This is a genomic window from Dechloromonas sp. A34 (genome assembly GCF_026261605.1).
GTDB lineage: Bacteria > Pseudomonadota > Gammaproteobacteria > Burkholderiales > Rhodocyclaceae > Azonexus.
In genome coordinates, this window is record NZ_CP102486.1 from 1917936 (window position 1) to 2362645 (window position 444710).

The window sequence follows — 444710 nt, forward strand, 5'->3', positions numbered from 1 at the left end:
CCTCGGACCGCATCCTCGGCTTCCCCGACGTCTCCAAGGTCTGCATGCTGCAGAGCTTCCACCAGAGCGCCGAGACCTTCGAGATCATGTTCAACAAGGCCAAGTACGATGCCCTGTCGCCCAAGCTCAAGGCGATCATTGCCGGGGCGGTCGAAGCCGCGTCGGCCGACATGTCCTGGAAGGCAGTCGATCGCTACTCCAAGGACTACATCGAGCTGCAGACCAAGGACAAGGTCAAGTTCTACAAGACGCCCGATGCCATCCTGCAAACCCAGCTCAAGCTGTGGGACGAGATCGTCGCCAAGAAGTCGGCCGAGAACCCGTTGTTCAAGGAAATCATCGCTTCGCAGCGGGCCTTCGCCGAGCGCGCGGTGAAGTGGGAAACGGACACCATGGTCAATCGCCGGATGGCCGTGAACCATTTCTTCGGCGCCAAGAAGGGGTAGCGAAAACCCGGTCTGTAACCGATGACCACCCGGCAGCCGCCGGGTGGCCTTCCTTTTCGAGCGGGGCAGTCATATGCAGAAGCTGTTGCTGGGCATCGACCGGATCAGCACCTTTGTCGGCCATTTCTTTGCCTGGCTGATCGTGGCGCTGACCTTCATGATCTCCTGGGAGGTCTTCTCCCGCTATGTCTTCAACAATCCCCACCCGTGGGCTTTCGACGTCATGATCATGATGTACGGCACGCTGATCATGATGGCCGGCGCCTACACCCTGGCCGCCAGCGGCCATGTGCGCGGCGACGTGCTCTACGGCTTCTTCAAGCCGCGCACGCAGGCGACCTTCGATCTGCTGCTCTACCTCCTGTTTTTTATCCCCGGAGTTTTTGCGCTGGCTTGGGCCGGGTACAACTTCGCGGCCGATGCCTGGGCGATCAACGAACATTCCAACGTGACGGCCGACGGGCCGCCGATCTACCCATTCAAGACGGCGATCCCGCTCGCCGGGGCCTTTTTGCTACTACAAGGGGTGGCCGAGATGATCCGTTGCGTGCTGTGCATTCGCGACGGCGCCTGGCCATCGCGCGTGCAGGACGTCGAGGAGGTCGATGTCGACAAACTCAAGGCCATGGTCCAGGTCAAGGACGAGGAGATCGCCGCCCTCGATAAATACGTCGTCGCCCAGGGAAAAGCCGGCGCCGCTGACGACAGGGGGGCGAGCAAATGAAAATCAAGCGCGAACTCTGGTTCGGCCTCGCCCTGATGGCGGTGATCCTCACCGTGACGGTGGTCTTCATGCCGTGGAGCAACATGAACAACGGCCACCTCGGCTTGCTCATGCTCTCCCTGGTGGTGGTCGCCATCATGCTCGGTTTTCCGACCGCCTTCACGCTGATGGGCATGGGCGTCTTCTTCGCCTGGCTCGCCTACCGCAGCGGCAATCCGGAACTGGCGACGCGCCAGACGCTGGACCTGATGGTGCAGCGCGCCTACTCGGTGATGAGCAACGACGTGCTGATCTCCATCCCCCTGTTCGTTTTCATGGGCTATCTGGTCGAACGCGCCAACCTGATCGCCAAACTGTTCCGTTCGATCGAACTCGCGCTGGCCCGCCTGCCCGGCGCGCTGGCCGTGGCGACGCTGGTTACCTGTGCCGTTTTCGCGACGGCATCCGGCATCATCGGCGCCGTTGTCACGCTGATGGGCCTGCTGGCTTTTCCGGCCATGCTCAAGTCCGGCTACAACGTCTCGCTCTCGGCCGGGGCGATCACCGCCGGCGGCTGCCTAGGCATCCTGATCCCGCCCTCGGTGATGCTCATCGTCTATGGCGCGACGGCCGGCGTTTCCGTCGTCCAGCTCTATGCCGGCGCCTTCTTCCCCGGCCTCATGCTGGCCGGTCTGTACATCGTCTATGTGATTGTCCTCGCCAAGCTCAAGCCACACCTGGCGCCGCCCTTGCCGATGGCAGAACGGCATATCGAACTGCCGGCCGAAGCCAAAATCCTCAATGACCGCTTGGGCCATCGCGCGCTGTCGGTGCTGGCGCGGGCGATTGTGGCCAAGGTTCCCGGCGTCAGTCGCCGTTACGCAGCGCGTGAAATGATCCTCGCCGTGCTGCCCCTGCTGGTTCTGCTCGCCCTGCTGGTCGGCGCCTGGCACCTCGCGACGCGACCGCTGCCGGTCGACGATGCCCAGGGCCTGGTCGCGATGGGGGTGGCCGAAGGCGATGCCAGCGAGATGAGCGGTGGGCTGGCCGAACCGCCAGCCGAGGATGGCGGCCTCAGCGAGCCGCCGACCGAGGAATTGAAGGAGCCCCCGGGTAGCGCTGCCGTGCCCGAGACGGCGGCCAAAACCATTGTCGAAGAAGCAGCCCCCGCCGTCGCCGCCGAACGTTTGCCGACACCCACCTGGTTCTACGGCATCGCCGCGGGCGCAGTGGTTGGCGCTGCGGTGCTCTACTTGCTGCTCAGCTTCGTGCGCCTGGAAATTTTCAAGATGTTGCTGACCTCGTTCTTCCCGCTGGCGATCATGATTCTCTCAGTGCTCGGCAGCATCGTCTTCGGCCTCGCCACCCCGACCGAGGCGGCGGCCGTCGGAGCGCTCGGCGGCTTCGTGCTGGCCGCGGCCTATCGGCGGCTGACCCTGAGCGTGGTCAAGGAGTCGGTGTTCCTCACCGCCAAGACCTCGGCCATGGTGTGCTGGCTGTTCGTCGGCTCGTCGATCTTCTCGGCGGCCTTCGCGCTGCTCGGCGGGCAATCGCTGGTCGAGCAATGGGTCCTGTCGCTGGACATGACGCCGGTCCAGTTCATGCTGCTCGCCCAGTTCATCATCTTCATCCTCGGCTGGCCGCTGGAATGGACGGAGATCATCGTCATCTTCATGCCGATCTTCATCCCACTGCTCGCCCACTTCAACATCGACCCGCTGTTCTTCGGCCTGCTCGTGGCGCTCAACCTGCAGACCGCCTTCCTGTCGCCCCCGGTCGCGATGGCAGCCTTCTACCTGAAGGGAGTTTCGCCGCCGCACGTCACGCTGAACCAGATTTTCCTCGGCATGCTGCCCTTCATGGGCATCCAGGTTATCGCCCTGGCCCTGCTCTATATCTTCCCGCAGATCGGCCTCTGGTTGCCGCATGTGCTTTACAAGTAAGTGCGGAAGCCGCGTTCCTGCCACCCCCCGAAGGAGAAGACACTATGGATATCGGATTTATCGGCCTCGGCCTGATGGGCCGGCCGCTCGCCGGCCACCTGGCCAATGCCGGGCACAGCCTGCATCTATGGGCCCGCCGCCCGGCCGCTCTCGAACCGTTCAAGGACATGGCGGTGCAGTGCCATGCCTCGGCCGCCGAAGTCGCCCGGCACGCCGAGGTCGTCATCACGATGGTCGCCGATGCGCCCGACGTCCGCGAAGTCATTCTCGGCGCCGATGGCATCGCCGCCGGCGCCCGCTCCGGGCTGATCGTCGTCGACATGAGCACGATCAATCCGAATGCGGCCCGCCAGATCGGCGCCGAACTGGAAGCCCGCGACATCGAGTTCCTCGACGCGCCGGTCTCCGGCGGCGAGGTCGGTGCGATCAACGCCACCTTGACCATCATGGTCGGCGGCAAGCCCGAGGTCTTCGAAAAGCTCAAACCGCTGTTCGAGAAGATGGGCAAGTCGATCACCCTGATCGGCGGGGTCGGTGCCGGCCAGGTGGCCAAGGCATGCAACCAGATCCTGACCGGCGTCGGCATCGCGGCCGTGGCCGAAGCTTTCAACTTCGCGACGCGCAGCGGCGTCGATGCCGGGCGGGTGCGCGAGGCCCTGCTGGGCGGCTTCGCCTATTCGCGCATCCTCGAAAACCACGGCCAGCGCATGCTCGACCGCAACTTCAAGCCCGGCTTCAAGGCCTGGATGCACCAGAAGGACCTGCGCATCGTCATGGAAGAAGCCCACCGCCTCGGCCTGATGCTGCCCTCGTCAGCCGCCACCGCCCAACTGTTCAACGCCCTCGTCGGCAGTGGCATGGGCAGTGACGACTCGATCGCGGCGCTGAAACTGCTGGAAATGATATCGATGCCGGAATGAGGCGGGGGGGGGCGACTGGGCGACAGCGATGTCGACAAACCTACGCGATAGAACAGCCGAAAAGCCTTTTTCCGTAAGGCTTCCCGGTTGTTTACCTGATTTATTGGCGTCTGCTGAGACAGTTCCGGGTTAGGCTGCCATTCGAAGCGGTGAGACCGCCGGCAGCGGTTTTTGCTCGGCTTCCCACAAGTCCCGCGCCGATTGCATTTCAAGCCAAACCTCGGGTGTCGTACCCAGCCATGCCGAGAGGCGCAGGGCCATCTCAGCTGAAATCCCGGCTTTGCCGTTCAAAATCTTGGACAGCGTCACGCGAGAAACGCCTAGCTGTTCCGCCGCGGTTGTTACCGTCATGCCCTCCGGGATCCACTCTTTGAGGACTTCGCCGGGGTGGGCGGGGTTGTGCATCCTGCTCATTGTCGTTCCTCTAGTGGTAATCCTGATAATTCACCAATACGGCATCACCATCTTCAAAGCGGAAGGTAATGCGCCCCACAACTTGCGCAGAAAGAATGGATGTTCCCAGCAACTTTTTTGATACGGAGGCCAAAAGTCTTTTTGAGTCACCGCTACCACCGACGATTGACAGCTGGCGCTCCACTCGCCAACCGAAGTCAACCATGACGGTAATTTCCCCTTGTTCATTGCCGACAGAACCGTCCTTTCGCTTCCTTTCTCCAGATAGTGCCCCAAGCTCCAAAAATAGAGCTGAACCGTGGCCAAACCAGACATGCGAAATGGGCATTCCAGTTAGCAAGACAAGGGATGGTCGGGTGACGATTTTGCACTCCTAACGTTGTAGGTAAGGGGCGCTGCGCGGAGCTTTATCGCGCAGCGTCCAGCGACCGGAGGGAGCGGCCTTGACCGCAGTGTTAGGGCTTTTGACTCTGAAACAGCTCATTGAACCCCACGCAATTTGTTGAAGAGCAGCCATAGAGATTTGTTTCGGATGCACTACATAAGCCACCAAGGTTATCAGCCAGAAACTGACACTCGGTGAATGAGCACTCAACAAAACGGCAACCAGAAAAAGCGGTGCCGCGAAACGTACAGCGTTCAAATTTGCAGCCGACAAACAATCCCAAATTGAAGATGCCCCAATACCACTCGAAACCTTGGAAGGTACACGAAAGAAAGACTCCATCTGAGTCTCCGCCCTCCAGTTCGGCTGTTTCGAAGTGACAGTAACGAAAGATCTCCTCGTTCTCGGCAAGAGCCTTCTTGACTTCCTTAGAGGTAGCAAACGTTACGCTTTCCTGCGGCATGTGAGCCCTAACGTGAAGTAGACGGCATATACGCTATATATTCTGGCAAGACGCCATCTATCCTGGTCGGTGCATCAGCCGAAGATGCCCTCCTGGAGTGGTTTACCGTAGGGTCGAGCAGACTATTGCCGAGGATAGGCGGCGGTGAAACAAGGCGTGGCGCCAGGACTCGGGGTCGGGCCGCCGTATCGCCCGGGCGCACGCCATACATGTTGGTCGGTATGGTGCCCGCAATAGCTCGTACCGGTAGGGAAGGGGTCGTTTCCTGCATCGATGTGCCGTGCGCTTTCCTGGACGACTGCGGCGCTGCGAATAGCTGTGCGCCGAAATCGCGTCAGCATAGCGAAGGGTGTTCACCATGTCGAGCGAATAGGGGGCGGGTTCGAAGCCGTGAATTACGGCGGACGGAATGCTGGCTTGCGATCCGCTTTCCGGTTGCGGTCAGGCGTTCGGCGCAGCCTTACCCGGCGTTGCGCCGTGTCGATTTTCGTTTCTTGTCGCCGTCCGTAGCATTCTTTTGCCCCGGGTTGCGGACGATCTCCGTCTGGTCCAGCCAGAACAAGGCATCGACGTAGGACATGAAGCGCTTGAGGTAGTCCGGCGAAACGTCGCGCATCAGCTTCAGCGATTGGAGCGCAAGGCGGTGGGAGTTGAGGGGACCGGCATTGTCGGGCACTTGGGCCAGGGCCTGGGTCAGTTGCTGATCGACGCTGAGCTGCGACCAGGTGCTGCGGAAATAGCTCAGGGCTTTCAGTTCGCCGGGGGGCTCGATCGCCGCCCGGGGGGCGATTGCCGAGCCGTCAAACGGGACTTCCGGCGGGTGCTGCCCGATATGGGCGAGCAGTTCGGCCAAGGGGCTGCGGCCCTGCGCTTCCAGGCGAGCGATGAGCCGCTGCAGGCCGCCGAGGTCGCCGGCTTCGTGGTGCTGGCGCAGATCGTCGGCAGCAGCCGGGAATTGCCCGGTGCTGTGGGCCAGTGCGTCCCCTGCCTGGTTCCGGGCCAGCTCGAGGCGTGCGCTGTAATCGAGCAGCAGCTTGGCCAGCTTGCCCTCCAGAATGTGTTTGACCGAGGCGGGCTGGGTGGCTGCGCGCCGGGCCAGGGCTTCGATGAAACGGAAGCGGACGGGATCGAAGCGATTGGCACCCCGCGCCCGCAGGGCATCGATCATCGCATCGGGCGCGATGTCCGGGAGCGGGGCGGCTTTGGGGGCTCCGGCTGGCCGGGATTTGCGCATGACGCGCCTAGTTCCCCGGGGCCGATTTCGGCACCGGCGCCATTTCGACGCGCCGGTTTTTGGAGCGTCCTTCGGCGTCGGCATTCGAGGCCACCGGCTGCTCGGGACCGAAGGCGGCGGCGAAGATCGAGGCCGCGGGAACGCCTTCGGCGATCAATGTGCGGGTCACGGTCAGGGCGCGCTGGGCGGAGAGTTCCCAGTTGTCGGCGAACTGCTGGTTGCTGCCGAGCACCGGCCGGTCGTCGGTGAAGCCACTGACCATCAGCATTTCGCCGCGCGCCCCGAGGTAGGCGGCGAGCGGCGCGGCCAGCCCCTTGAGGACTTGCCGGCCCTCGGGCTGCAACTGCTCGGAATTCAGGGCAAACAGCACACTACCGCTGATCCCGATGCGGCCGTTGTTCAGCGTTACGCGGCCGGAGGCCAGGGGAATCGCCAGGGCCTTTTCCAGAGCCTGGCGTCGTTGCTCCTCGGCCTGCCGTTTCTTGATCTCGGCTTCGAGGTTGCTCGCCAGTTCCATCTGCACGCCGAGGACGCCGACCAGGATCAGCACGAAGGCCCCGAGCAGGCCGGCCATCAGGTCGCCGAAGACGGCCCAGACCGGCGCCGAGTGCTCGCTGTTGGCGTCGATTTCGTTCATCGTCAGACCTCGCCGGCCACGGCCGCCGGTTTGCCGGAAAGCTGTTGCAGGTCGTCGACGATTTGCTTCTGCGACATGATGCTGAGGTCGATGATTTCCCGCGCCTGGGCGACGTAATAGGCGAGCTGCTCGTCGCTGCGCGCCATGGACTTGCCGAGGGAGCCTTCGATGCGCTGCAGCGCCGCCATCAGCTTGTCGTTGGAGGCGCTGAACAACTGCACCGCGAGGCCGAAGGCTTCGCTCAGGCTCGCCACCTCGATGGCGCCGCCGCTGACCTGAGCGGCGACGTCGACCAGCTTAGTGGATTCGGCCTCGATACGATCGGCGAACTGGCTGCCGACACGGTCGAGCAGGGCGGCGGAGGACGCCACCAGCGCGTCGATCGCGCCCCGCTGTTCGGTCGAGGCGTGGTTGATGGCATCGAGCAGCGCGCCCAGCGTCTCCATGATGCGGCTGCGCTCTTCAAGGAGCGTGTTGTCGCGCGCCATGCTGGCCGACAGTTCGTGGCGCAGTTGGCCGATGACTTCGGCGGCGGCGCGCGGCGCTTCGGCCGCGGTCTGCATCAGGCGGGTGACTTCGTCGATCGTGTGGCTGGCCTGGGCCTGGGCCGTGGCGCTGATCTCGCGGGCGGTCTCGCCGAGCGTCCGGCAGATCTGTTCCTGCTGGGCCAGGGTCTGCGCCCCGGCCTGCTGCCATTCCTGTTGCAGCGAACCCGCCATCGATTCCAGGCCCTGGCTCAGGGCGGTCAGCCGTGCTTCATCCTTGGCCGCCAGCTCGGCCTGCCAGGCGGCATGCGTTTCCTGGATTGTGGCCAGCAGTGCCGCCGAGCGTTGGGCGAAGGTTTCGGCGAAGGAGGCGTGCGACGCTTGCATCCCCGCACTCAGGCCCGCGCTGGCCCGCTCGTGCTGGGCCAGGGCGGCCGTCCAGGTGTCGGCGACGGTGGTTACCGTGCTGTCGAAACGGCTGGACAGGCCATCGAGTTGGGTCTCGACCTTGGCCGCCATGCCGGCGTGCAGCGCGCTCGTCTCCTGGGCGATTTCCCGGGTCGTGGCCGCCAGGTCCGTGCGCAGGCCGGTGTGCGCGGCTTCGACCGAGGCGAGCAGGGCGGCCGAGCGCTGCTCGAAGGTATCGGTGTAGGTGGCCAGCGAGACCTGCAAGCCCTGGTTCAAGTTCTCCGAGCTGCGCTCGTGCTGGGCCAGGGCCGCCGTCCAGGTGTCGGCCACGGTGTCGACGGCGCTGCCGAAGCGCGCCGCGAGGCCGTCGAGTTGCAGCTTGACGGTGTCGGTCAGCTTTTCCTGGAGGACGGTCGTTTCGTGGGCAATGCCGGTCATCGTGGCGGCGACCACGGGCTGGATCGTCTCGCCGGCCAGACGGGCGCTTTCGGTCAGGCTGGTCTTCAGGGATTGATCGACGGAGGCGGCCAGTTCCGAGTACATGCCCTTGGCGTCGCGGTGGAAGCTCTCCTGGCCGGCGAGCAGGCGCTCGTTCAGCTGCTGGCTCTGGCGCTCCATGAGCGTCATCATCGCCTGCAGCTTGTCGACCACCTCGGGCAGGGCCTGGGCTTGGAACTGCAGGGCCTTGAAGGTTTCCTGGCGCTGATGGGTGAGCGAGAAGCCGCGCAGGACGGTGGCGATCCGGGTGTCCAGCACTTGCGCGGTTTGCTGCCGGGCGCGGCGGCAGAGGGCCGAGACCAGGCCGAGCATGGCGGACGCGGCGACCCCGGCGACCGAGGTGCCGAAGGCCAGGCCCAGGCCCTTGACCGGCGCGGCCAGCGCGGAGCGGATGGTTTGCAGGTCGGTCGTGCTTTCCAGCGCGATGACCGCACCATTGAGCGTGACGACCATGCCGAGGAAGGTGCCGAGCATGCCGAGCAGCACCAGCAGCCCGACCAGATACGGGGTCATGGACGGGCCGGGCAGGCCGATGCGCTCGCCTTCGATGCGCAGGCGCACCGGGTTTTGCAAGGCAAGCGGAACCTGGTCGAGCCACTCGCCGAGATCCGTCAGGTTGTCGGGAATGGCCGCCAGGGCGCTGGCCAGGGTGGAGGTCGCCTGATCGAAACGCCGCAATTCGAGCGCCCCCGCGACATAGACCGCCCCGATGAGGGCCGTCATGATCAGGGCCAGCGGACTGGAACCGATATAGCCGACGCCGACCCACAACACGGCGGCCAGGCCCAGGAGGAAGGCCCCCACGCAAATATTTCTGTTCATCGTTACTTTGTTACCTCATTGCCTAGTTGCCTAGCGCTTCAATCAGCCCCGCCACCGGCTCCAGCCGAAGGTCCAGTTCCGCCAACAGGACGGCCTGCATATCGCGGCAGTACGCCGCCAGCCAGCCGCCCGTCTGCATCCACTGCGCCGGGTCGTCCGCCACCGGCGTCTCGCCGCGCGCCGCCTGATGCGCCTTGTACAAGTGCTCGAAGCGCTTGGCGAGGAGCAGGGGCACCATCGCCAGCAGGTTGCGCTCGCGGGTGGCCATCGCCTGGTCCATCACGGCATCCAGGGCGGCGAGCCGCTGGCTGGCCGGGGACTGACCGGCCAGGGCTGCCCGCGCCTTGCCGCGCAAGGGGCCGATGCCCGCCGCCATGTCCCGCTGGTGGGCGAGATAGTAGCGATGGTAGGGCGAAAAATCGGCCGCGCTTTCAACGGCCAGATGCGCCGCCGGGGTCGGCAATTTTATTCGAACATTGCCCGTCTTGAGCACGCCATCGGTGGCGATCGACTCGGCCAGGGCATGGCGCAGGCGAACGAATTCCTCTTCGATGGCCGGGTTCGCCGATGCTTGCGTCGTCGCCCCGTTGCCGACGTTCTCGTGCAGTGCCGAGTAGAGCGCCATCGCATCCGTGAAATCCAGCCACAGGCCCAGTCGTTCGGCGAAGGGCTGCTTCGCTTCGGCGACCTCGGTGACGCTGAAGTCGGCCAGCAGGCGAACGAGCCGGGAACTGTTGAAACTTGTACGCGGCAATCCTCGCGCCATACCGAAACTCGACTTCCAACTGCAAAAAAAGAGGGGCAAGGCTACTACAAAGTGGCTAGGCGGTCAGCGTCGTCGAGCCTAATCCAGGCTGCCGCCGATGTGGCGAAACGGTGGTTTCGCGCTCCCTGGCGCCGTTTGCAGACGGTGCAATTGAATGCAGTCGCCTGGCTTCTTGCTGGCTGACACATTCTGGAAGGAGAGCGGAGGCTGACGGCGGCGGCCCAAACCGGAGATTCGACAGACCCGCGAGCCTGCTCACCTATAATGCGCTCCCCTTTTTCCTGACCAGGGAACAACATGAGACTCGATTTGAAGGTTCCCTTCGCCGAAAAAGATGCAGCGAAAAAGCTGGGCGCACGCTGGGATTCTGCCCGCAAGATCTGGTATGTCGTCGGCCAGGAAGACAGTGCGCCGTTCGCGAAATGGTCGCCGACGCCCCATGACGAGTCGAGCCCGGTTCCCGCTCCGCAAAATAAAGCTCCGGCCCTGACCCGGTCTGCCGGAAAGGTCTATGTGGGCAGCGACTATGTCGAGCATCCGCGTCTTTGCGAATGCCTGCCCTGGGATGTGTGCGACAAGTGCCGGACGACGGCACTGTCTGCCGTTGCGCCAGTGCCTTGCCGCTGAGGCGACCATGAAATATCACCAGGGGAACTGAATTGGAAGCTGTGGCTGTAATCGACTTTGAGACGACCGGTTTGTCACCGGCCCAGGGTGACCGTGCCACCGAGATTGCCGCCGTAATCCTCCACGACGGCAAGATTGTGGACCGCTATCAGAGCCTGATGAATGCGGGGGTGCGCATTCCTTCGTTCATCGAAGCGCTCACCGGAATCTCCAATGACATGATTCGCTCGGCGCCGCCGGTGGCGGATGTGATGCGTGAAGTTTCCGCGTTCATTGGCGATTACCCCCTGGTTGCCCATAACGCCTCGTTCGACTGCAAGTTCTGGGATGCCGAACTGGCCCGCATCAGGCAAACGCGACGCCAGGAGTTCGCCTGTTCCTTGTTGCTGGCGCGCCGTCTGTTGCCGCAAGCCCCGAGCCACAAGCTGGGCGCCTTGGTCGAATATGCCAACCTGCCCGTCGCGGGGCGCGCGCACCGGGCTCTGGCCGATGCGGAGATGGCGGCGAGCCTGATGGTTCACCTGGAAGAGGAGTTGCGCAGCCGGTATCGGGTCCGCGATGTGTCGCATGAGCTGCTGCGCAAGATTCAAAGCGTTCCCAAGGCCAAGTTGGCGCATTGCCTTGAACACCACCAACAAGCGCGGTAGCGATCGCCAGGGCAATGCGATGGTGCGGTCGCCTACGCTGCTTCCACGGTCGCCGCCCGCCAGGCTTCGTAACCGCCCCGCAAAGGCCGTACCGAGAGGTAGCCTGCCTTGAGCAGGCGGTGTGCGGCCTGTATCGCGCCGGCGTCTTCCGGGCAGTTGCACAGGGTGACGATGGGCTGATGCTTCGGCCAGTGGCCGACGGCATCGAGCAGGCGATCGTGCTCGGCGATGGTGGCGCCGACGATCGGGCCGGTCTCGGCGATCATGCTCTGGCCGCGCAGGTCGAGCAGGAGCGGGGCTGCTCGGACTCCATGGCCGCCAGGAGTTCTCCCGGCGTGATGTGCGGCACCGCCGACAGTTGCCGGAAGCGATACTTCTGCCACAGTTTCCAGCTTATCCAGACAATGGCCAGGCCACCGAATGCAATCAGCGCGCTGCCGGCATGCTGATCGAGCACGCCGATCGCCGAATGCACTTCCTTGCGCAGAACCCACCCGGCCCGAGGGCGAGGCCGGCCCACAAGGCGGCGCCGGCGGCTGCGGCGAGCACGAAGCCGGGCAGGCGCATGCGCAGGGCACCGGCAATCGGCGGGGCGACAGTCGAGAAACCGGGGATGAACTTGGCGACGACCAGCGAGCCGAGGCCCCAGCGCACGAAGCGGGCTTCGGTCTGGCTGACGCAGGAGCCGGGGTTGATCGATAGCCGGCACAGCCCGGTCAGCACCCGGTAGCCGAAGGCCCGGCCGGCGAGGTACCACATCCAGTCGGCGATTACCGAGGCAAGGATGGCGGCGGCCAGCATGTTGGCCAGTTGTCCCGAGGAGAGGGCGAGGCTGCCGGCCAGCAGCAGAGTCGGCACGGCCGGCACCGGCAGGCCGGCCTGTTGCAGCAGAACGTTGAGAAAAACCACCCAGACCGCGTCGCGCTGGAGAGAGTCGGTGATCTGGGAGAGGTCCATCGCGTCGCTTTCCGGTTGTCTTCAGGTTTGCATTGTCACGCCCTGGGGGCAATCCCTGGGTACGACCGGGGTTGGGCGACTTGGTTCACAGCGATTGCACGACCGCGGCTTCGAATTTTCCGGCCTGATAATCGCGCAGAGTCTGCTGGATTTCCTCGCCGGTATTCATCACGAACGGACCATACTGGGCGATCGGCTCCTTCAACGGCCGGCCGGCGATGATCAGCACCCGCGCGGCTTCCGGCGCTTCGATGCAGACTTCGTCGGCGCCGTCGTTGGCGAGGATCGCCATGTGGCGGTCCGCGACCTCGGTGCCGCCGATGCTGACCCGACCGCGATAGGTGTAGGTGAAGGCATTGTGGCCGGCCGGAATCGGCTGCACGAAACGGCTACCGGCCGGTAGATGGACGTCCAGATAGAACGGTTCGGTGTGCGGGCGCTGCACGGCACCGGCGACACCGTGGCTGGAACCGGCGATGACGCGCACGCGCACGCCGTCCTCGGTCGTGAACTCGGGGATGACATCCGACGGAATGTCGCGATAGTTGGGCGCGATCATCTTGTCCTTGGCCGGCAGGTTGAGCCAGAGCTGGAAGCCTTCCATCAGTCCGGCTTCCTGTTCCGGCAATTCGGAATGGATCAGGCCGCTGCCGGCGGTCATCCACTGCACGCCGCCCGGCCCGAGCAGGCCGGCATTGCCGGCGCTGTCGTGGTGGCGCATGCGGCCGGCGATCATGTACGAGACGGTTTCGAAGCCGCGGTGCGGATGATCGGGGAAGCCGCCGATGTAGTCGTCGGGATTCTCGTTGCGGAAGGCGTCGAGCATCAGGAAAGGATCGAGCCGGCGCTGCAGGTTCTGGGTCAGCACGCGGGTCAGGCGGACGCCGGCGCCGTCGGAGGTCGGAACCCCCTGGACCAGACGCTCGACGCTACGGAACGAGGTGCTATTGGTGCTGGATGCTGTACTCATGATCGTGGGCTCCTGATGGTGGAGACGGCAGCGCGGGCTACCGCCTTGGCCTATCGGTTTAGGCAAAGATTTCGTCGATTCGTGCCTCGGCCTCGGCGAAAGCCTTGGTCGCGGACTCGGCGCCCATGGCCAGACCTTCGGCGAAGATGAACTCGACGTTGGTCATGCCGAGGAAGGCGAGCACGCTCTTCAAATACGGCGTCTGCGAATCGGCCGGGGTGTCGCGGTAGAGGCCGCCGCGGGCCAGGGCGACATAGACCTTCTTGCCCTTGAGCAGGCCTTCCGGACCGTTCGCGGTGTAGCGGAAAGTGACGCCGGAACGGGCGATGGCGTCGATCCAGGTCTTCAGTTGCACCGGCACGCCGAAGTTGTACATCGGCACGCCGAGCACGATGGCGTCGGCCGCCTGGACCTGGGCGATCAGCGCATCGTCGAGGGCGACGCGGGCCGCCTGTTCCGGCGTGCGCTGTTCGGCCGGGGTGAACAAGGCACCGAGCGCCGGTTCGTCGAGCACCGGGTGCGGGTTGGCGGCCAGGTCGCGTAGGTCGACGACGGCATCGGGGTTTTGTGCCAGCAGGCGGGCGGTGACGGTATCGGCCAGACGGGTCGAGTTGGAACCGGCGGAACGGGCGCTGGCGTTGATTTGCAGGATTTTCATGATCGTTTTCTCCAGGGTTGGGGTGGGGAGCGAGGCCGGCATCTGCCGTAACCATGGAGCTCATTCTATTGGCTGAATTTGTGGGCCGGAAGCCGTTTAAATGGGTATGATTGTTCCGTAAATGAAACAATAAGGATGCCCATGAGCCTCGATGCCAACGACCTGATCCTCTTCGCCCACATCATGGAGGCCGGCAGCTTTTCCAAGGCGGCGGAACGCACCGGTCTGCCGAAATCGACCCTGTCGCGGCGCATTACGGCGCTCGAAACCAAGCTCGGCGAGCGCCTGCTGACGCGCAGCACCCGCCGCCTGGCGATCACCGAGTTCGGCGAGCGCATTCTCGATCACGCCAAGCGCCTGCTCGAGGAAACCGAAGCCGCCTCGGCCATGGCGCTGCATCGGCAAGGCACGCCGCGCGGCGTGTTGCGGGTTTCGATGCCGCCCGATTTTCGCGAGTTGGATCTGACCCCCTTGCTGCTGCAATATGCCGCGAGTTACCCGGAAGTGCGCCTGGAACTCGATCTCTCGCCGCGCCGTGTCGATCTGTTGGCCGAACGCTTCGACCTCGCCGTGCGCGCTGCCAGCCGGCTGCCCGACGACGGCACGCTGGTCGCCCGCAAGCTGTGCGAAATGACGAACGGCCTCTACGCCAGCCCGGCCTACCTGAAACGCTATGGCATCCCGGCCAGCCCACCCGACCTGCTCGATCACGTCGGCCTGCGCCTGATCGGCGGCAACGGTGAAGCCCAGCCGTGGCGCCTGGCGCGCGGCACCGAGACCTGGGAAGGGCTACCGAATGGCCCGCTGGCCGTCAATTCCCCGGCCTGCAGCGCGACCTCGCGGCGCACGGCATGGGCATCGTCGCGCTCGACGAGCGTTTTGCCGAAAAAATGCTGGAACAGGGCCTGCTTCAGCGCGTACTGCCCGAATGGTGCCTGCCGACCGTCACCCTCTGGTGCGTCACCCCGGGCCGCCGCCTGCTGCCGGCGCGGACTACCGCTTTTATCGAGATGCTGCGGGCGACGTTGTCCAGGGGGAAGTGAATGGGACGTGGCAAATACAAGAGGCCGCAACTGGGCGGCCTCATTATTTAGTCCGGCTTAGCGTTTTTGTGACCTAGTGGTCACGGAGTGTCACGTCCGCCAATCGGGCCAAGGCGGCGTTCGATGTCGCGGTTGAGCATGCTCGTTGCGCTGGGTTCTTCGCCACGAATCGGGCCTTGTGCGCCACGTTTTGGAGCCCACAGGGTTGAACTCAGGGGGCCAAGATTGACTTGGTCATATTGGGTTTGGTCAAACGTCGCAGAGCTGTCACCAGAACCCATACTGCTGAAATATCCGGGAGTCGAAATACCCCCTTCATTGTAGTGCTTGGCCATATCAGCATGGGCCACGCTAGCCATGCCAAAAGCTGCAACAGCGGTTAATGCGATTCCGCGTCCTAGACGACCGATGATTTTTTCTTTCATGATCTTTCTCCTTGGGAATACCCCAAGCTTCTCGGGGTACGAATTAGACGCAGACGCGTTTCCACACGTTCCAATTAATTTTCAGTTATTTTGCTTGGCGGAATCGCGCCTGCCGACCGTAGTCGTCTGGTGCGTCCACAGGGTCGCTACCTGCTGCCGGCGCGGACCAGCGCCTTCATCGAGACGCTGCGGCTTCGATGGCTTCCAGGGTTTCGAGCAAGGTCGGGCGTAACGGCCCGGCAACGGCCAGACCTCGTTCCGCCGCCAGGCGCGCTTCCGTGCCTTGCCCCAGTTCGAGCAGCACGCGGGCGCGGTTGTTGTGGGCCGCCGGCAGATCGTGTTCTTCGGCTACCCGGCGAAAGACCGCCTCGGCGCCGCGCTTGTCGCCCGCAGCATGCAGGGCGTTGCCCAGCCCCATCGCCAGCGTAAGGTTGTCGGGCCAGCGTTCGAGGGCGCTGCGATAGGCCTCGGCCGCGGCCTTGGCCGCGCCGTTGCGCTCGAAGGCGACCAGGGCACGCGTCACCTCGGGCTCGCTGGCCGTCGCCGGCAGGCGGCCCGGCGGCAGCGTGACGAACGCCCAGTGCTGGCTGCGATTCCAGGTGTATTCGAAAGTCCGCAGGCTGACTTCCTGACGTTTCAACGGCCCGGAGCGCAACAGCAGATGCCCGGCTTCGAGGTCGTAGCCGATTGCCACGGCGTAATGCCACGATGGAATCCACGACAGGCCGAGGTTTTGCAGCACGACCACCGGATGGCCGGCCGCAATTTCGCGCAACAGCGCATCCGTGGTGCCCGGAATAAGCGTTGCCACCGCCCCGTGACGACGGGCACCGGCCAGCATCTCGATCTGCAGCGACCCTTGCCGGCCGGGCAGGAAGACTTCGCCGATCAGGGTGTCGGGGCTTACCGGCAGGCCGGCCGCCGTCAAGCTCGTGGCGAGTGCTGCCGGACCGCAATAATGGCTGTCGTCAGCGAAAAATGGGGTATCCGCCAACTCGGCACGTGACGGCAGGTCGGGGAAGTGCTCTCGCTGGTACTGCGCATTCGGGGTGGCGCACCCGCCGAGCAGTAACAGCGCTAGCAACGCCAGGGCGGCGGGCGCAATCCCCCGTCGCTCCCGTGCCGGCGAGCCGGTTAACGAAGTCACGCCTTGGTCAGCGGATCGAACGCGTGAACGGAAATATCTTGGTCCACCCCATGATGTCGGTGAACAGCAATACGAGAAAGATCAGCACCAGCGCACCGATGATCCCGCCGCCATCTGCCCCGGCGGGGGCGCTATCGATTCGGTCGGCAAGGTTGGCTGCCTCTTCGTCGGTCAGCGCGGCGACTCGTTCGACGGCGAGCGCTGGATCGACCCCCAGGCGCGCCATTTCGGCACGAACGTCGGCGCGGGCCAGCGCAGCCGTCAGGCGGACATGGCCGGACGCCGCCTGATCGACACTGGCCAGGCGGGCGACCTCCTCGGTGGAGATCATTCCGGCATAGGCCGTCTGGAACATCATCGCATTGACCAGGCTCAGGCTGAGAAGGATGGCAAGAAGACGCTGAAGGGTTTTCATTGTGTTCTCCTTTGGGTGGCTTGCGTGCGGTGTACGGGCCGCCGCCGCTCGCAATGAGTGACGCTGTCGACGGCCTATGTGTTTACGTGTCGCTTTCGGGCATGGAAGTTCCCTTTCTTGTCCCTGCAATACGGCATGGGCCAGGGCCGCGAGCTGAGCCACGTTGGCCGCCACCTGTCATCAGGCGGCAGGCTCGGCATGGTCGGCTTGAACCAGCGTCTCCATTTCGTTCAGGCGGGCTTCGATCTTGGTCACGGCGGCATTCAGTTCCGGCAGATAGCGCTCGACCGCTTCCGCCGTGCTCATCGCCTTTCTCAGGTAAACCACGTTGATGCTGGCCAGGACTTGGTCCTTGTGGCGGATCGGGACGGCGAGGGCGGCGATTTTCTGTTGCTGGTGCCATTCACCGTCGTTGGTCGCGTAGCCCTGGCGGCGGACCTTCTCCAGCATCTGCTCGACCAGCACGCGGTTGCGGGCGAAGTTGGCCTGTTCGTCGTTGCCGGCGACCAGCAGGCGGAGGATCTGCTGCCGCTCCTCGGCGCTGCAGAAGGCGAGATAGGCCCGGCCGGCCGAGGTGAACAGGACCGGCATGCGCTGGCGGATCATCGCCCGGTGGAAGGAGAGGGGGCTGAAGCGGTGGGTGGTCTCGCGCACCAGCATGCAGTCGCCGTCGAGGGTGCACAGGTCTGAAGGCCAGACCAGCTTCTGCAGCAGTTCGCCGAGTACCGGATTGGCGACTTCCGAAATCCATTCGTCGTCGGTGAAGCCGTCGCTGAGCTGGCGGATTTTCTGGTTCAGGCGGTAGCTGTCGTCCGAGGCGCTGCGCCGGACGTAGCCTTCGGCCTGCAGGGTTTCGAGCAGGCGGCGGACGGTTGTCCGGTGCAGGCCGGTCGTCGTGCTCAGTTCGGCGATCTTCGCCCAGCCGTCGGGTGAGCGGTTGATCGCCTGCAGGATGGCCAGCCCGCGGCTCAGGCCCTGGACGTGCCGGTAGGCGGCACCGCTCGATGGACGCATGGTTTTCCCGTTTTGTACTGAAAACATATTTCAAAAACAATGTTGTGCATATTGTGAACATTGCGGAGATAAATTTTCTCCGGCGCTTGCATCTCCCTAGAATCGCTCCATCAACTAAAACGGCGTGGAGACGAAGATGAAACTGACTGACTGCACAAGCGATACCGGGTAGCCGACAAGTCCGGCCCCGTCCTTCGCCACTCACCCCACAAAATTTCGGCCCTTGCGCTCGGGAACCTCGCGGTTCCCGCCGGGAGCGGCTTGCCTGAATCCACAGATCAAGGAGCATTCATGAGCATCAAGCTGAAATGCCTGTCCCACACCCCGCTGCGCGGCCTGAACGATCCCGGCGCCGACGTCGTCAGTGAAGTCGATGCCATTCTCTCCCGCTCGCGGGCCGAAGTCGAAGCCTTCGATCCCGAGCTGATCGTCGTTTTTGCGCCGGATCACTACAACGGCCTGTTCTATGACCTGATGCCGCCCTTCGTCATCGCCACGGCAGCCGACTCGGTGGCCGATTACCAGACGCTGCCCGGGCCGCTCGCGGTCGACCAGGGGCTGGCGCTGGAGATGGCTAAGTTCATCCTCGACAGCGACATCGATATCGCCATCTCGCACCGCCTGCAGGTCGATCACGGCTGCACCCAGACCCTGGAAGAACTGACCGGCAGCCTGACCCGCTACCCGGTGATTCCCATCATCATCAATTCGGTGGCGCCGCCCTTCGGTCCCTATCGCCGCATCCGCAAGCTCGGTGAAGCGGTCGGCCAGTTCATCGCCAAGCTCAACAAGCGCGTGCTGATCCTCGGTACCGGCGGCCTCTCGCACGAACCGCCGGTACCGCTGCTCGCCGATGCGCCGGAGGAGGTCGCCAACTTCCTGATCGCCGGCCGCAACCCGACGCCCGAATTCCGCGCCGCCCGTCAGGCGCGCACCATCGCCACCGGCAAGATTTTCGGCACCGCCGAATGCCCGCTGACGCCGCTCAACACCGAATGGGACCTGGCCTTCATGGACCTGCTGGTGGAAGGCCGCCTGGCTGAAATCGACAACTTCAAGATCGAGGAAATCTCCCGCGCCGCGGGCCGCTCGACGCACGAAATCCGCACCTGGGTCGCTGCCTTCTCGGCCCTGGCCGCCGCGGGTTCCTACCACGCTCGCCAGGACTACTACCGTCCGATCAACGAGTGGATTGCCGGTTACGGCGTGATCAGCGCCGAATTGTGCTGATTCCTGCTGAATCCGCGCCGCTTAACGAAACACGTCTATCAAATTCAGGAGACCCAACATGAGCAAGATTGAAAAGTTCGCCGTCGAAATCCCCAGCGAAGCCGAAATCGTCCAGCGCGCCCACGACATGATTCCCATGCTGCGCGCCCAGGCCGCGGAATGCGAAAAGAACCGCATGGTTTCCCCGACGGTCATCCAGGCCTTCAAGGATGCCGGCTTCTTCAGGATTCTCCAGCCCAAGCGCTGGGGCGGCTACGAAATGAACCCCAACGTGCTGAACAAGGTGCTCATGGAACTGGCCCGCGGCTGCCCGTCCAGTGCCTGGAACGTCATGGTGCTCGGCGTCCATCCATTTGAAGTGGGCCTGCTGCCGCACACGGTGGGTGACGAACTGTGGGGCGAGGACAACACCAAGCTCGTGTCCTCCTCCTACGCGCCGTTCGGAACGGTCGCCAAGGTCGAAGGCGGCTACAAGCTCAACGGCGACTGGCTGACCTCCAGCGGATGCGACCATGCGGCCGGTGGCGCCTTCGTTGGCGGCCGCGTCGAGGAAAACGGCGAACTGGTCTTCCGCTCCTTCTGGATCCAGCGCAGCGACTTCGAGATCGTCGACGACTGGTTCGTCGTCGGCCTGGGCGGCACCGGCTCCAAGAAGCTGGTGATCAAGGACGTCTTCGTCCCCGACTACCGCAGCCACGCAATCGGCGCCTACGACGAGCATTCGCACGGCGGGGTCGAGAATCTGTACAAGATGCCGTTCTTCTATGTCTTCTACGCCGCAGTTTCGTCAGTGATCATCGGCATGGCCCGCGGCATGGTCGACCTCTACATCGAGCACATGGTGCCGCGCCAGAACCTCAACCAGGCCGTCGGTGCGGCGGTTAACGATCCGTTCATCAAGGGCAAGCTGGGCGAGGCCTATGCCAAGATCGTTGGCGCCTCCTCGCGTGTTATCCAGAACACTGAAGAGGCCTGGAGCTTTGCTTCCAAGGGGCAGATGGTGCCGCTCGATCTGCGCATCCGCCACTTCGCGACCAACCAGTTCACCGGCGGCGAGTGCTTCGAGGCGGCCCACATGATCTTCAAGAAGACCTCGACCCGCGGCGTCTGGATGAACTGCCCGATGCAGCGCCAGATGCGCGACATCCTGGTCGGAGCCAATCACATCACCCAGAACCAGGACAACATCGGCGACCTCCTGGGCGGCCAGCTGCTCGGCAACCCGCTGCCCCAACCCAACCCGTTCGGCGCCAAGCCGGCGGCAACGACGCAATACCAGTGAGCTGCCGGCCATGAACGCACAAATCAACCAGTTGCTGGACTGGACGCCGAACGCCCGGCTGGCCGAGGTGCCGACCGTGACCTCCGACGATCATCGCTACGGCATGCGCCACTTCGCCGTCGGCGTCACCATCATCACTGCCCGCGACGGCGAACAGCGCGCTGGCCTGACCGCCACCGCGGTCTGTTCGGTGACGGCCGATCCGCCCCGCCTGGTCGTCTTCGTCAACAAGAATGTCGCGGCCAGCGAGGTCATCCGCAACAGCGGCGCGCTCTGCATCAATGTCCTGGCCGGCGACCAGGAGGAGGTCGCCAAGGTCTTCGCCGGCATGGTCAAGGAGGTGCACGGCGACGCCCGCTTCGAGCACGGCCGCTGGCGCGAACTGACCACCGGCGCCCCGGCGCTCGACGGCACGCTGGCCAATTTCGACTGTCGCGTCATCAAGGTGTTTGACGAAAGCACCCACCACGCCTTCCTCTGCGAAGTGCTCGCCACCTGCGAGCGCAACGACGGCGAGGCCCTGATCTACCTGAACGGCGGCTTCCGCCGCATTCCGCAGTAAGCCGCCCAGCGGCATCCGACACCCCCTGAGGAGACAACAATGAAACTGGACAAACTGCTGGTCCTGACCATCGCCGCCCTGGCCGCCGCCCCGGCCTTCGCCGACATCAACGTCGGCATCATCGCCTCGCTGACCGGCCCGGCCGCGGCGCTCGGCGCCGAGACCAAGAAGGCGGTCGCCCTGTTCCCGGCCACGGTCGGCGGCGAGAAGGTCAATTACATCCTGCTCGACGACGGCACCGACCCGACCAGCGCCGTCAAGAACGTCCGCAAGCTGATTTCCGAAGACAAGGTCGACGCCATCCTCGGCCCCAACCTGATCAGCACCGCCGTCGCCATGGCCGATGTCGCCAATGCCGAGAAAACACCGATGATCTCCGTCGCCCCCCTCGACGTCGCCGGCGATAAGCGCGGCTACGTCTTCCGCAGCGAGCCCTCGGCCGACCTCATGGTCCAGCGCATCGTCGCCGACATGGTCGAGAACGGCGCCAAGACGGTGGGCTTCATCGGCTTCTCGGATTCCTGGGGCGAACTGCTCTTGAAGGCGCTGACCAAGGCCGGCGAAGGCAAGCTCAACATCGTCGCCTCGGAGCGTTACGGCCGGGCCGACCCGAGTGTCCAGGCCCAGGTCCTGAAGATCATGGCCGCCAAGCCGGACGTCGTCTTCGTCGGCGCTTCCGGCACGCCGGCCGCGATGCCGCAGATCACCCTGCGCGAGCGCGGCTTCAAGGGCAAGATTTATCAATCGCATGGCGTGACCAGCAAGGAATTCCTGCGCGTCGGCGGCAAGTCGGTTGAAGGGGCGCTGATCCCGGTCGGCCCGGTGCTGGTCGCCGAGCAACTGCCGGACAGTCACCCGGCCAAGAAGAACGGCGTCGCCTTCGTCAAGGATCTGGAAGCCAAGAACGGTCCGGATTCCCGCTCGACCTTCGCCGGCGCCTCCTGGGATGCCTGGCTGCTGCTCCAGAACGCCATCGTCGGCGCCCAGAAGGGCAAGACCAAGGCTGGTACGCCGGAATTCCGCGCCGCCCTGCGCGATGGCATCGAGAAGACCAGCAAGCTGGTCGGCACCAACGGCGTCTACACCATGGCCGCCAACGACCACGCCGGCTACGACGCGAGCAGCATCGTGCTGATCAAGGTCGAGAACAATCACTGGAAGCTGGTGAAGTAATGAGTGACGCCATTCTCACCACCCAATCGGCCGCCGCCCTGCTCAAGGCGGCGGTCGCCAGCCGCCAGCCGATCGCCCCGCTGCGCGAGCGCCTGGCCCTGACCAGCCCGGAGGCTGCCTACGCCGTGCAGGAGGTCAACACCCAGGCCTGGCTGGCCGAAGGCCGCCGCCTGGTCGGCCGCAAGATCGGCCTGACCTCGCTCGCCGTGCAGGCCCAACTCGGCGTCGACCAGCCCGACTTCGGCATGCTGTTCGCCGACATGGCGGTCGGCGACGGCGAGGTGGTCGCTCTGAATCGCCTGATCCAGCCCAAGGTCGAAGCCGAAGTCGCGCTGGTCATCGGCCGCGACCTGACCCATGAACGGCATACCTATGCCGATCTGATCCGCGCCACCGAATACGCGCTGCCCGCCATCGAGATCGTCGACAGCCGGATCGAGAAATGGAACATCCGTTTCGTCGATACCGTAGCCGACAACGCCTCGAGCGGCCTCTTCGTGCTCGGCGGTCGGCCGGTGAAGTTGAGCGATCTCGATCTCACCGCCTGCGCCATGGAAATGAAGCGCGGCGAGGAAGTCGTCTCGCGCGGCAATGGCCGGGCCTGCCTGGGCAGCCCGCTGAACGCCGCGATCTGGCTGGCCGACGTCATGGTCCGCTGCGGCCGCCCGCTGCAGGCCGGCGACATCGTGCTGACCGGCGCCCTCGGGCCGATGGTCGCGGTAACCGAGCCGGGTCGCTTCGATGTCCGCATCGACGGCCTCGGTACGGTCAGCGCCCTGTTCGCCTGAAATCAACATCCCCACGGAGAATGCAATGAGAAAAATCAAATGCGCGCTGATCGGTCCCGGCAATATCGGCACCGACCTGCTCTACAAATTGAAGCGCAGCCCCTTCCTCGAACCGGCCTGGATGGTCGGCATCGATCCCGAATCCGAAGGCCTGAAGCGCGCCGCCGAAATGGGCCTCAAAGTCACGTCGGAAGGCGTCGACGGTCTGCTGCCGCACGTCCTGGCCGACGGCGTGCAGATCGCCTTCGACGCCACCTCGGCCTACGTCCATGTCGAGAACACCCGGAAGCTAAACGCCCTGGGCGTCCTGATGATCGACCTGACGCCGGCCGCCATCGGCCCCTACTGCGTGCCGCCGGTCAATCTCCGGGAACTGGTCGGGCAAAAGAAAATGAACGTCAACATGGTTACCTGCGGCGGGCAGGCCACCATCCCGATGGTCGCCGCCATCTCCCGCGTCCAGAAGGTCAAGTACGGCGAGATCGTCGCCACCATCAGCTCGAAGAGCGCCGGCCCCGGCACGCGCAAGAACATCGACGAATTCACCCGCACCACCTCGGGCGCCATCGAGCAGGTCGGCGGCGCCGAAAAGGGCAAGGCGATCATCATCATCAACCCGGCCGAACCGCCGCTCATCATGCGCGACACCGTGCACTGCCTGACCGAAGAAACACCCGACCAGGCGCGGATCACCGACTCCATCCTGACCATGATTGCCGAAGTCCAGCGCTACGTGCCGGGTTACCGCCTGGTCAATGGCCCGGTCTTCGACGGCAACCGCGTCTCGGTCTTCCTCGAAGTCCAGGGCCTCGGCGACTTCCTGCCGACCTACGCCGGCAACCTCGACATCATGACTGCCGCTGCCGCCCGCACCGCCGAAATGTTCGCCGAGGAAATCCTCAACGGGCGGCTGACCCTCGAAGCGGTCGATACCGTCGGCGTCGCCAAGACCGCCGGCTGCGGCGCCCACTGAGCGCGCCCCGCGAACCCCAGGAGAAAACCATGAATCTCAAAGGCAAGATCGTTACCGTCCACGACATGACGCTGCGCGACGGCATGCACCCCAAGCGTCACCAGATGACCCTCGACCAGATGATCGCCATCGCCAGCGGCCTCGATGAAGCCGGCGTGCCGCTGATCGAAGTCACCCACGGCGATGGCCTGGGCGGCTCCTCGGTCAATTACGGCTTCCCGGCCCATACCGACGAAGAGTATCTCGGCGCCGTCATCCCGAAAATGCAACAGGCCAAGGTCTCGGCCCTGCTGCTGCCCGGCATCGGCACCGTCGACCACCTCAAGATGGCCAGAGACCTCGGCGTGCACACCATCCGCGTCGCCACCCACTGCACCGAGGCCGATGTCTCGGAGCAGCACATCACCATGGCCCGCAAACTCGACATGGACACCGTCGGCTTCCTGATGATGAGCCACATGAACAGTGCCGAAGGCCTGGTCAAGCAGGCCAAGCTCATGGAAGGTTATGGTGCCAACTGCATCTACGTCACCGACTCGGCCGGCCACCTGCTGCCGGATGGCGTCAAGGAACGCCTGGGGGCGGTCCGCCAAGCCCTCAAGCCGGAAACTGAACTCGGTTTCCATGGCCACCACAACCTGGCGATGGGCATCGCCAACTCGATCGCCGCCATCGAAGTCGGGGCCAACCGCATCGATGCGGCAGCCGCCGGCCTCGGCGCCGGGCCGGCAACACGCCGATGGAAGTGCTGATTGCCGTGTGCAGCCTGATGGGCATCGAGACCGGCGTCGATGTCGCGAAGATCACCGACGTCGCCGAAGACCTCGTCGTGCCGATCATGGACTTCCCTATCCGTATCGACCGCGATGCGCTGACCCTGGGCTATGCCGGGGTCTATGGCTCCTTCCTGCTCTTCGCCAAGCGCGCCGCCGTGAAATACGGCGTCCCGGCCCGCGACATCCTGGTCGAACTCGGCCGCCGGGGCATGGTCGGCGGCCAGGAGGACATGATCGAGGACACCGCCATGACCATGGCCCGCGAACGCGGACTGGCCGTCTGACGATGTCGGGCCGGCACGCTGTCGGCCCGGCTTTTGCCCTGTTTTGATCGGCGACCGCCAAGGTCGCACTGGAGTCCTTCATGGATGCTGAAATCTTCGCCCTGCTGGCTCAGGATGGCGTCACCAATGGTGCCATCTATGGCTTGCTGGCACTGGCGCTGGTCCTGGTCTTTGCCGTCACCCGGATCATCTTCATCCCGCAAGGCGAATTCCTCGCCTGGGGAGCGCTGACCATGGCGGCCCTGGAAGCCGGCCATTACCCCGGCACCGTCTGGCTGCTGCTTGGCGCCGGTGTGCTGACCCTGGGCGCCGACCTTGTCGCCGCCAAGCCCGGGCGCCGCCAGCTCGGCAAGTCACTGCTCTGGAATCTCGCCTATCCGCTGGCCGTCGCCGGCCTGCTCTGGGTGCTGCCGCTGGCGGAATTGCCGCATCTGGCGAAAGCGCTGCTGGCGCTGGCCATCGTCGTGCCCATGGGGCCGATGATCTACCGCGTCACCTTCCAGCCGGTGGCCGAAGCGCCGGTGCTGGTCCTGCTCATTGTCTCGGTCGCCCTGCATCTGCTGATGGTCGGCCTCGGCCTGCTGATCTTCGGGCCGGAAGGCTCGCGCACGGCGCCGTTCAGCGAGGCGCAGGTCGCGGTCGGTTCGCTGCTGGTCGGCGGCCATACCCTGGTCGTGCTGGCCGCCTCGCTGGCGCTGATCGTCGGCCTCTATCTGTATTTCGACCGCACGCTGGCCGGCAAGGCCCTGCGCGCCACCGCCATCAACCGCAACGGCGCCCGCCTGATGGGCATTTCGCCGGCCTTGGCCGGCCGCCAGACCTTCTTCTTCGCGGCCCTGATCGGCACGCTGTCCGGCCTCCTGGTCGCGCCGCTGACCACCATCTATTACGACAGCGGTTTCCTGATCGGCTTGAAGGGCTTCGTCGCTGCGATCATCGGCGGCCTCGCCAGCTACCCGCTGGCGGCGGCCGGTGCCGTCGTCGTCGGCCTGCTCGAATCCTTCTCCTCCTTCTGGGCCAGCGCCTTCAAGGACGTGCTGGTGTTCTCGCTGATCATCCCGGTGCTGGTCTGGCTATCGTGGTCCACCCATCATGTCGAGGAAGAGGAAACGGCGCATGTCGTGACGGCGGCCCGGCGTGACGGCTGGATCAGCCCGCGCCTGGCGTTGGCCGTCTTCCTCGGCGCGCTGCTGCTGGCGCCGCTGGTCCTGCCCGAGTTCTACGTCACGCTGCTCAACTACGTCGGCCTCTCGGCCCTGGTCGCCCTCGGCCTGGTCCTGCTGACCGGCGTCGGCGGTCTGACCTCCTTCGGTCAGGCGGCCTTCGTCGGCCTCGGCGCCTACACCACGGCCTGGCTGACCAGCGGCGGCGAACTGCCGGCCTGGTTGTCCTTTATCGGCGGTTCGCCGTGGGCGGCGCTGCTCGTCGGCCTGGCGCTGACAGCGACGGTGGCGATCGTCCTCGGCTCCTTCACCCTGAAGCTGTCCGGCCACTACCTGCCGCTCGGCACCATGGCCTGGGGCATCAGCCTGTTCTTCCTGTTCGGCAACATGGAATTCCTCGGCGGCCATGCCGGCCTCTCCAACCTGCCGGCGATCAATATTTTCGGTGTCGAATTGCTCGATAACCGGCATTACTACTATCTGGTCTGGGCCTTCGTGCTGGCCGCCCTGTTCACCACCAAGAACCTGCTCGACTCGCGCGAAGGCCGCGCCATCCGGGCGCTCAAGGGGGGCATGGTGATGGCCGAGGCGATGGGCGTCGATACCTCGCGCGCCCGCATGGTGATCTTCGTCATCGCCGCGCTGCACGCCTGCGCCGCTGGCTGGCTCTATGCCCACCTGCAGCGCTTCGTCAATCCGACGCCGTTCGGCCTGCACATCGGCATCGAGTACCTGTTCATGGCCGTCGTCGGCGGCGCCGGGCAGGTCTGGGGCGCCCTGGTCGGGGCCGGGGTGATCACCGTCCTCAAGCAGTGGCTGCAGGACATCCTGCCCAAGCTGTTCGGCTCGGCCGGGCATTTCGAAGTCATCGTCTTCGGCCTGCTGATGATCGTCGTCCTGCATCGGGCCCGCGACGGGCTGTGGCCGCTGCTCGCCCGCCTGGTGCCGGTGCGCCACGAGCCGAAGGTGGTCGACGTCGCTGCCGAACCGCTGCCCAGGAAGGCCCAGCCGCCGCATGGCGAGGTGATCCTCGAAGCGCGGGCGGTGACCCGCAAGTTCGGTGGCCTGGTCGCTAACAACAACATGAGCCTGCATGTTCAGGCTGGCGAAATCCTCGCCCTGATCGGCCCGAACGGTGCGGGCAAGAGCACGATGTTCAACCTGCTCTCCGGTGTCGATACGCCGACTTCCGGCGAGATCTTGTTCCGCGGCCAGCCGGTGGCCGGCCACAGTTCGCGGGAAATCGCCGCCCTTGGCATGAGCCGGACTTTCCAGCACGTGCTGCTGCTGCCCACCATGAGCGTGCTGGAGAACGTCGCCATTGGCGCCCACATGCGCGGCAGCCAGGGGGTCTTGGCGGCCGCCTGGCGCCTGGACCGGGCCGAGGAAGCCCGCGTGCTGCGCGAAGCGGCGATCCAGGTCGAACGGGTCGGGCTCGGCGAATACATGCATGTCGAGGCCGGCAGCCTGGCCCTCGGCCAGCAGCGTATCCTCGAAATCGCCCGCGCCCTGTGTTCCGACCCCTGCCTGCTCCTGCTCGACGAACCGGCAGCCGGCCTGCGCTTCAAGGAAAAGCAGGCGCTGTCCGACCTCCTGAAGCGCCTGAAATCGGAAGGTATGGCGGTGCTGATCGTCGAACACGACATGGATTTCGTGATGAGCCTGGTCGACCGCGTCGTGGTCATGGAATTCGGCGAAGAGATCGCCACCGGCTTGCCGGAAGAGGTGCAAAGCGATCCGGCGGTTTTGGAAGCCTATTTAGGGGGCGTCGCGGCATGAGTACGAACGTATTGGAAGTCAAAGACCTTTCAGTCGCCTACGGCAAGGTCGAGGCGGTCAGCAAGATCAGCCTGGAAGTCGGCGAGGGCAAGATCGTCACCGTGATCGGCCCGAACGGCGCCGGCAAAACGACGACGCTGTCGGCGATCATGGGCCTGCTGCCGTCTTCCGGCCAGGTTGCCTTCGACGGCAGCATCGAGCAGGTGCCGGAAGTCGAACGCATGGTCGTCCGCGGCATGAACCTGGTGCCGGAAAAGCGCGAGCTGTTCGGCACCATGAGCATCGAGGACAATCTGCTGCTCGGCGCCTTCCAGCGCAGCCGGCACGGCCATCGCGACCATCTGGAAACGATAGAGGACGTCTTCGCGCTCTTTCCCCGGCTCAAGGAGCGCCGCCACCAGGCGGCCGGCACGATGTCCGGCGGCGAGCGCCAGATGCTGGCGGTCGGCCGGGCGCTGATGGCCAAGCCCAAGCTCTTGATGCTCGACGAGCCCAGCCTCGGCCTGGCGCCGCTGATCGTCCGCGAGATTTTCCGCATCATCGCCGAACTGCGCCGGCGCGGCGTATCCATCTTGCTGGTCGAGCAGAACGCCCGCGCCGCGCTGCAGGTGGCCGACTACGCCTACGTGCTGGAAAACGGCGAGGTCAAGATGCAGGGCGAGGCCGAACAGCTGCGCGGCGATCCGCGCGTCATCGAAAGCTACCTCGGCTTGGCCAGCAAGCATCAGGAAATGCTGTCAACTTAAGGATTACGGAGAACCCCCATGGAAGCACTGCGCATCATTTCCGACGAGCACCAGGCGCTGGCCGCCATCCTGCACGCCATCCGCTTCATGCTCAAGGAAGTCGCCGCCGGCCGGCTTGAGCCGGACCTCAAGCTCTTCCAGGCGATGGTCCATTATCTCGACGCCTACGCCGAGAAGCGCCATCACCCGAAGGAAGACCTGCTCTTCAAGTATCTCGAAGGACGGACGGCGGAAGGGGCTGACGCCCTGGCCAACCTGGCGGTGCAGCATGCCGCTGCGCCGGAGCGCATCGCCGCCCTCGACCGGGCGCTGGCTGATTTCGTCGCCGATCCCACCCGCTTCGCCGGCTTTGCCGCGGCCTTCGACCGCTACGCCGACTTCTACCGCAGCCACATGATGGCCGAGGAAGACATCGTGCTGCCGCTGATCCGCCGCCATCTGACGGCTGAGGACTGGGCCGCGGTTAACCAGGAGTTTCTTGCCGAAATGGCCGAGAACTCGGGCAAGGACGGCGCCTCGGAAGACTTCTCGGCCCTGTTTTCGCGCCTGGTCGAATGCGCCCCGGCGCCGATCGGCTTCGGCGGCCGGCCTTTCGCCTGACGCGGCCAAACCCAACAGCATCATTCATTGATAAAGGAAAACCACCATGACTACCCCAACCCTCACCGAAACCGCGACCAGCCGGTTCGTCCGCATCAAGGAAGGCGATCTCGACCTGCAACTGCATTACAACGATGCCGGGCAGGGCGCCGAGACGGTCGTCATGCTGCACGGCTCCGGCCCCGGTGCCAGCGGCTGGGCCAATTTCAACCGTAATGTCGAGCCGCTGGTCGCCGCCGGCTACCGGGTCATCCTCATGGACTGCCCGGGCTGGAGCAAGAGCGATCCCATCGTGTGCACCGGCTCGCGTTCCGAACTCAACGCCCGCGCCCTGAAGGGGCTGCTCGATGCCCTCGATCTCGAACGCGTGCATATCATCGGCAATTCGATGGGCGGCCACAGCGCCGTCGCCTTTGCGCTGGCCAACCCGAGCCGCGTCGGCAAGCTGGTCCTGATGGGTGGCGGTACCGGCGGCCCCAGCCAGTTCGTGCCGATGCCGACCGAAGGCATCAAGCTGATTCAGGCGCTGTATCGCGAGCCGAGCATCGAGAACCTGAAGCGGATGATGGCCGTCTTTGTCTTCGATGCCAGCAGCCTGACCGAAGAACTCTATCAGGCCCGTCTCGACAACATGCTGGCCCGGCGCGACCACCTGGAGAATTTCGTCAAGAGCCACGCCGCCAACCCCAAGCAATTCACCGACTACGGCCCGCGCCTCGGCGAAATCGCCGCCCCGGCCCTGGTTATCTGGGGCCGTGACGACCGCTTCGTGCCGATGGACGTCGGCCTGCGCCTGCTCTGGGGCATGCCGAACGCCGAACTGCACATCTTCAACCGCTGCGGCCACTGGGCGCAGTGGGAGCACGCCGACAAGTTCAACCGCATGGTGCTCGATTTCCTCGCGCACTGAGCGAAACCGCTTCCTCTGAGGTATTGCGGCCGCCCTGCGCGGCCGTTTTTTTGCCGAGGCTCAGGCGCGCTTCAGGGCCAGGAACTCGTCGATCAGCCGTTCGAGGATTTCCTCCTCGTCGCCATCGCTCAAGCCCAGTATTTCGGCGACCAGTTTGACCTTGCCCGGATTGACCCGGGCGCGCGGCGCGGCCAGCGCAGGTGCGGTCGGCGCTACGGCTGGCAGTTCTTCCCAGGGCGGCACGTCGGTGTCGCCGCCGGCTGTCGCCGTGGTTTCCTCGTTCTTCTTGCGGCGGCTGGTTTCCTGGGAGAGGGCGCTGGCGACGACCTTGCGGGAAACCTTTTCGCCTTCCGGCAACTGCTCGATGTGACCGATCAGCGACTCGGCCTTGGCTTCGTTTTTCTTGGCCAGTTTCTCGATCTGGACGGCGGTGCTGGTGCTGGAAATCTTGCCGGAATCGAGCAGGGCGGTGACCTTTTCCGAGAGGTTGGCGGCGGCGGTCGCCTGGCTGAGCCAGGTCGGCGCCCGGCCGAAGTGCTGGGCGGCTTCCTCAGGCGTCGCGAAGCGTTCGGCAATTGCCTGGATGGCGTTGGCCATCTCGCGCGGTTCCAGCGGGGCGCGGACGCCGAGTCCGATGTTTTCAAAAACCTGCACTTCCAGTGTCTCGTCCGGCGCGCAGGCGCGGATCACCACTGGCACTGATTTCTCGCCGGCCAGGATGGCGGCCTGCCGCCGCCGCTCGCCGGCGATCACGGTATAGCGGCCGGCCGCGTCGGCGGGGCGGACGACCAGCGGCTGGATGACACCCATCTTGCCGATCGAATTGGCCAGGCTCTTGACGCTGGCCGCGTCGACGCCCTTGCGTGGATGGCCCGGATCGGGCTGGATTAGCGCGACATCGACGAATTGAAATTGTGCAGAGCTGTCTTTGAAGGTCATGGCCGTTCCGTGGGTATCGTGGTCGCCGGTCCATGAAATGCGCCCTGGGCAGTAAGCTGGATGGATCGGCAAGGGGCCGGCATGTTCGTCTTTTCCCGGGGAATTTTCAACTCGCCGGAATCCGACCGCATGCCGGATTGATGTCCTTTGTGGGTTTTTTGCCGCCGAATCGACGATCTAAGACCATCTACCGGCCCTGCTACAATCAGCGCCATCTCAACACCGAAGTCGCGCGCCATCCAGGCGCAGGGCGGCTTTTCCGATGGACATAGCACTGCTCCTCATACTCATTCTCGTGAACGGCCTGTTTGCCATGTCCGAGATTGCCGTCGTTTCCTCGCGCAAGTCGCGACTCCAGAACCTGGCAGAAGACGGCAGCCTGGGCGCCCAAGCGGCGCTATCTTTGCACCAGGAACCTGCCAGTTTTTTTTCCACCATTCAGGTCGGCATCACCTCGGTCGGCATTCTCAGCGGGGCGATCGGTGAAGCGGCGCTTGCCGACCCGCTGGCCGAATGGCTGGCCGGCATTCCCCTGGTGGCGCCCTACGCGCGGACCGTGGCGCTGACCATTACCGTCGTCGGACTGACCTATTTTTCGGTCGTGGTCGGCGAACTGGTGCCCAAGCGCCTGGCCATGCTGGCGCCGGAGGGCATTGCCGCGCTGATCGCCCGACCGATGATGGTGCTCGCCCGGCTCACCCATCCGCTGGTCGTCATCCTGTCGGGGTCCTGCACCGCAATCCTGAGCCTGATCGGTGCCCGTGCCAAGGAGGAGTCGCCGGTCACCAACGACGAGATCAACGTGTTGATGGAGCAGGGCGCCGAGGCCGGCGTCTTTCACGAGAGCGAGCAGGAACTGGTGTCCAACGTCCTGCGCCTCGATGAGCAGCGCATCGCCGCGATCATGACGCCGCGCCGCGAGATGTTCGTGGTCGATCTCGATGAAGACGAGGAAACGGTTCGCCAACGCATCGTCGATACCGAATTCTCGCGCCTGGTGGTGTGCCGCGACGGCCTCGACCATATCCTGGGCATCCTGCAAACCGGCGATCTGCTCAAGAAGGCGCTACCCGGCCACTGCATCACGGCGGCCGATGTCGAGTCGGTACTGCATCCGCCGCTCTACGTTCCGGAATCGGTAACCACGACCCAGCTTCTGGAAAGCTTCCGCCGCGCCCGCCTGCAGTTTGCCCTGATCGTCGACGAATACGGCGACGTGCAGGGGCTGGTTACCTTGACCGACGTCCTCGCTTCCATCGTCGGCGAACTGTCGGTGCCGGAAGCCCCGGAGGACCGCGACATGGTTCAGCGCGAGGACGGCTCCTGGCTGGTCGATGGCGATGTCGGTGTCGAACGCCTTAAATCCGCCCTCGATATTGACGACGACCTGCCCGGTGAAGACGAACGCAGCTTTCACACGCTCGGCGGTTTCATCATGCACACCCTCGGCCGCATCCCGTCGCCGACCGATCATTTCGAAGCGACCGGCTGGCGCTTCGAGGTCATGGACATGGACGGCAACCGGGTCGACAAGGTGCTGGTTTCAGTGGTCGCACCGCCGGCCGTTCCTGAGTGAGTCGCCGGCCACCGCAGATCAGGCAGGCCTGGACTGATTCAACGACTTGTCGCTATTTCGTTGGCCTGGTTTTACACGAGGAAATTCCGCAAAAAATATCGGCGGAACAGTAAGCAAATGGATCCCCGTTAAATTACACGGCATAATTCGAGTGGGTAAGATTCGCGCGGTCTATCAATCAAAATAATCTATCGGGGGCGGTATCCATGCGTCGCAGAATGGCAGTCCTGTTGTCTGTTTGCTGTTTTTGTCTAGAGGCTTCCGCCGACACCTACCGATGTGTCAAAGGGGGGCAGGTGCACTTTTCGGATACGCCATGTGCGGCCGGGGCCAACCGGGTTGACGAGGGTGCCGATAAGGTGAGCCGAGAGCAGCGCCGGCAGGCCGAGTCGATTAATCAGGGCAACCGAGGTCAATTGGCTGAACTCGAATATCGGGCCGCCCGCGACCGGAACGCGCGCGGTGGGGTCTATATCCTCAACAGCGAGCCTGTGCCACCCTCTACCTACAACCGGCGCTCACGCTGAGCGCGACCGGAGCATTTTTTCCATTCATGGCCACTAACCTTTATGACCTCCTCGAGGTCAATCAATCCGCCAGCCAGGAAGCTATTGCCGCCGGCTACAAGCGTCTTCAGGCCAAGTTTGTCGATCCGGCCGCCCAGGGGGACGAAGATGCAACCAACCACTTGATCGCCCTTCGTGAAGCCCATTCGACGCTTTCGGACCCCGATCGGCGCCGCCGCTATGACGAACGCCTCGTCCAGCGGCAAGCCGAACCGCTTGCGACTTCCGCGCAGCCGGGAGGTTTCACCCGGTTGATCGTTGTCGCAGCAATTATTGGCGTCTGCGGTGTGGGGTACGCCAAGTATCAGTCTGATCAGGAGAAGGCTCGCCTTGAGCGTGAGCGGGTCGTCGCGGAAGCAAAACAGGCGGAAATACAGGCCAAGCGAGAACAGGAAGAGATGTTGGCGGCCCAGCAGGCAGAGCAACGGCGTCTGCGCGAAGAAGCCATTGAACGCGCCAACCGTGCCAATGATCTGGCCTACGCCAATCAGGTTTCCCGCAATGTCTACCACCAGGAGACGTTGGCGCGGCAACAAGAGGAACGGCAACGGGTGAGCGCCGAGCGCGAACAGAACTATGACGCCGCCCGACAATTGGCAAGGGAAAAAGCTTATTTACGCCAGCTGGAATCGGAAAACGCCCGTAACAGGCGCTATTGAGAACGTCTGGATTGATTAGAAAAGGCGCACAGCTCGTCGGCGTCTTTTCAGAAAAAGCCGCAGATCACACTGCGGCTTTTTCTTTCGGCTATTAGTCGCCGCCCGGCTCCATGTGTGACTGCAGGTAGTTGGCCAGCGTCACGTCCTTGATCAGGCTCTGCTGCGTTTCCAGCCAGTCGATGGCTTCCTCGCAGTGTTCGAGCAGGTCTTCGAGCAGGTCGCGGCTGACGTAGTCCTGCAGTTCCTCGCAGAGGGCGATGCTGTCGACCAGCAGGGGATGCTGGATTTCGCGTTCGTACTTGAGGTCGCCGGCCAGGCATTCGACCACTTCCTCGCCGATCATCAGCTTGCCGAGGTTCTGCAGGTTGGGCAGGCCTTCGAGAAAGAGGACGCGCTCGATGATCTCGTCGGCTTCCTTCATGACGCGGATCGACTGCTTGTACTGGTAGTCGTTGAGCTTTTCCAGACCCCAGTTGCGGAACATCCGGGCATGCAGGAAATACTGGTTGATCGCGGTCAGCTCGTTTTTCAACACCTTGTTCAGGGTGTCGATGATCTTCTTGTCGCCTTTCATCGTCGTGCTCCCTTAAGCCGGACTGCCGGAGCCCATCTGGCTCTGCTGGTAGTTTTCCAGACCGACCAGGTCGATCAGACGAATCTGCTTTTCGAGGTAGTAGGCGTGGTCCATCTCGGTGTCTTCCAACTGAACGCCGAGCATGTCGCGGGTGACGTAGTCCTGGGCCTTTTCACAGGCAGCCATGGCCTTCTTCAGCTCGCCGACGACGTGGTATTCGACGTCGAGGTCGGCCTTGAGCATTTCCGGCACCGTCTTGCCGATCTTCAGCGCGGCGCGCTTGCTGAGGTCCGGTTTGCCTTCGAGGAAGAGAATGCGCTGGATCAGGGCGCGGGCATGTTGGCGCTCGTGATCGGATTCGTGCAGGGCTTTCTCGGCCAGATGGCCGAAGCCCATGTCGGCATACATTTCACCGTGAATCAGGTATTGATCGACGGCGGTCAGTTCGCCGGTCAGCAGACCATTGAGGATGTCGATGATTTTATTGTCGCCCTTCATAGCGTCGTTCTCCGGAATTGGTTGGAATACGGAGGCTGGCTGGCGGACCTCGGCTGGCTTGCCTGAGCGGCCATTCTAGGCGTTGGCCGTGTCCTTTTCCACCCAGATATGACGTGCGACCGCATGTTCCAGGGCGAGTTCAACCTCGTCAGCGAGAATCACCGTCATTGGCCGCTGTTGCAGCACCTTGAGCGGCCGGCCGGCGGCCAGGCCGTAGGCGGTGAGCTGTTCGCGCTGCAGTGGGTCGATTTCGTCGCCCAGCGCGGCGAGGCGGACTACCTTGCCGGGCGGGATGAAGGCCAGTGGCAGGCGGGCTTCGTGTTTGGGGCTCATGCGCCGATCCAGAGGGCACGCAACAGCAGGTTGAACAGGCCGCCGATCAGGAAGGCGAAGGGAACGATGACCACGACCATGGCGACGGCGACTTTCGCACCCTGTTCCTTGACCATCATCATCAGGCTGGCGAAGCAGGGGATGAACAGCGTGATGGTGATCATGCCGACCACGGCCTGGATCGGCGACAGGCTGTGGGCCATGGCGAAGAGGCCGGTGGCGCCGAAGTCGCGGCGCAGGAAACCCATGACGAAGGCGGCCGAGGCCTCGGGCGGCAGGCCGAGCCAGCCTGCCACCAGCGGCTCGCCAGCGCGGATGATCATGGGCAGGGCGCCGGTCTTGTCCAGCGCGTACATGATGAAAGTGCCGAGCAGGAAGAGCGGGATGACTTCGAGCAGATACCACTTGAGCCGGCCGCCGGTTTTTTTCAGCACATTGCCGATGATCGGCAGGCGCATCGGCGGCAGTTCGGTGACCAGCGGAATGCGTCGGCCGGGAATCAGCTTGGCGGCGAGAAAGCCGGCGAGCAGCAGGATACCGACCATGGCGGCGGCCCAGACCAGCACGGCGGTGAAGGAAATGCCGCCCAACATGCCGAGCACGACGCCGAGTTGGGCCGAACAGGGAATGGCCAGGGCGAGCAGGAAGATGGTGATCAGCCGTTCGCGAGGGCTGTGCAGGATGCGGGTGGTCAGCGTCGCCATCGTCACGCAGCCCAGGCCGAGCACCATCGGCAGCACGGCGCGGCCGTTGAGGCCGATGGTGGCGAACAGGCGGTTGGCGATCACCGTCAGGCGCGGCAGGTAGCCGGAATCCTCGAGCACGCCAAAGGCGAAGAAAAAAGTGGTGACGATGGGCAGGATCAGCGCCAGCGCGTAGGTCATGCCCATGGTCCACAGGCCATACTGGCCGACCAGCAGTTCGGCCAGCCAGGGTAGGCCGATCGCCGCATGGACCAGATCGGTGAAGGCGGGATTGAGGATGCCTTCGAACAAATCTTTTTCCAGCAGGCCGACCAGCACCGTGGCGCCGAATACGCCGACGAACTGATAGACCGCGTAAAGCACGCCGAGCAGGATGGGAATGCCCCACACCGGATGTACGACGTACTGGCCAAGGCGCTGGGAAAGCAGGGGGCTGCTCATCGCGGCGCGTTTGATCACGCTGGCGGCCAGGGCGTCCGCTGCTTCGGTGCGTTCGTGGGCGAGCCGGCTCGGCAGTTTGTTCTCGGCGCGGGCGCCGGCTTGCTGGCGCAGGGCTTCCAGTTCGGCCAGCGCCGTTCCGGCATGCGCGGCCAGCCAGTCGGCCACTTCCGAATCGCCGCCGAGATAGAGGATGGCCAGACCGCGGGCGGCCAGGTGGGGGTGCGGGGCATGGCGGGTGATGCAGGCGCCGATGCCGGCAATGTCGGCTTCGATATCGGCATCGTAGCGGAGCAGAGCTTGCGGCCGGCGGGCATTGCCCAGGCTGCTGGTCAGTTCGCCGACCCCTTCGCCGCCGGTGGCGACGGTGGCCAGCACCGGGATGCCGAGTTCTTCGGCGAGGGCCGGGATATCGACGGTGACGCCGCGCGCCGCGGCCTCATCGTGCATGTTCAGGGCGAGCACCATCGGTACGCCGAGTTCGGCGAGCAGGGCGGTCAGGGTCAGGGTGCGGCGCAGGTTCTTGGCATCGCCGACCTGGACCAGGCAGCGCGGGTCTTCGTTGAGCAGCGCCCGCATGGTGGCCCGCTCATCGTCGCTGCGCGAGGGCAGGGCGAGGACGCCGGGGTGTCGAGCAGCATCGCCGTGTGGTCGAAGCGGGTGCTGGCGCGGGTGACTTCGACGGTGGTGCCGGGGTAGTTGGAAACGTTGACGTAAGCGCCGGTCAGGCGGTGAAAGAGAACGGATTTGCCGACGTTGGGATGGCCGACGAGAAGGATGGCACTGGCGCTGGAAATCGAGGTGTTCACGGTGAGGGGCATTCAGGTAGTCGCGGTCGGCCGGGTATGCTCCCGGCTGCCCGTTACTTTACGCCGGATTGCACCGGGCCTTGATGATTTGCAGCAGGTTTTTGCAATTGCGAAGCGTTAGCAAATCCGTGTTCAATCAGCCTATTCGGCAGCCACCAGAGCGGCAAAAAAACAGCCGGGCGTCTACGTGAATGCCAGCGACAATTGCGGCGATGGCGCTTCCTCGATGATGGCCTCGACGGTCAGTGCGTGTCTTGAGGGCGTCTGCAGAATCGCCTCGAACTCGGCTTCCGGAAAATCGGCATGATCGTTCAACCAGAAGCGGCCTTCATCGCGATCGAGGATGAGCGGCATTCGGTCATGGATGCGGCTGACGGTTTCATCGGCGGCGGTGGTCAGAATGGCACAGGTGGTTCCGGCCAGCGGGTGGTGATCAAAAATGCCGGCGAACATCAGTACTTCGCCGGCCGGGTGGCTGATCCGCATTTTCTGTTTTCCGCCAACCAATGTCTGCCATTCATGGAACGCAGTGGCCGGTATCAGGCAACGATTTCTTCTCAGGATCTTGCTGTAGAACGGTTTGCAGGCCAGACCTTCGCCGTGAAGGCTGATGGGCGGGCTGTGCGGTTCCTTGTCGAGAAAACTCCCGACCAGACCCCAGCGCGCTTTGCGGCCCGAATGGCCATTGCCGCTGGCGACGATCATCAGCACTGGGTCGGCCGGGTGCATTTCCCCGGCGTGGGGCATTTCGCCCTGCTCAAGATGAAGCTGCGGAAACTGCCTGTTCAGTGTCCTGGCCTTTGCCTTGAGTTCGTAGCATCCGCACATGGCGGCCTCTCCAGTGATACGATATACAGTAGTTTATACAGTATTAATCGGGTTCACAAGGATGATTCTCGCCAGGCGCCGGATCGCCTGGCACCCCGGGAACAAATCACGATCGGCCCGATCCAAAGAATGTCTAAGCAATACTTGCGTTTCGTACCGGTTTTGAATCGACGAGGAAAATCCCGTGGCGACGATTTTCGATACCGTTGGTGCAGCACTGTTCGGCAGCTTGTCTGGCGAAGGAGGTCGCACATGCTAGCGGGGCTTCTTGTCGGTGCGGTACGCAAGTTCTGGTGGCAATCCTTCAATTCCCTGCCGCCGCTCGCCAGTTCCGATGCCCTGCTACCCTCCAATGCCACCCATCTGCGCTATTCGCTGTTGCACTTGCTCAAACAGTTGCGTCGGAAGATGACGCTTTTCCAACTGGGCGGGACGGAGTTCTCCGAGTGCTACATCCTTGGTCATAGCGTACTGCAGCCGGCCTTGGCCTGCATCCTGATCAAGAACGGCTGGGTCGTTCCCGGTGGCACGCACTGGGCAAACGAGGTCGTCAAGTATCAGCTGTCTTCCGCCGGTTTCGCAGTCGAACAGCAACTGGAGGTCTGGTGGGCCGAGTTGACGCTAAATCAGCGCCTGCGCGCCGCCCTGCTCGAATGAATGCCACGAACCCCAAGGGGCAGGGGCGTTTGCCAAATAGAACCAGCCTTCGGACCATCACCATCTGCCCGACCCGCTAAAGCATAGCAATCCCGGAATTCCTTTTTTTGCATATTTCCAGTTGACCGCAGGATTGGCGGCAGAGGGGCCTTTGAGCCCCGTTTTACAGTTATCTAAACGTAATTTTCACAGGCTGCTAGTCTGAAAGCTCTGTCGAAGCGAATACGAGGTAATCAGGGATGACTGTTGTTCGCAAACTCGGAATCGGCGTTGCCGTTCTGGTCGGCTTGCTGGTCGGGGCGGCCGGCGTGTTGTACGCGCTGTTCGACGAGGCGGCGATCAAGCGGCAACTGGTCGAGCAGGTGGCGGCCAAGACCGGCCGGCAGCTGACCATCGGGGGCGAGCTTGGCCTCTCGGTCTGGCCGGACGTGGCGGTTCGCGTCGGGCAGGTTGGCCTGTCCGAAGCGGACGGTCGTAGCGAATTCCTCAACCTTGCCTCGGCTCGCATCGCGGTTGCGGTCATGCCTTTGCTCAGCAAGCGCCTGGAAGCCAAACGCATTGAAATTGACGGTTTGACCGTCAATCTCGTCAAGCACAAGGACGGCTCGCTCAATATCGATGACCTGACCCGCGGCAAACCGGCGCCCGATGCGGCACCGGAGGCAGCGCCCGGCCAGCCGGGCGAGCCGCTGGAAATCGACGTCGCCGGGTTGGAACTGCGCAATGTGCGCGTCAATTGGCGCGACGAAGCGAGCGGCAAGACCTCCGAAATTTCCGACCTCGACCTGGCGACCGGCGCTTTGTCCGGCAATACCGGGAGCAAGCGTTTTTCGGTCGAAAAGCTCAAGCTGGCAACGCAAGGCAGCGTCGGCGCCGACCACTTCGTGCTTGCCCTTGAAACGCCGGGGGTGGTGCTGACGGCAGGCGAGGCCAAGGGCGAGACGCTGACTTTCATGGCTACGCTGGAAAGCGCCGGCAAGAAGGTGGTGGCCAAAATTGCGCTGCAGGATCTGGCCGGCTCGCTCGACGCGCTGACCATCCGCAACCTTGTTTTCGGGCTTGACGGCAAAGTCGGCGAAGCCGAGTTCAAGGCCGATCTGAGCTCGCCGGTGAGCGTCAATGGCAAGGACAAGATCATCAGACTCGACAGGCTGGCCGGCAGTCTTGCTGTAAGCAGCCCGGCACTGCCCGTGAAGCAGGTCAAGCTGCCGATGGATGGTCGGTTGACCGCTGACATCGGCCGCCAGCGGGCCGACATCGTCCTCAAGACCCATCTCGACGACTCGCAGATGGATCTCAAGCTGCTGGTCGAGCGCTTCTCGCCACTGGCGCTGGATTTCACCATCGGCATCGACCAGCTCAACGTCGACCGCTATCTGCCGCCGAAAAAGGCCGGGCCGGGCGGCGGCGAGAAAGCCAACGTCAGCGCCAAAGCCGAAACGGGCGGGGCGGAGGCGAAGATCGATCTGTCGGCGCTAAAAGGGCTCGATCTCAAGGGCGCCATCAAGATCGGCCGACTGCAGGCCCACAAGCTCAAACTCAGCGGGCTCGACGTGCAGATCGAGGCGGCTGGTGGTCGTCTGCAGGTTGCACCGTTGCGCGCCAGCCTCTACGGCGGTTCGCTCGACGGGGCGCTCGCGGTCAACGCCGCCAGCAACCAGTTTTCCCTGCGCCAGAACCTGCGCGGCGTCGATATCTCGCCGCTGCTCAAGGATCTGGCCGACAAGGACTTTCTCGAAGGCCATGGCAACGTGTCGCTGGACGTCACGACGCGCGGCGATACGGTGTCTGCTCTCAAGCGCGGGCTGGCCGGGAAGGCAGCGCTCGACTTGCGTGATGGCGCCATCAAGGGCATCAACGTGGCGAAACTGCTGCGCAGCACCAAGAACTTGCTTGGTGGCAAGCAAGCCGTGAGCGGCACCGCCGATACGGCGGAAAAGACCGAATTTTCCGGGATGACCGCCAGCTTCAACATTGACGGCGGCGTCGCCCGCAATAACGACCTGTCGCTGAAATCACCCGTCGTGCGCCTGGCCGGCGGGGGCGAGATCGACATCGGGCACGACCGGATCGACTATCTCGCCAAGGTCAGCGTCGATGATTCCATGACCGGCCCCGGCTCTGAACTGGCGCAGCTCAAGGGAATTTCCGTACCGCTCCGCCTGCGCGGCCCCTACAGCCAGATCGCCTATACGCTGGAACTGGACAAACTGCTGGTCGAAGTCGCCAAGAGTCAGCTGAAGGAAAAGGCGACCGAAGCGCTGGGCAAGGAGTTGCAGAAACTGTTTGGGAAATAGACCTCTTGCAGTCCAATGGCCGCCTTAATCTAGCACCACGCTGAAGAGCAGCCGAGACAATAAGTGGTTGCCCCTTATTTGGCCTTCCGATTATTTGAACCGCCTCCTTTGAGCTTAATCGTCTCACGCAATAGCGTCTCATATACAGACAACGCTTCGACCGCGCATAGGTACTGTGGCTTGTTGAGTTTGATGATGTCGTCGAGGGAGAACGGATCGATTCCTCCTAGGCCGTACGCGACGACCTTTTTATTTGGCACCTCGACAAAACTGAACGAGCCGTCCTCATTATCGACTCTGCTCTGTGCTGGTGTCAGAAAGCGCAGATAAAGCTCCACCTGGCCGGCAAGCAAGCGCGGTGCAATGAAGTGGCTCGCCCGATTTCGGTAATCGAGCGTGGCGTTTCGATATTGCCGGTTATCGAGTTTCGCCAAAGCATCCAACAATGTTGCACCGGACTCCCAACCACCTCCCACCCGACGTAGCTGATTTTCCGCGGCTCTACGCGAGAGAAAGCCCTCTTTGCCTTTTCGCACCAGAACATCCTGATCCAGCCGGTCCAGGTAGCCGTCACGACATATTAGGTTGGCCTGATGTATTCCGTTTGTCGCAACGCGAATCAGAAGATCGCGAATCGCAGCAGGTTGATGCATGCAGAAATGCACGAGTTGAAGGACAAAATGATGCGCTATCTGAAGCGAATCCTCCTCGCCGTACTCGGCAAGAACCAGATTCCAGATATCCAAATCGTTGAGATATCGTCGCCACGAGTTCAATTGATTTATGGTTTCCCTGAGTTCTCCTTCAACCATCAATTCCACCATCGGAATAGCCCAAGTTGCTGCATCAACCTCACTACACACGCCATAATCCAGACAGTGCAGGTAAGTCCCATCACCGCTTTCAATGCGATCCCAAAATTTCCGATAGGCATCTTCAAACAGTTTTCGGCTCATCGTCCACTACCCCACTGATGCACCAGCCACCACCAATTCCCTTGTCGCTCGTGTCATCGCCACATACAACAACCGCGCCTCCTCATCCTTCCGCCCTTCATCCACAGCCCGACCCGCTCCCGGTATCGCCACCAGCGGAAACTCCAGCCCCTTGCAGCTATGCATGGTCAGAAATTTCACGGTGTCTTCCTTCTCCGCGAAGGTGATGTCGTCCTGGTAAGTCACCGGGATGCCGGCTTTTCTTAACGTGGCGAGTACCGGTTTGCCGATGCCGTAATCGCGGTAGATGACGGCCATGTCGCTCCACGGGGTGCCGGTTTTGTGGGCTTCCTTGAGGTGCTTGGCGATGTAGTCGGCTTCTTCCTGAATGCTGGGTAGCTTGATGAGCAGCGGTTTGGGGCCGTGGCGGCCGGCGCTGATCGGGGCGACGAGGGGTACGCCATCTTCGTCCGAGGCGCTGGGTTTGAGCAGTTCGCTGGCGATGCCGCTGGCCAGTTCGAGGACTTCCTGCGTGTTGCGATAGTTGATCTTGAGGATGGTGGTGCGGCCCTGGGCCTGGATGCCGAGGCTCTTGAAGCTGAATTTATTGTGCCGCCCATTGCCGTAGATGGATTGGGCGTCGTCGTAGAGGACGAGCAGCGAATTGGTGTTCGGGCTGACCATCTGGGCGACGAGCTTGAGCCATTCGGGCTGGAAGTCGTGGCCTTCGTCGATGAGCACGGCGTCGTACTGGCCGGCCGGGATGATGTTGGCGTCTACGGCGCGGATGATGCGGTCGACCAGTTCGCCGGCGTAGGCGTCGCTGTCCTTGCCGTTTTCCGGCAGGCCGGCGTTGTAGGCGACGAGTTGGGCGCGGCACCATTGGTGGAAGGTGTGCACGTGCACCTTGTCGGCCAGCCCCTTGGCGGCCATCGTGCGGGTCAAGCGCTTGGCCAGGGTGCGGTTGTAGCAGAGGATGAGGATCGGCCGGGCGCAGACTTTGGCGAGGTGTTCGGCACGGTAGCCGAGGATCAGCGTCTTGCCGCTGCCGGCGACGCCGTGGATGACGCGGTGGCCTTCGCCGAGGCTGCGGGCAAGTTGTTCCTGCTGGAGGTCCATGACCCGGACGATGTCGGGGATTTCCGGTTCCTGATCATCAAAGAGGCCGTTTTGCGTTGGCGCGGCGATGCGGATTTCGGGAAACAGGTGCCAGCGGATGCGGTCGATCTGGGGCAGGGCGAGCGGCACGCTGCGGGCAAAGGGCAGCATGCCCCACAGCCGTTCCTGAAAGGCTTCGGCATCGACGCTTTCGGTCATTTCGTCCTGACAGATGACGCGGTGGCCTTCGATGACTTCGCCGAGGTTGGTGCTGTCGAATTGCTTGCGGCTGATGTTGGCGAGCACGACGCCGTAGCTCCACGGGAAAAGCAGTGTGCCCTGCAGGCGCCCGCTGTTGATGGTGAGTTGCGGGTCGCGTTGCAGGAGATTGCTGACTTCGTGGGCGTATTGCCGGGCCTGTTCGAGCGGGTTGGCGACGCGCTTGAGGCCATTGGAGGTAAGGATGCTGGCGCTCTGGCGGTCGATGTCGCGGATGGTGTCGAGCTTCCAGTCCTTGACCTCAAGCACCAGCAAGCCGCGGCGCGGGTTGAAGACAACGAAGTCGGGATGCACGTTGCGCGGGCCGAGCGGTACGTCGTACCAGAGCAGCCAGTCGTCTTCGAGCTTTTGTTCGAGGCGGTATGCCAGGCGTCGCTCACCGCCTGTCATGTTCGACACGCAGGTGCCGATTGCCGGTATCAGCGCAGCCAAGACCGCCCCCTATGCTTATGTAATCGGCCGATTATGCCATTCAAAAACTTCAGGGCGTTTTGCTAATTTGTCTCGATCGTGAATTACCAGACAAAGAAAACCAGCGTCCAGAGCGTGGCCATCAGAGCGCTTGGCGTGAGCATGAGCAGGAAAGCCGGGAGTTGTCGGGTCAGGCCGGCATTCGCTCGGCGCACCAGATTCAGCGCCAGCCACAGGCTGCCCAGGCAGCCGGCAGCGAGCAGGGTTATCCGGAACCAGGGCAGCCAGCCGAGCCAGAAGTGTTCGGCCTTGAGGTGGGTGACGGTGAGCATCGACAGACCAAGGATGACGCTGGCTGCGGCGAGCGGGGTCAGGCTCAGGGCGAAGCGCTGCCAAGTCAGGTGCTCGGTCTTGAGCAGGCGGGCGGCGAGCGCCGGGCCGACCAGCAGCAGGCTGCCGAGCAGGAAGCCGCCGCCGAGCAGGTAGCCGAGAACCAGCAGGCCGTCGAGCCAGGTGAACAGGTCGTTGGCTTCCGGGTAGTGGGTCAGCAGCCACCAGGGCACGTTGTCGTCGAGCAGGGCGAAATGCTCGTGGTCGACCAGCCATTCGGCGGCCGCCAGCTTGGCCTGGAGCAGCCAGGGGCTGAGCGTCCACTGGAAGGCGGCAGTGGCGACGCCGAGCACGCCATAGACCAGGGTCAGGACATCCGGCGTCTTGGCCGGATTGTTGAAGTCGAGGACTTCGCTGAACGGCGAGCGGGCGGAGTAGGTGACGGCGTCGCGCTGACCGGCGCAGCGGCCGCAGCTATGGCATTCGGAGGCGCTGGTCATGCGCCGGACATCGAGCAGCGGCGCGCAATTGACCGGTTCGAAGTCGCCCTGATGCTTGTCCCAGGCATCCCGATCCACCTTGTAGTGCAGCGGGGCGATCTTGGCGAGCACGGCGAAGACGCCCGAGGCCGGGCACAGGTAGCGGCACCAGATGCGCTTCTCGCGGCCGTAGAGCAGGCCGATGCCGACGGCGGCGACAGTCGAGCCGCCGAGGACGAGCAGGGCGGCCTGCGGATATTCGTAAACGCTGACTAGCTGGCCATATACGGTGGTGCACACGAAGGCGACGAAGGGCCAGCCCGACCACTTCAGCCAGCGCGGCAGCGCCTTGCCGCGGCCGTACTGGCTGACCCATTCGGAGACCGAGCCTTCCGGGCAGAACAGGCCGCACCAGACGCGGCCCATGGTCACGGTGGCGATCATCACCCCCGGCCACCACAGGCCCCAGAAGCAGAACTGCGCGAACAGCCGCAGGTTGTTCCAGATGTGGGCATCCGCCTCCGGCAAAGGCAAAAACGCCGGAATGATGACCATCGCGGCGTAGAGGAGGACGATCAGCCACTGGACGCCGATGATCAGGCGACGGTTGCGGCGCAGGAACAGGCCGATCTTTTCGACGCGGTTACGCGGTTGGCTGGCGTGAAATTGCAGGATGTGCTCAACCATGACCCGTCCTCCGCCAGGCGAGCAGTACGAGCCCCCAGTAGGTGGCCCAGGCGAGCAGGCTGGAGAGGGCCGGGCGAGCGCGGTAGCCGGAAAAATCGGCGACCAGCTTGCCGGCTTTGGTCGTGTCGTCGATCAGCATCGAGGTATCCCAGACCGGGTCGAGCAGCGGCGGCAGCCAGCCGGCGCCGATCAGGCGGTCGATGGCGGCGATGAGCAGGGCCGAGGCAAGGATCAGCAGCAGGATGGAGGAGAGGCGCAGGAGCAGGCCGATGTTCAGCCGGGCCAGGCTTTTTGCGGCCAGCCACGCCGTCGCGCCGGCCCCGGCAAGACCGGCCACGGCGCCGATCAGCAAGCCCTGCAGGTCGCCTTCCTGGGCCATGCCATAGAGGAAGATCACGGTTTCGGCGCCTTCGCGGGCAACGGCCAGCGCCGCGACGACCGCCACGCCAAGATGGCCGGAGCGTTGGGCGGCAGCGGCAAGCTGGGCATGTAGCTCGGCCTTCATCCGGCGGCCGTGCCGGCGCATCCAGAGCACCATCTGGGTAATCAGCCCGGCGGCGACGAACAAGGTGGCGGTCTGGAAGATTTCCAGCGCCTCGCCGGTCAGTTCGTCCTGAACGCCGAGCAAAGCCCAGCCCAGCAGCAGGGCGAGACCGACACCGGCGGCCAGCCCAAGGAAAAGGGACCGACGGCCCGCTCCGGTGTCATCGTTGGCCTTCAACCATGCGTAAAGAATGCCGGCGATCAGGAAAGCTTCGAGGCTCTCCCGCCAGACGACAAAAAATGCATTACCCATACTGTGCTCCGTGCTTGCTGGCTAGTACCACTGACCCAGAGGCTGGCACCAGTGTTTCAAATTGGCTGGCTGGCGGCTTACTTGGCGACGATCCTGCCCTGGCCGGTTTCCGGGTGGAAGTCGTCGAAGAACTTGTAGCTGCCCGGCTTCATCGGGAAGAACACCAGATTCCGGGTGACGCCGGGTGCGAGCACCAGTTCCTTCTTCAATTCCAGGCTCTCGAATTCCGTGGCGCCCGGTCCCTCGTTCTTCACCTCCAGCCGGAAGCGGGTGTTGGCCGGCACTTCCAGCATTTCGGGGAAGAAGCGGCCGTCCTTCATCAGCAACTTGAAGGTTGGCATGTCGTCGGCGACGGCGGCACCCGAGGCCAGCAAAAGACCGAAAATCACGGAAAGGAGAGCGTGTTTCATGGCGTTTCCTAGTAAGCGATGTTGGCGCGCAGGGCGAAGACCTTGACCGACCTGGCATCGGCATTGCCGCCGCCGTTGGCGATCATCTGGAAGTCCGGCGACAGCTCGAACTGCGGCGACAGGCGGTAGCGGTAATAGAGTTCCGCGACCTGTTCGGCGCCCTGCGGCATGAAGCTGTAGGCCAGTTGCGTCTGGGCGTCGTCGAGCCAGGCATTGGCCGTGGTGCCCCGGTAAGCCTTGCCCGATTGCAGCCAGGCGCCGGCGATGCCGAGGGCGTCGGCGCCGCGGCCCCAGTAGCTGCCGGAGAATTCGGCGCCGGCGGTAACTGCCTGGTTGAACGGCAGTTCGCCCTTGACCAGCTTGCCGTAACGGGCGAAGAGGCGGATGCCGTCGCCGACCCGCTGGTCGATCGAGGCGCCGAGGCCGGTGTGCTTGGCCAGCGTGCCGTCGTGATCGACGCCCTGGCTGCGGTTCCAGCCGTAGACCCGGTAATTGCCGGTCAGGCCGCCGAACAGCTTGAGCTGCTTCTCGGCCTGAACCATGAGCAGCGGCGAGGACAGGCTGCGCTGGTAGTTGGCGCCGCGCTCGCCGGTGCCGAACAGGCCGACCGACAGGCGCCAGGGCTGGGCCTTGTCGACATAGTTCAGGTAGGAGGTGATGAAGCCGGGCTGGAAGCCGTTGGCATCGACCCCGACTTCGCCGCCGGCATCGAGCAGCGGGTTGTGGACGAAGACCGAGTTCATGAACTGCTTGGCTTCATCACCGGCCGCCGCGTTCTGGTCGAAGAAGCCGAAGATGTCCATCTTGCCGAAGGTGACTTCCAGGGTTTCCCGCGAATAGGGCTTGAAGCCGAGGAAGGGCAGCGGAATCGCCGCCTGGTACCAGGCCTGGCCGAGGATGGTGACCGAGGAATCCGGATCGAGGCCGGAGGCGCGGAAGGCCAGGGCATTGGGGGCGCTGGCGAAATGGCCGAGGTTGGTGAAGGCGGCGTTGAGGCCGAGACCCTGGCCCATGCGCAGATGGGCGAACAGTTTGTGGTCGATGTCGCCGACTGGCTTCAGCGGCAGTTCGACCGAGACGTCGGCGCGGTAGTTGAGCTGGCTGCTGCCGTTGTCGACATCCTTGGGCAGGCCGTAGGCGTGCTGGCCGACGGTGGCCAGGGAGGCGCCGACCTTGATGCCTTCGAGGCCTTCGGCGATCTTGGCGGCCTTCTTCATTTCAAGCGCGTCCTTTTCGACGGCTTTCAGGCGCACGGTCAGTTCCGGTTCGTATTGCGAGAGGCGCGGGCTATCCAGGCCCTTGGCGATTTCCTCGCTTTCGCCCTTCAATACCTTGACCTGCTTTTCCAGTTCGGCGTTGCGGGCTTCCAGTTTCTCCATCCGCTCCACCAGTTTTTGCAGCGTGGAGGCATCGGGGGCGGCAAAGGCGGGCAGGGCCAGCCCCGCCACGACAAGCGCGGCGGTCAGTTTGGCGAGGCGCATGATCAGTAGCCGCCTTTTTTGCCGATGCCGACGTAGGTGAATTCGTACTCGACTTCAAAAGGCTTGAACCACGGGCGGACGCCAGTGGCGCGGTCGGTGTGGCGGCCGAAGTGGGCGTGCGGGTTGGCCGACGGCGGCAGGATGGTGTACTTCACCTTGTACTTGCCGGGGCCGGCGAGCTTGATGTTGTCGCCGTAATGCGGGCCGTCGTTGGCAACCATCGGCATGAAGTCGCCGGCGACCTTGAAATCGGCGCCGATCTTGGAGACTTCGAACTTGATCATCAGGTAGGGAATCCATGCCCCTTCCTCGAAACCGTTCGGGTTGTTGGCCAGGGCGTGGATATCGGCTTCGATGTGGATGTCGGATTCGGCGGCCTTGCGCATGTGGCCTTCCGGTTCCATTTCCACCGGCTGCAGATAGACGGCGGCGATTTCCATGCCGGCGCGCTGTTGCGGAACGCCGATCGGGTATTCGAGGGCCAGTGCCGGAGCGGCGAGGGCGGCGGATAGTGCGAACGCGGAAACGAGCTTCTTGATGGTCAGCATTTTTTTATGAACTCCCTGGTTTCTCTGGCTGGCTGGCGATCCGCGTGGCTGGCTTGAGCGTGGTATTACGAATGGAAAACGGAAATCAGATGGCGGCGGCTCCCGGCTGGGTGACGAAGCCGATCTTGGTCAGGCCGGCCCGGCGGGCGGCGCTCATCGTTTCGGCGACGGTTTCGTAACGCGTGGCGCGGTCGGCCTTGAGGTGCATTTCGACATTGGCGTCGCGGGCGACGGCCTCGCGGAACTTCTGTTCCAGTATGCTGGCGTCGACGGTCTCGCTGCCGACATGAACGACGTTGTCGGCGGTGATGGCGACCTGCAGGGTCAGCGGCTTCTCCGGCGACGGCGTGCTCGCGGCGCGCGGCAGATCGACCGGCACCTGGTGCGTCATCAGCGGCGCGGTGATGATGAAGATGATCAGCAGCACCAGCATCACGTCGACCAGCGGCGTCATGTTGATTTCCGCCGTCGGCATCTGGTGGTTTTGCGGGTTGAAGCTGCCCATAGCCATGTTATGCGGCCTCCGTCGCGACGCGGGCGCGCATCGGGTGGATCTGGGCGCTGTTGGCGACGAACGGCTTGCCGACCGTGAAGAAGGCATGCAGGTCGTGGGCGAAAGCGTCGAGCTCGGCCAGGATGACGCGGTTGGCGCGGGTGAAGGCGTTGTAGGCGAAGACGGCGGGCAGCGCGACGGCGAGGCCGGCGGCGGTCATGATCAGGGCTTCGCCGACCGGGCCGGCGACCTTTTCGAGCGCCGCCTGGCCGGAGAGGCCGATGGCGAGCAGGGCGTGGTAGATGCTCCAGACGGTGCCGAGCAGGCCGACGAAGGGAGCGGTGGCGCCGGTCGTCGCCAACAGGGTCAGGCCGTTTTCCATGCCGGCCTGGGTGCTCGACAGTTGCTGGCGCAGGGCGCGTTCCATCTGTTCGGCGGGGTCGAAGCGGGAAGCGAGGCGGCCGGTCGCGGCTTCGCAATCGTTGTTGCAGCCGTTGGCCTGCGTCGCCAGTTGGGCGTAAGGGCTGTCGGCGCCGGCCTGATTGAGCAGGGCAATGCCATCGCCGACACTGCTCGCCGACCAGAAGGCGCCGAGCGCTTTTGCAGCACGGCGCATGGACCACCAGTCGACGGCCTTGGCCAGGATCAGGTACCAGCTGGCCACCGACATGATGGCCAGAATGATCGCGACGGCGTGGGAAATGCTGTCGCCGCTGGCCCACAGATGGGCGAAACCGAAAGAGTTTTCCTGCATGCTATTGCTCCAATTTGAAAATGATGGGGACCAGGACCCAGCTCTGGACGGCGAGATCGCCGCGTTTGGCCGGTATGAATTTCCAGTTTCGAACGGTTTTCTGGGCGGCCTCGTCGAGGCGCGAGCTGCCCGACGAGGTCTTGATCTCGACGCTGTCGGCCGAGCCTTGCGGGGTGACCGAGACGCGCAGGATGACCTTGCCTTCCTCGCCCATGCGGCGGGAGAGCGGCGGGTAGGCCGGGGCCGGGTTCTTCAGGTAGTCGGCGTCGAAGCGGGCCTGGACGACCGGCTCGGCGGCGGGGCCGGCGGGGCGGGCTTGACGTCGGGCGGCGCGGCGACCGGGCGGCCGGGCCGGCACCGGGCTGTTGGTGGCTTCGATCTGCGGGGTCGGCAGCTTGGGGGTGGGCGTCGGCTTCTGGCGCACTGGTTCCGGCTTGATCACCGGCAGCGGCTTCGGTTCCGGCGCCTTGGGGGCTTCGGGCTGCAGCAGGTCGACGATCAGCGGCATTTCCATGATCTGGGGCGCGACGGTCTTGGCGGCCAGGATCAGCAGGAAGACCCCGACATGCGCCCCGATGACGATGCCCAGCAGGCCGCTGCGCTGGGCGGATGTGGGGCGGGAGAGGGCGTAGCTCATAAGATTCGCTTTCCGGATCGTCCCGCGCCTGGCCGAAAAAACCCTTGGCTGGCTGGCATTTGCGCGCTGGCTGCGGGAACGAGGGATTTACAACGGAGAGAAATTACTTGGTCAGGATCAGCTTGTTTTCGCGGGTCACGCGCAACAGGTAACGCTGGCCGGCATGCTCGATTTCAAGGGCACTGTTGCCGCGCAGCAGTTCTTCGCTGGCGATGCGCGGCCGGGGCTGGGTGTTTGCGGCGGCAGAGGCGGGAGCTGTAGGTTTGGGCATGGTGTCCATGATTTTTGGATGCAAACGAGAATGAATCGCATTGTGTTGGTAATGAGAATTAGTGTCAACTACGTTAATGAAGTTATTCCGCCATGCTGCATTGCAGATGCGAAAAAGCATCGCGAACGGGCCATGCCCGCTGGCGATGCTTTGGGTCGTTTGACGCAGCCGATGCCGCTTGCGGGCGGCGTCGGCTGGTGACGGCTGCTTAGAACGAGGTCGTGAAGGTCAGGCGGGCATTGCGCGGAGCGCCCGGGCTGATGTTGTTGTTGGCATCGGCGGTCGGGAAGTACTCCTTGTCGAGCAGATTCTCGACATTGAGCGCGAGACGCATTTTGTCGCCCGCGAAGCTGTAGTACAGCGCGCCGTCGAAGCGGGTGAAGCCCGGCAACTGGACCCGGTTGTCGGCATTGGCATACGACGCGCCCTGATAGACGACGCCCAGGCCGGCACCCAGGCCATGGCCGACATTGACGCGGTTCCAGACCGATAGCGTGTTCTCCGGCACCAGTTGCGGCCGGTTGTTGAGATTGCCGGCAGTGGCGGTAGCCTTGGTGATGCGGGCGTCGAGATGGGCGTAGCCGGCATAGACCTGCCAGTTGCGCGTGACGTTGCCCTGCAGACCGAGTTCAACGCCTTCGGTCTGCGTCTGGCCGGTGAGCACGATGCCGCCCAGGCCGTCGGCATTGCGGACGTTGTTGCGGTCAAGACGGAAGACCGCAGTCGACAGCGATAGGTTGGGCAACAGGTCCCAGCGCCCGCCGATTTCGTAGTTCTTGGCGTTTTCCGGGTCGAGGTTGGCGGTATTGGCCGCCAGACCCAGGGTTTCGGCCGAGGGCAGGAAGGAGTAGCTGTAGCTCGCGTAATAGCTCTGGCCAGTGGTCGGCGACCAGATCAGGCCCAGGCGCGGGCTGAATTCCTTGTCGGTGTGCTCGAGATTGACCGGCGTGACCAGGGTGCGGCGATCGTCGAGCTTGGCCTTGAAGTAGTCGTAGCGCAGGCCGGCCAGCAGCTTCCATTCCTTGGAGAAGGCGATCTGGTCCTGGACGTAGAGCGCCGCGACGTCGGCCTTGACGTTGTTGTCGGCGTCGGTGCCGTTCGGGCGGAAGCTGGTGGCAATCGCCCGCGGATTGGCGACCGGCACGGTAATGCTGGTGGCGGCGCCGAAGAAGCCGGTATTGCGCTTGTTGGTGCTGTCCTGGTGGCCGAGTTCGAGACCGGTGAGCAGGGTGTGCTCGAGCGGGCCGGTCGTGAAGCGGGTGATCAGGTCGGTCTGATTGAAGATGTTGGTGCGCTCGTTGGCATTGTTGTAGGCATTGATCGTCACACGTTCGGTCGCGCTGACCGGCTTCGTGGTGGACGGATAGACGTTCTGGTAGAACTTGTCGTAGTGCGTGACGCGAAAGCTGTTTTTCAACTGCATGCCGCCACCGAGATCATGCTCGAGGATGGCGTAGGCGCCATCTACCGTCGAGCGTGCATTGCTCTGCTCGGGGTTGCCGAAGAAGGTCTTCGGGTCGGCAGCGTAGGGCTTGCCGTTCTTCGACGGGAAGCCGCGGTCGGCCGTGCGCTCGTCCTTCAGATGCTCGTAGCCCAGGGTCAGGGTCGTGGTCGGCGCCAGCAGGAAGGTGACCGTTGGATTGATCGCGAAGCGCTGGAGGTCGGCGCCGTCGCGGAAGCTGTCGGCGGTTTCGCCCATCACGTTCAGGCGCCAGGCCGCGGCGTCGCTCAGCTTGCCGCCGACGTCGGCCGTGCCGCGCAACTGGCTGTACTGGCCGAGCGTGACGCTGGCTTCGCCGACATGGCCGAAGACCGGTTTCTTGGTGACCCGGTTGATCACGCCGCCAGCGCCGCCTCGACCGAAGATCATGCCGCCGGCGCCTTTGAGCACTTCGACGCGTTCCAGGTTGTAGAGGTCGCGGAAGACCTGCGCATCGTCGCGGATGCCGTCCACGTACATGTCGGCGCCGGCACTCATGCCGCGCAGGATGAACTGGTCGCGGTTGCCTTCGCCCTGGTGGGCGAGGGCGCCGGGAACGTAGCGGATAGCGTCGGCCATGCTCTGCATCGCCTGGTCCTTCATCAACTCGGCCGGAACGACGGAGACCGAGGCCGGGACTTCCTTGAGCGGCGTGTCGGTCTTGGTGAATGAAGCGGAACGGGTGGCCCGGTAGCCGTTGACTGCGCCGTCGGCGCGCTCGGCTTTTTCGACGACGTTGATCGGCGTCAGGGTCTGTTCTTCAGCTGCCGCGCTTCCGGCACCCAGGCTGGCCAAGACGGCAAGCACGGACAGTTTGAGTTTGAATTTGCTACACATGGACCTACTCCATACAGATTGAGGCTGGCTGGGGTACGTCGCCTGGCTTGCCGGTGGTTGAATGATTTTTCGAGCTGATGCGGGAGAGGGAGGGCGATCAGCGACCGCGACGAATTGTTGTTGGCCCCCTCCGACATTCGCGGGAACCATAAGAGCAATCGCCGTACCAGGAGATTTCCCGGAATTATGGCTACAAGTGCAATTGAGAATTGTTCGCATAACCAGATATTTAGCTAAATTGACGGATGAATGCTGTCTCGAAATAGGGAAAATCCATCTCGAATCTGGTAATCGGGCGACGCCGAAATACTGGTGGGGCGAGGCTCTCCGCCGAATTTCCAGGCTGCGCAGAACGGGCAAGAAACAGGGGGCGCCGTTGCCGGCCCCCTCTGCGTATTCCGTCGTCGGTCAGAAGGTCGTTTCGATGGGGGATTCAGTGCTCAATCGGCGCTACGCTCGGCCAGCGCCTCGTGGCTTTCGGTCTGGCCGATCAGGCGGGAAAGGCCCGAGATCCCGGTGGTTTTCATGTAAAGGCAGGGCTTGCCGGTGCGCTTGCATTGTTCCTTGACCCGCCAGTAGGCGTTGTGACTGATGCAGCCGGCCTGGCAGATGACGAGGTCGGCGGCGGCGAGGGCGGCATCGATGCGATGCAGGCTTTCCTCCTGGCCGCCGTCGTGATGCAGGAAACGGCCACCGCGCTGCTCGATCATCTGGCGGTAGGCATTGATGGCGCCGGAGCGGCCGCCGACGCAGAGCACGCACTTGCCGGAGACATCGACGCCGGTGTTGGCCTCGGCATCCGGGGGCGGCGTATCGCCGTGGCCGGCGCTCAGCTGGCGTAAGGCCTGATCGGTCTGGCCGAGCGCCCGTTTCAGACTGGCGACTTCCTGTTCGAGCCTGGCGGCGTGGGCGCTCAAGGCGGTGGTGCGGGCTTCGGCATCGCTTGCCCGGCGGGCTAGCAGCTGCCGTGCCTTGAGGTCGGGCAGGGTCTGCCGCAACTGGTCGAGTTGCCCGCTAAGGCTGGCGCCCCAGGCCTCCTTGCCGGCCAGTTCGACGCGCAGTTCGGCGAGGCATTGACCCAGCGTCTGGATCTCGCGGGTCTTTTCGCAGCGCCGGGCTTCGTTCTCGCGGCGGGCGGCGTCGAGTTGGCGACGCAGCTCGCCATTCTCGGCGCGCAGCTCTTTCAGGGTGCCCAGATTGGTCCGCGTGCCGGTGCCGACCTGATGCTGCAGCATGTGGATGTCGCCGTAGATTGCCTGTTCCAGTGTCGGGTCGCAGGCCGGATGCGTCCAACTGGCCCAGAGGGCGGCAGGCATTTCGCTGCCGGTGGGCATGGCTTCTTGCCACAACGCGCGCAGCGCAGCGCCGGTCTTGGCGGCGGCGAAACGGCGAATGGTCTGCGAGAAGCGCTTTTCCATGTTCTTGTGGAGCAGGTCGGCGAGCGGGCCGCGCTCGTCGCAGGCGCCGACCGCCGAGGTGTGCAGGACGTAGTCACTGGTTCCGTGCGGGATGTGCATGACCTTGTTGATCAGTCCGCGTAACTCGTCCGCGCCGAAACAAACGCCGATCACCGGGCAGTGGAACTTGTGGGGGAGTTCCCAGAGCTTGCGCCGGCGCGAACCGTGAGTACTGCTAGGCGCAGTGGGCGGTTGGTGGCGGAGCAGGCTTTCGAACATTTCCTGCGGCCGGGGGGCGCCGGGAAAACTGCCGCCGGCGACGTGAAAGGGGTAGTCGGACATGCGTGGACTCCGGGATGAAAAGTCGCTGGCTGGCCGGATACCCGGTTGGCTGGCAGGAAGGGGTTAGGGGGACGGCTTCAGTGGGCAGCCGCTGTCCTTGTCCAGCCGATTGATCGCCAAGTCGCGGTCATGGGCCATGCGGGCGCATTCCTCGCGGGCCGCGCAGAGGGTTCTGTCGAGGGTCCAGACCCGGCTGGCGGCATCGATCAATTGCTCGTTGGCTTCGCTGAGTGCCATCAGGCGGCGGCCAAGTTCGATGATGGCCTGGCCCGATTCGAGGACTGTGACGCGTTGGTGGGCGGTCCAGTACAACGTTTCGAGACGCTCGATCTCATTGGCCTGGGCGACGATATTGCGGGCCGCCAGGGTGGCGTTGCGTCGCTGCGCCTGGCGGGACTGGCGCAAGGCACTGCTCAGCGCGGCATTGGCGGCTTCCAGTTGGGCGATGCGCTCGTCCGCCGAGAGTGTCGGTTCGCGTTCGATCAGCGAACGGTCCTTAAGCGGTGCCAGCATGTTGCACCTCCGGCGGGTAGCTCAGATTGAGACGGTTGCTGGCCCGTTCGCAGAGGTCGCGGGTTGCGTCGTCGAGTTCGGACGATTCGCTCAGCCGATCGAGCAGGCGGGCGGCATTGAGCGCCGAATGGGGGCAGCCGCTCTCGCCGTGGATGAGCAGCAGGCTGAGGGCGCCAGCCCAGAGTTCGGGGGGCGGCATGACTAGAGCGGCCCGGCCGAGAGCAGTTGCCAGAGCAGGGCGCCGGCGAGCGAGACGTTCAGGATCAGGGTATGCACAATCACACCTCGTTGATGAGAATGATTCGCATCTTACGGACAGTCTGGTCTTTTGTAAACAAGAACCGTTCTTGTTTGTGCAATTGACACAAAAAAGCCACGGACGGGCCGTGGCTTGGTAGTGAGCAGGTGGCGCCGGATCAGCGGTCGCCGAACTTCTTTTTCTTGAAGCTGCGGTCGCCGTCGAACTTGCTCTCGGCGCCGCCGTCCGGACGCCCTTCGTCAGGCCGCAGGTTGATCGGCACGCCGCGGACGCGGGTGCGCTTCAGGGCATTGTCGGCTTCCTTGGGCATGCCGGCCGGCAGTTCGATGGTGCTCGACTCGTCGTAGAGCGCGATGCGGCCGATGAAACGGCTTTCGATGCCGGCTTCGTTGGCGATGGCGCCGACGATGTCCTTGACCTGCACGCCATGGTCCCGGCCCACATCGATGCGGTAACGCACCATGTCGCCAGTCGGGGCGGCACGGCGCGGCTTGTCTTCGAAGCGCGGACGGCTGTCGCCACGGTCCTCGAAACGGGGCTTGTCGCCGCGATCTTCAAAACGCGGCCGTTCGCCCCGCTCTTCGCTGCGCGGCTTGCGCTCGCGGTCAGCGAAACTGCTCGGCCGGCGGCTGTCGGCCGAGGCGGGAGCCATGCGGGCCGGCGCCGGATCTTCGCCAGCGATCTGCAGCGGCTTGCCTTCCTGGGCCATCATGGCCAGCGCGGCAGCGACTTCTTCGGCACCGACATTCTGTTCTTCGGCAATTTGCGACACGATATTGGCGAAGAAATCGAGGCCTTCGGCGTTGAGCACCTCGACGACCTTTTCCTTGAAGCCGGCGACGCGCTTGTTGGTGACGTCGGCGCGGCTGGGCAGGGTCAGCGGCGCAATCGGCGAACGGGTGGCACGCTCGATGGTGCGCAGCATGCGAATTTCACGCGGGGCGACGAAGAGGATGGCGTTGCCGGTGCGACCGGCGCGGCCGGTACGGCCGATACGGTGCACATAGGCTTCGGTGTCGTAGGGGATGTCATAGTTCACGACGTGGCTGACGCGCGGCACGTCGATGCCGCGGGCGGCGACGTCGGTGGCGATGACGATGTCGAGGGCGCCGGACTTCAACTGTTCGATGACGCGTTCGCGCATCTGCTGGTTGAGGTCACCGTTCAGGGCGGCCGCCGCGTAACCGCGAGCGGCCAGTTTGTCGGCCAGTTCGACGGTGGCATTCTTGGTGCGCACGAAGATGATGGCGGCGTCGAAGTCTTCTTCAACCTCGAGGATGCGGGTCAGGGCATCGAGCTTGTGCATGCCGCTGACCTGCCAGTAAACCTGACGGATCGCGGCGACGGTGGCGGTGGCCGACTTGATCTTGATTTCACGCGGCTCGACCAGATACTTCTGGGCGACGCGGCGAATCTGCTCCGGCATGGTGGCCGAGAACAGCGCGGTCTGGTGCGTCGCCGGCGTGCGTTCGAGAATCCATTCGACGTCGTCGATGAAGCCCATGCGCAGCATTTCGTCGGCTTCGTCGAGCACCATCGTTTTCAGGTGGTCGAGATTCAGCGTCTTGCGTTCGATGTGATCCATGACGCGACCCGGCGTGCCGACGATGATGTGGGCGCCGCGCGACAGTTGCTTCAACTGGATGGTGTAGCTCTGGCCGCCGTAGATCGGCAGGACATGGAACCCGGGCAGATTCTTGGCATAGCTTTGCAGTGCTTCGGCGACCTGGATCGCCAGTTCGCGCGTCGGGGTCAGGACCAGGGCTTGCGGCTTGGTCAGCTTGACGTCGATTTGTTCCATCAGCGGCAGCGCAAAAGCGGCGGTCTTGCCGGTACCGGTTTGCGCCTGACCGATCAGGTCGCGGCCTTGCAGCAGAACCGGGATGCATTCTGCCTGGATGGGCGACGGGGTTTCGTAGCCGATTTCGGTGAGCGTCTTGAGAAGTGATGCGCTTAAGCCGAGATCGGCAAAGCTCTGAGCAGTAGACTCAGTTGTTGACATGCTGTTTCCTTTCATCGTCGCTATTGGGCTTTGTTATGGCTTGCGACGGATTGGCCCGATGGTCGGGCGGCCTGAGTTCCCCGATGCAGCCTTACCGGGGGCGAATCAATGTGGTGAACCTGCAAACAAGAAAGACGGGGGCTGCTCAGAAGACCTGCGGGCGATGCGTCAACGCATTGATATTATTAGTTTACTCCATTTTTGCCCGGCCGAGAACCCGGTGCGCCCCAGATTTGCCCAATGGATGACTTTGGCGCATTATCGGAAGACAAATAAATTCAGCTCTTGTGCAGGACGGGCCTGCAATTGGCGGGGTCATCCGGGGAAAACATCATTCAGAAAAATAGCAGTTGGTGGGGGTCTCTGATCGGGCGTTTCGGATTAGGGTCGCTTAAGTTGCGACTGTGGGGCTTGGCCTTGCTTCCCCTCCTGGCCTTGCCGGTACTCGGCGGCATACTCCTGGTGTTCGGCAATGCCTATTCCGACCGTCTGCTGCTTGGCAAGGCCACCGGCGATCTGTCCATTGCGCGCAGCCATCTGCAGCACATTCAGAACGAGGCGCTGGCCGCGGCGCGCAGTATTTCCGAATCGAGGCGGATTCGCGGCATGGTGCAGGGTGATCTAAAGAATGTGGCCCTGGCCGAGGTGCTGGCCTCGCGCCAGGAAAATATCGGCTTCGATTTTCTGGCCATCCTCGATCCTCTGGGCAACGTACTTGCCGCCAGTGAGTCCCTGGTGGCTGGCGATCCCTATGTCGAGTTGGCGGTGGTCAAGGATGTGCAACGTACCGGCAAGCCGCTTGCTGGCCTGGAGGTGCTGGCTCCTGAGAAGATGTTTCGCCTTTCCGGCGATCTGCCCGGGCAGGCGCATATTCGCCTGGTCGATACCGCAAAAGCAGAACCTAGTCTGCATACACAGGAATTCCGCGGCCTGATGGTCGTCGTTGCCGTCCCCATGCTCAATGAGGCGGGGGCGTGCTGGGCATGGTGGTTGGCGGATTTCTGCTCAATCGTCGCGAGGACTTTGTCGATTATCTCTCCGAGATCGTCTCGGCAAGTGGCTTGCGTCAGTTGGGTGGACGAGGCATGGTGACCTTGTTTCTCGGCGATGTGCGGATTGCCACCAGCGTGCGCCTTGAGGGGGGCGAGCGCGCCATTGGGACCCGCGTCTCTCAAGAAGTAAAGGAGTCGGTCCTTGATCGGGGCGAGACCTGGGTGAGGCGCGCTTTCGTGGTCAACCACTGGGCGATGACTGCCTATGAGCCAGTGGTCGATTACGGCGGCCATCGCGTCGGCATGCTCTATGTCGGCATTCCGGAAGCCCCCTTCGTGGCCTTTCGCCAGCAGGCAATCGGTGTGCTGCTCCTCGCCCTTACCATTGCCGTCGCTTTGGCGACCTGGGTGGCCTGGCGTCTGGCGCGGGGTATTCTCAATCCGCTGGAGCGGCTGGAATCGGCGATGCGCAGGGTCGGCAAGGGGCAACTGGAGGCACGTGTCGGTACCATGCCGGGCGACGATGAACTGGTTCGCCTCGGCCAGCTTTTCGACCATCTGCTCGATACGATCGGCGAGCAGACTGCCGCATTGCGGCACTGGGCCGGGGAACTGGACGAGAAGGTGGCGCAGCGCACGCAAGACTTGGCTGAAGCCAACGATGCACTGGCCATGGCCCGGGACGCGGCCGAGCGGGCGAATCGGTCGAAAAGCTCATTTCTGGCCAACATGAGCCATGAAATCCGGACACCGATGAATGCCATTGTCGGGCTGACACATCTGCTGCGCAGAGAGCTTGCTGACCGGCATCAGATCGAGCGCCTGGAAAAAATCGATGGTGCTGCACGGCACTTGCTGTCGGTGATCAACGATATTCTGGATCTTTCCAAGATCGACGCGGGCAAACTGCATCTTGAATACGCCAGCTTTAATATTGATAAGGTCTTCGACAACGTCTGCGGCATGATTGCCGAGCGCGTCAGTGCCAAGGGAATCGAACTGGTTCGCGACGTTTCGCCGGAGGTTACCGGGACGTTCCAGGGCGATCAGTTACGCCTGGGGCAAATTCTGCTCAACTTTGTCGGCAATGCTGTCAAATTTACCGAGCGCGGCACCATTGCCCTCCGGGCGCGCATTATTGAGGAGCGAACGGATCAGGTGCTGGTGCGTTTCGAGGTGAGCGATACCGGAGTTGGTATTGCACCCGAAGTCATTCCGCGACTGTTTTCGGCCTTCGAGCAGGCCGATAGCTCGACAACCAGGCAATACGGCGGAACGGGGCTGGGTTTGGCGATCAGCCGCCGTCTGGCCGGCATGATGGGCGGCACCATCGGCGTCGATAGCATACCGGGCAGCGGTAGCGTTTTCTGGTTTACCGCATCCCTGGGGTGCGATGCCGACACTGTGCCAGCCAGTCCGTCGCTATCATCGCTGGCCGGACGTCGTGTACTGGTAGTCGACGATCACCCGGAGGCACGGCAGGTGCTCGCCGACATGCTGGTGCGGCAGGGGCTGTGGGTCGAGCAGTCAGCAGGTGGCGAAGCCGGCCTCGAAATGATTGCGGCGGCCGACATGAGTGGCGATTCGTTCGAGGTCGTCTTTTTCGACTGGCGCATGCCGACCATGGACGGCATGCAGGCGGCCGCGCGTCTGGCCGGGATGGGACTGAAACATCCGCCCCGGCATCTGCTGGCGACGGCCTACGATAGCGAACTGAGCGAGGATATCTGGCGGTCGGCGGGGTTTCGTGCCGTTTTGTCGAAACCGATATCGCCGTCCAGTCTCTGCGATACTCTGCTTAACCTGCTTGCCCAACAGCCAACAAAATTGAACATCAGCGTCGAGGAGCTGGAGCAGCAATTGGTCGGCCGCCACGCTGGCCGACGCGTCCTGCTGGCCGAAGATAACGACATCAACCGTGAAGTGGCGCGGGAGTTGTTGTCGGCAACTGGACTGCAACTTGATATGGCCGAGGATGGCCGTCAGGCGCTGAACATGGCCCAAGGTACCCGCTACGACCTGATTCTGATGGATGTCCAGATGCCGGTGATGGACGGCCTGGATGCGACGCGGCTTATCCGGGGACTGCCGGACTACAAGGATGTGCCGATTCTGGCGTTGACCGCCAATGCCTACGATGAAGACGTCGCTGTTTGCCTGGCGGCGGGGATGAGCGCCCACGTTGCCAAGCCGGTGGATCCCGACGTGTTGTACGCGGCGCTTCTCGAATGGCTGCCAGCAGGTTAGCCGGCGGCGGAATGCTCGCGGCCGGCCAGTGCGGCTAGTTCCCGGCGAGTAAAGCCGGCGGCCAGCCGGGCCTCTTCGTTCATTGGCGCTTGCGGTCGGGGGCTTTGAATTCGTCTAGCAGGTGGCGGTAGGTGCTTTCCGGATCCAGTTTCCGTTCATCGCACAGGTGGCGGAACCAGCGGTCGCCCAAGCCGACATGACCGATTTCATCGCGCAGAATGACATCCAGCACCCGGGCGCTGGCCTCGTCGCCGCATTCCTCGAGTTTTCTCTGGATCGGCGGCGTCGCGTCGAGGCCGCGCGCCTCCAGCAGGCGGGGAACCAGCGCCATGCGTGCCAGTACATCGGCACTGGTCTTTTCCGCCATCTTCCACAGGCCGGCATGGGCTGGGAAGTCACCGTAATCATGACCCAGGGAGCGCAGGCGTTCGCGCAGTATCTTGAAGTGGTGGGCCTCTTCGGCGGCGACGCCGATCCAGTCGGCGTAATATTGTGACGGCAAGCCGCGAAAGCGGGCGGCGTGATCGAGCGCCAGATTGATGGCGGTGAATTCGATGTGCACGACTGCGTGCAGCAGGCGGGCCCGCCCCTCCGGTGTTTTCGGATTGCGCTGCAAGACCAGTTTCGGCGCCACTATTTCCGGCTTGGCTGGTCGACCGCAAATCAGGGCGACCGGTGTTTCATCGTGCCAGTCAAGTTCTCCGCCAAGCCAGGCAGTCTCGATGGCCGTCGTTAACTCGATTTTTTGCTCAATATCGCTGGCCGCCAAAGCGCCGGCCAGCGACTTGAATAACGATCGGCTCATGGTGCCGGATTGGTGTAGCGCAGATGAAGCGCGTCGATCTCGGCCAGCAGTTCGGGCGACATTGGTGTTTGCGTTGCCGGCAGGGTTTCCTTGAGCTGGCTTAAGTTCGATGCGCCGATGATGGTGCTGGCCACGAACCAGCGCGAACGCACGAAGCCAAGGGCCAGTTGGGTCGGTGTCAGGTCGTGGCGGCGCGCCAGTTCGACATAGGCGGAGAGTGCCGGAGCGACGTTGGGCTTGCTATAGCGCTGGCCGAAACTTGGCCATTGGGTGAGCCGTCCGCGAGCGGCGGGGTCGGCCAGGTATTTTCCGGTCAGGTGGCCGAAGGCAAGCGGCGAGTAGGCGAGCAGCCCGACCCGCTCGCGATGGCAGACCTCGGCCAATCCGCTCTCGAAGGTCCGGTTGAGCAGATGGTAGGCATTCTGTGTCGAAACGATGTGCGGTAGCCCCAGTTCCTCGGCCAGTCCGGCGAACTGCATGATCCCCCACGGGTGTTCGTTGGATACGCCGACATAACGGATCTTGCCTTCCTTAACCAGTTCGGCCAGCGCTTCGAGTTGCTCTTGAATGGATGTGCACTCGCGTTCATTGGCCGGGTCGTACTGCCACTGCCCGAACATCGGCTGGTTGCGCTCGGGCCAATGGAGTTGGTAAAGGTCGATGTAGTCGGTCTGCAAGCGGTGCAACGAGCCCTCGATGGCGGCGCGGATGTTGGCTCTGTCCATGGCCGGTGGGCCATTGCGGATCCAGGTCAGGCTGCGCGCCGGACCGGCGACCTTGGTGGCGACCACGATCCGGTCGCGTTGTTGGCGGGCCAGCCAGCGCCCGACGATGCTTTCCGAAGCGCCGCAGGTCTCGGCGCGGGGCGGTACGGCATACATCTCGGCGGTGTCGATGAAGTTGATGCCGGCGGAGAGGGCGAAATCGAGCTGGGCGTGGGCATCGGGTTCGGCGGTCTGTTCACCGAAGGTCATGGTGCCCAGGCAGACTTCCGGTACGACCAAATCACCGTTGCCGAGGGGGCGTTGCAGGAAGGATTTCATCGGTATCTCCGAAATTGGGCCGAGGGTCAGGGTTGGGCGCAAAGGACGCCATAAATCAGGATGTGGCGTTCCAGTGTGTTGTCGAATCCGGCTGGAACAATCGCCAGTCGGTGTTCATCCGGCATCTGGCAGTTCGCCTCAACCCATAGTCTGGCCGCCGCGTAGGCTTCGTCGAAGGTAACAAACAGCCCGTCGAGTCTCGGTGAGCGTACGGGCAGGAAAGTGCTCGAAATGCGGTCGAGTAGGGTGTCGGTGTCCAGCATCTGCACCGCGTATCCAGCCGCCGGACGTGCCAATGGCAAGTCGTCAAGATTGAAGCAGTCGCCAAAGGCGTCCGGACTGAGTTGAAAACTGGGCATTCCTCATTTTAGCCGGAAGCTCCGGCCATTGAGCTGAATGGGTGAGGGGCCAATAGTGCAGCGTGATAGAATGCCGGCCTGTAATAATTACTTAACAGGACTGTCATGTTCGGTCGCTTGATGCCCAAGGAGGGCAAGTATTTCGATCTTTTCAACGCTCATGCGGATCTGATCCTGCAAGGAGGACAGGCGCTTTCAGGGCTGATAGCGGCGCTGGTCGACGAGCCGGAAAAAGCGCTGGCACACGCTGAAGAAATCGATGTGCTGGAGCGCAAGGCAGATGAAATTACTCATAGCACCCTGGCCCAGTTGCACACATCGTTCATCACGCCGTTTGATCGCGACGAAATCCATCAGCTGATCAACGGCATGGATGACATTCTGGACATCATCCAGGATGTTGCCGAATCGATGTCGCTTTACGATATCCACCGCGTGTCACCCGAGGCCAAGCTGATCGCCGAGACCACCGAAACGTGCTGCGGTTGCGTGCGGTCGGTGGTCAAGTTGCTGCACAGCATGGACAACGCGCCGGCGATTCTCAAGCTGTGTCATGAGATCGACGAACTGGAGTCCGATGCGGACCGCATGCTGCGCGAGGCGATGTCCAAGGTTTTTCGTGAAGAACCGGATGTGCGCCAGGTCATCAAGCTCAAGGAAATCTACGAACTACTCGAATCGGTGACCGACCGCTGCAAGGATGTGGCCGGCACGATCGAAGCTATCGTTCTCGAAAACTCCTGAGCGGGCAGTTCGCATGGACTCCCTCCAAATCAGTCTCGGGGTCGTCGTTACCTTGGTAATCGTCGCCTTGCTGTTCGATTTCATGAACGGCTTCCACGATGCCGCCAATTCGATCGCCACCATTGTTTCGACGCGGGTTCTGAAGCCGCATCAGGCGGTCATCTGGGCCGCCGCATTCAATTTTCTCGCCTATTTCCTGTTTCAGTTGAAGGTGGCTTCGACTATTGGCAAGGGCACCATCGATCCCAGTATCGTGGATCACTACGTGATTTTCGGTGCCTTGATCGGTGCCATCATCTGGAACATCATCACCTGGTATTACGGCATCCCGTCGTCGTCTTCGCATGCGCTGGTTGGTGGTCTGGTTGGCGCCGCGATCGCCAAAGCTGGCGTGGGCGGGCTCATTTCAGCTGGTGTCTTGAAGATCATCGCCTTCATCTTTGTCGCCCCTTTTCTTGGGTTTTTTATTGGTGGAGGCTTGATGGTGATCGTCTCGTGGATTTGCCGAAACATGGCACCACGCAAGGTCGACAAGCATTTCCGCCGCTTCCAGTTGTTGTCTGCTGCGGCTTACAGCTTGGGGCATGGTGGTAATGACGCCCAAAAAACCGTCGGCATTATCTGGATGTTGTTGATTGCCGCCGGGATGTCCAAGTCCACGGACGTAATCCCGTCTTGGGTGGTGATTTCGTGCTACACCGCCATGGGGTTGGGCACCATGTTCGGTGGCTGGCGCATCGTCAAGACTATGGGTAATCGGATAACCAAACTCAATCAGGCCCGTGGCTTCTGTGCTAACAGCGGTGGGGCAATCACCCTGTTTCTGGCGACCGCGTTCGGTATTCCGGTGTCAACGACGCATACCATTACCGGGGCGATTGCCGGTGTCGGTTCGACCCGCGGCGCTCGTCGCGTGCGTTGGGGGGTTGCGGGCGGGATTGTCTGGGCCTGGATTCTAACCATCCCATGCAGTGCAGCCATGGCAGCAATTGCCTGGTATTTTGGCACGCTACTGCTCTGATTCTGAAGATAATCGCTTATCTATTCCTGCTGGCGGTGCTGGCGGGAATCGTCTGGTGGATTCCCGTGCTCTGGGAGTTGGCTATAGCCGGCGCCATTGGTGGTGTTTACTGGATTTTTTTCCGCATTCCGCCCAGCAAGGGCTAAGCAGGGATATCGGGAATCAGCAGTTGTTCAAGCAATAGAATTCGGTCCTTGAGCACCAGCTTTCGCTTCTTCAGGCGACGAACCAGCAAGTCATCCGGTGGTGGATTCAGCATCAAATGTGTGATGACCAAATCCAGGTCGCGATGCTCCACCTGTAGCTCATGTAACTGGGCACGGATGTCGCCAATCTCGACGTCGCTTGGCGGGTGGAGAGACATTTTGAACTCCTGACAGCTTCAGATGTTTTGCTAGAATACCCGAACAGTTCATGGGAGGAGAGAGAAATGCAACATCATGTAATCGTCTCGTTCGGCAAGGATATTGAATTCGAATATAAATTTGCCGGTGGGGCTCCTGCTGACGAAGCACGTCAGTGGTTCGATCACGAATTTACAGTTTTGGAATGTGATGTTGCGACCCCGACCGGCAAGATATTGGCGGTGGATCGTATCTTGAGCGTTGCCAAATTTGCGGGTGAGGCCCGTTTCCGCGAACAGCGTACCTGGGCGGAGCAGTTTGCCAAGAATACGGCGGCAATCCTGGGGCGTGATCTGATTCGCGTTGATGTCGAGCATTACAGCATCGGCTATTGATGAACAAGGCGTTTGTTCGGGAGAGCGAGGGCGATGATGAGGAAGAAGAAGCCAAGGCTGCCCCAAGTCTTCCCGCAGGGACGCGCAATTACATTACGCCAGGCGGGCACGCCCGGCTGAAAAGCGAACTCGAGCAGCTCGTCAAGCGCGAGCGGCCGCATATCGTTGAAATCGTCGCTTGGGCGGCGTCGAATGGTGACCGTTCCGAAAATGGTGACTATATATATGGCAAGCGCCGCCTGCGCGAAATTGATCGCCGTATCCGTTTTCTGACCAAGCGCCTTGAAATCGCCGAAATTGTCGACCCACTTCGTCAAGGAGATAACAATCAGATCTTCTTTGGGGCGCGGGTTACGGTAGGGGACATTGATGGCGCCGAAAACACCTATACCATCGTTGGTGTAGATGAAACAGATGTTGCTCGCGGGCGCATCAGTTGGATATCTCCTCTGGCTCGTGCACTGATTAAGTCACGGGAGGGTGATACGGTGCGTTTTCAAAGCCCGGTCGGCATACGAGAAATCGATATTTTGGAAGTGGTTTACCAAGTAGTCGATTGATCGTTGGTTTTGCCCCTAATGCTCGGTTTCTTTGTCTTTGATAAGAGTTTTCAAAATAGGTGTTGACCGTCGTTTTTGAATCTATATAATGCGCACCTCTTCTGCAGCGGCGGGGTTTTCCGGCGGTTGGGGGAGAGGAAGAAAAGAGAAGAAGTTGGGTGTAAAAGCTTGACGAGATGTTGGAAGTGATTCATAATCTCGCTTCTCTGCTGCTGACGGATTTAACGAGACGGCGCGGCGAGTGATCTTTAACAATTTGAACAACCGATAGGTGTGGGTGCCTTGATGCTAGCGATGCAAATCGCAAAAAAGTATTAAAGGCAATCACACGGATGGAGAGATCCATCGAGGTAGAAGTTAAATTCTACCGTCAGTGAATTGTGAGTATTAGTTGGATTGAACTGAAGAGTTTGATCCTGGCTCAGATTGAACGCTGGCGGCATGCCTTACACATGCAAGTCGAACGGCAGCGGACCTTCGGGTGCCGGCGAGTGGCGAACGGGTGAGTAATGTATCGGAACGTACCTTTCAGTGGGGGATAACGTAGCGAAAGTTACGCTAATACCGCATATTCTGTGAGCAGGAAAGCAGGGGATCGCAAGACCTTGCGCTGATTGAGCGGCCGATATCAGATTAGCTAGTTGGTGAGGTAAAGGCTCACCAAGGCGACGATCTGTAGCGGGTCTGAGAGGATGATCCGCCACACTGGAACTGAGACACGGTCCAGACTCCTACGGGAGGCAGCAGTGGGGAATTTTGGACAATGGGGGCAACCCTGATCCAGCCATGCCGCGTGAGTGAAGAAGGCCTTCGGGTTGTAAAGCTCTTTCGGCCGGGAAGAAATCGCATGGGTTAATACCCTGTGCGGATGACGGTACCGGCATAAGAAGCACCGGCTAACTACGTGCCAGCAGCCGCGGTAATACGTAGGGTGCGAGCGTTAATCGGAATTACTGGGCGTAAAGCGTGCGCAGGCGGTTTTTTAAGACAGGCGTGAAATCCCCGGGCTCAACCTGGGAACTGCGCTTGTGACTGGAAGGCTAGAGTACGGCAGAGGGGGGTGGAATTCCACGTGTAGCAGTGAAATGCGTAGAGATGTGGAGGAACACCAATGGCGAAGGCAGCCCCCTGGGTCGATACTGACGCTCATGCACGAAAGCGTGGGTAGCAAACAGGATTAGATACCCTGGTAGTCCACGCCCTAAACGATGTCAACTAGGTGTTGGGAGGGTAAAACCTTTTAGTACCGGAGCTAACGCGTGAAGTTGACCGCCTGGGGAGTACGGCCGCAAGGTTAAAACTCAAAGGAATTGACGGGGACCCGCACAAGCGGTGGATGATGTGGATTAATTCGATGCAACGCGAAAAACCTTACCTACCCTTGACATGTCCAGGAGCCTGAAGAGATTTGGGTGTGCCCGAAAGGGAACTGGAACACAGGTGCTGCATGGCTGTCGTCAGCTCGTGTCGTGAGATGTTGGGTTAAGTCCCGCAACGAGCGCAACCCTTGTCGTTAATTGCCATCATTTAGTTGGGCACTTTAACGAGACTGCCGGTGACAAACCGGAGGAAGGTGGGGATGACGTCAAGTCCTCATGGCCCTTATGGGTAGGGCTTCACACGTCATACAATGGTCGGTACAGAGGGTTGCCAAGCCGCGAGGTGGAGCCAATCCCAGAAAGCCGATCGTAGTCCGGATCGTAGGCTGCAACTCGCCTGCGTGAAGTCGGAATCGCTAGTAATCGCGGATCAGCATGTCGCGGTGAATACGTTCCCGGGTCTTGTACACACCGCCCGTCACACCATGGGAGCGGGTTCCGCCAGAAGTAGGTAGCCTAACCGCAAGGGGGGCGCTTACCACGGCGGGGTTCGTGACTGGGGTGAAGTCGTAACAAGGTAGCCGTAGGGGAACCTGCGGCTGGATCACCTCCTTTCTAGAGAAAGCATCTCTGGCACCCACAACCTATCGGTTGTTCAAAGAGTAGCAAACAGACGAGGGTCTGTAGCTCAGTCGGTTAGAGCACCGTCTTGATAAGGCGGGGGTCGTTGGTTCGATTCCAACCAGACCCACCACGTCACAAACGGGGGATTAGCTCAGCTGGGAGAGCACCTGCTTTGCAAGCAGGGGGTCAACGGTTCGATCCCGTTATCCTCCACCAGAATCTAAAGATAAGCTGATTGTTTATCTTTAGCTTTTGAGGAATCAATTGCTACGCTCTTTAACAAAACGGAAGAAGGTTGTGTTGCAGCGCTGATGAGGCGTTGGCAACACGTTGTGATTGCATCTGTCTTCATTTCTTTGCCGGAATGAGACAGCACAAATATGAGTTTGCCTGTAGCCACTCTCTTAGGAGAGTACAAGGTTATAGGATCAAGCGACTAAGTGCATGTGGTGGATGCCTTGGCGATCACAGGCGATGAAGGACGTGCAAGCCTGCGAAAAGCGGGGGGGAGCTGGCAATGAAGCTTTGATCCCCCGATGTCCGAATGGGGAAACCCACTCAGCAATGAGTATCCCACACTGAATACATAGGTGTGGGAGGCGAACCCGGTGAACTGAAACATCTAAGTAGCCGGAGGAAAATAAATCAACCGAGATTCCCCAAGTAGTGGCGAGCGAACGGGGAGCAGCCTGCTAGTGATAGCGGAGACGTTAATGGAACGGAATGGAAAGTCCGGCCGTAGTGGGTGATAGCCCCGTACATGAAAACGACTCTGTGGTACTAAGTTAGCGAAAAGTAGGGCGGGGCACGTGAAACCTTGTCTGAACATGGGGGGACCATCCTCCAAGGCTAAATACTCGTGATCGACCGATAGTGAACTAGTACCGTGAGGGAAAGGCGAAAAGAACCCCGGGAGGGGAGTGAAATAGATCCTGAAACCGCATGCATACAAACAGTGGGAGCCGACTTGTTCGGTGACTGCGTACCTTTTGTATAATGGGTCAGCGACTTACGTTGTGTTGCGAGCTTAACCGAATAGGGGAGGCGTAGCGAAAGCGAGTCTGATAAGGGCGTTTAGTAGCACGGCGTAGACCCGAAACCGGATGATCTATCCATGGCCAGGATGAAGGTGCCGTAACAGGTACTGGAGGTCCGAACCCACTAATGTTGAAAAATTAGGGGATGAGCTGTGGATAGGGGTGAAAGGCTAAACAAATCCGGAAATAGCTGGTTCTCCCCGAAAACTATTTAGGTAGTGCCTCATGTATCACTTGCGGGGGTAAAGCACTGTTATGGCTAGGGGGTCATCGCGACTTACCAAACCATGGCAAACTCTGAATACCGCAAAGTGCGAGCATGGGAGACAGACAGTGGGTGCTAACGTCCATTGTCAAGAGGGAAACAACCCAGACCGCCAGCTAAGGTCCCCAAGACACAGTTAAGTGGGAAACGAAGTGGGAAGGCATAGACAGCTAGGAAGTTGGCTTAGAAGCAGCCATCCTTTAAAGAAAGCGTAATAGCTCACTAGTCGAGTCGTCCTGCGCGGAAGATGTAACGGGGCTCAAACTGTGCACCGAAGCTGCGGATATCCGTAAGGATATGGTAGGGGAGCGTTCTGTAGGTCTGTGAAGGTGTCTTGTAAAGGATGCTGGAGATATCAGAAGTGCGAATGCTGACATGAGTAGCGATAAAGGGAGTGAAAAGCTCCCTCGCCGAAAGCCCAAGGTTTCCTACGCAACGTTCATCGGCGTAGGGTGAGTCGGCCCCTAAGGCGAGGCAGAAATGCGTAGTCGATGGGAAACAGGTCAATATTCCTGTACCGATTCTAGATGCGATGTGGGGACGGAGAAGGTTAGGTCAGCCATCTGTTGGAATAGGTGGTTTAAGCGTGTAGGCGTGCCCCTTAGGCAAATCCGGGGGGCTAAGCTGAGGCGTGATGACGAGGCACTACGGTGCTGAAGTGATTGATACCAAGCTTCCAGGAAAAGCCACTAAGCTTCAGTCTAGAATTGACCGTACCGCAAACCGACACAGGTGGGCAGGATGAAAATTCTAAGGCGCTTGAGAGAACTCAGGAGAAGGAACTCGGCAAATTAACACCGTAACTTCGGGAGAAGGTGTGCCCCGGTAGGTTGTAGAGCCTCGCGCTCGAAGGCCGATGGGGTTGCAGTGAAATGGTGGCTGCGACTGTTTAATAAAAACACAGCACTCTGCAAACACGAAAGTGGACGTATAGGGTGTGACGCCTGCCCGGTGCCGGAAGGTTAATTGATGGGGTGCAAGCTCTTGATCGAAGCCCCGGTAAACGGCGGCCGTAACTATAACGGTCCTAAGGTAGCGAAATTCCTTGTCGGGTAAGTTCCGACCTGCACGAATGGCGTAACGATGGCCACACTGTCTCCTCCTGAGACTCAGCGAAGTTGAAATGTTTGTGAAGATGCAATCTCCCCGCGGCAAGACGGAAAGACCCCATGAACCTTTACTGTAGCTTTGCATTGGACTTTGAATCGGTCTGTGTAGGATAGGTGGGAGGCTGTGAAACCGGGACGCTAGTTTCGGTGGAGCCAACCTTGAAATACCACCCTGATTTATTTGAGGTTCTAACCTTGATCCGTGAATCCGGATCGGGGACCGTGCATGGTGGGCAGTTTGACTGGGGCGGTCTCCTCCCAAAAGGTAACGGAGGAGTACGAAGGTACGCTTAGGACGGTCGGACATCGTCCATAAAGTGCAATGGCAAAAGCGTGCTTGACTGCGAGACCCACAAGTCGAGCAGGTGCGAAAGCAGGTCATAGTGATCCGGTGGTTCTGTATGGAAGGGCCATCGCTCAACGGATAAAAGGTACTCTGGGGATAACAGGCTGATACCGCCCAAGAGTTCATATCGACGGCGGTGTTTGGCACCTCGATGTCGGCTCATCTCATCCTGGGGCTGTAGCCGGTCCCAAGGGTATGGCTGTTCGCCATTTAAAGAGGTACGTGAGCTGGGTTTAAAACGTCGTGAGACAGTTTGGTCCCTATCTGCCGTGGGCGCTGGAAATTTGAAGGGGGCTGCTCCTAGTACGAGAGGACCGGAGTGGACGAACCTCTGGTGTACCGGTTATGACGCCAGTCGTATCGCCGGGTAGCTATGTTCGGAAGAGATAAACGCTGAAAGCATCTAAGCGTGAAACTCGCCTTAAGATGAGATTTCCCGGAGTCTTGAACTCCTTAAAGGGTCGTCGAAGACCACGACGTTGATAGGTCAGGTGTGGAAGCGCAGTAATGCGTTAAGCTAACTGATACTAATTGCCCGTACGGCTTGATCCTATAACCTTGTAATACACTGCAAACTCATAATCGCAGTCACAACAAACAACCTTCTATCCCCGTTTTGCGTTTGGCGCGGTTACTCGCGACAAACATACAAGTTACGTCTGGCGGACATAGCCTTCTGGTACCACCCCTTCCCTTCCCGAACAGGACCGTGAAACAGTTGAGCGCCAATGATAGTGAGCTTCCGCTCGCGAAAGTAGGTCACCGCCAGACTCCCCATCCAAACCCCCTTCAGCACCAGCTGAAGGGGGTTTCTGCGTCTACAACGAAAAATTTGATCGCTGCCATGGCTCTTGAAATCGGTCGCGCAGCCCCCATCTCCCAATTCACGTTCTTAATGCTTCATTGGGAGTTTCAAGCATGTCCGAGTCCGCAACCACAAATCGCGAAACCCTGGGGTTCCAGGCTGAAGTAAAGCAACTGTTGCAATTGATGATTCACTCCTTGTACAGCAACAAGGAGATCTTCCTCCGGGAACTGGTATCCAACGCCTCCGACGCCTGCGACAAGCTGCGTTTCGAAGCGCTGAACAATAGCGCGCTGTATGGCGACGATTCGGATCTGAAGATTCGTATCGCTTTCGACAAAGACGCCCGTACCATCACCATTTCCGATAACGGCATCGGCTTGTCGCGCGATGAGGCGGTCGAGCATCTCGGCACTATTGCCAAGTCCGGTACCAAGGAATTTTTCTCGGCGCTGACCGGCGACCAGGCCAAGGACGCCCATCTGATCGGTCAGTTCGGCGTCGGCTTTTATTCCTCATTCATCATTGCCAATAAGGTGACCGTGGTTTCTCGCCGGGCTGGCGTCGAGGCCAACCAAGCGGTCTGCTGGGAGTCCGGCGGCGAAGGCGATTACACCGTCGAGATGGTTGAGAAGGCGACGCGCGGCACCGATGTCACGCTGCACCTGCGCGACGGCGAGGATGAATTCCTCAGTGCCTGGAAGCTGAAATCGATTATTCGCAAGTACTCCGACCACATCACGCTGCCGATCGTGATGAAGAAGGAAGAATGGAACCAGGAGAAGGGCGAGCAGGTCGCCACTGACGAGGACGAGACGGTCAACCAGGCCAACGCCCTGTGGGTGCGCAGCAAGTCGGACATCACCGACGAGCAGTACAAGGAGTTCTACAAGCACGTCGCCCACGATTTCGAGGACCCGCTGGCGTGGACCCATGCCCGCGTCGAAGGCAAGCAGGAATACACCCAGTTGCTCTACATCCCGGCCCGCGCCCCGTTCGACCTGTGGGACCGCAATGCCCGCCACGGCATCAAGCTCTACGTCCGCCGCGTCTTCATCATGGACGATGCCGAACAGTTGATGCCGCTCTACATGCGCTTCGTGCGCGGGGTGGTCGACTCCTCCGACCTGCCGCTCAACGTGTCGCGGGAAATTCTGCAGCAGAGCAAGGATATCGACGGCATTCGCAGCGGCTGCACGCGCAAGGTGCTCGGTATGCTGGAAGACTTGGCGGAAAACGACAAGGAGAAGTACGCCAAGTTTTGGGAAGCCTTTGGTGCCGTGCTCAAGGAAGGCGTCGGCGAGGATTTTGCCAACAAGGAAAAGATCGCCGGGCTGATTCGCTTCGCCTCGACCCACAATGACACGCCGGAGCAAAATGTTTCGCTGGCGGAATACATTGGCCGCATGAAGGAAGGCCAGGAGAAGATTTACTTCGTCACCGCCGACACCTTTAATGCAGCCAAGAACAGCCCTCACCTCGAGATTTTCCGCAAGAAGGGCATTGAAGTGCTACTGCTCTCTGATCGCGTCGACGAGTGGGTCGTTGGTCACCTGACAGAGTTCGACGGCAAGCATCTGCAATCGGTCGCCAAGGGCGGTCTCGACCTCGGTAAGTTGGAGGACGAGGAAGAGAAAAAGGAGGCCGAGAAAGCCGCCGACGAGTACAAGGAGCTTCTGGAAAAGGTGAAGACCGCGCTCGGCGACAAGGTGAAGGATGTCCGCGTTACCTACCGCTTGACCGATTCGCCGTCCTGCCTGGTCTCCGACGAACACGACCCGTCCGGTAACCTGGCTCGCCTGCTCAAGGCAGCTGGCCAGAACGCCCCGGCGACCAAGCCGATCCTCGAAATCAACCCGCATCATCCGGCGGTGATGCGCCTGAAATACGAGGAAAACCGTTTCGACGACTGGGCCGCCTTGCTCTTCGAGCAGGCCATGCTGGCCGAAGGCGGTCAGCTTGATGATCCAGCCGGTTTCGTCAAGCGCATCAACGACCTGATGATGGCTTTGTCGGGCAAGTAAGCAGGATTACAGCAGAAACCGAACGGGGCGATAAGCCCCGTTTTTCTTTTTCCGGAAATTATTGGCACAATCGGTCCGGATGAATGTAAGCGCCCGGCGAACTCAGGTCAGTCGGTGATTTGAGGTTGCCAGCGGTGCGGCAGCAGGTCGCCGACGCGGCTTGCCGGTTGGGTCGGCAGGCGGGTCAGGACATCCTTCAGGTAAGCCAAAGGCTCGTGACCATTGAGCTTGGCGGATTGGATCAGGCTCATGATCGCGGCGGCGCGTTTGCCGGCGCGCAAGCTGCCGGCAAATAACCAGTTCTTGCGGCCGAGCGCGATCGGCCGGATCTGATTCTCGATCCAGTTGTTATCGATCGGCACCTGGCCATCCGTTAGGTAATGCGTCAGCGCCACCCAGCGTTTCAGGCTGTAGTCGATCGCCCTGGCGGTCCCCGAGCCATTGGGTACCACCTGTCGTTGCCGGGTCAACCAGGCATGCAATTCATCGGCAATCGGTCGGGCTTTCGCCTCCCGAATTCGTCGTCGCTCATCGATGTCGAATCCGGCAGCTTCCTGCTCGACCCCATAGAGTTTGCCGAAACAATCCAGTGCCTCGCCGGCGATCAGGCTCTGCTTCTGGCTGTGTAGCTCGAAGAACTTGCGCCGGGCATGCGCCATGCAGCCGGCTTCAGTCAACCCATTGGCCAGCAGTGCCTTGTAGCCTGAGTAATCATCGCAAATCAGTGTGCCGCGCCAGTCACCCAGGAATTCCTGGGCGTGCCTGCCGGCACGGCTTTCAGCAAAGTCATAGATCACCGCCTTGGTCGGCTCGAAGGCGCCGATGCTGTAGGACCAGAGGTAGGCTCGATGCGTCTTGCCAGCCCCCGGATCAAGCATGGCCACCGGCGTTTCATCGGCATGCAGCACCCGATGCCCGAGCATCTCATCCTTCAGGGCATCGACCAGGGGCTGGAGTGCCACACCGCATTTCCCTACCCACTGGGCGAGTGTCGATTGCGGAATGGCCAGTCCGGCCCGACCGAAGATCGCTTCCTGACGATAGAGCGGCAGATGGTCGAGGTATTTGGCAACCAGCACCTGCGCGAGCAAGCCGGTCGTCGGAATACCCTTGTCGATAACGTGCGCCGGAACAGGCGCCTGGATCAGCGTTTCGCACTGCCCGCAGACCCACTTGCCACGAATGTGGCGCTCGACGCTGAAGACGCCTGGCGTGTAATCGAGCTTCTCGGCCACATCCTCGCCGATGCGCTTCATCGTGCAGCCGCAAGGGCAGACCGTGGATTCAGGCTCATGATGAATGTCGGCACGCGGCAGACTCGCCGGCAGCGGCTGGCGTTTGGCCTGGCCTTTCGCCTTCGGTGGCGTCGGCGACAGTTGTGCGAGTTCTTCTTCCATCGCCGCCAGATCGGCATCGATGGTTTCCTCGAATAGTTGCGCCTGCTCGACCGGCCAGTGCTCGGTCTTGACCCCGAAGCGCCAGCGCTTGTGCATCGCCAGTTCATGCGTGAGTTTGTCGATCTTGGCTTGGCGCCAGTCCAACTCGCGGTCTTTCTCGACCAGCAGGCGACGCAGTTCGTCAGCGCTGAGTTGGTCGAGGTGGGTTGGCAAGGACATGGCCGGCATGATGCCGTCCGCCGCCCGATCTGACCATCGTGGACTTCCCCAATGGTGGACCGTCAAACAATCCGGATCACACCGCCGTCAGCCAGTCGTTCCCATGGCAGACCGAGGACGAGTGCATCAAACTGCGGCCGGCTGAGCTCGACGCTGCTGTTGCCGTGCCGCCAGCAGAATCGCCCCTGATTGAGCCGACGGTTCGCTAGCCAGATACCGTATCCATCATGGACCAGCACTTTCATCCGGTTGGCTCGGCGATTGGCAAACAGATAGGCATGGTGGGGTCGGGCTTCGCCAAACATCGAGACGACCCGGGCCAGGATCGTCTCGGTCCCCGCCCGCATATCCAGCGGCGTGGTCGATAACCACAGGGCATCGACCCGAATCACCGTAGCCAATCTCGCAACCAGGCGGCGCAATCGCTCGCCGCCTGTCCAGGCCATTCAATCTTCACCGCCGTGTTGCCACGCCGAACTTCGATCCGAATGTCGGGGATGCTTGAGACGATGGGTGGCATCGGTACCGGCACAAAGGCGGGTTCTGTGCCGCGCGCCGGTGAAATCGACCGTGCCGGCAGGCTGCGGCTCGGTGGCTCAATGCCCCGTTCCCGCATCCAGCGACGGACCTGATTCGCATTGACGCTATTGGCCAACGCAATGCCGGCAACTGAAGCGCCGGCCTCACAACAGGCAGCAATCACTGCCTGCTTGAACTCCTCGGGGTGAGTCCGCCTGCGGCGGCTCGGCTTCTTAACTTCCATCGATCGTGTCCACCATCTTTTTTAGTGGACACTATCTTCACGGTCTAAGCCGTCAATTCACAGATGAGTTCGCCGGGCGCTTACGGATGAATCCCGAAGACCTTCAATTGCTGCTTACGCGCAGCATGCCCTACGGTAAATACAAGGGGCGTTTGATCGCCGACTTGCCCGGCCGCTACCTGAACTGGTTCGCCCGCGAAGGTTTTCCGAAAGGGGAGATCGGTCGCCTGCTGGCGCTGATGCAGGAGATCGACCACAACGGTCTGAGTTCGCTGCTCGACCCCTTGCGTCAGCGCTGAAAGCGAAAGAGCCGCTTGCAGTCTTCAAGCGGCTCTGGCAAGAAGCGTCGTGCAATTCACTCCACATTGAACTGTTCATGCAGGCAGGCTCTGTGTTCCGGGCCGAGCTTGTCCTTGCAGGCGTCACGTGCCTTCTGGTGGATATCGCAACGTTGCGCATTGGGAGCCTCGCTGCAATCGACCGGCGGCATTTTCTGCTGCATGCATTGCCGGAAGGCTGGTCTCGGCTGGTCCTTGCAGGCTGAATAGGCCTGCTTGCGGGCCTCACAGCGTTGGGGATTGGCGGATTTGGTGCAGTCGAAATTCTGGCGCTGTTCCTGCATGCAGTGCCGGCGCTCCGGACCCATTTTGCCCTGGCAGGCTGCCATGGCTTTGGCTCGGGCTTCGCGATGCGCTGTGCAGGCAGAGGGATTGAGTGCCTGAGCGCAATCGCGCGGCGCTCTGGCGCCCGGGCCGGCCTTTTGTCCCATGCCCATGCCCGAGCCCATCCCGTTCCTTCCATCCATTCCTCCCATTCCCGGGCCGGGCTGTGCCAGAGCCGGCAGGCAGAGCAGGGAAGCCAGCAATGTACTGGCGATCATCATCAGGCGGGTTTTCATGTTGTGCTCCTTGTGAGTGGGTTCGATTTGATTCTAGGCGCCGCGAATCCAGGTGCCGGTCTCATTTGTAAAGGAATGCAAGCAGCAAGCCCCCCGGTTACAAAGCGTTACGAAGCACATGCTATATTGCCTCGCATGAACGACAAGAACATAAGCGAACACCGCCTGGCCCTCTCCGAAGTGCTGCAGATGATGGTGGAGGATGGCCTGGTTGTGCAGGAAACTGCAGATGCGCTGAAGAACGAGCGACGCTTGCACGGTGGCAAGATTCATCCGCTGATCGTGATTGCTGACCAGAAATGGCGTACTTCGCGTCCCCCAGTCAAATTGCTCAGCCTCGAGGTCTTGACGGAATGGCTGGCCGGACGGAGCGGGCTTGAGTACCTGCATATCGATCCCCTGAAAATCGATTTCACCGGCGTCGCCGAAGTCATGTCGAGCGCCTACGCCGCGCGCTTCGGCATCCTGCCCGTCCAGGTCACGACGCGTGAAGTGGTTATTGCGACGGCCGAGCCCTACATCCGGGAATGGGTGGAGGAACTGCGGCCCATCCTGCGCAAGGAAATTCGCCGGGTGATGGCCAATCCGGATGATGTCGGACGCTATCTGGTCGAATTTTTCAACCTCGCCAAGTCGGTCAAGAAAGCTGCGGCGCGTGGCGAAACCACCGCCGGCCTCTCCAGCTTCGAGCAACTGGTCGAACTCGGCAAGGGCAACCGGCAGTTCGATGCGAACGATCAGCACATCGTCCATATCGTCGATTGGCTATGGCAATACGCCTTCGACCAGCGGGCCTCCGATATTCACATCGAACCACGGCGGGATCTCGGCATCGTGCGTTTCCGGATCGATGGCGTGCTGCATCAGGTGTACCAGATCCCGATGACAGTGATGAACGCGATGACCAGCCGCATCAAGCTGCTCGGACGGATGGACGTCATCGAGAAGCGGCGGCCCCAGGATGGGCGGATCAAGACGCGGACCCCGGCCGGGCAGGAGGTCGAACTTCGTTTATCGACCTTACCGACCGCCTTTGGCGAAAAGCTGGTGATGCGGATTTTCGACCCCGAGGTGCTGGTTCGCGATTTCCGTTCACTGGGCTTTTCCGAGGACGATCAGCTGCGCTGGAAACAGATGACCGCTTCGCCCAACGGCATCATCCTGGTCACCGGTCCGACTGGCTCGGGCAAGACCACGACGCTCTATACGACGCTGAAGCAGCTGGCGACGCCGGAGGTCAATGTCTGCACCATCGAAGATCCCATCGAAATGGTCGAGTCCGCCTTCAACCAGATGCAGGTCCAGCACAGCATCGACATGGGCTTCGCCGATGGCGTGAGGGCCCTGATGCGGCAAGATCCGGACATCGTGATGATCGGCGAAATCCGCGATCTGGAAACCGCCGAAATGGCCATCCAGGCAGCGCTGACCGGGCATCTCGTGTTGTCGACGCTGCACACCAACGATGCGCCGTCGGCGATTACCCGCCTGCTCGATCTCGGCGTGCCGGCCTACCTGATCAACTCGACACTGCTCGGCGTCATGGCCCAGCGCCTGGTGCGTACGCTCTGTCCGCACTGCAAGAAACCAGTGCAAACCACTGATGAGCAACGGGCTGCCTGGCGGGGACTGGTTGCCCCCTGGAAATCGGGCGAGCCGGCGCAAATATTCCAGCCGGTGGGCTGTCTGGAATGCCGGATGACCGGCTATTCCGGGCGTGTCGGCATCTACGAGTTATTGCTCAACTCCGTCGAGGTGCGCCGGCTGATCAAGCCGCAGATCGAAATTGCCAAGCTGCGCGAACAGGCTTATCGCGAAGGGATGCGCCCATTGCGCATTTCGGGCGCCCTGAAAGTCGCGCAAGGCGCGACCTCGCTCGAGGAAATCATCAAAGTGGCGCCGCCGGCCGACGAGGTCTGAGGCGCTACCTCCGGTCAGCGAACGCAGAACTTGTCGTCGCGCGGGCAGGGTTTTCCGGGCTTGGGTTTCGGTTTCGGCTCGGGATGGTGGTGGGGGGCGCGCGGGTAAGGCATGACGTTGGGTCCGCCATAGACTGGCACCGGGACCAGCGTCGGCTCGCTTTTCGCCTTGGCGCGGCAAATGGCTTCCAGTTCGGCCTGGCTGAATCGCCCCGGGTTTGGTGGAGGCTCTAACTCTTGAGAAGATAGAGCCATGAAGAAGTCAGTTAAGTTCTCCCCCGAATTTCGTGAGCGCGCCGTGCGCATGGTTGCCGAAAGCCGTGCCGATCATCCGTCGCTGTGGTCAGCCGTTGAATCCATTGCGGTCAAGATCGGTTGCACGCCGCAGACGCTGCTGACCTGGGTGCGTCAGCACGAACGAGATGCCGGCCAGCGCGAAGGGCCGACCACGGCGGACCAGAAGCGTGTCAAGGAACTGGAGCGCGAGGTCAAAGAGCTGCGCAAAGCCAACGAGATCCTCAAGCTTGCCAGCGCGTTTTTCGCCCAGGCGGAGCTCGACCGCCGATTCAAGTCTTGAGGTCTTTCGTCGACGAGCATCGTGCTGCCTTCGGGGTCGAGCCGATCTGCAGGCAATTGCAGATTGCCCGTCGGGCTACCGGCGTCATGTCGCTCGGCGGCGCAATCCTGAACAGCGCAGTCAGAGAGTGCGGCGTGACGAGGTGTTAGTGCCCGAGATCAAGCGCGTCTGGCAGGCCAACCTGCAGGTCTATGGTGCCGACAAGGTCTGGCGGCAACTGAACCGCGAAGGCATCGCGGTGGCCCGTTGTACGGTCGAGCGACTCATGCGGCGTCAAGGTTTGCGCGGAGTCATGCGCGGCAAGGTGGTGCGCACCACGATCAGCGACAGCAAAGCGGCTTGCCCGCTGGATCGGGTCAATCGACAGTTCAAGGCCGACCGTCCCAATCAGTTGTGGGTCTCGGACTTCACCTATGTCTCGACCTGGCAAGGCTGGTTATATGTGGCTTTTGTCATCGACGTTTTTGCCCGCCGTATCGTGGGTTGGCGAGTGAGCAGTTCCATGCATACGGACTTCGTGCTCGATGCGCTGGAACAGGCGCTGTACGCCCGTCAGCCGAGTCCCGACGAGGCCTTGATCCACCACTCGGACAGGGGCTCGCAGTACGTCTCGATCCGCTACAGCGAGCGACTGGCCGAAGCCGGGATTGAGCCATCAGTCGGCAGCAAGGGCGACAGCTACGACAACGCGCTAGCCGAGACGATTAATGGCTTGTACAAGGCGGAGATGATCCACCGGCGCGCCCCTTGGAAAACCAGGGAATCCGTGGAGCTGGCAACTCTGGAATGGGTGTCTTGGTTTAACCACCACAGGCTGCTTGAACCGATTGGCTATATCCCCCCCGCAGAAGCTGAGGCAAACTACTACAGGCAACTCGCCGATCAGGCCGCCATCGTGGCCTGACTTAAACCAACCGGCCTCCACGGAAACCGGGGCGATTCAGGCGGGCCGGTTCGACCGGGTTCAGTTCGAGTTCGCGCAGGCATTCACTCATGCTGCCTGACTGGTAAACGCGTTGCTGGGCTGCGCTCTGGCGTTCGCTGGATTGCCGCTGGCGTTCGGCCGCCTCTTCCGTACGCTGCGTTGCCTCGCGCTTTTCGACAAAGCTCCGCATGCGCTCGACATCGCGCTCGGCTTGCTGCCGGCTTTGTTCGGATACCGGATCGTCGGGGCGGACGGTGAGCGTGCCGCTACCGGCCGGGCAGGGAGCATTTGAAATCTCGGTGCGCCCGTTGGCCAGGCGGCACTTGTAGATGTCGGCCTGCACGGGCAAGGCGAGCAGTGCGATCAGCAAGCCCAGAAAGCGAGTCATGGGAAGCTCCGGGAAATCTCCGTCATCAAGATTAGGGTAGTAGCCCTCATCGTCATGATGATCGGCGCAATAGCCGGGGGATTCAAGGGGCCAATGAGTTCCCGGTATCTTCGGCCTGGCGGGCGGCGGTGACGAGTTCGGCGGGGGCCCCGATACGTTCGAGAAAATTGCTGTGTCCCTGGTGCAGCAACGTCTCGATTTCCCGGTAGTCGTCCGCCAGGGCGGGATTGTTCCAGCCGACCGCCGTGTGGCGGGCAAGATCGACCGCCAGTTTGACGTTCTTCACATTGGGGGAGTTTGCATTTTCCGGGTCCATCAGCGTCACCAGAAGGTGGGGGAGTCCCCACAGGGTGCTGAGTTCCACCGAGAGCTCGTCGAGGACCACGCCGTATTCCTCGTTCTGCACGCTGGCCGAGCGCAAATGCGGTGCCGACGCCTGCCGCTCCTTGGTGCGGGTCGCAAGCGCTGGGGCAAAGCACCACATCAGGATTTCGGCAAAATCGTGCAGCAGTGCCGCCAGTGTGATTTCTTCGAAGGCCGGATTCTGGCGCAGCACTGCCCAGTCACGTGCCCAGAGCGCGGCCTGCCGCGAGCGAGCCATGACTTTCAGCAGACCAAGCATGGCTTTCGGGTAACCCTTGAGCTGTTGCTCGATGATCGGCAGATCATGGAAGTCGGCATAGAACTTCTGGGTGCCGATCATCATCAATGCCCGTTCCACCGTCGTCAGCTCGGCAGAGCTGCGGCTCGAACGACGCTCCGCCATATAGCGGAAGAGACGCAGTGTCATCAGCGGATCGTTCTCGATGATTGCCGCCAATTGCCGGGTATTGATCCGTTCGGCGTCATCGCGCAACTCCGCCAGCTGATTGGCGGTGTGGCGCAATACAGGGATTTCGACTTCCTTGAAATGTTCCACCCAAGGCTCGACGCCGGGGAACGGAAAGTCAATCATCAGGGTCATCGGCTCAGTCCTTATTGATTGAACAGCTTTTTCACGAAGGCTTCGAGATAGGCCGGGCGAATCGGTTTGACGACATAGCCCCGGGCGCCCAGGCCGGCGGCTTTTTCGACCAGTTCTCGCGAGGCGCTACCAGTGACCATGACTACCGCCGTCTGCGGGCTGGCTTCACGAATCCGGGGCAGGGCGTCGAGGCCTGATAGGCCCGGCATATTGACGTCGAGAAAGAGGACCGCCGGTTGATGGTTCTGGGCGGCCTTGACGGCTTCCTCGCCGTTGCTCGCCTGACCGACGATATTTAGGCCGAGTTCGGTGAGCAGCCCTTTGAGCAGCAGGCGAATCGAGCCATTGTCGTCAACGATGACGGCGCTTGGGCGCTTGCGCGGCGTCGCCCCTCCCGTTTGCGGTGCCGGAGCCTGCCTGACGGCGCTTTGCTGGTTGGCCGCGTTGGCTTGCTGCCGGGTGCTGACTACCTGTTGCACCTCGTCGATCACCTGTTTCTGGCCGAAAGGTTTGCGCAGGAAGCCGGCGGCCCCCGCATCGGCCGCCCGTTGCTCGATACTTTCCTCTTCCGACGCGGTCATGAACAGGACGTCGATTTCCGGCCGGGCGGTGTTGATTTCGTTGAGGATGTCCAGGCCGTCGCGCCCCGGCAACTGGTAGTCGAGACAGACGATATCCGGTGACAGGTTCCTGACCGCCTCCATTACACCGCTGCCCTCGGCCAGGGCGCCAACCACTGTATGGCCGCGATCGGCGAGCAGGGTCGCCAACATGATTCGCATCGAGGCATTGTCATCAACGATCAAAACGCGCATTCAGGGTCTCTTGTTTGATTTCGGAGCAGCGGCAGTCATGCCAAACTGGCGCTAACGCCGGTTCCCGCTATGGTAGCCGTGAATTGGCCCAAATGAAGCGCTGGAAACGAATGACGCCCCAGTACGGGGCGTCATTTGCTGTGTCCCGATGTAGCGGGGTGGTCAGAGAATCATTCCCGCCCCGACCGTATTGTTGTTGCTTTCGTCGATGATGATGAAAGCGCCGGTGCCGCGGTTTTCCAGGTAGGGGTCGGCGAACAGCGGCTGGGCCAGCTTGAAGGTGACTTGCGCGATGTCGTTCATCGCCAGCTTTTCGGCCGGGACTTTTTCCAGCGTGTTGACGTCGAGGCGATGGTCGATGGCGGCCAGCTTGGCTTTCGAGTCGCGCGTCGTGTGGCGGATCAGGTAGGTGCGGGCGCGGTCCATCGGGGCTTCGGCCATCCAGCAGACGGTGGCTTCGATCTGCTTGACCGCCGCCGGGACTTCGCTGGATTTGACGATCATGTCGCCGCGCGAGGTGTCGATTTCGTCGGCCAGCAGCAGGGTGATGGATTGTTCGCAGAAGGCTTCGCCGATATCCACGCCGCCGAGTTGCACGGCCTTCACGGTCGACTCGCGGCCGGAGGGCAAGACGGTGACGGCGTCGCCGACCTTGATCGAACCGGCTTCGACACGGCCCATGAAGCCGCGGTAGTCGTGCAGCTCTGGATTGGCCGAATCCTGCGGGCGGCAGACGTACTGGACCGGGAAGCGGAATTTCTCGGTGTGTTCGGTGTGGGCGGCCGGGGCGACTTCGAGCATCTCGAGCAGGGTCGGGCCTTCGTACCAGTTCAGGTTGTCGCCACGGTCCACAATCATGTCGCCATTGAGCGCCGAGAGGGGGATGAAGCGGATGTCTTCAATCCCTACTTTGGCAGCAAATTCGAGGTATTCACCCTTGATTCGCTCGTAGGTTTCCTGCGAGTAATCGGCGAGGTCCATCTTGTTGATGGCGACGATCAGGTGCGGGATGCCGACCAGCGAGGCGAGCTTGGAATGGCGGCGAGTCTGGGTCAGCACACCCTTGCGCGCATCGATCAGGATGATGGCCAGGTTGGCGGTGGACGCGGCGGTCACCATGTTGCGGGTGTACTGCTCGTGGCCCGGCGCGTCGGCGATGATGTACTTGCGCGTCCCGGTGCTGAAATAGCGGTAGGCGACGTCGATGGTGATGCCTTGCTCGCGCTCGGCTTGCAGGCCGTCGGTGAGCAGCGACAGGTCAACCGCGCCCATGCCGCGCTTTTCGGAAGTCTTGGCGATGGCCGACAGGGTGTCGGCGAGGATGGTCTTGGTGTCGAACAGCAGGCGCCCGATCAGGGTGCTCTTGCCGTCATCGACGCTGCCGCAGGTCAGAAAGCGCAGCAGGCCGTGATCTTCAACTTGGGCGGTCATCAGAAGTAACCCTCTTTCTTGCGTTGTTCCATGGAGGCGTCGCTGGTCTGGTCGTCCAGACGGGTAGCGCCGCGCTCGGTGATGGTGGTGGTGGCGGTTTCGAAAACGATCTTGCTGACGTCGTCCGCATCCGATTCGACCGGGGCCGTGCAGGAAATGTCGCCGACGGTGCGGAAACGCACCTGCAGGTCGATGATTTCTTCACCATCCTTGGAGGGGTTGGCAATGCCGCCGCCGACCAGCGGTACGTTGACGGGCACGATGGAACCCTGGCGCATGACGACCGGACGCTTGTGAGCGAAATAGATGCTTGGCAGTTCCAGGCTTTCGCGCTCGATGTATTGCCAGACGTCCATTTCGGTCCAGTTCGAGATCGGGAAGGCGCGGATGTTCTCGCCCTTGTGGCTGCGGGCGTTGTACAGGCTCCACAGTTCCGGGCGCTGGTTCTTCGGATCCCACTGGCCGAACTCGTCGCGGAAGCTGAAGATGCGTTCCTTGGCTCTGGCCTTTTCCTCGTCGCGGCGGGCGCCGCCGATGCAGGCGTCGAAACCGAATTCCTCGATGGCTTCGAGCAGGGTCACCGACTGGTGCTTATTGCGCGATTCGCCTTCGTGCTTCAAGACGACGGTGCCGCGCTTCATCGAATCTTCGACCGAACGCACAATCAACCGCTCGCCCAGTTCGGCGGCGCGCTTGTCGCGGAAAGCGACGACTTCCTGGTAATTGTGGCCGGTGTCGATGTGCATCAGCGGGAAAGGGAACTTGCCCGGGCGGAAAGCCTTTTCGGCCAGGCGCAGCATGCAGATCGAGTCCTTGCCGCCGGAGAAGAGCAGTACCGGGTTGGAACACTGGCCGGCCACTTCGCGCATGATGTGGATGGCTTCAGCTTCGAGCCAGTCGAGGTGGCTGAGTGTGGCGCCTTGAGTCGTTTGGGTCATTGCGGGGAGATCCAAGGATGGATGTGGAATGGTTGCCATTGTAGCAAGGCCTTAATATTCGTTTAAGAACAAGTGCGCATCTTGTTAGTGTGTTTGGTTATATAAGGCTGATTCGAGAAAGGGAACGTTTTTCGCATGCGCCGGTCATCAATGAGGCAGTAGCACTCTGTCATTTCAACCCATAAGGAGAAGAAGATGAACCGCCAAGTTACCTATGCCCTGTCCGTCCTTTCCATCGCCGCGCTTGGCGCCTGCGCCACCAGCACCAGCGGGCCGTCGGCCAGCGCCGCTCTGGCCGCTCGCTCCGGCAGCGCGGTGTCGGGCAACGTGGTGTTCAGTGAAGCCGCCGGCAAGCTGCGGATCGAGGCGACAGTGGCTGGGCTGACGCCGGGCGAGCACGGTTTCCATGTACACGAGGCGGGGGATTGCAGCGCGCCGGATGCGACCAGCGCCAAAGGCCACTTCAACCCGGCCGGCAAGATGCACGGCCATTACGGCAGTGCCGACCATCATGGCGGCGACATGCCCAACCTGGTCGCCAATGCCCAGGGCGAAGCCCGTTACAGCGCCGAAGTCAGCGGCCTGAGCCTAAGCGGTCCGAACGGCGTGCTTGGGCGCAGTGTCGTGATTCATGCCGATCCCGACGACTACAAGTCCCAGCCGGCCGGCAATTCCGGCAAGCGTATAGCCTGCGGCGTGATCGCCGCCCGCTGATCGGTTTTAGCGGTCCGGATGGACCATCGCTGCCGGGACGACCCACTGCTCGTACTCGGCAGCACTGACGTAGCCCAGGTGGAGCGCCGCCGCGCGTAGCGTGGTGTTGTCGTGCTGGGCCTGCTTGGCGATTTCCGCCGCTTTGTCGTAGCCGATGTGGGGCGTCAGCGCGGTGACCAGCATCAGCGAGCGTTCCATCAGTTCGGCGATGCGTTCGCGGTTGGCGCTGATGCCGCGCACGCAGTGGCGCTCGAAACCAAGCATGCCGTCGGTTAGCAGGCGGATGCTTTGCAGCAGGTTGTGGGCGATCACCGGCTTGAATACATTCAGCTCGAAATTGCCTGAGGCGCCAGCGATGCCGATCGCCACGTCGTTGCCCATGACCTGGCAGCAGAGCATGGTCAGCGCCTCGCACTGGGTCGGGTTGACCTTGCCGGGCATGATCGAACTGCCCGGTTCGTTTTCCGGGATGCTGATCTCGCCGAGGCCGGAGCGTGGCCCGGAGGCCAGCCAGCGGATGTCGTTGGCGATCTTCATGAGGGCGACGGCCAGGGTTTTCAGGGCGCCATGGGCGGCGACCAGTCCGTCGTTGGCAGCCAGCGCCGCAAACTTGTTGCTGGCGCTGAAGAAGGCGAGGGCGGTACGCGAGGCCAGCTCGGCCGCGACACGGCTGCCGAATTCTGGGTGGGTGTTCAGGCCGGTGCCGACCGCCGTGCCGCCGACCGCCAGCGGGTAGAGTGAAGGCAGGCTGGCCGAGATGACGGATTCGGCGTGCTTGAGCTGGGCGGCGTAACCGGAGAATTCCTGGCCGAGCGATAGCGGCGTGGCATCCTGCAAATGGGTGCGGCCGATCTTGATGATCTCGGCGAAGGCCGCCGCCTTGTCCTCGAATGAAGCCCGCAGCAGGGCGACGGCCGGCAGCAGGCGGCGGGCGATGCCGACGCCGGCGGCGAGATGGATGGCGGTGGGGAAGATGTCGTTCGAGGACTGGCCGAGATTGACCTCGTCGTTCGGGTGCACCAGGCGGGTGCTGCCGCGCTTGCCGCCGAGCAGTTCCGAGGCGCGGTTGGCTAGCACCTCGTTGAGGTTCATGTTGGTCTGCGTGCCGGAACCGGTTTGCCAGACCGAGAGCGGAAATTGGTCGGGGTGCTTGCCTTCGACAATCTCTTCCGCTGCCGCAATGATGGCGCCAGCCTTGTCGCCGGGCAGCAGACTGAGTTCGAGGTTGACCCGGGCGCCGGCCAGTTTTACCTCGGCCAGGGCGTGGATCAACTCTTCCGGCATGCGCTCGGTGGAAATGGCGAAATGTTCCAGTGAGCGCTGCGTTTGCGCGCCCCACAAGCGCTCGGAGGCGACCTCGATAGTGCCGAAGGAGTCCTTCTCCTGACGCGTCATGGCGGCATGGCCAAATTAGTGTCGGGCGTGCAGTTTGACGTTCAGTTCGTCGGTGACTTCCGCCCAGTCGGCATCCAGGAGGATTGATTCGCGCAGGAAAGCGGCCTGCGATGGTGTCCAGAACGGCGCTTCGGACAGTTGCACGCTGTTGGCCAGCGGGCGATGGGATTCGATAAAGCGGGCGATGGCCGCTTCGTCGTTGGCCTGGCCGAGCTGGGCGAACAGGTGGCTCATGTTATGTACCGGACGTTCCATGATGACGGTCTCCTGATATGTGCAGAGAATTGGAGTCGATCGCGGGCGGGAAGTTCGACTGATAAAATGTCGTTGAAAATATCAAATTCATCTTATATGATGAATTAAAGTAAAAATATGACATAAACTCAACAGGAAATTCTTGCCGCCTTTCGTCAGTGCTTGCCCAAAGCCGGCAGCGGAAAGGAGTCCACCGTGTTGAACCACCAAGCGAACATACACCCGATCCACCAGGCGCTGATTGTCGACGACAGCGCGCTGATGCGCATGTTGCTGGCCAGTTTGCTGAAGCAGCGCGGCTTCGCGGTGACTGAATACAACAGCGCCGAAGGCGCACTGCAACGCCTCGCGGACAGCGGAGCACCACTCGATCTGCTCATGCTGGATATCGTGATGCCCCGCATGTCGGGCATCGAGCTGTGCCACATCATTCGCCATGAACTGGGACTGATCGAACTGCCGATCGTTGCCTATACCGCGCATGACGATCCGGCTACCGTCGCTCACATGCGGATGGCCGGCTTCAACGAATTTCTTTTCAAGCCATTCAACGAGCGTGCCTTGGACGGCATTCTCGAAGAAGTCATCGTTCGTCACTGAGCAGATCGACGCCAAGCCCAATGACCGATTCGAGAGGGGAACGATGAACGACGGAGCGCACCATTTTCTTCCCGGCCCGCTGCTAATTGGCGTTGCCGAGGTCGACGCCCAGCATGACGCAATGTTCAGACAGCTGGTGGTCCTGAAAGGGCTCTGCCTGCGCGACGGTTGTCTGCCGATCGAGGAAACCGACGGCTTGCTGGCCGCCTTACAGGAACACTACGCTACCGAAGAGCGCCTGGCCGAGGAAGCTGGCCTCGATTTCGCTGCCCATGCCCAAGCCCATCGCGAAATGCTGGAGCTCGTCGGCAAGGCTTTCAGCGAGGTGGTCGAGGGCCGCGGCGATGTGTTTGGCACATTGCGTTACGTCGAGTACTGGTTCGAGCGACACATCGCGCAAGATGACATGTGCCTCGACAAATGTTCCAGCCAGCAGTTGGAAAAGCACCCATAACCCCGGCTTCGGGCTTGACGCCCGAGCACCGGGTTCGCTCGGTTTTCTGCCACCCTGTTGCAGGTAGCCAGGCATAAGCGGATACTACTTTAGTGATAGTGGGGCCGTGTTATTCGCACGGCATGATCCGCATTCCAGGGGGGCTTTTCGCATCCCCCGGCCGCTGCTTCGTGGAACAGAACATCATGTTTGCGCTACTCAATCGCCTGAGCGTCCGTAACCGGATCTGGGGCATCGTACTCATTTTCATCGGCAGCACGGTGCTGGGCGGTGCGCTTGATGTCGTGTTACTGCGCGAAACACTGCACCAGGAAAAAGAATCCGCCATCCGGCAAGTCGTGGACAGCGGCTATGGGGTGCTGGCGCATTATCTTAAGCTCGAACAGGACGGCAGCCTGAGCCGGGATGCCGCCCAGACGGCGGCGATGGCCACGATCAAGGGCATGCGCTATAACGGCGACGACTATTTCTGGCTCAACGATGACAAGACTCCGCCACGGATGATCATGCACCCGATCGTGCCGGCGTTCGACGGTCAATCCCTGGTCGAGCCGAGGTTCAACAGTGCCACCGGCCTGCGCAGCGGCACCGATGGCCCCTTTGTTGCCACTGATGGCAGGAAAAACATTTTGCAAGCCTTCGCCGAGGTGGTGGCGCAAACCGGGGATGGCTATGTCACCTACCTCTGGCCGCGGACGCTGCCGGGTGGGGCCTACAGCGAAGAGAAGTTTCCCAAGCTCTCCTATGTCAAGAAGCTGCCCGCCTGGGGCTGGATCATCGGCTCCGGCATTTACATCGATGACATCGATGCCGCAGTCAAGGCGCGGGCCGGCCAGAATCTGTTGCTGTTGCTCGGGACGAGTGCGGTGCTGCTGCTGCTGGCCAGCCTGATCGCGCGCAGCATCACCCGCCCATTGCAGACCACGATGGGTGCGATGCGCGGCATCGCCAGCGGCAAGGCCGGCTTCGAGCAACGGGTCGCGGCCGCCGGGCCCGATGAAATATCCGAACTGGCCAGCAATTTCAACGACATGCTGGACCATATCCAGGCCCGTGACCAGGCCTTGCTCAAGCATCAGGAGCGCCTCGAGGAAGAAGTGTCGAGCCGCACGGCCAGTCTGCGTGAAACGAATCTGAAGCTGGATGCCGAGTTGCGCGAGCGCAAGCTGGCAGAGCAGGCAGTCCTTGACAGCGAAGAACGCTTCCGCGGCATCGCTAGCGTCGCGCAGGATGCAATCATCATGATGGATGCGGTGGCCAACATCTCCTTCTGGAATCCGGCGGCCGAGCAAATATTCGGCTATCGCCGGGAAGAGGCGGTCGGCCGCGATCTGCATGCCCTTATCGCACCGCAGCGCTTCCACGCTGATTTTCGCCGTGGCTACTTGCACTTTGCACAGACTGGCCAAGGTTCCGCCGTGGGCAGAGCCATGGAGCTGATCGCTGTCCGTCAGGACGGCAGCGAATTTCCCATCGAATTGTCGCTATCGGCGATCTGGCTGCACGGCGCTTGGTCGAGCGTCGGCATCGTCCGCGATATCAGCGAACGCAAACGCAGCGAAAAGGAACTGCAGGAAAACCTCGAGCGCGTCCAGGGCTTGAACCAGCAGCTGGAAGCGGCCCAGAATCAGTTGCTGCAATCGGAAAAGATGGCCTCCATCGGCCAGTTGGCTGCCGGGGTCGCCCATGAGATCAATAATCCGATCGGTTTTGTCAGCTCCAATCTGGGCACTCTCGAAGAGTATGCCGACGATCTGTTGGCCATCGTCGAGGCCTACGGCAAGGCCGACCATCTGCTCGACGCTCAGCCCGAACTGCGGGCCGACATCGAATCGCTGAAGGCGCGAGCCGACCTCGCCTTCCTGAGCAAGGATCTCCACTGTCTGCTCAGGGAATCGCACGACGGTATCGAGCGGGTGAAAAAAATCGTCCAGGACCTCAAGGATTTTTCCCGGATCGACAACATGGACTGGGCCATGGCCAACCTTGAGCAGGGACTGGACAGCACCCTGAACATCGTCTGGAACGAAATCAAATACAAGGCCGATATCGTCAAGGAATACGGTGGCATCCCGCTGGTCGAATGTCTCGGGTCACAAATGAACCAGGTATTCATGAACCTGCTGGTCAATGCGGCCCAGGCAATCGACGGGCACGGCACGATTACCATCCGTACCGGGGTGGCCGACGAGCGGGTCTGGATCGAGATTGCGGATACCGGCAAGGGCATTCCGCTGGAGGTTCAAAAACGCATCTTTGACCCGTTCTTCACCACCAAGCCGGTCGGCCAGGGGACCGGGCTCGGCCTCTCGCTGGCCTACAGCATTGTCCAGAAGCACCATGGCACGCTCGAGGTGGCGAGCGAACCCGGCCGGGGCAGCAGCTTCCGCCTGGAAATCCCGCGCCGGCAGCCGGCTCGCCAGGAGGCTGTGGCGCAGGCCGAATCAGTTCCCGCCTAGTGCCACAACGGTAGAGGTCGGCACCAGCCTCACTTCCGGCGACCGGGGAACGGGGCGCACCGCCCCCGCTTGATGCCGGCCCGTTGTCAGGCGGCGAGCCGATGGGCCTTGTCGTATTCCTTCAATAACTGCTGGTGCAGCTCGCAGCCATCGAGGTCCAGGCCCGGCGACTTGAGGCCGAAGAAGCGCACCTCGCCGTCGATCAGGTCGGTCGCCAGATCCAGGGTTTCGTCGCCATAGAGGCCGACCAGGGCTGCTTCGTAGGTGTCCGGGTTTTCCATTGCGAGCAGGGCTTCGATGCAGCGGTAGGTGCGGCGGCGGCTGGCATCGAGCTGTTCGAACTGGCGTACCCATTCGCAGCCTTCGCGGACGGCCTCCATCTCGCCGGCAGCCAGGGCGAGCATGGTCTTCAGTTCGCCGACGCGCAGGTCGACCCACAGCGAGCCGGGGTCAGGTGCCAGGCCGATCAGGGCGGCGACCGGGCGTTCGTCGGCGATGTTCAGTTCGTTCAGTACGTCGAGCAGCTGGCTGCACTGGTCATCGTCGAGCTCTGCCAGGTTGAGGATGGCCGGGCGGACGATGGCGCCGTTGCTGTTGTTTTCCCATTCGAGGTCGTCGATCGGGTAGATCTCCGACATGCCGGGAACCAGGATGCGGCAGGCGTAGACGCCAAGATGCTCGAAATCGGCGACGTAGATGTCGTGACCGTTGGCGTGGATACGCTCGCACAGCCAGGCGTAGTCGTCGGCGGTGCTGCCGTTTTCCAGATCATTGAAATTCCAGTCGCTGAATTCGAAGTCCGGCGTATCGCCGAGGAACTCCCAGCTGATGATGCCGCTGGAGTCCACAAAATGGATTTCGATATTCGGGGCGCTGGCAATTTCGTCGAGATCGAAACCGGGGGGCGGGAAACCACCCAGCGCTTCGAGCGCCCGGCCCTGGAGCAATTCGGTCAAGGCCCGTTCGAGCGCGATCTCGAAGCGCGGGTGGGCGCCGAAACTGGCGAACACGCCCTGGTCGTGCGGATTGAGCATGGTCACGCACATCACCGGGTATTGCCCGCCGAGCGAAGCATCCTTGACCAGGATGCCGAAGCCGGCGGCGCGCAGCCCGGCAATGCCGGCGGCGATGCCGGGGTAACGGGCAATCACGTCTTCCGGCACGTCGGGCAGGCAAAGGCCTTCGGCGATCACCTTGAACTTGACGTGGCGTTCGAGAATTTCCGACAGCGCCTGGGCGCGTGCCTCGAGCCGGGTGTTGCCAGCCGACATGCCATTGCTGACATAGAGGTTGCTGATGATATTGACCGGGAAGAAAACCTCGGCCGTATCGCGCAGACGAAGGTAGGGGATGGCGCAAATGCCGCGCTCGAAATTGCCCGAATTCATGTCGATCAGCGTTTCCGCCGGAATGCTGCCTTCCGGGTTGTAGAAAGCCTGCAGTTCCGGGGTCAGCAATTCGGCCGGCCAGGCGGCATCGGTCAGCGCAAACCAGCGTTCGCGCGGGTAATGTGCCGACGGACGGTTGGCGACCTGCTCGCCGAGGAAATAGTGGTTCCAGAAATAGTTGCAGGACAGGCGCTCGAAAAACTCGCCGAGTGCGCTGGCATGGGCTGCCAGCTTGGTGGCCCCCTTGCCGTTGGTGAACATCAGGTGGCAGGCGCGGTTGCGGAGATGCACCGACCACACGCTATCGACCGGGTTGAGCCAGGAGCATTCCTCGACATCGAAGCCAAGAGCGGCAAGTTTGGCCTGCATCGAGGTGATGGAGTATTCGAGGGAGGCATCTTTGCCCGGAATGAAGTGTTCGTTTTGCATCGGGCTGTCCTGCCAAATAGGTGAGGGCGCAGTGTACGCCATGGTGGCAAAAAGACTGGGCAATCGCTTGAACCTTATTGCAAGGAACAAGCCTGATGATTTCTCGACGACGGGAATTGTTCTCGCTATTGAGATTGGAATTCGCTGAGCCAGTTTGAACCGAGTGGATGACTGGTGGTGTCTACGACATACGCGAAGCCGGAGCGACTTCGTGCGAACGGTACGGTTTTTGCGTGCAGCACGGTCAGTTTGCGATATTCGAGGAGTAAGAACATGCAGGGAAAGAGCTTGCTTTGGGTGGGGATGTTGGCCGCAGCATTGGCCCCGTCGGTGTCAAGTGCCGAATACGCGGTGGCGGAGCCCGATAAAATCGTCAAGAGTGCCAACTGGGAGGCGACGCAGACGGTTACCGTCATTGTCGACGAGCATGGCTATGCGCCCGAGGATCTGAAATTTGTCGCCGGCCAGCCATACAAGCTGGAACTGAAGAACCCGAGCGACAAGGATCACTACTTCACGGCTCCGGAATTTTTCCGCAATGTCGCCTGGCGCAAGGCCATGGTAAACCGGCAGGCGGAAATCAAGGCACCCTATTTCACCGCCGTGGAAATCCTCAAGAAGGGCGGCCAGATCGATCTCTATTTCGTCCCGGTCAACAAAGGAAGCTACCCCGTCTATTGCACCATAGACGACCACCGTGAAAAGGGCATGGAAGGCACGATTGCCATCGAATGATGCTATTCGCCAGAAACTTTGTCGCCAGCGCCTGCCTGCTTCTCGCGGTATCCGGCCAGGCGGCCGACCCTCCGCTGGTGACGATGGCCAGCCTGCCCGAGGTGCCGGTGGTGGACGGCAACCTGAGCGAGTGGGGAGCAAGCGGTTGGCACAAGGTTCATGTCAAGCCGGCCGTGGAGCCGGGGGAGCGTGCCGCCCTCGGTCTTGACGGCGAGGACCGCAACGTCACCGGCAAGATGACGGTGCTGCTCAAGGCCACCGTCGCCCAAGGCCGCATTTTCCTTGCCCTGCGTTGGCCCGACGATGCGTCGGATACCGATTACAAGGGCTGGCAATGGGCTGGTGCCAAGTATGTCGAGGGCAAACAACGTGACGACATGCTGGCGGTCCGTTTCCACAAGCAGGGCGATTTCGACCGCAGCATGCTTGCCGGCAAAAGCTATGGCGTGGACGTCTGGTTGTGGTCGGCGGCACGGACCAACCCGGCCGGCCTGGCCGAAGACTGGCTGCACCTCGTTTCCAGCAAGCCGATCGAAGATGCCGCCGAATACGAGGTCAAGGGGACGGGCATCGTCTATATCAAGAAGAATCGGGATGCTGGTAGCCCCATCTATCGCAACTTGCGTCCCCCCAAGGAAAAGGGGGCTGACCGCCTGCCGTCCTTCGAGGTCGTGGACAAGGCCTCCGGCAGCGTGGCCGATGTCTCGGCCAAGGGAACTTGGCGCGCCGGCGAGTGGCGCCTGGAGATGTCGCGCCGACTCGATACCGGTAATTCCGATGACGTGGTTTTCGAACCTGGCCGCCGCCTACTGGGACAAATTGCCGTTTTCAACCGGGGCTCCAACGAGCACAAGAGCGTCTCGGAACCCCTGTTGTTCGATTTTTCTACGCCTCGCTAGCAGCCGGCGACGCCACCTCGAGGCGGTTACGGCCGCCCTCCTTGGCGCGATAGAGTGCGGCGTCGGCCGCTTCGAGTAGTGCTTCCGGCCCGCTCACCGCAAGTTTCGGATAGCAGGCGGCGCCCAGGCTGATTGTGACCTTCAAACCATCTACCGTCATCGCCTCGATGCGCAGGCGCAGACGCTCGCCGACGCTGATCGCGCCCTGTTCGTCGGCTTCCGGCAGGATGACGACGAACTCCTCGCCGCCATAACGACAGGGAATGTCGTACTGGCGCATCGATGCATGCATGGCCCGCCCCATGGCCTGGAGTACCCGGTCGCCCTGGTCGTGGCCATAGGTGTCGTTGAAACGCTTGAAATGGTCTACGTCGAACAGCAGCACCGACAAAGGCGTCCCGTAGCGGCTGGCGCGGGCGAATTCGGCAACCAGCCTTTCGTCGAGATGGCGACGGTTGAAGACGCCGGTCAGGGCATCGGTGATGGAGATATGCCGCAATTCATCCAGCAAGCGTCGCTCTTCAGTCACATCACGGATTTGGGCGGCCGCCCCGATCGGCTGGCCGCCTTCATCGTCGATCTCGGCGGCGGTGACCAGAAGGCTGCGCCCCCGACACCGCACGACCTCGCTGTGCCCTTCCGTACCCTGGCCGACAATCAGGCGCTCCATCAATGCGGGATCGTCGAACAGCATGCGGAAGCCGTCGCTGCGGATACGTTCTGCGGACTTGCCCAGAAGCTCCTCGGCGGCCGGGTTGACGAGGACGACGATACCCCCGGCGTCGGTCACGACAATCGCTTCCTGGGCGCTGCGGATGACGGTAGCGAGTTTGTCCTTCTCCCGACTCATCAACTCGTAGCCCTTCTGCAGTTGCGCCGTCATGCTGTTGAAGCTCTCCGCCATATGGCGTATCTCGCGGCCGCCGCGCAAGGGAACGCGCTGGTCGAGTTCGCCGGCCGAAATCCGGGTCATCGCCTTGGTCAGGGCCTCAATCGGCCGCACCACGGAACGACCGAGCATATAGCCGATAACCAGGGTGGTGAGAATGAGGGAGAGGCCAATCAGCGCGATCGAGTGAATACGGCTGCGCAGGACCTCTGCTTCGATCCCTGCCAGCGAGGAGGTGATGCGGATAATGCCCTGCACGGCATGCTCGTTCCCGTGGCAGCGCTGGCACGCGGGCTTGATCATGACCGGATCGAGGAAGACCTGCAGCCGTTGGCCGTGTTCACCGGACGTTTCGAAGTAGGTCTCAAGACCGGTATTCTTCGCTGCGACCAATCGAGGGTCGTCACTTGCCATCACTTGGACAGGCTCGGCGCTGGTTCGTGGCTGAAACATCTCTCCGCCCAAGCGTGCATTGACTGAAGCAATCGTCGCATCGTCACGAAAGGCTTCACTGCCGTCACGACGCAGGATGACAAACTCCATCACCCCGGGTATCGATTTTAGGCGGTTGGCGTATTCCTGCATGATTTCAGCATGGTTCTCAAGCATGATCGACTCGATGCCGCTGACTACCGACGAGGTCATCGTGTGCAGGGAACGTTTGTATTCCTGAAGAATCATCCGCTCCTGATGGCTGGTATAGAAGTAGGCAATGCTGCTAAAGACGGCGAGCAGCACCAGGCCGACGGCCAGCAGGATTTTGTGACGCAGGCGGCTCGTATTCATGATTTAAGCATCTCTGCAGTTGCCGCCGTGACGCGGTTGCGACCATTCTCCTTGGAGCGATAAAGCGCGCCATCGGCCGCCTCGACGAGCCTTTCAGAACTCTCTGACGGAAGCTCGGGAAAGGTGGCAGTTCCCAGACTGATGGTCACCTTGAGCCCGTCCACAACCATATCCTCGACGGTCCGGCGCAGCCTTTCGGCGACAACGCCAACGCCTTCGCCGGGAGTATTGGGCAGGATGGCCAGGAATTCCTCGCCGCCGTAGCGGCAGGCTACATCGTGTTGGCGCAGGCTGTTGCGCATGCACAGGGCCACTGCCTTCAGCACCCGGTCTCCCTGATCGTGGCCATGCGTGTCGTTGAATTTCTTGAAGTGGTCAATATCGATCATGATGATGGACAGGGGCGGGTTGCCGGCGCGTGCCGTGCGGTCGAATTCCCGACTCAGGGTGGCGTCCAGGTGGCGCCGGTTATACAGACCGGTCAGGGCATCGGTTGTGGACAGCCGGCGCAGTTCCTGCTCAAGACGCTGTTCGGCCGTGATGTCGCGGAGCAGCACCGCTGCGCCCGCCGGACGTCCATCATCAGCTTGCAGTGTGGCGGCAAATACCTGGAAGGTGTGGCCCCGGTATACGGCGGTTGGTATCTCTCCCGTGCCGCCGCCTGCCAGCCAACGGCCCATGGTCGCAGGGTCGTCGAGGAGTTGTTCGAGCCCGCCGGCGACGATCTGCTCGGACGTCTTGCCGACGAGTTTTTCCATCGCCGGATTGACGAGCGCAACACGCCCCTCAGCATCCGCCACCGCAATGCCCTCGCTGGCGCCAAGAATGATCGTCGTCAGCTTGTCGTGCTCGCGCTTCAAGCCGCTATAGGCGGACTTCACACCTGCCGTCATGAGATTGAAGCTGTCAGCCATACGGCCCAACTCGTCGCGGCTGTCTACGGTGACATGATGTTCCAGATCGCCTTGGCGGACCCGACTCATCGCCCGGGTCACGGTCTCGATGGGTGCCACCACCGCCCGGCCCATCAGGTAACCGCTGAGCAGCATGGTGACCATCAGCGATGCGGCGAGCAGCAGCAAAGTTTTCTGCCGAACCAGCAGGATTTCTTTCTCGACTTCGGCCAGGGAGGTTTCCAGCAACAGCACGCCACGCATGGGATGGGTCTTGCCGTGGCACTTGTAGCAGCCGTCCTGGTTCTTGATCGGGGCGAGGAAGGTCAGCGTCTGGTTTCCTGCCGGGTCCGGCCGGTAAACCGACACTGCCTTGCCTTCCGCCAGCACCTTCTGCAGATTCGCATCGTCGGCCGGCAGAATGCGCACTGCTGTTTCCTGTTCATGCGGCGGAAAGACTTCCTCTCCGCGCCGGCGGTTTACTTCATCGATGGTCTGGTTGTCGAGAAAGGCTTCCTCGCCACTTCGTCGCAGGACACGAAGTTCCGAGATGTCAGGAACCTCCTTCAGGTGCTTGGCGAAAGCCTGGGCCATGTCGGCCGAACCGGCGAGCATGACGGATTGCAGACCCTGGAGGACACTTTCCGTAAGTTTTTCCATGGCCCGTTCGTTCTGCTCGCGTACTGCAGCCTCCTGATTCTGGGTATAGATCGCTGCCGTGACGACTAGGCCGGCAGTTACGGAAAGGCCGACCACGATCATGATGAGGTAGCGAACGCGCAGGTGCTTCAGGATGGTCATGGCCAGGGGCTCTCAAGCCTCGTTATGGGCGAATTGGGGCAGAGAATTAAGCAATATTCAAACCATAGAGTGGCGTACCGACCAAACGTTCGAAATATTGGTCCGAGGTTGCGGCGATCAACTCGGGGGCGCTGGACGAAAAGACTCTCCGGAATCGTGGTGGCGGACATCTTTGTATGGTTCAATTCGCTTGAGAGACGAAGTCAATGGTGAAGCAGGGGGCGGCCACCATTTAGGGGAGAGGGGCCATGAAACTCCGCACAAAAATATGGTTGGTGCTGGGCATCGTGGTGGTGCTTGTCATGACCATTGACCTCACCGTGCGCTACCAGAGAATCGGCAGGGAACAACTCCAAGAGCAGATCGCCGACGTCCGCACCATTCGCGGCATGTTGATGTCGATGCGGCGGGTCTATCACAAGCAGTTCATCGACAGCGGCCTGCCGGTGAATAGCCAGACCGTCGGTTTCCTGCCGGCGCATGCCCTGGGGCGTATTTCCAAGGACTTCCCGAACTGGAACGACAGCGGTATCTCGTTCAACAACGTCTCGGACCGGCCGCGCAATCCCGACAACCAGGCCGACCGCTTCGAACTCGATGCGATGGCGTGGTTTCGCGCCAATGCCAAGGAAGAGGAGCGTTTTCAGGCGATTAAGGACGATAACGGCGTCAGCTGGATGCATTTCACGGCACCGATCTGGATCGAGCCCTACTGCCTGAAATGTCATGGCGACGAAATCGATGCACCGGAAAGCATCCGCCAGACCTACCCGAATGCCTACGGCTACAAGCTGGGCGACCTGCGCGGTGTGATGAGCATCAAGTTGCCGCTGGCACGCTTCGATGAAATGCGCTGGGAGCGCTGGTTCAACCGCCTGGGCTGGAGTCTGTTCAGCTACGCGCTGATATTTCTGGCCCTGGGTTTGCTGATGGATCGCCTGGTACTGCGCCGGTTGGCCAAGATACGGGCGGGTACGCGGCAACTGGCGGCCGGCGACACGACGGCCCGGGTGGCCCTGGACGGCGACGACGAATTGACGGAACTGGCCCGCAGCTTCAACCATATGGCCGACCAGGTCATGGACCGTACCCTGGCGCTGACCGTGCAGCAGGAACAGTTGGCCCGTCATCGCGACCAGCTCGAGGAACAGGTGCAGACGCGCACGGCCGCACTGGCCAAGGCCAAGGAGGCGGCCGAAACCGCCAATATCGCGAAGAGCGTCTTCCTGGCCAACATGAGCCACGAGATCCGGACGCCGCTCAATGCGATCACCGGCATGGTGCATCTGATTCAACGCGCCGGGGTGCCGCCGGAACAGGTCGAGCGCCTCGACAAGATCAACGCTGCCGGCGAGCATCTGCTGGGCATCATCAACGCCATCCTCGATCTCTCGAAAATCGAGGCCGGCAAGTTCGTGCTCGAAGAAACCGGAGTCAGCGTCGGCGGCATTCTCGGCAACGTCGTCTCGATGCTGCACGACCGGGCGGAGGCCAAGCATCTGCAATTGAAGGCCGAAATTAACGGGGTGCCATCGCGTCTCCTCGGCGACCCGACCCGCTTGCAACAGGCCTTGCTCAACTATGCGATCAATGCCCTCAAATTCACCGACCAAGGTGGCGTCATCCTGCGGGCAAGCCTGCTCGAGCAGGATGAGAACTCGGTCCTGCTGCGCTTCGAGGTTGAAGATACCGGCATCGGCGTCGCCGCTGAAACCCTGAACCGGCTCTTTGCCGCCTTCGAGCAGGCTGACAATTCGACCACCCGCAATTATGGCGGGACGGGGCTCGGCCTCGCCATCACCCGGAAATTTGCCGAGCAGATGGGCGGCGAGGCCGGTGCGAGCAGTACGCTCGGCGTCGGCAGTACCTTCTGGTTTACCGCCCGCCTGAACAAGGACAAAGCTGCGGCCGGCGGCGACGAACCGGTGGCACCCGGCGGCGCCGAGCTCGTTCTGAAGCGTGACTACGCCGCTTGTCGCGTGCTGTTGGCCGAGGATGAGCCGGTCAATCGCGAGATTTCGATCCTCCTGCTGGGTGATGTCGGACTAGTCGTCGATGTCGCCGAAGATGGGATCGAAGCTGTCGAACTGGCTCGCCGCAACGTCTATGACCTGGTCCTGATGGACATGCAGATGCCGCGCTTGGATGGTCTGGACGCGACTCGGCAGATTCGCCAGCTGCCCGGCTGGGGCGAGATACCGATTCTGGCGATGACGGCAAATGTGTTTGCCGAAGACAAGGCGCGTTGCCTGGATTCCGGCATGAACGACTTCATCCCCAAGCCGGTCGAGCCGGAGACCTTGTTTGCGACCATGTTGAAGTGGCTCAGCCGGTCCCGGCACTAGCCAAGACGCAATGAAAAAGGGTGACCGGCATGCCGGTCACCCTTCGCTTGATTGTGCCCTGCAGGGCGCGTATCAGTGCCGGCTCTGGATTTCCTCGATGTAACCGAGCATGCCGGTGCGGATGTTGCCGGCGTTGCCTTCGTCGGTGTCGATGTGCATGGCCAGGCGGAAGGCCGGGTTCACGCGCACGACGACGTCGCCGAAGATCAGCTCGCGCTCGCCTTCGACCCGGACGCGGACGACGTAGTTGTCGCGGACGCGGAAGCGCAGGGCATCTTCCGGTGCCATGTGGATGTGGCGCTGGGCGCAGACCACGCCGCGCTCGATGGTCGTGCTGCCATAGGGGCCTTCGAGCGTGATGCCGGGCGTGCCGGCGAGGTCGCCGGACTGGCGGATCGGCGGCTGGATGCCGAGCTTGAACTGCTCTGTCATCGCGATCTCGACCTGGGTTTCCTTGCGCGTCGGGCCGAGGACGCGGACCTTGGCGATGCGTCCCTTGGGGCCGACCAGGTGCACCTGTTCCTCGCAGGCGAACTGGCCCGGCTGCGACAGTTCGTGCATCGGGGTCAGCTGATGGCCGGGGCCGAACAGGGCCTCGACTTCGGCCTGTGCCAGGTGCACGTGGTGGGCTGAGATTTCGACCGGAATGGCCGGGGTTTCGGCGGCCTTGGCCTCGAGCAGCAGCTGGTTGCGCTCGATGGCGCGCAGTGCTTCCCAGGCGACCAGACGTTCGTCGTCGTTGGTGACGACGATGATGGTGACCGGCGAATCGTCAGCCGAGATCACGGCATGCGAGCCGAGCTTGCCGAGATGGCGGTTCTTTTCCTCGTCGAGCTTGATGCCCATGTAGCCCAGGCCCTGGCAGGCCAGGCTGCGCACGGTGGCGCTGGTTTCGCCGACATCGCCGGTAAAGGCCAGGACGTCGATGCCACCCATCGCCGCGACATAGGCGCCGATGTTCTTGCGCACCTGGTAACAGAAGGCCTTGTGCGCGAGCAGCGCACGGTGATCGCCCTCGGCGGCGGCGGCCTCGATGGCGTGGATGTCGCTGGAAATGCCGGAAATGCCCTTGAGGCCGCTCTCAGTGTTGATCAGGGTCGACAGTTGCTCGGGCGACATGTGGTGCTGTTCCATCAGGTGGATCATCACCGCCGGATCGATGCTGCCGGAGCGGCTGGGCATGATCAGGCCGTCGGTCGGCGTCATGCCCATGGTCGTATCGACCGAGCGGCCATGGTCGATGGCGCACAGCGAGGCGCCGATGCCGAGGTGGCAGGAGACGATTTCCAGCTCGCCGAGCGGGCGCTTGAGGACTTCGGCGGCCTTCAGCGAGACATAGCGGTGCGAGGTGCCGTGGAAACCGTAGCGGCGGATGCCGTGCTGCTTGTACAGCTCGTAGGGCAGGCCGTAGAGGTAGGCATACGGTGCCAGCGTCTGGTGGAAGGCGGTATCGAAGACAGCGACCTGCGGCACGTTCGGGAACTGCTGCAGCGCGACGCGGATGCCGGCGACGTTGACCGGGTTGTGCAGCGGCGCGAAGACGGCCAGTTCCTCGATGTCGGCGATTACCGAGGGGGTGATGACGACCGAGCTGGAGAACTTGTTGCCGCCATGCACGACGCGGTGGCCGATGGCTGTGACGTCTTCCGGATGGAAGGTGAAGGCCGGGCCGAGCAGAGCGGTGGCTTCGACAATGACCTTGAACAGTTCGTCGAGCTTGAATGGCACATGATCGACCTTCTGCTGCTGCGGGCCGACGCGGACGGTGATGTGGGCGACCGCCGTATCGGCATTGTCGATGATGCCGTGGATGTCGGCGCCGCTCTCGGCGGTATCGTAGATGCCGAAGTGGATCTGGCTGATGCCGACATTCAGGACGACGATCTTGCCCGGGGCATTGCCGGTCAGCGTCAGGGCGTAGGGGTCTTCCGACTTGGCGACGGCGCGGGCCTGGGCGGTGACGAGGTCGACCGACATCGCGCGCGTGCGGTCGGCGAGCAGGCGGGACAGGTAGCCGACCGCTTTCGGGTTGGCCAGGATATGGCTGTTGAAGACTTCCTGCGGGATCATCAGCACGAAGCAGCGGTTGCCGGCGATGACGTCGGCGACGATGCGGTCGCCGGTGAGCAGGGACATCACGCCGAAGACGTCGCCTTTTTCGAGCTGGCTGATTACGGCGCGGGTGCCGGTGTTGTCGGTCATCGAAATCTCGGCGTGGCCGCTGATCATCACGCCGATGAACTTGCCTTCGTCGCCGGTTTCGAGAATGGCCTCGTTGCCCTCGTAGGTGGCGAGGCGGGACTTGATGACGATTTCCTCGACCTTGTCGGCCGGGAAGCTCTCGAACAGGCGCACCTCTTCGAGGAAGAAGCGCTTCAGGTCAATTTCGCTCATGCGGGTTCTCGCTTAAATCAGGATTTTTATAGGCGAGAGACTACCATTATGCTGCGGTGCAGCAAAGCCCGAAAGTCAAAAGCCGAACGGATCATTTGCCGCCGTCATCTTCAGTGCCGGCCGGGCATACACGCGATTGCTCAAGGAGCGCCTTTTTCTGCCAGAATCCCACCTTTACCCATCACCCCGATTGCGGATTTGTCATGACCTACAAAGTTTTTGTCGACGGCCAGGAAGGTACGACCGGCCTGCAAATTAACGAATATCTCGCCAAGCGGGCCGATATTTCGCTATTGAAGATCGCTTCCGACAAGCGCAAGGATCTCGCCGAACGCAAGCGCCTGATCAACGAATCCGACGTCACCTTCCTCTGCCTGCCCGATGAGGCGGCGAAAGAGTCGGTGGCGCTGGTCGATAATCCGAACACTTGCATCATCGATGCTTCCACCGCGCACCGCGTCAATCCGGGCTGGGTCTTCGGCCTGCCGGAACTGGCCAAGGATCAGCGCGCCAAGATTCGCGCCGCCAAGCGCATCGCCAATCCGGGCTGCCACGCCTCGGCCTTCATCCTGGCCCTCAAGCCGCTGGTCGCCGCCGGCCTGCTGCCGGCCGATACGCAGATCGCCGCCAATTCCATCACCGGTTACTCCGGCGGCGGCAAGAAGATGATCGAGGACTACCAGAGCCCGGCCCGCATCGATGCGCCACGACCCTACGCCCTCGGCCTGGCCCACAAGCATCTGCCGGAAATGGCCGCCTATACCGGGCTGAGCGTCGCGCCCATCTTCCAGCCCATCGTCGGCCCCTTCTACAAGGGCCTGGCGGTCACGGCCTTCATCCATCCGCAGCAATTCACGCGTCCGGCGTCGCCGGCCGACGTCCAGAAGCTGCTCGCCGACTACTATGCCGGCGAACAGTTCATCCGCGTCCTGCCGGTCGATCTCGAGGCCAACACCGATGGCGGCTTCTTCAATGTCGAGGCCTGCAACGACACCAATCGCGTCGACCTCTTCGTCTTCGGCAACGCCGAGCGCATGCTGCTCGTCGCCCGCCTCGACAACCTCGGCAAAGGCGCCTCGGGCGCAGCGGTGCAGGCGATGAACGTTCATCTCGGCGTCGAGGAAAGCCTCGGCCTGGTCTGATCCAGCGGTCGCTGCCCAAGCAAAGCCCGCCGCTTGGCGGGCTTTAATGAGATGGTCAGCCCGATCCCCGCCAGCGGTAAGCTGAGCGGGGATTTTTCTTCTGGAGGCCATCATGAACATTGTGACGCTGATTGGGATTGATCTTGGGAAGCATTGCTTCCACCTACACGGTCAGGATGCATCGGGTCGCATGGTATTTCGCAAGAAACTCTCGCGAAGCCAGATGCTGACGCAACTCGTGAATGTTCCGGCCTGTCGTGTCGTTATGGAAGCGTGCGCCGGAGCGCACTGGATTGCACGGCGACTCACGGCGATGGGGCACGAGGCGAAGCTGATCTCACCGCAATTCGTGAAACCCTTCGTGCAAGGCAACAAGAACGACTTTGCCGATGCCCAAGCCATCTGCGAAGCGGCGAGTCGGCCGAACATGCGCTTCGTGAGTCCGCGCAACGAAACACAGCAGACGATCTCGGCCACCCATCGCGTGCGCGAAGCGCTAGTGCGGGATAAAACCTCCACCACCAACCAGATACACGCCTTCTTGCTGGAGTTCGGCATCAGCCTGCCCAAAGGTGCGGCGATCATCAAGCGGCTGCCGGCCCTGTTGGCGGAGCACGAAGCCGAACTGCCGCCCCGTCTGATCGCGCTCATTGAACGTCTGCGCGAGCACTTCAAGTATCTGGACGAACAAATCAAAGCTGTCGAGCGGGAATTGGCGCAACAACTGGCCGAAGACGAGCGCAGCCAGCGCCTGCTGGAAATACCCGGGGTCGGCCCCATTACTGCCAGTGTGCTGGCGGTCGAACTGGGCGATGCCCATCAGTTTGCCAATGCTCGCCAGTTCGCCGCCTCCATCGGATTGGTACCTCGTCAGTACAGCACGGGCGGCAAACCCACCTTGCTCGGCATCAGCAAGCGCGGCGACAAGAACCTGCGACGACTCCTCGTCCAGGGGGCGCGGGTGACCCTGCAGCACATCCAGACCAGAACCGATGCGCTGGGCGAATGGATCAGAGCGATGCTCTGTAGGCGACACTCGAATATCGTGGCCTGCGCCTTGGCCAACAAAATGGCGAGGATCGCCTGGGCCATCCTCGCCAAAGGAACACACTATCAACCGCGTCAGGCAGTTGCAGCTACCTGAGGCCTTGCCTCATCATTTTGTAACCCCCCTGGTTTTGCGACGGTAGATCACGGGATGAACTAAACGGCACAACGGCCTGGCAAAGAACCTGAACGTAAAAACAGCAATCACATGCTGAGGCTTTTTTGAGGTTTGCCAGGCGCGGCTCTCATCGTGGCGCGGGAAATCAACCTCCCCATTCGACGCCGGATTGATTTGCGCAAGCCCACTTTAGATCAACTCCAACCTGCCTTGCAAAAATCGGGCTGACCATAGATTTTATGCCTTGCCGACAGCCAGCGACGCCGCGCAAGCCACTCGTTCCGCTCTGGCGACCGCTGCCCCGCGGTTGCCTACCGTTGGCGCGAAGTTCGATACTGCCCGGGCGAACATTTCTAGAATCGAGCATGGAAAGGATGGAGAAACATCCGTCTCAATCGCCCGGCAGCGGGCTGGACCCATCTTGCTATCCGCATCATCAGGAGCGCACGACCATGCTTACCCTCTCCGAGGACGCCCTGGCACTCATTGCCGAGCGCCAGCAGCCGATTTTTATCGATGTTCCGGAAACCATCGAAGGCTGTTGCCTGGAAATCACCACCTGCCCGGCTGTCCGTTTTGGCACGCCGCGCACGATCGACCGCCATGCGCTGACGCGGATTCAGGGCGCCGATATTTTTGTGCCGCATTGCTTCCCGCGCACGCAGAATCTGCTGATCCGCGCCAAGAAATTCCTCGGCCGGAAGTATCTGTCTATCGACGGCTGGCGGCTGGTCTGAGCCCGGGAGATCGGCCGGGAAATCAGGGCAGGCCGAGCTTTTCCTTGAGCTCGCCGAGCAGGCGCCGGCTAACCGGGATACGGTGGTTGTTGCGGGTAATGATTTCGACCGTGCCGGCTTCGAGAAAGCTGATTTCCTTGATTTGCTCGGGGTTGACCAGGTACTGGCGGTGGCAGCGCAGGAAAGGGGTTTTTTCTTCCAGGGTGCGCAGCGTCAGTTCCGTGAAATGCTCGCTGCCATTGGCGATGGTGACATAGACCCCGCTGGCTTTCGAGGTGGCGTACTCGATGTCGTCGATCTTGATCAACAGCACCCGGTGGTGGCCGGGGCAGGGGATCTGCTTGAGCGGTGCCGCGGCATTGAATAGCGCCGGACTGGGCGTGCGGTCACGGCGCAGGCGCTTGAGCGTGACCTCCAGCCGGGCTGGATCGATCGGCTTCAGCAGGTAGTCGAAGGCATTCTGATCGAAAGCCTGCAGCGCGTACTCGTTGAAGGCGGTCAGGAACACGACGCGCGGCATTTTTTCCGGGTCGAGCATGCTGAGCATTTCCAGGCCGCTGATGCGCGGCATCTGGATGTCGAGGAAGATGACCTCGGGGGTCAGCCGGTTGATCGCGGAAATGCCCTCGATGGCGTTGGTGCACTGGCCGAGGATCTGGATGTCGGGCTCCTGGCCCAGCAAGCGGGCGATTTCCTCGCGCGCCGGCAACTCGTCGTCGATGATCAGAACATTCATGCGTGATAGCCCTCCAGGGCGGTCGATGCGTCGCTCGGCGTCAGCGGCAGTTTGAGGGTGACCCGGGTGAAGACCTCGCGCTCGCAGGCAATTTCCAGCCCGTACGCGGGGCCGTAGCGCGTGGCGATGCGGCGCCGCACCAGATGCATGCCAAGCCCGCTGCTGGTCGAGGGCTCGACATAGAGGCCGGCATTGTCCTCGACACTGAGCAGCAGCATGTTGTCCGCGGTCGTCGCCGAGATGCGGATACGTCCGACGCCGAGCAGTTGCGAGGTGCCGTGCTTGATGGCGTTTTCGACGATGGGCTGCAACGAGAAAGCCGGCATGCGGATATGGCGCAGATCGTCGGGAATGTCGAAATCGACCACCAATTGGCCGAGGAAACGGGCCTGCTCGATTTCAAGGTAGGACCTGACGTGTTCGATCTCCTCGTTCAGGCAGGCTTCCTCGCTCGGTCGCTTGAGGTTGTTGCGGAAGAAGGTCGACAGATTCAGGACCAGCTGACAGGCCCGCTCCGGGTCGCGGCGAATGACGGCCGACAAGGTGTTGAGCGCATTGAATAGGAAATGCGGATTGACCTGGGCATGCAGCAGTTTGATTTCCGACTGCGCAAGCAGTTCGCGTTGTTGCATGTAGCGCCCGGCCAGAATCTGGTTGGAGAGGAGGCGGGCGATGCCTTCGCCGAGTGCCCGGTTGATGGTCGAGAAAAGCCGGGTCCGTGGCTCATAGAGCTTGATGGTGCCGATGACGCGGCCCTCTTCGCCGACCAGCGGAATGATCAGCGACGCCGCCAGCGGGCATTTCGGGCTGATCGAGCAGCGGTAGGCGATTTCGTTGCCGTCCGCGTAGACGACTTCGTTGTTGGCGATCGCCTTCTGGGTCAGCAGTGAATTGATCGGCGTGCCCGGCAGGTGGTGATCGCTGCCGATGCCGATGAAAGCCAGCAGGTTTTCGGTATCGGTGATGGCGACGGCACCGACGCCGGTTTCTTCATAAACGATGCGGGCAACCTGCGTACTGGTGTCGATGTTGAAGCCGGAACGCAACAGCCCCTCGACGCGCGCGGCAATGCCCAGGGCCTTGGTTGAAAAGACGCTCGACTGGCGTTCGTAGAGCTGGCGACGGTCGAGGAGGATGCGCATGAACAGCCCGGCGCCCAGCGAGTTGGCGACCAGCATGGGAACCGCGATCTGCTCGACGAGATGCCGGCCGGCCGCCGCCGGCTGGACCATCAGCAGCAGCACCAGCATTTGCACCACTTCCGCACACAGCGTGACGAGGGCGACGGGGAGCGAATCGAACAGGGTGCCGAAACGCCCGCGTTGCATCATGTAAAGGTGAAAGAAGCCACCGATCAGACCTTCGGCGACGGTCGATACCATGCATGCCAGGGCCGACGAACCGCCCAGCGAATAGCGGTGCAGGCCGCCGGTGAAGCCAACGGCCAGGCCGACCCACGGTCCGCCGAGCACCCCGCCGAGCACGGCGCCGATGGCGCGGGTGTTGGCGATCGAATCATCGATCTTGAGACCGAGATAGGTGCCCATGATGCAGAACAGAGAAAACACGACGTAGCAGGTCACCCGGTGCGGCAGGCGGATGGTGACGTGCATCAACGGAATGAAGATCCGTGTCCGGCTGAGTAGATAGGCGATGACCAGATAGACGCAGGTCTGCTGCAACAGGGTCAGGGTCAGTTCGATTGAGTCGAGAATCATTTTCACATTCTAAGCGCGCTACCCGGCCGCGTGCAGCGAAGCGCCGGCGACGGGGCGGATCGCGGCCGGCCCGCCAAGCATGGCAGCGACGAAGGCCCGGGTGGCCGGTTCAAGTGTCAGTTCGCCGCCCGCCGCCGTCGACTGGCGCAGCAATTTCACCAGGACCAGGCCGAGGCCGAGAAGGTCCGCGATCGTCGATTCCTGCAGGCGGCTCTCCTTGCCGGTGCCGGCGCGCGCAAACAATTGCCGGATCGCCGCACTGTCGTCGGCCTTTATTCCGAGAAATCCGAGGCGCCGCACGAACTCGCATTCGATGGAGCGCGCCTCGCGGCCGGGGTTTCTCAGGAATCCAGCTGTCGGGAACTGCGTTGTCGTCACCGGCTTGCTCCTTGCTCAGTTGCCCCTGCGCCGACCCTCGAGGGCGATGCCGCTGCGGAAAATCAACCAATAGACCGCCCCGACCAGCAGGGCGCCGCCCACCCAGTTGCCGAGCGTCACGGCCGCCAGATTGACCGCGAACTGTTCGAGCGGAATCTCCGGCGGCGTTCCCCCGTGGCTGGCGAGATCGGCCCAGAACGAGGCCGGCGCCCACCACTTGATGAACAGGCCGTAGGGAATGAAATACATGTTGGCCACGCAGTGCTCGAAACCGGCCGCGACAAACGCCGCAATCGGAAAGAACATAGCCAGAATCTTGTCGGTGATGCTGCGCGCCGCCATCGCCACCCAGGCGGCCAGACAGACCAGCACATTGCACAGGATGCCGAGAAAGAAGGCCTTGTCCGGCGCCAGCGTGCTTTTTGCGGTGGCGAGATAAAGCGCGGCGGACCCCACCTCGCCATGGCCGAAACTGTACTGGCCGGAGAGAAAGGCCAGGGCGGCAACCCCCAGGGCGCCGACGAAATTGCCGAGCCAGACAATCGTCCACACCCGCAGCATGCGCCCGGTCTTGAGGCGGCCGCTGGCCCAGGCCATGACCATCAGGGCATCGCTGGTAAAGAGCTGGGCGCCGGCGATGACGACCAGCATCAGGCCGAGCGAAAAAGCGCCGCCCATGAGCAGGCGCATCACCCCGTAGGGCAGGTGCCCGCTGGCCCCGGAAATGGTTACCGTGGCAAACAGCCCGCCGAGGGCGACGAAGGCGCCGCCGAGCACGGCCAGCCCGAAGAGCGCCCCGGGACCGAGCTTGGCTTTCTTGACCCCGATATCCTCCGCCGCCTGCGCTACGGCATCGGGCAAAAGGGGGTCGAGCGAGACACTGGCGGGCGTCTCGTTATAAGCGGCAATTTTCAGCAGGTTGTCGTGTTCGGCCGTGAAACGGCCGCCGTCTATTTTCTTGAGCATTCAATGCGCTCCCGTGGGCAGGCCGAAGGGCTTAAGCCATCCGGGCGCCAAAGTCATCCGCCGCCAGAAACACTCAGGCATGGCCCGGCTTATGTCCAAGTACCTGGATCGTGTGCCGGGCGATCATCATCTCTTCGTTGGTCGGCACGACGAAGACCGGCACCCTGGCGTCGGCCGCCGAGATGTCGTAGGCCTTGCGGGCATTGGCATCCGGGGCCACCCCAACACCCAGCCAGTCGAGCCGCTCGGCGATCAGGGCGCGGATTTCCGGCGAGTTTTCGCCGATGCCGGCGGTGAATACCAGGGCATCCAAGCCGCCCATCGAGGCCGCCATCGCCGCCACTTCCTTGGCGACGCGGAAGCAGAACAGTTCCACCGCCTTCTGAGCTGCCGGATCTGCGGATTCCTGCAGGACCTTCATGTCGTTCGAGATGCCGGAGACGCCCAGCAGCCCGGATTGCCGGTAGAGCAGGTCTTCCAGTTCCTCCAGCCCCATCTGCTTCTCGCGCATCAGGTAGAGGATGACGCCCGGATCGATGCTGCCGCTGCGGGTGCCCATCGGCACGCCATTGAGCACCGAGAAGCCCATCGAGGTATCCATGCTCCGCCCGCCCTTGACCGCGCACAGGCTGGAGCCGTTGCCGAGGTGGCAGATGACGACGCGCCCCTCGGCCAGATCGGGCCGACTGGCCAGCAGATGGCTGGTGACGTACTCATAGGACAGGCCATGGAAGCCGTAGCTGCAAACACCCGCGTCGGTCAGCGCCTGCGGCAGGCCGTAGTTGCGGGCGACCGGGGGCTGGCTGCTGTGGAAGGCGGTATCGAAACAGGCGACCTGCGCCAGGTCCGGGAAATTCCTGGCGAGGATGCGCATCGGTGCGACATTGTGCGGCTGATGCAACGGCGCCAGCGGCACCAGGCTGTCGAGTTCGTCGAGCAGATCGGGGCTGACGCGCATCGGCTGGCCGAGGCTGAGCCCGCCATGCACGACGCGATGGCCGACGGCGACGATGTCGTCATCGACCAGCGTCGTATTGATCCAGTTCAGGACGTACTGGAGCAGCGTGTCGCGGCAGGCGGAATCCTTGTCGTCCCAGGTGTGTTCGCCCAGGGGGCGGCGGTCGGCCGCCTTGGCCTCGAAGCGGGCGATGCTGCCGATGCCGGAAATCTGCCCCGAGAGCAGGGTCTCCAGATCGCCATCCGACGGGCGTGGGCGGAAGGCCGAGAATTTCAGGCTCGACGACCCGGCATTGAGGACCAGGTAAGCCGGTTGTTTGGACGTCATGATCGGTTCCTCAGCAAGCGGCGCGTGCTTGGCGCGCGTCACGGTTGGCGGCGGCGAGCAGGGCGGCGACGGCGCAGGAGGCCAGGCGGGAGCGCAGGTTGTCGGCGCGGCTGGTGAGGATGATCGGCACCTTGGCGCCGAGCACGATCCCCGCTGCATCGGCATTGGCGAGGAAGGAAAGCTGCTTGGCCAGCATGTTGCCGGACTCGAGATCGGGCACCAGCAGGATGTCGGCGACGCCGGCGACCGGCGAGCTTATGCCCTTGGTGCGGGCGGCTTCGGCCGAGATCGCGTTGTCGAAGGCGAGCGGGCCGTCGAGCACGCCGCCGGTGATCTGGCCGCGATCGGCCATCTTGCAGAGCACGGCCGCTTCGAGCGTCGATGGAATCTTCAGGTTGATGTTCTCGACGGCCGAGAGAATCGCCACGTTCGGCTTCGCCACGCCCAGCACCCGGGCCAGGTTGATGGCGTTCTGGACGATATGGACCTTGTCTTCCAGGGTCGGTGCGATGTTGATGGCGGCATCGGTGATCAGCAGCGGACGCGGATAGGTCGGCACGTTCATCAGGAAGACATGGCTGATCCGCGACGGGGTGCGCAGGCAGTTTTCCTTGCGGACGACGGCGCCCATCAGTTCGTCGGTATGCAGCGAACCTTTCATCAGCGCTTCGACTTCACCATCTCTGGCCATCGTGGCGGCGGCTTGCGCCGCATCGGGGGCGAGTTCGATATCGATCAGGCGGTAGCGGCCGATGTCGAGATTGAAAGTCATCGCAATCTCCCTGATCAGCGCGCCCGGGCCGACCAGCACGGGGTCGATCAAGCCGGCTTCGGCGGCTTCGACGGCGCCGCGCAGCGAACTCTCGTTGCAGGGATAAACCACCGCCGTCGGCACCGGCGCCAGATCGTCGCACTTGTGCAGCAAGGCATCGTGCTGTTCGTGATGGATCAGTTGCACTTCGGGCAGTTCGAGCGAATCGCGATGCACGCGCTGGGTCGGCGCCACTACCTCGGCGGTGCCGGTGACGATGACCTCGCCGTGCTGGTTAACGCAGAGGCAGTCGAGGATCACGACATGGCTTTCAGGGCGCTTCTCGACGACCGTGACGGTGGCGGTGACGATATCGCCGAGACCGACGGTGTGCTGGAAAACCAGGTCCTGGCCGAGATAGACGGTCCCCGAACCCGGCAGCTTGGAGCCGAGGACACCGGAGACCAGCGCCCCGACCACATGCCGTGGGCAATGATCTTGTGGTGGCAGGTGCCGGCGGCGAATTTCTGGTCGAGATGAACCGGGTTGGTATTGCCGGAGACCGTGGCGAACAGCTCGATGTCATCCATGGTCAGTCGGCGCGACATGCTGGCCGACTGGCCAATCTCGATTTCGTCGAAGGGCACGTTGTCGGAACCGGCCGCCAGCGCCGGATTGTCGATGCACGGCTGGCCCGCGGCCAAGGAGGCGCCGGCCATCAGTTCGGAATTCAGACCGATTTTTGAAGCAAGTTCTGCTAACACGCTATTCTCCTGATACTCAATTGACACTGGTTGGCTGGTGCGCCGATGCTTGTTTTCAGTGCACCAGAAGGCCGGCTGCGCGAAATGTCGCGCGTGCCTGTTCAAGCGATTCTTCCGACGGCGGCTGGACGCGCTCCAGCCGGTAATCCAGGCCGCGATCCCGCCACTTGTGTTCGCCCAGCTTGTGGAAGGGCAGGACATCGACGCGCTCGACATTGCCCAGTCCGGCGGCGAAGGTTGCCAGGGACTCGATCTCATCGCGCTTGTCGGTCAGCCCCGGCACCAGCACGTAGCGCAGCCACACCGGCTTGTTGATCGCCGCCAGATCTTCCGCGAAGCGGATGGTCGGCTTCAGTTCGACGCCGGTCAGGGAGCGGAAGCGGCGCCCGGTAGCGGCCTTGATGTCGAGCAGCACGAGATCGACGTCGGCGAGCAAGGCGTCGTCCGCCAGGTGGCCCAGATACCCGGAAGTATCGAGCGCCGTGTGCAGGCCCAGTGCCTTGCAGCCATGCAGGACGGCCTTGCAGAAGGCGGGCTGCACCAGCGGTTCGCCACCGCTCAGCGTTACCCCGCCATTGGCCCGAATGAAACCGCGGTAGCTGGCGATGTCGGCCAGGACTTCTTCCACCGTGGTGAGCGTTCCATCCTGGCGATGCCAGGTATCGGGGTTGTGACAGTATTGGCAACGCAGCGGACAGCCGGACATGAACAGGACGTAGCGGATGCCCGGGCCGTCGGCCGTACCGAAGGTCTCGGTGGAATGCACCCAGCCCTCCAGTCCGGCCTGGCCGGCCGACACCGCGGAAGCGGTGACTGCCGGGCGAGCCGAAATCAGGTTAGTGGCTGGCATGGAAAGTACGGTTGATGACATCAAGCTGCTGCTCACGGGTCAGCTTGATGAAATTCACCGCGTAGCCGGAAACCCGGATCGTCAGTTGCGGATAGAGCTCGGGGTGGTCCATGGCGTGCACCAGCGTTTCGCGGTCGAAGACATTGACGTTGATGTGATGGCCATGCCCGGCGAAGTAGCCGTCGAGCAGGTTGGCCAGGTTGCTGACGCGTTCCTTTTCGGTGGGGCCGAGGGCGCTGGGCACGATGGTGAAGGTGTAGGAAATGCCGTCCTGCGAGCAGGTGTAGGGCAATTTGCAGACCGAAGCCATCGAGGCCAGGGCTCCCTTGTGATCGCGGCCGTGCATCGGGTTGGCGCCCGGCGCGAAGGGCTGGCCGGCCTTGCGGCCGTCCGGCGTATTGCCGGTCTTCTTGCCATAGACGACGTTCGAGGTGATGGTCAGCACCGACATGGTCGGCGTCGCATCGCGGTAGGCGCGCTGCTGCTGCAGGTAGCCCATGAAAGTTTCCACCGCCCAGGTCGCGATCGAATCGACGCGCTCGTCGTTGTTGCCGTAGGCCGGGTAGTCGCCGTCGATCGTGAAGTCGGTGGCCAGCCCGCGCTCGTCACGAATCACCGCGACCTTGGCGTAGCGCATGGCGGATAGCGAATCGGCGACCACCGAGAGGCCGGCGATGCCGCAAGCCATGGTGCGCAGGATGTCGCGGTCGTGCAGTGCCATTTCGATGCGCTCGTAGGCGTACTTGTCGTGCATGTAGTGGATGGCATTCAGCGACTTCATATAGACGCCGGACAGCCACTCCATCATCGGCAGGAACTTGCTGATCACTTCGTCGTAATCGAGCACATCGCCTGTGATAGGCGCGAATGCCGGCCCGACCTGCTCGCCGCTGATTTCGTCACGCCCGCCGTTGATGGCGTAGAGCATGGCCTTGGCGAGGTTGGCGCGGGCGCCGAAGAACTGCATCTGCTTGCCGATGCGCATGGCGGAGACGCAGCAGGCGATGCCGTAGTCGTCGCCCCAGTAGGGACGCATCAGGTCGTCGTTCTCGTACTGCACGGAACAGGTGTCGATCGAGGCCTTGGCGCAGAATTCCTTGAAACCCTGCGGCAGCTTTTCGGACCACAGCACGGTGAGGTTGGGTTCCGGGGCCGGGCCCAGGTTGTAGAGGGAATGCAGGACGCGGAAGCTGTTCCTGGTGACCAGCGGCCGGCCGTCTTCGCCGACCCCGCCGATCGATTCGGTGACCCAGGTCGGGTCGCCCGAGAACAGCTGGTCGTATTCCGGGGTGCGCAGGAAGCGGACGATACGCAGCTTGATCACCAGGTCGTCTATCATTTCCTGGGCTTTTTCCTCGCTGATCAGGCCGGCGGCCAGGTCACGCTCGAAGTAGATGTCGAGGAAGGTCGAGACGCGGCCGATCGACATCGCGGCGCCGTTCTGTTCCTTGACCGCGGCGAGATAGGCCAGGTAGGTCCATTGCACGGCTTCGCGGGCATTGCAGGCCGGGCGGCCGATGTCGCAACCGTACTTGGCGGCCATCTGCTTCAATTCGTCGAGGGCGCGGAATTGCTCGGAGATTTCTTCACGCAGGCGAATGACGCTCTCGCTGAACTCGGCGCTGTCCAGTTCGTGGAAGGAGGCCTTCTTGAAGGCGCGCAGGGCATCGATGCCGTAGAGCGCGACGCGGCGATAGTCGCCGATGATGCGGCCGCGGCCGTAGGCGTCAGGTAGGCCGGTCAAAATGGCCGACTTGCGGGCCTTCATGATTTCCGGCGAATAGACGTCGAAGACGCCGCTGTTATGGTCCTTGCGATACTTGCTCCAGATCTCGGAAACGATCGGGTCGATCTTGAAGCCGAAGGCTTCGAGGCCGCCCTCGACCATGCGCAGGCCGCCGTTCGGCATGATGGCGCGCTTCAGCGGGCGTCAGTCTGCAGGCCGACGATGATTTCCTTAGCCTGGTCGATGTAACCGGCATCGTGCGCGGTAATGCTCGAGGGGCGATCAACGGAGGCGTCGAGGACACCCTTCTGTTGTTCCTGCTTCAGCAATTCCTGGAGCTTGGCCCAGAGGGCAGTGGTGCGGGCCGTCGGGCCCTTGAGAAAGGAAGCGTCGCCGAGGTAGGGGGTGTAGTTGGCCTGGATGAAGCCGCGGACATCGACATTCTCCGACCATGCGCCGGCAGCGAAACCGGCCCATGGATCCTGACGACTGGCAATCTTGAATAATGCGTTCATTTGATGCTCCTGGAGGGTAAATCTGCTTGTGGCGTTGGATGCCCGGTCCGGATAGGTCCGGGTGTCCGCTTGTCCCGGAAACGGCCGGGTAGGCCGTTTCCGTTGCTTACGAGTCAGGCGGCGGATGGCAGCAGGGTCGGCGGGATGCTCGAGGATTCACCGCGGGCTTTCCACAACACGGCCCAGCGCTTCACCGAGGCGAACATGATGACCATGCCAAGAACCATCATCGACGAGGCGATCACCGCGTTGAACAGGTTGTAGCCCTTGGTGCCGGCAGCGAGATAGACGTTGGCGATCATCCAGTAACCGGCGTAATTCACCGTGACGAAGAGGTAGGCAAGCGGGATCAGGCAGGTCAGCGCATAGATCCGCTTCTTCGAGATGCGCATGATGATGGTGGCGCCGATCATCAGGCCAACCGAAGCCATCAACTGGTTGGAAACACCGAACAGCGCCCAGACCGAACTGATGTCGCCGGAGAGCAGCAGGTAACCCCAGAGCACGCAGGCAATGATGCTGGCGATAATCGCGGCCGGCATCGAATCAAGGCGCTTCATGGCCGGGAAGAAGTCTCCGAGCAGGTCCTGGATCAGGTAACGCGAGACCCGGGTGCCGGAATCGACGGCCGTCAGGATGAACACGGCTTCGAACATGATCACGAACTGGAAGAAGTAGGCGGCCAGATCGGAGAACCACGAGAGCTTGGTGAAGATGTAGGTCATGCCGACGGCAAGCGTCACGGCACCACCGGTACGACCGTAGAGGTCGATGCCCATCTTTTCGCTGAGTTCCGGCAGATCGACCACGGTCATGCCCAGGGTCTTGAAGACTTCCGGCGTCGAGTTGATGGCGAAGTAGTCAGCCGGATGCAGCGAGGTAGCGGCGATCAGGGCCATGACGGCAACCAGGCACTCGGCGAGCATGCCACCGAAGGCCACCGGACGAATGTCGCTCCACTTGTCGACCAGCTTGGGCGTGGTCCCAGAACCGATGAAGGCGTGGAAACCGGAGATGGCACCGCAGGCGATGGTGATCGAGATGAACGGCCAGACCGCACCCTTGAGGATCGGGCCGCCGCCATGGATGAACTCGGTCAGCGCCGGGAACTGGATGGTCGGGTTGATGAAGACGACACCGACGACCAGGGCGGCGAAGACACCGATCTTCATGAAACTGGAGAGGTAACCGCGCGGCGTCAGCAACATCCAGACCGGCAGGGCGGTGGCGAAGAAGGCGTAGACCGGCAGCAGCCAGCTCACCGTGGTCTTGTGCAGCGTCAGCCAGTCACCGAGCATCGTGCCCTGCAGGTGCGGGCCGACGGCAACCGAAGCCATGACGGCGGCGACGCCGACGTAGGTACCCCACTTCGAGGTACCGAAATAACGCTCATAAAGACCCAGCGCGATGGCGATCGGCACCGTCATGAAGACGGCGAAGGTGCCCCAGGCGTTGCGTTCCAGCGCATGGACCACGACGATCGACAGACCGGCCATGGTGATGGTGATGATGAACAGCATCGCAAGACCGGTACTCCAGCCGGCGACCGGCCCGAGTTCGGCCTTGGCGACTTCCGACAGCGATTTGCCCTGATGCTTCATGGAGGCGAAGAGGACGACGGTGTCGTGCACCGCGCCGCCGATCACAGCACCGACCAGCAACCAGATGAAGCCCGGCAGGTAGCCGAACTGCGCCGCCAGCACCGGACCGACCAGGGGGCCGGCCGCGGCGATCGCCGCAAAGTGTTGCCCGGCATTGACCCACTTCTTCGTGGGCACGTAATTCTTGCCATCCTGAAATTGATGCGATGGCGTTACTTCACTGTCGTCGGCAGCCAAGACCTTGCTAACAAAGAATATCCCGTAGATGCGATATGCGAGGGCAAGGACACAGACTGTTGCGATAACAAAATAGATCGCTTGGTCCATTTTAATCTCCTCAAGAGTCGTGAAAAATTGTTCACGGAATGCATCTTAGGAGCGGGCCAAACGGCTCTCCGGGATTTCCAGAGAGCGGCAGAAAGGCCGGGGCGAGCGGTCAATTTAGGGCAGCGAACGGGGGCGTTACTCGAGCAATCACGCTCGGCGCCACCGGGAAATGCCTTCGCCTAGCGGGCGGGCAACTGCCTGGAAATGTCCCCAACACCTTGGATAGAAGTTGAACAAAGGGCCACTGTGTTCAATGGTCCGCCGGGTATATCTTGTTTTGGCGGGTATTTTTCCCCGGCTGTCGCACAATCGCCTGGGGCATTCCTTCCCGTTACAGCACGACCTGCGAACCCAGTTCGACTACCCGGTTGGAGGGAATCCGGAAGAACGCCGTGGCGCTGCCGGCGTTGCGGAACATCGCGACGAAAATCAGGGCGCGCCAGTAGGCCATGCTCGAACCCAGCTTCGGAATCACTGTTTCGCGGCCGAGGAAGAACGAGGTGTCCATCATCTCCAGGTCGAGCCCGGCCTCCGCGCACAGGGCGAGGGCGGCCGGGATGTCCGGTTCATCCTTGAAGCCGTACTGCACGACAACCTGCGCGAAATTGTCGGCCAAACGATGGACCTCGACGCGGTCGACGGCGGGCACGTAGGGCACATCGAAGACCTTGACGCAGAGGATGATGACCTGCTCGTGCAGCGCCTTGTAGTGCTTGAGGCTGTGCAGCAGGGCATGCGGCACCGATTCCGGATCCTGTGCCATGAACACCGCCGTGCCCGGCACGCGGCCAACGCCGCCCTCGGCGATGCTGGCGATGAATGGCCGCAACTGCATCGCATCGGCTGCCAGGCGCTGGCTCAACAGTTCGCGACCGCGTTTCCAGGTGGTCAGCAGAATGAAGATGAGCAAGCCGAAAACCAGCGGGAACCAGCCGCCATCCGGAATCTTCACCGAGTTGGCGAGGAAGAAGCCGAGGTCGATGACGATGAAGGGCAAGGCGCCGAGTACGGCGCGCAGGGGGCTCCAGCCCCACAAGCGAGTCGCGACCGCGATAGCCAGGATGTTGGTGATCAGCATGGTGCCGGTGACCGCGATGCCGTAGGCCGCGGCGAGTTTTGAGGAGGAGCCGAATTCGACGACCAGGAGGATGATAGAAACGAGCAGCAACCAGTTGATGGCGGGCAGGTAGATCTGTCCCATTTCACGGTCCGAGGTGTGCTGGATCGCCAGGCGCGGCGTGTAGCCGAGCTGCATCGCCTGCTGGGTGATCGAGAAGGCGCCGGAGATGACCGCCTGCGAGGCGATGATGGTGGCTACAGTGGCCAGGATGACCAGCGGGTAGCGTCCCCATTCCGGCGCCAGCAGGTAGAAGGGGTTTTCCACGGCGCTCGGGTCGGAGAGCAGCAGGGCGCCCTGGCCGAAGTAGTTGATGAGCAGGGCGGGCAGGACATAGCCGAGCCAGGCGTACTGAATGGGGCGGGCCCCGAAGTGCCCCATGTCGGCATACAAGGCCTCGGCGCCGGTGATGCAGAGGACGACGGCGCCCAGGGCGAAGAAGCCGAGAACGGAATTGCCCAGCAGAAAGGCGACAGCATGGCGTGGATCGATCGCCATCAGGACCGCCGGATGCTCGATGATGGCCGCAGCGCCCAAGGCCGCGAGCACGGCAAACCAAAGAACCATGACCGGCCCGAACAAGGCACCGACACTGGCCGTGCCCCGCCGTTGAAAGGCGAACAGGCCGATTAGGATGGCCAGGGTAATCGGCAGGATGAAGGGTTTGAAGGCCGGGGTAATGATTTCCAGGCCCTCGACGGCCGAGAGCACCGAGATCGCCGGGGTGATCACGCCGTCGCCGTAGAACAGGGCGGCGCCGAACAGGCCGAGGGTGATCAGCAGTTTCTGCTGCCAGGTACCCGCTTTGCCGTTATGCAGCGCCAGGGTCATCAGGGCGATGATGCCGCCTTCGCCCTTGTTGTTGGCGCGCATGATGAAGGAGACGTACTTCAGCGTGACGACGATGATCAGCGACCAGAAGAACAGCGACAGGATGCCCAGCACATTCTCTGGGGTAATCGGTACCGGATGGTGGGCGCCGCCGAATACCTCCTTGATCGCGTAGAGCGGGCTGGTGCCGATGTCGCCATAAACGATGCCGAGGGCGGCCAGGGTCAGCGTCGCCAGACGCTTGTTGTCTTGTGGTTGCTGCATGTGATTTCTCTCAGGGCTGAAAGCGGTAACCGACGCCGGTTTCCGTCAAAAAATATTCTGGTTGCGTCGGGTTGTTCTCGAGTTTCTGGCGCAGGTGCCCGACGTATACGCGCAGGTAGTGGCTGCTCTCGATATAGGACGGCCCCCAGATTTCGCGCAGCAGGTTGCGCTGGGTCAGCACCTTGCCGGGCTGGCCGAGCAGCGCTGCCAGCAGCCGATACTCGATCGGCGTCAGATGAACCGGTTCGCCGGCGCGGCTGACCAGCCGGCGCGACAGATCGACGCTGACGTTCCCGAATTCAACCAGCGGCGAGGCCGCTTCGCCGCTCCGGCTGCGCCGGCGCAGCAGCGCCCGGACCCGGGCGCGGAGTTCGCCGACGCTGAAAGGCTTGGTCAGGTAGTCGTCGGCGCCGGCATCGAGGGCGTCGATCTTGTCGTTCTCCTGCGTGCGGGCCGAGAGAATCAGCACCGGCACATCGGACCAGCCGCGCAGGTCGCGGATCAGGTCGATGCCGTTGCCGTCGGGCAGACCGAGGTCGAGAATCAGCAGGTCGGGTTTCCGCGAGCCGGCCTCGATCAGGCCCTGGGCCATGGTTTCCGCCTCGGCGACCTGGCAGCCTTCTTCCTCGACGGCCAGGCGCACGAAGCGGCGAATCTGCTTCTCGTCCTCGATCACCAGTACCTTGGCGGCCGGCGCATTCATTGGGGCTCTGCCTCGACCAGCGGCGCCGTGCCCTTGGGCAGCGCGAAGCGGACGCAGCCGCCGCCTTGCGGTGTGTTATCGGCGCTGATTGCTCCGCCATGGGCTTCGACGATGGCCTTGCAGATGGCCAGCCCGAGCCCGCTCCCCGGCAGGCCCGAGGTGCCGGCTCCGCGGACGAACATCTTGAACAGGTCGTCGCCGCACTGGGCGGGGAAACCGGCGCCCTGGTCGGAAACCGTGACCTCGACCGTGTCGGCCATTTGGCTGGCGCGCAGTTCGATGGCTCCGCCCGGGGGCGAGTATTTGGCGGCATTTTCCAGCAGATTGCACAGGACGCGCTCGATGAGGACGGCATCGAAGTTCAGCAGCGGCAGCTCCGCCGGCAGGTCGACCTTGACCTGATGGCCGGCCAGCGCGCTGCCCAGCAGCTTGAGGCTGGTGCCGACCACTTCCTCCAGCGGCTGCCATTGGCGGCGCAGGGTCACCTCACCCGCATTCAGGCGCGCCATGTCGAGCAGATTGCCGACCAGGCCCGCCAGGCGGGCCGCCTGCTCGTGCAGGGCCTGGGCGGTTTCGAGGGCGGTCGGCGGCAGCGTCGGCTTGACCAGGAACAGGGAATCGGCCAGGCCGACCATTGCCGTCAGCGGGGTGCGCAGGTCGTGCGACAGCGCCGAGAGGATGGAACTGCGCAGGCGCTCGGTCAGCATCCTGACTTCGCTGGCTTGCGCCACCTCGACGTAATGCAGGCGTTCGACGGCGACAGCGATCAGCGAGGCCACGGTTTCGAGCAGCGACAGCGTGTCGGCGGAGGGCTCGGGCGAACTCTCGGCAAAGCGGATGGCCAGTACGCCGCGAATCCGCATCGAAGCCCGTAGCGGCAGGTAGAGCGGCGCATAACCCAGGCCGCTGATCTCGTCGCTACGCACCAGCTGCCCGCCTTCCAGTGCGACCAGGGCCAGGTGGGGCTCGATGAGCGGCGATTCGTCGCGGCTGACGGCGGCCAGGCCTTGTCCCTCTTCATCGGGCAGGAGGATGGCGGATTGCGCCGCCAGTTGCGTCCTGATGAAGCCCTGGGCGATCTCGGCGACCTGCCCGATGGTCAGCGTTCCGGCCAGTTGGCGGGCCAGCTGATACAGGGCCTGGGTCCGTTGCTCGCGGCGTTGCGATTCCTCTGCCCGTTGCCGCAGTCCGGCCGCGAGATGGGCGGTGATCAGCGCGGTCATCAGCATGACCGCAAAAGTCACCAGATACTGGATGTTGCTGACCGCCAATGAAAAGCGCGGAGGAACGAAAAAGATGTCGAACAGCAGAACGCTGAGGATCGAAGCCAGGATCGCTGCATTGCGCCCGAGTTTCACCGCCACCAGCAGGACGGTGAGCAGGAACAGCATGACGATGTTGGCGAGGTCGAGGTAGCCGAGCAGTGGTGTGGCAACGATGGTCGTGCCGACACAGGCAAGAATGGCCAGCAACGAACGCCGGGTTGGCGTCAGTTGGGCCGGGCTGCCCGTCAGCAATGAGGCCTTGTCTTCCATGTCGCGTTTCCGATGCCCTGATAGCCACAGACTAGGCTACCCGGTGTAAAAACGCTGACCATTCTGGCGAGCCCGGCGTAAAAATGTCGTAAAGATTCAAGCGGCCTTGTCGTCATCTGGCGGGCAGTTTTGTGACCCAAGGCGGAGCGATCAATCGATGCCGGGGATATCTGTTTCAGGCCCGTTGGTCTGCCGGGCACCGTCATGGCGCTTGCCGAAAACGCTCAAAGAAGGATAATCGCGCCCCTTTACCGGAGAGCACCATGAACAAATCGGAACTAATTGATGCCATCGCTGCGGAAGCTGAAATCAGCAAGGCTGATGCCGCCAAGACGCTGGACGCATTCGTCAACACCATTACCAACGCCGTTGCCAGCGGCGACTCTGTTGCGCTGATCGGTTTCGGTAGCTTCAAGGCATCGGCCCGCGCCGCACGCACCGGCAAGAACCCGAAGACCGGCGAGCCCCTGGAAATCGCGGCGACGACGGTTCCCAAATTTACCCCGGGCGCCACCTTCAAGGCAGCTGTCGCCAAGTAATCCGGTCTTCCACCCAGGAAGCCCGATGCAAAAAGCCCCCTGGTGTTGGATGCCGGGGGGCTTCTTGTTTTTGCGGTGCCGATTTGGCACCTCCTGCCGGAGCGGCCGGCTTGCGCAGCTAGCCGGCGCTGAAACCCAGCGTGTCAGGCCTTGACATGCAGCCCGCACTCCTTGGATTCGGGATTCTCCCACCACCAGCGCCCGGAGCGGACGTCCTCGCCGAGGCTGATGGCGCGCGTGCAGGGGGCACAGCCGATGCTGGGATAGAACTTGTCGTGCAGCGCGTTGTAGGGCACGCCGTTCTGCTTGATGTAGGTCCAGACTTCCTTTTCCGACCAGTCGGCGAGCGGGTTGAATTTTTCCAGTCGGTTACCGTCGTCGTACTCGCGAGTCGGCAGGCCGACGCGGGTCGCCGCCTGCTGGGCGCGCAGGCCGGTGATCCAGGCCTTCTTGCCGGCCAGGGCGCGTTGCAACGGTTCGACCTTGCGCACGTAGCAGCAGGCCTTGCGCAGTTCGATCGATTCGTAGAATGCGTTGATCCCATTGCTGCGCACGAAGTTCTCGACACCTGCACTCTGCGGGAAATAGACCTTGAGCTTGAGGCCGTAGTGCTGCTGCACGGCGGCCATCAGGTCATAGGTTTCGAGCGGCAGGCGGCCGGTGTCGAGGCTGAAGATTTCGATCGGCTTGGCCGGCGAGTTTGCGTTGAACTTCGCGATCAGGTCGGTCAGCACCATGTCCTCGGCGCCCAGGCTGTTGGCGAAGGTGGCGGGCGACCAGTCGGCGGCGATGTCGGCGAGCAGGGCTTGCGCGGCGATGGTCTTGGTGGCGACGCTGGCGGTCAGTTCGGGGGTGATATTGAGCAGGCTCGGGGTCATCGGAAAATCTCAGGCGCGGCGGCGGAAATAGGGTTGCGGCTGGCTGGTCGAGGCCTGGTAGCCGTCGCTGAAGCTGGAGAAACCGGCTTGCAACGCATGGACTACATCCTTGCCATCCTTCAGGGCGTAGCTGTCGAAGCCGACGCGACGCATGAAGAACAACTGGTCGTGCAGCACGTCGCCGACGGCGCGCAGTTCGCCCTGATAGCCGTAGCGCTGGCGCAGCAGGCTGGCCGTCGAGTAGCCCCGGCCATCGACGAATTTCGGGAAGTCGACGGCGATGACGATGAAGTAGTCGAGGTCGGCGGCGACGTCCTCGACACGATCATCGCTATTCAGCAGCAGGCCGATGCGTTTGTGGCGGGAGATGATCTCGGCCTTGCGCGTCTGCCAGACGGCAAACGGGAAGATGATGTCGCCGTCGGGGAGCGCCACGCTTTCCGGGGTTTCGCCTTCGGCCAGTTCCAGGGTTTTCCAGGTGTCGGCCGTCACGGCATTGTTCTTGATCAGTTGAGCCATTATGCGGCCTCCGTTTGTGCCGCCTTGGCCTTGCCATGGGCGCGGCCTTCGTAGACGAGGTTCTTGAAGGGGTCGATGCCGATGCGGTCGAAAGTGTCGAGGAAGCGCTCGTCGGCATGGCGGTTGTCGAGGTAGACCTTGATGATCTTCTCGACGACGTCCGGCATTTCCTCTGCCGAGAAGGAGGGGCCGATCACCTTGCCGAGGCGCGCGTCATTGCCCTGGCGGCCGCCCAGCGTCACCTGGTAGAACTCGGCCTCGTTCTTGTCGACGCCGAGCACGCCGATGTGGCCGACGTGGTGGTGGCCGCAGGCGTTCATGCAGCCCGAGATGTTGAGGTCGATCTCGCCGATGTCGAACAGGTAGTCGAGGTCGTCGAAGCGGGCCTGGATGGCGTTGGCGATGGGAATCGACTTGGCGTTGGCGAGATCGCAGAAATCGCCGCCCGGGCAGCAGATGATGCCGGTCAGCAGGCCGATGTTGGGGGTTGCCAGGCCGGCGCCCTTGGCGGTCAGCCAGAGGGCGTAGAGATGGGCTTCCTGGACGTCGGCGAGGATGATGTTCTGTTCGTGCGAGATGCGCAGTTCGCCGAAGCTGAAGTGGTCGGCGAGGTCGGCGACGATTTCCATCTGGTCGGCGGTGATGTCGCCCGGGGCGACGCCGTGCTGCTTGAGCGACAGGGTCACGGCGCGATAGCCGGCGACCCGGTGCGGATGCGTGTTGCGCTCCAGCCAGCGGGCGAAGGCCGGATTGTCCTGGCGGTGCTGGGCAAAAGAGGCGTCCTCGCCGGCCACCTGGGCATAGGCCGGGGCCGTGAAGTGGGCGGCGACGCGGTCGTATTCGGCCTGGGTCAGCGTGGCCGGGCCGTCCTTGCCGTGAGCCCATTCTTCTTCGACCAGTTGGCTGAAGGCTTCGACGCCGAGCGCCTGGACCAGAATCTTGATGCGCGCCTTGTAAGCGTTGTCGCGCCGGCCCTGGCGGTTGTAGACGCGGAGGATGGCCTCGCAATAGGTCAGCAGGTGTTGCCAGGGAAGGAATTCGCGGACGATCTGGCCGCGGATCGGGGTGCGGCCGAGGCCGCCGCCGACGATGACCGTGAAGCCGGTCTCGCCATTGACTTCCTTGAGATGCAGGCCGATGTCGTGGAACCAGGTGACGGCGCGGTCTTCGCGGGTGCCCGAAATGGCGATCTTGAACTTGCGCGGCAGGAAGGCGAATTCCGGGTGGAAGGTCGTCCATTGGCGGAGGATTTCGGCCAGCGGCCGCGGGTCGATCACCTCGTCGGCGGCGACGCCGGCGAACTGGTCGGTGGTGATATTGCGCAGGCAGTTACCGGAAGTCTGGATGGCATGCATGTCGACCTCGGCCAAGTGGCCGAGAATGTCCGGGCAATCCTCAATCTTCGGCCAGTTGAACTGGCAGTTGTGGCGCGTCGAAAAATGGCCGTAGCCGCGGTCGTAGGTGCGGGCAACGAAAGCCAGCTTGCGCAACTGGGCGGTATTCATCATGCCGTAGGGCACGGCGATGCGCAGCATCGGGGCGTGGCGCTGGACGTAGAGGCCGTTCTGCAGGCGCAGCGGGCGGAACTCGTCGCCGGTCAGCTCGCCGCTCTGCCAGCGACTGACCTGGTCACGAAATTGCTCGACGCGCTCGTTGATCAGCTGGCGGTCGATGGCATCGTATTTGTACATGGTGTTTCCTTAAGCAAAGACCAGCTTGCCACCGATGAGGATGAGCATCGAGGCGAGAAAGCGGCGAAGAATGTGTTCCGGCACCTTGGCCGAAATCTGGGTACCGAGCCAGATGCCGGGCAGCGAACCGAGCAGCAGACTGCCAAGCAGTGCCCAGTCGACGCCGCCCATGGCCCAGTGACCGAGACCGGCGACCAGGGTCAGCGGCACCGCGTGGGCGACATCCGATCCGACAATCTTGACCGGGGATAGTTTCGGGTAGAGGAAGAAGAGCGCAGCAACGCCCAGGGCGCCGGCGCCGACCGAGGAAATGGTGACCAGGACGCCGAGAATGGCGCCGACGGCGACGGTGATCTTGCCCAGGCAGCACTGGCGCAGCGGCGAATCCTCATGGCGGCTGGCGTAGTCGCGCAGCTTGCGACCGAAGAGGATGGCGATGGCGGTCAGCAGCAGGGCGAAGCCGAGGCCGTGCGAAATCACGGCACCAATTGCATTGCTGCCCTTGGGCAGTTGCGACAGGACCCACAGCGTGATGGCGGCGGCCGGGATGCTGCCCAGCGCCAGGCGGCCGGTGATCGACCAGTCGATATGCCCTTTCTTGCCGTGCGCCACGGTGCCGCCGGCCTTGGTTAGCGCCGCGTAGAGCAGGTCGGTGCCGACCGCGGTGGCGGGGTTGATGCCGAAGACCAGCACCAGCAGCGGTGTCATCAGCGAGCCGCCACCGACGCCGGTGAGGCCGACGATGGCGCCGACGGCAAAGCCCGAGAGGGTATAGAGATAATCCATGGCAGGCATGCTAACAGCGGCTATTTGAAACAAAAAGAATATTGAGTTAGATTGTTATATCGATACGTTATTAGTGGCCGCCATGAAACTTCAGCAACTGCGTTACATCGTTGAAATCCAGCGCCAGGGGCTGAACGTGTCCGAGGCGGCCGAATCGCTCTACACCTCGCAGCCGGGCATCTCCAAGCAGGTCAAGCTGCTTGAGGACGAATTGGGCATCTCGATCTTCGAGCGCAGCGGCAAGCGCTTCACCGGCGTCACAGAACCGGGCAAGGCGGTGCTGGCGATTGCCGAACGCATTCTGCGCGAGGCGGAAAACCTCAAGCGGGCGAGCGCCGAGTTTGCCACCGGCGATTCCGGTCGGCTGGTCCTGGCGGCTACCCATACCCAGGCGCGCTATGCACTGCCGGTCGTGGTCCGCGACTTCGTTGCCCAGCATCCGACCGTCAAGCTGGAGATGCATCAGGGCAGTCCGATCCAGATCGCCGAATGGGTGGTGGCTGGCGAGGCGGATATCGGGATTGCCACCGAATCGCTCGACCAGTATCCACAGTTGGTTACGCTGCCGGTGCGCCAGTGGAGCCATTGCGTGATCGCTCCGGAAGGCCATCCCATCCTGAAATCCCTGCCGCTGTCGCTGAACGAACTGGTCAAGTGGCCGCTGATTACCTATGACTCGGCGTTTACCGGCCGCTCGCGGATCAACCGCGCCTTCGAGCGCATCGACGCGCACCCCAATGTTGCGTTGACCGCCCTCGACGCCGACGTGATCAAAACCTATGTCAGTCTGGGTCTCGGCCTCGGCATCATCTCGGCGCTCGCCTTCGATGCCCAGCGCGACAGCGGCCTGGTGGCGCTCGATGCCTCGCACCTGTTCGAATCCAATACCACCCGCCTCGCCCTGCGCCGCGGGACTTACCTGCGCCGCTACGACTACGATCTGATTACCCTGTTCGCCCCGCATCTGTCGAAGCGGGTGGTCGAAATGGCCATGCAGGGCGGTGGGGATGCTTATCAACTATGACTTTGGTCAAGTTTTGAATAGCATTGCTGCGGTCTAATAATCACAATCGGCCCGGGGGTTTCTGATGAATGCAGTGAGCGACGAGACGCAGTTGGAAAGAATGCTGAATGGGGTGGATATTCCGCCCTGTCCGGCCGTTCTGATCGAGATTGATGCCGAACTGAGGAAGGAAGCGCCGGATCAACGCGAGATTGCGCGTCTGATCAGCAAGGATGTGGCACTTTCCGGTCATGTCATGCTGATTGCCAATTCACCTGCTTTTTCCACCGGGCACAAATTGGGTTCCATCATCCAGGCGCTCAATGTGTTGGGTACCCGCCAGGTTTTCAATCTGGTCGTTTCGCAATTGCTGAAAATTGCGTTGTCCGGCAAACCGGAAGTGCCGATGGACCGTTTCTGGGAGTCCTCGGCCCAGACCGCCCGGGTTTCGGCCGAATTGGCCAAGCGACTGTGCTGCGTTCGGCCGGATGTTGCCTATACCTTCGGCCTCTTTCACGATTGCGGCATTCCGCTGCTCATGAAGCGCTTCCCGCAAACCCGGGACGTATTGGCAGAGGCCAATGCTTCCGAGGAACTGACCTTTACCCAGGTCGAGGAACGCCATCTTGGCACTAATCATGCTGTGGTCGGTTATTTCCTGGCCCGCCGTTGGCATTTGCCGGCCGACGTTACCGAGGCGATCCTGCATCATCACGATTACTCGGTGCTCGGCGAGTCCGGAACAGCCTCCCAGACGGTGCGCGCCCTGATCGCGGTGTCGGTGCTGGCCGATCACATCAGCCGCCTGCATGCCCAGGGTAATGGCGAGCAGGAATGGGCCAAGGCGGCGCCGGTCGCCTGCCAGTTCTTCGGCCTGTCGCTGGGCGCGGTCGATGACCTGATCGAGGATGCCCTCGAGTGGCTGGCCTGATCAGCGTTTGAGGCGCGGCGCCGGGTCGCGCAGGATGAGGGTCGGCACCGAAAACGGTGCCAGTCGTTCGAGAAAGTCCAGCAGCTCGAGCACCGGCGAGTTGCGAAAGAACTTGGCGGCCGGCGTCTCGATCCAGATCCGGTCGGCCCAGGCATAGCGCTCATGGGGCTGGTCGCCGATCCCGTCGGCGTTGCGGTCGAAACCCTCGTAATCGTCCCAGCTGTTGCCGATCCAGCTATCGTTGGTCGGATCGCCTTCGCCGACGGTGCTGACCGGCCACAGGTTGCTGCGGAAGGTGTTGCCGAGGGCGATGTGACTGCCCCGCACGCCGTAGAAATGGATGCCGGTGACGTTGTGGGCGATCAGATTATCGATGAAGACAATGCGGTTGAGCGGATGGGTCGACGAGTCGGCCATGATGCCGTGGGCGCAATGCACGATCTCGTTGCCCTCGACCAGCGCTGCAGAGGTCTCCTTGAGGGCGATGCCGGCACCGGAGGCTTCCATCGCGTGCAGAATGCGGTTGCGGCGGATGATCAGACCATCCGAGTTGAGCGCAGTGATGCCGGTCGAGTTGTGCTCGAACAGGTTGTCGGCAACCAGGCTGCGATGGGCAAACAGGAAGTTCAGGGCCCGTCGGCTGCCACGGATCGTATTGCCGGTGAAGCGGTTGTGCGGTGAGTTGCTGACCGTGACATCACGCATCTGGGCGATATCGTTGTCTTCGATGCGGTTGCCGGTGCTGTACCAGAGACGCAGGCCGTCGCCGCGGTCGGCGACATCGACCGGGCGCGAGCGGATGCGGTTGCGGCGTACGACGCTATCGGTGCTCCGGTGCAGCGAGATGCCGAACAGGACGTCCTCGATCACGTTGTTTTCGATCAGCAGCCGGCTGCCTTCGGCCATCAGCCCGCTGTCCAGCTGGTCATGCGAGTCGCCGCTGCCGCGCAAGGTCAGGCCGCGCAGGGTGACGTCGTCGGCCCGGACAGTCAGGACGCTGCCCCGGCCGCCGGCATCGATCACGACCTTGCCGCCGCCTTCCAGGGTCAGCGGCTTGCTGATTGTCGCCGGCCCTTGATAGGTACCCGGCGGCAGGCGGATGGTGGCCCCCGGCAAAGCCGTGTCGAGCCAGGGCTGCAGCGGGGTGGCGGCCGGCGCGGGGGTATCCAAGCGAGGCTGGCGAGGATGAGCAGGCAGACGGGTTTCATCGTGCCTGCATTTAGTCAGGTCGCCGCCGATCCGGCATCGACCTGGATCAATTTTTGCGGCTATTCTGCGGATTTTTTGCGTTGACCGTGCCGGTCCTCGGGTTACGGCCTACTCCCAATGTTCCGTGACTTCGCTGGCCCAGGCCGTTGCCGCAAGCAGGGCGCGGTTGACGGCATCCGGTTTGGCACCCGCAACCTGGGCGGTAATTTCCATCCGCTCCAGATCGAAGGCATCACTGGCATCGGCGACATCGAGCAGGGCGGCATAGGGGCCGCGCCGTTCAAGCAGCGCGGCGCGCACGTCGTCGGACAAGGGCATGTCGTCGAGAATCTCGGCCAGCGGGCGGCGCAGCAGGCGATCGAGGCAGGAGAAGATGCCGGTCAGGAATAAGGGATCGGCGGGATGGCCGGGCATCAGTTGCTTGCCCAGCACTTCCATCAGTCGGCCACGGGTCAGCGCGCTTTCAACCAGCAGCCAGTCGCCAAAGCCGGGGTCGCGGACCGAGAACAGCAAAACGGAGAGCCAGCGGGTCAGCCGCTGCCGGCCTAGAATGATCAGCGCCTGGCCCAGCGAGTCGATGCGGTGGTCGAGGCCGAGTGCGGCCGAGTTCAGATAGCGCAGGATGCGGAAGGCGAGCAGCGGATCCTGTTTCATCGCCTCGGCGATTTCAACCGTCTCGGCTTCGCCCTGCACCAGGCGCAGCAGGTTGAGCAACTGCACCTTGTGTGGGTCGGCGCCGGCGTCATCCGTGCGGCGGGGCGAGGCGGCGGCGAACGGACCATGGAAGTAGTCGAAATGCCATTGATGGCAGAATCGATGGTCGTCAATCGAATCGATATTGCTGCCGAACAGATGGATCGGGTGCGACTTTTCGCTGGCCCGAAATGCTGCCGAAAAGTCGCGGATGGTGTTGGCCTCGTTACTGCCGACATCGATCGCACCATAGTCGGCGAGCAGGATGGCGCCGGTGAAGGCGAGATTTTTCGGTTGCCGGAAGATGCCGATCGCCAGGCCGCGTTCGCGGAGGGCTTCAAGGCGGGGGCAAAGCTTGTCGGCTTCGGCTTCGTCGGCCAACTGGATGAGCAGCACTACATTCGTGGTTTTCAGCTGGTCGATGGCCGGCAGATCGAGGCTGGCTGAGCTCAGCGGAATGAAGGCCAGGCTGGTGTTCCAGCTGTCCTGGCTGGCATTCAGCGTATCGAGCAGGATGCGATCGAACTGGCGCTGACGCAGTCCCTGGGCGTTGGCGAGCGTGGTCGAGCCGCGCAGATAAAAGAGGTGTCCTGCCAGTCGATTCTTGCGGTCGAAGACGGCTTCCCGGTAGAGAAATGCCGAGTTGTCGCTGGAGTCTACTGGCGCGGCGGCTTCCGGTAGCGGGCCAGGGGCCGGGGTCGGGGCGTTATCGACGTCTTTCGGCTTGCCGCCAAACAGGTTTTTCAGGCTGCTGAACAAGGTGATTTCCCTCAAAATGAAAATGCCCACCATGAGGTGGGCATTCTCGCACGGCTGGCCGATGCTTAGTTTACTTTGGCCTTGGTCCGCAAATCCTTGACCAGCTGTTCGACCTGTTGCTGGCTGGCGCGTTGCTGCAGTTGCGGTTTGACCTGCTCGTACGGCGGCGGCGTCATCGGGCGGGAGTCGTCGAGTTGAATGACGTGGTAGCCGAAATCGGACTTGACCGGGGCCTTGGTGTATTCGCCCTTCTTCAGCTTGGTCAGCGCTTCGCCGAACGGCTTGACGTAGGTGGCCGGGGAGCTCCAGCCGAGTTCGCCGCCCTTGTCCTTGGAGCCCGGATCCTTCGACTGCTTGGCCAGTTCGGAGAATTTTTCGCCCTTTTCAAGCTTGGCGATGATCGCCTTGGCGTCGTCTTCCTTGTCGACCAGCACATGGCGGGCCTTGTATTCGGTGCTGCCGAGGTTGGTCTTGATGGCTTCGTATTCGGCCTTCAGGCGGTCTTCGCTGATCGGGTGGGCCTGCACGTAGTCGGTCAGGAAGGCGCGGATCAGCACGGCCTGCTTGGCCAGTTCGATCTGTCCGGGAACCGTGCCCTTCTTGTCCAGGCCCTTCTTCTTGGCTTCCTGGGCGAGCAGTTCGCGACGAATCAGCTCTTCCTTGACGGCACCTTGCAGTTCGGCATTGTCCGGGGCGCCCTGCGCCTTCTGTTCGGAAACAAAGGCGTCATAGACCGACTGCGGAATGGCCTGGCCATTGACGGTGGCGACCGCCTTGCTCTGTGCGAAGGCCGGGGCGGAAATGATGGTGCCGGCAAGCAGCAGGGCGGCCAGGCGGGAAATGTTATGCATATGCTTGATCCTTCGGGGTGGGGGAAACGGGAAAATTATACTTCGTCCGGTGCCAGTGCGCGGATGCTCAAGGCATGAATGCGGCCGCGCATCAGGTCGCCAGCCGCGTCGTAGATCAGGCGGTGGCGGGCGACGGTATTCTTGCCGGCGAATGCGGCGGCGACAATGTCGAGCTGGTAGTGCCCGCCATCCTTGGCTCCGGCATGGCCGGCGTGGCGATGCGACTCGTCTTCGATGGCGATCGACTGCGGTTGCAGGACGGCCAGACGCTGACGCAGCAGCTCGACGGTTGCGTTGCTCAAGCCGGCAAGGCCTTCTTGAACGGTTTGACGCTGACCTTCTCGTACACGCCAGCGGCGAGGTAGGGGTCGGCGTCGGCCCAGGCTTGGGCGGCGACCAGCGAAGCGAATTCGGCGATGATGATGCTGCCCGAGAAGCCGGCCGGACCGGGATCGGGCGAGTCGATGGCCGGGCAGGGGCCGGCTACGAACAGACGACCGTCGGCCTGCAGGGCGAGCAGGCGCTCGAGATGCGCCGGGCGGGTGGCCATACGCTGGTCGAGCGAGCCCGGGCGGTCTTCACCGATGATGACGTAGAGCATTACTTGTCTTCCTCAACGTATTTCGAGAGCAGCATGCCCTGACCGAGCACGAAGACGAGCATCAGGCCCATGCCGCCGAACAGTTTGAAATTAACCCAGACATCGGTCGGAAAATTGAAGGCGATCACCAGATTCAGGAAGCCCATGAAAATGAAAAAGACAACCCAGGACAGATTAACCTTGCTCCAGACGGCTTCGGGCAGCGTCAGTTGTTCGCCGAGCATGGTCTTGATGGCGTTCTTTTTCAGGACCACGGCCGCAAAGCCAATGCTGCCGGCGAACACCCAGTAAAGGATGGTCGGCTTCCACTTGATGAAGGTTTCATCCTGGAAGATCAGGGTCAGGCTGCCGAAGACGGCGACCAGCACCAGGCTGACCCAGAGCATCTTGTCGACCTTGCCATGGCGGAACCAGACCCAGGCAATCTGGGCGACAGTGGCGGCGATGACGACCACGGTGGCGAGCAGGATCGGAGCCTGTTTGATATCCACCGCCGCCGAGCCGAGCAGGGAGCTGACCCAACTCACCGCCAGTTCCGGGTTTTTCTCGGAATACTTGAAGGCGATGAAGAAGAGGATGACCGGAAAGAGATCGAAGAGTAGTTTCATGGCGGAGCATTATATACTCGCCCCAGCATCGACAAGCCTCCACGAAAGCCCATGAATACCGTCCTGATCGTCGACGACAGCGATATCAACCTGACCCTGATCAAGGCGCTGGTGAACAAATTGGGGGAGTGTACGCCGCAGCTTTTCGACAACCCGCTGCGGGCGCTCGAATGGTGCCGCGATCACGTGCCGGACCTAGTCATCGTCGACTACATGATGCCGGATATGGACGGCCTGAAATTCATCAGCGCCTTCCGCGCCCTGCATGGCCGTACCGAGATTCCGGTCCTGATGGTCACCGCCAACGACCAGAAGGACGTGCGCTACGAAGCCCTGCTCGGCGGTGCCAACGATTACCTGACCAAGCCGATTGATCGTGTCGAATTTTCGGCCCGCGTCCGCAACATGCTGTCGCTGCGTCAGGGCCAGAAATTCCTGGCTGACCGCGCCGTGCATCTGGCCGAACTGGTCGATGAGCGGACCAAGGAAATCCGCGAGCGAGAGAAGGAATTGATCTTCCGGATGTCGCGCGCCGCCGAGTTCCGCGACCCGGAGACCGGTGCCCACATCCAGCGCATGGCTCACTATTCGCAGGTTATCGCCCGCGGTCTCGGGCTCGATGCCAAGGCTCAGACCCTGATCCTCGAAGCCGCCCCGATGCACGACGTCGGCAAGATCGGGATTCCCGACTACATCCTGCTCAAGCCGGGCAAGCTGACGCCGGAAGAGTTCGAGGTCATGAAAGGCCATGCTCGACTCGGCTACGAATTGCTCAAGGACAGCGGCTCGGAAACCCTGCGCGCCGGGGCCGAGGTGGCGATTTCCCACCATGAGAAATATGATGGCACAGGTTACCCGAAGGCTTTGAAGGGGCATGCCATCCCGCTTTTCGGCCGCATTGTCGCGGTGGCCGATGTCTTCGACGCCTTGACCTCGGAGCGGCCCTACAAGAAGGCCTGGCCGCTGGAAGATGCCCGCCGTTTTCTCGAAGACGGGCGGGGCAAGCACTTCGACCCGCTCTGCGTCGAGGCCTTCCTGGCCGGGTGGGACGACGCGCTCGCGATCCGCCAGCGTTTCATGGATGAAGAAATACCGATGATCTAGGCGCCGGGCGCCGATCGGAGAAAATAATGGCAGATCCCTTTGTTCTCAACAGAAAAACCATTCTCGACCGCCTGGGCGGGGATGAGGAAATCTTCGCGGTGATGCTCGACATGTACCTGCAGGATGTCGACAGCAATTGTGCAACCCTGGCCGCGGCCCTGGCTTCCGGTGATGCCGCGGCATTGAAGCGCGAAGTGCATACCGTCAAGGGCTTGCTGGCGACCTTTTCCGACGAGGATGGCGCCGCCGAGGCCCTGGCCGTCGAGCAAAAAGTCAGGCACGGCGAAGCGGCCGGACTGGAACTCGCGGTGGCCGCGCTGCAGGCCCGCCTGCGCGAGGTCGGGGTGGTGCTCGGCAACGAGCTAGCGCGCCTCCGGTAAGCGCAGGAATTCGGCGGCGCCGGCCGCGCCGCCGGTTGGCGCATGTGGCACGACGCCGAGTAACGGGGCCGGTAGCAGCTCGCTCAGCGTGGCGAGGTTTTCTGCGAAGCGCGCCATCGCCGGATCGATATGGTTGGCCACCCAGCCGGCAATGTGCAGGCCGCGGGCGGTTATCGCTTCGGCCGTCAGCAGCGCGTGGTTGATGCAGCCGAGGCGCAGGCCGATCACCAGAATCACTGGCAGGCCAAGGGCGACGGCGAGGTCGGCGCTGTCGCCGTCGCCGCCCAGCGGCACGCGAAAGCCGCCGACGCCTTCGACGATGAGCAGATCGGCCGCCTGCCGGGCACTGGCGCAGGCCGCCCGGATGGTGCCGAATTCAATGGTGACACCCGACTCGGCGGCGGCGATGTGGGGGGCGACGGCCGCCGTGAAGCAATAGGGATTGATCGTGGCGTCCGGTAGCTTGAGGTTGCTGGCGGCGCGAATGGCCTCGACATCCTCGTTGCGGCCGGCGGCGTCGGTACCGGCGGCTACCGGCTTCAGCCCGGCGGCGCGCAGTCCGTCGCGCGCGGCGCGGTGGAGCAGGGCGCAGGTGATGAAGGTCTTGCCGACTTCAGTGTCGGTGCCGGTGAGGAAGTAGGCCTGGTTCATGGGTGGGCGATCAGGGTCACGACATCGTAGGTCAGCGGCAGGCCGGCAGGCGTGCGCAAGGTTTCGCCGGCCGCTTCGGCGGCGGCGAAGGTGCTGCGGCTCATCAGGCCGGTACGCCGGCCGTCGCCGAGCTGGTTGGCGCCGATCGCCTTGACGGCCTTGAGCAGCATTTTGAAATTGGCGTAGTGCGCGGTTCGGCTTTCCTGGCGCACGGCGATGCTGGCAAAGCCGGCGGCGCGGGCCATGGCGGCGATTTCGCCGGGCGTATGGAAGGCCAGCGTGTGGCGATAGCTGTCCACGCCGGCAAAGGCATGGCGCAACTCATGGAAGGTGTCCGGGCCGAGGCTGGCGAGGGCAAGTTGCCCGTTCGGGCGCAGCACGCGGCGGGCTTCGGCCAGCACCTTGGGCAGTTCGCACCACTGCACGGCCAGGCTGGACCAGTAGAGGTCGACGCTGGCAGCGGCCAGCGGCAGATGTTCGAGATCGCCGGCCAGGCGGTCGGCGGGCGGGGCAACCCGCTGCAGCATGGCCGGCGAGAAGTCGAGGGCGAGGGCGGCGGCGCCCGGAAAGCGCTGGCTCAGCAAACTCAGGGCATGGCCGGTGCCACAGCCAGCGTCAAGCAGGCGCGCCGGGGCCAGGCCGGCCGGCAGGCTGGCGAGCAACAGGTCGCAAATGCCGCGCTGGATGGCGGCGGCGCTGTCGTAGGTCGGCGCGGCGCGCTCGAACGATTGGCGGATGCGGGTCTTGGGCGGGCGGCTAGCGACTGGCGGTGGGGGCTTGGTCATTCAGGAAGGCTTGCAACCGGGCGATGAAATCGTCTGGACGAGAGATGAAAGGAGCGTGGGCACAATCGGCCATGACCGACAACTGCGCGCCGGGAATCAAGGCGGCCAGGGCCTCGGCGGCGGCCAGCGGCATCAGTGGGTCGGCCGCGCCGTGGATGAGCAGGGTCGGTACCGCGATCCGCGCTGCGGCGGCGCGCAGGTCGACGTCGCGTAACCAGTCGAGGCCGGTGGCCAGCGTCGCCGCCGGCGGCCAGGGGCGGCCCAGTTCGAGCAGCTGGCGGGTGCAGGCTTTGGCCTGCGCGTCGCCGCGACAGAAACCGCCGACGAAGCGCGGGAGCAGGGCTTCCGGATCGGCGGCGACACCGGCGGCGAATTCGGCCAGCGTTTCCGGCGGCATGGCATGCGGCCAGCCGGTGCGCTGAACGAAGGAGGCGGTGCCGGCCACCAGGACCAGCTTGGCCACCCTGTCCGGGGCACGCTCGGCGACGGCGAGCGCCAGTTGGGCGCCGAGCGACCAGCCGCAGAGCGTGCTGCCGGGTTCCAAGCGCTGGGCGATGGCGTAGACCGCGGCGTCGAAATCGTCAATCAGCGGCGCACCGTTGTAGCCGGGCAGATCGACAATCTGGCCACCAAGGGCTTCAGCGACTGCGGTTAGCGGTCCGCGCCCGAGGCCCCAACCGGGCAGGAAAACGAGCGGCGCGCTCATGCCAGTTCCTTGAGTGCATCGATCAGTCGTGCGATGTCGGCTTCGGTATGGGCGGCGGAAACCGAGATACGCAGCCGGGCAGTGTCCTTGGGCACGGTCGGCGGGCGGATCGCCGGCACCCACAGGCCGCGCTCCCAGAGAGCGGTGGACAGTTGCACGGCGGCGGCGTTGGCGCCGACGATCAGCGGCTGGATCGCGGTGGCCGAGGGCAACAGGCGCCAGGGCAAACCGGCCAGGCCATCGCGCAACTGGCCGAGGCGGGCCATCAGGTTGGCGCGCAGCGCATCGCCGTCGCGGATCAGTTGCAGGCTTCTCGACAGGGCACAGGCGACGGCCGGCGGGGCGGCGGTGGTGAAAATGTAGCTGCGGCCCCTTTGCAGCAGGTATTCGATGGCCATGTCCGAGCCGGCGACGAAGGCGCCGCCGACGCCGGCTGCCTTGCCCAGCGTGCCCATGAGCAGGATGTGCGGGTGGCTGGGCAGGTTGAAATGGCTGAGGCTGCCCCGGCCGTGCTCGCCGAGCACACCGAAACCGTGCGCATCGTCGATCACCAGCCAGGCATCGTACCGTTCGGCCAATGCGAAGAGGGCGGGCAGGGGTGCCAGATCGCCATCCATGCTGAAAACGGCGTCGGTGACGATGACCTTGTTGCTGGTCGAACTGGCGGCGAGCATCTTCTCCAGCGCCACCACGTCGTTGTGCGGGTAGCGCTGGACATCGGCGCCTTGCGCCTTGGCCAGTTGCATGGCATCGATCAGCGAGGCGTGGTTCAGCTTGTCGGCGAATACCGCGTCGCCGCGCCCGGCCAGGGTCGGTGTGACCGAAAGGTTGGCGAGGTAGCCGGTGGAGAAAGTCAGGGCGCGCGGGTAACCGACAAAGGCGGCAATTTCGTCTTCCAGCGTCGCGTGCGGTGTCAGATGGCCGCTGACCAGGTGCGAGGCGCCGCTGCCCGGCCCCCATTTGATGGCGCCATCGGCCATCGCCTGAGCAATTTCGGGATTGCCGGCCAAGCCGAGGTAGTCATTGCTGGCGAAATTGAGCATTTCCCGGCTATCGACCGTGGCGATCCGCCCGCAAGGCGATTCGAGCACGCGACGACGGCGCGTCAGGCCGAGATCGGCAATGCCGGCGAGTTCGGCGCTCAGGCGGCTTTCGAGGGTGGATTTGTTCATCGGTTATTGCCTTCCTGAAGCCCGGCGGGAATGTCGCGTGTCGCATCGAGCACGCGCCAGACGTCGATGTGAGTAGCGTGCTCGGCGTAAAAGACCTGGTGTGGGTAGGATCTCAGTCGGTGAGAACGCAGGCCGGGAAGATTCAGTTCGTGGGCGCAATGGACCGTTCCAGCGGCCGGGTGGCGGGCGATGTGCGCCCAAGCCTGTTCGAGCGTCTCGATGAAGCCGAGGGCTTGTGCCGCGGAACCTTCGCCCAGGTAGCCAGCCAGTGCCTCGTCGATATCCCGATTGGCCTGCTGGCGCGGGATGACCGGTTTTTCCCTCACCGTCCGGGGTGTTGGCTAACGCGCGTGCGCAAGCCCGCAAAATAGCCGGCATCGGCCGGCGCCGTCGGCGTCGACGCCGCACCAGCCAGCAATAGGTCGCGCAACTGCAAGCGGTCCTGATCCTTGCGGATCAACTCGCGCACATACTCGCTGCTGGTCCCGTAACCGCGCTGGCTGACCTGCTCGTCGACAAAGGTCTTCAGCGAATCGGGCAGGGAAATGTTCATCGTGCTCATCGGCGAATCGTAAAAGGCTTGGCAAAATTTGGCAAGGTTTGGGGTGTCGTTGGGGCATTTGTACCCGACCTGAAAATCGTTAGCCGCAAAGTCATGTGTTCCTTATGGGCATACAAAATGCTTATTCTGTCTGCTGAAATTGTTCCCTGATTGGTTATAAGTCAGGGTGTGTTTCATGCTGTCCAACGCGAGACCGCCTCGCCCGGCCGGGCGCCTTCATCAGAGAAACAATTCATGCTGCGTCTGAGCACCATATTTTTTGCTTCCGGCTTTGCCGGGCTGATCTACGAGTCCATCTGGACCAGCTATCTCAAGCTTTTTCTGGGCCACGCCGCCTATGCCCAAACCCTCGTTCTCGGTATCTTCATGGGCGGCATGGCGGTCGGTGCCGCGGTTGCAGCGCGCTATTCGGTGCGCCTGCGCAATCCGCTGCTGGCCTATGCCCTCATTGAGATTGCCATTGGCGTCTTCGCGCTGCTTTTCCATCCGCTGTTCACCACGGTGACCGAGGGCTTCTATGATCTGGCGCTCGCTCGGCAGTGGAGCGGCCTCCCCTTCGTTTACGCCAAATGGGGCATGGCCGCCCTCCTGATCCTGCCCCAGTCGATTCTCCTCGGCGCCACCTTCCCGGTCTTTACGGCGGCTGTCACGCGAACCACGAAATCCGCCGGGCGTTCCATCGCGACCCTCTATTTTGCCAACAGCATCGGGGCGCCCTGGGCGTGCTCGCTTCCGGTTTCCTGTTGATTCCGGCGCTCGGTCTGCCGGGCACCATCGTGGCGGCTGGTTGTATCAACCTGCTGATTGGCGCCCTGGTCGGCAAGATGTCGCGCACCGGGACTGTGCCGACGCCAGTCGTCCAGCCGTCGCCTCCCCGATTCGGCAGCGTCCCGCGGCTATTGGTGGCCGTCTCCCTGCTCACCGGGGCATCATCCTTCATCTACGAGGTGGGCTGGATCCGGATGCTTTCCCTGGTCCTGGGCAGCGCCACCCATTCCTTCGAGCTGATGCTGTGCGCCTTCATCGTCGGGCTGGCGTTGGGTGGTCTCTGGGTGCGCAACCGCATCGACACCGCAACCAATCCCGGGCTCTTGCTGGCCTATGTTCAGCTCGCCATGGGGGCTGCCGCGATTGCCACCATTCCACTGTACAACGCGTCCTTCGACCTGACCGCCTGGGTGGTCGCCAATGTTGCCAAGACGGACGGCGGTTACACCCTTTTCAACCTGGTGCGCTATGGGATTTCCTCCCTGGTCATGTTTCCCGCCGCTTTTTGCGCCGGCATGACGCTGCCCCTGGCGACCCGCATCCTGCATTCGAATGAGGCTCAAGGCGAGCGGGCGATCGGCATCATCTACAGCGCCAATACCATCGGCGCCATTCTGGGCCTGGCTTTTGCCGTCCATATCGGCTTGCCCGCGTTCGGCATCGAATACCTCGTGGCTTCGGGGCCATGATCGACGTCGGGCTGGGTATCATCCTGCTCGTGGTTTTTGCCGGACGCGCCAAGCTGCGGCTCGGTCTCGCCACACTCGCCGCCTGTGCCGCCGGGAGCGCACTGGTGGCCACGACGTTCAATCCGCAGAAATTGGTTTCCGGCGTCTTTCGTACCGGCCAGGCCAGCATGCCAGGCACGGTGCTGGAAATCGCGCATGGCCGGACGGCCACCATTTCCGTCGACCGTAACGAGCAGGCGCTCTTCATCAGGACCAACGGCAAACCGGATGCGTCCGCGCTGCTCGGGGCCACTTCCGGATACCAGATGGACGAGGTCACCATGGCCTTGCTCGGGGCCATCCCCATGGCACTGCATGATGCCCCGCGGCGGATTGCCAATATCGGCTTCGGCTCGGGCATGACCAGTGCGACGATCCTGGCCGATCCGCGCGTGCAGCAGCTCGACTCGATCGAGATCGAGCCCAAGATGATCGAACTGGCCCGTCATTTCGGCGAATTGAACCGGGCGACCTACACCGATCCGCGCAGCGCCATCCACATCGATGACGCGAAATCCTTTTTTGCCTCCCATGGTCAGCGCTACGACATTATCGTTTCCGAACCTTCGAATCCCTGGGTCAGCGGCGTCGCCGGCCTTTTTTCCGTGGAGTTCTACCGGCATGTCACGCGTTATCTGAATCAGGACGGGCTGTTCGTCCAGTGGATGCAGATGTATGAGACACATCCCGACCGTGTAGCGTCGGTCATCAAGGCCCTGGACCAGTCTTTCGAGGACTATCTGGTGGTGGCGCTCAACTACGGCGACCTCTTGCTGGTCGCGAAACCGCATGGCCAGGTTGTGTTGCCGGCGGATGGCTTTTCGCGCTTGGCACCGGCAGTCCAGCAGATACTGAAAAGACTGGATGTGGGTAATCAGGCGGATCTGGCGCTGCGCGTGATCGGCAACAAGGCGCTCTTGAAACCTTGGATCGATGCCCGGGCCGTGCCGGCAAATTCCGATTTCGCTCCCTATCTGGATACCCATGCCGACTATGATCGCTTTATCGGCAAGGGCTGGCCCGCTGCACCCCAGCTTGCCCTGTCGTCCTTTCCGATGGCCGAAATTCTCGGTCGGCGGCCCGCCTTTCCGACGGGCGAACTGCCAAGTGTTACCGGTCACTTCGGTAACGAGCCCCGTGTTCTGGCTGCGCGGCTGCTAAAAACGAATCTGGTCGGTAACGATTCGGGATCGGCAAACTTGCCGCTCCCGCCTGACTTGCCCGATGCGTTCATGCAACACGGCCTCCAGGTGCTCAGCGATTGTCGGCAGCCACCCCAGGGCGACAAGCCATATGCGCTCGCCGGGATTGCCGTCAAGATACTGCCGTATCTGGCGCCGGCCGACGCGCTGGCTGTTCTGGCAGCGGCCGGAAACCTTCCGTGCTTTCAGGACTTGCCGGCCAGCCAGGCCCTCTGGCCGGTATTGTTGGAACACGTGGCCAATCGCGATGCGGCCGGGTTCGGTGCCGTGGCCGAGCAGCTTCTCGATCAGGGGCAGGGGATCACCGAGGCGCGTGCCCAATATCTTTTTGGCATGGCAGTTCTAGGGCGTCTGGGAGAGGGAAATCCGGGTGCTGCAAATTCAATCCGGATGAAACATCAGTCGATCCTGACCGGCAAGCCGGTCAATCTTGGACTCGAAATCTTGCTCGCGTATGTGGCATCAGTCGCGAGTGGGACAAGCAGACCCAGTGCAAAATTGCCGGTTCCCGATGTACGGTAGTGTATTTTCGTCTTCGTTCAGTCGTTCGCTTATCACGTCAAGTCAGGCCGTCAGACAAATCTGCCGGCCGGTCGATATCACGCAGTACGCCGGGGTCGTCGACGGGGCAGAGGGTCAGCTCCTGGCGATGGGCTTCCAATATCGATTTTCCGCCTTGGTCGCCGGTCAGCGCCGCCAGTTGCTCGAACCAGCGTCCGGCAAAGCCGACCGGATGCCCGCGTCTACCTTGATATGCGCCAGCGGCGAGGCTGGCACCGGCGCGCAGGCTGGCGGCGACGGCTTGGTGGCTGGCAGGTGCAATGAAGGGCATGTCGGCCAGGGCCACGAGCCAACCCGCTGCGCTGGGGCTGGCTTTGACGCCGGCAGCCAGGCTGTAGCCCATGCCGCTTTCAGCATCCGGGCAGATCACCGTTTCGCAGCCCGCAGCACTCAGTAAACCAGCTAGAAAGTCGCTGCCTGGGCGCAGGATAGCGATCACGCGGTTACAGGCCAGACAGAGGTTGCGCGCCGCGGCCACCGCCAGCGGCGTGCCATCGGGCAGGCTATGGAGCAGCTTGTCGCTGCCGAAGCGGCTGCCCTGGCCGGCGGCGAGCAGGATGCCGACGATCTCTCCGGGCATCGCCACGATTCAGCCGATTCCACAGCCGACCGTGCTGGCCGGTTGAAGCGGCCGCCGGGCGTCCATCGTCAGCACGCCATTCCTGATCGCGGTCATCTCGGCGAGGATCGAGACGGCGATTTCGGGGGGCGTCCGGCTGCCGATCGGCAGGCCGACCGGACCATGCAGGCGTTCGACCTCGCCCGGCGAAAGATCGAAATACTGCAACAGGCGCTGCCGGCGTCGCTCGTTGTTGAGCCGCGAACCGAGGGCTCCGACGTAGAAGGCAGGCGACTTCAGCGCTTCGAGCAGCGCCAGGTCGTCGAGTTTGGGGTCGTGGGTCAGGGCGACCACGGCGCTATGCGGGTCGAGCCCCAGTTCGATGACGGCATCGTCCGGCATGCCGGGGAGCAGCGTCGTACCCGCGACATTCCATTCGGCGGCATATTCGCGGCGCGGATCGCAGATGTAGACCTGATAGTCCAGGGCCTGGGCCATCTGTGCCAGGAAGGTCGAAATCTGTCCGGCGCCGACGATCAGCAGGCGCCAGGCTGGGCCGTGCAGGGTAGTCAGAGTCCGGTAGTCCCATTCCAGCGCATCGCCGGCCGCGCCGGAGGCGATGCGGCAACCCGGCTGGCCGATCGTCACGCTGCGCCGGACCAGCTGGCCAGCGGCGATCAGTTCGGCCATCCGCTCCAGGGATGAGAGGTCGGGTGCAGTTTCGATCACCAGTTCCATGCGGCCGCCGCAGGGCAGGCCGAAGCGGCGGGCTTCGTCTGTGGTTACGCCGTAGCCGAGCACACTGGGGGGAGAGTCCGCGAACTCACCGGCCAGCAGGCGGTCGATCAGGTCGGTTTCGATGCAGCCGCCGGAAACCGAGCCCTGGACCTGGCCATCCTCGCGGATCGCCATCCAGGCGCCGGGCGGGCGGGGGGCGGAACCCCAGGTCCGGGCCACGGTGACCAGCGTGAAGCGTTTGCCGGCCGCGGCCCAGCGGCGGACTGCGGCGAGTACCTGGGTGTCCTGGCTGTCCATCTCAGGCCGCCAGTTCGGATTTGCCGAAGGGCATGCGGCGCAGGCGCTTGCCGGTGGCGGCGGCGATGGCGTTGGCGACGGCTGGGGCGACCGGCGGCACCCCGGGTTCGCCGATGCCGCTCGGGGCGGCGGCTGAAGGCACGATGTGCACCTCGACCACCGGCATTTCGTTGATGCGCAGCGGCGGGTAACCATCGAAATTGCCCTGGACGACGTGCCCGTCCTTGAGCGTGATTTCTCCGTGCAGGGCCGCCGATAGGGCGAATCCGACGGCGCCCTCGACCTGCGAGCGGATATTGTCGGGATTGATCGCCACCCCGCAATCGACGGCGCAGACGATGCGGTCGACCTTGACCGAGCCGTCCTTCCTGACTGTCACTTCGGCCACCTGGGCGACGTAGGAATTGAACGACTCATGCACCGCAACGCCGCGGCCGCGCCTCTCGCCGACCTTGGCCTTGAGCGGCTTGCCCAGCCCGCCTGGTCGGCGGCCAGCTTGAGCACGCCGGCATGGCGGGGATGGTCGGCCAGCAGTTCGAGGCGCAGGGCGACCGGGTCCTTGCCCGCTGCCTTGGCCACTTCGTCGAAGAAGACCTCGGTGGAGTAGGCCGTGTGCGAGGAACCGACCGAGCGCCACCAGAGGACGGGGACGCCGATGTCGCTCGGCGTGTGCAGGTCCACCGTCAGATTGGGGATGGCGTAGGGCAGATTGGCGGCGCCTTCGACCGAGACGCCGTCGATGCCGTCCTTGACCAGCATTTTCTCGAAGGGCGAGCCGATCAGGATCGACTGGCCGACCAGCCGGTGGCGCCAGCCGATCAGCTTGCCGTTGCCGTCGAGCGCCGCTTCCAGAGTGTGGTGGAAGAGCGGCCGGTAGTAGCCGGCGCGCATGTCGTCCTCGCGCAGCCAGACCAGTTTCACCGGGGCGCGGCCGTTGATCGCCTTGACGATCTGCGCCGCCTCCAGCACGTAGTCGGAATCCTTGCAGGCGCGCCGGCCGAAGCTGCCGCCGGCATAGAGCATGTTGATCCGGACCAGCTCCGGCTTGAGACCGAGCAGTTGGGCCAGGCCGTACTGGTCACCGGTATGCAGCTGCTCGCCGTTCCAGACCTCGCAGCCTTCTGCGTCGAGCCGGATGACGCAATTCATCGGCTCCATCGCGGCGTGGGCGAGATAGGGAAAGTCGTAGCTGGCGCTGACCACCTTGGCGGCGCCGGCGAAGGCCTGCGTAGTATTGCCGGTCTGCTTGGCGACCAGGCCTGGTGTCTTGGCCAGTTCCTTGTAGCGAGCGAGGATTTCGTCGCTGCCCAGCTTGAAGGCGGCGCTGTCGTCCCAATCCACGGTCAGCGCATCGCGCCCCTTCTTGGCGCTCCAGGTGTCCTTGGCGAGGACCGCCACACCCTGCGGAATCTGCACGACCTCGACCACACCCGGGATCGCCTTGGCGCGGCTGGCGTCGAAGGCTTTGACCTTGCCCCCGAACAGCGGCGGATGGGCGACCACGGCGACCAGCATGCCGGGGAGGAAGACATCCTGCGTGAAACGGGCCGAACCGTCGGTCTTGGCGGCGCTGTCCGTGCGCCTGGCCTGCTTGCCGATCAGGCGGAAATCCTTGGGGTCCTTGAGGCTGACCTCGCTCGGCACGGTCTCTTTGGCGGCGTCGACCGCGAGTTCGCCAAAGCTGGCCCGACGGCCGCTCACGGGGTGGCTGACCACGCCGTCGCGGACGACGATCCCGGCGGCATCGACCTGCCAGCGGCGGGCCGCGGCGGCGACCAGCATGGCCCGTCCGGCGGCGCCGGCCTTGCGCATCTGTTCCCAGGAATTGGCCATCGCCGTACTGCCGCCGGTGCCCTGCGCCGGGCCCCAGAACAGGTTGTTGTAGCGCTTGGCATCGGCCGGGGCGCCTTCGACGCGCACGGTTTGCCAGTCGGCATCGAGCTCATCAGCGAGGATGGTCGCCAGGCCGGTGTAGGTGCCCTGGCCCATTTCGAGGTGCTTGGAAATGACTGTGACGCTGTTGTCGGCACCAATGCGCAGGAAGGCGTTGGGCTCGAAGCTGACCGGCGCGGCCAGGCCTTCGCCGGCCTTGCCGGGACCGGCGGCGGGCGCCGCGAAGGCGGGCAGGCAGAAACCGAGGGTGAGGCCGGCGCTGCCTTGCAGAAAGCGGCGGCGGCTGAGGTTTTCGATGGCGATGTGGTTCATGCTCGATCTCCTAGGCCAAGGCTTTCGCGGCCTCGTGAATGGCCGCCCGGATGCGGACATAGGTGGCGCAGCGACAGAGGTTGCCGGCCATCGCCTGGTCGATGTCGGCATCGCTCGGCTTGCGGTTCTTGCTGAGCAGGGCGACGGCGCTCATGATCTGGCCGGACTGGCAGTAGCCGCACTGCACGACGTCGAGCTTGCGCCAGGCCTCCTGTACGACCTTGCCGACCCGGTTGGTCGCGACGGCCTCGATGGTGGTGATCTTGCGCCCGGCCGCGGCCGACACCGGGATCGAGCAGGACGGCACCGGCGCGCCGTCCATATGCACGATGCAGGCGCCGCACAGCGCCTGGCCGCAGCCATACTTGGTTCCCGTCAGCTGCAGGGTGTCGCGCAGCGCCCAGAGCAGAGGGGTGTCGGGCGCCACGTCGACTTGAACCGGCTTGCCATTCACATTGAGTTGAATCATGAGCGGACTCCTTGGGTCGGAGAAGGAAAGGGAGAAATCTTGCTGCCAGGGGCGCTGTTCATCCGAACGGCATTGGAATTCCTTTCCGACAAGCCGGCTGTCGATTGGTTCGCTGCCTGGCTAGACCGGAGTAGCGATCTCGATTTTCGTGATGGAGATCAAACCCCTGGTGGAATAGTTGAGTAATCTACTCAACTAAGCGCCGGGTTTGTTTGCCGGTGCCGAAGTTGTCGTGACAACCTACGTTTTCAGGTGCCCGGACATGGCCAAGAAATTTCCCCTGCATCCCAGTCACCCCGAGCGCATCTGCTGGGGCTGCGACAAGTACTGTTCCATCGACGAACTGAAGTGCGGCAACGGCTCCGGCCGTACCCAGCACCCCTCCGAGATGCTTGGTGACGACTGGTACAAGTGGGGCGACTGGGGCATCGCCTTCGAGGAAACCGCGGAAGAACCGGTCGGCGACGGCCACTGAACATCACCCAAGCACAGGCCGCCCATGAACTATCCCGAATTTTTCGATCAAGTCCCGGTCATCCGGCTTCATGACCCGCTGGCGGTATTCCTCGGCGCCAGCGACGACGGCATTCTCGAATACCGTTACCTCGATGCCGTCAAGCTGGCCGGCCACTCCTGCCCGACCGTGGCTTCGGCCTGGAACATGACGCGGCTGGCGCTGCGCGCTCTCTACGACAACGCGCTGCCTGAGCGCGGCAAGATTACGGTCAGTCTGCGCGGGCGCGACGACGAGGGCGTTGCCGGCGTCGTCGGCAATGTCGTGTCGCTGCTCACCGGGGCCGCCGCACAAGGCGGCTTCAAGGGCCTCGCCGGCCAGTTCAGGCGCCAGAACCTGATGCGTTTCGGGGCCGAGATTCCGCTCGAACTGCGCTTTGCCCGGTTGGATTGTGAAGGCACGGTGGATGTCGCCTGCGACGCTCGGCGCATTCCCGCCGACCCCGAAATGCCGGTGCTGCTCCAGCAATGCCTGGATGGCAGCGCCGATGCTGAGGCCTTCAAACGCTTCGGCCGCCTCTGGCAGGAGCGGGTGCGCTGCCTGTTGCTCGACCACGGCGACGATCCCGAGGTCTTTGTCGTGCGCCTGAACCTGGCGGCTTCACCCGGCCAGGCTTGAGCTCTACCGCCGGCTCCGCTGGCGGGCGCTAAAAGCTCAGGCTTCGCAAAGCGCCGGCAACGGTTTGCCGGCGACCACGGACGGATAGCGGCTGCGCAGGAAGCGCAGCGGCGGGAAGCTCAGCATCGCCGGCAGGAAACGCCAGTAGGGCGGGGCGACGCCGCAGAATTTCAGGGTACGGTAGAGCGCGTGCTGCGTCGCCGAGGTGCCGCCCTCGGCGGCCTGGACGATCGACGGGTTGCAGGTGATAGCCTCATGAATCCGGGCGAGCACGGCTGGTTCGTCGATCTCCGGCGACAGGTAGAAAATGCCTTCCGAGAGATCGGTATGGGCGCCGAGATAACCGCGTTCGACGGCCAGGCGGGCTAGTTCGGTGCCGGGAAGAATGCGGATGCCGGTAAAGAAGACTGAGGTGAATTGCCAGCCGGTCAGTCGGGTCTGGGCGAAGCGGATGGTTTCCTCGCAGGTTTCCATGGTTTCGCCTGGGCCGCCGAGCATGAAGAACCACATGCTCTTGATGCCGGAGCTGCGGGCCAGATCGAGGCAGGAATTCACGTGGCGCATGGTGAAGCCCTTGCCGAAGTTGTCCAGCATCGCGTCGCAGCTGGCTTCAGGCGTGATCATCATCGAGTTGAAGCCGGCCCGTTTCATGAGCGGGAACAGTTCGGGCGGCACATCAAGCGGGTTGATCCCCATCGCCGTGAATTTGGCCTTCAGGCCGCGGCGGATGATTTCCTCGCAGATGGCGATGGCGTGTTTGGCCGGCAAATTGAAGGTCGAGTCGACAAACTCGAAGGTCCGCGGGCCGATGTCGCGCAAGACCTGTTCGATCTCGTCGACGACCTCGCCCGGCTCGCGCTGGCGAAAACGCCGGCCTTCGATCAACGGATAGGCGCAATAGACGCAATGCATCGGGCAGCCGCGCTTGGTCTGGATCGCCCAGGTGCCGCCTTCGTGCTCGTAAGGTTTCCAGTCGATCCAGCGCTGCATGCCGGAATGGGCGAATTGCGGCAGCAGGGTCGACGGGTTGCGCACCGCAAAGCCGTCGCGCCAGTAGCAGACGCCGGGGATGCGCAGGGGAAGCTCGGCCTTGGCAATCGTTTCGAGCAGGGCCGGGAAGGCGGCTTCGCCCTCACCGACCACCGCGTAGTCGGCGCCGAAAACGCTCAGTGCCTTTTCCGCCAGAATCGAAATGGCCGGTCCGCCGAGCACCAGCGGCACCGGCGTGCCGTCAGCGCGCCGCGCCTTGTCGCGAATCAGGGCGACCTGTTCGAGCAGGGCCTGGAGTGGTGAGCTGAAGCGCTGCTGAATCACGTTGTCGATATTGCGGATCGACAGGCCGACTACCTCCGGGGCAAAGCGGCGGATCGCGCCGGCCAGTTCGCCGAGCAGATTTGTGGCGAAGGCAAGATCGAGTAGTTCGACTTCATGCCCGGCGGCGTGGGCGGCGGAGGCGATGTAACTGAGGCCGATCGGCGGCGCCGGGACCAGTTCGCGACTTTGGTTCGAGTAGAGCAGGAGGATACGCATGGGGCTGGATCAGTGGTTTCCTGGAGGCAGGCCCCAAGCGGAAATTGATGGGCCGCGTGTGCATGATGTCGCACGCGGCGGCGAAAACAGCGGGAAAAACCTGGTACTAGTCCGAAAATCGGGAATTCCGGAGTTGTTTATTCTCCGGAATAAGAAACTGGCCACTCCTTATTGCGTAGGCAGCCGGCTGCTTCAACCCGCCTTCCGCATGACCCGGCGAGCGAAGGCCAGGCCGAGCAGGCCAAGGCCGATCAGGGCCAGGCTGCCAGGTTCCGTAACCGTGCTGGGCGTCGCAAAGTTCAGGTCGACGTGGATGAATTGGCCGCTGGTAAATGCCAGATTGTCGAGATTGAAGCCGATATAGTCGTCGCCGAACATGATGTCGCTCGCCGAAAACGCGCTGTTGGTCGCGAAGTTGCTGACACCGAGCAGCTGACCGCCCAGGCTGTCGTTCAGTCCCCAAACGATCGGGCCGTTGTGGTTGATGCCGCCGGCCGGCACGTCCTGGAATCCGATGTTGGTGAAGCGGATGTCGATCGCCGCGGCGCCGATGTCGAGCGTCAGGACGGCAGGCCAGGTGAACTCCACGTTACTGCCGACCACGGCATCCGTCGGGTAAAACTCGGCCCCGATGGTCGGAAAATTCTGTGCAATGTGTACGCTGTCGCCAACCAGTGTTGCGTTGGCGCTGGCGGCAGCGCCGGCCAGCATCAGCGTCGCCAGAACGCGCTTTGTTTTCATAAACCCCCCAATTATTGTTGGTCGCCCGCATTCGCCGAGCCTGGCATGCTTAGCAAGAAGGTTGCCATGCGGCGGGCGAGGGCGGTGCTTCTTAGCCGCCGCTCAGCGCCTGGACAATGATCAGCTCTGCATTGGGCGAGAGGGGGTGGGCGAGATCGACGACCTGCGCGCCGCCGACGAAGAAGCGGATATGGCGGCGAATCCGGTTCTGTTCGTCGATCATCCGGAAACGGATGCCCGGATAGCGGCGGTCGAGGTCGGTAAGGGCGGCGGCGAGCGTGTCGCCGTCGGCCTCCGCCTTGCTGCCGCCGGTGTAGGAGTGCAGCGCGCTGGGGATCAGCACTTTCATGGTCTGCCCGCCGTCAGGCCAGTTCGGCGCTTTCGACGGCGTAGATTTCCGGAAGGTGGTTGGCGAGCGGCTCCCATTGCCCGCCTTCATCGCGGCTCATCCACAGTTCGCCGCTGGTCGTACCGAAGTAGAGGCCGACCGGATCGTGACGGTCGGCGGCCATCGCCTGGCGCTTCACCGTCCACCATGCCTGGCTGGCCGGTAGTCCGGCATCGAGGCGTTGCCAGGTCTCGCCGCCGTTGCGCGTCGCATAGACCGCCGGTTTGCCGCCCGGGCTGGTCCGTGGCCAGACGCTGCTGCCATCCATCGGGAAAACCCAGGCGGTGTCGGCGTCGCGTGGGTGCACGACGAGCGGGAAACCGATATCGCCGACCGCCGCCGGCATGTTCTTGCCGATGCGCTGCCAGCGATCGGCCGGCCGGTCGAGGCGGTAGATGCCGCAGTGGTTCTGTTGGTACAGGCGGTCGGGATGGCTCGGGCAAAGGCGGACGCAGTGCGGGTCGTGGAAGGCGATGTTGCTGGGCTCGAAGCCCTCGACGACTTCCATGCCCTCGACCAGCGGCGCAAAGCTGCGGCCGCCATCAGCCGATTCGTGCACGCCGCCGCCTGACATCGCCAGGTAGAGGTGCGCCGGATCGCGCGGATCGACGATGATCGAGTGCATTTTCGGTCCGTCCGGCGTGCCGTCCTGCACGCTGCCCATCCATTCGCGATATTGCGGATCGTCGTTGATTACCGAGAACGGCACCCAGTTGACGCCGCCGTCTTCGGAGCGGAACAGCCCCTGCGGCGAGGTGCCGGCATACCAGACGCCGGGCTCGTCGGCGTGGCCTGGGGTCAGCCAGAAAGTGTGATCGACGGCACGACCGCTGCCGTCAGCGACGGGTGCGAAGGCCGGTGGCCGGGCTGCTTCCTGCCAGTTCCGCCCGAAATCCGTGGAGCGGAAGATGGTCGGCCCGAGATGGCCGGTCTTCGCCGCCGCCAACAGGGTTCGCCCGTCGCGCGGGTCAAGCAGCAGATGGTTGATGATGTGGCCGAGAAAGTGCGGCCCGTCGGTGCGCCAGGTCTGGCGTGACTTGTCGCCGTAATAGAGCCAGGCGCCCTTGCGGGTGGCGACCAGCAGCAGGGTCTGGTGGGCGCCGGGTTTGTGCCCGGCCGGATTTTCGGTAGTGGGTGCCATGAATCGCTCCTTATCAACGGGCCCGGTGTTGGCCCGGGATTGATGGTGGGGAATCAGTCGGCGCGCTCGCCAACCTCCCGGCGCAATCCGTGCAGCAGCTGGCGTGGATTGCCTGGGAATGTTCTGCTTCGATCTGGATCGGGCCGGCAAGTTGCACCCGGCTGCCGGCTCTGGCCGGGCGCATGGCTGCGGGAGCGGCGCCAGCCTTGCCTTTGTGGGGCTAGAAGCCCGGGGCGCAGGCGGCGTCGAGAGCGCCGCGGACGGCCGCGCCAAGCCGGGCAATTTCCTCGTCGCCGACGATGTAGGGTGGCATCAGGTAAACCGTGTTGCCGATCGGGCGGATCAGGGCTTCCCGGTCGAGCGCCGCGCGGTAGAACTTGCGCGAGAAGTAGGGGTCGGCGGTGGCGACATCGAAGGCGGCGATCATGCCGTGCTGGCGCAGGTGGCTGACCTGCGGCAGTTCGGCGAGCGGGGCGAGGGCGGCGCCGATCCGGGCGGCCTTTCCCTGGTTTTCGGCCAGCACATTGTCTTCAGCGAAGATGTCCAAGGTCGCCAGTGCGGCGCGGCAAGCCAGTGGGTTGCCGGTGTAGGAGTGCGAGTGCAGAAAGGCGCGGGCCACCGAGTCGTCGAGGAAGGCTTCGTAGATGGTGTCGCTGCTCAAGACGATGGAGAGCGGCAGGTAGCCGCCGGAAATGCCTTTCGACAGGCACATCAGGTCGGGGCGGATGGCGGCCTGCTCGTGGGCAAAGAAAGTGCCGGTGCGGCCGCAGCCGACGGCGATTTCGTCGCAGATCAGGTGCACTTCGTATTGATCGCAGAGGGCGCGAGCCAGGCGCAGGTATTCCGGGTCGTACATCGCCATGCCGGCGGCGCCCTGGATCAGCGGCTCGACGATCAGCGCGGCGGTTCGTTCGCCGTGGCGTTCGAGATGGGCTTCGAGCGCGGCGGCGGCGCGGCGGGCGACGTCGGCCGGGCTTTCGCCGGCTTCGGCGAGGCGGAAATCGGGCGAGGGGACGACCGTTGCGTGTCGGACCAGCGGCGCGTAGGCATCCTTGAACAGCGCGACGTCGGTGACGGCCAGCGCGCCGACCGTCTCACCGTGGTAGCTGCCGGCCAGGCAGAGGAATTCCGCCTTCTCCCGGCGGCCGACATTGCGCCAGTAGTGGAAGCTCATCTTCAGCGCGATCTCGGTCGCCGAGGCGCCGTCCGAGGCGTAGAAGGCATGGCCGAGACTGCCGCCGGTCAGGGCGGCGAGGCGCTCGGAAAGCTCGACCACCGGCTGGTGAGTGAAGCCGGCGAGCATCACGTGTTCCAGCGTTTCGAGCTGGTCCTTGAGCGCGGCATTGATCCGCGGGTTGGCGTGGCCAAAGAGGTTGGTCCACCAGGAGCTGATGCCGTCGAGGTAGCGCTTGCCGTCGAAGTCGTAGAGCCAGGCGCCGCTGCCGCGGGCAATCGGCACCAGCGGCAGGTGGGCCGGCGAGGCCGTCTGCGCGTGGTGCTGCATCTGCGTGCACGGGTGCCAGACGGCAGCCTGGCTACGGGCCAGCCAGGCCTGGTTCGACGACTGCTCCATCAATGCAGGACTTGCGAGTTGGCGGTCGGTTGCTCGGGCATTTCGGCGTGCACCAGTTCGGCTTCGACGTTGGGGTAGAACGGTGCCCCGCAGTCGTCGCAGAATTCCATCGGGAAATGGTGGTCGAGGAAGAGCACGTCCTTGACCCCGGCTTCGCGCAGTACGGCCTCGATTTCGCTGGCTGCGTCGGTCGCTTCGTCTTCGGCGCCGAGCAGCGGCCAGACGATGCCGTGGTAGGTCTCGTCCTTGTCCTTGGGGCCGAGGCCGACGCGGTATTCCTCCATCCGGCGGTCGTAGCACGGGCCGACGACGGCGCGGATATCGGCGGGCATCAGGCCGAGCATGGTCTGCAGGAAGGCCACCGAAGCCTTCAGCGAATAGGGGCGGGAGAGGCGGTCGGCATTGCGGCAGGAGGCGTGGTAGGCATCCGGCAGCAGCGGTTGCCAGGCGCAGCCGGTGAGCAGCGGCTCGAGATTGGGGCTGCCCTGCTTGATCCATTCCTTGAGCGCGGCCTCCTTGTTGCCATCCGTCTCGTTCCAGCGGAACAGCGGCTTGCCGCGCGGCACGGCAATGGCGCCGATCAGGTAGCGGACGTCGGACAGGAAACGGTTGGTTTCCGCCATCCCGGCCGCGTCGACCGCCATGTGCTGGCCGGCCAGCGTCGCCTTGCCGAGCTCCTGGGTCATCAGCCAGGTATCGCAGAAGCTGCGCGGCAACTGGTCCGGGCTGAACAGGAAATCTGCCAGCGCGACGCGGGTGTCGGCTCCGAAGACGTGGGCGCCGAGATGCACGGCCAGCGCCTCGACGGTGCTTTTCGGCAGGGCGCAGGCGGGAATCGAGAAGCGCGACCAGGCCAGAACCGGCGCCGCGAAAAGCTGGATGTCGTATTCCTTGCCGCCGGCTGTCATGTGGTTGGTTTCGGCCCGCGACTCGACCATGTCGGCGAGTTCGTCGTGGGCGCGCGGGTTGGCTTCGAACAGGCGGTCAAGGGCGGTATTGATGTCGTCTTCGGCGCCGTTCTTGAGCAGGCCGTCGACAACTTCCGAAAGCTGGGTTTCCCAGTAGCTGTCTTCCAGTTTGCCGCCGGACTCGGAAAGACCGCTGGCCAGGCGCTGGAGTTCGGCAGCATCGCGTGAAAGGCGGTCGCGCGAGCCGAAGCGGGTTCGTTTCATGGGTGTTCCAGAATTTACAAAAAAGTAATTTTACCAGCCGGTAAAATCCGGAGGTTCGCAATAGACAAAATACCACCGAGGCTGTTCGCATGTTGATCTTCCTTTCCCCCGCCAAATCGCTCGACTACAAGACCCCGCCGCACATTGCCACTCATACCCAGCCGGCTTTCCTGAAACACTCGGAAATCCTGATCAAGCAGCTACGCAAGCTGTCGCCGGCCGACATCGCCAACCTGATGGATCTCTCCGACCCGCTGGCCTTGCTCAACTACAACCGTTATGCCGACTGGTCGCTGCCGTTTTCGCCGGACAACGCCAAGCAGGCGGTGCTCGCCTTCGACGGCGACGTTTACGATGGCCTGGATGCCAAGACGCTGTCCGCCGCCGACCTCGATTTCGCGCAGCAGCGGGTGCGGATGCTCTCCGGCCTCTACGGCATCCTGAAGCCGCTCGACCTGATGCAGCCCTACCGGCTGGAAATGGGTACCCGCTTCGCCAACAAGGCGGGCAAGGATCTCTACGCTTTCTGGGGCGAGCGCCTGCTGAAAACCATCAACGCCGAACTGGACGACATGCCGCGCCCGGTCGCGGTCAATCTGGCTTCCGAGGAGTATTTCAAGGCGGCGGTCGGGCCCAAGATCAAGGGCGAACTGATCCAGCCGGTGTTCGAGGACTGGAAGAACGGCCGCTACAAGATCATCAGCTTCTACGCCAAGCGGGCGCGCGGCCTGATGACGCGTTACGCGGTTGAGAACCGGCTGAGCGAGCCGGAAGGGCTGAAAGATTTTGATAGCGACGGCTACGCTTTCGAACCCGCAGTGTCGGATGACAAACGATGGGTTTTCCGGCGGCGGCAGGCGTAACGGCCGGCATGCCTGAGCAGTTGCGAGCGTCGTTATGTTCGTTGGCAGACATAGGCGCCACGCCATCGGGGGCATACTTGCCCAATGCAATCCTTGGACAACTTTCCCGGCCCCGTCGTAGCCCGCGCTGACCAACCGCCGTTCAGGGGCGTCGCATGATCCGCATCGAACTGCAGGTCGGCCTGAATTTCGAGATCGACCAGGCGGGGGCCGACTTCGTATTCAACATCCATGCGGCGCGCACGGCAGCCCAGACCATCGTCGCCGAACGCTTCGAGCTGAGCCAGCCAGTCACGCCGCAGATGTACACCGATGCCGCTTCGGGCAATCGTTATCTGCGCCTGCATGCCCTGCCCGGGGTGTTGAGGGTGTCCTACGCGGCGACGGTGGATCTGGTCCACCATTTCGCCAAACCCGACCAGGTCGCCGAAGTGCCGGTCCAGCACCTGCCACCCGAGGTGATCGCCTATATCTACCCGAGCCGCTATTGCCAGTCGGACCTTTTCGTGAATCTGGCGATGAGTACTTTCGGCGGCCTCGCCAACGGCTACAGCCGGGTTCTGGCGATCGAGGACTGGGTTAGAAAAAACGTCACATTCAAGTCGCGCAGTTCGACGACGACGACTTCGGCGATCGATACGCTCAACTCGAAAGTCGGCGTCTGCCGCGACTTCGCCCACCTGATGATCGCGCTCTGCCGCGCCCTGAATATTCCGGCGCGCTTCGCCACCGGGACCGACTACGGCGCCGATCCGACCCTGGGGCCGCCCGATTTTCAGGCCTATGTCGAGGTCTATCTCGGTCAGCGCTGGTATATCTTCGACCCGTCCGGCACCGGGATTCCGATGGGCTTCATCCGCTTCGGCACCGGGCGCGATGCGGCCGACGTCTCGTTCGCTACGATCTTTGGCGGGGTCCGCACGCATGTGCCGGTGATCAGCGCCCTGGCCCTGGATGACCCGGCGCACGGCTTCGTCCTGCCGCAACGCTGCGCGGACGCCCTGTCGACCGATCGCGGCGTCGATACTTGCCAGGCATAAAGCTTGGCTGCACCATGGCGGCCCGCGCGTCTCCGATACTCGGCCGCCCAACATACAGCTCAAGGACTTCCACGATGGCCCATCCCCTGGCCGGCCAGCCGGCCCCGCAATCCAGCCTGACCGACATTCCCGCGTTGCTGGCCGCCTACACTAATCGACCGGACGCCGGCGATCCGGCCCAGCGCGTCGCCTTCGGCACCAGCGGCCACCGCGGCACAGCGCTCAACGGCAGTTTCAACGAAGCGCACATCCTCGCCATCGCCCAGGCCGTGGCCGAGTATCGCGCCCAGGCCGGCATCGGCGGTCCGCTTTTCCTGGGCAAGGACACCCATGCCCTGTCCGGCCCGGCGCAGCAGACCGCCCTCGAAGTCCTGGCTGCCAACGGCGTCGTGGTCCATTTGCAGGCCGACGACGGCTACACGCCGACGCCGGTCATTTCACGCGCCATTCTCGTCTTCAATGCCGCGCATCCGGGCGAAAGGGCCGACGGCATCGTCATCACCCCGTCGCACAACCCGCCGCAGGATGGCGGCATCAAGTACAACCCGCCGCACGGTGGGCCGGCCGATACCGATGTCACCGGCTGGGTCGAGCAGCGGGCCAATGCCCTGCTTTCCGACGGCAATCGCGGCGTCAAGCGCGTGCCCTATGAGCAGGCTCTGGCGGCGCCGACGACCCGGGCGGTGGACCTGATGACGCCCTATATCGCCGACCTCGGGAACGTGATCGACATGACAGCGATCCGCCGGGCCAAGCTGCGCATCGGCGTCGACCCGCTGGGCGGGGCGGCAGTGGCTTATTGGCGACCGATTGCCGAGCATTACGACCTCGATATCGAGGTCGTCAATCCGGCAGTCGATCCGGCCTTCGGCTTCATGACCCTGGATCACGACGGCAAGATCCGGATGGACTGCTCCAGTCCCTATGCCATGGCCGGCCTGGTCGCACTCAAGGATCGCTTCGACATCGCCTGGGGCAATGACGCCGACGTCGACCGCCACGGCATCGTCGCGCCTTCGCAGGGCCTGATCAATCCCAACCATTACCTGGCCGTCGCCATCCAGTACCTGCTCACCCATCGCCCACAATGGCCGGCCACCGCAGCGGTCGGCAAGACACTGGTGTCGAGCGGGCTGATCGATCGCGTGGTCAAGGGTCTGGGCCGTCAGCTTTACGAAGTGCCGGTCGGCTTCAAGTGGTTCTCGCCGGGGCTGCTCGACGGCAGCATCTGTTTCGGCGGCGAGGAGAGCGCCGGCGCCAGCTTCCTGCGCCGCGACGGCGCGGTATGGACCACCGACAAGGACGGCATCATTCTCGGCCTGCTGGCCGCCGAGATCACGGCCGTCACCGGCCGGGACCCCGGCCGTCACTATCTGGACCTTGCGGAGCGCTACGGCACGCCGTATTACACGCGGATCGACGCCCCGGCCAGCCGGGCGCAGAAGGCAGCTTTCAAGCAACTGACCGGCGACCGGGTCAGTGCCGCCAGCCTGGCCGGCGAGCCCATCACCGCCCGCCTGACCAGCGCGCCGGGCAACGGGGCTTCAATCGGCGGCCTCAAGGTGACCACCGAGAATGGCTGGTTTGCCGCCCGGCCGTCGGGCACTGAGGATATCTACAAGCTGTACGCCGAGAGCTTCAAGAGCGAAGCCCACCTCGCGGAACTTGTCGACGAAGCCCGCGCGATCGTCACAGCGGCGCTGGGCTGAAGGGCACCGCGCCCTGGCTTATTACAGCTTGAGGCGGAAGGTCTTGCCGATGACCTCGACTGCCTGCGGGCTGTCCCATTCCTTGGCGCCGTAGTATTTGGCCAGCACTTTACCGTCGGCGTCGACCAGCACGGTCAGCGGCAGCTTGTTGGCGCCGAGCATGTTTTCCAACGGCCAGGGTTTGCTGTCGATGTAGTGGGCGAAGCTGGTGTTTGCCTGCTTCAAGAAAGCCTGGGCGCGCTCCGGGTAATCGTCGGTCGAGATGCCGATCACCGTGAAGTGTTTGCCGTAGCGCCGCGCCAGCCGGTCAAGCGAACCCATTTCGGCGCGGCAGGGGCCGCACCAACTGGCCCAGATATTGATGATCAGCGGCTTGCCGCGGTATTCGGAAAGCTTCCGGGGCTGCCCGGTCAGGCTCTGCATGTTGGCTTCGCGCAGCACGCTGCCGATTTCGACTTCGCCCGGCGTCGCAGCTTGGGCAAGGGGGGCGACGGCCAGCCAGGCCGTGAGCAGGGTAATCAGTATTTTCATCGGGCGGAGTTTTCCAGTCGGTGTTCAGGCAGATGTGGCCGGTTCATAGCGACAACCATGCCAACTGTCGCGGCGGGCCAGTTCGGCAGAAACCCGCGGCGCCAGTTCGTGCAGGCGCAGGTTCCAGTGCGGCGCCAGCTTCATCTTCGGCGGCACCTCGCTGCCCAGGCGCTGGAGCAGGATGTCCGGCGACAGGCGCTCGATGAAGTCGGCGACCAGGGTGATGTAGTCGTCCTCGGCGAAGAGCGGGACGGCGGCCGGGTCGCGTTCCCATTCGCGGGCCAGGGCCGTGCCGCGCACGAGGTCGAGCTGATGCAGCTTCAGGCTGCGCAGCGGCAGGGCGGAGAGCTGGCGGGCGCCGTCGAGCATGCTGGTGGTGCTTTCGCCGGGCAGGCCGAGCATCAAGTGGGCGGTGACGTCCAGCCCGCGCGCTGCGGCCCGCCGGATGGCATCGGCGCTGGCCGCGAAGTCGTGGCCACGATTGACCCGCTGCAGGGCGGCATCGTTGCAGGACTCGACGCCGATTTCGAGTTCGATGATGTGCGTCTGCGCCAGCTCGGCCAGGTAATCGAGGACTTGGTCGGGCAGACAGTCGGGGCGGGTGCCGATGGCCAGGCCGCTGATTTCGGGGTGGGCCAGCGCTTCCTCATAGCAGGCGCGCAGGCGGTCGAATTCGCCGTAGGTGTTGCTGTAGCTCTGGAAATAGGCGATGTGGTGCCGGGTGCGCGGATAGCGCCGACGCAGGAAGTCGAGGCCGGTTTCGATCTGCTCGTGGATCGATTGCCGGCGATCCAGGTGGCCGGGCGTGAAGCCGGCGTTGTTGCAGAAGGTGCAGCCGCCAGTGCCGAGCAGGCCGTCGCGGTTCGGGCAGGTAAAGCCGGCGAGCACCGAAACTTTCTGCACCCGGCCGCCATGGCGGGTTTTGACGTAGTCGTTCCAGGCGTTGTAACGGCATTCGCCGAAGGGCGACAGGCGGATTTCAGTGGGCATGCGGGGCGGCAAAAGGCGTGAGCGTGGCAGTATGCCTGATCCGGAGCCGCCTGGCTGCCGACGTAAATTCCGTAATTGACGCCGGGGGTGGCAGCGTTGATACTGGGCCGGCATGTCGTTTGCTTCATCTGACGCGTCTTCTTTCCATTTGCGGAGTTGTGATTCATGAATAAATTTATTGCTGTAGTTCTTGCCGGCGCGGTCTCGCTCGGCGCCTCGCTGGCCTTTGCCGCCGAAACCAGCACGGTTGCTGCGGTGTACAAGGACAAGTCGGCGCTGGCCGGCAAGGAAGTCACGGTCAAGGGCAAAGTCGTCAAGGTCAATAACGGCATCATGGGCCGCAACTTCGTGCATGTGCAGGACGGCACGGGCGATGCGAGCAGCAACAACCTGATCATCACCAGCAAGCAGACCGCCGCTGTCGGTGACACCGTCCAGGTGACCGGCAAGGTGTTCCTCAATCGCGATTTCGGGTCAGGCTACAACTACCCGCTGCTGATCGAAGAAAGCACGATTACTCCGGCCAAGTAATTCCCGATATCGGGAAAGCGCAATGCCGACCTCAGGGTCGGCTTTTTTGCGTCTGGGGCCTGGATCAGGGCAGCGCAATGTTCAGATCGGAGCGCGCCGCGCAGACGCAGGGCAGAAACTGCTGCGGGCCGACGCTGAACTCCGGCTTGACCAGCCAGTCCACCTCGCCATCCTCCAGGTGGGCGACACACTGGCCGCAATTGCCGGCCCGGCATTCGGCGGCGGGGGCGAGGTCGTTGGCTTCCAGCGCCGCCAGCACGGTCGGTTCGCCGGCGGTGACCAGCGTTCTCGTCGTTCCGGCCTGGCGGATCGCCAGATTCAGGCCGCTCCGGCCGCTCCCCGTTGCCGCGCCGAAGGCTTCGCTGTGGAGGCGCGAATCGGCGATCCCGAGGGCGAGCAGGCCGTGGCGCAGGCTGTCCATCATCGCGTTCCCGGCGCACAGGTAGAAGTCGGCGCTGTCGGGCAGCGGCACGGCGGCGACGATGCGCCCGGCGTCGAGCCGGCCGCGGTCGCCGGTCCATTCGCCAGCTGGCCGCGAGAGGATCGGGCGATAGGCGAATTGGCCATGCTGCGCCGCCAGCGCGGTGAACTCTTCCTGAAAGAGCAGCGACTCGGCGGTGCGCGCGGCGTGGAACAGAACGATCGTCCGGCCGCTGCCCAGCGCTTCGTGCAGCATGGCGCGCATTGGCGTGATGCCGATGCCGCCGCCGATCAGGACCAGCGTGCCGCTGCCCGCTCGGACGACGAAATCGCCCTGCGCCGGGCTGGCCTCGATGCTGCTGCCTGGCTGCGCGTGTTGCCACAGCCATTGCGTCATCGCGCCGCGGTCTTCGCGCTTGATGCCCAGTTCGTAGCACCCCGGTTTTGCGGCCCAGGCGGCCAGCGAATAGGCGCGCCGGATGGGCTGGCCGTTCTTGCCGGCCGGCGCCGTCAGCAGCAGATGCTGGCCGGCCCTGAAGGCCGGCAGCGGCTTGCCGCGCGGGTCGGCGAGTTCTAGGCAGAGCAGTTCGCCGGCTACCTCGTGGCGTTTGGCGACGCGGAGCGGATGCGGTTTCTTGGCATTTTCGGCACGCCGGCGCCGCCCGATGGCGCGCAGGCCATCGACGGTCAGCCCGGCGATGCCGGCGAGGGCGAGCAGGGCAAGCGCGGAAAGGACCATGACCATCCCGCTTATCCTGCCGTCAGAGCGGCCTTGCGCTTCTCGGCCCGCCACCACATGTAGACGCCGGTCAGCGCGAGCAGGCACATGGCGAGCCCGACGAGGTCGATCCAGATCCATTCGCCGTCCTTGCCGAAGAAGGCTTGGCCGGTGTGCAGGTCCATGATCAGCTTGCCCAGGGTCAGCGGCTTGTCGGCCTGCGTGCTCGCCGCGCTGGTCAGGGCGACGGCCAACAAAGCGTCCGGCTGCCATTGGCGGCCGTCGGTACTGGTCATCAGGCCCTTGTCCTTGAGCGAGACGATGACGCTGCCGTCAGGGCGGGCGCTGGCATTCCAGGCATCGCCCTTCAGCGTGCGTTGCCACTGGCCATTCGTCTCCAGCCAGATGCCGCTCTTGGCGGCGGCGATGCGTCCGAACGGGGCCTCGGCGAGGGCGCGGACCTGGGTATTGGCCAGGGCCTCGACCTCGACCAGCTGGTCACCATCCAGGCGGTACAGCCCCTGCAGGCTACCGACGTAGGTCGTGCCGGCGCTCGTCGTCAGCGCGGCGCGGGCTTCGATGCCCTTGGCTTTGTCGCCCATGCTGCGATAGCCGGGCAGCCACTTGGCGGCGACGGGGATTTCTTCGGTGCCGAGCGCTTTCTTGTGGGCGATGAAGATGGCCGAGGCGCCGACGATCAGGATCGGCAATGCCAGGATCAGGCTGCCCCAGGTATGCCAGCTGCGGGCCTTGAAGTTGAGTTTCATGCTCGTTCCTCCGGGTGGACGATGGGGTGGGGACGGTTATCGATGGCGTGCGGGCTCACCACTTGCCCTCCAGCGCGATGAAGTAGCTGGCGATGCCTTGTTCGCGGTCGTTCTCCAGGCGGCTCAACTGGCCGTTGCCGTCGAATTCCTGCAGCTCGTTGCGGCGCGTGGCCCCTGTGAGGTTCTGGGCGGACAGGCGCAGGCTCAATTGGCGGTCGATGCGATAGAGCGCATAGAGGTCGAGCTGGCGGCGCGAGCCCTGGGTCTGGCGGACGCTGGCGCTGCTTTCGCGGTCGAGGGCGCCGATAGCGTTGAAATTGCCGCCCAGCGTCGTCTGCCAGCCGGGCAGCTCGTAATCGAAACCGAGGTTCAGGCTCCGGCGCGGGCCTTCGCCGGCGCCCAGGCCGGGGGCGGGTCGAGCAGCCGGGTGTGCGTGTAGGAGAGGTTGCCGCGCAGCGTCAGCGCCGGCAAGTGCAGGGCATCGGTGCGCCACTTGAAGTCGAGCAGGCCGCCCTGCAGTTCGGCATCGCCGACGTTGAACGGGCGTTCGACCCAACGCCCGCCTTCGAACTGGATCAACTTCTGCACCTGGTTGGCGATCCGGCGGTGAAAGAGCGAAACGCCGACGGTACCGGCGCGCCGGGGCAGGAAGTGCTCCGCGCCGATTTCGAAGCTCAGGTTGCGTTCGGCTTCCAGGTTCGGGTTGCCGGCCTTGTCCGGGTTGGCCGAGGTGTTGGTGCCGCTGGCGGTGCGCACGACCGGGCTGAGATCCTTGGCATTGGGCGGCTTGCCGTTCAAGGCCACGCTGCTGCGCAGGTTCCAGTCCGGGGTGATCTGCCACAGGTAATGCAGCGAGGGATCGAAGCCGCTGTAGTTCTGCTCGACCGTCGTCCCGGCGCCGTCGGTGACCGAACTCGTCTGGGCCTGCCAGCGCAGGCCGGGGGTCAGGACGTGCTCGTCGGCGACTTGCCATTCGTCCTGGATCCAGGCGATCTGGCGCCTGTCCTCGATGGCGGCCCGGCTGGCCGCGCCGCTGGCGACGGCGACGCCATTGCTGCGCTTGTCCTGGCTGTCGGCACTGCGCTTGCCGCGCCATTCGACGGCGGCGGTGACGAAATGGCTGTCGGCGAACAGGCGCTTGCTCTTGAGCATGGCGCCGAGCTCGCGCTCGCGGCGCCGGGTGCTTTCGTCGGTACTGCCGCTGGCGGCGCCGTTCGCATCGTATTTGCTGACTGCCTTGTCCTTTGCCTCGTATTCGCCCTGCACGGTCAGCCGGGCCAGCAGCTCGGCATTGCCCGGCTGCAGGCGTTTCCATTCGGCGTTCAGGCGAGCGCTGGCCCGGCGGCCGTCTTCCAGTTCGCGGTCGTCGCCGGCCGTGGCGAGACCGCTGCCGGCGAGCGGGTCGGCGTAGCTGCGGCGGCCGATTTCGGTTTGCCGGGTGTTCTCGGTCAGGTTGATCAAGGGGCTGAGCGTGAATTGCCGGCCATTGCCGAGACCCCAGTTGAAGCGCGGGGTCAGCGCCAGATTGTTCTCGTCGCCGCGCTGCTCGATTTTTTCAAGGGTCCAGGCCGTGCGGCTGCCGCCGGTGAAGCGCTGGATGTCGGTTTCCTGGTGCGCGACCAGCGGCTGGTGCTGGAAGGAGCCGCCGAACAGGTAGCCGAAGTTGTCAAAGCGCTCGCCGACCTGGCCTTCGAGGCGGGCGATCGGTTCGCCGTCCGTGGCGCCCAGGGCGAGGCGGGCGCCGCGCGTCGTCCGCGGCGGCACGTCGCGCAACACCAGGTTGATGACGCCGCCGGGGCCGGCGACCGGAAACTCGGCGGTGCTGTTACGGATGATCTCGATCCGTTCGATGAGCTCGACCGGCAGGCGCAGGGCGGCGCCCGGCGAGTTGTCGCCACCCGGCAGGGGCTGGCCGTCGACCAGGATCTGAGGCAGGTGGCGGTCGCGCCCTTTGCCCCGGCCGCGCCGGCTGTCGGGGTCGGCGAAGGCGCCGGTGCCCGGCAGCTTGCGCAGCAGGTCGCCGATGCTCGCGGCGTCCATCGTTTCCAGTTCCTCGCGCTCATAGACCAGCTTGGCGGCCGAGGCATTGCGCCTCACTTCACTGCCGCCGTCGCGCCCGGCGGTCACGGCGACTTCGGCGAGCAGGGTTTCCTGGGCGGACAAGGAACCGGCGATGGCCAACAGCACGGCGCCCGCGAACGGGGCCGTGGCTGGATGACCGAGGACGGACTTGGCGGGCAACTTAGAAGCGACTTTCGAAAGTCAGCATCACGGTCGGCTTGGAGCGCTCGACCTTGAACTCGTTGCCGGTGATGGCGCCGGTCGTTTCATTGCGCTTGATCGTGCGCTCTTCCTTTTCCACCGAGAGCACGTTGCGGGCGATCAGGCGGATTTCGGCCAGCGGGCTGAAGGCTTTGCCGGCATAGAGATCGAGCCCGGTGCGCGCGCCCCAGGTTTTCTGCTCCATCACGCCGTCGTCGTTGGTGCTGTTGCTGGTGAATTCCGGCGTGTGGTTGACCGAGAAGCCGGCAAACGATGCGGTCGGCCGATGGCGATAGTCGAGGCCGAGGTTGGTGACGCGTTCCGGCATTTCCTTGACGTCGATCTTGCCCTTGTTCGCGCTGTTGATGCGGCCGCGCAACTCGGAGTGGTTGCCGACCAGATTCAGGACATGGCCGTGCTTCTCGAAAATCGGGAAGCGCAGGTCGAACTCCATGCCCCAGAAGTGCGCATCGCCGACGTTTTGCGGGCGTTTGACGAAACGCGCGCCTTCCTGGCTGGTGCGCTCCTCGATGAAATCCTGGACCTCGCGGTTATAGAAATTGAGGCCGACAATGCCGCGGTTGCCCATGAACAGCTTCTCGACACCGGCTTCCAGGCCGAGAGCCCGTTCCGGCGCCAGCGCGGCATTGCCGCCTTTGTCGGGATCGCTGGTCGAGCCGGTCTTGGTTTCGATGAGCGGGTTGAGCTGGTCGAACTTGGGCAGCTTAAGCGTCTTGGCCAGGCTGGCCCGGACGTTCAGGCTCTCCATGGCGGCCCAGCGGTAATGCAGCGACGGATTGCTGGCTTGCTGGGTATCGTTCAGTGCCACGCTGTTGCCGCCCTCCGCTTCGCGCGCCGTGCGCTCATAGCGGATGCCCGGCGTCAGCCAGTGCCGCTTGAAGAGATTGATTTCATCCTGGACGAAGAAAATCAACTTGTCCTCGGTGATGTCGAACTTGTCGCGCACGCCGGTCTTGTCGACCACCGCGCCCGCCACGCCGGCGGCCGAGAAGGACTGTTCGGTCTTCGGCTTGCGGCTCAGGTAATCGGAGAAACGGAACTCGACACCGGTGGACAGCCGGTGCATGCCGCCCAAAGGAAGGATGAGGCCGGCGCCCGCGTAATTGATGCTTTCCTCCAGCACTTCGACCTCGGTTGCGCGCTTGGCACCGGTGGAGACGCCGGTGGTCGCGTGATAGCTGTTGGTCAAGGTGATCTTGTCCTTGTCCGATGTCGTCTTCTGGCTGCCGGCTTTGGCATACCAGTTGCCCCACGCGGTTTTGCCATCGTAGCGCCCGGCCAGGCGGCCAATCTTGTCGTCCTTGTTCTCGGTGGTGGCGACCCGGCTGGTCACCACCCTCGTGTTGCTGACCGTGTTGTTCTCGGTCTTGTCTTCAGTGCCCTTGGAAATGAAGGGTTCCAGGGTCAGCCGGTCCTCGCCGAAACGCCAGGTCAGGCGCGGCGTAAACAGCAGCTCGGTCTTCTCGACCGGCTTCGGCTTGTATTCGGTGCCGCTGACTGCGCCGGTGGTGACGTTGAAAGTCTTCTTTTCCTCGATGACGTTCTCGGCACCCATGGTATAGGAGGCGGCGAGCAGCAGATCGACATCTCCCCAGTTCTTGCTGGTTTGGACGATGGCGTCGCCGACGGCCATTTCGCCGTTCTGGCCGTAGCCGAGGCGGGCACGCGTCACCTCGTCGATGCGCTGCTTGAAGACGATATTGACGATGCCACCGACGTTGCCCGACTCGTATTCGGCACTCGGGTTGCGAATGATCTCGATGCGCTCGATCATGTCGGCCGGCAGGCGGTCGACCTGCATCTGGCGGTCCTTGGTGGCGCCGGGCACCGGCTCGCCGTTGATCAGAAACTGGGTGTAACCCTTGTCCAGGCCACGCATCCGGACATCCTTGGTGACCCCGGCCGGGCCGGTGAATGAGGTGCCGGGCAGGCGCTTCAGGATGTCGCCGACCGAGACGTCGCCGAAGCGCTCGATCTCTTCCTCGGAGATGACGATCTTCTGGACGTTGCTTTCCTTGCGCTCAATCTGCGCGTCGCGCTGGTCGGTGACGACGACCTGCTTCAGCGTTTTCTCGCCGTCGGCGGCGTGCGCGCTTTGCGCAAGGAAGGGAAGGGCGACGATGGCGGCGCTGAGCGCAGTCATGCGAATCCCGGATGGGCGAAGAGCCAGTGACGCAAACACGATAAAACCCCCTGAGTGATTTTTTGCGTGGCTGGCTGGAGGTTCGCTGGCGAAGGCGGGGCCGTGGCTGGCTGGGCTAATGACGAAAATTGATCTGCGGGGCGAATCGTAACATTTTGTTTTAGTAAATAACAACGATTCGCATTGACGGGTTTTTGAATTGCTCGGCGATATTGTGAACAACGCCACCGCAAACGGTTTTCGGCCTCGTCGTTCGAGCCGTGCTATGGTTCGCCGCCTGGAAACTGGAAGGATGATCAACGATGGTTTGCGAGAAGCCAGCCCCGCCGCCGGCCAGCGAGCGCGGCACGCGGGTGGCCCTGATCTTCGCGCTGACCGCCGAACGCCTTACGGCCTTCTACGAGTACGGCCAGTGGCTGACCGACGGGCAGGGCGCCAGCCTGGCCGCCGACTGGCTGGCGCGTTCTAAACGCACGTTGCCGCTCAGCGAGCGGCGGGCGCTTTCGGCGCTCAGCGACCAGCTGGCACGACAGATCGCCAGCACGCTGTCGCGGGAGGCCGGGCTGTACACCGCTCACGACATGATGGAAGCGCTCGATCCCAACCATCACTCCGAACTGGCCGAGTCGATGATGGTCGAGTGCGAGCGCCTGCTCGACAGCGAGCCGGCTGCGGGCTGAGTTTCAGCCGGCGAGCAGCGCCGAAGCCGCCGCCGGCTTCATGATCTGGAAAGCCAGCGTCGTCCGCCCGCGCAATTTGAGCAGGGCCTTGTCCTTGCTGACCAGGATGTTGGCGCCGCAACGGGCGGCTAGTTCGAGGAATTTCTGGTCGTCGCGGTCCTTGCAACGCGGCAGGGGCGGCGCTTCGCCGGCCGGGACGAGCTGGATCAGACCGCTGTAGCGGGCGTAGCGTTCGCTGATCATGCCCGGAGTCATTTTCAGCTGCGGGTAGGTCAGCACCCGTTGCAACTCGTCGAGCGTGCGTTCGTCGGCAAAGCATGCGATGCGGCCGCTTTCCAGTGCCGCCATGATCGGCACGGCATCGGTATTGGCCCAATGGAAGAGGTCGAGGACGACGTTGGTGTCGAGAACTAAGCGCAGCATGGCGCGGATTATAATGCGCACCACTTCAATGCCTTGTCCGGAAACCCGATGCCCCGCCTTTTTCTCGCCCCGATGGAGGGGCTCGCCGACTACGTCCTGCGCGACGTGCTGACCGGCATCGGCGGCTTCGACGCGGCGGTTTCCGAGTTCGTCCGGGTTTCGGGTTCGGTGCTGCCGCGGCGCACCTACGAGCGCATCTGTCCGGAAGTCCTGAACGGTTGCCAGACCCCGGTCGGCACGCCGATGGCCATCCAGTTGCTGGGCAGCGATCCCTATTGGCTGGGCCTGAATGCCGAGCAGGCCAGCGCGCTGTCGCCGCACGGCATCGATCTGAATTTCGGCTGTCCTGCCAAGACGGTCAATCGGCATGGGGGCGGGGCGATGCTGTTGGGCGATCCCGAACTGCTGAGCCGGATCGTGCGCTCGGTGCGGGCGGCGGTGCCCGATCCGATCCCGGTGACCGCCAAGATGCGGCTCGGCATCTCCGACACCTCGCTCGCCATCGATTGTGCCCAGGCGCTGGCCGAGGGCGGCGCGGCATCGCTGGTGGTGCATGCCCGCACCAAGGATCACGGTTACCGGCCGCCGGCCCACTGGGAGTGGATCGCGCGCATCGCCGACGCGGTGAATATCCCGGTGATCGCTAACGGCGAAGTGTGGACGGTGGACGACTGGCGGCGTTGCCGCTCGGTCAGCGCCTGCGCCGACGTCATGATCGGGCGCGGCGCCGTCGCCGATCCCTTCCTGGCCTTGCGGATCAAGGGCTTGATGGATGAAGAGCCCTCGCCGGAGGACTGGCGTGCCCTGTTGCCACGCATCGCCGAATACTGGGAAAAGGTGCAGCGGCGGGTCGTGCCTGGTCACGCACCGGGCCGGCTGAAGTTGTTGCTCAGCTACTTCCGGCGGACCTGGCCGCAGGCCAGCGAGTTGTACGCCGCGGTGCGGACCATTCGCGATCCGCTGGCCATCCCCGGGGTGCTCGACGCCGCCGTCATCAAGTACGGTTCGCCGGCGAGCTGATCGGCGGCATCAATGGTGGTGGCGCCGCTGCGCGCCACGTCGGGTCAGGTTCCGAACAGGCGCCGGAAGCCACCGCTCAGGCGTTGCAGAAACGGTCGCTGGGTCGCAGCATGGGCCGCCTGCCGGGTCAGTTGATCGAGACTCTGGTTGAACGCCTGCTTGCTGACCTGATCGATCTCCTCGACCATATGGCGGCGGGTCAGTTCGGGATTCGCCTTCAACTGTTGACGCTTGCGTCCGGCGGCGGTGATGGCAAGTACCAGAACACCGGGCTTCACCGGTTTCGGAATGAAACGGAAAATCTGCCCCTGGTTGATCAGGCTGACGACCTCGCCGGAATCGGTGCCGGCGGTGTAGACCACGGTGACGATGCTCGGATGCTGTTGCTTGAGCATGCGTAGCAGCGCGGTCGTATCGGTGTTGGCGACCCGGGTGTCGGAGAGGACGATTCCGATGTCGTTGTCGTCGAAGGCAGCCACCGCCTCGCCGATATCCCGGGCATGGATGACGTTCAGTGCCGACCCGAGTTCCTGTGTCAGGTGTTCGGCCAGCGTCGCCTCGTCATCGATCAGCAGGATGCTCTCGCGGCTCGCTGTGGGGGCCGGTAGTGTGGCCGTGTCGGTGCTCGTCTCGGGTGCGGGATGGGTGCGGGCAATGACCACGGCTTCGGCCACCACGGCGGGCAATTCCGTGATTTTCCAGGGCTTGCTGATGAAGCGGAAAACCTCGCTGTCATTGACCGACCGGAGCAGGGCCTGCAGGTCGGAGTAGCCGGTGAGCATGATCCGCATCGAGCGCGGCGACAGCTTGCGTACTTCGTGCAGGAATTCGGATCCCATCATGCCGGGCATCCGTTGGTCGGAGATGACGACATCGAAGTCATGCTGCTCGATCAGGGCCAGGCCGGCCTGGCCGCTGGATGCCGTGAGTACCTCGAAATCCTTCTGCAGCAGCCAGGTCAGCGAGCGCAGGATATTCGGTTCGTCATCAACGCAAAGAATGCGTCCTTTTCTTTCAGTCATTTGGCAATTCTCCAACTAGGCGGCGACAGGTAGATAGACGCTGAAGGTCGTCCCGGAATCTTCCCCGGTTCGCGTCCGCACCGAAATTTCGCCGCCGTGTTCGGTAATGATGGTCCGGGCGATGCTCAGTCCGAGGCCCGTGCCTTCGCCGGCCGGTTTGGTCGTGTAATAGGTGTCCCAGATATGGGGCAGATGTTCGTCGGGGATTCCGCTGCCGGTATCCGAGACATCGACCCGGATCCGCCCGGCCTCGAGCAGGCTGCGCACGGTGATCGTGCCGGCCTCGGCGATCGCGTGCGCGGCGTTGTTGATCAGGTTCAGAAACACCTGGTTGAGCTGCGATACGTTGCACTCGATGGCCGGCAAGGTGCCGAACGCTTCATCGACTTCAATGGTGGTCGGGATGACGCTCTTGGCGATGTAGATCACGTTGTGCAGGCTCTTGTTGAGATCGACGCGCGAGGTCTTGGAGCGGTCGAGGCGGGTGAAGTCGCGCAGGTTCTCGACCAGTTCGCGCATCTGCTCGACGCCTTGCAGCGTGTCCTGGAGCATGGCCTGCGGTGCCTTGATGTCGAGGTCGGCGTCTTCGATACCGGCCACGCGACTGCGCGCATCGGCAATATTGACCATCACTTTGTCGGCAGCGCTGCCCTTGACCAGACGGGAAAACGCGCCGGCGACCTGCAGCGGCACGGCATAGCGGTCCAGCGCCTGCATCGCCATCTCGATATTGGCGGAGGAGAACGCCAGCGGAGTGTTCAACTGGTGGGCAACGCCGGCCACCATCTGGCCGAGCGACGCCATTTTTTCCGACTGGGCCAGCTGTTGTTGAGCCTGGTCGCGATCCTTCTCCTGACGCGCGATGATCGCCGCCGCCCGCCAGACGATGGCGAACAGGGCGCCGAACAGCAGCAGCAATAGCAGCATCACGATCGCCAGGGTCCGCGTACCGGAGGCTTCGACCTTCTCCTGATTGACCGCGGCCGCCGCTTCGACCTTTTCCTGGTTGTCGGTCGCTGCCTTCCGGATATCGGCGGAGGTTGCCTTGATCTGGTTCAGGAAGGGGGTAACGTCGGAGTAGACCTCGAAGACGCCGACCACCTTTTCACTGCCGGGAGCGAGAACAGGCAAGTAGCTGGAGATCAGGTCGCGCTTTTCGACGACGCCCTCGAAAGCGCTGAACTTGTCGCGGAAGGTCAGTTCGCTGGTCGGCTTGCCATCGACGGCGGCGCCTTTCCAGCCGGCGTTCATGCTCTTGTCCTCGCCCATCTGGGCCGCCTCGGAGGAATAAACCGTGATCCCGCGCAGATCGAAGACCTTGATCTTGAAGACGGTGCTCTTCTTCATCATGTCGAAGACCTTGGCGTTGAGCGCGGAGAACTCGGGAAAGGCGGCAATCTTCTTGCCGATCTCGGCGAAGCAGGCCTTTTTCTCGGCCGGTGCCTTCAGCTTTCCGTCTTTCTCGTCCTTGACGTCGGCGATCGCCCGACAACCTTCAACTGGTATTTGCGCGGCCTTGGCGACGAACGGAGCGAAGTCCTGTTGCCAGAGGGCATTGGCGAAGAGGCGGGTGAGATTGACGTTGCCGGCTTCGTGGATGCTCAGCAGGTCGCGGCGCGCCGCACTGTCCTGGCGAGTGGAAAAGTCATCCTGGACCTGCTTGAAGAAGGCGTTCTGCTCCTGCTGGACGTCCTTGAAGAAAACGTCCTGTTCTTTTTCGAAGTACCACAGGGCGCCGGCGACCAGCAGGAAGATAACGAGACTGGTGGCGGCGAAAAACGGCAACAGTCGGAAGCGTCCGGCATTGCCGATCAATGCGGCTGCCCGTTCGCTGGCCGGGCCGGAGGTCATGCTTTTGGGTGTCACGGATTAGCCCCCTGAATGACATGTTGTTCGTTTGGCCTGATCGATCGTCATGGCATCCAGCGCCGAGGGCCCCGTTGCAGGACATGCAGTTTTTATGCCAAACACGCCTGGCCTGCCCAGATCGGGCCTTGGGCCTGAATTCGCGGCGCTAGTCAGAGGTACGGCAGGCTCGTGGTTTTCCCATCCCAGGGAATTGTTTTTCATTCATGGGATTTTTCCGCGCCCAGGCTTTTTTGGGGAAGAGCCGGTGTTCGTCGCCGCCCTACTTTTTCTTGTTTTTTTAACGCAAGTTCAGGGAATTTGCCGTTCTCCGCGCCACGATTGCCGTCACGGCGAGGCTTGATGATGCGATCGCATCTGGCCTGGCGAAACGGAATGGAGTTCTATCTGGAGAACGGTGTGGGGGCGGAGAAATTGATTCCCGGAGCCAGGGATCGTCAGCTGCGGCAGCGCAATTTGCTGTCCCGCATCCCCCTGTTGACCGACCTCCCGGCTCTGCAGCTGAACCGGCTGGCCGGGTTCGCTCGCATCGTCGACTTCGCTGCCCATGACTTCCTGTTTCGTGCCGGCGATCCGGTCGGCGAGGCCTATCTGCTGGTCAGCGGGAGCGTCAAGCGGACGACGCTGTTGCCGGCGGCAACGGAAAAAGTGATCGAACTGGTGCAAACGCCCCAGATCCTGTGCATGGGCGAGGTCTTCGCGGCCGAAAGCTATGCCTCGTCGGGCGAGGCGATGACGCCGACGACGGTGATCGCCATCGCAGCCCGGCCACTGCGCGCGCTCGTCTGCAATGATCGCGAACTGAGTTGGCGCATCATCCAGGCGCTGGCCCAACGGCAATATGCCGCCGAGTTCGACAGCACCGGCTACCACTACGGCCTGACCGGAACCCAACGGGTGCTTGATTTCCTGCTCGGGCTGGCCGGCCAACCCCTCGGCCTGGCCGGTGAAACGACGGTTACCCTGAAAACCAGCAAGAAGACCATTGCCGCGCGGATCGGCATGACTCCGGAAAGTTTTTCTCGAAGCCTGCGTCAGTTGAGTGAGAGCGGGATGGTCGTGGTCGAGGGGCGCGACGTCCACATCCAGCATGCGGCCCTGCTCGATACCGAAATCGGCGACCGCCACCAGCGCCTCAGCTTCTCCCGCAAACCAAGGGGCGTTGGCGAGAGTCCGGCCCAGCCTCTGTCGCCCGGCAGCCTGATCAACCTTTGCGGGCGCCCGCGGATGCTGGCGCAGCGGCTGGCGACGAACTGGGGGCTGCTCGGGCAGAACATCTCGCCGGCCAAAGCCGGAACCAATTTGCGGCAACTGAAGCTTCAGTTCGAGCAGACGCTGGCGCGCCTGAAAAGTCTCGGGTTGACGCCGGGATTCGCCGAACGGCTGGATGAAGTGACCACCCTCTGGGCCGCCTACCGGCCCGCCCTGTTCGATGCCCAGCCATCATTGAGCGCTGCCGGCGTCGTCCTCGAACACAGCGAGGCCATGCTCGGGGCGATCGACCGCCTGACCAGCGAAGCGGAAAACCTCGCCCGTCGCCCGGCCGGGCATGACGTCAATATCGCGGGCCGCAACCGCATGCTCTCGCAGCGCATCGCCAAACTCGTCCTGTTCCGGGCGTGGGGCCTGGCCGGCGATCTGATTGCGCAACGACTGGGCGACTCGCTCTGCGAATTCGACGTCAACCTGGTGCGTCTGAAAAGGAGCGGGGCCAGCGTCCCCGAGCCGGCCGCTGCGTCCGGAAACCGCCATGTCCTGCGCGTGCTGGCCGAGGGCGAACGCCTGTTCCGCCATGTCGACACCGCCGTCAAGCTCTTCGAGCGACTGGCCAAATGAAGGGCTGATCGCTGCTATCGGCTGGCTCAGGCGGTCGGCCGTCCCGGCGCCTGGCCGAGGATGCGCTCCATGCCGGCCATCACCGTCAGGTTGGCTTCTTCCATGCGGGTCAGGGCGTCGAGGGCGCCGTTGAAGTCGCCGCTACGGTAGCGCGCGACGGCCTGCCGGGCCTGGTCGTGCACCGCCTTGTGCGGCGCTTCCATTTCGCGGTAGCCGGGCAGGCGCGAAAACTCGGCGCGGCCTTCGCCTTCGTAATACCAGCGGCCGAGGCGGCATTGGGTTTCGTCGGGCAGTTCCTCCGGCTTGAGGTCGGAGAGGCCGAGCAGCACTTTGTACACTTCGAGCTTCAGTGTCAGTTCCTCGATATTGGCCAGTTCGGCATTGGCCAGGCGGGACGATGAGGCGATGCTGTCCTGCATCTGCTGCGAGAGGCCGAGCAGGCGCTGCATGCTGCGCATCGCGGCCTCGCTTTCGGCGCCCTGGCTGGCGGCGCTGCCTGCCCCGATGTCCATGATCGCCTTGGCCTGGCCGGTTTCCTTTTGTATGCCGGCAACCAGGCCGCCGATCTCGGTGGTCGCCTTGGCGGTGCGTTCGGCCAGTTTCCTGACCTCGTCGGCGACCACGGCAAAACCGCGCCCGGCTTCGCCGGCCCGCGCCGCCTCGATGGCGGCATTGAGCGCCAGCAGATTGGTCTGTTCGGCGATCTCCTTGATCAGCTGGACGATGCCGCCGATCTCGCCGGCCCGGTGCGACAGGTCTTCGACGCTCGCGCCGGCCGAACTGATGCGCTCGAACATGCCGTGCAGGCTGGAAGCGATTTTCTCGAAGGCCGAGCGGTTGGCGTCCGATTCCTTGGCGGCGGTCAGGGCCTTGGCCGAATCGTCGTTCAGTTGGGTGGAGAGTCCGGAAAAAGAGAGGCGGATGCCCGCCAGCGATTCGCCGAAGCGGGGGATGTTGCCGAGCACGCCGTCGAGCAGTGTCTGGCGTTTCAGGAGTTCCTGTTGCTGGCTCTCCGCCAGGGCGAGGCGGGAGTGGACGGCGGCCAGTTCGTCCTGCAGCGCTGCCGAGCGCGCCTGCAAGGCGGCATTCTCGGTCCGGGCGGTGGCCAGGTCTCGTTTAGTCTTGGCGCCGAACATGGGGCTGCCCTTCTCTGTAGTGGTTGATTGTCGAGTAATTCATTTGGTGTTAGCCGTGCATTGATGAGCGGCACCAAATCACCCATTTGGCCTGTGCGGCGCTGAGGAAAGCCGGCCGTGGCCAGCTTTCCTTTCCCGGACGGGAAATTACTTCAGCGACAGCACCCAGTCGGCGAGGCGCTTGGCTTCGGCCTCGGTGACATTGTTCGGCGGCATCGGGATTTCGCCCCAGGCGCCCTTGCCGCCGCCCTTGATCTTGGCCGCCAGCTTGGCCGGGGCCGCCTTGTCGTCCTTGTACTTGGCGGCAACTTCCTTGTAGCCGGGGCCGACCAGTTTCTTGTCGACGGTATGGCAGGACATGCAGTTCTTGGCCTTGGCCAGCGGCAATTCGTCGGCCGCATAGGCCTGGCCGGCGGTGGTGGCGATGGTTGCCGTGGCAATCAGGGCAGCATGGATGAGTTTCATGGTTCACTCCGTTTCGTGGGTTGGGGGTAAAACAAGGGATGGCCCGCGAGGCGCGAGCCAAAGCAGTAAGGGTCGCCGGCTGGACAGGCAAGCGGCATCGCCTACATCTTTTCGTCATGCTTGGCGCCGCCGCTCAGATCGACCATGTCGAGCGTGACCTGGGCAAAGGGCAGGACCTTGCCGCCATACTGTCCGGCGAACTTGCGGGCATCGGCCTCGCTGGCAAACGAGGGAACGGTCGGGCCCATCGAGCCGCGGCGCGGGCTGTCGATCACATAGAAGGCGGTTTTGGCGTCGATCCACTGGCCTTCCGGGCGATTCCAGTCGGCTTTGCCCATGTCCTGGGTGTAGATGGCGAGGATGCGTTTCTTCTGTTCCGGGCGCAGCAGGATGGAGAACATTTCCCGGGTATCGCAGAAAAAGTCCGGTGTCCCCTGGTCGTAATGGATCTGTGCTTTGGGGCCGGGGAAGTCGAGCAGGACCATGCCGTCCAGCGCACAACTGGTGTCGCCGGCAATCTCCAGCGGCGGCGTCGGTTTCGCCGACTCGCCACAGGCGGCGAGCAGCAGCGTCGTACTGAACAGGATGGGCAGCAGGGAGGCCCGCCGCGAATGCAACTTCATCATTTGAACCTCCAGGCCGCCACTCCGAGTGGCGCAATGATCCAGAACACCATGGCGCTGCCGAGCAGCCACGGATTGGCCAGGGTTTCCGGAAAAACCGTGGCCAGGCCGTAGATCCGGCGCACATCCTCGAACCCGAAAATATTCAGGATGCGGAAAATGTCGGCCGGGTTGAGCATCAGCAGCACCGGGAAGAAATTGAGATTCAGCTTGCCTTCGCTGAGCACCAGCAGGCCAAGCAGCAGCAGGTCATAGACCAGCACGTAGAAGAACCACAGGGCGATGGCGATGCCGCTCGCCCGCATGCGGTCCTCGGCGAGCACCGAGACCATCACTGCCAGGCTCAGGAAACACAGGCTCAACAGGAAGGCGCTGAGCACGAAGCCAGCGTAGTGGTACAGCGCGGCGCTGCCCAGTTGGGAGACGAGCAGCAGCCCGGCCAGGCCGAAGCCGCCGACGGTGGCGACGCCGAGCGCGCCGGCCAGGCCGGTGAACTTGCCGAGCAGCACTTCGAAGCGGGTGATCGGCATCGACAGCAGCAGGTCCAGCGAGCCGCGCTCGCGCTCGGCGACGATGGCGTCGTAGCCGAGGATCAGGGCGATCAGCGGCACCAGGTAGATGACCAGGCTGACCAGGCTGGCGATGGTGACATCGATGTTGCGCCAGCCGACCGCCCCCTGCTGGGCGGCACCGAAATAGGCGATGACCAGTGCGAAGACGGTAAACACCAGGGCGACGGCCAGCACCCAGCGATTGCGCAGGCGGTCGCGGAATTCCTTGCCGGCGATGACACCGATCTGGCCGAACTCGATACTGCTCATCGCATTTCCTCCGCGTAGCCCAGGAAGATGTCTTCCAGTGAGGGTTCATGCACGTCGATGTCGGTGAGAACCGGGCCGAGCCCGGCCAGCGCCGTCAGCACGGCCATTTTGGACTGGCGCGGGCAGGTGAAACGGGTGCTGCCGGCCTCGGCTTTAAGCGCCCCGATCCCCAGTGTGGCGAGGGTCTGGCGCAGGGCTGCTTCTCCTTCGGGGCGGAAACTGACGCGCAGGGTCAGCGGCAGATCCTGGCCTTCGCGCAGCGCCTGCACCGTGCCCAGGGCCTGGATGCGGCCGTTGCGCATCAGCGCCAGGCGGTCGACCCGTTGCTGGATCTCGGCCAGGATGTGCGAGGTCAGCACCACGGTGACGCCGCCCTGGCGCAGGTCGGCGAGGATGCGGTAGAACTCCAGGATGCCCTGCGGGTCGAGGCCGTTGGTCGGCTCGTCGAGAAAGAGCAGGCGCGGCGAGCCGAGCAGGGCCTGGGCGAAGCCGAGACGCTGGCGCATGCCCTTCGAATAGTTGCGGACGCGCTGGCCGGCGGCGTCGGCCAGCCCGACCTGGGCGAGCAGGGCGGGGCAAGTGGCGCGCTCGGCGCCCTTGAGGCGGGCGAAGAAGTGCAGGGTTTCGAGTCCGGTCAGGTTGTCGTAGAGTGCCAGGCTCTCGGGCAGGTAGCCGATGCTGCGCCGCACCTGGCGGAAGGCTTCGCCGCGCACGGCCTGGCCGCCGATGCGGATCTCGCCGGAAGTGGCCGGCAGCAGGCCGAGCATCATTTTGAACAGCGTCGTCTTGCCGGCGCCGTTGTGGCCGATCAGGCCGAACAGTTCGCCGGCGGCAATCTCGAGGTCTACGCCGTCCACGGCCTCGATCGCGCCGTAACGCTTGTGCACACCGCGGATTTCAATAAGCTGGTCGGTCAAGCCACTGGCTCCAGTCGGGGTTGGCAGGTTGCATGCGCGGCTGGCGGTCCACGATGCTCGGGCTGCGCAGCAGTGGGAACTGGCGGGCGATCAGGCGCAGGCTGTGCACCGCCGGGCTGTTCAAGAGCAGTTTGACCAGCGGGAATTTCCAGGTCAGCCGGTCGACCAGGTCGTTGGCCTCGTAGGGCACGTCGCCGGTACCGTCACCGTTGCCGTCCCAGCCGGCGTAGTTGCTCCAGTAATTGCCCTGTTTCTTGCCCCAGGGCTCGTCGCGGCTGGCGACATAGCGCACCTGCTCGCGGTTCTGGATGAAATCGTTGCCATCGACCTCGTTGTGGATGGCGCCGGCCGAGACATGGGCGCCGACGTGGTTGCCGATGATGCGGTTGCCCTTGAGCACGTTGTACTCGGCGTCGTAGATGAAGAAGCCGCGGCCGTTGCCGGCCACCACGTTGTTCTCGATCACCGAATCGACGATGGTGCGCAGCATGATGCCGTGGTCGGCATTGTCCCAGGCCCGGTTGTTGCGCACCGTCTGGCGGCGGACTTCCATGAGTGCCAGGCCGCCGCGGTTGTGGTAGCTCTCGTTGTCTTCCCACAGGTTGTCGTTGGAATTCATGTAGTGGCTGCCGTAGCGCAGGTCGTGCATGGTGTTGCCGCGAAACACCGCGTGATGGGAGACATCGACGTAGATGCCGTCGCGGGCGTAGCTGATGTGGTTGCCGATAATGCGGGCGCCGGTCGTGTTGTAGAGCTGGATGCCGTTGCCTCGCCGGGCCGACGACAGGTCGCGCTTGCCGGTGATCCGGTTGCCGCTGACCTCGGGGTCATTGAGCTTTTCGAGCCAGATGCCGAACAGGTTGTAGACCAGCACGTTGTTGCGCACGGCAATGCGGTGCGACCCCGGCTCGACGTAGATGCCGGCATTCTGGGCGGTGAGGTCGGCGCCGCTGTCGCGGATGATGAAGCCTTCGATGAGCACATCGACTGATTTGACCCGGATGACGTCGCCGCGTTCGCCTCCGGATATCGTCGGGCGGTCGATGCCGACCAGGCGCAACGGCTTGTCGATGAGCAGATGCTCTTCATAATGGCCGCGCGCCACCTTGACCGTATCGCCGGCTTTCGCCGCCTGGATGGCGGCGGCGATCGACGCGCCGGGCGCGACTTGCCATTCGGCGGCGATCAGCGGCCCGCCGGCAAGAACAAGAAGCACGGCGGCGAGGCGCTTCATCGGCGCGGCCCGCTCACGGCACCGCCTTGATCGGGATGTAGTAACCATCGTCCCCGATCGGCGTCAGTTCCAGACCGCTCTTGGTCCGCCGCCGGCGTTCCTGAGAGAGCGGCGGGCAGGTGTGGGCGTCGTAGTAGAGGATCTGGCATTCCAGGCAGAGCAGGCATTCGCGCTGGTCGATGCGGCCGTCGTCGGCGATGGCCAGCGAGCCGCAACCCTTCTGGCAGGCGTGGCAGGTGGTGCACTCGTCCTTGCGCTTCAACTTGATGAACCGGAAGGTGGTCGGGATCGCCAGACCGGCGCCGAGCGGGCACAGGTACTTGCAGAAGGGGCGTTCGACGAACAATCCGAGGACGAACAGCGCGACCCAGTAGGCGACGAAGGGCCAGGCACGATTCCAGACCCCGCCGACCAGGAAGGTCGATTTGAAGGGTTCGACCTCGGCCATCTTCTCGGCCAGGCCGATATCGTAGAACGAGACCCCGACGAGCAGCGCGAAGATGCCGTATTTGAGCCAGCGCAGCCGGTTGTGCCAGGGCATCGGCAGATGGAACTGGAAGCGCTTCAAGCCCAGCGCGCCGGCGATCTTGAAGGACAGTTCGGACAGCGAGCCATAGGGGCAGAGCCAGCCGCAGAACAGGCCGCGGCCCCAGATGAAGATCGTGGCGGCGATGAACAGCCAGAAAATGAAGATCAGCGGGTCGGACAGGAAGAGTTCCCAGCGCCACTGATAGACCAGCGAATGCATCCAGGTCATGACATGGGTGATGCTCGGCTGGGCCAGGGCGAAGAAGCCGACGAAGCCGATGGAGATCGTCCACACGAAATACTTGGGAATCGACACCCAGCGCTTGTCCTTGCGCGAGGCCATGCGCACCAGCCGGTCGCGCATCGCGTAGAGGCCGGCGGTGGCGGCCAGCAGCAATACGAAGAGGGCGATGACCAGCGGCTTGCCCTGCCATACGCGGAGCCAGGTCGGATCGGGGCGCAGCACGGTCGGCCGACCGCCTTCCAGGTAGCGCTCGGGAAGCCAGTATTCGCGCTCGAAATTGGCGAAGGTCTTGCTGCCGGTGTCGCGGTCTACCTTGTTGGCGAGGAAGACCAGGCTCCACGGGTAGGCGGCGCTGAAGTTGCCGCCGCGCAGGATGAAGATGGCGGATTCCTTGTAGGACGGCGCCCCGGCGGCGGCAATGCCGTAGAGATTCTGGTAGTCGGTGTCGCGGAAGGTATGGCTGTCGAGGTCCTGAGCGACCTGGATGCGGTCGTAGATGCCGCCGCGCACGAAGCCGGAGCCCTTGAAAGACGCCGTGCCGTTGGCGACGATGAAGATCGCGTGTTCGTCCGCCTTCAGTTCGCCCATCAGGCGCTTCCAGCCTGGTTCGCCGAGTATGCTGCGGCCGACGAGGGGGGCATTCAGGTAGCCGAAATAAAGGTCGATGTAAGGCTGTCCGCTGCCGGTGATTCCGAGTTCTTCGGGCTGCACGATCAGATGCTGGACGCTGCCTTCGTCGACCAGGGTCTTCCAGTCGAGGCTGGCGCTCTGGGCGGTGAAGCGGGCCGCCGGCTTGGGCACCGACTTGACGATGCCGAGCTGCTTGGCGATGGCGTAGGCGCTGCGCATCACGACCTGGTTCTCGGCGATCACGGTGACCGTGGCGCCGCTGATCGCATTCAGGCCGATGCGGTCGTCGCCGGCCGAGGACTTGCCAATTTCCACCTTGGCCCCGGCGAACTTGCCAACGTACTGGGCGATGAACTTGTCGAGTTCGCGTTCCGGGATGCCGACCAGCAGGATCGGTTCGCTGTGCTTCAAAATGCGCACGCCGCTGATGATGCCCTGCGGATACATGCCGATCAGCGTGATCACCGGCTTGCCTGAATAGGCGGGGATGTCGACGATGTCGGTGGACAGGAAGACATAGCCGATGACCTGGCGTTGCGCGCCACTGCCGCGGTAGGCCTCGACGTAGCTTGGCCGGCCCTTGCGTACGGAAAAGCCGTCGGCGCCGGGCATCACCTCACGGCATGGGGCATAGGCACAGAGGTCGGGATCGGTGAACAGCTGCGCTGGCAGCGGCGCGTCGTAGGAACTGCCGTAGCAGAGCGCAGACCACAGCAGGGCGAGCAGCAGGAAACGTAATTGCTTCATGTTGATTGTTGCAAGGCGTAGGGGGCGCCCGTGCCACGGCTCCTGCCGCGACGAGCGGGCAGGATGGCGATGGATGGGCGGTGCCGCCGAAAACCCGGCTCCTGCCGACGGGTAGCGGCAGGAGCACGGTTCATGGACGGCGCCCGGGCATTACTCAGCCCTCGACGATCATGCGGCCGCGCATTTCGAGGTGCAGGGCATGGCAGAAGTGCGTGCAGTAGTACCAGAAGACGCCGGGGCGCTCGACCTTGAAGGTCACCGACTTGGTTTCCTGGGGGCCGACGATCATGTTGATGTCGTGGCTCTCGATAGCGAAGCCGTGGTGCAGGTCCTCGACCTTGTCGTGGTTGGTCAGCACGACAGTAACCTCGTCGCCCTTCTTGAGGACGAATTCCGATGGTGTGAAGGTCGGCGCCACCGACATGATGCGCACCGTCACCTTGTTGCCGTTGCGCTTGACGCCGGTATCGTCGAAACCCTTGACGTGGATCGGCGAGTCTTCAAGGGTGTAGATCTGCTTGGTCTTGATGATGTCGCGGCGGACGATGATCGCGTCATGGGGTTCGGGATGGGCCGTGTGGTCCGCCAACAGAACCATCTTGTCGCCGCTGATATCGATCAGTTGCTCGGTCTCGACGTGCAGCGGGCCAACCGGCAGGAAGCGGTCCTTCGAGAACTTGTTACCGGACATGAAGTACTTGCCGTCGGCTTCCTTGGTTTCGCCCATCGAGGCGTAGCTGTGGCCCGGTTGGTAGTGGACGTCAATCCGGTCGAGCACGACCTTGGCCTGCTTGTCGCCCTTGTACTGGGCGATGGCAGCGGCGACGTTCCATTTCACGACCTGGCTGTCGAGGAACAGCGAGGTGTAGGCATTGCCCTTGTTGTCGAAGCCGGTATGCAAGGGGCCGAGGCCGATTTCCGGCTCGCCGACGACGCATTCCATGGCTTCCTTGACCTCGCCGTCGAACCACTTGAGCACCAGGGCGTGTTCGATCACGGTGGCGGTCGGCGAGAGCTTCCCGGCGCAGACGTAGTACTTGCCATCCGGCGAGATATTGACCCCGTGCGGGTTCTTGGGCACCGGCACGTAGCAGGTCAGGGCGGTCTTAGGGTCCTTGTTGGCTTCCCGCCTGCCATCGACCACCGGTACCTTGGAATCGCCAATGGTGAAGCTCTTGCCGGCTTTGATCGCGGCTTCGATGCGTTCGACGTTGAAGAAGATGCAGGCATCCTTTTCGGACGACATCATGTCGGCGAAGACCTGACCGTCCTCGGTGTTGTAGCTGTTCAGGGCGGCCAGCTTGCCGTCGTATGAGGTGGCGCAGAGGTCCATGTTGCCGCTGATCCGGACCTGCCAGCGGACCTCCATGCTTTCGGCGTCGACGCAGGTCAGCAGGCAGCCGTAGCCGGCAGCGTCCTTCCAGTTTTTTGGCGTGTTGGGCAGCGGCACGTGGAATTCGGCGCCGCAGAAAACGCGGGTGGTGTGGTTGATGGCGGCATCGACCGGATCGCGCTTGTCCGAGAAAATGCCGTGGAAGCCCTGGACATTGGGGATCTCGGTGATCTTGTCGGTTTCCAGGTAATCGCCACGGATGCGGGCCAGGCGGTTGTTGATCTTGTCGTTGACCCAGAAATACTTGCCGTCGTAGGTGCCGTCCTTGTACGAGCCATGGACGTGGTGGGTGTCGCCGGTGCGGTACTTGATGCTGCCGTCCGCCTTGGTGCCGAGAATCTTCTTCGATTCATTGGTGATGCCCCAGCCCGACATCGGATCGATGTTGAAGACCGGGATGCGTTTGAGCGTACGGCCGGAAGGCACGCCGATGATGCGCATTTCGCCCGAGTGGCCGCCACTCGACATCAGGTAGTAGTCGTCGAGCTGGCCGGGGGCTATTTCGACCTTGGAGTGGCTTGCAGCTGCGGCCGGCTGGGCTGGTGCCGGAGCAGCAGGGGCCGGGGCCTGCTCGGCCTTGTTGCAGCCGGCCAGACCGAGGCCGACGCCGGCAATGCCGGCGGCGCCAGCGGTATTGAGGAACTTGCGCCGTCCGTTGTCTAACGGCGTTTTGGTTTTTTGATCTTCAGACATGCAGAACTCCCGGGTGGATTCATCACTCCTCCGATGATCCGCCGCGGGGCGGCCGCTGTATGTCGGATAACACTCACAAGGCGCTGCCGATTTCTTGATTCGATACGATTCTTCGATCTAGATCAAAAAGCCTCGCTCAGAGCGTGGTCAGGCCGTGTTGCAGGGCGAACTTGACGAGCCCCGGCAGATCGCCGATGCCGAGCTTCTGCATCATCCGGCTGCGATAGGTGTCAACCGTCTTCGGCGAGATATTGAGCTGGCGGGCGATGTCGATGCCCGAACGGCCTTCGACCAGCAGTTGCAGGATTTCCCGCTCGCGCTGGCTCAACGATTCGAGCGGGCTTTCGTCGGCGCGTTTGCGCACGTAGTCGTCCACCACCGACTCGGTGATCTTCTGGCTCAGGTAGCGCCGGCCGCTGTGTACCGTCCGCACGGCGTCGACCACCTCGCTGCCTGCCGATTCCTTGCGCAGATAGCCCAGCACACCGGCCTGCAGCGCGCGAAAGACGTGCTCGACGGTGGAGTGCATCGAGAGCATGACGACCTTGCAGGATTCATCCTTCTCGAGAATCTGCACGGTGGCATCGGCGCCATTGAGCAGCGGCATGGCGAGATCCATGATCACCACGTCCGGCTTCAGTTGCAGGGCGGCATCGACCGCGGCGCGGCCGTCGGCCACCTCGCCGACGACGCGGATGTCGGGCTGGGTTTCCAGCAACAGGCGCAGGCCGTCGCGCACCACGGCGTGATCGTCGGCAATCAGAACGTTGATCGTCATGTAGTCTCCCAGTGTCCATCGGCAACGGTCACGACGACCGTCGTGCCCTGCTCGTCGCCGCGCGCGATGCGCAGTTCGGCGGCGATCGAACGAGCCCGTTCGGCCATGATCGCCAGGCCCCAACCGCCAGCGGCCGGCACCAGGTTCGGCGTCGCCTCGCTGATCCCGACACCATTGTCACCGATCCGGAGTTCGATTCCAGCCTTCGTCCGCTCCAGGCAGATGCTGACCTCGCTCGCCCCGGCATGCTTGGCGACGTTGATCAGGGCTTCCTGGGCAATGCGGAACAAGGACATTTCGACCTGGCTGCGCAGCCGGGGAAAGGTTTCGCTGGCGACGCATTTGACGGTGATGCCAGTGCGCCCGGAAAACTCCTCGCCATGCCAGCGCAGCGCGGTAGTCAGGCCGTATTGCTCGAGCAGCGCCGGATGCAATTCCTCCATGACGCCGCGTACCGCCTCTGTCGTCAGTTCGACCAGGGCCAGTGCGTCGTCGATGCGCTTCCGTGCCGCGTCCATCGCTTCCGGCGGCAACTGCTTGGCGAGCAAGGCCAGGTTCAGGTTGAGACTCATGTTCAATGCCGACAAATTCTGTCCGATGCGGTCATGCAACTCCGTGGCCAGGGCCTTGCGCTCAGCTTCCCTGACCTCGACCAGCTGCTGGGTCAGGGCCTGGAGGCGCTGTGTGGTGGCGATGATCGTCGCCTCGGCCGCCTTGCGTTCGGCGACCTCGCTCTCCAGTTTGCGGTTGGCCGCCACCCAGGCTGCGGTCCGCTCGCGGACCTGTCTTTCGAGCTCGCGGCTGTTTTCGCGGCGGCCGGCCTCGAGCGTGCGGCGGACCCATTCCAGGCCGACAGCGACCCAGATCAGCACCGAGAACAGCAGGCGATTGGCCTGCCCGAGCCAGGCCACGCCGTCGTCCGGATAGATCAGCAATTTGAACCCGGCCAATACCGGCCCGAGCACGGCAATGGCGAGCAGGCTGCGGGTGGATGCTTCGACGCCGATGGCGACCAGGGCGAGCAGCAGGTAGAGGAAGGGCACGGCCAGACCGAGCGGTGTGTTGAGGTCGATGGCGAAGATCGCCGCCATCGCCGCCACGATCGCGAGCTTGGTGATAACGGGGCGTTGTTGCAGAGGCATGGGGTTCGGCGGGGCAGGGGGAGAGGTGGTTTGGTTCGGCCTGGCGGGGTAGCGCGCAGCCGCAGTCTATTCGTCCCGGGTAGGACGCCCGGAGGCGTGGCAAAGTTGCCGGGGCCGCCATGATAGCCGTCCGCGGCGCTCCTGATTTGACCGCGTCGGGCGCGAGATGACTCAGCTGCTCACCTGGTTTCTGGCCATTTTTTCAGGGCGGCCCAGGGCGGTCGCTTCGTGCGGAAGCGAACATACTGGAGTGATTTGAAGCCCTATGGTGGCACTCGTCGACTTTCAACGAGGTGCAATCATGAGACTACAGATCGCGAAAGTCCTGCCGATCCTGGTGCTGAGTTTCCTAATGTCCGAGGCCGGTGCGGCACCGGTTAATTCCACGGTTATTGCCGCCGCCGCGTCGCCTTCCGGCAGCACCGCGAACCCGGCGGTCGCCGTCAGCTACCAGAACACCTGGCCCGGCCTGATCGTCGCGCGCCAGCTCCAGCATGGCCTGTCCGGCACCGGCGATGGCCGGTCACGCCGGGCAGCAGCCGAAAGCGAGCCGGCGCTGCCGGTTGGCGCGGCGAAAACCTCGGCCCTGGCGCTGTCCACGCTCGGCATGCTCGGCGTGATTTCGCTGCTGCGCCTGGGCCGGACGTTGTAGGGCGGTCGCCGCGATGAGCCTGCAACGCTTCTTCCTGGTCCTGCGCGGCCGCTGGAAACTGGTGGCGGGCGTCCTGCTCGGCGTGATGCTGCTGAGCTTGGCGGCCAACCTGCTGCTGCCGCGAAAATACACCGCCGAAGCCGCCGTGGTGGTCGATTCCCGCCCGGCCGACCCGGTTCTCGGCGTGGTCCAGCCGGTCACTGCGGCATCGGCCGTGATGTCGACCCAGGTGGACATCATCCTCTCCGATCGTGTGGCGCAACGCGCCGTCGCCTTGCTCAAGCTCGACCAGGACCCCGAATTGCGGGGCCAGTGGCTCGACCAGACCAACGGCCGGGGTTCGCTGCAGGCCTGGCTGGCGGCACCGATGCGGCACCATCTCAAGGTCATGCCGACCCATGAAAGCAACGTCATTTCCATTGCCTATACGGCCGGCGATGCGCAGACCGCGGCGGCGGTCGCCAACGCCTTCGCCCAGGCCTACATCGATACCAACCTCGAACTGAAGGTCGGTTCGGCAAGCCAATACAGCCAATGGTTCGGCGAGCGCACCCGCTCCTTCCGCGACAAGCTGGAAGCGGCGCAACAGAAGCTGTCGGCCTACCAGCAGTCGAACCAGATCGTCGTCGCCGACGAAAAGCTCGATGTCGAGACCGCCCGCCTCAGCGAACTGTCGACCCAGCTGGTCGAAGTCCAGGGCCAGCGTGCGGTGACCCGGGGGCGCCACAGCCAGGCCGGCGCCGCCGACATCCTGCCCGAAGTCGTCGGCAACAGCCTGATCCAGAACCTGAAGGCCAAGCTGGCCGATCTCGAGGGTCAGCGCCAGCAGTTGGCGCTACGTCTGCAAGAGACCCATCCCGAATACATCGATATGGCGACCAGGGTCGCCGCCCTGCGCGCCCAGATCGCCAGTGAAACCAGCCGCATCGCCGGCTCCCTCGGTGCCGCCGACCGCATGAATGTCTCCCGCGAAACCGAAATTAGCGGCGCCCTCGGTGCCCAGAAACAGAAAGTGCTCGCCCTGCGCGCCCAGCGCGACAGCGTCGCAGTGCTGCAGCGCGACGTCGAACAGGCCCAGCGAGACTACGACATGGTGACTCAGCGCCTGGCGCAAACCGGTCTCGAGAGCCAGATGCCGCAGACCAATGTCGCGATGCTGACAGTGGCCAGCGAGCCGTCCGGCCCGTCGAGTCCGAAGGTCGCCCTAAACACCGCGCTCTCCTTCGTCTTCGGCGCTTTGCTCGGCATGGGCCTGGCGCTGCTGCGCGAACACCTGAACCGGCGGCTGCGCAGCGCCAGCGACCTGTCAGAACTGCTCGACATCCCGGTGCTGGCCGTGCTGCCCGCCAGGGGGCGCTCGCCCCGGCGGTTTGCCCGATCAACGTGATTACCGGCCAATTCGCCCGCTTGCGCGACAACTCGTCGGGCGCCGAGGCCAAGCGCCTGACCGCCCGTTCGGTCTAGTTGCCGTTTTGCTCACCAGCAACGGGCCTTTGCCTGCCGAGATTCCGCCATGGATATGAATGAAGCCCATACCGTAAAAGATTTTCCGGCGCCGACGCGTTCGCTCGGCGCCATCCTGATCGATGCCGGACGCCTGAGCCTGCAGCAGGCCGGGCTTGTCGTCCAGCTGCAGAAGCAGCAGGGCCTGCGCTTCGGCGAGGCGGCGCGGCAATTGGGTATTCTCGACGCCGAGGACATCCTGTTCGGCCTCGCTCGCCAGTTCGAATACAGTTGCCTTCCAGCCGGCGATAGCGCCGTCTCGCCCGAGGTGCTGGCGGCCTTCGGCTCGCAACAGCCGCTGGTCGAAGGGCTGCGCGACGTGCGTTCGCAGCTCATGCTGCACTGGATGGGGCGCGAACCAGTACGCAAGAGCCTGGCCGTGGTCAGCGCCCGGCGCGGCGAAGGCAAAAGTCTGATCGTCGCCAATCTGGCGGTACTGTTTGCCCAGCTTGGCCAGCGCACACTGCTGGTCGACGCCGATCTGCTCCACCCCCGCCAGCATGGTCTGTTCAACCTCGACAACCGGATCGGACTGTCCTCGGTGCTCAGCGGCCTGGCCGGACTGCAGGCGGCGGTGCCAATTCCGCGGCTGGGCGGCCTGGCCGTGCTGACCGCCGGCCCGACCCCGCCGAATCCGCGCGAACTGCTCTCCCGACCGGCGCTCGCCACCTTCCTGGCGCAGGCGACGCGGGCTTTCGATGTCGTGCTGATCGATACCCCGTCGGCGGCACTGGCCGATGCGCAGATCATTGCCGCCCATGCCGGCGCCGCGATTCTGGTCAGTCGACCGAATGTCGCCACCATCGCCGAGACGGCAGCATTGACTCGGGGCCTCGACAACCTGCTTGGCGCGGTGGTCAACGCCTTCTGATGGTGGCCCGGCGATGACGGCGATTCCCCTTCCTCTTGCCGGCCGCCTCGCTGCGGCCGCCCCGGCTGCGGCCGGCAGCGGCTGGCTGGCGGGCCTGCTGCTGTATACACCGCTGCTCGCCAGCACGCTGTTCGCCAAGTTGTCGGTGCCGCCTTTCGCCGCTCAGTCGCTGAGCATCGCCTATCTCTTCATCCTGCTCGCCCTCGGGCTCGGTGTGGTACTCGGCCATCTGCGCCTGGACAGCGGCCGGCTCGCCTTCTTTCTGGTCTTCATCGGCTGCATCGGCGCCGTCCAGGTCTTCCGCGGCGATCCTTTCTCGCTCAATTCGATGCTCTTGCTGGTGACGCTCTATGTCGCCTATGTCTTCCACCTGCCGCGGCCGAACGACGGCACGACGCCGGCCCTGCGTTTTTTCCTCGGGCTGGCCACCGTCCTGGCGCTCGCCGGCATCGCCCAGTACGGCCTGCAACTGGCGATCGGCCCGCGCTTTGCCTTCCCGATCGAGAACTTCGTACCCGAGGCCTTCCTGATCAAGGGCTTCAACATGCAGGCGCCGATCGCCTACGGCGAGACCGCCTTTCGCGTCAACGGCATCTTCTTCGCCGAGCCCTCATTCTTCAGCCAGTTCATGGCGGTCGCCATCGTCGTCGAACTGCTGACCAGCAACCGCCTGCTGCGCGTGGCGCTGTTCGGGCTGGCGCTGCTGCTCTCCTACTCCGGCACCGGGGTCATCCTGCTCGCCATCTGCGGACCGCTGATCCTGATCACGCGCCGGCACTGGGGGCTGCTCTGGCTGATCCTCGGCGCGGCGCTGCTGGCCGTGGCGCTCGGCAGCACCCTCGATCTCGACAAGCTGACCGGGCGCCTCGGCGAGTTCGGCTCGGTGCGCTCCAGCGCCCACGCCCGCTTCATCGCCGGCTTCCATGTCTTCGAGCAGTATCTCTGGCCCGATCCGTTGAAGGCGCTGTTCGGCTACGGCGCCGGGGCCTTTCCCGGCTACGCCCTGCGCATGCCTTTCCCGGTCGCCGAGATGACGCTGTTCAAGATGGTTTTCGAGTACGGCCTGCTCGGCGCGGCCCTTTACTTCGCCTTCATCTTCTACTGCGTCTTCCGCTCGACCGCGCCGGCCATCGTCCGGCTGGCGGTGGCGCTGACCCTGCTTCTCAACGGCCCGTTCGTTCCCTTCTTCCACGGCCTGGCCCTCAGCCTGCTGGTATGGACCTCGCAGACGGGGGAGGGCGACGCCCGGCCGCCCGGCCAGAAATCCCCCCAGAAATCCTTATTGCCCGACGGAGCATGAATATGTCAGAAGCTTTTCTCTACCTGGCTGGCGTTTGCCTGCTGCTTGCCCTCCACCCATTCGTCACCTACCCGCTGTCGCTCTATGGCCTGCGCCTGCTGCGCCGGCCGCCGGCCGCCCCGGCGCCGCTGGCCGAGCCGGTCGCCGCCCCGAGTTTCGCGATCTGCATGTGCGCCTACAACGAAGAGGCGGTGATCGCGGCCAAGATCGCCAATCTGCTGGCCCTGCGCGAGCAGGAGCCGGGGCTAGAGATTCTCGTCCATGTCGACGCCGCCACCGACCGCACGGCCGAAATCCTCAGTTCCTACGCCGACCGCATCACGCTCCAGGTCTCGGCCGAGCGCCGCGGCAAGACGGCGGGCATGAACAGCCTGGTGGCGCGGGCGACGGCCTCGATCATCGTGTTCACCGACGCCAACGTGATGCTCGATGCCGGCGCCCTGCCGGCGCTGCGCCGCCATTTTGCCGACCCCGGCGTCGGCTGCGTCTGCGGCAACCTGATCTACGTCAATGGCGAAGACTCGGTCACCGCCGCCACCGGTTCGCTGTACTGGCGCTTCGAGGAAGCGATCAAGCGCCTGGAAGGGGAGACCGGCTCGGTGATGGGCGCCGATGGCTCGCTGTTCGCCATCCGCCACCACCTGCACCACGCGCCGCCGGAACACATCATCGACGACATGTACGTCTCGTTCCGCATCCTCTGCGCCGGCTACCGCATCGTCCAGGCCACCGACGTCCGCGCCTACGAGAAGTCGGCCACCTCGCCCGGCGAGGAATTCCGCCGCAAGCAGCGCATCGCCTGCCAGGCCTTCAATGTGCACCGCCTGCTCTGGCCGCGCCTGCGCCGGCTCGACGGCCTGAGCCTGTACAAATACCTGTCGCACAAGCTGTTGCGCTGGCTGTGCATCTACCTGCTGGTGCTCGCCTTCGCCAGTTTCGAGCTGGCCCTGGTGCTCGCCGGGCAGGGCGTGGCGGCCGCCGTTCTGGCCGGCCTGCTCGGGCTAGCGCTGGGCATCGGCTACCGTTTTCCGCTCAAGCCCTTCGCCCAGATCTTCGACATCCTCGCCGTCCTCACCGCGGTCGGCCTCGGCGTCTGGCGCTCGCTGCGCGGCGAACGCTTCCAGACGTGGACGCCGGCGGCGTCCGTCCGCCAGCCACTGCCGCTCGAAGAGGTCGAACAATGAAATGCCTGTGGATAGCTCGCGACCAGCCTTTTCCGGCGGATGCCGGCGACAAGATCTATTCGGCCAGCCTCGCCACGGCGCTGGCCGAGGCCGGCGTGGCGGTGACCTTTCTCGGCTTTGCGGCGGCCGCCGGCGCGCCGCCGCCCGACTCGCCGGTGCGCTGGCTGCCGGTCGCCGGCGCCAAGCGCAGCCCGGGTCGGGCGCTGTTCAGCCAACTGCCGATCGCCGCCGCCATCCACGACACGGCGGCCTTCCGCCAGGCCCTTGCCGCCTGCCTGGAGGAAAGCTGGGATGCCATCGTCTTCGACAGCTACGGCTCGGGCTGGGCCCTCGAGCGCTATCTCGCAACCCGCCCGCCGGCCGCCCGCCCGGTGCTGGTCCATGTCGCGCACAACCAGGAAGGCGTGCTCTGGCGCGACATGGTCCGCAACAGCCGGGGCGGACCGCTGAAAAGGCTCGCCCTCTGGCAAAACTGGCTCAAGGTCGCTGCCCTCGAGCGTTTCGTCCTGCACCATGTCGATCTGACGACGGCGATCAGCCGCGAGGATGCGCTGGCCTTCGCCGACCTGGCGCCGGGCCGCTCGGGCGTCGTCCTGACCCCCGGCTATTCGGGTGGATCGCAGCCGGCGCGGGTGATCGCCGCCGACTGCCCGAAGCGCGTCGTGCTCATCGGCTCCTTCCGCTGGGTGGTGAAACAGGAGAACCTGCGCCAGTTCCTGGCCCTCGCTGACGATGCCTTTCATCGCCACGGCATCATCTTCGACGTCATCGGCGACCTGCCGGAGGCGCTGCGCGCCGAACTCGAGCCGCAGCTCAAGGCCACCGTCTTCCACGGCTTTGTCGATGACGTCGCCCCGTATTTCGCGCGCGCCCGGCTGGCCGTGGTGCCGGAAGTGATCGGCGGCGGCTTCAAGCTCAAGTTCCTCGACTACATCTTCGGCCGGCTGCCGGTGGCCACCATCGCCAGCGCCGCCGCCGGCCTGCCGGCCGGCATCCGCAGCCAGTTGCTGTGCCGCTCCGATCTGGCGACGCTGGTGGACGCCATCGTCGCCCACATCGATCGCCTGGACGAACTCAACGCCATGCAGCAGGGCGCCTTCGCGGCGGCCGGCCAGCTTTACCGCTGGCGCGACCGCGGCGGCGCCTTGCGCGACGCCATCACCGCCTGCCAGCAGGTGCGCGCCGGGGCCACCCCGGCCACTTCGGCAACCGACTACCGAATGGAGGCCCGATGATTACCCTGATCGTTCCCACCCGCGACCGCGCCCACACCCTGCGCCGGGTCGCCCCCAGCTATTTCGTCCAGGACGGGATCAGCGAAATCATTTTCGTGATCGATGGCGGCAGCGACGACACGCCGCAGGTGCTCGAACGGATCGCCGCCAGCTATCCCGCGGTAAGCACCGTGATCCTGCGCCACGCGACCCGGCTGGGCGCCGCCCAGGCGCGCAATACCGGGGTCGCGGCAAGCAGCAACCAGCTGATCCTGTTCTGCGACGATGACGAGTATCTCGAAGCCGGCTACGCCAAGACCTGCCTGCAGAAACTGCAGACGCCCGGGGTCGGCGCGGTATCCGGCCGCCGGGTATACATGGAAAACGGCGAGACGCCGCTCGGCGCCCTGCAGCGCTTCGGCCACGGCCTGCGTGCGGGCAAGCCCTTCCGCCCGCTGCTCTGCGAATACGTCAATGGCGCGCGCTTCAACGGCGACATCCGGCTGCCGCTGACCAACGCCGTCATCCTGACCCACAAGTACCTGCTCCAGCGCTTTCCCTACGACCCGCACTACGCCCGCGGCAACGGCTATCGCGAGGAGTCGGACTTCCAGATGAACCTCTACGTCCACGGCTACGACGTGGTCGCCAGCAACGACTGCCACAGCGTCCACCTGCCGCCGGCCCAGGTGCGCACGGGCGGGCAGCGGACGCAGACCGCCCGCCGCATCTACTGGTCGATCTACTACACCCACTATTTCTTCGGCAAGTACTACGCCGTCTATTCCGCCCGGGTCGGGCTGCGCGCGCCGCGCTGGGTGGCGGAAGCGGCCTTCGCCGTCTTCGCCGTCTATCGCGAAACCCTGCGCCCGCCGCTCTACGCCCTCGCCAAGTGGGGCCTGCGCCAGCGCCGGCGCCGGCTCGAACGGACGATTTCCGCATGAAGCGGCTATTGGGCCTGCCCGAGCCGGCGGTCTTGAGCCGGCGCAGCTTCCTGCAGGGCAGCGGCGCGCTGCTCGGCGGCTGCCTGCTGACGCCGGTCGCCACGTGGGCAGCCAGCCCGACGCTGGCCCTCGATTTTCGCGGCAGCCTGCCGTCCGCCGTCAGCTACCGGCGGGCCAGCCCGGCCAGCCTGGCCGACGGGGCGCAGCTGCGCACCCTGCCGGCGCACGCGCCGCGTTTCCCGCTGCGCCGCGGGCGCCGCTCGGCCTGCTGATCGAGGGTGCCGCCAGCAACCTGATCGCCAACGCCTCGCGGCCGGACCGCCCGGGCTGGGCCGCCGGTGGCGGCGTGATCGTCGCCGCCAGCACCGACCTGGCGCCGGACGGCAGCAGCCAGGTCTTTTGCATCGTCCGCCCGGAGCCGAAGAGCGGCAGCCTCTGCGAAGCGAGCGTGGCCCTTGGTGGGAGCGGCGAGTTCGCCAGCGCCTCGGTCTGGCTGCGCAGTGTCGCCGGCCGTGGGACGTGGCGCCTGCGCCTGCTCGATTTCACGACCTTCAACAACGTCAATGCCGTCGTCGAGGTCGGCCCCGAGTGGCGCCGCTACAGCTTGGCTCTCAATCTGCAGGCCCGCGACACCGGGGCCAAGCGCTTTGCCGTGCTGTGGAACGAACCTTTCGCTGCGGTCACGGCAGCCCCCGCCATTTACGCGCTGAAGCCGCCCACGCCCTACCTGCCGGCGCGCACGCCGCTGACCCTGAACGGCGTGCTGATCTGGGGCGCCCAGCTCGAAACGGGCAACGAGGCCAGCTCCTTCATCGCCACCAGCGGCGCGGCCGGCCAGCGCGCGGCCGACGAGGTGACTTTTCCGGCGGCGCCGCTGAACGCGGCGGCCGGCCGGCTGACCATCGTGCTGCCGGACGGCGGCCGGCGCGGCGGGGTGATCCTCGATGCGCGCGGCGACGACGGCGGCCTGCGCCTGGAATATTCCAACAGCGGCTGGCTCGTCGGCCGGGTCGGCCGCGTCGTCCTGGCCGGTTTCGGGGACGTCACCGCCGACACTGTGGTTCGCCTCGAATGGAGTGCGGCCGGGGTCCAGTTGTTCACCGGCACAACGCCCGAATCCCTGGTCCTGCGGGCGGCGCTGCAGACCTCTCCGCTGCCCCTCGCCTGCGGGGCGCAGGCGCGCCTCGGCATGCTGGCCGACGGCCGGCGCCCGCTCGGCCGGGTCGTGGCCCAGCTCACCCTCGACGGCGAGGTCGTCGCCGTCGCCCGCGCCCTCCGCCCGAACTTCGTTCCCGCCGCCTACCACCTGGTCTTTGGCGATGATTTCGACGACCCCGACCTCGGCCGCATCAACGAGAACGCCACCGGCGGCCGCCCCGGCGCGCCGGCCTGGCGCAGCCGCTACCGGCACGAGCGGCGGACGGCGATCAACCAGGAAAAGCAGATCTACATGGACCCGCAGTTTGCCGGCACCGCCCAACAGCCGCTGCGCGTGCAGCCCTTCGCCATCCGCGACGGCATCCTCGAGATCCGCGCCGAACGCACCGCTCCGGCCGTCGCGCCCTACCTCTGGAACCGCGCCTACACCTCGGGCTGCATCACCAGCGAACTGACCCACTGGCAGACCTACGGCTATTTCGAAATGCGGGCCCGGCTGCCCCGTGGCAAGGGTTTCTGGCCGGCTTTCTGGCTGCTCCCCAAGCGTGCCGCCTGGCCGCCCGAGGTCGACGTCTTCGAGGCTTCCGGCACGCGGCCCTACGCCATCAAGCACGGCGCCATCGAAAAGCCGCGCAGCGCGACCACCGCCGCCGGCATGTGGGTCGACGGGATCATCGACACCAGCGACGGCTTTCACATCTACGGCATGGAGTGGACGCGCGACAACATCGTCTACTTCATCGACGGCATCAAGAGCTTCGAATACGGCCCGCACGGCATCCACGAGGACATGTACCTGCTCGCCAACCTGGCCCTGGGCAGCCACGACCCGAACTGGATTCCCGACCCGGACCAGACCACTCCCTTCCCCGGACTGTACGAAATCGACTACATCCGGGCCTACCAGCGAGGTGCATCATGAACCCAGCCCCCGACGTCCAGGTCGACGTCATCATCCTGTCCTGGAACCGCCCCGAGGACACCATCGCCGCCATCGCCAGCGCCGCCGAGCAGGAGGGCGTGCGTCAGCGCATCCTGATCGTCGACCAGGGCAGCGAAGCCGACAACCTGCGCCGGCTCGAGGCCTACCTGGCCGACGTGCCGAACGCGACGCTCGAGAAGCTCGGCTTCAATAGCGGCGTTGCCGGTGGCCGCAACATCGCCTCGGAGATGGGCAGTGCGCCCATCATCGTCGCCCTCGACAGCGATGCCGTGTTCGCCGACCGCCACGCCCTGGCCACCGCCGTCGCCCATCTCGACGCCCATCCCGAGTTGTGCGCCATCGGCTTTAGGATCGACAACTACTTCACCGGCGAGAACGACGCCACTTCCTGGGACTACCCGCCGGAATGCCGGCCCGACACCGGCTTCCCGGCGACGCGCTTCATCGGCGCCGGCCACGCCCTGCGCCGCCACGTCTTCGCCGCGGTGGGCGCCTACGACGACCGCCTGTTCTTCTGCGGCGAGGAACTCGACCTCAGCTACCGGATGCTCAATGCCGGCTACCGCATCGCCTACGTGCCGGCGGTCGGCATCCGCCACAAGGTGTCGCCCGAGCACCGGGTGATGTGGGGCAAGGGGCGCTACTACTACACCGTGCGCAACAGCCTGTACTCGGCCTACAAGTTCGGCACGTCGCTGCCGCGCCTGGCGGTCGGCGCCGCCGCCTTCGCCCTTCGTGGCTGGCGCAACGGCATCGGGCTGGCCGCGCTGCGCGGCGTCGGCGACGCGGTCGGCATGTGCCGGGCTTACCGGCGCGAGACCCTGGACCAGGCAGCCGCGCCGACCTATGCGCTGAGCCACGAGACCTGGCGCTACATCCGCCAGTGCGAACCGACGCGCCAGGAGCCGCTGCTCGCCAAGATCCGCCGGCAGTTCGTGCGCCTGCCGCACCAGGGCTGAGCGGAGCCGACGATGAACGCCCCGATGAACGAACTCAAGCACAAGCTGGCGGCGATTACCCGCTACCTGCCGCCGGAGCGGCCGGTGGTCTATCTCGACTACCCGGTCCATCTCAATTTCGGCGACATCCTGATCATGCGCGGCACCGAGCGCTTCTTCGCCGACTACGGCTACCGCGTCGTCGAGCGCGCCGGCTACATGAACTTCACCGCCTCGGCGCGCCGGGCGGTGCCCGCCGAGGCGGTGATCGTGCTCCACGGCGGCGGCAATTTCGGCGACCTCTACCCGGTGCACCAGCACTTTCGCGAGGCCGTCGTCCGCCAATTTCCGCAGCACCCCATCGTGCTCATGCCGCAGACCGTGCATTTCCAGTCGGAGCGGGCCAAGGAGCTATCGGCGGCGATTTTCCGGCAACACCGCAACCTGGTGCTCATGGTCCGCGACCAGCGTTCGCTGGAGGCGGTGGCCGACCGGTTCTCGCCGCAGGTCCTGCTCATGCCGGACATGGCGCACCAGCTCTGGGACGACGAGGCGCCGTCCGGCCTGGGTGCCGGCCGCGTCGAATTGTGGCGCGCCGACATCGAAGCTACCGCACCGGCGGGCGCAGCGGGCGAGGGCGGGGCGGTAGACTGGATGGATTTCGTGCCGGTCTGGCAGCGCCGCCTGTTCGGCCTGATCCTCCGCCTGCACCGCCTGGAGGGCGAAACCGACATGCGGCTCGGCGCCTGGCAGGCTTGGTACGCCTACTGCGAGCGGCTGACCGCACGCATGCAGGCGCATTTCGAGCCCTATGGCGAAGTCCGCACCAACCGCCTGCACGGCATGATTTTCGGAGCCCTGCTCGGCAAGAAAGTGGTATTCGATGATAACTCCTACGGAAAGCTTGGCCACTATGCCGGGCAGTGGTTTGAGCGGCATCCCGGCATACGTGCCAGCTGAGCCGCCGGCCAGCCAGGGCGCCGTGCGCGCTACGGCCGCCCGCTCGCTGCGCTGGACGCTGCTCGAAAGCTTCGGCCTGTCCGGGCTGTCCTTCATCGCCCTGATTTTCTTCTCGCGCTACCTGTCGGCGGCGGAATTCGGCATTGCCGCCGTCGCCATCGGCATCGTCCAGTTGCTCAACGTGCCGGTCGAAATGCTCTTCCACGATGCCCTGATCCGCACCCGCGAGGCGACCGCGCGCCACGTCAATTCGGCCTTTTCCGCCTCGCTGCTGATCGGCGTGCTGCTCACCGGCGCCTGCTGGCTGCTCGCCGACCGCTTCGCGACGCTCATCGGCCAGCCCGAGGTCGGCCCGGTGCTGCGCTGGATGAGCCTCGGCCTGGTCGCCTCCGGCTGTGGCAGCGCCCTCGTCGCGTTGCAGCGTCGGCACCTGCAGTTCCGCACCCTGGCCCTGCGCTCGACGATCGGGCGCGGCGGTTCGGCGGTCATCGGCATCGCCCTGGCGGTGTCCGGGGCCGGCGTGTGGAGCCTGGTCGCCCAGCAGGTCAGCATGACCCTGCTCGCCACCCTGGTGCTCTGGCTGATGGCCCCGGAACGCCCGCGTTTCGGCCTGTCCCGGCCGGAACTCGGAGAAATGACGCGCTTCGGCGTGGCCGCCGCCTTCTTCAACCTGGCCGGCCTGTCCACCCAGCGCTTCTTCATGATCGGCGTCGCCGCCTTCCTCGGCGCCCAGGCCGCCGGCCTCCTGAGCCTGGCCTTCCGCGCCGTCGACATGCTGCGCGACATCGTCGGCAGCGCCGTCGCCCAGCTCGCCCTGCCCATCTTCGCCAGCCTGCAGGGCAGCCGGGCAGACATCCGGCGCACTTTCAGCGCCGCCGTCCGCCTCACCACCGCCTTGATGTACCCGCTGTTCGCCGGCCTCGCCGTCTGTTCCTACGAAGTGGTCGAGATCGTCTTCGGCGCCCGCTGGCTGGGGGCCGCGCCCTTTGTCGCGCTGCTCGCCTTGCTGACTTTCCAGTTTTTCCCGCGCCTGTTTTCGGTGCCCATCTACAATGCCACCGGCCATCCGCTGCTGCCCAGCATCGCCTTGCTGCTGCAGATCGCCTACGTCGTCGCCGGCATGCTGCTGGTCGGCCGCTTCTCGCTCGAGGCTGCGGCGGCGGTCTGGGCCTCGCGGCTGGTCCTCGGGCTGGGCATCGATCTCTGGCTGCTGCGCCGGGTAACCGGCCTGAGCGTCGCCGGGCAACTGGCCGGCGCCGTTCACCCGGCCCTGGCCGCGGCGGCGATGGCGGCCGTCGTTGTTGGCGCCAAGGTCTATCTGCTGGCCGCCCTCGATCCGGCGCTGCGCCTGGCGCTGATGGTCGGCCTCGGTGCCGTTACCTACGGCGTCGTGCTCTGGCTGCTGAATCGCGACCTGGTCCGCGAACTGCTGGCCTTTGCCCGGCAGACCGTAAAGCGGGGGACCTGACATGCTGCGCCGCGCCCTCGACTTCGCCAAAACGCTGCGCTCGACGCTCCTGCGCCGGCGCCAGCAGGCCCTGCTGCGGCGCTGGGTCGCCCGCCGCGATGCCGATCTGGCTTCATCACCACCGCCGCTGCGCCGCGGCAAGGCGCTGTACGCCGCGCCGATCGGCGCTTCCGGCAAGGAATTGCTGGCCAAGCTGATCGACCGCCTGGGCGACGACGATTTCGACTACCTGATCTTCGTCTACGACGGCTGCCGCTTCGACGAGCCGATCTTCAGCCGCTGCACCTTCATCCACGAACCGGGCATCGTCTATCAGTACTTCAAGAAATACCTGACGCCGGAACGCTGCAGCGCCTACGACTACATCGTGCTCGGCATCGAGGATGTCGATATCGACGATTTCTGCTGGCCGCGCTTCGCCGCGATCATGGATCACAACCGGCTCGACATGGCGTCGCCGGCGCTCTCCGCCCGCTCGCACAGCCCGCACGCCATCATGTTCCGGCAGCCGGGCCGGGTCGGGCGCCTGGTCGATGTCATCGAGGTTTTCATCACCGTCTTCGACGCCCGCGCCTGGCCGGCTTTCCGGGCGCTGATCGAGGACGACTACAACTACTGGGGCTGGGGCTACGTCCAGCTGACGCAGTCGGCCTGCGGCTACAAGATGGGCATCGTGGACAGCGAGACCATCACCGTCACCCGGCCGCCGACCTTCAAACAGGAATGCCAGGACGAGATGCGGCGTTTCCTGCGCCGCCATGCCCAGTACCGCCGCGCCCGCTTCTGTTCCTACGGCGAACTTCTGCCGGCCGCCGCCAATCCGGCTGCCCCGCCGGCCCCGATACCCCATTCCCCGTTAAATCCCCATCAGCAAGGTATGACATGAATACGGCAACGATTCCCCACTACATCCGCCTGTCCTCGCCCGGGCACCTGTCGCGACGGATCTATCCGATGGTCAATCTGGTCGAGGCCTTCGTGCCGCCGCTACTGGCGGTGGTCATCCTGTTCATCGCCGCCATTGCCAGCGAACCGACGCCGGGCGGCCTCGATCCGGCCTACAATATCCTCGGCCTGGCGGTGTTTTCGCTGACCTTTCCCGGGCGTTTTCATCTCGACGGGGCGGCCTCGACGATGGTCCGCAAGACCGTGGTCGGCTGGTTGTTCCTGGTCTCGCTACTGGCGCTCTTCGCCTATGGCAGCGGCTACGTCGCCTTCTTCACGCGCCCGGCGATCCTCATCTGGCTGGCCGTGACACCGCTCGCCCTGGTCGCCGCCAATGTCCTGGCGCGGCGGATCGTCCCCGGCGTCCTCGCCCTCGAGCGCAACCAGCGGCGGGCGGTGATCGCCGGCTATAACGCCACCAGCCAGCGGCTGGCCCACAGCTTCGCCAACGATACTGCGCTCGGCGTGCGCTTTCTCGGCTATTTCGACGATCGCAACGGCTCGCGCCTCGACAGCGACTACCAGGGCCGCGACTCGGAGCGCGACCTCGGATCGCTCAGCGAATTGGTCGACTACGCCAAGAGCCACCGCGTCGACCAGATCTACCTGGCGCTGCCACTCGGCGAGCAGTCGCGCATGCTGACCCTGCTCGACGACCTCAAGGACACCACGGCCTCGATCTACTTCGTGCCCGACCTGTTCGTCACCGACCTCATTCAGGGCCGGGTCGACTGCATCGGCGAGACGCCGATCGTGGCGGTCTGCGAAACGCCATTCACCGGCATCAATGGCTTCCTGAAACGGGCCAGCGACATCGTGCTCGCCACGCTGATCCTGATCCTGATCGCGCCCCTGCTGCTCGTCGTCGCGGTCGGCGTCAAGCTGATGTCGCCCGGGCCGGCCTTCTTCAAGCAGCGGCGCTACGGCCTGGACGGCCGCGAGGTGGTGGTCTACAAGTTCCGCTCGATGACCGTCACCGAGGACGGCGACAAGAGCTACACCCAGGTCACCCGCGGCGACCCCCGCGTCCCGCCGTTCGGCGCCCTGATCCGCAAGGGTTCGCTCGATGAGCTGCCGCAATTCATCAACGTCCTGCAGGGGCGGATGAGCATCGTCGGCCCGCGGCCGCACGCGATTGCCGTCAATGAGCAGTACCGCAAGCTGATTCCCGGCTACATGGTGCGCCACAAGGTGCGCCCGGGCATCACCGGCTGGGCCCAGGTCAACGGCTACCGCGGCGGCGACGATCTGGAACACATGCGCGGCCGCATCGAGTGCGACCTGGAATACCTGCGCAACTGGTCGCTCGGGCTCGATCTGCGCATCATCCTGCGCACCATCGGCCTGGTCTTCCGGGACGTCCGAGCCTTCTGAGGCGGCAGCGGGACGCAACATGGCCATCACTTCACTGACCTTCCTCTGCTTCGTCGCCGCCGTCGTCGTCGCCTTCCACCTCGGCCGTTCGGCGGGCTACCGGCAATGGGTGTTCGCCGCCGCCAACGCCATCTTCATCGCCAGCCAGGTGAGCGCGGCGCCGGCCCTGGCGCCGCTGCTGATCTTCGTCGCCCTCGGCTATCCCGCGGTGCGGTGGCTGCGGCACGGGCCGGGCTGGGGCTTGGTCCTCTGCCTGGTGGCAACCATCGCCGCCTTCGTCGTCCTCAAGCGCTTCGCCTTCCTCGATGGCCTCCTCGAACTGCCTTTTCCCTACCTGACCATGGGCCTGTCTTATGTCCTGTTCCGCCTGATCCACCTGATGGTCGACGCGCAGACCGGCGAGTTGCCGGCGGCGATCAGCCCGCTGCGCTACTTCAACTACAGCTGCAATTTCCTCTGCTTCGTTTCCGGGCCGATTCAGCGCTATCAGGATTTCGCTGCCACCGACGACCAGCCGGCGGGGCTCGACGAGGCCCGGGTGTTCGCCGCCTTTGCCCGGGTGGTGCGCGGCTTTCTCAAGGTGGCGGTGATCTCGGCCGGCCTCAACTACGTCTTCGGCCAGATCGCGCCGCCGCTGCTCGCCGCCGAGGCGCTGCCCGGGGCGCGCTTCGCGATCGCCTTCAGCGCCGCGGCGGTGGTCTACACCCTTTACCTGTACTTCAACTTCTCCGGCTACATGGACATCGTGATCGGCCTCGGCAGCCTGCTCGGCCAGAACCTGCCGGAGAATTTTCGTCAGCCCTTCGCCGCCCGCAACTTCCTCGATTTCTGGACGCGCTGGCACATCACGCTCTCCGAGTGGTTCAAGACCTACCTGTTCAACCCGCTGCTCAAGGCCCTGGCCGGGCGTTTCCGGGCGCCGGCGGTAATGCCCTGGCTGGGCGTCCTGGCCTTCTTCGTGACCTTCCTGGTGATGGGTCTGTGGCATGGCACGACCGCGGTCTTCGTCGCCTACGGCCTGTTGCTCGGCGGCGGTGCCGCCGTCAACAAGCTGTGGCAACTGGCCATGACCCGGCGCCTGGGCAAGGCCGGCTATCGGGCGCTGGCCGAACAGCCTGTGTATCGCGGCCTCTGTCGCGGCGCCACCTTCGCCTATTTCGCCCTGGCCCTGGTCTGCCTGTGGGTCGATCTGGCCCAATTCGGCGGTCTGCTGCGCACGCTCGGCGCGGCCGGCGTCGCCGCCAGCTTCGCGCTGATCGCTGTGGCCGGTGCCCTGGTCTTGCCGGTCCTCGACTTAGTCATGGCCACGCTGCGCCGGGCCGGCGCCGGCCTGGCGGTGTCGACAGCCAGCCCGGCCGGCTTCGTCGGCCGCAATGCCGCGCTCGCCGCGCAGGTGCTGCTGGTCCTGATGGCCTCCTCCTTCTTCCACAAGGCGCCCGAGTTCGTCTACCGGGCCTTCTGACCATGAAACTCATCCTGCGCCAGGCGGCGATCCTGCTCTTCTTCCTGCTCCTGCTCTACGGACTGGCTCTCGCCATCGCCGTGCCGGCCATGCCGCTGCCCGGCGAGGCCAATCTCGATACCGCCGCGGCCGTCCGTTCGCCGTTCATGACCGAGCCGAAATACGCCTTCCTGAGCCGCAGCCGGCTCGACAGAGCCGACGACAAGGCGATCCTGCTCGGCGCCTCCAACGTGCTCGCCGGTTTCCGCCCGGCCCGCCTGCAGGAACTGGTGCCGGGGGCGACGGTGCATAACCTGGCGATCGGCGGCGCCAACCTGACCGAGGTCCGCCAGATGGTGGACCTGGTGCTCGAAGTGCAGAGTCCGGCGGCGCAGCGCCACAACCTGTTCGTGATCGGTGCCTGGTATGGCCTGTTCGCCGACGACCGGGCGCGCTGGTACACGCCTGATCGTCATCCCGGCGACACCGACCTCGACATCGAGCGCTACCGCTACGGCTTCTACCGGCGCACCGACGACGGACCGGTGGCGCTGCTGCCGCCGCGCTGGCTCGACGCCGGCGTGACGCTGATCAAGCCTTTCCTGCTCGTCGACCGCCTGGCGCGCGACGCCGGCAAGGCGCTGCGCCCGGCCCGCGCTGTCGCCGCGCCGGCCGACCAGGCGACGGTGCCCGGCGCCGAGCGCCAGGGCCAGTACCTGGCGTTCTGGGAAGACTACATGGGCGGCAGCGGTCGCCTCGAGGCGGCGCCCTTCGCCACCCTGGTGCACACCATAGCCACCATCCGCGCCAGCGGCGGGCGGGTGCTGCTCGTCGACCTGCCCTTGCCGCGCTGGCATGCCGGCGCCTCGCCTTATGAGGCGAGTTACCGCCGGCACTGGGCGGCGCTCCAGCAGCAACTGGCCGGGACGGAGGGCGTCGCCTTCCTGAGCCTGAGCGATGCCGACCGGCCGGAGGATTTTTCCGACGAGGTGCACCCCAAGCCGCGCGTCGCCGAACGCTGGGCGACGCGCCTCGCCGGCGCCCTGAACGATGTGCCCGGAACGCTCGCTCTGCGCTGAACGCCGAACTTGACAGCAATTTTTGACGATTGAAAAGGAGCCTGAAATGAAATCCGATTACAACCTGATGCAGATCTACACCAAGCTGACCGAGATCTTCCGCGACATCTTCGACGACGACGGCCTGGAAGTGACGCCGGAGCTGACGGCGGCCGATGTCGAGGAGTGGGACAGCCTGAATCACATCCGCCTGGTGGTCTCGATCGAGCGCGCCTTCGGGATGAGCTTCTCGGCGGCGCAGGTCGGCCGCCTGAAGAACGTTGGCGAATTCGCCGAACTGATCGTCAGCAAGCTGTGATGGCAGCGGAAAGCCGCGCCATCGCCTGGGGCGAGCTGGCGGAAGGAGCCGCCGACGGCGTCGATTTCGTGGTCAGCGCCGAGGAATTGCAGCAATTCGCCGCCCTCTCCTGCGACTGCAACCCGCTCCACGTCGACGCCGACTTTGCCCGCAGCAAAGGCTTCGACGACGTCGTCGTCCATGGCGCGCTGCTCGTCGCCAAGATTTCGCAACTGATCGGCATGCGCCTGCCCGGCCGCGACAGCGTGTGGACCGGCCTCACGCTGCAATTTCGCCATCCGCTCTACGTCGGACAGGCGGCGCGGGTCGAAGCCGTCGTCGAGCGACTGTCGGCGGCGACCGGCATGGTGCTGCTCAAGCTCACGCTGCGCGCCGGGGAAACCCTGCTCGCCAAGGGCGAAGCGGAGGTGCTGCTTGTCAGGCCGTGAACGCTTTCTGGTCTCCGGCGGCGCGGGCGGCATCGGTGCCGCCACCTGCGAGGCGCTGGCCGCCGCCGGCTATGTCCCGGTCGTCGGCTACCACCGGGCGGCGGACGCCGCCGAAGCGGTCGCCGCGCGCACTGGCGGCCAGGCGCTGGCCCTCGATCTCGCTTCGGACGCTTCGATCGACCGGGCGCTGGCCGAGTTGGCTGGCGCCGAGGGGCGCCTGGCCGGCGCCGTGCTCGCCGGTTCGCCGCCGCTCACTCTGGCCCCCTTCGGCAAGATCGAGGCGGCTGACCTCCAAGCCCAGTTGCAGGTCAATGTCATCGGCCCGCAACGCCTGCTCGCCGGCCTCGTCCGCCAGTGCTGGCGGCCCTACAAGGACGGCGTGGTGATCGGCATCCTGAGCCGGGCGATGGGCGAGGCCGGGAGCGGCGCCGCCTCGGGAATGGGCGCCTACGTCATTGCCAAGTACGGCATGGCCGGCCTGCTCGCCGTGCTCGCCGCCGACTATCCCTGGCTGCGGGTGCGCTCGGTGCGCCCCGGCTACACCGAAACGCCGATGCTGGCCGCTTTCGACGAACGCTTTCTGGCGCAGCAGCGCGAAAAGACTCCTTTCCAGACGCCACAAGACGTGGCGGCGCAAATCCTGACGGAGGTAAACCGACAATGAGCCAAACTTTATATTCGACCCTGGCCTGGCTGCCCACGCCACCCAAGGAATTCGCCGCCCTGTGCCGGGCGCTGCCCGCCGACGATGCCGAGCTCGGCAAGCAACTGCAGGCCCTGGCCGGCTTCGGGCTGGACGAGAACCAGCTCACCCGGCTTTCCCGGAGCATCGAACAGGCGCGCCAGGAGGGCAGGGCGCTGGCCCCCCTGGTGCCTTTCCGGCTCGGCATCGTGAGTAACGCCACTTCTCACTTCCTGGTCCCGGCCCTGGTGGCGACCGCCGCCCGCCACGGCATCGCGCTCGACTGCATCGAGGCCGGTTTCGACCAGGCGATGCAGGAGGCCCTGGCCGCCGACTCGCCGCTCAACCTCGCCCGTCCCGACGCCGTGCTGCTCGCCCTCGACTACCGCGGACTGCCGCTGCGCGCCACGCCGGGCGATGCCGAGGTGGCGCAACGCACGGTGGCGGCGGCGCTCGACCACATCGACCGCATCCGCAACGGCCTGCACGCCAACGGCAAGACTGTCTGCATCCTGCAAACCCTGGCCCGGCCGGTCGAAACGCATTTCGGCAGCCTCGATCTGGTGCTTCCGGGCACCTTGCGCAGCCTGATCGACGCGATCAACCGTGGCCTCGCCGAACGGGTGGCGGCGAGCAACGACCTGCTCTTCGACGTCGCCGGCCTGGCCGAAACCGTCGGCCTCGCCGACTGGCATGCGCCGACCCTGTGGCACATGGCCAAGCTGCCGTTCGCCAGCAACTTCCTGCCGCTCTACGCCGACCATGCCTGTCGGCTGCTCGCGGCGCTGCGCGGCAAGAGCCGGCGCTGCCTGATCCTCGATCTCGACAACACGGTGTGGGGCGGGGTGATCGGCGACGACGGCCTGGAGGGCATCATCATCGGCCCCGGCGATCCGACCGGCGAGGCCCACCTGGCGGTGCAGCAGACGGCGCTGCACCTGCGCGAACGCGGCGTGGTGCTCGCCGTCTCGTCCAAGAACACCGACGAAATCGCCCGCCGGCCCTTCCGCGAGCATCCGGAAATGCTGCTCCGCGAAGATCACATCGCCATCTTCCAGGCCAACTGGAACGACAAGGCGACCAACATCAAGGCGATTGCCGAGGCGCTCTCGCTGGGCCTCGACGCCATGACCTTCCTCGACGACAACCCGGTCGAGCGCGGCCTGATCCGGCAACTGCTGCCCCAGGTGGCGGTGCCCGAACTGCCCGATGACCCGGCGCTTTATGTCCGTACCCTGCTCGCTGGCGGCTATTTCGAAGCCGTCACCTTTTCCGCCGAGGATCGCCAGCGCGCCGATTTCTACCAGGACAACGCCCGGCGCATCGCCCTCCAGCAGCGGGCGGGCGATGTCGAAGGCTACCTCGCCTCGCTCGACATGACGCTGACCATCCAGCCCTTCGAGGCCACCGGCCGGGCGCGTATCGCCCAACTGATCAGCAAGTCGAACCAGTTCAATCTGACCACCTGGCGCTACAGCGAGGCCGAGGTTGCCGAGCTGGAGGGCGACCCCGATTGCCTGGCCTGGCAGATCCGCCTCGCCGACTCCTTCGGCGACAACGGCATGATCAGCGTCGTCATCTGCCGCCGCGCCGGCAGCGAGTGGCAGATCGACACCTGGCTGATGAGCTGCCGCGTGCTCGGCCGCCGGGTCGAAGAGGCGGTGCTCCAGGAACTGCTGGTCGCGGCCCGGCGCTATGGCATTGCCCGGCTGGTCGGCAGCTACCGCCCGAGCGGGCGCAACCAGCTCGTCGAGGGGCATTACCGGAAACTCGGCTTCGAGCTGCTGGCACGCTATCCGGACGGCCGCAGCGAGTGGATCCTGAATGTCGCCGACGCCGAGCCGGTCGCCAACCTGCCGATGGAGATTCGCCACCTCGGCGTCGAGGGCAGCCCGCCGCCGCAAAGAGCGAACCACAGCGAGGCCAGCCGGGCCTAGCGGCCACCTTGGTGGCGAGGGTCATCCGCAAGCTTCGGGGGCGGAGACTTCCGGGTGCTCCCCAGCCTCGCCGCTGACTGTCCGGCGTTTACCAGAGCGCCGCGTTGCGCAAGGCCGGCAGGATGGGGTCCGCCCCGTCTCCATGCTTGTGCCGTGGGCCATCGCTGGCTGCCGCGTAGGCGGCAAGTTCCTCGGGGCTGAGATTTCCGACGAGCGGGGCAAGGCTGGAAAACCGCACGTTCTGGCGCATCAGGTTGGCGATGCAGGTATGGCGCAGGACCTCCGGCGAAACCGAAGCCGCTTCGTCCAGCCCGGCATCGATTGCGGCGCAGGCGAGCCGTGTGCTGATATCGGACTGGCTCAGCGGCTGGCCCGTTTGGTTGACCAGTAGAGGACGCTCCGGATCGTCTCCGGGAGAACCTGCCAGCGCCCGCGCCAGTACTTCGGGCAAGGAAAGGCGGCGCACTGCCGGGCCGCTGTCCACGGTGAGCTGCAGGCTCGATAAATCGACATCGCGCAGCGTCAGATTTCTGGCCTCATCGGCCGTCAGGCCGAGGAGCAGAACGGCACACAGGCGTCGCCCGTCCTCATCCGCACCGGCAAGCAGCGCATCGACCTCGTCCGCGGAGAGTTCCCGCGGCAGGCTTGCCGCAGCCGACAGTTGCAGCGGCGCCGGTCCGGCCTGGGCCAGTGACGGCAGCGGCGGCGCTTGTTTGATACCCAGGGCCGGTGGCATCCAGGGCTGGGGCACGACGACTGTCGTGGCACCGCCCGCCAGCGGCGATGGCGAGCGATTGAAGAGCTCGACGAACCAGACCGCGAGTAGGCCAAGCACAAAAGCGGCAGCGAGATTGATCAGGGCATCGCGCAGATAATCCGGGCGCCACGGTTTGTGATTGACCGCGGCCGCCTCGATCAGGGTCAGCGCCGGCAGGCGGGCGCTTTCGCTGGCGCCCAGTTTTTCGAGGCGTTCGATGGCGTTGCGCCGCGTCCCTTCGAGGCGGATTACGTCCTCCTCCATGGCCTTGGCTTCCTGGAAGTTGCCGGAAAAAACCTGCGCTTCGCGGCGCAGGCCATCGATCTGGGCGCGCAGCCGTCCGACGGTGGCCCGGGTGCCGGCCGCCTCTTCCTCGGCGGCGGCCAGTGCGGCCTGCTGGCTGGACGAGCGGCTTGCCGCCAGCTGCTGTTCCAGTTCCGCCTGGCGGGCGCGGAGGGCTTTTGCCGTCGGGTCCATCGCCATGAAGGCCGGCGTATAGGTCCGTTCCATATCGCGCAGCTGTTCCCGGGTCGCCGAAATGCGCTGTTCGATCGAGGCCAGTGTCGGATTGTCCCTGGAAAAGACCGGGCTCCGGCCGGTGGCGGCGGAATCATGCAGGGTCCGCAATTTTGCTTCGGCCCTGGCGGCATCTTCGTTGGCCTTGTTGAGCGATTCGGAGAGTCCTTTTATGCGGGCCAGGGATTCGTTCTCGCTTCGTTCCGAGGAAACGACCCCGCTGCGGCTGCGAAAGGTAGCCAGTTGAGCGCGCTTTTCCGCGATGCTGACGCCCAGCCGATCGACTTCGGCGCGCAGATCGGAGATCGCCCCGCTGGAGGCGGTGTCATGGGCGGCGAAAAGCCGGTCGCGATAGGTCGCGATCAGCGTATTGACAATCCGCGCCATCAATTCGGGCGACTCCCCGATCGCCTGAAGTTCGACGATTTCGGTCCCAGCCACGGGCGTAACGGAAATGGCGCCCTGCAGCGCGGCAACCGGATCCTTGTCGAAGGACGGGGGGAGGCCTACCTCCTTCTCCAGTTGTTGCAGGACCGCCTCGAGCAGCTTGCGACTGGTCAATATTTGCGCCTGGGTGAGCAGGTCGACCTTGGTACCTGGGTTTTTTTCCTCCCTGGCGCTTCCGCGAGACGGCGCATCGATGGCGGCGGAAACATTGCCGCTGTTGATCTCCACCCGGGCGCTGGCCCGGTACTCGGCCGGACGCAGCAGATTCCAGGTCAGGCCCGGCAGCAAGGTGATGGCAAAAACCGCGATGAATACGGTCAACCGCCGTCGATTGCTGCGCTGGGCCGCCAGCGCGGGATCAATCTGGGGCCCATCGAACATGAAACTGTCTTGATGTGGAGGGAGCCTGAGCATGGGATTGGATCCGTCAAGAGTGTCCGATTAGTCTAGCAATGTTCCATTTTGGCGAGGTGACGATATTCCTTCCGGAAGCCAAAAAAATTGCAAAACGCATAGCTTCCACCGGCCGCACCTGGACCGGGAATTCGCCGATGCCCCGCAAATTTTTTCCGCAGCCTTTATTGAATTTGAGAACCGCTACCTTGATTGCCAAGGCATTTTCCCGATTTCGGGATTGGTGAGATGTATTTGCGAAAGCCATCGTGCCGGCGATGGAGGGGGCTGCCCGGATATGGGAGCAAAAAATATCCCTATGGGTTTTAAGGGCATTGGTTTTTGATTCCAAGCCTTTGACATCGAAGCGAATACCCGGGAATGGTGGAACTGGTTAAGTCATGTGGAATTATTTATGGCATCAGTCTTGCAGATGAAGTTGCGTTTTTCAGTCCCCTTCGCCCAGAGGGGAGCCCCCACGGAGTTTCGTCGTGCACAGCCTACTTCACCGTTTTTCTGTCCGTACCCAGCTATTTGCAGGGTTCGGCATCGTTCTCGCCCTGCTGGTCCTGACCTCGCTATTCGCCTATCGGCAACTGTCGGGCGTCTACGGCTTTCTCGAGAAGATACAGGCGGAAAGCCTGCCGCGCGTCGCTTCCGCCGGCCGCCTGCAGGATGCCAACAAGGATGTCGGCATCGCCGTGCGCGACTTCGTCAGCCGCGAAAGCATGGCGGCGCAGAAGGATTCCCTGAAGGAGTTGAAAGGCGCGCTCAAGGTCTTTCAGGATAATCTGAGCGAGGTGCAGGGGCAGGCGGGCAGCAATGCGTCTGCCATGCAAGCCTCGTTGAAGAAGACCGACGAGCAGTACAAAGCCCTGCTGCCGATGATCGATGAGGTGCTGGGCCTGGTGGACGAATCCGACATCGACCGCGCCAAGATCCTCGTCTACGAGAAGCTGCGTCCGAAGCAGCTGGCGCTGTCGGCAACAATCAATGACTTCGTCAAGGAACAGACGGCGGAGGCGCAGTCCGCCTCCGACCAGGCCGGGGCGGCTTATCGCGGCGCCGCTGGTGCGCTGGTGCTGTGCATCGCCATCGGTACTGCCCTGGGCATGGGGCTGGCCTGGGTGGTTACCCAGGGGATCGTCGTGCCGCTCAAACGCTGCAGCCAGCTCGCCCAGCGCGTCGCCGACGGCGATTTCACCGAGCGTATGGAGGCCAGTGGCGACGACGAGGTGGCGCAACTGGTGCGACATCTGAACAGCATGTCCGAGCAGTTGGGCAAGACCATGGGGCAGATTCACTTCCAGGCCGAGAGGACGACCCGCTTCGCGCAATTGCTCGCCGACGATGCCGACGAAGCCGGCAAGCGTTCGGAAGTCCAGGTGGAGCGGGTAATGGCGATGACGGCGGCAATGGAGCAGATGAGCGTCTCGATCCGCGAAGTATCGTCCAACGCCGAGGGCGTTGCCGATGCTGCCGGCGAAGCACGCCGCCTATCGCTCGACGGCAACGAAAAAATGGTCAGCGACCGCCAGGAAATGGCTCATATCGTCCACAACGTCGAAACATCCGGTGAATTGCTCGGCCAGCTTTCCGAGGCGATCACCCAGATTGGTGCGATTACCCTGGTCATCAAGGGGGTTGCCGAACAGACCAACCTGCTGGCCCTCAACGCGGCCATCGAGGCCGCCCGGGCCGGCGAACAGGGCCGCGGCTTCGCGGTAGTCGCCGATGAGGTACGCAAGCTGGCCGAACGCACTGCCGCCAGTACCGCCGAAATTGCCGAGCGCCTGGCCCATGTCGATCGCAAGGCCGCCGAGACGGTCGATGCGATGAGCAAAGTCCGCGACAGCGTCGAGTGCGGCAACAAGGACACGCAGGCAATCGACGAAACGCTGCAGCAGATTGTCGTCACCGCTGGCCAGGTGTCCGAACTCGTTTCCGGTATCGCCGCCGCCACGCACGAGCAGGCACGCACGACCGAGACGACTGCCCAGGGCATCGAAGCCGTCTCCGGCCTGACCGAAGAAACCAACAGCACCATCAAGCGCGTCAAGGCCACATCGGCCGAGATGACCGCCGTTGCACGCGACCTGCAGACGCTGGTCAGCCGTTTTCGTATCCAGTCTTAGCCAACTACAAACAAGGGGAAATCATGAACGTACGTCAGCTCACCATCGCTTTGATCGCCACGCTTGCCGGCGCAGCCGTCTGCGCCCAGGAAGTCACCGTCGCCGGCTCGACCACGGTGCAGAAGCGCATCCTGGAACCCGGCGCAGCCGGCCTTAAGGCAGCCACCGGCATCGATGTCAAGGTCCAGGGCAGTGGTACCGGCAAGGGCATGATCGCTCTCTTCGAGGGCAAGGTACCGGCCGCCGCCGCTTCGGAAACTTTGGAAGACGCCGTCGGATCGGCCAGGAAAGCGGCCAAGGAAGCCGAGAAAACGATTTCCGTACCGGGCAATCTGCAGTTCCACGAAATCGTCAAGGACGTGATCGTCGTCATCGTGAACAAGGACAACAAGGTCGCAGCCCTGAGCAAGGATCAACTCAAGGACATCAACAGCGGCAAGGTCAAGAACTGGAAGGAGGTTGGCGGCGCCGACCTGCCGATCAAGGTTGTGACCAGCCATGCCGGCAGCGCGACCCGCGCCGTATTCCAGAAACAGGTGATGGACGGTGCCGAATATGTTGCCGGTGCCATCGAGGCCCGCACGACACGTGAGGAAATCGCCGAAGTTGCCCGCGAAGCGGGTGCCATCGGCGCGGTCAGCGAAGGCTTCTTTGCCCAGAACCCGAGCAAGTCGAAGACGGTCAAGACGCCGACCATTTCGCGTCCGCTGGGCCTGGTGACGGTCGGCGACGCCAAGCCGGAAGTCAAGAAAATTATCGACTTCTTCAAGTCGGTCGAAGGCAAGAAGCTGATCCAGTAAGCGCGCCAGCGTTTGCTGCAGTAAGGAAAGCCGATCCTCGAGGTCGGCTTTTTTATTCCTCGGCGAAGTTCTCCGGCGGGTAAATCGCCAGCCGCTCAGAGATCGAGCTGCAAGGCGGCGAGCCGGGCATAGAGGCCGCCCTGGCTACGCAGGTCGGCCGGGGTGCCGGTTTCGACGATGCGGCCGCGCTCCATGACGACGATGCGGTCGGCTTTCTGCACGGTCGCCAGGCGGTGGGCGATGATCAGCGTCGTCCGCCCCTGCATGGCCGTGGCGAGACCTTGCTGGACCAGGATTTCCGATTCCGCGTCGAGGGCGCTGGTCGCTTCGTCGAGCAGCAGCAGGCGGGCGCCCTTGAGCATGGCGCGGGCAATCGCGATGCGCTGGCGCTGGCCGCCGGAGAGCCGGGTGCCGCGCTCGCCGAGGAAGGTCTGGTAGCCCTCGGGCAAACGGTCGATGAACTCGTCGACCAGGGCCGCCCTGGCCGCCGCGATGACTTCCTCGTCGCTCGCCGTGGCGCGGCCGTAGCGGATGTTCTCCAGAGCGTTGGCAGAGAAGATCACCGGATCCTGGGAGACGATGGCGATGTCCTTGCGCAGATCGTGCAGGCTGAGTTCGCGGATGTCTTGGCCATTGATCCGGATGCTGCCGGCCGAGGCCTCGTAGTAGCGCAGCAGCAACTGGAAGAGGCTGGTCTTGCCGGCGCCCGATGGACCGACCAGGGCGACGCTTTCGCCGGGTGCGATGTCGAGGCAGATGTCTTCCAGGGCATGAGTCTGCGGTCGGGCCGGGTAGGCGAACGTGACGTGCTCGAAACGGATCGCCGCCTGCGCCGACGGGGCAGGGGTCAGCGGCGTCGGCACTTCGCGGATGGCCGATTCGGCATGCAGCAGTTCGAGTAGCCGTTCGGTCGGCCCAGCGGCGCGCATGACATCGCCCCAGACTTCGGCCATGGTGCCGACCGCGCCGGCGACCAGCGCCGCGTAGAGCACGAAGGAGGCGAGTTCGCCGACGCTGAGCAGGCCATCGTTCACCTGGCGCGCTCCGATCCACAGCACGAAGATGATGGTGCCCATCACCGCCGTGATGATCAGCCCGGTCAGTGCCGCACGCACCCGGGTGCGGCGGATCGCCGTGGCAAAGCTGGTTTCGGTGCGTTCGGCGAAGCGCCGGGCCTCATGCGGCTCCTGCGTATAGGCCTGGACCGTCGGCATGGCATTGAGGATTTCGCCAGCCAGCGCCGAGGCGTCGGCGATCCGGTCCTGTGATTCGCGCGACAGTTTGCGGACCCGGCGGCCGATGAGCAGGATGGGCAGGATCAGCAGTGCCATCAGGCCGAGGTTCAGCGCGAACAGCTGGAAACTGGTCACCGCTAGCATGACCATGCCGCCGATGAACTGGAACAGGCTGCGCAGGCCCATCGAAATCGAACTGCCGACCACGGTCTGGATCAGCGTCGTGTCGCCGGTCAGCCGGGAGAGCACTTCGCCGGTCTGCAGCGTTTCGAAAAACTGCGGCGACTGGCCGAGCACCCGCGCATAGACCGCGCTGCGCAGGTCGGCCGTGGCCCGCTCGCCGATCCACGAAACGGTGTAGAAGCGCGCCGCCACGGCCAGCGCCCACAAACTGGCCAGCCCGAACATGGCAATGAAATGGCCGTCCAGGCTGAGCGCACCGAGCAGGCCGCCGGTGGCCTGCTGGCGTTCGCCGAAGCCGAAATCGATCAGGTCGCGAAAGGCCAGTGGCACGACCAGGATGGTCGCCGAAGCCAGGCATAGCAAGATGAAGGCTAGTGCTATTCGCGCCCGATACGGGCGCAGGAAGGGCCACAGGCCTTTCAGGGCGGAGAGGCGGCGAGGGGCGGTCGACGGGCTGGTGGGGTCGGTGGGCATCCGCGATTTTCGGGGGAAGTGATGGAGGGCGGTGGCTGAGGCCTGATCGCCATTCTGCTCCTGATCGCAAGTTTTGCCGTATGGGTTATTGCACCGACCGCCGCTGCACTTTTTTCGCATACCGCTGTCGTATCGAGCTCGAGAGTCCGGTTTTCGGCTCGTCTTCGACCATCGCTCAACCAATCAACAGAGGAGAGTCAAATGTCGCACTGGATAAAATTGCTCTGGCTATCGTTCTTCACCGCCGTCCTGGGTGAAACGGTATTTTTCGCGGTCATCGACCCGCAATTGCTGTATCTGTTTGGTCAACCGGTCGATTGGCCCCCAATGGTGGTCTATTCCGTCGGCTTCTTCATGTTCTGGGGGCTAACCGCCCTGACCGCCGCCCTGGTGGCCCTGCTGCAAAAACCTGGCGAAGAAGTTAACCGGGAGCCGGAAATCCGGGCTCGCCACGCCCGCGAGAAAGACCAACTGAGGTCGATCTAGCGGCGCTCGGGATTGGTATCTGCCGGCGGGGCCTCAGTGGACCTGGGGCTGTCGGACGACGGGCTGACTTTTTCCACCACCTTGTGCATGGCCCGACCCGTTGCGTCGGCCCCGCGCTTGATGCCTCGACCGGCGGCCGATAGTCCGACTTCAATGCCATGGCCGGCAGCCTCGACGCCTCGCTTGACGCCTTCGGCGGTGGCTTCGGCACCGCGTTCGATGGCCAATTTCGTCTTGTCGACCACGCCTTCGTCAGCCAGCACGCTACCCATCAGGCAGAAGCTGCAGATGAGCACGGTAAGTGATCGTTTCATGCCTGGTCTCCTTCCGTTGCTACCTGTTTAATAGATTCCTGCCAAGGGCTCGAGGTTCCGTCCGTCAGGTATCTGTTTGGACGGAGGGGCGGCTCAAGGAGCGTGTCTATTCCTCGCCGGCAAGATAGATGACCAGGTTGCGGATTTCGGTAGGCGACAAGGGCGCATTGATGAAGTGCATGGAGCGGTCATTGCCCCGTGACTGGTCGATCAATCGGCGGATCTGTGTTTCGAGATAAACCGGGTTCTGTCCGGCCAGGCGAGCCACCGTACCGCCGCCCGTGGCATAGACGCCGTGACACGAGGCGCAGTTGTGCACGCCGGTATCGACATTGCCTTCGAAATAGAGCTTGCGTCCCGCAGCCTTGGCCAGTTCGTCGCTGCTTGGTGTAAAGCCGGGACGAAGACGCGAAAAATACTCGGCAACGATATAGGCCTCGGGAGCCGTCAGTTTTTCAGCGACCGCCTGCATTTTTGCATTTCGGCGTTGACCGGTCTTGAAGTTGAAGAGTTGTTTCAGCAGATATTCGGCCGGTTGGCCGGCCAGGCTGGCGTAATCGTCGCTAACCCCGAGGCCGTTGTTGCCATGGCATTTGGCGCAACGTTTCTTGACCAATTGCCGTGCCGCTTCGGCATCAGCGTCGCTGTAAGCGCTTTGCGCAATGGCGGACCCGGCGATCAGCAAGCCGCTCAGCATGCACAGAAGCATCAAATCACGCCATGCATGGCAATCGCGCCTTGTTATCTGCATTTGTTTCCGCTTTAAGGTGGAGTGGTGACCAAGCTGCCTATTTGAAAGTCAGTATCTGGCACAGTTCCCGGGGAGTCAAGGCAGGTGCCTGGCAACTGGCCAGTCCGGGGCCATCGACAATATATGGCCGCCCGTTTTGTCACTCCGTATTTGATCAGCCGATTACTTTGACATTCCTGCCAGCACCGACAATACTGAAACGCCGGATAGTCAAAATCCCTGTTTCGTCGCAGGTGTCAGCGGGTTTTCCTCCTTGTTGCCGACCGAAAGGTGATCCTATGGATTCCGTTGGAATGCAGAAATACCAGGACATCGCGATGCAGTATGTGATGGAGTTCGGGGTCAATATACTTGCTGCAGTCGCCTTCTGGGTTGGCGGGCGCTGGTGTGGCGATCGGCATGGCCTGGTCGGGGCTTTTGGCGCACTACGCCGCCGGGGCTTCCTGATCGTGCTGCGTCCGTTCAAGGTTGGCGACTTTGTCGGTGTTGGCGGACTGACTGGCGCCGTCCGGGAGATCGGACTGTTCGCGACGACCCTGGATACGCCCGACGGCGTTTATACGACCGTCGGCAACAGCAAGGTGTTTGCCGACACCATCCAGAACTTCACCACCAACCCGTTCCGGCGCGTCGAACTCAAGGCCCAACTGGCCGGCTCCACCGATCCGGCGAGTGCGGCGGCATTGCTCAAGGAGCGGCTGGCGGCAATTCCCAATGTGCTGAAGACGCCGGCGGTCGAAGTCGAAATTCTCGAATTCAATTTGGTTGGGCCGGTGCTGGCTGTGCGCCCGTTCTGCCACAACGATCACTACTGGCAGGTCTATTTCGACAGCAATCGCACCATTCGCGACAGCTTCGGCGAGGCCGGGTTTGCCGCGCCAACCCCGGCGCAGGTCGTCATGGTGCAAGGCAAGCTAGATTCCGGTGCGGCCTAGAGGCGACCATTTCTTGATGTATCAACACGGGAGTACGACATGGGCTTGTTCGATCAGGTATTAGGCGGTGCACTCAATGGTCTGGGTGGCAACGCTGGAGGCAACGGCCTTCAGGATGTGATCATGCAGTTGATCAACAATCCGAAAATCGGGGGCCTTGAGGGCCTGGTAAAAGCCTTCCAGAGTGGCGGGCTGGGCGAGATCGTCAATTCATGGGTGGGAACTGGCCAGAATTTGCCGGTCTCACCCGAACAGTTGGAGTCGGCGATCGGCAGCGAGCAACTCAGTGCGGTCGCCAGCCAGTTGGGGATCAGCCAGGAACAGGCTGGCGGGCAACTCGCCGAATTACTGCCCAAGGTGGTCGATCTGCTGACGCCCAACGGTCAGCTTCCGCAAGGCGGTGACCTGATGGCGCAGGGATTGGAGCTTCTGAAAGGCAAGTTCCTGGGTTAGCACTCTGCCTTACCCAGCCACTCCTCCAGAAACTCCACACAAACTCTGACTTTCGCCGAGGTCGATAGGCGCGAGGGCGACACCGCCCAGACGTCGACTTCCTGGGCGTAGTCGGGCAGCAGGTGCACGAGGTCGCCGCGGGCGATGCTCGGACCAACATCCCACAGCGAGCGCAGGATGATGCCGTGGCCGGCGATGGCCCATTGGTGCACTATTTCGCCATTGTTGGCCGAGAGTGGGCCGCTGATTCGGGCGACTTCCGGGCCTTGCGGGCCTTGCAGGGTCCATTGGCCGAACTGGAAGTCGCGTTCGCGGATGACGATGCAGCGGTGGCCGGCGAGGTCGGCCAGGCTGTGCGGGCTGCCGTGGCGGGCGAGGTAGGCGGGGCGGCGCACAGCACGCGGCGGTTGCGGCCGATGCGCCGCGAGATCAGGTTGGGCTCGGTCACGGCGCCGATCCGGATGTCGAGGTGAAAGCCTTCGCCGATCAGGTCCACCGGCCGGTCGAGCAGTTCGAGTTCGATTTCGAGCGCCGGGTAGCGCAGGGCCAGCGCCGAGAGAGCGGGGCCGACGCGGTTGCGGCCGAAACCGGAACTGGTGCACAAGCGCAGCAGGCCGCTCGGTTCGGCACGGGCGCTGGAGACGGCTTCGCCCATCTGCACGACGTCGTCGAGAATGCGCTGGGCCCACTGGTGCACGATGTCGCCCGATTCGGTCAGGCTGATGCGACGCGTCGTGCGGTGTAGCAGGCGGACCTGCAGAGTTTCTTCGAGCAGGGCGATGCGCTTGCTGACGTAGGCGTTGGAGACGCCCAGTTCGCGGGCGCTGGCGGCGAAACTGGATTTTCTGACGACGGTGCAGAAGAGCTGAAGATCGTCGAGCAGCGGTTTATTGTTCACGATTCGTGTTCAATTGAATTACGGATTGGCGGATTGTATGCCTGATCGTTTCCAGTAGCATTGCCGTCATTCAAATGACGAAAGGCCGGTACATGAAACGCCATTCCATCGCAGTCATCGCCGGCGACGGCATCGGCAACGAAGTCATGCCCGAGGGGCTGCGCGTGCTGGAAGCCGCTGCCCGCAAGTTTGGCATCGGCCTTGACCTGACCACCTACGATTGGGCCAATTGCGATTATTACCTGCAGCATGGCCAGATGATGCCGGACGACTGGTTCGCGCAACTGCGGGGCATGAGGCGATCTTCTTCGGCGCCGCCGGCTGGCCGGCCAAGGTGCCCGACCATATTTCGCTGTGGGGCTCGCTGCTCAAGTTCCGCCGCGAGTTCGACCAGTACGTGAACCTGCGTCCGGTGCGCCTGATGCCCGGCGTGCCTTGTCCGCTGGCCGGGCGCCAGGTCGGCGACATCGATTTCTATGTTGTGCGCGAGAACACCGAAGGCGAGTATTCCGCGGTCGGCGGCCGGCTGTTCGAAGGCACCGAGCGCGAAGTCGTGCTGCAGGAGGCGGTGTTCAGTCGGCGTGGTGTAGACCGCATCCTCAAATACGCTTTCGAGTTGGCGCAGAGCCGCCCGAAGAAACACCTGACCTCGGCCACCAAGTCGAACGGCATCGCGATCAGCATGCCCTACTGGGACGAGCGGGTCGAGGCGATGGCCGCCCACTACCCGGAGGTGTGCTGGGACAAGTCGCACATCGACATCCTGACCGCCTTCTTCGTGCTCCATCCGGATCGCTTCGACGTGGTGGTGGCCTCTAACCTGTTCGGCGACATCCTTTCCGATCTCGGCCCGGCCTGCACCGGCACGATCGGCATCGCGCCCTCGGCCAACCTGAATCCGGAACGCAGCTTTCCGTCGCTGTTCGAGCCGGTGCATGGCTCGGCCCCCGATATTTACGGCCGCAACATCGCCAATCCGATCGCCCAGATCTGGTCGGCGGCGATGCTGCTCGACTTCCTCGGCAACGGCGATGTCCGCTACACGGCGGCCCACGACGCCATCGTCAAGGCCATCGAGACGGTGCTGGTGGCCGGCCCGCGTACTCCGGACATGGGCGGTACGGCAAACACCACCGATGTCGGCAAAGCCGTCGCCGCGGCGCTTTGATGACGGCTGACCTGAGTGCCGTGCTCGCTCCCCTGGCGCTGGGCGCCGGGCTGGGCTGGATCGGCGGCCTGCTCGGCATCGGCGGCGGCATCATTGCCATCCCGGTCCTCGCCATGGGTTTTGCCATGAGCCAGCAACTGGCCCAGGGCACGGCGCTGGTGATGATTACGCCGAACGTGCTGGTTGCCTTCTGGCGCTATTACCAGCGCAATCCGCTGCCGTGGCGAACCATCGCCTGGCTGGCTAGCGCCGCCCTGGTCACCACCTGGCCGGCCGCCAGGCTGGCCGTGCTGCTTGATTCACGGGTGCTGATGATCTGCTTCGCGGTTTTCCTGATCGGCTTGGCGCTGTATTTCCTGTGGGGCAGCCGCGGTTTGGCGCCGGCCTCTGATCCGGCAGGCGCCTGGAAAGAGCGCTGGCTGCCGGGAGTCGGCCTGATCAGTGGCCTGTTCACCGGGCTGTTCAGTGTCGGCGCCGGCATTGTCGCCGCGCCGCTCCTGGTCCGCTGTTTCGGCAAGCGCCAGGCCGTGGCGCAGGGCATCGCGCTGGCCGTCGTCGTGCCCGGGGCAGTCCTCTCGCTGGCGATCTACGGGCAGGCCCGGATGGTCGATTGGCAGACCGGCCTGCTGCTGGCGATCGGCGGTATGACTACTGTCTCCTCGGGCGTGGCCTGGGCGCATCGTCTGCCGGAAAGCCGGCTGCGCCGCATCTTCGCGCTGATGCTGCTGGTTACGGCGGGATTGATGATACGGGCGGGCGTCGTCGGGTAAATTTTGCGAAAATGGCGGCCTTGCCGGCGTCAGCCGGCTGACCTTCATTTCCGGATAACCCGAATCTTGCCGTTGCCCTGCACTACTCCCCGCTTTCCCATCCGCCAACCGGTGTCGGCCTGGTGATGGAGGGCAACTCCCGTTTCATCAGCAGCGCCCAGGACGGCCCGCATCGCGACCTGGAAGACCTCGTGCGCCGCCACATGGCGCATCCGTTCCGGAAGCCGGTCGCCGACTACAACCGGCAGGCGCTGGCCACGGCGCTGGCCGCCCGCGCCGTCTGGAATCCGCTGGCACCGCTGATTCTAGACGCCGGCTGCGGGGTCGGCTGGAGCACGCAGCGCATCGCCGAAAGCTTTCCCGATCATTTCGTCTTCGGCGTCGATCAGTCGCTGGACCGGATCAGCCGTGGCAAGCCCTTGCCGATGCCGGCCAACGCGCTGCTGGTACGCGCCGATCTGGTCGATTTCTGGCGCCTGCTGGCCGAGCGCGGCATCCGCCTGGCCCGCCATTACAACCTCTATCCGAACCCCTGGCCGAAGATCGGCCATCTCGCCCGGCGCTGGCAGGGGCACGCGGTGTTTCCAGTGTGGCGCGAACTGGGCGGCGAAGTGGAGTGCCGCAGCAACTGGCGCATCTACATCGAGGAAATGGCCCGGGCGCTGACCTTGCTCAGCGGCCAGCCGGTGGCCGCCGAACCATGGCAGACGGCCGACCCGATGACGCCCTTCGAGAAAAAATACCTCGCCTCCGGCCACGAGTTGTGGCGCTGCCGGGTGAATCTGGGATGAGCCCCTGCCAGAGCTGCGGCGCCTGCTGCGCCAGCTTCCGTGTTGATTTCCACCCGGCCGAACTGGCCGGCGGCACCTTTGCCTGGGGGGCGGGTGTGCCCAAGGAGATGACAGTGCCGGTCACCGCCGCCATCGTCCGCATGATCGGCACCGATACGGCCGCCCCGCGCTGCATTGCGCTGGCCGGGGAAGTCGGCCGGGAGGTCGGCTGTACCATCTACGAGGGGCGGCCCTCGCCGTGCCGGGAATTCGATACCGAACACGCCGCCTGCAATCGGGCACGCCAGCGCTACGGCCTGCCGCCGCTCTAGTAGCAGCCTTTGCTTTTGTGGTACTAGGGGCGGCGGTCGTTGCGCTCAGAGCGGCGACAGTACGGCGACGACGCGCCCCGGTTCGATCCGCACCGAGCGCAATAACCAGCGTGCTGTGGCTTCTTCGGGGCTGGCGTCCGCGCGCAGGACATAGACCGGTTTTCTGAAATAGCTGACGACCAGAGTGTTCACGGCGTTGCGGGCGGCCGGCTCGTACTCTTTCGGCAGGGCCTGCGAGGATACCGAGTCGGCGACCGGGTTTTCCAGATAGAAGGCCTTTGTGTTGTCGTTGTAGCGAATGCCCGCGGTGCCTGTGACATCGACCGGGATGGCCGGCTGGCCGAGCAGCGAGATGTGAACGCGGGCGACGATACCGACCCGGCCTTCGGGTACGCCGAGGGTGATCCGGGGTACTTCGAGCAGCGCCACCGTCATCAGGCCGTTGTAATTGCGTTGCTGCGGGCCGGATCTGGCGAGCGCCGTCTGGATTTCTGTTTCGGAGAAGGCGACTTCCTTGCCCAGCAACTCGGCTTGGCTGCATGGGGCGATGGCCGCGAGGGCGGCAAAGAGGAGGGCGGTGATGCTTGGCTTCATGCACTTCCTTGACAGGCTATCGATAGCAGCAAGTCTAGCAGCCTCGTCGGATAAGGCGTCGTTATCCCCGTTTGGGTCGGGTAAGTCTGTGGATAAGCTCGGGACAAGCATGGCAAGTGCCTGAGCTGGAAAGGGAATCCGGCGTTGCCTACAAAACAGGCGGATTCAGCTTTGTTGCTTCCGCGGCTGTCGTTTTTTACGCTTGGGTGTGAACATCTGGGTTTCGATGACCTCGGCCGGCAGCGGCTTGGAGAACAGGTAGCCCTGCAACTGGTCGCACTTCAGGCGGGCCAGGGTTTCCTGCTGGGCGATGGTTTCGACGCCTTCGGCGACGACGTTCATGCGCAGGCTGTGGGCGAGGGCGAGGATGCCGGTGACGATGGCCACCGCATCTTCGTCCTGTGGAATGTCCTGGATGAAGGAGCGGTCGATTTTCAGGGTGTTGGCCGGCAGGTGCTTGAGATAGGAGAGCGAGGAGTAGCCGGTGCCGAAATCGTCGATCGAGAGGTGGATGCCGAGGCTGCGCAGATCGCGCAGGAGGTCGATGCTTTCCGCGGCGCGGGCCATCAGCACGCTTTCGGTGATTTCGAGAACCAGTGCCGAGGCCGGCAGGCCGCTGTCGCTCAGGGCGCGCAGCACGATATCGCGCAGATCTGGCTGCTCCAGTTGCTTGGCGGACAAATTGACGGCGACGTGCAGCTTGCTCAGGCCATTGTCGAGCCAGGTCTTGGCCTGGGCGCAGGCGGTGCGCAGGACGCGCTCGCCGAGGGCCAGGATGAGGCCGGTGTCTTCGGCGATCGGGATGAATTCGGCTGGCGAAATGATGCCTTCTTCCGGGTGCAGCCAGCGGACCAGGGCTTCGACGCCGGCGATTTCGCCGCTGACGGTGTTGACCACCGGCTGGTAGAAGACCGTGATTTCGTCGCGTTCAAGGGCACGGCGCAGATCGTTTTCCAGCTTGAGGCGATCCGAGAGGGCCGATTCCATGGCCGCTTCGTAATAGCAGAAATCACGGCCGCTCTGCTTGGCGCGATACATCGCGGTGTCGGCGTGGCGCAGCAGTTTGCTGACGTCCTGGCCGTCGTCGGGGTAGAGCGAAATGCCGATGCTGGCGGTCATCACGACCTCCTGTCCCCCGACGGTGAGCGGGGCGGAGACCGTCCGGCAGATGTTCTGGGCGACGCTGGCCGCGACGCCGGGATTCGGCAGTTCGTCGAGCAGGATGGTGAATTCGTCGCCACCCAGACGGGCGACGCAGTCGTCGGCCCGGACGCAGCCCTTGAGGCGCTGGGCCATGGTGGTCAGCAACTGATCGCCGGCTTCGTGGCCGAGCGTGTCGTTGATGAACTTGAAGCGGTCGAGGTCGAGGAAAAGTACGGCCAGCGTGCTGTTGTGCGTCATGCTGCGGTCGATGGCGCGATTCAGGTGTTCGACGAAGAGCAGGCGATTGGGCAGCCCGGTCAGCGTGTCGTTGTAGGCGAGTTGATGTACGTGGCGCTCGGCGCGGGTGGCATCGATGACCCGGCGGACACGCTGGTTGACTACCGAGAGGTGGATCGGTTTGGGAATGAAATCGCTTGCTCCGGATTCGAAGGCGCGCTCGATCGACTGGCGGTCTTCGAGCGCGGTGATCATCAGCACCGGGATATCCTTCCACTGCGGATGGCGTTTCAAGGCGCTACAAGCGTCGAAGCCGTTCATCACCGGCATCAGGGCATCCATCAGGATGGCGTCGGCCGTATTTTCTTCCAGCCAGGCCAGGGCCTCGGTGCCGTCGCCGGCTTCCTCGACACGGAAACCGTTGCGGTGCAGGGCGTGACGCAGGGCGGAACGAGTGCTGCGGTCGTCGTCGACGATCAGCACGATGGCGGCGTCGTCGCGGGGTTGCGGGAGGCTGGGCGGCTCGTCGAGCTCCGCCATCATGGCGGGTTCGATAAGCGCAAATTCGGTTCGCAGGCGAAGCAGCAATTCGCTGCTGTCGCTGAGCGTGCCGGCTTCGGCATGCTGTTCCATGGCGCGGGCGGCGTTGGCCATCGCCACGGCGCCGAGATTGCCGGCGGCTCCCTTGATGACGTGGGCGACCTTGCGGATCGTGTCGGCATTGCCGATGGCAATGGCGCCTTCCAGTTCGAACAGGTATCCCGGCATGTCTTCGAGGAAGGGGCGGATCGCTTCACTGATCGAATCGCCGAGGAATTCGCGCAGGTTATCGAGCGCCGAGCTGTCGAACGGCGGGGTGTCGGTGCTCTCGACGAGCAGTTCGGCCTGGGCAACTTGGTGTGTCGAGATCTGCAGGCATCGTTCGAGGTGACTGGCCAGCGCCTCCAAAGTCAGGGGCTTGGACAGGTGGCCATCCATCCCGGCGATCTTGCAGCGTTCGATATCGTGCGCCAGCGTATTGGCGGTCATCGCAATGATCGGAATATGGCGGCCGCTGCCGGCTTCCAGACTGCGGATAGCGGCAGTGGCCTGGAAACCGTCCATTTCCGGCATCGAACAATCCATCAGGATCAGATCCCAGTTGCCGTCCTGCCAGTGGGCAACGGCCTCGACGCCGTTGCGGGCGACGCCGCTGCTGCACCCGAGCAGGCGCAACATGCCGACGGCCACGGCCTGGTTGGTGGCATTGTCTTCGGCGATCAGGATGCGGGCGCTGTGCTCCATCCGCCTGGTGGTGGCGGGTAGCGCTGCCGGGGAGAGGGTGCCGACGGTGCACGGGGCAGTAAACCAGAAATGGCTGCCCAGACCCGGCGTGCTGTCGACGCCGATTTCGCCACCAAGCAGGCAAACGATCTGCTTGCTGATCGCCAGACCGAGGCCGCTGCCGCCGTAGCGTCGCGTCGTCGAGGTGTCGGCCTGGGTGAATGAATCGAAAATGGCGGACTGCAGTTCGCCGGCAATGCCGATGCCGGTGTCGCGGACGTCGAAGCGCAATTGCTGGCTGTTTTCGATGCGCTCGACACTAAGAGTCACCGAGCCGCGCTCGGTGAATTTGAGCGCATTGCCGAGCAGATTGATCAGGACTTGGCGGATGCGGGCCGGATCGCCGCAGAGGACGGGCGGCACATCGGCTGCGACGCGGGCAGTGAGGGTCAGCTTCTTGCTGGCGGCCGAAGTCTGGAACATGCTCATGATGCCGTCGATCAGGGGCTGCAGCGCAAAATCGCTGGCGTCGACCTCCATGCGGCCGGCTTCGAGCCGGGAGAAGTCGAGGATGTTATTGACCAATTCGAGCAGGTATTGCGAGGAGTCCCAGGCCAGGCCGAGCAATTCCGTTTGTTCCGGGTCCATGCGGCCGGTCTTCAGCATGTCCAGCGTGCCGATCACGCCATTCAGCGGGGTACGTATCTCATGGCTGACCGTGGCGGCGAAATCGGATTTCAGCTTGGCAAAACGCAGGGCGCTGTCGCGTGCAGTGCGCAATTCCAGCTCGCGTTGCTCAAGGGCTTCCATCATGCTGTTGAAGGCATGGGCCATCTCGGCCAGATCGCGTGGGCCGGAGAGATCGGCGCGCAGACCGATCTCGCCTTTTTCGGCGCGGGCCATGGTGTCCGAAAGGTCGGAAAGCGGCTGCGTGAGGCGCCGGGCGAGAAGGCGCAGAGCGAGGACGAAAAACACCGCAAAGGCGATGCCGGCGGCGAAATTGACGATGAATACTTCGCGGATCAGTGCCTTGAGCGGCGCTTTGCTCTGGTCGACCACCACGAAGCCGAGCAGGATGTCCTTGCGTTCCGTGGTCTCGAACGGCGAGTCCGGGCCGGATACCGACCAGACCGGTGCGACGAAGCGCCAGCCCGCCGCATTCTCTTCCTCGAGATAGGCGACCTTGGTATTGAGCATCAGCTTGCTGCCGGCACCATTTTCGCTGATCGTGACGCCGCGTTCGAGAAGTACTCGGCCATCGGTGTGGCGAATCTCGATGCGGGTGATGTCGGGGAAGGCGGAGGCCGCGGCCAGTGCTTCCGAGACGTTGTCGGCGGAACCAAAGACCAGGGCCAGCCGACTTTGCACCGCCAGGGTCTGCGAGATGCGCAAACCATCCTGCAACTTGCTGGCGTACAACTGGCGACTGCCCTGCCAGGAGGTGGCAAAGGCCGACAACAGCGAAACGCAGAGCACACCAACCGAGAAGAGGATGGCGAGTTGGCGACGAAAAGTGGTTTTCTTGAAACGCTGCAGGAGGCCGGAAAATGACGCCATAACCCCTTATTGCTCCGGGAAAAGCAGGTTGAAGCCGCGCTGCTGGGCGGGCGATGGCGCCAGGCCGAGATGGCTGGCGGTTCGGGTATTGAAGGCAGTCAGCACATTGCGCAGGGGAAGGACACCGCGCACCGCCGGGTTGCCATTGGCCATGCCGATCGCCGACGACGCCAAATTGCGCCCCAGTTCCAGGTTGTTGGGGTAGAGCGCAAAGAGGGCGCCGCGCCGGACATGCGACACGTTGCTCGAAAAAACCGGTATGCCCTTGGACCACGATTCCTGCAGGACCAGAGGCAGGACCAGCGATTCGTCCACCGTGGCGCTGTCTTGTGGCAGCCAGAGCGCATCGTGCTTGGCATCGGCCGAGGCAAAAATGGCCTGGTAGATGCCCAGGGCGCTCTTCAGGTCGCCGGCTTCATGGGCCACCAGTTCGAAGCCGTGATTGCGTGCCGCTTCCTTCGCCAGCTTGATCAGCCAGGCATTTTGGCGGGGATCGTAAACCACAAAAATGCGGTGGGTTTTCGGCGATAGTTCTTTTAACTGGCTGAACAGCAAGGCCGGATCTGGCGCCAGGCTGAGGATCGCATTGTTTCGAACATTGGCTTCGGGCACCGAAACCACGCCGCCGGCGACGACGCCGATGTCCTTGTCGAGTGCGCTGGCGGCGAGCAGTCCATTGCGGCCGAGGGCGATGACAACGCGAATGTCCTGACGTTTCAGCTCGCCGGAGATGGCCTGGGCGTTGAAATTGTTGCCCACCGCGTAGCTGGTGACCTTGGCCTGGGCACTTTCCTCGATGCCTTCAATGATTTTCGAGAAGATGCTGCGATACGGCTCGCCGATATCCGGATAGAGCACGGCGATCGGGCCGATAGTGCCGCCGGCCGCGGCCAGCCGGATTGGGTCGCCGCGCTGGGTGGCGGCCAACAGCATCTGGCTTAGGCGTGGTGAGTCAAGGTCCTTCAGGCTAAGCCGGATGATTTCAACCCCCGGTGTATTCCCGATGCCACCCAGTAGCCCGGTAATCGCGCTTGGGTAGGAGTCGTCGGCTTCGGCATAGATGACCGCAATACGGGTCGGCTCGGCTTGAGCCTGCAAAGTGCTTCCGGCCAGGAAAACCGTCAACAGGAGTCGAAATATGACAAATTTCATGTCAGCACTATAGGCTGAAACGCGCCTGAAGCCAGTAGGTTCGTCCTGGCATCGGGAAATCGTAGGTAATGCCGGAGCTGGACTTGCTCGGTTCGCGGATGTCGGCGTCGAACAGGTTATTGATGGAGGCCGAGAAGTCCCAGCCACGTTTCGTCCGTTCGCTGCGTAGGGTCAGATCGACAGCTGTGTAATCCGGTACTTCAGGACGCGTGTCACCGTAGGCACGATTACGGTCAGCGACGTAATTCACCTGTCCGCTCAGTTGCCAGCTGGGTACCAAACGCCAGTCGGCTCGGCCGTAAAGATGGTGGTGTGGGGCGTAGCCGGCATCGCTCCCCGTACTTTCATCGATGTTCTTCTGGTAAGCGTAGTGGCCTGAAAGGCGCAGGCTATTGGAGGCGTCCCAGGCGACTTCCAATTCGCCGCCGCTGCCTTTCTGCGTGCCACTGTTCAGGTAGGTTGCCCCGGTCTGACTGATGATGTCGGAAATCTCGTGGTGGAAGACACTCAGGCTGGTTTGCAGGTTATGGCGGACCTGCCAGGTGATCGCACCTTCCAGTGTCTTTATTTTTTCCGGCATCAGGGAGGAATTGCCCAGCGCGATGGGATTGCCGGTTGCGTATTGCTCGATAAAGGATGGGGCGCGAAAAGCCGTGCCGTACATTAGTTTTGCGGTCAGGTCGTGGCGTGCTTCCCAGACCAGGGCGAGGCGCGGGTTGGTCGTGCTGCCAAAATCCGAAAAGCTGTCATAGCGGACGCCACCGGTCAGGGTCCAGGCACGGGCAAAACTCCATTCGTCCTGAATGTAAGCGTAGTCGAGCTTGCGTTTGTGAGGGGCGAGGAAGAGATTGACTCCGCTCGCCGAGGACATCGGCACGGGCGCCAGGGTGGGAATCTGTGTGAAATTCTTGGTTTCACGGGTCTTGTAGATTTCCATTTCGTCGTGACCGATGCCGAAGCGCACCCGGTGGTCGGAAAATCCGGAATAGACGCTGGTTCCAGAGAAACGGGACTGACGTTCCCATTTGTCCGGATCGCCAATCACACCATCGGGGAAGCCTGGGATGACCCCGCCGGGAATCACCACCAGCGGCGTGGTGACCTCGTTGGTGAGATGCATGAAGGCGGCTTGCAGGGTCACGCTGAGGTCACGGGCAAAGTTTGCATCGGTCCACGACAGGTCGCTGCTGATTCGTTCGCTACGGACGCGTCCGGCCGGGTCCAGTGCGGCGGCAATGCCGGCGCCCGTGCCGATGTTGTCGCGTAACGTATAGGCAGCGCGCCAGCGGAACTTGCCGTAACCGATATCAAGCTGACCGTCGATGTCGTCGTGCCCCACGTTAACCGGACCGCTACGTCCGATCCCGTCAGAGCGGATCTGGCGCTTCTGGCCGTCGGTGGTGCCGATTTTCAGATAGGCGGCGACGTCGAGATCGCCAATCTTGCTGCCATGCTGGAACCAGCTGTCCCAACTGTTGAAGGAGCCGGCCCGCACTCCGAATGAGGTGCCGTCGATGTCTGCCGCTGTTTTGGTGATGATGTTGATGGTGCCGGCAAAGGCGTCAGCACCGTAAATGGCGGAACCCGGGCCACGGATGACTTCGATGCGGGCGATGTTTTCCACCGGCAATTCAACCAGTTCCTCGTCGGGATTGCCGAGATAGACGCTGGTTCTCGGTATGCCGTTGACCATCATCAGGACCTGTGGCGAGGTTGCGGTAAGGATGCCGCGCATGCCGTAGGTGGGGGTGTAGAGGTGTTGCAGCATATTGCGCGAAACGTGCATGCCGGGCACTGCTTCCAGGGCCTCGATTAGCGTCCTGGCCCCCATGCTAGCGATATTTTCGGCAGTGATGACCGTTGCGGCCGAAGGCGCTTTGCTGAGCAATTGCTTGGTGCCGGTGGCAATGGATACAAAGCTTTTGTCACCATATGCCAAGGCGAGGTCTTCCTCGTCGGCCATGGGCTGAGCAAGGGTTAAACTGGTGCCGGTAGCCAGCAACAGGCCGGAAAGTATACGGACTCGAAACATGGTGTATCCCCCTGGAGCATTTTCTATGGTTTTTCTTGAATGCCTGGGGAATCTAAAGGAAAGGCTATGCATTGGCAACAAGGGCAATTATCCAAGAGCCCGGCTCCAAGGGCGTCGGGCGGGGCCTTGGTAAATTATCGCCTGGCAGGGGAGTGGCAATGTCGCCTGTTCCGGGCGAGAGCCCGCTTCTATGTAGCATGGCGGCATGCCGGCCAGAAAGGCCGGTAGCATGTACAGATAGTATTCTCGAGGCGACAGGCCGATATCGAGGGCGAGCGCCGCAGCAATGGCAGCATAGTTCATCCGCATGCGCCAGCGGCCGGCGAGCAGGATTTCTTCGATGGCGAAGGCGAGTCTGACATGCTCGCCGCCAGCGAGTCCCTCGCGCTCGGCAAGTCCGAGGACGATGGCGTTTCGCTCGTCGGCCGCCGATTTCGCGACTGGTCGGCCATAGCCCCCAATGCCGCGGCTGACCTGCAATTCTTCGGCGACCACTTCGGCCAGCTGGCGGCCCGCCTGGACTGCGGCTCTGGCTCGAACCAGGAAATCAGCGATGGCGATATCGATCTGGCGGCCGTAGATCGCCGCCTCCGAGGTGGCGAGTGCGGCGCTGATGGCAAGGATGCCGGTGCTGCGGGCGCTTCCGGCCAGCGCGGCGACGCGGTTATTCCACAGTCGGGCATCGGGATAACTGGTGTTGACCCAGATGGCATGCAGGACTTTGATTTGTGCCGCCGTATGTCGGCGGCCGCAGATACCGAATACGTAGAGGTCGAGCCAGTCGGTGTCCTGCAAGTCGGCATGCAGATCGTGGCCGCGGAACACCGCGCGTTCGCCCGGAAAACAGCCGCCCATGGTGGTGCGTAGCGGGCCAGTCCAGGATTCGAGGGTTTTTTGCTGCTTCATCGTGGCTCTCCCTGTTTGGCGCGTGGGCCGGGATCGTTGGCGATATCGATGGCGAAAAAGGGGAACCGTCGGAAACCGCTTTCCCCCTGTTCCAGCGCATGGGCGGCGGCGCCGGGCAGGCGCAGCAGAAGCGTCAGCATTTCGCCGGCGACAGGAGCCAGGCCGAGGTCGGTCAGCGCGGCAGCGAGCACGCCGGTCATTGCCAGGGGGCGGCCGACAACCTGCTCCAGTCTTTCGCGGTTTTGTGCCAGCCAGCTGATGCAGCCATCTTCCAACTGGCTGACGAGGGCATTCAGGGTCTGCCGGACGGGTCTGCTGCAGCGCTCGCCATAAGGAGCGAAACCGGGCGGATGTTCGGCGTCCGGCCAGACCTGCATTTTGCCAGTGCTTGGCGACGCCTGAAGCGCTTCCTGCCAAGCCTCCGGGCAATGGCCGCAACTTGCCCACAACTGCATGCACTGGAAAACTTCGCGTGACCCGCCGGAGACGCCGGCGCCTGCGGCTAGCGCCGCCATCAGTGCCGCGGCGGCCGGCGAACCGCCGACGCCGGCGCACATCGCTGCATGCACCGACGGGTCGCGTGGCCCAGGGTTGGCGACTGCAATGGCGAGAATTTCCAGGGCGCGGGCAACCTGCGGCGACGGGCGTTCGCCACGAAACAGCAGGTAGAGGTATTCCGGATAAGTGGCCTGCTCGAGGATGTCACCGTATATATCGTAGCCAGCGCAGTAGCAGGTCTGCGCCGAGAACGGGTTGTCATCCTCCGCTTCTTCCTCCCAGAGGCGGCTATGGATAAGGTCGCGGCCAATTTCGGCAGTCATTTCCGCCACCTAAATGTCGGTGCCCAGAACCTGCATGCGCAGATTCATCGGCGGGACTTCTTCGCCGTCGATATAGACATCGAGCAGGGTCGGTCCTTTTTTGCGGCAAATTGCCTCGATGTCGAGTTCGGCCATCTCTTCCGGCGAGCGGATGGTGTAGCCGTCGGCTCCCATGGCGCGGGCCATGGCGGCGAAATCAGTGGTCGGCAGCTGGAAAGCGATCTGTTCGGCTCCGGCCAGTCGCTGGCCGTGCTTGACCATGCCCAGCGCCTGGTCGTTGAGGATGACGAAGATCACGGTCAAGCCTTCGGCGACGGCGACCGAGATTTCCTGGCCGTTCATCATCAGGCTACCATCGCCGGTAATACAGACGACTGGCACGTTCCGGTTGCCGGCGGCGGTGCCGACGGCGCCGCCGATCGCCCAGCCCATTGGTGCGAAATCCATGGTCAGGCGAAGCCAGCCGCCCTCGGTCTGGCGTCGCCCGCCCTCCCGTCGCCGGCCGCCCCCCCCAGGCGACGCTCGCTGATACGGCGGTCGCCAGGGCTCAGGTAGTGGGTGGACCAGGCGACGCTGTTGCCGGCATCGGCCAGAAAGCGGGTGCTGGGAGGGAAAAGTCGGCCGAGGTCGTACATCAGCCGTTGCGGCGCGATCGGGCTGGCGCTACTGGTGTATTTGTCGGGGTCGGCCAGCGATACTTCGCTGGCCCATTCGGCAGGCGGCAAGTCGCGGGTGGCGCGGTTGCGCTGGTATGCGAAGTTGCTGTTTTCCCCGATGCGGTGGGTGCGCTCGATCAGGCGCTTGAAAATACTGTGCAGGCGGCCGCGCACGTGGAGCTTGGCCATCGGCGAGCGAGCGAGGTGCTCGGCCGATTCGTCGATATGAACCAGCTTGCTGTTGAGCAGGGTGTCGCTCCAGCCGCTGCTGGTCCACTCGTTCATGCTGGTACCGACGGCGAGGACCAGATCGACCGTATCGTCATTCAGCATGGCGCTCGCCGACTGGTGGCCGGCAAAGCCGAAGACCCCCCGGAACAGCGGATGGTAGGGGCTGATCAGCCCCTTGCCGTCCGGTGTGGTGACGAAGGGTATGTCGCGCAGGACGGCAAACTGCAGGATGGAGCCGATGGCCTCGCCGCACCAGCCGCCGATCAGGAGGCGGATATTCTTCGCATTTTGGAGCAGTTCGATCAGGTCGTCAGTGGCATCGGCGTCGAGCAGGGAGGTCGGACGCAGCTTGGCGGCGATGTCGTAGGACGGTTTGCTCACCGGACTGGGGCTTTTCATGATGTCCAGCGGAATGCTCAGGTGGACCGGCCCGCGCGGGGCGCGCACGGCCCGTTGCAGGGCGGTGATCAGCTTCGATTCGATCTGCTCCGGGTGCGAGACCAGTGAGTTGTAGCGCGTGCAGTGGCGGAACATGCCCAGCGTATTGATGCCGGTGCAGGCCGACTCCTGCAGGGCGCGCTTGCCGAATGAGGGGAGCGACGGCTGGCCGGTGATGACCAGCATCGGGATGCCATTGTCGAAGGCGCAGGCGACGCCGGTTATCAGATTGGTAGCGCCGGGGCCGGAGGTGGCGCAACAGACGCCGATCTTGCCGGTTTCGCGGGTGTAGCCGTCGGCCATGAAGGCGGCGCCGGCTTCATGGCGGGCAACCATCGGACGCGGCCCGCCGCGCCGGCCGCTGCGCGCCAGGGCGTTGTAAAGCGGTTCGATGGCGCCGCCGGGGACGCCGAAAACGTACTCGATGCCCATTTGTTCCAGGTAGGAGACGATCAGATCGGCGACCTGAGGCATCTCCTTGACCGTCGCCTGCGGGAAATGCGTTTCGGTGCTCACATCGTAAGCAAGCGCAATGCTTGGACTATTCATGAATTGCTCCCTTGTGCTTCTAGTTTTTAATTGGTGCATTGATACAAGGATACAAGGGGCGCAATATCTACTACCTTCGTCATATTCACCGTGATTTATTACACGCATTTGTCAATTTTTATGACTATTGGTGTTTGTTGCGTGCCCGACTTGGACGGCGGAAATTGGTTTCTCCTGCTGGCCTGTCGAGGCCCGGAGGAGAGTGAGTGAATAGAGCCAGATTTTTTGCTCGATTTGCCAGCCGTAAAATGCCGTGTTTGATGGGTTTTCAGGCTAACTTCGCCAGAACCTTGCGAACGAAGTTCACAGCAAGCCTTCTAAAAGATAAAATATATAAGACTTGAACAAAGGGGGCGGTTGCCTGCTGAACCGATGCTCCCCATCACTGTCGTAGAATGGCTGATTACGCCATGTATTTCCCAGAGCAACCCTTTACGAAAGGAAGTCGCCGTGCTTGAAGCTTATCGCGCCCACGTTGCCGAACGTGCTGCCCTCGGTATCCCCCCGCTGCCCCTCTCCAAGCAACAGACCAGCGAACTGGTCGGCCTGCTGAAGAACCCTCCCGCCGGCGAAGAAGCCGCTCTGGTCGAGCTGATCACCTACCGCGTGCCGGCCGGCGTCGATGATGCCGCCAAGGTCAAGGCCGAGTTCCTGGCCAAGGTTGCCAAGGGCGAAGAAGCCTGCGCCCTGATCTCCAAGCAAAAAGCTACCGAACTGCTCGGCACCATGCTCGGCGGTTTCAACGTCAAGCCGTTGATCGACCTGCTGGCTGACGGCGCTGTCGGTGCCGTGGCCGCCGAAGGCCTGAAGAAGACCCTGCTGGTTTTCGACTTCTTCCACGATGTCGCCGAACTGGCCAAGGCCGGTAACGCCAATGCCAAGGCTGTCATGCAATCCTGGGCCGACGCCGAGTGGTTCACCTCGCGTCCGGAAGTCCCGGCTTCGCAGAAGCTGACCGTGTTCAAGGTCACCGGCGAAACCAATACCGACGACCTGTCGCCGGCACCGGATGCCTGGTCGCGTCCCGACATCCCGCTGCACGCGCTGGCCATGCTGAAGAACCCGCGTCCGGGCATCGAAGCCGACGAAGCCGGCTCGCGCGGTCCGTTGAAGCAACTCGAAGCGCTGGCCGCCAAGGGCAACCTGATCGCCTACGTCGGTGACGTGGTCGGTACCGGTTCCTCGCGCAAGTCCGCCACCAACTCCGTGCTGTGGTTCACCGGCGAAGACATCCCGTTCGTACCGAACAAGCGTTTCGGTGGTTTCTGCCTGGGCTCCAAGATTGCCCCGATCTTCTTCAACACCATGGAAGATGCCGGCGCCCTGCCGATCGAAATCGATTGCAGCGCGATGGACATGGGCGACGAGATCGAACTGAAGGTCGATCAGGCCACCGGCAAGGTCACCGCCACCAAGAACGGTGCCGTGATCGCCGAATCGCAACTGAAGACCCTGGTGATCATGGACGAAGTCCGCGCTGGCGGCCGGATTCCCCTGATCATCGGTCGTGGCCTCACCACCAAGGCGCGCGAATTCCTCGGCCTGCCGCAATCCACCCTGTTCCGCCTGCCGCAAAACCCGGCCGACGACGGCAAGGGCTACTCGCTGGCCCAGAAGATGGTCGGCAAAGCTTGCGGCGTGACCGGCATCCTGCCCGGCACCTATTGCGAGCCGAAGATGACCACCGTCGGTTCGCAGGACACCACCGGCCCGATGACCCGCGACGAACTGAAGGATCTGGCCTGCCTCGGCTTCTCCGCCGACCTCGTCATGCAGTCCTTCTGCCACACCGCTGCTTATCCGAAGCTGGTCGACGTGCGCATGCACCGCGAACTGCCGTCCTTCATCAGCACCCGTGGCGGCGTTGCGCTGCGTCCGGGCGACGGCGTCATCCACTCCTGGCTGAACCGCCTGCTGCTGCCGGATACCGTCGGTACCGGCGGTGACTCGCACACCCGCTTCCCGATCGGCATCTCCTTCCCGGCCGGTTCCGGCCTGGTCGCCTTTGCCGCCGCCACCGGCGTCATGCCGCTCGACATGCCGGAATCGGTGCTGGTTCGCTTCAAGGGCGAAATGCAACCGGGCATCACGCTGCGCGATCTGGTTAACGCCATTCCGCTGTACGCCATCAAGGCCGGTCTGCTGACCGTCGAGAAGAAGGGCAAGATCAACGTCTTCTCCGGCCGTATCCTGGAAATCGAAGGTCTGCCGAACCTCAAGGTCGAACAAGCTTTCGAACTGTCCGACGCTGCCGCCGAGCGTTCCGCTGCTGCCTGTGCCGTCGCCCTGAACAAGGAACCGATGGTCGAGTACATGCGTTCGAACATCACCCTGATGAAGTGGATGATCGCCGAAGGCTACGCCGATGCCCGCACCCTGAAGCGCCGCATCAACGCCATGGAAGACTGGATCGCCAACGGCACGCTGCTCAAGGCTGATGCCAACGCGCAGTACGCCGCGGTCATCGAAATCGACCTGGCCGAAGTCACCGAGCCGATCCTGGCCTGCCCGAACGATCCGGACGACGTCAAGATCCTGTCCGAAGTTGCCGGCGCCAAGATCGACGAAGTCTTCATCGGTTCCTGCATGACCAACATCGGCCACTTCCGTGCTGCCGGCAAGGTTCTCGAAGGCAAGTCTGACATCCCGACCCGTCTGTGGATTGCTCCGCCGACCAAGATGGATGCGCTGATCCTGACCGAAGAAGGCTACTACGGCGTCCTCGGTAAGTCCGGCGCGCGCATGGAAATGCCGGGCTGCTCGCTGTGCATGGGCAACCAGGCCCAGATCCGCAAGGGCTCGACGGCGATCTCCACCTCCACCCGCAACTTCCCGAACCGCCTCGGCATCGACACCCAAGTGTACCTCGGTTCCGCCGAACTGGCCGCCATGTGCGCCCTGGCCGGCCGCATCGTGACGGTTCCGGAATACATGGAGCAGATCAAGCTGGTGAACGCCAAGGCCGGTGAAGTCTATCGCTACATGAACTTCGACCAGATTCCCGAGTTTGTGGAACAGGCTGCTACGGTCGAGATGTAAGTTGCGAAAATCGACGTTTTTATAGGCGTCGAGCGCAAGAAAAAGCCCCCGCCGGGAAACCGGCGGGGGCTTTTGCATGATGCTGCCTTTTGCATGCCATCCGGCTTTTGCCCGTCGCGCGTAAAATGGCGCCCTCTGTGCTGACCGCCGAGCGCTTCGAAACTCGGGCCATCCGCAAGAAGTTCGCGTACTCCCGCATCCTATTTACCATTACCTTTCGGTTTTCCATGGCTGCTTCCAAAACACGTATTGATTGGTCCCTTCTTTGTTTGCGTCTCGCCGTCGGCGGGATGGCGTTTTTCGCCGGCTTCGAACCGCTGATGCATTCGGCCTTGCCGGCCAGTCTGTCCCAAGCCGGCCTTTGGGGGCTGCACCTGGCTGAAATGCTGTGCGGGATTCTGATGTTGCTGGGCTTGTGGATGCCGCTGGCCAGCCTGGGGCTGACGCTGATCATCGGCTGGCCGCTGGTCCATGGCTGGCTGCACGGGGCGGCCTTGCTCGGCAATCTGCACGGGCTGTTCCTGCTGCTCGTCGCTTTCGCTTCGGCGCTGGGCGGCGCCGGTAAATGGGCGGTCGGCCGGGGCTGATCGCCAGCCTCGTGTTCGCTTGGATTTCGGCGCCTGTGCTGCATCAAGCGCAGGAATAGTCCCCCGTCGGGAAACCAGCGGGGGATTTTTTTGTCTGTATGGAATGCCGTTAGAATGAACGGACCTCGTTTGCCGACCGACATCACCCCTGATCTGGAAGGAAAAACCATGCTCCGGAAGCCGCTGGCTTGCATGTTGTCCCTTGTCCTGTTGGCCGTTGCCGGCGGGGCTGTTGCCCAGGAACTCGGCAATCTGCCGCCGAAGCAGGATTACCGGGGCGAAATTCGCCGGGGGCCGGATGGCAAGCTGATGGTCTTGCCCGAGGCGGAGCTTGCCACGGCCCAAGACCCGGGCCGGGCGGCCGGGCAGGTGACGATGCTGGTCGGTGCCGGCGAAAGAATCAGGACCGTGAGCGAAGCAGCGCGCCTGGCCCGGGATGGCGAGGTGATTGAGATCCGCCCCGGGACTTACCGTGGACAGCCGGCGATCTGGAATCAGAATAACCTGACCATTCGCGGCGCCGCCGGCGAGCGCCCGGTCATGCTGGCCGACGGCCGGAGCGCCGAGGACAAGGCGATCTGGGTGGTGCGTGGCGGCAAGGTGAGGATCGAGAATATCGAGTTTCGCGGAGCACGGGTGCGAGATTCAAACGGAGCCGGCATCCGTTTCGAGAAAGGTCAGCTGACCGTCCACGGCTGTCGTTTTGTCGATAACGAAATGGGTATCCTGACCGGCAACTTGGCCGAGCAGTCGCTTGAAGTGTCGGATAGTGAATTCGGTGATGCCCCACGCCACCCGGGAGGCTTGCACCACCTGTTGTACGTTGGCCCAATCGGCAAATTCGTCTTGCGCGGCAGTCGCTTTTACAACGGCTATCTTGGCCATTTGGTCAAATCCCGCGCCCGCGAGAGTCATGTGCTCTACAACATGCTGGTCGATGGCAGGGGCGGCAAGGCTTCCTACGAACTGGAGTTTCCTAATGGCGGGCTGGTTTCTGTTATCGGCAATGCCATCGGCCAGAGTGCCGGTACTGACAATTCGACCATCGTGGCTTACGGTGCCGAGGGGCCGCGCTGGCCGGACAATGCGCTCTATCTCTCGCACAACACCCTGGTCAATGACCACTTTGCGGGCGATTTTCTGAATGTCTGGGCCGACAAGTTTCCGGGAGGGATCGATATCTGGCAGCTCAACAATCTGCTGGTCGGCAAGGGGAATTTTTACCCGCCGGCACGGGGCAGGGTCGAGGGTAACCAGACGACAGAGCGCGCTGATCTGATCGAGTACGGCGGGATTCCTCTACGCCCGACCAGTCTGTCGCCGCTACGGGGCGCGGTCAGGCCGCCGGGCAGCGTGCGCGGGGTCGAGCTGCTGCCTGACGCGGAATTCATCTATCCGGTTGGCAGCCGCCCCCTGCGAGTCAGCAGTGCGCTGGCGCCGGGGGCGTTCCAGTAGGCGGCTGGCCGATTACGGCTTGAGCGGCGCGAATTCGGCTGGCACCCAGGCGTAGCCCTTGGGTTCCTTGCGGACGTGGCCGATGCCCGGGAAGGGCAGGTGCATGCCGGCGACCATCAGCTTCTCTTTGGCGGCCTGGAAGAAGATGCGCTTGCGGGCGACGACGGCCTGTTTCGGATCGACGTCGAACTCGATGGCGACGTCGGGACGGGCGAACTGCACGGCGTGGTTATGCACCAGATCGCCGAGGATCAGCAGGCGATCCTCGCCGCTGACGAAGCGATAGCTGACATGGCCCGGCGTGTGACCATGGGTGTCGACGCTGGAGACGCCGGCCAGCAGTTCGCGGTCGCTGTCGAAGGTCTTCCACTTGCCGGCCGCGATATACGGCGCGGCGGCGTCGCGCGCCATCTTGAAGAAGCCTTGGGCTTCCTTCGGGGCCTGGGCGGCGATGCTCTCGCTGAGCCAGAAATCGTTGTCGGCCTTGGTGGACCAGACCTCGGCATTGGCGAAGACGCGCTTGCCGTCGGCCGTGACCAGGCCATTGACGTGGTCGCCGTGGAGATGGGTGACGAGCACGGTGTCGACCTGCTCGGGCGTATAGCCGGCGGCCTTCAGGTTGTCGACGATGTTGCCGAGGCTGGGCCCGAACAACTTGGCGGCGCCGGCATCGACCAGCACCAGCTTGCTGCCGGTATTGACCAGGTAGGCGTTGACCGCCGTCTGCACCTTGGGGCCCTTCAGGAACTGGCGGGCAACCAGGCGCTGGACGTCGCGTTTCTGGATGTTCTTGAGCAGGTTTTCGTCGAGATCGATGGCGCCATCGTAGAGGGCGGTAACCTCGAAGCTGCCGAGCATCAGGCGGTAATAGCCGGGCACCTGGGTTTTCTGCTGCGGCGCTTCGGCAGCGGCAAGGCCGGAAAAGAGCAGGAAAAAGCCGGCGATCAGGGCGCGGGCGGTAAAGGGCTGTGCAGTCATTGCATTCTCCTTGTTGGGGGAGGCGGAAGTATCCCATGACTTCCCGATGACATGTTCAGCCCGCGATTCAAACCCGGCAGCGACCGGCCCGGGCGAGCAGCAGCGCGCGTTCGCGGGCGTTATGGGTGAGGCGGGCCGCGCGCTCGAACTCGGCGCGTGCTTCGTCAGGTCGATCCAGTCGGGCCAGCAGATCGCCGCGCACGCTGGGCAGCAAGTGGTAATTCCGCAAGCCGGGTTCGGCCAGCAGGCCGTCGACGATTTCCAGCCCGGCCGCCGGGCCGAAAGCCATCGCCACCGCCACCGCGCGGTTGAGGCTGACGACCGGCGACGATGCAATCTCGGCCAGCCCATCGTAGAGCGCCGCGATGCGCGCCCAGTCGGTCCCTTCGGCGCTCGTCGCCCGGGCGTGGCAGGCGGCAATCGCGGCCTGCAGGGCGTAAGGGCCGAGCGGGCCGGGCAGGGCTTCGGCCTGCGCCAGGGCCGCCAGCCCGCGGCGGATCAGCAGGCGATCCCAGCGGCTACGGTCCTGCTCGAGCAGCAAAACCGGTTCGCCGGCGGGCGAAGTCCGGGCCGCGAAACGCGAGGCCTGGATTTCCATCAGCGCGACCAGGCCGAGGACTTCGCCTTCGCTCGGCAACAGGCCGGCCAGCACCCGGCCGAGGCGAAGTGCCTCCTCGCACAGCGCCGGACGCATCCAGTCGGCACCCGAGGTGGCGGCATAGCCCTCGTTGAAAATCAGGTAGATGACTTCGAGCACCGGCCCCTGGCGGCGCAGCAATTCGGCGCCGTGCGGCACTTCGAAGGGGACGCGGGCCTCGGCCAGCGTGCGCTTGGCGCGGACGATGCGCTGGGCGATGGTCGGCTCCGGCTTGAGGTAGGCGCGGGCGATCTCGTCGGTGGTCAGGCCGCCCATCAGGCGTAGGGTCAGGGCGCAGCGCGCCTCGGGCGAGAGCAGCGGATGGCAGGCGGTGAAGATCAGGCGCAGCAGGTCGTCGCCGATCTCGTCGTCGAGCCGGTCGTCGACCTGATCGGCAAGTTCGGCGGCGGCGACTTCATGCCGGAAATCCAGTTCGCGGCCGATGTCGACCGCCTTGCCGGCCGACACCTGTTCATGCCGCAGATGGTCGAGCGCCCGGCGCTTGGCGGCGGTCATCAGCCAGGCCGCCGGGTTGGCGGGGACGCCGTTGGCCGGCCAGTGCTCCAGTGCGGCGACCAGGGCGTCCTGGGCGAACTCCTCGGCAAGCCCGACGTTGCGCACCAGGCGGGCGACCCGACCGATCACCCGGGCCGCCTCGAGGTGCCAGATGGCCTCGATGGCGCGCCGGGCGGCGCTCGGGTCGGCCGGGCTCATCGCACCGCCTCCTTGGCTGTCATCGGCCTCTTCGCCGCTGCGGGTCGGCGGTCGGCGGCATTCGCGGGCGGTCGCATCCCCACTGCGCGGGAGCCCTGCTCCCTGCTCATGCCGCGGCCGGGGCCGGCTCGACGAGATGGACCAGCTCCCAGATGTGGCCGTCGAGGTCCTGGAAGCTATGGCTATACATGAAGTCGTGATCTTCGGCCGCCTTGTAGGTGCTGCCGCCGGCCGCGACTGCCTGGCGCACCATGGCGTCCACGGCTTCGCGGCTGTCGAGAGCGAGGCAGATCAGCACCTCGGTGCTCTGGCGGGCATCGGCCACCGGCTTCGGAGTGAAGCTCTGGAAGCGGTCACGGACCAGCAGCATGACGAAGATGTTGTCGCCGACGATCATGCAGGTGGCGGTGTCGTCGGTCCATTGCGGGTTGAAGGTGAAGCCGAGGGCGCTGAAGAAGGCGATGGCGCCCTTGAGGTCGGCGACCGGCAGATTGACGAAGATTTGTTTGGCCATGGTGTTCTCCGTGGGTTGGGGAGGGCTTGGCGGACGGCTAAGACAGCAGCGGCTGGTTGAGTTCCGTACGCCAGTTCGCCGGGTCGGGCGTCGTCTCCGGTCCGGTGGTGTAGCTCTCCCAAAGGTTCGGCGCCTGGTGCAGCCCTTCGGCGGCAAGGCCCGCCTTGAACTCGCCCCAGGCCACACCGAGTCCCTCGTAAGGGCCGTGGTAGATCGTCCGTGCCACTCGGGTGGCCGGCAACTGCCCGGGCTTGACCCGGCCGCTGGCGGTAACCGGCGTTTTGACCGGGACGCCGACATCGAAGTCGAAGATGCCGGGGTCCATCCGGAAATGGTAGGTATAGACCGGGCCGGCCGGTGCTATGCCCTGCGCCGCCAGGGTGCTCAGAACTTCGCTGATGGCCGGTTCCATGACCTGCTGGATCTCTTCGCGTGGGATGGTCAGCCGGATGACGGCGCTCAGTTGGGCTTCGGTTTCAAGGATTTGCGGTTTGTCGAGCATGATGTTGTGTCCTTTCAACGGTACGGTTTGGCCGCCGTTCGTGCGCGCCACTCAGGAAACGTAGCAGGGTGCGCATTCGCGTACCTCGACCGTCGCCCAGTTGGCGGCCGGGCAGCGGCGGGCGATGGCAACCGCCTCGTCGCGCGTCTCGACATCGATCAGGAAGAAACCGCCGACCATCTCCTTGGCTTCGGCGAACGGCCCGTCACGCAGTTGGGGAGCGCCGCCGGCGCCGGCCGAAACGCGGATCGCATGATCGTCCGGGCCTAGCGATTCAACCGCCCGCAACTGGCCGCGGTTCTGCAGATCCTGGCCGAAAGCCACCATCTGGTCGTACAGGCGGTGGCCTTCCTCCGGCGTCCGGGTTGCCCGCTGGCCGCGGGGTTCGAGAATCAGAAGCAGATAGGCCATGGCGTTCTCCTCAGTGCTAGGCACAGGCCTTGGCCATCGCAGCGCCGATTTCGTCCGGGCCGACATCCTTGATATGGGTGGCGACCGACCAGTGGTGGCCGAAGGGGTCTTCCAGCTGGCCGTAGCGGTCGCCCCAGAACATGTCGGCGACCGGCATCGTGACCTTAGCGCCAGCCTCGACGGCGCGGGCGACCGTGGCGTCGACATCGGGCACATAGAGGTGGATGGTCACCGGCGAGCCCTTGAGGGCCTTCGGGGACTGTGCGCCGCATTCCGGATATTCATCGACCAGCATCAGCGCGGCATTGCCGATGTGGACCATGGCGTGCATCAGGCGGCCGTCCGGGCCGGGCAGGCGGCACTCGTCGACGGCGCCAAAGGCCTTGACGTAGAAGTCGATGGCGGCCGCCGCGTCGTGGCAGACGAGGTGCGGGGTGATTGAAGTCATGCCGGGGGGGATGGGTTGTACGGTGCTCATGCTTATCTCCTTTGCGTTGGGAAGAGGCGGGAAGCAGCGAAAGCGGCTGGCCTCACTGTGTACGACGGGCTGGGCTTCTCGTAATCGACAGCGCGCGCCGATTTTTTGCGGCGCAACTGTCGATACCGGCCCCCTATTGCGCCTCGGCGATGGCTTTCAGGCTGCCGAGGCCTTCTTCGAATTTGTCACCGACCATTTTGTCCATGCTGAAAACAAGGCCCATCAGTTTGGCGAGATAGGGGCTCGGTCCGAACATGGCGTGGCTCAGTACGGTGCTGTCGCCCTGTCTCGTGAGGGTGAATTCCACGGTGTTGTGCGCCTCGAAGGGCGCCAGGAAATCGATCTTGATCAGCAGCCGGGCGGGCGGCGTCGATTCGATAATCTCCATCCTGCCCTGGCCGATCTCCTTGTTGCCGAACCACGCATAAGCCGCGCCCACGCCGCTGTCAGCACCGCTGTAGGTGCGTTTCAAGGCCGGGTCGACCTTTTCCCAGGGCGACCATTGCTCCCAGCGATGGAAGTCGTTGATCAACGGGAATATTTTCTCGGCTGGCGCCTTGATGCTGATCGAACGCTCGACGCGGAAAGTATCCGGTTTGGTGGCGGCGTAGATCAGCGCCAGGACGATGACCAGGGCAAGTCCGCCCAGAATTGCTTTGACCATTGTTTGCTCCTTGAAAGGCGCGGGCTGCTGACTGTGGTCGCCCGTTTGGCATGACAAATAAGCTATTTGAAATCGACAGCAGATGTCCGATTTTGTTCATGAATCAGCCGCCGACCCCCAGGCTGCGAAAGCGCTCGACCGCTGCCGAGGGCGGGAAATCCTCCAGCCCGTGCAGTGGCCGGACCTCGATTTCGGCGGTCAGCCCCTCGCCGCGCGGATTGGGAAAGCGCCGGGTCCACTCCAGCGCTTCCTCGTGGCCTCGCGCCTGGATCAGCGTGTAGCCGGCGATCAGCTCCTTGGTCTCGGTGAACGGCCCGTCGATGACCGTGCGCCGCTCGCCCTCATAGCGGATGCGCCAGCCGGCCGAACTCGGCATCAGCCCCGAGGCGTCGAGCAGCGCGCCGGCCCGGGCCAGTTCTTCATGGAAAGTCGCCATGCTGGCGATCAGGCTGTCCTCGGGTAGCGCTCCCGCTTCCGATTCGGCCGTGGCCTTGACGATGATCAGATATCGCATCGTTTCCTCCATATCAGGTGAATGGCCATGCAGGTTTGCATGGCGCCTGACCTGTCGACGGACGAGTCAGGTGGCGATCGACATGGTCAAGGAGATTTTTTGCAGTCGACCGCCACTGCGAACGCGGCGACGACCTGGGGCATCGGCAGGCCGACCGACGCGATGTGGCCGACCGTGCCGGCGTTGAACATGATGATTCCTGTTGATGCGGGGTACGCGCGAGGGCGCTCAGGCAGCAAGATCGAAGACCAGGACTTCGGCATGTTTGCCGTTGGTCAAGGCAATCCTGTTTTCGTTCTCCAGCAGGACCGCATCGCCGGCGTTGATCTGCAGGCCATTGACCGCCAGCGAGCCGCTGACCAGATGAACGTAGCCTTTGCGTGCGGAATCCAGGGGGAGTTCAGTCTGCTCGTCGCCATCGAGCAAGCCGGCGTAGAGCCGGGCATCGGCGTTGATCGTGACCGAGTCCGCCTGTCCGTCGGGCGAAGCCACCAGGCACAGCGCGCCACGCTTCCGGGCGGCCGGAACTGTTTTCTGTTCGTAGCTCGGCTCGATGCCGGTCACATTCGGCTGGATCCAAATCTGCAGAAAATGCGTGACCTGGTCTTGCGCGTGATTGAACTCACTGTGCATTACCCCGGTTCCGGCGCTCATGCGCTGCACATCGCCCGGCGGAATGCTTTTGACGTTGCCCATGCTGTCCTGGTGGGCCAGTTCTCCGGACAGCACGTAGCTGATGATCTCCATGTCGCGGTGACCGTGCTTGCCGAAGCCGGTGCCACGATCAATACGATCCTCGTTGATGACAAGCAGGTTGCCCCAGCCGAGATGCGCCGGGTCGTAATAGCCGGCGAAGGAAAACGAGTGATAGCTCTTGAGCCACCCGTGATCGGCGTAGCCGCGGTCTTGCGATTTGCGAATGGTGAGCATGTTTGGATCTCCTTGTTGATGGTGGCAGGGTGGCCAGGACAGGCACCGCAAAAAATACCGAATGGTCGAGGTGGCGGTGCGGACAAACCTCTCGGCCTGTCCGCAGTGCGTTCGATCGCGCCGCCGATGGGTTATCTTTTGAATCCAGGTTAAACGAAGGCCGCCTTGTTCGCTTCGACGTAGGAACGAACGGTTTTCAGGGGGCGCCCGAGGAGACGCTCACCATCCGGAGAAACGACGGCCGCCAGATTGTCACCGAAGAGGTTGAACAACTCGACCAGACCTTTTGCCTGCCATTCCGGCCAGCCGGTATCGAGCAAGGACTTGAGGGTCGTCGCGTTATCCGGCGAGACGTACTGCACAGCCTTTCCGGTCACGGCGGAGAACACCTGCGCGAAGTCCGGTCCGGAAAGCAGTTCGGGCCCGGTGATGTTGTAGGCCTTGCCTTCGTGCCCGGCGGTGCAGAGGATGGTGGCCGCGATGTCGCCGATGTCGCCGACGTTCAGCGGGGCAAAACGTCCGTCGCCAATGCCGAAGTAGAACGCCCCCTGCTTGATGCCATCGGCCCAGCCGACGAAGTTGTCCTGGAAGAAGATGGTGCGCAGATGCGTCCAGGCGAGGCCGGACGCCTCGAGGTACTTTTCGCCGGCGCGGAACTGGCGGGCGAAGAGGATGGCCTCGTATTCGGCGCCCACCACCGAGAAGAACAGGACGTGGCCAACCGAACCGGCGGCGACGGCCGCGTCGATGGCATTCCTGGCATGTTCTTCGCGGTTCTCGACGTTGCCGATGATCAGGAACAGTTTTTGGACGCCCTGGTAAGCAGCCGGCAAGGTTTCCGGCTTGTCCAGGTCGAGGATGGCTGTTTCGATGCCGGGAAACTTCGCTTGCAGTTCCCGGGCTTTCGCAGCCGAACGGACACCGGCGCGAATGATGAAATCGTTCTGGTGCTTGCGGGTCAGCGCTTCGAGGGTGGCGATACCGTTGTTGCCAGCGGCGCCGATGATGAGAATGGTGGGCTTGGTCATGATGAACTCCGTTAGTCGATGAAATGAACAGTTGGGGCAAGGGGGCCACGGTTGTGGCCTACTTCCTCGTTGATGCGGAGCCCATTGTGGGTGTGGCCGGGGCTTGCCGATTCGCCAGGTTTGATGTCAGCATTCAAAATATTTGAATTGTCGGAGGGCTCATGGCCACGCCACGCGATGTATTGACGCCCAGCACACTGGCCATGCTGCAGGTGATCGCCGACACCGGCAGCTTTGCCGCCGCAGCCCGGTCGAGCAACATGGTTCCAAGCGCGTTGACCTATCGCGTCCGTCAATTGGAGGACGCGCTTGACGTGTTGCTGTTCGATCGCAGTTCGCGCCAGGCCCGATTGACCGAGGCCGGGGCCGAGTTGTTGCGTGAGGGCGGTTGCCTGCTGGCAGAAATCGACGCCATCGCCAATCGCGTCAAGCGGGTGGCAACGGGCTGGGAACCTCAGTTCACCATTACGGTGGATAGCATCATCGACCGGGCGACTGTCATGGAGCTGTGCGCGAGTTTCTTCACGCTGAATCCGCCGACCCGGCTCAAGCTGCGCTCCGAAACGCTGTCCGGCACGCTGGAGGCGCTGACCTCCGGACAGGCCGACCTCGCCCTCGGCGTGGTCATGGATGACAACACCAAGACCGGGCTGATGCGGGCGCCCCTCGGTGTCGTGACATTCGTTTTTGCGGTGGCGCCACATCATCCCATGGCCAAGCTGGCAGAACCCTTACAGGACGCCGTGATTCGCCAGCACCGACAAGTGGCCGTCGCCGACTCGAACCCTCAGGGCAGTGGCTTGTCGATTGGCCTGCAGGCGGGACAGGACGTATTCACCGTGGCCGACATGCCGGCGAAACTGGACGCCCAGTTAAGAGGCCTGGGTGTCGGATTCTTGCCGACCTGTCTCGCCCAGCCCTATATCGATACTGGACGCTTGGTGGCCAAGCGGGTGGAACGAGCCGAGCAGAAAGTCCAGTCGAGCTACGCCTGGCGCAAGAGCGGCAAGGGCGGATATGGGCGGGCGCTGGCCTGGTGGCTCGACAAGCTGCAGGCCCCGGTAACCCGGTCGGCGATGTTGGGCGAACGTTGCCGGGTCAGCTAGTCGCGCCTGTTAGGTCGTATCGTCATCGATATGACCGATCCGCTGCTCAGGCTCGGTCGGGCGCGTTGCCCATCGCCTCACCCATGCGGATGGCGGCGGCCGGTTGCCAGGCCGGGTTGAAGGCCAGTGCGTTCTTCGGGAAGAGCATGACGACGGTCGAGCCGAGCAGGAAGCGGCCCATCTCGTCGCCCTTCCTGAGCACGATGTTCTGCTCGTCGTAGCGCCATTCGCGGACCACGCCTGCCCGTGGCGGATTGACCACGCCGTGCCAGACGGTGGCCATGCTGCCGACGATGGTGGCGCCGACCAGGGTCAGCACGAAGGGCCCGGCTTCCGTCTCGAAGACGCAGACGACGCGTTCGTTGCGGGCGAAGAGGCCGGGCACGCCGCGCGCCGTGGTCGGATTGACCGAGAACAGCGCGCCGGGCACGTAGATCATGCGCACCAGCTTGCCGTCGCAGGGCATGTGGATGCGGTGATAGTCGCGTGGGCTGAGGTAGAGCGTCGCGAAACTGCCATTCTCGAATTGCCCGGCCAGCTTGCGGTCGCCGCCGACCAGCGCGGTCGTGGAGTAGCTGTGGCCCTTGGCCTGGAAGATCTGGTCGCGCTCGATGGCGCCGAACTGGCTGATTGCGCCATCGACCGGGCACAGAAAATCGGCCTCGGCGAAGGGGCGGGCACCGGCCTGCAGCGGCCGCGTGAAGAATTCGTTGAAGCTCTTGTAGCTGGCGATCTCCGGGTTGGCCGCCTCGGCCATGTTGACGCCGTAACGGCCGACGAACCAGCGGATGACGCGGGTCGTCAGGCTGCCCGCCTCGGCCCCGGCGAGTTTGCCGGCGAGAACGGTCAGCGCCTGTTTCGGCAGTAGGTATTGGGGTAGGACGGCGAGACGGTCGGACACGGTGAGGCCTGAAAACATGAGGGACGGCAATTATACCGGCTGCCTCGGCCTGCCACTTCCCAAACTGCATGTCGCAAGGTTTGCCGGGCGCAGCCGGTCCGGCGTGTTGCTGCCGGCTGGCGATGGCGCATGGCCCTCGCCAGCCGGCAGCGGCGGCACGGGGTTCAGTTCGGCGAATAGACACCGACCCGGTTGCCTTCGCTGTCGATGAATAGGCCGATATAGCCGATGCCGTTGCCGAGGTCCATTTTCGCCATGGCTACTGTGCCGCCGGCGGCCGGCACGCGGGCGAGGATGGCCGCGAGGTCGGCGCCGCCGTCGAGGTAGATCAGCGTGCCGTTGTCACGCGGCGCCAGTTGCGGCATGGCGACCAGGGCGCCGCCTGGGTTGGGCTCGGCGAAGGGAAAGATGGCCATCGGGTGGCCGCCGCAGCTTTCGCGGCGCAGCGAGATGGCAAAGGCGTTTTCGTAGAAGGCGGTGGCCCGGTCGAGGTCGAGAGCGGGAATTTCAAACCAGCGCAGCGGATTGTCCATGGTGTTCTCCTGGGTGAAGTTCAGCGGCGGGGTGCCGTTGATGCAGCGCATTGTGGGCGGGGGCTACTGACAGCATGGTGTCAGGAGGCTTTGCCGGGCGGGCGAAAGCGCGTGCTATGCTGAAATTCCCGTTTTTCCGGACATGACATGCGCCCAGCCGACCGCCTGTTTCAGATCATCCTGCTGCTCCGCCATGGGCGGGTGGTAACCGCCGCCACCCTGGCCGAAATGCTCGAAGTCTCGGAGCGCACGATTTATCGCGATATCGCCGATCTGGTGAAATCCGGGGCGCCGATCGACGGCGAGGCCGGGGTCGGCTATCGCCTGCGGCGCGGCTATCAGGTGCCGCCGCTAATGTTTACCGGTGACGAGCTGGAAGCACTGGTGGTCGGCGCCAAGCTGGTTCAGGCCTGGGCCGACCCGGCGCTGGGCAAGGCCGCGGAACAGGCCATGGCGCGCATCGAGGCGGTCTTGCCGCGGGCGCTGGAACAACGGGTCAGTGCCAGCGGTCGGCGCTTTCTGGCGCTCGATTGCCTGCAGCCGGCACCGCTGCGCGAACCGATGGCGCTATTGCGCGACGGTATGGAAAGCGGCCGCAAAGTGCGGGTCGGCTACCGCCGGGGTGACGGCGAGTCATCGCAGCGCACGCTTTGGCCGCTCGGCCTGGTTTTCTGGGGGCATTGCTGGACGCTTGGCGCCTGGTGCGAACTGCGCCAGGCGTTCCGGACTTTCCGGGTCGATCGCATCAAGTCGGCCGAGGTGCTGGCCGAGACTTTCGACGACCGCCACGGCCACCTCTGGCGCGACTATCTGGCCAAGGCGCGCGAGGCCGAAGTTACGGGTTGAAGGGCGTCGGCTCGGCGCTCGGCTGCGCTGGGACGGCATCCGCCCAGCGTGCCTTGCGCCATTTTTCGCGGTCGCCGTTGCCGGTGAAGGTCCAGGCGACGAAGCGGCTCTGCTTCTGGCCCTGCGCCATCGGGATGATGCGCGAATCGACGACCTTGGCTTTTTTCAGCGCATCCTCGATGTGCACCAGGTTGTCGGCCTGCGAGACCAGGCTGGTGAACCACATCACCCGTTTCGGGATGCCGGCGCTCTGCTCGATCATGTTCTTGACGAAGGCGCGCTCGCCGCCGTTGCACCACAGTTCGGTGCCGCCGCCGCCGAAATTCAGGCGGGGCTGGGCGGCGCTTTTCTGCGCGCCGGGCTTGCCCAGCTTGTTCCATTTGCGCTGGCTGACGGCGATGACGTCATCCGGCGAGTTGTGGAAGGGCGGGTTGCACATGCTGAGTTCGAAATTCTCACCGGAACGCAGCAGGCCGACGAAGATGTTTTCCCACACCGGCTGGTGGCGCAGTTCGATGGCGGCCGCCGCCTCGGGGTTCTTGCCGAGGATCATCTGGGCGTTGTCGAGGGCGGCCTGGTCGATATCGACGCCGAGGAAACGCCAGCCGTATTCGGCATGGCCGATCAGCGGATAGACGCAGTTGGCGCCGACGCCGACGTCGAGCACGCGGACGTTCGGGCCGGTCGGAATGACTTTCTTGTTGCAGGTGGCGAGCAGGTCGGCCAGGTGATGGATGTAGTCAGCCCGGCCCGGAATCGGCGGGCACAGGTAGCCGGCCGGAATCTCCCAGCCGCGCACGCCGTAATGCAGGGCGAGCAGCGCGCGGTTGAAGGCCTTGACGGCACCCGGGTTGGCAAAGTCGATGCTCGGCGTGCCCGCTTTGGTGGTGATGACGTATTTGACCAGGCCCGGTGCAACGGCAGTGAGGGCGGCAAAGTCGTAGCCGCTGGCGTTCTTGTTGCGTGGGTGCAGTCCGGGTTTCTGGGCGGGGGCGGTCATGAGTATTCCGATTCTTTACAGGGGGCGGAGTATCCCACGGATTGATTGTTGCAAGCGCGACAAGCCGGTGTTTTGGCAAGTTATTGTTTCGATGCTGGTTTGTCCGGTTTTCGGCTCGGCACGGAATTCGCTCACTGGTGCTTATCGGTATCCAAAGGGAGTGGTAGCCATGAAGCTGCAAATCGAACGCCCGCACATCGAGGCGATGCTGCCGGCCTTTCCGCGCCTGGAATTCGTCCGCGAGCAGTTGCGCTTCGGCAACAAGGTCGAACTGTCCTTCAACCAGTTGGAGGACGCCGAACTCGACTTCCTGCACGAGCGCTACATGACCGGCGATGCCGAACTGCGCGCCCGCGCCGCCCAGATGGCGACGCTGCGCCAGGCGATGCGCGCCGGTGGCAAGCGCTTCGAGCCGGAAGAACTGGAAATGGCGGTGCCGGCCATCGCACGCTATCTGGCCGAAGACGCGACGCGGGGTTGGGTCTTTTCCGCCTCGATCACCGGCAAGCCGCTGGCCTACGTGGTGACCCGGCTCGACTACACGCCGCCCTCGGAAGAGGAAACCGGCAAGATCTTCGTCGAGCTGAAAGCCAACGCCAGGGCGCGGATGGCGACGGCGGCCGTGCGCATCACCGGCCCCGACATCGCCGGTCGTAATATCGCCGAAATCTTCGCCGCCAAGGGCTTCGTCAAGGAAACGCCGGAGCTGCTGAAAAGTTACGACGAAATGGCTGAGCGCTATTTCGAGTGGCGCGCCCAGTACGGCGCCCAGTTCTCCGGCTCCGGCGTCGGCTATTTCGCCGAGAATCCGACGGCGACCCATCGCGATACCGACTATGCGCGCAAGGACGTCATCATCCTGTCCTCGACCGGCAGCCCGGCGCGCCTGGTCAACGATGAGAGCATCCTCGGCGAGCGGGTGCTGGCGCTTGATGCCACCGGCGACATCATGGCCAAGTTCGTGCGTCGAGTGGCCCGCAATTCGCGGCTCTCGGGCAAGGAGGAAGCCGAGGTCGAAGAAACCCGGGATGCCCTGCCCAAGGGCTTGTTCACCGAACTGCCGGTGCATTTCTACATCCTGATGTTCCACCTCGAACTGCATCACTACCTGTGGGTGCATGTCGATGACATGCAGCCCTACGCCTACCAGCCGGAGTTGAAAGACAAGCTGGTCCTGCCGCCGGAACAGACCGACCTCATCGACATCCTGACCGCCGAAATGGACGTCCTGATGGACGACATCGTCGCCGGCAAGTCGGGCGGCACGACGGTGCTTTGCGCCGGGCCGGCCGGGGTTGGCAAGACGCTGACCGCCGAGGTCTATTCGGAGATCATCAAGCGCCCGCTCTACCGGGTGCATTCCGGCCAGCTCGGGCTCAATGTCGCGGCCATGGAGGTGGCGCTCAAGGAAGTGCTGACCCGCGCCCAGCGCTGGGGGGCGGTCATGCTGATCGACGAGGCCGACGTTTACATCAAGAAGCGCGACGACAACATCACGATGAACGCCGTGGTCGGCGTCTTCCTGCGCGTGCTGGAGTATTTCAACGGCCTGCTCTTCCTGACCACCAACCGCGTCGACGACATCGACGAAGCCATCGTTTCGCGCTGCATCGCGTTGATCAAGTTCCATCCGCCGGGGCGCGACGACCGCCAGCGGATCTGGGGCGTGATGACCGAACAGTTCGGGCTGGCCATCGCACCGCCGCTGCTCGCCCAATTGCCGGACATCTTCCCGGAAGCGACCGGGCGCGACATCAAGGGCCTGGCCAAGCTGGTGGCCAAATATTGCAACCAGAAGCAGGTGCCGCCGACGGTCGAGGTCTTCCGCCGCTGCTCGGTGTTCCGCGGCATGGAACTGGCGGCCGCTTGATATGATCGAACGCCCTCAGCAAAGGAGTTCCCGATGTTTCTGGCCATGAATCGTTTCCGCATCGCCCTCGGCAAGGAGGACGCCTTCGTCGAGCACTGGCGCAATCGCAACAGCTACTTGCACGAGGTGCCGGGATTTATCAGCTTCAACCTGCTACGCGCCGAGCCCAACGAGGAATGCACACTGTTCGCCTCGCACACGGTCTGGGAGTCCGAACAGGCTTTCGCCGACTGGACGCAATCGGACGCCTTCCGCAAGGCGCACATGGCGGCCGGCCAGTCGCCTCGCGATTTCTACCTCGGGCCGCCGCAGCTCGAACTGTTTGAGGCGATTCTCTAGGCGGCCGGTTTGGCGTGCTTGGCCAGAAAGCGGTCGAGCGCGTTGCCGAAAGCCTGGCGGTCGGCCTGACCGAGGGTGGCCGGGCCGCCGGTATCGATGCCGGCATTGCGCAGCCCTTCCATGAAGTTGCGCATGGTCAGCCGTTCCTGGATGTTGGCCGTGGTGTACAACTCGCCGCGCGGATTCAGGGCATGGGCGGCGCGCTCGATGACGTGGGAGGCGAGCGGGATGTCGGCGGTGATCACGAGATCTCCGGGCGCCAGCTGGTCGACGATGTGGCGGTCGGCCACATCGGAACCGGCCGGCACCTGGATGGCGCGGATGTAACGCGAGGGCGGCGTGCGCAGCATCTTGTTGGCGACCAGGACGGTCGGTATCTGCAGGCGCTCGGCGGCGCGAAAGATGATTTCCTTGATGACGCCCGGGCAGGCGTCGGCATCGACCCAGATTTGCATTGCGCTTCCTAGTGTTCCTTGCCGTCTATTCGCGGCTGGCAAAGTATCGGAATATACCGCCAGCCGAGGATGCCGAAGCCGGCCAGCCAGCAGACGGCGGTCAATTCGATCCAGCGCAGGTAGGCGTTCGGGAAGAACTGCGGCAGCACGACACGCAGCATCAGGGCGCCTAGCATGATGTAGAGCACGGCCCGGTCGAGTCCGTCGAACACCACCTTGCGCCCGGTGTGGCCCTTGCTGATGCGGATGATCATGGCCGGGATGACCGAGCCCATGGCGCCTAGCGTGAACAGGTGCACCGAGACCGAGCCGATCCAGACGAACTGCACGACATGACCGAGCGCCTCGATCAGCAGTTGACCGACGATGACGAGGTAGCCGATGTACATGATGCCGATGTCGATCCGGCGCAGCGCGAGATGCGGCTTCCAGAACGCGAAGCGGATGAGCAGTAGTAGCGCGAGGGCCATGGCGAGGGCGGCGGTCAGCCAGCGGGGCAGGAAGAATTCGCCGACCAGGAGCAGGCCGAGCAGCTTGATCGGCATGTCCAGCTTGGGCTGGCGCAGGATCGTCGCCTGGAAGGCGGCTTTCATGAAGCCGGTGAGTGTGCGTTCGAGCATGACCAGGAAGGCCAGGCGGAAGAGGCCGATGGTCATGCCGTAGCCGGCCGGGAAGTTGTCGCCGTAGAGCATCAGGTATTTGGCGAACAGGAAAGCGGGCAGCATGACCAGGAAGAAGGCGTTGTCGCGGTAGCTGTCACGGTCGCGGTGGCGGATCAGCGTCCACAGCAGCAGGGCGACGATGCTGCCGAGAAAGAGGTTGTTGGCGAGCACGGCGAGCGGCAGCGGCCAATTTCCGCCGAAGCTCATGCCGATCCGTTCGGCGATCCAGGCGGCGGCCAGCAGCATCAGGGCCGGGCCGTGATAGCCGCGGATGTTGACCCAGTTCTTGGTCGAGGTCAGCAGGAAGCCGCCGAGTACCGCCCAGCCGAAGCCGAAGAACATCTCGTGGGCGTGCCATTGCACGGAGGTGAACGGTGCGGCGGGGGCCGGCAGAACGCCGCTGAAGATCAAGGCCCAGGCGATGGGCAGGATCATGCCGGCGAGGCAGGCCAGGGAGAAGAAGGGACGAAAGCCGACCAGCCAGAGGGGGTGGGTCGAAAGCGGCATGGCGAACCTTTCCGGTATGGTGGTGTTCAAACGAGTAATTCTAGCCACGCAAGTCGTGGTCAGCCTTGATTTATCCGGGGTCGAGCAAGCGTGAACGGCAACATTCGCGTAAAATTCTGCCCTTGGTCATAGCCGTGATTGCGCAATCCGGGCCTGACTACTTTCCTGAAGGATGAAGATGAAGCGTGTGGATGACTTCCGCTTGCGGCTTGGCAAGCATGAACTTGTGCCGATCATGATCGGCGGCATGGGTGTTGATATTTCGACCGCCGATCTGGCTCTTGAGGCTGCCCGTCTGGGTGGTGTCGGCCACATATCCGACGCGATGATCAAGACCGTTTCCGACCGCCGCTACGATACCAAGTTCGTCAAGGAAAAGCTGGCGATCTACAAGTACAACGTCCACAACGAAGACAAGTCCGACGTCAAGTTCGACCTCGGCAAGCTGGTCGAGGCAACCCGCCTGCATGTTCAGGGCACCATGGAGCGCAAGCGGGGTTCCGGCCTGGTCTTCATCAACTGCATGGAAAAGCTGACCATGAACGCGCCGAAAGAGACGCTCAAGGTCCGCATGAACGCCGCCCTCGACGCCGGCATCGACGGCATCACGCTGGCCGCTGGCCTGCACCTCGGCTCTTTCGCGTTGATCGAGGATCATCCGCGTTTCCGCGATGCCAAGCTCGGCATCATCGTCTCTTCGCTGCGCGCCCTGCAACTGTTCCTGAAGAAGAGCGCCCGCACCAACCGGATGCCCGACTACATCGTGGTCGAAGGCCCGTTGGCCGGCGGTCACCTCGGCTTCGGCATGGACTGGGCGCAATACGATCTGGCGACCATCGTCGCCGAGGTCATCCAGTACCTGAAGGACGAGCATCTCGATATCCCGGTGATTCCGGCCGGCGGCATCTTCACCGGCAGCGATGCCGCGGCTTTCCTTGAACAAGGTGCGGCTGGCGTCCAGGTTGCCACCCGCTTCACCGTCGCCAAGGAGTGCGGCCTGCCCGAGAAGGTCCAGCAGGAATACTTCAAGGCCAGCGAAGACGATATCGAGGTCAACCAGATTTCCCCGACCGGCTACCCGATGCGCATGCTCAAGGCCAGCCCGGCGATCGGCGACGGCATCCGTCCGAACTGCGAGGCCTACGGCTACCTGCTCGACGCCAACGGTAAGTGTGCCTACGTCACGGCCTACAACCGCGAAGTCGCCACTCATCCCGGGGCGCGCAAGGTGTCAGTGATGGACAAGACCTGTCTCTGTACCCACATGCGCAATTTCGACCTGTGGACCTGCGGGCAACTGACCTACCGCCTGAAAGACACGACCTATCGTCTGGCCGATGGCAGCTATCAGATCCTGTCGGCCGAGCACATTTTCAAGGATTACCAGTTCAGCACCGACCACAAGGTCGCCCTGCCGGAACAAGCCTGATCATTGACGGTTCGCCCCTGAAAAACCCGGCCTCATCGACGTCGGGTTTTTTTCTTCGAACATGACCAAACTACTGACAGCCCCATCGGGAAAGCGCGCAATTCGACAGAGCATCGCCTACGGTGTCCGGCTGCTTGCCGTTCTGGGCTTGATGTTTTCGTCGCTGGCGATAGCCGAGCCGGATCCGGTATTCACGGTCCGTGGTTTCGGGACGCTGGGCGCGGCGCGCACAACCAGCGAAAATGTCGAGTTTGTCCGCGATATCTCGCAGCCGCGCGGGGCGCGGAGCAAGTGGGATGGACGGACCGACAGCGTGCTCGGCCTGCAGGCCAACTGGCGCATTGATCCGCAGCTCGAAGCCGTGGTCCAGGGGGTTAGTCGTTATCGCTACGACCGGACGTTCACCCCGGAAATCGCCTGGGCCTACCTCAAGTATGATCCGACGCCAGCGTTGAGCCTGCGCGGCGGGCGCCTGGGAACAGAGTTCTTCATGCTGGCCGATTCCCGGCTGGTCGGCTATTCCTACCTGACCGTCAGGCCACCCGGCGATTTCTTCTGGTATCTGCCGTTCTACAGCATCGATGGCGCTGACGCCATGCTGACCCTGCCCTTGGGTGAGCACGTGTTGCGCGGCAAGGTTTTCTACGGGATTTCCGATGGCAACATCCCGTTGGCCGACCGCCAATGGAAAATCGACGGCTCGCCGCTGATGGGGGCCTATCTTGAGTATCAACACGATGCCTGGCTGATGCGCCTGAGCTACGCCAACATTAAATTCCACAACAGCCTGCCGATTGTGGAAAATTTCAACTCCATTCCGTCCTTCCTGCTGTCGCCGGCGGCGGTGCAGGCTTCGCTCGATTACCTGGAAACGGCCGATACCCGTAGCCACTATTATTCGCTGGGCCTGGTCTATGACCGCGGCCCCTGGCAGTTGCAATTCATGCTGAACCGTGTCGATCAGGGCAGCAACGCTTTCCAGAGTTCTAATGGCGGCTATCTGCTGGCTGGCTACCGGATCGGGCCGGTGACGCCGTTCTTCGGGTATTCCTGGGTCGATTCCGACCGCCGCGGCAATACGATGAATTTCGCCGTCGCCCGGGTGATGGCTGATTCCCGGGCTGAGCAGCATACGACCCTGGCCGGCCTGCGCTGGGATGTGCTCCGGAACATTGCGCTCAAGGCTCAGTGGGACGGCATTCGCGGCGATTCCAGCTCGATCTTCCCCTACCGCCGCGAGCTGGCGGGATGGGACGGCAAGCTCGATGTCTTTTCGCTGACCCTGGATTTTGTCTTCTAAGCCATGATCCGGCGCCTGCTTCGACTCCTTCTTACCAGTAGCTGCATCTTCTGGCTGACTGCCGGCGATGCCCTGGCCGAGCTGGTCGTGGTCGTCAATGCCCGTTGCGGCGTTGCGGTGATGACGCGCAACGAGGTCGTGAACATCTTCTTCGGGCGCTATCGTCAGTTCTTCAATGGCCGCGAAGCGCAGCCGGTCGATCTGGTCGATGCCCATCCGGATCGCGCCCGTTTCTATCGCGGGCTGGTCGGCAAGGACTTGTCCGAGGTCAATGCCTACTGGTCGCGCCAGGTCTTCTCTGGTCGAATGCAGCCACCGCAAAAGGTCGCGACGCCGGACGAGGCACTGAAGTCGGTGGTGAGCAATCCCTGCGGTATCGGCTTTGTCGAACTGGCCAAGGCGGATGCCCGGGTGCGCGTGGTTTACGAATTGGCTCCCTGAGGCGGCTGTCGAGTGGGTAGCTTGAACCTTGAACTGCTGGGCATGGTCATCATCTTTGTGGCCATTGCGGTGATTGTCATCAGATCAAAATAGTGACGGCGTAAGCTGTGTTTTATTTGCCGAATTTGTCACAATGGACTCACTCATTAAACAACAAAGGAGACAAATATGACTCGAAGAATGATCAGCGACATTCTCGTCGGGCGCCCACTGTTCACTGCCGGCAAGGAGACCACGGTGCGGGCTGCTTCGCGCGTGATGGCCGAGAAAAAGATAGGAGCGCTGCTGATCGTCGAGGGCAAACGGATCGTCGGGATCTTTACCGAGCGTGATGCGCTCAACAAGGTTCTGGCAGCCGGCCTCGACGCCGAAAAGACGACGCTTGCGCAAGTGATGGTTTGCGATCCGCAGACGATCCGTGCCGACAAACCTCTGGCTTATGCGTTGTACATGATGGCGGAGGGGGGCTTTCGCCACGTACCGGTGGTCGCCGATGATGGTGAACCGCTCGGCATGCTCTCGGCGCGCGATGCATTGGGCCAGGACATCGTCGAGGTCGAGCGCGAATTGAAACATCTGGAAGCGCTTGAAGGTTCGATCGGCTACTGATCCCGATTCCAGTTGAACAACGCCAGTGTGGCGGCGAACTCGCCGGACACTGGCGCTTTCATTTCGAGCCGCTGACCACTGACCGGGTGGTCGAAATTCATTTGCGTGCAGGCCAGCAGCAGCCGGTGGCAATTCAGGTGCTCGGCGAAATAGCGGTTGTGCCGCCCCTTGCCGTAGGTCGCGTCGCCGATGATCGGGTGGGCGATGTGCTTCAGATGCCGGCGCAGCTGGTGTCGGCGACCGGTGACCGGGTCGAGTTCGAGCAGTGCATAGCGGCTGGACGGGTAGCGGTCGACGGCGACCGGCAATTCGATCTCGGCCAGCTTGCGGAAATGGGTTAGGGCCGGCTGGGCTTCGTCGCTACTGCGCTCGCCACGGAATTCATAGGGGTCGCGCTGCCGACTCAAGGCGTGGTCAATTGATCCGCTATCCGGCGGAAAGCCGCGCACCACAGCCCAGTAGCGTTTTTCGACGGAGCCGGCATCAAACTGCCGTCCAAGCGCGCCGGCGATTTCGCGATTCAAGCCGAAGAGCAGGACGCCCGAGGTGCCGCGATCCAGTCGATGTGCCGGCCAGACGTACTGGCCGATCTGGTCGCGCAGTATCTGGATGGCGAAGCGTGTTTCGTGGCGGTCGATTTCCGAACGGTGGACGAGCAGGTTCGGTGGCTTGTCGATGACGACGATGAGCTCGTCGCGATAGAGAATTGGTAGCTCTTCAGGCAAAGAAACGGCTCTTCGCCTCGGCTGGAATGTCCATGCCGGTGACCTGGGCGCGCTCCAGTAGTTCCCAATAGTAGCGGTAGGAAGCGCGGTCATGCAGCTTGCCGTCGTGCTGGATCGGTCCCCAGTCCTTGTCCTGGGCGGCGATCAGGATCTCGGTGGCGGCCTGTACCTCGGAGAAGTCCGGGCGCATGGCTTCGACGATGGGCACGATCTGGTTCGGGTGAATGCTCCACATGCGCAGGTAGCCGAATTCGCGGCGGGCGCGGCTGGCGTCGTTGCGGATGTATTCGATGTCCTTCAGTTCGGTGGTCACGTTGTGCGAGGGCACAACGCCACAGGCCAGGGCGGCGGCGCTGATCTCGCACTTGGCGCGGGCGACCAGCGGGTGGTCGAACTGGCCGGGGCTTTTCATCGCACTGCCGGGAATGGCGCCGTGGTGGCCGGAAACGAAATCCATCAGGCCGAAATCGAGACTCTCGACGCCGGGCAGGGCGGCGATCTCCCATACTTCGCGCAGGGCCCCATGGGTCTCGATCAGCACGTGCACCGGTATCCGGCGCTCGACATTCAGTTCGCGCTCGATGTCGCGCAGGGCCTCGATCTGAACCTGCACATCGCCGGCACTGCAGGGTTTGGGCAGGGTAATGAAAGGCAGGCGACTGCCGGCAATGCCGACCAGGATTTCCATGTCCTGGCGCCAGTGGGGATGGGTAACGTCATGGACGCGGGCGCCGACCCGGTTGAACAGATTGTCCTCGGACATGATTATGCCGGCTGCCATTTCGGCATGCGCGCGTTCGGCACCCGCGTGGGCGCCATCTTCGCAGTCGCAGGTGATATCGAAGATCGGGCCGAGTTCCTTCTGCAGTTGCAGAGCCTTCCGCATCAACTTTTCCGAACCTGCGTAATGGTCGACCGCAGGCAGTATGGGAAAGGGCTTCTCGCCGGCAAAGAGGACAGCTTTTGGATGACGCATGGTTTTCGGACCCGGAAATGAAAAAGGCCGCGGCATTTTACCGCGGCCCTTCCGTGAAGCTAAGAACTAATGCCGGATTACAGCATGTCCTTGACGGCTTCGGCTTCGTCGGTCAGTTCCTTGAGCGTGAAGTTGATCTTCTCGCGGCTGTATTCGTCGATTTCCAGGCCCTGGATGATCTTGAAGGAACCGCCCTTGCACTCGCAGGGGAAACCGAACACGATGCCGGCCGGGATGCCGTAGGAGCCATCGGACGGAACGCCCATGGTGACCCATTCGTCGGAACCGAGAACCCAGTCACGGACATGGTCGATGGCGGCGTTGGCTGCGGAAGCGGCCGAAGAGAGGCCACGGGCTTCGATGATCGCGGCGCCGCGCTTGCCAACGGTCGGCAGGAAGACGTCGTTGTTCCAGGCGTGGTCGTTTACCAGAGCCTTGACGCTGTCGCCATTGGAGGTGCAGAAGCGGTAGTCGGCATACATTGTGGGGGAGTGGTTGCCCCAGACGACCAGCTTCTTCAGGGACGAAACGGCACGACCAGTCTTGCCGGCGAGTTGCGACAGGGCGCGGTTGTGGTCCAGGCGCAGCATGCCGTGGTAGTTGTTCGGGTTGGTGCGGCCAACTTTCTTGGCGGCAGCAGCGGCGATGAAGGCATTGGTGTTGCAGGGGTTGCCGACAACCAGAACCTTGACGTCTTCCTTGGCGTTTTCGGCAATGGCCTTGCCCTGAACCGTGAAGATGGCGCCGTTGGCGGTCAGCAGGTCGGCACGTTCCATGCCCTTGGTGCGCGGACGGGCGCCAACCAGCAGGCAGACGTCGGCATCCTTGAAGGCGACGTTCGGGTCATCGGTGGCCACCATGCCAGCGAGCAACGGGAAGGCACAGTCTTCCAGTTCCATCATGACGCCCTTCACGGCTTGCTGCGCTTGCGGCAGATCGAGCAACTGAAGGATGACCGGCTGGTCTTTGCCGAGCATTTCGCCGGAGGCAATGCGGAACAGCAGGCTATAACCGATCTGGCCGGCGGCGCCGGTAATAGCTACGCGCATGGGGGCTTTGGACATATGTCGCTCCTGTATGAAACAGCGTGGTTGAAATTGTTCGATTCTGCTCGAATGCTGACGCTTGAACTGAATTTTGCGTCAGCCGGCACGAGAATTCGCGATGTTAGAAGCTCGGCGTCTGGCTGTCAATTCATCATCTGTCTTATATAAGACAACTTTTCGTGGACGTGGTGCGGGAAATGTGCTGAAATTTCGCCCCATGACAAGAGACCCCTCCCGTGCGGCTGTGCGTGCGCACTCGCCCACTTTTAGCCCGCTCTATCGCCAGATCAAGGATTTCCTGATCCGCAGCCTGGAGGAGGGGGAGTGGGGGCCGGGTGGCGCGATTCCCAGTGAAGGGGAGTTGGCGGCGCGATTCAATGTCAGTCAGGGCACGGTACGCAAAGCGATCGACGAGATGGCGTCGGAAAACATGCTGGTGCGTCGCCAAGGCAAGGGTACGTTTGTGGCGACCCATAGCGATCCGCGTTCCTTCTATCGGTTTCTTCGTCTGGTGCAGGATGATGGCAAGGCTGCCCAAGGGGTTAGCGACCCGTTTTCCTGCGAGGTGCTGGCGGCCTCGCCGGAAGTCGCTGCCGCCCTCGGGTTGGCGCTTGGCGACCGGGTGGTGTGCGTCAAGCGTGTGCTCCGCTTCAAGGGGGAGCCGGTGGTCTTCGATCAGATATTCCTGGTTGCCGAGTTGTTCAATGGCTTGACGCTAGAGGGGTTGCGTAGCGGCGAGCGTTCCCTTTACAGCCTGTTTGAGAGTGATTTCGGCGTCCGCATGATTCATGCCGAAGAACACCTGCGAGCGGTTGCTGCCGATACCGAAAGTGCGGGTCTGCTCGGGGTTGCCGTTGGCGATCCGCTGTTGCGGGTCGAGCGCACTGCTTACACCTATGGCAACAAACCGGTGGAGTGGCGACTGGGGCTTTATTGCACGCGTCACCACTATTATCGGAACGATTTGGGGTGAGGGGTTAGTGCTTGGTGATTAGGTCGAAATCGCCCGGCAGGGCGTGCCCTGCCTGATTTTGAATGTATAATTACGGTTCTTTTGAAACCACGTACAAGCGGAAAACCGCACACTTACGCGAGGGATGACGTTCATGGCAGAAATGTCCATCAAGAAGCGTCCAAAAAACTTGGACTTGACTACTATCAGGTTGCCGCTACCAGGCAAAGTTTCAATTCTGCATCGCGTCAGCGGTGCCGGTTTGTTTCTTTTTCTGCCTGTGCTGCTCTGGCTGTTTTCGGCAAGCCTGACGTCGGTCGACAGCTTCTCTACTTTTAAATCGGTATTTTCCTCATTGCCGGCGAAAGTCGTTCTGGCGGGCTTGATCTGGGCCTTTGTTCACCACTTCTGCGCTGGTATTCGCTTTTTGCTGCTTGATCTGCATGTCGGTATCGAGAAAGAGGCTGCCCGCAAGTCCGCAGCAGTGGTGCTTGCCGTCAGCATTCCGCTGACCCTGGTTCTGTGGGGGGTGTTGCTGTGATCAACCGTACAGTTGTAGGTGCCCATTACGGCCTCAAGGACTGGATCGCCCAGCGCGCCACGGCCGTCATCATGGCCGTCTATTCGGTCCTGGTCGCCGCCGTTCTGCTGATTGTCCGTCCGGGTACCTTCGAGGCCTGGCAGGGTGTGTTCGCCAATGGCGTCATTAAGTTCCTGACCTTCCTGTTTTTTGTCAGCCTGTTCTACCACGCCTGGATCGGCGTGCGTGACATCTGGATGGATTACGTCAAGCCGACGGGCCTGCGCCTGACCTTGCACGTTCTGACCATTGCCGCGCTGGTGGGCTACACCGCGTGGGCTGCTGCGATTCTCTGGAGGCTGTAAGCGTGAGTATTCCTGTTCTGAAGTTTGATGCGGTGATCGTCGGGGCTGGTGGTGCCGGTCTGCGTTCCGCTATTCAATTGTCCGAAGCCGGCCTGAAGACGGCCGTCCTCTCCAAGGTTTTCCCGACCCGCTCGCACACAGTGGCGGCTCAGGGCGGCGTTGCCGCTTCCCTGGGTAATTCCGAGGAAGACCACTGGACGTGGCACATGTATGACACCGTCAAGGGTTCCGACTGGCTCGGCGACCAGGATGCCATCGAGTTCATGTGCAAGAAGGCCAACGAAGTCGTCGTTGAGCTCGAGCACTACGGCATGCCGTTTGATCGTACCGATGAAGGCAAAATCTATCAGCGCCCGTTCGGTGGTCACATGTCGAACTTCGGCGAAAAGCCGGTGCGTCGTTCCTGTGCGGCCGCTGACCGTACCGGTCACGCCATGCTGCATGCCATGTACCAGCGCAACGTCAAGGCAAACACTCAGTTTTTCGTTGAATGGATGGCGCTCGACCTGATCCGCGATGAAGAAGGCCATGTCCTCGGCGTCACCGCGATGGAAATGGAAACCGGCCAGGTCGTGATCTTCCATGCCCGTGCCACCATTTTTGCGACCGGTGGTGCTGGCCGTATCTATTACTCTTCGACCAATGCCTTCATCAACACCGGTGATGGTTTGGGCATGGCCGCACGTGCCGGCATCCCTCTCGAAGACATGGAGTTCTGGCAGTTCCATCCGACCGGCGTGGCTGGAGCAGGCGTGCTGATTACCGAAGGGGTGCGCGGCGAAGGCGGTATCCTGCGTAACAGCAGCAAGGAACGCTTCATGGAGCGCTACGCCCCGAACGCCAAGGATTTGGCGTCGCGTGACGTGGTTTCCCGCGCCATGACTACCGAAATCAAGGAAGGCCGTGGTTGTGGCGTCAACAAGGACTACGTCCTTCTCGATATCACCCACCTCGATCCCGCCAACATCATGAAGCGCCTGCCGGGTATCCGCGAAATCGGTATCCAGTTTGCCGGTGTCGACTGCATCAAGGAGCCGCTGCCGGTGGTGCCGACCTGTCACTACATGATGGGCGGTATCCCGACCCATTACTCCGGTCGTGTGGTTGTCACCAAGGGCGATGATCAGAACGCAGTTGTTCCGGGCTTCTACGCCGGCGGCGAATGCGCCTGCGCCTCGGTGCACGGTGCCAACCGCCTGGGAACCAACTCCCTGCTCGATCTGCTGGTTTTTGGCAAGTCGGCAGGCGATTCCGCTGTCGAAGATCTCAAGGCTGGCCGCGCTCACCGTGATCTGCCGAAGGATGTCGCCGACAGAACCCTGGCTCGCATCAGTGCGCTGGACAACCGCAAGGGCGGTGCCAATGTGCACGAAACTCGCCTGGCCATGCAGCGCACCATGCAGGATCATGCTGGTGTGTTCCGTTTCAGCGACCTGCTCAAGGAAGGTGTCAGCAAGATTCTGGAAGTCGAAAAGGCTGCCCGCAGTCTGGAAATCAAGGACAAGTCGATGGCGTGGAATACGGCCCGGACCGAAGCGCTCGAGATGGAAAATCTGATCGAAGTCGCCAAGGCCACGATGATTTCCGCCGAAGCCCGCAAGGAATCGCGCGGTGCGCACGTCCGCGACGACGCACCGGATTCTGCTGAATTCCCGAATGGCCGCAACGACAAGGTATGGCTCAAGCACACCCTGTTCTCGCCAGTTGATAATTCGATCAGCTACAAGCCGGTCAACATGCAACCCCTGTCCGTCGAGCCAGTCGAGCTCAAGACGCGCTCGTACTAATTGGAGTTGAGAATGAGCAAACGCATGGTTCAATTCAGCATCTATCGCTACGATCCGGACAAGGATGACGCGCCGTACATGCAGGACATCTCGGTCGAGCTCGAGCCGACTGATCGCAAGCTGCTGGACGCGCTGACCAAGATCAAGGCCAAGGACGACGCCATTTCCTATCGTCGTTCCTGCCGCGAAGGTGTCTGCGGCTCCGACGCCATGAACATCAACGGCAAGAATGGTCTGGCCTGCCTGACCGATATTGACAGCCTGAAGCAGCCCATCGTGCTGCGTCCGTTGCCGGGCCTGCCGGTCATCCGCGACCTGATCGTCGATATGACCCAGTTCTTCAAGCAGTATCACTCGATCAAGCCCTACCTGATCAACAATGATCCGCCGCCGGAACGGGAACGTCTGCAGTCGCCGGAAGATCGTGAAGAATTGAACGGTCTGTACGAGTGCATTCTGTGCGCCTGTTGCTCCACGTCCTGCCCTTCGTTCTGGTGGAATCCGGACAAGTTCGTCGGGCCGGCCGGGCTGCTGGCTGCTTACCGTTTCATCGCCGATACGCGCGACCAGGCCACCAACGAGCGTCTCGACAATCTCGAAGACCCGTACCGCCTGTTCCGTTGCCATACCATCATGAATTGCGTTGACGTGTGTCCGAAGGGTCTCAATCCGACCCAGGCCATCGGCAAGATCAAAGACATGATGGTTCGCCGCGCCGTTTGATGGAAAGAGCGGACTACGAACGCCTGCGCTGGCGTTGTGTTCGTCGGGCACTGCTCGAACTCGATATCGCGCTGACGCGCTTTCTCGATAACGGGTTCAAGCAGTTGAACGACGAGCAGCAGCAGGCATTCGCCGAGCTTGCGGATATGGAGGATCACGATCTCTGGTATCTGATCAGTGGTCAGGCCGAGACCGATGATCCTCGTTACGCGCCCATCGTGGCGATGCTTCGTAAGAGTTGAGTAAGGTAAATGTTATAAATTCAGAATGTTTACCGCTTTTTTAGCAGTGCAGTGACAACCAACACCTGAACAGGGAATACACCATGACGACCGAACGCAAGGCAACTCTGACTATCGACGGGCAGGCTCCTGTCGATTTCCCGATCATGTCCCCGACGCACGGCAACGACTGCGTCGATATTCGCACGCTGGGTGGCAAGACCGGTCTGTTTACCTACGACTCCGGTTTTCTCTCCACCGCCAGCTGCAAATCCAAGGTTACCTTCATCGACGGTGACAAGGGCGAGTTGCTGTATCGCGGTTACCCGATCGAACAATTGGCTGAAAACTGCAACTTTCTGGAAGTCACCTACTTGTTGAAGAACGGCGAGCTGCCGAACCTCAAGCAAAAGACCAACTTCGAAACCACCATCAAGAAGCACACGATGGTGCACGAGCAACTGACCAAGTTCTACTCCGGCTTCCGTCGCGACGCACATCCGATGGCGGTTATGACCGGCGTGGTTGGCGCGCTGTCTGCCTTCTACCATGACGCTATGGACTTCTCCGACGTCGAGCACCGTAACATCAGCTTCAATCGGCTGGTCGCAAAGATGCCGACCATCGTCGCCATGGCCTACAAGTACAACACCGGTGCACCGTTCATGTATCCGGACAATGATCTGGATTACACCGCAAACTTCATGCGCATGATGTTCGGTAATCCGTGCGAGAAGTACGTGCCGAACCCGGTTCTGGTTCGCGCGCTCGATACCATTTTCACGCTGCACGCCGACCACGAACAGAATGCCTCGACCTCCACGGTGCGTCTGGCCGGCTCTTCCGGTGCCAACCCGTTCGCCTGTATCGCTGCCGGTATCGCTTGTCTGTGGGGCCCGGCACACGGCGGTGCAAATGAAGCCTGTTTGCAGATGCTGGAAGAAATCGGCGACGTTTCCAAGGTCGGTGAGTACATCACCCGTGCCAAGGACAAGAACGATTCCTTCAAGCTGATGGGCTTCGGTCACCGCGTTTACAAGAACTTCGACCCGCGTGCCACGCTGATGCGCAAGGTCTGTAACGAAGTTCTGACCGAACTGGGTCTTGAAAATGATCGCCTGTTCAAGCTGGCCATGGAACTGGAAAAGATCGCCCTGGAAGATCCGTACTTCGTCGAGAAGAAGCTCTACCCGAACGTCGACTTCTACTCTGGCATCGTCCAGAAAGCGATCGGCATTCCGACCGAAATGTTCACCTGTATTTTCGCTCTGGCTCGCACGGTAGGCTGGATGACGCAGTGGGAAGAAATGATCACCGATTCGGAATATAAGATCGGTCGTCCGCGTCAGCTGTACATCGGCGCCGCCAAGCGCGATGTCGTACCGCTCGCCCAACGCGGCTAAGTCGGAAACCGGGCGGCCGCTTGGCCGCCCTTTTTTTACCCGCGGAATCTACTCGAGCCGCGACCCGCAGCTACCCAAAAAGACAACACCCTCAAGGGGATGCCTATGACTACGATGAATCAACTGTTCGACAGCACAATTTACTTTGGCGGCAATGCACCGTTTGTTGAAGAGCTGTACGAAACCTACCTCGACAACCCGACTGCCGTGCCGGCTGAATGGCGCGACTATTTCGACCGCCTGGCCCAGATGCCGGGCTTTGTTGCGCGTGACGTCGCGCATGCACCGGTCATCGCCGCTTTTGCCGAACTGGCCAAGGATGGCGGCTTCCGGCCGAGCGCTCCCGCCGCTGGCGGCGACACAAGGAAGCAGTCCGCCGTTGGCCAGCTCGTCACCGCCTACCGTTCGATTGGTACGCGCTGGGCCGAGCTCGATCCCCTCAAGCGCCTGCCACGTCCCAAGATTGAAGAACTTGAACTCTCGTTCTATGGTTTTTCCGATGCCGATTTGAACCAGACCTTCAACGTCGGTTCTCTAAAAGGCCTGCCGGAAAACGCCAAACTCGGCGACATTCTCGAAACCCTGAAGCAGACCTATTGTGCTGCGGTCGGAGTCGAGTACATGTACATGTCCGACTATACCGAGAAGCGCTGGTTGCAGGAACGCCTGGAAACCATTCGTTCGCGCCCGAACTACAATGCCGACCAGAAAAAGCGTCTGCTTGAGCGTCTGACCGCTGCTGAAACCCTTGAACGCTACCTGCATACCAAATACGTCGGCCAGAAGCGCTTCTCGCTCGAAGGCGGCGAGTCGCTGATCGTCTCGATGGACGAAGCCATCCGCGTTGGCGGCAAGCATGGCATTGACGAAGTGGTCATCGGCATGGCCCACCGCGGTCGCCTGAACGTCCTGGTCAATACGCTGGGCAAAGCCCCGTCAATGCTCTTCGCCGAATTCGAAGGCAAGAAGAAGAGCGACCTGTCGGCTGGTGATGTCAAGTACCACATGGGCTTCTCGTCTGACGTCTCGACTCCGGGAGGCCCCTGCCACCTGACCCTGGCCTTCAACCCGTCGCACCTCGAAATCGTCAACCCGGTGGTCGAAGGCTCGGTCTATGCCCGTCAGGTGCGGCGTGGCGCCGAAGGCAAGTCCAAGGTTCTGCCGGTGGTCATTCATGGCGACTCTGCCGTGGCCGGCCAGGGCGTCAACCAGGAAATGCTGAATTTCGCGCAGACCCGCGGTTACGGTACGGGCGGCACGCTGCATATCGTCGTCAACAACCAGATCGGTTTCACCACCAGTGACCCGCGCGACTACCGCTCCGGCCACTACTGCACCGACATCTTCAAGATGGCCGATGCCCCGATCTTCCACGTCAATGGTGACGATCCGGAAGCCGTGGCGCTGGTCACCCAGCTCGCCATCGATTTCCGCCAGGAATTCAAGAAGGACGTCGTCGTCGACATCATCTGCTTCCGCAAGCTCGGCCACAACGAGCAAGACGAGCCGATGGTCACCCAGCCGCTGATGTACAAAAAGGTCGCCCAGCACCCGGGCACCCGCAAGCTCTACGGCGACAAGCTGATCGCCGAAGGTGTGCTGCCCGCCGACGGTCCGGACCAGATGATCAAGGAATACCGTGAGCATCTCGACAAGGGCGAACTGCTGTACAACCCGGTGCTGGCCGGCTACAAGCATCCGAACACCATCGACTGGACCCCGTTCCTGACCAAGAAGTACATCGAAACCTGTGATACCACAGTACCGATGAAGGAACTGCAGCGCCTGTCCCAGCGTCTGACCACGCTACCGGAAGGCTTCACGCTCCATTCGCGCGTCAAGAAGATTGTCGAAGACCGTGCCGCGATGGGCGAGGGCAAGCTGCCCGTCGACTGGGGCATGGCCGAGAACTTGGCCTACGCGTCGCTGCTGGTCTCCGGCTACGGCGTGCGGATCTCCGGTGAAGACGTTGGCCGCGGTACCTTCTTCCACCGCCATGCTGCCTTCCACGACCAGAATCGCGAAAACTGGGCCGATGGCACCTGCCACCCGCTGAAGAACCTGCAGGAAAAGCAGGCCGGCTTCCAGTGCTACGACTCTGTGCTCTCCGAAGAGGCCGTGCTCGCCTTCGATTATGGCTACGCGTCGGCCAATCCGTATGAGCTGGTGGTCTGGGAAGGCCAGTTCGGCGACTTCGCCAACGGTGCCCAGGTCGTCATCGACCAGTTCATCGCTTCCGGCGAAGCCAAGTGGGGCCGTGCCTGCGGTCTGGTCATGTTGCTGCCGCACGGCTACGAAGGTCAGGGTCCGGAACACTCTTCCGCCCGCCTCGAGCGCTACATGCAGGCCTGCGCCGAGATGAACATGGAAGTCTGCGTACCGTCCAACGCCTCGCAGGTCTTCCACATGCTGCGCCGTCAGGCCGTCCGCATGCAGCGCAAGCCGCTGATCGTCATGACCCCGAAGTCGCTGCTGCGCCACAAGGACGCCGCCTGTTCGCTGGAAGATCTGGCGACCGGCGAGTTCAAGCGCGTCATCGGCGAAGTCGATGCGATCGATGCCAAGAAGGTCAAGCGTGTCATCCTCTGTTCCGGCAAGGTGTACTACGACCTGCTGGCGGCGCGTCGCGAGAAGAAGATCACCGACATCGCTATCGTTCGCATCGAGCAGCTCTATCCCTTCCCGAAGGAGTCGCTGCACGCCGAACTGGCCAAGTATCCGAAGGCGACCGAAATCGTCTGGACCCAGGAAGAGCCGCGCAATCAGGGGGCCTGGTACTGGTTCGCCTCGCGCCATCACCTGGACAGCGAGCTGGGCGTCAAGCAGAAGCTGCTGCTGGTTTCCCGTCCGGCATCCTCTTCGCCGGCAGTCGGTTATCTGGCCAAGCACAACGAGCAACAAAAGGCACTTGTCGAGTCCGCCCTGGGCAAGATCGAGTACTAAAAACTACAGCAGAGTGGAGTCACTATGAGCATTATCGAAGTTCAAGTTCCCCAGTTGTCCGAGTCCGTTGCCGAAGGCACGCTGGCTTCCTGGAAAAAGAAGATTGGCGAAGCCGTTGCCCGCGATGAAATCCTGATCGATATCGAAACCGACAAGGTCGTCCTCGAAGTCCCGTCGCCGGCCGCCGGCGTGCTGGTCGAAATCGTCAAGGGCGATGGCGAAACCGTCGTTTCCGGCGAGCTGATTGCCCGCATCGACACCGAAGCCAAGGCCGGGGCTACGGCACCGGCCGCCGAAGCCCCGAAGGCCGCTGCGCCTGCGGCAGCCCCGGCTGCGGCCGCTGCGGCACCTGCTGGAACGGCCAGCCCTTCGGCTCGCAAGATCCTCGACGAGAAGGGCATTGCTGCCGCTGACGTCGCCGGTTCCGGCCGCGGCGGTCGCGTCACCAAGGAAGATGCCGTTGCCGCCGCCCCGAAGGCAGGTCCGGTTGCTGCTCCGGCTGCCGCCAAGGCTGCCCTGCCGGCACCGGCAGTTGCCGTTGCCCTGGGCGATCGCACCGAACAGCGCGTCCCAATGTCCCGCCTGCGCGCCCGTATTGCCGAGCGCCTGCTGCAATCCCAGCAGACCAACGCCATCCTGACCACGTTCAACGAAGTGAACATGGGCCCGATGATGGCGCTGCGCAAGCAGTATGGCGAGAAGTTTGAAAAGGCCCACGGTGTCCGTCTCGGCTTCATGGGCTTCTTCGTCAAGGCCGCCTGTGCCGCCCTGCAGAAGTTCCCGGTCCTCAACGCCTCGGTCGATGGCAACGACATCGTCTATCACGGTTTCATCGATATCGGTATCGCCGTCGGTTCGCCGCGTGGTCTGGTTGTGCCGATCATCCGCAATGCCGACCAGATGTCGATCGCCGAAATCGAGAAGAAGATTGCCGAGTTCGGTTCCAAGGCCAAGGATGGCAAGCTGACCATCGAAGACCTGACCGGTGGTACCTTCTCCATCTCCAATGGCGGCATCTTCGGTTCCATGATGTCCACCCCGATCATCAACCCGCCGCAATCCGCGATCCTCGGCATTCATGCCACCAAGGACCGCGCCATGGTTGAGAACGGTCAAGTCGTTGTGCGTCCGATGAACTATCTGGCCATGTCCTACGACCACCGCATCATCGACGGCCGCGAAGCCGTTCTCGGTCTGGTGACCATGAAGGAAGCGCTGGAAGATCCTTCCCGCCTGCTCCTCGGCGTCTAATCGACGTTTGCCGGCGCCAGCGTCCCGATCCGGGCGCTGGCGCTTTTGCGCATCTGAAATCTGAAAGGTTTACCCATGTCCAAGCAATTTGACGTGCTCGTTATCGGTGGTGGTCCCGGCGGTTATGTTGCAGCGATCCGCGCTGCGCAACTGGGTTTCTCCACTGCCTGCTGCGAATCCAATCCCTATGCCGATCCCAAGGGCGAACCGCGCCTCGGCGGCACCTGCCTGAACGTCGGCTGTATTCCCTCCAAGGCCCTGCTGCACACTTCTCACCTGTTCGAAGAAGCGGCGCACAGCTTTGCCGGTCAAGGCATCAAGATTTCCAAGCCGACCATCGACGTACCAGTGATGAAGGCCCGCAAGGATACCGTCGTCAATCAGCTGACCAGCGGCATCAAGGGCCTGTTCAAGAAGAACAAGGTGACCCTGCTCAACGGCCATGGCTCCTTTGTCGCCAAGGAAGGCGATCTGTGGAAGGTCAAGGTCGGCACCGAAGAGGTGCTGGCCAAGCAGGTCATCATCGCCACCGGTTCCAAGCCGCGTCATCTGCCGAACGTGCCGGTCGACAACAAGATCGTCATGGACAACGAAGGTGCGCTGGATCAGGAATCCGTGCCCAAGAAGCTGGCCATCATCGGCGCCGGCGTCATCGGTCTGGAAATGGGCTCGGTGTGGCGTCGCGTCGGTTCCGAAGTGACCGTCCTCGAAGCGCTGCCCGATTTCCTGTCCTTCGCCGACCAGGATGTCGCCAAGGAAGCGCTCAAGCTGTTCACCAAGCAAGGCCTGGACATCCAGACGGGCGTCAAGATCGGCGAAATCAAGACCTCCAAGAAGGGCGTCTCGATCGCCTATGAAACCAAGGACGGCAAGGCCGCCAAGCTCGATGCCGATCGCCTGATCGTCTCGATCGGCCGCATTCCGAACACCGATGGCCTGAATGCCGAAGCGGTCGGCCTCAAGCTCACCGAGCGCGGCATGATCGAAGTCGACGGCCACTGCAAGACCAATCTGCCGGGCGTCTGGGCGGTGGGCGATGTGGTGCGCGGCCCGATGCTGGCCCACAAGGCGATGGAAGAGGCCGTCATGGTCGCCGAACTGATCGCCGGCCAGGCCGGTCACTGCAATTTCGACACCATTCCCGGCGTCATCTACACCGCCCCGGAAATCGCCTGGGTCGGCAAGACCGAGCAGCAGCTGAAGGCCGAAGGCGTCGCCTACAAGGCCGGCAAGATCCCGTTCCTGGCCAACGGCCGGGCGCTGGGCATGGGCGATCCGACCGGCTTCGTCAAGATGCTGGCCTGCGCCCAGACCGACCGCATCCTCGGCGTGCACATTATCGGCCCGAATGCCTCCGAACTGATTTCCGAAGCCGTCGTGGCGATGGAGTTTGGTGGTGCCTCCGAAGATCTGGCCCGTATCTGCCACGCTCACCCGACGCTGTCGGAAGCGGTGCATGAAGCGGCGCTGGCCTGCGACAAGCGGCCGCTGCACTTCTAATACCACAGCCTCTGAGGCTGGCACTAGTCAGCAGCGCTCTGCGCAAAAGGCGGGTTGCGGTTACGCACCCGCCTTTTTTATTTGCGAGAATACGACTTTCCCCAACGCAGAACCCCGCAACAATGCCCCATAAAAAACTTAACGTCGCCGCGCAGGGCATGCTCGACGCCTATAAAAACCTGCTCGATGCCCGCGGTTATCTCGCCGATGCTGCCCAGATGACTGCCGCGACGGCCTTGCAGGCGCTCTATACCAATCTGCTTTATTTCAAGGTCGATCGCGGCAGCACCTTCAAACGCCTGCTGGCGCCGCCCAAGCCGCCGAAAGGCGTGTACTTCTGGGGCGGGGTCGGGCGTGGGAAGAGCTTCCTGATGGATTGCTTCTACGACTCGGTTCCCTACCGCCGAAAGAAGCGCCTGCACTTCCATTCCTTCATGCAGCAGATTCACCGTGACCTGGAAAAATACAAGGGCGAGGCGGACCCGATGCTCAAGCTCGCCGAGCAGATCGCCCGCGAAGTCCGCCTGCTCTGCTTTGACGAGTTCCACGTTTCCGACATCGCCGATGCGATGATTCTCGGCCGGCTGATGGATGGGCTGTTTGCCCAGGGCGTCATCATCGTGATGACCTCGAATTACCCCCCGGAGAAGCTTTATCCGAATGGATTGCATCGCGAAAGCTTCCTGCCGACCATCGCCCTGTTGCAAAAACATCTTGATGTCTTCGAGGTCGATGCCGGCGTGGACTACCGCCTGCGCGCCTTGGAACAGGTCGAAATCTTTCATTACCCGGCCGACGCCGCGGCCGAGAAGAAGATGCTCGACTACTTCCGCATGGTGGCCGGCGAGGAGGGCAAGAAGGGCGGACATATCGAGGTCCTTGGCCGCAGCATCGACACCGTGCGTCGGGGCCATGGCGTCATCTGGTTCGATTTTCGTACCCTGTGCGGTGGGCCGCGGTCGCAGAACGACTACCTGGAAATCTCGCGCGGCTACCACACGGTCCTGCTCTCCCACATCCCGAAGATGACGGCGCATCAGGCTTCCGAAGCCCGGCGTTTCACTTGGCTGGTGGACGTTTTTTACGACAACAAGGTCAAGCTGATCGCCACCGCCGACTGTGCTGCCGACGAGCTTTACACCGAGGGGACCCAGGCCAGTGAATTCAAGCGCACGGTCAGTCGTCTAACGGAAATGAACTCGCGGGAATATCTCGCCCTGCCGCATATCGTCGCACCCTGAGGAGTCGCCGATGAAAACTGCTCTGCACGTCCTGCTGACTGCCGTTATCGTTGTCTGGGCGGGGCTGGTCGGCGCTCAGCAGATGGAAATCATCGAACTGAAGAGCAAGACCGTCGAGCAGGTATTGCCGACCCTGTTGCCGCTGGTCGAACCCGGCGGCACGCTGACCGGCATGAACAACCAACTCTTTCTGCGGGCGTCACCGAGAAACCGTGCCGACATCAAGCGGGCACTGGCCGCGATCGATACGCCGACGCGCCGCCTGATCATCCGGGTCAGCCAGAATCGCGAAGCGGAGAACAGTGCTCGCGGGGCCGAGGCCAGCGGCCAGGTCGTGCTCGGCAGCACGCGGCGGGCCAATGTCGATGCCGGGGTCTGGGACACCAGGAGCCTGCGCAGCGAGAATGCCGGGCAGATGGTGCAGACGGTCGAGGGGGGCCAGGCCTTCATCCAGGTCGGGCGATCGCTGCCGCTTCCAATGCGTCAGGTGGTGATCGGCCCGAGCGGTGCCGTCGTCAATGAAACGGTGGTTTACCAGGATGTCGGTCGCGGCTTTTATGCCTTGCCGCGGCTCAACGGCGAACGGGTGACCCTGGAGATCAGCCAGCAGGCCAGCAGCATGGAGGCCTACGGGCGGGGCGCCATCGATACGCAACGCGTGTCGACCACCGTCTCCGGGCGGCTGGGCGAATGGATCGAACTCGGCGGCAGCGGCCGTCAGGCCAGCGGCAACCAGGGCGGTGCCATGGTACTGTCGACCGGCGATGCTCGGGACAGTCGCTCCATCTGGTTGAAAGTCGAGGAAGTTGAATGAAAAAACCGCGTCACATCGGGCAGAAAATCGCCCTGGCGACTGCCATCTTCTGTGCGCTGATGATGCTGCCTGCGCTGGTCGGCTTCTTTTGGTTGTGGCAGGAACGCGGCTTGGCTGACACCTGGACGCCCAGTCTGCTCGCCATCGTCGCCTTCTTCGGTTGCTGTGCTGGCGTGCTGTATGCGATGAGTCGGCCACAACCGGTGCTTCCTGCCGAGGACCCGGCGGCCGACGCCTGACACCGGGTAAACGAAACAACCCGGCCGCGGCCGGGTTGTTTTGGTGCTGTGGTCGATCAGGCGGCGTTCAGGGCCTGATCCAGATCGGCGATCAGGTCATCGATGTGCTCGATGCCGACCGACAGGCGGATCATGTCTTCGGAGACGCCAGCCTTGCTCAGCTCTTCCGGCGACAGCTGACGGTGCGTGGTCGACGCCGGGTGGCAGGCCAGGGTTTTGCAGTCGCCAATATTGACCAAGCGGGTGACCAGTTGCAGGGCATCCTGGAACTTGCCACCGCCGTCGCGGCCGCCCTTGACGCCGAAGTTGAGGATGCCCGAAGCGCGGCCTCCCATGTACTTCTGGACCAGTGCGTGGTCCTTGTGCTCGGGCAGGCCGGCGTAGTTGACCCAGCTGACCTTGGGATGGCTCTTCAGGAATTGGGCGATCTTCAACGAATTCTCGCAGATCCGGTCCATGCGCAAGGCCAGGGTTTCGATGCCCTGCAGGATCAGGAAAGCGTTGAACGGGCTGATTGCGGCGCCCATGTTGCGCAGCGGCACGACGCGGGCGCGGCCGATGTAGGCGGCGGGGCCGAGGGCTTCGGTATAGACCACGCCGTGATAGGAAACATCTGGCTCGTTGAGACGTTTGAACTTCTGCTTGTGCTCGGCCCACGGAAACTTGCCGCTATCGACGATGATGCCGCCGATCGAGTTGCCGTGGCCGCCCAGATACTTGGTCAGGGCATGTACCACGATGTCGGCGCCGTGTTCGAACGGGCGGCACAGGTAGGGCGAGGGCACGGTGTTGTCGACGATGACTGGCACGCCGTGCTTGTGGGCGATTTCAGCTAGCTTTTCGAAGTCGGTGATGTTGCCCAGCGGATTGCCGACCGATTCGCAGAAGACGGCCTTGGTCTTGGCGTCGATCAGCTTTTCGAAGGCTTCCGGATCGCGGTAGTCGGCGAAGCGGACGTCGATGCCATATTGCGGCAGGGTGTGGGCGAACAGGTTGTAGGTCCCGCCGTACAACGTGCTGGAGGTGACGATGTTGTCGCCGGCTTCGGCGATGGTCTGGATCGAAGCGGTGATGGCCGCCATTCCGGAGGCCATGGCCAGCGCGGCGATGCCACCTTCCATCGCGGCAACGCGCTTTTCCAGCACGTCCTGGGTCGGATTCATGATCCGCGTGTAGATATTGCCGGCAACCTTCAGGTCGAACAGGTCGGCGCCGTGCTGGGTGCTGTCGAAGGCGTAGGAGGTCGTCTGGTAAATCGGCACCGCGACTGCCTTGGTGGTCGGGTCGGGCGAGTAGCCGCCATGGACGGCAAGGGTTTCGATCTTCATGCGTGTCTCTCTCTTCTTTTGTGGAGTGAAAGACTGGAGTTTAGCAGGGCGGCAGCCCGCTGGCATGGCCTAGGCGGCGTTGGAGAGGGTTGTCGCCTACGCTTCGTCGGCTGGCGCCAAGGGCTGACGGGCGATTCTGAGCAGGAAACGACCCGGGTCGAGTGCGTCGATCAGATCGTTTTCCAGCGGTAGCGGTTCGCCTTCCAGTTGCGAGACCAGCAGGTCGGCCATCAGGGCCGACCAGACGATGCCGCGGGCACCGAACCCCTGCACGCACCACAGGCCAGGCTGGCGGGGCAGGGCATGGAGGCGGCTGTTGCTGCCCGCCGGCACGGGTTCCGGCACCGGGCCGACCATCGGCAGGCGGTCCGGCGACATCGGCCGGAAGCCGACCCGGCCGTGCAGGGTCGCCGGATCGCTGCCGGCAGCAAAACCGGGCAGGGTCAGGCGCAGGCGGGCCAGGTTGTCGGCGTGGTCGACGGCGCGCTCGCTTGCCTCCTCATCGTCGTAGGCGAGCGAGGCGCCGATCAGCTGGACGCCGTCGATTTCCGGCATGGCGTAGCCGATCTGGAAAAGCACCGTCGCCAGCGGCGCGGCGTTGTCGGCCGGCAGATGGCTGACCTGGCCGCGGGCCGCCCGCTGCGGCAGCCAGGCGAATTGTTCGAAGCGTGGCGCGTTGGCGCCGCTGGCCATGACCAGGACCGGCGCTTCGGCCAGGACCCTGCCCTTGGCGTCGAGCGCCTGCCAGCCGCCTGCGGTCTTATCCAGACGGTCGACCATCGTATTGAAGTGGATGGCGATGCGCTCGGGGAAGGCGGCCAGTGCTGCCTGGCAGACTGAGGGTGGTTGGACCCAGCCGCCGCTCGGGAACCACCAGCCGCCGATGGCTACCATCTGGCCCAGGCGGCGGCTGGCTTCATCTCGGTCGACAAATTGCAGCAGTTCCGGCGGGAAGCCCAGTTGGTGGACGGCACGCCGTTGCTGCGCCTCATGTTCCGCTTCGCGGGCCAAATGCAGCACACCGCAGGCCGACCAGCGTGCGGCCGGCAGTCGGGCGAGCAGGGCGCGGGTGGCGAGGAAGCCGGCACGAGTCAGGCGCGACAGGCGGTTGTCGTCGGCGCTGGGCATCGGACGCAGCATGCCGGCCAGATTGCTGGAAGCGCCCTGGCCCGGCTCGGCGGCCTGCTCCAGCACGGTAACGTGCCAACCGGCGGCGGCCAGCGCATGGGCGGTCGTGCTGCCGGCGATGCCGGCGCCGATGACAATGGCTCGCCGCTCGCCCGGCACCGGGTGGCGATCCGGTCGCCGTGAGCGCAGGCGGCCGACCAGCATGTGGCGCTTGCCGGCAAAGCCCGGCCGCTTTGCGACAGCGAACTCGGCTACTGTCAGCGCCGCGCGGACATGGCCGGCCGCCGTCCAGGTGGCCAGGGTGGCGCCCGATGCTGCGAGTCGGGTCAGGCCCTTGCAGAAGTAGGGCGACCACAGCTCAGGATTTTTGGCCGGCGAGAAACCGTCGAGAAAGAAGGCATCGACGGCGGCGTCGAGTGTGCGCAGGCGGTTGGCAGCATCGCCGAAAACCAGGGTCAGGATGACCTGGCCGCCATTCAAGTAGAGGCGGTGCATGCCCGGGGTCAGCACCGGCCAATGCGACTGCAATTCGGCAGCCAGCGTGGCGAATTCGGGCCAGGCCTGCTGGGCGGTGGCGAGATCGGCGGCGGTGAACGGGTGTTTCTCGATGGAGACGAAATGCAGGCGCTGGCAGTGTTGCGGATCTTCACGCCAGGCTTGCCAGGTTGCGAGGAAATTCAGGCCGAGCCCGAAGCCGGTCTCGAGAATGACGAAGCGGTCCTTGCCCTGCCAGCGTTGCGGCAACTCGTTGCCGCCGAGAAATACATAACGCGCCTGATCTGGACCGCCGTAGGCCGAGTGATAAACGTCGTCATAGGCAGCCGAGTATGGGGTGCCTATCGTTGCAAATTCAAGGCGGGCCGGCTCCAGTCTTTCCATCAGCAGGCTGGCGACTGCACCGTCTTCAGCATATCGACCAGGATGACGATGCGGCGAATGCCTTTTTTCGACCAGCGCTGAAAGAGCGCGGCGAAACCGGCCAGCCGGCCGAGCAACGGCAGGGCGCGCCGGATGACCCGCTTGATTTCTGGGTCCGGGTTGGCGACAAAGTAGTGGTCGAGCAATGTTGGCAACAGCTGGCGCGCCTCGCTTTCGACAATCGGCCCGGCCAGCGAGATGGAATTCAGGAACAGCACGAGGTCGGCAGTCTGGGCGACAGCGAGCGGCAGGAATTCGCCGAAGTTTTCTTCGAAGTCGATGCGGTAATTGAGACCGTCGGCCTGCGTGATGTTCTTGATCTGCGCGCCGCCATGCCAGTGGCCGGCCCGGTGAAACTCACCGAGTTCGCCCGCCAGCCGTGGCAATTCGGCCCGCCAGGTTGCCGCGCTCCAGTCTTCCAGCAGCGTGGCGACGACGGTGCCGCAATAATCGAGCACGAAGAACTCCGGCGTCACCAGCGCCACGCGCGGCACGCGAACCCCGGCCGCAGCCAGCGCCTTCAATCGATTGGCTTCGAAATCCATGCTCCCGGCCGCCTCGGAAAGGGCCAGGGTGCGCATCGGCAAGGGCTGCCCGGTAATCCGCTTGACCAGCCAGCGCATGAACAGAGTCTGCAGCAGCTTGCGCGGCTTCTCAGCCAGCTTCTTGACGACATAGCGCCGGCCTTCGTGCTCAAAAACGAGGGCGCGGCTATGGTGAGTCGCCAAAGCCGCCCGGGCGGCGGCTTCAAGTCCTTGGTTTTCGTTCACTGAAATGCGAAACGTGAGCGAGCGCCGGCGAGACCAGCCCGCAGGGCGCAGGACGCCACGTAGTGGCGGTTCTGAGCGTAGCGAAGAATTCGGCGAAGCCGAACACAAGGCGCAAGCGCCCGCCGCATAGCAGCGCTATGCAAGGTCGCTTGCAACGCAGTATCGCCAAGCGCAGCCACGTTTATTCGGGACGCATTTGGGGGAAGAGAATTACGTCGCGGATCGCTGCGGCATCGGTCAGCAGCATGATCAGCCGGTCGATCCCGATGCCACACCCGCCGGTCGGTGGCAGCCCATACTCCAGCGCCCGGATGAAGTCGGCGTCGTAATACATCGCCTCCTCATCCCCGGCATCCTTGGCCTTGGCCTGCTCGGCAAAGCGCGCCGCCTGATCCTCGGCATCGTTGAGTTCGGAGAAGCCATTGGCGATCTCGCGCCCGACAATGAACAGCTCGAAGCGCTCGGTAATCTCCGGATTGGCATCCGAGGCGCGGGCCAGCGGCGAGACTTCGACCGGGTAATCGATGATGAAGGTCGGTTCCCAGAGCAGGGCTTCGGCGGTTTCTTCGAAGAACAGCAGTTGCAGGCTGCCCAGACCGGGCGTGCCACGCATTTCGACCTTGCGGGCGGCCAGTTGCTCGCGCAGCCAGTCGGCATTGTTGAGCTGGATTTCGTTGTATTGCGGGCAATGCTTGAGCACAGCCTGGACCATGGTCAGGCGGTGGAAAGGCTTGGAAAGGTCGAGTTCGCGGCCCTGGTAGCTGAATACTTCCTTGCCCAGCGCCTCGCGGGCGGCGTGGCGGAGCAGGCCTTCGGTGAAGTTCATCAGCGTCTGGTAGTTTGCGTACGCCTCGTAGAATTCCATCATCGTGAATTCAGGGTTGTGGCGGGGCGAGAGGCCTTCGTTGCGGAAGTTGCGGTTGATTTCGAAAACCTTCTCGAAACCGCCGACCACCAGGCGCTTCAGGTAGAGCTCGGGGGCGATGCGCAGGAACTGCTGCATGTCGAGCGCGTTGTGATGGGTGACGAAAGGCTTGGCCGAGGCGCCGCCCGGGATCGGGTGCATCATCGGCGTTTCGACTTCGAGGAAGCCGTGGCCGGACATGTAGTTGCGGATCGAGGCGACGATGCGGCTGCGGGCGAGGAAGGTGAAGCGGGTTTCCTCGTTCATGATCAGATCGACATAGCGCTGACGGTACTTCATTTCCTGGTCGGCCAGGCCGTGGAACTTGTCGGGCAGCGGGCGCAGCGATTTGGTCAGCAGGCGGATCTCGGCGGCCTGGATGGAGAGTTCGCCGGTCTTGGTCTTCATCAGGGTGCCGACGACGCCGACGATATCGCCGAGGTCCCAGCCCTTGAAGGCGGCATAGACGTCTTCGCCGACCTTGTCGCGGGCGACGTAAATCTGGATGCGGCCGGACAGATCCTGCAGCGTTGCAAACGACGCCTTGCCCATGACGCGCTTCAACATCATGCGCCCGGCAACCTTGACTTCGAGCGGCATGCCTTCGAGTTCCTCGGCGGTTTTCTCGCCGTAGCCCTCATGCAGCTTGGCCGCGGTGTTCTCGCGCTGGAAGTCGTTCGGGAAGGCTTTTCCGGTCTTGCGCCATTCGGTGAGCTTGGCACGGCGCTCGGCAATGAGCTGGTTTTCGTCTTGCTGGACCGGGGGTTGCTGTTCGGCGTTGGACATGAAAAATCCTTGGGAAATGAGGTTTGCTGCGGTCGACCGCGTAGAACCCTGAATTTTCGCCGATTTGGGCGTTCAGGGAAAGCGTGCTGCGTCAGCCAGCAGCGTAATGAATGGCCAGCCAGATCGTCTGTTGTTCCGGAGTCGTCCATTCGACGCGATGCCGGCGATGGGCTGCGATGTCGATGAAGTCGCCGGCTTTCAGTTGCCGGGGCTGGTCCTCGTCGGCAAAACGCAGGCTGGCTTCGCCCTGGACGACGAGCACCCACTCGCCGTCAGGCTGGTCGTACCAGAAACCGGGCGGGCTGGCCTGGCCGCTCGAAACGATGCGTTCGATGCGCAGGCCCGGCCGGGCCAGTAGTTCGGTGAATTGTTCCGGGGCGGACAGGGCCGGCAGGGCGTCGAAGAGACGATCGAGCATGGTCAGGATTTTCCGAGGCCCTGGTAGAGCGGCAGAGCGAACAGTCGGCGCTCGATTTCACTGGCGAGCTGTTGATAGGCAGGGCTGCCAGGGCCGCCGAAACGGTGCCGGAAATCGCGTTCGCCAATCGCTTCCGGAAAGTCGGTCAGCGCCGGTAGCAGATCGGCGTCGGCGAACTGCGTTTGCAGAAGCCGGTCGACTCGTGCTGGCTGCTTGATCAGCAATTCGCCGAAGGCGGTGCCGGCACGATCGGCCGCCAGGTCGGCGAACGAGAAGCCGCTGCCGTGGCGGGCATCGATCAGTTCCTTGTAGACGCCAATGGCATCGGCGATCGGCTCGCCGGCCCAGGCCGCGAGGGCGGCCGAAATGACGAAGTGCTGGGCGGAGTCGACGCGGCCGAGCAGGGTCGGCAGGGTCTGGCGGGCCTTGGGCCAACTGGCGGCTTCGGGGATGAAGGAAGCGAGCTTTCGCTCCGACAGATAGGCGGCAAGAACGAAGATGGCTGCCCGCCGGTTGGCGAGCAGGTCGTTGCCGTCGCTGGCCAGCAGTGGGCCAAGCAGGGCGGTCAGCGGCAGCCGGCTACCGGAGGGCTGGGCCGCAACGAGGGTGGCCAGCTTTTCGTGGGCGGCACGCAGGTGCACCAGTTCGCCAGGGGAGACGGCAAGCGAGCGGGCGTGCTCGAGCAGCGCGGGTTCCCAGTGATAGGCGACGACGACCCGCTGGCGATCCGGTTCGAAGCGCAGTTCCTGAATGGCCTGCCGGCCCAGTTGCCATTCCCGGTCGTAGCCGGCCAGCCGGATGCCGGCTTCGAGGGCCGGTTCGACCAGCCGGGCGGGAACCGGCAGGCGCCCGATGCGTGCGCTGGCGATGCGGGGCTGGCCTGCGCTTTCCTGCACCGCAGCGCGGATGTTCAGGAAGTGTTCGCCGGGCAGTAGGGCGACGCGCAGCGTCAGGTGAATTTCGGCGACATCTTCGGTCAGTATCAATGCGCCACGCCCGCGCAGAAAGCGGGTTGCCAGGTAATTGATCCCGTCGTCGATCAGGGCGGCGGGAATGGCTGTCCGGCGGGCTTCGCCGGAACGCAGCCGGCGCGGGTCGTTGGTTTGCAGCAGCCAGCGGGCCTGGGCCACCGAGCTTGGTGAGATAGTCGCGCTGCGGCTGACCAGCGGCTGGCTGTCGAGCGCCGCCAGAAAAAGCCCCCGGCGGCCAGCCCGAGCACCAACAGCGTGCCGGCCAGCCACGCCAGGAGGCGAGCCACGCCTAGACGCCCTGTTTCAGGCTGGCCTCGATGAAGGGATCGAGGTCGCCGTCGAGTACGGCCTGGGTGTTGCCGGTTTCGTGGTTGGTCCGCAGATCCTTGATGCGCGACTGGTCGAGCACGTAAGAACGGATCTGGTGGCCCCAGCCGATGTCGGACTTGGCGTCTTCCAGCTTCTGCTGCTCGGCCTGCTGCTTGCGCAGTTCGAACTCGTAGATGCGGGCGCGCAGCATCTGCCAGGCTTCGTCGCGGTTGCGGTGCTGCGAACGGTCGTTCTGGCACTGGACGACGATGCCGGTCGGGGTGTGGGTCAGACGCACCGCCGAGTCGGTCTTGTTGATGTGCTGACCGCCGGCGCCGGAAGCGCGGTAGGTGTCGGTACGCACGTCGGCCGGGTTGATGTTGATCTCGATCGAGTCATCGACTTCCGGGAACACGAAGACCGAGGTGAAGCTGGTATGGCGGCGGGCGTTCGAATCGAACGGCGACTTGCGGACCAGCCGGTGGATGCCGGTCTCCGTGCGCAGCGTGCCGTAGGCGTAATCGCCGGTGAACTTTACGGTGGCGCTCTTCAGACCCGCGACATCGCCTTCCGACTCTTCCATGACCTCGACCGTGAAACCCTTCTTTTCGCCATACTTCAGGTACATGCGCAACAGCATCGATGCCCAGTCTTGGGCTTCGGTGCCGCCGGCGCCGGCCTGGATTTCCAGGAAGCAGGGCATCGGGTCGGACGGGTTGTTGAACATGCGGCGGAATTCGAGGGCGGCGATCTTCGCTTCCAGCTTGGCGTTGTCGGCCTGGACCGAGAGCAGGGTGTCCTCGTCGTTTTCTTCTTTGCCCATGGCGAACAGCTCGCGGCCGTCATCGAGGCCGGCGGCGACTTCTTCGAGCACCAGCACGATGTCTTCCAGCGATTTCTTCTCGCGCCCGAGTTCCTGGGCACGCTTGGCGTCGTCCCAGATCTTCGGGTCTTCCATCTCCAGGTTGAGGAGGGTCAGGCGTTCGCGTTTCTGATCGTAGTCAAAGATACCTCCGCAGCTCGGCCGCGCGCTGCGCGATGTCCTCGAGCTTGTTGGAGATGCTGTTGAGTTGTTCTGCTTCCATGAGGCTAATTCCAGTGCATTGCAAAGGCGGGATTATAGCCGTCGGGGCGCCCGAAGATGGCCGGATTGTTGCACTGCGCTGTTCCGGCCGCGGTCGCGGGCGGTTCTCGGGCACCAGACCGGTGCGGCTCCACTTCGGGCTTGCCGGGGTGTGCCCCGTTTTGGCGCTATGGCTGGCTTGAGCGACCGGTGTTGCCGATTAAACCATTGATCTTGAATTGAAATATGTCTCCGTGCTGGCGTGGCAAGAGTCTTGCATATTGCGTTGCAACAATATTCAAATAAAGCGTGAGAATCCCATGACAGAGAGTGATTCCGTGGAGGCGCCACCTGCCCGCGCCAAACTGCGCCTGCCCCAATTTCTATCCTGGCTGCTGGCCGCCCTCGGCGGTGCCGCCATCGCTCTCAGCTTTGGCGGCACTTGGCCAAGTTATGTCGGATGGCTGGGCTGCCTTGGACTGGCGGGGTCGGCGGTGATCGCCATCCGGATGTTGCTGAGCCTGGAGCAAGGGCTGGCACTGATCGACCGATTCGCGCTTGAACTGGCCGGGGGCAGGCTGGTAGCCCGCCTGGACGGCCGGCGCTGCGGCGTGCTGGGGCCGCTGGCCGAACGCCTGAACGGCATGGCGCGCTCGCTGGCCGGCGTGTTTTTGACCTTTGCCCGCATGTCGCAGGAAATTTCCAGCGTCGCCGGCGAGAGCAAACAGAACGCCAGCGGCGGCGATGCCGGCGTGCGCCGCCAGCGCGACATCACTTTCTCGTCGTCGGCGACGCTGGAGGAACTGACGGTCAGCCTCGGGGTGACCAGCGACAGCGCCCAGGGGGCCACCGAGGTCGCAGAAGCCTCGCGGCAGATGGCGCTGGCCGGCGCAGAGCGGGTCGACGGGCTGGCCGGCAGCCTGCATAACCTGGCGGCGACGGTGGACCGGACGGCGCTGAGCGCCGCCCGGCTGGGAGAACGCTCGCGGGAAATCGACGCCATCGTCGGGCTGATTTCGGAAATCGCCGCCCAGACCAATCTGCTGGCCTTGAATGCTGCCATCGAGGCGGCGCGGGCCGGCGAGCAGGGACGCGGTTTCGCGGTGGTGGCCGATGAGGTGCGCAAGCTGGCCGAGCGGACGAGCGGCGCGACGCGCGACATCGGCGAGCGGATCGAGGGCGTGCGCGGCGAAGTCGCCGGCATGATCGCGGCGATGACCCAGACCAACCAGGAGGCGGGGCTCAGCCTGGCCGACGCCGGCGAGGCGGTCGGCGATCTGCGCCGGGTCGAGGAAAACGCCCAGCGCACGCTCGACCTGATCCGCGACATCGCGGCCGCCAGCCGGGAGCAGAGCGAGGCCGGGCAGAACATCGCGCGCGACATCGAGCAGGTGGCGCAACTGGCCGATGCCAACGAACACCTGGTCAGCGAAAACAGCGAACTGTCGCGCTATCTGAGTGAGCTGGCAGTGCAACTGACCGGCGCCCTGAACAAATACCAATACGAGTGAGGTGTGGCCATGGAATGGATCATTTATTCGATGCTTGGCGCAGCCGTGGCGATTGCGTCGATTTCCCTGCTCCTCCTGCGGCGCCGGGCCTGGGTCGATGCCGGGCGCTCGCTGGAGACTTCGCTGACCGGCTGCCGGTCGTTGCTGGCGCTGATCGGGCATTTTCAACAGCACCGGGGCATGAGTTCGGCCTGGTTGTCCGGCGACCAGAGCTTTGGCGGCAAGCTGGAGAGCAAGGCGCGGGAAATCGATGACCTGTTCCAGGCCTTGCGACCGGTGGCCCGCGGTGAGAGCGGCAAGCCCCATCCCTGCCTGACCCCGAACGATCTGGCGCTGTTCCAACGGCGCTGGGAAGAGCTGCGGGAGAAGCTGGCCGGCCTCTCGGTCGAGCAAAGCATTGCCCAGCACAGTTTCCTGATCGACCAACTCCTGCAGTGGCTGGCTGCGCTCGGCGAGGCCCGGCTCGAACCGCTGGTCGGCAACCGCTGCGCCCGGGGCATGGTCCGCAACTATGCCAGCCGCCTGCCGGCGCTGACCGAATGCCTGGGTCAGGCGCGCGCCGTTGGCATGAGCGTGGCGACCCGCCAGGCCTGTTCGGCGGTGGCCCGGGTTCGCCTGATGTTCCTGGTCGCCCGCGCCGAGGCGCTGCTCAAGCAGGCTGCCGAGGGGGCGCTGCGCGGGGCCAAGGCCGAGAGTGCGACCCTGGCGGTGCACCAGATGGCCCGTCTGGTGCGCACCCGGATGCTGGTCAGCTCGGGCATCAACGTGTCGGTGCAGGAGTATTTCGATGTCGCCAGCCTGGCGGTCGACGCCGTGTTCGGCCTGATTGCCGAGCACGGCCGGCAACTGGCCGACGATGGCTTGAACGGATTGCCTGGTCGCCCGGCGGGCTATGCTCCTTCGTTCTGAACTGCCGTTCTGGCCGGCCCGCCTGCCTTTCGGCGGCGGAGGTCAGGGTGGCAGACCGGCGGAGACGGGCGGCGATTCGCCGCTGACCATGGCGGCCTTGGCGGCGAGCATCGACGGCATGCTCTTTCGCTGCCGCGCCGATGCGGCCTGGACCCTGCTCGCCGTCAGCCCGGGGTGCCGGGACTTGACCGGCTACCGGGCCGAGGAGCTGGTCGGCGACCGCGCGCGCTGTTCGCTGGGCGCCCTGCGCCATCCAGAAGACCGCGAGGTCGTCTGCGGCACCATCCTCGCCGCCCTCGACTGCGGCTCACGCTATCGCATCGAGTACCGGATCATCGGTCGCGACGGCGAAGAAAAATGGGTCCTCGAACGCGGTATCGGGCTGCGCGACAAACAGGGGCGGCAACTTATCGAAGGTCATATCGAAGATATTACCGACCGCGTGCTGGCCCAGATTCATCTGGCCGAAACCGAACTGCGTTACCGCAGCATTTTCGAGAATTCGGTGATCGGCATGTTCCAGACCACCGAAAGCGGCAGTTATCTGGCAGCCAATACGGCCCTTGCCAACCTCTATCGCTATGCCAGCCCGGAAGCCTTGATTGCCTCGCTGTCGGATATCGGCACCCGGCTCTATGTCGATCCGCTGCGTCGCGGCGAATTCAAGCGACTGATCCAGCGCAACGGCCGGGTGGTGAATTTCGAGTCCGAAGTATTCTGCTGCGACGGCGAGCCCATCTGGATTTCCGAGAATGCCCATGCCGTGCGCGCACCGGACGGTGCCTTGCTCTATTACGAGGGTACGGTCGAGGACATCACCGAGCGCCGGCGCTATCAGAGCAATCTCCGGCATCAGGCGATGCACGACCCGCTGACCGGGCTGCCCAACCGCAACCTGCTGCCCGACCGCCTGGAGCAGGCTATCCAGCGGGCGCGCCGGGGACACGGCCAGGTCGCCTTGGCCTTTGTCGATCTCGACAACTTCAAGGTGATCAACGACAGTCTCGGTCACGCCGCCGGCGACCGCCTGCTGATCGAAGTGGCCAATCGCCTGCGCGCCGTGCTGCGCGGTGTCGATACTGTGGTGCGCTATGGTGGCGACGAATTCGTGCTGATTATCGGCGAGCAGTCGTCGCCGGCGGCCAGCGCCCTCCTGCTCGAACGGCTGCAGGCCTCGATCCAGGCGCCATGGAGCCTGGAGGGGCACGTCCTGCACGTCAATTGCAGCATCGGCGTCGCCCTGTATCCGCGCGATGCCGGCGATCTCGAAGGCCTGCTGCGGGTGGCCGACGTCGCGATGTACCACGCCAAGGAGAGCGGCAAGGGACAGTACCGCTTCTATACGCCGGAACTGAATCTCGCGGCCCAGGAGCGCTTCGTCCTCGAGACGGCCTTGCGCACGGCGATCGAGCGCAACGAACTGACCGTGGTCTATCAGCCCAAGGTCGATGCGCAACGGCGGGTGCGCGGCTTCGAAGCGCTGGTCCGCTGGAACAGCGCCGGGCATGGCCTGGTGACGCCGGATCGCTTCATTCCGCTGGCCGAGGAAACCGGACTCATCCTGGCCATCGGCAAGCAGGTCCTGTTCAAGGCCTGCCGCGAGGCGGCCGCCTGGCCGCTGGTCGATGGCCATGCCCCGAATGTGGCGGTCAACCTCTCGGCCCGCCAGCTGCAGGAGCCGGGTCTGAGTGCCCTGGTCGCCGATGCGCTGGCCGAATCCGGCCTGCCACCGGAATGCCTGGAACTGGAGATTACCGAGAGCATGCTGATGGGCGATGTGGAGCAGACCATCCGCGTGCTCGAATCGATCCGGGCGCTCGGCGTCAGCATCGCCGTGGACGACTTCGGCACCGGTTATTCCTCGCTCAGCTATTTGCAGCGCCTGCCGATCGATACCCTGAAAATCGACCGCTCCTTCGTTGCCGGCTGCGACCGTGGCGCGGACAAGATGGTGATTCCGCATGCCATCGTTTTTCTCGGGCAAAGCCTCGATCTGCATATCGTCGCCGAAGGCGTCGAAACCGAAGCCGAGATGGCAGCCCTCAGCACCTGTGGCTGCAACGAATACCAGGGCTACCTGTTTGCGCGGCCGATGCAGGCGTCTGCGGTGGGCGACTATCTGCGGGAGCGGGGCAGCGGCAGGTCGTACTGTAGTTGACGCGCGCTCAGTCCGTGGCCTGGGCGGCGGCGCTTTCGCTGGCGCTGAGCGGCGGACGGATGGGGAGCACGATCCGGAAAGTGGAACCCCGGCCGACCTCGCTGTCGACCTCGATGCGCCCATGGTGGCGCTCGATGATGCTGTAGGACAGCGAGAGGCCCAGACCGGTGCCCTTGCCGACCGGCTTGGTCGTGAAGAAGGGCTCGAAAATGCGGTTGCGGTTCTCCGGCGCGATGCCCTTGCCGGTGTCGACGATCTCGATCACGACACTGTCGTCGCCATGGCGGCGGGTGCGGATGGTGATGCTGCCCTGTGTCTCGATGGCGTGGCCAGCATTGACCAGCAGGTTCATGAAGACCTGGTTGAGCTGCGAAATCAGGCAATAGACGGGCGGAATTTCGCCGTATTCCTTGGCCACGGTGCACTTGTACTTCAGTTCGTTCCAGACGATGTTGAGGGTCGAGTCCAGACCCTGGTGCAGGTCGGCTTCCTGCCATTCCTGTTCGCCGACGCGCGAGAAGCTCTTGAGATCCTGCACGATCTTGCGGACGCGGCCGAGGCCGTCCTTCGATTCGGCGACCAAGTTGAAAATGTCCTTCTGGATAAAGTCGAAGTCGCGTTCCGCCTTGATCTGATCGACCGCCCGCAACTGCGGAAAAGAGCTGTCGGTGACGGCGGTGAGCTTGTCGTAGGCATCGATGATGGCCATCAGGTCGTGCAGATAGCCGTCCAATGTGCCGAGATTGGAATGCACGAAACCGATCGGGTTGTTCAGCTCGTGCGCGATACCGGCTGCCAGTTGGCCGATGGACGCCATTTTTTCCGATTGCAGCAACTGGTTGTTGGCAGCTTCCAGCCGCTTGTTCAACTGCTGCTGCTTGACCAGATTCTCGGCAATCAACAGCTGTTGCTGCTTGCGTTCGGTGATGTCGGTCAGAACACCATCGTAGAAGGCGACCCGGCCATCGGCGTCGCGCACGACCTGGGTGCGGTCGACGACCCAGATGACCCGGTTGGTGGCGGTGATCAGGCGATATTCCTGCTCATAGCCGGTGGCTCCGGCCGCCGTATGGCGGCTGACTTCTTCGGTGACCCGCGCCAGGTCGTCAGGGTGAAGCAGATCCGCGAAAGGAGGTTGGCCGGCCAGCAATTCGTCGGGTGCATAGCCCCATTGCCGCACATTGTCGGAAACGAAGGCGACCGGCCAGCCTTCGCTCGCCGCCCAACGGAAGCAGACCACCGGGCTGGCATTGACCACCTGCATGGCCAGGCGCAGGTCGTTTTCGGTCCGCTGCCGGCGCACGATACGCCAGGTTTCGTTGCCGATCAGGAGGACGGTTTCGATATCGAAGTCGGTGTAAAGCTCCGCTTTGTTGCCGACGCCGGTCATCATGCGCACGGTGCCGCCGTCCATTACCGGAACACTGAGCAGGCGGATCAGGGTCGAGTGCCCGGGCGGCAGGCCGCGCTTGTTGGCAGCGCCGATGTAGTCGTTGATGACCACCGGGGCCTTGGCGCGCGCGGCGTCGGCCCAGATGCCGGCCTGGGTGATCGGATAGTGGCAATCGAAAGCCGCCGTGCAGTATTTTTCCAGCGTGTTTTGCGACCAGGCGACCAGTTCGATGCTTTCGCCGCCCTCATTGACGAAATGCATGAAGCCGATGCTGCTGCCAGTCAGGGCTTCGGCCTGCTCGAGGGCGTATTTCATGAATTCGGTTTCGGAAAGCGCCTCGGCCTTGAGTGGCAGTTCGAGCAGTACAGCGGCGCGTTTCACCTGCTGGGCGAGGGCGCGTTCGGTTTCGTGATGCTGCGTCATGTCCTCGATGACCACGGCAAAACTGTCGAATTGTCCCGCCGGGTTGCGTATGCCGCGGGCCGAGATCTGGGCGTGGACGACCGAACCGTCGCGGCGCAAAAAACGCTTTTCCAGTGAATAGCCGTCAATTTCACCGCGGATGACCGCTTCGAAGCGCTCTTCGTTGCTCGCTAGGTCATCCGGGTGTGTCATTTCGCTCCAGGTCCGGCCGAGCATTTCTTCAGGCGTGTAGCCGAGCATGCCGGCGAGCGCCGGGTTGACCTCGATCCAGCGCTTGTCCGCCGACGAGCGGGCCATGCCGACCATGGCGTGGGCGAACAAGGCGCGGAAATGCCGTTCCGAATAGTTTTCCGGGCTCTCGAGCGGCATCGGTGAGGGGCCGTCGGTCATGGCAAGTGCGGCGTGCCGCGCTGAGTGATTTCCTTGGCCAGGCGGAAGGCTTCGCGGACCTGCTCGCGCAATTGGTCGTCATCCCAGGGCTTGGTCAGGAATTTGTAGATGGCCCCGCGGTTGATCGCCCCGGTGACCGAGTCGAGATCGGTGTAGCCGGTGAGCACGATGCGCACGGTGTCCGGGTAGAGCTGGCGGACACGGGCGAAAAATTCGGTACCCGACATCTCCGGCATGCGCTGATCCGAGAGGATGACCTGCACCGGGTGTTTGGCCAGCAGGTCGAAGGCTTCCAAGGGCGAACTGGCGGCGAGGATTTGGTAATTCTCGCGGCGCAGCAGCCGGGTCAGCGCATTCAGGATGTTCGGCTCGTCGTCGACGAGGAGCAGGGTCTGGCCTGCACTGGTCGGCATGTCGCCGAGTGGCAGGCGCTTGTTGCCGGCCAGCAGCTGCTCGAATTCGGCGGGCGGCAGCGCCCGGCTGAACAGGAAGCCCTGCATCGCGTCGCAGCGCCGGCCCCGCAGGAAACTGGCCTGGGCCTCGGTTTCGACGCCCTCGGCCAGCACCGATAGATTGAGGCTGCGCGCCATCACGATCGCCGCCGTGGCGATCGCCGCGTTGACCGGGTTTTCGGTGATGTCGCGGACAAAGGCCTGGTCGATCTTGAGCTTGTCGAAGGGAAAGCGGGAGAGGTAGGCGAGCGACGAGTAGCCGGTGCCGAAATCGTCGAGCGACAGCTTGACGCCGATTCCCTTGAGCGAGCGACACATGGCGATAGCGGCATCGGCATCGTCGATGAAGGCGCTTTCGGTAATCTCCAGTTCCAGCGCCCCGGGGGGCAGGCCGCTATCGGCCAGGGTCTGGCGGACGACTTGTTCCAGATTGGCCTGACGGAATTGCCGGGCCGACAGGTTGACCGCGACGCGCAGGGCGATCAGCCCGAGATCGAGCCACTGCCGGGTCTGCAGGCAGGCCGTGCGCAACACCCATTCGCCGATGGGCAGGATGAGGCCGGTTTCCTCGGCAATCGGGATGAATTCGACGGGCGAAACCGAGCCGAACAGCGGGTTATACCAGCGCAGCAGCGCTTCCATGCCGATGATGTTGCCGCTTTCGAGGCTGATCTGCGGCTGGTAGTGGACGCTCAGTTCGTTGTTTTGCAGGGCGTCGCGCAAGGCGCTTTCGAGTCCGAGCCGGCGCGCGGCGTCGGCATCCATTTCCGGCGAATAGAAGCGGAAGGTGTTGCGTCCCGCCTGCTTGGCCCGGTCCAGTGCGGTATCGGCCGTCTTCAGCAGTTCGACGGCGGTGCTGCCGTCGCGCGGGGCGACGCTGATGCCGATGCTGGCGGTAATCACCAGCGGCTGGTCGGCAACCACGAAGGGTACCGAAATGGCATCGAGGATGCGCTGGGCGAGCGCGATCGCATCGCGTTCCTGGCCGAGGTTGGCCATCACGAATCCGAACTCGTTGCCCGACCGGCGACCGATCGTGTCGCCATCGCGGACCTGGAGGTGCAGGCGCCGGGAGACTTCGAGCAGGACCTCGTCACCGGCCGGCGGGCCGAGCGTTTCGTTGACCACGCGGAAGCGGTCGAGGTCGAGCAGGATGACGGCGGTCTGGCGAGTGAAGCGGTGGGCGTTGAGCAGCGCCTGGCCGAGACGGTCGGTAAACAGGTTGCGGTTCGGCAGGCCGGTCAGCGGATCGTAGCTCGACAGGTACTGGATGCGTTCGTCGGCCGCCTTGCGCTCCGAGAGGTCGCTGAAGATGCCGGCGTAATGGGTGAGCTGGCCGGCGGCATCGCGCACCGCGAAAATGCTCAGCCATTCGGTGACCAGTTCGCCATCCTTGCGGCGGTTGGTGATTTCGCCCTGCCAGTTGTCGTTACGGCTGATCGACTCCCACATCGCCCGGTAGAAGGCCGGGCTATGCACGCCCGACTTCAGCAGGTTCGGCTTCTGGCCCTGGGCTTCGCTCGCCGAGTAGCCGGTGACCCGGAAGAAGGCGTCGTTGGTGAGCAGGATGTGGCCTTGCGGATCGGTGATGCAAATACCGTCGCTGATGCCGGTAAATACTACCGAGGCCAGCCGGTGCTCGGCATCGGCCAGCTTGCGCCGGCTGATGTCGGCCATCGTGCCGACGGTCATTTGCGGGGCGCCCCGCTGGTCGCGGCTGATCACCCGGCCGCGGATTTCCATCCATAGCCAGTGCCCGTCGCGATGCCGCATGCGCACTTCGTCGAGATAGATGTCGTCGCGGTCGGCCAGCGCGGCGCCAATGCCGGCGTCAAGCGCCGCCCGGTCGTCCGGGTGGACCAGTTCGAAACAGCTGGCGATGGTCGACGGCGATTGCTCGAGGCCGAGAATGTGGCACAGCGAGTCGTTCCATTCGCTGCTTCCGGTCCGCTGGTCGTGCTCCCAGATGCCGAAGCCGGATACTGCCAGCGCCACCTGCAGACGGTTCTCGAGCCGCGCATTCTCGGCCACGCGGCGATTGACTTCCTGTGTTAGCCAGGCCTGCTCGCGGGCCTGGCGGTCCCGCGCCTGCTTGAGTTCGAGCTGAGCCCTGACCCGGGCGCGCAGCACCGCCGGCTTGATCGGCTTGGTGATGTAGTCGGCAGCGCCTTCGAGCAGCCCGGTTTCCTCGTCTTCCGGGCGATCGAGGGCGGTAACGAAAATCACCGGGATATTCTGTGTCTCCGGGCGGGCCCGCAGTTCGGCGAGGACGGCGTGACCGTCCAGGCCGGGCATCATGACATCGAGCAGGATCAGATCGGGGCGCGGCTCCAGGCAGGCATAGCGGATCGCGGTCGCCCCGTTGCTGGCGACCCGGACGCTGACATCGAGCGCGCCCAGCATTTCGGAAAGCGTGCCCAGATTGTCCGGGACGTCATCCACCGCGAGCACGACGGGACGCGCAGTGCTGCTCGAATCACGCTCCTGATCGGTCATGCCGGTATCACCCCTGGATATTGTTTATCTGCCGTCAGTTTCGCTCGCCAGCGGCGCTCAGGCAAGGGCAGGATCCGCTTAATTGACGACATGGGCAGCCAGCCTGGCGACGATAGCTTCGACAACCGGCAAGGCAGCCTCGTAATCGAAGCTGCCGATGGCCAGCTGGAGGCGCCGGCATTCGTCGGGGAAGGCTGACTGGAGCAGCTTCTGCAGGCGTGAAAAAATCTGGCTGGCTTCGACGTTGCCGGTCCTCAGGTCTTCGGCCAGCAGGCTCAGATCGGCGCCGAGGGCGGCGAAATCGCTCAGGTCCGGCCCGGCACCGGCCAGCGGTTCAGTCGCCGGGGGCAGCCGCCCGAGCTCAGATACTTGCCGAGAACGGTATAGAGCGCCTCGGGTTCCACCGGTTTGGCGAGAAAGTCATTCATTCCGGCCTCCAGGCAGCGCGCCATGTCTTCAAGGTAAGCATTGGCGGTCAGGGCGACGATGGGGATCACCGCGCCGCCGGGCAGGGCGCGAATGCGTCGGGTCGCCTCCAGGCCGTCGAGGATCGGCATCCGGATATCCATCAGGATCAGGTCGGCGCCACCCTCGGTAAAGCGCTCGATCGCCTCCTGACCATTGTCGGCGGTAATGACCCGGAGGCCCGCCGCTTCGAGGATGGCGCAGCCGATTTCACGATTGATCGCTTCATCCTCGACCAGCAGCACGCAGCCGTGCAGGTCCTTGGCCTCGGCCAGCAGCGGCGCTTGCCGGGCGATCGGCTCACCCGACGGGGCGGCCAGGCGGGCGCTGATCCAGAAGGTGCTGCCGGCGCCGGGCGTGCTGCTGACGCCGACCCTGCCACCCATCAGTTCGGCCAGGTGACGGGCGATGGCCAGGCCGAGGCCGGTTCCGCCGAAGCGCCGGGTGGTCGACGCGTCAAGTTGTTCAAAGGGATTGAACAGACGGGGGAGGTCGGTTGGCTCGATACCGATGCCGGTATCGGCGACCGCAAAGCGGCAGATCATGGCATCGCCGTCCATGGCTTCCAGTTTGCCGGAGAGCGTGATCGAGCCGTGCGCGGTGAACTTCAGGGCGTTGCTGGCGAAGTTGAGCAGTACCTGGCGCAGCCGCGTCGCATCGCCCTGGGCCAGGGCCGGCAATTCCCGGGTGTCGACCACCACTTCCAGGTTCTTGCCGACGGCCTGGTCGCGAATGACGCCGGCCACCGAGTGCACGATATCGGCCGGGTCGAAGGTCTGGTTGTCGAGGACGATCTTGCCGGCTTCGATTTTCGAGAGGTCGAGAATGTCGTTGATCAACTGCAGCAGGTGCTGGGCGGCGTCCGAAACCTTGTTCAGTTTCTCGCTCTGCTCGTTGCTGAGCGGGGTTCGCGACAGCAGATAGGCGAGGCCGATGATGGCATTCATCGGCGTCCGGATTTCGTGGCTCATGTTGGCGAGGAAATCCGATTTTGCCCGGTTGGCGGCTTCTGCGGCCTCTTTGGCGAGCGCCAGTTCGTTGGTGCGCAGATCGACCAGCTGTTCGAGATGATGACGGTAGGAGGCAAGTTCGTCCTCGATCCGGCGCCGTTCGGTAATGTCTTCCTTGATCGCCACGTACTGGCTGATCCGGCCGTCGCTCTGGCGGACTGGGGAAATGATCGCCAGTTCGGTATAGAGGGAACCGTCCTTGCGCTTGTTGCGCAGTTCGCCGCGCCAGATGGCGCCGGAAGTCAGGCTTTCCCACATCGAATGGAAGGTCGCCTGGTCGGTCTCTCCGGATTGCAGAATGCGTGGGTTTTCGCCGATCACCTCTTCGGCGGTGTAGCCGCTGGTACGGGTGAAGGCCTGATTGACGTAGATGATCCGGGGTTCGGTGTCGGTGATGACAATGCTGGTCGGGCTTTGTTCGACGGCGGTGGACAAACGCCGGAGGTCCTGTTCGCCGGCTTCGAGGGCCGCCACCTTGTCGGCCAGCAGGCCGTTCAGGGTTTCGATGGCGATCCGGTCGTCGGCGTATTGTTCGGCGCGTTGTTCGAGGGCGGCGGCCATGCTGTTGAAGTGCTGATCCAGCCTGCCCAGTTCGCGCGGGGTCTTGGAGTTGCTGATCCGGGCCGAGAAATCGCCGCTGGCGACCTTCTCGGTGGCCGCTTCGAGGCGTCCGACCCAGCGCTCGATCAGGCGGTAGAGGTAGTAGCGGGCGAGCAGGATCGAGAGCAAGGTAACGGCGACGAGCAGGGCGAGGCGCAGCGAATAGCTGCGGTCGATGACGGCAAGGGTGTGCTGTACCGGTGCGCCGATGCTGACCACCAGTTCTTCTCCTGCCATCTGGAGGCGACTGAGCACGAACAGGCGCTCGATGCCGTCGATGTCGTTCAAGACGATACTGCCCAGCCCATCGCGTAGCGCATTCACCAGGCGACTGCGGTTTTTCTCGTCGAGGCTGGCGCCACGCCAGATATCGGGATCGGGATGGTGCGAGACGATGCTGCCATCGCGGTGAAACAGTGTCGAGGTCCAGTCTTTCGGTAGCTGGAAATTGTGGGTCAGGCGGTCGAACCAGGTGATATCGCTGGCGATGAACAGGGTGGCCCGCAAGTGGCCGGCCGTGTCGCGCATGGGCAGGCCGAAGACGACGCCGGGCTTGCCCGAAATGCGGCCGAGAACGAACTCGCCGTGGGTGATGTCCTGGGCGCTACGGGCTTCGCGGAACCACGTGCGATCGGCAACATTGACCTGCCGGTCGCTCGGGCGGGCGCTACAGAAAACATCGCCGTTGGGGAGGACGGCCCCGAGATTGGAAAAATTTTCCGCCGACTGCAGCAAGCGCGCGACCAGGCCGGTGCAGCTGGCGGGATCGAGATTCTTCATGTCGTCGGCGGCGGCCATGATGCGCAGGAGCTGACGAACCTGGCGCAGCGAGGCATCTTCCGAGACCTGGCTGGCCTGCAGCATCAGACGGGCCCGATGCTCGATGTCGGCGATGGCGGCCAGGCGCTCACTGCGGTAGTCGACAAGAGTCAGCATCACCAGCGGCAGAATGGCGAGTGTCAGAACCAGCCAGAGTCGACTGCTCAGCGAGAAACTGGAAGCGGGCATGCGTTTGATGATGTCCTGAACGGGGCGGCAGCCCTTCAATACTCAACTGAATGGCGCGCCCTGTAAACCCGCTTGTCGCCAGCAGCGGGGCAGCACCCGGTTATGCCGGGAAAATCTATTCCAGATGCTCGACCATCAGCTGGGTCGTTTCGACGCCCATGTATTCATTGATCGCCAGCCGGAAGGCAATCCGCGTGTTATGGCCGGGCTGGCGGCTGAAATTGAACTGGATGGCATCGATCCGGGTGTCGCTCTTGCGCAGGCGCAGCTTGAGGTGCTTTTCCTTGAGCACGCGCTGCTGCTCGACTTCGAATTCGTCCATGAACAAGGGCGCCGGGAAGCCCTGGCCCCAGATTTCGTTTTCCAGCAGGCGGGCCATCTCCAGTGAGAAATAGCCGCTTTCCAGCGCGCCGTCGGTTTCCAGCGTGCGGGTCAGGTCGGCCGGGGCGAGCAGTTCGCCGGCGACCTGGGCGAAGAGCTCGCGGAACTGTTCGAAATTTTCGGCGCGCAGCGTCGCGCCGGCTGCCATCGCATGGCCGCCAAAGCGCACGAGCAGGCCGGGGCACGCTTGGCGACGAGATCGAGCGCGTCGCGCAGGTGGAGGCCGGGAATCGAGCGCCCGGAACCCTTGACGATGCCGCCTTCGCCGGGGCAAAGGCGAAGACCGGGCGGTGCAGCTTGTCCTTGATGCGCGAGGCGAGGATGCCGACCACCCCTTCGTGCCAGCTTTCGTCGAACAAGGCGATGCCCGGCGTGCTGTCGTTGGCATCGAGCGATTCGAGCAGGATCAGCGCCTGTTCCTGCATGCCGGATTCGATTTCGCGACGTTCACGGTTCAGGGCGTCGAGCTGCTGGGCGATGTTCAGGGCGCGGGCAGGATCGTCGGTGAGCAGACATTCGACACCGAGCCGCATGTCGGCTAGGCGGCCGGCAGCATTGAGACGGGGGCCGAGAATGAAGCCGAGGTCCATCGCCGTCGCCTTTTTCGGGTCGCGGCCGGCGGCCTTGAAGAGGGCGGCGAGGCCGGGCTGCAACTGGCCGGCGCGCATGCGCTTGAGGCCCTGGCTGACCAGGATGCGGTTGTTGCGGTCGAGCTTGACGACGTCGGCGACGGTACCCAGCGCAACGAGGTCGAGCAGGACGGCGAAATTGGGCTCCGGATGGTCGGCGAAGTAGCCGCGTTCCCGCAGTTCGGCGCGCAGGGCGAGCATCACGTAGAACATGACGCCGACGCCGGCGATGCACTTCGAGGGAAAGTCGCAGCCCGGCTGGTTGGGGTTCACGATGCAGTCGGCGTCGGGCAGCGTTTCCGCCGGCAGGTGGTGGTCGGTGATCAGCGTCGCGATGCCGTGTTCGCGGGCGCGATTGACCCCTTCGATACTGGCGATGCCGTTGTCGACGGTGATGATGAGGTCGGGCGACTGTTCGGCGGCGACGTCGACGATTTCCGGCGACAGGCCGTAGCCGAGCTTGAAGCGGTCGGGGAGCAGGAAATCGACGGTGGCGCCGAGCATTTTCAGGGCGCGCATGCCGACGGCGGTGGCTGTGGCGCCGTCGCAGTCGTAGTCGCCGATGATCAGCATGCGGGCCTCGGCTTCGATGGCGTCGGCCAGGATGTGGGCGGCGTCGCTGGCGTGGGTGAGGGCGGTCGGCGGGATCAGCGACTTCAGTTCGTAGTCGAGTTCGGCCTTGTCCTTGACGCCGCGCGCGGCATAGAGGCGGGCGAGCAGGGGGTGCAGGCCCTGCTGTTCGAGTTGCCAGACGACGCGTTGCGGAATGCTGCGGGCGACGATGCGGGTCACGGGTTTCCTTCGGCCAGTTGGGCGGCGATGGCGGCGAGCGGACGGCTCTGGCGCCAGAATTTCCAGCGATCCCGGCCGAGCAGGGACCAAGTCAGCTCGCCGTAGATGGTCGGGGCGACGATGGTCAGCGTTTCGACCTCGCGGCCGAGCGAGCCGCGCAGCGGTTGGAACCATTCGCTTTCCAGGGCCTGCCAGGTTTCGCGCCAGCCTTCGCTGTCCTCGTAGAGCACGGTCGGCAGCAGGCTGTCGAGGACGACGAGCTGGCTGGTTGCGGGCGATGCCAGGCTCAGTGTGGCCTGCAGTCCGGCCGGGCGGGGATGGACCGGCGTGCCGGCGGCGCGGGCGAGGCCGACGGCCAGCGGGTTGTCGCTCCAGACGGCGGTGAAGCGGCCGGGTTGCGGCCGGGCCAGGCGCCCGCCGCCCCACAGCCACAGACTGTTGATGACCGGCTTGCCGGCGCTCTGCCGGCGTTCGTTGACCGGATGGCCGTGCAGGAACATCTGGACTTCGTTGAGCCAGCGGGTCAGCGTCGCGTTCTTGTCGGAAATTTCGCTGTCGACCCGGCGCCCTGCGACGGCTGAAATCGGCCCAGCGGCATGTTCGACCGGGGTGTTCAAGCGCAGATACCAGCGCCGGGTGGCGGCGAGGTGAAACTGGCCGATGTCGGCGAATTCGGCGTTGAGCGCGGCGACGATGGCAGCCGCCTCGTCGTCTTCGAGTTCGAGGGCGCCGGCATCGGCGAGGATGATGCGTTCGTGGTGAAAGCGCAGGTGCACTGGGTCGGCACACAGCCAGTGGCCGTCGACCGCTGCTTCGCTGACGTCTTCGCCGAGCAGGCGCAGAGCGCCAAAGGGGGCGTCGCCAAGGCCGAACTGGCGGGCGAGGGCGACTTCAAACGGCAGGCGCGGTTGGCGTCGGAACTCGGCGTGGGCGGCCAGCCATTCGAAACCGGGTGCGGGCAGCTTCCCGAGGGTTAGTTGGTCGGCCGGTTCGGGCCAGATCAGTTCGGGAACGAGCAGGGTAAGGCGCACGGGGAGCGGGGTCAGGCCAAGGGGGAATGGGAGAAGAGTGTACCATAGCGACTTTTCATACTATCCCCGCCGCATGGCCCTGCCCTACGAACTGCTGATCGGTCTGCGCTACACGCGCGCCAAACGCCGCAACCATTTCATTTCCTTCATTTCGATGATCTCGATGCTCGGCATCGGCCTCGGCGTGGCGGCCCTGATCGTCGTGCTCTCGGTGATGAACGGCTTCCAGAAGGAACTGCGCACGCGCATCCTCGGGGTCGCCTCGCATATCCAGATCACCGCCATCAACGGCGAACTGCCCAACTGGCCGGCGCTCGCCGCGCAGGCCATGCAGCATCCGGAGGTCAAGGCCAGCGCGCCCTTCGTTCAGTCACAGGCGATGTTCACGGTCGATGGCGGGGTCAAGGGGTCGCTGGTGCGCGGCATCCTGCCCGACCAGGAAGACCGCGTTGCCGATTTCCGCAAGACGATCAAGAGCGGCAGCCTGGACGACCTGCGCCCCGGCGAGTTCGGCGTCGTGCTCGGGGCCGACCTGGCCCGTTCGCTGCACGTCTTCACTGGCGACAAGGTGACGCTGATCGCACCGCAAGGCACGGTGACGCCGGCCGGCGTCGTGCCGCGCCTGAAATCCTTCAAGGTGGTCGGTATCTTCGAGGTCGGTATGTTCGAGTACGACTCGGGCCTGGCGCTGATCCATCTGGCAGACGCCCAGAAGCTCTATCAACTGGGCGACAACGTCACCGGGGTTCGCCTCAAGGTTGACGATCTCTTCCAGGCGCCGCGCATCGCCCGCGAACTGGCCCGTTTCGTCGATGCCGACGCCTATCTGCACGACTGGACGAAGAGCCACGCCAACTTCTTCCGCGCCGTACAAATTGAGAAAAATATGATGTTTATCATTTTGTCACTTATTGTCGCGGTGGCAGCATTCAACCTGGTTTCGACGCTGGTCATGGCGGTAACCGACAAGCAGGCCGACATCGCCATCCTGCGCACGCTCGGCGCCCGGCCCTTGTCGATCATGGGGGTGTTCGTGATCCAGGGGGCGCTGGTCGGGTTCATCGGCCTCGGTTTGGGCGTCGCTGGTGGCGTCGCGCTGGCGCTGAACATCGATGTCGTGGTGCCCTTCATTGAAAGAATGCTCGGTGTGCATTTCCTGTCGAAAGAGGTCTATTACATTTCCGATCTGCCATCCGAACTGCTGTGGAGCGATGTCTGGGGCGTGACGCTGATCGCTTTCGTGCTGGCGCTGCTAGCGACGCTCTACCCGAGTTGGCGGGCATCGCGCGTCAATCCGGCGGAGGCCCTGCGCTATGAGTGAGCCGATTCTGGTCGCCCGCGATCTGGGCAAGGTCTTCCGTGGTGGCGGGCTGGAGGTGCCGGTCCTGACCGGCGTCAGCCTGGCCATTCAGCCGGGCGAAACGGTCGCCATCGTCGGTGCCTCGGGTTCCGGCAAGAGCACGCTGCTGCACCTGCTGGGGGGCCTGGATGCGCCGTCGGCCGGTAATGTGACGCTGATGGGGCGCGATTTCTCGGCGCTCGGCGAGGTGGCGCGCGGCGACTGGCGCAACCGGCATCTCGGCTTCGTCTACCAATTCCATCACCTGCTGGCTGAGTTCTCGGCCCTCGAAAATGTGGCCATGCCGCTGCTGATTCGTCGGGTCGAGCGTACGGCAGCCCTCGAAAAAGCCGCTGAAATGCTCGGCGCCGTGGGTCTTGGTCATCGCCTGGAACATCGCCCCGGCGAGCTTTCCGGCGGCGAGCGCCAGCGCGCCGCGATCGCCCGCGCCATGGTCAGCGAACCGTCCTGCCTGCTGGCCGACGAGCCGACCGGCAATCTCGACAGCCACACAGCGGGTGTCGTATTTGACCTGCTGATCGAGCGGGTGCGCGTGCAGCAGGCCAGCTTGGTCATGGTGACCCACGATCACCGCCTGGCCGGGCGCGCCGATCGCGTATTGGCGCTGAGCGATGGTGGTCTGGCCGCCTGAAACTGCCGGATTGTTGACGTGCTATTCCGCGTATTCGGATAGCATTCAAAAAACATGTTTCGGAGAGTAATCATGCAAGCCTTGTTCCGTCCCGCGATTGGGTTGATGAATCGCCTGAGTTACAAGAGAAAGTTCTTGTTTCTCGGCATTGCGGTGGTCGTCGTCATGCTGGTGTTGTTGTTTACCGTCTATGCCAACCTGAAGCGCGATATCGATACGGCGCAACAGGAACTCACCGGATTGCAGATACTCAAGCCGATGAATCGCATGGTGCAGCACATGCAGCAGCATCGTGGCCTCTCCTCGGGGGTCCTGAATGGCAACGAGGCGATGAAGGACAAGCGCGCCGGCAAGGAGAAGGAGGTCGTCGAGGCGCTGGCCGCGACCGATGCCGAACTCTCCCCGAAGCTTCGCGAAATGGCGGTCTGGAAGGACATTCGTCAGGACTGGGAAGCGATCCGCAGCACCGGACTGAGCTGGGCACCGCCGGACAACCTCAAGCGTCACTCGCTGATGATCGACAAGGTGCTGGTCTTCATGGCCGATGTCGCCGACGAGACGCAGCTGACCCTCGATCCCGAGATGGATACCTACTATTTCATGGATACGGTGGTTTCCAAGATGCCGGCGATGCTTGAGCCGCTGGGCATCACCCGGGCGCGCGGGACCGGTGTGTTGAGCAAGAAGGAATTGTCGCCGCAGTTGCGGATCGATATTGCATCCTTGGTTTCCCAGATGGCGAACACCCTGCGTGCCCAGAACGCCAATCTCGCGAAGGTGATGCGCTACGCGCCGAACCTGCAGGCCGGGTTGAACGGTCCGGCGACTGAGTTTTCCGCCGGGGCGGAGAAAATATTTGCGCTGGTGCGTGAGGACATCCTGAGCGAGAAGTTCGCGACCGCACCGCAGGATTACTTCGCCCAGACGACCCAGATTATCGATCTCGGCTACAAGATGATGTTCGATACGCTGATTCCCCAGTTCGAGCAGCAGTTGCTGGCGCGGAAGGCAGCGGCGCAGCGGGTGCTGACTTTTGATGTCGCGTTGTCCGCCGTGGTCATGCTGGTGGTCGGCTACCTGGGGATCGGTAGCTACTACTCGGTGATCGGCAGCGTCCAGGTGTTCTCCGCAGGGGCACGTCGCCTGGCTGATGGCGACCTGACCGTGGAATTCAAGATGGACGGTTCGGATGAGCTGCATGCTGCCGGCCGGGATTTCAGCGACATGGCGGTGGCGTTCCGGCAGTTGCTGGGCCGTATTCAGAACGATGTGCAGCAACTGCGGGCGGCCGCCTCGCAGCTGGCCTCTTCCAGCCATCAGATTTCGGGCAGCGCCAGCACCCAGAGCGATGCCGCCTCGAGCATGGCGGCGGCGGTCGAGCAGATGACGGTGGGGGTCGATCATATTTCCAAGAATGCACAGGAAGCTCAGGCCCACTCGCAGGAATCGGATCAGGTGGCCACCGAAGGGGCGCGTATCGTCGAGTCGGTAGTCAGCGAGATCAGGGATATCGCCGAAACGGTCAACCAGTCGGCGGCGGCCGTCGAGGCGCTGGGCCAGCAATCGGACCGGATTTCGGCCATCGTCGGCACCATCAAGGAGATCGCCGACCAGACCAATCTGCTGGCGCTCAATGCTGCCATCGAGGCGGCGCGGGCCGGTGAGGCCGGGCGCGGCTTTGCCGTGGTGGCCGACGAAGTGCGCAAGCTTGCCGAGCGCACGGGGAAATCGACTCAGGAAATCGCCGGCATGATTTCGGCCATCCAGTCCGGCACGGCAACTGCCGTTTCGAGCATGAAGCGGGGGGTCGAGCGCGTTGCAGCCGGTGTCGATCAGGCGCAACTGGCCGGCAGCACGATCGGCCTGGTGCAGGTTCAGTCGCGCCAGGTGGTGGGTGCCGTTTCGGAAATCACCGTCGCCTTGCGCGAGCAGGCTTCGGCCAGTACCGAGATTGCCCAGAATGTCGAACGCATCGCCCAGATGGCCGAGCAGAACAATTCATCCGCCGGCGGCAATGCAGCGACGGCCGACAGTCTCAGCAAACTGGCCGAAACCCTGAGCGGCGAAGTCGCTCGTTTCAGGATCTGAGCGTCTTGCGCCGCCGCCAGGCAATAATCAGATAGAGGCGCCAGGTGGCCTGGGTGGCAAAGTAGCCCACGGTGGCCAGGCCAATGGCGAGCACGATGAGCCCGATGCCCAGCGGCTGGGCGGCGGCAAGCATCCAGGCCTGCATGGCCTGGGTCCAGCCGACGAAATCCGTGGCGCTGAACTCGGGGGGCGCAATGAAGCCGTTGCTTTCCCCAATGAGCAGCCGGCCGAGTTGATAGGCCAGGACATAAAGCGGGACGATGGTTAAGGGATTGGTGTACAGCGTGACGACCAGGGCGAGCGGCAGGTTGACGCGAAAGAGCAACGCACAGATCGCGGCGCCGATCATTTGCAGGGGGCCAGGAATCAGGCCGCAGAACAGGCCGACGGCGACCGCCCCGGCGGCCGAATGACGGTTCAGATGCCACAGTCGCGGGTGCAGCAGCGAGGACGCGAAGGGCCGCAGCCAGCGGTTGCGGCAGATCGTTTCGTGGTCGGGCAGGTATTTCTTCAGGCGACTTCTCATTTCTCCATTATTGCAGGATGCGACTGAATATTCTCGCCTTCGCGACCGGAGTCCTGCTGCTGCAAATGCAGCCGGAACTGCCTGGGGTGTGGCTGTGGGCGGTCGCCGGCGGCGCGCTGCTGCTGCCGCGTCTGCGTTGGTCGGGCTGGCCGGCGCGCGGGTTGGCTATCGTCGCCTGCTGTAGCCTGGGTTTTGCCTGGGCCGGCTGGCGGGCCGAGATACGCTTGGCCGACCAGTTGCCGGCCGCATGGGAGGGCCGGGATATCGAGGTGATCGGCGTCATCGCCGGTCTGCCGCAGGATTTCAGCAACGGTACGCGCTTCGAGTTCGTCACCGAAATGATCCTCAGCACCGGGGCCATCGTGCCCGAGCGGCTCAACCTTTCCTGGTACCAGGGGCGACGCGATGGCGAGGCCTTCGAGCGGTTGCCGGTGCGTCCGGGTGAGCGCTGGCGCTTTACGGTCCGCCTGAAACGGCCGCACGGCAACGCCAATCCGGGTGCTTTCGATTACGAAGCCTGGCTGCTCGAACGCGATATCCGGGCCACCGGCTATATCCGCCCGCAGCCGCCGCAACGGCTCGACGCCATGGTCTGGCGGCCGGACTATGTGATCGAGCGCCTGCGCCATGGTGTGCGCGCCCGTTACGCTGCCATGCTGCCGCCAGAAAATCATCCCTGGGCCGGCATTCTGGTGGCGCTGGCGGTGGGCGATCAAAAGGCGATCCAAGGTGAACTGTGGACAACCTTCAACCGCACCGGCACCACGCATCTGATGTCAATCAGTTAGCTATAAAAACTATGTTTTGGTAGATAAGTGATCAGCATTAGTTATCTATTAACACTAATTCTATTGGGCTATCAGGTAGCCATCTGTTATCTATCAAAACGTAAGTTCGTATAATGCACTTACGATAGAGAATTCAGGGGTGGCGTCATGCCGAAGGCTTATTCATACATCCGGTTTTCCAGTGCTAAGCAGGAGGCTGGCGACTCGATTACTCGCCAAGTCAGACTGTCCGAGGAGTACGCAGCTAAACACGGGCTGGAGTTGGATACCGAACTAAACATGCGTGACCTCGGTATCTCCGCCTACGACCGCTCAAATCTCAAGAAAGGCGCATTAGGTTACTTCCTCCGACTTGTAGAGGAAAAGCGCATCCCCGTTGGTTCCTACCTACTTGTCGAGAGCCTTGATCGTTTATCGCGTGACAAGGTTATGGATGCGCTGTCGATATTCACCGACATCCTGCGTGCAGGAATCGTGATCGTTACGCTGTCAGATAGCCAAGTCTATAGCTACGAGCGGACCAACGATAACTGGGCAAGCCTTATCGTTTCGATTGTTATCATGAGCCGAGCCAACGAAGAGTCGGCAATGAAGAGCCAGCGTATTCGGTCTGCTTGGGATGCGAAGAGGCGAAACCTCACGAATAAGCGCCTTACCGCTCGATGCCCCTATTGGCTCAGGCCTGCTGAGGGTGATGTGGGTTTTGAGTTCATTCCCGAGCGAGTCGAAGTCGTTAAGCGTATTTTCCAGATGTCCCTCGACGGTGTTGGCAGCGCTACCATCGTGAAGACCTTCAACACAGAAGGTGTTCCTTTGTTTTCGGAGAAAGCCAACGGCTGGCAAAACTCTTACGTCCAGAAAATTCTTCAGAGCCCTGCTGTGTATGGCGAACTGCACTTGCAGTTACAGCGTGATGGTGAGGTAACTCCTCATGACGTGATACCTGATTACTACCCGGCGATCATGACGAAAGAGGAGTGGAGGCTCGTCGCTGATGCTCGCGCTGGAAGACGCACTCGTGGTGGTGTTGGCAAGGGCGCGAACCTAAGTAACCTATTCTCTGGCTTATTGAAGTGTGGCTACTGTGGCGGCCCGATGAATATGGGCGGTTATGTCGAAACCCGCTTTGGGAAGCATAAAAAGTCGAAATTTATCGCGTGCAGTAATGCTCGGCGTGGTCTGAGATGCAAGTACATCCAGTGGGAATACTCTGATTTCGAGCGACAGGTACTCAGATTCTGCAAAGCCGTCGATTTCGCTCGTGTGCTAGGTGTGAACCAGAACGTACAGGCCGAAATCAATAATGCGATGCTCCGTATCGAGGCAATTAAGCAGGAAATCCTTGATGTTACCGGCCGAAACGAATCGCTTCTTGATGCCCTTGAAAAGGCTGGCCAAGGTAATGCGCCGCAGTTGATCATTGATCGAATGAAGGCGAACGAAAACAAGCTTGCTGCTTTGAAAAGTGATAAGCGGCAAGTCGAGGATGAAGTGATCCGGTTGAGCAATTCGCAGGTCGATGCTGCAGTTCAGCAGAACCTGATCGTTGATCTGTTAAATCGTCTGGAAACCCTCGAGGGAAGTGACCTCCATTTGCTCCGAATTCGTCTATCGGAGGCAATTAAACGAGTTATTGACAGGATCAACACGTTTCCGGGAGGGCGATGGTATTCGGAGGATGAGGTTGAGGAATACAGGCGTGATCTCATCTCTGCCGAAGCGTACGACCGCGATCAGATCGAGGATATGTGCTCCAAACTGGATACTGAACCGAACAAGAAGCATCGGCTCCTTATGATCGTGTTCAAGAATGGCGAACATCGGACAGTGTTGTCGTCCGGTAAGGTCCTCGACCAAAAAACTCCTCCGCCCGCCGAATGGGATATTTCCATGCTTTTCGAGAGCTTGGCCTTCAAGGTTTTCAAAGCAGCAGAGATTTAGTTACCGGAATAGCCGCAGCCGGCCACTGCCAGCCGTTCGTGGATATCCACGAAAGCGGTCCTTGCGAGACATACATTGGAAATATTGGAGTTGCGATATGCATGGAAAGCGTGAATTCCGTGCGAAACAAGTCATTGCAATGGCATACTAAACGACTGATATCGATTCTTAACTGAACATCGTGTTTATGACAAATAGCTTTCCGTGTTTTTTTCGCAGAGGTGAACTCGCGTGATTACAGAAATGCACATGGATGCAGTTGCCAGTTTTAAGCAACCTGCGATTCTCGTGACAGACAAGAGAATTAACTTGGTCTATGGGCTGAATGGCGTTGGTAAATCCACGGTCTCTAACTTTCTCTACGCCCCTGAAGATGTGCGCTTTGCTAAATGCAAGAGGGTACCTACTCAAACAGAGCCTGTATTGGTTTATAACCAAAAGTTCATTCAAGATAACTTTTTCGTCGCGGATAACCTTAAGGGAGTTTTCAGCCTATCAAGAGAGAATAAGGAGGCCGAGGAGAAGATCGCCAAGGCAAGGAAGCTTTATATTGAGCTGTCGCAATCATTACAACAAAAGCAAGCATCCAAGGATCAGATTGTTCAAGCGGCGGCGACACAAAAGCAACAGGCAGTAGATGAGGTTTGGAAGATCAAAGCACAATACTCCGGCGGCGATCGAGTACTCGAATATTGCCTTGAAGGTTTGAAAGGGCAAAAAGAAAAGCTCTTTGCTCACCTCCAATCAATTGGAAAGCCAAGCAGCGAGCCGGAACGAAACATTCAAGTACTTCGCAGTGAGGTAGACGCTCTTAAGGGAGATACGGCACAGCCACAGCAAAAGCTTCCAATATTGACGTTTGTAGCAAACGAGGTTGAATCGGACCCCATTTTTGCAACATCAATCCTTGGTAATGCTGATAGTGAGGTGGCTGCTCTTATAGATCGGTTAGGCAATTCTGACTGGGTAAAACAAGGGCTCGCTTTTCTGCCTGAGGACGTCAATGAGAGCGGTAAGGCGTGTCCATTTTGCCAAGAGGACACGATTACATCGAAATTTGTTTCTGGCATAAGAGAGTACTTTGACGACACCTATCAACAACAAATAGAAACCCTGGAAACTCTCAAGTCGAACTACGTTTCCGCCTTGGGGCAATTGGTAGATGTCAAAATCTACACCGAACATCAATTTGCACTCCAGCGCGCAATGCCTCTGTCTACCAAGCATCAGGATGTCGTTGAATTGTTGCGCAGCAATCTCGCAAAGATTGAGCAAAAGATCAAAAAACCCAAGTCGCTGCTAGTGCTAGCAGCTTCAAGCGATCTGATCGCAGACTTCAATAAGGAAATTGATGCGATAAATACCGCTGTCGATGCTTACAACGAGCGCCTTAAAAATCGCGAAATTGCACTCTCCACCCTCAAAGACGAATTCTGGTCACTTATGCGTTGGCAGTATGATCAAACCATGACTCGCTTTGAGATGGATTGCGATGAATCAAGCTTGAAGCTTAAGGACGTTGATATTGCGATTGGTAAAATCAATATCGAAATTGCCGATACAGAGAGCCAAATCTCATTGGCACAAAAAGAAACGGTAAATACCGATGAGGCGGTGGTCGCAATCAATGCCGGCTTGTTAGATATTGGGATTGATGGTTTCAGCATCGCCAAGCATTCGGAAAGTTTATATCGGGTCACTCGTGCAGGAGAGTCAGAGCACGCCTTTCATACGCTAAGTGAGGGCGAGAAGATGATGATTAGTTTTCTGTATTTTTGTGAGCTATGCAAAGGCAAATCGAGCCCAGAAGATACGCATGCTAACCGTATCGTTGTAATAGATGACCCAATATCGAGTCTCTCTCACGTATTCATCTTTAATATTGGCCAGCTGATACGGTCTGTCTTTTTTAAGAACGATCGCTTTTGCCAAGTTTTTGTGCTAACGCACAGCCTGTACTTTTTTTATGAATTGACTGACACCAATCACGAACGTCGAAAAGAAACTCAGAAACTGTTCCGGATAACTAAGTCTGCGGCTGGTAGCAGCATTCAGGAAATGAAATACGAAGAGATTCAGAATGACTACCAAGCTTATTGGTCGGTTATCAATGATCCAACCCAACCGCCGGCACTAATTGCAAACTGTATGCGTAACGTCGTGGAGTATTTCTTTAACTTTGTGAGAAAGAAGGACCTAAACAACGTCTTCCTGATGCCAGAACTACAAGGTGTGAAATTCCAGTCATTTTGCCGATACATTAACCGAGAGTCGCATTCGCTTGGGCAGAACATCATTGATATGAAGGAGTTTGACTACGAGACCTTTAAAGAGGGACTTCGAATGGTCTTTGAAAAAACGGGGTACGGCGATCATATTAAGGCTATGTCCAAGGTATAGAACGTCCGCTTCATAACATTGGCAATTTTTGCTTAGGGCGCATTTGAGCAGGTCAGGTTAAACGAGATTCTGTAGCCGATAGGACGCGATTGTTGAGACTGTTCCTGGTGCTATTGAGAATTTGGGGTTCGTTCACTGTCGAAGCCGACCTCTTCGAATTGATCATTCTGTGCCTTACGGGACCACTGCCAGGCGGATCAGTGTGAGTTTGTAGTGGGTTGATGAACGGCTTGCCAATAACCTTGAAACCCGCATGAAATAAGGCTTTATGGCCTGTAGTGCGAGCAGTGTGAGATGCTTGGTCAGGACCTTTTGAATGATCACGGGCACTCGAAAAGTGGCACCCATCCCCATTATCGCTACTGTCCCTCCATCAACCATTACGGGCAACCGTTTTCGGGTACCGGCAACTGTTGATCTTTCAGGGTACCCAGAGTACAAAACTTGGAATATATCCCGCGTTGTCGATTTGCAGTTGTTGCTGGATTATGGGGAGGCTGGAGAACCTGCCTGTGTCGTGAGGCCCGGTGTAGGTCACGGGATGGGGTATGTGTACGGGACTGTTACACCTGTTTGGGAGCGCCTACGAGACGTCGACCAATCTCGAATATTCCCGCCATTGCTAAAGACCGGACTGGTTCGATGCGTTGCCCGTTATCGACCCTGATCCAGTCCTTTCCATCTGTATAAACGCTAATCAGCAGGTCCTTGGCGTTGAGCGATTCTGAAATCTCCAGCGTTCCGCCATGTGTCACTATTGCCGCCATGGCCGTATGGTTGCCGTTGTCTATCCATACCAAAGGCCACGGCAGCCAAGCTACGGCGTGTGTGTTGCTTGTCTGACGCCAGTTGCCATGCTTGCCAGTAGGGCCGAGATTTTGCAGAGCGCGAGCTAATCGCCAGCGCTCCCATGGCTGAGGAATAACCGCCGAATGAGCAAGACTAAGGGAGATTTCGCCTGATTCGTGACGGAGCAAATCGTCCATTGTGGCCCCATCCTCTCTAATGGGGATTGTTGTCTCCCAAAGCAGCGTCTGGGGGCAGTTAGCCGGTGCCCTGTGCTGACGAGCATCGAATAACAATCCCTGAAGAATTTCAGCCTGGATTATCCGAGCCAGAGCCTGCGTCAGCCCTGACAATGCGTTTGGACCGTGGGATTCGGCTGTGTCGATGCTCCACAACAACGAACGCCATTGGTCTTCGGTGGAGAGTTTTCCGGTGGGTGGCAATTTTGGCGATGGGATGCGCTCCGCTGGTTTGGTGTCTGCGGACACGTCCTTGATTGCTTCTTCCATTAGGCGTGTGAGTGCTTTCATTTTGTTGTTCATGGCTTAGGTCTCGGTTAGGTGATGTTGTAATTATTTTTTCATGACAACTATTTCATATTAATCTTCTGCTATTTAGGCCGCATATCGCGAAGTGTATGGACACCGTTAAATCCGTCGCAGATTTTATAAGCATCATTCTTGATAGACCCGCGTCGCCGAGGTTTGTCTCGACCTATCGAGGGCATGGAAGTCCGGACTTCAAGCTACGACCGTCGATCTTCCGTAAGCAGAGCACAAGGGAAAATGAACACATCCTTCTCCGGGAACTGATCGCTGCCCACCCAGAGGATTTCAATGGCGACACAAGCGCGTTGGAAACGCTGGTGCGGATGCAGCATTACTCGCTACCTACCCGCCTCCTCGATGTGTCAATGAACCCACTTGTTGCGCTTTACTTCGCGTGCGAGAGTGTCAAAAAGAGAGTGCGGACCATACGCAATGGGATATCGACGTCTAAGACTGTTGAGAACGATGGCCATGTGGCTATCTTGAGCGTTTCCAAGACGCGCATCCGCTACTTCGATAGCGACACTGTGAGTTGCCTTACCAATCTTGCCAGACTTCCTTCAAAACTAAAGGACAAGCTCAATACCGATCTTGAAATGGATGAATTCAACGTCAGCCTGCCAGTGAAGCGGCTGCTCCATTTCATAAATCAAGAAAAGCATGGTTTTCTTCCAGAGATCGAGCCGTCTGACCTCGATAGCATCATTCTCGTAAAACCAAAGCAAAACAATAAACGTATCATGGCTCAGGCTGGTGCTTTCTTCGCTTTCGGACTCGCCGATGAGATTTTTGATAGCAACGACCATGGCATCAAGGTTGAGCGGATACCCGTTGATGCGGACTTAAAGCCAGAGATTCTCTCTCAACTTGATAAGCTGGGAATTAACGAAAAAACAATGTTCCCCGAGATTGACCGGGCAGCGCGCTATATCACCGGCAGCTTATCTACCGGAGATGCTGCGTCGAAGGTCATTTAATTTTGGCGACGAATGACATACCGCCTTTGCGTCTGAAATTTACAGCGACTTGGCATAGAAGCCTGCCCAGTATTCTCGTACTTCTCCTAACCCCTTGGTTTCCGTGGCGGCTTCGAGGTACGTCATAAACCCATACAGGTTCGCCCCATGGTCGTAGGGGCTGAAAAAGAAGAGGACGCCGAAAAGGCGTCCTCGAAGTGATCCAGCGTTGTCAGATTTATTGACCGCAACAATGCTGGCAAACAGTCTTGGCGCTTCGCCAAGACTTTCAGTCATCCCGTTCATGAAATGCAACGGGGGTTTCAGCTGCTATTTGATGATGCGGATATCGCGGGTACCGACACGCTCGGCGTACCCTTCTCGGACTAATATTGGTGCTACGTAGGATGCAATCGCTGTCTTGGTAACGTTGCTTTGCAGCCAATTCCCAATACTGTCGTTTGGCGGCGCAGTGCGCGATGTGCCGACAGCAACAACCTGATTCAAAAATTGTTTGCGAAGCGCTGAGTATTGCTGCGCAGAAACCGCCCTTACCCGGCCGTTACCAAACGTGATTTCAGTGCCGGTTTCGATTGAGCCGACGTAATCAAACGAACTTCTGTTTCCCCATGTGGCATGCATTGGCTGGCGTCCCTGAACGTTGAAATTTCAGGTGAAAATTTTATCAGGCTGAACTGTCGAATCCTCGGTAAATTTGGATGGCAGCGATGCTTAGCGAGCATAAATCCTACCCCAGTAGGTTGTCGGGATAAATACCGTTGAACAATTTAACGGAGACAACCATGAAGCTAAATGAACTATTTGACCTGTCGGGTATGGAAAAGAATGCTGAACGCTTGAAGAAGAACGCCAAGCGGCAGGCGGATATTGCAAAAGCCGCTCAGGCTCGCTTGAAGATGTTGAAAGCACAGCAGCAACTAAACGACATTCGTCGTCCTTTTCAAAGCGCTTAATGTGTGATGTTTCTTAGCGGTTATCCGCCAAAAACGAGCTGTGTGGCACCATGATGCCACTTCAGCGACAGATTGAAGGCGCTTTGTCATACATTGCATCTATCTGACGCTCGCGCACCACATCGGGTTGTCCAGAATTGCCGAATGAACGAATGTTATTTGCAATCATTTGGCAAGCCGGGTGTCCTGACCTCTCAAGCTGACTGGCAAGGTCATTGGCGTAGATCAGAATTCGATCGCGACTGCTTTCGTGACTCGAAGTGCTTTTCTGGTTCGTTTCTCCAGGCATAGGAGCGCACTCGTTATTCGACAACTGGTCTCCTTTCGTTCCCTTAATCGTCAGGTCGAATACCAGTCTATCCGGTGCCGCGGAACGGAAAAATATCTGGTAGGGAATTGATACCTCACTGGTTCCTCCATTTCGAGTGAACTCTGTGAAGGTGCCGCTGGCTTGTGCCCCAACAGCTTTATAGCTCAAGCTGACCATCCTGGCTGAATTGCCAATAGAGTAGGCAAACTGCCTTCCATCGAATAAGAAAAATGTTTGAGCAGAGCCGTCTGGGCTACTTGTTTTGCACATCCATGCACCGATTACAGAGGCTGCTTGTACGTCTGGCGTTCTCGTGGCTAAACTACTTTCACCCTTTGCTTTTTCAGCAGCCGCAAGCTTGGCGAGTTTTTCCTCGGCTCTCGTGTCGCCGTGGGTCAGCGCGCGGCTGTACCACTTCATTGAGGCCTCAGCGTCCTTTGATACTGCTCCACCATTTTCGTACTCTAGGCCGATGTTATACATAGCACGAGCGTAGCCATTATGCGCGGCCATCTTGAACCACTTCATAGCCTCCTCGAAGTTCTTCCGCTCATTGTTGATCCTGCCTAGATAGTTTTGGGCGGCAGGGATATTCTTACTTGCTGCTATCAAAAGTTGCTCTTCGCGGACCTTTGAGTCCTTGTCACGAGGGTTCAAGTCCCCAGAGGTGATGTAAGAAAGCGCCAAATTCGCCCATGGGTTGCCGGCAGCAGCCTCCACATCAAGCGCGGCACGCATTTTCTGTGGATCTTCAGCATATCGACCATACCAGTATTCAGCGATTGCATGGCTGTTTCCCAGTTCCGCCGCGCGAGCGTATGCGATCAGAGAGCCGCCTTTATCTTGGATTTTCGACAGCGCGAAACCTAGATTTGCCGTCGCCAGCGCATTTTTCTCGTCCGCTTCAATCACGATCCGGCATGCTGTTGCCTCTTTCTTGCCAGTCGACTTATCGAGGGTGGCGTCCTTCCCGCTTGCCGGGTCGTGAGGGTGTCCGCCAAGCTCAACACAGGTCTTGAGCGCTTCCGCCTTGGCCTCAGCAGTTGCTGGATGGGGGTTGGGGTATTGCTCAAGGACAAGCGGCCAGAGTGGTGCCGCCACGTCCGGCCCGTTTCGTTTGACGAGCTTTGCCGCAAGAGTCTGAGCTCGCTGGCGACCATTGGCATCGATGCCCTTGGACAGCGCCTTCCCGAGATAGTCGGCAGCTTTCTTGGCATTCATTGACGGACTATCCGGGAACTCGCCACCAAAGACCTCCGCCAATTGGAGATAGTTGTTGCCGTTCTTTTCTGCAGCAGCGAGTGCGGCGAGCTTTTCTTCCGCTACCTGTGACCCCAAGCGGATCGCCTCCTCGTACCAAAAAACCGGAACCAGGCTCTCACTTGCGTCCTTGCGCTGGCTGTACTCTGCGAGCTTCACGAACACCGACGGATTATCCCTGGCGATGCCGTCAATCGTGTCAATGATGTTCTGCACCTCCTCGGCCGGCTCGAAGTTCGCCCCTTCGCAGATGCGTGGCGGGCAAAAGACGGAGTCCATACCCTCCGAACTGCCTTCAATGTCACGCAGTGTTTTGTCGTCATTCGCCTGGAGCGCCACGAGAATTTTCTTCACTATCGGATCGTTCGTCGCGATGGTGGTAAGGTCGTCGGCACCCACCTTTTTTTGTCCGACAGCTTCGGCAGGCATGTAGCCCATGGTGCTTGGTGCGGCTGCAGTGATGGTCGGCTCGACGATCTTTTCCGGGAAGTCGTCGCGCGAACACGCTCCAAGGAAGCTAGCTATCAAAACAAGGAGGATCGGTTTGGGGCGATATAGTTTGTTCTTCAAAGTCATGGCTAACGATCTCTCCACGAAAAAAAAAGATGCGAAAAGTCATTCAATAATATCTACTTTACTTAAAGTATAAACTCATATCTGACTATGACTAATGTTCTAATTGCCTCATCGTTCCGGTCGATTTTTAATACGCCGCTGTTTTCGATGGGGGGCTATCGTTCAAAGCGGCCTTATCCCATGCACCGAGCAGTTTTTTCCGTACTGTGCCTCGATCATCGCTCGTGCTTGCCCCATGTTGTTAGCTTGTATCGTGGTTTTCAAGCCTGAGGTCAGGCTACTGCCAATTGTGGCTTTGCCGGGTTCATACTGGCGATACACGCTGAAGGTGACTTCGAATTGCTTCATAATTTTCTCCTCAATTAGATGTTGCGTTGGTTAAGACGGTTGATCACGTCACGGGCCTTCGATGTCACCTGACGAGATTCGAGGTGGGCGTAACGCATGGTGGTCTTGATGTCGCTGTGGCCGAGAATTTCACGCACTTCGTAAACGCTCATTCCATTCTGGACAAGACGAGAGGCTAGGGTGTGACGCAGGGTATGCACTCGGCACCTCTGTAATCCAGCTCGTAAAATCGCTTTGCGGATTGACTGGGTGCAGTAGCCACGGGCTTCGCCGTCTCGGTTGCTGAAGACATAGGGGCCGGATTTCGTTTGCTCCCGGCGAGCAAGCACCTCGAATACCCGGTCGGTCATGTAGAGCACCGTTTCGTTTTCTACCTTCGAACGCCAGAGGTGAATGGCCCGCTCCGCGAGGTCAATGCGCTGCCACTCGATGTTGGCAATTTCGCTGTACCGAGCCCCAGTATCAAGGAGCAAGATCACGAGGTCGTAAGCGTCCTGCATGACCCGCTTCAGTTCATCGCTGCGCTCAGCCATCGGTTTCAGGCCAGGTCCTTCCCGGTTAGGTGCTAATTCACGTAGCAGCCGGCTTTCCTCTTCGCTGCTGAGGTAGCGCAATGGCACCTTCGGAATTTTTACTGTGGGAAATTCGAGGTCGCTGACTTGGTAGCCCAGTTTTTTGCTGAATTTCCAGGTGCCGCGAACCAGCAGCAATCCATACTTGATAATTTCCGCACCTACGCCTTCGTTAATGCGTGCTTGCTTGAACCGCTCCAGGTCATGTGCCGTGATCTCGTCGATGTACTTCTTCATGGGCAGCAGGCGAAACAACACAGCTTCGTGGGCAAGCAAATTGGCGTAGCTGGCAATTCCCTTCTTCGATACCTTGTATTGGTGGAATGCATCAGCAAGCGAAATGCGTGGCTTCCTTCCTCTGTATTGCTGGGAATGCAGCTCGGCCTTCCATTCCACCTCCATCTGCTCAGCGGTCTTCTTGCTGGTAGTTCTTGTTGACCGGATGTAGGCCTGACCGTTGAACTGAAATTGCATGTACCAGTACTTGCTGTTTCCTCGTTTTACGATGCTCATGGCGTTATTCCAACTCAGTTGTTCGATGTAGGGACCATCGATTACTTACCGATTGAAGACAACGCCAATTCCGCTAAGGTGCTGGCAAGTCCAGCCTGAGCTGCATCTGATCCAATCTGGTTGTGCCGCAGTTCCAGGTGCGGGTTGTGGCAGAGCCAAATGAAGAAGCGCAATCCGCGACGCGTAGCGTTGGCGGTTGCGCTTCTTCATTCCCGAGCCAAAGGCGAGGGCATTTGCCTCAACGAAAGCGCCGATGACATTACCGATTCGGCTGACTGGTGGCGTGCTGCGCTGTTGAATTGCAGCGCTGGACATGCAAGCTGGCCTGCCACCGGCCTCTGATTGCGCTGCGGCATTTTGTGGTCATTGCAAAGAAGAAGCCCAGTGAAGAGCCACAATCCGCGACGCGAAGCGTTGGCGGTTGTGGCTCTTCACTCCTGAGCCGAAGGCGAGGGGGGTGTCGCAACTCAGATCATGAATTCAATGAACGTAGTTCCAAAGTGCTGATGACAGCACAGTGATAGTTGACTGGATTCGTGCTTCGCACGTGAATTGCGCGCTTACCTCCTCGCTTCGCGTCGTCGGTACTCACGCAATTCAGGGCTTATTTACTTGCATTGGCAAAAAAGCCTGAGTGCTCGGTGCGGCCAATCCGGCCACGCACAACTCACTTCGGCTCGCTGCGCTGTCATTGCTGACGGGTGTTACTTTTTATGGATAAAAATTGAAGCGTGATTCCCAAGCTGACCCATCATCGGCGCCATCCATCAGGCATCGCTGAAACTTTGACCGGAATCACCCGGTAGGCTCGTTATTGCGGCTTCACGCAATCTGTTCCCATCACCACCAGTCAGTTAGGGTATGGCTGGTTGAATCGTCTATCTGCTTGTGCTCGTGCTTGTCTCGACGCTGGACAAGAGTATTTATGCTTGAGTGATTAAAAAAAGATGAATCCTTTGCTGAACGTACTGACTGCTGCTTCGATGTGCGAGTTCGGAAGCTTGGAAACGCTTGTTCTGTCGAAGATTTCTGCTTGGATGCTTTTTGTGCTGTTATTGCAAGCCATGATAGTCTAGCTATTTTGCATCGGACAGTGCATCGGCATGATCATCAAGGAAGCAGACGACAAGAATTCCGCCCTTGACGCTTTGAATGGGCTGCTCGCTAGAAGCGACTGCAAACCCGATACAAAGAAGCGGATCGAGCAGGAAATCAGGAATATCCAGGCTGGCATTCGAGGAGAGAACGAAGCCGCCTATGAGATGAAGGTTCATTGGGGCGACTCCAAGAATTGGATGGTCATCCACGACTTGCGCATCGAGCATGGCGGTCTGGTCGCTCAGGTAGACCACCTGCTGATCAACCGTTTCCTGGAAATCTGGGTCTGCGAGAGTAAGCATTTCTCCGAGGGCATCGGTATCAACGAGCACGGTGAGTTTGCCGCCTTCTTTGGCGGGAAACCCTACGGTGTGCCATCTCCCCTCGAGCAAAATGCTAAGCACATCCTGATATTGAAGAAGCTTTTCGACTCCGGAGCTGTGAAGTTGCCGACTCGTCTCGGCTTCACGATTAAGCCCGACCTGAAAAGCCTTGTCCTGGTCTCAAAGGGAGCCCGCATCAGCCGACCGAAGGCGAAGATCAACGGTCTAGAGGCGATCATCAAAAATGACCAGATATTCAAGTTTATCGATAAGGCCATCGACCAGAGCAACAACCCTCTATTGATGGCAAAGATCATCGGGCAGGACACACTCGAAGCTTTGGCTCGCAATATTTCTAGCCTTCACAAGCCGATCTATTTCGATTGGCACGCCAAGTTCGGTATGTCCAAGGAGGTTCCCGCGATGGCTGTTGTGAAGCCGGAGCCTGCTACATCAATGCCGAAGGCTGAAGTCGCCGCCACAACTATGGAGGTTACGCAGTCTGCTGCTGATCATAAGCCAAAGCAGAAGCTTGTCTGCCACGCTTGCGGGGCTGCTGTTGGTTACAACGTCGCAAAATTCTGCTGGTTCAACAAGCCGAAATTCGGCGGCAATATCTACTGCATGGATTGTCAGAAGGGCTTCTCTACTGCTCAGGCGGTAGGAAGTTAGGACGATTTTGTACAGACGTTTGCCGGTATTGGCCGGTATGATGAAGGCAATTTTATGGGGAGAATAAGACATGGCTTACGAAGCTCAAATCAGCCGCAATAATCCAACCGCCTTTCTATTTGTTGTCGACCAGTCAGGCTCTATGTCCGACAAGATGTCGTCTGGCCGGAGTAAGGCGGAGTTCGTCGCTGACGCCCTCAATCGCACCTTGATGAACCTGGTCACGCGCTGTACTAAGTCAGAGGGTGTTCGGGACTACTTTGAGGTCGGTGTTCTCGGCTACGGCGGCCAAGGTGTTTCGAATGGCTTTTCCGGCCCTCTCGGCGGCAGAATCCTCAACCCGGTCTCCGCTATCGAGCAGAATCCTGCTCGCGTCGAAGACCGCAAGCGAAAGATGGACGACGGCGCTGGCGGAATCGTCGAGACCACCGTCAAGTTCCCGGTGTGGTTTGACCCTATCGCCACGGGTGGCACCCCGATGCGCGAAGCGTTGACCAAGGCTGCTGAAGAGCTTGTCGTTTGGTGCGACGCTCATCCTGAAAGCTATCCCCCCACGATTCTGCATGTCACCGACGGTGAATCCACTGACGGAGATCCGGAAGAGATCGCCGGTCATCTACGCCAGATCCGTACCAACGACGGCGAGGTCCTGATCCTCAATATCCATGTCAGCTCCCTCGGCAACGATCCGATCCGCTTCCCCCCTTCGGACGCAGGCTTGCCCGATGACTACGCGAAGCTTCTTTTCCGGATGTCCAGCCAGCTGCCTGAACACTTGATCCGCTTCGCGCAGGAAAAGGGACACAAGGTCAGCATCGAATCCCGCGGTTTCATGTTCAATGCCGAAGCTGCCGAGCTCGTCGATTTCTTTGATATCGGAACCCGCGCTTCTCAATTGCGCTGAGCTCCCGATGAAGCGGGAGTTCTCCGGAACCGTTCCGAAGGACCCTGGCTGCCCCGAGGCAAACGAGGACAAGTTCGCCTTCTCAGACGACGGGAAGCGGCTTGCTCTCTGCGACGGGGCAAGTGAGTCCTACGATTCGAAGCTATGGGCCGACTTGCTCGCTCGCAGGTTCATCTCCGATCCGAAAGTCAGGCCGGAGTGGGTTGCGGCCGCGCTCTCGGAATATTCCGCCGCCCATGACTTTCAATTGATGTCCTGGTCGAAGCAGGCTGCCTATGAACGCGGCAGCTTTGCGACGCTCATCGGCGTCGAATACTTCGGCGAGCATCACGCCGTCGAGGTTCTTGCTATCGGTGACACCATTGCTTTACTCGCCAACAGCGGCAAACTGATTCGGGGCTGGCCATTTGAAGATCCGGAGAAGTTCAAGGAACGCCCGACCTTGCTGGCCACCGTCTCAGGACATAACGACTTCATCGGGGTTGGCGGCTTCTGGACTTCGCATGGAAGAACTTTCCACCTCAAAGACTTGGAAGCTCCTCGGCTGCTATGTATGACCGACGCCCTCGGCGAATGGGCTCTCAAAGAGGCTCTTTCCGGCGGTGCAGGCTTCACCGAACTGCTTTCCATGCAGTCTGAAGATCAGCTATCTGAACTGGTGTTAAGGGAGCGCTCCGAAAAGCGGATGCGCGTCGATGACTCGACGCTGTTAGTCCTCTCTTTTGAATGCGGATTGAAAGATGGCTTACCCGTCGCTTGAGCAATACAACCAGGCGTTCCAGCTGCATACGAAGCTGCTGACCGACCCTGAACTGAAATCGGGAACGGTCGCGACTTCCGGACTCGGCTTGCCTTTGGCGATCAGCGGCGGCTTCGCGCTGACCTATACGATCAAGGCGGGAACGAAGAAATACGCTGTTCGGTGCTTCCATCGGGAATCGAAAGCGTTGGAACGCCGCTACGAGGCGATCTCCAAGAAGATCGCGAGCTTACGCTCACCATACTTCCTCGATTTCAATTTCCAGCCGCAAGGGATCAAGGTCGAAGGCGCTCCATACCCTATCGTCAAGATGGCGTGGGCAAAGGGCGAGACGCTGGGTGAATTTCTCGAAGACAACAGAAATTCCCCGCAAGCCTTAGCCAAGCTTTCGACGTCGCTCGAATCTCTCGCAGCTTTCCTTGAGAAAGAGAAGATCGCACACGGCGATTTTCAGACCGGAAACTTGATGGTTTCCGACGGAGGCGCAACCGTCCAGCTGATCGACTACGATGGGATGTTCGTCGATGAGATCAAGGTGCTGGGAAGCTCCGAGCTTGGTCATGTCAATTTCCAGCATCCCAAGCGCAAGGCAACTAATCCATTCGACCACACACTTGACCGCTTTTCGCTGATTTCCCTTTGGCTGGCTCTCAAAGCCCTGCGGCTTGATCCGTCCGTCTGGGACCGGACAAATTCAGAACTCGACGCAATCGTTTTCCGTGCCAACGACTTCACCGACCCTGGATCATCCCCCGTCTTCGGGATGCTGGCTGGCAACAAAGCTCTTTCCGGCGACATAAAGAATTTCGCCGCCGTCTGTGTCTCGGCGATGGAGAAAGCCCCCGCATTGGCCGACTTCATCGCCGGCAAGAATATCCCGGCACCTGCCACCGAGATCAGAATCACTGGTTCGTCTCAGCCAGGAAAGCCGAAACCTGGATACATCGGCGCCTACGATATCCTTTCTGCCCTTGATTACGATGCGTGCTTGCGCCGCGTCGGCGACAAGGTGGAAGTCATTGGCAAAATCATTGAGGTGAAGCTGGATAAAGCACGGAACGGCAAGCAATATATCTTCGTCAATTTCGGCGACTGGCGCGGCCGAATCTTCAAGATTTCGATCTGGAGCGAAGGGCTAGGCGTATTGCGTTCCAAGCCTGATTCATCATGGGTTGGCAAGTGGATCAGCGTTATCGGCCTGATGGAGCCGCCCTATGTCAGCAAGAGATATAAGTATTCTCATCTCTCTATTACGGTCGCGACCATCGGCCAAATGACCGTCCTTTCCGAGGCTGACGCTCGTTGGCGACTTGCCGGCTCAAAGGTTGGTGGGCATGCCTCCGTTTCAGCTGGAAGCAACAAGGAAACCCTGGATCGAATTAAAGGCAGGCAGACCTCGGCGGCGCCGCAAGCTTCGAGCGCGACATCTGCTTCGACGAACCAAGCACTCCTCAACAAGATACGAGCCTCGACCCAGCCTTCCACACCGACTAAACCGTCGCATTCTCAATCTCAGACGACCGTTCGGAGGACGCCGAGCTACACTCCGCCGACACGACCAAAGCAACAGGAGAAAGGTCTCGTCGCGAAGATTTTTGATTGGATTTTTGGTTGATCCTTGCTCGCTCTGTAAGTATGCGATTCATTCTTTTGCTTCTGGTTGCGCTGCCTGCATTCGCTGATGTTATTGGCGTTGTCGTAGGAGTTTCAGACGGTGATACCGTTACGGTCCTTGATGCCGACAAAACACAGCATAAGGTTCGCCTTGCTGGGATTGACTGTCCCGAAAAGGCTCAACCCTTCGGGCAGAGGGCCAAGGAGCGGATGAGCACCTTGGTATTCGGAAAAGAGGTCCGCCTTGAAGGTGATAAGCGAGATCGCTACGGGCGAACAGTTGCGAAGGTGTGGGTGTCGCCACCTGATTGCCAGCGCTGCCCTAAGACACTCGATGCTGGACTTGGCGTGCTGACATCCGGGCTTGCCTGGCATTACAAGAAATATCAGAACGAGCAAAGCGCTGAAGACCGCGAGCGTTACGCTTTTGCCGAGAACGAAGCACGATCAAAACGTGCCGGCCTCTGGTCTGTGGCTGATCCCGTGCCACCATGGGATTGGCGTAAATCTCGGCGCTCAGGTGAAGGGCTGGCTTCGAAAAGGTAGAGACCAAAAGAGAGGGGCATCAACGATGCCCCTCTCTCGTTTTGGCCTGATCTTGCGAGATCAGGCGGATTTGGCCGCCTTCTTCGCTTTTCGACGGCAGTTGTACCAGTATGTGACAGCGCCTTTCTCGGTGAGCGTTGCGCCCTGCACGAAGGCTGCGATAACCACATCCTTTTCTTCGTCCTTCAAGGCTTCGAAGATGAGCATCGCTGCATCCGCCTTGCTCTTGCCTTCCTTGATGACGGTTTTGCCCTTGGCGATGGCCTCCTTGATAGCTGCCTTTCCCAGGTCGATCTTCTTGGGCGGGGTGGCCGCTGCGGTGGTGTTGTCGGAAGTGGCTGCGGTCTTATCCATGATATTTCCTCCAGATTTGCTGAGTGAGTTTGTCGATGACGGATTGCGGAGCGGTCTCGAATCCGGCGATGTCATCCAGCAAGCCGAGTAGGGCGTCGGTGAAGTCCTCGAACTCCATTCCTTCTCCGAAATCCTCGACGAGGATTTCCACCAGTTGTTGCTTCTGATCGGCTGTTAGCGTGTACATCGTTGATGCCCTTTCTCTTGACCACAGGGGCACCATCCAACCGATCCACTGGTCTGGCAACGGCATAGCCTAAAAATATTTCGGTGCTCGAAACATGCCGATCCATTAGACGCTGAGGTTTGATATCAACCATCGTCTGAGGAGGAAAATCATGCTGTTTTCATTGGGTCAAGTCGTCGTTACGCGGAACTGTCTCAGCTATGCCCAAGAGAATGAGGTCAATCTGACCGAACTCGTCGAGCGCCATGCCAATGGTGACGATGGCGATCTGTGCAAAGCTGACCAAGCGCTTAACAACTTGGCCATTCAAACGGAGGGGCGCGTGTTCTCCTGCTACATCATCAACAGCGCAAAGTTCTACGTCATTACGGAATGGGACAGGAGTTATACAACCCTGATGCTGGCTGAGGACTACTGAGTTTGGCGTGGAGCTTTTCGGAAGGCTGAAAACTCACATGAGGAAGCCCACTTTAGGTGGGCTTTTTATTATCTGTACTTCGGGAACCGGCCGTCTTCGAGGTTCTTCATCAACTTGTCTGCCCATTGCAAATAGCGACTAACAGTTGAACTCAAGATCGATTTTTTAGCTACAAGCTCTTTATGAATATCGGCTTTCTTGGTGGCTTGGCTTGGATTCATCTTCAGCTTTTCGGCGATCTGCCACAACCGTAGGCTTGTCGTTTCTCTCAGGTCATAGACCTTCAACATCAATTCCAGAGTCTCGAGCGTTGTCTTCCCAGAGATTTCACACCACTCAAAATCGGAAAGTAGCTCGTATTTTGGCCTGCCTGCTTTACCCGGATGGCGTTCTTTCAATAGCTGTCTGAACTGCCTGATGAGTTGATCCTTTGGCACCCACATATTGACCATGACGCATAGATTTCGTTCGGTGTCATCTGGATCGAAAAAGCTACTGAAATCTTCTTCGTTGTTGACTACAAAAAGCCCGCAGTCGTGGTCGTGCAGATCATCAAGGTATTCCCCATTCTCTTTCATCCACTGATCGAAAGGGACATTTGTGCTGGTGAACAGATACGACAAATCGCCTGAATTGCTGGCCTTGACCGTTCGTTTTGCCCACTCATATAGAAGTCGGTGCTTGTCCATTAGTCCCTATATTTTGCAACACAATAATTGAAACTAATTATGTTGCAAATATGCTTATGTCGTCAAGGTCAATAAAGTTGCATCCAAGCTGTTGTTGGATGTAGTCGCCGAGTTAATCAAAAGTCAAGTCCTCGGATAGCAACCCAGTGAGTTAGGAACGGTTGGCCCAGAGATAGGTATCCCAATACCGAATCGACGATCAATGGACACGATACATAAGAATCCATTCGCTAATCAAAGGACCTCCAACCCGTTCGCCGTGTAATTCGGTCGTTACCTCACTGTTATTAAAAAACTATTTCATTTTGTTAATCAAAAGGACCTTCTAAGGTCCTTTTTTATTTGGAGATTCTTATGGCTAAACATAACCCTGGTGACCTCCTCACCTCCGACTGGAACCCCGTTGTTGGGTGCCAGCGTTACTCCGCTGGCTGCCGCGATTGCTGGTGGCTTGACGGGATCATGCCCTGGCAAATTCGCCTCGGAAACCTACCCCAATCCGTAACTGAAGGCGAACCGACTGAACTTGAGGCTCGCTTCGATCCCGCGAAATTGCGTCCGAAGAAAGGCATCGTCGGCGTGGTCCAGCACGGTGATCTCTTCTGGGACAAGTTCTCCGATGTAACCATCCACCGTGTTCTCGATGTGGTTGATCAAGTGGCAAGTGAACGTGAAGCGAAAAACTTCTGCCACGCAAAGTTCGGTCGTGCAACCGACAACACGAAATACATCATCTGGACGAAGCGAGCCGAGCGCATGGCGAATTTTCTGGAACAACGCTATCCGCAAGGTGTTCCGTCCTATATCGGTTGCGGTGTCTCGGTGGAGAACCAAGCACTGGCCGATGAGCGCCTTCCGCACCTGCTTCGCATCCAAGGCCATCGCTTCGTAATGATCGAGCCGATGCTCGGGCCGATTGATCTCACGGGCTACGAAGACGTGGATTGGGTGGTGCTCGGCTCTGAAACGGGCCCTGAGCGCGCCCGTCCTTTGAATCTCGATTGGGCTCGCCAAGTACGAGATTTCGCTGTGTCGAACAATCTGCCGTTTTTCATCAAGCAGGTTGGATCAAGCCACAAAGCACCTGTTCGCAGGCTCGACGGGCGGACTTGGGACGAATTCCCTGCTGGATTCGTTAAATAAAAGTATCCGTGATTCGACGAGGAGGAATAGTTCTTCCTCGTTCGTACTGGATGTATGGGGCCGAAAGGCCCTTTTTCATTATGAAAGGGAAAAACATGAAAACGTACAACAAAAACGAGGTCGTCTCGTTCCTGACAACCCGCGAAGCCTTCGGTGGCCTGTCTAACATGGCTCCTGGCTACCTGATTACGCTCTACGGTAATCGGTGCAGAACCAGTGAGCATCTTTATCAGGCTTTGAAGTTTCCCAACCACCCGGAAATTCAGTCGGAAATCCTTGAAAAGCCGAGCCCGATGGGAGCCAAGATGGTTGCGAAACGGCGGGAATATCGTCCGCTCATTCGCCCTGACTGGGAAGAAATCAAGCTCTCGGTGATGGATTACTGCTTGCGAGCCAAGCTGAAGTGCAATTTTCAGCGGTTTGGCGATCTGCTTCTTTCTACTGGCAATGCAGACATCGTCGAAGTCTCGTCGAAACACGACACCTATTGGGGGTGTGTTCCGGATGGCGAGATTCTTGTGGGCCACAACCACCTCGGTGTTCAACTGACCAATCTTCGCGATGAACTGCTCCGTGAAGGCGCTGGCGCGGGCCATCGGATGAAGCTCACGCCTCCTGCTGGTGTGGAACTTCGATTTAACGGAAGAACGGTAGGAGAGTTCCCGTTCGGTGTTTGGGACGAAACGACGTTCGACGAGTTTCGAGCTGCAATCCGTACCAAGCACACCAACCGACTGCCTAGCTCAACCATTGGAGGTAACTAACATGGCAAAACTCACTGTACTCCCCAACGGCAATGCCATCAGCATGCAACTGGTGACTTCCATCATGCTTCACCCCGGCAAAGGGGTCTCTTGCCGTGATGACCAGCAACGAATGCTTGCATGGATCGATGTGGCTGACATCGAAAAGGCGAAGCAAGTTCGCCAAACGCTAATTCGACTAACTCAGCCTGGAGTGGCGGGGGCTGACCCCGATTGGCGTTTTCTCGAAGAATAGCTTGATCGCAACAGGGCTGGTTTGTGCGGGGTAGTGGTTGATCCACTACCTCGTTTTTTTTTGGAGATATGAAATGGAAAACAGTACTGAATATCTGGTCTCGAATTCCTGGTGTGAGTCACCGGAAGGGGAATGTATACGAGACTGTTACACCGATTGTTTCGATCCTTTGGCCGAAGAGGATATCGAGACTGAGCTGAAGCGACTCGAGCAAATCACCCAGCACCAAGCTGCTGATTTGGCCGCTGCTCCTGATAAGCCTCGGATGGGCCACGGGCCGACTGTCTATATCGGCTTCGACTCTGAGTTTGTACCTGGTGATAAGGACAACGACAACACGATTCTGAGCCTCCAGTTCTATCTGGTGGGCGAACGCGGCGTGCTGCAACGCGTTGTCTATCCGGTCGGCCCCGAGAAGAGCCAGCGTCCGCATTTTCGCAAGATCATTTTCCAGCTGATCCATGAGGCGATGGATCTGGGCGTGGTGCTTGAGTGGCCGAACCATGTAGTTCTGGTCGGGTTCTTCCTGCGAATCGACTTGCAGGCGTTTGGTGATCTTGTTTCGTTCAAGCAAGCCCTGGAAAGCGTCGGGGGCCGCGTCGCCTCAGTGAAAACCTCTGTCACCTTGGAGCCGGACGAGGACGATGTTGCTGGTCTGCTGAGCAACAAAACCTACTTGACCAAGGATCGTGATGGAGTGTTTCGCACCTTGAAAGTCCGCTTTGTCGATGTTGGCGGCCATGTGGCGATGGGTACTTCGTTGGCTCAGATTGGCGATTTGCTCGGTTTGCCGAAGCTTGACCTGCCAGAAGGCTATCTCAAGGAACGGATGGACTTGCTGCTGCAGGGTAATAAGCAGGCCTTTGAAGAATACGGTCTCCGCGACTCGGAAATCGCTGTCCGGTTTTATCTCCGACTGCTCGATTTTGCGGAGAAGCATACAGGGAAGCGGTCTCTCCCTGCGACAGCGAGCAGCCTGGCGGTTCGCATCTTCACGAAGACGTTTGATGAGAGCCGCGAGACGCTTGATGGGAACCGCGTCGATTTCAACGCGGCATTTGGCGTAACTGAGGGTTCCAGCACCTACTGGAATTCGACGAAGGAACGGGTTGTAACGAAGAGCGAGAAATCTCCTTCGCCGATGCGGGCGATCAATGAGCCATTCATTGCCAGTTGCTACAGCGGCGGTCGAAACGAGTGCTATGCCTTTGGCCCGACGAGCATCGGTGTCTTCAACGACTTCGACCTGGCTGGTGCCTATACAACAGGTATGGTCGATCTTCGCCACATTGACTACGACAACTTCCTGTTCTCTCGTGAGCCGAAGGATTTTGTCGGGCATGTGCTTGGGTTTGCCTATGTGCGATTTGCCTTCCCCGAAGGGACTCGGTTTCCTTCGATGCCTGTGCGGAACTCTCACGGCGGGTTGGTCTATCCGCTGACGGGGCTTTCGTATTGCACGGCGCCCGAGATCGAGGTGGCGCTGAACCTCGGCTGCAAGATCCACATCTTGCACGGCGTCATTTTCCCCTGGTGTGAGGGTGATAACCGGCTGTTCGAGCCCTACGTCATGCATATTCGCTCGCTGCGGAAGTCATTCGTAAAAGGCAGTCTCGATGAGCTGTACGCCAAGCTTCTCGGGAACAGCTTGTACGGCAAGACGGCGCAAGGCCTGAAACGCAAGACGGTCTTCGACTCCCAAGGCATGAAGAGTGTTGAATTGCCTCATTCCATTTTGACGAATGCAGCAATCGCAGCACACACGACGGGTTTGATTCGCGCTGTTCTCAGCGAGCAAATCGCTGGAATCCCTCCGCATCGCAATGTAATCAGCGCCACGACTGACGGCTTCATCACTGATGCCGATGAGTCGGAATTGGCTTTGGATGGACCGATGGCCCAGCGCTTTCAGCTCCTGTGCGAACGCATTGCTCCCGGTAGCAAGATGCTTGAGCGCAAGCATCGCGTGCGTCAGTTGATCGCCATGAAAACCCGTGGTCAGGTGACGGCAATCCCGTTCGAGAGCGAGCAGATCATTTTGGCGAAGGCTGGCGTATCGCCAAATGTCGACCCTGACCAGCACAACGATTTCATGGTGCAGCTTTTTATGAATCGTTGTCCGGGAGACAAGACGACGACCCGTCCTTTTACGCCATTCCGCGAGCAGTGGGTGAAAGACGCCGACGTAGTGCGCCTCACCCGAGAAACGACGCTGAATCTGGAGTTCGACTTCAAGCGTCACTTGGTTGATCCGCACGAAGTCGCTGTCGCTGACGGGGAACACATTTCGCTCACCAGTGTGCCGTGGAATGACTTGGCGGAGTGCGAGCGGGCGAGAGCTGTTTTCGACGGATGGCGGGAGAAACACTGCCTGAAAACCCAGGGGGATTTTCACGATTGGGAGGATCACTACCTGTTTGCATTGGTACGAGATCGCCTGATCGGAATTGGTGGGCGGGGTTTTGGTGTTCGAGCAACAAGCGGCGGAATCACGGATGTGTTCCGCCGCTTGTTCTTGCGTGCCTACACGCAAGAGCGCTGCGGATTGACCAAAACAATGGCCTATCCCGAGTTGGCAACTTGGCTGACCGAACGTGGCTATCCGACGACGGTAGATGAAATCAAAAACGCCAAACGAGCGCGATTTGTCGAGTACGCAGTGCCTTTGACGCCTCGTACAACGGAACTGAAAGCGGTGCTTGAGGAAGGGTTCCCGAGCATCGAGATCGAAAAATTTATTGCAACTAACTAAGGGAGTTAATCATGGAAAACAACCAAACCGTCGCTATCACCACCTCTAACATCACCGAAGCTACCGCTGCTGCTGGCTGGCCGGTACCTGCGACTGCGGCAGACTGCGTTAAGGAATTTCTCCGCAAGTACTATCCGGGTGGCCTCGTGTATTTGCATAACGGCTTCTTGGCGTATTCGGGCGGTCATTGGGTTGATCTGGATGAGCAGTCCGATATTCTGCGTTTGATCACCGAGTTTTTCGGTCCCGGTGTCGAATTCAAATTCGTGCGCGAGCTTCATGCCTTGCTGAAGGTGACATGCGTTGTCAAAGGCAGCGAATTCAAGCCGAACCACAATTTCGTCTGTTTCAAGAACGGTGCGCTCGACATGACGACGTATCAGCTTGTGCCACACGATCCCGCGATGCATCTCCGCTCAGGCCGTAAAGTTGATTGGGATGAGAATGCACAAGCGCCGGTCTTCGAGAAATTCCTGATTGATGTGTTTCGTGATGATCACGACAGCGATCAGAAAATCCAGTTCATGCGTGAGTGGATGGGACTTTGCCTGATCCCTGATACCAGCTTCGAGAAATTCGTTGTGTGCGTCGGGGATGGCGGTAACGGGAAGTCGGTTTTGCTGAAACTGATGGCCGAGTTGGTCGGCCATGAGAACGTCTATAGCGCACCGATCCAGCGCCTCTGTAATCGTCGCGCCTTGGCCGAACTGGATGGGAAGCTGTTGCTGGTGAGTTCTGAGATCAACGAAAACACGGTGATGGATGACGGTGTACTCAAGCAGATCGTGAGCGGCGATATGGTTGAGGCTGAGCGCAAGTACGAACGCCCGTTTGCCTTCATTCCTACCACGCGCATCATGCTCGCCACGAACCACTTGCCGAAATTGCGTGATGTCACCCATGCATTTTTCCGCCGCTTGGTGATGATCAGGTTCAACCGTAATTTCACCGCTGACGAGATGGATATGAACCTGCCCGCCAAGCTTTCGGCAGAGTTGGACGGCATTTTCGCTATGGCTGTCCGTGGGCTGAAGTCTCTTCGGGAACGCAAGAATTTCGTGGTTCCGGCTTCGTCCAAGGCTGCATCGGATCAGTATCGGGAGGATTCCGATCAGATCAAGATGTTTGCCGATGAGGCGCTGGTACGCTGCACCGAGAAAGGCATGCAGCCCGCCGCCTTGTACAAGCTCTACACGAGTTGGACGAGTGCCTATGGGGTCAAGGCCGACAACAACATCGTCCTCGGGAAGCGCTTGAAGCAGATGGGGTTCGAGAAGACGCGCTCGAATGGCAAGGATTTCTGGTGCTTGAAGATGTCTCCTGCTGGGGAGGAAATCTCGATCAAGCGTTCGGCCCGTGTGGTTGATCTTGCCACTCCGAGGCCCGTTGAGGGGGCACGAAATGATGCGAGTCCGCTTGCTGCATAGTCGCTCGATTGAAAAGCCCGCCTGATCTCACAGGCGGGCTTTTTTTTATTCAATCCCGGAGAGCCGTGTGAGTATTTTGTGCCGACACGACGGTTGCTCCGCTCACTTAGTTCAGCTTCAAAGTAATTCACTGGCCGGGAATAGACAGTAGCCGCAGTTCTCCTTGTCGAATCATTTCATCGATTGACACTGGTGAATTTGCTTGTCGCTGCTTGCGGTTTTCGTCGTTGAGGTCAGCAAATAGCTCCACCAAAGACTTTGCGATCTGTTCGGCGTGGGCTCGGTTCCACCAAGGTACGAGCGCATTTACCAACAGCGCCTCGGAAAGCTCTTCGGCTGAAACATGGAACAGCATTCCGGCCAAGGTGCGTAGCCCTTTATCAAAACTAGCGAAGAGGAGGCGAATCTGGTTGCCGTTCGGTTCGTTTACCTTCCTGATCATCTCGCTTAAATGAGTCAAATCCCAGCTCGTATTTCGTACGCCGTCGACAGCTCGTTGCCTGTTGGGGGAAAAAAGTTGCTTAAAAAGACGCTTACGTGGCGGAGAATTTGGGGCGAAATAGATACTGGCAAGCAAAGCTGCAGGCCCTGCGATTATGAAGTCGTCTCGCATCCAAGACAGCAACGCCAGCATCCGATCTAAGTTGGGCTGGCTTGATAATTCGATCTCGGCAATCTTCAAGGCAGCAATGTAGTTGCGCCGCCAACGGCGCAACGGGAACGCTAAATCGTGCGACTCTGGAGGGTGTTGGGGTTCCGTCGAGTCCAGAGCATCTAGATCGCCAAAGGCCAGATCCAACCATGGGTAGGGATCGGCGTTATCGGCGTCCCGGAATCGGGCTAGCTCTAGGTTTGCCGCATCGTTGCCTTGTAGCTGGGCCAGCTCATGGAAGGCGATTGAGGGGTCAATCTGAATGTCGAGGAAGTGACAGAAGGCCTTGATTGCTGCGATCTTCCGGAGCGTCTCGTCCATTGATGCACCGGCCACGATCTTGGCCATTCGAGAAGCTATGTTCCGATCTGGTAAAAGTATGGTCTGGATATTTTCGACCTGTGCCTCGAAGATAAAGGCATCGGGGTGGCACAGCCCCACGGGAGGAGGTTGGTAGCCCGGGACAAACACGCCTTCAGTTTCCAGCATTTCACCGAGGGCACATAGCTCCATGTAAGGAAATTTGTAAGCGCCCGGCGAACTCATCTGTGAATTGACGGCTTAGACCGTGAAGATAGTGTCCACTAAAAAAGATGGTGGACACGATCGATGGAAGTTAAGAAGCCGAGCCGCCGCAGGCGGACTCACCCCGAGGAGTTCAAGCAGGCAGTGATTGCTGCCTGTTGTGAGGCCGGCGCTTCAGTTGCCGGCATTGCGTTGGCCAATAGCGTCAATGCGAATCAGGTCCGTCGCTGGATGCGGGAACGGGGCATTGAGCCACCGAGCCGCAGCCTGCCGGCACGGTCGATTTCACCGGCGCGCGGCACAGAACCCGCCTTTGTGCCGGTACCGATGCCACCCATCGTCTCAAGCATCCCCGACATTCGGATCGAAGTTCGGCGTGGCAACACGGCGGTGAAGATTGAATGGCCTGGACAGGCGGCGAGCGATTGCGCCGCCTGGTTGCGAGATTGGCTACGGTGATTCGGGTCGATGCCCTGTGGTTATCGACCACGCCGCTGGATATGCGGGCGGGGACCGAGACGATCCTGGCCCGGGTCGTCTCGATGTTTGGCGAAGCCCGACCCCACCATGCCTATCTGTTTGCCAATCGCCGAGCCAACCGGATGAAAGTGCTGGTCCATGATGGATACGGTATCTGGCTAGCGAACCGTCGGCTCAATCAGGGGCGATTCTGCTGGCGGCACGGCAACAGCAGCGTCGAGCTCAGCCGGCCGCAGTTTGATGCACTCGTCCTCGGTCTGCCATGGGAACGACTGGCTGACGGCGGTGTGATCCGGATTGTTTGACGGTCCACCATTGGGGAAGTCCACGATGGTCAGATCGGGCGGCGGACGGCATCATGCCGGCCATGTCCTTGCCAACCCACCTCGACCAACTCAGCGCTGACGAACTGCGTCGCCTGCTGGTCGAGAAAGACCGCGAGTTGGACTGGCGCCAAGCCAAGATCGACAAACTCACGCATGAACTGGCGATGCACAAGCGCTGGCGCTTCGGGGTCAAGACCGAGCACTGGCCGGTCGAGCAGGCGCAACTATTCGAGGAAACCATCGATGCCGATCTGGCGGCGATGGAAGAAGAACTCGCACAACTGTCGCCGACGCCACCGAAGGCGAAAGGCCAGGCCAAACGCCAGCCGCTGCCGGCGAGTCTGCCGCGTGCCGACATTCATCATGAGCCTGAATCCACGGTCTGCCCTTGCGGCTGCACGATGAAGCGCATCGGCGAGGATGTGGCCGAGAAGCTCGATTACACGCCAGGCGTCTTCAGCGTCGAGCGCCACATTCGTGGCAAGTGGGTCTGCGGGCAGTGCGAAACGCTGATCCAGGCGCCTGTTCCGGCGCACGTTATCGACAAGGGTATTCCGACGACCGGCTTGCTCGCGCAGGTGCTGGTTGCCAAATACCTCGACCATCTGCCGCTCTATCGTCAGGAAGCGATCTTCGGTCGGGCCGGACTGGCCATTCCGCAATCGACACTCGCCCAGTGGGTAGGGAAATGCGGTGTGGCACTCCAGCCCCTGGTCGATGCCCTGAAGGATGAGATGCTCGGGCATCGGGTGCTGCATGCCGATGAAACGCCGGTGGCCATGCTTGATCCGGGGGCTGGCAAGACGCATCGAGCCTACCTCTGGTCCTACAGCATCGGCGCCTTCGAGCCGACCAAGGCGGTGATCTATGACTTTGCTGAAAGCCGTGCCGGCAGGCACGCCCAGGAATTCCTGGGTGACTGGCGCGGCACACTGATTTGCGATGATTACTCAGGCTACAAGGCACTGCTGGCCAATGGGTTGACTGAAGCCGGCTGCATGGCGCATGCCCGGCGCAAGTTCTTCGAGCTACACAGCCAGAAGCAGAGCCTGATCGCCGGCGAGGCACTGGATTGTTTCGGCAAACTCTATGGGGTCGAGCAGGAAGCTGCCGGATTCGACATCGATGAGCGACGACGAATTCGGGAGGCGAAAGCCCGACCGATTGCCGATGAATTGCATGCCTGGTTGACCCGGCAACGACAGGTGGTACCCAATGGCTCGGGGACCGCCAGGGCGATCGACTACAGCCTGAAACGCTGGGTGGCGCTGACGCATTACCTAACGGATGGCCAGGTGCCGATCGATAACAACTGGATCGAGAATCAGATCCGGCCGATCGCGCTCGGCCGCAAGAACTGGTTATTTGCCGGCAGCTTGCGCGCCGGCAAACGCGCCGCCGCGATCATGAGCCTGATCCAATCCGCCAAGCTCAATGGTCACGAGCCTTTGGCTTACCTGAAGGATGTCCTGACCCGCCTGCCGACCCAACCGGCAAGCCGCGTCGGCGACCTGCTGCCGCACCGCTGGCAACCTCAAATCACCGACTGACCTGAGTTCGCCGGGCGCTTACGGAAATTTAGGCGGGAGAACGATAGTTCTCTCTATGCCTTCAGGATCGTCATCGTCAGGCCGGAATTTCAAGGCGACGTATTCTGGGCTTTGGGGGCGACGAGAGTTGCCCATTTATTTTCTTAGGCTCGAACCGTGGAGTTGAGCCTACATTGAAGGGCCATTTCATAGGCCGTCTGCAGGTGCTGAGCGATGTGCCGTCCCGCTTCCACATGCTGTGAAATGACGATGTCTTTGTCGCTATCACCCAGCCTGCCGGTGAAAATGAGCCAGGAGAAGAGATGCGGGGTCGTCTGTGAGTATGGATGGCCAGCGTCCTTAGCCAACCTCCAGGCCTTCATGTCGTCGGTGATGAACCCCTGGTGGATTTTCATGGCGAATGCAATCGATGAAAGCTCCCCTTTGCCCAATTTATTGCGTTTTTCCAGTATCTCGATGGCTTGAAGGTCATCAATGCTGCACGAATGGGCTCTGAAGGCGCCACGCTGCTGCTCGGCTCGAAGGCGCTCTATTAGGATTTGCTCGCTTGGCAGAATCGTTGTTCGAGGTTTGATTAGGCATTCGTATTGTACGAAGCTGGTCATGCAAAAGTCGCATCGTGCCTCTTTGGTTGCAGCGTTTAGCCGAGGCGATGAAAGGATGTTCCATACCGAGCAGGTATCAGCGACGTTTACCGGGTGGAACTTTGACGGATCAATGGCCATTTAGCTTACGGCCATAAAGGGTTGCTAGCTCAAGTAATTCAACTTGGCTACACAGTAGTGCTTCGGCCAGCCGGCCTTGACTGATCACGCCGGAGCTGTGAGCCTCAAAGCAGAGCGCTACATAGTGATCTGACAGGCCACGCTCCAGCAACTCCTCCTTGCGTTTACGCTGCGCTATATTCAGCGATTGAGGGAGTTCTGGATCAACCTTGTCCTCCCGAGGGACTCGGAGTCGGGAGATTCGGGCGTAGGTGGCTTGATTGACCAACTTCGCTTCTCGCAACGCGATGGCCAACGCTGAGCAGTTTACCCTCAGCTTGTTGGCCCAGGTTATTGCATCGGAATCGCTCCACCCATGTGGGTCGGGAAGCTTAGACAGAAACGCCGGAGGCATTAGGTAGCAGGAGGCGAATCGGTTTGCGCGGACCTCGACAAGATCAGCACCCTCAGGTTGATCAAAGCTAACGGATGCTCCTTGATCGGCATCAAAGATGGCGTGGGCCATTTCGTGAGCCGCACTGAACCGCTGGCGGTAGATGTCCTCGCTGTAGTTTACTAAGGCGCAATTACCAGCAACCGGGTGTGCAATGAGCAGCCCTGAGATGTTTGAGTTGCCCAGCTTGCGCCGAAAAACGTGTACTCCCACACTTCGGAATTCAGCATATACATCACGGGGGACAGCGTTGTCCGCATGGCCCATTGCTGATCGTAGTCGAATCGCTGCTCCTTCAGCGTGCCCTTTAAAATACTTGCCAGAAGGGAGGAATGCGAAAGAACCTGGCGCACGATCCAACTCCCGCATCAAGAAGTCCTCGGTTTCGCAGAGATAGAGAAAGTCCTGAACAGCTCGTCGATCCGCTTTGGAGAAATCGGAGCCGTGCGCACGGTATAGCGTTTCGATCTGTTCGAAGGGCGCAACCTGTTCGTTAGAGATGAAGAACTTGAAGTCGCAACGATAATGATCTGCAAGGATCAAAACCTCGTCGCCAGTTGGCTCAGCTTTGCCGCCTTCGATTTGCGCTAAACGGGCGACATCGATTCCTGTCGAGCTTGCTACATCTAGGAGGGATTCCTGCAACTGAGTTCGATATTTTCCGAACTTGCTACCTAAGAGGCTAAGGTCAATGGACATTATACTCCAGCGCTGCCTCAGTCGCATCTACAAGCCCTTTAAGGAATCGAATGACTTTTTGCAGGTCTTCTTTGGTTACCGGGTGCGCTGTCGGAGAGCCTGCGGTGATCGTCCTTGATCGATGTACTACGTCGCCCCGTAGCTTCATGTACTGGTTCAGGCGTTCTCGAACTGTTTTGGGGTCGAAGTTGTTCCAGCACCATTTATCGGTTAGATCGACGTTGGCGTAGTCACGGAAAAGCTGGATGGTCTTGTCAGAAGTCGGGTTGTGCAGGCGTTTGATTTCGTCGTTTAACTTGCCTTTGACGAAGTTGCCGATCGAGCTGTCGTGCAAACCTTGAAGCCGAGCGGTAGCCGCTTCCATCACACGATCCTCGACATATGTCTCCCATGCTGTCATCGCCATGATCAATCCAGCACGTTTTAACACCTCTGTTTCTGGTGGTGGGGGTTGCGTATTCAGTGCGTTGAAATGAGCGAGAAGGTTTTCTGCGTCACAGATTGACTGTGTGAATACGTCGCTTGCGTCGGACATGGCTATAGGTTTTCAGGTAGATGACGCGATCCTAACAGATGACCGTTGGGTATCCACAAGCCAATCTATGTCTGGTGGCTATTACCCATGGTCAAAATTGAACGCGAACAGATGGTCAAATTTAAACGCGCGCCGACAGATGATCATATAAGTGCTGCGGGGGTCTGTTGCGAGTGCTGAACAGTCGCTGCGTAGTGATTTTATGCCCGCTAATCGTTGGCGGACTTTTCCAAACTATGGGGTAAAAGCGTGGCAGGGTTTCCTGCCGTAAACTGTTCGGTAGGGTTGAAAATCAAGGTTTGGGTGGGTTGCCAAGCTTAAAGTAGGTTAGGCCATGAATTGGTATGCCATTCTTTTCATATCGTCCAAATGCCCAGACGAAAGGGTGCTGCTGAAGCACGACCCAGAGAAATAGGCCAAAACACTTTCCAGCTTCAGTTGCACTTTGGTCGCACGCCTTCTGGTAAATGGGGTCGTATACAGTCCCTGACCAATCATTGCCTGGTATCCAACTAGAGGTGTGAATTTCGGCTCCTTCGATGCGCTGATTCAGTTCTGCAACGATTGCCTCGTATTCAGCGTTAGAAAGGCGGCTGCGCCAGCGTTTGAAATCTACTTCGTATGGGATGTCGTAGATATAGTGACTGCGTTCAATTGCATAGAGCATAAAAATTCTCCGTCTAACTTGGAAGTGGCGTCGTCACGCCTTGATGGTGATTTCGATCTTGTCGATACTTACTCCAAGGGTCGCTGCCAAGCCTGCTTTAGCTTCTGGAATTGTTAGAAATCTCTGTTTGGCGGGTGCGTCCGGCGCGTTGGTGCTCTCCACTGGATCTTCCTCCATCACCACTTCTGGCTCTGCTACCACCGTCGGCATCGGCTGAAACTGAAGTTGTTCAGGATCAATGTCAAGTTCGTCGAGCGTTGTGTACCGAACGGGATTTCGTCCCTTCCATCCATATGGAATATTTATTTTCGCGTATTCGCTGATTCGGATCGAGTATCGACCCTGTGATCCTTCTTCGGTAGTAGGTACGACTTCGCTGATCCGGCCGATCAAAAAGGCAGTGCCATGCGGCTCTGTGGCTCCACCCCATTTGCCGTTGTGCTGGTTCTGAACCGTGACCAGGAATTCATGCTTCCGGGCGTTGGCTGGATTGAGCACCCACGCTTGGCTGCCACCCTCGCGCACTATCCGTTCAGGACCTCTTGCCGTCATAACCATGACTGCGGATGCTTTTTTCTTCATGTGATCCATTTTTTTCTCCAGTAAATATTCTGAGCAAGAACTGTTAGAAAGTCGGTTGCTACACTCGAATGGATTAAATGATACATAACGATCAGAGATCATGCAATAACATTAGCGTGTAACGATTGGTAACGATGTGTATCGCGTTGGCTGATAAAAGCAATAGTGACTGGTATCGGTTTGCTGAAAGTGAATTAACGTTTTAATAGATAATAAATCTCGATTTCCGGGCTGCACGTGACGATGGTGGCGGCGCTCTTTGGCTGGCTGGTCAGCTTTGGCTGGCGCCGGGTGCCCCGCCTGGCCCTTGCGCTACCGGCACAGAAGGCCGGTCTGCTGGCGGCGTGTACTGCCGCCATGCTCTATGCCTTGCTGGCCGGCTTTGCCGTGCCCGCCCAGCGCACCCTCTACATGCTGATGGTTGCCGCGCTGGCCATGCTTTCGGGGCGGATCGTCGCGCCCAGCCGGACCTTGCTGCTCGGCCTGCTGGTGGTCCTGCTGATCGATCCGTGGGCGGTGCTGGCAGCCGGCTTCTGGTTGTCGTTCGGCGCGGTCGGTGCCTTGCTCTACGTCGGCTCGGCCAAGATCGGCCGGGGGCGGGGTTGGCGCGAGCGCCTGGGCGCCTGGGGCGGCGTTCAGTGGGCGGCGACGCTGGCCTCGTTGCCGGTGTTGCTGCTGGTTTTCCAGCAATTTTCGCTGGTCTCACCGCTGGCCAATGCCGTGGCGATTCCGGTGATTAGTTTTATCGTCACGCCGCTGGCGCTGCTTGGGGCACTCGTTCCGTGGTGGCCGATCGCCGCCGTCGCCCATCTGGCCATGGATTGGCTCATGTTGTTCCTCGACTGGTGTGCCACCTGGCCGGTCTGGCAGGCGCCGGCACCGCCGTTGTGGGCAGCGGTCGCTGCCGGCCTCGGGGTGGCGCTCTGCCTGTTGCCGCGCGGCATGCCAGGGCGCGCCATCGGGCTGTTCCTGCTGGCGCCGGCGCTGTTTTGGCCGGTCGACCGACCCGCCCCGGGCGAAGCCTGGATCACCGTCCTCGATGTCGGGCAGGGCCTGGCCAGCGTGGTGCGGACCCGCGACCATACGCTGATCTATGACCCGGGGCCGCTCTATAGCGCCGAATCGGATGCCGGGCAGCGCGTCGTGGTGCCTTACCTGCGTCGCCTGGGAATCAACCGGGTTGATCTGCTGATGGTGACGCATCGCGATAGCGACCATGCCGGCGGTAGCGCTTCGGTCCAGTCGGCACTGACGGTCGATGCGATCCGCTCCTCGGTGCCGGAAATTCCCGGCGAGCCTTGCCTGGCCGGGCAGGGCTGGAATTGGGACGGCGTACTGTTCGAGGTTTTGCATCCGGTGGCGGAGCAGGCGACCGCCCGTCAGAAAACCAACCACCACTCCTGCGTCTTGCGCGTGACGGCCGGCGATAAACGCATGCTGCTGACTTCAGATATCGAAGCCGCCGACGAGGCGGCCCTGCTTGCGCGCTATCCCGGGCAACTGGCGGCGGATGTCCTGCTGGTGCCGCACCACGGCTCGCGGACCTCGTCGACTCCAGCCTTTCTGGATGCCGTGGCGCCCGCCTCGGCGGTGATTCCGGTGGGCTATCGCAACCGTTTCGGGCACCCCAAGAGCGAGGTGCTCGAGCGCTATGCCGCCCGGGAAATTCCGCTGTGGCGAACCGACCGCGACGGGGCGGTCGAGATCAGGCTGGCGGTCGGTGGACTTGCGCTTTCCGGCTGGCGGGCACAGTATCGGCGCTACTGGCAGGGGGAATGACGTATGCGTGAAGGAGAGGGCATGAAGTTCAAGCAAGAGCACGTGCAATGCATCAGCCGCTCCGGGCTACACCGCATGGCCTATACCGAGTGGGGTGATCGGCACAATCCGCGGGTACTGATCTGCGTCCATGGCCTGACCCGCAACGGTCGCGATTTCGACACGCTGGCCGAGGCGATGTCTGGCCATTACCGGGTGATTTGCCCCGATGTCGTCGGCCGCGGCAAGAGCAGTCGTCTGCGCGACCCGGCCGGCTACGAGATTCCGCAGTACGTGGCCGACATGGTGACGCTGATCGCCCGTCTCGGCGTCGAGCGCGTCGATTGGATCGGTACCTCGATGGGTGGCCTGATCGGTATGGCGCTGGCCAGCCAGGAAGGGACGCCGGTCGGCAAACTGCTGCTCAATGACGTCGGGCCGGTGATCACGGTCGAAGCCCTGCACCGGATCGCCACCTACGTCGGCGCCGATCCGGTCTGGCCGTCCTTCGCCGATGTGCTGGCCTACATCAAGCTGATCAGTGCGCCGTTCGGCAACCTGAGCGAGGCGCAGTGGTGGCACCTGACCGAGAACAGTGTCGCTCAGCGTGCCGACGGGCGCTGGGGCTTTCTTTACGATCCTCAGATCGCTACCCCGTTCAAGGCTACCTTTGTCGACCAGGACATTGATCTGTGGCCGATCTACGAGCTGATCCGCTGCCCGACGCTGGTTCTGCGCGGTGCCGAATCAGACCTGCTGACCCGCGACACCTGGCAGCAGATGGGCTTGCGCGGCCCCCATGCCGAACTGGCCGAAATCCCCGGGGTCGGTCACGCGCCGATGTTCCTCAGCGACGACCAGATTTCAATCGCCCGGGATTTCCTGCTGAAGGCATGAAACACATCGTAATCGACGACCTTCGGCTCGAATATCGCGACATTCCGGCGACCAACGAGGGACGTCCGACCCTGCTCCTGCTCCATGAAGGACTGGGCTGCGTCGCCATGTGGCGGGATTTTCCAGCCAAGCTCGCGGCGGCGACCGGTTGCCAGGTCGTTACCTGGTCGCGGGCCGGTTATGGTGGCTCGCAGCCTTACCCGGAGGCGCGCACGCTGCGCTACATGCACCGCGAGGCCGAGGCCGCTTTGCCGGCTCTGCTCGCCGCTCTGAGCATTGAGCATCCGGTGCTGATTGGTCACAGCGATGGCGGCAGTATCGCGCTGCTGTTCGCTGCGGCTTTTCCCGAGGTGCCGCGCGGCATCGCGGTGATGGCGCCCCATGAATTCGTCGAGGAGGTCACGCTGGCCGGCATCCGCGCCGCCCGCACGGCCTGGGAGACGACCGACCTCGCGAAGAAGATGGCACGCTACCATCACGAACAGACCGCCCGCGTCTTCAGCGACTGGAACGATACCTGGCTGTCGCCGGACTTCCGCAACTGGAATATCGAGGCTTGTCTGGCGAATATCCGCTGTCCGGTGCTCGCCATCCAGGGTGAGGATGACGAGTACGCGACGATGCGCCAGATCGAGGTCATCGCCGAGCGAGTGCCGGGGGCGACGCTGCTCAAGCTGCCGCACTGTGGTCACAGCCCGCAGCGCGATCAGGAAGCCGCCGTGCTGGCAGCCCTCGAGGCTTTCATTCGCCAGCTCTGAACCGGTGGCTGGCGCCTGGCCGCCAGCGACCCTGCGTTAAATCGAATACGGCCGATGCAGCCAGCCGCGCACGACATCGACGTCGCGTTGCGGCAGGTAGGCGAAGCCGGCCAGCGCGTCCTCGACGACCGTCTGGGCCACCCAGTGCGGCACCGCCTTGGTGGTCAGCATGTGGAAATACCAGGCCATCGGGTAGCCCGCTTCACGATCGAAATGGCACAGCACGCCGTACAGATCGAGACCGCTGGTGCCCGGAGCCGCCGCGAATTCCGGGGCTGCGCCGGCCAGTGTGGCGATCGGCTGGGCGCGGAAGACGGTCTGGTGATAACGGTCGAGATGCTCGCGGGTGGCGATCACCCAGTGGTTGTAGTAGGTGCTGGTGGCGCCGGCGCTGCTCGTCTCCCAGTCCTCGACCATGCGGTGCACACCGGCCGGTTCCGGCTTCTGCGCCAGCATGCGCTTGAGGAAGGCGCCGATGTGCTGGATGCGGCGGAAGGTATAGAAGGGCAGGTCGAGCGCCTGTGGCAAATCGTTACCGCCCCGCGGATCGACCAGTTCCTCCAGGGTTGTCGGGTCGTTGGCGAATAGCCGGTGCGCCCGCATCTCCTGCAGATCCTCGATTTCCAGTTGCAGGAAGTCGTCGTTCGCCTCGCCGGCCGAGGCCACCAGGTAGTGTGTCTGGCCGACCAGGCGGGTGGCGTAAAGGTTCTGTCCGGCAAAGTCGTCGACCAGCTGGGCGAAGTCGCCGTCACGTTCGTCCAGCGCGGCCTCGACCCAGCTTTCGAGATTGTCGGAAATGCGCTGGCCGTTGCCATCGACGATGCCGCCCAGGCGATACCAGCCACCGCGGCCCAGGGCATGGCGAAACTTCCAGTCGGGCAGCGCCTGGCCGAGCGCCTTGACGAGGGCGCCCGGGCCGCTGCTGACCGGCACCTTGGCGCAGGTTTCGACAATGGCGGGGGCGAGCGATTTGCAATATTCCGTCCAGGCCAGGGTTTGTTTCATCGGGTGTTCCTCGTTATCAAATGGCGTTTTCTTCAGTCAGGCGGGCCAGAGCCGCTTCGCGGACTTCGACCTCGGGGTCGCCGGTCAGCGGGGATAGAAATTCGAGCGGAGCATTGCCGACGGCAGCCAGGCGCACCCACCATTCGCTGTCGCCGAGCAGTTCGGCGGCGAGGCCGGGCAGGGCGCGTTCGGCGACGATGGCCCGGACTTCCGGTTCTGGATCGTTGGCCAGCATATCGAGGGCAAAAGGCGGCAGGCGGGCGGCGACGACCTTGCGGACTTCGCGCTCGGCATCCTTAGCCATCTTGGCGAGCTGGCCGTGCGGCAGGCGGCGGGCGACGGTGGCACGGATCAGGTAATCCGGATCGTGCAGCAGGCGGTGCAGATGTTCCTCGGGAATGCGGGCGACGACGCCGAGCCGGACTTCACGGTCGGGATCGCCCGCCATCTTGACCAGCTCGTCGGCCGGAATGCGGTCGACCACGACCCGGCGGACGATCTCGTCGCTGTCGCTGGTCAGGTCGCCGATCAGCTCGACCGGCGCATAGCGGGCGGCGATGGCGCGGCGCTCCCAGAACAGGTCGGCGAGGAAATGTTCGGCCTGATCGCGGTTAGCGCGAAAAAAGCGGTCGATCTGCCGCCCGCTGTGGGCGCGCACGCAACTGTCCCCCGGCTTGCAGCGCCCGCTGTTCAGGTGGCTTGCCGCGTAGGAGCAGCCGGCGCACAGGCCATAGCGGCCGACGCCGAGGGCCGGCTGTTCATTCATCATCCTTGGCGGCGACGATGATTCCCGTGGCGCCGTCGTACTCCATGGTTAGCTCCAGGCAATGACCGGTACTGCCCGAAATCAGGTAGAGCTCGTACTGCTCGATTTCGAGGACGGGCTGGAACCGGGGATTGATGTCGTTGGCCGAGCACTCGCTGAAGTGAATGTCGGGAAAGCGGGTGCGCAGGAAGGTGGCAGCCGGATTCAGGCTGGCGGCTTCGGCAACCTGGGCGACGATTTTCGGCGTGATCATGCTTCCTCTTCCTCCTCTTCGACTTCGTACTTGGCCAGCGAAGCGGCGGGCAGGCCCATGATGCGGGCCAGCCAGGGCGGCGGGCTCTGTAGCGCGCCTTGCAGCTCGGCCAGAATGTCGCGGACCGGGCCGCCCTTCGGCTTCTTCAGCGGATGGACGCCGGCGCGGACGACCTTGGCCGCCGCCGGGCCACCGATCGACTGGATGAACACCAGGTCGCAGTCGGCGATGACTTCGGCGCGCGCCTTGTTCTTGTCCTCGGCGGCATCGGCATCGAGGCCGGAGCGAACGGCGACCAGCTTGATCGCGGTCGATGAAACCTGATAGATCAGGAAGCGTTCGCAGGAGCCGAAATGGCCGTCCAGGTTTTCGCCCTTGTTGTTGGCGATGGCGACTCGGATCGAGCCCGGCATTTCACCGTCGGTGTAGCTGTCGATGGCCGGCAGGTCGCTGCCTTCGATGTTTTCGCCCCACAGGAAGCGGACGGCTTCCTTGAGCGCATCGCCGCTGACGCCGACCACGCAGTTTTCTTCGGCGTGACCGCCGGCCAGAATGCTGCGCAGGTCCTCGACGGTGATCGAGGCGAGCTTGGATTCGGTGATCGGCAAGTCGAACTTGTCGGCCAGAGCACCGACCAGGGCACGGACGTCCAGGCCGTCAAGGGCACGGGCTGCCAGGGCGATACGGAGGGCGGCTTCGCGGGAGGCGATGGGGGTTGCGGACATGATGGTGCTCCATGTGAGGGTCTGGAGGGGAGTGTCCGGCACAGCTAAGCCGCGCCAGGCACTCGGTTCCGGACTCTCGGGCGATCAGGCCGGCGAGATGCAGCCGGACGGACAGACGTTCACGCACATCGGCGAGTCGTTCTCGCCCTCGCATTCCGTGCACTTGCCGGCGTCGATGGTAAAGAACACCTTGCCCTTGCTGATCGCCTTGGTCGGGCAGATCGGCCGGCAATCGTCGCAGGCGGTACACATGTCGGGATCGATATACATTGCCATGATGTTTCTCCTCGGAAACAGTGACGACCAGCGAAAGCTCGCTGGGCGCCGGGGTCAAATCAGTCTTCTGCGGCGCCCAGTCGCCTGGCTCGCACCGAGATCGGCAGGCGGGGCGGTTTGGCGATGGGGTCGACGTAGTAGCTGCCACCGTTTTCCAGTTTCAGTTCGCCACCCCATTTCTCCGGGGTATCGAATTCGATGGAATCGATGGCGGCTTCCAGATCGCGCTTCGGCAAATAAAACACCAGCCCACCGGCAGCGTTCTGACGAATCATGATGTTGGCCATTTGACTTCCTTAATGGGCGCGGAGAAGGGCGGGATCGCTCCCGCCCTGTTCCTTTTTCCAGCTAATTACCGAACCAGGTCGTGGTTGTAGTCCGTCGTACCCATGCCGCGGGTCTGGTCGTCGAGCTTTTCCAGAACCGTGTTGGTCAGGGTGGTCAGGATGTACATGGCGCCTTCGTAGCCCAGCGTGGTCATGCGATGCAGGTGGTGACGGTCGAAGATTGGGAAGCCGATGCGGATCAGCGGCACTTCGAATTCCGGTCCCTTATGCACGGTGTCGCGCTGGATGTACTTGCCGTAGCTGTTGCCGATCAGGAAATCCGGCTTGTCGGTGAAGCACAGGCTACGCAGGTGCCAGAGGTCGGCGCCCGGATAGACCTTGGCACCGGCGCCGTAGGGCGAGGTGGCCAGCAGTTTTTCCATGGCCTTGGCCCACTTCTTGGAGCCGTTGTTGCTGACGATGTGGGTCGGTTCGATACCGAATTCCATCAGCAGCTTGGTCATGCCCATGACGAAGTCCGGATCACCGTAGAGCGCCATCTTCTTGCCGTGCAGCCAGGCGTGGGAGTCGGTCATCATGTCGAGCAGACGGCCGCGCTCCAGGGAGATCGAGGTCGGGATCGGCTTGCCGGTGACTTCGGAAACCTTCATCAGGAATTCGTCGGTCCATTCGACACCCATCGGGATGTTGAGCTTCGGCACTTCATGGTTCCAGGTGCCTTCGACGAACTTCTTGGTCTTGTCCAACTGCATCGGCTGGATCAGGAAGGTCGTGATGGCGTTCGGAGCATCCTTGACTTCGTCGATCGTCGTGCCGCCGGCGTACATGCGGAATTCGCCGTCAGCCGGGGTGTCGAGGATCTCTTCCGGATCGGAGAGCATCGTGTAATCGACGCCCATTTCCTTCATGTAGCGCTTGATAATGCGGAAGTTGCCGAGGTAGGTCTCGAAGCCGGGCACGAAGTTGATCTTGCCGTTGGAGCCGACGACCTTGCCTTCCATGTGGTTCAGCGTGAAGTACTTGAGGATGCCTTCTTCCATGTTGTCCCAGCCAGTGACGTGGGAGCCGACGAAAGACGGGGTGTGCGCGAAGGGAACCGGGAAATCCTTGTCCAGGTTGCCTTCCTTGCGGGCGTTGCCGATGAAGGCGTTCAAGTCATCACCGATAACTTCGGCGATACAGGTCGTCGACATCGCGATCATTTCTGCGCCGTAGAGCTTGGTGGCGTTGGCCAGACCTTCATGCACGTTCTTCTGACCACCGAACACGGCGGCATCTTCCGTCATCGAGTCGGCGATGATGGCGATCGGCTCCTTGAAGTGACGGTTGAAGTAGGTACGGAAGTAGGCGATACAGCCTTGCGAGCCGTGGATATAGACCAGGGTCTTGGCAAAACCCAGGGAGCACAGGGCGGAGCCGAGCGGCTGGCAGGCCTTGGCCGGGTTGATGGTCAGGGCTTCGCGCTTGAAGTTGAGGTCCTGATATTCCTGGGTGGTCGTCCAGGCGAAAGTCTCGGCGACCTTGTCGGCGCTGTGACCTTCTTCGAACTGGGCACGCTTGTTCGAGATGGTGGCTTTGTAGTCGTCATCGCGGAACAGCGGGAAACACGGCTTGATTTTGTCTACGGTTTGCATCTTGATCTCCTTCGCCCGCACCAGCTATTTGTGGATACGGGCGTAAGTTTTACGATAACTGCGGAATCAGGCAGCCTTCTTTTCGGCGTCCGAAGCATCCTTCTGCCAGGGCGTCTTCATCAGGTTCCAGCACGGATTGTTGAGGGTCAGGTCCATGTCCTTGGCGAAAATGGCGAAACCGTCACAACCGTGGTATGGGCCCGAGTAGTCCCAGGAGTGCAGCTGGCGGAAAGGAATGCCCATCTTGTGGAAGACATACTTTTCCTTGATGCCGGAACCGATCAGATCGGGCTTCATGGCCTTGACGAATTCTTCGAACTCGTAGCCAGTGACGTCGTCGTAAATCAGGGTGGCGTCGCCCATGTCCTTGATCGTGCGATCGTAGTCATCGTTGTGGGCAAATTCGTAGCCGGTACCGACCACTTCCATGCCCAGATCTTCGTAAGCGCCAACCACGTGACGCGGACGCAGGCCGCCGACGTACAACATGACCTTCTTGCCTTCGAGGCGCGGACGGTACTTGGCGATCACGGCATCCATCATCGGCGTGTACTTCTCGATGACGCGCTCGGCGCCAGCCTTGATGTTGTCGTCGAAGAAGGAAGCGATCTTACGCAGCGATTCCTTGATCTTGGTCGGGCCGAAGAAGTTGTACTCGAGCCATGGAATCCCGTACTTCTCTTCCATGTGGCGGGAGATGTAGTTCATCGAGCGGTAGCAGTGCAGCAGGTTGAGCTTGACCTTCGGGGTGTTTTCCATTTCGGCCAGGGTGCCGTCGCCGGACCACTGGGCAACCACGCGCAGACCCATTTCCTCGAGGAGGATGCGGGAGGCCCAGGCGTCACCACCGATGTTGTAGTCACCAAGGATGGCGACGTCGTACGGGGTGGTTTCGAAAGCCTGACCGTCACGGTTGGAGATGATCCAGTCGCGGACGGAGTCGTTGGCGATGTGGTGGCCCAGGGACTGGGAAACACCGCGGAAGCCTTCGCAACGCACCGGGACGACCGGCTTGTTGATCTGGGCAGCAGCCTTCTTGGAAACCGCTTCGATGTCGTCACCGATGAGGCCGATCGGGCACTCGGACTGAACGGAGATACCCTTGTTCAGCGGGAACAGCATTTCGATTTCGTCGATCAGCTTGGCCAGTTTCTTGTCGCCGCCGAAAACGATGTCCTTCTCCTGGAAGTCCGAGGTGAAGTTCATTTCGCAGAAGGCATCGACGCCGGTGGTGCCGACGTAGTAGTTACGACGACCGGCGCGGGCATACTGACCGCAACCAATCGGGCCGTGGGAGATGGAGATGATGTCCTTGATCGGACCCCAGACCACACCCTTGGAGCCGGCGTAGGCACAACCACGCATGGTCATGACGCCCGGCAGGGACTTGCGGTTGGAAGTAATGCACTTCTTCGACGACTCGAGTTCCTTGTCGTTGATCATCAAGTGCTTGGCACGGTCCTTCTTGGCCTTCTCGGGATAAACCTCAAGTACCTCAGCAATGAGGCTTGCTGTTTCTTCGCGGGTGAGCGCTGCCATGGTGAAACTCCTTTCGTTGCGCCGACAACTATTTGTGCACGACGCCAACAGTTGGTTGAATACTGGCTGGTACCGGTTCGTCGCCGGAGCGACGAACCTTGACTGCTATCAGGCGGCCTTTTCGGCAGCCAGTTCGGCGGCGGTCTTGCCGACGATGGTTTCGTCTTCCGCTTCCATGATGCCGAACTCCATCAGCAACGTTTCCAGCTCTTCCATCTCGATCGGGGTCGGGATGACGAAGTTGGTGTTGTTGTTGATCTTGTTGGCCAGGGCGCGGTATTCGTCGGACTGCTTGTGAGTCGGATCGTATTCAACGCAGGTCATGCGGCGGATTTCAGCGTGCTGCACAACGTTGTGGCGCGGCACGAAGTGGATCATGGTGGTGCCCAGGCGAGCAGCCAGAGCCATGATCAGTTCGTCTTCGCGGTCGGTGTTGCGGGAGTTGCAAATCAGGCCGGCCAGACGGACGGAGCCGGAGTTCGCGTACTTCACGATACCCTTGGCAATGTTGTTGGCAGCGTACATGGCCATCATTTCGCCGGAGCAAACGATGTAGATTTCCTGGGCCTTGTTTTCGCGAATCGGCATGGCGAAGCCACCGCAAACCACGTCACCGAGCACGTCGTAGAACACGAAATCGAGTTCGTCGTCGTAAGCGCCTTCTTCTTCCAGGAAGTTGATGGCGGTGATCACGCCGCGGCCGGCACAGCCAACGCCGGGTTCCGGGCCACCGGATTCGACGCACTTGATGCCGCCGAAACCGACGGACATGACGTCTTCGAGTTCAAGGTCTTCCACGGAACCGGCTTCGGCAGCCAGGTGCATGACGGTGGTTTGAGCCTTGGAGTGCAGGATGAGGCGGGTCGAGTCGGCCTTGGGGTCGCAACCCACAATCATTACTTTCTTGCCGGATTCAGCCAGCGCCGCCACCAGATTCTGGGTGGTGGTGGACTTGCCGATACCGCCTTTGCCGTAGATGGCGCATTGACGCAGTTTTGCCATGGTGTAATCTCCTTGATCTGTCAGTCGATTTGCGAAGGAATCATTGATGAGTCGCACCATCCCTTCTGCACGTAGCGTGCCAGGTCGACTGACAGACGGTAAGTAACTGAATACAAAATGAAAATAGAAAAACAGCCGATGTCGGTTGGTGTGGAGACATCCGACAATTCCCTTACGCTTTGTAGGGGTGACGACAACGCGTCGAGCCCAAGCGCGACAAAACTGCACTCAGGAGACGACAGTCTCCTCTCTGACTCGTTGCGAGGCAGCCACGGGCTTCAGGCCGGGGAAACTCACAAAGCGCCCTCGCTGCCCAGGGACGCGCGACTCCCGATCAATCGCTGCAACCTGCCGGCCGTCGTGCTCGGCGGGCTGACCTACCAGCAGCATCCCAGTCCCTTGCTGATCGACGGCGTCGCCGAGTTGCATGCCGATCTTTTCCGGCGCCTGGCGCTGGCGGCCCCGGAGGCCCGCGGCGACGTCTTTCGCGACTACATGACCGTGCATTTCCAGCTCGAATGGCCGGAGGAAATGGGCTACACCGGCCAGGCGAATTGTCGCGCCAAGGCCAATTACGTCAGGATGATCCGCGGCTGGAGTTTCGATTCAGACAGCCGCGAAGGCGCCGTCCTCAAGGGCTGGGTCGAATCCCGTTTCGGCCTGATGCCGCGTTACCACGGGCAGTCGCTGCGCGATCCGGCGGGCGAGGCCTACCGCCGTTATCAGGAAATGCGCTCGCAGGGACTGTACGGCACCAATGCGCTGGAAGCCCAGTTCGATCTGGTCTATGCCTTCTGCCAGCGCGAACTGGCACTGCGCCACGGCGGCGCACGCCATGTCACGCTCTACCGCGGGCTCAATCGTGTCGCCGAGCATGAGGTCCTGGCCAAGGGCAAGGGCGGCCGCCAGGTTATCCTGCTCAACAATCTCAGTTCATTCACCTGCAGCCGCGACCGGGCCTGCGAATTCGGCGATTACATTCTTGCCGCAGAAATCCCGCTGACCAAGATCTTCTTCCACTGCCGACTGCTGCCCGGCATCCTGCAGGGCGAGGACGAGTTTCTGGTGATCGGCGGCGTCGTCGACGTCACATTGTCGACTATCTGACGAGAGTGCATTTGGCCCTGGTTCAGGGCCCTTTGGCATCCAGCCAGCGCAGCAGGGCCCGGAACAGGGTGTCCGGATCGACCGGCTTGGTGATGAAGTCGTCCATGCCGGCAGCCATGCAGCGCTGGCGGTCGTCGACGAAGGCGTTGGCCGTCATCGCCAGGATAGGCGTGGTGCGGTGCGCCGGGAGCTGGCGGATGGCTTGCGTGGCCAGCAGGCCATCCATCTTCGGCATCTGGATATCCATCAGGATCAGGTCGTACGTGACTTCCTTGGCTTTGGCCAGGGCCTCGGCGCCATCGCCGGCGACATCGACTTGCAGGCCGAGCACATCGTGCAACAGCTCGCGGGCGACTTCCTGATTGAACGGGTCGTCTTCGGCCAGCAGCAGCCGACTGCTTTGATGGCGGGTGCGCAGGAGCTGTTCGGCTTGCAAGCCGCTGGGTGTCAGTGGTGGCTGGCTGGCCGCACCGGCCGTGGCCTTGGCGAAGCCCAGCGTGAAGCTGAAGACGCTGCCCTGGCCGGGCGTGCTGTCGACCTCCATGGTGCCGCCCATCAGGCGGACCAGGCGGCTGCAGATGGCGAGGCCGAGGCCGGTTCCGCCGTGGCGACGGGTGGTCGAACTGTCGGCCTGCTCGAAAGGATCGAAGATGCGTTGCAGGGCCTCGGGTGGAATGCCGATCCCCGTATCCTCGATGGCCAGCCGGACTTCGAGGTTCGTGTCGCTTTCGGCCAGGATCGCGGCCCGAATCGTGATTTCGCCATGCTCGGTGAAGCGCACGGCGTTGCTGAGCAGATTGAGCAGGATCTGCTGCAGGCGCAGCGGATCGCCGAGCAGGTCGATTTCCTGCAGGCGCGGGTCGATTTCACGGCGCAGTTGCAGATGTTTGGCCTCCAGGCGTTCGCTGACCAGACTTTCGATATTGCCGAGGAGACCACCGATCCTGATCGGAGCCTGCTCCAGGGTGAGGCGTTCGGCATCGATCTTGGAGAGGTCGAGGATGTCGTTGAGCAGGCGCAGCAGATGATTGGCGGCGCCGGCGATCTTGCCCAGCTTGTCGCGTTGGGACTCATCCTCGCAACGGCGCTGCAGGATGCTGGCAAAGCCGATGATGGCATTCATCGGCGTCCGCAGTTCATGGCTCATATTGGCCAGGAAGGTGCTCTTCGCCCGGTTGGCGGCTTCGGCCGCTTCCTTGGCGATCGACAGGTCGTTGGTCCGGGCCTTGACCAGTTCTTCCAGGTGGTGGCGATGCTGCTCGAGTTCCGCCTCCGCCCGCTTGCGTTCGCTGACATCGAGAATGACGCCGATGACGGCCGGCGCGCCTTCGTGTTCCATGGCCCGGCCATAGACCTCGACGGCAATCCGACTGCCGTCCCGGCGCCGGGCGATGAACGAATAGTTGATGGCCTCGACCTCCTTGTCGAAACGGCGCCGCAGATTCTCGGTGACCCGCTCCTGGTCTTCCGGCGCCACCAGGTCATTGACCGTGATTCGGCCAACGATTTCATCGCTGTCGGCGAAACCGAACATCTCGGCAAAGCGCGGATTGGCGTAGACGAAACGCCCGCGCTGAATGATGTAGACGCCGACCAGCGACTGCTCGATCAGGCCGCGGAATTTGCGCTCGGCGGAGAGCCGGGCCTGCTCGGCGCGCTTGCGTTCGGCAATGTCGCGGCAGGCGCCGAGCACCTTGCCGTTCGGCAGGTGTACGGCATTGAGCTCGACGACGACACTTGAGCCATCCTTGCGGCGCAGGGTGATTTCGGTGAAGACGTGGCCGCCCCCGATAACCTGACTGAAAATGCGCTGGTGTTCCGCCTGCAGGCCTTCTGGAGTGAGTGCCGAGAAATTGAGCTTCATCAGCTCATCGCGCGTATAGCCGACCAGCGCCGTGGCACCCTGATTCGCGTAGTCGTACTGGCCATCGCTGTTGGCGATGAAGACAGCATCCGGGGCATTGTCGAGGATATTGCTTAGCGCCTGTTCGTTGGCGGCGAGCCGGGCGGCGATCGCTTCGACATGGCGCTGGTGCCGGGCATTGTTGAGCTGGAACACGAAGACCAGCAAAGCCAGCAGCAGACCGCCGCCGGCGATGCTGTCCGGCAGGTAGCTCCGGGTGACGCTGTCGAAGTCGGGACGGCTCTGAAACCGGGCGATCCAGCGATGACTGCCGAGTTCGACCGGCAGATGCGCGACATAGCGGCCGCGGGCAGGCTGCGTTTCATCGGCGCGCGAGTCGAAAAGCAGGTTGTCGGGAGCGATGCTCTGGTCGTACAGGGCCAGGTCGACGTCCTTGCGATCGGGGCCGATCATGGTGCGCAGCAGGTCGCGCGCCCGGAACGGGCTGTATACGTAGCCGATCAGGGCCTTGCGACGTCCCTCGATGGTGTCGGTAGGCAGGTCGGCGCGAAAAATCGGCAGGTAGATCAGGAAGCCGGCCTGCACGTCGTGCTCGATTTCCTGAACCAGGGTCACCTTGCCGGTAATGGCCGGTCGTCCGGTATCGCGGGCGCGCTCCATGGCGTCGCGACGGGTCGGCTCGGAATACATGTCGTAACCGAGGGCACGTTGGTTGCGTTCGTTGAAGGGTTCGATGTAGACGATGCTGCTGTAAAGCTCGCGCTCGCCTGCCGGCCAGATCGTATATTGGGGAAAGCCTTCGGCCCGAATCGTGCGTTCATGAGCGGCCTTTTCTGCCGCCGGGACCATCCGTGAAAAACCGATGCCCAGGGTGCCGGGCAGGATTCGTCCGAGATCCAGATGGGCGACGTAGTGGGACCATTCAGCCCGGCTCACATTCTGGCTCGATTCGATGAATGCGGCGGCACCCCGCAACACCTGGCCGTGTGCCTCCATGCGCTGGACGATGTGGTCGCGCTCCTTCTCGGCACGGTAGAGAAAGCGATCGTTGACGCGATGGGTGGCGCTTTCCTGAGTGAGGAACCAGGCCACCAGGCTAAACAGGAGAATCAGGGCGAACGCCACCCAAGGCAGCGACTCCGGGTGCAGAAACCCGCGGCGGTGCAGCTCGAGTGAAGGGGCATGAAACGGATGGGATTGCTTGATGGACAAAGCGGTTCCGATCACTGGTTTTTTTCCTACACGATAGCACTTTCGCCATGACGATTGTCAGGTATTCCGGCTGATTCTGGCCGTACCAAATGTCGTAAAGCGCGCTGTCGCAAACCCGACATTTTCTTGCACACGGCCCGGAAAGCCTTGTCGCTGCGTTGTACGGTGGCGGGCGTGGAATTTGCTGAAAGCTCTGCACACCCCAACTACAAAGCCCAACCATGACCCCAGAACTCCACGAAAAATTGCTGGCCGGCCTCAAGGACGGCAGCATCGTTCCCTATCTTGGACCGGGCGTACTCGCCGACGTCAGGAATGTCGCCACCGGCGCCCCGATTCCCGCCGACAGCGATTCGCTGATCTACGCCATGAACGATGGCAAGCCGATGGCCCCCAAGTTGATGTACGAGTTTCCGCGGGCGGCGATGAATGTCGAACTCAAGCGCGGGCGCAGTGCAGTGACCAAGTTCCTGACCCGGACCTACGGCGAAACGGCCTGGACGCGCGGTGCCTTCCACGACTGGCTGAAGGCGATTGCCCCGGCCTATGTCGTTGACATCAACCGCGACACGCAACTCCAGGACTCCTATGCCGAGGTGCCGCACAACCTGGTGGTCGGCATCGCCCGCATCGGCGGCACCGACTTCCGCTACAAGCTGTATTTCTGGGATGGCGTGGCCTACCAGAAAAGCGAAGCGATCAATCCGGCCCTGCCCATCCTGTTCAAGCCGATGGGCACGCCGAAGCCGGAAGCCAACTACATCGCCTCCGATGCCGATTACGTCGATTTCATCACCGAACTCATGGGCGGCTTCTCGATTCCGCCGGAGATCAAGGAATTGCGCAAGGGCAAGCAATACCTGCTGATGGGTCTGCGCCTGAACCGCGACACCGAGCGCATGGTGATGTCCGACTTCATTTATGCCGCCGCCGAGCCGGCCGGCTGGGTATTCATCGTCGCCCCGACCGACAAGGAAAAGCGTTTCTGCAAGAAGGTCGGTCTCGAGATCATCGATGCCGAACTTTTTGAATTCATCGGCGCCACCGTCCCCGCCTGAACCCACTCAACCCGCTAAGGAAGCAACATGCTGCTAGATCGCTACGAACACCTCTTTTTCAATGCCAATTTCAAGGAAGCCGCCACGGTGCCGGGCTTTGCCGCCTACCGTGGCGAATTTGTCCTGAAGGAAGGTGAGGTAGCCGATGCCCAGGGCCGCCGCGGGCCGCCAGCGGAAGTGCTCAAGCAGGCTGCACTGCTCGCCGAAGGCGACGAACTCAAGCTGATCTCCGGTTCGCTGGATGAGTTGCAGCAGTTCCCCTACCTGCTGGCGGTGGCCGGTGGCGATTTCAAGGCCGGGACGCTTGCCGTCTTCTTTACCGTCAATATTCCCAAGCCTTTTGTGACCACAGTCAATGGTGCCCTGGTCGTTTTCATTCCGCTGGTCGAGGGCATGGCCTGGAACGAGCTGATCGACTTGGTCGGACTCGAAAAGGGCGACTTCAAGGGCCAGAGTTCGGCCGACAAGGTGGTCACGGTCTATAACGCGCTCAAGGCCGAGAAGTTCAAGTACCCGGAAGTCAGCGTCGAAGAAGCCCTGAAGACCACCAACAACGCCAAGCGCGTCACGCACGGCGCCGTCTGATGCCGTGGGATGAGCGCCATACGCTCGGGGTGGCCGAGATGGACGCCACCCATCGCGAATTCGTCGCCCTGGCCGATGCGCTGGTCGCGGCCAGCGATGACGAATTCCCGGCCCTGTTCCTGCAACTCGAGGAGCATACGCGCCGGCATTTCGAGCACGAAGGCAAGCTGATGAAAGCCTGCCGTTTTCCGGCGATCGGCGAGCACCACAGCGAACATCTGCGCGTCCTCGGCGAACTCGCCCATTTCTCCCGCGGCGTGAAGGCCGGGCGGCTGGGCCTGGCGCGCAGTTACGTCAAGGCCTTGCCCGACTGGTTCAACAGCCACCTGGCGACGATGGATGCGGCGCTGGCCGGCTGCCTGAAACGCTGCTGACCGCCGACCGGGATCAGGCCACCGCGTCGTCGGGCCCGGCCGGCGGCTGGGCCAGGCGCTCATATTCGGCGATGATCTGGGCGCCGAGCAGCAGCACGGTGGCGCCGATTTCGAGACTGAACAGGGTGACCACGGTACTGGTCAGCGAGCCATAGACCACGCTGGCGCTCGACAGCGTCGTGAAGTACCAGACCAGCAGGTGACGGATGATTTCCCAGAGCGCAGCGGCGGTGAAGCCGCCGACCAGCGCATGGCGCAGCGGGATGCGTCCGTCCGGCGCGAAATGGTAGATCGCCGCCAGGCTCAAGGCTTCGGCAGTCAGTCCGAGAAAATAGAGAAGATTCCCGGAAAGTCCGGCCAGCGGCCAGTCGCGGCCGAAGGCGACGATGCTGTCCGGGGTCAGGGTCTGGATGGCGATCGAGACCATGGTCAGCGCGACCAGGCCCAGGCCGAGCAGTGCCACAAAGCCGTAGGGCAGCAGCAGCGCGAGCAGCGACGAGCGTTTGCGGCTGGGGCAGCGGAAGGCGAAGATGATGGCGAACGATTTTTGCAGCACCGAAAAAGTCAGCGAACTGAAGAAGATCATGGTCGCCAGCAGCACGGCACCGATCCCGATGCGCTTGTCGAGAAAACGCGATAACTCGTCGAGAAAGGCCGTGGACTGGCTGGGCACCAGCCACTCCAGGTAGCGGCCGAGCATTTCGGTCAGTTCGGCCGGCGTTACCAGGTGGGAGAGCACGATGCCGCACAGGATCAGCAGCGGGACCAGCGAGAGCAGGGTGTAATAGGCGATCGCCCCGGCCAGCAGCAGCCCCTGGTTGGCCTGGAAGCCCTTGATGACTTTCAAGGCGAAGTCGAGCGGGTGGGTGAGAACCTGGACGGCGGGGGAGTTATGGGAGGGCGTCATCTGTCGAGCATACGCTGATCGAGCCAACGATCATGCCAGCTTCCCGCGCAAACACCAATGGCATTGGGGCGACGGCTGCGATGCCCGCCACTAGCTCCCCTGAATAACATCGCGGGAACCCAATTCGTCGGCGCTTGTTCTAACGGCAGCATGAGGGGTGCCGGGCGCGTGATTGCATGCGGCCGTAGCCGCCCGCAACTTTCCGTCGCAGGAGGCACCATGACCTACCAAGAAAAGCTTCTCCCGGAAATCGAAATCAAGAGCGAGGAAGTCCGCCAGCGCAAGGCTTTTCTCCAGTTCGGCGACGCCGATGTCGCCACGCTCGAGAGCGTCAATGAAGTCGCCCAGCGCTATGCCGATTCGGTGATCGAGGATTTCTATCGGCATGTGCTGTCTTTCCCCGACACCAAGGCCTTCTTCAGCGATCCCGAGGTGCTGGCCCATGTCCAGCGCATGCAGAAGGCCTACTTCATGCGCCTGACCCAGGGCAATTACGACCAGGAGTATGTCGCCAACCGGGTCAAGATCGGGGTCATCCACGAACGCATCGGCCTGCCCGTCAAATCCTACTTCGGCATGTACTGCTTCTACCTGCGCACGGTGCTCGAGCGCCTGCGGCAGGAATACAAGGACACGCCGGAACAGGCCCTGACCGTCTTCAATTCGCTGATCAAGCTCACGTTCTTCGACATGGGGCTGGCCATCGACACCTATATCGAATCCCGCGAGCGCACCATCCAGGGCCAGCAGGAGGCGATCCGCGAACTGTCGACGCCGGTCCTGCTGCTGCGGCCAGGCCTGCTGCTGTTGCCGATCATCGGCCTGATCGATACCCAGCGCGCCCGCCAACTGACCGAGCAGCTGCTGCGCTCGGTGCGGAGCAATCGGGCCAAGGTCGTGGTCATCGACGTCACCGGCGTGCCCTCGGTAGACACCAAGGTCGCCAACCACCTCGTCCAAGCCGTCGAGGCGGCACGGCTGATGGGGGCGACTTCGATCGTCACCGGCATCGCCCCGGACATTGCCCAGACCATGGTCAAGCTCGGCATCGACCTGATGCGCATCACCACCGTCGGCGACCTGCAGAGCGGCATCGAAGAGGCGGAGCGTCTGCTCGGCTACACCGTGGTCAGGAATGCCGCGGTGCCCGGCCCGGGCGAAAAGGAACGGCCATGAGCCAGAACCGTGCCCCGATCCTGAAACTTGGGAGCACGCTGATCGCCTCGGTCCAGGAGGCGCTGATGGATGCCGATCTGCTCGGCCTGCGCGATGAGCTGGTGGCCGATGTCAAGCGCTACCGGGCGACCGGCGTCATCATCGATGTCACCGTTCTCGACGTGCTCGATTCCTTCGCCGCACGCACCATCCGCAATATCGCCCAGATGACGCGGCTGATCGGGGCGCGCACGGTGATCGTCGGCATTCAGCCCGATGTCGCCTTTTCAATGGTGCAACTGGGCCTGACCCTCGAGGGCATCGATACGGCGCTCGATCTCGAGGACGGCCTGGCGCTGCTCGATGTCGAACTGGGGTGCGTGCGCCGTGACTGAAGAACTGACCGTTCCCATCCGCTCCGAAGCCGATCTGGTGACGGCCCGGCTGCGCGGGCGCGAGATTGCCTCGGTGCTGCACTTTTCGTCGAGCGAGCTGACCCTGATCGCGACCGCCATTTCGGAAGTCACGCGCAATATCCTGACCTACGCCGGCAGTGGCGAACTCAGCCTGCGCCTGATCCAGCAGGCCCAGAAAATGGGGGTGTTGATCGTCGCCCGCGACCACGGGCCGGGCATCGCCGACCTTGCGGCGGCGATGCAGGACGGCTACAGCACCTCGGGCAGCCTGGGGCTCGGTCTGCCCGGCTCGAAACGGCTGATGGACGAATTCGCGATCGCCTCCGAAGTCGGCCAGGGCACCACCGTCACCATGACCAAGTGGAAACTGTAGCGATGAACCGCCCCGGCCCCCCTTACGAATACGCTGTCGCCGGGCGGGCGATCGGCGGCGAACGGCAATCGGGGGATGCCGCGCTGGTCCAGGCTACCACCGACGGCGTGCTGATCGCCGTGGTCGATGGCCTCGGCCATGGCGACGAAGCGGCAATGGCGGCGCAGACCGCGGTCGCGGTCTTGCGCGAGCATGCGGGCGAGCCGCTAGCCAGCCTGCTGCAGCGTTGCCACCTGCACCTGCAGCCGACCCGCGGCGCGGCGATGGCGGTGGCGATGGTCGATACGGCCAAGGCAACCCTGACCTGGGCCGGGGTCGGCAATGTCGAGGCGGTCCTGGTCGCCTCGCCGCGGAGTCCGGTACGCGGCAAGCAATGCCTGACCAACCGCTGCGGAGTGGTCGGTTACCGGCTGCCGGCGGTGGAGGGCAGGGAAGTGCCGATCTATCCCGGCGACCTGCTGATTCTCGCCACCGACGGTATCGACGAATGTTTTGTATCGGCCGAGATGCCGCGCGGTCCCCCCGACCATCTGGCGCGCTCCATTCTCGACTGCCATGGCAAGGCGACCGACGACGCGCTGGTCCTGGTCCTGCGCTGGCTCGGTGCCGAAGCATCCTTGCGGAGAGCCTCATGAATTCCGAAGCGAGAAATTTTGCCGCTGATTATGAATTGGCATTGCTCGACTACCTGAACGGCGGCGATGAAGAAACCGCGCTGCAACTCGCCTACGAACTGGGGCGCCGGGCAATTTCCGGCGAGCAGAGCATTCTCGGCCTGATCGGCATTCACTACCGCCTGGTGCAGACGATCCGGCCCCAGCCCAACGGCGGCCAGCCACATGGCCAGACGATCGCCCGCGGCGAGGCTTTTGTCACCCAGGTCATGGCGCTGTTCGAGATGACCCACCGCCAGACGCTGGAAATGAACCAGTCGCTGCGCGCCAGCGAGCGGCGCAAGGCGGCGATCGTCGGCAGTGCCTTCGACAGCATCATCAGTTTCGATGCCAATGGCCGGATCATCGACTTCAACCCGGCCGCCGAGCAAATGTTCGGGCGGGCTCGGGGGCAGGTCATCGGCCATGACCTGGCCGAACTGATCCTGCCGGACAACCGGCGCGAGGCCTTTCGTCAGAGCCTCGAACACTGCCGCAAACCGCCGGAATGTGCGGCGCCTGGCCAACGCGAGGAAATCACCGCGCTGCGCGCCGACGGCCGGGAGTTTCCGGTGGAAATGGCGGTCACCTACATCGCGGTCGACAACTCGCCGTTCTTTACCGCCTACCTGCGCGACCTGACCGAACGCAAGGCCTACGAGGCCAAGATCGAGTATCTGGCGACCCACGATGCGCTGACCGACCTCGCCAACCGCAATTTGCTCAAGGACCGCCTCGAACAGGCGATCGCCCAGCTCGGCCGCCGCCAGGACCAGGCCATCGCCGTACTCTTCATCGGCGTCGAGCGTTTCAAGTTCATCAACGACAGTATGGGCCACTCGTTCGGCGATGCGCTGATCAAGGAGATTGCCGGGCGTCTGCAGCACAGCGTGCACGACGGTGACACGGTGGCCCGGCAGAGCGGCGACGAATTCGTCATCGTCATGGCCGGACTGAAGAATGGCGTCCAGGAAGCCTTACGCGGGGCCAGCGAAATTCTCGCGATGTTCATGCAGCCCTTCGCCGTCGACGGGCACGCCATCCATCTCGCCTGCAGCATCGGCATCAGCCTCTACCCCAACGACGGCAAGGATGTCGAAATGCTGCTCGCCAACGCCGATGCCGCCATGCATCGCGCCAAGGCCGCCGGCGGCGGCACGGTCCAGTTCTACACGCGCGACCTCAGCGCCTTTGCCGCCGAGCGGGTCAAGCTCGAGAATGCGCTGTGGGGAGGGCTCGAGAAGGGCGAGTTCAGCGTCTACTACCAGCCCCAGGTGCGCGTCGCCGACGGCGCCATCGTCGGCGCCGAGGCGCTGATCCGCTGGCAGCACCCGGAACTCGGCATGATTCACCCGGCGCGCTTCATCGCGCTGGCCGAGGAGACCGGCCTGATCGGTCCGATCGGCGAGTGGGTGCTGGAAACCGCCAATGCGCAGAATCGCGTCTGGCAACGCGACGGCTTCCCCGGGTTCCGGATGGCGGTCAATGTCTCGACGCGGCAATTCCGCCAGGGCGGCATCCTGCAGTCCCTCGAATCGCTGCTCGCCGCCCACGAGCTGGCGCCGGACTCGCTGGAGCTAGAAGTTACCGAAAGCAGCCTGATGGAGGACATGGACGAATCGATCCGCATCCTCAACGAATTGCGCGCCCTCGGCGCCAGCATCTCGCTCGACGATTTTGGCACCGGCTACTCCTCGCTCGCCTACCTGCGCCGCCTGCCGGTCGATCGCCTGAAGATCGACCAGTCCTTCGTGCACGACATGGAGGCCGACGAGCAGAAGAAAACCATGGTCAGGGAAATCATCCATCTGTCGCAGGCCTTCGACCTGAGCATCATCGCCGAAGGCGTCGAAACCCACGGCGAGCTGGCCTTCCTCGCCGACCACGGCTGCCACGAATACCAGGGCTATCTCTTTTCCAAGCCGCTGCCGGCCAGCGAATTCGAACGCCTGCTGCGCCGGGGCAGCCGGCTGATGTGAGGACGCCGGCGCGCTGATTTCGTCTTTCGGCGTCGGCCCGGCTAAAGTGAAGCCATGCTCTATCGCTTGCTGGCCGACGCGGTGCTGCTCCTGCACCTGGCCTTCATCCTCTTCGTCGTGCTCGGCGTGCTGCCCGTCTGGCATTTTCGGCAACTCGCCTGGCTGCACGTACCGGCGGTAATCTGGGCCGGGGTGATCGAATTCAGCGGCCGGGTCTGTCCGCTGACCCCGCTCGAAAACCATCTGCGCCGGCTGGGCGGCGAGGCCGGCTACACAGGCGGTTTTATCGAGAACTACCTGTTGCCCGTCATCTATCCGCCCGGTTTGTCGCGCGAGATGCAGTTCGCTCTGGGCCTCGTTGTCATCGTCATCAACGGGCTAGCCTACGGCTGGCTGCTGTTCCGGGCGCGACGCCATGAGCGCAGCTAGTACCACAAAGGCAAGGGCTGGTATTTACCGGGTCGGGCTGACCCTGCTCGTCGTTTGCCTGCTCCTCGCCGGAGGTCTCGCCATGCTTCAGGACGATCTGATCTACTTCCCCGACAATCCGCCGCGCGCCGACCTGCTCGCCGACGCCCGCCGCCAAGGCCTGACCGCCTGGCCGGACGACAGCGACTATCGGGGCCTGCTGCGCGAACCGAGCGGCCCGGCCCGCGGCACGGTGCTGTTGTTTCACGGCAACGCCGGGCATGCCGGGCACCGCGCCGCCTATGCCGCCGAGCTGGCGCGACTCGGCCTGCGCGTGATCCTCGCCGAATACCCGGCCTATGGCTCGCGCCCCGGCCGGCTCGGTGAAGCGGCGCTGGTTGCCGACGCCGCCGCGAGCTTAAGCCTGGCCCGTCGCCAGTTTGGCGGGCCGCTGCTGCTTGCCGGCGAGTCGCTGGGTGCCGGCGTTGCCGCTGCTGTGGCGAAATCGGCCGAGGTCGCCGGCATCCTGCTGATCACTCCTTGGGACAGTCTCGCCAGCGTGGCGCGCCACCACTACCCCGGGCTGCCGGTTGGTTGGGTACTGCGCGACGATTACGACAGCATCGCCAATCTCGCCGGCTACCCGGGGCGCGTCGCCGTGGTCGTCGCCGAGCGCGACAGCATTATCCCGCCGGCCCTGGGTCGCCGCCTGTTCGCCAGCCTGGGCGAACCCAAGCGGCTGTGGGTCGTCCCCGCCGCCGACCACAACGACTGGCTGGGGCGCGTCGATGCGGCGTGGTGGGCGTCGGTTATCGGGTATCTGCGCGGCGACTAGAAAAGCCGGGCACCGGGCGAGGGCGGGCCAGGTGCCGGAAGATCAGCTACGCGCCAGGCGCAGCCTTGCCGTCTCGGCAATGTGCGTATTGAGCTCCTGATTCCGGGCCAGCAGCTGGGAGAAGTCGCTGGCCGTCATCACCAGTAGCTCGCCAAAGCCCAACGCCGTCACGTCGGCGGTGCGCGGTGCCTGGGTGAGCAGCGCCAATTCACCGAAGAAGTCGCCCGAGCCAAGTCTGCGCGGTTGGCCGGTGACTGCCACTTCAAGCGCACCGGAGGCGATAAAGAACATTTCCTGTCCCTTTTCGCCCTTGCGGATTAGCTTCTCGCCGGGCAATACGAAACGCGGTTTGAGAACGGCAGCAACCGACTCGAGCACGGCAGTCTCGAGACCTTGAAACAACGGTACCTTGAGCAGCAACGCCATGGCACTCAGCTGGGTGTCCAGCGAGGGGCGCCGACTTGCGCCATGCCATCGCGTTCTGAGATCGCCGAGCAACTCGCGCAAGACTTCCCGGCTGATCACCGCTTCATTGAACAAGCGCAGGTATTCGGCATGCTCGATGCGCAGCGCGGCACGTTCGAGGTACTGAACCTGCATCTTTTCGACAAATTCACCGTACTGAAGCTGTAGCGCCGACAGCGTGCCTTCGATTGCTTCAAGTCTCTGCTCCAGCACCTTACGCAGCGATTTCGCTGCCTCGGGCCCGAGCATTTCCGGAATGCGGTTCTCGGCGAACTGCAACAAACTATGGGTCGTGGCCCGGCCAACCAGCAAGGCTTCCAGTCGATCGCCCAGGGCGCCCGCCAACCACCCCTGCCAGCCAAACCGTCGATGCACCTCGATCGAAAGGCGGAATTCCAGTGGGAAGGCAAGTTCCCGCCGCGCCGCCAACTCATAACCGTCATGGCCCTCGGATCTGGCGCCATCCTCCAGATGATAGGCCTGCGCTACCAGGTTACGGACGATCCGTCCCGAAACGATGCGTTCCCGATAATGCTGCAAATGCAGTGCCTGCTCGCGGCGAGCCGCAGCCACCAATGCGGCGCGCGAGCGCTCCTCTTTGGAGAGCAGGTTATCCGCATCGATTGCCGATTCGGATTCCTGCAGGCGCCGGGTGTAGTGCTCGGTCAAGTTCTGGCGAGCGACCACATCGATACGGTACTGATCACCGGCGGCGTTGAGTCGGTGCTCGACCGTACCCAGGCTGTGAGCGATCGCCCGACCGCGCAGGATACGATCCACCGCCGACAGGCGATCGATGCCGAGAGCCCGGATCAGTGGTCGCAGCGTCAGGCCATTGACGAACAACGTAAAGAGGACAAAAGCGGTGACCAGCGTCGATACCAGGCGCTTGACCTCGGGCGGCACCGCCGGGTGTTCGAGTACGGCCAGGGCAAGCGCCAGCGAAATGGCGCCGCGCAGCCCGCCCCAAAGAATCACCAGGCGCAGCCCGACCTCCACCTTTTGCGCCATCCCGACGGCGCTCATCATCGGCATCAGCCCGAAGAGGACGATCCCGCGGGCGGCCAGGGCGCTCAGCACCAGAACACCCAGCATCAGGATGTCGGAAAGTCCGGCCCGGAAAGCAGGTCCGGAATTCGCAAGGCAGCGAGCAGGAAAATCAGAGAACTCGCCCAATAACCCAACTGCTTCCATATCCGGACCAGGAAGGACCAGGTTTCGGGCGAGACGCGAGTCCGTCCGTCATAGGAGAAGACCAGCGCCGCCGAGACGACGGCGACTACGCCGGAGACAGCGAAGGCGAGCTCGGCGATCACGAAGGCGAGGTAGGCGACGGTCACCGTGACCGTCACTTCTGCCGTTCGCTTGCCGGGTAGATGGGCCAGCAGGTGGGTGGCCAGAACGGCGAGCACGAATCCGACCAGTACGCCGCCCGAAAAGCCGCGCAAGAACGACCAGACGGCATCGTTCCAGTCGCCCGCGCCGGTCGTCAGCATGGCCATCAGGACCGAAAACAAGGCAATGGCCGCGGCATCGTTGAACAGGCTTTCGCCTTCGACCAGCAGGCCCAGGCGATGGGGAACGCTCAGATCCTTGAACAGCGCCACGACGGCGACCGGGTCGGTGGTCGAAACGATGGCCGCCAACAGCAGGCAGGCCAGCAAGCCATGGGTCGAGATCGCGGCCAGGGAGAAGCCGACGACGACGGTCGAGGCGAGTACGGCGACAACTGCGAGTAGCAGTATCGGCCCGATATCGGCCAACAGGCGACGGACATCGATGTCGATCGCCGTTTCAAACAGCAGGATGGGGAGAAACAGGTACAAAAACGCCTCGCTGGAAATTGTCAGCGAGGCACTCGGTGCAAAGTTGGCGAGGTCCACGGTGAACCCGAGTAGCGCACCGACGATCACCAGCACGATCGACAGCGGCAGGCTCAGCCGACGGGCGATCGGCTCGGTGACCACAATGACCGCAAACAAGATGGCTACGCCAAGAACGGATATCGGAACGCTGGCCATTCACTGCCTCCCTGTTGCTGAAACCTGCCCAGTTGCTGCCTTACGGGTAGCGCCCGTCTGGCCAGCCGCTTCATTTGTGCGGTTGTAGTCCATGCTTTCGCTAGCGCCCGGCGTATGGCAATTCATTTTTCGGCCATCAAAATCAGGTTGCCGCCGTCGCCATTCTCAAGACGGCTGGTGTATAGCTTGATCAGCGGGTCCTCCGGATAGCGACTGGCAAGTTCGGCAAACATCGCTTTCGCCTGTTCCTGACCACCGGCGACCGACAATTGGTCGTAGGCTTCCAGATATAGCTGGCGCGGCGCATAGCGCTGTTCGCGCTCGTCGACCAGGGGCTCGAATACCTCGATCGCCTCACTTTTGCCTTTCAGGATCAGGCGCCCCACCGGGCGCACCGCCGCGTCCGGACAGCCGGCCAGGATCGCCGCCGAGAGGCAGATGTTGGTACCGATCTGCTTGTTGGCGCTTTCCAGCCGGGACGCCGTATTGACTGGGTCGCCCAGGGCACGGTAATCGAACATGGTCGAACCCCCGAAGTTACCGACGATCACTTCGCCGGAATGGATACCGATGCGGGTGATGCCGAATTTGATCCCTTCGGCATTGAGTTTTCGCGCATGGCCGATGGCAAAGGCATCCATTGCCAGTGCGCAGGCCAGGGCGCGCGCCCGATGATCCGGCTGCGGCACCGGCGCTGAAAACATGATCACCACGGCGTCGCCGACGATCCGGTCGAGCGTTCCTTCGTAATGGAAGGCGATGCCGATCATCTGGTCCAGGTAGTCATTCAACATGGCTACCGCATCGCCCGGATCGATGCTTTCCATCAGGCTGGTGAAATTCGCCAGATCCGTGAACACAAAGCTGCATTCCTGGCGCACCCCGCCCAGACTCATGGCTTCCGGGTGCTTGACCAGATACTCGACCCGGTTTGGCGAGACGTAGCGGGAAAACACGTCCTTGATCCAGCGCTGTTCGCGCTCGCTGATGAGGTGATGGATCAGGCTTCCCAGCGCAAACGCCAAAGCGAAAATCAGCGCGGGGGTCACCGTATTGACCAGCAGCGCATGTTCGCGAAAGGCATACCAGCCGCCGGCCAGCACCAGCGTCAGGAAGGCGGCGGTGACACTGGCGGCGGTCAGGGCGCGGGCGCGGATCGCCAGGAAGGAGATGGCCAGCCCGCCGACGATGATGGCGATGACCTCGGCCGCCTTGGCCCAGTTCGGACGCGACAGGATGTGGCCGGACAAAATCTGTTCAAGGACCTGGGCATGGGCTTCCACCCCGGGCATGACGCCGCCGAGCGGGCTAAAGCGAAGATCCATCAGTCCCTGGGCCGAACTGCCGATCAATACGATATGCCCGGCCAGCAGCGCGGCGGGAACCTCGCCGGAAAGAACCTTCCAGGCGGGCAGGTAACGATCGGCCACCGACCGTGAGTAATGCACCCAGATCTCGCCCTCGGCTGTCGTCGGAATCTTGTAGCTTCCGATCCTGACCTCGGACAACCCGTTCCCTTGCGGCAAGGCCTTAAGGAAATAATTCCGCTCGCCCTGCGCCACGCGCAGCGACTCCGCTGCGATGCTCGGGACTGGCTTGCCGCCCAGGCTCAAGACCAGCGGAACACGACGAATGATGCCATCGCTGTCGGCGACAAAATTCAGGGCGCCGTTGCCCAGCGCGAACCCTTCAAGTTCTGGCCGGGCCGGGATCACCGAACCAAAGCCATGGAGGCGCCCGGCCGGATGGTCTCCGGAATTGACGTAGCGAAACGGTCGGTGTGCCAGACCCGATGCCTCGTCGCTGGCTGGTTCGCCACCAGTTCCGCTGCTTGGTGTGCCGCCGTGCAAGACAAAGCCGAGCACGACGCCGGCCTCTTCGAAGCTTTTGGCCAGCACCTGGTCATGGTCGGGCAGTCCATCCAGTGTTCGTCGTGCGGCGCCGCCCAGTTGCCAGAGCTTGGCCATGGCTTGGGGCGAGGTTCGATCGGCCTCGGCCAGCAGCACGTCGAAGCCGATCGCGGCTACCTCCGCCCGCTTCAGGCGCTGTACCAGTTCGGCTAGGCGCGTCCGCGGCCAGGGCCATTGACCGAAGCGGGCCAGGCTCTCCTCGTCAATGTCCACGATCCGGACCGGAACCTCGACGTAGGCCCGGGGATGCCAGCGCTGATACTGGTCGAATACGTTGTTGCGCAGGGTTTGCATCGGCAGCGGGTCGAGGATCAACAGTGCGAGCCCGAAGACGACCGAGATGATCGGCAGCAGGATGCCCAGGCGCTTGAGCGCCTTGTTCTTCATGAATCCCGTTGCAACCTGGGTCGTCGTCAATTGGCCCCCTGCCAGATGAAGTCGCACAGGCTGAGTTCCGTGCGCCGCGTATTGCTCAATATCTCCTGTCGTTCTGCGCCCCCCTGCAAGGGCTTGCCGTGCCCTCAGCGCACGGAAACTTCGACGCGGCGGTTTCTCGGCTCGTAGGTGTTGTCTGGCGTCGGAACCAGAAGGTTCTTTTTGCCGTGCGACTCGATACTGAGGGAATTGGCTTTGAGCCCCTTCTCGCCGAGCAGGTCGGAAACCTTGCTTGCCCGTTTCAGCGCCAGCTGGTTGTTGTAGGGTTCGTTGGCCATCGTATCGGTATGGCCGATGACCGAGATGTCGACCGCCGGTCTGGTATTCGCATCGGCGATTATTTTGGGAATCAGTGATTCCGACTCGGCGGTCAGCGTTGTTCCGGCGCTGAAATACAGCAGAAAGCGAGCCGGCATCTTCGGCAAGGCCGCCATCGTCGCCGCGAAGTCTTTCTTGATCTGCTGCTCTTCAACCTGCAGTGCTTCACCGTCGAGTGACCCGGCCTGGCCGGCCTTGGTGAGGACTTGTTCGCCTTTCTGTCCGCGGACGACCACCTCGCCAACTGTACCATCGGGGCTGGGGATCAATACGACATATGAGCGCGGCGCGCACCCGCCGAGCAGCATTGCCACCAGCACCAGGGTGCAACAGGTACGCGAATCGACGGTTCGGCCTGGCATACGCGGCTGCCGCGACTTCATTCTTCAACCTTGAGCAGAAACTGCGTGCCGCGGACCCCGATGATGCCGGACGGCGTACTGACCGTCACGGCATCCGGTTTCAGCTTTTCAATGACGCCCGAGACGTAGTTGAGGCTGCCTTTTGCCAACTTGCTGCTGAATTTCAGATTTCCCTGAACTGGCGAGTACAAATACTCATCGACGGTGAAGACAGTATCGGCGCCGAACGACATCACGGTCTCGTCCTTGAAGGTGACACCCATGCCGCTTTTTTTCCCGGTTTGCAGAACACTTCCCCGGTGGATCGGGGAACCGACCTCGGCCTTTATCTTTTTTTCGCCAGTGGTGATGGAGGCGTCGCCGGTGACACTTTTGACATGACCGATAGGAGGTTCGTTGGCGATGGCATGACCAGCCAGAAACAGGTAGGCGATAACGATGATTCTTAACATGGCGAACTCCCGTAAAGCATTCAAGACACTGATGATTCAGGCGAGGGCGGCGATCCACTGCGTTGCCCGGCGCAGTTTTTCCGCCATGTCGCGAGAAAGATTTTCAAGCAGGGTAATTCTGAGCATCGGAGCATCATGTGCCAGGTGATCGATGTCGTCGGCATCCAGTATCCAGCAATTTACCTGGCAATCGGCAATGACGGTAGCACTCCGTTTGCTCTGGCCCAGCAGGATCATTTCACCAAAACTCATACCTGGACCGAGCGTGGCGATACGCTGATGAGCCCCATCATCCAACGGGACAAGAATGCTGACATAACCTTGTTCAATGAAAAAGACGTGGCCATCGCCTGCCTCCCCGGTCGTCAATATCGGTTCGCCCGGTGCGAACTGCTTTTTGACAACCGCATCGGCAACTAGTGCCAGCAATTCCGGCGGCAATCCTTTCAGCAATGCACAATCGCCCAGCGCGACCCGGATTACCGTTGCCTGCTGCGAGTCGCCCAGCAGGCGGTTCTCGCACCACTCGACCGCAAGATCGTTGTCCTCGAAGCTCAAGTAGCCATGATCAGTCTTCGGCGCAGTCGTACTGAGGAAATGCTCGATCGCATGACGACCGTGAATCCGGGAAAAGACCACGGCGATGTCGTCGCCGGCGAATCTCAGGCGAGCCTCATTGAGCAGGCGGGCGGCGCTTTCCGAAATCCCGTCGACCTGATGCATGTCGAGGATGAAGCTGGCGGTGTCCGGCACCATGTCGATCATCCGGCGAATCACATACTCGACGCCGTCGACGGCAATGTAGCCGTGCAGACAGAGATACTTGATCCGCTGTGCATGCTCGTTGAGGTAGCTGCGCATGTCCGGCGTTGGCTGCCGTTTCGACGGTGCCTCGGCTGCCGTATAGACCCGGCCCAGCGCCATGGCGGGTTCGCCGGCGCGGCGGAAGACGTGCAGGCCGAAATCCTGCGAGAGTTGCCGGCAGGCCTCGATGCCGCGCACGCTATTGCCTTTGGCATCGAGCCGGGGAGAAAAGATGCCGATCCCGAAACGCCCCGGGAGGACCGCGATAATGCCGCCACCGACGCCGCTCTTGGCCGGCATGCCGATCTCGTATAACCAGCTGCCGGCAAAGTCGTACATGCCGCAGGTTGCCATGACGCTCAGCACGCGCTCGACGTGCTCGACGGGTAGGGCGCGCTCGCCGGTCAATGGGTGCAGGCCGCCGTTGGCAAGGGTTGCCGCCATGTAGGCGAGGTCACGGCAGTCCACCAGGACCGAGCACTGCCGGAAATAGTTCTCCAGGGAGGCCATCGGCTCGCCGTCGATGATCCCGAAATTCTTGAGCATCCAGGCAATTGCCCGGTTGCGGAAACCGGTCTCGCTCTCCGAGCGGTATACAGCCGCGTCGATACCCAGCTCACGGCCAGCGAAGGCACTCATCGAAGCAATTATTCTTTCCCATTGGGCTTCCGGCGTGCCTCCGCTGACCAGGCTGGCCGTGGCGATTGCACCAGCATTGATCATTGGATTGAGCGGCGCACCAGTTTTGGGATTCAGACTGATCGAGTTGAAGGCATCTCCACTCGGCTCGACGCCAACTTTTCTGGTGACAAAGTCGACACCGCGATCAGCCAGTGCCGTGGCAAAGACGAATGGTTTCGAGATCGACTGGATGGTGAATTGCTGTTCCGAGTCGCCTGTCGAATAAGCCACACCGTCCATGGTGACAAGGGAAATGCTTAACCAGGAAGGATCGGCCTTGCTCAATTCGGGAATGTAATTGGCCAGCTCGCCACCCTGCATCGATGCGAGTCGCGTACGCAGAGAATCGAGATAAACCTGGATCGGCGATTGCATGGATGTCCCCAGCTGAATGGCAGATCGTATGTTCAAGCATTTATCATTCCAAATAACTGCCCGTCATCCCACCGCGGACGCCAAACCCCCCGGCGCAACAAAGTTGCTAGACTGACGCTGAGCTGAATTTGTCCAACCGCAGTCCATCGGGAACTGGCCGGATAAGCTGTTCATGGCAAGCGGAGGTACTCTCATGCGTGAGTTGGAACTGTGCAAGGCTTTTACCCTGATGGAATCAGGGCCGGTGGTCCTCGTCACGACCCATGATGGGACGAAGAACAACATCATGACCATCTCGTGGACCATGGTGGTGGATTTCACGCCGGTGTTTGCCATCACAACGGGCGAATGGAATCACTCCTTCGCGGCTCTGCGAACGAATCGGGAGTGCGTCATCGCGATTCCCACCGTCGATCTGTTGGATACGGTGGTCGGCATCGGGACATGTTCCGGGGCGGACACCGACAAGTTTGCCAAATTCGGGCTCACGCCGCTGCCGGCCAAGCTCGTCCGGCCGCCCTTGATCAAGGAGTGCCTGGCCAATATCGAGTGCAAGGTCATCGACATCGTCAACCAGCACAACATTGTGGTGTTGGAGGGGGTAGCCGCATACCTCGATACCAGCCGCCAGGAGAAGCTCACGGTGCATGCGGTGGGTGACGGAAACTTCATTGTCGACGGGCGCAAGATCGACCGGCGCACAATGATGGCCGCCAAGCTCCCGCCGGGTGTTTAGGATTCATTGACCCATCCCACCGGCTGCGGTCGGCTGCTCGGATGCAGCCCAATCGCAGCCCAATCGCAGCCCATCGGGAACTGGCGGGATACGGCGCCGCCTAATCTCCATGCTCGAAATCGAAGCCCTCAGTCGACAGTTCAACCGGCGTCGCGTGCTGCACGAGGTGTCGCTTTGCCTGCAGGCCGGCGAATACGTGGCGATCGTCGGCGAATCCGGGGTCGGCAAATCGACCCTGCTCAACCTGATCGCCGGGCTGGACCGGCCGGACAGGGGGCGCCTGCGGCTCGACGGCGCCGACTACGCCGGGCTCGGCGACGACGCGCTGACCCGCCTGCGCCGCGACCGGATGGGCTTCGTCTTCCAGGCCTTTCACATCCTGCCCCATCTCAACGTCTTGCAGAACGTCGCCCTGCCGCTCTGGCTGCAGGGCATCGACGGCCGCGCCGCCGACCAGCCGGCGCAGCAATTGCTCGATGCGGTTGGTCTCGGCGAACGGGCGGCGAGCTGGCCGCGCGAACTGTCCAGCGGCGAGTTGCAGCGGGTGGCAATCGCCCGGGCGCTGGTCAATCGCCCGCGCCTGGTGCTCGCCGACGAGCCGACCGGCAATCTTGACCCGGCCAATGGCGCCCGAGTGCTGGCCCTGCTCGCCGAACGCATCCGCGCCGCCGGCGCCATCGGCATCCTGGTCACCCATTCGCTGGAGGCGGCGGCGACCGCCGACCGCGTGCTGCGCCTGACCGGCGACGGACTGCAGGCGTGAAGCTGGCGCCGGTCTTCCTCGGCTCGCTGGCCCGGCGGCGGCTGGCGACGTTGTTTTCCGGGGCCGCCATCGTGCTCGGCGTGGCGCTTGGCATGGCGGTGCAGGCAGTGCACGAGGCGGCCCTCGCCGAGTTCGCGCACGGCCTGCGGACGCTGGCTGGCGAGGCCGATCTGCAGGTGGTCGGGCCGCGCGGCGGCTTCGACGAGAAGCTCTACGCCGTGCTCGCCGCCCGTCCTGAAGTGGCAGCCGCCAGCCCGCTGGTCGAAGTCGAAGTCAAGCTGCCGGGGCGGCCGGAAACCCTGCAACTGCTCGGTGTCGATGTCTTCGCCCTGGCCCGGGTGACGCCGGCCCTGCTGCCGGCCGGGTCGGGCAACGAGCGCTTCGCCGCCTTGTCCGACGACGGCCTCTTTCTCGGGGCGGCGGCGCAGACGGCGCTCGGCGTGCAGCCCGGCGCCACGCTGCGCGTCCAGTCGGGAACCGAGATCGCGGACTTGCGGGTGGCCGGCGAGCTGCCCGGGGTGCGCGACAACCGCCGCCTGGCGGTGATGGACATCGCCGCCGTGCAGGCCCGCTTTGCCCGGCTCGGCCGGCTGAGCCGGATCGATCTGCGGCTGGCCGAGGGCAGGGCGCCCGCGGCGGCACGCGCCGCGCTGCAAGCCCTGCTGCCGCCCGGCGTGCTGATCGAAACGCCGCAGGCGGCCGCCGACGAATCGGCCAACCTGTCGCGGGCCTACCGGGTCAATCTGACCCTGCTCGCCGCCATGGCCCTGCTCACCGGCAGCTTCCTGGTCTTCTCGGCGCAGGCCCTGTCGGTCGTCCGGCGGCGCAGCGAATTCGCCTTCCTGCGCGCCATCGGGCTGTCGCGGCGCCGCCTGTTCGCCTGGCTGCTGGCCGAGGGGGCTGTGATCGGGTTGCTCGGCGGCCTGCTCGGCGTGGCGCTCGGCCTCGGCCTGGCCCGCGGGGCGCTGGCCCTGCTCGGCGGCGATCTGGGCGCCGGCTATTTCGCCGGGTTGCAACCGACCTTGCAGTTTCAGCCGGTGGTCGCCGCCCTCTACGTCGGGTTCGGCGTCGTTGCCGGCCTGGCCGGGGCCTGGCTGCCGGCGCGCGAGGCAGCGACGGTGGCGCCGGCCCAGGCCCTGAAGGCCGGCGATGAGGCGAACCTGACCGGCGGCCGGGCCCGCCCCTGGCTGGCTTTGGTCGTGCTGCTGGCGAGCCTGGCGGCGTGCTGGATACCGCCGGTCGCCGGCCTGCCGCTCGGCGGTTATCTGGCGATCGGCGGCCTGCTGGCCGGCAGCGTGCTACTGCTGCCGGCGGCGGCCACGGTGATCGCCCGGCTGCGGCCGGCGACCCGCTCGCTGCCTGGGCGTCTCGTCGCCGCCCGGCTGGCGGCTGCGCCGGGGCACGCTGTGGTGGCCGCCGCCGGGGTACTGGTCAGCGTCGCGCTGGCCGCCGCGATGGCGATCATGGTGGCGTCGTTTCGCGACTCGGTCGACCAGTGGCTGAACCAGATCCTGCCCGCCGACCTCTACCTGCGGGCCGGCCGCTCCCAGACTAGCGGCCATCTCGAACCGGCGCTGCAGGCGCGGATCGGCGCCGTGCCCGGGGTCGGGCGGGTCGCCTTCACGCGCCACGACAACCTGCGCCTCGCCGCCGGGCAGGCGCCGGTGGCGTTGATCGCGCGCCCGGTGTCGGCCGACGGGCGCGAACTGCCGCTGGTTGGCGGCGCGCCACAGGCCATCGTCAGCAATGAGCCGGCGATCTGGATTTCCGAAGCAGTGCGCGATCTGTACGGCTGGCAGCCTGGGCAGCAGGTCGCCCTGCCGCTCGCCGGCCGCGCCGTGCCGGTGGTCGTCGCAGGCATCTGGCGCGACTACGCGCGGCAGACCGGGGCCGTGATGATCGACCTCGCCGCCTACCGCCGGCTGACCGGCGACCCTCTGGTCAATGATGCCGCCATCTACCTCGCCCCCGGCGCCGCCGCCCAGGCGGTGGTCGAGGCGCTGGCCGCGACGGCCGGCCCGGACGGGCTGGAAGTCGCCTATCCCGGGGAAATCCGCGCGCTGAGCCTGCGCATTTTCGATCGCACCTTCGCCGTCACCTACCTGCTCGAGGCGGTCGCCGTGCTGATCGGCCTGGCCGGCGTGGCGGCCAGCTTTGCGGCATTGGCCGCGGCCCGTCGCCGCGAGTTCGGCATGCTCCGCCACCTCGGCCTGCTGCGCCGCCAGATCGGCTGGATGCTGGCCCAGGAAGGCGCGCTCGCCGCCGGCGTCGGCGTCTTCGGCGGCCTGCTGGCCGGCGGGGCGATCGGCCTGGTGCTGATCGAAGTGGTCAATCGGCAGAGCTTCCACTGGAGCATGGATCTGCACATTCCCTGGCTGTCGCTGGCTATTTTCGCCGTCGGCCTGATTGCCCTGGCGGCGCTTGCCGCCGTCCTCGCCGGGCGCCAGGCGATGCGCCAGGAGGCGGTGTTCGCGGTGCGCGAGGACTGGTGACGATGCTGCCCGGTCGCCGCGCCTTCCTGATGACACTGGCCAGCCTGCCGGCCTGGCGGGCCGGCGAACTGTTGGCCGAGGCGCCGATCGAGTTCGCCGTGGTCCGCCCCGGCCACATACTGAAATTCCCCCGCGACCACGGCGCCCACCCGGATTTCCGCAACGAATGGTGGTACGCCACCGGCTGGCTGAGCCTGCCGGACGGTAGCCCGCTCGGTTTTCAATGCACCTTCTTCCGCGTCCGTACCGGCCTCGGCGAGGGCAACCCGAGCGCCTTCGCGCCGCGCCAGCTGGTCCTCGCCCATGCCGCCATCGCCGATCCGCAACTGGGCCGCCTGCGTTATGCCCAGCGCACGGCGCGCACCGGTTTCGGTCGCGCCGGCTTTGCCGGCGGGCGAACGGAGGTCTGGATCGACGACTGGCGTTTCGAGCAGGACGCCGGGCGCTATCGCCTGGCGGTGTGGGCGGCGGATTTCGCCTACGAATTGAGCCTGGCTGCCGATGGCCCGCCGCTGCTCAATGGCGATGCCGGATTCAGCCGCAAGGCACCCGACCCGCGTCACGCCAGCTACTACTACAGTCGGCCCCAGCTCGCGGTTAGCGGTACGCTGACGCGCGACGGTCGGCCGCAGGCGGTGACGGGGCGGGCCTGGCTGGACCACGAATGGTCGAGTCAGCTGCTGCCAGAAGGTGCGCAGGGCTGGGACTGGCTCGGGCTCAATCTCGACGACGGCGGCGCCCTAATGGCCTTCCGCCTGCGCAGCCCGGACGGCTCGCCGCTGTGGGCAGCCGCGACCTTGCAGCCGGCCGGGCAGGTGGCGCAGGCGCTGCCGCCCGCCGCCGTCGCCTTCGAGCCGCTCCGCCACTGGCGCTCGCCGCGCAGCGGCATTTCCTATCCGGTCGAGTGGCGCATCCGCATCGGCCAGCGAACTTTCGAAGTGCGTCCGCTGCTCGACGACCAGGAACTCGACAGCCGCCGCTCGACCGGCGCCATCTATTGGGAAGGCGCCATGCGCGTGGCGGAAGAGGGCCGGGAGGTCGGGCGCGGCTATCTGGAAATGACCGGCTACGGCGAAAGAATCAAGGTCTGAGCGGGGCGGTGGCGACCGAAGACATAATGTTCTGAGGGGTAAATCGTCAACACATCCGTCAGGTCGTAGGCCGACATGGGTAGAAAGTTAACGCGCTCTCCAAGGGGTATCGGCTACCGCTATTCGGCCTTTGCAGAAATACAGCCGGTGCCGCATTAACGGCCGGTATCAGGCCACTCAGCGGTCCTTGCAGGTGGAAAGGCGACGAAGGTCTGCTCTCATCTGCCGTGCAGGACTGTACTCGAACATTTGCGGACCTAGCGATTTCCGAACAGTGGACGTTCAGCGCCCAAGCTCAACAGGCTGCGAATCTGACCAGCGGTCCGAATCGCCCCCGCATTTCCTTTCAAACTTTTCAAGCGTCTTCGAATGTTCAATATTTACTTGGCTGTCTAGCTCTTCTTCCCCAGCGTAATGTAGGACTCTAGGAGTGTTCTTTCTGCATCCCGTAGCACAACGATAGGAGGGAATATCGCCACGATCACGAATTACCGAGTAAGTTGCTCCTGCCAAAGGGAAATAGCTTCGTGAGGTCTGGTTGCATATGAACATAGCTGTAAAGCGATGTTTGTAACTGGAACCAGCCCATTTACAGAGACCCCTTCCCCCACCTGAGGGACCAGAAAATTTATATACATCCCAACCCTTAGCCTCGGCGAGCATATTTTGATATGCCCTGTCCGGTGATTGCTCGTTACTGATACGAAATATTTCGCATCTCGACACGTCATAAAATCTGAGCTCATCGGACGCGCCGCAAGCTATCAGTGGAAATAGCACCACCGATAATTTAATGGCAAGACTCGCGGAGGCGCTGAAAATGCGGTGCATCACGACATCGTGCCGCATCTTAAATTGCATAGCAACCGGCAAATTCCGCTCCTGGCCGATTTCTGTCAAGAGTGCTGGCCACACTGAGCTCTACGAACAAGTCTTGCCGCCCACGACTGAAGTGCTGCAGTTTTTTGAGGTTGTGAAAGAGCGTTTTCCTGACTTGGAAGTTGATCGCTTCTTGGTGGCAAGAGACTAGCCGGGACGTTCGCGCTAGCGAACAATGGTGCTCTGTCCCGACTACATCCCGCAGGATTCAATTGCTCGTCATTTTTTTGGGTCGGGCTGCCCGCCGCCCTTGAATGCCGGGCTCGACGTATCTCCGGCCTGGCCCGGCGCGGGGCGCTGAACGCCGTCATCCACGGCATTCGACGGCGCCGATCGCGGTGGCACCACATTCGGTTGGGCATCCGTGGCTGCAACCGGCGGTGCTGGAACCGCAGTTTTCGGTTCGCTCTCGTTACCGCAGCCCGCCACCAGTGCCAAAGCAATACCGACCACCAGATAGTTTCCCATTTAGCATAACTCCAGTTTTTGGTTGCCACGGATCACGCGTGAGACACCATCCACGTGGCGATTACTGCCGAAAGAGGCCTGGCCGCGGGCAAGGAATTGCATCCGGTGGCCGGCGCCTTGCACCCCGACGGTTGCACTCCACGCCAAGCAGCGTCAAACATAGAATGGATTCGCCAGCGAATTCACCGTGCCGCCTAATTGAACAGCAGATAAATTACTACCAGCACGATGGCCGGCACACCCAAGATCCAACCCAGCACATATTTTCCCATGATCGACGCTCCGTAAGGCTGATGTCATCTCCGATTCGAGTCGTCAGCGCAGTTGTCGCGGGCGCCCGGTGGCAGAGTGGAAAGATATCCATCGAAGGCCACTACCACAGCGTCGAGAATATGTAGAAACTCAGTGACGTTCTGTTCGATGACGCACAGAAAAAGTTTCATACGGGTAGGCCGCTACCAGTCACGCGCCGACTCTGATGCTCAGTAAGCAGCCTTGAACTGCATTTCGTTGACCTGGTGCACGCAAATCAAGGAAAGCCTGCTCAAACACGGCACGGGAAAGCAGCTCGCCGAAGAGAGTGCGGCGAGCACCGTCAACAAGGATCGCGCGCAACATGGCGAGGCCGAGCGGGTGGCATACCCCCCGAACGTCGGCACCCCGCGCAACACCGGCCGCTCAACTGAGCCAGCACCAACGGCGGCTTTGGTCGATTTCCGATCTGTCGAGCGAATGTCGCGACCGGTGTTTGTTATCGGCTTTTAGCCGGTCTTGTATGGCAAGTGATAAGTCGGTGCGGGCGCTCTGCGCCATAGGTGTCTGCAATTTCTTGAGGAAAAAAGCAAGGGCAGCTGCCTATCGCGAGCCGGCGCTGACCGCGAGATAAATCTCCCGCAGGAAAAGGGAGAGCGCTGCGATCATCGATCCCATTGCCAGAATGAACAGCGCGGCAACCAGCCGCGTGAGATCAGCAGCCATCAGCGCGCCAATAAATGCTCCTGCCACGACAAAGCAAACCAGAAGTGCGGCAATGACCGCGAACAAGATCGCCAGGTAAATCAGGTGGCGACGCCTTGCCAACAACAGCAGTTCTAGGCTGTCCGCGATAGCCATTTCACTGTTTGCATGCATCTCAGTCACCACCCGGCGCCTGTCGATAATTCGGCCAAGGCGGGTATTCATTCCGCCAATCAAGGTCGAGATCGCGGTGAGAAGAAATACCGGCGCCACAGAAAGCTGGATGACGTGCGCGATATCGGTGAGGTGAGTTTCCATAAGTCCTGGTGCCTTCGTTTGATTTTTCAATCATACGGCCGAACTCCCGGCGCGGGGCCAGCGAGCGTTTTCCTATGCGTAGCTATCGGCTTCGGCCTGCAGCCAATTCTTGAAAGCGCTGACCACGGGGCGTTCGGCAATGGCTTGGGGAATGACGAGATAGTAGGCGTAGGCCGAAGGCAGGGTAGTGGCAAACGGGATCAACAGGCGCCCGGCGGTTACTTCGGCTTCCACCTGCGGCCTGAGAGCGAGGGCCACGCCCTGGCCTTCGACCGCCGCCTCCTGGGCCAGGATGGAATTAGAAAAGCGCGGGCCGCGCTCGATGTCGACGCCGCTGACCCCGGCGAGCTTGAACCACTCATGCCAGCTTGGCCGCTGCTCCGGGTCGGGAATCGATTCGTCGTGGATCAGGATCTGATCGATCAGATCGTCGGGCGTGCGTAGCGGCGCTTCACCGTCCAGCAGGCGCGGGCTGCAGACCAGCACATAGTCCGGCGTCAGTATTTTCTCCACCTGATAACCGGGATAGTTGCCGGTGCCAAAGCGGATTGCCACTTCACTGGCTTCATGGCGCGGGTCGCTGGCTTCGACGGTCATCTCGAGCGCCGTCTGCGGGCCATCGATATTTTCCGGATTGCTCGAAATGCGGATCGCGACCTCGGCATGGGCCAGGGAAAAACGGGCCAGTCGGGGCACCAGCCAGCGCGTGGCGAACGAGGGCGGGGCGGTGACATTCAGGGCCAGGCTGGCGCTGCGCCGGGTGCTCTCGATGGCGGCGGCGAAACTGTCCATGCCATCCCTGACCTTGGGATACATCGCCAGACCTTCGTCGGTCAGTTGCAGCGCCTTCGGCAGGCGTTGAAACAGCGAAAAGCCTAGATAGGTTTCCAGGCTCTTGATTTGCTGGCTGACCGCGGCCGGTGTCACGTGCAACTCGTCCGCCGCCTTCCTGAAGCTGAGATGGCGGGCAGCGGCTTCAAAGGTTCGGAATGTGGAGAGCGGGGGAAGGCGATAGGCCACGATAGGTTGCCGGTGATTGATTGCGTTAAGTTTATCTAATGTGGTCGATAATAAATCATTGTTTGTTGCAGTGCACCATGGGGCCTATATTTGAATCGTCACTTCCCATCAGGAAATAAAGGAGTCAGTCATGTTCCCCACCGAGATTCTTTATCGAATTTATGGCGTGCCCAGCCAGAAGCCGGCTGAATCCATCGGATACGACGCCATCTTCAAAGGCGAAGCCAGCGAACCGGCGGACATCGGCATCGGCAACTGGTTGCCCGGTTTGCGACCGGTCGAGTGCGATGTCGACACCTACTTCAAGGACGTCTTTGCCGGGCGCTACTTCTGACGCTGATTGCCAACCGCTTTTCAGCCGGAACCGGCGGGAGGCTTGTCATGATCGCACCTAAAATCCTGCCGTGGATGGCGAGCCGGGCCGGCATCGATGACGAGCAGGCCTTGCGTCTATGGCAGCGTTCCGCCGCCGAAGCCGAGCAGTCGCATGGCGGCCGGGAAGGTGCCGGCTATCACGGCGAGGCGATGAGCCGTTTCATCGATGCCCTTGCGGCGCACGGAAACCTCGATCGTGGGGCGCTCAACGGCTGAGCAGCTTTAGGTCGAAGGCCCGTTCGATCAGCCAGAGGGCGGCGACCAGCACCGTGAATAGCGAGCCCCAGACGAAAACGCCGCGCCGGTAGAACGCCGAGTGGCGCAGTACGAAGGCAAGCGGCAGAAAGCCGGCGACGATCGCCAGTTGCCCGACCTCGACCCCGAGATTGAAGCCGACCAGGGACAGCACAAGGGAATCGGCGGGCAGGCCGAGTTCGCTCAGCACGCTGGCGAAGCCGAAGCCGTGGATCAATCCGAAGCCGAAAGCCACCACCCAGCGGCGGTGCGCCACCACCGGGTAGAGGTTGTTGGCGGCGGCGAGCACGACCGAAAGGGCGATGGCCGACTCGACCAGGCGCGAGGGCAGGGCGAGCACGCCGAGGGCGGCCAGCGACAGGGTGATCGAGTGGGCGGCGGTGAACGAGGTCACCACCCAGAGCACCTCGCGCCAGGCTGCGCCGAAGCGGGCGACGCCGCGCCAGCCCTCCTTGGTGTGGACGAGAACGGCCGGCAGCAGCAGGGCGAGCAGGAACAGGATGTGGTCGAAGCCGATCCAGATGTGCCAGATGCCTTCTACCAGGTATTGCCTGAACTGCGTCAGGCGGGAGACGGCGTCCGGGCCGAAGCGCAGGGTGCCGCTGGTCGGGGATAGCACCGCGCTGTGGGTCGTGCCATCCACCGTCAGGCGCAACAGGCCGCGGTGCAGGCCATCGAGGTCGAAGAGCAGCCGGTAGCCCAGTTGCAGATCGCCCGCGGAAGCCGGGCAGGCACCGGCGAGATGGAGCACGGCATAGCCGCCGTCGGTATGGGTATCGACCTGCAGCGCCGTCAGTTTCAGGGGGCACGGTCCGCCGCGCTGCACTTCGAGGCGACTCAGCGCCCAGGCCGCGACGTTGGCTTGCCGGGTGCGCAATTCGCCCCAGGTGATTTCCCCGTTGCCGTCGCCGTCCAGGCCGATCGCGAAGTCGATGTCGCGCAAGGCGATGTCCCACTGCGCGATGACTTCCGAACCACGGGCGTCGATCACCAGGTAACTGTCGCTGGCCTTGTGCGCCCATGCGGAGAAGTGCGCGCAGAACAGGGCGATGAACAACAGCCGGCGGCAGCTCATCGCACTGCCCCGGATTGGCTCAGTTGGCGGGCGAGCTGGCGCAGGCCGGCGTCTTCGAAGCCGCTTGCCTGCAGCCAGTCGAGCACCGGCCGGGCGGCGTCGGCGTCGCCGGCGGCGCTAGCCGCCTCAAGCAGGATGCGGGCGTCGCGCGGCTCCCTCTGGACGCGGTAGTTTTCCGCGGCCAGCGCGACGGCCGTTTTGGCGTCGTTTTTCAGGCGCAAATAGAAACGGGCCTCTTCGGCGCGGTGGGTGGTGTCGCCGCGCCGCCGGGCGGCGGCGAAGCGGTCATCCAGCGCCTGGCGGTGGGCGGTGGCGGCTGGCAGCTTGAGCCGGGTCTCGGCCTCGGCCAGGCGCAGCAGCAGCCCATCCGAGGATTCCCAGGCGGCGAGCTGGTCGACAACTGCGGCCGGACGGTTGCGGTCGAGCAGAAAGTCGCACCACGCGGCGAGCAGGTAGCCGTCGTCGCGGCCGATGGCCAGTGCCTGCCGATAGTGCCCCTCGGCCGTGGCGAACTGCCCCTGCCAGGCGGCGACTTCGCCGAGCCGGGTGTGCAGCCACAGGCGATGGTCGTCGTCGCTGCTGGCGGCGAGTGCCTGCTGCAAGGTCCGGTAAGCCTGGTCCAGGTGGCCGGTGTAGGCCAGCGTCAAACCGGCGCAGCCGCCAAAGAGCACGGTGCGCCCAAGCCGCCGCAAGGCGGCGCACTCCTTTTCGGCCGCCGTGTAGTCGGCCTGGACCAGATAGATCGCTCCCCGCCAGGCATGCGCGCCGGCCAGATCGGCATCCTGTTCCTGGGCCGCAGCATAGTCGGCGAGGGCGCCGGAAAAGTCGTGGCGGTACTGGCGTAGCGTGCCGCGCACCATCAGCACCGGTGCCGACAAGGGGGCGAAAATCCGCCGATGATGGCGTCGGCATAGCCGATATAGCGCGGGTCGCCGCGCGCCATCGCCAGGTCGAAATACTTCTGCGCCAGCGCGACGGCTGCTGCCTGGTCGCTCGGCCTGGCGGCCACTGCGGTGCGTAGCGCGGCCAGTTCGCGGGCGGTGGCGTCGGCCGCCCGAAACGGCAGGCGCTCGATGACCGTCGCATCATATTCCGGGGTGTAGGGAGCGGCCCGGACTTGCGGTGCCAGGGCGCAGAGCATTCCCAGCAAGATGTACCGGCAGACCAACATCAAGCTAGTAATTTGCCTGCTTTTCATATATCCATAACATGGTGGCGCGGTAATTATTACCGTTGAATCCACTCATTTAATCCCAGGAGACAATCATGAACAAGTTACTTTCCGCATTGGTCGTTGCAGCCATGGCAACCACATCCGTCGGTGCTTTTGCTGGGTCTCACGGTGGCGCCATGTCCGATAAGGACAAGGCAGACAAGATGGCGGCCTGCAAGAAGATGGACCCCAAGGCCGATGAAAAAATGAAGGCCGAGTGCAAGAAAATGATGGATGAAAAGCCGATGCCGATGATGGATGACAAGAAGAAATAAGGGCTGACTTCCTTCCCAAAAAGCGGACCCGGCGGTCCGCTTTTTTGTTGCCAACACCGGGCAATAGTGCTGGAACGATAGTTGCTGAGGAAGTCAGCATCATCGGCAACCGAGACGCCTCGCCAATAACCGGGCGTCCCCCAGCGTACTTGCAAGCATCCGGCAAAAATCAGACGACCAGCGCGCTCCAGAACGCCATCGTGCAGGGCTGCCTGGAGGCAGTGATCGCCGCCCTCGACGCCGGGGCGGATATCGAGGCACCCGATATCCAGGGCTTTGGCGGGCTTCCATTGCGCAGCGCATGTTTTCACGGACACATCCCGATCGTGGTCGAGCTGTTGAAACGCGGCGCCGATATTCATGCACTCAATTACGAAGGCATTGGGGCGCCGGTGCGCACGGCAGTGCGCGGCGGACAGCCGGAAACCGTGCGCCTGCTACTCGAGCACGGTGCCGATCTGCCGCTGGGAGTCAGCCTTGGCCTGAGCCATGAAGAAGTATTCAAGGCCCAACTGGTCGCCGCGATCTGCCAGCAAAGCCGTCTGGACGAGTCTTCCCGCCCGGCGGATTCCCAGCCTGACCATCAGATCAAGGAATTTTTCGTCTCCCAGGAAGAACTCGATCGCCTGTTCGGCAAACGGGAAAAATCTGTCAGAGCCTAATCGGCAAGCCGGCCGGTTTTATTCCAAAGTCCTGGAAAATGGGGTGTCCGATTCTCTATAAAGAGATTTTTTCCGGTCTTCGTCATAATGCTGGCGGGTCGGCAAACCTTGCCTCGAGATGCCCAGTTTTCACCGCGACGCCATGACCAATATTCTGATCGTCTATTCCACAACCGACGGCCACACCCTGGCCATCTGCCGAGTACTCGAGCAGGTGGTCGAGCGCCATGGCCTGGCGGTGACGCTGGCCGAGATCGGCGATGCGGAACGGCTCGACCTGGCCGCTTTCGACAAGATCGTGATCGGCGCCAGCATCCGTTATGGTCGGCACAGCCAGCAGGTCTTGGATTTCGTCGGCCGCCACCAGGCGATGCTCGATGCCCGGCCGAACGCCTTCTTCTCGGTCAACATCGTCGCCCGCAAGCCAGAGAAGAATCGGCCGGAAACCAACCCCTACCTGCTCAAGTTTCTCCGCCAAATATCCTGGCATCCACGCCAACTGGCGGTTTTCGCCGGCAAACTGGACTATCCGCGCTATCGCTTCGTCGATCGCCTGATGATCCGTTTCATCATGCTGCTCACCCACGGCCCGACGGACCCGCGCACCGTCGTCGAGTTCACCGACTGGCAGGCGGTGGAAGCCTTCGGCCACACCCTCGCCGAGATGTAGCGGGCAGTGCCGCTGCGCGCCGGTGGGTTAGGCGACGCTGGCGGCGAGTTCGACGGATAGGCCGTCGGCCAGGGCGAGCAGATCGGCGGCCTGAGCTTCGCAGGCCGCGCGGGTGGCCTCATCGAGCGCCTTCAACCAGCGCCGGGGAATGGCGTCCTTGCCGTAGCGCGCGCCGGCCAGCATGCCGACGATGGCGCCGGTGGTGTCGGCGTCGCCGCCGCGATTGACGGTATCGATCAGGCATTCCTCGAATGACGTCGTGCCGAACAGTGCCTGGAAGACGGCCTGCATGGTATCGACGACGTAGCCGCTCGGGTTTTCGTGGCGTTTCCTGTCGTAGGCGAATACCGGAAAGCGGCGGACCAGGTCGTCGGCGCGTTCGCGTTGCACCTCTTCCGCTGCGCGGCCGGCCATGAAATCCTGGACCATCAGGATCAGAGTTTCGCAGGCCGCGTCGGAGACTTCATTGTGATGGGTGACGTGTGACTGGGCGCGGCTGGCGGCAATGGTTCGTTCCTCCGGCTGGCCGTAGCAGGCCAGGGCCACGGGCAGGACGCGCATCGCGGCGCCGTTGCCGGCATCGTGTTCGGAGGGCGCGGCTTCCGGGTTGCCGGTCCGGCGGTAGCTGATCAGGTTGCGGCGTACGGTGTTACCGATGTCGACCGGCTTGGCGCGCATCCAGGCATTGAAGGCGTCGGCCGCCGCCTTTGCGTCGACGCCGCCGCTGGCGATAATGGATTCGCCGAGCGCCAGCGCCATCGTGGTGTCGTCGGTAACCTTGCCGGCCTTCAAGCGCAGCCAGCCACCGCCGGTGATTTCGCGGTGCACGCCGTGCTGGTGGCGGATTTCGTTGGGGGTCAGGAACTCGACGGTGGCGCCGAGGGCGTCACCGATGGCGAGGCCGAGATACGCCGCGATGCCACGCCCGATATGCGGCGTTTCCCACGGCGGCGGCGCGACGCGGCGGCGAACCGGGGCGTTACGGGCGATCAGTTCTCCGGACCAAAACATTTGGCGAAGTCGGTACAAACCCCGCACGACGGTGCGGGACAAACGTAGATGCCTTCACTCGCGCAGAACTGGCGGTAAAGGAATTTTTTCCACTTCATGTCTCCGGTATTGGCGCGAGCCAGTTCCGGGAAGTTGGTCCACATCAGGTTGCTCAGTTCGCTGCGCTCGAGCAGGCCGAGATCCTGCCAGAGGTGGTCGCGGCCGGCGCAGGCGGTGGCCACGATGTTGGCGATCAGCAGTTCGGACGGGTAGGCGCGGGCACGATGGTCGAGCAGCAGCTTCTGGATGTCGCTCCACTCGGGAATGGCTTCGACCTGGCGCAGCGGGGCGCGAATCTCCTGGCCGGGAAAGTATTGGTCGAGCAGGTGGCGGAAGACCGCTTCGCCGAGCCCGAGGTCGGCCGGCAGGCAGCCGTCACCCATGCTCAGGCCGGCCAGCATGCTGGCCAGCAGGTAACGGTTCGGATCGCCGGCCAGCTTCCTGTCGCAGGGCGCGAGCAGGAGTTCCGCGAAGAGGACTTCGCGGCCGAAGCGGCGGTCCGGACCGTTCATGGTCGAGGTCTCACTTGCTCGGATATTCGATCAACACGTCTTCGTCACGCAGCACGACCTGGCAGGCCAGGCGCCACTGGGTCGGACAAAGGTCGTCGACGCGCATCTGGTCGATCTGGGCCTGGCTGATGTGGCCCATTTCCTTGAGCACGTTGATTTCGCGATCGGTCAGCGGGGCGCCCATCGGCGAACGCTTGGCGTCGACCGAGGAAACCTTGACCAGGCAGGTGCCGCATTCGCCGTCGCCGCAACCGAAGTCGATCGGAATGTGGTGTTCCTTGGCGAGTTCGAGAACGGTCTGCCGGTGGCTGCCGGCAACGGCATAGACCGTCTTGTCTTTGTGAAGGTGACTGCTGAAAGTAATGAGGGCCATCGTATTTCTCCTGAGCGGTTTTAGAGTTTTCTCTGTTGGGGTTGGGTTGTTCGGCCGGCTGGCGCGCTGTACCGCGTGCTCAGGCCGGTTTGACGACGATGTCGCCGCCGATGATCTGGGCTTGGCAGGCCAGACGATGACCGCGCGGCGCCAGGTTGTCCTTGAGCACCTGGTCTTCGAGGACCGAGGGGGCGGCGAGATTTTCGCCACCGGAAATGACCTTGGTCAGGCAGGTGCAGCATTCGCCTTCGCGGCAGCCATAGACGATGCCGGCGCCGACTTTTTCCGAAACTTCGATGAGCCGGGTGCCGGCCGGCACGGTGACCGTGACGCCGATGTCTTCGAAGGTGACTCTGGCTTTTGGCATGGTTTTCTCCCTGTTTATGCGAGCGCGGTCATGTCGACCACGCGGTGTTCAAACTGGCCGGTCAGGTGACGGGCCAGGCTTTCGCCCAGGTCGCAGCACTGCTCGAGTTCCGCGGCATCGGGGACGAGCTTGATGCGCAGCCCGTCGACCGGGATGCGCAATTTCAGGCCGCGCAGGCGGTCCTCGATCAGGCGCACCGCTTCGCCGCTCCAGCCGTAGGAGCCGAAGGCGGCGCCGAGCTTGCCCTTGACGTTGACCGTGGTCAGCGAGGAGAGCAGGTCCCAGATTGGTTTCACCGCGTCGCCGTTGATGGTCGGGCTGCCGATAGCCAGGCCGTCGGCTTCCTCGACGAGGTCGGTGAACAGGTCGGCTTCGGCGCCTTCGAGGTCGTAGAGCGAGACGCGGACTCCGCCAATGCGTTCGGCGCCGGCAGCCAGCGCTTCGGCCATGCGCCGGGTATTGCCGTAGGCCGAGAGGTAGAAAACGACCAGTGTCTTTTCGCTGCGCGCCTCGTTGTACAGCCGCGGCGTGGCCAGTTCGCGGTAGCGCAGCACGTAGTCGCGCGGCTGGTGACGCAGGATCGGGCCGTGGGCCGGGGCGATCAGCTGGAGGTCGAGCGGCTCGATCAGCGCCATCGCATCGAGTATGTACTCGCGGAATGGCCGCATGATGTGGGCGTAGTAATACTCGAACGAGAAGCGGAAATCGCCGACCCGGTCGTTGAACAGCCGGCCGTCGCAGAAATGGCAGCCGAAGATGTCGCCGGTAAACAGGATGCCGTCCTCTTCGAGATAGGTGCACTGGGTGTCCGGCCAGTGCAGGTAGGGCGTGTGCAGGAAGCGCAGGGTGCGGCCGCCGAGGTCGACGGTGTCGTCGGTGGTCACCGGGATGTATTGCGGCGGCTTCTCGCCGGAAGGCTTCAACAGCGCCTTCAACATCATCTGGGCGCGGCTCGAGAGATAGACCCGGGCCTGCGGGGCGCGCTTGAGCAACTCGGGCAGGGCGCCGCTGTGGTCCGGTTCGAGGTGGTTGAGGACGATGGTGGTGATTTCGTCGTAGCGCGCCACCGATTCGAGGCGACGGAAGAAATCGTCGGCGAAGTTCTCCTTCACCGTATCGATGATCGCCACGCCGTTCTCGCCGCGCACGACGTACGAGTTGTAGCTCGTGCCGTTGGCGGTCTTCAGGATGATGTCGAAACTCCGCAGATGCGGGTCGAGGGCGCCCACCCAGTGGACGCCCGGGGCGATTTCTACGGCGAGATCAGTGGTGGCCGCAGCGGTCATGGCTGCTTTCCTCTGCCTCGTGTGCGTGGCTGCCACAACTGCCGTGGCCTTCCGGGCCATGGACGCAGGCTTCGATATTGCCTTCCGGCAACTCGACGCCGTTGAGGCCGATCCAGGCGTCGACGGCAGCGGTATCGAAACCGACCATGCGCTCTTCGCCGACTTCCATCAGTGGGCGGCGGATGAGCAGCGGGTTTTCGAGCAGCAATTGCAGGGCATGTTCGAAGCCGAGATTTTCCGGGACGATTTCGCCGGATTTGATGGCCGGTGCCGCCTGGTTGAACCAGGTGGCGATCGGCAGCTGGCCGAGAAAGGCGAGCAGGCGCTCGGCCGTCCAGGCTTCGGTTTTCAGGCTCTTGGCCTGGACGGTGTGGCCGGCGGCGGCGAGCAGGGTCTTTTGGCGCAGGTTGCCCTTGCAGCCGGGTTTTTCGTAGAAGGTGATGGTGGCCATGGGGTTGTGTGTTTCTTAGTTGTTGCTCGGGTGATGCTCTGGGTTTGATTCGCGGTGGGGGCCGCCTTTGCGGCTTCGATGGGCTTGGGGTTCCGCCTTGCTGGCGGGCGTACTTTCTTTTGTGTGGCCAAAAGAAAGTAGCCAAAGAAAAGGCCACCCCTGGGTCGGTGCCCGGCAGAGCCGGGTACCCTGCGCTACTCGAAACGCCGGGCGGCTGCGCAACTCGGGGCTGCGCCCCTCAAACAGTGCTCGCCGAAAGCCCCCGGCATTTCTGCGTTGCTCGGCACCTCTCAAGGGGCCCGGAAAAACGACCCGGGCTGAAACGGATGGGGCGAGGGAATAACGGTGGGAACGGGATGTTTTTGACTTCGGGTCCCCGTGTGCAGCGCCGAGCAACGGAGCTGCTGGCGGAAAAAGGGCGAGGACTGTTTGAGGCCCGCAGGGCCGAGTTCCGCAGCCCCCGCCAGTAGCGAGTAGCGCAGGGGAGTCGGCGCAGCCGACCGCGTAACCCGGGGTCGCCTTTTCTTTGGCTACTTTCTTTTGGCGAAGCAAAAGAAAGTACGCCCGCCGCTCAACGGCGGAACCCGGCGTTCGAGCAAACCGGACCCACGCCTCAGGCGCGGAAACCAGCGTCTGCCCGAGAACCGGAATCACGCCGCTTCCCGCCACAACCCGAACTCCTTCAACTTCTCGATCGGAATCCCGGTCAGCGATCCCGGCGGGTTCAGGAACTCGCCCAGTTCATCGACGATGGCCATTTCGATCGGGCAGATCGCAGCGCACTGCGGCACGCTGTGATCGCCCAGACACTCGGTGCATTTGCCATCATCGATCAGGAAGTGCGGCTTGTCCTCGAAAATCGCGTCATTCGGGCAGACATCGACGCAGGCCCAGCAATTGACGCAGGACTCGGTGATTTGCAGTGCCATGATCAGGCCACCTTTCTGTCTTCAGCCGACGGGCTGAGCTTGCCGGTTGCCGCAATTTCCTTGTACACCGCCATCACTGCCTCCTCGATCGGCTCCATCGCATGTTCGCCGTTCGGCGCGATGCCGGCGGCTTCCAGCTTGGCCCAGGGTTCGTAACCGACCTTGGAGCAGAGCACGACCTCGCAGCCTTCGAGAATGCGTATGTTGCGATCGAGCAGGGATTCCGTAGCACCGGCATCGACCACATCGCCGTCGCCGCAGGCATCCATGCCGCCGCAGTAAAGCTCGGTCTTGCGATGGCTCATGAAGCGCGCACCAGCCGGCGAGGCTTCGTAGATCAGGAATTCCTTGGCATGACCGAAGTGTTCGGCGACGACGCCGTTCTTGCCGGCCACCGCCATTAGCACCGGGCGGGCATCGGCCGGAATACCGGACTCTTCGGCTTTCGGTTTGACGATGCCGCGCTTGGCGTCGAGCTTCTCGAGGATCTCGTCGTGGACAACCTTGCGACGGACCATGGCGGCTTCGTAATCGACTTCCATGACGTCGATCTTGTCCATGGTGAATTCGTCGCCGCGGTCTTCACCGAGCAGGCCGACCGCATCGGCCCGGCACTGGCGGCAATGGCGCATCATCGCCATGTCGCCGGCACAGGCGTCCTGCAGGTCCTGGAGCATTTCCGGGGTCGGTTCGGCCTGGCCCATGATGCCGTAGTAGGTGCCGTGTTCGGCTTCGGCGATCAGTGGCATGACGTTGTGCAGGAAAGCGCCCTTGGCCTTGACGATCTTCGAGACTTCCTTGAGATGCTCGTCATTGATGCCCGGGATGAGCACCGAATTGACCTTCACCAGGATGCCGCGGTCGGTCAGCATCTGCAGACCCAACTGCTGCTGTTCGATCAGGATGCGCGCGCCTTCGACGCCGAAGATGCGTTTGTTCTCCCAGAAAATCCACGGGTAGATCTTGGCACCGACTTCCGGATCGACGCAGTTGATGGTGATCGTCACGTGATCGATGTTGTGCTGGGCGATACGGTCGACATACATCGGCAGGTTGAGGCCGTTGGTCGACACGCAGAGTTTGATATCCGGGGCGCGATTCGAGAGCTCTTCAAAAGTCTCGAAGGTGCGGGCCGGGTTGGCGAGGGGGTCTCCGGGTCCGGCGATGCCGAGCACGGTCATCTGCGGGATTTCGGCCGCGACGGCGAGCACCTTGTTGATCGCCTGCTTCGGCGTCAAAACTTCGGAAACGACGCCCGGCCGGGATTCGTTGGAGCAGTCGTACTTGCGGTTGCAGTAGTTGCACTGGATGTTGCAGGCCGGGGCCACGGCAACGTGCATGCGGGCGAAATAGTGGTGCGCTTCTTCGGAATAGCAGGGGTGGTCCTGGACCTTGGCGCGGATATGGTCCGGCAGATGGCCCAGGGCATCCGGGGCCGTACCGCAGCCGCTGGAGGCGCAGCCGCCGCCTTCAGCGGGGGCGGAGTTACTTATAACGGGTAGTTCCACGATGACGGCTCCTCGAAAACTGTGCGGAGTCCATTCAGCAATCGCTGTGCCAGGCTTGAAAACCAATTAAAAACAATGGCCTATGGATTTCGTGGCGGGGCCTTGTTGGCCCCTTGTCGGATTCGCGACAGGGTGTATGCAGTTTCCGTGACAGGGGGCGTGGCGACGCTTAGAATGCGCCAGACAGGGGGCCACATGAATACCAACGGAGACAGTCCCACCCGCGATACCTCGGCGAGGCCGGCGGACGCCGAGCATCAACGTACCGTGCTGCTGGTCGACGACGAAGAGAACATGATCTCTTCGCTGAAACGGCTGCTGCGCCGGGAAGGCTACCGCATCCTGTCGGCGGGGGGCGGGGCCGAAGGCCTGGAAATCCTCGCCACGCACCGCGTCGATGTGATCGTCTCCGATCAGCGCATGCCGCAGATGACCGGCGTCGAATTCCTGCGTCAGGTCAATACGATGTACCCGGATACCGTGCGCATCGTGTTGTCCGGCTACACCGAACTGCAGTCGATCACCGATGCCATCAACGAGGGGGCGATCTACAAGTTCCTGACCAAGCCCTGGGACGATGAACAACTCCGTGCCAATATCCAGGAAGCCTTTCGCCACAAGGAGTTGGGCGACGAGAACCAGCGCCTGAGCGCCGAACTGACGTTGGTCAACGAGCAGTTGCGCCGGCTGCTGGCGGAAAACCAGCGCGAGTTGCAACGCGATCAGGTCGTGCTCGGCCTCGTGCAGGAAATCCTGCAAGGGGTGCCGCTGCCGGTCGTCGGTCTCGATGACGAAGGGATGATCGTCTGCGCCAACCAGGAGGCGGATCGCCTGCTCGGGCGGCAGGCGTCGCTGATCGGTTCCTTTGCGCAGGAGCGCCTGCCACCCGACCTGCTGCAGCTGTTGAGCGGCGGCGCCGGCGAGATGATCTGGCAGCAGGGCGATGTGTGCTGGTTGGCCCGCCATCGCTTCATCGGTGACGAGGCCGCGCCGCGCGGGCACCTGTTGATCCTCAGTAAGGAAAACCAGACATGAGCGAGGCAAACACCGGGGTGGTCGCCGCGGGGGCGATGGAAACCTTTGTCTGGAATGATCGCTTCATGACCGGTGAAGCCATCGTCGATGACGAACACAAGGAGCTGGTCCGCATCATCAACTGGGTGGGCAGCCTGCAGGCCGAGCAGAGGGGCGATCCGGACGAGCTGCACGCGGTTCTCGACAAGCTGGTTGCCTATGCCGTGATGCATTTCGCCCACGAAGAGGAACTGATGGCCAGCGTCGCTTGCGACGAGCGCCATGCCAGCCTGCACCGCTCGATCCATGAGGATTTCGCCCGCCAGGTCACGGCCATGCGCGAGATCAACCTGGGGACGGGGGACAGCGAATTCCTGTTGCGTTTCCTGACCAACTGGCTGGCTTATCACATTCTCGGTACCGACCAGGCGATGACCCGCCAGGTGCACAACATCCGGCGTGGCCTGACACCGGCCAAAGCCTACGAGGCGGAGCGCGCCAACAAGGCCGACCCGGCGACCGCCAATCTGCTCGACGCGCTGAATTCGCTGTACCGGGTGATCGCCTCGCGCAACCATGCCCTAGTCGACATGAACCGCTCGCTGGAGCAGCGCGTTGCGGAGCGGACGCGCGACCTGACAGCGGCCAACGAGCAGCTGGTCGTCGAACACCACGAGTTGAAACGGGCGATGGAGACGGTGAAATCGACGCAGATGCGGCTGATCGAGTCGGAGCACAAGCGCTCCCTCGAGGCCAAGCGCCACATGGAATTGTTTCTCGCCCAGATCGTAGATGGTGATCCGGTGCCGACCTTTGTCATCAATGCCGAACACAAGGTGACGCACTGGAACAAGGCCTGCGCCGCGATCACTGGCACCCCGGCGGCGCTGGTAGTCGGTACCAGCCGCCATTGGGCGCCGTTTTATCCCAACGAGCGGCCGATCATGGCCGACCTGATCGTCAGCAGCGATCTTGAACGCCTGGAAACCCTGTATACGGGAATTTTCCGGCGTTCGCCGGTCATCCCTGACGCCTACGAAGCGGAGGCTTTCTTTCCACATTTCGTTGATGGCGGGCGCTGGCTGTTTTTCACCGCTGCACCCCTGCGCGACGCCAGCGGTAGGGTGATCGGGGCCATCGAGACGCTGCAGGACGTCACCGATCGCCACAAGGCAGAAGAGGGGCTGCGCGAGCACCAGGTCCAGCTCGAGGAACTGGTTGCCCAGCGCACGGCGCAGCTGAGCAATGTCAAGGAACAGTTGGTGCAATCCGAGAAACTGGCGTCGATCGGCCAGCTGGCGGCCGGTGTGGCGCACGAGATCAACAACCCGATCGGTTTCGTGCATTCGAACATCGGTGTGTTGGAGAACTATCTCGGCAACCTGTTCGGTATGCTGGAGGCCTACGAGGCCGCCGAATCCGCGATCACCGATCCGGCCGTTGTCGTCCGGCTCAAGGCTCTGCGCGAGAAGATCGATCTGCCTTTTCTCAAGGAAGATATTCCGCAACTGATGGTCGAGTCGAAGGACGGCATCAGTCGGGTCAAGAAGATCATCCAGGACTTGAAGGATTTTTCGCGAGTCGATTGCACGCAGGAGTGGCAGTTCGCCAACCTGCACCAAGGCATCGATTCGACGGTCAATATCGTGGCCAACGAAGTCCGCTACAAGGCCGATGTCGTCAAGGAATATGGCCAGCTACCGGATGTCGAGTGCCTGGTGGCGCAGCTCAACCAGGTCTTCATGAACCTGCTCGTCAATGCTGCCCACGCCATGGGCGAGCAGCGGGGAACCATCACCATCCGTACCGGCACGGCGGGCGACAAGGTCTGGCTGGAGTTTTCCGACACCGGCAGCGGCATTCCCGAAGGAATCCGCCAGAAGATCTTCGACCCCTTCTTCACCACCAAGCCGGTCGGCAAGGGTACCGGCCTCGGGCTGTCTCTGTCCTACGGCATCATCCAGAAGCACAACGGACAGATCGAGGTGCAGAGCGAGGTCGGCAAGGGCACCACTTTCCGCATCACCCTGCCGGTCCGCCATGTGAAGGCCAAGGGCGGGCAGTGACTGTCGGCTTGTCGCATTGCCGACAAGCCGGATTTTATTATCAACCTGATTATTTGATGTTTTTTTTCTGGCGTCGCTCTTGCTTCGAGCTTCGCCATGAAAACGCATCTCGACTGGTCGGCCTACGACACCTACGGCATGGGCGATGCCTACGCCGGCATCCCCGCCACTGGCGGCAACTACGCCAAGGCGGTCGCCGTGTGCATGAACAACCACCAGTGCCAGCGCGAGGGCAAGGGCGTCATGTGTCCGAGCTACCGCATCACCGGCGATCCGGCCCATTCCACCGGCGCTCGGGTCAAGGCCTTCAAGGCGGCGCTGAACGGCGAACTGGGCGAACAGCCCTTCATCCACCCGGATCTGGCAGCGGCGATGGACCTCTGCGTCTCGTGCAAGGGTTGCAAGAAGGAATGCCCGAGTTCGGTCGACATGACGCTGATCAAGACCGAATACCTGGCCCAGCGCAACGAGCAACTCGGCGTGCCGCGCCGCGCCCGGCTGTTCGGCGGCCTGCCGCAATGGCTGTATCGGTATCGCCGGCCGCTGGCGTTGCTCGTCCGTTGGCGCAATGCCTGGCCCGGACTGGCCCGCCTCGCCGAACGCTGGCTGGGCATTGCGGCGGCCCGCCCGATCCCGCTGCCGGCCAGCCAGCCCTTCGTCGGCGCAACGCCGGACAAGGCCGGCCCGCGCGGCAAGGTCGTGCTCTTCGTCGATACCTTCAGCCATTACTACACGCCGGAAGTCGCCACGGCGGCCCAAGCCGTGCTGACGGCGGCCGGCTACGCGGTGGAAATCCTGCGCCCGGCGGCCGACGACGCTGAAGCCGACCGCCCGCTATGCTGCGGCCGGACCTACCTGTCGCAAGGCATGGTCGACGCCGCCAAACTCGAGGGCCGGCGGGTGATGGCGGCGCTGGCCCCGGTGCTGGCCGCCGGCACGCCCATCGTCGGCCTTGAACCGTCCTGCCTGCTCGCTCTGCGCGATGAGTTCTACAGCCTGTCGCTCGGCCCCGATGTGGCGCAGGTCGGCAAACAGGCTTTCCTGTTCGAGGAGTTCCTGATGCGTGAGGGCAACAAGGGGCTGAAGCTGAATCTGAAGCCGATTTCAGGCGGCAAGGCGGTCGTCCATGGTCATTGCCATCAGAAGGCCTTCGGCGCGATGAAGGCGATGAAGAAGGTGCTCGGCTGGATACCGGAATTCGAGTTCGATATCGTCGACGCCAGCTGCTGCGGCATGTCTGGTAGCTTCGGCCTGGAAGCCGAGCACTACGCGGCCTCGGTCAAGATGGGAGAACTGGCGCTACTGCCGGCTGTGCGCTCCGCCGCCGAAGACGCACCGATCATCGCCGACGGCTTTTCCTGCCGCCACCAGATCGCAGATGGCACCGGGCGGCAGGCCATACATGTCGCGGTTCTGTTGCAGCGGGCGCTGGCCTAAGCCCGGCGCCGAAAGCGATGCCAGGCGTTCGGACTCAGCAGGACTGCATGGCCTTTTCGTCCTGCAGCGCGGCATTCAGATCGTCCACCAGCTTGCCGATGGCACGCCGCGCGTCGTAAAACTCGAATTCGCCCTTGCTGATCTCGCGCACCACGTTGGGTTCGTCGCCATGGAGCGGGACCTGGACATGGACGCCCTTGGTGATGACGATCATGCCGTCTTCCTTTTTCGACGGTTCGCTCAGGGCGACGGGGGTAAAACCGAGTTTGTTGAGTTTCTCTGCTAATGATTGGGCATTCATGTTTTTTCCTTTGCGGGTAATGGGGAGCATCTCACCGTTGCGCGGCAGCGGCGAGGAGGCGATTTATTTTTGGCCGATCGTCCAGATGAAGGACTGCACATCGATCATGTCTCTGGGCATCAGGCCTTCTTCAAGCAGACTCGTGCGCAGATGGTTGTAGAGGCGCAGGACGGCGGCATAGCCGCGCCAGTTCGGCTCGGCCTTGTAGTTGATTCGCCAGCAGAAGGCCTTGGCCACCGTCTGGATCACGGTCGGCTTGATATAGGCTTTTTCCTGCGGGAAGCGGAGGAATCCGAACAGCGTGGCATACGGCCAGCGGCTGATACCTAGCAGGTCAAGGGCGCGAACGAAGCCCTTGAAACGTTCCTCTTCCGAATCCGTCCCGTAGAGGAGGGCGGCCAGGGCCACGGAGAAGGTCTTTTGATTCACCGGCGTATCGAGGGCGCTGTAGAAAGCCGCCTTTTCGCCCTTGGTCAGCAGCGTTGTCACCGATTCGATATGGCGAACCCGGTCGCAGACGTCTTGATAGCGCCGCTCGGCGATCAGTTCGGAAATCTCCGTTTCCCCCAGCAACTGGATAAAGAACTGGTGCGCCCGAACGCTGGCCTCGCGCTCGTCCTTGACAAAACGCGGCGCTGAAAAGCCTTCCGGGTGGATCGTCAGGAAGCGCTCAACGGCCGCCGCGGGAGAAACATAGTCGACGCTGCCGATCTGAGATGTTTCGATCAGGTTGTCCAGCAGGCGGTGTTTTGCCGCTGTGCCCTCGGCAATCTCGAGCTTGACGAATGATTTTGAAAGACGCTTGGCGCCTGTCCCGACAAAGAAGACATCGATATTGTCAGGGGTTACGTTGAGCACTTTCCCGAGTCCCCAGCCCTTCTGGTTGGGATGAAATACACGATCGCCTTGGGTTAGGTTGCTCATCTTGCTCTCCGCCGTTTCCGGAAAAAAAGCGACGAATTTTATCACGCGATCGGGAATGCCGATCCCACCGGGTAATCTCGTTTCGACGGACGGCCTGTCAGTCCACCTGCAGCCTATCCGCGCCTAGCTTTTCCCAGGGCGGAAGCGGATCGAATTCGTTTTCCAGTTCGGCGAGGAAGGCGCGTACCTTCGGGGCGCGAACCCGGCTCGGCGTGTAGCAGGCGTGGAGATACTGGCCGAAACTGCTGATCGGTTCGAAGTCGTCGAGCACGCTGAGTAGCCTGCCGAGTAATCGTTCCGGATTGAACAGGTAGGTCGGCAGGATGGCCAGGCCATGCCCGGCGAGAACGGCGTCGACAATGCAATCGACGTTGTTGAACTGGAAGGCGCTGCCCACCGGCACGCTGATTTCCTCGCCCTGGCGGTTCCGCATGCGCCAGACCCGCTCGCCGTCGCCGAGCAGGTAGCTGAAGCAGGTATGCCCGGCCAGTTCCTGCGGCGTTTTCGGGGTGCCATGGGCAGCGAAATAGGCCGGTGTGCCGCAGATCACCCGTTTCAGCGCCACTAGTTTCTTTGCCACCGCATCTTCCGGCGGCGCTTTGGTCATGCGCAGTGCGAGGTCAATGTTGTCGTCGATCAGGTCGACCAGTTGGTCGGTCAGCACCAGTTCGCAGCGCAGTTCCGGGTAGCGGGCGATGAGGCGGGGCAGCAGCGGCGCGATGTACATCCGGCCGAAGGTGATTGAGGCGCTAATCCGGAGGACACCACGCGGCGCGTCGCCCTGGTTCTTGACGGCGATCTCGGCGCTCTGGACGGCTTCCAGGGCCTGCAGGGCATGTTGATGAAAGATTTCGCCCGAGGGCGTCAGGCTGAGCTTGCGGGTCGAACGTTCGAAGAGGCGGACGCCGAAGGCGCGTTCGAGTTCGCCGATCTGCTTGCTGACCTGCGCCCGCGTACAGTCCAGACGGCGCGCCGCGGCCGCCATGCTGCCGCATTCGACCACTTTCGCGAACGCTTCCCAACTGCCGAGCCATACCATTTTGTCAATAATCCGTTGACGGTATGACTTGAATTATGGGCTATTTGCCAACGATTTTTAACACTATAGTTCGCTCAACTATTCCATAACCTTTTTTCCGGGAAATACCGCCCATGTTGCGTACCTTGAGCCGTCCCGACGTTCTGATCACCACCCTGGCCGCCGCCGGCATCCTGATGGTGACCATGGGTGCCCGCCAGTCGCTGGGCCTCTTCATCGGCCCGCTCGATGCGACGACCGGCCTCGGCATCGCCACCATCAGCCTGGCGCTTGCCGTCGGGCAATTCACCTGGGGCGCCATCCAGCCGGTGGCCGGCGCCGTGGCCGACCGCTACGGGCCGCGCGCCGTGCTCATTGGCGGCCTGCTCGTGCTGGCTGTGGGCAGCGCCATCACACCCTTCATGGGCAGCGGTTTCGGGCTGATCATCTCGCTCGGCCTGCTCTCGGCCATGGGCTCGGGGGCGGGCAGTTTCTCGGTGCTGATCGGCGCCGCCGCCCAGCGCCTGCCGATCGAATCGCGGGGTGCGGCCTCCGGGGTGATCAATGCCGGCGGTTCCTTCGGCCAGTTCGTCTTCGCCCCGGTTCTGCAGAAGCTGATCCAGTCGATCGGCTGGATGGGGGCGATGTGGAGCATGGCGCTGATGGTGCTGGCCGCCTTGCCGCTGATCGGCAAGCTGACCGGGGCGACGGCGGCGGCACCGCCCAAGCACACGCACGCCGACAACGGCCTCAAGCATGCCATCGTGACCGCCATGCAGGACCGCAGCTACCTGCTGCTGCACGCCGGCTTCTTCACCTGCGGTTTCCATATCGCCTTCCTGGTCACCCACCTGCCGGGCGAGGTCAATCTCTGCGGCCTGCCGCCCGCGGTGGCCAGCTGGTCGCTGGCGATCATCGGCCTGGCCAACATTTTCGGCAGCCTCTACGCCGGCCACAGCATCTCGAAGTACCGCAGCAAGTACGTGCTGGCCGCGATGTACGCCTCGCGCGCCGTGCTCGTCGCCCTCTACCTGATGGCTCCGCGTACCGAATGGACCTTCTACATTTTCGCCGCCGGCCTCGGCTTCACCTGGCTGGCCACCGTGCCGCCGACCGCCGCCATCGTCGGCAAGTTGTTCGGTGTCCGCTACCTGGCCACTCTGTTCGGCCTGACCCTGTTGTCGCACCAGATCGGCGGCTTCCTCGGTGCCTACCTCGGCGGCCTGGCGATCGTCGAGTTCGGCGACTTCGGCTGGATGTGGTACGCCGACATCGTGCTTGCCCTGCTCGCCGCCATCGCCAACCTGCCGATCCGCGAAGCGCCGGTGCAACCGGCGCTGGCCCCGGCCTGAGCCAAGGAGAATCCCATGAGCAAGCTGCGTCCCGAAGTGTCCATCGAAGCCCTCAACGAACGCGGCAGCGACTATCTGCCCGGCTATCTCGGCATCGAGGCCATCGAAATTGCGCCCGAAACGGTGCGCAGCCGGATGCCGGTCAAGAAGCTGCACATCGCCCCCAACGACTTCCTGCATGCGGCCAGCGTCGTCGCCCTGGCCGACACCACCTGTGGCTACGCGACCATCGCCCATCTGCCGGCTGGGGCCGAGTCCTTCACCACGATCGAGCTGAAGAGCAATCATCTGGGCACCATTCGCGAGGGGGCGGTGGCCTGCGTCGCGACGGCGCAGCACCTGGGCCGCAATACCCAGGTCTGGGATGCCGTGGTCACCGACGAGGCGAGCGGCAAGAAGATCGCACTCTTCCGCTGCACACAGATGATCCTTTGGCCGCGCTAGGGCGGTCGGGGCCAGGATTTCTGCACGGTTTGTCGAATTTCTTGGCAGTGGATGGAATTGATTGGCGATTGCGCGGTCAGACCCGCTCCAATTTCACCATCGACAAGAAAAGGAGTGATCCATGTCCAACACCGTAACCCTGGGTGGCAATCCGATCGAAGTAGCCGGCACCTTTCCGGCCAAGGGTGCCAAGGCGCCCGCATTCTCGCTGGTCGGCAAGGATCTGGCCGACGTTACGCTGGCCAGCCTGGCCGGCAAGCGCAAGATCCTGAACATCTTCCCGAGTATCGACACGCCGACCTGCGCGACGTCGGTGCGCAAGTTCAACCAGTCGGCCAACGAGCTGGCCAACACCGTGGTGCTCTGCATCTCGGCCGATCTACCTTTCGCCCAGAGCCGCTTCTGCGGTGCCGAAGGCCTGGTCAACGTGCAGACGCTGTCCACCATGCGCGGCCGCGACTTCCTCGAAGCCTACGGCGTCGCGATCAAGAGCGGGCCGCTGGCCGGCGTTGCGGCGCGCGCCGTGGTCGTCCTCGATGAAAGCGACAACGTGCTGCACAGCGAACTGGTTTCCGAGATCAAGAACGAACCGGACTACGCCCCGGCCCTGGCCGCGCTCGCCTGATTTCGTTGCCCCAGCGCCACTTCGCCCATTGCCGGGCTGCCGGCCGGGCGATTTGGCGCTATTCTCTCGCCCGATGAGCAAGCTCTCTTCCCCTACCGCGCTGTCGCCGGTCATGTCGGGCCTCAAGCTGTCTGAACTGATTTCGGCGCTCAGTCACGCGCTGGACATCACCGAGGGCCAGCCCGAGGGCCATTGCGTGCGCTGCTGCTGGATCGGCATGCACATCGGGCAAACCCTCGGCCTCGACGAAGATGCCTTGTGGGACCTGTACTACACGCTGCTGCTCAAGGATCTCGGTTGCAGCAGCAACGCGGCGCGCATCTGCGAGCTCTATCTGACCGACGACCTCGCCTTCAAGCGCGATTTCAAAACGGTCGGCGACAGCCTGCCGCAAGTGCTGAATTTCGTGCTCAAGCACACCGGCCTCAAGGCCGGTCTGGCCGAGCGTTTCCGCAGCGTGCTGACGATCATGCGCGACGGCAGCGACATTGCCCAGGAACTGATCGCCACCCGCTGCCAGCGTGGCGCCGAAATCGCCCGCCTGCTGCGCTTCCCGGAGCGCGTGGCGGCCGGTATCTACAGTCTGGACGAGCATTTCAACGGCCAGGGCAAGCCGGCCGGTCTGTCCGGTGCGGCGATTCCGCTGTTCTCGCGGATCGCGCTGCTGGCCCAGGTGATCGACGTCTTCCACACGGCCGGCGGGCCGCAGGCGGCGCTCGACGAAATCCGGCTGCGCACCGGGCGCTGGTTAGACCCGGCTCTGGTGGACGCCTTCAGCCAGGTGGCCGAAAGCGATGTCTTCTGGGCGACCCTGGCCTCGCCCGAAGTCGCCGGCGCCATCCTCGCCCTCGAACCGGCCTCGCATGTCGCCGAACTGGATGACGATTACCTCGACGACATCGCTGCCGCCTTCGGCCAGGTGGTCGACTCGAAAAGTCCCTACACCAGCGGCCACAGCGCGCGCGTCGCGCTCTACACCGACATGATCGCCGAGACCCTGGGCCTGCCGGCGGAGCGCCGGCGCTGGCTGAAACGCGGCGCGCTGCTCCACGATGTCGGCAAGCTCGGGGTCAGCAACAGCGTGCTCGACAAGCCGGGCAAGCTCGATGCCGAGGAGTGGGCGGCGGTGCAAGCGCACGCCATGTACACCGAGACCATCCTCTCGCGCATCGAATGCTTCGCCGAACTGGCCCGGGTCTCGGCGGCGCACCACGAGCGGCTCGATGGCAAGGGTTACCCGCGCGGCGTGACGGCCGACGACATCTGTCTCGAAACGCGGATCATCACCACGGCCGACATTTTCGACGCGATCACCGCCGAACGCCCCTATCGCGGGGCGATCCCGATTCCCAAGACGCTGGAGATGATGGCCGAAAACCTCGGCACCGCTATCGACGAGCGTTGTTTCGCAGCCCTCAAGCTGGCACTCGAACGCCTGCCGGGCTGATTCCCCCGTAAAATACTGTTTTTTCTGAATTCCGGCATTGCCGGGCAAGGTTTCCACTGCATGTCTATCATTGAAAAAGTGCCGACCGTCGGCTTCGTTTCCCTGGGTTGTCCGAAGGCTGGTTCCGACGCCGAGCGCATCCTGACCAAGCTGCGCGCCGAAGGCTACGAGATTTCGCCGAGCTACGAGAATTCCGACCTCGTTATCGTCAATACCTGCGGCTTCATCGATGCCGCCGTCGAGGAATCGCTCGACGCCATCGGCGAGGCGCTCTCCGAAAACGGCAAGGTCATCGTCACCGGCTGCCTCGGCGCCAAGGGCGACATCGTGCAGACCACCCATCCGTCGGTGCTCGCCGTGACCGGCCCGCACGCCGCCGACGAGGTCATGGGCTACGTGCACCAGCACCTGCCCAAGCCGCACGACCCGTATTCCGACCTCGTGCCGCCGCAGGGTGTGCGCCTGACCCCGGACCACTTCGCCTACCTGAAGATTTCCGAAGGCTGCAACCACAGCTGTACCTTCTGCATCATCCCCTCGCTGCGCGGCCCGCTGCTCTCGCGGCCGGTCGGCGACGTGCTGGCCGAGGCCGAGAACCTGGCTCGCGCCGGGGTCAAGGAAATCCTGGTCATCTCCCAGGACACCAGCGCCTACGGCGTCGATATCAAATACCGCACCGGTTTCTGGGGCGGCAAGCCGGTCAAGTCGCGCCTCAAGGAATTGTGCGAGGCACTGGCCCAGTTCGGCATCTGGGTCCGCCTGCATTACGTCTACCCGTACCCCTCGGTCGACGACGTCATTCCGCTGATGGCCGAAGGCAAGATCCTGCCGTATCTGGATGTACCCTTCCAGCACGCCAGCCCGAAGATTTTGAAGGCCATGAAGCGCCCGGCCTCGGCCGAGAACACCCTGGAGCGCATCGCCAAGTGGCGCTCGATCTGCCCGGAAATCGTCATCCGCTCGACCTTCATCACCGGCTTCCCCGGTGAGACGGACGAGGATTTCGACCAGCTGATCCAGTTCCTCGAAGATGCCAAGCTCGACCGCGTCGGCGCTTTCGCCTACTCGCCGGTCGAGGGTGCCAAGGCCAACGAACTCGAAGGCCTGCCGCCGGAAGACGTCCGTGAGGATCGCCGGCGCTGGCTGATGCAGGTCCAGGAAGACATTTCTGCCGAGAAGCTGGAAGCCAAGATCGATACGGTCATCGAAGTTCTGGTCGACGCGGTCGACGAGGAAGGCGTGGTTGCCCGCTCCAAGGCCGACGCCCCGGAAATCGACGGTCTGGTCTATATCGACGGCTTCTTCGACGCCGAACCCGGCGATTTCCTGCAGGTCCGGGTCACCGACGCCGATCACCATGACCTCTACGCCCAGCCTGTCTGAACGGCTGGCCGGGATCGTAGGGGCGACGCACGTCCTGACCGATCCCGCCGAACTGGCGCCTTTCCTGACCGACTGGCGCGGCCGCTATCACGGCGCGGCGCAATGCCTGGTGCGGCCGGCCAACACGGTCGAAGTCGCGGCCGTGGTCAAGGCCTGCGCGGCAGCCGGTGCCCCCATCGTGCCGCAGGGTGGCAACACCAGCCATTGCGGCGCGGCGACGCCGGATGGCGAGGGGCGGGCGGTGGTGCTCAGCTTGTCGCGCCTGAACCGGGTCCGCGCCGTCGATGCGCAAAACAACACGATCACCGTCGAAGCCGGCTGCATCCTCGAAGCGGTGCAGGACGCGGCGCTTGCCGTCGACCGGCTGTTCCCGCTCTCGCTGGCCGCTGAAGGCAGCTGCCAGATCGGCGGCAACCTGTCGACCAACGCCGGCGGCGTCCAGGTGCTGCGCTACGGTAATACCCGCGAACTGACCCTGGGTCTGGAAGTGGTATTGCCCAACGGCGAGATCTGGAACGGCCTGCGTGGCTTGCGCAAGGACAATACCGGCTATGACCTCAAGCAGTTGTTCATCGGCGCCGAAGGCACGCTGGGCGTCATCACGGCGGCGGTGCTGAAGATGTTTCCGCTGCCCAAAACCCAGATTACCTGCTGGCTCAATGTCGTTTCACCGGCGGTGGCGGTCGAGCTGCTGAATGCCGCCAAGGCGACTTTCGATGCTCAATTGACCGCCTGTGAGCTGATTTCGGAAACCTCGCTCAGCCTGGTTCTGAAGAACATTCCCGAGTGCACCCGGCCGACGGCGGCCAGCCCGTGGTACCTGCTGGCCGAGTTTTCCGAAGCCGATCCGGCGGCCGTCGAGAACTGGCTGGCCACCCGGCTGGAGCGCGGTGAAGTGGCCGATGCCGTCGTCGCCCAGTCGGAAACCCAAGCTCGAAAGCTGTGGGCGTTGCGCGAGAGCATTTCGGAAGCCCAGAAGGTCGAGGGCGTCAGCATCAAGCACGACATTTCGGTACCGGTGTCGGGCATCCCGGACTTCCTGGAACGGGCCGATGCCGCGCTGAAAAAGGTATATCCCGGCATCCGGGTGGTCGCCTTCGGCCATGTCGGCGACGGCAACCTGCACTACAACCTGTCGAAGCCGAATGCCCAGGACAACACGGCCTTCATCGCCAGCCAACCGGCGGTCAACCGCATCGTTCACGATACGGTCGATGCGCTGGGTGGCTCGATTTCGGCCGAGCACGGCATCGGCCAGTTGAAGCGTGAGGAATTGCTGCGCTACAAGAGCCCGGTCGAAATGGCGCTGATGCACTCGGTCAAGCAGGCCCTCGATCCAGGGGGCCTGATGAACCCGGGAAAGATCCTTTAGGCGAAAGCCGAACCGCTGGCTGGCCTACCAGCGGCGCCCGCGGGCAGCGCTCAGGAATTCGTCGAGAATCGGCGTGCAGTCGAGCAGCTGCGGACTGCCTGGCGGATGAAATTCGGGATGCCACTGCAGGCCGAGGACATAAGGCTTGCCTTCGAGTCGCACCGCTTCGATCAGACCGTCGTCGGCACTGCGCGCCTCGACCCGCAGACCCTTGCCGATCGTCTTGATCGCCTGGTGGTGGATCGAAACGACGCCGCCGCCCGACATTTCCGGATAGAGCTTGCTCAGTCCGGAGGCGGCTTCCCAGGTAATGCCGTGAATATGCTTATCGTAATCGGCATGCAGGTGGACGGCCGGCTTTTCGTACTGGGTCGCGATGTCCTGATAGAGCGTCCCGCCGTGCGCGACATTGATCAGCTGGGCGCCCCGGCAGATGCCGAGCACCGGCCGCCCGGCTTCCATGAATTCATGCAGCAACTCCATCTCGTAAGCGTCGCGCAGTCGGTCGCCCGCCCAGTCGGCGTGGGCCGGTTGCTCGCCGTAGCTTTGTGGGCTGATGTCGGCGCCGCCCTGGAGGACCAGACCATCCAGGTACTGCGGATAATCCGAGAGCCGGATGCTACTCCGGTGCACCATGCCGTCGCCGCTGACCGACGGGATCATGAAGACCATGACCTCGCGCGACATAACCCAGTGGGCGACTGATTGTTCGAGGTATTGCAGCGACTTCGACTGCAGGCCGGTGGCGCCGGGCTGCGGGTGGTAGATGCGGGCCGAGAGGCCGATACGCAAGGGGCGCCTGCTCATGACGATGATCCTCCTGTCTGTTCCATGGCGCCCGAAGCCTGGGGCGCGGGCCGGCGGGCGGTGAGGCGGCTGGCTTCGCCGAAACCCTTGATCGCGGTCTGCGTCGCCAGCGGGCCGCAGAGTTGCATCAGCAGGATGGTTGCCAGCACGACACCAACCAGTTTCGGGTCCAGATTTGAATACAGCATTTGCGTATTGGCCAGCAGCACCAGGGCGACGCTCGACATCGGCTGCAGCCCGATGCTGAGCAGCAGGCTCTCCCGACTGGATAGCCCGAGCTGCCGGCGGGTCAGCATCGCAACCAGCAACTGCCCGGCCAGGCGAGTCAGTGATATGACCAGCGCTTCCGGCCAGTAGTTCAGCAGGTGGGCAATATCCAGCGCGGCGCCGGCGAGGACGAAGGTGATGACCAGAAAGACCCGGGCGTCGCTGGCGATGCGGATGGCGATCACCTTCTGTTCGCGGTCGACGGCGCGGACCACAACGCCGAAAATCAGCATCGGCAGGAAAACCGAGACGTCGAGGAAAATGGCCGTGCCGACGCCGAGGACGATGCAGCCGAGGATCAGCAGGTGCTGGTGTTCGGGTTGGCGCTCCAGTTTCCTGACGCCGAGCAGGACCACGGCGGCGCACAGGGTGCCGAGCAGCAGGGCAGACAGGATGCCGCCCAAGGCATAGCCGATGCGGGCCAGGATGCCGATCGTTTCGCCATCCTGGAGAAAGGGGGTGAGCAGCATGACGGCCGAGAAGGCGACGCAGCCGTTGATGGCGACCATGGTGTAGAGCAGGCCGGTGCGTTCGCCCTTGGCTCCGACGTCGCTGCAGGTGGCGATGGTGATCGCCGCCGAGGTGGCGACGCAGAGCGCAGCGGCGAACAAGGCCGGGCCGCCTGCGAACCCCCAGTAGCCGAACAGGGTAAACAGCAGCAGGCCGGGGGCGAGCGACAGGCCGAGCCCGGCCAGCAGGCGGTGCTTGCCGGCTTGCGGGGTAACGCCGGGAACCAGGTAGCCCAGTTCGAAAAGGATCAGGCCGAGGGCGAGATCGATGAACAACTGGGCGGATTCGATGTGCTGCGGGGTGATCCAGTTCAGGCCGCTTTGCCCAACCAGCAGGCCGAACAGGACATAGCCGGTGGTCCGCGGCAGGGCGAGCAGTCGCCGCGCAGCCTCGCCAGCCGCCAAGCCGCCCAGTAATACCAGACCGAAGAGCTGGATCGAGTTCAGCATGAAAAAAACGGGGCAGCAGCCCCCAAAATCCTTGTCGAAAGGAAAACGCTACAAAAACTGTTTAATTACATTGTCCAGCAATATAATTCATGCCCGCCTATTTGTGCAAATTGAGCTGCCTGCGCCATGAAAACAGATATCCTTGAAACCGCCCCGACCCTGGCGATGGAGGTTTTGCAGCAATTCCGTATGATCTACGGTTCGATGCGTCAGTATTTCCGGCTGGTGGAAGAGCGTTGCGGTATGCCGGGCTCGCAGATGTGGGTGTTGCAGGAGGTGCAGCGTCGGCCGGAGATTGGTATTGGCGAACTGGCGGCCCGTATGGGGATCCATCAATCGACCTGCAGTCTGCTGGTGGACAAGCTGGTTACCCAGGGTTTTCTGGTCAAGCAACGGCGCAGCGATGATCAGCGCCGGGTCGGGCTGTCGCTGACGACGGGTGGGCTACAGGCGCTGGCTGCATTGCCGGGGCCGGCCGAAGGAATCTTGCCGGAAGCGCTCGCTGAATTGCCGGAGGTTGTCTTGAAAACATTGAATATCAATCTAGATGAGTTGATTCGCCATTTGCCGGGCAAGGACGAGTCCTTTGCCGGAACCCCGCTCGCCGAAATGCTTGGCCAGCACGATGCCGGAAAGCCATAAGGTGGCGCGCCGCAGGCATCTCGGCACGGTATGGCTGCTGGTTTTGCTGGCCGGTTGCGCCGGCCAGCCGCAGGCCCCGACTCAACCGACCACTGAGGCGACACCGTCGGCGGATCGATCGAAGGTGATCAGGCCGCGAGTTGTCGAGACCCTGGCGACTGCCGCACTCGATCCGGAAAGCAATATCTTTTTCAAGGACAACGAGCTGCGGCTCGATCCGGAAGACGGTCAAAAACTGCAACGCCACGCCCAGCGCCTGAAGGAGAATCCGAAACTGCGGGTGACCCTGGTCGGCTTCGCCGACGATCAGGGTAGCCGCTCGATCCAGCTGGCGAAGGCGGAACAGCGGGTGGATGCGGTTTTCCAGAGCTTGCGGCGAATGGGGGTGGCGGTGCGGCAGCTCAAGCGCTATCCGGTTGGGCGGGAGAAAACGAATCCGGGCTGCAACGCGGCCGATTGCCGCAACACGATGCGGCGGGTCGAACTGGTCTATTGGGAATAGCGCATCAACGGACTTCGGGGGCGGGGAGCGCGAAGGGTAGCGTGAAGCGGAACCGGCTCCCGGTTCCGACCTGGCTGTCGATTTCCAGTTTGCCGCCGAGCAATTCGATCAGTTTGCGGGCAATCGGCAGGCCGACGCCGATGCCGCCGTGGCGCCGTATGCTGGAGCCATCAACCTGGACCAGCAGCTTGCCGAGCAGGCCGAGCTTTTCTGCGGTTATGCCGGGGCCGGTGTCGGCGATGCAGAACTCGAGCTTGATGCCGGCCGGCGTGCGCGCCTGGATCTGGGCGGATACATTGACCCCGCCACGGTCGGTGAATTTGATAGCGTTGCCGAGCAGGTGCGTGAAGATCTGGCGCAGGTGTTCGACATCGCCGATCAGGACATGCGGCAGTTCGGGATCGATGTCTTCGCTCAGGGTCAGGCCTTTGGCGGTCGCCACCGGCTGGTGGACGGCGAGCAGGACTTCGAGCAGTTCAGTGGCGAGGAAGGGCGAGGTCGACGACCGGACATGTCCTGCCTCCAGGGCCGAGAGCTCGATCAGGTGGGTGATGCTGCGCTGCAGATCGTCGGCCGAACTGCGCAACGGCGTCAGTAGCGCCTGTTGATCCGGGGTCAGGTCTTCGAGGCTGAGCAGTTCGGCGAGCCCGACGATGCCGTTCAGCGGGGTACGCAACTCGTGGCTGATATTGGCCAGGAATTCGGTCTTGGCGCGGTTCGATTGCTCGGCTATCTCCAGCGCCTGATTGAGCTTGTCGACCAGTCCGTCCTTCTCGTGTTCCAGGCGCAGCGTATCGAGCAGCGCATCGTGAAAGTAGTCGGCGCTGCGTGTCGAAGCCAGGGAAAAGACGATGGTCATGGCGACGATTGCGATATGCAGCGTATCCGGCCCGAGGGCGCCAATGCCCACGGCGAGGGCGATGGGCCAGGCGTAGGCGCGGAAAACCACCTTGTCGGGGGCAAGCAGGGGCACGGCGCCGGCCACCATGCCGGCCATGACCAGCGCCGTGAACAGCTGTAGCGTGGTATCGCCGAACCAGGTCAGCAGCAGTGAGCCGCCGGCCCAGATCAGGGCGCTGCCGGCAGCGCCGATCAGGGCCCGCCGCCGCCAGTCCGGGGCTTCGTCGTGGCGGGCGGCTTCCGGACGCTGGTAGTAGCGGACGGCAAGCACGGCGCGCGCGGCGGCGACCAGAATCGCCAGCAGCCACCAGGTTCCGAGCGCCACATTCGGTATTTGGCCGAAGGCGACCCAGACCAGCAGGCTGGCATTGACCAGCGACACCACCTGCCCGATCCGCAAGTTGCGGTAGAGCAGTTCAACCTGGCGACCTAGAACGAACGAGTCGGGGGCTGCCGTCAATGCAGCGCCTTGCCGGTGCTGGCGTCGAACAGCGCAGCGACATCGGCGGCCGAGAAGCGGTATTCGTGGTTGCAGATGTCGTCTTTGATCAGGATTTCGCCATGCTCGGCGAGGATGATTTCGGCGTCTTCGCGGCCCAGGCTGCGGATCATGTCGCGCACCTTGGTCCAGTCCTGCGGGCAGTGGTAGACCACCGGCAGCGGGTCGTAGAGGCGGATGCCGTGCTCCGCCATGTCCTCGTGGAAAAGACGGGTGAGCAGGCTTTCGGCGTCGAGTTCGAGCAGTTCCGAAGGCTTCACCGTGCTCGCCAGTTGCGAGATGCGCTGCCAGCCATCCGGGTCGCGCTGGTCGGCTTCCGGCATCTTCTGCAGGAACAGGCAGGCGGCGACTTTTGGCGCCGCCGTGGCGAACAGGCGGGAAGGCTGCTGTTCGGACTGTTCGAGATAGTGCTCGAAGATGGCGGCGATGCTGTCGCCGACCATGGGCACGAAGCTCTGGTAGGGCTGGCGGGCATCCGGCATGTCGAGGCTCATCATCAGCTGGCCGCCCTGGGCCGCGCCGAGGAGGTCCTGCACCGGGGCCGGCAGCACGACCGGGTTGCTGCGCGCCATGCCGCGCATCTGCAATTGCTCGTTGCAATCCATGACCAGCAGCTGGATCGGCCCATTGCCGCGCAACTGCAGGGTCAGGCGACCGGGCTGCTTGAGCTGGCCCGCGATCAGCGCGGTGACGGCGGCGGTTTCGCCGAGCAACTGGGCGACGGTCGGCTGATAGTCGCGGTCGACCTGCATCTGTTGCCAGGCATCGCCCAGGTGGACGATGGCGCCGCGAATGTCGAGGCCTTCGAACAGGAAGCGACGAACGAAACTGCCGCTCATTTCAGCTGTTCCGCGTAGCTGTCCGGGGTGAAGCCGACGAGCAGGACCTTGCCGGTGTCGAGTACCGGCCGCTTGATCAGGCTCGGGTACTGCGCCATCAGCGCCAGCGCCTTGGCTTCATCGACATCGGCGCGCTCAGCGTCGGAAAGTTTTTTCCACATCAGGCCGCGGGTGTTGAGCAGCTTTTGCCAGCCGGCACCCGTGTTCCATGCCGGCAGGTTCGTCTCGGCGACGCCGGCTTTCTTGTAATCGACGAATTCATAGGCGACGCCATGGGCTTCGAGCCAGGCGAAGGCCTTCTTCATGGTGTCGCAATTCTTGATGCCAAAGACCTTGATCATTTGCCGTTTGTATTCGTTGGGGGAAATGAATGATAACAGCGCCCGGCATTTCAGCCGAGATGCGCGGCAGGCGTCAATCGGCGCGTCCGATAGCGCTTTCCGCGGCGCGGTCTTGGGCGAGCCGGCGCAGGATGACGGCCGTCACCAGCCGGCTCGACGGCAGCAGCGTATGGACGACTGGAACGCGGATCTCGTCGGCAATCTCGTCGGCGGAAACTTCCGAGGCCGCCACCACGCCGTCGTTTTCCTCGCTGCCGAACGGGCCGTGGCTACCCGGAAAGCCGCGTGTGCCGATGATCACGGTGGTCGGGGCAGAAAGCGGAGATATCTCCTGCATGCGCTCGGCGGAACCCAGAAGCTGACCGCAATCGTGGGTTGTCAGCCGGTAAAGCAGCTTGTCCCGTAGCCGCTGCGCCAGACGGGCCGGCCGCATCGGTGAGCCGAGCAGGAATACATGCTGCGGTTGCCTGACCCCGGCGGCAGTGCACCGACTGCGGCGCGCAGCAGGACGCCACCCAGCGAGTGGCCGATCAGGATGTAATCACCGCCGGCGGCCAGTTGCTCGATCCGTGAAACGAGGCGAGCGGTGATCGAGGAAAAGTCGTCGACGCTGACGAGGTAGCCGAAGGTGGCAGTCTTCAACCCGGCGCGCTGCAACTGCCGGAGCAATGGCCATCCCGAAAGCGGCGAGCGGCCCATGCCGTGGACGAAGAGGGCTTGCATGAATCAGGTTTGACCAGTCAGGTGAGTGACATCCAGGTTATTCCAGGACGCTTGCCATATCAATCCTCCAGCCGGTCGGCGCCGCTCAGGCGCCGATGGCTTTCCCGGTTACCGGAACTCGAATATTTCCCGATGAAACGCCTCGCGCGGCAGGCCGTTGCCGGTTAGCGTTTGCGCTAGGGCCGCACCCCAGGCGGCCGGGCCGCAGAACCAGACGCTGCTGCCGGGTTTCAGGCAGGCGGTCACTTCGGCCGGATCGAGCGGGCCTTCGCGGTCGGTCAGGCGGTGGTGCAGGCGGACGCCGGCGGCGTGGCAGCGTTCGGCCAGTCGGTCGGGGAAGCCGACGGCGGAGCGGGTGCAGTAGAAGAGGTCGGTGTCGGCAGCAGGCGTCGGCTGGCTGGCCCGTTCATCGAGTTTGGCGAGGAAGGGGGTGACGCCGATGCCGCCGGCGATCCAGACTTGCGGGGTGGGGGCATCGCGGCTGGCGCCGAAATCAAAGTTGCCATAGGGACCTTCGAGCACCACGCGCTGGCCGGCTTGCAGGCGATCGGGCAGGGTCGCCGTGAAGTCGCCGAGCGCCTTGATGGCCAATGTTAGCGTGCCGTCCTGGGCATTCCAGGCGGAGGCGATGGTGAAGGGGTGGGCGCCTTCGCCGCGCTGGCCGAAATCGATGAACAGGAACTGGCCGGCACGATGGCCGGGCCAGGCACTTGGCCGGCAGACAATTTCCAGTACCTGATCGTCTTGTTGCCGGATGGATTCAAGCGTCGCCGAATAGCGCCGCTGGCGGCCGATGCGGCCCGCCAGCGAGAGCAGGGCGGGGATCACGCCGACGGCGGCCAGTGCGGCGGTGGCCCAGCCCAGCGGCTGTTTCCAGAAACTGGCCGGCAGCAGCATCAGGCCGTGGAAGGCACCGGCCAGGAAAACCAGCCCGAAGGCCTTGTGTACCAAGCGGAAGTAACGGTAGGGAATGCGCCGGATGAGGGCGGCGACGACCAACGCGAGCAGGATGTAGCCGGCCCATTCGCCGACATCCTTGGCCAGGTCGAGCCACAGGTCGGGTTCGCCACGCGGGCCGCGCGGGCGGTTCGGCCCGGCGATCCAGCCCAGTTTGGAGAGGTTCTTGGGCAGCCATTCGATCATCCAGTGCGCGAAGACGAGCAGGCCGGCACCGATGCCGATGTTCTTGTGCAGCCGGTAGAGCTTGTCCAGGCCACCGAAACGGTTTTCCAGCCAGCGCGGCCGGGCGGCGAGCACCATGCCGGCACTCATCCACCACAGGGCGAGGATGCCGGAAAGGATGATCGACTGTTTGCGCCAGTCCCAGAACGTGGCCGGGTTGGCAGCGAGGATGTCGGGCAGTGCGAAAAGTCCCCAGAGTCCGAGGGGAATCAGGGCGAGCAACAGTAGTGGGCGTTTCATGGCGGGCGTGGGGGCTGGTGGTTCAATGACATCAGTCTACGTCGGAACGCGCTGCCCTTCTGTCGCCAGGATGTTGCAGTGTGTAAGCAAATGAAAACCGCCTGACGGAAAGGCGGTTTTTTGGGGTTTATCGCTTCAGCTTGGCGAAGGCCGAGGCCATCGCGTTGCCGGCTGGCGCCGGTCCGCTGCTCCGCGGAGGTGGCCGTCCCTGGTTGCCGCGCCCGGCCGGGGCGCTGTCCGGGCGCTTGCCCTGGGTCGGTTCGTCGCCCATGCGCATGGTCAGCGCGATGCGCTGGCGTTGCAGATCGACTTCCAGTACCTTGACCTTGACCACCTGGCCGGCCTTGACGACGGTGTGCGGGTCCTTGACGAAGGTGTTGGACAACGCCGAGACGTGCACCAGGCCATCCTGATGGACGCCGATATCGACGAAGGCGCCGAAGGCGGCGACGTTGGTGACGACGCCTTCGAGGATCATGCCCGGGCGCAGGTCGCCGACCTTTTCGACGCCATCGGCGAAGGTTGCCGTCTTGAACTCGGGACGCGGGTCGCGGCCGGGCTTTTCCAGTTCCTTGAAGATGTCCTGCACGGTCGGCAAGCCGAAACGTTCGTCGGTGTATTTCGCCGGATTCAGGCCCTTCAGGGCGCGGCTGTCGCCGAGGATTTCCTTGATCGACTTCTTGAGGTCGACAATGATCTTTTCGACCACCGGGTAGGCTTCCGGGTGCACCGAGGAGCTGTCGAGCGGGTTGTCGCCGTTTGGCACGCGCAGGAAGCCAGCGGCCTGTTCGAAAGTCTTGTCGCCAAGGCGCGGCACTTTCTTCAGGTCGTTACGCGAACGGAAGGCACCGTTGGCATCGCGGTAGTTGACGATGTTGGCGGCCAGGCTGCCATTGAGGCCGGAAATGCGGGTCAGGAGCGGCACCGAAGCCGTATTCACATCGACGCCTACCGCGTTCACGCAATCCTCGACGACCGCATCAAGATTCTTGGCGAGCTTGGATTGCGACACGTCGTGCTGGTACTGGCCGACGCCGATCGACTTGGGGTCGATCTTGACCAGTTCGGCCAGCGGGTCCTGCAGGCGGCGGGCGATCGAGACGGCGCCGCGGATCGAGACGTCGAGATCGGGGAATTCCTTGGCGGCGAATTCGGAAGCCGAATAGACCGAGGCGCCGGCTTCCGAAACCACGATCTTGGTCAGCCGGGCTTCCGGGTAGCGCTTCATGACGTCCTGCACCAGCTTGTCGGTTTCGCGGCTGGCCGTGCCGTTGCCGATGGCGACTAGCGATACGCCATGTTTCGAAGCCAGGCGGGCGATGGTGGACATCGAGCCGTCCCAGTCGCAGCGCGGTTCGTGCGGATAAATGGTGGCGTGGTCGAGCATTTTTCCGGTGGCATCGACGATGGCGATCTTGCAGCCGGTACGGATGCCGGGGTCGATGCCCATGGTGACGTGCTGGCCGGCCGGGGCGGCAAGCAGCAGATCCTTGAGGTTACGCCCGAAGACACGGATAGCTTCTTCCTCGGCGCGCTCGCGCAACTCGTTCATGAGTTCGAGTTCGAGATGGGTGTAGACCTTGACCTTCCAGGTCCAGCGCACGGTGTCGGCTAGCCACTTGTCGGCCGGGCGGTTCTGGTTCTTGATACCGAAGCGGACGGCGATGCGCTGCTCGCAGGGGTTGGGGCCGGCTTTGATGGCTTCTTCGTCGAGTTCGGAGTCGAGGACCAGCGCCACCTGCAGCATGCCTTCGTTGCGGCCGCGCAAGAGGGCAAGCGCGCGGTGCGAGGGCATGCTGGTAATCGGTTCGGCGAAGTCGAACCAGTCGCGGAACTTGGCGCCTTCGGTTTCCTTGCCTTCGACGACGGTCGAGCGCACCTGGCCGTGGTCGTTGAGGTATTCGCGCAACTGGCCGAGCAGTTCGGCATCCTCGGCGAACTTCTCCATGAGGATCTGGCGGGCGCCGTCGAGCACGGCCTTGGCGTCGGCGAAACCGGCTTCGGCGTTGAGATATTTCGCGGCTTCGTCTTCCGGCGTCAGGTGCGGATCGGCCAACAGGCCGAGCGCCAGTGGCTCGATGCCGGCTTCGCGGGCGATCTGCGCCTTGGTGCGGCGCTTCTGCTTGTAGGGCAGGTAGAGATCCTCCAACCGCTGCTTCGTTTCGGCATCGCTGATCTCGGCCTTGAGTTCCGGCGTCAGCTTGCCCTGTTCCTCGATGCTGGCCAGGATGGCGGTGCGGCGGTCTTCGAGGTCGCGCAGATAGGTCAGGCGTTCTTCGAGGTTGCGCAACTGGGTGTCGTCGAGGCCGTCGGTCGCTTCCTTGCGGTAGCGCGAGATGAAGGGCACGGTGGCGCCTTCGTCGAGCAGGGCGATGGCGGCGACGACCTGGGTCGGGCGGACGCCGAGTTCAATGGCGATGCGGTGTTCGATGGGTGCGAGCATGGGTGCGGCAGTGCAGCAAAAAGGGGGGTGAATGATGCGCAATCTAGCGCCAAATTACAACCGCATTCAAACGGTGTAGCATGGCAGAACAATCATTCCAACGAGGAGGATACAAATGAAAGTTGAAACCTATCTGTTCGGCAGCGTCGAAGTGAATCCGGAAAAAATCATCACCTTCCCGAATGGCCTGGTGGCCTTCGAGGACTGCAAGCGTTTCACGCTGGTCCATGAAGAGGGCAAGGAGCAACCGTCGAGCTACACCCTGCAATCGCTGGACGATCCCGGTCTGGCCTTCCAGATCGTGGACCCGACGACGCTGGGCTTCAATTACGAACTCGGCTTGAGCGATACCGAAAATGCGCTGTTGCAATCTCCAGCGCCCGAGGATGTCGCCGTGATGCAGGTGCTGTTCAAGAGCGAGAGCGACGGCAAGGCGGCGATCAGCCCGAACCTGCGCGCGCCGCTGGTGATCAATACCAAGGCCCGCGTTGGCCTGCAAAAGGTCATGGAGACCCTGCGCCCCAATATCACCCTCTCCAATCTGGCGAGCGCGGTTTAAGGCCTGGCCGGACACGGCTGTTCGTGGCAGCAAGGGCCACCGTCAAGGAGACGGTGGCTTTTTTTCGGGTGTCGGTTTGTTTTATAGGTGTTTCGCGGCTTCACGCAGCGATAGTCCGGACAACTGCGCCCGGTTGATTGTCAGGAACTGACGGACGGCAGCGGGATTGGTGCGGGCATATTGCCGTAGCGCCCAGCCGATGGCTTTGCGGATGAAGAATTCCGGCTCGTGGGCGCAGAGCCGGCAATAGCGAAACAAGCGCTGCTCGTCGGTGCGTTCCTTGTATTCCAGCTGGTGCAACAAGGCGACACGGCGCAACCACATTTCGGATGAGTCGATCAGTTCGCCCATCCGCTCGGCCCGTGCCGGTTCGCCGAGGACGATGCCGCCCATCGTGACAGCCAGGCCGTCGACGGTGTCCCACCACGACTTGTCCAATACCAGATCTTCCAGGGCCGCCAGGTGTTTGCTGGCGAGTTGCCTGGATCTCCGGCGCAACAGGTCGACGGCGACGTACTGGTACTCGCGTTGGGGCAGCGCCCACAGGGCGCTCGCCGCCGCTACCGGGTCGCCGGTGAAGGCGCGGATCAGCGCCTGGGTCTTGAGTCGTCGCTGCGGTGTCGGGATGCCGAGAAAAACGAATTGTCCCCGCATATAGGCGGCCATCGGCGCAGCCTTTTCGGGATCGCCCAGGGCCTGTAGTTGCTCCCGCACCTGCGCCACGAATTCACCGGCTTCGGCAATCTCCGCACTGGCGGGCAGCCGGTCGGTCACGGTGCTGCCGGCTCTGGCAACTGGACGTAACCGTGCTCGTCGAGCGGGAAGAACGGGTTCCAGCAGATCTCCCACAGGAAGCCGTCGGGGTCGCCGAAATAGCCCCGGAAACCGCCCCAGAATACCTTGTCGGCGGCGCGGACCAGACGGGCACCAGCCGCGACCGCCTCGTCGATGGTCTGGATGACGGCGGCCTCGGACTCGACATTGTGGGCCAGCGTGAAGCCGGGAAAGCCGCTGCCGGCGACGGCCACGCCGGCATCGTCGGCCAGGGCGGCGCGCTGGAAGAGGCCGAAGGCCAGGGTGCCGGCCTGAAAGAAGGCGATTTCAGCCTGGCTGGCCGAGGATTCCCGCCAACCCAGTGCCCGATAGAATTGCCGGCTGCGGGCCAGGTCCTGCACGCCGAGGGTAATAAAGCTGACGGTTTGGCGCATGATTTATTCCTTTCTGTAGTCGATCGTTCAGCGCATCAGTTTCCTGACTTCGCCGGCGCAGGCGTTGGCGACGCGCTCGTATTCCTCGGCACTGTCGATCAGCGCCTGGGCCGACTCGACCCGCCGGATTTCACGTTGGACATACGGCGTCCACTGTTCATTCAGTTCGCGTTGCAGCTTGCTGTCGGCCTGGCCAACCGGACCCCGCCAAGGCGCACCGGTGGCAAAGCGGGTGGTCAAGGCGGTGGTCAATTCCTTTTCAATGCCGGCGAGGTGGCTCTGGTAGGCCTTGACGTGGCGCATCTCGTGTTCATGGACCTCCTTGAAGGCACAACTGCCTTCGGGAAATTCTTTCGCCACGTAAACCGTCATCGGGCTGAAGCCGAAGGTCAGCGTGATTTGCGGGCTGGCGCATTCCCAGCGCTCCGTGGGGTCGATCACAGAAGGGGTGGTCACCGCAAACAGCACCGTCGCATTGCCGCGGGTGAGTCCGAGAACATGCCGGCCGGGGCGGTTGATTGCTGCACCCAGATTGTTCAGCGACTTGTAGCTGTAGCCGGTGTTGAGGCTGATCCGGTCATCCAGTCGCTTGACGGTGACCGTGGGCTTCGGCAACTGCTCGCAGGGATCGGCCCAGGCGAGGCCGGGGCCGATCAGCAAGGGCAGCAGGCAGATGGGGCGCATCGGCAGGTCGTGTCCCCTTACAACGGAGCCAGCGTCTCGCGGTAGCGGCGGGCGTTGTCGACATAGTGGGCGGCCGACTTTTCCAGATTGGCGACATCCTGATCGCTCAGTTCGCGGATCACCTTGCCGGGCGAACCGACGATCAGCACGCGGTCGGGGAAGACCTTGCCTTCGGGGATCAACGTATTGGCCCCGACGATGCAGTTCTTGCCGATCACCGCCCGGTTGAGGATCACCGAGCCGATGCCGATCAGGCTGCCGTCGCCGACCGTGCAGCCGTGCAGCATGACTAGGTGGCCGACCGTGACGTTGTTGCCGATGTGCATCGGCACGCCTTCGTCGGTGTGCAGCACCGAGCCGTCCTGGATGTTGGTGTTGTCGCCGATGTGGATCGGATCGTTGTCGCCGCGCAGGGTGGCGTTCCACCAGATCGAGACGTTGGCGCCGAGCCGGATGTCGCCGATCACCGTGGCGTTGGGGGCGATCCAAGCGTTGTCGCCGAGCTGCGGTTGCTTGTCGCCGAGTTTGAAGAGGGGCATGTCGTCTCCGGGGTTTTAAGTGGGTTGTTCGCTGAGTTTCTGGACGATCAGGCTGCCGACCATGTCGCCCTCGACATTCACCGCCGTGCGCACGGTATCGAGAATGCGGTCGATCGGCAGCAGGATGGCGATCGCGGCGGTCGGCAGTCCGACCGATTCGAGGACCAGCACCATGCTCAGCATGCCGACGCTGGGAATTCCCGGGGCGCCGATGGCGCCGAGCATGGCGACGAAGAAGATGATCAGCTGGCTGGCGATGTCGAGTTCGATGCCGGCCAGGCGGGCGACGAACAGCGCCGCGGCGGCTTCGTAGAGGGCGGTGCCATCCATGTTCACGGTGGCGCCGAGCGGTACGACGAAATTGGCGATGTCCTTTTTGACGTGCAGGTGCTGTTCGGTGCAGCGCAGGGTGATCGGCAGCGTGGCACTGCTTGAGCTGGTGACGAAGGCAGTGACCAGCGCCTCGCGGGCGCCCTTGAAGAAGGCGAACGGCGACTTGCGAGTGACCAGCCAGAGAAGCAGCGGCAGCACGACGATGCCGTGGAACAGCGTGGTGCCGATGACGACGACGATGAAGTGGCCCAGGCTGCCGAGCAGGTCCGCGTTTTGCGTGGCGACCAGTTGCAGCAGCAGGGCGGCCAGGCCGAGCGGGGCGAGACGCATGATCCAGCCGACGATCATCAGGCAGAGTTCCTGCAATTCCGCGATCAGGGTCCGGATGTTGCGGTAACGCTCGCCGCCGATGACCAGCGCGATGCCGAGGAAGAGGGCGATCATCACGATGGCCAGAATCTCGCCCTGGGCCAGCGCCTTGAAAGGGTTCTGGAACATGCCGCGCAGAAACTGCGCAATGTAGTCGGGCAGCGGCATCTGCCGTGTCTGGAAGTTCCTGGTCGCCTCGGCGAACATCTCGAGCTGCAGTCCCTCGCCGGGACGGAAGAGGTGGGCCGCTCCGAAGCCGATCAGGACGGCAATCGCCATGGTGCTGAAAAAGAAGACCAGGGTCGTGATCCAGACCCGGTGCATCTGGTCGTGCGCCCGCAGATTGGCAACGCCGACGACGATCGAGGAAAAGACCAGCGGCACCAGCACCATACGCAGCAGGTCGAGAAACAGGTTGCCGATCAGCTTGGCGCCGTACAGCGTGTTGCCGGCCAGCGGCGTCGCCCCGGCGGCTGTCAGCCAGAAGCCTCCGGCAACGCCGAGCAGGCAGCCGATCAGGATTTGGGTATTGAGCGAGGGCAGTTTCATCGTCGGTGCGGAGGCGGCAATGCAGGCATTCTAGTGCCAGCCTTTGTCTCCGTGGTACTGGTGCCAGCCGTTGTCGTCGTGGTACTAGCGGCCGAGGCCTGTGGCATCATCAATCCATTTCTTGCTTCGGGTCCGGAAATGAACGATTTCAACGCACTGACCGCCGCCTTGCTGGCATTCCGCGATGCCCGCGATTGGCGGCAATTCCACTCGCTGCGCAACCTGATCACCTCGCTCAATCTCGAAGCCGCCGAGCTACTCGAATTGACGCAGTGGAAAAGCGACGCCGAAGTCGAGGCGTTGCCGGCCGATCCGCAGAGCGCCGAAGCCCTGCGCGACGAATGCGCCGATGTCCTGCTCTACCTGCTGCTGATCGCCGACACCGCCGGCATCGACCTGGCCGCGGCGGCGCGCAGCAAGCTGCTCAAGAATGCCGAAAAGTACCCGGTCGACAAGGCCTACGGTTCGCGGGCCAAGTATTCGGAATTAGGCTGAATGACTTTCCACCACGAATTTCGCGCCTTCGCCATGGGCCAGTAGTTCGGTCAGTTTGGGCAGCGTTTCACGCAATGTCTTTTCCAGCGTCCACGGCGGGTTGATGATGAACATGCCGCTGCCGTTCATACCGTAACCGTCCTTGGGCGGCGCGCTGACCTCGAGCGTGACGTGCAGCCAGCTGTCGGCGCCGAGGGCCTTGAGCTTGGCCGGCAGCTTGCGCGACTCGATCTTGGATAGCATCGGGTACCACAGTGCATAGGTTCCGGTCGGGAAGCGTTTCAGCGCTTCCTGCAGGCCTTTGACGACGTTGGTGTAGTCGTCCCGGGTTTCGTAGGAGGGATCGATCAGGACCAGCGCCCGGCGCGGCGGCGGGGCAGGATGGCTTTCAGGCCGACGAAGCCGTCGCCGGCAGTGATGCCGACTTGGCGGCCGGCCCCCTTGAAGCATTCCTGCAGCAGCTTGGCATCGGTGCTGTGCAGCTCGTACAGGCGCAGGCGGTCGCCTTCGCGCAGCAACTGGCTGGCCAGCCAGGGCGAACCCGGATAGTGGCGCAACTGGCCGTCCGGGTTGAGCAGCTTGACAAAATCCAGGTAGTCGAGCACTGCCGGCGACAGGCCTTTCTTGTCCCACAGGCGGCCGACGCCGTCGCGGTATTCGGCCAGCTTACTGGCATGCGCCGACTCCAGCGCGTAACGCCCGGCCCCGGCATGGGTGTCGATGATCCAGAACGGCGTCGGTTTTTCGCCCATGTATTGGGCGATCTGGATCAGGATGAGGTGTTTCAGCACGTCGGCATGGTTGCCGGCGTGGAAGGCGTGACGGTAGCTGAGCATGGAGCGGGATTAATCCGGAAGCGGGTCGAGGGCGACGAATTCTAGCCCGTCGTTGCGTTCGATGCATTGGCCGATTTGGTGGCGCCGGGTTCGGCCCAGGGTGTTCAGGGTGATCTGCTGCCCGGCAAGCAGGGTGCCCGGCTGCGTGATAAGGCCCGAGAACTTGCCGTAGGCCGGCAGGCTGGGCAGGTAGATGGCCCGCCGACTGGCATTTTCCGGCGTCGGCAGATCGACCAGACTGACTTGCGGTGCCAGCAGTTGCAGGCCGAGTTCGAGCCGGTTGCGCGTCGTCGCGATGCGACGCACCAGGCAGACGTGGATCTTGCTCGATTCGCGCGGCTGCAGGGCGACGATGTCGCCGGCCCCGATTTTCGATTTTTCGCCTCGGATGAAACGGATCAGGAAACCATCCGGGCTTTCATCGACCAGCGACCACTCGCTCTCCGACAAGTCGTGGCCGTCGTGCCGGCCGACCGCATCGAGCGCGCGCCGCGAACAGGCATGGCCGTCGAGGAAGGTGATGACCTGATCCAGCCCGCCGACCAGATCGGCGCGCGGCTTGAACTGGGTGCGACTGAAGCGGCGCGTGCTGCGGCCGGCGATGATGATCCGCAAACCGTGCAGCAGCGAGGCCGGGGCATCCAGTTGCGGTTGCACCGGTTGGCCAGGCTGGCGGGCGAGGTTGCGGTCGAGCGCGGCGAGCACCTGGGAACAATCGACGATCAAGCCGCCCTCTGTCGAAATGCCGACTGGCAGGCGGGCCAGCGGATAACCCGGCGTGGCGGCATCGGGGCGGACCAGGAAACAGGCATCGGCGCTTCGATTGTTTTGCATCTCCGGCAGCGCATGACCGATGGTCGCGTAGGCGGCCAGTTGATCGGTGCAGGCATGGATCAGGGCGAGTTCGGTGCGGGGCAGCTTGTTCGGCTCAAGGTAGGCGAAGAGCAGGGCGCCCAGATAGGCGTGCTCGATCGGTGCAGTTTCCCCATTGAGCGGCTTGGCACTGGGGTCGCAGGCCATCTGGTAGAGCTCGTGAAGCAGACGCCAGGAGTTTGGCGAGGGCGAGGCATAGGCACGACAGGCCAGCAACTGACGGCGGGCGACCATGGCCAGCGCGCGCCGGATGGCGCGGTGGCGCAGATGGCCGAGGCCGGCATCGTGGGGGTGGGCGAGGATGCCACGGGCAATGTCGGTGTAGGCGAGAGCCAGGCCCTTGAGCAGGTTGTCGGCCTGGATGGCGGCATGGGTCGCCTCCGGCGGCAGCGGCAGGACGGCTTGTGCGATTTCGGCTTCGAGGACGGGGAGTGCCGTTTCGGCCTGTTGCCAGGCATCTTCCAACTGCTTGAAACGTATTTGGAGATCAGCCTGGCCGGCGATTGCGGGCAGCAGGTCGGACGACAGCTTGCCTACCGTGGCCAGTGGCGGCAGGTCAGCGGTGGCCGGCAAGCCTTCCTGAAACTGAACTGCGGGTCTCCTGTCGGCCGCTGGCTGGCTGAAGGGGAAGAGATCGCGGAGCAGTTGCAGCGGAGAGTTCATTATCGTGCCGGAATTGTTGACCTTCGCATTGTCTGGCAAATTTCCCGCCGATTCCGTGGCGCATTTCACTCTTGCGTATACTTGCACCATGGATCTCTACGAATTACTGGCTCTGCTCCTCCTGGCGGGCGGCTTCTGGCTCTGGCTCGACACCCTGAAGGCGCGGGAAGCTGGCGTGCGTGCCGCCCAGCGCGCCTGCACCGAAGAAGGCCTGCAGTTTCTCGACGAAACCGTGGTCGGTGCCTCGTGGCGGCTCGCCCGAGACACTGCGGGAGTGTTGAAATTGCGCCGGGTCTATGAATTTGAATACAGCGATACTGGCAACAACCGCTGTTCGGGCAGCGTCACGCTGCTCGGCGGCGAGGTCGAGTATCTGCATGTGCGTCCCCAACTCTATGTTGTGCCCAAGGCACCGGAAAACCATGAAACCCTCCATTGAAACCATCCAATTCCACGGCATCGACGCCCTGCGCCTGAATGGCCCGCGCGGCGCGAGCGCCGTGATCAGCACGCTGGGCGGCCAGGTCCTGTCCTGGCAGACGCCGGATGGTCGCGAACATCTCTACCTTTCCGAGCAGGCAGTGTTCGACGGCAGCGTGCCGATCCGCGGCGGCATTCCGGTCTGCTTTCCGCAGTTTTCAAGCCTGGGCGACCTGCCCAAGCACGGTTTTCTGCGCACCCGGCCGTGGTCGGTCAATGCCGAGCGCTGCAGCGACGACTTCGCGCTGGTCACCCTGGAAATTGCCGACGACGAGGCAACGCGCGCCCTGTGGCCGCACACTTTCAGCGCCGAGATCACGCTGATGCTGGAAGCCGACCGCATCGACGTCGAGTTCTGCGTCGTCAACACCGGGGGCGAAGCCTTCGACTTCACCGGCGCCCTGCATACCTACCTGCGCCTCGTCCAGGTCGAGGACGCGGCGCTCGAGGGGCTGCATGGTTACGAATACCGCGATGCCGCTGATGGCGACCGGATCATCCGTGACTCGGGCACCGAACTGATCGTCGAGGGCATGCTCGATCGCGTCTACCACGACGTCAAGCGCCCGCAGATGCTGCAAGCCGGCAATCTGAGCCTGGCCATCCAGAGCCAGGGCTTTCCCGATGTCGTGGTCTGGAACCCCTGGGTCGAGGGCTGTGCCGGCATGAAGGACATGCCGGCCGACGGCTGGCGGCAGATGCTTTGCGTCGAAGCCGCCATCGTCCGTCAGCCAGTGATGCTACCGGCCGGCGAGGAGTGGTACGGGCGGCAAACGCTGGTCGCCGTTTGATCTAGGTTAGAGCGGCTCTCGGCCGTCCCGGCTAGACTGGGGCGCCTTGCATTACCTCGCCCGGAGACCCCCCATGACCATCGTTCCACTGACGCTGCCCGACCTGCGCCGGGCACTCGGCGAAGGCTGGGCGAAGTTCGTTGCGACCTGGAACGTCAGCCTCGCCTATGGCGCGCTATTTGCGCTGGGCGGCCTGCTGATCATCGGGGGGCTGCTGGTCAACGGGCTGGCGCCGTTCGTGATCGCCGCCGCCGGCGCCTTCATGTTGCTCGGGCCGGCCACCCTCGGCGGCTTCTTCGGCATCGCCGCCGCCCATGAGGCCGGGCGCCAGCCCGGTCTGGCGGCCATCGCGGCCGGTTATCGCGAGGCGGCGCCGGCGCTCTGGGTGCTGGCCCTGGTCTGTGCGCTGCTCTTCATGATCTTCCTGACCGACGCGGCGATCCTCTACAGTTATCAGGTCGGCGGCATGCCGCTGGTGCTCGGCGACCTGCTGCCGGCCTCGCTCGGCGTCGTCCGTTTCCTGCAATGGGGAATGGCTTCCGGCCTGTTCGTCGCCTTCCTGCTCTATAGCGTCTCGGCCTTCGCCGTGCCGCTCCTCTACGAGCGGCGGACCGGCCTGGTCGGGGCGGTGGTGACCAGCGTCCGGGTCGTCTTCGGCAGTTTCGGGCCGGCCATGCTCTGGGCGTTTGTCCTGGCGACGGTGATCATCGGCAGCATCCTGCTGCTACCCCTGTTGCCGGTGACCTTGCCCTGGCTGGCCTACGCCAGCCGGGCCCTCTATCGCCGGGCGCTGCCGCTCGATTGAGCGCCGGTTGTTGCATTGCGGCAAAGGTATAATCGCGACCTTTCCCGCATTCCGAAACCTGCCGTGACCGCTCTTGATAACGAAATCGCCCGTCGGCGCACCTTTGCCATCATCTCCCACCCCGACGCCGGTAAAACGACGCTGACCGAAAAACTGCTGTGGTTCGGCGGCGCCATCCAGGTCGCTGGCGAAGTGCGCGCCCGCAAGGCCTCGCGCCATGCAACCTCGGACTGGATGGAACTGGAAAAGCAGCGCGGCATCTCGGTGACCTCGTCGGTGATGCAGTTCCCCTACCGCGAATGCATGGTCAACCTGCTCGACACGCCGGGCCACGAGGACTTCTCGGAAGACACCTACCGTACGCTGACCGCCGTCGACTCGGCGGTCATGGTCATCGACTCGGTCAACGGTGTCGAAGCGCAGACTATCAAGCTCTTGAACGTCTGCCGCATGCGCGACACGCCGATCCTGACCTTCATCAACAAGCTCGACCGCGAGGGCAAGGAGCCGATCGACCTGCTCGACGAAATCGAGTCGGTGCTCGGCATCCAGTGCGCCCCGATGACCTGGCCGATCGGCATGGGCAAGCGTTTCCGCGGCGTCTATCACCTCTACGACGACGCCATCGCCTTCTTCGATCCGCAGGCCGAGAAGGGCACGGCCGAGATCATCCAGGGCCTCGACAATCCGCGCCTCGACGAACTGATCGGGACGCAGGCCGACGAACTCCGCATGGATATCGAACTGGTCCGCGGCGCTTCGCACGCCTTCGACGCCGAGGCCTATCTGAACGGCAAGCAGTCGCCGGTCTTCTTCGGTTCGGCGGTCAACAACTTCGGGGTGCAGAGCCTGCTCGATGCCGTGGTCGACCTCTCGCCGGCGCCGATTGCCCGGCCGGCGGTGTCCCGCCAGGTCGAGCCGAACGAGGCGAAATTCTCCGGCTTCGTGTTCAAGATCCAGGCCAACATGGACCCCAAGCACCGTGACCGCATCGCGTTTTTACGTGTTTGCTCGGGTCGTTTCGAGCGCGGCATGAAGGTCAAGCAGGGCGCTGGCGGCAAGTTCCTGGCGGTCAATAACGCCATCACCTTCATGGCCCGCGACCGCAGCACTACCGACGAGGCCTATCCGGGCGACATCATCGGCATCCCCAATCACGGCACCATCCGTCTCGGCGAAACCTTTACCGAGGGCGAAGACCTGCGCTTCACGGGCATTCCGTCTTTCGCCCCGGAACACTTCCGCCTCGCCCGGATCGCTAACCCGCTGAAGATCAAGCAGTTGCAGAAGGGGCTGCAGCAGCTGGCCGAGGAGGGGGCGACCCAGTTGTTCCGGCCGATGTCGGGCAACGACCTGATTCTCGGCGCGGTCGGTACGCTGCAGTTCGACGTCGTGGCCAGTCGCCTGGAAAACGAATACGGAGTGCAGGTCATCTTCGAGAGCTACAACTGCTCGACGGCGCGCTGGATTCATGGCGACGCCACCGAACTGCGCCAGCTCTCCGACCGCTACAGCGCCAACGTCGCGCTCGACGGGGCGGACGATCCGGTCTATCTGGCGCCGAACAATGTCTACCTGAACATGGTCAAAGAGAAATATCCCAATCTGCGCTTTCTCGAGGCGCGCGAGGTAATCTGATCATGACGGTCCGGGTGCAGGAAGCCGATTTCGATCTTGGCGCCGAACTGGCCGCACTCCGCGCCGGCGACGCCCGGGTCGGCGCGCTGGCCAGCTTTGTCGGCCTGGTGCGTGATATCAACGATGGCACCGGCGTTTCGGAAATGACCCTTGAGCATTACCCGGGCATGACCGAGAAGGCGCTCGAGGAAATCGTCGGTGCGGCCAAGGCGCGCTGGGACATCTACGACGCCCTGGTCATCCATCGCGTCGGGCCACTCAAGCCCTGCGACCAGATCGTGCTGGTCGCCGTGACCAGCGCCCACCGTGGCGAGTCGTTCGCCGCCTGCGAATTCATCATGGACTACCTGAAGACCCGCGCCCCGTTCTGGAAGCGGGAGGTCACACCCGCGGGCGCGCACTGGGTCGATGCGCGCGACAGCGACGATTCGGCTGCCGCCCGCTGGGAGCAATAAAAAAAGGAGGCAATTGCCTCCTTTTCTCTGGGTGCACCCGCCGTCTCAGGTCTTGAATTGCGCCACCGCCTGGTGCAGCGAGGCGGACAGGGTGTGCAGCTGACGTGCCGCATCGGCCGTCCGCTGAACGGCGACGGCGCTTTCTTCCGACATCTGGGCAATGCCTTCCAGCTGGTCGGCAATCTTGTTGCCGGCGGCGCTCTGCTCGCGGATCGAGGCGGAAATGTCGTTGACCACTTCGCTGACCCGGGCTGAGCCGTCGCGAATGCGGTTGATCGAGTCGCCGGCCCGATTGGCCAACTCGACGCCGTTGCTGACTTGGGTGACCCCGGCCTGCATGCTGTTGACGGCGCTGCGCGTGCCGTTCTGGATCTTGTCCACCATGCCGGCGATTTCGGTGGTCGACTGGCTGGTCCGCTCGGCCAGCTTGCGCACTTCGTCGGCGACCACGGCAAAACCGCGCCCCTGTTCGCCGGCGCGGGCGGCCTCGATGGCGGCATTGAGGGCGAGCAGGTTGGTCTGGTCGGCGATTTCCTTGATCGTCTTGACGATGGAGGTGATCTGCACCGACTGCTGGCCGAGTTCTTCGACGATCAGCGACGACGACTGCACGGCCTCGGAAATCTTGCGCATTTCGGTGGCGGCGCTGTGGATGACGGCGGCGCCTTCTTCGGAAATGCTGCCGGCTTCCTGCGAAATGCCGTGGGCTTCGCCGGCATTTTCCTTGACCCTGTCGATGCTGCTGGTCATCTGATGGACCGAAGTGGCCATCGCGGCGGCCGCGCTGCTTTGCTGGTGGGCCCGCTCGGCAACCTGCTCCGAGGCGTGCAGCAACTGGTCGGCCGAACTGGCCACCTGTTCGGCATTGCCGGTGATGCTGGAAATCATGTTGCGCAGCGTTGTCTGCATGGCGGCGATATTGGCCAGCAGACTGTCCTTGTCGCCCGCGGCGCAATCGACCCGTGTCGTGAGGTCGCCGGCCGTGATGCGGCGGGTCACGGTGGTGGCGAAAGAGGGGTCGCCACCCAGGGTGCGGTTGATATTGCGCGAGATCAGTAGCAGCGTAATGGCGATGAAGCCACCGATGAGCAGTCCCGCCAGCGACAGCTTGATGGCGTCGGTCCGGAAGGTGGCATCGACGTCGTCGATGTAGACGCCGGTGCCGATGACCCAGCTCCAGGGTTCGAAACCCTTGACGTAGGAAATTTTGGGCACGCCGTTCTCGGAACCGGGCTTGGGCCAGAGATAGTCGACAAAGCCGGCCCCCTGAGCCCTGACTACCTTGTTGAATTCGAGGAAAAGCAGCTTGCCGTTCTTGTCCTTCAATTGGTCTAGCTTCTTGCCGTCCAGTTCGGGCTTGATCGGGTGCATGATCATGTTGTCCTGGAGGTCGTGAATCCAGAAATACTCGACCTTGTCGTAGCGCATGGTCTTGACCGCCGCCATCGCCGCCTTTTTCGCATCATCGACCGCCAGGCGCCCGTCGCGCGCCTCCTTCTCGAAATAGGACAGTGTCGCATAGGCCGTTTCCACCAGATTACGCAGCTTGTATTCGCGCTCCTCGAGCATGCGGGCTTTGCCGCCGATCAGAAGGACGACAAACAGGACCACCAGTGCGGCCGTGGTGGCAACGGTAGTGGCGACCAGCTTGCCGCGTAAGCTCATTCCGGTTTTCGACATGATGCGATTTCTTCCCCTCTTGATTCTCTGGCGCTACGAGATGCCAATTCCGGCGCACACTATTAAAAGACGCCCGCGATTATCCCTTAAGTAGTAGAGGGTTTAGGATTTTTCAGGGATGAGCATTGAAATTGTCGGCTTGATCCGCATCTGTCTGGTATCGGAATATTCGCTATGGGAGAACGTAATGCGACTCGACAAATTCACCACCAAGTTCCAGCAATCGCTGGCCGATGCCCAGAGCTTGGCGATCGGCGGCGACCAGCAGTTCATCGAGCCGCAACACCTGCTGCTCGCCCTGATCAATCAGGATGACGGCGGCACGACCTCGCTGCTGGCCCGCGCCGGCGTCAATGTGCCGGGCTTGCGCAACGATCTGGAAGCGGCGCTGAAGCGCCTGCCGCAGGTGTCGGGCCACGGTGGCGACGTCTCGATCGGGCGCGACCTGACCAATCTGCTGAACCTGACCGACAAGGAAGCGCAAAAACGCGGCGACCAGTTCATCGCCAGCGAGATGTTCCTGCTCGCCCTGAGCGAGGACAAGAACGAAACCGGTCGCCTCGCCAAACAACACGGCCTGACCCGCAAGGCGCTGGAAGCCGCAATTATGGCCGTGCGCGGTGGCCAGGGCGTCGATTCGCAGGAAGCCGAAGGCCAGCGCGAAGCCTTGAAGAAATACTGCATCGACCTCACCGAGCGCGCCGCCCAGGGCAAGCTCGACCCGGTGATCGGCCGCGATGACGAGATTCGTCGCGCCATCCAGATACTGCAGCGCCGTACCAAGAACAACCCGGTGCTGATCGGCGAGCCGGGCGTCGGCAAGACGGCCATCGTCGAAGGCCTGGCCCAGCGCATCATCAATGGCGAAGTGCCGGAAACCCTGAAGGGCAAGAAAGTGCTGGTCCTCGATATGGCCGGTCTGCTGGCCGGTGCCAAGTATCGCGGCGAATTCGAGGAGCGCCTGAAGGCGGTGCTCAAGGAAGTGTCGCAGGACGAAGGGCGGATCATCCTGTTCATCGATGAACTGCACACCATGGTCGGCGCCGGCAAGGCCGAAGGCGCCATCGACGCCGGCAACATGCTGAAGCCGGCTCTGGCCCGCGGCGAACTGCACTGCATCGGCGCCACCACGCTCAACGAATACCGCAAGTACATCGAGAAGGATGCCGCGCTCGAGCGTCGCTTTCAGAAAGTGCTGGTCGACGAGCCTTCCGTCGAATCGACCATCGCCATCCTGCGCGGCCTGCAGGAGAAATACGAACTGCATCATGGGGTCGATATCACCGACCCGGCCATTGTTGCCGCCGCCGAATTGAGCCATCGCTACATCACCGACCGTTTCCTGCCCGACAAGGCGATCGACCTGATCGACGAGGCGGCGGCGCGTATCAAGATGGAAATCGATTCCAAGCCCGAGGTCATGGACAAGCTCGACCGCCGCATCATCCAGCTCAAGATCGAGCGCGAGGCGGTCAAGCGCGAGAAGGACGAAGCCTCTAAGAAGCGTTTCGGCCTGATCGAAGAGGAAATCGCCAAGCTGGCCAAGGAATATTCCGATCTCGAAGAAATCTGGAAGGCCGAAAAAGCCCAGGTTCAGGGTTCGGCGCACATCAAGGAAGAAATCGACAAGCTCAAGGCCGAAGTCACGAAGTTGCAGCGCGAAGGCAAGCTCGACAAGGTGGCTGAGCTGCAATACGGCAAGCTGCCGCAACTCGAAGCCCAGTTGAAGACGGCCGAGAAGGCTGGCGAAGGCGAGGGCAAGAAGAACATTCTGCTGCGCACGCAGGTGGGCGCCGAGGAAATTGCTGAGGTGGTCAGCCGGGCGACTGGCATTCCGGTCAGCAAGATGATGCAGGGCGAACGCGAGAAGCTGCTGCACATGGAAGAGCGGCTGCACAAGCGCGTCGTTGGGCAGGATGAAGCGGTGCGCCTGGTTGGCGATGCCATCCGTCGTTCGCGCGCCGGGTTGTCCGATCCGAACCGTCCCTACGGTTCCTTCCTCTTCCTTGGCCCGACCGGGGTCGGCAAGACCGAACTGTGCAAGGCGCTGGCCGAGTTCATGTTCGATGCCGAGGATCACCTGATCCGCATCGATATGAGCGAGTTCATGGAGAAGCACTCGGTCGCCCGCCTGATTGGCGCGCCGCCGGGCTACGTCGGCTACGAGGAAGGCGGTTACCTGACCGAAGCCGTACGCCGCAAGCCATACAGCGTGATCCTCCTCGACGAGGTCGAGAAGGCCCACCCCGATGTCTTCAACGTCTTGCTGCAAGTGCTCGACGACGGCCGGATGACCGATGGCCAGGGGCGCACCGTGGACTTCAAGAACACGGTGATCGTGATGACCTCCAACCTCGGCAGCCAGATGATCCAGCAGATGGCGGGCGACGATTACGGGGTGATCAAGATGGCGGTGATGGCCGAGGTCAAGACCTACTTCCGGCCGGAATTCGTCAATCGTATCGACGAGGTCGTGGTCTTCCATGCCCTGGACGAAAAACACATTGCCGGCATCGCCCGGATTCAGCTTGGCTATCTCGAAAAGCGGCTGGCTCAGCTCGAGATGGGCATCGTGGTCGAGGACAGCGCGCTGGCCGAACTGGCGCAGGCCGGGTTCGATCCGGTATTTGGCGCCCGGCCGCTGAAGCGGGCGATCCAGCAGCAGATCGAGAATCCGCTGGCCAAGTCCATCCTGGAAGGGAAGTTCGCGGCCAAGGACACGATCCGCGTCGCCTGCGAGAACGGCATCATGCGTTTCAGCCAGGCTTGATTGTCCGGCCTTGAAACACAAATGGCGGAACCAGTGGGTTCCGCCATTTTCTTTGGTTGGTCGTGCTTAGTACCATGAATTCAAAAGGCTGGTACCAGTACCGCGAATGCAAAGGCCGGTATTAGCAGTTGCCCTTCTTGGCCTGGCCCGGCGGGCAGTGGCCGCCGCCCTTGTTGCCACGGCCGGTATAGTACTTTTCGCCGCGCGGGCCGTTGTGTTGCTTCCAGTAGGCCGGCTCACGCCAGTCGTAGCCGTCCCAGTAGTAGCCACGGTCGTTGCGGCTGCCGAAGGTGACCGAGACGCCGGGCGCATCGATACGTACATTACCGAGATTAACATTGACTTCGACGGCGTAGGCCAGCAACGGTGAGGCGGCAATCGCTGCTGCCAGAAGAAGCTTTTTCATGGGCAATTTCCTCGTAGAAAAACGGTCAATCAAATACACCCTGCACTTGATAACGGATTATCGTTTGAATGGATAACAACCGGAATGAAAAAAATGTCGAATTCGCTGAAACGTTGGCAAGCCAGCCGTAACGCCGAGTTGGGTTCACCCACCAGCTGGCTTGGGCTGATCGGCCTCTTCTGGCTGGCACCGGGACTGAACTCGGTTGGTAATGCAGCGGGAGCGACGGTTGTTCTGGGCAAGGGGCCCGCCCTGCTCGGCAATTTGCTGTGGGAGGAGGGACGCATCCTCTGGCAGCCCGCCGCTGGCCCGGAGTTGGTCCTGGAAACCGATCTGCACGGCGCACCGACGATAGTCGACTTCGAAAACCTGTCGTTTTTCGTGGTCGATCGCGAGGGGCAACTGGCGGTTCGCATCCGGGATCGCGACTGGGCGGCGACAACCACCTTTGGCGGACTGGAATATTTTCCCCACGATCCGGCATGGCGCATCGAGGCCGAATGGCAAAGCATCGATCCGCCATTGCAAATGGAAGTGCCCAATGTCAGCGGCGATCTGAAGGCCGTCGAAGTCTCCCGGTGCGCGGTATTCGCGGTGGGCGGTCAGGCGGTGACGCTCTTGCCGATGGCGGTCGGGCCCGACGAAGCATTTTTCGTTTTCCGCGACCGGACCAGCGGCAAGGAGACCTATGGGGCCGGGCGTTTCCTGAAGGTTCCGCTGCATGGCGACGAGCGGATCACCCTCGATTTCAACTTTGCCTACAACCCGCCGTGTGCCTTTACGCCGTTCGCCACCTGCCCGCTGCCGCCGCCGGAGAACTGGCTGCCGTTTGCCGTGCCGGTCGGTGAGAAGAAATGGGTCAAGCCGGATTGACCGCAATTTTCTTGAGCGGACCAAAAAGCGCGGGCCGGCCGCGCTTTTGGCTTATTGGGCGACCGCTGCCAGTGCCGTCGCCAGGTTGTCGACCGTGCGTTCCGGGTGGTGGAGCTTGTCCAGTCCGAACAGGCCGATGCGGAAAGTGCGGAAATCGGCCGGTTCGTCGCACTGCAGCGGTACGCCGGCCGCGGTCTGCAGGCCGAGCGCCAGGAATTTCTTGCTCGACTGGATTTCCGGATCGGTGGTGTAGCTGACGACCACACCCGGGGCCTGGAAACCTTCCGCCGCAACGCTGGGGTAGCCCTTGCCGACGAGCAGTTCGCGGACGCGCCGGCCGAGTTCCCATTGTTCCTCGCAGACTCTGGCGAAGCCGTAGGCTTCGGTTTCGAGCATGACCTCGCGCAGGGCGGCCAGTGCGCCGGTCGGCATCGTCGCGTGATAGGCATGGCCGCCGCTCTCGAAGGCTTCCATGATCTGCAGCCACTTCTTCAGATCGCATGCGAAGCTGGTGCTGGTGGTGGCGTCGATCCGGGCTCGAGCCCGCTCACCGAGGGCGACCAGGGCGCAACAGGGCGTGCCGCTCCAGCCCTTCTGCGGGGCGCTGATCAGGACATCGACGTGGTTGGCCGCCATGTCGACCCAGACGGTGCCGGAGGCGATGCAATCGAGCACGAAGAGGCCGCCTTCCATGCGCACTGCGGCGCCGAGTGCCCGCAGATAGTCGTCGGGCAGGATCATCCCGGCCGCGGTTTCGACGTGCGGCGCAAAGACGATATCCGGTTTGTGTTCGCGAATGGCGGCGACGACTTCCTCGATCGGTGCCGGGGAGAAGGGTGCCTGGGCGCCGCTGCCGACCTGGCGGGCCTTGAGGACGATGGTCTCGGCCGGAATCCGTCCCATGTCGAAGATCTGCGTCCAGCGGAAGCTGAACCAGCCGTTACGGATCACCAGCACCTTCTTGCCGGTCGCGAACTGGCGGGCCACCGCTTCCATGCCGAAGGTGCCGCTGCCCGGTATCACCGCTGTCGAGCTGGCGTTGTAGGCCTTTTTCAGAATGCGCGAGATGTCGGTCATCACGCCCTGGAAACGTTGCGACATGTGGTTCAGGGCGCGGTCGGTATAGACCACCGAGTATTCCAGCAAGCCATGGGGGTCGGGATGGGGTAGCAGGGCGGGCACGGTTCTCTCTCCAAATGTTGTCGGGGGCGTTGCGGGCGCAAGGGAGCAGCATAAACCGAAGGCAGGATGGCGTGCCAGTTATGTCGCATGGCGGTGGCGCTTGCAGCCGGCGTCCTTGGCGATCATATTTGCAGTATCGGGGACGCATGGCATCCCCTTGGCAAGACTGGTGCGGAGAGAAGCGTGGAAACGAATCTGCGGGGCATCATTCGGCAAGCCCATCGGCGCGACGAGGCGGCCTGCATCGCGGTGCTGGCCGCCGAACTGGCGGCGGTGCAAGGCGATCAGTCGGCGGTCGCGGCGCGGGCGCGCACGCTGGTCGAAGCGGTGCGCGCGCAGCGCAGCCACGCCAGCGGCGTCGATCACCTGATGCACGAGTTTTCGCTGTCCAGCCAGGAGGGCGTCGCGCTGATGTGCCTGGCCGAAGCGCTGCTGCGCATCCCGGACAGCGCCACGGTCGACCGCCTGATCCGCGACAAGATCAGCCACGGTGACTGGAAATCCCACCTCGGCGGCAGCCCCTCGCTGTTCGTCAATGCCGCCACCTGGGGCCTGTTGCTGACCGGCAAGCTGGTCGCCACGCACAGCGAAGGCGCGCTCGGCAGTGCCCTGACCAAGATCCTGGCGCGAGGCGGTGAGCCGCTGATCCGCAAGGGTGTCGATTTCGCCATGCGCCTGCTCGGCCAGCAGTTCGTGATGGGCGAGACGATCGAAGCGGCGCTGGCCCGTAGCCGGAACAACGAGGTGCGTGGCTATACCCACTCCTTCGACATGTTGGGCGAAGCGGCGCTAACTGCCGGCGATGCCGAGCGCTATGGCGATGCCTACGAACAGGCCATCCATGCCATCGGTCGGGCGGCCGACGGGCGGGGCGTCAAGGCCGGGCCTGGTATCTCGGTCAAGCTCTCGGCGCTGCATCCGCGTTATGTCCGCAGCCAGCGCGAACGCGTGCTCGCCGAACTGCTGCCGCGCCTGAAAGGTTTGGCGCTGCTCGCCAGGCACTACGACATCGGCCTCAATATCGATGCCGAGGAAGCCGACCGCCTGGAATTGTCGCTCGACCTGCTCGCCGCGCTGGCCGGCGACCCCGATCTTGCCGGCTGGGATGGCCTGGGCTTTGTGGTTCAGGCCTACCAGAAGCGCTGTCCCTGCGTCGTCGACTGGCTGATCGAGCTCGCCCGGCGCAGCGGCCGCCGGCTGATGGTTCGCCTGGTCAAGGGGGCCTACTGGGACAGCGAGATCAAGCGCGCCCAGGTCGATGGCCTGGCCGACTATCCGGTCTATACGCGCAAGCCGCATTCCGATTTGTCCTATCTGGTTAGCGCTCACCGCCTGCTCGCCGCGCCGGATGCGATCTACCCGCAGTTTGCCACCCACAATGCCCAGACGCTGGCTAGCGTCTTCGCGATGGCCCGCGCGGCAGGTGTCGAGGATTACGAATTCCAGTGCCTGCACGGCATGGGCGAGCCGCTTTACGACAACGTGGTCGGCGCCGGAGAACTGGGCAAGCCCTGTCGCATTTACGCGCCGGTCGGCACTCACGAAACGCTGCTCCCTTACCTAGTGCGCCGCCTGCTCGAGAACGGGGCGAACAGCTCCTTCGTCAATCGCCTGGTCGATGCCGCCGTCTCGGTCGAGGAACTGCTCGAGAGTCCGCTGGACCGGGTGCACCGCGAAGGGGGGGCGCGGCATCCGAAAATCTGTCTGCCGCCCGATCTCTACGGCGCCGGGCGGCGGAATTCGGCCGGGGTCGATCTGGCTGATGAAAACACCATCGCCGGGCTCGAGAAGGAATTGGCGGCGCTGGCCCTGAAACGCTGGCAGGGCATGCCGCTCGTCGTCGGGGCCGAGGGCAACCCGGCGACAGCGTTGGCGGTGCGTAACCCAGCTGATCGTGGCGATGTCGTCGGCAGCGTGGTCGAGGCCGATGGCGAAATGGTCGCGCTGGCGCTCTCCAATGCTGCGGACTGCGCGGTGCGCTGGTACCGCACGCCGCCGGCCAAACGCGCTGCCGCCCTGCAGCGGGCGGCCGACCTGCTCGAGGCGCACCGCCCGCAACTGCTTAGCCTGTGCGTGCGCGAAGCCGGCAAGACCTGGGGCAATGCCGTCGCCGAACTGCGCGAGGCGGTCGATTTCTGCCGCTATTACGCCGAGCAACTGACCGCCGGCCATTTTCAGCCGGCCGCCGAGGCGCCGGGGCCGGTGGTCTGCATCAGCCCGTGGAATTTCCCGCTCGCCATCTTCGTCGGCGAGGTCAGCGCCGCGCTCGCCGCCGGCAGCCCGGTGCTCGCCAAGCCGGCCGAGCAGACGCCGCTGATCGCCAGTTTTGCCGTCGAACTGCTGCATCAGGCCGGCATTCCGCTCGACGTGCTGCAATTCCTGCCCGGTCGCGGCGAAACGGTGGGGGCGGCGCTGACCGCTGACGCCCGAGTGCGCGGCGTGGTGTTCACCGGCTCGACCGAGGTGGCACGGCGGATCAACCAGACCATCGCCGAGCGCCCCGGCGTCCGGCTGATCGCCGAAACCGGCGGCCAGAACGCGAAGATCGTCGATTCCTCTGCCTTGCCCGAACAGGTCGTCCAGGATGTGCTGGTCTCCGGCTTCGACAGCGCCGGCCAGCGCTGCTCGGCCTTGCGCGTGCTCTGTCTGCAGGACGATATTGCCGACCGCGTGCTGGTCATGCTGAAAGACGCCATGCGCGAGCTGGCGGTCGGCAATCCGTCCCGGCTGGCGACCGATATCGGTCCGGTCATCGACGAGGCGGCCAAGGCTGCCTTGCTGGCCCATATCGAGCGGATGCGGGCGAGCGGCCGGCGCGTCTTCCAGTTGCCCCTGCCCGCGGGCTGCGAGCAGGGCTGCTTCGTGGCACCGACGCTGATCGAGATCGACGCCCTGGCCGAGTTGCATGGCGAAGTGTTCGGGCCGGTCGTGCATGTCCTGCGCTTTGCTGGCGACCGCCTGGAAGCGTTAATCGAGGCGATCAATGCAACAGGTTATGGTCTGACCCTGGGTGTCCATAGTCGGATTGACGAGACGGTGGCTCAGGTGACCGAGCGCGCCCGTGTCGGCAATATCTACGTCAATCGCAACATGGTCGGCGCCGTGGTCGGGGTTCAGCCCTTCGGCGGCGAAGGGCTGTCCGGCACAGGTCCGAAGGCCGGCGGTCCGCTTTATCTGCCCTACCTGGCCGGCGCTGCTCAATTGGGGCCGGGCGAACTGGGCGGGCTGCAGGAGGTGGGGGCGCTGGCTGCGGATTCGGCGCTCGGCGGTCTGGCTGCCTGGTGTGATGCCGCCGGTCGCCGCGACCTGGCGGCGCGTTGTGTCGAATACGCGGCATTGACGCTGTGTCAGACCCAGCTTGGTCTGCCGGGGCCGACCGGCGAGCGCAATACGCTGCGTTTCGCGCCGCGCGGCCTGCTGCTGTGCACGGCCGACGACGAAGGCACCTGGCTCGGGCAACTGGCCGCCGTGCTGGCAACCGGCAACACGCCGGCCGCGGTCGATTCGGCTTTCGCCCGACATCTGCTGACCCGCTTGCCGGCAGCGCTTGCCGGCAATGTCTGCTGGCGTTTGCCGGACGACTATGAGGGCATCGCGGGTGTCTTGTTTGCCGGAACGGCGGAGGTGGAAATTTGCCTGCGCCAGCGGCTGGCGATGGAACCGGGGCCGCTGATTGCGCTCTATCGGATGGATGACCGGCAAGCCTATCCGCTCTACCGGATGCTGAGTGAGCGCGTCGTCAGCGTGAACACGACGGCGGCGGGCGGCAATACGAGCTTGATGACGTTGGGCGCCTGACCAGGAGAACTGCAATGAACTCGCCACAACTGCCTTCCTACATTTCCAGGGAAAACGTTGGCCCCTGGCATATCTACCTGCAACAGGTCGAAAAGGTCGCGCCGCTGCTCGACAAGGCGTTGTGGCCCTGGGTGGAAACTCTGCGTCGGCCGAAGCGGGCGCTGATCGTCGACGTGCCGATCCGGCTCGACAACGGCGAGATCGCTCATTACGAAGGCTACCGCATCCATCACAACACCTCGCGTGGGCCGGGCAAGGGTGGGGTGCGCTACCACCAGGACGTGACGCTCTCCGAAGTCATGGCGCTGGCCGGTTGGATGACCATCAAGAACGCCGTGGTCAATGTGCCCTTTGGCGGTGCCAAGGGCGGCATCCGGGTCGATCCGCGCCAGCTCTCGCTGGCCGAACTGGAACGCCTGACCCGGCGCTATACCAGCGAAATCGACATGATGATCGGCCCGGACAAGGACATCCCGGCCCCGGATATGAACACCAACGCCCAGGTCATGGCCTGGATGATGGACACCTACTCGATGAACCAGGGGCGAACGGCAACCGGCGTGGTCACCGGCAAGCCGCTGTCGCTCGGCGGTTCGCTCGGCCGGCCGGATGCGACCGGGCGCGGCGTCTTCGTCACGGCGCGCGAGGCGGCCAAGAAACTCGACCTGACTATCCTCGGTGCCCGGGTTGCGGTCCAGGGCTTCGGCAATGTCGGCGAGGCCAGCGCCCGGATGTTTGCCCAGGCCGGCGCCAAGATAGTCGCCGTGCAGGATGTCAGCGCCACGCTCTACAACCCGAACGGGATCGACCTGGTCGCCTTGAAGCAGTATTTTGCCGAACACCGGACCCTGCTCGGTGCGCCCGATTGCGAACTGATATCGGCCCATGATTTCTGGTGCGTGCCCTGCGAATTCCTGGTGCCGGCGGCCCTCGAGGCGCAGATCAACCAGTACAACGCCGCTTGCATTAACGCCCGGGTCATCGTCGAGGGCGCCAATGGCCCGACTACCCCGGAAGCCGAGGTCATACTCGCCGAGCGCAACGTCCTTGTTGTGCCCGACGTGCTGGCCAATGCAGGGGGTGTGACGGTCAGCTATTTCGAGTGGGTACAGGATTTCTCGAGCTTCTTCTGGAGCGAGGAAGAAATCAATCAGCGCCTGGAGCGGATCATGGCCGAAGCTTTTCAGGCGATCTGGCAATTGGCCGAGGAGCGCAAACTGTCACTGCGCACCGCGGCGTTCGTCATCGGCTGCAGCCGCGTGCTCGAAGCGCGCTCGATCCGCGGGCTCTATCCGTAGATCGCCTGGCGCCGCGGCTAAACGGTGATCACGATCTTCTGGTAAAGATTGCCGAAACAGGTAGTTTTTACCAGTGACGAGACGGGAACGCCACTGGGCAGATAGGCGGCGATTTCCTGCTGCCAGAGATCCAGCGCAAAGGGTTCGAGCATTCGCAGTACGGCCTGCATGATGTAGCGCAGCGGATTGCCGGCTTTCGGCTGGTGGTAATCGACGATGACGATCTTGCCTCCCGGGCGCGTTACGCGCATGGCCTCGCTCAGCGTCGCCCGGCGAACGCCGGCCGGTTGTTCGTGAAGCAGGAAAAAGAGCAGCGTCGAATCGAAGCTCGCATCGGGAAAATGCAGGGCGCTCGAGTCCTGGTGATGCAAGCGGATACGCGGGTCGGCAGGCAGCTTGCGGCGCAGGTTGGCCAGTTGAATCGGCGCGACATCGACGACATCCAGCTTGCCGTGCTCGCCCAGGCGGGCCGCGATGCGTTGGGTGAAATTGCCATATACGCAGGCGATTTGCAGCACGGGGTGATCGATCCTGCTACCCAGAACATCCAGGGCCCAGTTGCGCAGCCGGGAAAAATTGCCCCACAGGATCAGGTTGACCAGCCATTCCCGTTCGAACAGGCGGACCGCGTTCGGGTGCAGATAGGCCCACCAGTAGGTGTCCTGGAGATAGGCAGGAATGGCTGGCGTGCTGGTCGGATGCGGGGGCGGTTTCTGCGGGGGAAGAGGGCAGTGATGCTTTCTGCACTGGGTTTCATCGGCGATTCTCTTGTTGTTCTTGTCTTGTGGATATCCCCCTGGCCGGCGGGATATCCGCGGCCTGCGGGAATTGCTGCGCTACTTGTGCTCCTCTTCACCGGAAACCTCCCAGCCGGTGAGCATCGCCTTCAGATGCGCCGTGATCGTGTGCCCGGTGGTTATAAGGTACACGTGGGCGATGAAGAAGGCGAGCATCATGAAGGCGCCAACGGTGTGCACCAAGGCGATGGTGGCCAGGTCGGGGTTCTGTCCGGCGGCCGCCAGTTCGTTGTAGTAGAGATAGAGCAGCCCGGATATCCAGAGAATCGGGTTGATCAGCACCTTAACTGCGAGATAGGCCTGCGCCTGCATCGGGTTGTGTTTGTGGGCGCGCGTTACCTTGAAGGGGTGCGGTTCTCCCTGGAAAATGCCCCAGGCGTAAAAGCGGACGACCTTGTCGATGTTTTTCATGGTCGGAATGTATTGCCGCCATTCACCGGTGACCGAGTGCCAGAAAATGGCGAAGACCCACAGCGTGATCAAGGCCCATGCCGCGAGGGTGTGCAACTGGTGCGCCTGGGCGAAACCGAGCAGATGGTAGCTGCCGTGAATCTCGAAGCCGGTCACCATCATGCCGATGACCAGCAGGGCCTGGGCCCAGTGCCAGAAGCGCTCGAAGCGGGTAAAGATGTAGATGCGTTCCATGATGTGTTCCCCAATCTCAATTTTTGCGGCGCAGGATGCGGATCAGTCCGTGAAGGGTCACGCCGGCCAGCGTGCCGCCGGCGGCGAGCCAGCCCAGCAGATTCACCAGATGGTTGGCGTCGCGTCCCGGAATGTAGATGCCTTCGATCTTGTCGAGGCGGCCGCCTTGGGCATGGCATTCGTTGCAGCCAACGGCCTTTTCCTTGGGGGCGACCATGTGCGTGATCGGCCAGGTCATGTCGGTCTTGATGAAATCCACCTTGCCGGAGAAGGGCGCGCCGGAGACTTTCATGCCGGTTTCAATGGCCTTTTCCCAGCCGAAATTCTTCCAGTAGGCGGTGTCGTCGTTGCCGGCTGTATGCGGCGTGACCAGCGTCTTGTTGACTGGGTCGTAGGGCTGCGAACCACGGAATATCTTGACTGGCCAGATCAGCGACTTGCCGTCGCCGGCGTTGCCGCCGATCTTGTTGATGTGGGTGACGCCGTCGCTCTTCTCGACCTTGTCGCCGAGCAGGGTATAGGTCACCTCGCCATTGAACCAGGCATATTCCGGCTGGACGTTTTCGCCGAGCGTGAAGTCGCCCTTCTTGGAGTCGTAGATGACGCGTCCCTGGGCATCCTTTCGGATGATCGGTTTACCTTCCGGGCTGAGCTGGCCGGCGGTTGACCAGTCCCAGCTCATCTTGGTGGCCACGCCGCCCCGGGCGATGGCCGGGATGTGGCAAGTCTGACAGGCGATCTTGTCGGTATGATCGTTGAGCTTGGCGGCCTTGCCGTCGCCCTTGTGCGGGGTCTGGCCATGGCAGGCGGGGCAGGTGGCGGGATTGCTCTTGTCCTCCTTGCCGCGCATATGGGCGCCGCCCTTGTCGAGGGCAACCGGCGTGTAGCGACTGCCCGGGACATCGTGGCTGGAAGTCTGGTGGCAGGTGCTGCACGTGAAATCGAGGCCCGTTGCATCCATATGCACATCGACGTCCTTGTCAGGCGAGGCGAGCGACGAGTCCATGTCGCCGTGCTTGACGCCATCGCCGCCGCCGCCGAAGAAGTGGCAGGCGCCGCAGGTGTCGCGGCTGGTCTTGCCGACTTTTTGGGCGACCTTGCTCAGATCGACGGCCTTGACGATCTTGCCGGAACCGGCCGGGACTTCGGTGTCCTGGTAGGGCGGATGGCCGGCCAGGCCTGGCAGCTTGCGATAGGCACCGGTCGTGTCGTGGCAGGCCAGGCAGTCGACGTTCTCTTCCGATTTGAAATCGAAGCTCGCATCCTTCCAGCCATAGCCGACATGGCAACTGGTGCAGAACGCATAGTTGGAGGGAATGGAAATGCAGAAGTTGTTGATGACATTCTTTTTGCCCAGGCGCTGCTGATTTTCCGGATTGAGAAACTCCCAGGTCCAGTGCTTGGTGCGGTGGACCTGGCGGGCCGCTTCGGTGTGGCAGATCAGGCAGGCTTTGGTCAGTTCTGGGCCGGAACTGAAGGGGCCCTGCAATTCCTTGAACTTGCTGTGGTCCGCCGTCGAGTTCAGTTTGACGGCCGGCGGTTCGTTGGCAAAGGCGCTGGCGGTGAGCAGCAAGGCTGCGAGCAGGCCGGTTCCGCCCGGCCAGTGCCGTGCCAGGCGGCTGAATAGTCTGGATTTCATGTTCTTCCCCTGATGAGTGCAGTTGCTCTATTTCTTTTCGGCGATGCTGTAGCTGCCGTCCTTGCCCCACTTGATGTCGGCATCGAGAAAGTAGGTTTTCAGGGCCGGCCGGTAGAGCTTCGCCATGTCGTGGGCCTCGCCGCTGCGGCCGCCGGCGCCGCAGAAAAAGACGATGGGCTTGTCCGCGGGCAGTTCGTCGATGCGCTTTTCCAGCGTGTTGATCGGGTAGTTGACGGCGCCCTTGAACGTTCCGCCGGCGACTTCAGCCGGCTCGCGGACGTCGATCAGGTGGACGCTGGCCGGGGCCTCCTTGTAGATCTTCTCGAACGAGGCGACGCTGATCGTGCCGCTTTCCTTGCCGGCCTGGATGGTCGGCTGGGCGGGCGCGGCAGCACTGTCTGCGGTTGGGCCCGGACCATAGAGCTTTTCCCAGGCCGGGTAGCCTTCAGGAACCACCTTCACCGTACTGTAGCCAAGTTTGACCGCCTTGGCCGCGGAGTCCGAACTCAATCGGCAGCTCAGGCCTTCACAGTAAAAATACAGCGGCGATGCTTTGTCGCCCGGCAGGCGATCGACCAGCTTGTCGAACTGCAGGTCGGGAATGCTGATCGCGCCGGGAATGTGCCCCTTGTCGAACTTGCGTTCCTTGGGGCGGGAGTCGATCAGGGTCAGCGGCGCTTTTTCGTCCAGCAGTTTCTTGATGTAGGGAACGCTGACGGCGCCGATGTTGCCGTGCTTCAACCAGTCCGGATAGCCTTCGGCATAGACCCGAATGTTGGTATAGCCGAGCTTTTCTGCCCGGAAAGCCGAGTTGTGGCTGAGCATGCACTCGGTGCCGTCGCAATAGAATATGAGCAGGGTGTTCTTGTCCGTGGGAAGCTGATCGAGCAGTTTGTCGAACTGGCTGTCGGGAATATTCAGTGCGGTCGGGATGTGGCCCGGGTCGTACTTGCGGGTGGTCGGGCGCGAGTCGACGATCTGCACGCCTTCCGGCTTGGGCAGGATGGCGTGTTGGGCGACAAATGCGGCATCGACCAGCTTGTGATACCAGCCGGCCTTGGCTTGGACGACAGCTTCTTCAGCCGCCAGCGCGGTCGAAGGGACGAGGTTGGGGGCGACAAAAATGGCGGCGAGCAGGGCCGCGATCGCGAGTGGGCGATTCGATTTCATGGCGAACTCCTGAATGTGGGTGGCCAAAAGGCCGAAGACGAAGCGAGGTATCAGCCGGCCCTAACTACAGCTGGCCGGTGCATCGCCATCCTTGGCGCCTTTGATGACAAAGGCTTTGACGTCTTCAAGGAGTTCGTCGTCCGGGACCTCGGCGAACTTCTCGGCTGCCTTGTTCTGGGCTCTGATGCTGGCGCGGTAGGTCTTGCCGACATACTGCTTCATTGAATCCTTGCCCTTGGCGTGCTTGTCGGCTTGCAGGTAGGTGGCCCATTGACTTTTGGTCATCGTGCTCGGGGCAATCGAACCGCCGGCCTGGGCGGCGTGGCAGGCGGTGCAGACACTGCGGTAATAGACCCGACCGCGTTTCCAGTCGGCATCGTAGGCGCTGGCCAGCGTTGAAATACATAGGAGGCCAGCTGTCAGTGCAGCGTTAAAGATATGACGCTTCTTCATGGCAGACTCCGTACAGCTGTTGTAATTTTTGTCGCGGTGCCTTCTGGGCGGTCATCCGCGTTGAAGTGATCATACTGCTTGTGTATTAGTGAATAATTAAATTCATATGATCTGCGTCAACAGTTATTTTAATTTTCTTGCGATTCGGAAGTCCCTCGAAACGGCCTGCCGTTGCTGGGCCAAAGGGTGGGTAATTTTCCTCACAAATTGTCGGTTTTCGCTACATCGTCAATCGTGGTGGTTTGAGCCATTCGCCGCGAACTGCGCGGTGCACCCCGTTCCACTTGAAAATCTGAATTCAGGCACAAAATATGCTGTAGTTAAAGTAAGTCCCGCCCATGCCGTAATCAGGTTTGAGACCGCAGTAACAGGAGGTGTGCCATGAACGTCATCTACAGCAGTGAGCATTTCTGGATATTTGCCTATCCGGCACAACAGGGCTTTGAGCTGCTTGACAAGGAAACGCTGCGCACGCTTTTCCTCCAGGGGCCGTCGGCCAGTCATTTCAGCCAGGCGATGGAGGAAATCCCGGAAGACGAACGCGATGAAGAAACCATCGATGCCTTCCTCGACGACTACTGCACCGGTTCGGCTCAGCCCATCGTCTTTCACTGACGTGCTAGAATCGCGGCATTGTCTTGATTAGCCTGGGGAATGCAGTCAAATGGGTGATGTAAATACGAGCTACGTGTCCGATCACACGAAGTGGATCAACGAGCAGCTGGAAAAGAATCCGGAATGGGTCGAGGATCAAAAAGTCGGTCGCGCCTTGTGGTGGGACAAGAAGCAGACGGTGGACGGCACCGTACGCAATGCTGAGTCCAATGTGCCGCAAAAGCCCTATCCGTACGACGTCAATTTCTACGGCGAATAATTTTCGCCAGGGTTGGAACCAAAAAAGCCGGTCAATGACCGGCTTTTTTGTTGTCTGCGCCTGGCCTGGCTGGCCCGGGCGCGCGCTCAGGAGCCGGTCAGCGGTTTGACGACACGCTTGACGGCGGTGTCTTCCGGATGCGGGTGGATGGTGAAGCCGAGGCTGGTCATCAGGCGGAACATCTTGCTGTTGGTCGACAGCACGTCGCCGACCACGGCGCGATAGCCCTTCATCCGGGCGCAGTCGATCAGCGCCGTCATCAGCTTGCGGCCGACGCCGCACTTCTGCCAGTCGTCGCCGACGGCCAGCGCGAATTCGACCGATTCGCCGTCCGGGTTGCCGACGTAGCGGGCGACGCCGATCTGGCTTTCCTTGCCGTCGTCACCGGTCAGCATCGCGACCAGCGCCATTTCGCGGTCGTAGTCGATCTGCGTGAAGCGGACCAGCATGGTCTGGGTCAGTTCGCGCAGCGTATCCATGAAGCGGTAGTAGCGCGACTCGTCGGACATGTTCTTGACGAATTCCTGCTCCAGCTCGGCATCTTCCGGACGGATCGGGCGGATGGTGACGACCTTGCCGTCGTTCATCTGCCATTCCTGGATCAGGTGCACCGGGTAGGGGTAGATCGCCATGTGGGCATAGCGGTCGCCGGAGGCGTTGGCCGCATGGTCGATGACGATGCGGGCATCGGCGGCGATCGCGCCGTTTTCATCGACGATCAGCGGGTTGAGGTCCATTTCCATGATCCACGGCAGCTCGCAGACCATTTCGGAAATGCAGAGCAGGACTTCCTTGATCGCCTCGCGGTCGACCGGCGGCATGTTGTGGAACTGGTCGAGAATTTTCGAGGCGCGGGTCGATTCGATCAGGTCCTTGGCCAGGAACTTGTTGAGCGGCGGCAGGGCGACCGAGCGGTCGCTGAATATCTCGACGTCGAAACCGCCGGCGCCGAAGGTGATCACCGGCCCGAAGATCGGGTCGCGGAAAACGCCGATCATCAGTTCGCGACCATTCGGGTGCGACAGGAAGGGCTCGATCGAGACGCCGTTGATCTTGGCGCTCGGGTGGCGCTTCAGCACCGTGTCGATGATGTCGTGATAGGCGTTGCGGACGGCCGGCGCATTCTGGATGTTCAGGCGCACGCCGCCGGCGTCGGACTTGTGCTGAAGATCGGGCGAGTCGACCTTCATGGCGACCGGGAAGCCGATCTGCTCGGCCAGCAGCAGCGCCTCGGTGGCGGTGCGGGCGACCATGGTCTGCGCCACCGGCACCTTGAAGGCGCGCAGGATAGCTTTCGATTCCATTTCCGAGAGCACTTTGCGGCGTTCGGCAAGCAGGGCCTCGATCAGCATCTTGGCGCCTTCGGCTTCCGGGCGGCCATGTTGGCGGGTGGGTTCAGGCGTCTGCAGCAGCAGCTTCTGGTTGCGGTAGTACTTGGAAATATGGTGGAACAGCTCGATCGCCGTTTCCGGCATGCGGAAGGCCGGGATGCCGGCGTCTTCGAGCAGCTTGCGCGCCCCGGCAACCTGTTCCTCGCCCATCCAGCAGCAGATGATCGAACGGTTGAGCTTGTCGGCAACCTCGATGATGGCCTTGGCGACGCCCATCGGATCGGTCATCGCCTGCGGTGAGAGCATGACCAGCGTGCTGTCCACGTTCGGATCATGGGTGACGGCCATGATCGCATCGCGATAGCGTTCCGGTGTCGCATCACCGGCGATGTCGATCGGGTTGCTGTGCGACCAGGAGGTCGGCATGGTCTTGTTGAGGACCGCCATCGTTTCGTTGGTCAGTTCGGCGAGCGGGATGCCGAGGTCGCCAGCACGGTCGGCTGCCATTGCGCCCGGGCCGCCGCCATTGGTGATGATGGCCAGACGGTTGCCTTGCGGGCGGAACTTGGATGCGAGCGCCTTGGCGGCATAGAACAGCTGGCCGACGTTCTGGACGCGGACGACACCGGCGCGGCGTACGGCAGCATCGAACACCGTGTCGGAAACCGCGGCCATGCCCGAATGGGTGGCGGCGGCCATCGAACCGGCCTCGTGGCGGCCGGCCTTGAGCAGGATGATCGGCTTGATGCGGGCGGCCGAACGCAGGGCGCTCATGAAGCGGCGGGCGTTACGGATGCCCTCGACGTACATCAGGATGTAGTGGGTGCGGCTGTCGTAGATCAGGTAATCGAGGATTTCGCCGAAATCGACGTCGGCCGTCATTCCCAGCGAAATCACCGATGAGAAGCCGACTTGGTTGGCCTTGGCCCAGTCGAGCACGGCCGAACACATGGCGCCGGACTGCGAGACCAGGGCGAGGTTGCCGGGGTCGGCGGTTATCCGCGTGAAGGTGGCGTTGAGCCCGAGTTCTGGGCGGATGATGCCCAGGCAGTTGGGGCCGAGGACGCGCACGTTGTAGGAACGGGCAATTTCCAGCACCTTGCGCTCGAGTGCGGCGCCGATGTGGCCGGCTTCGGAAAAGCCGGAGGCGATGACGATGACGTTGCGCACGCCGCTCCGGCCGCATTGCTCGATCAGTTGTGGAACGGTCTGCGGGCGGGTGGCGATGACCGCCATTTCGACGCGGGCGCCGATTTCCTCGATCGACTTGTAGGCCGGCTGGCCCTGGATGGTGTCGTGCTTGGGGTTGATGGCGTAGAGCCGACCCTTGTAGCCTGAGCCCAGGATATTCTTGAAAATAATGTTGCCGACCGAGTTTTCGCGATCGGAGGCACCAATGACAGCGACTGATTTGGGTTCGAAAAGCGAGGTTAGATAGTGCTGTTCCAACATGACGAGCCTCTTGTTATTAAGGTGCTATTGTGCAGTGCAACATTCTAACATGTTAAGTCGGGACTATTCCACGCTCAGCGTAGGGGTAAACCCGGATTCGACAAGCGTGCTGGCGATCAGCAAGGGTTGGCTGAGGGCGCGATGGATGGGGCACTTGTTGGCGATCTCAAGCAGGCGCTGACGCTGCTCGGGACTCAGGTCGCCGTCGAGGGTAATGCTCCGGTTGATGCGGTCGCGCGGGCTGCCGTCGAGATCGATTTTTTCGTGGCTCAGGGCAACGCTGATCCGAGTCAGCGCCAGGCCTTTGCGCTCGGCGTACATGCGCAGGGTCATCGAGGTGCAGGCTCCGAGCGCCGACATCAGCAGATCAAAAGGAGCCGGGCCGGCATCGCTGCCGCCGACGCTCAACGGTTCATCGGCAATCAGCATATGCTGGCCGACCATGACGTCCTGCTGGTATCTTCCCATTCCATTTTCGGCAACGACAACCACACCTGACATGACTGGCTCCATGAACGAAACGATGCAAATGATACCCCCTTCGCCCTGGGTCGAGCGTCATATCGGCAGCATCAGTCAGGGCGGGCAAGTGCTCGATCTGGCGTGCGGCAGCGGGCGCCACACGCGCCTTCTGGCCGGCTCGGGGTTTTCGGTGCTGGCGGTGGATCGCGATGCGGCTGCACTGGGCGGTTTGCAGGGCGTGGCCGGGGTCAGGACGGTCCAACTCGACCTCGAAGGCGAGCAGTGGCCGCTGGCCGGGCAAAGCTTTGCCGGCATCGTCGTCACCAACTATTTGTGGCGGCCGCGCCTGCCCGATCTGCTGGCCTTGCTGGCCCCCGGCGGGGCGCTGATCTACGAAACCTTCATGATCGGCAACGCGGCTTACGGCAAGCCGTCCAGTCCCGACTTCCTGCTGCATTCCGGGGAGTTACGCGAGGTGGCCAGGGCGGCCGGCCTGCGTGAAATCGCCTTCGAGGAAGGCTACACGGCCAGCCCGAAGCCGGCCATGCGTCAGGCCATCTGTGCCGTGCGCGACTGAGTGATCGCGGCTGCCAAGTGGGCAATGCCGGCCGGCGAGAGATCGTCGCTGGTGAAGTTGCGCAGTTCCGCCATGCCGGTGAAATGGTGGTTCTGCGAGCGCCGGTAGAGCGGGTCGTAGTGCAGTTCCAGGAGTTCGCGGACCAGCGTCGGCCACTGCGCATCGTGGATCAGTTGCTGCCAGCGCCCCAGGGTCTCCCGGCTTTGCAGGCTGTGCAGGGCTTGCAGGCGATTGATCAGGAATTCGGGCAGGGTCAGGAAGTAGTCGTAATCCTTGAGCAGGAAATCGACGCGGGCTTCGATACTGCTTTCGACATTGAGGCATTCGCCGTTGCGGATGCGCTCGATCAGCGTTTCCGGGACATGCAGGTTGCCGATCTTGCGGCTTTCGGCTTCGACGTAGACCGGGCGCGCCGGGTCAAGGGCCTGCAGACGCTGCAACAAGGCGGTTTCGAACCCCTTCTGCGTCGGCTGCGGCTCATCCGGCAGCACGCCGAGGACCGAACCCTTGTGGCTGGCCAGCGATTCGAGATCGAGGATCTGTTCGCCCAGCTGACCAATGGCTTGCAGGATGCGGGTCTTGGCATTGCCGGTGGCGCCGGCGATGACCTTGAAGCGGAAGGTGGGCGGCAGTTCCTGCAGGCAGGCGATGACGTGGCTGCGCCAGGCTTTGTAGCCTCCGTCGAGTTGGCCGGCCGGCCAGCCGATGGCGCGGAAGATCGTGGTCATCGAGCCGCTGCGGTCGCCGCCGCGCCAGCAGTAGATCAGGGGTTTCCAGTTTTTCGGGCGATCACGGAAGCGTTCGCGCAGGTGGTGGGCGATATTCTCCGAGACCATGGCGGCGCCGAGCTTCTTGGCCTCGAAAGGCGAGACCTGCTTATACAGCGTACCGATTTCGGCGCGCTGGGCATCGTCCAGGACTGGGCAATTGATTGCGCCGGGGATGTGGTCTTCGGCGAATTCGGCCGGGGAGCGGACGTCGATGATCTCGTCGTAAGCCGCGAGGTCACGGATTGTAGGGCGGTTCGGCTTCATTCCGCTATTTTAGCAGGGGGGCGAGGGCTGGCCAGACGTGCTCCAGGATCAAGGGCTGGGCGGCGGCAACCGGATGCAGATTGTCGGCCTGAAACAGTTCGGAGCGGGCGGCGACCGGTTCGAGCAGGAATTCGAGCAGCGCCGTTTTCCTGGCCCGGGCGATGCCGGCAAAACTGCTTTGGAACTCCGTGGCATAGGGGCCGTAATTGGGCGGCAAGCGCATGCCGGCGAGCAGTACCTTGGCGCCGCTGCCTTGGGCGGCATTGACCATGGCTGTCAGATTGTCGCGGACCTGGGTCAGGGCCAGACCACGCAGTCCGTCGTTGGCGCCGAGCGCGATGATCACCACGGCCGGCTTGTGTTGGCGGAGTGCCGGCCCGAGTCGGGCGCGGCCGCCGGCCGTGGTTTCGCCGGAGATCGAGAGATTGGCGACGCTATAATCGAGGTGCTTTTCGGCCAGGCGTTTGCCGAGCAGCGCTGGCCAGGCCTGATCGAGACCGATGCCATAGCCGGCCGACAGCGAATCGCCCATGACCAGGATGGTTTTGGCGGCCCAGGCCGGCGTGGTCGAGAAAAGCAGGGCAAACAGGAAGAGAGCAAGCCGCATGGCAGAAGAATCAGTCGTTGAGGTGATGAATCTGGGAAAAACCGTCGATAACGGCGGTGAACCATTGACGATACTGCAGGATATTTCCTTTTCGGTGATGCCGGGTGAAACGGTGGCGATTGTCGGTGCCTCGGGCTCCGGAAAATCGACCCTGCTCGGACTGCTCGCCGGACTCGATGTTCCCAGCGCCGGCGAAATCCGGCTCGACGGCGTGGCGCTCGCTGCCCTCGACGAAGATGACCGGGCACGGCAGCGCGGCAAGCTGCTCGGCTTCGTCTTTCAGTCCTTCCAGTTGCTGCCCTCGCTGAATGCCCTGGAAAACGTCATGCTGCCGCTCGAACTGGCCGGCGTCAAAACGGCGGCAGCCAGTGCCCGCGCCTGGCTGGAGCGCGTCGGCCTCGACCACCGCCTGAAGCATTACCCGAAACACCTGTCCGGCGGCGAGCAGCAGCGGGTTGCCTTGGCCCGGGCCTTTGTCGCCAATCCCCGGTTGGTTCTGGCTGACGAGCCGACCGGCAACCTCGATGCGGCCACCGGGCAGCAGATTATCGAGCTGATGTTCGAACTCAATGCCAAACAAGGCACGACGCTGATCCTGGTCACCCACGACGAAGCGATCGCCGCCCGCTGCGGGCGCGTCCTGCGCATTCAATCGGGCCGGCTGGCTGGCCAGGCAGCGTAGCCGCGCTTAGATCAGGCCGGCGTTTTCCAGGTAGTTTGCCGGCAGGACACGCTGGGCAACCACGAACAATTCGCGCTCCTCGAAGCGTACATGGGCCCTGAGCAGGGTGCCAAAAGCCTTCAGGCTGGTGCGATCGCCGTCGGCCATCCGCCCGACCAGGGCGCGTATTTGCCGGTGTTCCTCCAAGGTCCGATCGACCCGCGCGGTTTCGCCGGCCTGAGCGAGTTGCGGCAACAAGGCCTTTTCCTCTTCCTGGAAGTGCGGTTCCAGTTCGCCGCGGAACAGTGCCGGCAGCGTCGCCAGCAGGATGTCCTGAGCGGCCGCGTCGGTGGCTTTCTCGATACGCAGGGCCAGACTTAAGGCTGTGTGGTGCTCGCGGGAGAGCTTGAGCAGAGCGGGGGAGCGTTTCATACGATAGGTTTCCGGTTGTAGGCGCCGCGCGCCACGCTGACCAGGATGGTCAGGACGAAAAGAGCCAGGCTCAGGGCATTCAGGATGGCCCCGGCCTGGCGCCAGGCCCAGGTGTCGCCGAAACTTCCGGCCCCGCGCAGCAGTAGCGACGCGTGCAGGGCGAGCAAGGGCAGGTAGAAGAACGGGTGGTAGGGGATTTTGACGCGCATCACGGCCGGAAAAATGATCGGCGCATGGCCGATCACCATCGAAAAGACGAAGCCGACGAAGATGGCGTGCAGCGCGGCGTCGCGCCACGGATGGCCGGGAGTAAAGGCGCCAAGCGCACCCAGCGCACCACCGACGGCGAGCCAGCCATAGCCGGCCAGCAGGCAGACGGCGACGAAGCGGGTCAGGCCGGACTGGCGGACTGTGCGGCGGGCAATGTCATAGCGCAGCAGCCAGCCGGCCAGCACCAGAAACGCGCCGGCCAGCAGTTGGCTGCCGATCTCGGGTGCGAGCGGGATCAAGGTCGCGGCGAGGCAGATGGTTGCCAGCAGGGCGATGAAGATCTTCTTGCCGAGGGCTTGTGGCGGCAGGAAGCGCGTCAGTTCGAGGCGCTCGCCGGCGATGGTCAGCACCAGGAAGCCCATCCAGAACAGGGCGGCAACGCCGATGTCCTGGGTCAGCAGCCATGCGATATTGCCGGCCAGCCAGGCACCGGCGCCGAGCAGCAGGGTGAAGGTGAACAGGGCTGGCAATTGGCGATAGACCGCTAGGCTGGCCGCGAACAGCAAACCGCCGGCCAGGCAAAACAAGGCTGGGGGCAACCACCACGGCCCTTGGGCGAGGAAGGCGATGCCGCCCAGGCCGGCACTCAGCGGCGCCAGGTAGGGCCAGAAGCGGTGCAGGGCAACGGCCCGTTCCAGGCTGATGACGGTGCCGAAAAAGCCGGCCACCATCAGGGCGCCGTGGCCGCCGGCACGCAACTGGGCGGCGACCGGCACGTCGACGGCGAGCCGGGCGAGGCCGCCGAGGACGCCGGCCAGCAGGCTGGCCATGGCCATCAGCAGCAGCGGTAGGCGCCAGGCTGGCGGAAGTTCCCGGAAAATCATCGGCGGCTCACCACCCGAGGTTGCCGCGCGCCTTGTCGCTCATCATCGATGGCTCCCAGGGCGGATTCCAGACCAGTTCGATGTTGGCCGGC

Annotated in this window: 424 protein-coding genes, 2 tRNA genes, 3 rRNA genes, 10 pseudogenes and 1 other annotated feature (2 of these 440 cut by a window edge); of the genes and pseudogenes, 197 read left to right on the forward strand and 242 right to left on the reverse strand. The window is 62.6% G+C overall.

All coding sequences use genetic code 11. From position 1 onward, the window contains the following. The 4 genes from NQE15_RS09625 to NQE15_RS09640 all read left to right on the forward strand — a co-directional run. Positions 1-446: the end of a TRAP transporter substrate-binding protein gene (locus tag NQE15_RS09625; RefSeq protein WP_265949124.1), read on the forward strand. Its footprint begins 706 nt before the window's first position; only the last 446 of its 1152 coding nucleotides appear in the window; the start codon falls outside the window, past its left edge; the stop codon is at positions 444-446. A 73-nt stretch (positions 447-519) separates the two neighbouring features. Then, positions 520-1170 carry a TRAP transporter small permease subunit gene (locus tag NQE15_RS09630; RefSeq protein WP_265949126.1) on the forward strand — a complete coding sequence of 217 codons (651 nt, stop codon included), beginning with the start codon at positions 520-522 and terminating at the stop codon, positions 1168-1170. After that, the gene (locus tag NQE15_RS09635) at positions 1167-3092 is read left to right on the forward strand and encodes a TRAP transporter large permease (RefSeq protein ID WP_265949128.1); all 1926 of its coding nucleotides are present in this window, start codon (positions 1167-1169) and stop codon (positions 3090-3092) included. Before NQE15_RS09630 ends, NQE15_RS09635 begins: the two co-directional genes overlap by 4 nt. A gap of 44 nt (positions 3093-3136) precedes the next feature. Further along, positions 3137-4012, forward strand: a complete 876-nt coding sequence (locus NQE15_RS09640) for an NAD(P)-dependent oxidoreductase (protein ID WP_265949131.1) — start codon at positions 3137-3139, stop codon at positions 4010-4012. A gap of 129 nt (positions 4013-4141) precedes the next feature. Here NQE15_RS09640 and NQE15_RS09645 read toward each other — a convergent pair whose 3' ends face one another. From NQE15_RS09645 to NQE15_RS09670, 7 genes are all read right to left on the reverse strand, one after another. Beyond that, the gene (locus NQE15_RS09645; protein WP_265949135.1) at positions 4142-4426 is read right to left on the reverse strand and encodes a HigA family addiction module antitoxin; all 285 of its coding nucleotides are present in this window, start codon (positions 4424-4426) and stop codon (positions 4142-4144) included. Between the two features lie 10 nt (positions 4427-4436). Then, positions 4437-4754, reverse strand: a complete 318-nt coding sequence (locus tag NQE15_RS09650; RefSeq protein WP_265949137.1) for a hypothetical protein — start codon at positions 4752-4754, stop codon at positions 4437-4439. 127 nt (positions 4755-4881) lie between these two features. Beyond that, positions 4882-5274: a pentapeptide repeat-containing protein gene (locus tag NQE15_RS24040; protein ID WP_416336515.1), complete on the reverse strand. Its 393-nt coding sequence runs from the start codon at positions 5272-5274 to the stop codon at positions 4882-4884. Between the two features lie 460 nt (positions 5275-5734). Beyond that, the gene (locus NQE15_RS09655) at positions 5735-6508 is read right to left on the reverse strand and encodes a DUF2894 domain-containing protein (protein ID WP_265949139.1); all 774 of its coding nucleotides are present in this window, start codon (positions 6506-6508) and stop codon (positions 5735-5737) included. 7 nt (positions 6509-6515) lie between these two features. Next, positions 6516-7145, reverse strand: a complete 630-nt coding sequence (locus tag NQE15_RS09660) for an OmpA family protein (RefSeq protein WP_265949142.1) — start codon at positions 7143-7145, stop codon at positions 6516-6518. Between the two features lie 2 nt (positions 7146-7147). After that, positions 7148-9340 (reverse strand): DUF802 domain-containing protein, encoded by a 2193-nt coding sequence (locus tag NQE15_RS09665; RefSeq protein ID WP_323054964.1) that lies wholly within the window; start codon positions 9338-9340, stop codon positions 7148-7150. A 40-nt stretch (positions 9341-9380) separates the two neighbouring features. After that, positions 9381-10112: a DUF3348 domain-containing protein gene (locus NQE15_RS09670; protein WP_265949146.1), complete on the reverse strand. Its 732-nt coding sequence runs from the start codon at positions 10110-10112 to the stop codon at positions 9381-9383. A gap of 309 nt (positions 10113-10421) precedes the next feature. Between NQE15_RS09670 and NQE15_RS09675 the strand changes: the two genes are divergently transcribed. Then, complete coding sequence (locus NQE15_RS09675; protein ID WP_265949148.1) at positions 10422-10751, forward strand: DUF5710 domain-containing protein; 330 nt, start codon at positions 10422-10424, stop codon at positions 10749-10751. Positions 10752-10783: 32 nt separating this feature from the next. Further along, complete coding sequence (locus NQE15_RS09680) at positions 10784-11398, forward strand: PolC-type DNA polymerase III (RefSeq protein WP_265949151.1); 615 nt, start codon at positions 10784-10786, stop codon at positions 11396-11398. 32 nt (positions 11399-11430) lie between these two features. Here NQE15_RS09680 and NQE15_RS09685 read toward each other — a convergent pair whose 3' ends face one another. The 5 genes from NQE15_RS09685 to NQE15_RS09705 all read right to left on the reverse strand — a co-directional run bounded on the left by NQE15_RS09685 (position 11431) and on the right by NQE15_RS09705 (position 13983). Then, entirely contained in the window at positions 11431-11664 is a 234-nt protein-coding gene (locus tag NQE15_RS09685) for a rhodanese-like domain-containing protein (RefSeq protein ID WP_265949154.1), read from the reverse strand. Continuing rightward, complete coding sequence (locus tag NQE15_RS09690; protein ID WP_265949156.1) at positions 11661-11855, reverse strand: hypothetical protein; 195 nt, start codon at positions 11853-11855, stop codon at positions 11661-11663. The genes NQE15_RS09685 and NQE15_RS09690 overlap by 4 nt, the downstream gene beginning before the upstream one ends. After that, positions 11825-12355, reverse strand: a complete 531-nt coding sequence (locus tag NQE15_RS09695) for a DedA family protein (RefSeq protein ID WP_265949158.1) — start codon at positions 12353-12355, stop codon at positions 11825-11827. The genes NQE15_RS09690 and NQE15_RS09695 overlap by 31 nt, the downstream gene beginning before the upstream one ends. Before the next feature lie 85 nt (positions 12356-12440). Further along, positions 12441-13325 carry a pirin family protein gene (locus NQE15_RS09700; protein ID WP_265949160.1) on the reverse strand — a complete coding sequence of 295 codons (885 nt, stop codon included), beginning with the start codon at positions 13323-13325 and terminating at the stop codon, positions 12441-12443. A 58-nt stretch (positions 13326-13383) separates the two neighbouring features. Continuing rightward, positions 13384-13983: an FMN-dependent NADH-azoreductase gene (locus tag NQE15_RS09705; protein ID WP_265949163.1), complete on the reverse strand. Its 600-nt coding sequence runs from the start codon at positions 13981-13983 to the stop codon at positions 13384-13386. A gap of 141 nt (positions 13984-14124) precedes the next feature. Here NQE15_RS09705 and NQE15_RS09710 point away from each other — a divergent pair. Next, positions 14125-15026 (forward strand): annotated as a pseudogene (locus NQE15_RS09710) (LysR substrate-binding domain-containing protein). An 80-nt stretch (positions 15027-15106) separates the two neighbouring features. Here NQE15_RS09710 and NQE15_RS09715 read toward each other — a convergent pair. The 4 genes from NQE15_RS09715 to NQE15_RS09730 form a co-directional block, all read right to left on the reverse strand. Then, positions 15107-15451 (reverse strand): hypothetical protein, encoded by a 345-nt coding sequence (locus NQE15_RS09715; protein WP_265949165.1) that lies wholly within the window; start codon positions 15449-15451, stop codon positions 15107-15109. 175 nt (positions 15452-15626) lie between these two features. Then, positions 15627-16598: a PA2778 family cysteine peptidase gene (locus tag NQE15_RS09720; RefSeq protein WP_265949168.1), complete on the reverse strand. Its 972-nt coding sequence runs from the start codon at positions 16596-16598 to the stop codon at positions 15627-15629. Between the two features lie 7 nt (positions 16599-16605). Continuing rightward, the gene (locus NQE15_RS09725; RefSeq protein ID WP_265949171.1) at positions 16606-17013 is read right to left on the reverse strand and encodes a PA2779 family protein; all 408 of its coding nucleotides are present in this window, start codon (positions 17011-17013) and stop codon (positions 16606-16608) included. Between the two features lie 180 nt (positions 17014-17193). Next, the gene (locus tag NQE15_RS09730) at positions 17194-18027 is read right to left on the reverse strand and encodes a DNA-binding transcriptional regulator (protein ID WP_265949174.1); all 834 of its coding nucleotides are present in this window, start codon (positions 18025-18027) and stop codon (positions 17194-17196) included. A gap of 291 nt (positions 18028-18318) precedes the next feature. Here NQE15_RS09730 and NQE15_RS09735 point away from each other — a divergent pair, with 291 nt between their 5' ends. From NQE15_RS09735 to NQE15_RS09790, 12 genes and pseudogenes are all read left to right on the forward strand, one after another. Then, positions 18319-19257, forward strand: coding sequence for a 3-carboxyethylcatechol 2,3-dioxygenase (locus NQE15_RS09735; protein WP_265949176.1), 939 nt, complete (start codon positions 18319-18321; stop codon positions 19255-19257). A 58-nt stretch (positions 19258-19315) separates the two neighbouring features. Beyond that, on the forward strand, positions 19316-20539 hold the full coding sequence (locus NQE15_RS09740) for an acyl-CoA dehydrogenase family protein (protein WP_265949178.1): 1224 nt from the start codon (positions 19316-19318) through the stop codon (positions 20537-20539). Positions 20540-20549: 10 nt separating this feature from the next. Beyond that, a complete protein-coding gene (locus tag NQE15_RS09745; RefSeq protein WP_265949181.1) occupies positions 20550-21101 on the forward strand; it encodes a flavin reductase family protein in 552 nt (183 codons plus the stop codon). A 39-nt stretch (positions 21102-21140) separates the two neighbouring features. Then, positions 21141-22274 carry an ABC transporter substrate-binding protein gene (locus NQE15_RS09750; protein ID WP_265949184.1) on the forward strand — a complete coding sequence of 378 codons (1134 nt, stop codon included), beginning with the start codon at positions 21141-21143 and terminating at the stop codon, positions 22272-22274. Then, a complete protein-coding gene (mhpD, locus tag NQE15_RS09755; protein ID WP_265949186.1) occupies positions 22274-23062 on the forward strand; it encodes a 2-keto-4-pentenoate hydratase in 789 nt (262 codons plus the stop codon). Before NQE15_RS09750 ends, mhpD begins: the two co-directional genes overlap by 1 nt. A 25-nt stretch (positions 23063-23087) precedes the next feature. Then, positions 23088-24035 carry an acetaldehyde dehydrogenase (acetylating) gene (locus NQE15_RS09760; RefSeq protein ID WP_265949188.1) on the forward strand — a complete coding sequence of 316 codons (948 nt, stop codon included), beginning with the start codon at positions 23088-23090 and terminating at the stop codon, positions 24033-24035. Between the two features lie 29 nt (positions 24036-24064). Then, a pseudogene (gene dmpG / locus NQE15_RS09765) lies at positions 24065-25095 on the forward strand (4-hydroxy-2-oxovalerate aldolase). An 80-nt stretch (positions 25096-25175) separates the two neighbouring features. Then, a pseudogene (locus tag NQE15_RS09770) lies at positions 25176-26204 on the forward strand (branched-chain amino acid ABC transporter permease); the annotation flags it as partial. A 39-nt stretch (positions 26205-26243) separates the two neighbouring features. Then, the gene (locus NQE15_RS09775) at positions 26244-28037 is read left to right on the forward strand and encodes a branched-chain amino acid ABC transporter ATP-binding protein/permease (protein ID WP_265950220.1); all 1794 of its coding nucleotides are present in this window, start codon (positions 26244-26246) and stop codon (positions 28035-28037) included. Further along, positions 28034-28783: an ABC transporter ATP-binding protein gene (locus NQE15_RS09780; protein WP_265949191.1), complete on the forward strand. Its 750-nt coding sequence runs from the start codon at positions 28034-28036 to the stop codon at positions 28781-28783. The genes NQE15_RS09775 and NQE15_RS09780 overlap by 4 nt, the downstream gene beginning before the upstream one ends. Before the next feature lie 18 nt (positions 28784-28801). Next, positions 28802-29383, forward strand: a complete 582-nt coding sequence (locus NQE15_RS09785; RefSeq protein WP_265949194.1) for a hemerythrin domain-containing protein — start codon at positions 28802-28804, stop codon at positions 29381-29383. Between the two features lie 46 nt (positions 29384-29429). After that, positions 29430-30293: an alpha/beta fold hydrolase gene (locus NQE15_RS09790; RefSeq protein WP_265949196.1), complete on the forward strand. Its 864-nt coding sequence runs from the start codon at positions 29430-29432 to the stop codon at positions 30291-30293. A 60-nt stretch (positions 30294-30353) separates the two neighbouring features. Here NQE15_RS09790 and NQE15_RS09795 read toward each other — a convergent pair whose 3' ends face one another. Continuing rightward, positions 30354-31232 carry a ParB/RepB/Spo0J family partition protein gene (locus tag NQE15_RS09795; RefSeq protein WP_265949198.1) on the reverse strand — a complete coding sequence of 293 codons (879 nt, stop codon included), beginning with the start codon at positions 31230-31232 and terminating at the stop codon, positions 30354-30356. Positions 31233-31494: 262 nt separating this feature from the next. On the opposite strand from NQE15_RS09795, the gene NQE15_RS09800 reads away from it, so the two are divergent. The 3 genes from NQE15_RS09800 (at position 31495) to NQE15_RS09805 (ending at position 34033) form a co-directional block, all read left to right on the forward strand. Then, positions 31495-32808, forward strand: coding sequence for a hemolysin family protein (locus NQE15_RS09800; RefSeq protein ID WP_265949201.1), 1314 nt, complete (start codon positions 31495-31497; stop codon positions 32806-32808). A gap of 218 nt (positions 32809-33026) precedes the next feature. Continuing rightward, entirely contained in the window at positions 33027-33335 is a 309-nt protein-coding gene (locus NQE15_RS24045; RefSeq protein ID WP_416336516.1) for a DUF4124 domain-containing protein, read from the forward strand. A gap of 26 nt (positions 33336-33361) precedes the next feature. After that, positions 33362-34033 (forward strand): J domain-containing protein, encoded by a 672-nt coding sequence (locus NQE15_RS09805; protein WP_265949204.1) that lies wholly within the window; start codon positions 33362-33364, stop codon positions 34031-34033. 91 nt (positions 34034-34124) lie between these two features. Here NQE15_RS09805 and bfr (NQE15_RS09810) read toward each other — a convergent pair whose 3' ends face one another. The 6 genes and pseudogenes from bfr (NQE15_RS09810) to NQE15_RS09835 all read right to left on the reverse strand — a co-directional run bounded on the left by bfr (NQE15_RS09810) (position 34125) and on the right by NQE15_RS09835 (position 38217). Beyond that, on the reverse strand, positions 34125-34607 hold the full coding sequence (gene bfr, locus NQE15_RS09810) for a bacterioferritin (protein ID WP_265949207.1): 483 nt from the start codon (positions 34605-34607) through the stop codon (positions 34125-34127). A gap of 12 nt (positions 34608-34619) precedes the next feature. After that, positions 34620-35105, reverse strand: a complete 486-nt coding sequence (gene bfr, locus NQE15_RS09815) for a bacterioferritin (protein ID WP_265949209.1) — start codon at positions 35103-35105, stop codon at positions 34620-34622. Positions 35106-35180: 75 nt separating this feature from the next. After that, complete coding sequence (locus NQE15_RS09820; protein ID WP_265949212.1) at positions 35181-35438, reverse strand: ferrous iron transport protein A; 258 nt, start codon at positions 35436-35438, stop codon at positions 35181-35183. Beyond that, positions 35435-36583 (reverse strand): nucleoside recognition domain-containing protein, encoded by a 1149-nt coding sequence (locus tag NQE15_RS09825; protein WP_416336538.1) that lies wholly within the window; start codon positions 36581-36583, stop codon positions 35435-35437. The genes NQE15_RS09820 and NQE15_RS09825 overlap by 4 nt, the downstream gene beginning before the upstream one ends. Before the next feature lie 69 nt (positions 36584-36652). After that, positions 36653-37401 (reverse strand): annotated as a pseudogene (locus tag NQE15_RS24050) (FeoB small GTPase domain-containing protein); the annotation flags it as partial. Between the two features lie 171 nt (positions 37402-37572). Beyond that, positions 37573-38217, reverse strand: coding sequence for an SOS response-associated peptidase (locus tag NQE15_RS09835; RefSeq protein WP_265949220.1), 645 nt, complete (start codon positions 38215-38217; stop codon positions 37573-37575). 252 nt (positions 38218-38469) lie between these two features. Here NQE15_RS09835 and NQE15_RS09840 point away from each other — a divergent pair, with 252 nt between their 5' ends. Both NQE15_RS09840 and NQE15_RS09845 read left to right on the forward strand, forming a co-directional pair. Then, a complete protein-coding gene (locus NQE15_RS09840; RefSeq protein ID WP_265949222.1) occupies positions 38470-38874 on the forward strand; it encodes a hypothetical protein in 405 nt (134 codons plus the stop codon). Positions 38875-39113: 239 nt separating this feature from the next. Continuing rightward, the gene (locus NQE15_RS09845; protein WP_265949224.1) at positions 39114-41171 is read left to right on the forward strand and encodes an AsmA family protein; all 2058 of its coding nucleotides are present in this window, start codon (positions 39114-39116) and stop codon (positions 41169-41171) included. A gap of 74 nt (positions 41172-41245) precedes the next feature. On the opposite strand, the gene NQE15_RS09850 is transcribed toward NQE15_RS09845, so the two are convergent. The 11 genes from NQE15_RS09850 to hemP form a co-directional block, all read right to left on the reverse strand. Next, positions 41246-42127, reverse strand: a complete 882-nt coding sequence (locus NQE15_RS09850) for a hypothetical protein (protein ID WP_265949225.1) — start codon at positions 42125-42127, stop codon at positions 41246-41248. Positions 42128-42133: 6 nt separating this feature from the next. Then, positions 42134-43915 carry a DEAD/DEAH box helicase gene (locus NQE15_RS09855; protein ID WP_265949227.1) on the reverse strand — a complete coding sequence of 594 codons (1782 nt, stop codon included), beginning with the start codon at positions 43913-43915 and terminating at the stop codon, positions 42134-42136. A gap of 83 nt (positions 43916-43998) precedes the next feature. Beyond that, positions 43999-45390, reverse strand: coding sequence for a 4Fe-4S binding protein (locus NQE15_RS09860; RefSeq protein ID WP_265949230.1), 1392 nt, complete (start codon positions 45388-45390; stop codon positions 43999-44001). Continuing rightward, entirely contained in the window at positions 45383-46186 is an 804-nt protein-coding gene (locus NQE15_RS09865; protein WP_265949233.1) for an FTR1 family iron permease, read from the reverse strand. Before NQE15_RS09865 ends, NQE15_RS09860 begins: the two co-directional genes overlap by 8 nt. A 77-nt stretch (positions 46187-46263) precedes the next feature. Next, positions 46264-46596 (reverse strand): cupredoxin domain-containing protein, encoded by a 333-nt coding sequence (locus NQE15_RS09870; protein WP_265949236.1) that lies wholly within the window; start codon positions 46594-46596, stop codon positions 46264-46266. Positions 46597-46604: 8 nt separating this feature from the next. Continuing rightward, positions 46605-48077: a carbohydrate porin gene (locus tag NQE15_RS09875; protein ID WP_265949238.1), complete on the reverse strand. Its 1473-nt coding sequence runs from the start codon at positions 48075-48077 to the stop codon at positions 46605-46607. Positions 48078-48079: 2 nt separating this feature from the next. Next, positions 48080-48625, reverse strand: a complete 546-nt coding sequence (locus NQE15_RS09880) for an iron transporter (RefSeq protein WP_323054965.1) — start codon at positions 48623-48625, stop codon at positions 48080-48082. A gap of 85 nt (positions 48626-48710) precedes the next feature. Further along, positions 48711-49136, reverse strand: a complete 426-nt coding sequence (locus NQE15_RS09885) for an ExbD/TolR family protein (RefSeq protein WP_265949240.1) — start codon at positions 49134-49136, stop codon at positions 48711-48713. A gap of 1 nt (position 49137) precedes the next feature. Continuing rightward, the gene (locus NQE15_RS23845) at positions 49138-49872 is read right to left on the reverse strand and encodes a MotA/TolQ/ExbB proton channel family protein (protein WP_323054966.1); all 735 of its coding nucleotides are present in this window, start codon (positions 49870-49872) and stop codon (positions 49138-49140) included. Position 49873: 1 nt separating this feature from the next. Continuing rightward, positions 49874-50509, reverse strand: a complete 636-nt coding sequence (locus NQE15_RS09895) for an energy transducer TonB (protein WP_265949242.1) — start codon at positions 50507-50509, stop codon at positions 49874-49876. Between the two features lie 103 nt (positions 50510-50612). Next, complete coding sequence (gene hemP / locus NQE15_RS09900; RefSeq protein ID WP_265949244.1) at positions 50613-50780, reverse strand: hemin uptake protein HemP; 168 nt, start codon at positions 50778-50780, stop codon at positions 50613-50615. Between the two features lie 30 nt (positions 50781-50810). On the opposite strand from hemP, the gene NQE15_RS09905 reads away from it, so the two are divergent. Then, entirely contained in the window at positions 50811-50981 is a 171-nt protein-coding gene (locus NQE15_RS09905) for a hypothetical protein (protein ID WP_265949247.1), read from the forward strand. 7 nt (positions 50982-50988) lie between these two features. Here the strand turns inward: NQE15_RS09905 and NQE15_RS09910 are convergent, their stop codons facing one another. From NQE15_RS09910 to NQE15_RS09930, 5 genes are all read right to left on the reverse strand, one after another. Next, the gene (locus NQE15_RS09910; protein WP_265949249.1) at positions 50989-53097 is read right to left on the reverse strand and encodes a TonB-dependent receptor; all 2109 of its coding nucleotides are present in this window, start codon (positions 53095-53097) and stop codon (positions 50989-50991) included. A 440-nt stretch (positions 53098-53537) separates the two neighbouring features. After that, positions 53538-54836, reverse strand: coding sequence for a DUF2325 domain-containing protein (locus NQE15_RS09915; protein ID WP_265949252.1), 1299 nt, complete (start codon positions 54834-54836; stop codon positions 53538-53540). A 63-nt stretch (positions 54837-54899) separates the two neighbouring features. Next, positions 54900-55349 (reverse strand): hypothetical protein, encoded by a 450-nt coding sequence (locus NQE15_RS09920; protein WP_265949255.1) that lies wholly within the window; start codon positions 55347-55349, stop codon positions 54900-54902. After that, entirely contained in the window at positions 55333-55548 is a 216-nt protein-coding gene (locus NQE15_RS09925; RefSeq protein WP_265949258.1) for a hypothetical protein, read from the reverse strand. The genes NQE15_RS09920 and NQE15_RS09925 overlap by 17 nt, the downstream gene beginning before the upstream one ends. Before the next feature lie 217 nt (positions 55549-55765). Further along, positions 55766-57610, reverse strand: coding sequence for a DEAD/DEAH box helicase (locus NQE15_RS09930; RefSeq protein WP_265949260.1), 1845 nt, complete (start codon positions 57608-57610; stop codon positions 55766-55768). A gap of 462 nt (positions 57611-58072) precedes the next feature. Between NQE15_RS09930 and NQE15_RS09935 the strand changes: the two genes are divergently transcribed. Together NQE15_RS09935 and NQE15_RS09940 are read left to right on the forward strand one after the other, a co-directional pair. Next, on the forward strand, positions 58073-58702 hold the full coding sequence (locus tag NQE15_RS09935; protein WP_265949263.1) for a hypothetical protein: 630 nt from the start codon (positions 58073-58075) through the stop codon (positions 58700-58702). Continuing rightward, a complete protein-coding gene (locus NQE15_RS09940; RefSeq protein ID WP_265949266.1) occupies positions 58594-60849 on the forward strand; it encodes a response regulator in 2256 nt (751 codons plus the stop codon). Before NQE15_RS09935 ends, NQE15_RS09940 begins: the two co-directional genes overlap by 109 nt. A 79-nt stretch (positions 60850-60928) precedes the next feature. Here NQE15_RS09940 and NQE15_RS09945 read toward each other — a convergent pair whose 3' ends face one another. The 3 genes from NQE15_RS09945 to NQE15_RS09955 are packed head-to-tail and all read right to left on the reverse strand — an operon-like array spanning position 60929 to position 63056. Then, positions 60929-61654 carry a ferritin-like domain-containing protein gene (locus tag NQE15_RS09945; RefSeq protein WP_265949268.1) on the reverse strand — a complete coding sequence of 242 codons (726 nt, stop codon included), beginning with the start codon at positions 61652-61654 and terminating at the stop codon, positions 60929-60931. After that, complete coding sequence (locus NQE15_RS09950) at positions 61651-62697, reverse strand: aldo/keto reductase (protein ID WP_265949270.1); 1047 nt, start codon at positions 62695-62697, stop codon at positions 61651-61653. The genes NQE15_RS09945 and NQE15_RS09950 overlap by 4 nt, the downstream gene beginning before the upstream one ends. Positions 62698-62723: 26 nt before the next feature. Beyond that, complete coding sequence (locus NQE15_RS09955; RefSeq protein WP_265949273.1) at positions 62724-63056, reverse strand: hypothetical protein; 333 nt, start codon at positions 63054-63056, stop codon at positions 62724-62726. A gap of 105 nt (positions 63057-63161) precedes the next feature. Between NQE15_RS09955 and NQE15_RS09960 the strand changes: the two genes are divergently transcribed. Together NQE15_RS09960 and NQE15_RS09965 are read left to right on the forward strand one after the other, a co-directional pair. Continuing rightward, positions 63162-63800: a DUF47 domain-containing protein gene (locus tag NQE15_RS09960; RefSeq protein ID WP_265949276.1), complete on the forward strand. Its 639-nt coding sequence runs from the start codon at positions 63162-63164 to the stop codon at positions 63798-63800. Between the two features lie 13 nt (positions 63801-63813). Then, positions 63814-64821: an inorganic phosphate transporter gene (locus NQE15_RS09965; protein WP_265949279.1), complete on the forward strand. Its 1008-nt coding sequence runs from the start codon at positions 63814-63816 to the stop codon at positions 64819-64821. A gap of 142 nt (positions 64822-64963) precedes the next feature. On the opposite strand, the gene NQE15_RS09970 is transcribed toward NQE15_RS09965, so the two are convergent. Next, complete coding sequence (locus NQE15_RS09970; RefSeq protein ID WP_265949282.1) at positions 64964-65185, reverse strand: YdcH family protein; 222 nt, start codon at positions 65183-65185, stop codon at positions 64964-64966. 66 nt (positions 65186-65251) lie between these two features. Here NQE15_RS09970 and NQE15_RS09975 point away from each other — a divergent pair, with 66 nt between their 5' ends. The 8 genes from NQE15_RS09975 to htpG all read left to right on the forward strand — a co-directional run bounded on the left by NQE15_RS09975 (position 65252) and on the right by htpG (position 73649). Continuing rightward, positions 65252-65560 carry a hypothetical protein gene (locus NQE15_RS09975; RefSeq protein WP_265949284.1) on the forward strand — a complete coding sequence of 103 codons (309 nt, stop codon included), beginning with the start codon at positions 65252-65254 and terminating at the stop codon, positions 65558-65560. Then, entirely contained in the window at positions 65560-66120 is a 561-nt protein-coding gene (gene greB, locus NQE15_RS09980; RefSeq protein ID WP_265949287.1) for a transcription elongation factor GreB, read from the forward strand. The genes NQE15_RS09975 and greB overlap by 1 nt, the downstream gene beginning before the upstream one ends. Before the next feature lie 398 nt (positions 66121-66518). Further along, positions 66519-68054, forward strand: a 16S ribosomal RNA gene (locus tag NQE15_RS09985). Between the two features lie 62 nt (positions 68055-68116). Continuing rightward, positions 68117-68193: transfer RNA gene (locus tag NQE15_RS09990), tRNA-Ile, on the forward strand. A gap of 10 nt (positions 68194-68203) precedes the next feature. Then, positions 68204-68279 (forward strand) — tRNA-Ala (locus NQE15_RS09995). 210 nt (positions 68280-68489) lie between these two features. Then, a 23S ribosomal RNA gene (locus NQE15_RS10000) occupies positions 68490-71372 on the forward strand. A 106-nt stretch (positions 71373-71478) separates the two neighbouring features. After that, positions 71479-71591, forward strand: a 5S ribosomal RNA gene (gene rrf / locus NQE15_RS10005). Together the 16S, 23S and 5S rRNA genes with 2 tRNA genes alongside form the textbook arrangement of a ribosomal RNA operon. Positions 71592-71738: 147 nt before the next feature. Then, complete coding sequence (htpG, locus tag NQE15_RS10010; protein WP_265949289.1) at positions 71739-73649, forward strand: molecular chaperone HtpG; 1911 nt, start codon at positions 71739-71741, stop codon at positions 73647-73649. Positions 73650-73756: 107 nt separating this feature from the next. On the opposite strand, the gene tnpC (NQE15_RS10015) is transcribed toward htpG, so the two are convergent. The 3 genes from tnpC (NQE15_RS10015) to NQE15_RS10025 form a co-directional block, all read right to left on the reverse strand. Next, positions 73757-75265 (reverse strand): IS66 family transposase, encoded by a 1509-nt coding sequence (tnpC, locus tag NQE15_RS10015; RefSeq protein WP_265950075.1) that lies wholly within the window; start codon positions 75263-75265, stop codon positions 73757-73759. 62 nt (positions 75266-75327) lie between these two features. Further along, entirely contained in the window at positions 75328-75711 is a 384-nt protein-coding gene (tnpB, locus tag NQE15_RS10020; RefSeq protein ID WP_265942632.1) for an IS66 family insertion sequence element accessory protein TnpB, read from the reverse strand. Next, a complete protein-coding gene (locus NQE15_RS10025; protein ID WP_265942633.1) occupies positions 75654-76028 on the reverse strand; it encodes a transposase in 375 nt (124 codons plus the stop codon). The genes tnpB (NQE15_RS10020) and NQE15_RS10025 overlap by 58 nt, the downstream gene beginning before the upstream one ends. An 86-nt stretch (positions 76029-76114) precedes the next feature. Here NQE15_RS10025 and NQE15_RS10030 point away from each other — a divergent pair, with 86 nt between their 5' ends. Next, the gene (locus NQE15_RS10030) at positions 76115-76327 is read left to right on the forward strand and encodes a DUF3820 family protein (RefSeq protein ID WP_265949291.1); all 213 of its coding nucleotides are present in this window, start codon (positions 76115-76117) and stop codon (positions 76325-76327) included. A gap of 56 nt (positions 76328-76383) precedes the next feature. Here the strand turns inward: NQE15_RS10030 and NQE15_RS10035 are convergent, their stop codons facing one another. Then, positions 76384-76926 (reverse strand): hypothetical protein, encoded by a 543-nt coding sequence (locus NQE15_RS10035; protein ID WP_265949294.1) that lies wholly within the window; start codon positions 76924-76926, stop codon positions 76384-76386. A 135-nt stretch (positions 76927-77061) separates the two neighbouring features. On the opposite strand from NQE15_RS10035, the gene NQE15_RS10040 reads away from it, so the two are divergent. Together NQE15_RS10040 and NQE15_RS10045 are read left to right on the forward strand one after the other, a co-directional pair. After that, positions 77062-78846: a GspE/PulE family protein gene (locus tag NQE15_RS10040; RefSeq protein WP_265949297.1), complete on the forward strand. Its 1785-nt coding sequence runs from the start codon at positions 77062-77064 to the stop codon at positions 78844-78846. 252 nt (positions 78847-79098) lie between these two features. Then, positions 79099-80326 (forward strand): annotated as a pseudogene (locus NQE15_RS10045) (IS3 family transposase). Then, positions 79377-79492: a sequence feature (AL1L pseudoknot), on the forward strand. (Overlaps the previous pseudogene by 116 nt.) A gap of 1 nt (position 80327) precedes the next feature. Here NQE15_RS10045 and NQE15_RS10050 read toward each other — a convergent pair. The 5 genes from NQE15_RS10050 to cysD form a co-directional block, all read right to left on the reverse strand. Further along, a complete protein-coding gene (locus NQE15_RS10050; protein WP_265949300.1) occupies positions 80328-80735 on the reverse strand; it encodes a DUF4124 domain-containing protein in 408 nt (135 codons plus the stop codon). A gap of 82 nt (positions 80736-80817) precedes the next feature. Next, entirely contained in the window at positions 80818-81699 is an 882-nt protein-coding gene (locus NQE15_RS10055; RefSeq protein WP_265949303.1) for an HDOD domain-containing protein, read from the reverse strand. An 11-nt stretch (positions 81700-81710) separates the two neighbouring features. Then, positions 81711-82514, reverse strand: a complete 804-nt coding sequence (locus NQE15_RS10060; protein WP_265949306.1) for a response regulator — start codon at positions 82512-82514, stop codon at positions 81711-81713. Positions 82515-82676: 162 nt separating this feature from the next. After that, positions 82677-83945: a sulfate adenylyltransferase subunit 1 gene (locus tag NQE15_RS10065; protein ID WP_265949309.1), complete on the reverse strand. Its 1269-nt coding sequence runs from the start codon at positions 83943-83945 to the stop codon at positions 82677-82679. Continuing rightward, positions 83945-84883 carry a sulfate adenylyltransferase subunit CysD gene (gene cysD, locus NQE15_RS10070; protein WP_265949312.1) on the reverse strand — a complete coding sequence of 313 codons (939 nt, stop codon included), beginning with the start codon at positions 84881-84883 and terminating at the stop codon, positions 83945-83947. The genes NQE15_RS10065 and cysD overlap by 1 nt, the downstream gene beginning before the upstream one ends. 195 nt (positions 84884-85078) lie before the next feature. Between cysD and NQE15_RS10075 the strand changes: the two genes are divergently transcribed. After that, positions 85079-85597 carry a superoxide dismutase family protein gene (locus NQE15_RS10075; RefSeq protein ID WP_265949314.1) on the forward strand — a complete coding sequence of 173 codons (519 nt, stop codon included), beginning with the start codon at positions 85079-85081 and terminating at the stop codon, positions 85595-85597. A 6-nt stretch (positions 85598-85603) separates the two neighbouring features. On the opposite strand, the gene fumC is transcribed toward NQE15_RS10075, so the two are convergent. Next, positions 85604-86992 (reverse strand): class II fumarate hydratase, encoded by a 1389-nt coding sequence (gene fumC, locus NQE15_RS10080; protein WP_265949316.1) that lies wholly within the window; start codon positions 86990-86992, stop codon positions 85604-85606. Between the two features lie 15 nt (positions 86993-87007). Next, a complete protein-coding gene (locus tag NQE15_RS10085) occupies positions 87008-87247 on the reverse strand; it encodes a DUF2789 domain-containing protein (protein ID WP_265949319.1) in 240 nt (79 codons plus the stop codon). Positions 87248-87442: 195 nt separating this feature from the next. On the opposite strand from NQE15_RS10085, the gene NQE15_RS10090 reads away from it, so the two are divergent. The 3 genes from NQE15_RS10090 to NQE15_RS10100 all read left to right on the forward strand — a co-directional run bounded on the left by NQE15_RS10090 (position 87443) and on the right by NQE15_RS10100 (position 90760). Further along, positions 87443-87847, forward strand: a complete 405-nt coding sequence (locus NQE15_RS10090) for a response regulator (protein ID WP_265949322.1) — start codon at positions 87443-87445, stop codon at positions 87845-87847. A gap of 43 nt (positions 87848-87890) precedes the next feature. Further along, a complete protein-coding gene (locus NQE15_RS10095) occupies positions 87891-88301 on the forward strand; it encodes a bacteriohemerythrin (protein WP_265949325.1) in 411 nt (136 codons plus the stop codon). Between the two features lie 185 nt (positions 88302-88486). Further along, positions 88487-90760 (forward strand): cache domain-containing protein, encoded by a 2274-nt coding sequence (locus NQE15_RS10100; RefSeq protein WP_265949327.1) that lies wholly within the window; start codon positions 88487-88489, stop codon positions 90758-90760. Positions 90761-90846: 86 nt separating this feature from the next. Here NQE15_RS10100 and ycaO read toward each other — a convergent pair whose 3' ends face one another. Continuing rightward, positions 90847-92577 (reverse strand): 30S ribosomal protein S12 methylthiotransferase accessory factor YcaO, encoded by a 1731-nt coding sequence (ycaO, locus tag NQE15_RS10105; protein ID WP_265949330.1) that lies wholly within the window; start codon positions 92575-92577, stop codon positions 90847-90849. Between the two features lie 273 nt (positions 92578-92850). Here ycaO and NQE15_RS10110 point away from each other — a divergent pair, with 273 nt between their 5' ends. Continuing rightward, positions 92851-93312: a cupredoxin domain-containing protein gene (locus NQE15_RS10110; RefSeq protein WP_265949334.1), complete on the forward strand. Its 462-nt coding sequence runs from the start codon at positions 92851-92853 to the stop codon at positions 93310-93312. Then, on the forward strand, positions 93309-94211 hold the full coding sequence (locus NQE15_RS10115; protein ID WP_265949335.1) for an ethylbenzene dehydrogenase-related protein: 903 nt from the start codon (positions 93309-93311) through the stop codon (positions 94209-94211). The genes NQE15_RS10110 and NQE15_RS10115 overlap by 4 nt, the downstream gene beginning before the upstream one ends. Here NQE15_RS10115 and NQE15_RS10120 read toward each other — a convergent pair. Continuing rightward, positions 94198-95886 (reverse strand): diguanylate cyclase, encoded by a 1689-nt coding sequence (locus NQE15_RS10120; protein ID WP_265949338.1) that lies wholly within the window; start codon positions 95884-95886, stop codon positions 94198-94200. The genes NQE15_RS10115 and NQE15_RS10120 overlap by 14 nt on opposite strands. Beyond that, complete coding sequence (locus NQE15_RS10125) at positions 95883-97580, reverse strand: diguanylate cyclase (RefSeq protein WP_265949342.1); 1698 nt, start codon at positions 97578-97580, stop codon at positions 95883-95885. Before NQE15_RS10125 ends, NQE15_RS10120 begins: the two co-directional genes overlap by 4 nt. A 248-nt stretch (positions 97581-97828) precedes the next feature. Here NQE15_RS10125 and NQE15_RS10130 point away from each other — a divergent pair, with 248 nt between their 5' ends. Then, entirely contained in the window at positions 97829-99925 is a 2097-nt protein-coding gene (locus tag NQE15_RS10130) for a c-type heme family protein (RefSeq protein ID WP_265949344.1), read from the forward strand. 72 nt (positions 99926-99997) lie between these two features. On the opposite strand, the gene NQE15_RS10135 is transcribed toward NQE15_RS10130, so the two are convergent. Further along, positions 99998-102319: an acetate/propionate family kinase gene (locus NQE15_RS10135; RefSeq protein ID WP_265949347.1), complete on the reverse strand. Its 2322-nt coding sequence runs from the start codon at positions 102317-102319 to the stop codon at positions 99998-100000. 203 nt (positions 102320-102522) lie between these two features. Here NQE15_RS10135 and argC point away from each other — a divergent pair, with 203 nt between their 5' ends. From argC to NQE15_RS10150, 3 genes are all read left to right on the forward strand, one after another. Next, positions 102523-103461 carry an N-acetyl-gamma-glutamyl-phosphate reductase gene (gene argC / locus NQE15_RS10140; RefSeq protein ID WP_265949350.1) on the forward strand — a complete coding sequence of 313 codons (939 nt, stop codon included), beginning with the start codon at positions 102523-102525 and terminating at the stop codon, positions 103459-103461. A 112-nt stretch (positions 103462-103573) separates the two neighbouring features. After that, complete coding sequence (locus NQE15_RS10145) at positions 103574-104605, forward strand: IS110 family transposase (protein WP_265943813.1); 1032 nt, start codon at positions 103574-103576, stop codon at positions 104603-104605. Between the two features lie 473 nt (positions 104606-105078). Beyond that, positions 105079-105363: a CC/Se motif family (seleno)protein gene (locus NQE15_RS10150; protein WP_265949352.1), complete on the forward strand. Its 285-nt coding sequence runs from the start codon at positions 105079-105081 to the stop codon at positions 105361-105363. A 22-nt stretch (positions 105364-105385) separates the two neighbouring features. Here the strand turns inward: NQE15_RS10150 and btsR are convergent, their stop codons facing one another. The 13 genes and pseudogenes from btsR to NQE15_RS10210 all read right to left on the reverse strand — a co-directional run bounded on the left by btsR (position 105386) and on the right by NQE15_RS10210 (position 121430). Next, the gene (gene btsR / locus NQE15_RS10155; RefSeq protein WP_265949354.1) at positions 105386-106099 is read right to left on the reverse strand and encodes a two-component system response regulator BtsR; all 714 of its coding nucleotides are present in this window, start codon (positions 106097-106099) and stop codon (positions 105386-105388) included. After that, complete coding sequence (locus NQE15_RS10160; protein ID WP_265949357.1) at positions 106096-107817, reverse strand: sensor histidine kinase; 1722 nt, start codon at positions 107815-107817, stop codon at positions 106096-106098. Before NQE15_RS10160 ends, btsR begins: the two co-directional genes overlap by 4 nt. A gap of 18 nt (positions 107818-107835) precedes the next feature. Then, positions 107836-108195 (reverse strand): hypothetical protein, encoded by a 360-nt coding sequence (locus NQE15_RS10165; RefSeq protein ID WP_265949359.1) that lies wholly within the window; start codon positions 108193-108195, stop codon positions 107836-107838. A gap of 15 nt (positions 108196-108210) precedes the next feature. Next, entirely contained in the window at positions 108211-109161 is a 951-nt protein-coding gene (locus NQE15_RS10170; RefSeq protein ID WP_265949361.1) for a formate/nitrite transporter family protein, read from the reverse strand. A 73-nt stretch (positions 109162-109234) separates the two neighbouring features. Continuing rightward, complete coding sequence (locus tag NQE15_RS10175) at positions 109235-110446, reverse strand: acetate/propionate family kinase (protein ID WP_265949364.1); 1212 nt, start codon at positions 110444-110446, stop codon at positions 109235-109237. Between the two features lie 10 nt (positions 110447-110456). Then, positions 110457-111677, reverse strand: a complete 1221-nt coding sequence (locus tag NQE15_RS10180; RefSeq protein ID WP_323054967.1) for a bifunctional enoyl-CoA hydratase/phosphate acetyltransferase — start codon at positions 111675-111677, stop codon at positions 110457-110459. A 56-nt stretch (positions 111678-111733) separates the two neighbouring features. Beyond that, positions 111734-111916, reverse strand: a pseudogene (locus NQE15_RS23850) (hypothetical protein); the annotation flags it as partial. A 100-nt stretch (positions 111917-112016) separates the two neighbouring features. Next, complete coding sequence (pflA, locus tag NQE15_RS10185; RefSeq protein WP_265949367.1) at positions 112017-112811, reverse strand: pyruvate formate-lyase-activating protein; 795 nt, start codon at positions 112809-112811, stop codon at positions 112017-112019. Then, positions 112798-115052, reverse strand: a pseudogene (gene pflB / locus NQE15_RS10190) (formate C-acetyltransferase). The gene pflA and the pseudogene pflB overlap by 14 nt, the downstream one beginning before the upstream one ends. 113 nt (positions 115053-115165) lie before the next feature. Beyond that, positions 115166-116980, reverse strand: a complete 1815-nt coding sequence (locus tag NQE15_RS10195; RefSeq protein WP_265949369.1) for a carbon starvation protein A — start codon at positions 116978-116980, stop codon at positions 115166-115168. Positions 116981-117311: 331 nt separating this feature from the next. Next, positions 117312-119192, reverse strand: a complete 1881-nt coding sequence (locus tag NQE15_RS10200) for a potassium transporter Kup (protein ID WP_265949371.1) — start codon at positions 119190-119192, stop codon at positions 117312-117314. 10 nt (positions 119193-119202) lie between these two features. Beyond that, on the reverse strand, positions 119203-119895 hold the full coding sequence (kdpE, locus tag NQE15_RS10205) for a two-component system response regulator KdpE (protein WP_265949373.1): 693 nt from the start codon (positions 119893-119895) through the stop codon (positions 119203-119205). Then, positions 119892-121430 carry a DUF4118 domain-containing protein gene (locus NQE15_RS10210; protein ID WP_265949374.1) on the reverse strand — a complete coding sequence of 513 codons (1539 nt, stop codon included), beginning with the start codon at positions 121428-121430 and terminating at the stop codon, positions 119892-119894. The genes kdpE and NQE15_RS10210 overlap by 4 nt, the downstream gene beginning before the upstream one ends. Positions 121431-121693: 263 nt before the next feature. Here NQE15_RS10210 and NQE15_RS10215 point away from each other — a divergent pair, with 263 nt between their 5' ends. Next, on the forward strand, positions 121694-121969 hold the full coding sequence (locus NQE15_RS10215; RefSeq protein WP_416336517.1) for an HU family DNA-binding protein: 276 nt from the start codon (positions 121694-121696) through the stop codon (positions 121967-121969). Between the two features lie 143 nt (positions 121970-122112). On the opposite strand, the gene NQE15_RS10220 is transcribed toward NQE15_RS10215, so the two are convergent. From NQE15_RS10220 to NQE15_RS10235, 4 genes are read right to left on the reverse strand one after another with little or no spacing between them, the layout of a single operon-like run. Further along, positions 122113-122847 (reverse strand): phosphoadenylyl-sulfate reductase, encoded by a 735-nt coding sequence (locus NQE15_RS10220; RefSeq protein WP_265949378.1) that lies wholly within the window; start codon positions 122845-122847, stop codon positions 122113-122115. 9 nt (positions 122848-122856) lie between these two features. Further along, entirely contained in the window at positions 122857-123366 is a 510-nt protein-coding gene (locus NQE15_RS10225; RefSeq protein WP_265949381.1) for a DUF934 domain-containing protein, read from the reverse strand. After that, positions 123366-125057 (reverse strand): nitrite/sulfite reductase, encoded by a 1692-nt coding sequence (locus tag NQE15_RS10230; RefSeq protein ID WP_265949383.1) that lies wholly within the window; start codon positions 125055-125057, stop codon positions 123366-123368. Before NQE15_RS10230 ends, NQE15_RS10225 begins: the two co-directional genes overlap by 1 nt. A 9-nt stretch (positions 125058-125066) precedes the next feature. Beyond that, positions 125067-125843 carry a sulfite exporter TauE/SafE family protein gene (locus tag NQE15_RS10235; RefSeq protein ID WP_265950228.1) on the reverse strand — a complete coding sequence of 259 codons (777 nt, stop codon included), beginning with the start codon at positions 125841-125843 and terminating at the stop codon, positions 125067-125069. A gap of 82 nt (positions 125844-125925) precedes the next feature. Between NQE15_RS10235 and NQE15_RS10240 the strand changes: the two genes are divergently transcribed. Beyond that, positions 125926-126867: a CysB family HTH-type transcriptional regulator gene (locus tag NQE15_RS10240; protein ID WP_265949385.1), complete on the forward strand. Its 942-nt coding sequence runs from the start codon at positions 125926-125928 to the stop codon at positions 126865-126867. 64 nt (positions 126868-126931) lie between these two features. Beyond that, entirely contained in the window at positions 126932-127777 is an 846-nt protein-coding gene (locus tag NQE15_RS10245; RefSeq protein WP_265949387.1) for an HDOD domain-containing protein, read from the forward strand. On the opposite strand, the gene nosD is transcribed toward NQE15_RS10245, so the two are convergent. The 6 genes from nosD to NQE15_RS10275 all read right to left on the reverse strand — a co-directional run bounded on the left by nosD (position 127778) and on the right by NQE15_RS10275 (position 132498). Then, positions 127778-128947: a nitrous oxide reductase family maturation protein NosD gene (gene nosD, locus NQE15_RS10250; RefSeq protein ID WP_265949389.1), complete on the reverse strand. Its 1170-nt coding sequence runs from the start codon at positions 128945-128947 to the stop codon at positions 127778-127780. A 147-nt stretch (positions 128948-129094) separates the two neighbouring features. Beyond that, positions 129095-130438 (reverse strand): EAL and HDOD domain-containing protein, encoded by a 1344-nt coding sequence (locus NQE15_RS10255; protein WP_265949392.1) that lies wholly within the window; start codon positions 130436-130438, stop codon positions 129095-129097. 65 nt (positions 130439-130503) lie between these two features. After that, positions 130504-131289, reverse strand: coding sequence for a peptidylprolyl isomerase (locus NQE15_RS10260; protein WP_265949395.1), 786 nt, complete (start codon positions 131287-131289; stop codon positions 130504-130506). Between the two features lie 35 nt (positions 131290-131324). Continuing rightward, a complete protein-coding gene (locus NQE15_RS10265; protein WP_265949398.1) occupies positions 131325-131591 on the reverse strand; it encodes a BolA family protein in 267 nt (88 codons plus the stop codon). Beyond that, positions 131588-131890: a YciI family protein gene (locus NQE15_RS10270; RefSeq protein ID WP_265949401.1), complete on the reverse strand. Its 303-nt coding sequence runs from the start codon at positions 131888-131890 to the stop codon at positions 131588-131590. The genes NQE15_RS10265 and NQE15_RS10270 overlap by 4 nt, the downstream gene beginning before the upstream one ends. Then, the gene (locus tag NQE15_RS10275; protein WP_265949404.1) at positions 131890-132498 is read right to left on the reverse strand and encodes a septation protein A; all 609 of its coding nucleotides are present in this window, start codon (positions 132496-132498) and stop codon (positions 131890-131892) included. Before NQE15_RS10275 ends, NQE15_RS10270 begins: the two co-directional genes overlap by 1 nt. A gap of 51 nt (positions 132499-132549) precedes the next feature. Here NQE15_RS10275 and NQE15_RS10280 point away from each other — a divergent pair, with 51 nt between their 5' ends. Both NQE15_RS10280 and NQE15_RS10285 read left to right on the forward strand, forming a co-directional pair. Then, the gene (locus NQE15_RS10280) at positions 132550-133602 is read left to right on the forward strand and encodes an HD domain-containing phosphohydrolase (protein WP_265949407.1); all 1053 of its coding nucleotides are present in this window, start codon (positions 132550-132552) and stop codon (positions 133600-133602) included. A gap of 26 nt (positions 133603-133628) precedes the next feature. Beyond that, positions 133629-133982: an Hpt domain-containing protein gene (locus tag NQE15_RS10285; protein WP_265949410.1), complete on the forward strand. Its 354-nt coding sequence runs from the start codon at positions 133629-133631 to the stop codon at positions 133980-133982. Here the strand turns inward: NQE15_RS10285 and bioD are convergent. From bioD to NQE15_RS10315, 6 genes are read right to left on the reverse strand one after another with little or no spacing between them, the layout of a single operon-like run. Continuing rightward, positions 133965-134633: a dethiobiotin synthase gene (bioD, locus tag NQE15_RS10290; RefSeq protein WP_265949412.1), complete on the reverse strand. Its 669-nt coding sequence runs from the start codon at positions 134631-134633 to the stop codon at positions 133965-133967. The genes NQE15_RS10285 and bioD overlap by 18 nt on opposite strands. Then, positions 134630-135418: a malonyl-ACP O-methyltransferase BioC gene (bioC, locus tag NQE15_RS10295; protein ID WP_265949415.1), complete on the reverse strand. Its 789-nt coding sequence runs from the start codon at positions 135416-135418 to the stop codon at positions 134630-134632. The genes bioD and bioC overlap by 4 nt, the downstream gene beginning before the upstream one ends. Beyond that, entirely contained in the window at positions 135390-136124 is a 735-nt protein-coding gene (locus tag NQE15_RS10300; RefSeq protein ID WP_265949417.1) for an alpha/beta fold hydrolase, read from the reverse strand. The genes bioC and NQE15_RS10300 overlap by 29 nt, the downstream gene beginning before the upstream one ends. Further along, positions 136121-137296 (reverse strand): 8-amino-7-oxononanoate synthase, encoded by a 1176-nt coding sequence (gene bioF / locus NQE15_RS10305; protein ID WP_265949419.1) that lies wholly within the window; start codon positions 137294-137296, stop codon positions 136121-136123. The genes NQE15_RS10300 and bioF overlap by 4 nt, the downstream gene beginning before the upstream one ends. Further along, on the reverse strand, positions 137293-137622 hold the full coding sequence (locus NQE15_RS10310; RefSeq protein ID WP_265949421.1) for a type II toxin-antitoxin system RelE/ParE family toxin: 330 nt from the start codon (positions 137620-137622) through the stop codon (positions 137293-137295). The genes bioF and NQE15_RS10310 overlap by 4 nt, the downstream gene beginning before the upstream one ends. Then, positions 137619-137858, reverse strand: a complete 240-nt coding sequence (locus NQE15_RS10315) for a type II toxin-antitoxin system ParD family antitoxin (RefSeq protein WP_265949424.1) — start codon at positions 137856-137858, stop codon at positions 137619-137621. Before NQE15_RS10315 ends, NQE15_RS10310 begins: the two co-directional genes overlap by 4 nt. A gap of 234 nt (positions 137859-138092) precedes the next feature. Between NQE15_RS10315 and NQE15_RS10320 the strand changes: the two genes are divergently transcribed. From NQE15_RS10320 to NQE15_RS10330, 3 genes are read left to right on the forward strand one after another with little or no spacing between them, the layout of a single operon-like run. Further along, positions 138093-138605, forward strand: a complete 513-nt coding sequence (locus NQE15_RS10320; protein WP_265949427.1) for a hypothetical protein — start codon at positions 138093-138095, stop codon at positions 138603-138605. Beyond that, positions 138581-139315 (forward strand): hypothetical protein, encoded by a 735-nt coding sequence (locus NQE15_RS10325; RefSeq protein ID WP_265949429.1) that lies wholly within the window; start codon positions 138581-138583, stop codon positions 139313-139315. The genes NQE15_RS10320 and NQE15_RS10325 overlap by 25 nt, the downstream gene beginning before the upstream one ends. Beyond that, a complete protein-coding gene (locus NQE15_RS10330) occupies positions 139312-141078 on the forward strand; it encodes a spermidine synthase (RefSeq protein WP_265949432.1) in 1767 nt (588 codons plus the stop codon). The genes NQE15_RS10325 and NQE15_RS10330 overlap by 4 nt, the downstream gene beginning before the upstream one ends. Positions 141079-141115: 37 nt before the next feature. Here the strand turns inward: NQE15_RS10330 and NQE15_RS10335 are convergent, their stop codons facing one another. The 5 genes from NQE15_RS10335 to NQE15_RS10355 are packed head-to-tail and all read right to left on the reverse strand — an operon-like array spanning position 141116 to position 145385. After that, positions 141116-141697 (reverse strand): nucleotidyltransferase family protein, encoded by a 582-nt coding sequence (locus NQE15_RS10335; protein WP_265949434.1) that lies wholly within the window; start codon positions 141695-141697, stop codon positions 141116-141118. A gap of 9 nt (positions 141698-141706) precedes the next feature. Beyond that, positions 141707-142711, reverse strand: coding sequence for an XdhC family protein (locus NQE15_RS10340; protein WP_265949437.1), 1005 nt, complete (start codon positions 142709-142711; stop codon positions 141707-141709). A 1-nt stretch (position 142712) separates the two neighbouring features. Then, the gene (locus NQE15_RS10345; RefSeq protein ID WP_265949439.1) at positions 142713-143132 is read right to left on the reverse strand and encodes a molybdopterin cofactor-binding domain-containing protein; all 420 of its coding nucleotides are present in this window, start codon (positions 143130-143132) and stop codon (positions 142713-142715) included. Continuing rightward, a complete protein-coding gene (locus tag NQE15_RS10350; protein WP_265949441.1) occupies positions 143087-144916 on the reverse strand; it encodes a xanthine dehydrogenase family protein molybdopterin-binding subunit in 1830 nt (609 codons plus the stop codon). Before NQE15_RS10350 ends, NQE15_RS10345 begins: the two co-directional genes overlap by 46 nt. 10 nt (positions 144917-144926) lie before the next feature. After that, entirely contained in the window at positions 144927-145385 is a 459-nt protein-coding gene (locus NQE15_RS10355) for a (2Fe-2S)-binding protein (protein WP_265949444.1), read from the reverse strand. 262 nt (positions 145386-145647) lie between these two features. Here NQE15_RS10355 and NQE15_RS10360 point away from each other — a divergent pair, with 262 nt between their 5' ends. Together NQE15_RS10360 and NQE15_RS10365 are read left to right on the forward strand one after the other, a co-directional pair. Continuing rightward, positions 145648-145860: a DUF3079 domain-containing protein gene (locus NQE15_RS10360; protein WP_265949446.1), complete on the forward strand. Its 213-nt coding sequence runs from the start codon at positions 145648-145650 to the stop codon at positions 145858-145860. Positions 145861-145884: 24 nt separating this feature from the next. Further along, a complete protein-coding gene (locus NQE15_RS10365) occupies positions 145885-146517 on the forward strand; it encodes a hypothetical protein (RefSeq protein WP_265949448.1) in 633 nt (210 codons plus the stop codon). Between the two features lie 36 nt (positions 146518-146553). On the opposite strand, the gene NQE15_RS10370 is transcribed toward NQE15_RS10365, so the two are convergent. The 6 genes from NQE15_RS10370 to NQE15_RS10395 form a co-directional block, all read right to left on the reverse strand. Further along, on the reverse strand, positions 146554-148047 hold the full coding sequence (locus NQE15_RS10370) for a B12-binding domain-containing radical SAM protein (protein ID WP_265949451.1): 1494 nt from the start codon (positions 148045-148047) through the stop codon (positions 146554-146556). A gap of 192 nt (positions 148048-148239) precedes the next feature. Beyond that, positions 148240-148788 (reverse strand): PEP-CTERM sorting domain-containing protein, encoded by a 549-nt coding sequence (locus NQE15_RS10375; RefSeq protein WP_265949453.1) that lies wholly within the window; start codon positions 148786-148788, stop codon positions 148240-148242. 91 nt (positions 148789-148879) lie between these two features. Next, entirely contained in the window at positions 148880-149137 is a 258-nt protein-coding gene (locus NQE15_RS10380) for a MoaD/ThiS family protein (protein WP_265949455.1), read from the reverse strand. A 13-nt stretch (positions 149138-149150) separates the two neighbouring features. After that, positions 149151-150317 carry a WD40/YVTN/BNR-like repeat-containing protein gene (locus tag NQE15_RS10385; protein WP_265949458.1) on the reverse strand — a complete coding sequence of 389 codons (1167 nt, stop codon included), beginning with the start codon at positions 150315-150317 and terminating at the stop codon, positions 149151-149153. A 220-nt stretch (positions 150318-150537) separates the two neighbouring features. Continuing rightward, positions 150538-151890, reverse strand: a complete 1353-nt coding sequence (gene bioA, locus NQE15_RS10390; protein WP_265949460.1) for an adenosylmethionine--8-amino-7-oxononanoate transaminase — start codon at positions 151888-151890, stop codon at positions 150538-150540. Continuing rightward, a complete protein-coding gene (locus NQE15_RS10395; protein ID WP_265949463.1) occupies positions 151890-153062 on the reverse strand; it encodes a DUF2863 family protein in 1173 nt (390 codons plus the stop codon). The genes bioA and NQE15_RS10395 overlap by 1 nt, the downstream gene beginning before the upstream one ends. An 89-nt stretch (positions 153063-153151) precedes the next feature. Here NQE15_RS10395 and yaaA point away from each other — a divergent pair, with 89 nt between their 5' ends. The 3 genes from yaaA (at position 153152) to pgm (ending at position 156674) form a co-directional block, all read left to right on the forward strand. Next, positions 153152-153925: a peroxide stress protein YaaA gene (gene yaaA, locus NQE15_RS10400; RefSeq protein ID WP_265949465.1), complete on the forward strand. Its 774-nt coding sequence runs from the start codon at positions 153152-153154 to the stop codon at positions 153923-153925. A gap of 155 nt (positions 153926-154080) precedes the next feature. Next, positions 154081-154965, forward strand: coding sequence for a transglutaminase-like domain-containing protein (locus NQE15_RS10405; RefSeq protein ID WP_265949467.1), 885 nt, complete (start codon positions 154081-154083; stop codon positions 154963-154965). 74 nt (positions 154966-155039) lie between these two features. Then, positions 155040-156674, forward strand: a complete 1635-nt coding sequence (gene pgm, locus NQE15_RS10410) for a phosphoglucomutase (alpha-D-glucose-1,6-bisphosphate-dependent) (RefSeq protein WP_265949469.1) — start codon at positions 155040-155042, stop codon at positions 156672-156674. A gap of 21 nt (positions 156675-156695) precedes the next feature. Here pgm and NQE15_RS10415 read toward each other — a convergent pair whose 3' ends face one another. Both NQE15_RS10415 and NQE15_RS10420 read right to left on the reverse strand, forming a co-directional pair. Next, positions 156696-157205, reverse strand: coding sequence for a TlpA family protein disulfide reductase (locus NQE15_RS10415; protein WP_265949472.1), 510 nt, complete (start codon positions 157203-157205; stop codon positions 156696-156698). 24 nt (positions 157206-157229) lie between these two features. Continuing rightward, entirely contained in the window at positions 157230-158195 is a 966-nt protein-coding gene (locus NQE15_RS10420) for a TIGR01212 family radical SAM protein (RefSeq protein ID WP_265949475.1), read from the reverse strand. 165 nt (positions 158196-158360) lie between these two features. Between NQE15_RS10420 and NQE15_RS10425 the strand changes: the two genes are divergently transcribed. Next, positions 158361-158726 carry a hypothetical protein gene (locus tag NQE15_RS10425; RefSeq protein ID WP_265949478.1) on the forward strand — a complete coding sequence of 122 codons (366 nt, stop codon included), beginning with the start codon at positions 158361-158363 and terminating at the stop codon, positions 158724-158726. A 64-nt stretch (positions 158727-158790) separates the two neighbouring features. Here NQE15_RS10425 and NQE15_RS10430 read toward each other — a convergent pair whose 3' ends face one another. The 4 genes from NQE15_RS10430 to NQE15_RS10450 all read right to left on the reverse strand — a co-directional run bounded on the left by NQE15_RS10430 (position 158791) and on the right by NQE15_RS10450 (position 165057). Then, positions 158791-159891, reverse strand: coding sequence for an FAD-binding oxidoreductase (locus NQE15_RS10430; RefSeq protein ID WP_265949480.1), 1101 nt, complete (start codon positions 159889-159891; stop codon positions 158791-158793). A 5-nt stretch (positions 159892-159896) separates the two neighbouring features. Beyond that, the gene (locus NQE15_RS10435; protein WP_265949482.1) at positions 159897-160631 is read right to left on the reverse strand and encodes a PepSY-associated TM helix domain-containing protein; all 735 of its coding nucleotides are present in this window, start codon (positions 160629-160631) and stop codon (positions 159897-159899) included. Between the two features lie 369 nt (positions 160632-161000). After that, positions 161001-162872 carry a TonB-dependent receptor plug domain-containing protein gene (locus NQE15_RS10445; protein WP_265949485.1) on the reverse strand — a complete coding sequence of 624 codons (1872 nt, stop codon included), beginning with the start codon at positions 162870-162872 and terminating at the stop codon, positions 161001-161003. A gap of 1 nt (position 162873) precedes the next feature. Then, the gene (locus NQE15_RS10450; protein ID WP_265949487.1) at positions 162874-165057 is read right to left on the reverse strand and encodes a TonB-dependent receptor plug domain-containing protein; all 2184 of its coding nucleotides are present in this window, start codon (positions 165055-165057) and stop codon (positions 162874-162876) included. Positions 165058-165359: 302 nt separating this feature from the next. On the opposite strand from NQE15_RS10450, the gene NQE15_RS10455 reads away from it, so the two are divergent. Then, positions 165360-165737, forward strand: coding sequence for a hypothetical protein (locus NQE15_RS10455; protein ID WP_265949490.1), 378 nt, complete (start codon positions 165360-165362; stop codon positions 165735-165737). Between the two features lie 3 nt (positions 165738-165740). Here the strand turns inward: NQE15_RS10455 and NQE15_RS10460 are convergent, their stop codons facing one another. Then, positions 165741-166160: a putative toxin-antitoxin system toxin component, PIN family gene (locus NQE15_RS10460; protein WP_265949493.1), complete on the reverse strand. Its 420-nt coding sequence runs from the start codon at positions 166158-166160 to the stop codon at positions 165741-165743. Positions 166161-166208: 48 nt separating this feature from the next. Between NQE15_RS10460 and NQE15_RS10465 the strand changes: the two genes are divergently transcribed. Further along, entirely contained in the window at positions 166209-167180 is a 972-nt protein-coding gene (locus NQE15_RS10465) for a tRNA dihydrouridine synthase (RefSeq protein WP_265949495.1), read from the forward strand. Positions 167181-167224: 44 nt separating this feature from the next. Here NQE15_RS10465 and NQE15_RS10470 read toward each other — a convergent pair whose 3' ends face one another. Continuing rightward, complete coding sequence (locus NQE15_RS10470; protein ID WP_265949497.1) at positions 167225-168202, reverse strand: response regulator; 978 nt, start codon at positions 168200-168202, stop codon at positions 167225-167227. Positions 168203-168217: 15 nt separating this feature from the next. After that, the gene (locus tag NQE15_RS10475) at positions 168218-170068 is read right to left on the reverse strand and encodes a sensor histidine kinase (RefSeq protein WP_265949500.1); all 1851 of its coding nucleotides are present in this window, start codon (positions 170066-170068) and stop codon (positions 168218-168220) included. Between the two features lie 342 nt (positions 170069-170410). On the opposite strand from NQE15_RS10475, the gene NQE15_RS10480 reads away from it, so the two are divergent. Beyond that, on the forward strand, positions 170411-171904 hold the full coding sequence (locus NQE15_RS10480; RefSeq protein WP_265949502.1) for a type IV pili methyl-accepting chemotaxis transducer N-terminal domain-containing protein: 1494 nt from the start codon (positions 170411-170413) through the stop codon (positions 171902-171904). Positions 171905-171930: 26 nt separating this feature from the next. Here NQE15_RS10480 and NQE15_RS10490 read toward each other — a convergent pair whose 3' ends face one another. From NQE15_RS10490 to NQE15_RS10535, 10 genes are all read right to left on the reverse strand, one after another. After that, positions 171931-173040 carry a methyl-accepting chemotaxis protein gene (locus NQE15_RS10490; protein WP_323054968.1) on the reverse strand — a complete coding sequence of 370 codons (1110 nt, stop codon included), beginning with the start codon at positions 173038-173040 and terminating at the stop codon, positions 171931-171933. Positions 173041-173187: 147 nt separating this feature from the next. Further along, a complete protein-coding gene (locus tag NQE15_RS10495) occupies positions 173188-173505 on the reverse strand; it encodes a c-type cytochrome (RefSeq protein ID WP_265949505.1) in 318 nt (105 codons plus the stop codon). 101 nt (positions 173506-173606) lie between these two features. Next, positions 173607-174131 carry a nitrous oxide reductase accessory protein NosL gene (locus tag NQE15_RS10500; protein WP_265949507.1) on the reverse strand — a complete coding sequence of 175 codons (525 nt, stop codon included), beginning with the start codon at positions 174129-174131 and terminating at the stop codon, positions 173607-173609. Next, positions 174128-174940, reverse strand: coding sequence for an ABC transporter permease (locus NQE15_RS10505; RefSeq protein WP_323054989.1), 813 nt, complete (start codon positions 174938-174940; stop codon positions 174128-174130). Before NQE15_RS10505 ends, NQE15_RS10500 begins: the two co-directional genes overlap by 4 nt. Positions 174941-174945: 5 nt before the next feature. Further along, a complete protein-coding gene (locus tag NQE15_RS10510; protein WP_265949511.1) occupies positions 174946-175866 on the reverse strand; it encodes an ABC transporter ATP-binding protein in 921 nt (306 codons plus the stop codon). Continuing rightward, the gene (locus NQE15_RS10515) at positions 175847-177100 is read right to left on the reverse strand and encodes a nitrous oxide reductase family maturation protein NosD (protein ID WP_265949513.1); all 1254 of its coding nucleotides are present in this window, start codon (positions 177098-177100) and stop codon (positions 175847-175849) included. Before NQE15_RS10515 ends, NQE15_RS10510 begins: the two co-directional genes overlap by 20 nt. Positions 177101-177113: 13 nt before the next feature. After that, on the reverse strand, positions 177114-179249 hold the full coding sequence (locus tag NQE15_RS10520; protein ID WP_265949515.1) for a 4Fe-4S binding protein: 2136 nt from the start codon (positions 179247-179249) through the stop codon (positions 177114-177116). 154 nt (positions 179250-179403) lie between these two features. Next, the gene (gene nosZ, locus NQE15_RS10525; protein ID WP_265949517.1) at positions 179404-181335 is read right to left on the reverse strand and encodes a TAT-dependent nitrous-oxide reductase; all 1932 of its coding nucleotides are present in this window, start codon (positions 181333-181335) and stop codon (positions 179404-179406) included. 136 nt (positions 181336-181471) lie between these two features. Further along, complete coding sequence (locus NQE15_RS10530; RefSeq protein WP_265949519.1) at positions 181472-182113, reverse strand: response regulator transcription factor; 642 nt, start codon at positions 182111-182113, stop codon at positions 181472-181474. Continuing rightward, the gene (locus NQE15_RS10535) at positions 182110-183255 is read right to left on the reverse strand and encodes a sensor histidine kinase (RefSeq protein WP_265949521.1); all 1146 of its coding nucleotides are present in this window, start codon (positions 183253-183255) and stop codon (positions 182110-182112) included. The genes NQE15_RS10530 and NQE15_RS10535 overlap by 4 nt, the downstream gene beginning before the upstream one ends. A gap of 301 nt (positions 183256-183556) precedes the next feature. Between NQE15_RS10535 and NQE15_RS10540 the strand changes: the two genes are divergently transcribed. The 20 genes from NQE15_RS10540 to NQE15_RS10635 all read left to right on the forward strand — a co-directional run bounded on the left by NQE15_RS10540 (position 183557) and on the right by NQE15_RS10635 (position 204574). Next, a complete protein-coding gene (locus NQE15_RS10540) occupies positions 183557-183907 on the forward strand; it encodes a hypothetical protein (RefSeq protein ID WP_265949524.1) in 351 nt (116 codons plus the stop codon). 13 nt (positions 183908-183920) lie between these two features. After that, entirely contained in the window at positions 183921-185294 is a 1374-nt protein-coding gene (gene epsF, locus NQE15_RS10545) for a chain length determinant protein EpsF (protein ID WP_265949526.1), read from the forward strand. Positions 185295-185420: 126 nt separating this feature from the next. Continuing rightward, positions 185421-186281: a polysaccharide biosynthesis tyrosine autokinase gene (locus NQE15_RS10550; RefSeq protein ID WP_265949528.1), complete on the forward strand. Its 861-nt coding sequence runs from the start codon at positions 185421-185423 to the stop codon at positions 186279-186281. 13 nt (positions 186282-186294) lie between these two features. Then, the gene (locus NQE15_RS10555; RefSeq protein WP_265949530.1) at positions 186295-187581 is read left to right on the forward strand and encodes a hypothetical protein; all 1287 of its coding nucleotides are present in this window, start codon (positions 186295-186297) and stop codon (positions 187579-187581) included. A 2-nt stretch (positions 187582-187583) separates the two neighbouring features. Then, on the forward strand, positions 187584-188765 hold the full coding sequence (locus tag NQE15_RS10560; protein WP_265949532.1) for a glycosyltransferase: 1182 nt from the start codon (positions 187584-187586) through the stop codon (positions 188763-188765). After that, positions 188762-190000 carry a glycosyltransferase gene (locus NQE15_RS10565; RefSeq protein WP_265949535.1) on the forward strand — a complete coding sequence of 413 codons (1239 nt, stop codon included), beginning with the start codon at positions 188762-188764 and terminating at the stop codon, positions 189998-190000. The genes NQE15_RS10560 and NQE15_RS10565 overlap by 4 nt, the downstream gene beginning before the upstream one ends. After that, positions 189997-190923, forward strand: coding sequence for a glycosyltransferase family 2 protein (locus tag NQE15_RS10570; protein ID WP_265949538.1), 927 nt, complete (start codon positions 189997-189999; stop codon positions 190921-190923). The genes NQE15_RS10565 and NQE15_RS10570 overlap by 4 nt, the downstream gene beginning before the upstream one ends. Further along, the gene (locus NQE15_RS10575) at positions 190920-191195 is read left to right on the forward strand and encodes a twin-arginine translocation signal domain-containing protein (protein WP_265949540.1); all 276 of its coding nucleotides are present in this window, start codon (positions 190920-190922) and stop codon (positions 191193-191195) included. Before NQE15_RS10570 ends, NQE15_RS10575 begins: the two co-directional genes overlap by 4 nt. A gap of 23 nt (positions 191196-191218) precedes the next feature. Beyond that, positions 191219-193003, forward strand: a complete 1785-nt coding sequence (locus NQE15_RS10580) for a phage head spike fiber domain-containing protein (protein ID WP_416336539.1) — start codon at positions 191219-191221, stop codon at positions 193001-193003. Continuing rightward, positions 193000-193983: a glycosyltransferase family 2 protein gene (locus tag NQE15_RS10585; RefSeq protein WP_265949545.1), complete on the forward strand. Its 984-nt coding sequence runs from the start codon at positions 193000-193002 to the stop codon at positions 193981-193983. The genes NQE15_RS10580 and NQE15_RS10585 overlap by 4 nt, the downstream gene beginning before the upstream one ends. A gap of 12 nt (positions 193984-193995) precedes the next feature. Next, positions 193996-194922, forward strand: a complete 927-nt coding sequence (locus NQE15_RS10590; protein ID WP_265949548.1) for a polysaccharide pyruvyl transferase family protein — start codon at positions 193996-193998, stop codon at positions 194920-194922. Continuing rightward, entirely contained in the window at positions 194876-196390 is a 1515-nt protein-coding gene (locus NQE15_RS10595; RefSeq protein WP_265950236.1) for a lipopolysaccharide biosynthesis protein, read from the forward strand. The genes NQE15_RS10590 and NQE15_RS10595 overlap by 47 nt, the downstream gene beginning before the upstream one ends. A gap of 1 nt (position 196391) precedes the next feature. Further along, a complete protein-coding gene (locus NQE15_RS10600; protein WP_265949550.1) occupies positions 196392-197276 on the forward strand; it encodes a DUF707 domain-containing protein in 885 nt (294 codons plus the stop codon). Further along, positions 197273-198709: an undecaprenyl-phosphate glucose phosphotransferase gene (locus tag NQE15_RS10605; RefSeq protein WP_265949552.1), complete on the forward strand. Its 1437-nt coding sequence runs from the start codon at positions 197273-197275 to the stop codon at positions 198707-198709. Before NQE15_RS10600 ends, NQE15_RS10605 begins: the two co-directional genes overlap by 4 nt. A 19-nt stretch (positions 198710-198728) precedes the next feature. Next, complete coding sequence (locus NQE15_RS10610; RefSeq protein ID WP_265949554.1) at positions 198729-200171, forward strand: MBOAT family O-acyltransferase; 1443 nt, start codon at positions 198729-198731, stop codon at positions 200169-200171. Between the two features lie 2 nt (positions 200172-200173). Next, positions 200174-201229, forward strand: coding sequence for a hypothetical protein (locus NQE15_RS10615; RefSeq protein ID WP_265949556.1), 1056 nt, complete (start codon positions 200174-200176; stop codon positions 201227-201229). Positions 201230-201275: 46 nt separating this feature from the next. Next, positions 201276-201527, forward strand: a complete 252-nt coding sequence (locus NQE15_RS10620; RefSeq protein ID WP_265949559.1) for an acyl carrier protein — start codon at positions 201276-201278, stop codon at positions 201525-201527. Beyond that, the gene (locus NQE15_RS10625; RefSeq protein WP_265949561.1) at positions 201527-201955 is read left to right on the forward strand and encodes a MaoC/PaaZ C-terminal domain-containing protein; all 429 of its coding nucleotides are present in this window, start codon (positions 201527-201529) and stop codon (positions 201953-201955) included. Before NQE15_RS10620 ends, NQE15_RS10625 begins: the two co-directional genes overlap by 1 nt. After that, the gene (locus NQE15_RS10630) at positions 201942-202619 is read left to right on the forward strand and encodes an SDR family oxidoreductase (protein WP_265949563.1); all 678 of its coding nucleotides are present in this window, start codon (positions 201942-201944) and stop codon (positions 202617-202619) included. Before NQE15_RS10625 ends, NQE15_RS10630 begins: the two co-directional genes overlap by 14 nt. Further along, positions 202616-204574, forward strand: coding sequence for an HAD-IIIC family phosphatase (locus NQE15_RS10635; protein WP_265949565.1), 1959 nt, complete (start codon positions 202616-202618; stop codon positions 204572-204574). The genes NQE15_RS10630 and NQE15_RS10635 overlap by 4 nt, the downstream gene beginning before the upstream one ends. Positions 204575-204662: 88 nt before the next feature. On the opposite strand, the gene NQE15_RS10640 is transcribed toward NQE15_RS10635, so the two are convergent. Further along, positions 204663-206675: a GumC family protein gene (locus NQE15_RS10640; protein ID WP_265949568.1), complete on the reverse strand. Its 2013-nt coding sequence runs from the start codon at positions 206673-206675 to the stop codon at positions 204663-204665. 46 nt (positions 206676-206721) lie between these two features. Next, positions 206722-207039 (reverse strand): hypothetical protein, encoded by a 318-nt coding sequence (locus tag NQE15_RS10645; protein WP_265949570.1) that lies wholly within the window; start codon positions 207037-207039, stop codon positions 206722-206724. Between the two features lie 139 nt (positions 207040-207178). Here NQE15_RS10645 and NQE15_RS10650 point away from each other — a divergent pair, with 139 nt between their 5' ends. After that, positions 207179-208822, forward strand: a complete 1644-nt coding sequence (locus NQE15_RS10650) for a methyl-accepting chemotaxis protein (RefSeq protein ID WP_265949573.1) — start codon at positions 207179-207181, stop codon at positions 208820-208822. A gap of 23 nt (positions 208823-208845) precedes the next feature. After that, on the forward strand, positions 208846-209622 hold the full coding sequence (locus tag NQE15_RS10655; RefSeq protein WP_265949576.1) for a substrate-binding domain-containing protein: 777 nt from the start codon (positions 208846-208848) through the stop codon (positions 209620-209622). A 95-nt stretch (positions 209623-209717) separates the two neighbouring features. Here the strand turns inward: NQE15_RS10655 and NQE15_RS10660 are convergent, their stop codons facing one another. Beyond that, positions 209718-211514 carry an ABC transporter transmembrane domain-containing protein gene (locus NQE15_RS10660; RefSeq protein ID WP_265949579.1) on the reverse strand — a complete coding sequence of 599 codons (1797 nt, stop codon included), beginning with the start codon at positions 211512-211514 and terminating at the stop codon, positions 209718-209720. Between the two features lie 201 nt (positions 211515-211715). Between NQE15_RS10660 and NQE15_RS10665 the strand changes: the two genes are divergently transcribed. Next, a complete protein-coding gene (locus NQE15_RS10665; protein WP_265949582.1) occupies positions 211716-212000 on the forward strand; it encodes a hypothetical protein in 285 nt (94 codons plus the stop codon). On the opposite strand, the gene NQE15_RS10670 is transcribed toward NQE15_RS10665, so the two are convergent. Together NQE15_RS10670 and NQE15_RS10675 are read right to left on the reverse strand one after the other, a co-directional pair. Further along, the gene (locus NQE15_RS10670) at positions 211997-212314 is read right to left on the reverse strand and encodes a hypothetical protein (protein WP_265949584.1); all 318 of its coding nucleotides are present in this window, start codon (positions 212312-212314) and stop codon (positions 211997-211999) included. The genes NQE15_RS10665 and NQE15_RS10670 overlap by 4 nt on opposite strands. 106 nt (positions 212315-212420) lie before the next feature. Continuing rightward, positions 212421-213023, reverse strand: a complete 603-nt coding sequence (locus NQE15_RS10675) for a c-type cytochrome (RefSeq protein WP_265949586.1) — start codon at positions 213021-213023, stop codon at positions 212421-212423. Between the two features lie 320 nt (positions 213024-213343). Between NQE15_RS10675 and NQE15_RS10680 the strand changes: the two genes are divergently transcribed. Together NQE15_RS10680 and NQE15_RS10685 are read left to right on the forward strand one after the other, a co-directional pair. After that, complete coding sequence (locus NQE15_RS10680; RefSeq protein ID WP_265949588.1) at positions 213344-214000, forward strand: mechanosensitive ion channel family protein; 657 nt, start codon at positions 213344-213346, stop codon at positions 213998-214000. 39 nt (positions 214001-214039) lie between these two features. Then, positions 214040-214453, forward strand: a complete 414-nt coding sequence (locus tag NQE15_RS10685; RefSeq protein WP_265949590.1) for a YidB family protein — start codon at positions 214040-214042, stop codon at positions 214451-214453. Here NQE15_RS10685 and NQE15_RS24055 read toward each other — a convergent pair. Beyond that, positions 214450-215351 (reverse strand): annotated as a pseudogene (locus NQE15_RS24055) (LysR substrate-binding domain-containing protein). The gene NQE15_RS10685 and the pseudogene NQE15_RS24055 overlap by 4 nt on opposite strands. 92 nt (positions 215352-215443) lie before the next feature. On the opposite strand from NQE15_RS24055, the gene NQE15_RS23865 reads away from it, so the two are divergent. The 5 genes from NQE15_RS23865 (at position 215444) to NQE15_RS10710 (ending at position 218391) form a co-directional block, all read left to right on the forward strand. Further along, the gene (locus tag NQE15_RS23865; RefSeq protein WP_323054970.1) at positions 215444-215752 is read left to right on the forward strand and encodes an isocitrate/isopropylmalate family dehydrogenase; all 309 of its coding nucleotides are present in this window, start codon (positions 215444-215446) and stop codon (positions 215750-215752) included. Continuing rightward, a complete protein-coding gene (locus tag NQE15_RS10695; RefSeq protein WP_323054971.1) occupies positions 215686-216519 on the forward strand; it encodes an isocitrate/isopropylmalate family dehydrogenase in 834 nt (277 codons plus the stop codon). The genes NQE15_RS23865 and NQE15_RS10695 overlap by 67 nt, the downstream gene beginning before the upstream one ends. Further along, positions 216519-217289, forward strand: coding sequence for a sulfite exporter TauE/SafE family protein (locus NQE15_RS10700; RefSeq protein ID WP_265949593.1), 771 nt, complete (start codon positions 216519-216521; stop codon positions 217287-217289). The genes NQE15_RS10695 and NQE15_RS10700 overlap by 1 nt, the downstream gene beginning before the upstream one ends. Before the next feature lie 122 nt (positions 217290-217411). Then, complete coding sequence (gene trmB, locus NQE15_RS10705) at positions 217412-218080, forward strand: tRNA (guanine(46)-N(7))-methyltransferase TrmB (RefSeq protein WP_265949595.1); 669 nt, start codon at positions 217412-217414, stop codon at positions 218078-218080. Then, positions 218077-218391: a YkgJ family cysteine cluster protein gene (locus NQE15_RS10710; protein ID WP_265949597.1), complete on the forward strand. Its 315-nt coding sequence runs from the start codon at positions 218077-218079 to the stop codon at positions 218389-218391. The genes trmB and NQE15_RS10710 overlap by 4 nt, the downstream gene beginning before the upstream one ends. Before the next feature lie 45 nt (positions 218392-218436). Here the strand turns inward: NQE15_RS10710 and NQE15_RS10715 are convergent, their stop codons facing one another. From NQE15_RS10715 to NQE15_RS10750, 8 genes are all read right to left on the reverse strand, one after another. Further along, positions 218437-218985 carry a DUF1439 domain-containing protein gene (locus tag NQE15_RS10715; protein ID WP_265949599.1) on the reverse strand — a complete coding sequence of 183 codons (549 nt, stop codon included), beginning with the start codon at positions 218983-218985 and terminating at the stop codon, positions 218437-218439. 165 nt (positions 218986-219150) lie between these two features. Continuing rightward, positions 219151-223185: an EAL domain-containing protein gene (locus NQE15_RS10720; protein ID WP_265949600.1), complete on the reverse strand. Its 4035-nt coding sequence runs from the start codon at positions 223183-223185 to the stop codon at positions 219151-219153. Positions 223186-223191: 6 nt separating this feature from the next. Next, positions 223192-224337: an ABC transporter substrate-binding protein gene (locus NQE15_RS10725; RefSeq protein ID WP_265949603.1), complete on the reverse strand. Its 1146-nt coding sequence runs from the start codon at positions 224335-224337 to the stop codon at positions 223192-223194. A gap of 7 nt (positions 224338-224344) precedes the next feature. After that, the gene (locus NQE15_RS10730) at positions 224345-226369 is read right to left on the reverse strand and encodes a TonB-dependent receptor plug domain-containing protein (RefSeq protein WP_265949606.1); all 2025 of its coding nucleotides are present in this window, start codon (positions 226367-226369) and stop codon (positions 224345-224347) included. An 87-nt stretch (positions 226370-226456) separates the two neighbouring features. After that, positions 226457-227275: a hypothetical protein gene (locus tag NQE15_RS10735; protein WP_265949608.1), complete on the reverse strand. Its 819-nt coding sequence runs from the start codon at positions 227273-227275 to the stop codon at positions 226457-226459. After that, on the reverse strand, positions 227272-228096 hold the full coding sequence (locus NQE15_RS10740) for a hypothetical protein (protein ID WP_265949611.1): 825 nt from the start codon (positions 228094-228096) through the stop codon (positions 227272-227274). The genes NQE15_RS10735 and NQE15_RS10740 overlap by 4 nt, the downstream gene beginning before the upstream one ends. A 9-nt stretch (positions 228097-228105) precedes the next feature. Beyond that, complete coding sequence (locus NQE15_RS10745; protein WP_265949614.1) at positions 228106-228543, reverse strand: thiamine pyrophosphate-dependent enzyme; 438 nt, start codon at positions 228541-228543, stop codon at positions 228106-228108. A 2-nt stretch (positions 228544-228545) separates the two neighbouring features. After that, positions 228546-229970 (reverse strand): thiamine pyrophosphate-binding protein, encoded by a 1425-nt coding sequence (locus tag NQE15_RS10750; protein WP_265949617.1) that lies wholly within the window; start codon positions 229968-229970, stop codon positions 228546-228548. Between the two features lie 450 nt (positions 229971-230420). Between NQE15_RS10750 and acnB the strand changes: the two genes are divergently transcribed. The 3 genes from acnB to NQE15_RS10765 all read left to right on the forward strand — a co-directional run bounded on the left by acnB (position 230421) and on the right by NQE15_RS10765 (position 235051). Further along, positions 230421-233009 (forward strand): bifunctional aconitate hydratase 2/2-methylisocitrate dehydratase, encoded by a 2589-nt coding sequence (gene acnB, locus NQE15_RS10755; RefSeq protein ID WP_265949619.1) that lies wholly within the window; start codon positions 230421-230423, stop codon positions 233007-233009. Between the two features lie 137 nt (positions 233010-233146). Then, positions 233147-233596, forward strand: a complete 450-nt coding sequence (locus NQE15_RS10760; RefSeq protein ID WP_265949623.1) for a hypothetical protein — start codon at positions 233147-233149, stop codon at positions 233594-233596. 114 nt (positions 233597-233710) lie between these two features. Further along, positions 233711-235051: a hypothetical protein gene (locus NQE15_RS10765; protein WP_265949627.1), complete on the forward strand. Its 1341-nt coding sequence runs from the start codon at positions 233711-233713 to the stop codon at positions 235049-235051. Positions 235052-235063: 12 nt separating this feature from the next. Here NQE15_RS10765 and NQE15_RS10770 read toward each other — a convergent pair whose 3' ends face one another. The 10 genes from NQE15_RS10770 to NQE15_RS10815 all read right to left on the reverse strand — a co-directional run bounded on the left by NQE15_RS10770 (position 235064) and on the right by NQE15_RS10815 (position 242421). Next, positions 235064-236029, reverse strand: a complete 966-nt coding sequence (locus NQE15_RS10770; protein WP_265949629.1) for an MBL fold metallo-hydrolase — start codon at positions 236027-236029, stop codon at positions 235064-235066. Positions 236030-236096: 67 nt separating this feature from the next. Then, positions 236097-237380, reverse strand: coding sequence for an RNA polymerase sigma factor (locus NQE15_RS10775; protein WP_265949631.1), 1284 nt, complete (start codon positions 237378-237380; stop codon positions 236097-236099). A 106-nt stretch (positions 237381-237486) separates the two neighbouring features. Further along, a complete protein-coding gene (locus NQE15_RS10780; RefSeq protein ID WP_265949634.1) occupies positions 237487-237894 on the reverse strand; it encodes a VOC family protein in 408 nt (135 codons plus the stop codon). A 37-nt stretch (positions 237895-237931) separates the two neighbouring features. Continuing rightward, positions 237932-238396 (reverse strand): GyrI-like domain-containing protein, encoded by a 465-nt coding sequence (locus NQE15_RS10785; RefSeq protein WP_265949636.1) that lies wholly within the window; start codon positions 238394-238396, stop codon positions 237932-237934. Positions 238397-238447: 51 nt separating this feature from the next. After that, positions 238448-238807: a YciI family protein gene (locus NQE15_RS10790; RefSeq protein ID WP_265949638.1), complete on the reverse strand. Its 360-nt coding sequence runs from the start codon at positions 238805-238807 to the stop codon at positions 238448-238450. Positions 238808-238823: 16 nt separating this feature from the next. Beyond that, entirely contained in the window at positions 238824-239285 is a 462-nt protein-coding gene (locus NQE15_RS10795; RefSeq protein ID WP_265949641.1) for a VOC family protein, read from the reverse strand. A gap of 133 nt (positions 239286-239418) precedes the next feature. After that, the gene (locus tag NQE15_RS10800; RefSeq protein ID WP_265949643.1) at positions 239419-239949 is read right to left on the reverse strand and encodes an SRPBCC family protein; all 531 of its coding nucleotides are present in this window, start codon (positions 239947-239949) and stop codon (positions 239419-239421) included. A gap of 103 nt (positions 239950-240052) precedes the next feature. Then, positions 240053-240463 (reverse strand): YciI family protein, encoded by a 411-nt coding sequence (locus NQE15_RS10805; protein ID WP_265949646.1) that lies wholly within the window; start codon positions 240461-240463, stop codon positions 240053-240055. A 228-nt stretch (positions 240464-240691) separates the two neighbouring features. Next, positions 240692-241393 carry a pirin family protein gene (locus NQE15_RS10810; RefSeq protein WP_265949648.1) on the reverse strand — a complete coding sequence of 234 codons (702 nt, stop codon included), beginning with the start codon at positions 241391-241393 and terminating at the stop codon, positions 240692-240694. 149 nt (positions 241394-241542) lie between these two features. Beyond that, a complete protein-coding gene (locus NQE15_RS10815) occupies positions 241543-242421 on the reverse strand; it encodes an SDR family oxidoreductase (RefSeq protein WP_265949651.1) in 879 nt (292 codons plus the stop codon). A 161-nt stretch (positions 242422-242582) separates the two neighbouring features. Here NQE15_RS10815 and NQE15_RS10820 point away from each other — a divergent pair, with 161 nt between their 5' ends. After that, the gene (locus NQE15_RS10820; protein ID WP_265949653.1) at positions 242583-243527 is read left to right on the forward strand and encodes a LysR family transcriptional regulator; all 945 of its coding nucleotides are present in this window, start codon (positions 242583-242585) and stop codon (positions 243525-243527) included. A gap of 46 nt (positions 243528-243573) precedes the next feature. Here NQE15_RS10820 and asd read toward each other — a convergent pair whose 3' ends face one another. Together asd and NQE15_RS10830 are read right to left on the reverse strand one after the other, a co-directional pair. Continuing rightward, entirely contained in the window at positions 243574-244428 is an 855-nt protein-coding gene (gene asd / locus NQE15_RS10825; RefSeq protein ID WP_265950239.1) for an archaetidylserine decarboxylase, read from the reverse strand. 164 nt (positions 244429-244592) lie between these two features. After that, positions 244593-244961: a VOC family protein gene (locus NQE15_RS10830; RefSeq protein WP_265949656.1), complete on the reverse strand. Its 369-nt coding sequence runs from the start codon at positions 244959-244961 to the stop codon at positions 244593-244595. A gap of 147 nt (positions 244962-245108) precedes the next feature. On the opposite strand from NQE15_RS10830, the gene NQE15_RS10835 reads away from it, so the two are divergent. After that, a complete protein-coding gene (locus NQE15_RS10835; protein WP_265949658.1) occupies positions 245109-245807 on the forward strand; it encodes a helix-turn-helix transcriptional regulator in 699 nt (232 codons plus the stop codon). Here the strand turns inward: NQE15_RS10835 and rlmF are convergent. Beyond that, positions 245797-246807 (reverse strand): 23S rRNA (adenine(1618)-N(6))-methyltransferase RlmF, encoded by a 1011-nt coding sequence (gene rlmF / locus NQE15_RS10840; RefSeq protein ID WP_265949660.1) that lies wholly within the window; start codon positions 246805-246807, stop codon positions 245797-245799. The genes NQE15_RS10835 and rlmF overlap by 11 nt on opposite strands. A 169-nt stretch (positions 246808-246976) precedes the next feature. Here rlmF and NQE15_RS10845 point away from each other — a divergent pair, with 169 nt between their 5' ends. Next, complete coding sequence (locus NQE15_RS10845; protein ID WP_265949662.1) at positions 246977-248677, forward strand: AAA family ATPase; 1701 nt, start codon at positions 246977-246979, stop codon at positions 248675-248677. Between the two features lie 33 nt (positions 248678-248710). Next, positions 248711-249016, forward strand: a complete 306-nt coding sequence (locus tag NQE15_RS10850; protein ID WP_265949664.1) for an antibiotic biosynthesis monooxygenase family protein — start codon at positions 248711-248713, stop codon at positions 249014-249016. Here the strand turns inward: NQE15_RS10850 and NQE15_RS10855 are convergent. Next, the gene (locus tag NQE15_RS10855; RefSeq protein ID WP_265949667.1) at positions 249013-249471 is read right to left on the reverse strand and encodes a YaiI/YqxD family protein; all 459 of its coding nucleotides are present in this window, start codon (positions 249469-249471) and stop codon (positions 249013-249015) included. The two genes, NQE15_RS10850 and NQE15_RS10855, sit on opposite strands and share 4 nt — an antisense overlap. Before the next feature lie 8 nt (positions 249472-249479). Then, positions 249480-250640: an NnrS family protein gene (locus NQE15_RS10860; RefSeq protein ID WP_265949670.1), complete on the reverse strand. Its 1161-nt coding sequence runs from the start codon at positions 250638-250640 to the stop codon at positions 249480-249482. A gap of 178 nt (positions 250641-250818) precedes the next feature. On the opposite strand from NQE15_RS10860, the gene NQE15_RS10865 reads away from it, so the two are divergent. The 4 genes from NQE15_RS10865 (at position 250819) to NQE15_RS10880 (ending at position 254419) form a co-directional block, all read left to right on the forward strand. Then, complete coding sequence (locus tag NQE15_RS10865) at positions 250819-252069, forward strand: nitronate monooxygenase (protein WP_265949672.1); 1251 nt, start codon at positions 250819-250821, stop codon at positions 252067-252069. Between the two features lie 61 nt (positions 252070-252130). Further along, positions 252131-253369, forward strand: coding sequence for a hypothetical protein (locus NQE15_RS10870; protein ID WP_265949675.1), 1239 nt, complete (start codon positions 252131-252133; stop codon positions 253367-253369). Between the two features lie 3 nt (positions 253370-253372). After that, on the forward strand, positions 253373-253810 hold the full coding sequence (locus NQE15_RS10875; protein WP_265949677.1) for a hypothetical protein: 438 nt from the start codon (positions 253373-253375) through the stop codon (positions 253808-253810). A 168-nt stretch (positions 253811-253978) separates the two neighbouring features. Beyond that, on the forward strand, positions 253979-254419 hold the full coding sequence (locus tag NQE15_RS10880) for a cyclic nucleotide-binding/CBS domain-containing protein (RefSeq protein WP_265949679.1): 441 nt from the start codon (positions 253979-253981) through the stop codon (positions 254417-254419). On the opposite strand, the gene NQE15_RS10885 is transcribed toward NQE15_RS10880, so the two are convergent. The 3 genes from NQE15_RS10885 to NQE15_RS10895 form a co-directional block, all read right to left on the reverse strand. Then, positions 254413-255144 carry a tRNA pseudouridine(65) synthase TruC gene (locus tag NQE15_RS10885; protein ID WP_265949681.1) on the reverse strand — a complete coding sequence of 244 codons (732 nt, stop codon included), beginning with the start codon at positions 255142-255144 and terminating at the stop codon, positions 254413-254415. The two genes, NQE15_RS10880 and NQE15_RS10885, sit on opposite strands and share 7 nt — an antisense overlap. Then, positions 255137-256120 (reverse strand): HpcH/HpaI aldolase/citrate lyase family protein, encoded by a 984-nt coding sequence (locus NQE15_RS10890; protein ID WP_265949683.1) that lies wholly within the window; start codon positions 256118-256120, stop codon positions 255137-255139. The genes NQE15_RS10885 and NQE15_RS10890 overlap by 8 nt, the downstream gene beginning before the upstream one ends. Positions 256121-256197: 77 nt before the next feature. Then, the gene (locus NQE15_RS10895) at positions 256198-257184 is read right to left on the reverse strand and encodes a malate dehydrogenase (protein ID WP_265949685.1); all 987 of its coding nucleotides are present in this window, start codon (positions 257182-257184) and stop codon (positions 256198-256200) included. Positions 257185-257383: 199 nt separating this feature from the next. Between NQE15_RS10895 and NQE15_RS10900 the strand changes: the two genes are divergently transcribed. The 13 genes from NQE15_RS10900 to NQE15_RS10960 all read left to right on the forward strand — a co-directional run bounded on the left by NQE15_RS10900 (position 257384) and on the right by NQE15_RS10960 (position 271125). After that, a complete protein-coding gene (locus tag NQE15_RS10900; RefSeq protein WP_265949687.1) occupies positions 257384-258139 on the forward strand; it encodes a GntR family transcriptional regulator in 756 nt (251 codons plus the stop codon). A 133-nt stretch (positions 258140-258272) separates the two neighbouring features. Continuing rightward, positions 258273-258659: a succinate dehydrogenase, cytochrome b556 subunit gene (gene sdhC, locus NQE15_RS10905; protein ID WP_265949689.1), complete on the forward strand. Its 387-nt coding sequence runs from the start codon at positions 258273-258275 to the stop codon at positions 258657-258659. Next, complete coding sequence (gene sdhD, locus NQE15_RS10910) at positions 258656-259003, forward strand: succinate dehydrogenase, hydrophobic membrane anchor protein (RefSeq protein ID WP_265949692.1); 348 nt, start codon at positions 258656-258658, stop codon at positions 259001-259003. Before sdhC ends, sdhD begins: the two co-directional genes overlap by 4 nt. Before the next feature lie 2 nt (positions 259004-259005). After that, positions 259006-260790, forward strand: coding sequence for a succinate dehydrogenase flavoprotein subunit (gene sdhA, locus NQE15_RS10915; RefSeq protein ID WP_265949695.1), 1785 nt, complete (start codon positions 259006-259008; stop codon positions 260788-260790). A 12-nt stretch (positions 260791-260802) separates the two neighbouring features. Continuing rightward, positions 260803-261513, forward strand: coding sequence for a succinate dehydrogenase iron-sulfur subunit (locus NQE15_RS10920; protein ID WP_265949697.1), 711 nt, complete (start codon positions 260803-260805; stop codon positions 261511-261513). Then, positions 261513-261755, forward strand: a complete 243-nt coding sequence (locus NQE15_RS10925; protein WP_265949699.1) for a succinate dehydrogenase assembly factor 2 — start codon at positions 261513-261515, stop codon at positions 261753-261755. The genes NQE15_RS10920 and NQE15_RS10925 overlap by 1 nt, the downstream gene beginning before the upstream one ends. Before the next feature lie 83 nt (positions 261756-261838). After that, the gene (gltA, locus tag NQE15_RS10930) at positions 261839-263137 is read left to right on the forward strand and encodes a citrate synthase (protein ID WP_265949701.1); all 1299 of its coding nucleotides are present in this window, start codon (positions 261839-261841) and stop codon (positions 263135-263137) included. Between the two features lie 99 nt (positions 263138-263236). Beyond that, entirely contained in the window at positions 263237-266080 is a 2844-nt protein-coding gene (locus tag NQE15_RS10935; protein ID WP_416336518.1) for a 2-oxoglutarate dehydrogenase E1 component, read from the forward strand. A gap of 24 nt (positions 266081-266104) precedes the next feature. Continuing rightward, a complete protein-coding gene (gene odhB / locus NQE15_RS10940; protein WP_265949705.1) occupies positions 266105-267331 on the forward strand; it encodes a 2-oxoglutarate dehydrogenase complex dihydrolipoyllysine-residue succinyltransferase in 1227 nt (408 codons plus the stop codon). A 75-nt stretch (positions 267332-267406) separates the two neighbouring features. Then, positions 267407-268831: a dihydrolipoyl dehydrogenase gene (gene lpdA / locus NQE15_RS10945; protein ID WP_265949707.1), complete on the forward strand. Its 1425-nt coding sequence runs from the start codon at positions 267407-267409 to the stop codon at positions 268829-268831. 122 nt (positions 268832-268953) lie between these two features. Beyond that, positions 268954-270072, forward strand: coding sequence for a cell division protein ZapE (gene zapE / locus NQE15_RS10950; protein ID WP_265949709.1), 1119 nt, complete (start codon positions 268954-268956; stop codon positions 270070-270072). A gap of 10 nt (positions 270073-270082) precedes the next feature. Continuing rightward, a complete protein-coding gene (locus NQE15_RS10955) occupies positions 270083-270886 on the forward strand; it encodes a hypothetical protein (protein ID WP_265949711.1) in 804 nt (267 codons plus the stop codon). Next, a complete protein-coding gene (locus NQE15_RS10960; protein WP_265949713.1) occupies positions 270883-271125 on the forward strand; it encodes a hypothetical protein in 243 nt (80 codons plus the stop codon). Before NQE15_RS10955 ends, NQE15_RS10960 begins: the two co-directional genes overlap by 4 nt. Before the next feature lie 56 nt (positions 271126-271181). On the opposite strand, the gene NQE15_RS10965 is transcribed toward NQE15_RS10960, so the two are convergent. The 7 genes from NQE15_RS10965 to prfB all read right to left on the reverse strand — a co-directional run bounded on the left by NQE15_RS10965 (position 271182) and on the right by prfB (position 279742). After that, complete coding sequence (locus NQE15_RS10965; protein ID WP_265949715.1) at positions 271182-272453, reverse strand: bifunctional O-acetylhomoserine aminocarboxypropyltransferase/cysteine synthase; 1272 nt, start codon at positions 272451-272453, stop codon at positions 271182-271184. A 96-nt stretch (positions 272454-272549) separates the two neighbouring features. Continuing rightward, the gene (gene mnmC, locus NQE15_RS10970; protein WP_265949718.1) at positions 272550-274460 is read right to left on the reverse strand and encodes a bifunctional tRNA (5-methylaminomethyl-2-thiouridine)(34)-methyltransferase MnmD/FAD-dependent 5-carboxymethylaminomethyl-2-thiouridine(34) oxidoreductase MnmC; all 1911 of its coding nucleotides are present in this window, start codon (positions 274458-274460) and stop codon (positions 272550-272552) included. Next, positions 274460-275269, reverse strand: a complete 810-nt coding sequence (locus NQE15_RS10975) for a hypothetical protein (RefSeq protein ID WP_265949720.1) — start codon at positions 275267-275269, stop codon at positions 274460-274462. The genes mnmC and NQE15_RS10975 overlap by 1 nt, the downstream gene beginning before the upstream one ends. Positions 275270-275450: 181 nt before the next feature. Next, complete coding sequence (lysS, locus tag NQE15_RS10980; RefSeq protein ID WP_265949723.1) at positions 275451-276959, reverse strand: lysine--tRNA ligase; 1509 nt, start codon at positions 276957-276959, stop codon at positions 275451-275453. A gap of 91 nt (positions 276960-277050) precedes the next feature. Then, positions 277051-277377, reverse strand: a complete 327-nt coding sequence (locus NQE15_RS10985; protein ID WP_265949725.1) for a cupin domain-containing protein — start codon at positions 277375-277377, stop codon at positions 277051-277053. Positions 277378-277379: 2 nt separating this feature from the next. Further along, on the reverse strand, positions 277380-278618 hold the full coding sequence (locus NQE15_RS10990) for a hypothetical protein (protein WP_265949727.1): 1239 nt from the start codon (positions 278616-278618) through the stop codon (positions 277380-277382). Between the two features lie 19 nt (positions 278619-278637). Next, positions 278638-279742, reverse strand: a protein-coding gene (prfB, locus tag NQE15_RS10995; protein ID WP_265949730.1) for a peptide chain release factor 2 whose coding sequence is annotated in 2 segments (ribosomal slippage) — positions 278638-279660 and positions 279662-279742 — 1104 coding nt in all. Because the reading frame shifts where the segments join, the coding sequence is not laid out codon by codon here. Between the two features lie 298 nt (positions 279743-280040). Here prfB and NQE15_RS11000 point away from each other — a divergent pair. The 3 genes from NQE15_RS11000 to NQE15_RS11010 are packed head-to-tail and all read left to right on the forward strand — an operon-like array spanning position 280041 to position 284298. Then, complete coding sequence (locus tag NQE15_RS11000; protein WP_265949732.1) at positions 280041-281231, forward strand: methyl-accepting chemotaxis protein; 1191 nt, start codon at positions 280041-280043, stop codon at positions 281229-281231. 9 nt (positions 281232-281240) lie between these two features. Next, positions 281241-282140, forward strand: a complete 900-nt coding sequence (locus NQE15_RS11005) for a nitrate- and nitrite sensing domain-containing protein (protein WP_265949735.1) — start codon at positions 281241-281243, stop codon at positions 282138-282140. Further along, positions 282124-284298, forward strand: coding sequence for a putative bifunctional diguanylate cyclase/phosphodiesterase (locus NQE15_RS11010; RefSeq protein WP_265949737.1), 2175 nt, complete (start codon positions 282124-282126; stop codon positions 284296-284298). The genes NQE15_RS11005 and NQE15_RS11010 overlap by 17 nt, the downstream gene beginning before the upstream one ends. Before the next feature lie 7 nt (positions 284299-284305). Here the strand turns inward: NQE15_RS11010 and NQE15_RS11015 are convergent, their stop codons facing one another. The 5 genes and pseudogenes from NQE15_RS11015 to NQE15_RS11040 all read right to left on the reverse strand — a co-directional run bounded on the left by NQE15_RS11015 (position 284306) and on the right by NQE15_RS11040 (position 295368). After that, on the reverse strand, positions 284306-286504 hold the full coding sequence (locus NQE15_RS11015; RefSeq protein ID WP_265949739.1) for a PAS domain S-box protein: 2199 nt from the start codon (positions 286502-286504) through the stop codon (positions 284306-284308). After that, a complete protein-coding gene (locus NQE15_RS11020; RefSeq protein ID WP_265949741.1) occupies positions 286501-289452 on the reverse strand; it encodes an EAL domain-containing protein in 2952 nt (983 codons plus the stop codon). Before NQE15_RS11020 ends, NQE15_RS11015 begins: the two co-directional genes overlap by 4 nt. 305 nt (positions 289453-289757) lie before the next feature. Continuing rightward, entirely contained in the window at positions 289758-292535 is a 2778-nt protein-coding gene (locus tag NQE15_RS11025; RefSeq protein ID WP_265949744.1) for a response regulator, read from the reverse strand. A 115-nt stretch (positions 292536-292650) separates the two neighbouring features. After that, positions 292651-294337: pseudogene (gene recJ, locus NQE15_RS23870) on the reverse strand (single-stranded-DNA-specific exonuclease RecJ). After that, the gene (locus NQE15_RS11040) at positions 294334-295368 is read right to left on the reverse strand and encodes a hypothetical protein (protein WP_265949749.1); all 1035 of its coding nucleotides are present in this window, start codon (positions 295366-295368) and stop codon (positions 294334-294336) included. The pseudogene recJ and the gene NQE15_RS11040 overlap by 4 nt, the downstream one beginning before the upstream one ends. A 73-nt stretch (positions 295369-295441) precedes the next feature. Here NQE15_RS11040 and NQE15_RS11045 point away from each other — a divergent pair, with 73 nt between their 5' ends. From NQE15_RS11045 to NQE15_RS11055, 3 genes are all read left to right on the forward strand, one after another. Further along, positions 295442-296689 carry a lipoprotein-releasing ABC transporter permease subunit gene (locus NQE15_RS11045; RefSeq protein ID WP_265950242.1) on the forward strand — a complete coding sequence of 416 codons (1248 nt, stop codon included), beginning with the start codon at positions 295442-295444 and terminating at the stop codon, positions 296687-296689. Continuing rightward, positions 296682-297359 carry a lipoprotein-releasing ABC transporter ATP-binding protein LolD gene (gene lolD / locus NQE15_RS11050; protein WP_265949751.1) on the forward strand — a complete coding sequence of 226 codons (678 nt, stop codon included), beginning with the start codon at positions 296682-296684 and terminating at the stop codon, positions 297357-297359. Before NQE15_RS11045 ends, lolD begins: the two co-directional genes overlap by 8 nt. A gap of 72 nt (positions 297360-297431) precedes the next feature. Continuing rightward, complete coding sequence (locus tag NQE15_RS11055) at positions 297432-299447, forward strand: methyl-accepting chemotaxis protein (protein ID WP_265949754.1); 2016 nt, start codon at positions 297432-297434, stop codon at positions 299445-299447. Here the strand turns inward: NQE15_RS11055 and NQE15_RS11060 are convergent. Further along, positions 299437-299973, reverse strand: a complete 537-nt coding sequence (locus tag NQE15_RS11060; protein WP_265949756.1) for a DUF2062 domain-containing protein — start codon at positions 299971-299973, stop codon at positions 299437-299439. The two genes, NQE15_RS11055 and NQE15_RS11060, sit on opposite strands and share 11 nt — an antisense overlap. A 17-nt stretch (positions 299974-299990) precedes the next feature. Here NQE15_RS11060 and NQE15_RS11065 point away from each other — a divergent pair, with 17 nt between their 5' ends. From NQE15_RS11065 to NQE15_RS11075, 3 genes are all read left to right on the forward strand, one after another. Next, positions 299991-300761 carry a ComEC/Rec2 family competence protein gene (locus NQE15_RS11065; protein WP_265949758.1) on the forward strand — a complete coding sequence of 257 codons (771 nt, stop codon included), beginning with the start codon at positions 299991-299993 and terminating at the stop codon, positions 300759-300761. Positions 300762-300908: 147 nt separating this feature from the next. Further along, complete coding sequence (locus NQE15_RS11070) at positions 300909-302702, forward strand: recombinase family protein (protein ID WP_265949761.1); 1794 nt, start codon at positions 300909-300911, stop codon at positions 302700-302702. Between the two features lie 231 nt (positions 302703-302933). Further along, positions 302934-305102, forward strand: coding sequence for an AAA family ATPase (locus NQE15_RS11075; RefSeq protein ID WP_265949763.1), 2169 nt, complete (start codon positions 302934-302936; stop codon positions 305100-305102). A 563-nt stretch (positions 305103-305665) separates the two neighbouring features. On the opposite strand, the gene NQE15_RS11080 is transcribed toward NQE15_RS11075, so the two are convergent. Continuing rightward, positions 305666-306430: a DUF6710 family protein gene (locus tag NQE15_RS11080; protein WP_265949765.1), complete on the reverse strand. Its 765-nt coding sequence runs from the start codon at positions 306428-306430 to the stop codon at positions 305666-305668. Positions 306431-306525: 95 nt separating this feature from the next. Here NQE15_RS11080 and NQE15_RS11085 point away from each other — a divergent pair, with 95 nt between their 5' ends. Beyond that, entirely contained in the window at positions 306526-307413 is an 888-nt protein-coding gene (locus NQE15_RS11085) for an FRG domain-containing protein (protein WP_265949767.1), read from the forward strand. A gap of 39 nt (positions 307414-307452) precedes the next feature. Here the strand turns inward: NQE15_RS11085 and NQE15_RS11090 are convergent, their stop codons facing one another. Next, entirely contained in the window at positions 307453-307689 is a 237-nt protein-coding gene (locus NQE15_RS11090; protein ID WP_265949769.1) for a hypothetical protein, read from the reverse strand. A 33-nt stretch (positions 307690-307722) separates the two neighbouring features. Then, on the reverse strand, positions 307723-308034 hold the full coding sequence (locus tag NQE15_RS11095) for a hypothetical protein (RefSeq protein ID WP_265949770.1): 312 nt from the start codon (positions 308032-308034) through the stop codon (positions 307723-307725). Between the two features lie 161 nt (positions 308035-308195). On the opposite strand from NQE15_RS11095, the gene NQE15_RS11100 reads away from it, so the two are divergent. Then, entirely contained in the window at positions 308196-308366 is a 171-nt protein-coding gene (locus tag NQE15_RS11100) for a hypothetical protein (protein ID WP_265949771.1), read from the forward strand. A 61-nt stretch (positions 308367-308427) separates the two neighbouring features. Here NQE15_RS11100 and NQE15_RS11105 read toward each other — a convergent pair whose 3' ends face one another. The 3 genes from NQE15_RS11105 to NQE15_RS11115 all read right to left on the reverse strand — a co-directional run bounded on the left by NQE15_RS11105 (position 308428) and on the right by NQE15_RS11115 (position 311945). Then, positions 308428-310512 (reverse strand): tetratricopeptide repeat protein, encoded by a 2085-nt coding sequence (locus NQE15_RS11105; protein ID WP_265949772.1) that lies wholly within the window; start codon positions 310510-310512, stop codon positions 308428-308430. A gap of 162 nt (positions 310513-310674) precedes the next feature. Next, entirely contained in the window at positions 310675-310860 is a 186-nt protein-coding gene (locus NQE15_RS11110) for a hypothetical protein (RefSeq protein ID WP_265949773.1), read from the reverse strand. A 14-nt stretch (positions 310861-310874) separates the two neighbouring features. Continuing rightward, positions 310875-311945, reverse strand: a complete 1071-nt coding sequence (locus tag NQE15_RS11115) for a tyrosine-type recombinase/integrase (RefSeq protein ID WP_265949774.1) — start codon at positions 311943-311945, stop codon at positions 310875-310877. A gap of 159 nt (positions 311946-312104) precedes the next feature. Here NQE15_RS11115 and NQE15_RS11120 point away from each other — a divergent pair, with 159 nt between their 5' ends. From NQE15_RS11120 to NQE15_RS11145, 6 genes are all read left to right on the forward strand, one after another. Continuing rightward, positions 312105-312287 carry a hypothetical protein gene (locus NQE15_RS11120; protein WP_265949776.1) on the forward strand — a complete coding sequence of 61 codons (183 nt, stop codon included), beginning with the start codon at positions 312105-312107 and terminating at the stop codon, positions 312285-312287. A gap of 761 nt (positions 312288-313048) precedes the next feature. After that, entirely contained in the window at positions 313049-314038 is a 990-nt protein-coding gene (locus NQE15_RS11125) for a nuclease-related domain-containing protein (RefSeq protein ID WP_265949777.1), read from the forward strand. Between the two features lie 70 nt (positions 314039-314108). Next, complete coding sequence (locus NQE15_RS11130) at positions 314109-314942, forward strand: vWA domain-containing protein (protein WP_265949778.1); 834 nt, start codon at positions 314109-314111, stop codon at positions 314940-314942. A 7-nt stretch (positions 314943-314949) separates the two neighbouring features. Next, positions 314950-315702, forward strand: coding sequence for a hypothetical protein (locus tag NQE15_RS11135; RefSeq protein WP_265949779.1), 753 nt, complete (start codon positions 314950-314952; stop codon positions 315700-315702). Continuing rightward, positions 315683-317317 carry a hypothetical protein gene (locus NQE15_RS11140; RefSeq protein WP_265949780.1) on the forward strand — a complete coding sequence of 545 codons (1635 nt, stop codon included), beginning with the start codon at positions 315683-315685 and terminating at the stop codon, positions 317315-317317. Before NQE15_RS11135 ends, NQE15_RS11140 begins: the two co-directional genes overlap by 20 nt. Further along, on the forward strand, positions 317302-317862 hold the full coding sequence (locus tag NQE15_RS11145) for a thermonuclease family protein (RefSeq protein WP_265949781.1): 561 nt from the start codon (positions 317302-317304) through the stop codon (positions 317860-317862). Before NQE15_RS11140 ends, NQE15_RS11145 begins: the two co-directional genes overlap by 16 nt. Positions 317863-317922: 60 nt before the next feature. Here the strand turns inward: NQE15_RS11145 and NQE15_RS11150 are convergent, their stop codons facing one another. Further along, on the reverse strand, positions 317923-318216 hold the full coding sequence (locus NQE15_RS11150) for a hypothetical protein (protein WP_265949782.1): 294 nt from the start codon (positions 318214-318216) through the stop codon (positions 317923-317925). Beyond that, a complete protein-coding gene (locus tag NQE15_RS11155; RefSeq protein WP_265949783.1) occupies positions 318209-318403 on the reverse strand; it encodes a hypothetical protein in 195 nt (64 codons plus the stop codon). The genes NQE15_RS11150 and NQE15_RS11155 overlap by 8 nt, the downstream gene beginning before the upstream one ends. Positions 318404-318554: 151 nt before the next feature. Between NQE15_RS11155 and NQE15_RS11160 the strand changes: the two genes are divergently transcribed. Beyond that, positions 318555-318821 carry a hypothetical protein gene (locus NQE15_RS11160; protein ID WP_265949784.1) on the forward strand — a complete coding sequence of 89 codons (267 nt, stop codon included), beginning with the start codon at positions 318555-318557 and terminating at the stop codon, positions 318819-318821. Between the two features lie 68 nt (positions 318822-318889). On the opposite strand, the gene NQE15_RS11165 is transcribed toward NQE15_RS11160, so the two are convergent. Beyond that, the gene (locus tag NQE15_RS11165) at positions 318890-319510 is read right to left on the reverse strand and encodes a hypothetical protein (protein ID WP_265949785.1); all 621 of its coding nucleotides are present in this window, start codon (positions 319508-319510) and stop codon (positions 318890-318892) included. A 354-nt stretch (positions 319511-319864) separates the two neighbouring features. Between NQE15_RS11165 and NQE15_RS11170 the strand changes: the two genes are divergently transcribed. The 5 genes from NQE15_RS11170 to NQE15_RS11190 all read left to right on the forward strand — a co-directional run bounded on the left by NQE15_RS11170 (position 319865) and on the right by NQE15_RS11190 (position 325831). Further along, a complete protein-coding gene (locus NQE15_RS11170) occupies positions 319865-320653 on the forward strand; it encodes a DUF5131 family protein (protein WP_265949786.1) in 789 nt (262 codons plus the stop codon). 95 nt (positions 320654-320748) lie between these two features. Next, entirely contained in the window at positions 320749-321417 is a 669-nt protein-coding gene (locus tag NQE15_RS11175; RefSeq protein ID WP_265949787.1) for an NADAR family protein, read from the forward strand. Position 321418: 1 nt separating this feature from the next. Further along, positions 321419-321652: a hypothetical protein gene (locus NQE15_RS11180; protein ID WP_265949788.1), complete on the forward strand. Its 234-nt coding sequence runs from the start codon at positions 321419-321421 to the stop codon at positions 321650-321652. Between the two features lie 73 nt (positions 321653-321725). Beyond that, positions 321726-324404: a DNA polymerase gene (locus NQE15_RS11185; RefSeq protein ID WP_265949789.1), complete on the forward strand. Its 2679-nt coding sequence runs from the start codon at positions 321726-321728 to the stop codon at positions 324402-324404. Between the two features lie 11 nt (positions 324405-324415). Beyond that, positions 324416-325831, forward strand: a complete 1416-nt coding sequence (locus tag NQE15_RS11190) for a DNA primase family protein (RefSeq protein ID WP_265949790.1) — start codon at positions 324416-324418, stop codon at positions 325829-325831. A gap of 127 nt (positions 325832-325958) precedes the next feature. Here the strand turns inward: NQE15_RS11190 and NQE15_RS11195 are convergent, their stop codons facing one another. Continuing rightward, a complete protein-coding gene (locus tag NQE15_RS11195; protein WP_265949791.1) occupies positions 325959-327029 on the reverse strand; it encodes a hypothetical protein in 1071 nt (356 codons plus the stop codon). A 63-nt stretch (positions 327030-327092) separates the two neighbouring features. On the opposite strand from NQE15_RS11195, the gene NQE15_RS11200 reads away from it, so the two are divergent. The 3 genes from NQE15_RS11200 to tnpC (NQE15_RS11210) all read left to right on the forward strand — a co-directional run bounded on the left by NQE15_RS11200 (position 327093) and on the right by tnpC (NQE15_RS11210) (position 329364). Further along, positions 327093-327467: a transposase gene (locus NQE15_RS11200; protein WP_265942633.1), complete on the forward strand. Its 375-nt coding sequence runs from the start codon at positions 327093-327095 to the stop codon at positions 327465-327467. Next, positions 327410-327793 (forward strand): IS66 family insertion sequence element accessory protein TnpB, encoded by a 384-nt coding sequence (gene tnpB, locus NQE15_RS11205; protein ID WP_265942632.1) that lies wholly within the window; start codon positions 327410-327412, stop codon positions 327791-327793. The genes NQE15_RS11200 and tnpB (NQE15_RS11205) overlap by 58 nt, the downstream gene beginning before the upstream one ends. Positions 327794-327855: 62 nt before the next feature. Continuing rightward, positions 327856-329364 carry an IS66 family transposase gene (gene tnpC, locus NQE15_RS11210; RefSeq protein WP_265950075.1) on the forward strand — a complete coding sequence of 503 codons (1509 nt, stop codon included), beginning with the start codon at positions 327856-327858 and terminating at the stop codon, positions 329362-329364. 143 nt (positions 329365-329507) lie between these two features. Here tnpC (NQE15_RS11210) and NQE15_RS11215 read toward each other — a convergent pair whose 3' ends face one another. The 5 genes from NQE15_RS11215 to NQE15_RS11235 all read right to left on the reverse strand — a co-directional run bounded on the left by NQE15_RS11215 (position 329508) and on the right by NQE15_RS11235 (position 333014). Beyond that, on the reverse strand, positions 329508-329969 hold the full coding sequence (locus NQE15_RS11215) for a hypothetical protein (protein WP_265949792.1): 462 nt from the start codon (positions 329967-329969) through the stop codon (positions 329508-329510). A 109-nt stretch (positions 329970-330078) separates the two neighbouring features. Continuing rightward, positions 330079-331221, reverse strand: a complete 1143-nt coding sequence (locus NQE15_RS11220) for an XRE family transcriptional regulator (RefSeq protein WP_265949793.1) — start codon at positions 331219-331221, stop codon at positions 330079-330081. Beyond that, on the reverse strand, positions 331211-331756 hold the full coding sequence (locus tag NQE15_RS11225; protein WP_265949794.1) for a HEPN domain-containing protein: 546 nt from the start codon (positions 331754-331756) through the stop codon (positions 331211-331213). Before NQE15_RS11225 ends, NQE15_RS11220 begins: the two co-directional genes overlap by 11 nt. A gap of 292 nt (positions 331757-332048) precedes the next feature. After that, positions 332049-332423 carry a hypothetical protein gene (locus NQE15_RS11230; protein ID WP_265949795.1) on the reverse strand — a complete coding sequence of 125 codons (375 nt, stop codon included), beginning with the start codon at positions 332421-332423 and terminating at the stop codon, positions 332049-332051. A gap of 33 nt (positions 332424-332456) precedes the next feature. Then, complete coding sequence (locus NQE15_RS11235; RefSeq protein ID WP_265949796.1) at positions 332457-333014, reverse strand: hypothetical protein; 558 nt, start codon at positions 333012-333014, stop codon at positions 332457-332459. A 234-nt stretch (positions 333015-333248) separates the two neighbouring features. Here NQE15_RS11235 and NQE15_RS11240 point away from each other — a divergent pair, with 234 nt between their 5' ends. From NQE15_RS11240 to NQE15_RS11250, 3 genes are read left to right on the forward strand one after another with little or no spacing between them, the layout of a single operon-like run. Beyond that, positions 333249-334784: a DNA internalization-related competence protein ComEC/Rec2 gene (locus NQE15_RS11240; RefSeq protein WP_416336519.1), complete on the forward strand. Its 1536-nt coding sequence runs from the start codon at positions 333249-333251 to the stop codon at positions 334782-334784. A gap of 21 nt (positions 334785-334805) precedes the next feature. Further along, positions 334806-335660, forward strand: coding sequence for an alpha/beta fold hydrolase (locus tag NQE15_RS11245; RefSeq protein ID WP_265949797.1), 855 nt, complete (start codon positions 334806-334808; stop codon positions 335658-335660). Further along, positions 335657-336418 (forward strand): alpha/beta fold hydrolase, encoded by a 762-nt coding sequence (locus NQE15_RS11250; RefSeq protein ID WP_265949798.1) that lies wholly within the window; start codon positions 335657-335659, stop codon positions 336416-336418. Before NQE15_RS11245 ends, NQE15_RS11250 begins: the two co-directional genes overlap by 4 nt. A gap of 36 nt (positions 336419-336454) precedes the next feature. Here the strand turns inward: NQE15_RS11250 and NQE15_RS11255 are convergent, their stop codons facing one another. The 9 genes from NQE15_RS11255 to nifH all read right to left on the reverse strand — a co-directional run bounded on the left by NQE15_RS11255 (position 336455) and on the right by nifH (position 343905). Next, on the reverse strand, positions 336455-337423 hold the full coding sequence (locus NQE15_RS11255; RefSeq protein WP_265949799.1) for a hypothetical protein: 969 nt from the start codon (positions 337421-337423) through the stop codon (positions 336455-336457). A 16-nt stretch (positions 337424-337439) separates the two neighbouring features. Continuing rightward, a complete protein-coding gene (locus tag NQE15_RS11260; protein WP_265949800.1) occupies positions 337440-338189 on the reverse strand; it encodes a 4Fe4S-binding leucine-rich repeat protein in 750 nt (249 codons plus the stop codon). Further along, the gene (locus NQE15_RS11265; protein WP_265949801.1) at positions 338182-338442 is read right to left on the reverse strand and encodes a DUF6129 family protein; all 261 of its coding nucleotides are present in this window, start codon (positions 338440-338442) and stop codon (positions 338182-338184) included. The genes NQE15_RS11260 and NQE15_RS11265 overlap by 8 nt, the downstream gene beginning before the upstream one ends. Beyond that, positions 338439-339167, reverse strand: coding sequence for a dinitrogenase iron-molybdenum cofactor N-terminal domain-containing protein (locus NQE15_RS11270; RefSeq protein ID WP_265949802.1), 729 nt, complete (start codon positions 339165-339167; stop codon positions 338439-338441). The genes NQE15_RS11265 and NQE15_RS11270 overlap by 4 nt, the downstream gene beginning before the upstream one ends. 84 nt (positions 339168-339251) lie before the next feature. Further along, positions 339252-339443 (reverse strand): 4Fe-4S binding protein, encoded by a 192-nt coding sequence (locus tag NQE15_RS11275; protein WP_265949803.1) that lies wholly within the window; start codon positions 339441-339443, stop codon positions 339252-339254. 59 nt (positions 339444-339502) lie between these two features. Next, positions 339503-339730: a putative nitrogen fixation protein NifT gene (gene nifT / locus NQE15_RS11280; protein WP_265949804.1), complete on the reverse strand. Its 228-nt coding sequence runs from the start codon at positions 339728-339730 to the stop codon at positions 339503-339505. Positions 339731-339795: 65 nt separating this feature from the next. After that, positions 339796-341364, reverse strand: coding sequence for a nitrogenase molybdenum-iron protein subunit beta (nifK, locus tag NQE15_RS11285; RefSeq protein ID WP_265949805.1), 1569 nt, complete (start codon positions 341362-341364; stop codon positions 339796-339798). Between the two features lie 66 nt (positions 341365-341430). After that, entirely contained in the window at positions 341431-342903 is a 1473-nt protein-coding gene (gene nifD / locus NQE15_RS11290) for a nitrogenase molybdenum-iron protein alpha chain (RefSeq protein ID WP_265949806.1), read from the reverse strand. A gap of 108 nt (positions 342904-343011) precedes the next feature. Further along, on the reverse strand, positions 343012-343905 hold the full coding sequence (gene nifH, locus NQE15_RS11295; RefSeq protein ID WP_265949807.1) for a nitrogenase iron protein: 894 nt from the start codon (positions 343903-343905) through the stop codon (positions 343012-343014). A gap of 360 nt (positions 343906-344265) precedes the next feature. On the opposite strand from nifH, the gene NQE15_RS11300 reads away from it, so the two are divergent. Next, a complete protein-coding gene (locus NQE15_RS11300; RefSeq protein ID WP_416336520.1) occupies positions 344266-345012 on the forward strand; it encodes an NAD(+)--dinitrogen-reductase ADP-D-ribosyltransferase in 747 nt (248 codons plus the stop codon). A 22-nt stretch (positions 345013-345034) separates the two neighbouring features. Here the strand turns inward: NQE15_RS11300 and NQE15_RS11305 are convergent, their stop codons facing one another. After that, a complete protein-coding gene (locus NQE15_RS11305; RefSeq protein ID WP_265949808.1) occupies positions 345035-348103 on the reverse strand; it encodes a CHASE domain-containing protein in 3069 nt (1022 codons plus the stop codon). 206 nt (positions 348104-348309) lie between these two features. Between NQE15_RS11305 and NQE15_RS11310 the strand changes: the two genes are divergently transcribed. Genes NQE15_RS11310 through NQE15_RS11320 form a run of 3 tightly spaced genes read left to right on the forward strand, consistent with a single transcriptional unit; the run spans position 348310 to position 350105 of the window. Further along, entirely contained in the window at positions 348310-349146 is an 837-nt protein-coding gene (locus tag NQE15_RS11310) for an SIR2 family protein (protein WP_265949811.1), read from the forward strand. Between the two features lie 27 nt (positions 349147-349173). Then, a complete protein-coding gene (locus NQE15_RS11315) occupies positions 349174-349731 on the forward strand; it encodes a hypothetical protein (protein ID WP_265949813.1) in 558 nt (185 codons plus the stop codon). Then, positions 349731-350105, forward strand: a complete 375-nt coding sequence (locus NQE15_RS11320) for a bacteriohemerythrin (protein WP_265949815.1) — start codon at positions 349731-349733, stop codon at positions 350103-350105. Before NQE15_RS11315 ends, NQE15_RS11320 begins: the two co-directional genes overlap by 1 nt. 13 nt (positions 350106-350118) lie before the next feature. Here the strand turns inward: NQE15_RS11320 and NQE15_RS11325 are convergent, their stop codons facing one another. Continuing rightward, entirely contained in the window at positions 350119-351012 is an 894-nt protein-coding gene (locus NQE15_RS11325; protein ID WP_265949816.1) for a YihY/virulence factor BrkB family protein, read from the reverse strand. 219 nt (positions 351013-351231) lie between these two features. On the opposite strand from NQE15_RS11325, the gene NQE15_RS11330 reads away from it, so the two are divergent. Genes NQE15_RS11330 through NQE15_RS11360 form a run of 7 tightly spaced genes read left to right on the forward strand, consistent with a single transcriptional unit; the run spans position 351232 to position 356831 of the window. Then, the gene (locus NQE15_RS11330; RefSeq protein WP_265949819.1) at positions 351232-352188 is read left to right on the forward strand and encodes a protoglobin domain-containing protein; all 957 of its coding nucleotides are present in this window, start codon (positions 351232-351234) and stop codon (positions 352186-352188) included. Beyond that, entirely contained in the window at positions 352185-352562 is a 378-nt protein-coding gene (locus NQE15_RS11335) for an STAS domain-containing protein (RefSeq protein ID WP_265949821.1), read from the forward strand. The genes NQE15_RS11330 and NQE15_RS11335 overlap by 4 nt, the downstream gene beginning before the upstream one ends. Then, positions 352555-352956 carry an anti-sigma regulatory factor gene (locus tag NQE15_RS11340; RefSeq protein WP_265949823.1) on the forward strand — a complete coding sequence of 134 codons (402 nt, stop codon included), beginning with the start codon at positions 352555-352557 and terminating at the stop codon, positions 352954-352956. Before NQE15_RS11335 ends, NQE15_RS11340 begins: the two co-directional genes overlap by 8 nt. A gap of 2 nt (positions 352957-352958) precedes the next feature. Next, complete coding sequence (locus tag NQE15_RS11345) at positions 352959-353591, forward strand: SpoIIE family protein phosphatase (RefSeq protein ID WP_265949824.1); 633 nt, start codon at positions 352959-352961, stop codon at positions 353589-353591. After that, positions 353588-355588 carry a putative bifunctional diguanylate cyclase/phosphodiesterase gene (locus NQE15_RS11350; RefSeq protein WP_265949825.1) on the forward strand — a complete coding sequence of 667 codons (2001 nt, stop codon included), beginning with the start codon at positions 353588-353590 and terminating at the stop codon, positions 355586-355588. The genes NQE15_RS11345 and NQE15_RS11350 overlap by 4 nt, the downstream gene beginning before the upstream one ends. Positions 355589-355642: 54 nt before the next feature. Then, complete coding sequence (locus NQE15_RS11355; protein WP_265949826.1) at positions 355643-356017, forward strand: DUF2784 domain-containing protein; 375 nt, start codon at positions 355643-355645, stop codon at positions 356015-356017. Beyond that, complete coding sequence (locus NQE15_RS11360; RefSeq protein WP_265949827.1) at positions 356004-356831, forward strand: alpha/beta hydrolase; 828 nt, start codon at positions 356004-356006, stop codon at positions 356829-356831. The genes NQE15_RS11355 and NQE15_RS11360 overlap by 14 nt, the downstream gene beginning before the upstream one ends. A gap of 42 nt (positions 356832-356873) precedes the next feature. Here the strand turns inward: NQE15_RS11360 and NQE15_RS11365 are convergent, their stop codons facing one another. From NQE15_RS11365 to glsA, 6 genes are all read right to left on the reverse strand, one after another. Next, positions 356874-358391: a cyclic nucleotide-binding domain-containing protein gene (locus NQE15_RS11365; protein WP_265949828.1), complete on the reverse strand. Its 1518-nt coding sequence runs from the start codon at positions 358389-358391 to the stop codon at positions 356874-356876. After that, entirely contained in the window at positions 358391-359317 is a 927-nt protein-coding gene (locus NQE15_RS11370) for a cation:proton antiporter (protein ID WP_265949829.1), read from the reverse strand. The genes NQE15_RS11365 and NQE15_RS11370 overlap by 1 nt, the downstream gene beginning before the upstream one ends. A 122-nt stretch (positions 359318-359439) precedes the next feature. After that, the gene (locus NQE15_RS11375; RefSeq protein WP_265949831.1) at positions 359440-361644 is read right to left on the reverse strand and encodes a CHASE2 domain-containing protein; all 2205 of its coding nucleotides are present in this window, start codon (positions 361642-361644) and stop codon (positions 359440-359442) included. 104 nt (positions 361645-361748) lie between these two features. Continuing rightward, on the reverse strand, positions 361749-362342 hold the full coding sequence (locus NQE15_RS11380; protein WP_265949833.1) for an OmpA family protein: 594 nt from the start codon (positions 362340-362342) through the stop codon (positions 361749-361751). Between the two features lie 17 nt (positions 362343-362359). Continuing rightward, on the reverse strand, positions 362360-362794 hold the full coding sequence (locus tag NQE15_RS11385; RefSeq protein WP_265949835.1) for a FecR family protein: 435 nt from the start codon (positions 362792-362794) through the stop codon (positions 362360-362362). A gap of 36 nt (positions 362795-362830) precedes the next feature. Next, positions 362831-364654: a glutaminase A gene (glsA, locus tag NQE15_RS11390; RefSeq protein ID WP_265949837.1), complete on the reverse strand. Its 1824-nt coding sequence runs from the start codon at positions 364652-364654 to the stop codon at positions 362831-362833. 193 nt (positions 364655-364847) lie between these two features. Between glsA and NQE15_RS11395 the strand changes: the two genes are divergently transcribed. The 4 genes from NQE15_RS11395 (at position 364848) to NQE15_RS11410 (ending at position 369736) form a co-directional block, all read left to right on the forward strand. Beyond that, on the forward strand, positions 364848-365390 hold the full coding sequence (locus tag NQE15_RS11395) for a flavin reductase family protein (RefSeq protein ID WP_265949840.1): 543 nt from the start codon (positions 364848-364850) through the stop codon (positions 365388-365390). 109 nt (positions 365391-365499) lie between these two features. Next, positions 365500-366153 (forward strand): ABC transporter ATP-binding protein, encoded by a 654-nt coding sequence (locus NQE15_RS11400; RefSeq protein ID WP_265949842.1) that lies wholly within the window; start codon positions 365500-365502, stop codon positions 366151-366153. Further along, a complete protein-coding gene (locus tag NQE15_RS11405; RefSeq protein WP_265949845.1) occupies positions 366150-368645 on the forward strand; it encodes an ABC transporter permease in 2496 nt (831 codons plus the stop codon). Before NQE15_RS11400 ends, NQE15_RS11405 begins: the two co-directional genes overlap by 4 nt. Before the next feature lie 2 nt (positions 368646-368647). Continuing rightward, positions 368648-369736: a lipocalin-like domain-containing protein gene (locus tag NQE15_RS11410; RefSeq protein ID WP_265950250.1), complete on the forward strand. Its 1089-nt coding sequence runs from the start codon at positions 368648-368650 to the stop codon at positions 369734-369736. Between the two features lie 1098 nt (positions 369737-370834). Here the strand turns inward: NQE15_RS11410 and NQE15_RS11415 are convergent. After that, positions 370835-371083 (reverse strand): hypothetical protein, encoded by a 249-nt coding sequence (locus tag NQE15_RS11415; protein ID WP_265949847.1) that lies wholly within the window; start codon positions 371081-371083, stop codon positions 370835-370837. Between the two features lie 495 nt (positions 371084-371578). Between NQE15_RS11415 and NQE15_RS11420 the strand changes: the two genes are divergently transcribed. Continuing rightward, positions 371579-371848 carry a hypothetical protein gene (locus NQE15_RS11420; protein ID WP_265949848.1) on the forward strand — a complete coding sequence of 90 codons (270 nt, stop codon included), beginning with the start codon at positions 371579-371581 and terminating at the stop codon, positions 371846-371848. Between the two features lie 90 nt (positions 371849-371938). On the opposite strand, the gene NQE15_RS11425 is transcribed toward NQE15_RS11420, so the two are convergent. Both NQE15_RS11425 and gcvA read right to left on the reverse strand, forming a co-directional pair. Further along, on the reverse strand, positions 371939-372358 hold the full coding sequence (locus NQE15_RS11425) for a DUF2721 domain-containing protein (RefSeq protein WP_265949849.1): 420 nt from the start codon (positions 372356-372358) through the stop codon (positions 371939-371941). A gap of 72 nt (positions 372359-372430) precedes the next feature. Beyond that, the gene (gene gcvA / locus NQE15_RS11430) at positions 372431-373378 is read right to left on the reverse strand and encodes a transcriptional regulator GcvA (RefSeq protein ID WP_265949850.1); all 948 of its coding nucleotides are present in this window, start codon (positions 373376-373378) and stop codon (positions 372431-372433) included. Between the two features lie 130 nt (positions 373379-373508). On the opposite strand from gcvA, the gene NQE15_RS11435 reads away from it, so the two are divergent. Together NQE15_RS11435 and NQE15_RS11440 are read left to right on the forward strand one after the other, a co-directional pair. Continuing rightward, positions 373509-373712 (forward strand): hypothetical protein, encoded by a 204-nt coding sequence (locus tag NQE15_RS11435; RefSeq protein WP_265949851.1) that lies wholly within the window; start codon positions 373509-373511, stop codon positions 373710-373712. Positions 373713-373759: 47 nt separating this feature from the next. Continuing rightward, positions 373760-373969 (forward strand): hypothetical protein, encoded by a 210-nt coding sequence (locus NQE15_RS11440; protein WP_265949852.1) that lies wholly within the window; start codon positions 373760-373762, stop codon positions 373967-373969. Here the strand turns inward: NQE15_RS11440 and NQE15_RS11445 are convergent. Genes NQE15_RS11445 through NQE15_RS11455 form a run of 3 tightly spaced genes read right to left on the reverse strand, consistent with a single transcriptional unit; the run spans position 373959 to position 376254 of the window. After that, entirely contained in the window at positions 373959-375083 is a 1125-nt protein-coding gene (locus NQE15_RS11445; RefSeq protein WP_265949853.1) for a HupE/UreJ family protein, read from the reverse strand. The two genes, NQE15_RS11440 and NQE15_RS11445, sit on opposite strands and share 11 nt — an antisense overlap. Beyond that, on the reverse strand, positions 375080-375961 hold the full coding sequence (locus NQE15_RS11450; protein WP_265949854.1) for a tetratricopeptide repeat protein: 882 nt from the start codon (positions 375959-375961) through the stop codon (positions 375080-375082). The genes NQE15_RS11445 and NQE15_RS11450 overlap by 4 nt, the downstream gene beginning before the upstream one ends. Next, positions 375943-376254, reverse strand: coding sequence for a hypothetical protein (locus tag NQE15_RS11455; protein ID WP_265949857.1), 312 nt, complete (start codon positions 376252-376254; stop codon positions 375943-375945). Before NQE15_RS11455 ends, NQE15_RS11450 begins: the two co-directional genes overlap by 19 nt. Before the next feature lie 95 nt (positions 376255-376349). Here NQE15_RS11455 and NQE15_RS11460 point away from each other — a divergent pair, with 95 nt between their 5' ends. The 3 genes from NQE15_RS11460 (at position 376350) to hemG (ending at position 377903) form a co-directional block, all read left to right on the forward strand. Then, positions 376350-376571 carry a hypothetical protein gene (locus tag NQE15_RS11460; RefSeq protein WP_265949860.1) on the forward strand — a complete coding sequence of 74 codons (222 nt, stop codon included), beginning with the start codon at positions 376350-376352 and terminating at the stop codon, positions 376569-376571. A gap of 149 nt (positions 376572-376720) precedes the next feature. Next, a complete protein-coding gene (locus NQE15_RS11465) occupies positions 376721-377233 on the forward strand; it encodes an ankyrin repeat domain-containing protein (RefSeq protein ID WP_265949863.1) in 513 nt (170 codons plus the stop codon). A gap of 142 nt (positions 377234-377375) precedes the next feature. Next, the gene (gene hemG / locus NQE15_RS11470; protein WP_265949866.1) at positions 377376-377903 is read left to right on the forward strand and encodes a menaquinone-dependent protoporphyrinogen IX dehydrogenase; all 528 of its coding nucleotides are present in this window, start codon (positions 377376-377378) and stop codon (positions 377901-377903) included. Positions 377904-377930: 27 nt separating this feature from the next. Here hemG and draG read toward each other — a convergent pair whose 3' ends face one another. From draG to nifB, 8 genes are all read right to left on the reverse strand, one after another. Beyond that, on the reverse strand, positions 377931-378914 hold the full coding sequence (gene draG / locus NQE15_RS11475; protein WP_265949869.1) for an ADP-ribosyl-[dinitrogen reductase] hydrolase: 984 nt from the start codon (positions 378912-378914) through the stop codon (positions 377931-377933). Then, positions 378893-379465: a nitrogen fixation protein NifQ gene (locus tag NQE15_RS11480; protein ID WP_265949872.1), complete on the reverse strand. Its 573-nt coding sequence runs from the start codon at positions 379463-379465 to the stop codon at positions 378893-378895. The genes draG and NQE15_RS11480 overlap by 22 nt, the downstream gene beginning before the upstream one ends. 10 nt (positions 379466-379475) lie before the next feature. Further along, positions 379476-379838, reverse strand: coding sequence for a 2Fe-2S iron-sulfur cluster-binding protein (locus NQE15_RS11485; protein ID WP_265949875.1), 363 nt, complete (start codon positions 379836-379838; stop codon positions 379476-379478). A 79-nt stretch (positions 379839-379917) separates the two neighbouring features. Beyond that, the gene (locus NQE15_RS11490) at positions 379918-380205 is read right to left on the reverse strand and encodes a 2Fe-2S iron-sulfur cluster-binding protein (protein ID WP_265949876.1); all 288 of its coding nucleotides are present in this window, start codon (positions 380203-380205) and stop codon (positions 379918-379920) included. Between the two features lie 14 nt (positions 380206-380219). Further along, on the reverse strand, positions 380220-381491 hold the full coding sequence (locus NQE15_RS11495) for an FprA family A-type flavoprotein (RefSeq protein ID WP_265949879.1): 1272 nt from the start codon (positions 381489-381491) through the stop codon (positions 380220-380222). Continuing rightward, positions 381469-381942: an ArsC/Spx/MgsR family protein gene (locus NQE15_RS11500; RefSeq protein ID WP_265949881.1), complete on the reverse strand. Its 474-nt coding sequence runs from the start codon at positions 381940-381942 to the stop codon at positions 381469-381471. The genes NQE15_RS11495 and NQE15_RS11500 overlap by 23 nt, the downstream gene beginning before the upstream one ends. 650 nt (positions 381943-382592) lie before the next feature. Continuing rightward, positions 382593-382871, reverse strand: coding sequence for a 4Fe-4S binding protein (locus NQE15_RS11505; RefSeq protein ID WP_265949884.1), 279 nt, complete (start codon positions 382869-382871; stop codon positions 382593-382595). Between the two features lie 2 nt (positions 382872-382873). After that, entirely contained in the window at positions 382874-384379 is a 1506-nt protein-coding gene (gene nifB / locus NQE15_RS11510) for a nitrogenase cofactor biosynthesis protein NifB (protein ID WP_265949886.1), read from the reverse strand. A 195-nt stretch (positions 384380-384574) separates the two neighbouring features. Here nifB and NQE15_RS11515 point away from each other — a divergent pair, with 195 nt between their 5' ends. The 3 genes from NQE15_RS11515 (at position 384575) to NQE15_RS11525 (ending at position 388896) form a co-directional block, all read left to right on the forward strand. After that, positions 384575-385414: a response regulator gene (locus tag NQE15_RS11515; protein ID WP_265949889.1), complete on the forward strand. Its 840-nt coding sequence runs from the start codon at positions 384575-384577 to the stop codon at positions 385412-385414. Further along, positions 385411-387459 (forward strand): ATP-binding protein, encoded by a 2049-nt coding sequence (locus NQE15_RS11520; protein WP_265949892.1) that lies wholly within the window; start codon positions 385411-385413, stop codon positions 387457-387459. Before NQE15_RS11515 ends, NQE15_RS11520 begins: the two co-directional genes overlap by 4 nt. Before the next feature lie 96 nt (positions 387460-387555). Then, positions 387556-388896, forward strand: coding sequence for a (Fe-S)-binding protein (locus NQE15_RS11525; RefSeq protein WP_265949895.1), 1341 nt, complete (start codon positions 387556-387558; stop codon positions 388894-388896). 34 nt (positions 388897-388930) lie between these two features. Here NQE15_RS11525 and NQE15_RS11530 read toward each other — a convergent pair whose 3' ends face one another. The 3 genes from NQE15_RS11530 to NQE15_RS11540 all read right to left on the reverse strand — a co-directional run bounded on the left by NQE15_RS11530 (position 388931) and on the right by NQE15_RS11540 (position 391160). Continuing rightward, the gene (locus NQE15_RS11530) at positions 388931-389197 is read right to left on the reverse strand and encodes a hypothetical protein (protein ID WP_265949897.1); all 267 of its coding nucleotides are present in this window, start codon (positions 389195-389197) and stop codon (positions 388931-388933) included. A gap of 63 nt (positions 389198-389260) precedes the next feature. Beyond that, complete coding sequence (locus NQE15_RS11535; RefSeq protein ID WP_265949899.1) at positions 389261-390121, reverse strand: DUF3553 domain-containing protein; 861 nt, start codon at positions 390119-390121, stop codon at positions 389261-389263. Between the two features lie 97 nt (positions 390122-390218). After that, positions 390219-391160, reverse strand: coding sequence for a LysR family transcriptional regulator (locus NQE15_RS11540; protein ID WP_265949901.1), 942 nt, complete (start codon positions 391158-391160; stop codon positions 390219-390221). A 113-nt stretch (positions 391161-391273) separates the two neighbouring features. On the opposite strand from NQE15_RS11540, the gene NQE15_RS11545 reads away from it, so the two are divergent. From NQE15_RS11545 to NQE15_RS11570, 6 genes are all read left to right on the forward strand, one after another. Further along, the gene (locus NQE15_RS11545) at positions 391274-392491 is read left to right on the forward strand and encodes an MFS transporter (RefSeq protein WP_265949903.1); all 1218 of its coding nucleotides are present in this window, start codon (positions 391274-391276) and stop codon (positions 392489-392491) included. Positions 392492-392506: 15 nt separating this feature from the next. Then, complete coding sequence (locus NQE15_RS11550) at positions 392507-392935, forward strand: PaaI family thioesterase (protein ID WP_265949906.1); 429 nt, start codon at positions 392507-392509, stop codon at positions 392933-392935. A 121-nt stretch (positions 392936-393056) separates the two neighbouring features. Then, positions 393057-393560 (forward strand): thiol peroxidase, encoded by a 504-nt coding sequence (tpx, locus tag NQE15_RS11555; RefSeq protein ID WP_265949908.1) that lies wholly within the window; start codon positions 393057-393059, stop codon positions 393558-393560. 73 nt (positions 393561-393633) lie between these two features. Next, the gene (locus NQE15_RS11560) at positions 393634-395007 is read left to right on the forward strand and encodes an HD-GYP domain-containing protein (RefSeq protein WP_323054972.1); all 1374 of its coding nucleotides are present in this window, start codon (positions 393634-393636) and stop codon (positions 395005-395007) included. A gap of 60 nt (positions 395008-395067) precedes the next feature. Beyond that, entirely contained in the window at positions 395068-396390 is a 1323-nt protein-coding gene (gene rimO / locus NQE15_RS11565; RefSeq protein WP_265949910.1) for a 30S ribosomal protein S12 methylthiotransferase RimO, read from the forward strand. Next, positions 396365-397762, forward strand: a complete 1398-nt coding sequence (locus NQE15_RS11570) for an FAD-binding oxidoreductase (RefSeq protein ID WP_265949913.1) — start codon at positions 396365-396367, stop codon at positions 397760-397762. Before rimO ends, NQE15_RS11570 begins: the two co-directional genes overlap by 26 nt. A 24-nt stretch (positions 397763-397786) precedes the next feature. On the opposite strand, the gene NQE15_RS11575 is transcribed toward NQE15_RS11570, so the two are convergent. Together NQE15_RS11575 and NQE15_RS11580 are read right to left on the reverse strand one after the other, a co-directional pair. Continuing rightward, positions 397787-398569, reverse strand: a complete 783-nt coding sequence (locus NQE15_RS11575; RefSeq protein WP_265949915.1) for a gamma-glutamyl-gamma-aminobutyrate hydrolase family protein — start codon at positions 398567-398569, stop codon at positions 397787-397789. Beyond that, a complete protein-coding gene (locus NQE15_RS11580; RefSeq protein WP_265949918.1) occupies positions 398566-399795 on the reverse strand; it encodes a cation:proton antiporter in 1230 nt (409 codons plus the stop codon). The genes NQE15_RS11575 and NQE15_RS11580 overlap by 4 nt, the downstream gene beginning before the upstream one ends. A gap of 189 nt (positions 399796-399984) precedes the next feature. On the opposite strand from NQE15_RS11580, the gene NQE15_RS11585 reads away from it, so the two are divergent. Further along, complete coding sequence (locus NQE15_RS11585; RefSeq protein ID WP_265949921.1) at positions 399985-400437, forward strand: MarR family winged helix-turn-helix transcriptional regulator; 453 nt, start codon at positions 399985-399987, stop codon at positions 400435-400437. After that, on the forward strand, positions 400421-400939 hold the full coding sequence (locus NQE15_RS11590; protein WP_265949924.1) for an OmpA family protein: 519 nt from the start codon (positions 400421-400423) through the stop codon (positions 400937-400939). The genes NQE15_RS11585 and NQE15_RS11590 overlap by 17 nt, the downstream gene beginning before the upstream one ends. Positions 400940-400943: 4 nt before the next feature. On the opposite strand, the gene NQE15_RS11595 is transcribed toward NQE15_RS11590, so the two are convergent. From NQE15_RS11595 to NQE15_RS11625, 7 genes are all read right to left on the reverse strand, one after another. After that, the gene (locus tag NQE15_RS11595) at positions 400944-402299 is read right to left on the reverse strand and encodes a sensor histidine kinase (protein WP_265949926.1); all 1356 of its coding nucleotides are present in this window, start codon (positions 402297-402299) and stop codon (positions 400944-400946) included. After that, positions 402296-403177 carry an Hsp33 family molecular chaperone HslO gene (locus NQE15_RS11600; protein ID WP_265949928.1) on the reverse strand — a complete coding sequence of 294 codons (882 nt, stop codon included), beginning with the start codon at positions 403175-403177 and terminating at the stop codon, positions 402296-402298. The genes NQE15_RS11595 and NQE15_RS11600 overlap by 4 nt, the downstream gene beginning before the upstream one ends. Next, on the reverse strand, positions 403174-403518 hold the full coding sequence (locus tag NQE15_RS11605) for an arsenate reductase (RefSeq protein WP_265949931.1): 345 nt from the start codon (positions 403516-403518) through the stop codon (positions 403174-403176). The genes NQE15_RS11600 and NQE15_RS11605 overlap by 4 nt, the downstream gene beginning before the upstream one ends. Before the next feature lie 73 nt (positions 403519-403591). Further along, the gene (locus tag NQE15_RS11610) at positions 403592-403855 is read right to left on the reverse strand and encodes a hypothetical protein (RefSeq protein ID WP_265949933.1); all 264 of its coding nucleotides are present in this window, start codon (positions 403853-403855) and stop codon (positions 403592-403594) included. 41 nt (positions 403856-403896) lie between these two features. Further along, positions 403897-404241, reverse strand: a complete 345-nt coding sequence (locus tag NQE15_RS11615; RefSeq protein WP_265949935.1) for an esterase/lipase family protein — start codon at positions 404239-404241, stop codon at positions 403897-403899. A gap of 108 nt (positions 404242-404349) precedes the next feature. Further along, a complete protein-coding gene (locus NQE15_RS11620; RefSeq protein ID WP_265949938.1) occupies positions 404350-405663 on the reverse strand; it encodes a ferric reductase-like transmembrane domain-containing protein in 1314 nt (437 codons plus the stop codon). Positions 405664-405790: 127 nt separating this feature from the next. Continuing rightward, a complete protein-coding gene (locus tag NQE15_RS11625) occupies positions 405791-408106 on the reverse strand; it encodes a Tex family protein (protein ID WP_265949941.1) in 2316 nt (771 codons plus the stop codon). A gap of 115 nt (positions 408107-408221) precedes the next feature. Here NQE15_RS11625 and fliW point away from each other — a divergent pair, with 115 nt between their 5' ends. Next, complete coding sequence (fliW, locus tag NQE15_RS11630; RefSeq protein WP_265949944.1) at positions 408222-408665, forward strand: flagellar assembly protein FliW; 444 nt, start codon at positions 408222-408224, stop codon at positions 408663-408665. 81 nt (positions 408666-408746) lie between these two features. On the opposite strand, the gene NQE15_RS11635 is transcribed toward fliW, so the two are convergent. From NQE15_RS11635 to NQE15_RS11655, 5 genes are read right to left on the reverse strand one after another with little or no spacing between them, the layout of a single operon-like run. Next, entirely contained in the window at positions 408747-409439 is a 693-nt protein-coding gene (locus NQE15_RS11635) for a DNA alkylation repair protein (protein WP_265949947.1), read from the reverse strand. Beyond that, positions 409436-409873 (reverse strand): VOC family protein, encoded by a 438-nt coding sequence (locus tag NQE15_RS11640; RefSeq protein WP_265949949.1) that lies wholly within the window; start codon positions 409871-409873, stop codon positions 409436-409438. Before NQE15_RS11640 ends, NQE15_RS11635 begins: the two co-directional genes overlap by 4 nt. A 27-nt stretch (positions 409874-409900) precedes the next feature. After that, complete coding sequence (locus NQE15_RS11645; protein ID WP_265949952.1) at positions 409901-410557, reverse strand: hypothetical protein; 657 nt, start codon at positions 410555-410557, stop codon at positions 409901-409903. A gap of 17 nt (positions 410558-410574) precedes the next feature. Beyond that, positions 410575-411096 carry a gamma carbonic anhydrase family protein gene (locus NQE15_RS11650; protein ID WP_265949954.1) on the reverse strand — a complete coding sequence of 174 codons (522 nt, stop codon included), beginning with the start codon at positions 411094-411096 and terminating at the stop codon, positions 410575-410577. 15 nt (positions 411097-411111) lie between these two features. Beyond that, positions 411112-412347 carry a dicarboxylate/amino acid:cation symporter gene (locus tag NQE15_RS11655; protein ID WP_265949956.1) on the reverse strand — a complete coding sequence of 412 codons (1236 nt, stop codon included), beginning with the start codon at positions 412345-412347 and terminating at the stop codon, positions 411112-411114. A gap of 33 nt (positions 412348-412380) precedes the next feature. Between NQE15_RS11655 and NQE15_RS11660 the strand changes: the two genes are divergently transcribed. Then, complete coding sequence (locus NQE15_RS11660) at positions 412381-412842, forward strand: nucleotide pyrophosphohydrolase (RefSeq protein ID WP_265949960.1); 462 nt, start codon at positions 412381-412383, stop codon at positions 412840-412842. Here the strand turns inward: NQE15_RS11660 and NQE15_RS24060 are convergent. Beyond that, positions 412834-413678 (reverse strand): annotated as a pseudogene (locus NQE15_RS24060) (23S rRNA (adenine(2030)-N(6))-methyltransferase RlmJ). The gene NQE15_RS11660 and the pseudogene NQE15_RS24060 sit on opposite strands and share 9 nt — an antisense overlap. Before the next feature lie 9 nt (positions 413679-413687). Beyond that, positions 413688-415214, reverse strand: coding sequence for a hypothetical protein (locus NQE15_RS11670; protein WP_265949962.1), 1527 nt, complete (start codon positions 415212-415214; stop codon positions 413688-413690). 4 nt (positions 415215-415218) lie between these two features. Between NQE15_RS11670 and NQE15_RS11675 the strand changes: the two genes are divergently transcribed. The 5 genes from NQE15_RS11675 to moaE all read left to right on the forward strand — a co-directional run bounded on the left by NQE15_RS11675 (position 415219) and on the right by moaE (position 419383). After that, a complete protein-coding gene (locus tag NQE15_RS11675) occupies positions 415219-415653 on the forward strand; it encodes a DUF3301 domain-containing protein (protein ID WP_323054975.1) in 435 nt (144 codons plus the stop codon). Beyond that, positions 415637-416485, forward strand: a complete 849-nt coding sequence (locus tag NQE15_RS11680; protein WP_265949965.1) for a D-hexose-6-phosphate mutarotase — start codon at positions 415637-415639, stop codon at positions 416483-416485. The genes NQE15_RS11675 and NQE15_RS11680 overlap by 17 nt, the downstream gene beginning before the upstream one ends. 73 nt (positions 416486-416558) lie before the next feature. Next, positions 416559-417290, forward strand: coding sequence for a DUF2189 domain-containing protein (locus NQE15_RS11685; protein ID WP_265949967.1), 732 nt, complete (start codon positions 416559-416561; stop codon positions 417288-417290). A gap of 63 nt (positions 417291-417353) precedes the next feature. After that, positions 417354-418928 carry a peptide chain release factor 3 gene (locus NQE15_RS11690; RefSeq protein WP_265949969.1) on the forward strand — a complete coding sequence of 525 codons (1575 nt, stop codon included), beginning with the start codon at positions 417354-417356 and terminating at the stop codon, positions 418926-418928. A 2-nt stretch (positions 418929-418930) separates the two neighbouring features. After that, the gene (gene moaE / locus NQE15_RS11695; protein WP_265949972.1) at positions 418931-419383 is read left to right on the forward strand and encodes a molybdopterin synthase catalytic subunit MoaE; all 453 of its coding nucleotides are present in this window, start codon (positions 418931-418933) and stop codon (positions 419381-419383) included. Between the two features lie 45 nt (positions 419384-419428). Here the strand turns inward: moaE and NQE15_RS11700 are convergent, their stop codons facing one another. After that, positions 419429-421063: a methyl-accepting chemotaxis protein gene (locus NQE15_RS11700; RefSeq protein ID WP_323054976.1), complete on the reverse strand. Its 1635-nt coding sequence runs from the start codon at positions 421061-421063 to the stop codon at positions 419429-419431. 187 nt (positions 421064-421250) lie between these two features. Between NQE15_RS11700 and clpB the strand changes: the two genes are divergently transcribed. Beyond that, the gene (gene clpB / locus NQE15_RS11705; protein ID WP_265950257.1) at positions 421251-423833 is read left to right on the forward strand and encodes an ATP-dependent chaperone ClpB; all 2583 of its coding nucleotides are present in this window, start codon (positions 421251-421253) and stop codon (positions 423831-423833) included. Positions 423834-423954: 121 nt separating this feature from the next. On the opposite strand, the gene NQE15_RS11710 is transcribed toward clpB, so the two are convergent. Then, positions 423955-424239, reverse strand: a complete 285-nt coding sequence (locus NQE15_RS11710) for a DUF2502 domain-containing protein (RefSeq protein ID WP_265949974.1) — start codon at positions 424237-424239, stop codon at positions 423955-423957. An 84-nt stretch (positions 424240-424323) separates the two neighbouring features. Between NQE15_RS11710 and NQE15_RS11715 the strand changes: the two genes are divergently transcribed. After that, positions 424324-425112 (forward strand): DUF1684 domain-containing protein, encoded by a 789-nt coding sequence (locus NQE15_RS11715; RefSeq protein WP_265949976.1) that lies wholly within the window; start codon positions 424324-424326, stop codon positions 425110-425112. Between the two features lie 51 nt (positions 425113-425163). Here NQE15_RS11715 and NQE15_RS11720 read toward each other — a convergent pair whose 3' ends face one another. Next, positions 425164-426294, reverse strand: a complete 1131-nt coding sequence (locus NQE15_RS11720; protein WP_265949978.1) for an alanine--glyoxylate aminotransferase family protein — start codon at positions 426292-426294, stop codon at positions 425164-425166. A gap of 183 nt (positions 426295-426477) precedes the next feature. Here NQE15_RS11720 and putA point away from each other — a divergent pair, with 183 nt between their 5' ends. Further along, positions 426478-430092 (forward strand): bifunctional proline dehydrogenase/L-glutamate gamma-semialdehyde dehydrogenase PutA, encoded by a 3615-nt coding sequence (gene putA / locus NQE15_RS11725; protein WP_265949980.1) that lies wholly within the window; start codon positions 426478-426480, stop codon positions 430090-430092. Positions 430093-430106: 14 nt separating this feature from the next. Further along, complete coding sequence (locus NQE15_RS11730) at positions 430107-431390, forward strand: Glu/Leu/Phe/Val family dehydrogenase (RefSeq protein WP_265949983.1); 1284 nt, start codon at positions 430107-430109, stop codon at positions 431388-431390. A 17-nt stretch (positions 431391-431407) separates the two neighbouring features. Here the strand turns inward: NQE15_RS11730 and rquA are convergent, their stop codons facing one another. Genes rquA through NQE15_RS11755 form a run of 5 tightly spaced genes read right to left on the reverse strand, consistent with a single transcriptional unit; the run spans position 431408 to position 436094 of the window. Beyond that, on the reverse strand, positions 431408-432202 hold the full coding sequence (gene rquA, locus NQE15_RS11735; protein WP_323054991.1) for a rhodoquinone biosynthesis methyltransferase RquA: 795 nt from the start codon (positions 432200-432202) through the stop codon (positions 431408-431410). Positions 432203-432226: 24 nt separating this feature from the next. Next, complete coding sequence (locus tag NQE15_RS11740; RefSeq protein WP_265949985.1) at positions 432227-432832, reverse strand: cytochrome b/b6 domain-containing protein; 606 nt, start codon at positions 432830-432832, stop codon at positions 432227-432229. Positions 432833-432848: 16 nt separating this feature from the next. Next, on the reverse strand, positions 432849-434471 hold the full coding sequence (locus NQE15_RS11745) for a tetrathionate reductase family octaheme c-type cytochrome (RefSeq protein WP_265949987.1): 1623 nt from the start codon (positions 434469-434471) through the stop codon (positions 432849-432851). A 27-nt stretch (positions 434472-434498) separates the two neighbouring features. Continuing rightward, complete coding sequence (locus NQE15_RS11750; protein WP_265949989.1) at positions 434499-435641, reverse strand: rhodanese-like domain-containing protein; 1143 nt, start codon at positions 435639-435641, stop codon at positions 434499-434501. 60 nt (positions 435642-435701) lie between these two features. Beyond that, complete coding sequence (locus NQE15_RS11755) at positions 435702-436094, reverse strand: c-type cytochrome (protein ID WP_265949991.1); 393 nt, start codon at positions 436092-436094, stop codon at positions 435702-435704. Positions 436095-436475: 381 nt separating this feature from the next. Between NQE15_RS11755 and NQE15_RS11760 the strand changes: the two genes are divergently transcribed. Then, complete coding sequence (locus NQE15_RS11760; protein ID WP_265949993.1) at positions 436476-436709, forward strand: DUF3567 family protein; 234 nt, start codon at positions 436476-436478, stop codon at positions 436707-436709. 73 nt (positions 436710-436782) lie between these two features. After that, positions 436783-436968, forward strand: coding sequence for a DUF3460 family protein (locus NQE15_RS11765; RefSeq protein WP_416336521.1), 186 nt, complete (start codon positions 436783-436785; stop codon positions 436966-436968). Positions 436969-437054: 86 nt separating this feature from the next. Here the strand turns inward: NQE15_RS11765 and NQE15_RS11770 are convergent, their stop codons facing one another. Both NQE15_RS11770 and NQE15_RS11775 read right to left on the reverse strand, forming a co-directional pair. Beyond that, positions 437055-439751 carry a bifunctional acetate--CoA ligase family protein/GNAT family N-acetyltransferase gene (locus NQE15_RS11770; protein ID WP_265949999.1) on the reverse strand — a complete coding sequence of 899 codons (2697 nt, stop codon included), beginning with the start codon at positions 439749-439751 and terminating at the stop codon, positions 437055-437057. Between the two features lie 63 nt (positions 439752-439814). Further along, complete coding sequence (locus tag NQE15_RS11775) at positions 439815-440219, reverse strand: OsmC family protein (protein ID WP_265950002.1); 405 nt, start codon at positions 440217-440219, stop codon at positions 439815-439817. 55 nt (positions 440220-440274) lie between these two features. On the opposite strand from NQE15_RS11775, the gene NQE15_RS11780 reads away from it, so the two are divergent. Then, positions 440275-440790, forward strand: a complete 516-nt coding sequence (locus tag NQE15_RS11780) for a class I SAM-dependent methyltransferase (RefSeq protein WP_265950005.1) — start codon at positions 440275-440277, stop codon at positions 440788-440790. Here NQE15_RS11780 and mnmH read toward each other — a convergent pair. Beyond that, positions 440763-441824: a tRNA 2-selenouridine(34) synthase MnmH gene (mnmH, locus tag NQE15_RS11785; RefSeq protein WP_265950008.1), complete on the reverse strand. Its 1062-nt coding sequence runs from the start codon at positions 441822-441824 to the stop codon at positions 440763-440765. The two genes, NQE15_RS11780 and mnmH, sit on opposite strands and share 28 nt — an antisense overlap. Before the next feature lie 4 nt (positions 441825-441828). Next, the gene (locus tag NQE15_RS11790) at positions 441829-442431 is read right to left on the reverse strand and encodes an arylesterase (protein ID WP_265950011.1); all 603 of its coding nucleotides are present in this window, start codon (positions 442429-442431) and stop codon (positions 441829-441831) included. On the opposite strand from NQE15_RS11790, the gene NQE15_RS11795 reads away from it, so the two are divergent. Further along, positions 442430-443113: an ABC transporter ATP-binding protein gene (locus NQE15_RS11795; RefSeq protein ID WP_265950013.1), complete on the forward strand. Its 684-nt coding sequence runs from the start codon at positions 442430-442432 to the stop codon at positions 443111-443113. The two genes, NQE15_RS11790 and NQE15_RS11795, sit on opposite strands and share 2 nt — an antisense overlap. Positions 443114-443119: 6 nt before the next feature. On the opposite strand, the gene NQE15_RS11800 is transcribed toward NQE15_RS11795, so the two are convergent. The 3 genes in view from NQE15_RS11800 to NQE15_RS11810 are tightly spaced (at most 7 nt apart) and all read right to left on the reverse strand, a layout consistent with a single transcriptional unit that may run on beyond the window. After that, positions 443120-443524, reverse strand: a complete 405-nt coding sequence (locus tag NQE15_RS11800; RefSeq protein ID WP_265950015.1) for a hemerythrin domain-containing protein — start codon at positions 443522-443524, stop codon at positions 443120-443122. Next, the gene (locus NQE15_RS11805) at positions 443521-444618 is read right to left on the reverse strand and encodes a hypothetical protein (RefSeq protein ID WP_265950018.1); all 1098 of its coding nucleotides are present in this window, start codon (positions 444616-444618) and stop codon (positions 443521-443523) included. Before NQE15_RS11805 ends, NQE15_RS11800 begins: the two co-directional genes overlap by 4 nt. 7 nt (positions 444619-444625) lie before the next feature. Continuing rightward, positions 444626-444710 carry the final stretch of a metal-sulfur cluster assembly factor gene (locus NQE15_RS11810; protein ID WP_265950021.1) on the reverse strand. Its footprint extends 242 nt past the window's final position, so 85 of the gene's 327 nt are visible here — the last part of the coding sequence; its start codon lies beyond the right edge, outside the window; the stop codon is at positions 444626-444628.

What these genes read in the sequence shown, in the direction of transcription:
- greB (WP_265949287.1), top strand. Translation starts at nt 65,560, where the DNA reads ATGAACAAGGCGTTTGTTCGGGAGAGCGAGGGCGATGATGAGGAAGAA.
- NQE15_RS10565 (WP_265949535.1), top strand. Translation starts at nt 188,762, where the DNA reads ATGAAATGCCTGTGGATAGCTCGCGACCAGCCTTTTCCGGCGGATGCC.
- NQE15_RS11160 (WP_265949784.1), top strand. Translation starts at nt 318,555, where the DNA reads ATGCTGTTTTCATTGGGTCAAGTCGTCGTTACGCGGAACTGTCTCAGC.
- NQE15_RS11065 (WP_265949758.1), top strand. Translation starts at nt 299,991, where the DNA reads ATGCGACTGAATATTCTCGCCTTCGCGACCGGAGTCCTGCTGCTGCAA.
- NQE15_RS11115 (WP_265949774.1), bottom strand. Translation starts at nt 311,945, where the DNA reads ATGAGCATCGTAAAACGAGGAAACAGCAAGTACTGGTACATGCAATTT.
- NQE15_RS09700 (WP_265949160.1), bottom strand. Translation starts at nt 13,325, where the DNA reads ATGAGTACAGCATCCAGCACCAATAGCACCTCGTTCCGTAGCGTCGAG.
- NQE15_RS09915 (WP_265949252.1), bottom strand. Translation starts at nt 54,836, where the DNA reads ATGTCCGACTACCCCTTTCACGTCGCCGGCGGCAGTTTTCCCGGCGCC.
- NQE15_RS11370 (WP_265949829.1), bottom strand. Translation starts at nt 359,317, where the DNA reads ATGGCCAGCGTTCCGATATCCGTTCTTGGCGTAGCCATCTTGTTTGCG.
- NQE15_RS11610 (WP_265949933.1), bottom strand. Translation starts at nt 403,855, where the DNA reads ATGCAGGAGATATCTCCGCTTTCTGCCCCGACCACCGTGATCATCGGC.
- NQE15_RS10385 (WP_265949458.1), bottom strand. Translation starts at nt 150,317, where the DNA reads ATGGCACCCACTACCGAAAATCCGGCCGGGCACAAACCCGGCGCCCAC.
- NQE15_RS10055 (WP_265949303.1), bottom strand. Translation starts at nt 81,699, where the DNA reads ATGACCCTGATGATTGACTTTCCGTTCCCCGGCGTCGAGCCTTGGGTG.
- cysD (WP_265949312.1), bottom strand. Translation starts at nt 84,883, where the DNA reads ATGACCCAAACGACTCAAGGCGCCACACTCAGCCACCTCGACTGGCTC.
- NQE15_RS11485 (WP_265949875.1), bottom strand. Translation starts at nt 379,838, where the DNA reads ATGGCCCTCATTACTTTCAGCAGTCACCTTCACAAAGACAAGACGGTC.
- NQE15_RS11615 (WP_265949935.1), bottom strand. Translation starts at nt 404,241, where the DNA reads ATGCAAGCCCTCTTCGTCCACGGCATGGGCCGCTCGCCGCTTTCGGGA.
- NQE15_RS09950 (WP_265949270.1), bottom strand. Translation starts at nt 62,697, where the DNA reads ATGAAATCCTTCCTGCAACGCCCCCTCGGCAACGGTGATTTGGTCGTA.
- NQE15_RS11795 (WP_265950013.1), top strand. Translation starts at nt 442,430, where the DNA reads ATGGCAGAAGAATCAGTCGTTGAGGTGATGAATCTGGGAAAAACCGTC.
- NQE15_RS09705 (WP_265949163.1), bottom strand. Translation starts at nt 13,983, where the DNA reads ATGAAAATCCTGCAAATCAACGCCAGCGCCCGTTCCGCCGGTTCCAAC.
- hemP (WP_265949244.1), bottom strand. Translation starts at nt 50,780, where the DNA reads ATGCCCAAACCTACAGCTCCCGCCTCTGCCGCCGCAAACACCCAGCCC.
- NQE15_RS10100 (WP_265949327.1), top strand. Translation starts at nt 88,487, where the DNA reads ATGTTTGCGCTACTCAATCGCCTGAGCGTCCGTAACCGGATCTGGGGC.
- NQE15_RS11775 (WP_265950002.1), bottom strand. Translation starts at nt 440,219, where the DNA reads ATGGGAAGATACCAGCAGGACGTCATGGTCGGCCAGCATATGCTGATT.
- NQE15_RS10270 (WP_265949401.1), bottom strand. Translation starts at nt 131,890, where the DNA reads ATGCTCTACGTCATCATCGGTGAAGACCGCCCGGGCTCGCTCGACCAG.
- NQE15_RS11715 (WP_265949976.1), top strand. Translation starts at nt 424,324, where the DNA reads ATGAAAAAAATGTCGAATTCGCTGAAACGTTGGCAAGCCAGCCGTAAC.
- NQE15_RS10235 (WP_265950228.1), bottom strand. Translation starts at nt 125,843, where the DNA reads ATGGATTATCTCTATACCCTCTCGGGCTTTGCCGTCGGCGCCATCGTC.
- NQE15_RS11095 (WP_265949770.1), bottom strand. Translation starts at nt 308,034, where the DNA reads ATGCATGCCACATGGGGAAACAGAAGTTCGTTTGATTACGTCGGCTCA.
- NQE15_RS11125 (WP_265949777.1), top strand. Translation starts at nt 313,049, where the DNA reads ATGATCATCAAGGAAGCAGACGACAAGAATTCCGCCCTTGACGCTTTG.
- NQE15_RS11180 (WP_265949788.1), top strand. Translation starts at nt 321,419, where the DNA reads ATGGCAAAACTCACTGTACTCCCCAACGGCAATGCCATCAGCATGCAA.
- NQE15_RS11165 (WP_265949785.1), bottom strand. Translation starts at nt 319,510, where the DNA reads ATGGACAAGCACCGACTTCTATATGAGTGGGCAAAACGAACGGTCAAG.
- NQE15_RS11750 (WP_265949989.1), bottom strand. Translation starts at nt 435,641, where the DNA reads ATGAAATCGAATCGCCCACTCGCGATCGCGGCCCTGCTCGCCGCCATT.
- NQE15_RS10570 (WP_265949538.1), top strand. Translation starts at nt 189,997, where the DNA reads ATGATTACCCTGATCGTTCCCACCCGCGACCGCGCCCACACCCTGCGC.
- NQE15_RS10430 (WP_265949480.1), bottom strand. Translation starts at nt 159,891, where the DNA reads ATGGTCATGGTCCTTTCCGCGCTTGCCCTGCTCGCCCTCGCCGGCATC.
- glsA (WP_265949837.1), bottom strand. Translation starts at nt 364,654, where the DNA reads ATGCAATCGCCGATCCAGGTTTATCTCGATTCTCTGCGTACGCGACTC.
- NQE15_RS11080 (WP_265949765.1), bottom strand. Translation starts at nt 306,430, where the DNA reads ATGAACAACAAAATGAAAGCACTCACACGCCTAATGGAAGAAGCAATC.
- NQE15_RS09945 (WP_265949268.1), bottom strand. Translation starts at nt 61,654, where the DNA reads ATGAGCCGATCGTTATTCAAGTCGCTGGCCGGCGCTTTGGCGGCCAGC.
- NQE15_RS09635 (WP_265949128.1), top strand. Translation starts at nt 1,167, where the DNA reads ATGAAAATCAAGCGCGAACTCTGGTTCGGCCTCGCCCTGATGGCGGTG.
- NQE15_RS10730 (WP_265949606.1), bottom strand. Translation starts at nt 226,369, where the DNA reads ATGTTTCGAGTCCGTATACTTTCCGGCCTGTTGCTGGCTACCGGCACC.
- NQE15_RS10600 (WP_265949550.1), top strand. Translation starts at nt 196,392, where the DNA reads ATGCTGCGCCGCGCCCTCGACTTCGCCAAAACGCTGCGCTCGACGCTC.
- NQE15_RS10795 (WP_265949641.1), bottom strand. Translation starts at nt 239,285, where the DNA reads ATGAGCACCGTACAACCCATCCCCCCCGGCATGACTTCAATCACCCCG.
- NQE15_RS09940 (WP_265949266.1), top strand. Translation starts at nt 58,594, where the DNA reads ATGGTGGTTGGCGGATTTCTGCTCAATCGTCGCGAGGACTTTGTCGAT.
- NQE15_RS10240 (WP_265949385.1), top strand. Translation starts at nt 125,926, where the DNA reads ATGAAACTTCAGCAACTGCGTTACATCGTTGAAATCCAGCGCCAGGGG.
- NQE15_RS10875 (WP_265949677.1), top strand. Translation starts at nt 253,373, where the DNA reads ATGATCCGGCGCCTGCTTCGACTCCTTCTTACCAGTAGCTGCATCTTC.
- NQE15_RS10215 (WP_416336517.1), top strand. Translation starts at nt 121,694, where the DNA reads ATGAACAAATCGGAACTAATTGATGCCATCGCTGCGGAAGCTGAAATC.
- NQE15_RS09735 (WP_265949176.1), top strand. Translation starts at nt 18,319, where the DNA reads ATGAGCATCAAGCTGAAATGCCTGTCCCACACCCCGCTGCGCGGCCTG.
- NQE15_RS11350 (WP_265949825.1), top strand. Translation starts at nt 353,588, where the DNA reads ATGAATTCCGAAGCGAGAAATTTTGCCGCTGATTATGAATTGGCATTG.
- NQE15_RS10455 (WP_265949490.1), top strand. Translation starts at nt 165,360, where the DNA reads ATGGTTTGCGAGAAGCCAGCCCCGCCGCCGGCCAGCGAGCGCGGCACG.
- NQE15_RS11355 (WP_265949826.1), top strand. Translation starts at nt 355,643, where the DNA reads ATGCTCTATCGCTTGCTGGCCGACGCGGTGCTGCTCCTGCACCTGGCC.
- NQE15_RS11480 (WP_265949872.1), bottom strand. Translation starts at nt 379,465, where the DNA reads ATGAACGGTCCGGACCGCCGCTTCGGCCGCGAAGTCCTCTTCGCGGAA.
- NQE15_RS11085 (WP_265949767.1), top strand. Translation starts at nt 306,526, where the DNA reads ATGGACACCGTTAAATCCGTCGCAGATTTTATAAGCATCATTCTTGAT.
- NQE15_RS10535 (WP_265949521.1), bottom strand. Translation starts at nt 183,255, where the DNA reads ATGCCTCTGCAACAACGCCCCGTTATCACCAAGCTCGCGATCGTGGCG.
- NQE15_RS10435 (WP_265949482.1), bottom strand. Translation starts at nt 160,631, where the DNA reads ATGAAACTCAACTTCAAGGCCCGCAGCTGGCATACCTGGGGCAGCCTG.
- NQE15_RS11435 (WP_265949851.1), top strand. Translation starts at nt 373,509, where the DNA reads ATGTTCCCCACCGAGATTCTTTATCGAATTTATGGCGTGCCCAGCCAG.
- NQE15_RS10800 (WP_265949643.1), bottom strand. Translation starts at nt 239,949, where the DNA reads ATGGTCAAAGCAATTCTGGGCGGACTTGCCCTGGTCATCGTCCTGGCG.
- NQE15_RS10120 (WP_265949338.1), bottom strand. Translation starts at nt 95,886, where the DNA reads ATGAATACGAGCCGCCTGCGTCACAAAATCCTGCTGGCCGTCGGCCTG.
- NQE15_RS11140 (WP_265949780.1), top strand. Translation starts at nt 315,683, where the DNA reads ATGGCTTACCCGTCGCTTGAGCAATACAACCAGGCGTTCCAGCTGCAT.
- NQE15_RS10220 (WP_265949378.1), bottom strand. Translation starts at nt 122,847, where the DNA reads ATGACCCCGAGCCTGCTCAATATCACCCCCGAACTGACCGCCAGCGTC.
- epsF (WP_265949526.1), top strand. Translation starts at nt 183,921, where the DNA reads ATGAGCCTGCAACGCTTCTTCCTGGTCCTGCGCGGCCGCTGGAAACTG.
- nifH (WP_265949807.1), bottom strand. Translation starts at nt 343,905, where the DNA reads ATGGCAAAACTGCGTCAATGCGCCATCTACGGCAAAGGCGGTATCGGC.
- NQE15_RS09805 (WP_265949204.1), top strand. Translation starts at nt 33,362, where the DNA reads ATGGCCACTAACCTTTATGACCTCCTCGAGGTCAATCAATCCGCCAGC.
- NQE15_RS10130 (WP_265949344.1), top strand. Translation starts at nt 97,829, where the DNA reads ATGAAACTCCGCACAAAAATATGGTTGGTGCTGGGCATCGTGGTGGTG.
- NQE15_RS10085 (WP_265949319.1), bottom strand. Translation starts at nt 87,247, where the DNA reads ATGGAACGTCCGGTACATAACATGAGCCACCTGTTCGCCCAGCTCGGC.
- NQE15_RS11560 (WP_323054972.1), top strand. Translation starts at nt 393,634, where the DNA reads ATGAGCAAGCTCTCTTCCCCTACCGCGCTGTCGCCGGTCATGTCGGGC.
- NQE15_RS10145 (WP_265943813.1), top strand. Translation starts at nt 103,574, where the DNA reads ATGAACATTGTGACGCTGATTGGGATTGATCTTGGGAAGCATTGCTTC.
- NQE15_RS10685 (WP_265949590.1), top strand. Translation starts at nt 214,040, where the DNA reads ATGGGCTTGTTCGATCAGGTATTAGGCGGTGCACTCAATGGTCTGGGT.
- NQE15_RS10665 (WP_265949582.1), top strand. Translation starts at nt 211,716, where the DNA reads ATGTCGCACTGGATAAAATTGCTCTGGCTATCGTTCTTCACCGCCGTC.
- NQE15_RS10835 (WP_265949658.1), top strand. Translation starts at nt 245,109, where the DNA reads ATGCGCCCAGCCGACCGCCTGTTTCAGATCATCCTGCTGCTCCGCCAT.
- NQE15_RS11545 (WP_265949903.1), top strand. Translation starts at nt 391,274, where the DNA reads ATGTTGCGTACCTTGAGCCGTCCCGACGTTCTGATCACCACCCTGGCC.
- NQE15_RS10335 (WP_265949434.1), bottom strand. Translation starts at nt 141,697, where the DNA reads ATGCCCGGAGAGATCGTCGGCATCCTGCTCGCCGCCGGCCAGGGCAGC.
- NQE15_RS11020 (WP_265949741.1), bottom strand. Translation starts at nt 289,452, where the DNA reads ATGACCGATCAGGAGCGTGATTCGAGCAGCACTGCGCGTCCCGTCGTG.
- NQE15_RS10275 (WP_265949404.1), bottom strand. Translation starts at nt 132,498, where the DNA reads ATGAAACTACTCTTCGATCTCTTTCCGGTCATCCTCTTCTTCATCGCC.
- NQE15_RS10735 (WP_265949608.1), bottom strand. Translation starts at nt 227,275, where the DNA reads ATGAAGCAGCAAAAAACCCTCGAATCCTGGACTGGCCCGCTACGCACC.
- NQE15_RS10365 (WP_265949448.1), top strand. Translation starts at nt 145,885, where the DNA reads ATGAACTATCCCGAATTTTTCGATCAAGTCCCGGTCATCCGGCTTCAT.
- NQE15_RS10050 (WP_265949300.1), bottom strand. Translation starts at nt 80,735, where the DNA reads ATGACTCGCTTTCTGGGCTTGCTGATCGCACTGCTCGCCTTGCCCGTG.
- nifK (WP_265949805.1), bottom strand. Translation starts at nt 341,364, where the DNA reads ATGCAAACCGTAGACAAAATCAAGCCGTGTTTCCCGCTGTTCCGCGAT.
- odhB (WP_265949705.1), top strand. Translation starts at nt 266,105, where the DNA reads ATGAGCATTATCGAAGTTCAAGTTCCCCAGTTGTCCGAGTCCGTTGCC.
- NQE15_RS11245 (WP_265949797.1), top strand. Translation starts at nt 334,806, where the DNA reads ATGAAGTTCAAGCAAGAGCACGTGCAATGCATCAGCCGCTCCGGGCTA.
- NQE15_RS11535 (WP_265949899.1), bottom strand. Translation starts at nt 390,121, where the DNA reads ATGAGCAACCTAACCCAAGGCGATCGTGTATTTCATCCCAACCAGAAG.
- NQE15_RS10195 (WP_265949369.1), bottom strand. Translation starts at nt 116,980, where the DNA reads ATGGACCAAGCGATCTATTTTGTTATCGCAACAGTCTGTGTCCTTGCC.
- NQE15_RS09925 (WP_265949258.1), bottom strand. Translation starts at nt 55,548, where the DNA reads ATGCCGCCCCCCGAACTCTGGGCTGGCGCCCTCAGCCTGCTGCTCATC.
- NQE15_RS10175 (WP_265949364.1), bottom strand. Translation starts at nt 110,446, where the DNA reads ATGACGTCCAAACAACCGGCTTACCTGGTCCTCAATGCCGGGTCGTCG.
- pgm (WP_265949469.1), top strand. Translation starts at nt 155,040, where the DNA reads ATGGCCCATCCCCTGGCCGGCCAGCCGGCCCCGCAATCCAGCCTGACC.
- NQE15_RS10890 (WP_265949683.1), bottom strand. Translation starts at nt 256,120, where the DNA reads ATGCGTCATCCAAAAGCTGTCCTCTTTGCCGGCGAGAAGCCCTTTCCC.
- NQE15_RS11170 (WP_265949786.1), top strand. Translation starts at nt 319,865, where the DNA reads ATGGCTAAACATAACCCTGGTGACCTCCTCACCTCCGACTGGAACCCC.
- NQE15_RS11155 (WP_265949783.1), bottom strand. Translation starts at nt 318,403, where the DNA reads ATGTACACGCTAACAGCCGATCAGAAGCAACAACTGGTGGAAATCCTC.
- NQE15_RS11175 (WP_265949787.1), top strand. Translation starts at nt 320,749, where the DNA reads ATGAAAACGTACAACAAAAACGAGGTCGTCTCGTTCCTGACAACCCGC.
- NQE15_RS11000 (WP_265949732.1), top strand. Translation starts at nt 280,041, where the DNA reads ATGACAGAGAGTGATTCCGTGGAGGCGCCACCTGCCCGCGCCAAACTG.
- mhpD (WP_265949186.1), top strand. Translation starts at nt 22,274, where the DNA reads ATGAGTGACGCCATTCTCACCACCCAATCGGCCGCCGCCCTGCTCAAG.
- NQE15_RS10245 (WP_265949387.1), top strand. Translation starts at nt 126,932, where the DNA reads ATGAATGCAGTGAGCGACGAGACGCAGTTGGAAAGAATGCTGAATGGG.
- NQE15_RS10720 (WP_265949600.1), bottom strand. Translation starts at nt 223,185, where the DNA reads ATGGCGTCATTTTCCGGCCTCCTGCAGCGTTTCAAGAAAACCACTTTT.
- NQE15_RS10110 (WP_265949334.1), top strand. Translation starts at nt 92,851, where the DNA reads ATGCAGGGAAAGAGCTTGCTTTGGGTGGGGATGTTGGCCGCAGCATTG.
- NQE15_RS09675 (WP_265949148.1), top strand. Translation starts at nt 10,422, where the DNA reads ATGAGACTCGATTTGAAGGTTCCCTTCGCCGAAAAAGATGCAGCGAAA.
- NQE15_RS09870 (WP_265949236.1), bottom strand. Translation starts at nt 46,596, where the DNA reads ATGAAACACGCTCTCCTTTCCGTGATTTTCGGTCTTTTGCTGGCCTCG.
- rlmF (WP_265949660.1), bottom strand. Translation starts at nt 246,807, where the DNA reads ATGACCGCCCCCGCCCAGAAACCCGGACTGCACCCACGCAACAAGAAC.
- NQE15_RS10460 (WP_265949493.1), bottom strand. Translation starts at nt 166,160, where the DNA reads ATGCTGCGCTTAGTTCTCGACACCAACGTCGTCCTCGACCTCTTCCAT.
- NQE15_RS11090 (WP_265949769.1), bottom strand. Translation starts at nt 307,689, where the DNA reads ATGACTGAAAGTCTTGGCGAAGCGCCAAGACTGTTTGCCAGCATTGTT.
- NQE15_RS11105 (WP_265949772.1), bottom strand. Translation starts at nt 310,512, where the DNA reads ATGACTTTGAAGAACAAACTATATCGCCCCAAACCGATCCTCCTTGTT.
- NQE15_RS10550 (WP_265949528.1), top strand. Translation starts at nt 185,421, where the DNA reads ATGGATATGAATGAAGCCCATACCGTAAAAGATTTTCCGGCGCCGACG.
- NQE15_RS09960 (WP_265949276.1), top strand. Translation starts at nt 63,162, where the DNA reads ATGTTCGGTCGCTTGATGCCCAAGGAGGGCAAGTATTTCGATCTTTTC.
- NQE15_RS10230 (WP_265949383.1), bottom strand. Translation starts at nt 125,057, where the DNA reads ATGTACAAATACGATGCCATCGACCGCCAGCTGATCAACGAGCGCGTC.
- NQE15_RS10750 (WP_265949617.1), bottom strand. Translation starts at nt 229,970, where the DNA reads ATGAATAGTCCAAGCATTGCGCTTGCTTACGATGTGAGCACCGAAACG.
- NQE15_RS11520 (WP_265949892.1), top strand. Translation starts at nt 385,411, where the DNA reads ATGAGCGAGGCAAACACCGGGGTGGTCGCCGCGGGGGCGATGGAAACC.
- NQE15_RS10115 (WP_265949335.1), top strand. Translation starts at nt 93,309, where the DNA reads ATGATGCTATTCGCCAGAAACTTTGTCGCCAGCGCCTGCCTGCTTCTC.
- NQE15_RS11260 (WP_265949800.1), bottom strand. Translation starts at nt 338,189, where the DNA reads ATGAATGAACAGCCGGCCCTCGGCGTCGGCCGCTATGGCCTGTGCGCC.
- NQE15_RS10585 (WP_265949545.1), top strand. Translation starts at nt 193,000, where the DNA reads ATGAACCCAGCCCCCGACGTCCAGGTCGACGTCATCATCCTGTCCTGG.
- NQE15_RS11335 (WP_265949821.1), top strand. Translation starts at nt 352,185, where the DNA reads ATGAGCCAGAACCGTGCCCCGATCCTGAAACTTGGGAGCACGCTGATC.
- NQE15_RS11515 (WP_265949889.1), top strand. Translation starts at nt 384,575, where the DNA reads ATGAATACCAACGGAGACAGTCCCACCCGCGATACCTCGGCGAGGCCG.
- NQE15_RS11620 (WP_265949938.1), bottom strand. Translation starts at nt 405,663, where the DNA reads ATGAAACGCCCACTACTGTTGCTCGCCCTGATTCCCCTCGGACTCTGG.
- NQE15_RS11590 (WP_265949924.1), top strand. Translation starts at nt 400,421, where the DNA reads ATGCCGGAAAGCCATAAGGTGGCGCGCCGCAGGCATCTCGGCACGGTA.
- NQE15_RS11605 (WP_265949931.1), bottom strand. Translation starts at nt 403,518, where the DNA reads ATGATCAAGGTCTTTGGCATCAAGAATTGCGACACCATGAAGAAGGCC.
- sdhC (WP_265949689.1), top strand. Translation starts at nt 258,273, where the DNA reads ATGGCAGAAATGTCCATCAAGAAGCGTCCAAAAAACTTGGACTTGACT.
- NQE15_RS11730 (WP_265949983.1), top strand. Translation starts at nt 430,107, where the DNA reads ATGAACTCGCCACAACTGCCTTCCTACATTTCCAGGGAAAACGTTGGC.
- NQE15_RS11410 (WP_265950250.1), top strand. Translation starts at nt 368,648, where the DNA reads ATGCTGCCCGGTCGCCGCGCCTTCCTGATGACACTGGCCAGCCTGCCG.
- NQE15_RS10575 (WP_265949540.1), top strand. Translation starts at nt 190,920, where the DNA reads ATGAAGCGGCTATTGGGCCTGCCCGAGCCGGCGGTCTTGAGCCGGCGC.
- NQE15_RS09790 (WP_265949196.1), top strand. Translation starts at nt 29,430, where the DNA reads ATGACTACCCCAACCCTCACCGAAACCGCGACCAGCCGGTTCGTCCGC.
- NQE15_RS11010 (WP_265949737.1), top strand. Translation starts at nt 282,124, where the DNA reads ATGCTCCTTCGTTCTGAACTGCCGTTCTGGCCGGCCCGCCTGCCTTTC.
- NQE15_RS10515 (WP_265949513.1), bottom strand. Translation starts at nt 177,100, where the DNA reads ATGAAGCGCCTCGCCGCCGTGCTTCTTGTTCTTGCCGGCGGGCCGCTG.
- bioF (WP_265949419.1), bottom strand. Translation starts at nt 137,296, where the DNA reads ATGAACAAATCCACCCTCGAAAGCCGCCTGAGCGCCGAACTCGCCGGC.
- NQE15_RS11330 (WP_265949819.1), top strand. Translation starts at nt 351,232, where the DNA reads ATGACCTACCAAGAAAAGCTTCTCCCGGAAATCGAAATCAAGAGCGAG.
- NQE15_RS11460 (WP_265949860.1), top strand. Translation starts at nt 376,350, where the DNA reads ATGAACAAGTTACTTTCCGCATTGGTCGTTGCAGCCATGGCAACCACA.
- NQE15_RS10405 (WP_265949467.1), top strand. Translation starts at nt 154,081, where the DNA reads ATGATCCGCATCGAACTGCAGGTCGGCCTGAATTTCGAGATCGACCAG.
- NQE15_RS10900 (WP_265949687.1), top strand. Translation starts at nt 257,384, where the DNA reads ATGACAAGAGACCCCTCCCGTGCGGCTGTGCGTGCGCACTCGCCCACT.
- tnpC (WP_265950075.1), bottom strand. Translation starts at nt 75,265, where the DNA reads ATGTCCTTGCCAACCCACCTCGACCAACTCAGCGCTGACGAACTGCGT.
- tnpB (WP_265942632.1), bottom strand. Translation starts at nt 75,711, where the DNA reads ATGGCCTGGACAGGCGGCGAGCGATTGCGCCGCCTGGTTGCGAGATTG.
- NQE15_RS11235 (WP_265949796.1), bottom strand. Translation starts at nt 333,014, where the DNA reads ATGGATCACATGAAGAAAAAAGCATCCGCAGTCATGGTTATGACGGCA.
- NQE15_RS10935 (WP_416336518.1), top strand. Translation starts at nt 263,237, where the DNA reads ATGCCTATGACTACGATGAATCAACTGTTCGACAGCACAATTTACTTT.
- NQE15_RS11225 (WP_265949794.1), bottom strand. Translation starts at nt 331,756, where the DNA reads ATGTCCGACGCAAGCGACGTATTCACACAGTCAATCTGTGACGCAGAA.
- NQE15_RS11215 (WP_265949792.1), bottom strand. Translation starts at nt 329,969, where the DNA reads ATGACCAGCTTCGTACAATACGAATGCCTAATCAAACCTCGAACAACG.
- NQE15_RS09905 (WP_265949247.1), top strand. Translation starts at nt 50,811, where the DNA reads ATGAATCGCATTGTGTTGGTAATGAGAATTAGTGTCAACTACGTTAAT.
- NQE15_RS10555 (WP_265949530.1), top strand. Translation starts at nt 186,295, where the DNA reads ATGACGGCGATTCCCCTTCCTCTTGCCGGCCGCCTCGCTGCGGCCGCC.
- NQE15_RS10150 (WP_265949352.1), top strand. Translation starts at nt 105,079, where the DNA reads ATGCTTACCCTCTCCGAGGACGCCCTGGCACTCATTGCCGAGCGCCAG.
- NQE15_RS10030 (WP_265949291.1), top strand. Translation starts at nt 76,115, where the DNA reads ATGAATCCCGAAGACCTTCAATTGCTGCTTACGCGCAGCATGCCCTAC.
- NQE15_RS10855 (WP_265949667.1), bottom strand. Translation starts at nt 249,471, where the DNA reads ATGCAAATCTGGGTCGATGCCGACGCCTGCCCGGGCGTCATCAAGGAA.
- NQE15_RS10025 (WP_265942633.1), bottom strand. Translation starts at nt 76,028, where the DNA reads ATGGAAGTTAAGAAGCCGAGCCGCCGCAGGCGGACTCACCCCGAGGAG.
- NQE15_RS11575 (WP_265949915.1), bottom strand. Translation starts at nt 398,569, where the DNA reads ATGAGCAGGCGCCCCTTGCGTATCGGCCTCTCGGCCCGCATCTACCAC.
- nosZ (WP_265949517.1), bottom strand. Translation starts at nt 181,335, where the DNA reads ATGTCTGAAGATCAAAAAACCAAAACGCCGTTAGACAACGGACGGCGC.
- NQE15_RS10960 (WP_265949713.1), top strand. Translation starts at nt 270,883, where the DNA reads ATGAAAAAACCGCGTCACATCGGGCAGAAAATCGCCCTGGCGACTGCC.
- NQE15_RS11700 (WP_323054976.1), bottom strand. Translation starts at nt 421,063, where the DNA reads ATGTCGAAAACCGGAATGAGCTTACGCGGCAAGCTGGTCGCCACTACC.
- tpx (WP_265949908.1), top strand. Translation starts at nt 393,057, where the DNA reads ATGTCCAACACCGTAACCCTGGGTGGCAATCCGATCGAAGTAGCCGGC.
- NQE15_RS11360 (WP_265949827.1), top strand. Translation starts at nt 356,004, where the DNA reads ATGAGCGCAGCTAGTACCACAAAGGCAAGGGCTGGTATTTACCGGGTC.
- NQE15_RS10860 (WP_265949670.1), bottom strand. Translation starts at nt 250,640, where the DNA reads ATGCCGCTTTCGACCCACCCCCTCTGGCTGGTCGGCTTTCGTCCCTTC.
- nifT (WP_265949804.1), bottom strand. Translation starts at nt 339,730, where the DNA reads ATGGCCAACATCATGATTCGTCAGAACGCTGCCGGTGGGCTGGTGTTT.
- NQE15_RS10280 (WP_265949407.1), top strand. Translation starts at nt 132,550, where the DNA reads ATGAATACCGTCCTGATCGTCGACGACAGCGATATCAACCTGACCCTG.
- NQE15_RS09740 (WP_265949178.1), top strand. Translation starts at nt 19,316, where the DNA reads ATGAGCAAGATTGAAAAGTTCGCCGTCGAAATCCCCAGCGAAGCCGAA.
- NQE15_RS09725 (WP_265949171.1), bottom strand. Translation starts at nt 17,013, where the DNA reads ATGAAAACCCTTCAGCGTCTTCTTGCCATCCTTCTCAGCCTGAGCCTG.
- NQE15_RS09975 (WP_265949284.1), top strand. Translation starts at nt 65,252, where the DNA reads ATGCAACATCATGTAATCGTCTCGTTCGGCAAGGATATTGAATTCGAA.
- NQE15_RS09785 (WP_265949194.1), top strand. Translation starts at nt 28,802, where the DNA reads ATGGAAGCACTGCGCATCATTTCCGACGAGCACCAGGCGCTGGCCGCC.
- NQE15_RS11380 (WP_265949833.1), bottom strand. Translation starts at nt 362,342, where the DNA reads ATGCCAGGCCGAACCGTCGATTCGCGTACCTGTTGCACCCTGGTGCTG.
- NQE15_RS11650 (WP_265949954.1), bottom strand. Translation starts at nt 411,096, where the DNA reads ATGCCCCTCTTCAAACTCGGCGACAAGCAACCGCAGCTCGGCGACAAC.
- lolD (WP_265949751.1), top strand. Translation starts at nt 296,682, where the DNA reads ATGAGTGAGCCGATTCTGGTCGCCCGCGATCTGGGCAAGGTCTTCCGT.
- fumC (WP_265949316.1), bottom strand. Translation starts at nt 86,992, where the DNA reads ATGACGCGTCAGGAGAAGGACTCCTTCGGCACTATCGAGGTCGCCTCC.
- NQE15_RS10450 (WP_265949487.1), bottom strand. Translation starts at nt 165,057, where the DNA reads ATGACTGCGCTCAGCGCCGCCATCGTCGCCCTTCCCTTCCTTGCGCAA.
- NQE15_RS10135 (WP_265949347.1), bottom strand. Translation starts at nt 102,319, where the DNA reads ATGAGCGAAATTGACCTGAAGCGCTTCTTCCTCGAAGAGGTGCGCCTG.
- NQE15_RS11655 (WP_265949956.1), bottom strand. Translation starts at nt 412,347, where the DNA reads ATGAAACTGCCCTCGCTCAATACCCAAATCCTGATCGGCTGCCTGCTC.
- NQE15_RS11325 (WP_265949816.1), bottom strand. Translation starts at nt 351,012, where the DNA reads ATGACGCCCTCCCATAACTCCCCCGCCGTCCAGGTTCTCACCCACCCG.
- NQE15_RS23865 (WP_323054970.1), top strand. Translation starts at nt 215,444, where the DNA reads ATGAAACGCCATTCCATCGCAGTCATCGCCGGCGACGGCATCGGCAAC.
- NQE15_RS11500 (WP_265949881.1), bottom strand. Translation starts at nt 381,942, where the DNA reads ATGGCCACCATCACCTTCTACGAAAAACCCGGCTGCAAGGGCAACCTG.
- NQE15_RS11120 (WP_265949776.1), top strand. Translation starts at nt 312,105, where the DNA reads ATGAAGAAGCGCAATCCGCGACGCGTAGCGTTGGCGGTTGCGCTTCTT.
- NQE15_RS09685 (WP_265949154.1), bottom strand. Translation starts at nt 11,664, where the DNA reads ATGATCGCCGAGACCGGCCCGATCGTCGGCGCCACCATCGCCGAGCAC.
- NQE15_RS10490 (WP_323054968.1), bottom strand. Translation starts at nt 173,040, where the DNA reads ATGTTCGGCGCCAAGACTAAACGAGACCTGGCCACCGCCCGGACCGAG.
- NQE15_RS10850 (WP_265949664.1), top strand. Translation starts at nt 248,711, where the DNA reads ATGTTTCTGGCCATGAATCGTTTCCGCATCGCCCTCGGCAAGGAGGAC.
- NQE15_RS09715 (WP_265949165.1), bottom strand. Translation starts at nt 15,451, where the DNA reads ATGAAAGAAAAAATCATCGGTCGTCTAGGACGCGGAATCGCATTAACC.
- NQE15_RS11310 (WP_265949811.1), top strand. Translation starts at nt 348,310, where the DNA reads ATGACCCCAGAACTCCACGAAAAATTGCTGGCCGGCCTCAAGGACGGC.
- NQE15_RS11110 (WP_265949773.1), bottom strand. Translation starts at nt 310,860, where the DNA reads ATGAAGCAATTCGAAGTCACCTTCAGCGTGTATCGCCAGTATGAACCC.
- NQE15_RS09970 (WP_265949282.1), bottom strand. Translation starts at nt 65,185, where the DNA reads ATGTCTCTCCACCCGCCAAGCGACGTCGAGATTGGCGACATCCGTGCC.
- NQE15_RS11530 (WP_265949897.1), bottom strand. Translation starts at nt 389,197, where the DNA reads ATGAATGCCCAATCATTAGCAGAGAAACTCAACAAACTCGGTTTTACC.
- NQE15_RS11005 (WP_265949735.1), top strand. Translation starts at nt 281,241, where the DNA reads ATGGAATGGATCATTTATTCGATGCTTGGCGCAGCCGTGGCGATTGCG.
- NQE15_RS09910 (WP_265949249.1), bottom strand. Translation starts at nt 53,097, where the DNA reads ATGTGTAGCAAATTCAAACTCAAACTGTCCGTGCTTGCCGTCTTGGCC.
- NQE15_RS11255 (WP_265949799.1), bottom strand. Translation starts at nt 337,423, where the DNA reads ATGAAACAAACCCTGGCCTGGACGGAATATTGCAAATCGCTCGCCCCC.
- NQE15_RS10830 (WP_265949656.1), bottom strand. Translation starts at nt 244,961, where the DNA reads ATGGACAATCCGCTGCGCTGGTTTGAAATTCCCGCTCTCGACCTCGAC.
- NQE15_RS10845 (WP_265949662.1), top strand. Translation starts at nt 246,977, where the DNA reads ATGAAGCTGCAAATCGAACGCCCGCACATCGAGGCGATGCTGCCGGCC.
- NQE15_RS10125 (WP_265949342.1), bottom strand. Translation starts at nt 97,580, where the DNA reads ATGACCATCCTGAAGCACCTGCGCGTTCGCTACCTCATCATGATCGTG.
- bfr (WP_265949207.1), bottom strand. Translation starts at nt 34,607, where the DNA reads ATGAAAGGCGACAAGAAGATCATCGACACCCTGAACAAGGTGTTGAAA.
- gltA (WP_265949701.1), top strand. Translation starts at nt 261,839, where the DNA reads ATGACGACCGAACGCAAGGCAACTCTGACTATCGACGGGCAGGCTCCT.
- NQE15_RS10920 (WP_265949697.1), top strand. Translation starts at nt 260,803, where the DNA reads ATGAGCAAACGCATGGTTCAATTCAGCATCTATCGCTACGATCCGGAC.
- NQE15_RS11135 (WP_265949779.1), top strand. Translation starts at nt 314,950, where the DNA reads ATGAAGCGGGAGTTCTCCGGAACCGTTCCGAAGGACCCTGGCTGCCCC.
- NQE15_RS11130 (WP_265949778.1), top strand. Translation starts at nt 314,109, where the DNA reads ATGGCTTACGAAGCTCAAATCAGCCGCAATAATCCAACCGCCTTTCTA.
- NQE15_RS11455 (WP_265949857.1), bottom strand. Translation starts at nt 376,254, where the DNA reads ATGTTGGTCTGCCGGTACATCTTGCTGGGAATGCTCTGCGCCCTGGCA.
- NQE15_RS11365 (WP_265949828.1), bottom strand. Translation starts at nt 358,391, where the DNA reads ATGCTGGGTGTTCTGGTGCTGAGCGCCCTGGCCGCCCGCGGGATCGTC.
- NQE15_RS10200 (WP_265949371.1), bottom strand. Translation starts at nt 119,192, where the DNA reads ATGCAGCAACCACAAGACAACAAGCGTCTGGCGACGCTGACCCTGGCC.
- NQE15_RS09750 (WP_265949184.1), top strand. Translation starts at nt 21,141, where the DNA reads ATGAAACTGGACAAACTGCTGGTCCTGACCATCGCCGCCCTGGCCGCC.
- NQE15_RS10470 (WP_265949497.1), bottom strand. Translation starts at nt 168,202, where the DNA reads ATGACTGAAAGAAAAGGACGCATTCTTTGCGTTGATGACGAACCGAAT.
- NQE15_RS10675 (WP_265949586.1), bottom strand. Translation starts at nt 213,023, where the DNA reads ATGCTTCTGTGCATGCTGAGCGGCTTGCTGATCGCCGGGTCCGCCATT.
- clpB (WP_265950257.1), top strand. Translation starts at nt 421,251, where the DNA reads ATGCGACTCGACAAATTCACCACCAAGTTCCAGCAATCGCTGGCCGAT.
- NQE15_RS11685 (WP_265949967.1), top strand. Translation starts at nt 416,559, where the DNA reads ATGACCATCGTTCCACTGACGCTGCCCGACCTGCGCCGGGCACTCGGC.
- NQE15_RS11740 (WP_265949985.1), bottom strand. Translation starts at nt 432,832, where the DNA reads ATGGAACGCATCTACATCTTTACCCGCTTCGAGCGCTTCTGGCACTGG.
- moaE (WP_265949972.1), top strand. Translation starts at nt 418,931, where the DNA reads ATGACGGTCCGGGTGCAGGAAGCCGATTTCGATCTTGGCGCCGAACTG.
- NQE15_RS09955 (WP_265949273.1), bottom strand. Translation starts at nt 63,056, where the DNA reads ATGCCCAGTTTTCAACTCAGTCCGGACGCCTTTGGCGACTGCTTCAAT.
- NQE15_RS11780 (WP_265950005.1), top strand. Translation starts at nt 440,275, where the DNA reads ATGCAAATGATACCCCCTTCGCCCTGGGTCGAGCGTCATATCGGCAGC.
- NQE15_RS10625 (WP_265949561.1), top strand. Translation starts at nt 201,527, where the DNA reads ATGGCAGCGGAAAGCCGCGCCATCGCCTGGGGCGAGCTGGCGGAAGGA.
- ycaO (WP_265949330.1), bottom strand. Translation starts at nt 92,577, where the DNA reads ATGCAAAACGAACACTTCATTCCGGGCAAAGATGCCTCCCTCGAATAC.
- NQE15_RS10670 (WP_265949584.1), bottom strand. Translation starts at nt 212,314, where the DNA reads ATGAAACGATCACTTACCGTGCTCATCTGCAGCTTCTGCCTGATGGGT.
- NQE15_RS09650 (WP_265949137.1), bottom strand. Translation starts at nt 4,754, where the DNA reads ATGCCCATTTCGCATGTCTGGTTTGGCCACGGTTCAGCTCTATTTTTG.
- NQE15_RS09695 (WP_265949158.1), bottom strand. Translation starts at nt 12,355, where the DNA reads ATGGACCTCTCCCAGATCACCGACTCTCTCCAGCGCGACGCGGTCTGG.
- NQE15_RS10075 (WP_265949314.1), top strand. Translation starts at nt 85,079, where the DNA reads ATGAACCGCCAAGTTACCTATGCCCTGTCCGTCCTTTCCATCGCCGCG.
- NQE15_RS09645 (WP_265949135.1), bottom strand. Translation starts at nt 4,426, where the DNA reads ATGAGCAGGATGCACAACCCCGCCCACCCCGGCGAAGTCCTCAAAGAG.
- NQE15_RS11195 (WP_265949791.1), bottom strand. Translation starts at nt 327,029, where the DNA reads ATGAGTTCGCCGGGCGCTTACAAATTTCCTTACATGGAGCTATGTGCC.
- NQE15_RS10640 (WP_265949568.1), bottom strand. Translation starts at nt 206,675, where the DNA reads ATGTTCGATGGGCCCCAGATTGATCCCGCGCTGGCGGCCCAGCGCAGC.
- NQE15_RS11770 (WP_265949999.1), bottom strand. Translation starts at nt 439,751, where the DNA reads ATGTTGGAACAGCACTATCTAACCTCGCTTTTCGAACCCAAATCAGTC.
- NQE15_RS11800 (WP_265950015.1), bottom strand. Translation starts at nt 443,524, where the DNA reads ATGAAACGCTCCCCCGCTCTGCTCAAGCTCTCCCGCGAGCACCACACA.
- NQE15_RS11640 (WP_265949949.1), bottom strand. Translation starts at nt 409,873, where the DNA reads ATGCGCCAAACCGTCAGCTTTATTACCCTCGGCGTGCAGGACCTGGCC.
- NQE15_RS10480 (WP_265949502.1), top strand. Translation starts at nt 170,411, where the DNA reads ATGATGCGATCGCATCTGGCCTGGCGAAACGGAATGGAGTTCTATCTG.
- NQE15_RS09730 (WP_265949174.1), bottom strand. Translation starts at nt 18,027, where the DNA reads ATGCGTCCATCGAGCGGTGCCGCCTACCGGCACGTCCAGGGCCTGAGC.
- NQE15_RS09825 (WP_416336538.1), bottom strand. Translation starts at nt 36,583, where the DNA reads ATGAGCAGCCCCCTGCTTTCCCAGCGCCTTGGCCAGTACGTCGTACAT.
- NQE15_RS11400 (WP_265949842.1), top strand. Translation starts at nt 365,500, where the DNA reads ATGCTCGAAATCGAAGCCCTCAGTCGACAGTTCAACCGGCGTCGCGTG.
- NQE15_RS09895 (WP_265949242.1), bottom strand. Translation starts at nt 50,509, where the DNA reads ATGAGCTACGCCCTCTCCCGCCCCACATCCGCCCAGCGCAGCGGCCTG.
- NQE15_RS10340 (WP_265949437.1), bottom strand. Translation starts at nt 142,711, where the DNA reads ATGGACAGCCAGGACACCCAGGTACTCGCCGCAGTCCGCCGCTGGGCC.
- NQE15_RS11425 (WP_265949849.1), bottom strand. Translation starts at nt 372,358, where the DNA reads ATGGAAACTCACCTCACCGATATCGCGCACGTCATCCAGCTTTCTGTG.
- NQE15_RS11585 (WP_265949921.1), top strand. Translation starts at nt 399,985, where the DNA reads ATGATCTACGGTTCGATGCGTCAGTATTTCCGGCTGGTGGAAGAGCGT.
- NQE15_RS10500 (WP_265949507.1), bottom strand. Translation starts at nt 174,131, where the DNA reads ATGATGAAGTTGCATTCGCGGCGGGCCTCCCTGCTGCCCATCCTGTTC.
- NQE15_RS10370 (WP_265949451.1), bottom strand. Translation starts at nt 148,047, where the DNA reads ATGCGTATCCTCCTGCTCTACTCGAACCAAAGTCGCGAACTGGTCCCG.
- NQE15_RS10615 (WP_265949556.1), top strand. Translation starts at nt 200,174, where the DNA reads ATGAAACTCATCCTGCGCCAGGCGGCGATCCTGCTCTTCTTCCTGCTC.
- NQE15_RS10820 (WP_265949653.1), top strand. Translation starts at nt 242,583, where the DNA reads ATGGCCACGCCACGCGATGTATTGACGCCCAGCACACTGGCCATGCTG.
- NQE15_RS11505 (WP_265949884.1), bottom strand. Translation starts at nt 382,871, where the DNA reads ATGGCACTGCAAATCACCGAGTCCTGCGTCAATTGCTGGGCCTGCGTC.
- NQE15_RS10680 (WP_265949588.1), top strand. Translation starts at nt 213,344, where the DNA reads ATGGATTCCGTTGGAATGCAGAAATACCAGGACATCGCGATGCAGTAT.
- NQE15_RS11055 (WP_265949754.1), top strand. Translation starts at nt 297,432, where the DNA reads ATGCAAGCCTTGTTCCGTCCCGCGATTGGGTTGATGAATCGCCTGAGT.
- NQE15_RS11220 (WP_265949793.1), bottom strand. Translation starts at nt 331,221, where the DNA reads ATGTCCATTGACCTTAGCCTCTTAGGTAGCAAGTTCGGAAAATATCGA.
- NQE15_RS10415 (WP_265949472.1), bottom strand. Translation starts at nt 157,205, where the DNA reads ATGAAAATACTGATTACCCTGCTCACGGCCTGGCTGGCCGTCGCCCCC.
- NQE15_RS09660 (WP_265949142.1), bottom strand. Translation starts at nt 7,145, where the DNA reads ATGAACGAAATCGACGCCAACAGCGAGCACTCGGCGCCGGTCTGGGCC.
- NQE15_RS10865 (WP_265949672.1), top strand. Translation starts at nt 250,819, where the DNA reads ATGAAGCGTGTGGATGACTTCCGCTTGCGGCTTGGCAAGCATGAACTT.
- NQE15_RS10040 (WP_265949297.1), top strand. Translation starts at nt 77,062, where the DNA reads ATGAACGACAAGAACATAAGCGAACACCGCCTGGCCCTCTCCGAAGTG.
- NQE15_RS24040 (WP_416336515.1), bottom strand. Translation starts at nt 5,274, where the DNA reads ATGCCGCAGGAAAGCGTAACGTTTGCTACCTCTAAGGAAGTCAAGAAG.
- nifD (WP_265949806.1), bottom strand. Translation starts at nt 342,903, where the DNA reads ATGGCAGCGCTCACCCGCGAAGAAACAGCAAGCCTCATTGCTGAGGTA.
- draG (WP_265949869.1), bottom strand. Translation starts at nt 378,914, where the DNA reads ATGTTTTGGTCCGGAGAACTGATCGCCCGTAACGCCCCGGTTCGCCGC.
- NQE15_RS09920 (WP_265949255.1), bottom strand. Translation starts at nt 55,349, where the DNA reads ATGCTGGCACCGCTTAAGGACCGTTCGCTGATCGAACGCGAACCGACA.
- NQE15_RS10955 (WP_265949711.1), top strand. Translation starts at nt 270,083, where the DNA reads ATGAAAACTGCTCTGCACGTCCTGCTGACTGCCGTTATCGTTGTCTGG.
- NQE15_RS11265 (WP_265949801.1), bottom strand. Translation starts at nt 338,442, where the DNA reads ATGATCACGCCGAAAATCGTCGCCCAGGTTGCCGAAGCCGCCAGCCTG.
- fliW (WP_265949944.1), top strand. Translation starts at nt 408,222, where the DNA reads ATGAAAGTTGAAACCTATCTGTTCGGCAGCGTCGAAGTGAATCCGGAA.
- NQE15_RS10420 (WP_265949475.1), bottom strand. Translation starts at nt 158,195, where the DNA reads ATGCCCACTGAAATCCGCCTGTCGCCCTTCGGCGAATGCCGTTACAAC.
- rimO (WP_265949910.1), top strand. Translation starts at nt 395,068, where the DNA reads ATGTCTATCATTGAAAAAGTGCCGACCGTCGGCTTCGTTTCCCTGGGT.
- NQE15_RS10790 (WP_265949638.1), bottom strand. Translation starts at nt 238,807, where the DNA reads ATGGCCTATCTGCTTCTGATTCTCGAACCCCGCGGCCAGCGGGCAACC.
- NQE15_RS10315 (WP_265949424.1), bottom strand. Translation starts at nt 137,858, where the DNA reads ATGAGCACGATGAACATTTCCCTGCCCGATTCGCTGAAGACCTTTGTC.
- NQE15_RS11270 (WP_265949802.1), bottom strand. Translation starts at nt 339,167, where the DNA reads ATGTCCGCAACCCCCATCGCCTCCCGCGAAGCCGCCCTCCGTATCGCC.
- NQE15_RS10530 (WP_265949519.1), bottom strand. Translation starts at nt 182,113, where the DNA reads ATGACGATCAACGTTCTGATTGCCGACGATCACGCCGTGGTGCGCGAC.
- NQE15_RS09795 (WP_265949198.1), bottom strand. Translation starts at nt 31,232, where the DNA reads ATGACCTTCAAAGACAGCTCTGCACAATTTCAATTCGTCGATGTCGCG.
- lpdA (WP_265949707.1), top strand. Translation starts at nt 267,407, where the DNA reads ATGTCCAAGCAATTTGACGTGCTCGTTATCGGTGGTGGTCCCGGCGGT.
- NQE15_RS09835 (WP_265949220.1), bottom strand. Translation starts at nt 38,217, where the DNA reads ATGTGCGGATGCTACGAACTCAAGGCAAAGGCCAGGACACTGAACAGG.
- yaaA (WP_265949465.1), top strand. Translation starts at nt 153,152, where the DNA reads ATGTTGATCTTCCTTTCCCCCGCCAAATCGCTCGACTACAAGACCCCG.
- NQE15_RS11710 (WP_265949974.1), bottom strand. Translation starts at nt 424,239, where the DNA reads ATGAAAAAGCTTCTTCTGGCAGCAGCGATTGCCGCCTCACCGTTGCTG.
- NQE15_RS11060 (WP_265949756.1), bottom strand. Translation starts at nt 299,973, where the DNA reads ATGAGAAGTCGCCTGAAGAAATACCTGCCCGACCACGAAACGATCTGC.
- tnpB (WP_265942632.1), top strand. Translation starts at nt 327,410, where the DNA reads ATGGCCTGGACAGGCGGCGAGCGATTGCGCCGCCTGGTTGCGAGATTG.
- NQE15_RS10745 (WP_265949614.1), bottom strand. Translation starts at nt 228,543, where the DNA reads ATGGATTTCGCACCAATGGGCTGGGCGATCGGCGGCGCCGTCGGCACC.
- NQE15_RS10605 (WP_265949552.1), top strand. Translation starts at nt 197,273, where the DNA reads ATGAATACGGCAACGATTCCCCACTACATCCGCCTGTCCTCGCCCGGG.
- NQE15_RS10715 (WP_265949599.1), bottom strand. Translation starts at nt 218,985, where the DNA reads ATGAAGCCAAGCATCACCGCCCTCCTCTTTGCCGCCCTCGCGGCCATC.
- NQE15_RS09860 (WP_265949230.1), bottom strand. Translation starts at nt 45,390, where the DNA reads ATGGTTGAGCACATCCTGCAATTTCACGCCAGCCAACCGCGTAACCGC.
- NQE15_RS10360 (WP_265949446.1), top strand. Translation starts at nt 145,648, where the DNA reads ATGGCCAAGAAATTTCCCCTGCATCCCAGTCACCCCGAGCGCATCTGC.
- NQE15_RS11760 (WP_265949993.1), top strand. Translation starts at nt 436,476, where the DNA reads ATGAACGTCATCTACAGCAGTGAGCATTTCTGGATATTTGCCTATCCG.
- NQE15_RS11070 (WP_265949761.1), top strand. Translation starts at nt 300,909, where the DNA reads ATGCCGAAGGCTTATTCATACATCCGGTTTTCCAGTGCTAAGCAGGAG.
- NQE15_RS10035 (WP_265949294.1), bottom strand. Translation starts at nt 76,926, where the DNA reads ATGAAAACCCGCCTGATGATGATCGCCAGTACATTGCTGGCTTCCCTG.
- NQE15_RS10520 (WP_265949515.1), bottom strand. Translation starts at nt 179,249, where the DNA reads ATGAAGCAATTACGTTTCCTGCTGCTCGCCCTGCTGTGGTCTGCGCTC.
- NQE15_RS11645 (WP_265949952.1), bottom strand. Translation starts at nt 410,557, where the DNA reads ATGCGCCCCATCTGCCTGCTGCCCTTGCTGATCGGCCCCGGCCTCGCC.
- argC (WP_265949350.1), top strand. Translation starts at nt 102,523, where the DNA reads ATGACCTACAAAGTTTTTGTCGACGGCCAGGAAGGTACGACCGGCCTG.
- NQE15_RS11200 (WP_265942633.1), top strand. Translation starts at nt 327,093, where the DNA reads ATGGAAGTTAAGAAGCCGAGCCGCCGCAGGCGGACTCACCCCGAGGAG.
- NQE15_RS09840 (WP_265949222.1), top strand. Translation starts at nt 38,470, where the DNA reads ATGCTAGCGGGGCTTCTTGTCGGTGCGGTACGCAAGTTCTGGTGGCAA.
- NQE15_RS10425 (WP_265949478.1), top strand. Translation starts at nt 158,361, where the DNA reads ATGAATAAATTTATTGCTGTAGTTCTTGCCGGCGCGGTCTCGCTCGGC.
- NQE15_RS10350 (WP_265949441.1), bottom strand. Translation starts at nt 144,916, where the DNA reads ATGAACCACATCGCCATCGAAAACCTCAGCCGCCGCCGCTTTCTGCAA.
- NQE15_RS09880 (WP_323054965.1), bottom strand. Translation starts at nt 48,625, where the DNA reads ATGCTGACCATCAAGAAGCTCGTTTCCGCGTTCGCACTATCCGCCGCC.
- NQE15_RS10355 (WP_265949444.1), bottom strand. Translation starts at nt 145,385, where the DNA reads ATGATTCAACTCAATGTGAATGGCAAGCCGGTTCAAGTCGACGTGGCG.
- btsR (WP_265949354.1), bottom strand. Translation starts at nt 106,099, where the DNA reads ATGAATGTTCTGATCATCGACGACGAGTTGCCGGCGCGCGAGGAAATC.
- NQE15_RS11625 (WP_265949941.1), bottom strand. Translation starts at nt 408,106, where the DNA reads ATGCTCGCACCCATCGAACACCGCATCGCCATTGAACTCGGCGTCCGC.
- NQE15_RS10465 (WP_265949495.1), top strand. Translation starts at nt 166,209, where the DNA reads ATGCCCCGCCTTTTTCTCGCCCCGATGGAGGGGCTCGCCGACTACGTC.
- NQE15_RS10320 (WP_265949427.1), top strand. Translation starts at nt 138,093, where the DNA reads ATGCTGCGTCTGAGCACCATATTTTTTGCTTCCGGCTTTGCCGGGCTG.
- mnmH (WP_265950008.1), bottom strand. Translation starts at nt 441,824, where the DNA reads ATGAAGCCGAACCGCCCTACAATCCGTGACCTCGCGGCTTACGACGAG.
- NQE15_RS10495 (WP_265949505.1), bottom strand. Translation starts at nt 173,505, where the DNA reads ATGAAACTCATCCATGCTGCCCTGATTGCCACGGCAACCATCGCCACC.
- NQE15_RS10060 (WP_265949306.1), bottom strand. Translation starts at nt 82,514, where the DNA reads ATGCGCGTTTTGATCGTTGATGACAATGCCTCGATGCGAATCATGTTG.
- NQE15_RS11580 (WP_265949918.1), bottom strand. Translation starts at nt 399,795, where the DNA reads ATGCTGAACTCGATCCAGCTCTTCGGTCTGGTATTACTGGGCGGCTTG.
- NQE15_RS11495 (WP_265949879.1), bottom strand. Translation starts at nt 381,491, where the DNA reads ATGACCGCTGCGGCCACCACTGATCTCGCCGTAGAAATCGCCCCGGGC.
- NQE15_RS11600 (WP_265949928.1), bottom strand. Translation starts at nt 403,177, where the DNA reads ATGAGCGGCAGTTTCGTTCGTCGCTTCCTGTTCGAAGGCCTCGACATT.
- NQE15_RS10300 (WP_265949417.1), bottom strand. Translation starts at nt 136,124, where the DNA reads ATGAGCGCGCCGCTCGTTTTCCTGCCCGGTTGGGGCCTCGGGCGCGGA.
- NQE15_RS10775 (WP_265949631.1), bottom strand. Translation starts at nt 237,380, where the DNA reads ATGAGCCCGGCCGACCCGAGCGCCGCCCGGCGCGCCATCGAGGCCATC.
- bfr (WP_265949209.1), bottom strand. Translation starts at nt 35,105, where the DNA reads ATGAAGGGCGACAATAAAATCATCGACATCCTCAATGGTCTGCTGACC.
- NQE15_RS10160 (WP_265949357.1), bottom strand. Translation starts at nt 107,817, where the DNA reads ATGATTCTCGACTCAATCGAACTGACCCTGACCCTGTTGCAGCAGACC.
- NQE15_RS10610 (WP_265949554.1), top strand. Translation starts at nt 198,729, where the DNA reads ATGGCCATCACTTCACTGACCTTCCTCTGCTTCGTCGCCGCCGTCGTC.
- NQE15_RS10380 (WP_265949455.1), bottom strand. Translation starts at nt 149,137, where the DNA reads ATGAAAGTGCTGATCCCCAGCGCGCTGCACTCCTACACCGGCGGCAGC.
- NQE15_RS10620 (WP_265949559.1), top strand. Translation starts at nt 201,276, where the DNA reads ATGAAATCCGATTACAACCTGATGCAGATCTACACCAAGCTGACCGAG.
- NQE15_RS10285 (WP_265949410.1), top strand. Translation starts at nt 133,629, where the DNA reads ATGGCAGATCCCTTTGTTCTCAACAGAAAAACCATTCTCGACCGCCTG.
- NQE15_RS10805 (WP_265949646.1), bottom strand. Translation starts at nt 240,463, where the DNA reads ATGCGATATCTGATCATCGTCAAGGCCACGGCCGAATCGGAAGCGGGA.
- NQE15_RS11275 (WP_265949803.1), bottom strand. Translation starts at nt 339,443, where the DNA reads ATGGCAATGTATATCGATCCCGACATGTGTACCGCCTGCGACGATTGC.
- bioC (WP_265949415.1), bottom strand. Translation starts at nt 135,418, where the DNA reads ATGACCAAGCCCCCACCGCCAGTCGCTAGCCGCCCGCCCAAGACCCGC.
- NQE15_RS09800 (WP_265949201.1), top strand. Translation starts at nt 31,495, where the DNA reads ATGGACATAGCACTGCTCCTCATACTCATTCTCGTGAACGGCCTGTTT.
- NQE15_RS09965 (WP_265949279.1), top strand. Translation starts at nt 63,814, where the DNA reads ATGGACTCCCTCCAAATCAGTCTCGGGGTCGTCGTTACCTTGGTAATC.
- htpG (WP_265949289.1), top strand. Translation starts at nt 71,739, where the DNA reads ATGTCCGAGTCCGCAACCACAAATCGCGAAACCCTGGGGTTCCAGGCT.
- hemG (WP_265949866.1), top strand. Translation starts at nt 377,376, where the DNA reads ATGACCAATATTCTGATCGTCTATTCCACAACCGACGGCCACACCCTG.
- NQE15_RS11805 (WP_265950018.1), bottom strand. Translation starts at nt 444,618, where the DNA reads ATGATTTTCCGGGAACTTCCGCCAGCCTGGCGCCTACCGCTGCTGCTG.
- NQE15_RS10375 (WP_265949453.1), bottom strand. Translation starts at nt 148,788, where the DNA reads ATGAAAACAAAGCGCGTTCTGGCGACGCTGATGCTGGCCGGCGCTGCC.
- NQE15_RS09850 (WP_265949225.1), bottom strand. Translation starts at nt 42,127, where the DNA reads ATGAGCCGAAAACTGTTTGAAGATGCCTATCGGAAATTTTGGGATCGC.
- NQE15_RS10540 (WP_265949524.1), top strand. Translation starts at nt 183,557, where the DNA reads ATGAGACTACAGATCGCGAAAGTCCTGCCGATCCTGGTGCTGAGTTTC.
- NQE15_RS10780 (WP_265949634.1), bottom strand. Translation starts at nt 237,894, where the DNA reads ATGGCCAAACAAATCTTCGTCAATCTGCCGGTCGCCGACCTCAAGGGC.
- NQE15_RS10330 (WP_265949432.1), top strand. Translation starts at nt 139,312, where the DNA reads ATGATCGACGTCGGGCTGGGTATCATCCTGCTCGTGGTTTTTGCCGGA.
- NQE15_RS11670 (WP_265949962.1), bottom strand. Translation starts at nt 415,214, where the DNA reads ATGAACTCTCCGCTGCAACTGCTCCGCGATCTCTTCCCCTTCAGCCAG.
- NQE15_RS10725 (WP_265949603.1), bottom strand. Translation starts at nt 224,337, where the DNA reads ATGAAATTTGTCATATTTCGACTCCTGTTGACGGTTTTCCTGGCCGGA.
- NQE15_RS11490 (WP_265949876.1), bottom strand. Translation starts at nt 380,205, where the DNA reads ATGCCAAAAGCCAGAGTCACCTTCGAAGACATCGGCGTCACGGTCACC.
- NQE15_RS10925 (WP_265949699.1), top strand. Translation starts at nt 261,513, where the DNA reads ATGGAAAGAGCGGACTACGAACGCCTGCGCTGGCGTTGTGTTCGTCGG.
- NQE15_RS11680 (WP_265949965.1), top strand. Translation starts at nt 415,637, where the DNA reads ATGAAACCCTCCATTGAAACCATCCAATTCCACGGCATCGACGCCCTG.
- NQE15_RS11395 (WP_265949840.1), top strand. Translation starts at nt 364,848, where the DNA reads ATGCGTGAGTTGGAACTGTGCAAGGCTTTTACCCTGATGGAATCAGGG.
- pflA (WP_265949367.1), bottom strand. Translation starts at nt 112,811, where the DNA reads ATGCCAGCCACTAACCTGATTTCGGCTCGCCCGGCAGTCACCGCTTCC.
- lysS (WP_265949723.1), bottom strand. Translation starts at nt 276,959, where the DNA reads ATGTCCAACGCCGAACAGCAACCCCCGGTCCAGCAAGACGAAAACCAG.
- NQE15_RS11100 (WP_265949771.1), top strand. Translation starts at nt 308,196, where the DNA reads ATGAAGCTAAATGAACTATTTGACCTGTCGGGTATGGAAAAGAATGCT.
- NQE15_RS23845 (WP_323054966.1), bottom strand. Translation starts at nt 49,872, where the DNA reads ATGCAGGAAAACTCTTTCGGTTTCGCCCATCTGTGGGCCAGCGGCGAC.
- NQE15_RS09655 (WP_265949139.1), bottom strand. Translation starts at nt 6,508, where the DNA reads ATGCGCAAATCCCGGCCAGCCGGAGCCCCCAAAGCCGCCCCGCTCCCG.
- NQE15_RS09885 (WP_265949240.1), bottom strand. Translation starts at nt 49,136, where the DNA reads ATGGCTATGGGCAGCTTCAACCCGCAAAACCACCAGATGCCGACGGCG.
- NQE15_RS10660 (WP_265949579.1), bottom strand. Translation starts at nt 211,514, where the DNA reads ATGCCCACCGACCCCACCAGCCCGTCGACCGCCCCTCGCCGCCTCTCC.
- NQE15_RS11445 (WP_265949853.1), bottom strand. Translation starts at nt 375,083, where the DNA reads ATGAGCTGCCGCCGGCTGTTGTTCATCGCCCTGTTCTGCGCGCACTTC.
- NQE15_RS09745 (WP_265949181.1), top strand. Translation starts at nt 20,550, where the DNA reads ATGAACGCACAAATCAACCAGTTGCTGGACTGGACGCCGAACGCCCGG.
- NQE15_RS09930 (WP_265949260.1), bottom strand. Translation starts at nt 57,610, where the DNA reads ATGTCAACAACTGAGTCTACTGCTCAGAGCTTTGCCGATCTCGGCTTA.
- NQE15_RS10595 (WP_265950236.1), top strand. Translation starts at nt 194,876, where the DNA reads ATGCCGGGCAGTGGTTTGAGCGGCATCCCGGCATACGTGCCAGCTGAG.
- bioA (WP_265949460.1), bottom strand. Translation starts at nt 151,890, where the DNA reads ATGGAGCAGTCGTCGAACCAGGCCTGGCTGGCCCGTAGCCAGGCTGCC.
- NQE15_RS11440 (WP_265949852.1), top strand. Translation starts at nt 373,760, where the DNA reads ATGATCGCACCTAAAATCCTGCCGTGGATGGCGAGCCGGGCCGGCATC.
- NQE15_RS10170 (WP_265949361.1), bottom strand. Translation starts at nt 109,161, where the DNA reads ATGCTCAAGAAAATAGACGGCGGCCGTTTCACGGCCGAACACGACAAC.
- NQE15_RS11320 (WP_265949815.1), top strand. Translation starts at nt 349,731, where the DNA reads ATGCCGTGGGATGAGCGCCATACGCTCGGGGTGGCCGAGATGGACGCC.
- kdpE (WP_265949373.1), bottom strand. Translation starts at nt 119,895, where the DNA reads ATGAATGCGCCGGCCGCCAAGGTACTGGTGATCGAGGACGAGAAGCAG.
- NQE15_RS11190 (WP_265949790.1), top strand. Translation starts at nt 324,416, where the DNA reads ATGGAAAACAACCAAACCGTCGCTATCACCACCTCTAACATCACCGAA.
- bioD (WP_265949412.1), bottom strand. Translation starts at nt 134,633, where the DNA reads ATGAACCAGGCCTACTTCCTCACCGGCACCGACACTGAAGTCGGCAAG.
- NQE15_RS10895 (WP_265949685.1), bottom strand. Translation starts at nt 257,184, where the DNA reads ATGTCCAAAGCCCCCATGCGCGTAGCTATTACCGGCGCCGCCGGCCAG.
- NQE15_RS11240 (WP_416336519.1), top strand. Translation starts at nt 333,249, where the DNA reads ATGGTGGCGGCGCTCTTTGGCTGGCTGGTCAGCTTTGGCTGGCGCCGG.
- NQE15_RS11315 (WP_265949813.1), top strand. Translation starts at nt 349,174, where the DNA reads ATGCTGCTAGATCGCTACGAACACCTCTTTTTCAATGCCAATTTCAAG.
- zapE (WP_265949709.1), top strand. Translation starts at nt 268,954, where the DNA reads ATGCCCCATAAAAAACTTAACGTCGCCGCGCAGGGCATGCTCGACGCC.
- NQE15_RS10560 (WP_265949532.1), top strand. Translation starts at nt 187,584, where the DNA reads ATGTCAGAAGCTTTTCTCTACCTGGCTGGCGTTTGCCTGCTGCTTGCC.
- NQE15_RS09865 (WP_265949233.1), bottom strand. Translation starts at nt 46,186, where the DNA reads ATGGGTAATGCATTTTTTGTCGTCTGGCGGGAGAGCCTCGAAGCTTTC.
- NQE15_RS11525 (WP_265949895.1), top strand. Translation starts at nt 387,556, where the DNA reads ATGAAAACGCATCTCGACTGGTCGGCCTACGACACCTACGGCATGGGC.
- tnpC (WP_265950075.1), top strand. Translation starts at nt 327,856, where the DNA reads ATGTCCTTGCCAACCCACCTCGACCAACTCAGCGCTGACGAACTGCGT.
- NQE15_RS09760 (WP_265949188.1), top strand. Translation starts at nt 23,088, where the DNA reads ATGAGAAAAATCAAATGCGCGCTGATCGGTCCCGGCAATATCGGCACC.
- NQE15_RS11415 (WP_265949847.1), bottom strand. Translation starts at nt 371,083, where the DNA reads ATGGGAAACTATCTGGTGGTCGGTATTGCTTTGGCACTGGTGGCGGGC.
- NQE15_RS11185 (WP_265949789.1), top strand. Translation starts at nt 321,726, where the DNA reads ATGGAAAACAGTACTGAATATCTGGTCTCGAATTCCTGGTGTGAGTCA.
- NQE15_RS10710 (WP_265949597.1), top strand. Translation starts at nt 218,077, where the DNA reads ATGAGCCCCTGCCAGAGCTGCGGCGCCTGCTGCGCCAGCTTCCGTGTT.
- NQE15_RS10785 (WP_265949636.1), bottom strand. Translation starts at nt 238,396, where the DNA reads ATGCTCGACAAACCGCAAATCCTTGAAACCGAAGCCCAACTGAGCGCC.
- NQE15_RS11015 (WP_265949739.1), bottom strand. Translation starts at nt 286,504, where the DNA reads ATGACCGACGGCCCCTCACCGATGCCGCTCGAGAGCCCGGAAAACTAT.
- NQE15_RS10965 (WP_265949715.1), bottom strand. Translation starts at nt 272,453, where the DNA reads ATGAAGATCGAAACCCTTGCCGTCCATGGCGGCTACTCGCCCGACCCG.
- NQE15_RS10880 (WP_265949679.1), top strand. Translation starts at nt 253,979, where the DNA reads ATGACTCGAAGAATGATCAGCGACATTCTCGTCGGGCGCCCACTGTTC.
- NQE15_RS11540 (WP_265949901.1), bottom strand. Translation starts at nt 391,160, where the DNA reads ATGGTATGGCTCGGCAGTTGGGAAGCGTTCGCGAAAGTGGTCGAATGC.
- NQE15_RS11385 (WP_265949835.1), bottom strand. Translation starts at nt 362,794, where the DNA reads ATGTTAAGAATCATCGTTATCGCCTACCTGTTTCTGGCTGGTCATGCC.
- NQE15_RS11045 (WP_265950242.1), top strand. Translation starts at nt 295,442, where the DNA reads ATGGCCCTGCCCTACGAACTGCTGATCGGTCTGCGCTACACGCGCGCC.
- NQE15_RS10590 (WP_265949548.1), top strand. Translation starts at nt 193,996, where the DNA reads ATGAACGCCCCGATGAACGAACTCAAGCACAAGCTGGCGGCGATTACC.
- NQE15_RS11150 (WP_265949782.1), bottom strand. Translation starts at nt 318,216, where the DNA reads ATGGATAAGACCGCAGCCACTTCCGACAACACCACCGCAGCGGCCACC.
- NQE15_RS09640 (WP_265949131.1), top strand. Translation starts at nt 3,137, where the DNA reads ATGGATATCGGATTTATCGGCCTCGGCCTGATGGGCCGGCCGCTCGCC.
- NQE15_RS09845 (WP_265949224.1), top strand. Translation starts at nt 39,114, where the DNA reads ATGACTGTTGTTCGCAAACTCGGAATCGGCGTTGCCGTTCTGGTCGGC.
- NQE15_RS10065 (WP_265949309.1), bottom strand. Translation starts at nt 83,945, where the DNA reads ATGACCGCCCAAGTTGAAGATCACGGCCTGCTGCGCTTTCTGACCTGC.
- NQE15_RS09875 (WP_265949238.1), bottom strand. Translation starts at nt 48,077, where the DNA reads ATGCGCCTCGCCAAACTGACCGCCGCGCTTGTCGTGGCGGGGCTGGCC.
- NQE15_RS10770 (WP_265949629.1), bottom strand. Translation starts at nt 236,029, where the DNA reads ATGACTGCACAGCCCTTTACCGCCCGCGCCCTGATCGCCGGCTTTTTC.
- NQE15_RS10740 (WP_265949611.1), bottom strand. Translation starts at nt 228,096, where the DNA reads ATGACTGCCGAAATTGGCCGCGACCTTATCCATAGCCGCCTCTGGGAG.
- NQE15_RS10210 (WP_265949374.1), bottom strand. Translation starts at nt 121,430, where the DNA reads ATGGAAGACAAGGCCTCATTGCTGACGGGCAGCCCGGCCCAACTGACG.
- NQE15_RS11790 (WP_265950011.1), bottom strand. Translation starts at nt 442,431, where the DNA reads ATGCGGCTTGCTCTCTTCCTGTTTGCCCTGCTTTTCTCGACCACGCCG.
- NQE15_RS11250 (WP_265949798.1), top strand. Translation starts at nt 335,657, where the DNA reads ATGAAACACATCGTAATCGACGACCTTCGGCTCGAATATCGCGACATT.
- NQE15_RS11550 (WP_265949906.1), top strand. Translation starts at nt 392,507, where the DNA reads ATGAGCAAGCTGCGTCCCGAAGTGTCCATCGAAGCCCTCAACGAACGC.
- NQE15_RS09630 (WP_265949126.1), top strand. Translation starts at nt 520, where the DNA reads ATGCAGAAGCTGTTGCTGGGCATCGACCGGATCAGCACCTTTGTCGGC.
- NQE15_RS09780 (WP_265949191.1), top strand. Translation starts at nt 28,034, where the DNA reads ATGAGTACGAACGTATTGGAAGTCAAAGACCTTTCAGTCGCCTACGGC.
- NQE15_RS11345 (WP_265949824.1), top strand. Translation starts at nt 352,959, where the DNA reads ATGAACCGCCCCGGCCCCCCTTACGAATACGCTGTCGCCGGGCGGGCG.
- NQE15_RS11025 (WP_265949744.1), bottom strand. Translation starts at nt 292,535, where the DNA reads ATGCCCGCTTCCAGTTTCTCGCTGAGCAGTCGACTCTGGCTGGTTCTG.
- NQE15_RS10655 (WP_265949576.1), top strand. Translation starts at nt 208,846, where the DNA reads ATGAACGTACGTCAGCTCACCATCGCTTTGATCGCCACGCTTGCCGGC.
- NQE15_RS24045 (WP_416336516.1), top strand. Translation starts at nt 33,027, where the DNA reads ATGGCAGTCCTGTTGTCTGTTTGCTGTTTTTGTCTAGAGGCTTCCGCC.
- NQE15_RS11230 (WP_265949795.1), bottom strand. Translation starts at nt 332,423, where the DNA reads ATGCTCTATGCAATTGAACGCAGTCACTATATCTACGACATCCCATAC.
- NQE15_RS10095 (WP_265949325.1), top strand. Translation starts at nt 87,891, where the DNA reads ATGAACGACGGAGCGCACCATTTTCTTCCCGGCCCGCTGCTAATTGGC.
- mnmC (WP_265949718.1), bottom strand. Translation starts at nt 274,460, where the DNA reads ATGGAAAGACTGGAGCCGGCCCGCCTTGAATTTGCAACGATAGGCACC.
- NQE15_RS10260 (WP_265949395.1), bottom strand. Translation starts at nt 131,289, where the DNA reads ATGCATAACATTTCCCGCCTGGCCGCCCTGCTGCTTGCCGGCACCATC.
- NQE15_RS10765 (WP_265949627.1), top strand. Translation starts at nt 233,711, where the DNA reads ATGAACGGACCTCGTTTGCCGACCGACATCACCCCTGATCTGGAAGGA.
- NQE15_RS10870 (WP_265949675.1), top strand. Translation starts at nt 252,131, where the DNA reads ATGACCAAACTACTGACAGCCCCATCGGGAAAGCGCGCAATTCGACAG.
- NQE15_RS10225 (WP_265949381.1), bottom strand. Translation starts at nt 123,366, where the DNA reads ATGGCTCAACTGATCAAGAACAATGCCGTGACGGCCGACACCTGGAAA.
- NQE15_RS10985 (WP_265949725.1), bottom strand. Translation starts at nt 277,377, where the DNA reads ATGCTCGATCGTCTCTTCGACGCCCTGCCGGCCCTGTCCGCCCCGGAA.
- NQE15_RS10810 (WP_265949648.1), bottom strand. Translation starts at nt 241,393, where the DNA reads ATGCTCACCATTCGCAAATCGCAAGACCGCGGCTACGCCGATCACGGG.
- NQE15_RS11745 (WP_265949987.1), bottom strand. Translation starts at nt 434,471, where the DNA reads ATGAAATCCAGACTATTCAGCCGCCTGGCACGGCACTGGCCGGGCGGA.
- NQE15_RS10635 (WP_265949565.1), top strand. Translation starts at nt 202,616, where the DNA reads ATGAGCCAAACTTTATATTCGACCCTGGCCTGGCTGCCCACGCCACCC.
- NQE15_RS11570 (WP_265949913.1), top strand. Translation starts at nt 396,365, where the DNA reads ATGACCTCTACGCCCAGCCTGTCTGAACGGCTGGCCGGGATCGTAGGG.
- NQE15_RS10700 (WP_265949593.1), top strand. Translation starts at nt 216,519, where the DNA reads ATGACGGCTGACCTGAGTGCCGTGCTCGCTCCCCTGGCGCTGGGCGCC.
- NQE15_RS10395 (WP_265949463.1), bottom strand. Translation starts at nt 153,062, where the DNA reads ATGAAACGAACCCGCTTCGGCTCGCGCGACCGCCTTTCACGCGATGCT.
- NQE15_RS09820 (WP_265949212.1), bottom strand. Translation starts at nt 35,438, where the DNA reads ATGAGCCCCAAACACGAAGCCCGCCTGCCACTGGCCTTCATCCCGCCC.
- NQE15_RS11755 (WP_265949991.1), bottom strand. Translation starts at nt 436,094, where the DNA reads ATGAAGAAGCGTCATATCTTTAACGCTGCACTGACAGCTGGCCTCCTA.
- NQE15_RS10815 (WP_265949651.1), bottom strand. Translation starts at nt 242,421, where the DNA reads ATGACCAAGCCCACCATTCTCATCATCGGCGCCGCTGGCAACAACGGT.